Consider the following 388358-nt stretch of genomic DNA (forward strand, 5'->3'; position numbering starts at 1 on the left):
GACGTTAAAGGGGGTTCACCAAGGGTTTATACGTACGGCAGCATGCGACGCACGAGTGCCTTGTCGGCGTCGTGGATCTGCTGCATGCCGCGCAGCTGACGCTTACGCTTGGTGGACTTCTTGGTCAGAATGTGACTACGGAAGGACTGCTTGTGCTTGAAGCCGTTGGCAGTCTTCTTGAAGCGCTTGGCAGCGCCGCTGTTGCTCTTGATCTTCGGCATGAGAATAACTCCGCTCGAGTTTCTTTAGAAAATCCGGGGCCAATGGCCAGCCTTCACAGGCTGACCAATCGTTGAACCGGCCGTCGGATCACTTCTTCTTGGGGGCAATGATCATGATCATCTGGCGCCCTTCCATCTTGGGGAAGGATTCCACGGTCCCGATTTCCTCGAGATCCGCTGCGATCCGTTCCATCAGCTTGCGGCCGATGTCCTGGTGCGCCATTTCACGCCCGCGGAAACGCAGGGTGACCTTGCCCTTGTCGCCACCTTCGAGGAATCGAATCAGGTTCTTCATCTTGACCTGATAGTCACCCTCGTCGGTGCCAGGACGGAATTTGACTTCCTTGACCTGGATTTGCTTCTGCTTCTTCTTCTGAGCAGCCTTCTGCTTCTTCTGCTCGAAGACGAACTTGCCGTAATCCATGATCTTGCAGACGATCGGATCGGCATTGGAAATCTGTACGAGGTCCATCCCTTCCGCTTCGGCACGCTCAAGGGCGTCGCGGGTATCCACGATGCCAAGCTGTTCGCCGTCGCTGGCGATCAGGCGGACCTGATCTTCGGTGATGCGCTCGTTCATTGGCGGACGCTTGTCCTGGGGGCGTCCTCTGGGGTTGCTTCTCTTGATGGTTCCGTCTCCACTGTAGCTTTGGAAGGTGCGAGAGCTGGGAAGGTGCGTGCCTAGAGCCTCACACGAGGGGGCGGCCCATGCCGCCTACCCGTTAGTACCGCTCGGCCTGAACTCGTTCAATAAAGGCGTCGACGGTCATGGTGCCCAGATTTTCGCCGCTGCGCGTACGCACAGCCACCGAGTCGGCCTCTACTTCCTTATCTCCGACCACCAGGAGATAGGGTACCTTCTGCAACGTATGCTCGCGAATTTTAAAGCCGATCTTCTCGTTCCTCAAGTCCGACTTGACGCGAAGACCGATTTTTTGCAGTCGTGAGGTCAAGGCTTCGGCGTATTCCTTCTGGGCATCGGTGATGATCATCACCACCGCCTGCTCCGGCGCGAGCCACAGCGGCATGGCGCCGGCGTAGTGCTCGATCAGGATGCCGATGAAGCGCTCCATGGAACCGACGATGGCACGGTGCAGCATGACCGGCGGCTTGCGCTCGCCCTCTTCGGTCACGTACTGGGCACCCAGGCGCGTGGGCATCATGAAGTCGACCTGCATGGTGCCGACCTGCCACTCGCGGCCCAGGCAGTCCTTCATGTGATACTCGATCTTGGGACCATAGAAGGCGCCCTCGCCCGGCAGCTCCTGCCACTCGACCCCACAGGCCTCCAGCGCGCCACGCAGGGCGTTCTCGGCACGATCCCAGGTGTCGTCGTCACCGATGCGCTTTTCCGGGCGCAGGGCGATCTTGATCGCGATATCCTCGAAGCCAAAGTCGCTGTAGACCTTGAGCGCCTGGCGATGGAAGCTCGTCACCTCGGGCTGCACCTGCTCTTCGGTACAGAAGATGTGGCCGTCGTCCTGGGTAAAGGCGCGCACTCGCATGATGCCGTGCAGCGCGCCGGACGGCTCATTACGGTGACAGCCGCCGAATTCGCCGAAGCGCACCGGCAGTTCACGGTAGCTGCGTAGGCCGGAGTTGAACACCTGGACGTGGCCCGGGCAGTTCATCGGCTTAAGCGCGTACTCACGCTTCTCGGACTCGGTGAAGAACATGCCATCGGCGTAGTTATCCCAATGGCCGGACTTCTTCCACAGCGACACGTCCATGATCTGGGGGCAGCGAATCTCCTGATAGCCGCCCTCCTTGTAGACGCCGCGCATGTACTGCTCGACGCGCTGCCACAGGGTCCAGCCGTTGGGGTGCCAGAACACCATGCCCGGCGCCTCTTCCTGCATGTGGAAGAGGTCGAGACGACGCGCCAGCTTGCGGTGATCGCGCTTCTCGGCCTCCTCGAGGCGGTGCAGGTAGGCCTTGAGCTGCTTCTTGTCGCCCCAGGCGGTGCCGTAGATGCGGGTCAGCATGGCATTGTCGGCGTTGCCGCGCCAGTAGGCACCGGCCAGCTTGGTCAGCTTGAACGCCTTGAGGTGACGCGTGTTGGGCACGTGGGGCCCACGACACATGTCGGTATATTCCTTGTGGCGGTAGAGGCGAATAGTGTCGCCTTCGGGAATCCCGCGCACGATTTCCTGCTTGTAGGGCTCATCGCGATGCAGGAATTCCAGCATCGCGGCATCACGATCGACGTACTCGCGGACCACGTCGTACTCTTCATCGATCAGCTGCTTCATGCGCTTCTCGATGGTCTCGAGGTCCTCCGGGGTGATCGACTGGCCGAAATCGATGTCGTAATAGAAGCCGTCGGTGATCACCGGGCCGATGGCCATCTTGGCCTCGGGATAGAGCTGCTTGACCGCGTGCCCGATCAGGTGGGCACAGGAATGCCGGATGATCTCCAGGCCTTCCTCGTCACGTGCGGTCAGGATCGCCACCTCGGCGTCCGTCTCGATCAGGTCCGCGGCGTCCACCAATACGCCGTCGATCTTGCCGGCCACGCAGGCCTTGGCAAGTCCCGGGCCGATGCTCTCGGCCAGTTCCATGACGCTAAGGGGGGAATCGAAGGTTCTCTGACTGCCGTCAGGCAGTGTCACGATGGGCATGCAAGCTGTCCTTGTGCGCAGTGGTGATCCATACCAGGGATCACGTGTCGCCAAAATGGATTCGAGGGGTGAAACAGCGACATAGAATATCAGAAATGGCGCCGCCGGCGCCATGCTCTACCCCTGTGGAGGGCGTCGCGACACCTCTGGCGAGCGGGATGGCAAGCCAGGCCACCACCACCCGAAACGCAGCGAGGCGCCCGAAGGCGCCTCGCTGATGTCATCGTGCTCGATCAGGCGATCGAGACGGACTCGGTCAGGACAGACTTACTGCCACTCACCCAGTTCCACACGACGGTTTTCCGCACGACCTGCATCGGTGTCGTTGGTCGCGATGGGCTGCTCTTCACCGTAACCGATGGCACGCATGCGGTTCGGCTGAACACCCTGGCTCGCCAGGAAGCGAGCAACGGAAGCGGCACGCTCCTGAGACAGCTGCTTGTTGTAGCTGTCGGAACCGACGCTGTCAGTGTGACCTTCGATGCGCACGCCGACGTTCGGGTTGGCGCGCAGACGCTCGGCGATGCCGACCAGAACCTGCTCAGCCTGAGCGGTCAGGGTGGCGGAGTCGAACTCGAAGTTCACGTCACGCAGGACCAGGTCCTTCTCGCAACCCAGGGAGTTGACCTGGACACCGGCCGGAGTACCCGGGCACTGGTCCTGGAAGTCCGGCACGCCATCGTTGTCGGAATCCAGCGGGCAACCCACTGCGTCCACGGCGACACCGGCCGGAGTACCCGGGCACTGGTCGTTGGCGTCGTAGACGCCGTCACCGTCGGAATCCTTCGGAGCGTTCATCGGCTCCTTGTTCGGCTCGGCACACAGCAGAGCGCCAGCCACGGTGCCGACGGTCGCGCCGACAGCAGCGCCGGTTTCCTCGTCGTCATCGCTGGTGGTGCCGTAGCCGATACCACCGCCGATCAGACCACCGGCGATACCACACACCATCGGGTGCTGGTACCACGGCTTGGCGTCAGATGCGCTCATGCCGGAGGAGGACTGAGAGGCGGAGCTGGCGCAGCCGGAGAGGCCGACAACCAGTGCAGAACCGAGCAGCAAGCCAGTCGTTGATTTTTTCATGTAAGACTCCTTCTTCTATCTGACACTCAATGCTGAATACGGGTAACCCTGTTCTTCAGCGGGTCCAATGTTGTGCCGATCGAGAAACAGGATAGGTACCCTACTTCCTCATAGGCAAGAAAAGCATGAAATACAGCGCCTAGCCAGTCTATTAGTCGCCAATATCTCAACGTCTTCTGCCAACGGCCCATCGTGCAAGACAATTGCTGCACGACCAATCCCTTGCAGGCGATATCATGACGTATCGCTTCTGTACAATCAAACTAGCACAGGCGATACCCGCCCGTCATTCACTTCATCGAACAGTGTTCGAGATCGCTCAATTGAGAGAGTCGGGGTAACGGGCTTGAAAATCCAGCGCAGCCTGTGCCGCAGCCAGCACATCGTCGCGATTCGCTTCTTCCACGGCCAGTCGCTGCTTGTCTTCAGCGAACCGCTCCTTGGGCGTAAGCTCTTGACGAGCCTGATGTGTGTGCAGATGACGGGTTTGTTCGTAGACCTCGGCAAAGACTCTGAACTCGCGCCGCTCAAGCAGTGCCGGATCGATGATCTCGAACAATACTTTCAACCGCCAGCAGCCTTCGGTCACATCGACCTGACGCTGCAATAGCGCCGACGCAACCAGACCGAGGTTTTCCAGGCCATTTTCCCTGGCACGACGTTCCTCGTCCCGAATCACTCCCTCTCGGCGCCGCACCTCATTCTTCAACGACCAGGCGTACCACGCCAACGCGGCAATGATGACAATGCCAAGCCCGAGCAAGGCATAAGCGAGCATCGTGGACATGCAGCCCCCTGTGCGATGGTCAAAGGGAGCATTCTACACATCTGCCAGAGAGGCTGAACCATCCATCGCGAGAAAGACCGCTGACTACCGTCTGCATTGTTGCCACCTGCCGATGACACTCCCGTGACACCGGACCGTTGAACGAAGGTAGTCGGCCCTCACGGACTCAAGGCTATGCTCAGATAGTGATCCAGCAACAAGGCCAGAAAGACGCCGAGCAGATAGCGAATGGAAAACCAGAAGGCCTGCAAGGGCGCCTGGTCGTCGTGTCCACGCCAGACCCTGAGATTCCACTGCATGAAGCGTAGATTGAGCACACAGACGCTGACCAGATAGAGCCAGCCACTCATGCCGATGGTGAACGGCAGCAAGGTGGCCGCCACCGTCAACCAGCCATACAGCCAGACCTGCAATCTGGCAAAGGCGAGGCCATGGGTCACCGGCAGCATCGGTACGCCGGCCTCGGCGTATTCATCGCGCTTGTAGATCGCCAGCGCCCAGAAGTGCGGCGGCGTCCAGGCAAAGATGATCAACATGAGCAGCAGCGGTTCGGCTCCCACTGTCCCGGTCACGCTGGTCCAGCCCAGCAGTGGCGGCGCGGCACCGGCGACTCCACCGATGACGATATTCTGCGGCGTGGCCCGTTTCAGAAACACCGTGTAGATCAACGCATAACCGACCAGCGACCACAGCGTAAGCCAAGCGGTCAACGGATTGACGGTCAGCGCCAGCAGCGCCACCCCCGAGGAGGACAATGACAGCGCCCAGGCCAGCGCCAGTGGCGTCGACAAGCGACCGGACGCCAGCGGGCGCCGCGAGGTGCGATGCATCCGCGCATCCAGCTTGCGATCCACCACGTGGTTGATCGCCGCCGCCCCTGCGGCGGCCAGTGCAATCCCGATAAGCCCGCACACCATGGCGTTAAGCGCAGCTGGCGATATGGCCCCGGGGATCGCCAGCAACATCCCCACCAGGGCGCATACAAGCATCACCATGACCACTCGCCATTTGCACAACGTCAGCAAGTCACGCCATAGCGGATGGGTCGCTGCACCCATGGCCTGTGCATCACGCATGGAGCCACCCTCCTCTGGTCTGGCGTTGACGTCCCTTCACCGCCTGTCTTGAATGGCGCTGCTTCCACGCTACCAGGGTAAAACTGAAGACCAGCAGTACCGCGCCGGCAGTATGTAGAAGCGCCAGGCCCAGCGGCAGCCACAGCAGCACATTGGCGATACCCAGGGCGACCTGCAAAGCCGTCGCCCCGGCCAGCGTCAGCAGCCAGGGCCGCATTTCACGGCGATGCCAGCGACGGATCACTACCAGCGCCAGCGTCAGCGTCAACGCCAGCGCTCCCAGCCGATGGGCCAGATGGATCGTCGTGCGCGCTTCGGCGTGCAGCGCTCCGTGCAGATAGTTGGGCCCCACCGTCTGGGTAAGGTGGAAGCCCTCACCCCAGTCGGTGTCGGGCACCCACTGACTATTGCAGGTGGGAAACCCCTGACAGGCGATGCCCGCGTAGTTGCTGGAGGTCCAGCCCCCCAGCGCCAGTTGCAGCACCAGCAGCACGGTGGCCACCCCCATCAGCGCCCCCAGTGGTCGGGCAGAGAGCGCCGCCTCGCCCCTGGCGACACGACGCAGGCGCAGATGCAGCCAGATGAACAGCGTCATCACCGTGAGACCACCCAGCAGGTGAAGGGTTACCACCTGGGGCCACAGCTTGAGGGTCACGGTGTAGGCACCGAAGGCCCCCTGCACCATCAAGGCGGCGAACAGCATCAGCATCAGACGCCAGGGAAACCCAGGCTTGCGCCGCCTGGGCCAGGCCAGCACCAGCAGGGCCATCACCATGACCCCGAGAAATCCGGCCAGGTAGCGATGAATCATTTCCATCCAGGCCTTGGATGCCTCCAGCGGCGCATCCGGACTATGCAGCAGAGCGCTGCTTGCATCGGGCACGACCAGCGCTCCATAGCAGCCCGGCCAGTCGGGACAACCCAGCCCCGCATCCAGCAACCGGGTGAAGGCACCGGCCATGATGACCAGGGCGGTGAACAGCGCCCCCACCAGACTCAGGAGCCGCAGCGTCGCCAGGCGTCGATCATTCATGGCGCACCTCCTGGCGGGCGTCTTCGCTGACACCTTGACTGTCGTGCAGACTGACCAGATCAGCAGTACCTGCGGTAGCCTCGGCCTCACCGAGATCTTCCCCCAGGGCAGCAAGCGGTAGCTCGGGGTTGCGCTTGAACAGATGCTCGATGTCGTCCATCACCGCCCGGGTCTCCACCCCGGCAGGATAGGCGACCGCCACCCACCCCTGGGGGTCAAGCAGCCACGCCTGCCCCTGACTGGCCCACTCCGGCGACTCGGTCCAGGTCATCAGCGACTCGCCAGGCAAGGCGGCAGCGTCTCCGCCTACGCGCAACCGACTCAGACGATGGGCGTCCTTGCCCAGCGCCCGGTGCAGGCGCCACCAGCGATCCGCGTCTTCGGCGCAGCTATCGCCGCAATCGTAGGCCAGGGTCCAGGCATGCGCCGCGAGCTCCCCTCCACGATCGCGACTGGCAATGTCTGTGCGCTCAAGAGCCGGCCACCGGGACAGCGGCGGCACATCGGCATCAAGCGCCCCGTGGGCGGTACGATTGTCGGGAATCCCGATACGGAACTCGACCATGCCCCAGGCAAGCGCCATGGGCATCACAAAGATCGCGATCAGTGCGACCAGCTTCAGCCGCTGCCACCCCATCGTCGTCATCCTCGCACCTCCACTCCTTGCGTCGACACGTTCGGTCCTGTCGTGTCCGCTGGGCTATCGGGTATCTGTCGTTCTCGCGCTAGTGTCGTGCTCTCGCGCTAGCCTCTTGTGCTCGCCGATGTCGCTTGTCTTTCGCCCCTTTCCTGTCTTTCGCGGCGTTGTTGTCTTCCGCGGTTTTCTTTCGCAGTCTCGCCATCTCACGGCCTCAGCGTTCTTGCCTGGCGGACATATCAACAATTGACCTTTCAGCGCTCGTGACGCCCGCCGCGCAAAGATCGCGATAGAGTCGTCGACCTCCAAACAGCAGCGCCAGCAGCGCCACCAGCGAAAGCCCCCACCACTGCAGTGCATAGGCCAGATGTCGCTCTGGTGGCATGACGTTAGGCGTCCACCAGTCCTCCAGATGCCCGGGACCCTGGCGCTGATGCAGCCAACCGGCAAAGCTGAACTCCTCGTCCCAGGCTCCGAGTTCGATGCGCTGCAGTCGCGTGCCTTCGAGGTTGTCACCGAACCGCGGCGTACGCCGGCCATCCGCCTGCCAGTCACCGCTCAGCGACACCAGCCCCTTCGGCGTCGCTGCGTGGGGCGCCTGGCGCGACACCCCTGTCTCGAGAAAGCCGCGCTCCACCAGCCACCGCTGTCCCTCGACGTCGACAAAGGGCGTGAGCACCGCCACCCCGAGTCGATTGCCAAGCATCCGATTGTCCAGGTAGAGGGTTTCGTCGGCCTGAAAGACGCCTTCGAGCGACAGGCGGCTGCCGTCCGGCGGCAATGTCCCTGGCATGTTCAAGGTAGGTGCCTCGGCAAGGTTTGCAAGATAGTCGCGCTTGCCGGCGGCGCGCTCCCACTGCCATAGTCCAAGGCCGATACCCAGCGCCATCAGCGCTGCACACAGAAGGCACCAGGCCACCAGCCGACCCGGACCACGCCTTTTCCCCTCACTCGAACGGACTCTCACCATGCTGCTCAAGATCCTGATTCTGATCGTGTTCGTGGCCATGCTGGCCAGTCTCGCGGCCGGGGTCGGCTTCCTGCTCAAGGACGACAGCCACTCACGCCGCCTGCTGGTCTCGCTCAAGATCCGGGTAGCCCTGGCCGCCCTGCTGCTGGCGTTGCTGGCCTATGGCTTCGCCACCGGAACGATCGGCTGAGCGGCCCCCACGCCGCCTGCCTCAGAACACGTAGACAAAGATGAACAGCCCCAGCCAGACCACGTCGACAAAGTGCCAGTACCAGGCCGCCGCCTCGAAACCGAAGTGATTGTCGCCACTGAAATGGCCCTTGCGGATACGCATCAGGATGCTGGCCAGGATGATCGTGCCGATGATGACGTGGAGGCCATGGAAGCCCGTCAGCATGAAGAAGGTCGAGCCGTAGATGCCCGCTTCGAGGGTCAAGCCCAGGTGATGGTAGGCTTCGTAGTACTCGACCCCTTGGATGATGATGAAGAAGGTGCCCAGCAGCACCGTACCGAACAGCCAGTTGTGGGTAGCGCGACGCTCCCCCATCTTCAATGCTTCGTGGGCGACCGTCAGGGTGATGCTCGAAGACACCAGCAGCAGAGTGTTGACCAGCGGCAACTGCCAGGGACTCAGGGTCTCGGTCGGCCCCGAGATGGCGCTGTCCGGTGGGTTCTCCAGCGGCCAGCTGGCGGTGAAGTCGGGCCACAGCAGCGCCGTCACGCCCTTCGCCCCCTCACCATCGAGCCACGGCAGCGCCAGGGTCCGCACGTAGAACAGCGCCCCGAAGAAGGCACCGAAGAACATCACCTCTGAGAAGATGAACCAGCCCATGCCCCAGCGGAAGGAGCGATCCATCTGGGCGTCGTAGAGTCCGGACATGGACTCCTTGATGACATCCCTGAACCACAGCACCATCACCGCCAGGATGCCCACCAGACCCGCCAGCATGATCGGCGACCCCGCCGCCCCGTGCACCAGCCAGGTGCCCCCGCCGACCATCATCACGCCCATGGCCAGGGAACCGAGGATCGGCCACTTGCTGGTCGCGGGTACGTAGTAGCTGCCACCACTCATGCTTCACCTCCTGGATCTTCGCCAGACGCCGGTCGGCGTCCCTTGTCACTGCCCGGTGCGCCGTCGGCCACCGTCGTCACCGCCACGTCCGGCCCCTGGTCCTGCGGGTAGAGCGTGTACACCAGGGTCACGGTCTTGATCTCTTCGGGGAGATCGCGGGTCAGTTGAAACACCAGTGGCGCCTCGAAGCTCTCCCCCGGCGCCAGCCGTTGATTGTCGAAACAGAAACAGGCCAGCTTGCGCAGATGTAACGACGCCGGAGATGGGGTCACGCTGGGCACCGCCCTTGCCACCAGCGCCTGGTCACCCAGATTGCGAAAGGTGAAATACACCTCCGTGCTCTGCCCTGGGTGAACCCGAACCTGGCGACTGTGGGCCTCAAGCTTCCACGGCAGTCCCGCACTGCCACGGGTCACGAACTGCATCGTCACCGTGCGTTCGGTATCGACCTCTTCGTGCACCAGCGTCTGAGCGCTGGTCGAGGTCTTGCCGTTGAGGCCCGTCACCTGGCAGAAGACGTCATACAGCGGGACCAGGGCAAACGCGAAGCCAAACATCCCCGCCAGCACCACAAGAGTCTTCACCACGGTTCGTCGAACCTGGGGACTGCGATCCTCGACGACGTCCGTCATGGCGACACTCCCGACTCAGTGCTCCACCGGCCGATACTGGGGCGGGTGTTCGAAGGTATGCAGAGGCGCCGGGCTCGGCACCGTCCATTCAAGATCCTCGGCGCCATCCCAGGCCTTGCCCGGCGCCTTCTTGCCGCCCCGCACGCACATGATCACGATGACCACGAACAACAGCTGCGAGAAGCCGAACATGAAGGCACCGATACTGGAGAGCATGTTGAAGTCGGCAAACTGCAACGAGTAGTCGGGAATTCTTCGCGGCATGCCGGCAAGCCCGGAAAAATGCATCGGGAAGAAGGTCAGATTGACCCCGATCATCGACAGCCAGAAGTGCCACTGGGACAGCCGCAGGTGCGGGTAGTGGCCGGTCCACTTGGGCAGCCAGTAGTAGACCCCCGCCATGATCGAGAACACCGCGCCGGGCACCAGCACGTAGTGGAAGTGCGCCACCACGAAGTAGGTGTCGTGGTACTGGAAGTCCGCCGGCGAGATCGCCAGCATCAGCCCCGAGAAGCCACCGATGGTGAACAGCACCACAAAGGCGATGGCGAACAGCATCGCCGGCTCGAAGCTGATCGACCCCCGGAACAGGGTGGTGATCCAGTTGAACACCTTCACCCCGGTTGGCACTGCGATCAGCATGGTGCTGTACATGAAGAACAGCTCCGCCACCAACGGTAGCCCCACCACGAACATGTGGTGCGCCCACACCAAAAACGACAGGATGGCGATGGATGCGGTGGCGTAGACCATGGAGGCATAGCCGAACAGCCGCTTGCGGGCGAACGTCGGAATGATCACCGAAACGATGCCGAAGGCCGGCAGGATCATGATGTAGACCTCGGGATGCCCGAAGAACCAGAACAGATGCTGGAACAGCACCGGATCACCACCGCCACCGGCATTGAAGAAGCTGGTGCCAAAGTTGATGTCCATCAGCATCATGGTGACCACCCCGGCCAGCACCGGCATTACCGCGATCAGCAGGAAGGCGGTGATCAACCAGGTCCAGACGAACAGGGTCATGTCCATCAGGCGCATGCCCGGTGCGCGCAGGTTCAGGATGGTGGCGATGATATTGATCGCCCCCAGGATCGAGCTGATACCGGCGATGTGCAGCGACAATATAAAGAAGGTGGTGGACGGCGGCGCGTAGGTGGTGGACAGCGGCGCATAGAAGGTCCAGCCGAAATTCGGCGCCCCACCCGGCATGAACAGCGTACTCAACATCAGGGTAAAGGCGATCGGCAGCAGCCAGAAGCTGAAGTTATTGAGCCTCGGCAACGCCATGTCCGGCGCCCCGATCTGCAGCGGCACCATCCAGTTGGCCAGCCCGACAAAAGCCGGCATCACCGCGCCGAACACCATGATCAGGCCATGCATGGTGGTCATCTGGTTGAAGAACTCGGGCTGCACCAGTTGAAGACCGGGCTGGAACAATTCGGCCCGCACCACCAGCGCGAAGACCCCACCGATCAGAAACATGGTCAAGGAGAAGATCAGATAAAGGGTACCGATCTCCTTGTGATTGGTGGTCAGTACCCAGCGCATCAGACCGCCTGGGCGATAGTGATGCTCGTCGTGTCCCGCCGAGCTGGCCTCGGAGGCCGACGACTCGAGTCGATGCTTGGGAGGCAGTGACGCCATGGCGAAGATCTCCCCTGTTAGCCGCCTGCCTGACTCTTGGCGGGCGTCGATGGTGCGTTCAACGTGACTCCTGAGAGCCCCCGGTTGCTCGGACTGGCCGTGTACCGACCATCCCTTGTTCGCTATTCCCTTGCTCGTTCATCTCTTGTGCTTGCATTTCCCGACACCTGAACCGCTCTCCAATCGCGATCCCGACAGCCGTTCGTCCGGCTACTCGGACAGCATGTCGGCGATATCGGCCGGCTGGGTCACCTCGCCTGTTTCATTACCCCAGGCGTTGCGTTCGTAGGTGATGACGGCGGCGATCTCCACCGGATTCAGGGTGGTCCGGAAGGCCGGCATGGCGGTACCCGAGACACCATTGACGACGGTATCCAGATGGCGCTCCGGCTCGTCCAGCAGTGCCTGGTTGCCCGCCAGCGCCGGGAAGGCAGGCGGCAGGCCACTACCATCGGCCTGGTGACAGGAGGCGCAGATGGAGCCGTAGACCTGTTCGCCACGCTCCATCAGTTCGTCCATCGTCCATTCGCGATCCACCCCCTGGGCCTCCTGGGCAGCAGCGGCCTTGCGCTCGGCCAACCAGGTATCGAACTGCTCCTGCTCGACCGCCTCGACCACCACCGGCATGAAACCGTGATCCTTGCCGCAGAGCTCCGCGCACTGGCCGCGATAGATGCCGGGCTCGTTGATGCGCACCCAGTTTTCGTTGACGAAGCCTGGCACCGCGTCCTGCTTGACCGCCAGTTCGGGCACCCACCATGAGTGGATGACGTCGTCGGCGGTCAGCAGCAGGCGTACCTTCTTGCCCACCGGCAGCACCAGTGGTTCATCGACTTCGAGTAGATAGTTTTCCCCCTTCTCGCTCTCGCCGGAGATCTGCTCGCGGGGGGTCGCAAGGTTGGAGGTAAAGTCGACATCTTCACCCAGGTAGCTGTAGTGCCAGCGCCATTGCTGGCCGGTCACCATCACATCCAGGTCGGCGTCGGAGGCGTCGTACATCTTCTTGAGCGTGGCGGTAGCCGGCACTGCCATGCCGACCAGAATGAGCAACGGCAGGGCCGTCCAGATCACCTCGACGGTGGTGTGCTCATGGAACTTGGCGGCCTTTGCGCCCTGGGAGTGACGATAGCGGAACAGCGAGTAGAACATGGCGCCGAAGACCACCACGCCAATGATCACGCAGATCCAGAAGATCGTCATGTGCAGCGAATACACCTCACGACTGACGTCCGTCACCCCGACCGGCATGTTCCAGTCGGACGCCTGGAGGTGCCCTCCGAGTCCTGCGAACAGCGTTCCCGCAGTCATCCACACATGCCGCATGCGCATCGATGCCTCCTGGAGCTCGTTGTTATCTTGTTCGCTCGCCAATGGCTCGAGTATAGAAGAGCCTGGTCACTGCCCCGCCTGTAGCGGGCCGAGCCGTCAACGCAAGACGCCACCCTGCCAACGGGTCACTCAACCCGCCGCCAGGGTGGCGATCACGATCAGAATCACGACAAACAGCACCCCCATGAGGATGCCTACGACGATAAAGCTGGACGCCTTGCCGGTGGTGAAGTCTTCCTGACGCCGGGACTCGCGTTGCACGCCAAAAAACGCGGCGAGTACCGACTTGATGGTCTTCCACATCTTGACCTCCGGCCCAATCCCTTCGCTTGACCATAGTTCAGCCGGAGACAATTTGCGTTGCGCATTAGACGAAGGTCAGAGTCCGAATATCGCCACAATCAGCGGCAGCAAAAAGGCGGTGATCAAGCCCGTCAGACCCATGGCAAGACCAGAGAAGGCGCCGGCCATGGCCCCCAGCTTGGCGAACGCCTGGGCCGTACCAAAGCCGTGGGCGGAGAGTCCCATGGTAAAGCCCTGGATCACCGGGTCCTTGATGCCGAGTAGACGAAAGATGAACGGCCCCAGCGCACAGCCGATGGAGCCGGTAATCAACACAAGCCCCGCCGCCAGCGACGGAATACCACCAATCTTCTCCGCCACCCCCATGGCGATGGGCGACGTTACCGAGCGCGGCGCCAACGACAGCACGGTTTCTGGCGCCGCCCCGAACAAAAGCGCAATACCAAGGGTCGAGGCCACCGCGGTCACGATACCCGCGCCACAAGCTACCAACAGCGGCAGCAGTAGCTGACGTACCCGCTCGCGATGGTCATACAGCGGGATGGCCAGCGCCACCGTGGCTGGCCCCAGCAAAAAGTGGATGAACTGGGCGCCCTCGAAGTAGGTGGCGTAGTCGATCCCGGTGACCAGCAGGAAGGAGATGATCAGGGCAATACTCAGGGTTACCGCGTGAAGCAGCGGCGTGCCGCCCAGCCACTTGTTGATGCGCACCGCCAGGGCGAACGCCAACAGCGTGACCAGCAGCGACAACAGCGGATTGCCGGACAGATAGACCCACAGCTCATCGAGTTCGGCCACATCCATTACTGACCTCCCCGGCGAGCAGCCAGCCTTGCCATGACCCAGGCGGTGACCGCCAGGGTCAAGGCCGTGGACAGCACCAGCGTCGCCGCAATGGCGAGCCAGTCATCGGCGATCAGGCGGCCATGCACCATCAACCCGACACCCGCAGGCACAAACAGAAGCGTCAGGTAACGCAGCAGACCTTCCCCTGTCGTACGCAGGCTCTTCGGCACCTTGCCGCGAATCGACAGCCCGATCAGCAGGATCACCATTCCGATCACCGGCCCGGGTATCGGTAACGTCAGCCCCCGCGCGATCAACTCACCAGCGAACTGACACGCCAGCAGTAGACTCATTCCCAGAATCAGCGGCATTCCCTGGTCCTCCTCGTGTCCCATTGCCTACCAATAGTGTGTCAGAGCACGGACAAAGTGGGCAGCGCTGACGCCCGGGGCTGGTCAATTTCCAACCAATTGAAATAAAAGCGCAAAAGGGGCTTTTCATTTTGAAATGAACGCGCTAGTATACGCCTCGTCTTAGGGGGACAGGCCAGACGGTCACACAACCCAAAGGCCAAGTCGGAGCGTGGCGCAGCTTGGTAGCGCGTTGCAATGGGGTTGCAAAGGTCGCAGGTTCGAATCCTGTCGCTCCGACCACTGAATTCAAGAATGACGGTCACCTTGCTCATCAGAGCGGTGGCCGTTTTTCGTCGTTTTCGCCCCCCCTTCTCATCGCATCGAGTTCACACGTGGGCACCGCCTGAACTGACCCCACTCCGCTTTTTACACCGTTATCCACTCCTCTTTTTACTCCGCTATCGACAGCACTACCTCCTGCACTATCCACTCGGCCCGCTTGCTACTTTCACCCTTCTCGCTTTGTCCTCCTCGTGGCGTCGCTACATCGCGCTGTCTGGAGCCGATACCCCTGCGGGACCCAGGCTGCTACCGCGACCTGCGCTCAGTGCCTCTATACCGACAGCCGCCGCATCGAACGGTCACCGTAAAGTGCTGGCGATCGGATACTACCAATGCTATATATTAGCCTGCTCTTATTCGACAAATGGTTGAATTCTCAGGCGTTTCATACCCGACATCTGCCGGCCAACGGATACAAGGCAGCAGACGGGGTAGACCTGCTCGTCTCGAGCAGCCGCCAGGGCGAGCAGGAATGGCCGGCAGGAAATCGACGCACAGCAGTGGCTGCGTCTCACGACACCAATCAGGAACTGACATGAACTACCGACTGATGTTTCAGCTTACGGACTCCCTGAACACCAAGTCCCTAGAGCCACTGTTGCTGAAACCCACGCCACTGGAAATGCCGGAGCACCAGATCGACTCCTTGCAGGAAGTTCCAGCTACCGATGATCTGATCGAGCTTCCCTTCACGGCGGAGGAAGGCGAAAAAACCAGCCTGGTCTTTGTGCAGGGCAGGGTTGTCTCCACCAAGAAGACCTTCACCATCTCTGATGGTGGTGAAAGCGCCAGGTGCCTGGTGACCTGCTTCATCGAACCCAATCGCGTGGTGCAACAGGGCACAGGCGAGCTGATTCTCGAACCCACCATCAACAACATCGAAGAGATGCTCTGATCTGCGATGCAGCAGGCCGTCGGCAGCGCCTGCAGGATTACACGTGCGCCGACGGCCTTTCTTCGACGCCCTGAATGCGCGCAGCCAGGCGAGTCACCATCTCGTTGTAGTCCCTGCGAAGATCACCGGCACAACGTCGCCGACATCACCGGCAGGAAGATGTCGTCAGTGGTGCTCCGGCTGTTCCTGCAACACCAACCATGACCATCAGAGGACGCTTATGCCCAACAAGACCACCGCGGTCGTCCAGTGGATACGGCGTGAGGCTGGGCCGCTGCTGGTTGCCAGCATCTTCCCGCTGCTGCTGATCGTCTACTTTTTCAAGGAAGGCTTCTCGATCAAGGTGCTGGCGCTGTTTCTCGCCCTTCCGCTGGTGGTCTATCTGTCGCTGAGTGTCGCTATCTGGCTGTGGTTCGTGGTCAGAAACCGAGACTCTCGATAAGGACTCCGGGATCGCTGCCGCTCAGCGCGGTCAGGAGGTACTGATCTGCAAGAACGGGAAGCCGGTAGCACGCATTGAAGCACTGAAAGATCAAGGACTTGACCTGGATGCGCTCTACGGTCTGACCAAGGGTCGTATCGAGGCGGAGGCTGGCTGGGATGCTCCGCTTAAAGAGGACGTCATCGAAGCGTTGTTTGATGGAAATCATCCATGAAGCGCTACCTGCTCACTATCGATCTTTAGCTCTGGCCGACTGAATGGCTGCCCGCCGATGGCCTGATAAAGCGCTACGACCCGGAACGCCGCTATATCGCCCCGGTCGATGAACTGTTGCCATCTCGGTAGTACTCGGCAAGACGCCGCCTGGCCGAGGCCGACACTTGCTCACCCCCATCGAACCGCCTCTTCATCACAGACGAAGCCTACCTTGCGATGTTGGCCTATAGATGATGCCCGTCTAAGACCAGACACTGTGGTCATCCGGTGATGGTGATCCCCGCCCCCGCATCCATTAGGCTATGCCGAGACGTCCCGACGATGCCTTGGCGTGTGCTGCTCAAGCTAGCGCCCACACCGCCTCGGGCTGCCACGCCTTCACGCAGTACAGAGAACTCGCCATGACCGATACCACCGCCGCCTCGGGCTTGATCGTCCTGCAGGGCAACCGTATGGAGGATCTGCGTGATCTGACCCTGAAGTGGCTGGGCCGGCGCCCGCTGCATCCGCTGGCGCGCACCCTTTTTCTGGTGCAAAGCAACGGTATCGCCCAGTGGCTCAAGACCTCCATCGCCGAGCGCCAGGGCGAACCGGGCTACGGCGTCTGCCTCGGCACCGACGTTGCCCTGCCCGCGCGCTTTCAGTGGCAGGCCTACCGCGCGGTGATCGAGGCGGTGGAAGGCTCGGGGCAGGTGCCGACCACCTCCCCCTGGGACAAGAGTCGCCTGCGCTGGCACCTGATGAAGCTGCTGCCAGAAGCCCTGGACGACCCACTGTTCGAGCCGCTGGCACGTTACCTGCGCGAAGACGATGAGCAGCGCAAGCGTTACCAGCTGGCCGAGCGCCTGGCTGACCTGTTCGATCAGTACCAGGTCTATCGCGCCGACTGGCTCACCGCCTGGGAGGCCGGCAACGATGTGCTCACCCTGCCCGGTAACCGTGTTACAGAGGTCCCCGATGACCAGCGCTGGCAGCCGGCCCTGTGGCGCAGGATCAGCGACGCCCTGCCTGCCGACCAGCGCCACAGTCACCGCGGCGCCGTGCACCAGCGCTTCAAGCGGTCCGCCGAGCAGCTGACCGGCGAGGTCGAACGGGGCGAGACGGCCTGCCCCCCGGAAATACCGCCGCGTATCGTGGTGTTCGGCATTTCGTCGCTGCCCCAGCAGACCCTGGAGGTGCTGGCCGCCCTGTCCAGCATCAGCGAGGTGGTGCTGTGTCTGCTCAACCCCTGCCAGTTCTACTGGGGCGAGATCATCGAGACCCAGGAGGTCCTGCGCCGCCACGTGCGCCAGCGCCGTCGCCAGGGCATGCCGGCCGAGCTTCACCACTCGCTCGAACACCTGCATCTACACGCCCATCCGCTGCTGGCGGCATGGGGCAAGCAAGGCCGCGACTACCTGCAGCTACTCAGCGAACATGACCACACCGACGTGGAAGCGTTGAGCGCCCTGCTCGACGACTCGGTGGATCTGTTCCTGGCGCCGCCCACCGACACCCTGCTGGGCCAGCTGCAGGACGACATCCTCAACCTGCGCCCGTTGGCGGAGACCCAGGCCGAGTGGCCAGCGCTTGATCCCGAGCAGGACCACTCGATCCGTTTTCACATCTGCCACAGCCCTCAGCGTGAACTGGAGGTTCTGCACGACCAGCTGCTCGAGGCGTTCGCCGAGGATGCGACTCTCGAACCCAGGGACGTGATGGTGATGGTGCCGGACATCAACGACTACGCGCCCTATATCGACGCGGTATTCGGCCAGTTCGCCCCGGGCGAGAAGCGCCACCTGCCCTACCACGTGGCCGACCAGCAGGAACGCCATCGCGAACCCATGCTGGTGGCACTGGAGACCCTGCTGTCGCTGCCGCGTCTGCGTTTTCGCGCCAGCGAGATCCTCGACCTGCTGGACATCCCGGCCATCCGCACGCGCTTTGGCCTTGGCGAGGGGGACCTTTCCACCCTGCAACGCTGGATTCGCGAGGCCAACGTGCGCTGGGGCCTCGATGCCTCCCAGCGAGCCGAACTCGGCCTGCCGGAACACGACGAGCTGCACACCTGGCGCTTCGGCCTGGAGCGCATGCTGATGGGCTACGCCGTGGGCGAGGCCAGCGACGACGGCGAGGACTGGGGCGACATCGTGCCCTACGACGAAGTCGCCGGCCTCGACGCCACCCTCGTGGGACCGCTGTACCGGCTGATCATGACCCTCGACGAGGTTCGTCAGAGCCTGATCGAACCCAAGACCGCCAGCCAATGGGACCATGTTCTGGGAACCATGCTGGAGCGCACCCTGGCCCCCGGCTCCAGTGCCGAAGAGGCATTGCTCGGGCGCATCCAGGCGGCGCTCGAGACCTGGCACGAGGAGATCGACTCGGCCGAGGTCGGCATCCGCCTGCCGCTGGCGGTGGTGCGCGAAAGCTGGCTGTCGCGCATCGACCAGCCCCAGCTGTCCCAGAGCTTCATGATGGGCCGCATCACCTTCGCCACCCTGATGCCCATGCGCGCAATCCCCTTCCGCCACGTCGTGCTGCTGGGCATGAGCGACGGCGCCTACCCGCGCCGCGCCGAGGCCATGGACTTCGACCTGATGGCCATGCGCGGACACTATCGCGCCGGCGACCGCTCCCGGCGTGACGACGACCGCTACCTGTTCCTCGAGGCACTGCTGTCAGCGCGGGACCGACTGACCATCAGCTGGTGCGGACGCAGCCCCCAGGACAACGGCGAGAAGCCGCCCAGCGTGCTGGTCGGGCAGCTGCGCGATCACCTCGGCAAGGGCTGGCGCCTTCCCGACCAACCGCCCCACGATGAGCGCTCGCTGGCCGAAGAGCAGCAGATGACCGAGGCCCTGCTCACCGCCCTGACCACCGAGCACCCGCTGCAGCCCTTCGGCGCCGGCTATTTCCTGGCGGACTCGCCGCTTTATACCTATGCAGACGAGTGGCAGACCTTGCACCAGCGTGATTCACGTCACCCGGACCCGATGGCGGCCACCTCAGCCGATGAGGCGCTGCCGCCCTGGCGCCCCGAAGGCGCCATCGGCCTGTCGCAGCTTTCTGGCCTGCTGCGCGATCCCGTCAGCGCCCTGTTCCAGCAGCGCCTGTCCACCAGCATGCGCGACGAACAGACGCTGAGTGACGACGACGAACCCTTCGCCTTCGCCGGCCTTGCCAGATGGCAGCAGCGCGAGGCCCTGGTGCAGCCGCTTGGCCAGCGTCTGGCCCACGACCGCGCCTGCGACCCCGCCCTGTTGATCGAACGCCAGGTCCAGCGCCAGCAACGCGCCGGCCACTACCCGCCGCCACCGGTGGGCCCGGTGATCCGCCGCCAGTTGCTGGAACGAATCCCCGACGCCCTCGACCACTACCGCGAGCTGCTCGTGCGCTACCCGCGCTCGTTGGAGCGGGCGCCGCAGCTTCGCCACGACAGTCGCCTTCCCTTGCCCGACTCGAGTGAGACCCTGGTACTGGAAGACGCCCTGTCCCACCTGCACGCGACCGACTCTGCCCCCTCCTCCGGGGCCAGCGACGAGGGCGATGCGGGTGCGGGTGAGGTCGCCCGCATCGTGCTGTTGACCAGCCAGATCCACCAGGGCGAGCATTTTCACTGGAGCCAGATCCTGCGCCACTGGCCGGCGCACCTGGCGCTGCAATGCCTCTACCCGAATTCGCCGAGCCATCTGGTCTCACCCAGCGGCGTGCTGGAGATCCCCGGCATGCCCCGCGAACAGGCCGCAAGACGCCTGGATGCGCTGATGCGGCGCTGGCTTGCCGCCATGCAGGTCGCCACGCCTTGCCACCCCGACATCGCCTTTGCTCTGCTCGAGGAATACCCCGTGGCAGAGGATGCAGCCTGGCCACCGGCAGACGCCCAGACGTCAGCCACGCTGCGCAAGGCCTGGGAGCAGGCCTGGGAAAAACTGCCGGAGCGAAGCCCGCTGCTGCTGCGTGAATTTCCAAGCCTCGACGAGCTGATCGGCGCCGAGGGCTTTGCCGAGGCCTGTCGCGAGCTCTACGCCGACCTGCATGGCTGGATCAGCACCGCGCGCAGCGCTCGCAAGGGTTCAGACAAGGGCTCTGACAAAGCATCGGGCAAGAGTAACGCCACCACCGGGAAGGAATCCGCATGAGCCTGCCGTCCGACCTTTTCTCCACCGACGACCAGCCGCCTTCCCCGGACAACGCCGGCCAGACACCGCTGCCATTGGCGCTGCCGCTGCAGGGCAGCCAGTTGATCGAGGCCAGCGCCGGCACCGGCAAGACCTTCACCATCGCGCTGCTCTACGTGCGTCTGGTGCTGGGCCACGGCCAGCCGGACAACCCGGCGAGTCGACGTGACAATGGCTTCAGCCAGCCGCTGGTGCCGCCGGATATCCTGGTGGTGACCTTTACCGAGGCCGCAAGCCAGGAGCTGCGCGATCGTATCCGGGCGCGCCTGGTCCAGGCCGCCGAGGCCTTTCGCGCCGGCGACAGGGATGGCGGCTCGACCACGGCCGCGGACGACGGCCTCGCCGAACGCGACCCGCTATTGGCCGCGCTGCGCGACGACTTCGAGCGCGACGCCTGGCCCGCCTGCGCCCGGCGACTGATGCTTGCCGCCGAATGGATGGACGACGCCGCCATCTCGACCATCCATAGCTGGTGTCAGCGGATGCTCAAGGAGCACGCCTTCGACAGCGGCAAGCTGTTTCGCCAGGAGGTGGTCAAGGATCTCGGCGAGATGACCCAGGAGGCGGTCACCGACTACTGGCGCACCCGCGTCTACCCCCTCGACGAGCCCCTGGCCGCGTCCATGGTCGAGCTGTTCGGCTCGCCCCAGGGGCTGAACAAGGCGCTGCGCAACCTGCTCGGCCGCGAGGACGCCAGCCTGGTATTCTGCGGCGAGCCATTGACCGCCAGCGATTTCGGCGTCCATCTCGCCCAGTTCAGCGACGCCCGTGGGAGCGCCGACAGGCTGGAAGGCGCCGCCCGCCGCGCCTACCTGGATGAGAAGGAGGCGGTGCACGACTGCCTGCGCACGCTGCGCCCGGCGATGCACGGCGGCAGCTTTCGCGGCAAGGATGACGACGCCACCTTCGACGGCTGGCTGGAACAGCTCGACGACTGGGCAATCGGCAAGCTGCCCCTTGCCGAGGCGAGCTTCGTGCAGAAACTCGCGCGCTCCAAGCTGCGGGTAAAAAAGGGCACCGAGGTGCCCGAGCTTGGCCTGTTCGAGGCCCTGGAGGCGTGTCGCGACAACGACGAGCAGGTCGAGACCCTGCAGCGCGAGCTCTACCCCCAGGTGCTGGCGGATGCCCGCGACTGGGTCAGCCAGCGGCTGTCCGAGCAGCTCGAGGCCAACGCCCAGATGGGCTTCAACGACATGATCACCGGACTGGCCGGCGCCCTGGAAGGCGACGGCGGCGAGACCCTGGCGCGGCGCATTCGCCAGCAGTTCCCGGTGGCCATGATCGACGAGTTCCAGGACACCGATCCGGCCCAGTACCACATCTTCGAGCGGGTCTATCGTATCGGCGATGCGCCCACCGCTGAGCCAGACTCCCAGCACCACCAGAATGGGCCAGGCGCTCCTGACCATGACGCCACGGCGCTGATCCTGATCGGCGACCCCAAGCAGGCGATCTACGGCTTTCGCGGCGGCGACATCTACACCTACCTGGGGGCTCGTCACGCCACCCGCGGGCATCACCACAGCCTGGACACCAACTTCCGCTCGAGCGAGGCCGCCGTGGCGGCGGTCAACCGGCTGTTCGCGTTTGCCGAACGTAGCCACCCCCGCGCCGCCTTCCGCTTCGCCGCCGACGACCACAATCCATTGCCCTTTCAATCCGTCGGCGCCAACGGTCGCAAGGAGACCCTGTGCCTGGATGGCAAGCCCGCCGCCGCGCTGACCGGCTGGCTGATCGCAGACGGCAACAAGGACAACGGCTGTCTCAACAAGGAAGGCTACCTGCGCGAGGCCTCCCGCCACTGCGCCGATTGCATTGCCGACTGGCTCAATCAGGCCAGTCCTGGCGAGGGCTCTCCAAGCGCCGGTTTCGCCACCTCAACGAACGCCGGTGACGACAAGCTCAAACCGCTGAAGGCCGGCGATATCGCCATTCTGGTGCGCGATCGCAGCGAGGCCAGCGCCATCCGCAACGCCCTGAGCGAGCGCGGCCTGGCCAGCGTCTACCTGTCGGATCGTGACAGCGTCTTCGCCACCGCCGAGGCCCGCGACCTGCATCACTGGCTCAAGGCCATGGCCAACCCGGAGTCGGTGTCGACCCTGCGCACGGCCCTGGCTACCGCCACCCTGGGCCTGGGACTGGCCGAGCTCGACCGGCTGCAACGCGACGAGACTGCCTGGGAGCGGGTACAGGAGCGCTTTCTTGGCTACCGCCTGCGCTGGCAGCGTCGGGGCGTACTGCCGGCGCTGCGCCAACTGCTGCACGACTACCGGATCCCCGAGCGCCTGCTCGGCGCCCACCAGGGCCAGCGCCGCCTGACCAACCTGCTGCATCTGGCCGAATGGGCCCAGCAGGCCAGCGACACCCTGGACGGCGACCACGCCCTGATTCGCGTGCTCGCCGAACACCTCGACGACCCTGGCCAAGACGAGCAGATCCTGCGCCTGGAAAGCGACGCCGACCTGATCCAGGTGGTGACCATCTTCAAGTCCAAGGGGCTCGAGTATCCGCTGGTGTGCCTGCCGTTCCTGTGCACCTACAAAGAGATCAGCGGCCAGTCCGGAACGCCGCTCTACCACGTCGACGACCGGCCGCTGCTCGAACTGGCGGCCAAGAAGGAGATGGCCAAGGAGGGCTTTGAGCTTGCCGACGACGAACGGCTATCCGAGGAGGTACGGCTTCTGTACGTCGCCTTGACCCGAGCGCGCCACGCCACCTTCGTCGGCCTTGCCCCCCTCAAGCTCGGCAACGCCAGGAGCGCCACCCTGCACAAGTCGGCGCTGGGCTATCTGCTGGCCGGCGGCGAGGCGATCCCTGACCTGACAAACCTGCGCGAGCGCTGGGAGAGCATGAGCGGTGGCTTCGACGCCATCGCCCTGGACGCCATCGACGCCAGCAGTGATAGCCCCCAGATCCAGTACCACCCGGTCACCACCGAGCTCGCCACCAAGGGCGCGCGCACGCCCAGCCACAGCCCCTTTGCCCCCTGGTGGATCGCGAGTTACTCATCGCTGGCCCAGAAGGGAGCCACCGCGCCCGAGACACCCGAGGCCGAAGTGCTCGAGGAAGAGCACCTGGACGCCCGCCTGGTGCCCGCGACGCGGGAAGCCGGCGCCCCCGAGCCCGGCACCCTGCACGCCTTCCCGCGGGGCCCTGGCCCGGGCACCTTCCTGCACGGCGTGCTGGAAGCGCTGGCCGAGCACGGCTTTGACAGCGCGCTTGACGATGCAGGCCTGCTCGCCCGCCTGGCCCAACGCTGCCGCCGCCGTGGCTGGGAAGCACACACCCAGGCGCTGACCGATGGCATCCGTCGCTGGCTGACCACGCCGCTGACCTCGACCACACAAGAGCGCCCCGACGGCGAGGATGCCGACGATGGGCCGGTGCTGGCGAGCCTTGAGCGCTACCGCGCCGAGCCCGACTTCTGGTTCGCCACCCATGACGCCATCACCCCGGCCATGGACAAGCTCACCCGCCAGCATCTGTTTCCCGGAGAGCCCAGGCCCCAACTGGGCTATCAGCGCCTCAACGGCCTGCTCAAGGGCTTTATCGACCTGTTGGCCGAGCATCAGGGGCGCTTCTATATCATCGACTGGAAATCCAACTGGCTGGGTCCGGACGATGACGCCTACCACCAGGACGCCATGCGCGCCGCCATGCTCGACAAGCGCTACGACATGCAGCTTGCGCTCTACCTGGTGGCACTGCATCGCCACCTGCGCCAGAGCCTGCCGGACTATGAATATGACCGCCACGTTGGAGGGGCCATGCTGGTCTTTCTGCGCGGTATTACCGCGCCCTCGCGCGGCGTCGCCGCGCTCAAGCCGCCCCGAGCCTTTATCGAGGCACTCGACGATATCCTGGCCGGACAGGCGGGCCACGCCGCGACCGCAACCGCAACCGCAACCGCAACCGCAACCGCAACCCATGAAAGCGCCACCGGCCATGACAATGACACCAGCGGGGAGGCAATACCATGAGCGAGGCTAACCCTGAGGTACACCGCGAGGGGAACGGCGAGACACCGGGCGATTCAGCCTCGACCGCCCTGCCGTCCTCGCCCTTTGCCACCCCGGAGCAGGCACTGGCCGACCCCGAGGCGCTGCTGTCGCTGCTGTTTGCCTGGGCCGAGTACGGCTGGATCCGTGATCTGGACGCGGCGCTGCCCCACCGCCTGGCGAGGCTCGCCCCGGACGGCGACGCCAGCTGCCTGCTGGCGGCCATGCTGGTCAGCCACCAGGCCGGCCAGGGCCATCTGCTGCTGGACCTGAATCAGGCCCGCCGCCAGCCCGAGACACTGATCGCCGTCGCTCGCGACGTGGCGCGTGATGACACCGCCCCGCCCCCGCCGGAGGCCCTGCTCGGCCGTCTCGGCGACGACTGGGTAAACCGGCTTCAGCGCTGGTCGGCGGTGGCGCAAGGCCCAGGCGCCAGCCCCCTGGTTCTCGAGGCAGAGCGCCTCTATCTACGCCGCTACTGGCGCAACGAACAGCGGGTCGCCAGCGCCATTGCCGCGCGGCTGTCGACGTCCGACGCTCCAACCAAGGATCATCCAACCGAGGGTCATCCGACCGACGATAGTGACGCCGCCCGCCTGCGTCCGGTACTGGATACGCTGTTTCCCCCGTCCGATCCGCGTGCCGACCAGGCCGCCTCCCAGAAGCTCGCCTGTGCGCTGGGCGCACGCGCCCCCTTCGCGGTGATCACCGGCGGCCCCGGCACCGGCAAGACCACCACCGTCATCCGTCTGCTGGCGCTGTTGCAGACCCAGGCCATCGCTGAGCGCGACGCCCCCCTGGCGATACGCCTGGCCGCCCCCACCGGCAAGGCGGCGGCGCGACTCAGCGAATCCATTCGCGACCAGATCGCCGCCCTCGACGAACTGCCGCTGCCAGACGCCGCCCAGGTGCGCTCCTCGATTCCCCACGAGGTCTCGACCCTGCACCGGCTGCTCGGCGCCCGACCCGATACCCGTCACTTCCATCATCATCGCCTCAACCCCCTGCCACTGGACATGGTGGCGGTGGACGAGGCGTCGATGGTCGACATCGACATGATGGCGGCGCTGCTCGACGCCCTGCCGCCCCATGCACGCCTGGTGCTGCTCGGCGACAAGGACCAGCTCGCCTCGGTGGAGGCCGGCGCGGTCCTCGGCAACCTGTGCGCCCGGGCCGAACAGGGCCACTATCGCAACGACGTCAGCGACTGGCTCGAAACGGCTACCGGCCTTTCGTTGCCCGAGGCCCTGCACGACGGCGACGGCCGGGTGCTGGATCAGTCCGTCGCCATGCTGCGCCACTCCTTTCGCTTCGATGACGCCAGCGGTATCGGCCAGCTTGCCCGCGCCATCAACGCCGGCGACAGCCGGCGGGCGCTCGCGGTGCTGGACGACACCGCCTTTCCCCAGGCGCAACGCCAGGCCCTGCCCCGCGCCAACGAGCGGCGCCTGATGACCCTGGCGCTGGACGGCCGAGGCCAGGACGCGGCCTGGGGCTATCGCTTCTATCTGGGCGCCATCACCCCGCGCCCCGACACCCCGGAAGCTGGCGCACTCGAACAAAGCGGCCTGCTCCGGCCACGCCCGTCGCTGTCATCCGAGCGAGTCGAGTGGGACCGTTGGGCCTCTGCCATCCTCGAGGCCCACGCCCAGTTCCAGTTGCTGACGCCGCTGCGCGCCGGCCACTACGGGGTCGAATCGCTCAATCAGCGCATCGAGCAGGCGCTGGCGCGAGCCGGACTGATCGACAAGCCGGATCACAGCACCCATTGGTACGAAGGCCGCCCGGTGCTGGTCACCGGCAACGACTACGCGCTCAAGCTGATGAACGGAGACATCGGTATTGCCCTCAAGGTGCCGGTGGAGTTCGCCAACCCCGAGGCCGGTACCACCCTGCGCGTGGCCTTTCCTGCCGGTGACGGCCAGGGCGGCATCCGCTGGGTGCTGCCCAGCCGGCTGCAGCGGGTCGAGACGGTATTCGCGATGACGGTGCACAAGTCCCAGGGCTCGGAGTTCGTCCATACCGCCCTGGTGATGCCGGACACCCTGTCGCCGATCCTGACCCGCGAACTGGTCTACACCGCCGTCACCCGCGCCAAGAAGACCTTCACTCTGCTCAGCGCAAGCGACGTGGTGCTGGCCAAGGCCATCGAACGACGGATTGCGCGTCAGAGTCGGCTGTTTCAGTCGCCCGAAACATAGGCCCTGCAAAATCGCCCGGCATATTGTTCCGGTTCAGTAGCCCGGCGCATTTATCCGGTTCAGCAGCCCGGAGATGCTGCCCATCGACAGAAAGCCGCATCCTCACAGCGCCAACGACGCTTTGGCACAAGGCGAAGTGGGGATGCGACCAACGCCAGGACGCTCTAGGCTGGTGGAGAATGGAGTGTCACACGCATCCAAGGAGGACTCATGCCCGCCACCCGCACGACCTCGCCCGCCCTGGAGCGGGCTCATCTGGTGTGGGACCTGTTCATCATCGCGCTGGTGATCGCCAACCTGGCGCTGTTGCTGTTCGACAGCCTGTTTCTGCTGCCACCGCTCAACGCCGCCTTCGAGGCGGCGGCCCCCGGCCTTCACGGCGCCTACGACCGGCATATCCATGCCAACTTCTTCAGCATCGACCTGGCCTTCGTCGCCGTCTTCCTGTTCGACGTACTGCTTGGCTGGGCCGTCGCCATCTACCAACGGCGCTACCACCGCTGGTTCTTCTACCCCTTCGTGCACTGGTACGACGTGCTGGGGTGTATTCCCCTCGCCGGCTTCCGCCTGCTGCGTATCCTGCGTGTGATCTCGCTGCTGCACCGCCTGCACCGCCTGGGACTGATCGACGTGCGTCGCTGGTATCTCTACTCGGTTGTCGCCAAGTACGCCGATATCCTGATGGAGGAACTCACCGATCGTATCGCCATCCGCCTGCTCGACAACGTCCAGGAGGAACTCACCAGCGGCGACGGCCTGGCCTCACCGGCCATCGAGAAGATCGTCACGCCGCGCAAGGAAGCCCTGGTGCGGGAAGTCAGCCAACGCCTCGAGACCATGGTCGGCGACATCGCCCACCACAACCGTTTCGCGACGCTGGCCTACGTGCGCGGCCTGGTCGCCCGCACCCTGGCCGAAACGCCAGAGCTTCAGCGACTCAAGCGCTTGCCCATGGGCTCCCAGCTCACCCAGGGCCTGGAGTCATCGATGTCGGACCTCGCCTGCCACCTGGTCGACGAAGCCCTGAATGGTCTCAAGTCCAGGGAGTTCTCCTCGCTGGTCGAACATATGGCCGACAGCGGCTTCGACGCCTGGCTGCGCACCGACCCCGAGACCGAACAGATCACCGAACAGGTGCTGGTCGACATGCTGGAGTTGCTCAAGGAACGTATCGCGGTCAAGCGCTGGCACGACAAGTACGCGTGAAAGGAGCGGGCCACAGGGGGAGCCCTGTGGCCCACTGGGCATTCAGGTCTCGCATATTCTTTGCGATGGATCTGCGGTCGCTAAGCTAGGCGGCACAACCACGGCTAATGCTGTGGAATGCGATGGTGGCACAATCGATGACTGCACGGAGGGAGACGCCTGCGAACGGGGAGAGACACGTGGCCATTACTGAAGATGACGTCCGCCAGGCAGAGGCCCGCATGGCCTGTAAACGCGATCACGCCCACGTCGTTTCCGCGCGATACGACGGTCGCAACCATCGCGTCATCATGCACCTGAACTCAGGGCTTGAGCTTGCGATCCCGTCGCACCTCGTGGAAGGTCTCACCGACGCTACGCCAGTAGCCCTGGCCGACATAGAGGTTTCTCCCACCGGGCTTGGCCTTCATTGGCCCCAACTCGATGCTGACCTCTACGTCCCCGCCCTCCTGCAAGGCCAATTTGGCTCCCCCTCCTAAGCTAAAGGATCGCACGCCGACAGGGCTCTGCCTGTGGCCCAGGTCGTAGCCAAGCCAACTTTGTCCCCGCCCTCCTGTGCTGGCACAGCCATGCACCTCCTGATACTGTATATCCAAACAGTATATGCGATTCAGGAGGCCCCCATGCGCGACGACCATTCCCTTGTTCGCCGAACCCTTTCGTGTAGCGCCTATGGCAACGACGGGAGCCTGGGCCATGAGTCTTGAGGTGGAGGTGCTGGGGCGGGTCGATCCGCACGCGCCCGCAACCGCCTTGCCGCTGGCGGCGGCCGAGGTTCGCGCGGGCTTTCCGTCACCGGCCGATGACTACCTGGAGGGACAGCTCGATCTGGTGGCGCATCTGGTGCCCCACCCCAGTGCCACCTTTTATCTACGCGCCAAGGGCGAGTCGATGAAGGGACTCGGCATCTTCGACGGGGATCTGCTGATCGTGGATCGCTCGCTGGAGCCGCGCAGCGGCTCGGTGCTGATCGCCAGCGTCGACGGTGAGCTGACCTGCAAGCAGCTTGGCTATATCGGAAATCGCCCCTACCTGCTGGCGGCCAACGAGGCCTTCGCGCCGATCCCACTCAACGGTCGCGACTGCGACCTGTGGGGCGTGGTCACCCACAATATCCACGCCCTGGCAGCGGGAGTCGCGCGGTGATCGCGCTGGTCGACTGCAACAACTTTACATACGAATAACAAAGCAGTGCGCATAATAAATACACACAATTTCATTGACATGATGCTCCCTTCTACTACTTTTATATTTACAGCGCTAGAAAATTAGAAGTCTTACTTCTCTTTCTCATCCTTTCAAAAACGAGATACAGCATGGCTGTTCTTGAAAGAGTCTGCATAACACCAATGATGCTCGACTATTCAAATCGAGCACAAGGTGTCTCGTGGGTTCCAAGAGAAAATGGACGTGTTATTTTTAAGGTTCCGCACATTTTTTTTAACAATGGCGAGCCTTGGCTTGCGGCTAATGCCTACGCATTAGGAAAGTTGGGGACAGTGTCCGGCAATGATATCAAGACTGTGACCTCCAATATGAGTCATCTCAAAGCTTACGCGTGCTGGCTTGAAGATCACAATATGGATTGGCGACACTTTCCTAAAAAGAAAAAAGATCGATGCCTTTTTCGCTATCGCGGCTTCTTGGTTAAACAGCGTAACGCCGGTTGTATTAGCCCAAGTACAGCAACATCACGAATGGCGGCTATTGTTTATTTTTACCGGTGGGCACAGGTGTACGGTTGGATTGAGCGTCAACCGATGTGGGATGATAGACCCAAAACAGTTCAGTTCTACAATGCCGTTGGCTTTTCTCGAACCATGTCAGTGGTATCCAGTGAGTTGTCCATTCCGAATCGCAAGAGGGATGGCGCGAATTTGGAAAACGGTTTGCTTCCGCTAAGCGATGAGAATCGAAAAGTCCTTCTTCGTTTTCTGCACGAACAGGGTAAGGTTGAGCTTTATCTGATGACCATGATCGGTTTCTTCACCGGGGCGAGGAGTGAGACGATCCGCACTCTTCGCCTATCCAGTCTGGAAAATGCGACGGATGACCCAGTCACGCCAGGCATCAAGCGTGTGTCGGTCGGTCCTGGCACACAAGTTATGACCAAGTTTGATGTCAGGGGCTCACTCTTGTTCCCCTCTCTGTTGGTTCAGGAGCTTGAACGCTATGCCTATTCGGCTCGACGCTTAACTCGCCAGGCACGGGCGTCTGAAGATGATCGCACTTTATTGTTTCTATCTGAGCGGGGGAATGCCTACTCGGAGACATCGTTCACCAAATTGATTAGCTACCTGCGTGAAAAGCTTATGAATGCCGGACTTGCTCAGTTCCAAACATTCAAGTTTCATCAAACTCGAGCGACCTTTGGTACTCAGTTGATGCGATTAGCCATAGATGTCCTTCCGAGTCAAATAGATGCCATCGTGTTCGTCAGAGACGCTATGCTGCACAAAGATGAAGCTACAACTTGGAAGTATGTAAAATTCATCGAGAAAGAGCCCATCAAAGAAGCCTTATCGGATGAATTTTTTAATCTATACACGGGGCAATCGGGCGATGCCCACATGTTGATTGATCAGGTGATTTACAATGACCTTGCCTGATCTCTTAATCCTGTCTCCAGACGGCAGTGCCCACCTACGCGGGGAGTCCCAACTAAATCTAAAGCGCTTCTTGTATAGGGGTTCAGCCAGTCATAGAGCTAACCTCGCCATGCAAATAATCGACCGTGGCGAACTTGGCGATCCGCAGTTGGAACGTCTTGAGCTTCTTCTGGCGGTCAAAGACGAGATCATGACCCGCCTAGTTGCTGGCCAATCACCTAATTCGGTTCCACACTATATTGTGACCCTCACGCAATTCTTTCAGTTTCTGGAGGAACATCAGTGTTCGTTCGGTCTGGAGCAATTGGAAGCGAATTATCTAAAATACGCCGAATATCTATTTATTAAGTCGAAGAGCAAAAAATCGACTATTAACGCAAGAACAGCCTATATTAAAGCGTCAACGTTGTCGTCACTCTTTGGTCAGATTTTAAGCATTCCAGGGACTGTGCGATTAGTTAACAGAACACGTTTGCGCGCTTCCCCTACCGCCAGAAAAGCGGTGAGCAAAACGGCCGAGAAGCAGAGTCTTGAGGCAACTTTCAAGCAGGGGCATTTTTTGGTTGATCTTATAGCGGGACTATCGATTGAGGAAGTTTACGGCTCATTACCTCTAACAATCCCAGTTCGTTCCGGACTGGCCGAACATGCTCAGGTGAAACTATTTGCAGGGTTATCCGAGCCGGATTGGCATTCGACACCAAAAGACAAATGGAGCGTTAAACAAAAAGCGAAATATCGAGCCGCCATGCGGCTCAGGCAGCCCGTGCAGACTATAAATGGTACGGGAGGAGCAGGGAGATGGATCTTGGTAAATCTCCGTGTCCAGGCGGAGTTTCTAATTTTCCTTGCACAAACAGGAATGAATTTGACACAAGCCAAGGAGTTGAATCGAGGCACCCTGAAATACAAACCGCTCGGCGATAGCTGGAACGTACGGTGTTACAAAAATCGGAAGGGTGGTGAGGTGAGCTTTCGGATTTATAAATCATACAAGCCATTCCTTGAAAGCTATCGGTCATTCATTAGCCATTTTTTTCCAGAGTCGGAACTCCTATTTCCTTTGTTTGATAAAAATGGTCAGGGGGAAAGCCAGACCAGGAGCGGCTTGACCTCATTGTTACTGATTCGATCCGTATTAACCCAACATGATATCCCTTGGGTGACGCCAAGTGATTTACGGAATACCAGAGTGAATTGGTTGTTGCGCCGCTCAGGGAACCCAGACCTGACAGCTGAGATGGCGCAGCACACCCGTGAGGTGCTGAGCCAGCAGTACGAGCGACCCAGTCAGCAGCGTGCAATGGTCGAAATCACGCAGTTTTGGGACAAGCATGATCCAATTAAACAAGGCGATCTCACTGGGTCAGTCATTGCCAGTAGCTGTAATGGCCAGCCTGAGGCGACAGATGATAAACCTGACTATGTCGTCGAACCTAACTGCGTTAATCCATCCGGCTGCTTGTGGTGCCGTCATCACCGGGATTCAGATACCGAAGATTACGTCTGGTCGCTGACCTCACTGCGCCACCTTAAGGCCATCGAAGCAAGCATGACACTGACCCGCGAAGCAGTACCCGCTGATCGAGTGCTAGAGCGTATAACAGCGAAACTCACATGGTTCCAAAGGTCCAGTCCTCTACGCGCTCAATGGGTCGCGGAGGCGCAGAAACGAATCGAAGAAGGCGATTATCACCCAAACTGGTCCCCCGTTATTGAGTTTCTGGAGTAAGGATGAACGCCGAAAATTTGCGCTTTATGTCTCCGTCCACACTGGTCACAAACGAGTCCGAGCTGTATCGACCCCCGAGTTTTCCACCGCCTGACGATTGGGTGATATCAGTCGATGAGGAGGGGCGTGACCTGTCACGCTTCGGGGATGATTTCTGGGATTATCGAGCTTTTGAGAGATCCGCTACGTTTAATTTCATTAAAGGGAAGATTTCGTATGCCAATGTTCAGTTCGTCAAGCAGGCGATATTTTTGGTGCTATACCACCCTAGGCTGTTTCCGGGAAGGATCAGAAGTTGTGCCTATTGTTTCCAATGCATGGAGAAAATTGCCAAGGTCTGCGATGAACAAGGAATATTAATCACTGATTTGTCCCAGTTCCCCCGCGTTCATCAACATATTGCAGAAGCGCTGCAAGGTGCCAGCTACAAGATTTATATTAATTTTCTTCACAAGCTGCGACTACATGGTGGCGCTTTTAATTTTGAAATTGCTGATGAAAGGACTCTGACCTATCTTGTTTCCCAGCAGCAGAGCTGGGAGAAAATTCAAACCCCGTATATCCCGCCGAGAATCTGGAGCTACCAAGTCAATCGACTAAACGAGTGTCTCGATGATTTTCTGGAGCATCAAGCGGCGATTGAAGAAGCGTTTACCTGGATATCGAAGGCCTATGAACACAATTTGGCAGCGGTTCCTAAGTTCGATAGATATCAAAGCCCTTTTACTCAACAACGTTCTTACAACAATCGCCGTATTTTATTTAACGGAAGTTTTGATGATTTTCTGGTCGAATACCGTTTATTGGAAATCTTTGAAAAGTGGATGGGGCGTGAGAAAAAAAGGAGCGTGGCGCAGCTTGCTAGCTATTTGAACATGGTTAGAGATGCGTCCCTGCTTTACATACTAAATTTTTCTCTGCAACGAGTCAGTGAAGCAATGTCTCTGCGATCTGACTGTTTTTTTATTGAACACGATGAGCGGTTGGGGGAAATTGCACTCATCGTCGGAGAGACAACCAAAACCGATCCAGATGACGATGCACGCTGGGTTGTGCCGAAAACGGTGAAAAAAGCGGTGGATGTGGCGACTAGTATAGCTAGGCTACGAATGCGTCATTATACGGAAGGCACATCAACGTTAGAGTCCGAGAAGACCTCATTTCCGTTGTCGTTGGCCTCCACGGAGCCATGGGCTGCCTCAAAAATCAATTATCGAAACGCGAAGGGAGAAGCAGTGACGCAGCTTCGTTTCGGGCCGTTTATGGCTCTTTACCCTTGCGTGTTCGATCCCCAAGCAATCACTGTGACCGAATCTGACTGGAAGATTGCGGTATCGATGACCCCAAATCTCAGTAGAAAAACTGGGTTTGGGGTCGGCCTCCCCTGGCCTTTTTCTGCCCACCAACTGCGGCGCACCACGAATGTCAATATGTTTGCCTCTAACATGGTCTCTGACAACAGTTTGCAGTGGGTCATGAAGCATTTAAGTCGCAACATGACGCTATACTATGGTCGCAACCACACCAACCTGAGATTGAATTCCGATGCCAAAACGGCTGTCATACTTGAATCATATAGACTGATTTACCGGCAGTTGGTGGATGTGGTGACCGATAGTGTGGAATACGTAAGACCCCACCAAAGAGAGATGATGCCATCAAAGGTTATCGACCTTGTTGAGACCCACGAGGAACGGCAGCTTAGCAAACTCATCAAACAGGGTGCTGTCGGGTGCCGTCGCACACTGCTGGGCTACTGCATGAAAGCCGGTTCCTGTGAATACGGGGGGATTGAATCCGTTTCAAGATGTGCCGGAGGCGATGGCGGAGGTGTCTGTGCCGATGCGATATTCGAACGTAAGAACGAAACTAAACTCAGGCGTCTGAAGTCAGCACATGAAAAACAACTGGAGTCTTTGTTTCCTACTAGCCCGCGCTACAGTGCGTTAAGACAAGAAATTTACGCGATAGAGGTTTATCTTGATGCCATCAACGAATAAGAAGACCGCTGAACAAGCCTTCCGCGAGGCCTTTGAGCGCCTTAAAAAACACAAACCAGAAGTTTTGCCGGCAGGTTCATTGGTAAGCCAGAACAACATTGCACGAGAAGCGGGGCGCGATCCTTCTGCGTTAAAGAAAGATCGATATCCGCTCCTGATTTTGGAGGTACAGGCATACACCAGCGCTCAAGCAGAACAGAGTCAGGCGAGCAAGAAAACCACAGACAATCGCTCTAGGACGGACAAGCAGAAACTGGCTGACTATCGCCAGCAGATTGATCGATTAAGCTCAATAGTTTCAGCTCAGAACTCATACATCGAGGATTTACTGGATGAAATTGAGCAAATAAAGGCTGGAAAAGTGTTGCTTAATCGATAATCGTTCCTTTTTGTTTTACTTGAGGGGCGCCATGCTGTATCTCCTGAATTTGTTATTTATGCATATGTATCTGGCGTGAATTATTTGTTGCTAGTGATAAGAAAATCGGTTACTTTTTTATATGATTAACAAAGGGGATTTTAGGTGAATAAAATATTTTTGGTAGGTGTAATGGCTGTTTTCGGACTGACAGGATGTGCCCCTATGATCTGGAGCCAACGCCTGCCAATGGAAACTGACACGAGGTGTGATAGCTCAGGCACATGCACGGTCAGGGATACCACTATTCAAAACTCCAGAGACAATCTTACATACACATGCAATAAGATAAATGGACAATTAGAGTTCACCCAAAAAACGGGTGTCTATGATGGTGACTTATTGGTTAATGATAAAATCTATAGGTCATATGAGGTAAATGATACTTTGCTCAAAAAAGCTATATATAGCAATGATCTTTGGTCTTACTCTGGTACAGGCGAGGGCGGTACTAAACGAAGAATATTAGTTGATTCACAGAGCCTAAGGAATGTCGAGTCGAATTGTAGCGTTGACCAGGACTATGTCGATAGAGTAGAAGAAGAACGTCAGCAACGCATGGAAGGATATGCTGAAGCTATAAAGCAAGAGAATGCAGATAGAGAATTTAGAGATAATGCATTTTCTGTTGCGTCTGATACGTTTGGTGCTGAGGTGATTGGCGAAGAACTTGGCTTGCACGATGATATACTAGCTCATCCGGAGATGCTGACCAGATCTCCATTTGTCTTTGAAGGTGTTAACGATTTTGGATATCAAGTGCAGCAGCAGATATCTGGAGACTTGTATCTTGTTATGAGTGATTATGCTCCCGCAAGGAATAACTCTCTGCCTATATTGTTGTCATATGATGGGCAGCTGATAGAAAAAAGTTATATAGAAAACTTTATTGGAGTTTATCTTGGTATAGAGAGGTACAGTACAGCGTTTGGTATGAAGCAAGCAGCGGTAATACGAATAGAAGAATATAACCCTCCTGTTGATCCTGACAGGTGGTGAATACTGTCACATCACATATAGCCCGTGGCTCCTTGAACTATAGGCTCAGGGGGCCTGCTGCCACAGGAACTGGTCGAGTGTATTTAGTGCGGCTACGAGCTAGGATCGGTCTCGTGAGCCACCGTAGCGATCAAGTTTATTCTTAAGTTCCTGCCTGACAAAGCCTTTCGCGATCCATCATTCGATAAACTGTAATGCCCCCTCCATAGCTGCACAATACACTGCGCAGCTCTGGAGGGGGTCACTTTAACTTTGCTTGTAATCGATCTATATTTTTGTTTAAGGATTGAATATCTTTCAACCAGTCCTCTGGACTATTAAGGTCGTTAGACTCACGATACCTAACAAGGCCTTCTACAGCTTGCCGATAGCTTTCAATTGCTTTTTCTGTTTCACTAAGTTTTTCATATGCCATGCCAATCTCTTTATAGAAAAGAGGAGTCATTATACGAATAAACTTCGCCTCTTTATCCAAAGATATTATCATTCTGGCTACTTCAACAACTTGGCCATGCTCTTTAGCGCGCTTGTGTTCATTAAGCGGCTTACGAAGTTCTTGCCAACGGTCAAACTGGTTTTGATTAAATAATTCAGGCATTATTGGTGCCTCCATGTAACGTTGCGCACGTTGGTGCGGGCTTGGCAGCGTCTGTAACCTGAAGTCTGCGTAGCTCTTTTACCTTGCTAGCATTTTCTTTCGACGTACGCTTTAAGTGTGCATTGTTCTTGACAAAAGTCAGTGAGATCAACAATAAGTAAGCCTTGTTGCTTCGCCCATTTCAAGGGGCCTTTAGTGTCTAGTGTGAGCACGATCGAATGCACTGATCTTGCCGCTAAAGATAAATCAGCTTCGTTTCTATAAAGACCGGACTTTCGCTTTGTATCACCTACCCTGCCTTTATAAGATAAAATTAAAGCTTTTTCATCTTGCCCTATGTATCGGCCATCCTCATAACCGCCAACCCGCTGATCCTCAGTGCTGTGATGATTATTAAAAAAGCCAAAAATCCTATCGATTTTTATTTCCCACAACTCAATTCGATTAGCGATGTATTTTTCAAGGGTGGGATCGTGGGAAATAGCACGATTTTCCAAGATTTGTTCGCCAACAATTCTCAATTCATAGTTGTTCTCCGGGAACTCTTTTTTTAGATCAATATCGTTTTCATATAGAAAGTTCCATACATTGCTATCTATGTATATGTATTCCACGCAACCTCCTATTCGCTACGCTGATTTAGTAGTAGGGGAGAAACCGCAACGGGAAAAACGTCGCTATACCTCGCCTTTTTAAGCGAAACGCTACAGGCTGCGTCCAATCGCCAGCTTAACAATTGGTGCTACAGTGTCCGGTGTAATTCCACGCTCACTACAGTATCTGGTTTGCAACCAATCCGAAAGCATCTTCTGTCCCTTGCTAGCATTGCAACCGCAGCAACAGAGAGCAATGTTTTCTCTGGTGATAATTCTCGCATCATTGATGATGTGCTCCCAGCTTGCCGCAGACCTCCTTGAAACTTTCACAGAGGTAAATTCGTTGCCGCAGTAGACACACACTTTATCTCTTCCACGGACTTCTCTTTCCAGCCCACCAGGGATATTCCAATTGTTTGCCATCGTACCTCTTCCTCTTGACAGTGATCAGTCTTTCCCGCATACCATTGAATGAAAGATTCTTCGTGTTCATTGACGTTATACTGGATGATCTTCACATTATAATCTTTTTAAACTCTGATATATTCAATAACTTTCGATTATATAATAGCAATCATCGGGCTATCTACCAAACACAGAAGAGCAGATCCGAGGTATTTACTGGGAAGACCGTTTCGATGTTCAACAAAGGTGGTACTTATAACTTTAGAAGTATGGACATATATTGTCCATGTTGACAGCAAAAAATCGCGCAAACTATGGACATGAATGAGAGCATGGGAACCCTCGTACAGGGCGCGCTCATCGTACGTCAATGGCAATGTCATTCGTAGTTACAACTTCTACGTCAGCTGCGAGCGGGTCTTCGACCCCTCGCTTCGCGGCAAGCCTGTGGGGGTGCTGTCCAACAACGACGGCTGCGTCATCGCCCGCAGCCAGGAGATCAAGGACCTCGGCGTTGCCATGGGCATGCCTGCCTTCAAGATCGATGGCGCGCTGCGCAGACAGTGCATCCTGCTGTCGAGCAACTATGCGCTCTACGGCGACATGTCACGTCGGGTAGTCGATACGCTGCGGGAGTTTGCTCCCGCCGTCGAGGTGTACAGCATCGACGAGTGCTTTCTCGACCTGGCGGGCATGGCGCCCGCCGGGCTGGACGCCCACTGCCGGCGCTTGCGACATACGGTGATGCGCCACACCGGCATTCCCGTCGGCGTCGGCGTGGCGACCAGCCGAACCCTGGCAAAGATCGCCAACCACCAGGCCAAGAAGGATCCCCGCGCAGACGGCGTCCACGTACTCGAGGCCGATTCAGCGGCAACCCGAGCCCTGCTGCAACGCCTGCCGGTCACCGAGGTCTGGGGCGTTGCCGGGCGCACCGCCGCCCGGCTTGGGCAGCTCGGCATCGAGTCCGCCTGGCAGCTACGTGAAGCCGACCCCAAGCATATTCGCCGCCATTTCAGCGTGGTGCTGGAACGCACGGTACGCGAGCTTCGCGGCGAATCCTGCATCCGCCTCGACGACGTCGCCGCCCCGCGCGAACGGATCATGACCAGCCGCTCCTTTGGCCGGCCCACCGATGATCTCGCGCAGTTGCGACAGGCAGTGCGCGCCCACGCCGGCCGCGGTGCTGAAAAGCTGCGTGGTCAGGGCAGCGTGGCGCGGGCGCTGCTGGTGTTCTTGAAGACCAACAAGCATCGCCAGGATCTGCCCCAGCACCATCCTTCGCTGGTGGTTCCACTGGAGCGTCCCAGCGACGACAGCCTCGAGATCGTGGCAACCGCGACCCGGGCGCTTGCACGTATCTATCGCCCAGGCCACCAGTACATGAAGGCCGGCGTGATGCTGCTAGACCTCGCCGACAAGGCAAGCCTGCAGCAGGATCTGTTTGCCGTCGACGACGGCAAAAAAGAACGCAATCAACGCCTGATGGACACCCTGGACGCGATCAACCAGAAGCACGGTCGCGGCGCCTTGAGCCTTGGCAAGACCAGCGTGGACGCGGCCTGGCAACTCAAGTGCGAACACCGCACCTCAGGCTACACCACCCGCTGGGATGAACTGCCGATCGCCAGGCTATAGCCACACACGATAGCGTCACGCCATGCCCTTGGCCCTGCCGGTTATCCCCGCCAACACGACGCTGCCCCTGGCCCCGTTATCACGGGGGCAGGGGCAGCGGTGACGATCAGCCATTACGGCCTGGTGAAAGGATGACTACTCCGAGGTGACACTCTTGCCTTGCCTGGTCAGCTCGCGGCGCCGCTTGCTCAAACGTGTGGCGGTGATGTCTTCCAGCTCCTCCAGCGTCTTGCCCTTGGTTTCCGGCACGTAGCGCAGGACCACCAGCAGGCTGATCAGCGTCAGCACCGCATACAGCCAGAAGCTGAAGCCACCCCCCGTCATCTCATTGAGGAAGGCATTCTCGCGCAGCATGGGGAAGGTCTGGGTGACCATGAAGCCCATGAACCACTGCGCGGCCACCGCCAACGACATGGCCCGCGCGCGGATGGCGTTGGGGAAGATCTCCGAGATCAGCGTCCAGCACACGCAGCCCCAGGAGATGGCGAAGGACACCACGTAGACAATCAGCGCGATAAGTGCGCCCGGCCCGGCCTCGCCCCCAGCAATCACAATGCCGAGGAAGATCATGGCCACCATGCTGCCGAGGCTACCCGCCACCAGCAGCGGACGACGGCCGACCTTGTCGATCAACAGCATGCCCAACAGGTTGCCGCCAACAAAGGTGACCCCCATGATCGACGTCTGCAGAAGCGCATCCTCGTTGCTGGTGGTCACCGACGACAGCACGTCAGGCGCGTAGTACATCACCACGTTGATGCCCGTCAGCTGCTGAGCGGCGGCGATGAAGACACCGATCATCACCAGACCAAAGGTGCCCTTGGCGCGCAGCGACACCTTGCGCTGCTTCTTGCCACGCTCGAACGACTTCTGGATATCACCAAGGGTCTGCTCGATGGCCTCAGCCCGGTAGAAGCGTCCCAGCACTCGCCGCGCCTCGTCGATCCGCCCTTTCAGCACCAGCCAGCGTGGTGACTCGGGCACGAAGGGAATCAGTACCGCAAACAGGATCGAAATCACCGCTTCCGAGCCCAGCATCCAGCGCCAGCCGAAATTCAGTATCCAGGTTTCGGCCATCCCCTTGGCGATGAAGTAATTGACGAAGAACACCACCATCTGGCCGAACACCACCGACTGCTGGAACAGACTCACGGTACGCCCGCGCAGGTAACCGGGTGACATCTCGGAGATGTACATGGGCGCGATGACGCTGGCCATGCCGACGGCCACGCCACCGACCATGCGCCACCAGATGTAGCTCTCGAAGGTGCCGGCAAGACCAGAACCAAAGGCCGAGGCGGTGAACATCAGAGCAGACAGCAGAAAGACCGCTCGGCGGCCGTACAGGGTCGAAAGCCAACCGGCGATGAGGGCGCCGCCGATGCAGCCGATGACCACCGACGATACCGCCCAGCCCTTGGCGGCGGGTGAAAGATCGAAGTACTCGGCGATGGGACCGATGGCGCCGGAAATGACCCCGGTGTCATAGCCGAACAGCATACCGCCAAGGGCGGCGACCAGGATGATCTTGACCAGATAGACCAGCTGGGTGGATGTCAGTTGTTGCTGCTGACTGGCCGGTGGTGACACACCGGCCGGTGAAGGGGCAGCACTGGCGCTGCCATCGTGTGACGTGGGCATGGTGACCTCTCGTTGAAGGTTGTTGTAGTACCAAGAGTCCTGCTTGCGCAGGCATGACAAGACGTCACACCCCGATCTCGCTGGCGGATGACGTACACACGGCTGAGCCCTTTGCCCCCCACCGAGGCCACCCAGGCCACGGGGAGGAGTCTGTCCATCAGGCCTCGGCCAAACCCTGTTGCAGAATGTGGCGCTCGATGAACTCGCGACTCTCGCGGGCGTTATCCAGGGCATCGTTGTCCCTGGTCGGATCCACGTCCTGCTCGACGGTGATCCAGCCCTGATAGCCGATGGCGGCCAGGCTTTCGCGCACGGCATCGAAGTCGACACTGCCCTGGCCCAGCGGGCAGAACACGCCCTGACCGATGGCGCGGTAGAAGTCGGTGCCCTGGGCCACCACATCCTCAAGCACTGTGGCCTGGACATCCTTGAAGTGGATGTAGACGACTCGCTCTCCGTAGTGGCGAATCAGCTCGGCGGGATCGATGCCGGCATACAGGCTGTGGCCGGTATCGACACACAGCTTGACCAGGTCCTGATCGAGCTCCGCCATGGCACGGTCGACCTCATCGCGGTACTCGATGTAGCTGCCGGCGTGAGGATGGAGCACCGGTATCACCTGATACTGGTGACAGATCTCGGCCACCTGCCGAATGGTGCACATCATTTCCGCCCACTGGACGTCGCTCAGTCGGGTGGCCGAGGCCTGCTGCCCCGCCTGATCGGTACGTGGCGAACTGACGTGATCGATGATCACCATGTAGCTACCCTGCTGGGGTTTGAGCACCTCGCAGGTCGCCCGGGTGTAATCGAGGATCTGCTGTCGCTGCTCGGGATCGTGCAGGTGCTTGAAGATGGTGCCGGCCACCAACGAAAGCCCCCGCTGCTCAAGCGCCTCGGCCAGCGTGTCCGAAGACGTGGGCAGGTAGCCCAAAGGGCCCAGTTCGGTGGCGTTGAAGCCGGCCCCGGACAGTTCGTCCAGCACCGTGAACCAGGGGGGATTGGCCGGGTTGTCGGCAAATTCGATGCCCCAGGAACAGGGGGCATTGGCAAGCTTGATCTGCATCTTGGTGGTCCTCAGGTTGTTGGTGGCGTGCTTGGCGATGCAACGAAGGGCTAGAACGCCACCCAGGCGCCATCGTTGTCGGCGGACTCGACGCAGCACTCGAGCAGGCGCACGCCTTCGATGCCGTCGTCGATGTCCGGATACCACAGGCCGCCAGCGGCGCCGTGCATCGCCAGGGCGTAGCGGTGATAGAGGTTGGCCCAGGATTCAAAGAAACCCTCGGCATGGCCGCCGCCGATACGATTGCAGGCCACGCCCGGATCGTCAGTCGCCAGATACCCCATGCCCCGCTCGAGAATGCGCACCGGCTGGTTCTGCACTTCGTGGCGCAACTGGTTGGGATATTCGTCCCACCATTCGAGGCTGGCCCTCTCCCCGACGATGCGAATCTTCTGCTGATGCATGGAGCCGGCATTGACGGCACTGGCCCACAGCGACCCCACGGCGCCGCTCTGGTACTGCAACAACACCTGGGCGTTGTCCTCCAGCGGTGCCCGGGTCGCCACGAAGCTCTGGCGATGACACAGCAGCCGTTCGACCTTGAGCCCAGTGATGAACTGGCCAAGGTGGAAGGTGTGGGTGCCGAGATCCCCCAGAACGTAGGTCGGGCCTGACACTGCGGGACTGGTGCGCCATTTGGCGCCACTGCTGGTCTGCTCTACCGGCTGACTGTGAAAGCCATGGGCAAACTGCATGTTGACCAGGCGTATTTCGCCCAGCTCGCCGGACTGCACCATGGCCCGGGCCTGGTGCAGCATGGGATAGCCGCTGTAGCCATACATGACGCCGAACACCAGGCCCCGCGCCTGGGCTTCGGCCTTCAATTGCTGCGCTTCGGCCACGGTGAAGGTCACCGGCTTCTCGCAGATGACGTGCAGTCCGGCCTTGAGGGCAGCAAGACCGATCGCGAAATGCGTGCTGTTGGGGGTGGCGATGCTGACCGCCTGGATGCCATCGTCGCGCACCGCTTCGGCACGCAGCATGCTGGCGTAGTCCGGGTAGCAGCGCTGGGCGTCGACACCCAGACGACTGCCGAAGTCGCGCCCGCGCTCGGCGTCCAGGTCAAAGGCGCCGGCCACCAGCTGAAACAGGCCGTCGCGCTGTGCCGCGGCCCGGTGGGCATGGCCGATCTCGCTGCCCCTGCCTCCGCCGACCATGGCCCAGCGCAGCGGGGTGAGTTGGTGTTCCTCGTTGAACATTGGTTGTTCTCCGGTGAGTCAGTGGCATGTCACCGAGCCAGGGCCACGCCCTGGCTCGGTGGCGTGGCTAGATACCGCGACGCTGGTGGACACGACCGGCGTCCATGGCGGCGACGCGCTCGGCGTCGACCCCATCGGGCACCTGCTGCGGCAGTCCCACGTCCCACCAGCAGTCGCAGGAGGACCACTTGGTGGGATCGATATCGACCACGATGACGTAGGTACGCGGACTCTCCTGGGCACGCTCGTAGGCGGCGCGGAAGTCGGCGATGTCGCCAAGGTGCTCGCCATGGGCGCCCTGGGCACGGGCATGCTGGAGAAAGTCGACGCGCACCAGTTCATCTGCCTGACTGCGACAGTCGGCCAGCATGTTGTTGAAGGAGGGATTGCCGCTGTTGTTCTGCAGCTTGTCGATCACGGCGTAACCGGCGTTGTCGCACACCACCACGATCATCTTGTGGCCGGTCAGCACCGAGCTGTAGATATCAGAGTTCAGCATCATGTAGGAGCCGTCACCGACCAGCACCACCACCTCGCTGTCGGGGTTTGCGATCTTGGCGCCCCAGCCGCCGGCGATTTCGTAGCCCATGCACGAATAGCCAAACTCGATGTCGAACTTGCCAAGCTGTCGGCTCTGCCAGTTCATGTTGAGCTCTGCCGGCAGACCGCCGGCGGCGGTCAGCACGGTGTCCCCCGGCTGCTGCACCGCATTGACCGCGGCCACCACCTGGGCGTAGGACGCCACCTGGCCGGGCGTGATCTCGCCGCGCCGAGCGCACAGTGCCTTCCACTCGGCCGCCAGCGCCTGTGCGCTGTCCAGCCAGGCGGCGTCTGCCTGCCAGTCGCCCAGAGCGTCATCGAGCCGCGCCAGACTGTGTCGGGCATCACCGACGACCGCCAGCGCCCGATGCTTGTGCGCATCGGTGGGTGCCACGTTGAGCGACACCATGGCAAGGTCCGGATGCCGAAACAGCGACCATGACCCGGTAGTGAAATCCTGAAGCCTGGTGCCCACGACCAGCAGCAGATCGCAGTCGTGTGCCAGGGCGTTGGCCGAGTCGCTGCCGGTGACGCCGACAGGTCCCGCGTTGCAGGGGTGTGACTGCAGCAACGAGGCGCGACCGGCGATGGTCTCCACCACCGGGATGCGGTGGCGCACGGCAAAGTCCGCCAGGCGCTCGTTGGCCTTCGAATAATGCACTCCGCCACCGGCCAGGATCAGCGGCCTTTCGGCCTTCTTCAGCAAGGCGATGGCCTCGTCGATGCTGCGGCTGTCGGCTTCGGGGCGGCGAATCCGGTGCACGCGCTCCTCGAACAGCGCCTGGGGATAGTCATACACCAGCCCCTGCACGTCCTGGGGCAGCGAGATCAGCACCGGCCCGCAGTTGGCGGGGTCCAGCAGGGTTGCCACCGCCGCCGGCAGCGACTGGATGATCTGCGCCGGGTGGGTGATGCGATCCCAGTAGCGGGTGACGGGCTTGAAGGCGTCATTGACGCTCAAGCCTGGCTGATGAGGGTGCTCCACCTGCTGCAGCACGGGGTCCGGCAGACGGCTTGTATGGGCATCACCGGCCAGCATCAACAGCGGCAGGCGGTTGGTGTGGGCGATGCCGGCGGCGGTGATCATATTGGTCGCGCCCGGCCCGATGGAGGTGGTGGCGATGCCGATCCGCTCGCGCCGATTGGCCTTGGCATAGGCCACCGCCGCCATCGCCATCGACTGTTCGTTCTGCCCCCGCCACAACGGAATCACGTCCTGGATGCGGTTGAGCTGCTGGCCGAGGCAGGTCACGTTACCGTGACCAAAGATGGCAAAGCCGCAGCCAAACAGCGTATCGATGTGTCCGTCCCGCTCGACCTTCTGGGCCGCCAGAAAGCTGGCAATGGCCTCGGACACCGTCAATCTTGTCGTCTTCATTTCTTTCTCCCGTCATCTCGAAGGCTGCATCGAAGTACCGGCGAACGGATGAATTCCGTCTTCCGGACGCTGACGACTGGCCCATGAATATCTCGTTCACTGTGATCGCTCGCTGTGAGCGTTCATTGCGATCGCTCGCTGCGGTCACCGACAGCGCAAACCCGCTGCAGACCTTCACCGCACCATGTCTTGCCGCGCTGCTTGCCGCACTGCTTGCCGCACTGCATGAAAACGTTTTCATTCGTCGTCAAAAAAGAGAGGCTGACACTTGCCCTCTGCGTGCTGGCCCTGGCGCTCTGCGCGAATCCGTCAGCCGGTGGCTAACCCGCTACCCGTGCCAGGCGCTCCTGGGCTAGACCAGTCCACCATCCACGATAAAGGTCTGGGCGCTGATCATCTGGCTGTCGTCTGCGGCAAGAAACAGCACCATCCGGGCGATATCCTCTGGCTTGACGCGCTGGTGGAGGCTCTGATTCTCGAGCACCTGCTGCTCGAGTTCTGCGCTCCACCACAGGGACTTCTGCCGCTCCGTGATCACCCAGCCTGGCAGCACGGTGTTGACGCGGATGCCTGCGTCGCCCATGTCCCGGGACAAGGTTCTGGTCAGCCCTATCGTGGCCGCCTTGGCACTGGAGTAGGCACAGATATCCCGTGAACGCCGCATGAAGCTGGGGGAGCTGAAGTTGATGATGGACCCGCCCCCGGCCGCCTTCATGCCGGCGAAGACGGCCTGGCAAGCAAACACCGCATGGCGCAGATTGGTCGCCTGCAGGTCGTCCCAGGTGTCGACGTCCAGTTCACTCAAGGGGACACGGGTGTCCCGCGCCGCATTGTTGACCAGCACCTCGACCGGGCCGAACGCGCCAGCCGCCTGCGCGATCGACGCCCGCAGCGCTTCGATGTCGATCACGTCGCAGCGGGTAAACGCCACCTGGCCGCCCTGGCGCTGCAGTCGTTGCGCCAGTAGTGAGCCCGCCTGCTCGTCGATATCGATGAAACTGACGCAGGCCTTCTGCTCGCAGAAATGCTCGACCAGGCTGGCACCGATACCGGACGCCCCACCGCTGATGAACACATGGCGCCCCTCGAGGCTCGGATACCGTGCATAGCTGTCCAATCGAAAACCCTCCACATCACCTGGATGTTCTGCCCTGCTTCATCTGCGACGCCTAAGGCTCTCAATAACCTGCCTTTCCCGTCGCCTCGCGCTGCATCTCCTGCAGAATGCTGCTCGAACCTGCCACCAGCATTCGCGCATCCGACGACACCGTCACCAGATCGCATCCACGGACCAGCATTTCGCGGGCGTGTGCCGCGCTGCCGTTATGGATACCGACGATCTTTCCCTGCTGGCGACAGCCATCGACCAACCGCTGGATGATGGCGTCAAGCTCGCCATCGTCATGGTCGAACCCCGGCGTCTTGCCGTGGGACAGTGCCAGATCCGCGGGACCGATATAGATACCGTCGAGGCCTTCCACCGCGAGGATCTCCTCGAGATTCGCCACGCCTTCCCGGGTCTCGATCATCGCCAGCACCAGCAGCTCGTGGTTGGCATGGGTGACATAGTCATTGCCGGCATAGAGCATGGCGCGGTGGGGACCGAAGCTGCGCACTCCCAGGGGCGGATAGCGGCAGGCCGCCACCAGTGCCCGCGCATCCTCGGCACTGTTGATCAGCGGGGCGATGACACCGTACGCCCCGGCGTCCAGCACCTTCATGATCAGCCCCGACTCGAGGCTCGGCACCCTGACCAGCGGAACCGTCGGGGTGGTCGAAATGGCCGTCAACATCTCCACCAGCTGGGGGTAGTCGATCAAACCGTGCTGCATGTCGATGGTCAGGCTATCCCAGCCCTGGTGGGCCATGACCTCGGCAGAAAAACCGCAGGGCAACGACAGCCAACCATTGACCACGCCCGTGCCTTCCTTGATGTGCGACAGAATTCGATTGGTTCTCATGGTCTGCTCCGTATAGGGCTCACAAGAATGCCGGAGGGGAAGACGGCGCCGGCTCGGCGTGTCGGCTCGCGCCGCCGAAGGTCGCGACCGGCACACCCGGTACCTCGACCTCCAGCGCAAGGACACTGCCGGACAGCGGAAACGCCGCCAGATCGGCCTCGGACAGTCCCTTGCGCAGGGTGGTGACAAACAGGGTCTTCATGTCCGGGCCGCCAAAGCACGGCATGGTCGGCCCCGTGCATGGCAGCGATACCTGTCGCGCCAGACGCCCGCGATCGTCCCAGTAGTTGAGCACGCCGCCGAACACACCGGCGCTCCAGTACCCACCTGCGACGTCGGTGGCGCCACCGTCGGGACGTCCGTGCACGGCGGGATCGGTCACCGCCATGACCCGGGGCGCCCCCATGACGCCGCTCTCCAGGCAATAGTCGGCGACATAGAGGGTGTCGCGGCGCGTATCGCTGAAGTAGAGACGCCGGCCGTCGGCGCTCCAGGCCAATCCGTTGGCAACGATGAATCCCTGGTGCAGACGTGTGGTCTCGCCCGAACGGGACACGCTGTACAGAGAGCCAAGCGGGCGCGACCTGCACTGCTCATCCATGGTCCCCACCAGCAGACGCCCGTCGGGGCCTACCTTGCCGTCATTGAAGCGTGTGCCGGCCAGTGGCTCGCCGGGAGGACAGCAGAGAAATTCAAGCGCCCCGCTTGACGGTTCGAAAAGATGGATGCCCGAGCGCATCGCCACCACCAGGCGGCCATCGTCGCAACGACCGAAGGAGCCCAGGGTTTCCGGCAACACCCAGCGCTGGCGATGACCATCCGCAAGCCGCCAGGACTCGATCGCCGGGGCATAGAGGTCGGCCCACAAGAGGCACCCCGTCTCGGCGTCCCAGACCGGCGATTCGCCGAGCTCGGCACGACTTTCGATCAGCACTTCGACGCTGGTCATATCCCCTGCTCCCCTGTTGGCAACGCCACCGGCCACGCCGGGCGACGTACCGGGCGACGTACCGGACGACGTAAAGAACGCTGTCCCATGCTCAGTAGATGTCCGGCTCGGGAATGCTGCCGGGCGCCCCTTTGGCGAAGTCGAAGTCGCAGCCTTCATCCGCCTGAGTCACGTGCGCCTTGTACAGCGCGGCATAGCCATGCGGATGGCGATCTGCCGGCGGCTGCCAGTCTTCGAGTCGACGGCGGATTTCCGCCTCCTCGACCAGCAGGTCCAGGCGCCGATTGGGCACGTCCACCGAGATGATGTCCCCGGTCCTGACCACCGCCAGGGGGCCGCCGACCGCCGACTCCGGCGTCACGTGCAGGATGCAGCTTCCGTAGCTGGTGCCGCTCATGCGGGAGTCCGAGATGCGCAACATGTCACGCACCCCCTGCTTGAGCAGCTTGCCGGGGATCGGCATCATCCCCCACTCCGGCATGCCAGGGCCGCCCACCGGCCCGCCGTTCTTGAGCACGATGACGCTGTCGGCCGTCACCGGGAGATCCTCGTCGTCGATGTGTGCCTTGAGCTCGGCGATGGTCTCGAACACGAAGGCCGGCCCCTGGTGAACATGCAGCCGCGGATCGGCCGCGGTCGGCTTGATGATGGCTCCCTTTGGCGCCAGGCTGCCGCTGAGCACGGCGGTCCCGCCGGAACTGTTGACCGGTTCCTCAAGCGAGTGAATGACCTCCGGTCGCCAGACCCTTGCCCCTTCGATATTGTCGCCGAGGCGGCGGCCTGTGACGGTCATGGCGTCGAGCGCCAGCTCCTCGCCGATCGTCGACATCAGCGCCGGCAGTCCCCCGGCATAGAAGAAGTCCTCCATCAGGAACTCCCCGGATGGCTTGAGGTTCAGCACCAGAGGCACGCGTCGCGATATCTCGTTGAAGCGCTCCATCGGCAGGTGAATGCCGAGGCGCCCCGCCATGGCGACGAGATGAATGATGGCGTTGGTGGAACCACCGATCGCCATGTCCACTGCGATGGCATTGTCAAAGGATGCCTCGCTCATCACGTCGGTGGGCTTGAGGTCTTCCCACACCATGTCCACCGCCCGCTTGCCGCTGGCGAAGCACATCCGTGAATGGTTGGCGTCCACCGCCGGGATGCTCGAGGCCCCCGGCAGGCTCATGCCCAAGGCCTCGCCGATCGACATCAGGGTGGCCGCGGTCCCCATCGTCATGCAGGTCCCCGCCGATCGGGCGATACCGTTCTCGATGTCGTTCCAGTCGGCCTGGGAGATGTTGCCGATGCGACGCTCGTCCCAGTACTTCCAGACATCGGTACCGCTACCCAGCACCTGCCCGCGAAAGTTGCCACGCAGCATAGCACCGGCCGGTACGTAGATGGTCGGCAGATTCATCGAAATGGCGCCCATCAGCACGCCAGGGGTGGTCTTGTCACAGCCGCCCATGACCACGGCGCCATCCACCGGGTAGCTTCTCAAGAGCTCTTCCACTTCCATGGCCAGCATGTTGCGATACATCATGGCGCTGGGCTTCATCAGCTGTTCGCCCAACGACATCGCCGGCAATTCCACCGCAAAGCCCCCGGCGGCGGTAATCCCGCGCTTGATATCCTTGACCCGCTCGGGAAAGTGGGAGTGGCAGGTATTGAGATCATTCCAGGTATTGATGATGGCGATCACCGGCTTGCCGACGAACTCCTCATCCCAATAGCCCATCTGCTTCACTCGGGAACGATGTCCGAATGAACGAAGATCATCTCGCTTGAACCAGCGATTACTGCGCAGATCATCCACATTTTTCGCGTGCATTGCGTTCTCCTGAGCCACACTTCAGCCTCACCACTTTGGCCGTCCTGCCGGTTATTGTTGTGTCACCACCGCCATCCCGTACGGGGCGGCGTTACATCCAGCCCCTGATGGGGTATCGAAGCCAAATGCCTAGGGGGATGTTGCTGGCATCGCCACCCACTCCCCATTGGCATTACTTGATGCCAAGGCTGTCGCCACGAACTCCACCCCGCGCACCCCCGCTCGGAGGTCCGGATACCAGTACGCCAGGGGGTCGGCTCTGGTCCCATGACGCGCGGCATCAATCACCTCGAACAGGTCGCTGTACAGGCTGGCAAAGGCTTCTCGGTAGCCCTCCGGGTGACCAAAGGCCACACTCGATACCCGCCGGGAGGCCGGGTGCAGTCCTGGCGCGCCCTTGGACAACCATTGAGGGGCGTCGTCCAGGCGTCGGAACAGCAGCTTGTCGGGATTTTCCTGGTGCCACTCGAGGCCGCCCTTGCTGCCGAAAATACGAAAGCAAAGGCCATGCTCGGCGCCGGCAGCCGCCTGGGTGATCCACATCATGCCCCTGGCGCCATTGGTGTAACGCAGCATCAGGTTGGCGTTGTCATGGGCCGTGCGCTCGGGCACCACGGCGACCACATCGGCGCTGACTTCACGGGTACTGAGCCCCGAAACGTACTCCAGCATGTGGAAGGCATGGGTGGCGATGTCACCCAGGATCAAGGATTCGCCCGCGACGGCGGCTTGCATATGCCAGTCTTCTCCCGCCACTTCGGCATCGCTCATCCTGGCCAGATGACCCTGGACGTAGTCGCACTGGAGCTGTCGAATCTCGCCCAGTTCCCCCGCCTCGATCATGGCCCTGGCCTGACGCACCATGGGGTAGCCGGTGTAGCCGTAGGCCACACAGAAGCATCGCTCGCCTCGTTTCGCCAAGGCTTCGAGTGCCCGCGCTTGCGCCAGGCTGTTGGTCAGCGGCTTTTCACACACCACGTGAAAGCCCAGTTCCAGCGCCAGCCTGGCCAGCGCAAAGTGCGAGTCATTGGGGGTCAGGATGGCGACAACCTCGGCGCCGTCCTCACGGGCGGCTTCCTCGCGCAACAGCGTCTCGCCGTCGCCATAGCCACGCGCAACGCCCAGCTGCCGTGCCTGTTGTAGCGAACGGTCGGCGTTCGACGACAGCGCCGCTGCCACCAGCTGGTAGCGCCCATCCATCTGCGCCGCCGCCCGGTGAACCTGACCGATAAACGACGCAACGCCACCACCGATCATCGCCAGCCGCAGTGGACGGGCTGCCTCGGCTTCGCAGGATGCCTGCGGCGAGGCTTGCCCTGTCATCGGCAAGGAAGATTGGGCTGAGGTATCGCAGACGTCAGACATCGGTCGCTGTGTCATGTGTTGAACCTTTTCAAGAACCTTTTCAAGAACCTTTACCGAAAGCCTTTATCGAGCGCCGCTATCGACTAACTTTATCGACTAACTTTATCGACTAACTTTATCGATCAACTTTATCGATGCTGAATGGCAGACACTCGAGCCTTGGAGCTTGGAGTGGACGACACCTGGTATCGATGGAACTGGTATCGGCGCCCTCCTTCATGTCGACCGAGGCTAGCGCATCAAAAACGCTTTTGAAAACGTTTTCATCGCGATTTATACCAAGGATTAATTCACGAAAAACTCATCGTATCGCCTCGCTTATCCTCGATTAATACGGACCAGGCTAAGCGATCTCTTACATAGAAAAGAAATCTCTTCAAAGAATATTGCGGTTACATTTACACCTGGATAAGCGATACCTAGACACGAGGGCACCGATGTCGTCGACGCGGAGCGTGCAACACCCTCCCCTCGACGCCACATGATTCGGCGCGATCCCCCATTGCGTACAGGCTGAGGGCTCACCGCCGAGACACCGCCCTGTTCAGGGGCGGCAAAAAGGAGAGTTCAAGAAATCACGGGATTGGCTGCAAATACCAGAAGTGAGTAAAAGCGAAGACCTTACTCAGAGATATCGCCAACTGACCAAGCCATCGACGGACACTCGATCAGCCATCCCGCCTGCCCACGGACAACCGGGAATGACGGCATCCTCAGGTGATGCGACGCGTCGTGCTGCGCTGGACAATATGACAGGGCAGCAGGACGCGATCGGCTGACACGGCGGGCCGCTGCACACGCTCGAAAAGCCCCGCCACCGTCCGTTCCACCATGTCACTGAACGGCTGGCGAATGGTCGTCAGGTCAAATGACCGACTGGAGGCAAACTGAATATCATCGATGCCGACCACGCCGACGTCGTCGGGGACCCTTAACGAAAAGTCATGGCGGATCGCATCCAGCCCACCACAGGCCATGATGTCATCGAAGTAGAAGATGCTGTCGGGCATACCGGGGGTGCTGTTCAGCAGCTCGCAGGTGGCCGTGTAGCCTGCCTCGTAACTGTGCCTCAGGCCTTCGGCATGGCCATGCAGACGCTGTCCACGCTTCTCGAGTCGCTGCGAGAAACCACGCAGGCGATCCTGGGTGGCCTGCTCGTTGGAAGAGGCCCCGACATAGGCCGGCCGACAATAGCCGCTGTCCAGGAGGTGATCGGCCGCCATCCGCCCCATCTCCTCGTCATCACAGGTCACCACCAGAGCGCCGGAATCCGGCGCATCGCGCCCGAAGACCGCCACCGGGGTCCTGTGCTGCTCGCAGGCTTCGACCAGTTCGGCAGGCACCGAGGCGGACGTCACGATCAGCGCATCCACGTGATACTCCATCACCAGGGAGACGGCCTCCTCGATGCTCTTGGCGGTATTCACGTTGATCAACAAGGTGTGGCAGTTGTAGCGCTGAATGGCGGAAGAAAACTCGCTGAGAATGGCGAGATAGGCAGGGTTCTCGAAGTTGGTGACGAGGATGCCGATCAGACTGGAGCGTGACTTGATGCCACGCGCCAGGCGGTTCGGCTTGTAGCCAAGACTGTCTGCCACCGCGAGGATTCTGCTGCGCATCTCGGGGGAGCTGCTGCCGTTGGGATTCATGGCGCGTGACACCGCCGCGATCGACACCCTGGCCTCGCGCGCCACGTCGGTGATGGTGACGCGCCCCGACGGCGACCGGTCGCTCGTTTTCGTCATGCCAACTACTCCTTTGCGGGCTCGCTTCCTCGGATCACCCAACCGCGGCGCCTTCAGGCCCCTCGCGACATTCTACAGCGTCTCGAGCGTCGCACACCGTCGCCGAACTGCGCACCGTCTTGTTGCACTGGCGAATCTCGTGATGGACACCTTGGCTCGCCTTGAAATCCAGCAGCCTGGCTTGCCAGCAGAAAATACGATTGTTGCACGCGCGTTTGACGACAGTCACCTGCATCATTGCGGCGCAATCTTGCCTAAGCTTTATCTCAACAACGATTCTTTAAAGCACAGTTTCTGCTAGATGCTCTCACTCCGGCAACTTCAACGATGGCAATTGAATGACGTGCACGCTGATCCCGGCGACGCCGTCGAGGCCATGGCGCGAGCCAGCTGACCTGGGCTGCTTGCCCTGGTAGGCGTAAGGACTCACCGGCGAGCACCTACATAAACCACGACTAGCCTGAATGCCTGGATCTGCCGGCATCGCGGCACAAGAAAAGCAAAAACTGACCAAGGTACGCTATGAAAAATCCAGTCTTGATGGGCCTCGTCCTGCTTTCGGTTTGCCTGCCTGCCATGGCCAGGGACGTGACGGGTGGTGTCTACGTCGCCACCAACAACGCCGACGAGAACTCGCTGATCGCCTGGCGCCAGTTTGACGATGGCACCCTGGAGAAAGTCGGCGAGTACACCACCGGCGGCACGGGCAACGGCATGGATGGCGGCCTCGACCCGCTCGGTTCGGCCTACGGCGTGTGGCGTTCGGCAGACAACCGCAACGTACTGGTGGCCAACGTCGGCGACGGCACCCTGTCGTCACTTCACGTCGAAGACGACCTGACGCTGACGCTCAACAATGTGGTGGATGCCGGCGGCGCCAAACCCAAGGCCATCGACGGCCATGGCGACATCGTCTACGTCGCCAGCACCGATGGTGCCAACGATGAGCCGGGGGTGATCAAGGGCTTTACCATCGATGGCGATGGCAACCTGACCGAGATCCCCGACTCCGTTCGGCCGCTGGATGATTCTCCGGTCAGCATGGAGTTCACCGAGGACGGCAAGTACCTGACGCTTGTCGGCTTTCTTACCGGCATGGTGCATGTCTATGCGGTGGACGACGAAGGCCTCCTGTCGCAGGAGCCGATCTCGAGCCTTGAGTCGCCGCACCTGAGCGAGGAGCGCTTCTTCGCCCTGCCCATCGGCACCAAGCTGGTCACTCGCCCGGACGGTCACAGCACCCTGCTGGTGACCGAAACCCGCTATATCACCCAGGGCTACCAGTTCCACCCGTCATCCGAGGAGTCGAAGGCCAAGTATCCCTTCCTGCAGGAATACGAGGGCCAGACCGGCTCGATGTCGTCCTACGACATAGACGAGAACGGCAAGCTGACCCTGGTGTCGGCGGATGTGATGACTGGCGACGACATCTGGGGTGGCGAGCAGGCCGCCTGCTGGGTCACCACCTCGGAAGACGGCAAGTACGCCTGGACCACCAACTCCCATACCTCGAGCCTGTCGACCTTCAGCGTCGATCCCGAGGACGGCAGCATCGCTCTGCTGGAAGAAGCCGCCTACCGCGCCGAGGATTACAACGAGTATTTCGCCGACATGGACCTGAGCGCCGACGGCAACTACGTCAACATCATCAGCGGCAACACCGGCAAGACCTGGGTGTTCGAGATCCAGCACGATGACGGCAGCCTGAGCGTGGTCGATGCCTATCCCGGCAGCGCCGAAGTCCACTCCTACGGGCTGGTGACCATCCCGCTGCCCCAGGGCGGCTAGGCGACTTTTCGGACAAGGCCCGGGCGTCCACGACCAGAGCCACGAGGCTGGGCCAGAAGGCTATGTCACAAAGCTATGTCACAAAGCTATGTCACAAAGCTATGCCACAAAGCTTCACCAGAGAGCTGACCAAAATCGCCAGATCAAGCGGGTAGGTAAAGTAGCTAAAAGAGGGGGCCGTGCTGACACGGCCCCCTTCTCTATTGCAAGCAGCATAAAAAACTCAGCTCGTGTGAGGTGCTTCCCGGCTCGAGACCGCAGGCCATAGATCCAGCAGCCGATGCAGTACCGCCATCACCGCCAGGGTGGCCAGCAGTGCCACGCACATCGAGCTGAACCGATAGACGGCGTCGACGACCAGATCCTGATCGGGTCTCAGGTACTGGCCAAACAGGATACCCAGGGTCGTCAGCCCGCCGAAGCCGATGCCGGAGCCGGCGTTCTCGATGACGTGCTCCCGTGCGAACAGCAAAAGACCGATGGCGTAGGCCAGCAGCACCAGCAGCAGATGATCGCTCTTGGTGAACAGCACCAGTTGCAGCACCAGTGCCAGGTTGCAGCCCAACAGAGTGCCGATGGCACGACGCCAGGCCGACATCCGGGCGCCATGGTAGCCGAGGGCAAACAGGATCAGGATGGTCGCCATCTGCGCGGACAGGGAGTCGCGCAGATCGAGCAATTGAAACACCAGAAAGGACAGGGTCGCGGTCAGCGCCCCGATCAACGCCTGATGGCGCTTCAGCGCCGCCGTCTTGGCCTGACGTGGTGGCGGCTGTCGCGGCGTGACATCGGGAAACAGCCAGTGCATCAGGGCGGCGATGGCCACCGCCAGAAAACTCGCAACGGTGTTGCTGGCCAGCAGGTCGAACAGGTCGAGGTCGGGGTAGCTGGCGAAATGCAGCATGATGCTCAGGGTCAGCACGCCGTTGGCGCCGAACACGAACAACGGCCCCCTGGCCATCAGCGTGAAGCGTCCCAGGAACATCAGGAACACCAGTCCCGTCATCACCACCGGCAGATGCTGGGTCAACCCCACCACCAGGCTGATCTCGACCACATTGAGGCAGGCGTTACCCAGGAACTGGCGCACCACATGGGCGTTGAACACCGGAATGATCCCCAGCAGAAACATCGGAAAGACGGTGAAGAAGACACCATAGTTCCAGTGCATCAGCTGGCTGATCAGAAAGCCGAGCCAGGCCCCCACCGCGATACGCAGACACTGGCGCAAGCCGTTGTCGCTGAGCTTCGAGGCCTTCGGTTGCTGCTGCCCTGACGACGCCAGTAGCCTCTTGGCAAACAAGGCCCGTGGCTGCTTGGTAGACGACGCCCGTGGCTGCTTAGTAAACATAATGCAGCCAGGACATCAGCCGAATCTGCAGCGCCCCCAGCGGATGGGCCAGCGGGTGCTCCCCGGGAAACAGCTGCACCGTGGCGCGGGAGCCGGTGGGAAGACTCGTCGGTGCGTCCCCGGCCAGCGAAAGGTGCAGGCGAAGGCGCTGGGCATCGCGCAGCCAGCGGTCGGTGGTGGGGATGTCGGCCAGGTTACCGTCGGCGCTGATCTGTCCGTCGTAGACCCCAGCGTCGCGCTTCTCTACCCGGGCGGCAAAGACCTGGCCGGGCATGGCGTCGAACACCACGCGGGCCTCGTCGCCGGCGGCGACCTTGCGCAGGCTCTTCTCGCGGAAATCCGCGATCAGTTCGACCTCATCAGTGATCAGCGCCAGCGCTGGCTGTCCCTGGGTGGCGTAGTCACCCACCTCGAGTTGCAGGTTGCTCAGCGTGCCGGAATGCTGGGCCCGCACCAGGGTGTGGTCGAGATCGAGCTCGGCCTGCTCCAGGGCGTTGCGGGCCTGACGCAAACGCAAGTTGGCCTCCCCTTCGGCACCCAGTTCGGCCTCCAGGCGCGCCACTTCGGCCTCGGCGGACTTGACCTCGGCCTGGGCCTGACGGTCGGTGGCTACCAGGCCATCGAGGCGCTGGCGCGAGATGCTGTTCTGGCTGATCAAGCGCTCACCTCGCCGGCGCTCCTGGCCGCTCTCCTGGGCCCTGGCGCGGGCCGCTTCGAGGGCGGCGCGGGCTGATGCGATGCTGGCGCTCAGGGTCGCATTCTGCTGACGCGCCGCCTCCAGTTCCAGTCGCGCCTGCTCGAGCGCCAGCTCGAAGGGTGCGGGTTCAATACGAAACAGCGGATCACCCGCCTCGACATGGTCGTTATTGCTGACGTGGACCCGCTCGACGGGGCCGCTGACTTCCGGGGCGATACGCACCACCGGGCGCATGACCCGCGCCTCCGGGGTCATCGGCATGTAGGTATCTGCCACCACAAAATAGGCAAACATCAGGACGAACATGCCCAAGGCCAGGCGAACGATCCACCTGAAGCGCTGGTCGGGGGCCATGGTATTCCTCTTGGTTACACGACGGGCTGACTTGACGGGCTCACGTGACGGAGCCGCTCGGTATTTGACGAAGGCGTCCCCCGTCGACCGGCCGCGTAGACTAGCACTTTGTTAGCCTGTTAACAATATTGCAACCCTTCATGCACATTTCCTGAACCTTTGCCGATTCGTGCAGTCGTAGGCATTGACGTGCTCGACCCACAAGGATGATGGAAATGCAGCGACGTGACTTCCTCAAGGCGGCCACCGCCCTCAGCGCCTACGCCCTGCCAATCTCCCCGCTGCTGGCCGCGCTGGACCAGCGGCTCATGACCACCGGAGAAAAGGTCTCCTTCGACTACGCCTGGCTGAAAGGCTTCGCCCGCCATCTGTCGGGGCAACCTCACCAGGATCACGAAGGCGAACTGCCCGACCAGCTCAAGTCCCTTTCCTGGGACGACTACCAGGCCATCGGCTACCGCGCCGACCACGCCCTGTGGAGCAACAGCGACGCGCCCTATACGGCCCAGCTGTTTCACCTGGGTCGTGGCTTCACCACCCCGGTCAGGATCTACCAGGTCAGCCAGGGACAGGCTCAGGAACTGGCCTACGACCCGGCGCTATTCAACTTTTCCAACGGCGATGGGGATAGCGTGGTCGATACCGATACGCTGTCCGAACGCCTCGGCTTCGCCGGCTTCCGCCTGCACCATCATCAGGATCCCAAGCGCGATATCGCCTCCTTCCTGGGCGCCAGCTACTTCCGTGCGGTCAGTCAGAGCATGCAGTACGGCATGTCGGCCAGGGGCCTGGCCATCGACACCGCCGGCAGCGAACCCGAGGAATTCCCTGACTTCACCCGCTTCTGGCTGGAACAGCCCGAGGGTGAAGACAAGGTCATCGTCTACGCCCTGCTCGAGTCGGAGAGCACCACCGGGGCCTACCGCTTCGATATTCGTCGCGACGTCGAAGGCGTGGTCATGGACGTGGCCGCCACCCTCTATCCACGCAAGACGATCGAGCGTCTGGGTATCGCGCCACTGACCAGCATGTACCTGGTCGGCGAGAACGATCGTGACGTCAACTATGACTGGCGCCCGGAGATCCATGACTCGGATGGGCTGTCGATCCACACCGAAAGCGGCGAATGGCTGTGGCGCCCGCTGGTGAACCCGCCCCAGCTTCGCTACAACGCCTATTCCGCCACCAATGTTCAGGGCTTCGGCCTGGCCCAGCGCGACCACGACTTCGACCACTACCAGGACGATGGCGTCTACTACGATCGCCGACCCAGCGTGTGGGTCGAACCTACCGAGGGCTGGGGCGAAGGCAGCGTGGATCTGGTGGAGCTGCCTGCCAAGGACGAGACCTTCGACAATATCGTGGCCTACTGGCAACCCAAGGCCCCGGTGGAGGCCGGCCAGGAGCTGCGCTACGCCTATCGTCTGAGCTGGTACGACCTGCCGCCACAGCAACCCAGCCTGTCGCGCTGCGTGGCGACCCGTACCGGACTGGGTGGCGTCGTCGGCCAACGTCGCGAGTACTTCAGCTGGCGCTTCGCGGTGGACTTCCGCGGCGGCCCCTTCCCCTTCGATGACGCAAGCGAGGTCGAGGTAGAGCCGGTCATCGAGACCAGCGCCGGGCGCATCGAGATCACCTCGGCCCGACCGCTGGACGCCATCCAGGGCTACCGGGCCATGTTCGATGTGGTGCCACCGGACGAGGGCACCGAGCCGATCAATCTGCGCCTGTATCTGCGCGATAGCGAAGGCAAGCCGCTGTCGGAGACCTGGATCTACCAGTGGACGCCGCCCCCCGGCGATGAGCGCGAGCTACATAACCCCGATCACCTGTAGTCGCCCCACCCACCGATGATGCGGGGCGTCGCAAGGGCGCCCCGCATCCCTAGACACGAGCTGGCCACGCCTTGTTACCGGGCGGTGAAAAGGTCAGGGATAATTCTGGCGAGCGTGAACCACTGCGGTAACTTCGATGCGATCCGTTACCTGATAGATCACGATAAAGTTGGGGTGGACCACTATCTCCCGTGTGCCGGGAACCCGCCCTGCTTGATGGAGGAAAGGGTGCTCGGCAACCGAGGTAACAGCAGATTCGAGTCTACTGCGAAGTCGCAGAGCCGCCTGGGGATCACGTTCTGCAATGTAGCTGATCACTTCCAGCAAATCGGCAACAGCGCCGTCGTGCCAATGGATTGGCAGACTCACGCCTCTTCGCCACCGCGTCGCTTACTCGCATCGTTGATGATGGTGTCGACCTTGGCCATGACCTGATCATGAGACATTCCCTGGCCTGGATGATCGATGCTGCGCTGAACCTTTTCACGCAACCAGCGATCATGGCTCTCCGCCTGCTCCTGCGTCTCGAACTCGGAAATTATCGGATCCAGCTTGGTGGTCATGAGGTTTCTCCTTCAGACTCCCTAGTCTAGCGGACGTCCTGGCGTTTGACACTGGTCCTCGGCAAGGCCATGGCATCAAAGAGATCACTGCTAGCGACAACCCCGGCGTCCGTTTCGGCATTAGTCTGCCACGCTCCATTTTTTCCTTCCTGTCTCCCCCCCCCCCTCAACCCAGCCGAATTGACCGCGTGGCGCCGCTTCCGGCATGATCGTGGCTGCTAGATCACTCCAACCTCTCAACAAAAACAAGGCGCTAGGCGGCTACCATCGTAAAGTGACGGCCCGCCGAGAAGACGCCATTTTCGCTGAACACCACCAAGGAACCCCCATGACACGCCACATCGCGCCCCGCCCCCTTGCCCTGACCACCCTGGCCGCCGGCATAGCTCTGTCCACTGCGCTTGCCACGTCCGCCGCCCAGGCCAACGACTTCGCCGACATGGACCCGGTCAAGCTGCGCCTGGCCCACGTGGTCAACGAGCAGGACGGCTTCCATATCGCCGCTACCAAGTTCGAGGAACTGGTCGAAGCCCGCACCGAAGGCAAGGTCGACGTAGAGATCTTCCCCAACGCCACCCTGGGTGATGAGCGCACCCTGCTCGAGGGCATGCAGATCGGCACCGTCGACATGGGCGTGATCACCAACGGCCCGGTGGCCAACTTCGTCGAGCCCATGGCGGTGTTCGAACTGCCGTTCCTGTTCGCCTCGCCCGAGGAGGCCTACTCGGTACTCGACGGCCCCATCGGCCAGGAACTGCTCGACAGGCTCGCCGACGTCAACCTCAAGGGCCTGGCCTACGCCGAGCGCGGTTTCCGCAACCTGACCAACTCCGAGCGCCCGGTGGCAAGCCCCGAGGACATCGACGGCCTGCGCATCCGCGTCATGGAAAACCCGGTCTACGTCGACACCTTCCGCGAGCTCGGCGCCAACGCCGTGCCGATGGCCTGGACCGAGGCGCTGACCGCCATGCAGCAGGGCACCATCGACGGCCAGGAAAACCCGATCAACGTGATCCACTCGTTCAAGCTCAACGAGACCCAGGACTACATGACGCTGTCGCGTCACACCTATGCCCCGGCGATCTTCGTCATGGGCATGCCGTCCTGGCAGAAGCTGCCCGAGGCCGCCCAGGAAGTCGTCGAGGCCGCCGCCCAGGAAGCCGCCGAGTACGAGCGCGAGCAGAACGCCGCCATGGCCGAACAGCAGCTTGCCGAACTCAAGGAAGCCGGCATGCAGATCGAGGAGTCTCCCGACATCGCCGCCTTCCAGGACGCCGTCGCTCCGGTCTACGAGACCTACGGCGAGCAGTTCGGCGACTACCTGCCGCGCATCCAGGAAGCGCTGAAGGCCGGGGAGTCCAAGTAAGTGCTGTCCCTGCTCGAACGCCTTGAGCGGGGACTCGACGCCGTGACACGCCCGGTGGTGTTCGCCGCCATGGCGGCGTTGATCGGCGTCATCTCCCTGCAGATCATCTCCCGGGTGGCCTTCACCGCGGTGGGCTGGACCGAAGAGGTCGCACGCTTTCTGCTGGTCTGGATCACCTTCCTGGCCGCTACCCTGGCCTACCGCGCCGGTCGTCATATCGCCGTGACCTTCGTGGTCGACGCCCTGCCCGGCCTTGGTGGACGAATCGCCAGGATCATCGCCCACCTGGTGGTGCTGGCCTTTCTGCTGGCGCTGATCGTCATTGGCTGGAACTACATGCAGTTGCAGAGTTTCCAGAAGTCGGCGTCACTACGCCTGTCGATGACCTGGGTCTACGCGGTGATGCCGCTGGCGGGCGCCTTGATGGCCTTCACCACCCTGGTGGCGATCGTGCGAGAGCTCACCGGCCAGACGCCGGCGAGCCCGCAGGAGGTGGCGTGATGCTGTTGCTGTTCATCTCCTTCGTGGTGCTGATGCTGATCGGCGTGCCCATCGCCTTTACCATCGGCGCCAGCACCCTGGCGACGCTGGTGGTCCAGGGCACACCGCTCGCGGTGGTGCCCCAGCAGATGTTCCAGGGCATCAACACCTTCGCCCTGGTCGCGGTGCCGATGTTTATCCTCACCGGAGACCTCATGGCCCAGGGCGCGGTCAGCCGCAAGCTGGTCGACTTCGCCGACAGCCTGTTCGGCTTTCTCAAGGGCGGGCTTTCGCTGGTGTCGGTACTGGCCGGGATGTTCTTTGCCGCCATCTCCGGCTCCGGTGCGGCCACCACCGCTGCGGTGGGCTCGAGCCTGGTGCCGGAACTCAAGCGCAAGGGCTATGACCCGGCCTCCGCCGCTAGCCTGATCGCCGCCAGCGGCACCATCGGCGTGGTGATCCCACCCTCGGTGCCGATGATCATCTACGCGGTCATCGCCCAGGAGTCGGTGTCGGACCTGTTTCTGGCGGGCTTTCTGCCGGGGCTGGCCATGGGTCTTGGCCTCGGTGCCATCGCCCTGGTCCAGGCCCACCGTCGCCAGTACCCCCACGGCAGCCCGCTGTCGCTGGCGACCATCTGGCGGACCCTGCGTGCAGCAAGCTGGGGGCTGATGACGCCGGTCATCATCCTCGGCGGGATCTTCTCGGGGGTGTTCACCCCCAGCGAGGCGGCGGTGGTGGCGGTGGTCTACGCCCTGCTGGTATCGCTGTTCGTCTATCGCGACCTGACCTATCGGGACGTCTACGCCGTGATGATCCGCTCGGCGATCACCACCTCGGTGATCATGCTGGTGATCGCCACCTCGGCGGTGCTGAGCTGGACATTGTCCAGCGCCCAGGTGCCGGCCCAGATCGCCCAGTCGGTGCTGTCGCTGTCCACCGATCCCTACGTCATCCTGCTGCTGGTGGTGGCGGTGATCCTGCTGACCGGGGTGTTCATCGAGACCGCCAGCGCCCTGATCATCCTGACCCCGGTATTGCTGCCGCTGGTGACCCAGCTCGGCATCGACCCGGTGCACTTTGGCCTGATCATCGTGGTGGGGCTGGCGATCGGCATGATCACACCCCCGGTGGCGATCAACCTGTACGTGGCCTCTTCGGTGACCCAGCTGCCGCTCGAGCGTATCACCCGTGCCATCCTGCCCTACCTGCTGGGGCTGATCGGCGTGCTTTTGCTGGTGGTCTACGTGCCCCTGTGGCTATCGTCCTGACGCCGGAGGCTAAAGAGCCTATTTAGCGCCAACCAGCGAGCCGCGGATGCTGTCATCAGCATCCGCGGTTTTTTCTTTGCTGCCACAGCGCCATACTGGCGATGGACCGCTTCATCGGCGACTCCTTCGCAGCTTCACCGTACCCTGACATCCGGAGCCCTCATGTCCCTTCGCCTGCCTGTCGTTGCCCGTCCCGGCCTTCGCGCCTTCCTGCACCAAGCAAGGATCGGCCTGCCCAGCCGCGCAATGATCACCGCCATGATCGCCGCCCTGCTGCTGGCAAGCCTTACCGGCTGCACCACCTACACCTACGATGACGGACACAAGGAGACGGTCTGGGGCGTTCCCCCGGTGGATGAGCACAAGACCGAACAGGAGCGCCAGAACGAAGGCGTCAAGTATCGTGAACCGGGCGTTATCCCTGAAGAATGATCGCCCGACGAGCCTTCATTCAGGGACGGTAGAGGCGGCGCCCGATTCCGCTGACGCTCAGGTGCTGCCGCCCTTCACCAGGGTGAATCCCAGATCGCGGATTGGCCGTTCCGGGGTCTTGCCGGACAGACGCTCGAGCAGCAGTTCCGCCGCCTGGGTGCCCATCTCGCTGCGGGCCACCGCCAGGGTGGTCAGCTTCGGCGTCAGGTGCTCCGCCAGCGGCAACCCCAGATAGCCACCCACCGCCAGCTCCTCGGGAATCCTGATGCCCTGGCGGCTTGCCGCCAGCAGCACGCCGCTGGCGACGATATCGTTGGAGCAGTGGATGGCGTCCGGTCGCGGTGTCATCGCCATCACATCCTCCAGCGCTCGTACGCCGACCTCGTAGGACGCCGGCTCGTGGTACTCCAGCACCCCGCCACAGGCCGCGCCCGCCTCCTCCAGCGCCCGCTGGTGTCCCTCCAGGCGTTGTGCCGCCCGGTAGTCATGGCCCAGGTGAGAGCCGACGAAGGCGATACGCCGATAGCCCTGCTCAAGCAGATGGGATGCCATAGCGTGACCCAAGGCGACGCCGTCCACCCCCACGTTCATGTCGATGGGGTCGTCGCCCACCTCCATGATTTCTACCACCGGGCGTCCCCAGTCCCTGAGTCGCGAGATCACCCGGGGCCGGTGGCGTAGACCGGTCAGGATCACCCCGGACGGCGAATAGCCGAGCACCGTATCGACCAGACTGGCCTCGCGGTCCAGATCCCAGTCGGTGGTGGCCAGCAGCATCTGATAGCCCGCCGCCTCCAGTCGCTTCTGGATGGCGTCGATGACCTCGATAAAGGTCAGGATGGCCAGCGACGGCACGATCACCGGGATCACCCGGGTGCCCGCTGCGGCAAGCCCCCCGGCGATCAGGTTGGGTACATAGCCAAGCGCCTCCACCGCCGCGTCGACACGCTGCTTGACCTCGGCGGAGACTCGCCCCGGCGTATTCAGCGCCCGCGATACGGTGATCGGCGCGACCCCGGCCTGGCGGGCCACGTCGGCCAGGGTCACTCGGCCCTTGCCCCGGTGGCGCTTGCGTGAGCGAATTTCCTGGCTGTCCATTGGCGTCCTTCCTCGAAGATTCCTTTGGCCACAGTGTAACCCAAGACCAAAGTATGGGTAGCGCTACCATCTTAATGGTAGCGCTACCCATGCAATGTCGACTACCTTTCGACTACGCCTCGACGCAACAGCGTCGTCGGACGATACGCCCCGAGGAGACAACGACAATGAACGCACGCAGCCTCACCCCCCTTGCCCTGGTCACCGCCATCTCGCTCGGCGCCGCCGGCACCGCCGCCGCCGAAGACCTGGCCATCGCCATCCACACCGACCCGTCCCACGCCATGTTCAAGATCGGCGAGCGCCTCAAGGACACCATCGAGAGCGAGTCCGATGGCGAGCTGACGGTGACCCTTCTCGGCACCGAGGTCGGTGGCGAGCGCGACCACCTGGAAGGCGCCAGCTACGGCGAGTACGCCATCGCCCTCGGTGGCTCCATGCCGATGACCCTGTATGCCCCCGAGTTTGCCGCCGCCGACCTGCCCTTCGTCTACGACTCCAGTGACCAGGCCCGCAAGATCTACGAAGGCGAGATCGGCGAGGCGCTGAATCAGAGCCTGATCGCCAAGGGCAACATGCGCCTGGTGGGCCTGTCGGCACGCAACCCCCGCAACCTGACCTCAAAGACCCCGGTCAAGACCCCGGAGGACGTCAGCGAGGTGCGCATGCGCGTGCCGGAGATCGCGCCCTGGGTCGCGGTATGGGGCGAGATCGGCGCACTGCCGAGCCCGATTGCCTGGCCGGAGGTCTACACCTCGCTGCAGACCGGCGTCATCGACATGCAGGAAAACCCGGTGGACAACATCTACGCCGGCAAGCTGTTCGAGGTGCAGGACTATGTCAGCCGCACCGAACACGTCTACTCGTTCTTCCACTGGCTGATGAACGAAGACGTCTATCAGGAACTGTCCGACGAACACCGTGACATCGTCCTGTCCGCCATCGACGACGCCACGACCTGGGGCGATCAACTGGTCAGCGATGGTCAGGCGGAGCTGTTTGAAAAACTCAAGGAAGAAGGCATGGAGGTGGTCGAGCCCGATGTCGCCGCCTTCCGTCAGGCCGCGCGCCCCGCCGTGGAAGAGATCGCCCAGGACTACGACCCGGCCGTTCGTGACTATGTGCTGTCACTGATCCAGTAAGTCCGAGGCGGCGCGAGCCTTTGAGGCCTTGGCGCCTCGAGGGTTGGCACAGCATCTGACCGTCCCACGGGGCCTCGCCGACCGAGGCCCCTTCCCTTGAGTCAAGTCCCCGCCACCCGGCGGGGCAACGGAGTGTCCGATGACCTCATCTCCTACCCTGTCCCGGGCACTGGGTGCTTTCTGGTGGTTGTTGACCACCGTGGTAGTCGGTGCCTTCGGCCTGATGCTGCTGGTCATGGCCATTCAGGTAATCGCACGCTATGCCCTCGGCGTCGCGGTGCCCTGGACCGACGAGGTTTCCCGCTATCTGTTCCTGGCGGAGATCTTTCTCGGTTCGGTGCTGGCACTGCGCTACCAGGAACACATCCGCATCACCGTCGTCACCGACCTGCTGCCAGCGGGTGCCCAGCGCTGGGCGGCGGTCGCCGCCGACGCCATCAGCATCCTGGTGCTTCTGATGATCATGGGGGGCGCCTTCAACATGATGGAGCGCACCGCCGGCATCTTCGCCAGCACCTTCGACATGAGCTTTTCCTACCTGTACCTGATGCAGCTGGTCGCTGCCGGCCTGATGGCACTGCTGCTGGTGGAGGACCTCGTCGTTCGTCTGCGCGGCAAGCCTTCCACCTTGCCTGACGAACCCAAGGAGTAAGACACCATGGAAATCTTTGCCATCATGTTCGTCGGCCTGATCGTGCTGCTGATGCTGGGGGTGCCAGTCGCCTTTGCGATGATCGCCTCATCGGCGGCGGTGCTGGCCTATACCCGTGGCTTCGCCGAGATCCCGCTGGAGATGATCGCCCAGCGCACCCTGTACGGCGTCAACAGCTTCACCCTGCTGGCGATTCCCGCCTTTCTGCTGATCGGCCGGCTGATGAACTCGGCAGGCATCTCTGATCGGGTGTTCGACGTGGCGCGCTGCGCCGTGGGTCACCTCAAGGGCGGGCTCGGCCACGTCAACGTGCTGGCGAGCATGCTGTTTGCCGGCATGTCGGGCTCAGCGGTGGCCGATGCTGGCGGGCTTGGCGCGGTGGAGATAAAGGCCATGGAAGACGATGGCTTTCCCACCGACTTCAGCGCCGCGGTCACCGCCAGTTCCGCTACCATCGGGCCGATCATCCCGCCCAGCATTCCGGCGGTCATCTATGGCGCCCTGGCCAACGCCTCCATCGCCGCGATCTTTCTCGGCTCCATCCTGCCGGGCCTGTTCATGGGTGCCGGCCTGATGGTGATGGTGGCGGTGATCTCCCATCGTCGTGGCTACCCGACCCGGGCCCGCGCCACCATGGCCGAATTCACCCGTGCACTGTCGCGGGGTCTGCTGCCCATGCTGACGCCAGTGATCATCCTGGTCGGCATCCTGTCGGGGCTTTTCACCCCCACCGAGGCCTCGGTGGTGGCGCTGCTCTACTGCATGATCATCTCGTTCTGCGTCTATCGCTCGATCACCCTGCGCGAGTTCGTCCAGATCCTGCGTGACACCGCCATCGACACCTCGGTGCTGCTGCTGATCATCGCCGGCAGCGCGCTCTATAGCTGGATCCTGGCGCGTTATCAGGTCACCGCCCTGGTCGCCGACTTCCTGCTCGCTACCGTCAGCGATCCGATGCTGCTGCTTCTGCTGCTGAGCCTGTTTATCCTGCTGATCGGGCTATTCATCGACTCGGTGCCGGCGCTGTTTCTGCTGACGCCGCTGCTGGTGCCGGTGGTGGTGCAGTACGGCATCGATCCGGTGCACTTCGGCGTGCTGATGATCTTCAACCTGATGATCGGGCTGATCACGCCACCGGTGGGCACGGTGCTGTTCGCCATCCAGAAGATCACCAACCTGCCCTTCAACACCCTGGTGCGGGCCACCCTGCCGTTCTACATCCCGCTGGTGGCGGTGCTGATCGTGATCACGCTGTTTCCGTCCATCGTGATGTTCCTCCCCAACCTCTTGCTCAAATGACGCCGCGACCGGGCAAGGCTCCAGGTCCTTGCCCGGCGGGCTTATCTCAATAGGAGTCATGCCATGGCTGTACTGATCACCGGTGGCCTCGGCCACGTCGGTTCCTGGGTCGCCACCCTGCTCGCCCGCCAGGGCAAGAAGGTCATCATCTGCGATATGGCCGCCCCCCACGTCGACCGCATGGGCCTCGACTATCTCGAGGAAGTGCGCGACAACGTCCACTTCGAAGCGGTGGATGTGCTCGACACCCACACCCTGTTCGAGACCTTTCTGCGCTATCGCGACGAGCTGGAAGGGGTCATACACGGCGTCTCGGTGATCGCCGGGCCAAGCTTCCAGACCCGCCCGTTCAAGCACCTGTCGATCAACGCCATGGGCACCCTGAACGTCTACGAGACCTGCCGGCTGCTGGGCATCGACAAGGTGGTCAACATGAGCTCCGGCGCGGTCTACGGCGACGCCGCCGGCCCCCAGGTCGAGACCATGCCCTACAAGGCCACCGACCTTTACGGCGCCACCAAGATTTCCGGCGAGCTCTACGGCGACCAGTACACGGCGACCTACGGCATGGATATCCGTCAGGCCCGACTGTTCTTCGTGTATGGCCCCGGCAAGCGCCCGTCCCACATGCACGCGGTCTACCAGGCGATGTTCGGGCCACTCGAAGGGCTACGCGATGTGCACCCTGACAACGGACGCGACCAGACCACCGACTGGACCCACGTCGAGGACACCGCGAGGGGCATCCTGGCGCTGTTCGATGCCGACAGCGTGCCTCACCGCCACTACAACATTTCCTGCGGGGTGCCGATCGCCCACCAGGACATCGTCGACAGCGTCACCGACCTGCTCGGCCACGACAGCGGCATGCGCCTGGGGCCGGGCCCCTTCGTGGTGCGGGGCAGCCCCCTGGACATCACCCGCGCGCGCACGGATCTGGGCTTCGAGCCACGATTCACCGATATCCGCGAGGGACTCGAGGACTACCATCGCTGGCTCAAGAAGAACGCCTGAAACGACACGGCCGGCCTGTCAAAGGCCGGCCGCTCGCAGACGGGTCGATCCGCTTCCGCCATCACTGCCGACGGAACACCAGCGCCAGATTGTTGGCCGGCAGCTCGTGGATGGCCTCCCGGCTCAGGCCGTGCTCGGCGGCGACCTCGGTAACCTGCTCCAGGTCCCGCACGCCCCAGCGCGGGTCACGGCGCCTCAAGTCGGCGTCGAAGGCCGCATTGGACGGCGCGGTATGCTCACCACCACGTCGGTAGGGGCCGTACAGCAACAGCACGCCACCCGGCTTGAGGTGGGCCTGGGCCTTTGCCATCAGCGCAGGCGTCACTTCCCACGGCGAGATATGGATCAGATTGATCGCCACCAGGGCGTCAAAGGTGTCATCCGGCCAGGGCTCCAGCACGTCGCGGCGCACCGGCGCCAGCAGATTGCCGCCGCCTTGCGGCGCTTGCTCCGGCTCTCGCCCCGATGGCCCTGCCCGTTGCGCTTCGCTTTCGCCTTGCCTGTCAACCTCCGCTTCCCCTTGCCCATCTTCTGCTGCTGCAAGCGCGCGCCAGGCAGCGATGGACGCCAGCGCCGCCTCGGAAACGTCGCTCGGCTGCCATCGCCAGCCCGGCTGGCACTGCGTCATATAGAGTCCGTGCTCACCACTGCCGCTGGCGAGCTCCAGCACGCGGGCATGGCGTCCCAGGCACTGGCGCAGCACCGCGTGGATGGGCTCGCGATTGCGAAGCGCCGCTGGACTGGAGAGTCTCGCGTCGGACATGGGAAAACCTCACGGTAAACAAGGGGAGTAACAAGAGCGGCAATGGCCAAACGGATATAACGGAAGCATGGTAACGTCTGGCATCAACGGCTTGCGCAACGATGCCAAGCGATGATCGTCCCGGTACACTAGCAAAAGATACCCTTCATCTTCACCAAGGACGGCCCATGGCTCGACCCGCGCCTCGCTACCTCGAGATTCAACAGCACATCCTGGCCAAGATCCAGCGGGGGGAATGGCCCACCGACCATCGCATCCCGGGTGAGGAGCAGCTCGCGCTCGACTTCAACGTCAGTCGCATGACCGCCAACAAGGCCATCCGCGAACTGGTTCAGCGTGGCTATCTTACCCGCCAGCCGGGCGCAGGAACCTTCGTCACCGAACGCAAGGCGGAATCCTCGCTGATGGAGGTCCACAATATCGCCGAGGAAGTCCGTGGCCGCGGCCATCACTATCGGGCCAGGGTGCAGCGTGCCGAAGCGATCGACGCCAGTGAGGACATCGCGTTGCAACTGGGGGTCAAGCGAGGCAGCAAGGTCTTCCATACCCGCATCGTTCACCACGAAAACGACGAGCCCATCCAGCTCGAGATGCGCTACGTCAATCCCCGCCACGTGCCCGACTATCTGGACGCCGACTTCACGCTCACCACGCCCCATCAGGTGCTGATCCAAACCTGGCCGATCACCGATATCGAACACGTGGTCGAGGCCGTTTCGGCAGACACAGTACAGGCCGAGGAGCTGGCCATCTCCACCTCCCTCCCTTGCCTGCAGTTGCGGCGGCGCACCTGGTCAAATGACCTGCTCATCAGCTACGCCGTGTTGATCCACCCGGGAGATCGCTACAAGCTGCGCTCGGCGTGGAAGGACTGAGCGACGGACACAGCCTCCACCAATGCACGAGGGCCGGACAGTGATTGTCCGGCCCTCGTGCTTACGGCTACAGCGATCGACAAGGTTACTGCAGCAGCATGGCCGCCGGGATCGCCATTACCAGGGTGAGTGCCACCCGCACCGCCCATACCACCAGCATCTGCCATATCGTGATGGGAATCCGGGTAGCCAGCACGCAGGGAATGGACGCCGAGAAGAACAGGATGGACGACACCGACACCACGCCGGCGGCAAAGCGCGCCACGAAGTCGATTCCCGCGTCGCCACCGAGCAGCAGCGCCGGCAGGAACATCTCGGCCAGGCCCGCCGCGCTGGCCTGGGCCAGTTCCTGGGCATTGTCGATGCCGAAGATCGCCACCACCGGATAGAACAGCCAGCCCAGCCACTCGAACACCGGCGTGTACTTGGCCACCAGCAGTCCCAGCAGCCCCACCGACATGATCGACGGCAGGATGCTGATCGCCATCACCAGCCCTTCGGTCAGATTCTTGCGTACGCTGGATCCCAGCCGCGGCGCCTGCTCGGCCACCTTGATACCGGTGCGCCACGCCAGCGCCAGGCGATCCCCCTTCCGCGCTTCAGGTTCGCCGTCGGTCGCGGTGTTGTCCATGCCTGACAGCGGCCACAACCGCGCGGTCACCGCCGAGACAACGAAAGTGATCACCAGGGTGATCCAGAAGTAGGCGTTCCAGTAGTCCATCAGCCCCAGGGTCTTGGCGACGATGATCATGAAGGGCGCGGAGACGGTAGAGAAACCGGTGGCAATGATGGCCGCTTCTCGGGCCGAGTACTGGCCACCGGCGTAGGCACGGCTGGTGATCAACAGTCCGATCGAGTAGCTGCCGACAAAGGAGGCCACCGCGTCGATGGCGCTTCGACCCGGGGTACGCCACAGCGGGCGCATGACGGGCTGAACCAGGATGCCGATCAGCTCGAGTAGCCCATAGCTCAACAGCAGCGCCAGGAAGATGGCACCGATCGGCACGATCAGCCCCACCGGAATCACCAGCTTGTCGTAGAGAAAGGGCAGCATGTCCGGCTGATGCAGCAGTGCCGGACCGGCGGTGGTCATGGTCAACAGCGCCGCCACCACCCCCAGAAGCTTGAGCACGGTGAAGATCTTGTCGGTGAGACTGCGTCGCCAATCCCCCTTGATCAACGGATAGGCCGCGCCGGCGATGATCAGCGCCAGGGCGTAGAACCTCGCCCAGTCACCGAGCCCGGCCCGGGCCGCGGTCACCAGATGATCCAGCGGAATCGTGGTTCGACCTTCCCAGGCAACCGGAACAAAGAAGATGAAGATGCCGATGGCGCTGGGCACCAACAGCTTGAACAACAGCAGGCCGAGGGGTGTCTGGCCTACCGAGGAACCAGGAGTCGTCGCCATGAAGGGAACCTCGTCGAAGTGTGAACCAACTCGTAAGTGTCATCTTGTTTGTATATACATTTCAACCGCTATAGTGGCAAAGCACTCCCCCACAGCGCCTTTAGACGATGGTCTAATACGCCACAAACTTCTCCTCAGATTCGTTCGTTAAACGGCGTTGTCACGCTCCGCTACACCTCTTTCCTGCAGCGTCGCAGATAGGCCGCCGGTCAGGGCGTCAGACGAACCGGCAAGGACTCCAGAATCACACTTTCCTGTATATACATGATGCTGTCGAACGATCCCGTTGGGCACCCGACGCCTCCCGCGCGTGCTCGAAACGCTCTCGGGTCCCTCGGCGACTCGGGGTTCAGAAAAGCCGGTAACGATCCCGCGGCCAAGACGGGGTGCACTCGGCCTAGCCGACCTGCGCTCCCCCGGGGCGATGCTTCAGAGAGGACAGGCCTGGTGCATCCGCGACCCTGTATATACTTTTATCGAAGCAATCCGTCGAGATTTCACGCCTATCCGCGCACTACGACCATGGTCTATTGATGCGCCATGACCTGAAAGCGAGCCCATAAAACGCCTGCAAGCCGCTGTTTCAACAACCATCCATCAGGCCCGACCCAAGGGTCGGGCGATGCATCACTGGCGACTCGGCGGCTTGACGAAATGGCTTGAAGGCATTATTTGTATATACATTACCCGACACGGAGCATCCCCATGTCCGAGCAATCCAAGCGCCTGCTGTGGCGCGATCTGGCGATCTTCGACGGACTGACCACCCTGCCCGAGCGTCACTGGGTAGCGGTCGAGGATGGACGGATCTGCGCCCTGGGCACCATGCAGACCCTTGACCCGAGTCAACATCGCGACGCCGTCGACATGGGGCAAGGCGGCGTCATGACGCCTGGCCTGATCGACTGCCATACCCACCTGGTCTTCGGCGGGCAGCGCAGCGACGAATTCGAGCTGCGCCTGCAAGGCGCCTCCTACGAAGAGATCGCACGTCGCGGTGGCGGCATCCTGGGCACCGTTACGGCAACCCGGGAAGCCGACGAATCGGCCCTGTTCGACGCCGCTGCAAAGCGTCTCACGTCGATGATCGAGGACGGCGTGACCAGCGTCGAAATCAAGTCCGGCTACGGCCTGACCCTGGCCGACGAACTGAAGATGCTGCGGGTGGCGCGACGTCTCGGCGAGCAACTGCCCGTTCGCGTCACTACCACCCTGCTGGCCGCCCATGCCCTGCCACCGGAGTATGCAGGCGACGCCGATGGCTACATCGAGCTGGTGTGCAACCAGATCCTGCCGGCGGCCCACGCCGAGGGCCTGGTCGATGCGGTCGACGTGTTCTGCGAGCGCATCGCCTTCTCGAGCGAACAGTCCCGGCGCGTGTTCGAGGCGGCCAGGGCGCTTGACCTGCCGGTCAAGGCCCACGCCGAGCAGCTTTCGCTGTCCGGTGGCGCCGCCCTGGTGGCCCAGTTCCGAGGGTTATCCGCCGACCATATCGAGTACCTGGACGACGACGGCATCGCGGCGATGGCCGATGCCGGGACCGTCGGCGTCCTGCTGCCCGGTGCCTTCTACACCCTGCGTGAAACGCAGCACCCACCGATCGACGCCATGCGTCGTGCCGGCGTCGCCATGGCGGTGGCCTCGGACGCCAATCCGGGTACCTCGCCCATCGTGCTGCCGACCCTGATGCTGAACATGGCCTGCACCCTGCTGCGCCTGACGCCCCAGGAGGCACTGGCCGGCATGACCCGCCACGCCGCCCAGGCCATCGGCCAGCCAGACCTTGGACGTATCGCCGTCGGCGCCCCCGCCGACCTGTGCGTCTGGAACATCGATAGCCCGGCCGAACTGGCCTATGCCGTCCAGCCGGGACGGCTCAAGCATCGCCTGCTGGAGGGCGTATTGACCCATGGATGAGCAGCTCGCTTCCCCCTCGTCTCCCACCCCGCCGCTGACCGAAGCGGACATGGGCATCTGGCAGGGGCGTACCGACCCCGAGCCCAACAGCGAGCGCTGGCACCAGCGCATCGCCGCCTACCGTTCCGGCGCCGAGCCTGGCGTCGTGGTGACGGGCTTTGCCAGCGATGCCGGTGTCGCCCGCAACAAGGGGCGGGTCGGAGCCGCCGATGGCCCCGCCGCCATTCGCCGCGCCCTCGCCCCCATGGCCTGGCACCGCGACGCCCCGGCCTACGATGCCGGCGACGTGCACTGCGTCGGCAATGGCCTCGAGGATGCCCAGGAGGCGCTGGGCGCGCGGGTGACCGAGATCCTCGACCAGGGCCACCAGCCGGTGGTGCTGGGCGGCGGTCACGAAGTCGCCTACGCCAGCTGGCGCGGCCTCTCCGAGCATCTGGACAAGGGCCACCGCAGGCCCACCGTGGCGATCATCAACCTGGACGCCCACTTCGACCTGCGCGACCCCAGCGAACAGACGTCTTCCGGCACGCCCTTCGCCCAGATCGCCGCCGACTGCGCCCGGCGTCGCTGGCCGTTCCGCTACGCCTGCCTCGGGGTCAGCCAGGCGGCCAACACCCGCGCCCTGTTTCACACCGCCAAGCGGCTCAAGTCGCTGGTGGTCGAGGATCGCGAGTTTCGCGATAGCCGCATCGCGTACATCAAGCGCGACGTGCAGCGTCTGGTAGCCGACTGCGATCACGTCTACCTGACCATCGACATGGATGTCTTCCCTGCAAGCGATGCCCCTGGCGTCAGCGCTCCTGCCTCGCGGGGCGTGATTCTGACCCACTTCGAGCCGATCCTCGAGTTCCTGCGTCGCTCGCGCAAGCTCCGCCTGATCGACATCGCCGAGGTCAACCCGGCGTATGACATCGACCAACGCACGGCGCGTCTCGCCGCCCGCCTGGTCCATCAACTTACCCGGTCCAACGCCTGACCGAGCCTTTTATTCCCTTTCACTACAGGTACCGACATGAACCAGATCACGCCCTCGCTGAACGACCGTCACGATCCTTCGCGCAAGATCGCCGCCCCCACCGGCACCGAGCTGTCGTGCAAGAGCTGGCTGACCGAAGCCGCCCTGCGCATGCTGATGAACAACCTCCACCCTGACGTCGCCGAGCGTCCCGAGGATCTGGTGGTGTACGGCGGCATCGGTCGCGCTGCCCGTACCTGGGAATGCTTCGACAAGATCGTCGAGGTACTCAAGCGCCTGGAGGACGACCAGACCCTGCTGATCCAGTCCGGCAAGCCGGTGGCGGTGATCCCGACCCACAAGGACGCGCCGCGGGTACTGATCGCCAACTCCAACCTGGTGCCGGCCTGGGCCAACTGGGAGCACTTCAACGAGCTCGACAAGAAAGGACTGATGATGTACGGCCAGATGACCGCCGGGTCCTGGATCTACATCGGCTCCCAGGGCATCGTCCAGGGCACCTACGAGACCTTCGTCGAGGCAGGCCGTCAGCACTTCAACGGCGACCTCAAGGGCCGCTGGGTACTGACCGCCGGCCTCGGCGGCATGGGCGGCGCCCAGCCGCTGGCGGCGACCCTGGCCGGTGCCTGCTCGCTGAACATCGAGTGCCAGCAGTCGAGCATCGACTTCCGTCTGCGTACCCGCTATCTGGACGAGCAGGCCAACGACCTGGACGACGCGCTCGAGCGCCTTGCCCGCTACACCAGTGAAGGCAAGGCCATCTCCATCGGTCTTTGCGCCAACGCCGCCGACGTCCTGCCGGAACTGGTCAAGCGCGGCGTCAAGCCGGACATGGTCACCGACCAGACCAGCGCCCATGACCCGCTGCACGGCTACCTGCCCTCTGGCTGGACCTGGGACGAGTACGTGGCCCGCGCCAAGAGCGAGCCTGACGCAGTGGTCAAGGCCGCCAAGGCGTCCATGGCAGTGCATGTGCGCGCCATGCTCGAGTTCCAGAAGATGGGTGTGCCGACCTTCGACTACGGCAACAACATCCGCCAGATGGCCCAGGAAGAAGGCGTCGAGAATGCCTTCGACTTCCCCGGCTTCGTCCCGGCCTACATTCGCCCGCTGTTCTGCCAGGGCATCGGCCCGTTCCGCTGGGTGGCGCTGTCCGGCGATCCGGAGGACATCTACAAGACCGACGCCAAGGTCAAGGAGCTGATCCCCGACGACGAGCACCTGCACCACTGGCTCGACATGGCCAAGGAGCGCATCAGCTTCCAGGGTCTGCCGGCGCGTATCTGCTGGGTCGGTCTGAAGGATCGCGCGCGCCTCGGCCGCGCCTTCAACGAGATGGTCAAGAACGGCGAACTCAAGGCGCCCATCGTCATCGGCCGTGACCACCTGGACTCCGGTTCCGTGGCCAGCCCCAACCGCGAGACCGAGTCCATGCTGGACGGCAGCGACGCGGTGTCCGACTGGCCGCTGCTCAACGCCCTGGCCAACACCGCAGGCGGCGCTACCTGGGTCTCGCTGCACCACGGCGGGGGTGTCGGCATGGGCTTCTCACAGCACGCCGGTGTAGTCATCGTCGCCGACGGTACCGACGAGGCCGATGCCCGCCTGGCCCGCGTCCTGCGCAACGACCCGGCAAGCGGCGTGATGCGCCATGCCGACGCCGGCTACGACATCGCCAAGCAGTGTGCCCGCGACAACGGCCTCGACCTGCCGATGCTCAAGGACTGACCAGGTGCCGGGCGCGGCCAGCCGCTGGCGCGCCCGACCCTGGCATCGAGGCGCCTTGTCCCTGAGCGCGCCTCCTGCCCGGGAGCGCCATGTAAAAAGCGCAGACGCCTGCACAAAGGCCGCCCCTCAGGCGGCCTTTATCGTGTACAACCGTGATTCACTTCGATGCCACTTGATACGTGCGCCGACGCCCCTGAAGCGGCCGGCGACGGGTCAGGCGCAGCACTGTTTGAACTTGCGCGCACTGCCACAGGGACAGGGATCGTTGCGTCCCGGCTTGAGTCGAGACACCCTGGCCTCGCCATCCAGATAGACCCAGCGCCCCTGGTAGCGAACAAAGCGCGAACGCTCTTCCAGCACGCCCCAGCGCTGGCGCCCCGGCGTGCCCTCGGCATAGGTCGCACGAAACTGCACCCAGCCTTGCTCGCCTGTTTCGCCGCTATCGAGTATCTCGAGACGCTTCCAGCGGGTATCGTCGTCACCGCCCAGTTGCGCCGGGCAACTGTCCGGGTGCCAGCTATGGCGCAGGTAGTCCTCGAGCCCGAGGGCGAAGGCCGCAAAGCGCGAGCGCATCAGCGCCTCAGGCGAACCTGCGTTCTCGCCCTGGTGCAGCAGCCCGCAGCAGTGCTCGAGGACCAGGCCACTGCCGCAGGGGCAGCGGGTGGATGACGTTGTAGTCAAGGTGCGGCTCTCCTCTCATCTACCTTGCGCTTTGCCACAGCGCGGGCCTTGTACGAACACCCGACGTAGGTGGCAACGCTTTAAACAGACTGCCGACCTGTAGCGGCCTCACGCAAATACCGACCAGCCGGTGGCCTTGGACAGCCCTTCCAGGGCAGCGGTGCCCTTGAGCGAATTGCCGTAGCGATCCAGGCCCGGCGACCACACCGCGATCGAGGCCACATTGGGCACCACCGCCATGATCCCGCCCCCGACACCGCTCTTGCCCGGGAAGCCGACCCGATAGGCGAAGTCCCCCGAGCCATCGTAGTGGCCGCAGGTCATCATCAACGCATTGATCGCCCGTACCCGCTCGAGCCCGATCATGCGCTGGCCCTCGAAGCCACCACACAGAAAGCGTGTGGCCCTGGCGAGCTGGGCGGTGGACATCTCGATGGCGCAGTGATGGAAGTAGGTGCCCAGCACCCGGTCACAGTCGTTGGTCAGGTTGCCGCAGGAGCGCAGGAAGTAGGCCAGGGAGAAGTTGCGATCCCCGGTGGCATGCTCGGAGCGCGCCACCTGCTCGTTGATATGGATGTCCTCGTCGCCGGAGGCCTCGCGCAGAAAGCGCAGAATCTCGCCGAGGGTATCGCGCGGCGCATTGCACCCGAGTACCGCGTCGGTGGTGACAATCGCCCCGGCGTTGATGAAGGGATTGCGGGGAATGCCCTCTTCCACCTCCAGCTGGACGATGGAGTTGAAGGCCCGGCCCGATGGCTCGCGCCCGACCCGCTGCCAAAGACCATCGCCGTGACGCCCCAGTGCCAGCGCCAGGGTGAAGACCTTCGACACGCTCTGGATCGAAAAGGCCTTGCCGGCGTCGCCGGCATGAAACTCCTGTCCATCCACGGTGCACACACTGATGGCGAACTGGCGGGGATCGACGCAGGCAAGTTCGGGGATATAGCTTGCCACCTGGCCCCACTCGCCAGCCTGACGAGCCTCGCGATCCAGCCTCTCGACCAGCGCCTGCAGTTGTTCCGGCGTAAGGGTCTTTCCCATAAGCGTGATTCTTCCAGGAGCCTGACAAGGCTGGCGATGGTCGCCCCCTCCACCATCACTGTCAACGTCCCTTCCCGGCCGGGGTCAATCGCCAGGGCGACAGCGCCCGCTCAGGGCCCGCTCAGGGCCCGCTCAGCGCCCGCTCAGCGCCCGCGCCGCTTGGTGCGCATGGTCGCCTCGGCGGCAAGCGGATCTTCTGGCCAGGGGTGCTTGGGGTAGCGGCCGCGGTTCTCCTTGCGCACCTCGGGGTAGACGTTGTGCCAGAAGCTTCGAAGGTCCATGGTCGTCGCCAGCGGCCGCCGCGCCGGGGACAGCAATTCCAGGCGTACCGGCACCCGCCCGTCGACGATACAGGGTGTGGCTTCGCAACCGAACAGGGCCTGCAATTTGGCGGCCAGCACCGGCACGATACGCGTGCCGTGCTCGTCGCCGTCGTCGACCTCACGCTCATAGCGCAAGGCCGCGCTGTCACCGCTTGGCAGCGCCAGCTGTCGCGGTGCCAGCTCGTCCAGCTTGCCCGCCAACGGCCACGGCAGACGTTCGCGCAACAGCCGTTCCCAGGGCAGCGCCAGCACCTGATCGAGCCGCGACAGGCCGTCCAGATGCGGACCGAGCCAGTCCTCGAGCTCGGCCATCAGGCTGGCGTCGTCAAGCTCCGGCCACTGGGGATCATGCGTCCGTCGCAACAGCGCTACCCGTCTTCTGAGCTGTTCTGCCGCCTCGTCCAGCGGCAGCGCCTCGCGCTGCCCCAGGGCGTCGAGCAGCGCCCTATGCCTGGCCTCTCGACTCGGCGGTCCTGCCAGGGGCTTGCGCTCCAGCACCACGGCATCGAGGGCGCGTACTCGCTCGCCTTCCAAGCGTCCCGCCGATGCGTTCCAGGCGACCCGCTCGGTCCAGTCGCCAAGTTCAGGAAAATGCGCCAGCAGCGCCGCCTCCTCGATCCGTACGCCACGGTAGAGCCGGGCCTCACGCTGGCGGCCGTCCAGGTCCACCGCGACCAGCAGGGGCGCATGGGCCAGGGGGTGATCGCTTGCCAGCGTCACCAGGCCACCGCCACGCAGGCGAAAGCGTCCGGGCGAAAGGTGCTGAGCGACACGGTCGGGGTAGGCACAGAGCAGAAGCTCGCCCAGGATTATTGAGGCGCCCGGCTCGCCTGTCCCACGCGGCTCGCCCATACGGGCCTTGTCCAGCGCCACCCCGGCGCGCTTGCACAGTCGCCAGGCCTCCCGCTGCCAGGCAGGGTCTGGCCTCGGCGACGACAACAGCGGTACGAACACCCGCTCCAGATCCGGCTCCCGCGAGGCGCCCTGACGACCCTCGAGCCAGGCAACCAGGGCGCAGGCCAGGGCCAGCGACGCCTCGCCGGCGCGGCTGGCTCGCTCCAGCATGGCGGCGAGCCGGGGATGCACCGGCCAGCGTCCGGCTGCCCGGCCCAGCGAACTCAAGCCGCCATCAGGCTCGACCAGCCCCAGGGACTGCAACAGCCGACGCCCGCTATCCAGGGCCGCTGTCCCTGGAGAAGTCACCCAGGCAAGCGCGGACGCGTCCTTGACGCCCCAGCGAGCCAGTTCAAAGGCCAGGCCGGACAGGTCTGCCTGGTGTATCTCCGGCTCGGCGTGGGGCGGCAGCGGCTGCTCTTCCGCCCAGAGCCGATAGCAGCGTCCAGGCCCCTGGCGCCCTGCCCGCCCACGCCGCTGATCGGCGCTGGCTCGGTTGACACGGCGGGTCTCGAGACGCGAAAGCCCGGTACGCGGGCTGAACACCGGCACCCGCTCCAGTCCGGCATCGACCACGCTGCGCACGCCATCCACGGTGACGCTGGACTCGGCGATGGCGGTGGCCAGCACCACCCTGCGCCGGCCGTTCGGGTCAGGACGAAGGGCAGCGCGCTGCTGCTCGAGCGGCAAGCGTCCATGCAGCGGCAGTACCGCGATAGCCTCCAGCCGCTCGCCCAGCCAGCGCCCGAGACGTTCGATTTCGGCAACCCCAGGCAGGATCACCAGCACGTCACCGGCAGGATCACCACCACCCCTGGCATTGTCATCTCCGCCATGGGACACAGGATCGGACGCCTGCAGCGCCTCCATGACCACCCGGCCCTGCTGCTCTTCCGCCGAGGCGCGCTGGGACAGCTGCCGATACAGCGTCTGGACCGGATACTGCCGCCCCGGGCACTCGATCACCGCCACGTCCTGCCCCAGCACGCCTTGCATGGCGGCCACGTCCAGGGTGGCGGACATAACCACCAGGCGCAGGTCCTCGCGCAGCCCCTGCTGGACGTCGAGGGCCAGCGCCAGCCCCAGGTCGGCCTCCAGACTGCGTTCATGGAACTCGTCGAAGAGGATGCCGGTGACCCCCTCCAGCATGGGGTCGTGCTGCAGCATGCGCGACAGCACGCCCTGGGTGACGACTTCGAGGCGAGTCGTCGGGCCGACCCGGCTCTCGCCACGCATGCGGTATCCCACCGTCTCGCCCGGCCGCTCGCCCAGCAGCTCGGCCATGTGGCCCGCCGCCAGACGCGCCGCCACCCGACGAGGCTCCAGCAGCAGCAGACGCCCACGACCATCGTCGCCACCGCACCAGTCACAGTCCAGCAGGGCCAGCGGTACCCGAGTGGTCTTGCCGGCCCCGGGCTCGGCCACCAGCAGCGCCCGGTTGTGCTGTTCGAGCGCTGCGGTGAGCTGAGGCAGTCGGGCGTCGATGGGCAGGCTGGGCGGTGAAGACATCGGCTCGGGGGCTCCTCGGGCGGGTCGGGACGGGACTGGGCTGCACTGGACTGGACTGGACTGGACTGGACTGGACTGGACTGGACTGCACAAGCAAGGCAGCAATGCGCCGCCGATGATAGCACGCCGCTGCCCCATGGCCCGGCGGCAGCGTCCCCGCCCGAGGCCCGACTTGTATACACCAGCAACAACATTTTGTTGCCAGTAGATGACGTTTTTGTCTACGCTCTTCAAGCTGACCGAAAGGTCAGGTTTTTTAAGCGCGACGCCCGTCGCGGCATCGCCCAGACAATCGACAGCGGCCACTACAACGACAAGAGGACCCTGAGATGAGCGAGACCACGTCCACGCTTTCACCGCGCGACCGTCATCCGGCAGCCAGCGCGAGTCGCCCTGACGGCGACGACGGTACTCCGGATCAAACCAGCCAGGACGCCGTCGGCCGGCTTGCCTGGCTGGATCGCTACTTCAACATCAGCCGCCGGGGCAGTTCGCTGAAGACCGAACTGCTGGCCGGGATCGCCACCTTTCTGGCGGGCATGTACATCATCGTGGTCAATCCAGCGGTGTTGTCGGACGCCGGCATTCCCTTCTCGGCGGCGCTGTCGGCCACAGTGGTCATCAGCTTTCTGAGCAGCCTGGCCATGGCGCTGTACGCGCGCAACCCCATCCTGGTGGCGCCCGGCATGGGCATGAACGCCCTGTTCACCTACACCCTGGTACTGGGGGCGGGCCTGTCCTGGGAGGTCGCACTCGGATGCGTGTTCTGGTCCGGTGTGATGTTCGCCGTACTGGCCATGTTCAACGTCCGCGAGGCGATCATCGACGCCATTCCGCCGTCGCTGCGCTACGCCATCACCTGCGGTATCGGCCTGTTCATCACCTTTATCGGGCTCAAGAACGCCGGCTTCATCGTGGCAAGCCCCGCCACCCTGGTGAGCCTGGGCAGCCTGGACGCAAGTCTCGCCACCTTCTTCATCGGACTGATCGTGACCGCCGTGCTGGTCATCCGCGGCTTCAACGGTGCCCTGATCCTCGGCATCGCCACCACCACCCTGCTGGCCGCTCCGATGGGGCGTCTGTGGGGTGACGAGGTGGTCGTTGCATGGCAGGGACTGGCCGCCTGGCCGGACTTCTCGGCGCTGGGTCAGGTCGACGTACTGGGGGCTCTCAAGGTCGCTTACCTGCCCTTTATCTTCGTGATGCTGTTCACCAACTTCTTCGATGCGCTGTCGTGCTTCATGGCGCTGTCGGAATCCGCGGGGCTCAAGGACGCCAAGGGCAACCCGCGCAACCTCAAGCGCTCGATGACGGTGGACGCCTTCGCCTCGATGATCGCCGCTCCGCTGGGCACCAGCGCCGCCCAGACCTTTATCGAGTCCGGCGCAGGGGTCGCCCAGGGCGGGCGCACCGGCCTGACCGCGCTGGTGATCGCGCTGCTGTTCCTGCCGTTTCTGTTCCTGTCGCCGCTGCTGTCGCTGGTGCCGGGCATCGCCACTTCGCCGGCGCTGGTGCTGGTGGGGCTGTTCATGATGGCCCCGGTGGGCAAGATCGACTGGGGACGCTTCGAGGAGGCCTTTCCTGCCTTTCTGGCGATCATCCTGATGCCGTTGACCTACTCGATCACCCTGGGCATCGCCTTCGGCTTCATGAGCTTCGTGCTGATCAAGCTGGCCACCGGCAAGTTCACCGAGATCAAACCCGCCATGTGGGTGTCCGCGGTGCTGTCCGCGATCATGCTGGTGACGGCGCAATAGGGTAAGCAAGCGCCACCGGGCCTCAGCCCCGTGGCGCCGACACCACCCCGCAGCCCTTCAAGACCACCTGGGTCAGAAAATCGGTGACCCGCTGCATATCGTCATCGGTGAAGTCGTCGTGGCCGGTGATGCCGGCGACCTGGCTTTGAAAGTCTGCATAGTGCTGGGTCGCCGACCAGATCAGGAAGATCAGTGATACCGGGTCCACCGGGTCCATCAGGCCGCGCTCGGCCCACTGACGAAACACCTCGGCACGGCTTTCGACCCAGTCACGCAGCTCGCCACGCAGATAGTCCTGCAGAAAGGGGGCGCCCTGAAGGATCTCGCCGGCAAACAGGCGCGAGGCCTCGGGGTGGCGGCGAGACATCTCCATCTTCGAGCGGATAAAGGCACTGAGCACCTCGGCGGGATCATCATCCACCGAGATATCGTCGAGCATCATGTTCCAGCGCTCCATCACCCCTTCCAGCAGGCGAACGTACAGCGCCTTCTTGCTGCCCATGTAGTAGAGCACATTGGACTTGGGCAGCCCGGCTTCCTCGGCAATCAGCTTCAGGCTGGCGCCCCGATAGCCGTGACGCGAAAACACTCGCTCGGCGGCGTCGAGTATGTCGCGTTCGTTACGCTGGCGAATGGCACCAGCCTCCGCCTCCAGCGGCGCCTTCAGCGCCGTGTCATCAAGCTGTGAGCCCATGGTTATCCCGGTCGTCGAATCGCCCGCCACCGCCGGTTGCAGGTGGGTCGGCAAGGAGGAAAAGAGTGCCTGAACCCCACCGCTCTGGCAATTGGGCAAAGCGGCTAGCCTGGCGCGACAGCGGCTGTGAGGGGCAGCTTTTGCGGCCTCTGCCGTGGTCGCCGACAGGAACACGCGGCGGGCAGCGAAAAAAACTCAACGGCGTGACTTGAAGAAGCTGACCGATTGGTCAAGAATGAAGTTACCCCCTTGCCATGGCGATGCCCTTTGGTACCGACTCGCTGACAACCACTCGGCTCAGACAGCAACCAGGACATCGACCAGGACATCAACGACGACAACGACAACATAAGCGGACCTGACCATGATCGAGTTCTTCCTCAACGGGCGGCCACGGCGCGTCGACGCCGAGGCCCACCTCAGCGTGCTCGACCTGCTGCGCGAGCGCCTCAACCAGACCGGCACCAAGGAAGGCTGCGCCTCCGGCGACTGCGGTGCCTGCACCGTGGCGATCGGCGAGCCCGATGCCGACGGCAACCTGCGCTATCACAGCGCCAACGCCTGCATCATGCCGGCCCACCAGCTCAATGGACGCCACCTGGTCACCGTCGAGGGGTTGTCCCGGGGGGACGAGCTGCATCCTTGCCAGGCCGCCATGGTGGAACACCACGGCAGCCAATGCGGCTTCTGCACCCCGGGTATCGTCATGTCGCTGTTCACCCTTCATGAAGATGACCGCGCGCGGCCCGCGCCACTGACGCCTGAGCGACTGGAAGCGGCGCTGGGCGGCAACCTGTGTCGCTGCACCGGCTATCGCCCGATCCGCGACGCCGCCCTGGCCATGGGCGACACCCCGGGCTTCCGGCCCGAATGGCTCGACGATGACGCCCTTGCCCAAACGCTTGCCACCAATGTGGGTGAGCCTGCTACCCACAGCGGCTTCTACCAGCCGCGCCGCCTCGATGAGCTGGTCGAACTGCGCGCCCGCCACCCCGACGCCCGCCTGGTGGCCGGCGGCACCGATCTCTGGCTCGAAGTCACCCAGAATCTGGCGGACTTCGCCGAGGTCATCGATGTCACCCGGGTAGAACAGCTCAAGGTGCTGGAAGCGGGCCACGACGCCAGCGGTCGACCAGGGATGTGGGTCGGTGCCGCCGTCACCTACACGCAACTGGAACCGCTGTTTGCCGAGCGCTATCCCGCCTTCCATCACCTCCTGCATCGACTGGGCTCTGGTCAGGTGCGCAACCGCGGCACCCTGGGTGGCAACGTGGCCAACGCCTCGCCCATCGGCGACACCCCACCGGTACTGCTGGCACTCGACGCCTGCCTGCGCCTGACCGGACCCGGCGGCAGTCGCGAACTCGCCGCGGCGGACTTCTTCATCGACTACAAGAAGACCGCTCTGGCGCCGGACGAGTGCCTGGAAGCGATCTTCCTGCCGACGCTGGCAGCTGACCGCCAGCTCAAGGTCTGGAAACTGTCAAAACGGCGTGAGGACGACATCTCGGCGGTACTCGGTGCCTTTAGCTGGGCCCTGAAGGACGGCGCCCTGGCCGAGGTCCGCCTGGCCTTCGGCGGCATGGCTGCGATCCCGGCCCGGGCAACCGGCGCCGAGGCGGCACTGGAAGGCCATGCCCCTTCACCCGAGCGGTTCGCCGCCGCTATCGATGCACTGGCCGAAGACTTTCAGCCCATGAGCGATGTGCGTGGCAGCAGCGACTATCGTCGGCACGCCGCCGCTGCACTGATCGAACGCCTGCGCCTGGTCGTCGCCGACGCGGCATCCCAGGACTCTCAGCACCCGACCCAGGAGGTGATGCTCCATGCGTACGCTCACTGATCTGACCACACCCGCCTCCGCGGCCAGCGACACTGCCGATACTCCCCGCCAAGCGCCGGCGGCCAAGGGCTTCTCGGGCAGCGCCGCACGCCACGAAAGCGCGGTCAAGCACGTCACCGGGCGCGCCGCCTACATCGACGACCTGGCGCTGCCGGCGGACGCGCTGCACCTGGCGGTGGGACTCTCGCCGGTCGCCAGCGGACGCATCACCGGGCTGGACCTGTCCGCCGTGCGCAGCGCCCCGGGCGTGGTCGACGTGATCAGCGTCGCCGACGTCCCGGGCCACACCGATATCGGCCCGGTCTTTCCCGGCGATCCGATCATGGCCGACGGCGAGGTACTCTACGCCGGTCAGGTGATCTTCTGCGTCGCCGCCACCAGCCATCGTGCGGCGCGTCAGGCGGTCAAGAAGGCGCGCCTGGAGATCGATGAGGTCGAGGCGAGCCTCGACCCAGTGGCCGCCGCCGAGGCCAGCGACGTGGTGCGCCCGACCCACCGCCAGCAAAGCGGTGACTGGGAGGCCGCCCTGGCCGGCGCGACACACGTCATCGAGGACGAGCAGTTCGTCGGTGGCCAGGAGCACTTCTATCTGGAGGGGCAGGCCTGCGTGGTCCACCCCACCGAAGACGAAGGCGTGATGGTCCACACCTCCAATCAGCACCCCAGCGAGACCCAGAAGCTGATCGCCGAGGTGCTGGGCATCCCTTTCCACGCGGTCACCGTGGAGGTGCGCCGCATGGGCGGCGGCTTCGGCGGCAAGGAGACCCAGGCCTCGCCCTGGGCCTGCCTGGCGGCGCTGATCGCCCGACGCACCGGCAAGAGCTGCCGTGTTCGCCTGCCCCGGGCCGAGGACATGAAGGTCACCGGCAAGCGCCACCCCTTCCACAACCGCTATCGTCTCGGTGTCGATGAACAGGGCGTGATCCAGGGCGGTGACATCACCGTCATCGGCGACTGCGGATACTCGCCGGATCTGTCCGAAGCCATCGTCGACCGCGCCATGTTCCACGCCGACAACGCCTATTCGCTGGGCCAGGCTCGGGTCACCGGTCATCGCGCCCGTACCAGCACCGCGTCAAACACCGCCTTTCGTGGCTTCGGTGGTCCCCAGGGCATGATGGTGATCGAAGCCGCCATGGAGGACATCGCCCGCCGCGTGGGCGAGGATCCCCTGACGGTGCGCAAGCGCAACCTGTATCGCCAAGGCCGCGACCAGACCCACTATGGCCAGACGGTGGACCAGATCACGCTGCTGCATGACCTGATCGAGCGGCTCGAGACCTCGAGCGACTACTGGTCCCGGCGCCAGGCGATCACCGAGTTCAACGCCGACAGCCCGGTCATCCGCAGAGGCCTGGCGCTGACCCCGGTGAAATTCGGCATCTCCTTCACCGCCCAGCACCTCAACCAGGCCGGTGCCCTGCTGCACGTCTACACCGACGGCAGCGTGATGATCAATCACGGCGGCATCGAGATGGGCCAGGGCCTGCACACCAAGGTGTGCCAGGTGGTCGCCCGCGAGCTGGGGCTCGATCTCGAAGCGGTGCGCATCAGCGCCAGCCGTACCGACAAGGTACCCAACACCTCGCCTACGGCGGCCTCGAGCGGCGCCGACCTGAACGGCCAGGCGGCCCGCGACGCAGCCAGCAGGCTGAAATCGCGGCTGTTCGACTTCGCCGCCGAACGCTACCAGCTCGACCGTCAGGACATGCGTCTGGAACAGGGCGAGCTGATCGCCGGCATCGGTGGCAGCGAACGACGTATCGCTTGGGGCGAGCTGATCCAGGACGCCTACCTGGGTCGGGTGTCGCTGTCCGAGAAAGGCTTCTACGCAACGCCGTTGATCCACTACGACCGGGCCAGCGGCAGCGGACGCCCCTTTTACTACTTCGCCTATGGCGCCGCCGTCGCCGAGGTGGCACTGGACACCCTCACCGGCGAGTACCAGGTGGATCGGGTCGACATCCTCCACGACGTGGGCGACTCGCTCAATCCGGCCATCGACGTGGGCCAGGTGGAAGGCGGCTTTATCCAGGGCATGGGGTGGCTGACCAGCGAGGAACTGAAGTGGAACGAGCGGGGCCAGTTGACCTCGTTCGGCCCGGCCACCTACAAGATCCCCGCCTACGGTGATCTGCCGGCCACCTTCAACGTCGAGCTGATGCAGGGCCACCCCAATTCCATGGCCAGCATCTACCGCTCCAAGGCGGTCGGTGAGCCGCCCTTCATGCTGGGGATGTCGGTGTGGTGCGCGCTGCGCGACGCCCTGGCGAGCCTCACCGACTACCGCCAGGCGGTACGGCTGGACACCCCGGCAACACCAGAGCGGGTCATGGCGGCGGCACGCCGGGTGAATGAGAGTCGCGCAGGAGGCACCCCATGAGCGGCGAGCGCTGGTACGACGCCCTGGCCCGCCTCAGGCGCGCTGGCCTGCCCCATGTGCTGGCCACCCAGGTGACCAGCCAGGGGTCGACCCCGCGTGAGCCTGGCGCCAGGATGGTGATCACCGCCGACGCCATCATCGACACCCTGGGCGGCGGCACCTTTGAATGGCAGCTGATCGCCTGCGCCCGAGAACGCCTCGAGCGCGGCGAGGCCGGCCTCAGCCTGGAGGCCTTTTCGCTGGGTGGCCGCAGTGGCCAGTGCTGCGGCGGCTTCGTCAATGTGCTGCTGGAAACGGATCTCGGTACGGCCACGCGCCTGGCGCTGTTCGGCGCCGGCCACGTCGGCCGCGCGGTGGCCTCATTGGCGGCGCCGCTTGGCTGGCGACTCGACTGGTACGATAGCCGCGAGGACGCCTTCAGCGTGCTCGACCCGGCCCCAGGCCAGCACCACCACCGGCTTGACGACTGCAACACCAGCGCCGAGTCGCTGCCTGCCGGCAGCCACGTGCTGGTGCTGACCCACGACCACGCCGAGGACTACGCCCTGGTCGAGGCACTACTCAGGCGCGGCGACATGGCCTCGATTGGGCTGATCGGCTCGCGCAGCAAGTGGGCCAGCTTCCGCGGGCGACTGGAGCGTGCCGGCATCCCGCACGATCGCATCGACGCCGTGCGCTGCCCGATCGGCGACTCCGGCGGCGACAAGACGCCCTACGCCGTCGCCCTGGCCGCCCTGGCCGAGCTGCTGCCACTGGCAAACCCCAGGCCGGAGGGGTCACGTCGCGACGCGCTGCGCGGCCTGGAAAGCGCAGAGGTACGACGTCTGTTTTCCTGAACCTGTCCTGGCCCGGCCTTACCCGTCTGACCGGGTAGCGCCAGGTGTCTGCCTCCCTGGCCGCCGCGCCTGCCGCCTGATCAAGCCGCCTGATCAAGCCGCCTGATCAAGCCGACAGGCCAGCCGTCAGGCCAGTCGCCACCCATGACCACAAGGTCACCGCCACAGTGCGATGACGCGACGACCCTATAAGCGACGACCCGATAAAGAGTGCCCCATGACCGAGACCCCTAACGCCTCTGCCAGCACCGCGCCCGCGCCCGAGGCTTTTTCCGGAACTTCCGCCGGCGCCTCCACCAGTCCCGCTGGCGGCCCCTGCTCATCGAGCTGGGTCATGCGTGCGCGCATCCTCAGCTTCAACGCCGATCCCGGCGACGGCGACACCCCGCTCGAGGGCAGCGTCAGCTACTTCGCCGACGGCGTGCTGTGGTGGGCCGAGGGTGTCGTTCAGGCGGTGGGCGACTATACCGAGCTCGCCCCCCACCTGCCCGCCGACGCCAGCGTCATCGACCACCGCGACAAGCTGGTGATGCCAGGCTTCATCGACAGCCATGTGCACTACGTGCAGCTCGAGATCATGGCCTCCTACGGACGCCAGCTGCTCGACTGGCTCAACGAGTACACCTTCCCCGAGGAATGTCGCTTTGCCCAGCGCGAACACGCCGAGCAGATGGCCGACGTCTTCCTCGACGAACTGATGCGAGTAGGCACCACCACCGCCCAGGTGTTCTGCTCGAGCCATCCGGCCTCGACCGACGCCTTCTTCAGTGCGGCCCAACGCCGCGACCTGTGCATGCTGGCCGGCAAGGTACTGATGGACCGCCATGCCCCCGACGCGCTCACCGACGACACCTACGGCGGCATCCGCGACAGCGAGCGCCTGATCAGTGACTGGCACGGCACCGCGCGTCTCGGCTACAGCGTCACCCCGCGCTTCGCGCCTACCTCCACCCGCGCCCAGCTCGACGCCGCCGGAGGCCTTCTGCGCAATGACCCGAGCCTGTGGCTGCAGACCCACCTGTCGGAGAACCTGGGCGAGCTCGACTGGGTGGCCGAGCTGTTTCCGGGCAGCCGCGACTACCTGGCGGTCTACGAGGAATCCGGGCTGGTGGGGCCGCGCAGCACCTTTGCCCACGGCATCCACCTGGACGACGAGATGCGTGCGCGACTGGCCGAGCGCAGCGCCAACATCGCCTTCTGTCCCAGCTCCAACCTGTTTCTCGGCAGTGGCCTGTTTGACCGGGCCGGCGCCCGGGCCCAGGGGCTGAATCTGACGCTTGCCAGCGACATCGGCGCCGGTACCGACCTGTCGGGACTTGCCACCCTCAAGGCGGCCTATCAGGTCGGTCAGCTCAGGGGCACACCACTGACCGCCTGGGCGGGTTTTCATGATCTGACCCGAGGCAACGCCGTATCGCTGTCGCTGGACGATCGCATCGGCAGCCTGACCCCCGGTCGCGACGCCGACTTCGTGGTCATCGACCTGTTCGCCTCGCCGCTGCTGGCCCGACGCATGGGGCGCACCCAGTCACTGGCAGAGGAACTGTTCACCCTGATGATGCTGGGGGACGACCGCGCCATCTACGAGACCTGGGCGGGGGGACGCCTGCAGCACCGCCGCCAGACCTGAAGAACCCGACGACAGGCGCCGGCGACCGGCGCTTGCACTGGGTGATGGCTGGCCGGGAAATTCCTCGGCGAGTGCGCTAGAATGCGCGCCTTGAATACCACACGCTGCCAACGCTGCTCCGGATTTACGCTCCGGCTCGCACGAGGACAACCATGAGTCACGATACCTCACCCCCTGACACAGCCACCGAAACCGCCACTTCTGGTCCAGACACCCTGGTGGTGTGCGCGCTTTACAAGTTCGTCACCCTCGACGACTACGAGGCGCTGCGCGAGCCGCTGCTCGACACCCTGCTCGAGCATCAGGTGCGCGGCACCCTGCTGCTGGCCCGTGAAGGCATCAATGGCACCGTCGCCGGCACCCGCCAGGGCATCGACGCGGTGCTCGCCTGGCTGCGCGCCGACCCACGCCTGGCCGAGCTCGACACCAAGGAGTCACTGACCCGTCGTGCGCCCTTCATGCGTACCAAGGTCAAGCTCAAGCGCGAGATCGTGACCATGGGCGTCGAGGGCATCGACCCGCGCCATACCGTCGGCACCTACGTGGACCCCAAGGACTGGAACGACCTGATCCAGGACCCCGAGGTGCTGCTGATCGACACCCGCAACGACTACGAGGTCGAGGTCGGCACCTTCGAGGGCGCGGTCAATCCGGCCACCAGCGCCTTTCGCGACTTCCCCGAGTACGTGAAGAAGACCCTGGACCCGAGTCGCCACAAGAAGGTAGCGATGTTCTGCACCGGCGGCATCCGTTGCGAGAAGTCCACCGCCTACCTCAAGGAGCAGGGATTCGAGGACGTCTACCACCTCAAGGGCGGCATCCTGAAGTACCTGGAGGACGTACCGAGGGACAAGACCCTGTGGCGTGGCGAGTGCTTCGTGTTCGACGACAGGGTGACCGTCGACCATGACCTCAAGCCCGGACGCTATGACCAGTGCCACGCCTGCCGCATGCCGATCACCGAGCAGGACAAGCAGAGCGAGTACTACGAGAAAGGCGTCTGTTGCCCGCGCTGCTACGACCGTCTGAGCGACGAGCAGAAGGCCCGCTTCGCCGAGCGCGAGCGCCAGATGCGCCTCGCCCGGGAGCGCGGCGAAGCCCACCTGGGCGCCGACGCGGTGGCACGCATGGAAGAGCGTCGCGAGGCCAAGCGACGCGCCAGGGAAGCGGCGCGCGAGGCCAATCGCCAACAGGGCTGATACACGGCTTCTGGTGTTGCACGCCCGTTGATGCACGCCGGCTCATGCACGCCAGCCCTCTAGCCACAACATCAGCAACACCACCCGCCAGACCAAACAAGAGGCGCCCTGGGCTTTCTACCAGAGACGGGCGCCTCTTTTGCGTGTCACCGAGCACTTCGCCGGTAGCGAAGGGCGCGCCGAAGCGCCCCCCAAGTGCACTGAAAGAAACGGCGCCGGCCTGTTCAATCGCTTCCTCGCCTCGGTCGGCGATCACGCCGAAAACACCTCAAATTCCGACGCTTTCGCCTCGACATCATGCCTTAACAACTTTCCACACCACCCATTGCCTGAAAAGCGGCCGCTGCACACACAAGATCACCTATTACTAATACCAGCGCGGGCAAGCCACAGTGTCATCTGGTGACAACAAGCACGCCTTGGCATCGGGATTCGTCGTCGACCTGTGCCGATACTGGTTTACCCCATGCCGTTCGCCGAAAAACGGCAGCCCCAGGTCGCCCGCCCAGACGGCAAACCGTGACGTGACGCAACGAAGGGAATACATGATGCGACCTTGGCCCAACTACCTTCCCCCTGTTCTGGCCGGCACTTTCTTGGCCAGCACTTTTTTGGCCTGCAGCATGGCCGTCGCCTCCCAGGCGTCGGCGGCAACCACATCAGACACCGAATCCGCAGACCAACAAGACTATCGGCAGTATTTCACCCCGCTACCCTCACTTCCCCCCATCCCCGCCGACAACAGCCTCACCGCTGAGAAGGTAGCGCTTGGCAAGATGCTGTTCTTCGAACCCAGGCTGTCAAAGAGCAGCAACATCAGCTGCGCTTCCTGTCACAACCCGGCCCTGGCCTGGACGGATCGACTGCCGACGGCGGTCGGCCACGATGGCCAGGTGGGAGAACGCAACTCCCCCACCGTGCTCAACTCGGGTTTTCTTGGCTCACAGTTCTGGGATGGTCGCGAATCCGACCTGGAAGGCCAGGCGTTGGGTCCTATCCAGAACAGCATCGAGATGGCCCACGACCTGGACGGCGCCCTTGCCCGCCTGTCAGCCATCGAGGGATATTCCGAACTGTTCCAGACGGCATTTCCCGCCGACGAGGCCCCGCTGTCCTCCGGCAACCTGGCCGACGCCATCGCCAGCTTCGAACGCACGCTGAATACGCCGAATGCTCCGCTGGATCGCTACCTGCTCGGTGACGAGGCTGCCCTGACCGATCAGCAGAAGGCAGGCATGAAGGACTTCGTGGACGTCGGGTGCATCAGCTGTCACCGCGGCGCCAACTTCAGCGACAGCCTGTTCCACCCGATCCAGGTGCCGGGATCGGATGATCTCGGGCGCTTCGCGGTCACCAACGAGGAAAGCGATCGCCAGGCCTTCAGGACGGCCTCACTGCGCAACGTCGCCCTGACCTACCCCTACTTTCACGACGGCTCGGCCGAGACGCTTGAAGACGTCGTGCCCATCATGGGCGAGCAGATGCTCAAGCGAGAGCTTGATGAAGCGACCGTCGAACGGCTGGTCAGTTTCCTGCATGCTCTGACAGGAGAGCAGCCAGTGGTCACGGTACCTGCTCTGCCCTGATCCAGCCCTGATCCAGCCCTGATCCAGCCCTGATCCAGCCCTGATCCAGTCCCGGGCCAGCCCCGAACCAGTACTGCCACCAATAGCCCCCTGCAAACGCCAGCGCCGCCTCCCCCGACAAGGGGCAAGGCGGCGCTTGACGTGCCAGTCCCGGCGTCCGGCATTGTCTGAAACGTCGGCGAACGCAGGCACTTTTGCGGCAAGGCCTAGGCGCTGTCCGAAAAGTCGACGAGCGAAGGTTAGACAAGGCAAAAATCGGTGAGAAAGCGCAGTTTACGGGGTGTAAATGAGCATTTTGATCCGATTTTTAACGCCGTATTACCGAGCGCAGGCACTTTTAAGACAAGCCCTAGGATTCCACCAGCCGCTGTCTCAGCGCCTGCCTCCTCTCCTCATCCATGAAGGCAGCCTCGATGGCGTTGCCGGCCAGCCACTTGAGGGTCTCGTTGGACCAGCCGAAGGCCTGCTGACAGGCGGCAAAGTTATCGCGCATGCCACCGCCGAAGTAGGCCGGGTCATCGGAGTTGATGGTTACCACCAGTCCTGCGTCGATCAGCGCCGGCAGGCCATGATCTTCGAGCCGTTCCACCACTTTCAGGCGCACATTGGACAACGGACACACCGTCAGCACGGTGCCTTCGTCGGCCAGCCGCTCCATCAGCTCGATGTCCTCGATCGCCCTTACGCCATGGTCGATGCGACACACCTGAAGCTCATCCAACGCCTCGCGGATATAGCTCGGTGGCCCCTCCTCACCTGCGTGGGCCACGCGCTCAAGGCCCAGCTCCCGCGCCCGGGCAAAGACCTCATGAAACTTGCTCGGCGGATTGCCTCGCTCAGCGCTGTCCAGCCCCACGGCACTGAAGTGGTCATGCCAGGGCGTGCTGTCCTCGAGCAGCTGCATGGCATCGGCGGCGGGCTGATCACGCAGAAAGGCGAGGATCATGGCGGTGGAAATATCCAGCTCGGAGCGGGCCTTGGCGCAGGCGGCCGTCAGGCCTTCCATCACCTCGGACAGCGCCACGCCACGGGACAGGTGGGCCTGGGGATCCACGTGCATCTCGATATGCACCACCCCCTCGGCGGCGGCGCGCCGGAAGTAGTCCATCGCCAGGTCCTCGAAGTCCCGGGCGCGGACCAGCACGCTCATGCCCTGATAGTAGAGATCGAGAAAGGACTGCAGGTCGCTGAAGTCGTAAGCCTGTCGGGCCGCCTCGATATCGGCGTATGGCAGGCTGACCCCGTTACGCTCGGCCAGCGCAAACATCAGCTCCGGCTCCAGCGTACCCTCGATGTGCAGATGCAGTTCCGCCTTGGGCAGGCGGGTCAGAAAGTCGTCGGTCATGGTGTCTGGCCCTGTGGCATCGAACCGTAGAAATCAGGTGTCATCTTTCACATGGTGACGCATTCGCCCCGGGCTTGCCATGGCGTACCGGTCGCCATCTCGATGACCCTGGGGATGTGCTCCATGCCGGGCGACGGCGAGTCGGGATCATGATGGTGCACCAGCATCAGCACCGTGCGTCCGGCCAGCCAGGGGCTGATGCCCTCGGCCACCCGCCGCGCGGTGGCCGCATCCAGCGAGGCAAAAGGCTCATCGAGCACTACCAGGGCGGGATCGGTCAGCCACAGACGCGCCAGACCCAGACGTCGCGCCTGGCCGCCGGAAAGCTGTCGCCCCCCTTCCCCCACGCGTGTCTCGAGCCCGCCGGGCAGACCCTGCGCCCAGTCGGCCAGGTCTACCGCAACAAGCGCCTGCCAGAGCCGCTCCGGGCTCGCCTCGGGGGCGCCCAGCCGCAGATTCTCGGCAAGGCTTGCGTCGAACAGCTCCACCCGCTGGGTCAGACAGCCCACTTGGCTGCTCAACCACTGAGGGTCCAGGGCTTCCACCACTTGGCCGTCCAGGGTCAAGCGACCCTGGTGGCCTCGCAGCTCCCCGGCAAGCAGCGCCAGCAGCGTCGACTTGCCACTGCCGGAGGGGCCACAGATCGCGGCCCTCTCCCCCGGCGCCAGCCGGAAGCTCAGGGGCGACAGCGCCTGATCGAGCGCCCGCGGATAACGAAAACTCAGCGACGTAGCACAGACCTCCAGCCCTCCACACTCGGCAGTCCCGCTTCGAGGCGCAGCGTGCACTGCAACAGCTCGGGTGGTGTCTGATGAGACATTTGCAGGCGCTGCACGCTGCTGGTCGATGGCATTGAGCCGCTCGGCGGCGGCGAGGCTTGCGCCGGCCAGGGTGAAGGCGGCGGGCAGACTTGCCAACCCCTCGGCCAGGGCCAGCGAGGCCAACGGCAGCATCACCAGCACGGCGGCGCCCAACTGGCCGCCACCGAAGGCGGCGAGGCCACCGATCAATACAAGCCACCAGGCGCCCCCCATCACCAGCGTCGTCAGAACATTGCCAAACCCGGTGATCAGTGACAGTCGCCACTGAGCCGCCAGCAGCTCGTCCTCGAGGGCTTCAAGCTCGCCACGGCGGCGCGCCAATGCGCCGTAGGATTCGAGTTCACTCAGACCGCCAAGGGTTTCGATCATGGCCGAGCGCAGTCGCTCCAGCCCGACGACGCGGCGACGACAGGCCGCAAGACCCAGGCGGGCCTGTCCGAGGGTCAGCCAGCTCCAGCCGAACAGCAGCAAGACACCCAGCACCAGCGCGGCCTGGGGCAGCCACACCGCCACCAACGCTACCAGCACCGCCCCCAGCACCAGCGCCATCGCCGCCGGCGCCAGCAGCCGCAGGTAAAGCGCGTCGAGGGTATCGATATCGGCGGTCAGACGGTTGAGCCAGTCCCCGGATCGCCTTGCCCCGAGGCTGGCGCCGTCCATCGCCACCAGGCCCGAGAAGCAGCGCGCCCTCAGGCGTGCCAGCAGTCGCAGGATGGTGTCGTGGTTGTAGAGGCGTTCGACGTAGCGTGACACGGTGCGGGATACCGCAAACAGACGAATGCCCGCCCCTGGGGTGTAGACGTCCAGGGTCGCCGCCATACCCGCGGCCAAGGCCGCGCCGGTCAGCGCGCTGGCGGTGATGAACCAACCCGACACCGCCAGCAGCCCCAGCGCCGACAGCGCGGTCAGCACCATCAGCACCACGCCAAGCACCAGGCGCCGACGAAACGACGCATGCACCTCGATCCACGGACGCAGACTGGCAATCCCCGCAGCGAATCCCGTATCCGTGCGCTCAGTCGACGACGCCATGGGCCACCTCTTGCTGTTCTCTTCCACTCGCGGTGACTCGCCCATCGAGCAGCTCCACACGCCGGTCCCCAATGGCCAGGATGGCCGGGTGATGGCTGGCGATGACCAGCGCCCGGCCCTGGCCGGCCAGACGCCGAAAGCCGCGAATCAGTACCGCTTCGGTCTCTCGATCCAGACTCGCCGTCGGCTCGTCCAGCAGCACCAGCGCGGCATCACTCAGGAACACCCGCGCCAGCGCCAGGCGCTGGGCCTGCCCGCCGGACAGGCCCAGGCCATTTTCGCCGATCCGGGTATCGAGTCCCTCGGGCAGAGCCGCGACCAGCGGCTCAAGGCCCGCCTGCTCGAGCGCAGTGCGCAGGTCGTCATCGCCAGCGTTCGGCGCCGTCAGGCGAAGATTGTCGGCGAGGCTGCCCTGGATCAGCAGCGGGCGCTGGTCCATCCAGGCAAAGGCGATGCCCGGTGCCGATTGGCGCGAGCCCTCGCCAGGCCCGACAAACCCCGCCAGCATCGCCAGCAGGCTCGACTTGCCGGCACCCGATGGGGCGCTGATCACCACCACTTCACCGGCGTCCACCCGAAAGTCCAGCGGACCCAGCACGCGGCCACGCCCAGGGTGATCCAGGCAGGCGCCTTCGAGCCGCACAAGCTGGCCACCGGACAACACTGAAGAAGCGGGACTTTCCGTCGCGCCAGGCGCCGAGACGGGCGACACTCGCGACGGATCGATGGGTTCATCGAGCAGTTCCGTCAGGGCCTGGGCGGCGGCCAGCGCCGAGGCACGATCGTGGTAGTGCTGGGACAGTGTGCGCAGCGGCTGAAAGAACTCCGGGGCCAGCAGCAGGATGGTCAGGCCACTGGCCAGCGTCAGCGAATCGGCCACCTCCAGCGGCAAATCCCCGAGCAGGCCAAAGCCGATGTAGATAGCCAGCGCCGCAATCGCCACCGAGGAGAAGAATTCGAGCACCGCCGATGACAGAAAGGCCAGTCGCAAGGGCTTCAGGGTGCGCCGGCGATAGTCGTCGGCGACCTGGGCAACCTCGTCGGTGACCCTGTCGCCGGCACCGAACAGTCGAATGGTGGCGATGCCCCGCACCCGATCGACGAAGTGCCCGGACAGTCGCGTCACCGCCGCGAACTGGTCGCGATTGAGCGATTCGGCGCCCATGCCCACCAGCGCCATGAACAAGGGAATCAGCGGCGCGGTGATCGCCAGCAGCAGCGCCGCCAGCCAGTTGTGCCAGGCGATGATGGCGAAGATGACCAGCGGCACCACCATCACCACCCGAAGTTGCACCCAGAAACGTGAGGTGTAGCCGTCCAGTGCCTCGACCTGTTCGACAAGGCGATGGGCCAGGCCGGCACTGTGATGGCGACCGGCACGCACCGGTCCCAGCGCAAACAGATGCTCGAGCAACTCGTGGCGTACCGCGCGACGAAGGCGCTGGCTGGCTCGCAGGGCCAGGGTCTCCTGAGCAAAGCCAGCCCCGGCACGCAGCGCCATAAGCCCCAGTAGAGAGACTAACCAGGGCCAAAGCTGGCTCAGGGAACGCTCACCCTCGATCGCCAGTACCAGCACCTTGGCCAGCAGTACCCATTGGACCACACCCGCGAGTCCTGCCAGCACCGCGAAGGCCGCGGCCAGGGTCAGCGAACGACGCTGAGCCCCGGTGTGCTGGTCGAGCCACCGCCGCGCCCTGGTGGCCTCGCCGCGAGACGACTCAGAACGAGGCGACTCAGAACGAGGCGACTCAGAACGAGGCGACTCAGCACCAGACGACTTAGTGATAGCCGCCCCCTCTTACCTTGCCGCGGAACACCCAGTAGGACCAGGCGGTGTAGCCCAGTACCACCGGGATCACGAACAGCACCCCGAGCAGCAGAAACAGCTGGCTCTCCGGAGCCGAGGCGGCGTCCCACAGGGTGATGTCCGGCGGGATCAGGTAGGGCCACTTGCTGGCCACCAGCCCCAGGTAGGTGAAGAAGAACAGTCCCAGGGTAGCCACGAACGGCTGGCCCTCGCGGCGACGGGCCACCGAACGCCACACCATGGCGGCGCACAGCAACGCCAGTGCCGGGAACACCCAGAACAGTGTCAGGTGGCCGAACCAGCGCTCACGCACGAAGTCGTCGACGAACGGTGTCCAGATACTGATCACGGCAAAGCCCGCCAGCACCAGTCCCAGCAGCCTGGGCGTAATGCGGTAGGCCCATTCCTGCACCTGCCCCTCGGACTTCAGAATCGTCCAGGTCGCCCCCAGCAGCGCATAGCCCGCCATCAGTGCAAGGCCAGTGATCACGGTGAAAGGTGTCAGCCAGTCGAAAGGACCGCCCACGTAGACATTGTTGGCGACCTCGAAGCCCTCGATGTAGGCGCCGACCACGACCCCCTGACAGAAGGTGGCGACCATCGAGCCCCAGCAGAAGGCACGGTTCCACCAGTGGCGATTACGTACCGACTTGAAGCGGAACTCGAAGGCGATGCCACGGAAGATCAGGCCGGCCAACATCAGGAAGACCCCAAGATAGAGCGCCGGCAGCAGGATGGTATAGACCAGCGGAAAGGCCGCCAGCAGTCCCGCCCCGCCGAGTACCAGCCAGGTCTCGTTGCCGTCCCATATCGGCGCTACCGAGTTCATCATGACGTCCCGGGCGTGCTCGTCCGGGGCGAAGGGATAGAGGATACCCACCCCGAGATCGAAGCCATCCATCAGGATGTACATCATCACGCCGAACCCGATGATCAGCGCCCAGATGGCAGAAAGGTTGATCAATTCCATGTCATCAGCTCCCGAACTGGCGGCCGGCGTCGGCCTCGAGGGTGGCGTGGGCGGCGGACAGCGGGCGCTTGGCCGTCTCGACCTCGTCGTCGTGGGGCTCCTCGGCCAGCATTCCCTGGCGCACCACCCGGGTGAGGTAGTAGCCCCCGGTCAGGAACACCACCGCGTAGACCAGCACGTAGCCGATCAGGGTGGCGAGCACCATCCAGCCACTGAGCGACGGCGTCACCCCCTCGGCCTGGGTCATCATGCCGTACACCAGCCAGGGCGCGCGGCCCGCTTCGGTGACGAACCAGCCGCCCAGCACCGCGATAAAGGGCGCCACGCTCATCAGCCTAAGCGTCTGCAGGAAGGGGCGGCTCTTGTACAGGCGACCGCCACGGCGCAACCACAGGCCGGTGAAGGCCACCGCGATCATCAGCATGCCCATGCCGACCATGGCGCGGAATGACCAGAACACGAACCACACCGGTGGTTGCTCCTCTACCGGGACCTCCTTGAGCCCGGGCACCTCGCCGTCCAGGTCATGGGTCAGAATCAGGCTGGCCAGGCGCGGAATGCCGATCTCGAAGTGATTTTCCTGGGCCTCCTTGTCCGGCCAGGCGAACAACAGCAGCGGCACCCCGGACTGGGTCTCCCAGTTGGCCTCCATCGCCGCCACCTTGGTCGGCTGATGCTCTAGCGTATTGAGGCCATGGGCGTCGCCAACCACCGCCTGTACCGGCGCCAGCACCAGCAACAGCCACATGCACATGGACAGGGCCTTGCGGTTGGCCTCGACGTCGCGGCCGATCAGCAGATACCAGGCGCTGACGCCGGCCACCACGAAGCCGCCGGTCAGGAAGGAAGCCAGCGCCATGTGGGCAAAGCGATAAGGGAAGGAGGCATTGAACATGGCCTCGCCCCAACTGGTGACGCTGAAGTGGCCGTCGATCATTTCCACCCCGGCGGGGGTCTGCATCCAGCTATTGGTGGACAGGATCCAGAAGGCCGAGATGAAGGTGCCCACCGCGACCATGATGGCGGCGAACAGGTGAACCCCCTCGGCCACCTTGCCACGTCCAAACAGCAGCACCCCGAGGAAGCCGGCTTCCAGGAAGAAGGCGGTGACCACTTCATAGCTCAGCATGGGGCCGAGGAAATTGGACGTCGCCTGACTGAAGTTGCTCCAGTTGGTTCCGAACTGGAAGGCCATGACGATCCCGGAGACCACGCCCATGCCGAAGACCACGGCGAAGACCTTGACCCAGAAGGCGGCCAGTCGATCCCAGGCAGGATTGCCGGTCTTGTAGAAGAGTCCATGCAGGACAGCGACATAGGACGCCAGCCCTATGGTAAAGACGGGGAAGATGGCGTGGAAGGATACGACGAAGGCGAACTGTATACGTGACAGAAGCACGGGATCCAGTTCCATGAGCGACTCCTCGAGGCAGGGATGACCGACGGCACCGCCCTGCCTCGGGAACACAACCGGACGAGGCAGGACAGCATCGAACCCGAGCGGAATCTAGCCGACAAGAGACGGCCTTGCTCAGCCGCCCCGCTCAGCTACTATGCACAAACATGCATTCCCGATCCCGCTTGCCCTCCAGCATAGAGGCCCCGCCGGCCTCTGTCCCATGGCCAATTGTCGCACGCACCCATGGCCGATCACCTACCCGCTTGTCCGCCCACCTCCCTTGCCTTTGCCGTGACAAGGGCACCGTAGCCAGGTGTCAGGTCATGCCTGCCCCAGCACCAGCGATACCAGATAGGCGGTGTAGGCCAGGTACACGGCAACCAGGACGCCACCCTCGAACCGATTGATGCGCCCCGCCCGGCCCTTCCAGCCCAACGCGAACACCGCCATCATCAGGGTCATGGCGGTCATCAGCGACCAGTCTCGCATCAGCACCTCACGCCCGGCCTCGATCGGCGCGATGACGGCAGCCAGGCCCACCACCCCCAGGGTGTTGAACAGGTTGGAGCCGACCACATTGCCCAGCACCAGATCATGCTCCTTGCGACGCAGGGCACTGATGGACGAAGCCAGTTCCGGCAGCGATGTGCCGATGGCGACCACGGTCAGTCCGATGATGACGTCGGACACCCCGAGCCCCTGGGCGATATCCACCGCGCCCCACACCAGCAGCCGGGAACTGACGACCAGCAGTGCCAGGCCCAGCACGGTAAGGAAGATGCCCTTGCCCAGCGACATGGGGTGAGCATCGAGTTCCTGCACGGTATCGGTGGCCAGGGCGTCCGCCCTGGCGGCGGCTTCCTCGCGACGGCTCTGGATCACGCTTGCGACCATGAACACCAGCAGCGCCAGCAGCAGCAGCGCGCCCTCCAGCCGGGAGACAAGCCCGCCCCACATCATCAACGCCGACACCAGGGTGGCGGCACCGAGCACCGGCAACTCGCGCCGAATCACCGATGAATGCACCGCCAGCGGGGAGATCAGCGCCACCAGCCCCAGGATCAGGCCGATGTTGGCGATATTCGAGCCATAGGCGTTACCGAGTGCCAGCCCCGGGTTGCCCTGTGCCGCAGACAGCGCCGACACCGTCAATTCAGGTGCCGAGGTGCCGAAGCCGATCACCAGCATACCCACCAGCAAGGGCGACAGTCCCAGCCGCGCAGCGGTGGCCGCGGCGCCCTCGACAAAGCGTTCGGCGCTCCACACCAGCACCACCAGGCCACCCAGAACCGCCAAAACGGGAAGCAACATGTCAACTCCTCACCCATGATATCGGTCGCATCTTTGTCTATGGTGTCACCCACGTCAACGTGCCACACTATTTAATTCGCAGGATCAGCTTGTTAAGCCATCAGCGCCTGATTCGCGACGAAATGCAGACGAACAGAACCCTCTTCAAGACCGGAGTCCCCCTACCACTGTGACGACCCCCGTACGTGGCCCCCTGGAACGGATCCGCAACGCCTCCGTCACCCAGCATCCTCCCCCCGAGGTGCGCATCAGGTCGCGCCGGCGCCTGCGTGCCTGTCACGAGTGCGACTGGATCATGGCGCTGCCGCCGCTGCGTCCCGGTGAAGAAGCGGACTGTGTCCGCTGTGGTCACGACCTGGTCAAGCGTCATGCCTTTCCCGCCCAGCGCAGCCTGGCGCTGTCGCTGGCATCGCTGGTGGCACTGGCGCTGGCCCTGTCCTTTCCGTTTATCGGCTTCAGCACGCGGGGTGTCGGCAACGAGATAGAAGTGGCCCAGACCGCCACCCAGATGCTCGAGCATCACCAGCCCATCGTCGCCATGGTGGTGCTGATGTCGATCATCGTGTTGCCGGCGATCTATCTGCTGACGGTGGTGTGGCTGCAGATCAGCCTGATGCTGCCCCGCCGTCTGCCCTATAGCCGCACTCTGGCCCGGGGCTTGTCGCATATTGCCCCCTGGCTGATGGCCGACGTCTTTATCGTCGGCACCATGGTGGCGCTGATCAAGGTGGCGGGACTTGCCGAAATTTCCCTCGGACCGTCGTTCTGGGCCTTTATCGCCTACGCCATCCTGCTGCTGGCGACGACCCTGTCACTGGACAAGGACTGGCTGTGGTTCTCGCTCAGCGGCGAGCCGCTGGCACCGGAGGGCACGCGTACCGGCGAGACCGCTGCCTCCCAGGGGCTCACCGGCTGCCCCACCTGCGGGCTGATCAACTGCCTGGACAGCGAGGGCCATGGCCGTTGCGTGCGCTGCAGCGAGAAGCTGCACGCCCGCCGCCCGCGCAGCCTGCAGACCACCTGGGCGCTGCTGTTCACCGCCGCAGTGCTCTATATCCCCGCCAATGTCTATCCCATCATGTACACCACCAGCCTAGGCAGCTCCGACCCGCAGACCATCATTGGCGGTGTCATCTACCTGGTCAGCCACGGTTCCTGGCCGGTGGCGCTGGTGATCTTCGTGGCCAGCGTCATCGTGCCCATCGGTAAGCTGCTGGCGCTGGTCTGGCTGTGCCTGGTGGCGCCGCGGGCACCGGGCATGCGCTCGGTGGTGCGAGCGCGGCTCTACCGATTGACCGAACTGATCGGACGCTGGTCGATGGTCGACGTCTTCGTGGTAGCCATCCTGGTGGCCCTGATCCGCGCCGGTGCGCTGATGTCGATCGATCCTGGCCCCGCTGCGCTGGCCTTCGGTGGCGTGGTGATCATCACCATGCTGGCGGCCATGAGTTTTGAGCCTCGCCTGCTGTGGGACGGCAGCGAGGATCCCTGCAACCCGATGGACTCCCGGGATGATGACGGGTTGCACGGCGACCACTCGGGCCTGGCGTCCGACGCCGCCCCTTCACCCCATCGCACTGCGCCGGATGAACAAGGAAGCACACCATGAGTGACGCCGATACGCGCCACCCCGACAACCCGCCAGCGCCGTCCAGCAAGGACATGCACCGCGCCGCGCCGACCCAGCAGAAACGGCTGTCGCCGGTGTGGATCGTGCCCTTTGTGGCACTGCTGATCGGCGCCTGGCTGGTCTACGACAACTATGCCAGCCGTGGCCCCCAGATCGCTCTGCACCTGCCATCCGCCGACGGCATCGAGGCCGGCAAGACGTTGATCAAGACCCGTAACGTGGAGGTCGGCAAGGTCACCTCGGTAGCACTCAGCGACGATCTCTCCGGCGTCGAGATCACCGCTCAGATGGAACCCCAGGCCGAGAAGATGCTGGTCGAGGACACCCATTTCTGGGTGGTCAAGCCGCGCATCGGGCGCGAGGGTATCAGCGGACTCGGCACCGTTCTCTCCGGTGCCTATATCCAGCTCGAGCCGGGTCAGAGCGAGGTGGATGCCCGTGAATTCGACGTCAGCGACCAGCCCCCGGTGGCGCCGCCGGGGGCCCAGGGACTGCGCCTCAACCTGGTCAGCCAGGTCGGCAACTCGCTCAGCGTCGGTGACGCCGTCACCTTCCAGGGGGTCAGCGTCGGACGGGTCGAGGAGGCCGACTTCGATGTCTCCACCCAGAGCATGCACCACCGCATCTTCATCGAGAGCCCCTACGACACCCTGGTCACCGAGAACACCCGCTTCTGGGCCACCAGCGGCATCGACGTGCGCTTCGGTTCCGACGGCTTCCAGGTCCAGGTCGAGTCGCTGGAAGCGCTGCTCGGCGGTGGAGTCACCTTTGGCGTGCCCGACGATATTCCCGCTGGCAAGGAGGCGGAAGAGGACGCCACCTACGAGCTCTATGCCGATGAGGAGGCCGCCCGCCAGGGTACCTTCAATCGCTATCTCGAGTACGTGCTGCTCAACGAGGACACGGTGCGTGGCCTGTCCCGCGGCGCGCCGGTGGAATTCCGTGGTGTGCGCATCGGCACCGTGGCAGCCGTCCCCTGGAACTTCACCTCGCCCCAGCCGGAAGACCGCGACAAGCTGGCCATCCCGGTACTGATCCGCATCGAACCCCAGCGTCTGGGCATCGGCGCCAACGAACTGGATCTGCAGGAGTGGCGTGAGCGCTTCGACCGTCTGTTCGAGCGCGGCCTGCGCGCGACCCTCAAGAGCGGCAGCCTGTTGACCGGGGCGCTGTTCGTCGACCTCAAGATCGACGAAGAGCTGCAGGGCCAGTATCTGGCCGAGACCTTCGCCGACCGCCCGGTGTTCCCCACCGCCTCGGCCGGCCTTGCCCAGATCCAGGCTCAGGTCACCGCCCTGCTCGACAAGCTCAACCGCCTCGAGATCGAGCCTATCCTGTCGGGACTCGACCGCAACCTTCAGGTCTCAGAGGCGATGCTGACCCAGGCCCGCTCACTGGTGCAGAGCATGAATAACCTGCTCGACAACCCCGAGACCCAGGGCTTGCCCGGCAACCTCAACCAGACCCTGGTCGAGCTGCGCCGCACCCTCGACGGGCTGTCGCCGGAATCCAGCGTCTACCAGGACCTGACCCGCACCCTGAACGAGGTCGAACGTCTGGTGCGTGACCTGCAGCCGGCCGCTCGCAAGATCAGCGACGATCCCCGCGCGCTGCTGTTCGACAGCATCCAGACCGAGGACCCGATCCCGCGGGCACCGCGCTGATCGCCTCCCGCCCGAGTCTGCGGACTCGGGCGGGATAGACGGAAGCATCGACAACACTGACCTCACCGGAAAGGAGTTCTCCATGAGGCCGATACATCGCCTGTGTGTTCCCCTGCTGGCGCTGTGGCTGGGCGGCTGCGCCAGCGGCACCGCCCCCATGAACCACTACGTGCTGCCCTCGGATGCAGGAAGCAGCGATGCCCGGGTCCCCAGCGCCGACGAAACGCCCTTGCTGGTGTCCACACCCAGGCTCGCCAACTACCTCGAGGCCGAAGGCATCGTCCTTCAACTCGACGACATCTCGCTGAACGAGGCCAAGTCCCACCAATGGGCGGCACCGCTGGCACAGCAACTCGAACGCGGCCTGCGCGACCGCCTGGAGGCCAGACTGCCTGGACGTCGGGTGCTGCTGTCCGGCGACAGCGGCAACGCCCTGACCCTGGAATTGAGCGTCGACCGCTTCCAGGGCCACTACGACGGCTACGCCGTGGCTTCTGGTCAGTGGCTGTTGCGTGACGGCCAGCGCAAGGTGGTGGACAGCGACAGCTTCGAGGCCACCGAGTCGCTGGACAGCGACGGCTATTCGGCACTGGTACGAGCGCTGGGGCGCACCTGGGATCAGGTGGCCGATGATATCGCCGCCCGGGTCCGTGTCGCCCCCTGAGCGTCTCGACAACGCCTCCCCGCCCCTCATCAAGGTTCTGCCGGCCCGACTTCTTTTCACCCCCGCCGATGCGCCGGGCCGGCAAATCTGGCATCATGCCCGCAACGGTGACGGGGGTCCCCCGCTAGAGCGGTCACCGAATTTTTCCCCACGCCTTGTCCGGGACCGACGCCATCAGAACGGTGGCGTCCAGCGAGTGCGTGCGTGCTGGAGTTTGCATGAGTTTTTCCGATCTCGGCCTGCGTGCCGAATTGCTTCGCGCCGTCACGGCGCAAGGCTATGACACCCCGACTCCGATTCAGCGTCAGGCCATCCCCGCGGTACTCAAGGGTGGCGACCTGCTGGCCAGTGCCCAGACCGGCACCGGCAAGACAGCGGGCTTTACCCTGCCGATGCTGCAGCGCCTGGCCGATGGTCCTCGCCCCTCCAAGCGCCAGGTCCGTGCCCTGGTACTCACGCCCACCCGTGAACTCGCCGCCCAGGTCGGCGAGAGCGTGCGCGACTACGGTCAGCACCTGTCACTGCGTCACCACGTAATCTTCGGTGGCGTCGGCCAGCAACCCCAGATCGACGCCCTGCGGCCCGGTCTCGATGTGCTGGTGGCAACGCCTGGCCGCCTGCTCGACCTGCACCAGCAAGGCCACGTGGATCTGTCGAGCGTCGAGATCCTGGTGCTCGACGAAGCCGACCGCATGCTCGACATGGGCTTTATCCACGACATCCGCCGTGTGCTGAAGCTGTTGCCCGAGAAGCGTCAGAACCTGCTGTTCTCGGCGACCTTCTCCAGCGAGATCCAGGCGCTGGCCGACAAGCTGCTCGACCGCCCGGAGATGATCGAGGTCGCACGCCGCAATACCACCGCCGAGACAGTCGACCAGGCCGTCTACCGAGTGGACCGAGAGCGCAAGCGCGAGCTGCTGTCACACCTGATCACCAGCCAGCGCTGGTTCCAGGTGCTGGTGTTCACCCGCACCAAGCACGGCGCCAACCGCCTGGCCGAGCACCTCGACAAGCGCGACATCTCCGCCATGGCGATCCACGGCAACAAGAGCCAGTCAGCCCGTACCCGCGCCCTGGCGGCGTTCAAGGCCGGCGAGCTGCAGGTTCTGGTGGCCACCGACATCGCCGCCCGTGGTCTCGACATCGACGAACTGCCCCACGTGGTCAACTTCGAGCTGCCCAACGTCGCCGAGGACTACGTCCACCGCATCGGTCGTACCGGCCGTGCCGGCAACGAAGGCCAAGCCATCTCGCTGGTGTGCGTCGATGAACATGGCCTTTTGAAAAACATCGAGCGCATGATCAAGCGTGACCTCGAGAAGCGCATCGAACCGGGCTTCGAGCCCGACCCCAACGCCAAGCCGGAGCCCATCGAGAACGGCCGCAACAAGCGCGGTGGTGGTCAGCGCCGCAGCCAGGGTGGCAACAATAGCTCCCAGCGCGGCAACGGACGACGTGGTGACGGTGGCGGTGCCGGTGGCGGCGGTAATGCCCGCAACGGCAATGGCGAGCAGCCTGCACGTCGCAGGCGCAGGCGCTCCGGCCAGGGCAACCGCCAGGGACAGGCATAAGCTCGAGCATCGGCTCAGGCATAGCCCCGAGCGTCGGTGCAGGCATAGCCCCGAGCGTCGGCTCAGGCATAGCCCCGAGCGGCTGGACAAGAGCAATCCAGGGGGCGGCTTGCCGCCCCCTTCCATCTCAGCAGGACAGCGATATGGCATCTCCAGAACTGATCAAGGAATATCGCCGCTTCCGGGCCTTCCAGAAGCAGGCGCAACTCGATAACGAGCATCGCGGCGCCCAGACCAAGATCGACGAGGCGCGGGTCAGTGCCGCACGCATGACCGAGGCCTACCGCAGCATGGCAGAGAAAGGCGCCGAGCAGGGGGCCTGCTATCGCACCCTCTACCTGCGCGACCATGACGGCGTGGCGCTGACCTGCGAAGGCTGGATGTTCGTGCGTCGCGTGCTGGCCGAAGGCGGTGCCACTCGCGTACGCGCCAGCCTGCTCGAGACCTTCCGCCTGGAGAATGGCCAGTGCGCCCCCGGCGACACCCCGGTCGAAAAGATCACCCTGGAGATCTACGACCAGCTGCTGGTCGACAAGGGCATGGCCACCGCCGTGCGCATCGATGGCGTCGACGGCGATCGCCACAGCCAGTTCCTGACCTTCAATGATCAGGTGCGTGGCGATCTGCGTCGCTTCCTGAAATAACCGTATCGGCCGCCGTCCGCGGGGCCTGCGCCTCCGGCGGCGCGCCTTCCCCGCTGCGGTGGTCCACCCGCTGGAGCCCCCGATGAAGGTCTCGTCCCTGCCCTGGCGCTTTCTGGTGCTGATGGTACTGGTCGGCCTCAACCTGAGACCGGCACTCTCTTCGCTTGCCCCGCTGCTCGCCCGTGTGCAGCAGGATACCGGCCTGTCCCCCAGCGCCATCGGCGCCCTGACCACCCTGCCGGTGCTGTGCCTGGGGCTGTTCGCTCCGCTGGCGCCCCGCCTGTCGCGCCAGTACGGCCCGGAACGCGCCTTGTCGCTGGGTCTGGTGGTCATCACCAGCGGTCTGCTGCTGCGCTGGCAGGGGAGCCCCCTCGCGCTCTACGCCGGCACCCTGCTGGTGGGTGCCGGTATCGGTGTGTCGGGCGCCCTGCTACCGGCGCTGGTCAAGCGCGAGCTGCCCCGGGGCGCCGACCTGATGACCGGGGTCTACACCATGGCCCTGTGTCTGGGTGGCGCCCTGGGTGCCGGTCTGGCGATTCCCCTGAGCGACCTGCTGGGTGGCTGGACACGCAGTCTGGCGGCCTGGTCGCTGCTGGCCATGGCGGCGCTGATCGCCTGGGAGCTTTACATGCCGCGCACCGCCGCTACCCCGCGGATGGCGGGTGACCCCGGCACCGGCTTGACCCGTGGCCTGCTGCGACAACCCCTGGCCTGGCAGGTGGCGCTATTGATGGGCACCCAATCGTCGCTGGCCTACATCGTCTTCGGCTGGCTGCCGACGCTGTTGATGCAGCGCGGTATCGGCGAGGCAGAGGCCGGCCTGTTGATGGGCATGTCGGTGATGGTCCAGCTGATTTCTGCGCTACTGGCTCCCTGGCTGGCCCGCTTCGGTCGCGATCAGCGCCCGGCCCTGCTGCTGGTCCTCGCCAGCACCGCCAGTGGCCTGTGGATCCTGCTGATGGCCGACACCTCCCTGCGCTACCTCGGCGCACTGCTGCTGGGACTCGGCCAGGGCGGCAACTTCTCCCTGGCACTGACCCTGATCGTGCTGCGCAGCGCAGATTCGCGTCTGGCCGGCCGCCTGTCCGGACTGGCCCAGGGTGGCGGCTATGCCCTGGCCGCCCTGGGCCCCTTGAGCGTCGGCATCATGCTTGACCTGCAGGCACCGATCACCGCCATCGCCTGGCTGTTGATGGGGATCGCCGCCGCCGCCGCCAGCTTCGCCTGGTTCGCCGGTCGTCAGCGTCAGCTCTGCTTCGACGCCGACGATAACGTCATCACCCGCTGCGCGCCTCGCCGAGCCTCACGCTGATACTGTCACTCGTGTCTTCACTCCTTGTGCAGGAAGCCCACCCATGACCCACTCACCCCTGGCCCCGGTGCTGGTGATCTACGCCGGCGGCACCATCGGCATGATCGAGACCCCCTCAGGCCTCGCCCCCGGCCCCGACATGGAAGCCCGGGTGCGCGACGCCCTGGCCACACTACCCGACGATCGCCGGACCGCCCTGCCACCCTTTACCTGGATCGAGGTCGACCAACCCATCGACTCCAGCGGCGCCCGTCCCGAGGACTGGGCCCGGCTGGCCGCGCTTGTCGCCGAGCAGGCCAATCGCCATCGCGGCGTGGTCGTGCTGCACGGCACCGACACCCTGGCCTGGACCGCCTCGAGCCTTGCCTACCAGCTTCAGGGCATCGATCGCCCGGTGGTGGTGACCGGCTCCATGGCGCCGCTGGCCCAGCAGCACAGTGACGCCCTGTACAATCTCGAGAGCGCGCTGCGCTACGCCGCCATGCCTGAATTGCAGGAAGTGGCGGTGAGCTTTGGCGACAAGCTGCTGCGGGGCAGCCGGGCTCGCAAGTGGCACACTCGCGAGCCGGATGCCTTCGAAAGCCCCAACCTTGACCTGCTGGGGAAGCGCCACTGCAACGACTTCCGGCTGCATCGCGAGCGCAGCCTCGAGGCTACGCAGCGCGGCGCACCCCGCTACGAGCTCGGCGACTATCATGGGCTGGGGGAGCAGGTGGTGCGGGTGGTTCTGTGGCCGGGCATTCAACCCTGGCAGCTTGCGGCATGGCTGGGTGACGACCGCGTCAAGGGCGCCCTGATCGAGGTGTGGGGCGGCGGCAATGTACCTGACGACCCCGAGCTTGGCGCCGTGCTGGCAGAGGCAAGCGGCCAGGGTAAGCTACTGGTCGCGATCAGCCAATGCCCACACGGCACCATCGACATCGGACACTACGCTGCCGGCAAGATGCTGGCCGACGCCGAGGTGGTATCCGGCGACGACATGACCCCTGAGTCGGCCTATACCAAACTGGTGCATCTGCTGTCGCTGCCCCTCTCGCTGGAACAGAGACGTCGGCTGTTTCGAACCCCGCTGGTCGGAGAACGAGGTTGACATCACACAGGTCACAGAGCAATTTTATGCTCTATTGACACTCAAGGGGCCATGATGGAGTAAGGTTAGGGAGTCCCCGTCATGACAAGGAGTTGCTCATGGAACACCCGGATCATCCTTTCAGCGAGTTGTTTGAACAGCTGGGCCTGGCATCCGAGCCGGAAGCCATCAAACGATTCATCGATCGCAACTCGCCGATTCCGGAGGGGGTCGAACTGCCCGATGCGGCCTGCTGGAACGAGGGACAGTCGGAATTTCTGCGCGAAGCCATCGAGGCCGATGCCGACTGGGCCGAGGTAGTCGATCATCTGGACGCTTCACTGCGCAAACCCTAGGGCTTGTGCGAAAAGGGCTTGTGCGAAAAGTGTCTGCGCTCGGTAATACGGCGTTAAAAATCGGCTTGGGCGCCAGCCCGGTTAAAGTGCTCATTCACACCCCCTAAACGGCACTTTCTCACCGCTTTTCGCCTTGTCTAACCATCGCTCGCCGACTTTTCGGACATAGCCCAAGCGAGCCGCCGACATCAGCGGCTCGCGCCACTATCAGGCCGATGGATCGGCCCTGACACCAACCACACAACGACAATCGATGGCCTTTTCGACGTGACCTGCCTTCCCCCTGATATCGAAGCGCGGCTCGAGCCCGCCACGCGTCTTCCCTCTCTGCCTGCCGTGGTGTCCGAGCTGCTGGTACTGGCGAGCAATAACGACGCGCCGCTGACCGACTTCGCGACCCTGCTGTCCCGTGACCCGGCCCTGTGCCTGCAACTGCTGCGGCTGGCCAACAGCCCCTACTATCGCCGCGGCTGCGATCCCGTCATCTGCTGCGAGCATGCGGTGACACGCCTCGGTATCGATGGCACCCTCACCGCGCTGCTGGGTTTCACCCTGGTGCGCGACGCGACCCGCGGCCCCCTGGCCGACTATTGGCGACGTACCCTCGCAGCCGCGCACTTGATTCCGGCCATCGCCAAGGTGGTAAATCCCCGCCAGCCGGGCGAGCTGTCGACGCGCGCCCTGCTACGCGAGGTCGGGGTACTACTGCTGTACGCATTGGACCCGAACTACTTTGAGCTGACCGCCCAGGCCGCCACCCGCGAACAGCGCCTGGCTCTGGAACACCGGCATCTTGGCTGCGACCGCGACCAGGCGTCGAGCTGGCTGGCACGGCGCTGGCAGCTGCCCACCAACCTGTTCCTTCAGCGCCCCGTCGATCCGGAAGGCCAGCGTCACCACGAATGGCTCGACGGCATTTGCCTGGAGCTCGCCGACGAACTCGCCGGATGCTGTCTGGACGACGACAGCGACGCCATCCCCGCCGTGCTTCATCGCTTTCAGCAACGCATGAACATGGACGGCAATGCCCAGGCACGTCTTGTCGATGAACTCGCGAGTCGCCTTGAGACCTTGCCGGATTTTCTCGCCACCACGCTGTCGGCAGATGAGGATATCGAACGCCTGCTGGTCGCCGGCAAGCAGCGCCTGCATGGGCTGACCATGAGCCTGGCCGAGCGGTTGCACCACCGCGAGGACCAGCTGATTTCGCTCCAACGCGACAACGAGGCACTCGACCTGCGCGCCAGCACCGATGCCCTCACCGGTCTTGCCAATCGCGCCGCGCTGGAACGGCGCCTCGAGGAGATGCTCGAGGACGCCCATGCCCGAGACAAGCCGCTGTCGGTGCTGTTTCTCGATCTGGATCACTTCAAGCCGCTCAACGACCGCTACGGCCACCGACTCGGCGACATCGTGCTGGTCAATGTCGCCGCTACCCTGCGTGACGCCATCCGTGAGTCGGACCTGGCGGCCCGCTACGGCGGAGAGGAGTTCGTCATCGCCCTACGGAACACGCCGGAGCCAGGAGCTCTGAGGGTCGCACAGCGGCTACAGCAGTGGCTTTCCGAGCAGCCCATGGCCCAGGTTGACCAGCGCCCCCTTTACGTCAGCGCCTCTATCGGCATCGCCCAATGGCAGCCCGGCATGGACAGCATCGACGCAGCGTCGCTGGTGGAAAAGGCGGACCTGCAGATGTACCAGGCCAAGCAAGCCGGCCGTGCCCGTATCAGTCAAGCTGAACAACTGCAGGAGCGCGCCGGGGAAACACCCTGAAGCAGCACCTGATCAGAACAGGATCTACGCCAGGCGCCGATGTCAGTAGACGTCAAGGTACTCGCTAGAGACGCGCCTCGACCCGCTCCAGGATCTGGGCGCTGACCTTGGCGACCAGCGGGCGAGCCGCGCGATTGACCGCCTTGGCGACCAGCCGATTGCGGATCTGGTAGTCGACGATCAGGCTGACCGCGGTACCTTCATCGACCGCTTCGAGTTCATAGCGGCCCTGATTGCGCACACCGTCGATCGACTCCCAGGCCAGTCGGCTGGGTGGCGACTTCTCGGTTACCTGCACCTCGAAGGTCCAGTCCATGCCGACCGCGTGGACATGCCAGCGATAGCGATCGTCCCCGAGCGGCTCGATCTCGGTGATCAGATCCGAATAGTCGGCGAAATCCTCGACCTTTTCGAGCAGGGCGAAGACGCGCTCGGGAGGCGCGGGAAGCGTGGCGCTGTGTTCGATGGTGGGCATGGCCAGACCGACTCCTTGCCTGAGGGATGCTCCAAGGTAAGGCTGCTACGGAGCCTAGCATCCCGGTTCCCCAGGCCCTTGTAAAGCCGTGCCTATCATCAGGCTGACGGCAGGTCCCGCAACAACAGCGCGAACTCGAATTCATCAGGCGACAGCGCCTCCCCCGGCAGCTTGAGCCTTACCCGGTGACCATCCCCAGGCGCTACCTTCAGCGCGCTGCCGTTGCCCGCCTCCATCGCCTCGAGGGTGAAGGGACGGTTGCCGGAGGGCAGCATCAGCTCGAGGCAATCGCCGACCTTGAAGTGGTTCTTGACCTCGATATCCAGCCAATCTGGCCGCGACTGCCCCACTACCTGGCCGACGAACTGCTGGTGGACGCCCACCGAGTGCCCACGCTCGTAATTCTGATACTCGTCGTGGACGTGGCGTCGGTAGAAGCCTTCGGTATACCCCCGATTGGCCAGGTTTTCGAGCTCATCCATCAGCCCCATGTCGAAGGGGCGCCCGGCCACGGCGTCGTCGATGGCACGACGATAGACCTGGGCGGTGCGTGCTACATAGTAGGGGGACTTGGTCCGCCCTTCGATCTTCAGCGAACTGACCCCCATCTCGGCGAGCCTCGCCACGTGCTGAACGGCGCGCAGGTCCTTGGAATTCATGATGTAGCTGCCGTGCTCGTCCTCAAACACCGGCATCAGTTCGCCTGGCCGCTGTGGGTCCTCGATCAGCGCCGAGTTCTCCTCCCGGCCCTGTGCCACGTCCTGCGCCGGGATCAGATCGCCACAGGCGTCAGTGCCGGCCGGGTGGGTCCGGTAGTTCCAGCGACAGGCGTTGGTACAGGTGCCCTGATTGGGGTCGCGCCGGTTGAAGTAGCCCGACAGCAGACAGCGTCCGGAATAGGCGATGCACAGGGCACCGTGAACGAAGGTCTCGATCTCCAGGGTCGGGCACTCGGCACGGATCTCGGCGATTTCCTCAAGCGACAGCTCACGCGACAGGATCACCCGGGAGATCCCCTGGGACTGCCAGAAGCGAGCCGCCGCGTGATTGACCACGTTGGCCTGCACCGACAGATGGATCACCTGGTCAGGCCAATGCTCACGCACCATCATGATCAAGCCAGGGTCGGACATGATCAGCGCATCCGGCCCCGCCTCGACGATCGGTGCCATGTCCTTCAGGTAGGTCCTGAGCTTGGCGTTGTGCGGAGCGATATTGGAGGCCACGTAGAAGCGCTTGCCACGCGCCTGGGCCTCAGCGATGCCTCGAGTCAGGTTGTCGAGGCCGAAGTCATTGTTGCGCACACGCAGTGAGTAGCGCGGCTGACCGGCGTAGACCGCATCGGCGCCATAGGCGAAGGCGAAGCGCATATGCCGGTAGGTGCCGGCCGGTGACAGTAGTTCAGGGGCATTCATCCAGGCGTCTCTCTCGTGGTCCGGGCTTGGTCCGGGCTTGGGCCGGGGTTAAACCGGGCAGACAGCAGTAAACCGCGCAGCCTGCCACAACCGCGAGCAATGCACGTTGACAAGGAGCAAGTCGCCGGCATCAACGCCGCACTGGTGTTGCCGTCCGGCTTTCGTTACCCTTGTCGCGCCGGACCGGACCCCGGCCGCTGGCGATCCTTGTCGCCACCCCAAATTCTCCGAATCGAGACCCCCTTCATGAGCACGACTTCCCGCTCCACCGTGGTGATCTACTCCGGTGGCATGGACTCTTTCACCGTACTTCATCGCGCCTTGCACGAAGGCCTCGAAGTTCACGCCCTGTCATTCGACTATGGCCAGCGCCACGCCCGCGAACTCGAGGTGGCCCGCCATGTCTGTCAGGAGTTGAAGATCCCTCATCAGGTCGTCGACATCACCGCCATCCATGGCCTGATCGACAACTCCGCGCTGACCGACGCCAATCGCAAGATCCCTGGTGGTGACTACGCCGAAGACAACCTCGCCGCCACCGTGGTCCCCAATCGCAACATGGTGCTACTGTCGCTGGCCATCGCCAAGGCGGTGAATATCGGCGCCAGTCGCGTCGATTACGGCGCCCACGGCGGTGACCACGTGCTCTATCCGGATTGTCGTCCCGAGTTTGTCGAGCAGATGAATGCGGTGGCCGCCATCGCCAATTTCTCGCCGGTAGAGATCCACGCACCCTATCTGCGGTCCAGCAAGAGCGAGATCCTGGCCGACGGACTGTCCATGGGACTGAACTACCGCGACACCTGGACCTGTTACGAGGGCCGGCGCCTGGCCTGTGGCCGCTGCGGCAGCTGTCTGGAGCGGCTCGCCGCCTTCGCCGACCAGGGTGTCGAGGATCCGTTGGCCTACGCCGCCAATACCCGCCACGAGCCGGCGATTGCACAGGCAGACCAGGGCGGAGCACACCAGGATGTATAGCGTCAAGGAAGCCTTCTATACCCTTCAGGGAGAAGGCGTACAGGCCGGCCGCGCCAGCGTCTTCTGTCGCTTTGCCGGGTGCAATCTCTGGTCGGGCCGTGAGCAGGACCGCGCGAGCGCCCAGTGTCGCTTCTGTGACACCGACTTCGTCGGCACCGATGGTCAGAACGGCGGACGCTTTGCCACCGCCGAGGCCCTGGCCGAGCACATCACCCGCTTGTGGCCACACCCCCACGAGGGTGTCACGCCCTACGTCGTATTCACCGGTGGCGAGCCCCTGCTGCAGCTGGATGCCGCCTTGATCGACGCGGTGCACGCTGCCGGCTTCGAGATTGGCGTTGAGACCAACGGTACTCTGGCTGCGCCGGACGGCATTGACTGGCTATGTGTCAGCCCCAAGGGCAATGCGCCGCTGGTGCAGACCCGCGGTGACGAGCTGAAGCTCGTCCATCCCCAGACCGACGCCCCGCCGGAGCGTTTCGAGGGCCTGGACTTCGACCATTTTCTACTGCAGCCGATGGACACCTCCGGGCTGATGGCCAGCGACGCTCGCAAGGAGCCGCTCTCCGCCACGGTAGCGCACTGCATGGCGCATCCACGCTGGCGGCTGTCGCTGCAGACCCACAAGATCGCGGGAATCGACTGATGGCACTCTTTGTACGACGACTGACACATCTCGACGTGTCGCTGTGGTGTCCCGATCGTGGACTGATCGGCGCAAGCTGGCTGGTCGACGTCGAACTCGATGGAGAGATCGGTGAAGACGGCATGCTGTTCGACTTCGGCGAGGTCAAACCCTGGATCAAGGCACGTCTCGACGGTGGCGCCGATCACACCCTGCTGGTGCCTACCGAAGCCCCTGGCGTTAGCGTCAGCGAATGTCGCGAAGGCATCTGCGTACGCACCACGACGCCCTATGCCATGGAGGTGCGCGGACCCCGCCAGGCCTTTACCCTGCTACCCTGGCGCAGAATTACCCCCGAGGCCATGGCCGAGCACCTGTCACGCCAGTTGATGCGCCAACCGCCCGAGCGGGTATCCAGCATCGAACTGCACCTCGCCGATGAGTCCATCGATGGCGCCGCCTACACCTACAGCCATGGCCTTCGTCGCCACGCCGGCAACTGCCAGCGTATCGCCCACGGCCACCGCTCGCGGCTGGAAATCGTTCAGCGCGGCGTGCGACAGCCGGAGCTCGAGCGCCGCTACGCCCGCTGGCTCGACGATACCTACCTGGTGGACGAACACGACCTGGAACAGCACCAGGGCGACATGCTGCAGTGCGGCTACCGCTCACCGCAGGGCCTGTTTCACCTGCGCCTGCCCCGCGAGCGCTGTCACGTCCTGCCCGGCGCCACCACGGTGGAACGCATCGCCCAGTGGCTGGCGGCGACCGTCGCCCGGGACACCGGTGAGGACACCGCGGTGCGCGCCTATGAAGGCGTCGACAAGGGCGCCACGGCAAGAAGCCCCGGCGAACGATCTCGATAACTTCTCGATAACTTCTCGATAACTTCTCGATAGCATCTCGAGATCGGCAAGAGAGACCGACCACCGAGACAACCAAGTGCATTTGAAGAATGCAATGAGCCAACCAACGTCATGAGCGAACTGATCGCCTCCTCCTCGCCGCACGAGACCCGCACAGCGACCGGCGAACAGGGCTGCCGCCCCGGCTGCGGCGCCTGCTGCATTGCGCCGTCGATCAGCTCACCGATTCCCGGCATGCCGGCGGGCAAGCCCGCCGGCATCCGCTGCGTGCAGCTCGACGACGACAACCTGTGCCGCCTGTTCGGCCGACCCGAGCGTCCGGCGGTGTGCGAGCGCTTCGACTACGACGCCGATATCTGCGGCAGCCACAGAGACCAGGCGCTGGCCAATATTGACGAACTCGAACGCCTGACCTGAGTCGGGCTGACCTGAATCGGGCTGACTTATTCCGAGTAGCCGTCGCTCAGTGTCTTCTGCACCGGTTGTCTATGTTCAGGCAACCCTCATTACCGCGCTCCCTGCTGACGCCCTCTCCACTGCATCCTCATCAGTGATCCACCAACTAGAAAAGACCGGGCCACCCAAAGGTGGCCCGGTCTTCCTTATAACGACCTTCATGACAACCCTGGTCATGACGACCCAGGTCTACTCCACGTCGAGCTGGCCGTTATTACGCAGCATCGTCAGAAAGGCTTCCGACGACTGACCGTCCATGCTGACACCGCTCAGGGTGATCTTCTGATCGGCGTTGCCATGCTGATCATCGAGCCCGCCATCGCTCTTGATGTAGAGCACGGTGTCTCCGTCTTCCTCCTGGGCAAAGACAAAGCTATCCAGCGCCGACTGGTCAGGGTCGGTGCTCGAGGAGTCAAAGTCGTTGAGCAGATCCCCCAGTGACAGCTTGTCTGCCTCCGGGTCCATGCTCAGGGCCGGGTCCTTGACGTGGAAATCGCTGACCACGTCGAGGGCCGGGTCGGTGGCACTGCCGGCGTCTCCCAGATTCCATTCGAAGGTATCGGACCCCAGTCCACCCAGCAGGAAGTCGTTACCGGCACCGCCGATCAAGATGTCATCGTTGGCACTGGCAAACAGTTGATCGTCTCCCTGCCCGCCTTCCAGACGGTCCTGACCGCCATCGGTACGGGTCGTATCGATCAGCTTGTCGTAATTGGCCTTGATGAAGTCGAGCGTCTCTTCCTGGGTCGGCTCCGCACCGTTCTGGCGGGTCAGATAGTCGACCAGACCGTCATAGCCACTACCGGCCTCACCACCGACGCCTGCGGGTTCGATCTGATCGCCGAACAGGATATCGTCCCCCGCACCCCCGACCAGATGGTCGTTTCCAACCTCCTGCGGCACATCGGAAGACGAGCCACCATCGAGTGCGGTCTCGAACTCCTCGGCGGAATTGACGATAAAATCTTCACCGGCTGGCACCAGCTCGTCATCGGTGTAGCGCTCGAGACTGCGTGAAACGCCTCCCACCGCTAATACGAAGTCGGACGAACCGGTACCGTTATCCACATCGAAAGCGAGCCTGTACGTCCCCCCTTTCAGACTATTGGCCATGATCTGGGTAGTGGTGGTGGCACCTACCGCATTCTCTAAATTGTTTGACACGACTTCCCAGGTTCCATCATCGTTCAGCTTTTCCACTCGCCAGACAAAGTGGTCCCGAACAATTCCGTTGGAACTTTCTCTGGCACTTGTCTGGTAACTAAAGGAAAGAGTAAAGAAGTCATTAGCGTTGGCCGGCTCAGACATTGTGATGCTGTCGCTGACCACCGTGGTAGCTCCATCATTGGTGCCGCTGTCAGCAATACGTAGATACGTCCTGCTGCCATTTCTCACGACGCTGACCGACCCGCTGCCACCTGTCTGGTGCCAGTTCTCCACTTGTCCCAGGCTGCCCGTGTCACCGGCATCGAAGGTTGCTGGATAATCGACCGATTGCGTCTCACCTGACGCATAGGGCAACGGCACCATTGTCAAGCCACCGTCAGCGGTATTATCAACCACCTTGAGTATCTCGCGATTGACATCGTTGCCGATACCAATGGCTTCCACTTGACTAATCTGGGCAAGTGTCTCGTACGCCTTGACAGCCTGCGAGACGTCCAGCGCAGTGGAATCGTTAGGCGAAGCGGTCACACCAGTGCCCGCAGTGGTGTTATGAAGTGTCGGGCTACCGTCACTCAGGAAGTAAGCCACATTGTTGTAGCCATTGGAGCTGGTTTCCGTCATCCAGTCGCTGGCGACGTTAAAGGCCTCTTGGTAGTTGGTGCCATCTTTCGCCACTAAAGAATCCAGAAAGTCCTTGGCATCCTGGACATTGTCCTGTGACAAGTTCAAGAACGGCTCCGACTTCGCGCCTTGGGCAAAACCGACAAGTTGTACATTAATGATGCCCTCAAATGTCGCGAGCTCATCAAGCTTGGCCTTGAGCGCCTCTACCGCCACCTCAAGCCGCGTCTTGCCGGTATCGCCAAGCTTAAACGCCATGCTGCCCGACGTATCCAGAATAAAGGACAGATTATAGTTCTGCGCCGGCTCCACCACGGTGTACTTGCCGCCGGTGTCGCCGATCAGGACGTCATTGCCACCCCCTCCCTGAACGCTGTTGTCGCTGTTGGTTCCAACCACCAGGGCATCATCGTCGGTGGCGGTAACGGTGATGGTCAGGCTGGTATCACTGGCATCGCCGTCCTCATCGGTCAGCGTATAGGTAAAGCGCTCATCGACGGTCTGCCCCTTGTCGAGCGCCGCGACCTCGGCATTGTCACTATCCAGCGCGTAGCTATAGCCGCCCTGGGCGTCGAGGGTCAGGGTGCCGTACTGCCCCTGAATCACCAGCTTGCCGTCGGCATTCAACGAAGACACCGTAGTAGAACCCTGGCTGACAGCGGTGACGCTGGCCCCGTCAGCACCGGGGGCATCGGCCTGATCACCGCTGGACGCCCCCGCACCACCGATTACGTTGCCGGAGACCGGCGCCATGTTCTCGATGATGGCGTTGGTGTCGCTCGCGGCCACCGGGGTATCGTCATCGATGACCACTGACAGGGCACCATCGGCCTGGCTGCCATCGGCGTCGACGATGGTATAGGTGGCATCGAACAGCAGATCGTTTTCGTCGTTGCCGGCCGCATGAGCCAGCGCCTGGTGCAGCGTCACCCGATAGGCTCCACTGCTCTGATCGGTCAAGGCGATGGTAACCACGTCTTCGCTGCCGCCACTGCCATCGCTCGCTGTGCCGGTCAGGGTGTGGCCATCGCTGCTCAACTGGAAGCTTACCGCTCGACCATCTACCGTCTTCAGATCGCCCGGCAGGCTCGCGACGTTCCAGGAAAAGGCCCCGCTCGCCGCAGCGCCATCGCCGCCAAAGCTGTAGTCCAGTGTACCGGTCGTGACCGTGTCCTCACCCGCCACATCGCCGCTGCCGCCAGCGTTGCCACCGGTCAGGCCATCCTCGTCGAGGGTGGCCGTCGGGTTCAGGGTGCTCGGATCGCCATCACTTTCCGGCGTGGACGGGATCGCTGCCTCCCTGTTTTCCAGCGTCAGCGTGCCGCTGGCGGCATCCCCGTCGTTGTCGGTCGCACTCAGGGCGATGTCGATGCTGCCGGCCTCAGGCAACGAGTTGTACTGGGCACCCGTCAGGTAAAAGCTGTTGGCGTCAGTGTCACCATAAAGATTGACCGCCTCGAAGGGCGCACTGCCACTGGTATTCAGGTGCACGAAGTCACCCGAGGAAATACCGCTGACCTTAATCCTGCCATCGGCCAGCTCCTGGATACTGACAGAAGCAGGCTGGCTCCCTGGAGGGCCCACCCGGACATCGTCAGCCGTCAACCGGAGAACATCGCCGGACTGTCGGTAAGGAGACCCCGAACCGCCGTCATCATCGGCATAGGCGATCGCCTCCAGAATTACGGTGGAGTACTGCTGGCTGGCCGCCCCTCCCGGATTGGCACCAAAGCTGAAGGCGTAGACCGCCTGATGGTCTCCCCAGGACAGGCCTTCACCGCTTCTAAGGCTGGCGGAATCGACGAAATCAAAGCGAATGAGTTCATTGTTGCCTGTGCTCTGGGGAGACTCGGCGTTGCTGCGAACGTACAACCGGTTGGCATAGCCCGGATTCTGAGCTTCTACAGCAACATGCCGATTCAAGCTTGTATCGAAGCCGGTGATCAATACATCGGCCTCATCATCATCCGCAGTCCTGTAGACGCGATGCGAGCCACCCAGGGCTGTCGTCTCGTTCGTCTTGAAGTCTGAACGAGTCCATCCTGTATTGATACGCTCGAAGCTGGTCACATCGTACTGTGAGCCATCGTCGGACAGGCCCACTTCAAAGGCCACTGTGTCGCCAGCGACGGCTTGCATGGTCGAGCCGTCGGCACTCAACTTCCAGAATAGCGGCTGAGTCACCAGGAAAAGCGCGTTACCGTCCTGGTCAAACACTCGCTGGCCATCGAGCGAGGCGTCGAAGCCGATATCACGAAGACCATCCGCGCCGGCCTCTTCGAGGTTGATATGGCCGCTGGAGCCCGTCACCAGGAGCCCGGTGTCTGCCACAAAATCAGACGGGGTATCATCGATGATGGCGACATCCAATTCGCCAGACGCCGTATTGCCCCGGACATCAACCACCTCAACAGCGAAGGTATCCGCGAATTCCGTATCCGTGGCCCCGCTCTGACTGTCGTTGTCGACCTTACGCTCCAGCAGATACTCGTAGCTGAGCGTACCTCCGCTCGCATCACCGCTGTATCCCGTCAAGGTCAGAGTGCCGTAAGGGGTATCCAGGGCGACGGGATCGCCGGACAAGGCTTGCAGGTCGGCAAGCGCCAGGCTTCGACCGCCGATGCTAAACGTCTCGAGTCCATCCGGCGTACCGATGTCGAAGCTGCCGGCGCGTGTCAGTTCGCTGCTATTGCGCTGACTACCATCGGCCAGGTTGGCCTCGCTGACGACCAGTTCGGAAGCGAAAGGGTCGAGTCCGGCCAACTGAACCCTGCCCGGCAGAGTAAGCTCAAGGCTGCCTTCGGCCTTGTCACCGTCACCATCCGTACCTTCTAATGGCAACGTCAGGCCTTGATCCAGCCAAGTGAAGGCAAAATCGTCACCCTGCGTGAACTGGTATTTGTCACCCAGTCCCTCAAACTCCAAGGCCTCGAAAGCCTCATCAGAGGTCAGCGTCAGCCTGGCACCGTCAGGAATTTCGCTAATCGATAGCGAACCGTCCGCGTTCTCGGCAATCGTCACTAGAGAAGTGACATCGGTGCCCGAAGCATTGAAGAAACGCACATCGCCAGCCTGGAGTGCAAGTTTCTCTTCTCTGTTCAGTTCATAGGGGTTTCCGCTGGTGCTATCCTCATCCGGCGCCAATGAAAAGGCTGAAAGCTGAAGCTTGGGTCCGCCGGTATTGGTGTCACCCCGATAAATCGTCTGTTCGAAATGCGTGGCACCACGATGATTATCCCAACTCGCCTCGCTACCCGACACTGCCAGGTTGTCGACAAAATCGAATCGGATAACTTCCCCATCACCAGTCGTCGCATTGCTGCCTTGGCCCAGGCGGCCCTGATCTACAACAATTGAGCCTGCCTCACCCTCAGCACCGGCGCCAGTCCGAAACGTCCAGTTAGATACGAGGACATCGGGGGCGCCGGCTTCGCCGTCGAAGCTGATAAAGCTGTGTCCATTCCCCTGAGGAGTGAGTTTGTTGCCATCATCAGCAACCGACAGGGAGGTGCTAACTATGGCCTTGATTCCACTATCGTGGACAGTGACCTCATAGCGAGCTCCATCTGCTGTCAGGCCAACTTCAAACGCCACGTCACCACCAGCAGACTTCGCTTCCAGCGTCTTGCCATCGCTGCTGAGTTCATAGGTGAGGCTGTCACCATTGGAAGTGACTACCCTCCCGCCATTCAGGCTTGCCACTTCCGTTCCATCAATGGAAGAAGTGAATACTACAGAGTCGGCCCCATCAGCCCCTGCGGTATCGGAAAAATTGACGTCACCCAGCATGCCGCTAGTGAGAACACCATGCTGAGCCTCGAATGCCTGAGGCGTATCGTCATCGATCACCACCGACAACTTGCCGTCAGCCTGGCTACCATCGGCATCCGTCACGGTGTAGCCGACATTGAACGACAGGTCATTTTCGTCCTTGCCTTCGGCGTGCTCAATCGCCTGGTGCAGGGTTACCTCATAACCTCCTGTGGCCTGATCGGTCAGCTTGATGGTGATGACTGGCTCGGCGCCGCTGGCGCCGGCTACGCTGCCGGCCACGGTATGTCCACCGTCGACTAGTGCGAACTCCACCTTACGTCCATCTGCTGTATAGAGGTCGGGCAGATCCTTCAGATTCCATTGGAAAGCCTTGCTGCTGGCCGCACCATCGTCGCCAAAGCGATAACCCAGATTTCCGGTGGCGACGGTGAACTGTCCGCCCACATCGCCAGTGCCGCCCTTGTTGCCACCGGACAAACCATCTTCATCGACGGTCGCCACGGGGCTCTCGGTGGTCGGATCGGTGTCGGTCGACGGTGTGGTCGGCGTGGAGTCTGCCGCCACCGTCACGGTCAGGGTCGAGGACGCGGTGTCACCGTCACCGTCGGTGAGGGTGTAGTCGATCACCGCCTGGCCTTCGAAGCCCGCCGCCGGGGTAAAGGTGACGTTGCCATCGCTGGTGAAGCTCACGCTGCCCTGGCTCGGATTGCGCAGAGTGACGGTGGTCAGGGTGGCGCCGTCGGCGCCCTGGGTGTCGCTGGTGCCGTCATCATTCTTCAGCACGTTGTAGCTGACCGCCGTGTCCTCGGCGGTGCTGGTGGTGTCGGCCACGGCACTCGGGCCATCGTCACCGATGTCGATGGTGAGATTGGCCGGGTCGGAGGTATCGCCGTCGCTGTCTACCACCCGCACACCGAAGGTCTCGGCCAGGCTATCGTCCAGACCCGTTTTGTCCTTGTCGTCCTGACGTGCGCTGCTTGTCAGGGTGTACGACCAGTTGCCGTCGGTGTTCACCGTCAGGGTGCCGTAATCGCCGGCGACCGTGGTGCCATCGGCATTGATCGGGACCCAGTCGCCGTCGCTGTTCTTTACCTCATAGCGGTCCAGGTCATCGTTGCCGGTGCTGCTCTTGAACTGGCCGCTGGTGCTCTCGCTGTTGCTGGCCGCGTCGCTACCTGGAGACTGACCTGCACCGCCATCCAGCCCTGCTTCCTGCACGCTGTAGGCGCCATCGTCAGTCGCCGGATCACCATCCGGGCCACTCGGGTCGATGGTCGGCGTGGAGTCGGCCGCCACCGTCACGGTCAGCGTCGAGGACGCGGTGTCACCGTCACCGTCGGTGAGGGTGTAGTCGATCACCGCCTGGCCTTCGAAGCCCGCCGCCGGGGTAAAGGTGACGTTGCCGTCGCTGGTGAAGGTTACACGACCGACGCCATCGCCGCCCTGCACCCTGGCCGCGGTCAGGGTCGCGCCATCGGCGCCCTGGGTGTCGCTGGTGCCGTCGTCATTCTTCAGAACGTTGTAGCTGACCGCCGTGTCCTCGGCGGTGCTGGTGGTGTCGGCCACCGCACTCGGGCCATCGTCACCGATGGCGATGCTCAGGGTGCCATCAGCGGAGGTATCGCCATCGCTGTCCACTACCCGCACACCGAAGGTCTCGGGCACGCTATCGTCCAGACCCGTTTTGTCCTTGTCGTCCTGACTCGCGCTGCTTGTCAGGGTGTACGACCAGCTGCCGTCGGTGTTCACCGTCAGGGTGCCGTAATCACCGGTGACCGTGGTGCCGTTGGCGTTGATCTCGACCCAGTCGCCATCGCTGTTCTGCACCTCATAGCGGGCCAGGTCATCGTTGCCGGTGCTGCTCTGGAACTGGCCGCTGGTGCTCTCGCTGTTGCTGGCGGCGTTACTGCCGGCAGGCTGATTCGTTCCGCCGTCCAGCCCCGCTTCCTGCACGCTGTAGGCGCCATCGGCGGTCGCCGGATCGCCGTCCGGGCCGCTCGGGTCGATGGTCGGCGTGGAGTCGGCCGCCACCGTCACGGTCAGGGTCGAGGACGCGGTATCACCGTCACCGTCGGTGAGGGTGTAGTCGATCACCGCCTGGCCTTCGAAGCCCGCCGCCGGGGTAAAGGTGACGCTGCCGTCGCTGGTGAAGCTCACGCTGCCCTGGCTCGGATTGCGCAGAGTGGCGGTGGTCAGGGAGGCGCCGTCGGCACCCTGGGTGTCGCTGGTGCCGTCATCATTCTTCAGCACGTTGTAGCTGACCGCCGTGTCCTCGGCGGTGCTGGTGGTGTCGGCCACCGCACTCGGGCCATCGTCACCGATGTCGATGGTGAGATTGGCCGGGTCGGAGGTATCGCCGTCGCTGTCTACCACCCGCACACCGAAGGTCTCGGGCACGCTATCGTCCAGACCCGTTTTGTCCTTGTCGTCCTGACGTGCGCTGCTTGTCAGGGTGTACGACCAGCTGCCGTCGGTGTTCACCGTCAGGGTGCCGTAATCACCGGTGACCGTGGTGCCGTTGGCGTTGATCTCGACCCAGTCGCCATCGCTGTTCTGCACCTCATAGCGGGCCAGGTCATCGTTGCCGGTGCTGCTCTGGAACTGGCCGCTGGTGCTCTCGCTGTTGCTGGCGGCGTTACTGCCGGCAGGCTGATTCGTTCCGCCGTCCAGCCCCGCTTCCTGCACGCTGTAGGCGCCATCGGCGGTCGCCGGATCGCCGTCCGGGCCGCTCGGGTCGATGGTCGGCGTGGAGTCGGCCGCCACCGTCACGGTCAGGGTCGAGGACGCGGTATCACCGTCGCCATCGGTGAGGGTGTAGTCGATCACCGCCTGGCCTTCGAAGCCCGCCGCCGGGGTAAAGGTGACGTTGCCGTCGCTGGTGAAGGTTACACGACCGACGCTATCGCCGCCCTGCACGCTGGCCGCAGTCAGGGTCGCGCCATCGGCGCCCTGGGTGTCGCTGGTGCCGTCATCATTATTCAGCACGTTGTAGCTGACCGCCGTGTCCTCGGCGGTGCTGGTAGTGTCGGCCACGGCACTCGGGCCATCGTCACCGATGGCGATAGTGAGATTGGCCGGGGCGGAGGTATCACCGTCGCTGTCTACCACCCGCACACCGAAGGTCTCGGGCACGCTATCGTCCAGGCCGGTCTGATTGGTGCCGCTGTGGGTGACGTTGTCGGTCAAGGTGTACGACCAGCTACCGTCGGTGTTCACCGTCAGGGTGCCGTAGTCGCCGGTGACCGTGGTGCCATTGGCGTTGATCTCGACCCAGTCGCCGTCGCTGTTCTGCACCTCGTAGCGCGACAGGTCATCGTTGCCGGTGCTGCTCTTGAACTGGCCGCTGGTGGTTTCGCTGTTGCTGGCGGCGTTACTGCCGGCAGGCTGATTCGTTCCGCCGTCCAGCCCCGCTTCCTGCACGCTGTAGGCGCCATCGTCAGTCGCCGGATCACCGTCCGGGCCGCTCGGGTCGATGGTCGGTGTGGAGTCCGCCGCCACCGTCACGGTCAGCGTCGAGGACGCGGTGTCACCGTCGCCATCGGTAAGGGTGTAGTCGATCACCGCCTTGCCTTCGAAGCCATCCGCCGGGGTAAAGGTGATCTCGCCATTGGGCGCGAAGCTCACCGAACCCACACTGGCCCCGCCCTGCACGCGGGCGGCGGTCAGGGTCGCGCCATCGGCACCCTGGGTGTCGCTGGTGTCATCACTGTTGTTGAGCACGTTGTAGCTGACCGCCGTGTCCTCGGCGGTGCTGGTGGTGTCGGCCACCGCACTCGGGCCATCGTCACCGATGTCGATGGTGAGATTGGCCGGGTCGGAGGTATCGCCGTCGCTGTCTACCACCCGCACACCGAAGGTCTCGGGCACGCTATCGTCCAGACCCGTTTTGTCCTTGTCGTCCTGACGTGCGCTGCTTGTCAGGGTGTACGACCAGCTGCCGTCGGTGTTCACCGTCAGGGTGCCGTAATCACCGGCGACCGTGGTGCCATCGGCATTGATCGGGACCCAGTCGCCGTCGCTGTTCTGCACCTCATAGCGGGCCAGGTCATCGTTGCCGGTGCTGCTCTGGAACTGGCCGCTGGTGCTCTCGCTGTTGCTGGCGGCGTTACTGCCGGCAGGCTGATTCGTTCCGCCGTCCAGCCCTGCTTCCTGCACGCTGTAGGCGCCATCGGCGGTCGCCGGATCACCGTCCGGGCCGCTCGGGTCGATGGTCGGCGTGGAGTCGGCCGCCACCGTCACGGTCAGGGTCGAGGACGCAGTATCACCGTCGCCGTCGGTGAAGGTGTAGTCGATCACCGCCTGGCCTTCAAAGCCCGCCGCCGGGGTAAAGGTGACGTTGCCGTCGCTGGTGAAGCTCACGCTGCCCTGGCTCGGATTGCGCAGAGTGGCGGTGGTCAGGGAGGCGCCGTCGGCACCCTGGGTGTCGCTGGTGCCGTCATCATTATTCAGCACGTTGTAGCTGACCGCCGTGTCCTCGGCGGTGCTGGTAGTGTCGGCCACCGCACTCGGGCCATCGTCACCGATGGCGATAGTGAGATTGGCCGGGGCGGAGGTATCACCGTCGCTGTCTACCACCCGCACACCGAAGGTCTCGGGCACGCTATCGTCCAGACCCGTTTTGTCCTTGTCGTCCTGACGTGCGCTGCTTGTCAGGGTGTACGACCAGCTGCCGTCGGTGTTCACCGTCAGGGTGCCGTAATCACCGGTGACCGTGGTGCCGTTGGCGTTGATCTCGACCCAGTCGCCATCGCTGTTCTGCACCTCATAGCGGGCCAGGTCATCGTTGCCGGTGCTGCTCTGGAACTGGCCGCTGGTGCTCTCGCTGTTGCTGGCGGCGTTACTGCCGGCAGGCTGATTCGTTCCGCCGTCCAGCCCCGCTTCCTGCACGCTGTAGGCGCCATCGGCGGTCGCCGGATCGCCGTCCGGGCCGCTCGGGTCGATGGTCGGCGTGGAGTCGGCCGCCACCGTCACGGTCAGGGTCGAGGACGCGGTATCACCGTCGCCATCGGTGAGGGTGTAGTCGATCACCGCCTGGCCTTCGAAGCCCGCCGCCGGGGTAAAGGTGACGTTGCCGTCGCTGGTGAAGGTTACACGACCGACGCTATCGCCGCCCTGCACGCTGGCCGCAGTCAGGGTCGCGCCATCGGCACCCTGGGTGTCGCTGGTGTCATCACTGTTGTTGAGCACGTTGTAGCTGACCGCCGTGTCCTCGGCGGTGCTGGTGGTGTCGGCCACCGCACTCGGGCCATCGTCACCGATGTCGATGGTGAGATTAGCCGGGTCGGAGGTATCGCCGTCGCTGTCTACCACCCGCACACCGAAGGTCTCGGCCAGGCTATCGTCCAGGCCGGTCTGATTGGTGCCGCTGTGGGTGACGTTGTCGGTCAAGGTGTACGACCAGCTACCGTCGGTGTTCACCGTCAGGCTGCCGTAATCACCGGCGACCGTGGTGCCATCGGCGTTGATCTCGACCCAGTCGCCGTCGCTGTTCTGCACCTCATAGCGGGCCAGGTCATCGTTGCCGGTGCTGCTCTTGAACTGGCCGTTGGTGGTCTCGCTGTTGCTGGCCGCGTCGCTACCTGGAGACTGACCTGCACCGCCATCCAGCCCTGCTTCCTGCACGCTGTAGGCGCCATCGGCGGTCGCCGGATCACCATCCGGGCCACTCGGGTCGATGGTCGGCGTGGAGTCGGCCGCCACCGTCACGGTCAGGGTCGAGGACGCGGTATCACCGTCGCCGTCGGTGAGGGTGTAGTCGATCACCGCCTGGCCTTCAAAGCCCGCCGCCGGGGTAAAGGTGACGTTGCCGTCGCTGGTGAAGCTCACGCTGCCCTGGCTCGGATTGCGCAGAGTGCCGGTGGTCAGGGTGGCGCCATCGGCGCCCTGGGTGTCGCTGGTGCCGTCATCATTATTCAGCACGTTGTAGCTGACCGCCGTGTCCTCGGCGGTGCTGGTGGTGTCGGCCACCGCACTCGGGCCATCGTCACCGATGGCGATAGTGAGATTGGCCGGGTCGGAGGTATCACCGTCGCTGTCCACCCCCCGCACACCGAAGGTCTCGGGCACGCTATCGTCCAGCCCCGTTTTGCCCTTGTCGTCCTGACTCGCGCTGCTTGTCAGGGTGTACGACCAGTTGCCGTCGGTGTTCACCGTCAGGGTGCCGTAATCGCCGGTGACCGTGGTGCCATTGGCGTTGATCTCGACCCAGTCGCCGTCGCTGTTCTGCACCTCGTAGCGGGCCAGGTCATCGTTGCCGGTGCTGCTCTTGAACTGGCCGTCGGTGGTTTCGCTGTTGCTGGCCGCGTTACTGCCCGGAGACTGACCTGCACCGCCATCCAGCCCTGCTTCCTGCACGCTGTAGGCGCCATCGTCAGTCGCCGGATCACCATCCGGGCCACTCGGGTCGATGGTCGGCGTGGAGTCGGCCGCCACCGTCACGGTCAGCGTCGAGGACGCGGTGTCACCGTCACCGTCGGTGAGGGTGTAGTCGATCACCGCCTGGCCTTCGAAGCCCGCCGCCGGGGTAAAGGTGACGTTGCCGTCGCTGGTGAAGGTTACACGACCGACGCTATCGCCGCCCTGCACGCGGGCGGCGGTCAGGGTCGCGCCATCGGCACCCTGGGTGTCGCTGGTGTCATCACTGTTGTTGAGCACGTTGTAGCTGACCGCCGTGTCCTCGGCGGTGCTGGTGGTGTCGGCCACCGCACTCGGGCCATCGTCACCGATGGCGATAGTGAGATTGGCCGGGGCGGAGGTATCACCGTCGCTGTCTACCACCCGCACACCGAAGGTCTCGGGCACGCTATCGTCCAGGCCGGTCTGATTGGTGCCGCTGTGGGTGACGTTGTCGGTCAAGGTGTACGACCAGCTACCGTCGGTGTTCACCGTCAGGGTGCCGTAGTCGCCGGTGACCGTGGTGCCATTGGCGTTGATCTCGACCCAGTCGCCGTCGCTGTTCTGCACCTCGTAGCGCGACAGGTCATCGTTGCCGGTGCTGCTCTTGAACTGGCCGCTGGTGGTTTCGCTGTTGCTGGCGGCGTTACTGCCGGCAGGCTGATTCGTTCCGCCGTCCAGCCCCGCTTCCTGCACGCTGTAGGCGCCATCGTCAGTCGCCGGATCACCGTCCGGGCCGCTCGGGTCGATGGTCGGTGTGGAGTCCGCCGCCACCGTCACGGTCAGCGTCGAGGACGCGGTGTCACCGTCGCCATCGGTAAGGGTGTAGTCGATCACCGCCTTGCCTTCGAAGCCATCCGCCGGGGTAAAGGTGATCTCGCCATTGGGCGCGAAGCTCACCGAACCCACACTGGCCCCGCCCTGCACGCTGGCCGCAGTCAGGGTCGCGCCATCGGCACCCTGGGTGTCGCTGGTGTCATCACTGTTGTTGAGCACGTTGTAGCTGACCGCCGTGTCCTCGGCGGTGCTGGTGGTGTCGGCCACCGCACTCGGGCCATCGTCACCGATGTCGATGGTGAGATTAGCCGGGTCGGAGGTATCGCCGTCGCTGTCCACTACCCGCACACCGAAGGTCTCGGGCACGCTATCGTCCAGACCCGTTTTGTCCTTGTCGTCCTGACGTGCGCTGCTTGTCAGGGTGTACGACCAGTTGCCGTCGGTGTTCACCGTCAGGCTACCGTAGTCACCGGCGACCGTGGTGCCATCGGCGTTGATCGGGACCCAGTCGCCATCGCTGTTCTGCACCTCGTAGCGCGCCAGGTCATCGTTGCCGGTGCTGCTCTGGAACTGGCCGCTGGTGGTCTCGCTGTTGCTGGCCGCGTCGCTACCTGGAGACTGACCTGCACCGCCATCCAGCCCTGCTTCCTGCACGCTGTAGGCGCCATCGTCAGTTGCCGGATCGCCGTCCGGGCCGCTCGGGTCGATGGTCGGCGTGGAGTCGGCCGCCACCGTCACGGTCAGGGTCGAGGACGCGGTGTCACCGTCGCCATCGGTGAGGGTGTAGTCGATCACCGCCTGGCCTTCGAAGCCATCCGCCGGGGTAAAGGTGATCTCGCCATTGGGCGCGAAGCTCACCGAACCCACACTGGCCCCGCCCTGCACGCTGGCGGCGGTCAGGGTGGCGCCGTCGGCACCCTGGGTGTCACTGGTGCCGTCATCATTCTTCAACACGTTGTAGCTGACCGCCGTGTCCTCGGCGGTGCTGGTGGTGTCCGCCACGGCCTCGGGCTCGGGCTCGGTATCGAGGATGTTGATGTCCAGACTGTCGGAACGGCTTTCACCGGCAGTGTCTGTGACCACTACCTCGAAGCGATCGACAACACTGCCATCGCCGGCGCTGTGATCCGCGCCTTGCGAGTTCTCGGTATAGCGATAATCAACAGCACCGTTGTCAAAGCCGACGATCTCAAGCTTGCCCTGGTCGGTGACGATCACCACGGGGTTGTCGGCGGTAGCCTTTGTAATATCCGACCCGGCGATGGTCGCAGTGCCGATTCCTGCACTGGCTGTCAGCAGCATCGCGCCAGAGACCGTCTCACCACTGCCCTCCACTACGCTGTTGTCGCCGGCCGTGACGTCACCATCGCTGTCCTGAATCACCACATTGGGATCGCCATCCGTGCTGCCGTCAATCAGCACGGTCAAGGTCGCAGTGCTGATATCACCATCGGCGTCCTTGACGGTGTAGTTGAAGGTCTCTAACAGATGCTCGCCATCATCAAGGGCCTGCACCGCCGCATTCACCGTATTGACGGAGTAGCTCCAGGTGCCATCACCGTGATCGGTGAACGTGCCATATTTTGCTGAAATGTCGTCGAAACCTTCGAAACTCAGTCCATCGGCCCTGGCGAGGTCATTATCCAGCAGGTCACCGGAAACCGGCGCACTGCTGTCTTCACCGACCCGGGCAGCGTCATCTTCAGCCAACGGCACGGTATCGAGGATGTTGATGTCCAGGCTGTCGCTGGCCACATCACCCTCGTTGTCTGTGACTTGCAGCACAAAGCTGTCCAGCACTGGATCACTGCCGCGGTGATCGGCGGCCTCACCATCCTCGGTGTAGGTGTAGGTGATCTGGCCACTGGCCCCATCAAAGTCGGTTACCGTCACGCTGCCATGGGCACCCTCGAGGGTCACATGGGTCGTGTCATCCCCCGCCCTGGCCCCGGTGATATCCTCACCGCCCAGGCTAACGTCGGTGATACCGGCCTCCGCCGCCACGGTCATGGTGCCTGTGACCGTGGCCTTGCTACCTTCCACCACGCTATGCTCGCCGGCGCCAGCCTCACTCGGATCAGTTCCGTCGCTTGGGCCGTTACCATCGGGGATGGTCACCGTCGGCGGGGCATCATCGTCGCCCTTGATGGTGATCGTCAGGGTCGCGGTATCGCTGTCACCATCGCCGTCGGTGATGGTATAGCTGAACGTCTCGGACAGCGTGTCACCGTCCTTGAGCGCCTGCACCGGGGCGCTGTCGGAGTCAACACTGTAGCTCCAGGTACCATCACCGTTATCGATCAGACTGCCGTAGCGACCCTGAGTCGTTAAAAAGTTGACTGTTGCCAGGCCATCTTCGCCAGGATCGTCGTTACCAAGAACACTGCCGGTCAGCGGCACGCTGCTGTCTTCACCGATGAGCGCGTCATCGTCAAGAGCCGTCGGCACAGAATCGACAATGGCAACGTCGAGGCTGTCACCGGCTTGCGCCCCCCGGTTGTCGGTCACCACCACCTCGAAGCGGTCGAATACGCTGTCGTCTCCGGCAGAGTGGTCGGCTGGCTGGCCGTCTTCGGTATAGACGTAGTCGATCGTCCCGGTATCAGGATCGAAGCCGGTGATCGCAAGGGTACCGTGCTGTCCATCGATCAGGACCGGCGAGGCGGCCGAAGCGCCCGACACATCGACGCCCGAGACAGCAACACGCGCCACACCGGCAGGAGCCGTCACTGTCACGCTGCCGGTGACAGATTGACCACTTCCTTCAACGACGCTGTTGTCTCCGGCCGAAACGGAGCCCTCACCCTCTTCGACAGGCGGAATATCGGGCCCACCTTCCGCCAGGGAGGCTTCTTCGTCGTCGGCGACGGGAGTCCCACCGCCCTCTACCGGCTCCAGCGACTCCACTGCTCCCGCCCCACCAAAGGAGTAGCTCTGGGGATCAACAGACTCAGAGATGCGCAACAGGCGCACGAAATCGAAGCCCTCTTCCGCGCCACCGCCACTTTCCCCCACGCCAGGCGCCTCTATCGCCTCAAGCAGATCGGGCACCTCCGACTCAAGCAGCCGCAACAGCTCCGCTACTTGCTCCTGGTCCAGAACCTCGACCGAGGAAGCATCGCCCTGCCCCATCTCCTCGGGCAACGAAACCTGCTGCGCATCGACCAGAGTGACAGCGGGCCTGCCGTCCGCAAACTGCAGCGTCACGAGGGCGCCGTCCGCCGTGATGACGATATCGCCGACCTCCAGACGATCCCCTTCTTCCAGAGCGATGACGTCGCCATTCGGCCGTTTGACCCAGGCGTTTCCTTGCAATGAGCTGACAATAGCGATGGTAGCAGGCACGGGGACCTCGAGTTTTTCGTAACGGAGCGTAAGACAATGGCTAGTAAACTGGTACGAAGAATACTACTAACGTTACACGTAGTTACACACTGTACCAATGGCCAATAGTCGCTACGATCAAGTAATGCACCTTCCGAGATACTGCTTTCCTCCTAGTCACCATAGAAAGTCATGCTTTCGGCTGCCACTTTTGTACGCTTTCTCGTCTATTTCGTGCTGATTTCGGAACAACCTGGTGCGAAATTGGCCCTTGCACAGGAGCGCTGGCGGCGAGAACACGCAGACTGGGGACGCCTAGGCGCTGTCCGAAAAGTCGACGAGCGAAGGTTAGACAAGGCAAAAATCGGTGAGAAAGCGCAGTTTACGGGGTGTAAATGAGCATTTTGATCCGATTTTTAACGCCGTATTACCGAGCGCAGGCACTTTTCAGACAAGCCCTAGAGCTGACAGCGCGAGGCGCCTGGGAGAAACAAACAGAAACCCCCGGCCGGCCCAACCCGGCCGGGCGTCGTCCTGTCGGTGAGACGTCAGTGAATGGGCAGCTCGCGCATCAAGCGTCGGTGGTCTGCGATACCCGACGATCGAGCAGGCTTCGCCAGCGCATCAACACCGGCGCATCACTTAGGCTGACCTGGGACAGCAGGCGGCGAAACTCGCTTCGAACCACATCGTCGTCGGGATCGACACACGTCAGCCAGACTTCCAGGGCCCCGAGCAACTGATGAAGGTTGCCGTCCCGCTCCGCCTGGGTACGCGCCTGCTCGGCGAGGGTCCGTACCGCTTCGGCGTCGCGACCCAGGCGGTGGCGTACCAGCGCCAACTGGGTGGCAAGCTCCGGGACAAACAGCGTCGTGCGCTCTCGGGCCATCAACAGACACTGATCCAGATAGTCTTCGGCCTGCTCCAACTCCCCCATGGCAAGACAGGCGTCCACGTACCACAGGTTCGGACGCTGACTCGGGTCCCGGCCGGTCACTTCCGCCAGTTCCTCGTGGGCCGCCTGAAGCTGCTGCAGGCCTTCACGACTCCCCGCCAACGCCTGCTGCCATCCCAGTACCGCACGGGAGGCGACCTGCCATAGGTGCAGATCGGAGCTGCCGGTGAGCTCATACGCTCGCTGAGCCCGATTGGCCGCCTCGTGGACATGCCCAAGCTGGCGGTACAACGCAGAGGCGTACATCAGCGCCATCGCCAGACTGCCGGGATGATGGATCTCTTCCGCCAGGCGGATGGCCGATTCCACATGGCGTTCCGCCCGCTGGTAGTCGCCACGCAGACACAGCGCCCATCCCTGGAAGCAGGCAGCCGCCACCTGCGGGTGGTCAGAGAACGGCAACCACTCGATCATCATCGGCTTGTTCAGCGGATCCAGCTCTTCCAGATGGTCATAGGCCTGGCGAATTCTGCCAGCCCAGTACTCACAGCTTGCCCCGGCATAGTCGGCCAGGCGCTGGTAGCGCGGGTCCTCAAGACGCAAGGCGAGATCGTTCAGCCGCGAGGCCAGCAGGAAGGCGTCGGCGTGGGCGTTGCGTTGACTGCAGCCAACCCATAGTCCCCACTTGACCAGGAACGCCTGCTCGAGATCGTCCTCATCCTCGAGGTCGGTGGTGCACTCAGCCAGCAGCTCGCGTGCCTTGACGAAGCTCTCGTGGGCGGTAGGCGAACCATGCCCCTCCAGGGCGAAAGCGGCCTGACCACGCACCGTCAGCAGGCTGATTTCACGCTCTGCCTGGGGCTCGACCTGGCGCAGACTGGCGAGGCCGGCGTCGGCCATCTTCAGCGCCGTGCGATTGGCACTGACCTTGAGCGCCTCCCGGGCGGCAAGCTCGAAGTAGCGCGCGCCTCGAGCGTAGTGACCACTGCGCCGCAGGTGCATGGCGAAGTCACCGGGATGACGACTGATCCACACCGGGAAACGTTCTTCGATCAACTGAACCACGCGGCGATGCATGTCAACCCGCACGTCACGCGGACAGGAAAGATAGGCTGCCTCATGCAACAGCTGGTGGGTGAACTGAAATTCTCGCGCCCCCACATCACCATCGGACGGCTCGATGATCTCGAGTCGACGCATTTCTTCCAGCGCCCGGCTCAGCCGTTCCGGCTCCCAACCACTGCACTCGGCCAGAAAGTCGAAGCGGAAGTGGCGACCCAGCACCGCCGCGATGTGCGCCACTTCGCGATCGCCATCCAGTTGATCGATGCGACTGGTCAACAGGCCAAGCAGGCCGTGGGGCAGTTCGTCGAGCTGGACGCTACGCCCTTCCCGCCGGTCCATGTCGAGACGACGACAGATCTCCTGCAGGTAGAGCGGGACGCCATCGCAGCGCTCGATGATCTGGCCTCGCAGGCGCGGCGACAGATGCAGCCGATAGCGACGAGCCAGCTGGGTCAACAGCCGCGACGACTGCATGGCGTCGAGCCTGCCAAGCGCAATCTGCTGATCCCAGTGCAGTCGGGTGGGCAAGGATTCACGACCATGATGGCTGGCGATCAACAACAGCGGACAGTTGATCGGCAGCCGCGCCTGGAGGCCGGCCAGCACCTTGAACGATGGCTCGTCGACCCACTGCAGGTCGTCGATCATCAGTACCAGCGGACGTTCCTGTGACAGCTCATGAATCAGCCCATGCAGAAGCGCCACCACCGCTTCCACCGCCTCGCTGCTCTGCGCCAGCAGCGAGACTTCGTGAGGTTCGCGAATACCCATGGCCTCTTCGAGCCAACGAATATCGTCGTCATCCAGCTCGCTTAGCCCCAGGCGCTCGACCAACGCCGCCAGGCCCTCGCTGTCGATCTCGCCCCCCAGGTGCCAGCGCACCAGGTGGCGCGCCACACCATAGGATTCCTGCACCGACATGCGAGTGTTGGGCTGCCAGCAGATGGTGGCGTCGCGACTCTGCTCAAGGTGGCGAAACCCCACCAGCAGTGCCGACTTGCCAAGCCCGGAAGGCCCCTTCACCAGCACGCTCTGACGCAGACCGATACCGGCCCGCGCCAGGGCATCGCGCAGCATGCGCAGCGCGTTCTCGCGCCCCACCAGGCTTGGTGGCGTCGCGTCACGGCCGCCCTCATTGGTGCCCAGCACCAGGGCACGCAGGCGGACTCGGCCGTCGCTTGCCACCAACCGGGAAAACAACCTCGGTTGCAGGTCCAGCGCCGGCGGCATGTGCTGGCTGGCCTCCTGAGAAATGACGAGTTCGCTGCCCTCGGCGGCGCTCATCAAGTCGAGTGCCCGCTGGGTCACCTGACCCAGCGGGTCCACCAGGTGGCGCGACGGCAGATAGACCACCTGGCCGCTGTTCAGGCCCGCCGCCAGGGTCATGTGGGGCAGGCTCCCTTCACCGGTCCAGTGGCGCTGCGACTCTTCCGCCAACAGACGTCGACAGTGTTCGTACAGGGCCACCAGTTCGGCCAGCTGATGCGCCGGCCCATGGGTACCGAAACAGGCAAGCCCCAGCCCGCCCGTGGCACCGGGCAACCAGAAGCCCCCCAGATGGTGGCACTGCTTCTCGAGCCAGCGCATCAGTTCGATCTGCAATGCCAGACAGGCCCGTGTCTCGGCCCGGCTGCCCATGTCGCCGTCCAGTGTCAGGCGAATCGCCATGACCGACAGCTGCCGGTGCTCGACCTCTTCTTCGCCGAGCGGCGGACTGTCCATCGCCAGGGTCCGCGAGAAGGCGCCCTTGGGTGACAAGGACGGGTTTTCGGGCTGCCCGTCGGACCAGTAGCAAGCCAACTGCAGGAAACTGGGGTCTGGCTGTTGCCCGGACAGCGCCAGCAACTGCAGGAAGGCGTTGTACTGCTCATGCGCCGCCGCCATCTGGCCTTGCTCGGCCAGTTGGCGCACCAGCTTTTCATGAAAGGGGGCGTAGCCGGAAAATCGGCTGACCAGCTCCTGCAACAGCGCATCGGGGATGCTGCCTTCCTGGTCGAGCACGTCTTCAGCGAAGCGAATGACCCGCTGGCGCCACTCGTTGCGCACCTGAATCAGCCAACGCTGGAAGTCGGGACAGGCCGGCAGCTGCAGCTCCTCCACCAGGTCGCCTCGATACAACCCCAGCAATTCTTCCAGGGTGTCGATGTCACGACTGCCCTCCAGCAGCCGCTGCAGGTCATGAACATCGAACCCCCATTGCGCCGGCAGTTGAAAGGCGATGGTCTGGCGCGACACCGTCAACACCTTGTCGGCCTCATCCCCCAGCGACTGGCGCAGACAGTGAAGGGCATGTCTCAGGTTGGTGCGACCCGAGGACAACCCCTGGTCGGGCCACAGCAGTTCTGCCAGGGTCGCGCGGTTGACCGGCTGCTGATGCAGCAGCAGGTAGACCAGCAGCGCCTTGACCTTGTCGTAGCTGAATTGAACGAGGACATCGTCTCCCAGGTTGAGGGAAAAGTGCCCAAAGAGTGCCAGGTGGTCCTGGTCCGTTATCTGGGAAGCATCGTGTTGGGCGTCCCGCATGATGGTGTCCCTGCGTGGCGGTGCTATCGGCCTCAGGCCGGCACACCGCTGTGAAATCGAAAGGCGACGTCCGGGGTCGTCACAAGTTGCTCTTCGCGGGCCTTGAAGACCGCAATGCGCGCTTCTATCGGCGCGTCTGAAAGCTGGCTCGCCAGTGTGATGTAGTCCTCGAAGTGGCGTCCTTCCGACTTAACCAGACCTCGGTAGAACTTGGCAAGTTCGTCGTCGAGATGTGGAATAAGTCGCGCAAAGCGTTCACAACTGCGCGCCTCGATCAAGGCACCGACGATCAGCACATCCACCAGACGCTCCGGCTCATCGCGCCTGACCAGTTCCCTCAGTCCTTCAGCATAGCGCGATGCGCTGAGATGGCGGTACTCAATCCCCCTGGCGCGCATGATTTTCACGACCTGCTCGAAGTGCAGAAGCTCTTCACGAGCCAATTGCGACATCTTGGTCAGCAGGTCGACGTGATCCACGTAGCGATACATCAGACTCATGGCCGTGGACGCCGCTTTCTTCTCGCACTGGGCGTGATCGATCAACAACAGGGTTTCATTGTCCAGCGCCCACTCGACCCATGCATTCGGCGTCGCACACGGCAGGAAATCGAGAAGCTCCTCAGGCAGCGAGGTGTCATGGTCGGGGCTGATGGTGACATTCATGAAAGCGGTTTCCATTGCTGGGCCCCATCGGGCCCGGACTCGAGATAAAGTGTCCGACGTTCTTCGCCGGCCTGCTGAAGGGCCTGGCTGATGGCGGCGTACAACTGCTGAGGCTGGTCCGGCACACCTGGGCGCAGCGCGATACCGTAGGCTGCCAGGTCGCCGATACGATCACGCCCCACCCGCAGCAGCTCTATCACACGCGACGCCGCCGGCTGGGACGAACGAAAACGCACGCGATGGCGTCGCATCTGGCGCTCCAGCAGGTCTTCGTCAATCACCTCGACGAAATTCGCGGCCACCTCGATACGCAGAGCGTCCAGTTCTCCGATCCGCCTCTCACGCTCCTCACCATCCAGCGAGAACCAGCGCAGAATTTCCTGATCATGGCGCTGACAGCCGCGGCAGACGTTATCGCCCACCGTGGTCGAACACAGCCCGACGCAGGGCGACACCACAACTTGGGTCATCGTCGGACACCTCATCGTGCTAAAAATTGAATCGGCACATGGTAACGCCTGCCTCGAGCGGACACACCCCTACCCCAGTCGAATAGGCACGAACCGGCCTCGGCGACCAAAGTTCAAAGCCCGTCATGACGGGCTCTCTTAACATTGTCGACAGTTTATTCTAGAATCCCGGCCACCGTTGACAGCGTGTCCCTCACGTTCGAGCGAGACGCGTTCGAGCGTGACCACCACAAACCAATGAGGGCCCCCACGTGCTTGAAGCCTATCGCCAACATGTCGAAGAGCGTGCCCAGGAAGGCATTCCCCCCAAGCCGCTGAACGCCGAACAGGTCGCCGAACTGGTCGAACTGCTCAAGGCGCCGCCCGCCGGAGAAGAAGAGACTGTCCTCGATCTGCTGACCAACCGCGTTCCGCCCGGGGTGGACGAGGCCGCCTACGTCAAGGCCGGTTTCCTGACCGCCCTGGCCAAGGGCGAAGCCGAATCTCCGCTCATCGACAAGGTGCATGCCGTCAAGCTGCTGGGCACCATGCAGGGTGGTTACAACATCGCGACCCTGGTCGAACTGCTCGATGATGCCGAGCTTGCCAAGGAAGCCGGCGAGCAGCTCAAGCACACCCTGCTGATGTTCGACGCCTTCCACGACGTCGCCGACCGCGCCAAGGCCGGCAACGAGGTGGCCAAGGACGTGATGCAGTCCTGGGCCGACGCCGAATGGTTCCTGTCCAAGCCGGCACTGGCCGACAAGATCACCCTGACCGTGTTCAAGGTGCCCGGCGAGACCAACACCGACGACCTGTCCCCGGCCCCCGACGCCTGGTCACGTCCGGATATTCCGCTGCATGCCAACGCCATGCTCAAGAACGAGCGTGACGGCATCGAGCCCGAGGTCCCCGGCACCAAGGGCCCCATGGCGCAGATCGAAGCGGTCAAGGCCAAGGGCTTCCCGGTCGCCTACGTCGGCGATGTCGTGGGTACCGGTTCCTCGCGCAAGTCCGCCACCAACTCGGTGCTGTGGTTCTTCGGCGACGACATCCCCAACGTGCCCAACAAGCGCGCCGGTGGCTTCTGCTTCGGCGGCAAGATCGCCCCGATCTTCTTCAACACCATGGAAGACGCCGGCGCCCTGCCGGTCGAGATGGATGTGTCGAAGATGGAAATGGGCGACGTCATCGACGTCTACCCTTACGAAGGCAAGGTCTGCCGTCACGACACCGACGAAGTGATCTCCACCTTCGAGCTGAAGACCCAGGTCATCCTCGACGAGGTCCGCGCAGGCGGTCGTATCCCGCTGATCATCGGTCGCGGTCTCACCGACAACGCCCGCAAGACGCTGGGTCTGGAGCAGTCCGACGTCTTCCGTCTGCCCGAGCAGCCCAAGGACACCGGCAAGGGCTTCACCCTGGCCCAGAAGATGGTCGGCAAGGCCTGCGGCCTGGAAGGCGTGCGTCCCGGCATGTACTGCGAGCCGAAGATGACCACCGTCGGCTCTCAGGACACCACCGGTCCGATGACCCGTGACGAGCTCAAGGACCTGGCCTGCCTGGGCTTCCAGGCGGATCTGGTCATGCAGTCGTTCTGCCACACCAGTGCCTACCCGAAGCCGGTGGACGTGGAAACCCACCACACCCTGCCGGACTTCATCATGAACCGTGGCGGTGTATCGCTGCGCCCGGGCGACGGCATCATCCACTCCTGGCTGAACCGCATGCTGCTGCCGGACACCGTCGGCACCGGCGGTGACTCCCACACGCGTTTCCCGATGGGCATCTCCTTCCCGGCGGGCTCTGGCCTGGTGGCCTTCGCCGCTGCCACCGGTGTCATGCCGCTGGACATGCCGGAGTCCATCCTGGTGCGCTTCAAGGGCAAGCGTCAGCCTGGTGTCACCCTGCGTGACCTGGTCCATGCCATTCCCTACTACGCCATCCAGAAGGGGCTTCTGACCGTCGAGAAGTCCGGCAAGAAGAACGCCTTCTCTGGTCGCGTGCTGGAGATCGAGGGCCTCGAGGATCTTACCGTCGAGCAGGCCTTCGAGCTGTCCGATGCCAGTGCCGAGCGCTCCGCGGCGGGCTGCACCATCACCCTGTCCGAAGACTCTGTCTCCGAGTACCTGAAGTCGAACATCACCCTGCTCAAGTGGATGATCGCCAATGGCTACGGTGACAAGCGCACCATCGAGCGTCGCATCCTAGCCATGGAAGAGTGGCTGGCCGACCCGAGCCTGATGCGCGCAGACGCCGACGCCGAGTATGCCGAGGTCATCGAGATCGACCTGGAGCAGCTCAAGGAGCCGGTACTGTGTGCCCCCAACGACCCGGACGACGCCCGTCTGCTGTCCGAGGTGGCAGGTCAGAGCATCGACGAGGTGTTCATCGGTTCGTGCATGACCAACATCGGCCACTTCCGCGCCGCCGGCAAGCTGCTCGAAAAGCAGCCCGCCGGCAGCCTGAAGACCAAGCTGTGGCTCGCCCCGCCGACCAAGATGGACCAGCACCAGCTGACCGAGGAAGGCTACTACGGCATCTACGGCCGCGCCGGCGCACGCATGGAAATGCCGGGTTGCTCGCTGTGCATGGGTAACCAGGCCCGCGTCGCCGCCAAGAGCACGGTGGTATCCACCTCCACTCGCAACTTCCCCAACCGTCTGGGTGATGGCGCCGACGTCTTCCTGGCCTCCGCCGAACTGGCCGCCGTGGCCGCCGTGGAAGGTCGCTTGCCGAGCGTCGATGAGTACCGTCGCTACATGGGCGAGTTCGACGCCATGGCCGGCGAGATCTATCGCTACATGAACTTCCACGAAATCGAGGAGTACCAGAAGGCCGCCTCGAACGTGATTCCGGTGGCTCAGGAAGCCTGAATCATCTGACGGTCAACGGCTCGAGCCTGTCGCCAGACCGACTCGAGCCTTGAATCACAAGGAAGCGCCCCGGGGAGCGAGTTGCGTTCAACTCCCCGGGGCGCTTTTTCATGCCTTGCCAGCAAAGGCCGTGTCACTGGGTGGGCGGCTGACCGCCCACCCCATCTTCCCTCACGTGCTTCCCTCGCCTGCTTTACTCCACCCTCAACTGACCATCGTCGAGCAGGTTCTGCAGGAAGGCGTCACCGTCTGCGCCCATCTGCACGCCCTGAAGCACAACGACCTGATCGGCGTTGACACCTCCAGCCGCCAGGTTGCCTTCGCTGCTGATGGACAACAGGGTATCGTCCCCGTCCTGACTGGCCTGAAGGTAGTCCGCCAGATTGTCCTCGTCGGCGCCCTGAAGAAGATCGGCAAGATCGAGCCGGTCGGCCTCGGCCTCAACGCCATACTCGCCGGCGGTGAAGTCGGCCACGGTGTCCTGGGCCGGTGACGTTGTGCTGCCCGCGTCACCAAACTCCCAGGCAAAGACATCGGCCCCGGCACCACCGACCAACAGATCATCATCGGCACCGCCGATCAGCAGGTCGTCGCCGCCGCCACCGATCAGGATGTCATCACCGGCGCCGCCGGACAGGCTGTCGTTGCCACCGTCAGACCGATCCGCGATAGCAAGGGTCTCGACGTTGTCTCTGACGTAGTCGATGATCTGCTGATCCGTCGGCTCCGCCCCACCATTCACGCCCCACCTCAGGAACTCGACAAGGCCGAGATAACCCAAGCCATCGTGTTCTCCCGCCTGGAAACTCTCGCCACTGTCGCCATCCACCCAGGACAGTCCATCGCTGTTGACGGTATCGCCGAACAGGACATCGTCTCCCTCGTTGCCTGCCAGGACATCATCGCCGAGCGCGGCCAACTCGGCCTGGCTGCCTCCGCCAAACAGGGCCGCTTCCAGTTCTTCGGCGGTATTGACCACCTCCACCTGCCCGGTCTCGAGAATGTCTCCATCGTCGAGCAGGCGCTGCTCCAGTCGAATCTGATCGATATCGAGACTGTCGTTGGTGCGGTTGCCGCTGTCGACCAGGAACCGGAGACGATACTCCCCCGACTCGAGAAAGCCGGTATCGACCGTCGTCCAGTTCGGGGCGTAGGTCAGTGAACTGCTGGCGTACTCCTGCCATTGGCCACCTTCGCGCACCTCGACCACATAACCCATCGAATCGTTCGACTGACTGAACACACTGGTGCTGTAGCGAAACAGCAGCGAGGTGTACAGCTGGTCATCGGGATCGTCATCGACGAAGAAAGAGGTACTGACCACTTCCGCCGCCTGGTCGTCATTGGCGTTGTCCCTGATCCGCAACTTGCCCCCGAACTGGGCCGCCACCGTGTTGGCGTCGGAGACCTTGGTCCAGGTCTCCACCCTCAGCGCGTCCGTCGAACCGCGCGTGAAATTGGCAAGCCTGACACCATCGACCACGGTGCCCTGGTAAGACAGCGCCCCGGTGCCCGACACATCCGTATTGTCGAAAAACTCGAGAACATCTTCCCTGGTCGCGTCACCGATACCGACCGCTCGCACGCTACTGAGCGCGGCCAGCTCGGTATAGGCGTCGGCGGCCTCCTTGATGGCGGTGGCGTCGATCGCTGTGGCGCTCACCGTGCGTCCGGCATCATCCGTGTAGTGTGTGGGCCCACCATCGGTCAGGATGAAGCTCAGGTCCTCGAAGTCAGCGAATTGGGGATCGGCGTCCTGCGCCGCCAGCCACCCAGATGCAGTGCGAATGCCGGCTTCCAGATTGGTGCCGCCCTCCGCCCTGAAACCGTCGATGAAGCTCACCACATTGGCGATATCGTCAGCGCTGTTGAGGTCGATGACGATATGATCGACGGCATTGGTGCCGAAATCGACGATCTGCAGATTGATCTGGCCGTCATGGGCCACCAGGTCGGTCAACAGGTTCTTGAGCGCCGCCTGAACCAGCTCGAGTCGACTCAGGCCTGGCGTCCCCGACGGCACCACCATGCTGCCGGTGGTATCGACAATCAGCGAAATATTGTAGTTGGTGGCCGGCGTCAGCACCGCCTCCAGGCCACCTCGATCACCGATCAGCACGTCGCCGCCGGCCCCTGTCGCTTCGTTATCGTCGTCGTTGTCCCCCACCACCAGTTCGTCCGCAGGACCTTCGACGCTGACCGTCGCTTCGGCCTCGGCGCTATCCCCATCGTTGTCGGTCAGGGTGTAATCGATCACCGCCTGCCCGCCAAAGGTCGGGTTGGGGACGAAGGTCAGCGATCCGTCGGTGTTCACGCTTACCGTACCGACGCTGTCTCCTCCACGCACCGCAGCCGCCGTCACGCTTGCCCCATCGGCACCCACTTGATCGTTGTCGAGCACCTCGATGACCACCGGCGCGCCGCCGCTCGCGCTTGCCGCGTCGTCCGCCGCCAGCGGCGAATCGTCGTCGACCACGACATTCAAGCTGCCCTGGGCTTCGTCGCCGTCACTATCGCTGACGACGTAGTTCAGGGTCAGATCAATGTCATCCTCGGAGCCAGGGTCGCTGTGGTCCAGCGGACCGGCCAGGGTGACCTGATAGGCACCCGTGAGCAGATTGGTCAGTACCGCCGTCAAGACGACGCTGCCGCCTGCGCTGCCCACCAACTGGCGACCATCGCCGCTGAGCGAGAACATGACCGGCATGCCCCCGGAGGTCAGCCCACTCGGACTCGGGGCCAACCAGCGGAAGTCGCCGGCGCCATCCGTGCCGGCATCGTAGCCAAGCACTCCGGCCACCTGAGTCGCTTCACCCGCGACATCGTCGATACCCCCCGCGATACCTCCCGCCAGGCCATCCTCATCGACCACTGCCACGGGCACGTCATCACCACTCGGCGTCGTCGGGGTACCGTCGGCGTCCACGATGATTGTCCACTCGGCAAAGCGAGGGTCGCCATCGCCGTCGGTCAGGGTGTAACGCACGGTGGCCACACCACTCTGGCCGGGGTCGGGGGTAAAGGTCAGGGTGCCGTCCTGGTTGAGCACTACCGAGCCGGTAACCTCGCTGTCTCCCACCACATTGGCGGCTGTCACGCGGCCACCATCGGCGCCGACGGCATCATTGGCCAGCACGTCCAGGGTCACCGCAGCACCATTGTCGGATACCGAGCTGTCATCCTCGGTCTCTGCGGTGTCGTCATCGATGAGCAGCTCGAGCTGCCCCTGAGCGGTGTCACCGTCGGCGTCGGTGACCGTGTAGGACAGACCAAGGAAGATATTGTCCTCGCTGAACGGCCGCAGATGATCGATGGGTCGATGCAGAACGGCGCGAGCCACGTCCGAGCCGTCTTCCAGACTCACCGTAATGACACTCTCGCCTGCCTCGTTGCGGCCGATCAGGCCACGCCCCCCATCGACCACCTCAAAGCTCACCTCGCTACCCTGGGAGGTGAGGCCATCGAGATCACTGCGAGGATTGTCGTCGGTAGGGCTCTGGGGGCCTGCGGTCAGCGCGATGTCCGCACTCCAGGCGAAGCCGCCTCCCGCCGCCGGTCCATCGGCACCAAAGTCAATCTGGAGGTCCCTCACGGCGCTGATCGGCTCACCAACCACGTCGCCATTGCCGCCGGCATTACCCCCTGGCAATCCATCCTCATCGAGCACGATGCGATGCACATCACTGGTCACCGGCTTGCCATCGGTGTCCTCGACCTTGACGGTCCAGTGGCCGACCATCGGGTCTCCGTCGCAGTCCAGCACCTTGTACTTGATGCGGGCGGTGCCGCTGAAATCATCAGCGGGGATGAAGGTCAGCGTCTGGTCGTCATTGATCACCACCTGCCCCTGGCCCGATACCACTTCGGCACTGACCAGGTGCCCCAGATCTGCGCCCGGGCTGTCATTGGCCAGCACATCCGCGCTCACCGACTCGCCGGACCCGGCGCTGGAATAGTCGTCGACGACCACTGGGGTGTCGTCGTCGACGGTGACCGCCAGATAGCCCTTGGCCTCGCTGCCATCGGCATCCTTCACCACGTAGCCGAAAGACAGATCGATGTCGTCCTCGGTGCCGGTGGCGAAGTGATCCAGCGGGCGCAGCAGGGACACCGTTACCAGATCCGAGTCATCTGCGCGCACCACCGTGAACACGGCTTCGCCGCTCACCTCGTCACGGCCGGTCAGGCTGAGGCCGTCGGCCGACACCTCGTAGACGACGGCGCTGCCCTGGCTCTGCAGATTGGTCGGCAGGCCGTCCGTGGTCCAGTAGAAGGCCCCGCTGGCGGCAGGTCCATCGGCACCAAAGTCATAGCCAAGCCGCGCGCTGGCACTGGTGGCCTCACCGGCCACGTCCTCAGGGCCTCCGGGGTTGCCCCCAGCCAGGCCGTCCTCGTCGAGCACCACCGAGGGAGACCGGGTGTAGGGATCGTCATCGCTCGTCGGCGTCGTGGGGACATTGGCGTCGGTGATCTCTACGGTGACCTTCGCCCGTCCGCGGTCACCATCGTTATCGATGGGCCTGAGGGTAAACTCGAGCTCCGGATGGGTGGTCTGGTCGAGCCCGTCCCTGGCCTCGAACTCCCAGCTACCGTCGGAGTTCACGATCAGGGTGCCCACCGACAACTCGATGGGTGTGTCCAGGCGATAGAAGCCGCTCTCCTCCGACACATAGACGCGCATTTCACGCAGACCATCGGCGCCAGCATTGACCGACCAGGTACCGCGCGCCACCTCCCCTTCGGCCACCGAGCTCGGTGCCGTGGCGGTGGCATCGGGCACGTCATCCTTGACGAAAATCCGCAGATTGTCGGTCTGCACACCTTGGCTTCCGCCGTTCACTTCCACCTTGAACGGATCGTTGATGCCCTCGTCGCCGCGCCCCTGGGAACGGTGATCGTCAGAGTTGTCGGTCAACTGGTAGTCCCAGCGATAGTTGCCCTGGGCGTCCACCGCCACCGTCAGGGTGCCAAAGTCACCGCTGAGGCTGCCGCCACCGGTCAGGTCGACACCGTTGACGACAAAGCCCTCGATCTGTCCTCCGGGCGGCCGCTCATAGACGCCCCCTACCGAGGTCGCAACGGTTCCCGCCCGGGTGCCGTCATCCAGCCCCGCCTCATCCACCCTGAAATCACTGCTCTGGTTCGCCATGACGCCATCCCCTGTGTCGATGCCAAGAAGGAAAGACGCCGGGTCCGCGGCTTGCACGATCAACGCACGACTGGAGCTTGGCCGAGTGACGCCTTTCACCTGGCCAAAGATATGCGGACGGCTGGCATTGCGACGGCCGAACTTGGTCATCGCCGATGGATTATGCGGAAATCGGCAATGGCCTCAAGATCGCCTTATCCGCAACGGATCTTTGGATTCAAGGGGCGAGCCTGGCGACACCGCTATCGCGCTGGCGCCTCCGTCTTCCCCCGTGGCTTTCAGCGCTGCATAGTACCGGCCTTGCACGACTGACCCTCGGCCCAGCCCGCTATCGGATCGCCTGCAGCACGAAAGGTAGGCGCCGATCTGATGCCGGAATCATGAGAGGAACTCACCACCACCGAACGGAGGCCAACGACATGCACTCGCACTCGGGTGCCAGGCAAATCATCGTACCTTCAGTGGAAAAAAATCAGGCGGATTGCCAGGGCGCTTCGCCAGGGCATCGATCACATCTCTGGGCTGAACGTGGACAAGCCGGTGAAACGACGCCACTTTCCAACGATCGATATGACGACTCGCGCACAATTTATCAGAGATCACAGAATTCGATTACCACACTCGACCTCCTCAGCCCGTCTTCCCCCGGGGGCTGGATAACATCGACACCTGTGGCATCATGCCAGGACTAGCCACGGAGACGCTCCAATGACCCAGATTGTCACGCCCGATATCTGCGACGCCTACCCAGAGGTGGCGGTGTGCGACCCGATCTTCGTCAACTACGGGGGCCAGGAGGCCTTCTTCGGCCCGGTGAAAACGGTCAAGTGCTTCGAAGACAACTCGCTGGTCAAGCAGGCGGTCGCCGAACCAGGAGACGGCGCAGTGCTGGTGGTGGACGCAGGCGGGTCAACCCGCTGCGCCATGCTCGGCGACATGCTCGCGGAACAGGCGGCCGGCAATGGCTGGGCCGGGGTGATCATGTATGGCTGTGTGCGCGACGTGGACATCCTGGCGGAGACCGACCTGGGCATCCAGGCCCTCGGCGCCCACCCACGCAAGAGCGAGAAGCGCGGCGAAGGCCAGCGTGATGTTCCCGTCGCCTTCGCCGGTGTCGACTTCGCACCGGGCCAATGGGTCTACGCCGACAACAACGGCATTCTGGTCGCCGAGTCCCGCCTCGAACTCGATTGACGGGCCATCGTTCTTCCTTGGTCCACCGACCGCCGGGGGTCCTGTGACCCCCACCACTGACGCCATCGCCCACTCGGTGGGTCCTCGGCGCGCAGCGCCCCCTGCTCCTGCTACCCACGTCCAACGGCACACTTTAGACTCATGACGCTTGCCAGGGATGTCTACACCAGCCTGCATGACCACCTGCGTCCTCTGCTGGCCTACCATCTACTGTTCACGCTGTTCGCCTCGGCTGCATTGCTGCCGGCCATGGGCTGGCTGCTGGCCGGCTGGCTTTCCCGGGTTGGCCGCCCCCTGGTCACCACGGTGGATGCGGTCGAGCTGCTGCTGTCGCCGCTCGGCTTCAGCTGGATCCTCGCCTTTGCCGTCATCCTGCTGACACTGCTCTACCTGCAGCAGGCCGGGATGATGCTGGTGGCGGTGGAGCGCCAGGGCTCCCACGCGCGTCAGGCCTTGATCGCCCTGTGGCAGAGCCTGCATCGTCTTCCCAGACTGTTGGGCCTCGCCAGCCTGCAGGTGTCGATTCACCTGCTGGCCCTGACCCTCGTCGCCGCCTGTGCCAGCCTGGTCCACGATTCCCTGCTCGGTCACCTGGATCCCTACTATGTGCGGCGGGTGCGCCCACCGGCCTTCTGGCTCTACACCTCGACCCTGCTTCCACTGGTCGGACTCTGGGCCGCGCTGGCGGCGCGACTCTACATCCGATGGTGGCTGGCGCTGCCTTGCGTGGTACTGGAGGGTCTCTCGCCTGTCGCAGCGATGCGCCGCAGCTACCAGTTGACCCGGCACCGCCAGGGGGGACTTGCGCGGGTCATCTTTTCGATGCTGGCGGTACTGCTGGTGCTGCCGTCGGCGGTGTCGATCGCCTTCAGCGCCTGGGTCGCCCCCCTCTTGTCGACACTGCCCGAGATCGGCGCGGTGGTCATCACGACCATGTTGCTGGTGGTCACCGCCGCGACCCTGCTGACGCTCAGTGTCGCCTTCGCGGTGATCGTGCTCAACGCCCTGCTGGCGACCTGCCTGTACCTGCGCCGCGCCCATCGACTGCCGCGCCCCGATCCCCCACCGGCTGACGCCCACCCGGGGCGGCTGGCCTGGGCGGTGGAGGTCGGCATCCTGGTATTTGCCGTCTCCCAGGCGTGGCTGATGGTGGAGCGACAGGAGCTCAATGACGAGGTCGAGGTGATCGCCCACCGGGGTAGTTCGGAGGTGGCGCCGGAAAACAGCCTGTCGGCCATCCGCCAGGCCCTGGAAGATGGCGCCGATCAGGTCGAGATCGATGTGCGCCTGAGTGCCGACGGCAGCGTGGTGCTGAGCCACGATGCCACGCTGCAGCGTCTTGCGGGAGATCCGCGGCGGGTCACCGACCTGAATTGGCAGGAGTTGGCAACGCTGGATGTGGGATCAGGCTTCAGTCATGCCTTCGCCGGCGAACGCCTGGCCAGGCTCGACCAGGCCCTGGCTGCGGTGCGTGGCCGCGCCGACTTGATCATCGAGCTCAAGCCGAGCCGTGGCCAGGAACAGGCGCTGATCGAGGCGGTCGTGGCAGAGCTCGACGCCGAACGCCGCTGGCGCCTGCACTGCCGAGACCAGGCAGAAGACCGCCTGGCGCGCATGATCTGTGGCGATCCCAGGCTATTCGAGACCACTTGGCTTGCGTCCTTGTCGTACCGTCAGATCCACCTGATCGACGCCCAGGAGCCTCGCGCCAGGACACTGCTGCTGGCAGAGTGGGCCCTGCCCGGCAGCCTGCCGCAGCGTCGCTTCGACGGGCTCGGCCTGCGCAACAGCCAGATCGACGATGATCAAATGCGACGCGCCCACCTCAACCAGACGCCGCTCTACGCCTGGACGGTCAACGATCCTGGCCGCATGGCCAGACTTATCGACATGGGCGTGGACGGCATCATCACCGACCGCCCCGAAAGACTCAGCGCACTGCTGCGCGAACGACGCAGGATGAGCGACGCCGAGCTACTGCTGACCAAGCTGCGCCACTGGCTGGCCGACGACTGAACGAAGAACCCCCGCCCCGGCGGTAGCCGGAAGCGGGGGCAACATCAGTCCGTGGAGGAAATGGCACGCCTCAGTCGCCCATGACCACGCCTTCACGGCGGGGGTCGGCACCCCCATAGAAGCCATCCTCGGTGACCTTCAGCGCCTGCAGACCGCTGGTCAACTCGCGGGTCTCGACCTCGTGGCCAAGTCCCCGCAGATCGCGCAGCGTGGCCTCGGGGAAGCGCCCCTGCTCCAGATAGACGGTGCCACCGGTGGTGATCGCATGGGGCAGATCGAGCGCCTGCTGGGCGTCCACACCACGCGTAAGCATGGCATCCAGCGTCTGGGCGGTGTAGTGGATGATCGCGGCGCCTCCGGGAGACCCGAGACTCGCTACCAGCTCGCCGCTCTCACGCTCGAACACCAGCGTCGGACTCATGCTCGAACGCGGCCGCTTGCCGGGCTGCACCCGGTTGGCGATCGGTGTGCCCTGCTCATCCGTCGGCGTGAAGGAAAAGTCGGTCAACTCATTGTTGAGCAGATAGCCGCCATCAAGCTCGCCGCCACCGTTGGCCATGATGCGCGAACCAAACGCCTGCTCGATGCTCGAGGTCATGGCGACCGCCTGACCCCGAGGGTCGACGATGCTGATATGGCTGGTGCCGTGCTCGGGCTGCTGGGGCTGGGAGGCGTAGGCGGTCTCCAGCGAACCGGGGTTGCCGGGGCGCGCCTCGCCGCTGCCCATGCTCTGCTGCTTGATCAGCTCGGCGCGCTTGGCCAGATAGTCCGGTGCCAGCAGCGTGTTCCAGTCACCGCCGGGGGGTTCGACAAAATCGCTGTCACCGATGTAGCGGCCGCGATCGGCAAAGGCCAGCCGCGAGGCCTCGAGAAACGGATGCAGCCAGTCCGCCGTGGGCACGCCCTCGTGGATGGCGGTCTCGATCTCCGGCAAGGCCTCCATCATGCCGAGTATCTGCATCACGGTCAGGTGTCCCGATGAGGGTGGCGGGAAACCGCAGACCTCCCAGTCACGCCAGGGAGTGCACAGCGGCTCACGCTCGAGTGCTGCGTAACCCGCCATGTCCTCGAGACTCAGGGTACCGGGCAGCTCCGGGTGATTCTGCACCCGGGACACCAGATCCTCGGCAAACTCGCCGGTGTGCAACGCAGAGCTGCCCTCCTCGGCCACCTTGGTCAGAATCGCCGCCAGGGCGGGATTGCGCAGGGTCGTTCCCACCTCAAGCGGCTCGCCCTGGTCATCGAAGAAGTAGGCCCCGGCGATCTCGTCCTCGGCAAGGCTTGGCGTCGACACCAGGCTCTGATGCAGACGCGGGCTGATCTCGAAACCCTCCGTGGCCAGAGTGATGGCCGGCGCAAACAGTGACTTCCACGGCAGCTCGCCGTATTCGTCGTGCGCCAGCTCCAGCATCCTCAAGGTACCAGGCACCCCCACCGAACGCCCGCTCTCGACGGCGGTCATGAAGTCGATCGGATCGCCGTCGGCATTCAGAAACAGGGACTCGTCGGCGCCCAACGGGGCCTTTTCACGGCCATCGAAAGCGTGGACCTCTTCCCCGTCGAACAGCATCAGAAAGGAACCACCGCCGATGCCGCTGGACTGGGGTTCCACCAGCGTCAGTACCATCTGCACCGCGATGGCGGCATCGATGGCCGAGCCTCCGGCCTTGATCACCTGATAGCCGGCGTCGGTGGCCAGAGGGTTCGCGGCCGCCACCGCAAAGGACGAGGTCGACCAGCCGGGCTTCTCCTGATAGCCGGAACTCGATTCCGGCGAGATATCCGGGCGGGCGTATTCAAACCCCTCCTGGGCAAGTGCCGGTGTCGTCAGCAGGCCGGCCAACAGCAGATTGCCGCAAACGATGGAAGACGCCAGACGCGCCAACCGTGGCGAAGTACGCGATGTCATCACCGCTCCTTTTGTGATGAGTAATACGGGAGAGTCTTTATTGCTTGATTCAGCATAGGCCCTGAGCGTCGAGACGGCACGCAGGCTCGCTGTCATGTGCGTGTTTCACCGGCATCCTTTACGCTGACTCATTGCCGGCGCTCGTAGCGATCGACACGCCAGCGGCAGAACCGCGAGACCAGTGCCAGCGCCAGCAGCGCCACGGCGGTCACACCGAGCACCGACACCAACTGGTGATAACCCTCAGGGGTGCTTTCGGCCCTGGCCGCCATGCCCTTCTCGGCCAGGCGTACCACACCGTATATCAACGCCATCAGCAGGCCCAGCGGCAGCGCCGAGCCAAAGCGTGACAGGCCCCGAGTCAATGCCCAGGGAGGCGTAGGCTCCTTGTTCTTGACCGCCTTTGCTGGAGCAGCCTTGCCCCGTGACGCCCTGGGTTCCTGCCTGGGTTCTGACTTGGCCTGGGCCTTGTTCGCGGCCTTGCTCGACGCCTTGGTCGGGGCATCGCTGCGACTGCGGGCCCTGGGTCCTGGCTTCGCCTTTTGTGTTGCCGTGCCCGATGACTGACGCCCCCCTGGCAGCAGCCGCCCGAGAGTCCAGCGCCCCAGCGACCAGCAGGCCCAGCCCAGGCACACCCCGATGGACAGCAGCACGCTGCCCATGACCAACAGATACGCCATCACAAGATCCTGAAAAGAAAAGCTTCCCATGGTGCCAAGTTAGCGGGCACTTGGGGAGCCCCTCGAGGCGATTGAGCGAGTTTCGCACACCCGCACAACGCAACGACGCCGCGGAAGGTCCGCGGCGTCGACAGGCAGGCGATCGTGTCGCCGTCTCACAGCATGGTGATACTCAGCCGATGGTCTCGCCGGCCAGCATGAACCAGGTCTCCAGCACCGCGTCCGGGTTCAGCGACACCGAGTCGATGCCCTGCTCCATCAGCCACTTGGCCAGTTCCGGATGATCAGACGGCCCCTGGCCGCAGATCCCGACGTACTTGCCCTTGGCCTTGCAGGCCTGGATCGCCATGGCCAGCAGCTTCTTGACCGCCGGGTTCCGCTCATCGAACAGGTGCGCGACGATACCGGAGTCACGGTCGAGACCGAGGGTCAACTGGGTCAGATCGTTGGAGCCAATGGAGAAACCATCGAAGTACTCGAGGAACTCATCGGCCAGCAGGGCGTTGGCCGGCAGCTCGCACATCATGATGACCTTGAGCCCGTTGTCGCCGCGCTTGAGGCCATTGGCCGCCAGCAGGTCGACCACTTCACTGGCTTCTTCGGTGGTACGCACGAAGGGAATCATCAGCTCGACGTTGTCGAGGCCCATCTCGTCGCGCACCCGCTTCATCGCGCGACACTCAAGCTCGAAGCACGGCCGGAAGTTCTCGGAGATGTAGCGCGAGGCGCCGCGGAAACCGAGCATCGGGTTCTCTTCACCGGGCTCGTAGAGCTTGCCGCCGATCAGGTTCTCGTACTCGTTGGACTTGAAGTCCGACATTCGCACGATGACCCGCTCCGGATAGAACGCCGCCGCCAGGGTCGAGATACCCTCCACCAGCTTGTCGACGTAGAAGCTGACCGGATCGTCGTAGCCGGCGATACGCAGATCGATGGTCTGCTGCAGTTCGCTGGGCAGGGTGTCGTATTCCAGCAGCGCCTTGGGGTGAACGCCGATCATGCGGTTGATGATGAACTCCAGACGCGCCAGGCCGACACCGGCGTTGGGCAGGGTGGAGAAGCTGAAGGCACGATCCGGGTTGCCCACGTTCATCATGATCTTGAACGGGATGTCCGGCATGGCATCGACGCTGGTGACGTTGCGGTCGAACTCCAGCAGACCATCGTAGACGTGGCCGGCATCGCCCTCGGCGCAGGACACGGTGACTTCACGGCCATCGCGCAGCACGTCGGTGGCGTCACCACAGCCCACCACCGCCGGGATACCCAGTTCGCGGGCGATGATCGCCGCGTGACAGGTGCGCCCGCCACGGTTGGTGACGATGGCAGAAGCGCGCTTCATGATCGGTTCCCAGTCCGGGTCGGTCATGTCGGTGACCAGCACGTCCCCGGCGTTGACCTTGTCCATCTCGTCCGGGCTGAGGATGACCTTGACCGCACCGCGACCGATGCGCTGACCGATGGCGCGACCGGTGACCAGGGTGCGCCCCTTCTCCTTGAGCTGGAAGCGCTCCAGCGAGCCGCCCTCCTGCTGGGACACCACGGTCTCGGGGCGTGCCTGAACGATGTAGAGCTTTTGATCGTCACCATCCAGTGCCCACTCGATGTCCATGGGACGGCCGTAGTGCTCTTCGATGGTCATCGCCTGACGCGCCAGCGCCATCACCTGTTCATCGTTGATGCTGAAGCGGCCACGATCGGACAGCGGCACATCCACGGTCTCCACCGACTTGCCGGCGCTGGCATCACCGGTGTAGACCATCTTGATCAGCTTGGAGCCGAGGTTACGCCGCAGCACCGCCGGGCGGCCTGCCGCCAGGGTGGTCTTGTGGACGTAGAACTCGTCAGGGTTCACCGCGCCCTGCACCACGGTCTCGCCGAGACCCCATGACGAGGTCACGAATACCGCATCACGGAAGCCGGACTCGGTGTCCAGGGTGAACATCACGCCGCTGGCCCCGGTCTCGGAGCGCACCATCTTCTGCACGCCGGCGGACAGCGCCACGTTCTCGTGGGCATAGCCACGGTGCACCCGGTAGGAAATCGCGCGGTCGTTGAACAAGGACGCGAACACCTCGTGCACCGCCCGCTTGATGTTGTCGTAGCCTTCGATATTGAGGAAGGTTTCCTGCTGGCCGGCGAAGGACGCGTCAGGAAGATCCTCGGCGGTAGCGGAGCTGCGCACCGCCACCTTGAGGTTGGGATGCTTGCCGAGCATCAGCTCGTAGGCTTCGCGCAGGGCAGCCTCGAAGGCCGGCGGCAGCGGGGTATCGATGACCCACTGGCGAATCTTGCTGCCGGCCTCGGCAAGGGCATTGACGTCATCGACGTCGAGACGCGCAAGCTCCTGGTTGATTCGATCGTTGAGCCCCTCGTGGGAGAGAAACTCGCGATAGGCCTCGGCGGTGGTGGCGAAACCGCCAGGCACCGTGACGCCGGCGCCGGACAGGTTGGAAATCATCTCGCCCAGGGAAGCATTCTTGCCCCCGACTCGCTCGACGTCGTTCATGCCCAGCTGATCAAACCACAGAATGTACTTGTCCACGTGACCCCCTTGGATGTCGACGACCTCGTCCGTGACGCGCCGTCATGACTGGATGCTGGCGACTCTATCAGCGCCTCGCCATATTCGCCATTGGTCTAAGAGCGAAGTCACTGGAGGATTTTTACAACACCCGGGGGAAATCGACGATTCCTGTAGTCAGCGCCCTGACGCCACTATCGAGGTCTCCGCCAGGGCGCGCAAATCACGGCGTCGGATGCTGGCGTCAAAGTACCTGAAAGGTGCGCGAATGCTTGGCTCGGCCCCACCGCCAGGCCCCGTTTCAGAGGCTGATCGAAAGCCAGCCTATCTTGTAGTCGGGGACGCCTGTGCCGCCTTAGGTTTACTTTGGAACAGCGACAACTTGTCTCACCGCAGCGGTAAACGGACAATGCCATCACTGTCTTCAAGGGAATCGTCATGACCCGAACCGCCTTCTTCATTTCCGACGGCACCGGCATCACCGCCGAGAGCCTGGGCCGCAGCCTGCTGGCCCAGTTCGAGAACGTCGACATCCGCAAGCTGACCAAGCCCTACATCGACACCATCGAGAAGGCGCGCTCGCTGGTCAGCATCATCGAGGCCACCGCCGTGCGCGACGGCGTGCAGCCGATCATCATCGACACCATCGTCGACGAGAAGATCCGCGCGGTGATTCGCCAGGCACCGGGTTTCAAGGTCGACATCTTCTCGACCTTCCTCGAGCCGCTGGAGCGCGAGCTGGACACCCACTCCTCCTACAGCGTCGGGCGTACCCACGCCATCTCCAGCGACGATGTCTATATGGACCGCATCCACTCGGTACACTTCGCCCTCGACAACGACGACGGCGCCCGTACCCACCAGTACGACCAGGCGGATGTCATCCTGGTCGGGGTGTCACGCTGCGGCAAGACGCCGACCTCGCTGTACCTGGCGCTGCAGTTCGGGGTGCGCGCGGCCAACTATCCGCTGACCGAAGACGACCAGGACGACAGCGGCACCCTGAAGCTGCCGCCGGTACTGGCCAAGCAGCGCCACAAGCTGTTCGGCCTGACCATCGACCCGCGCAGGCTTGCCGCCATCCGCCACGAACGTCGCCCCAACAGCCGCTACAGCAGCATGGACCAGTGCATGCAGGAGGTCGCCCAGGCCGAATCCATGTTCCGCCAGCTGCATATCCCCTTTATCGATGCCACCCGCTTCTCGGTGGAGGAAATCTCCACCCGCATGATCGCCGAGACCGGCATCAACCGCCGCTTCTCACCGCGCTGACACCCGCCTGCGTCCGCCGGTCCATGGCGGGAAGGTGCCTCCTTTCCGCCATCTCCCGGTCGAGTCGCTGCCCCTGCTCGGCTGCACCGCAGCGCAGGGTCCGTGGGCTTGGGCATAGGGCTGAGTCACCAGGCTCCGGACCGTTCCAGCGCACCCAGCGACTTGCAATGATAGTCAATCTCGTTACTATTTCTTTCCGTAGTGGACTCCCCGGCGCAGCCATCCCTTACCTGTCGTCGCCGCGCAAGAATAACCGCCCTGAGAAAAGGTAACGCCCCATGATCTCCCGTCTCGTCCGCCGTCCCCTGGCGCTTGCCATTGCCGCCAGTGCCCTTGTCGTGTCTAGCCACGTCGCCGCCGAAGACGTTACCGCCGAGGCGGTGGTGAGCCACTACACCGATCTCGCCCACACCACCTACAGCGACGCGCTGAAGACGGCCAAGGCGCTGGACGAGGCCATCGACAGCCTGCTGGCCGCGCCGACCCCCGAGACCCTGGCAGCGGCCAAGAAGGCCTGGCGAGAGGCGCGGGTACCCTACCAGCAGAGTGAAGTCTTCCGCTTCGGCAACGCCATCGTCGACGACTGGGAAGGCCAGCTCAACGCCTGGCCGCTGGACGAAGGCATGATCGACTACGTCGCTCAGGACGGCTACCAGCACGAGCTGGGCAACGCCGGCGCTACCGCCAACATCATTGCCTCCGAGCGCATCAACGTCGGCGGCGAAGAGATCGACGTCAGTACCCTGAGCCCGGAGCTGCTGGCCGAGCTCAACGAGATCGGCGGCTCCGAGGCCAACGTGGCCACCGGCTACCACGCCATCGAGTTTCTGCTGTGGGGCCAGGATCAGCACGGCTACGAGGCCGGCGCCGGCGAGCGCCCCGCCAGCGACTTCGCCCAGGGCGAAGACTGCAGCAACGGCCACTGCGACCGCCGCCGGGCCTATCTGAAGGCAGCCAGTCAGCTGTTGATCAACGATCTGGAATGGATGGTCGCCCAGTGGGCGCCGGTAGACGGCGACAACTACCGCAGCGAACTGACCGCGCAACCGGCTGAAGAAGGCCTGCGCCGCATCCTCTTCGGCATGGGCTCACTGTCATTGGGGGAGCTCGCCGGTGAGCGCATGAAGGTCGCGCTGGAGGCCAACTCCTACGAGGACGAGCACGACTGCTTCAGCGACAACACTCACAACTCGCACTACTACAACGGTCAGGGCATCCAGAACGTCTACACCGGCAGCTACCAGCGCATCGACGGTACCACCCTGGAAGGTCCGGGCGTGGAAGCCCTGCTGGCCCAGCGCGACAGCGAGCTGGCCCAGACTCTGGAGCAGCAGATCGAGGCCTCCATGGACGCGCTCGGCACCCTCAAGGAGACCGCCGAGCGCAGCGACTCGCCGATGACCTTCGACATGATGATCGCACCGAGCAATGATCAAGGCGCCGCCATCGTCAACGATGCCATCCTGGCGCTGGTCACCCAGACCGGCTCCATCGAGCAGGCCGCAGGCGAACTGGGTGTCACCTCGCTGCAGCCCGACGACGCCGGTCATACTTTCTGACCCCGTCACTGGACCCCGCTTGATCCAGATCAGGTGATAACGCCTTGGCGGATGATGCAATGAGAGTCATTCGCCCCAAGAAGCCGCACGGCCCGCGTGCGGCTCACCTGTTTCAAGGAAACGCCTGATGCGTCAATTTCCGTCGCTCCCCCCTGCTCTGTCAGCGTTGCTGGCGGCCCTCGTCATCGGCGCGCCGGTCAGCGCAAACGACGAGCCAGCCGGCGAGCCGCCCATCCAGAACGACCCACGCTCGGGTGGCGAAGGCTCGGTCAGCCAGTTCGACCATAACGCCTACTCGCTGCCCCTTGGCAACATGAGCATGACCAAGCGCCTGGACTTCAGCGTCGGCAACAGCTTTTTCCGCAACCCCTGGGTGGTGGCACCGGCCAGCACCGATGCCCGTGACGGCCTCGGACCGCTGATCAACACCAACAGCTGCCAGGGCTGCCATATCAAGGACGGCCGCGGTCACCCTCCGGCCCCTGGCGAGGCGCCGGTGTCACTGTTCCTGCGCCTGTCACTGCCCGCCGAAAGCGACGAGGATCATGACATCGTACGGCGCACCGGCGCCGTTCCGGTGCCCCACTACGGGCGCCAGCTCCAGACCGCGGCGATTCCCGGCGCCACGCCGGAAGCCGACATGGTACGCACCCTCGAGGATCGCGAGATCAGCTTCGACGACGGACACCGCGTGGTGCTCACGGCGCCCGTTTATTCCATCGAGAACCCCGCCTACGGGGAGTTGCCCGAGAACCTGCTGACGTCCCCCCGGGTCGCCCCGCCGATGATCGGCCTGGGCCTGCTCGAGGTGGTCGACGAGGCGCAGATCCTGGCCTGGGCGGATGAGCAGGACGCCGACGGCGATGGTATCTCGGGCCGGCCAAACCGGGTGTGGGACGTGCGCCAGCAGACCACTGTGCTGGGACGGTTCGGCTGGAAGGCCGGTGAGCCCACGGTGGAGCAGCAGAGCCTGCACGCCTTTGCCGGTGACATGGGCCTGACGTCGCGCCTGGCCGCGAGCACCGACTGCATGCCGGGCCAGGGTTGCGAGGACTTCCCCGATGGCGGCGATCCCGAAGTCAGTGACGAGGTCGCCGACTTCATCACCTTCTACGCCTCGAGCCTGGCCGTACCCGAGCGACGCGACATGGATTCGCCAGACGTCCAGGCCGGCGCCCGTCACTTCAACACCCTGGGTTGCGCCAGCTGTCATCGCCCGTCGCTGACCACGCCAGAAGACACCGAGCGAGCCGAATTGGCCGGACAGACCCTGTGGGCCTACACCGACATGCTGCTGCATGACATGGGCGAAGGCCTCGCCGACGGTCGCCCCGAGTACCAGGCCGACGGCAATGAGTGGCGCACCCCGCCACTGTGGGGGCTAGGCCTGGCCCAGAGCGTCAATCCCCAGGCTGGCTTCCTGCACGACGGACGGGCTCGCACCTTGGAAGAGGCGATCCTGTGGCACGCCGGTGAAGCCGAATCTTCACGAAATGCCTACAAGGCGCTCGAGGCCCACGAGCGCCAACAACTACTGGACTTCCTGAACTCCCTATGACGACTTTTCCACGACACTCGGGCAGCGCCCTGGCAGCCGCCCTGCTGCTGGCGACCGCCGGCTTGACGCTGGGCGGGCCCGGGACGGCCCTGGCCCAGGGGTCCTCTGACGCCAGCGCTGACACCGCGCACGATGCAGAGAACGAAAGCACCCCGCGCAGCGTCTGGCATCACGATATCGGGCTTGGCTATCGGCAACTGGCGAGCCGGACTGAGGCGCTGGCCGAACGCCTGCAGGCGAGCTGCGGCGAGGCCGGGATCGACCGCCTGGCGCTGCGCAGTGAGTGGCTTGCGGCCTACCAGGCCTGGCAAGCGGTACGCTTTGTCGACTTTGGGCCGATCGAGGTGGACAGCCGTGCCTGGCAGCTCCAGTTCTGGCCCGACGCCAAGAATCTTGTGGGCACCCGCGTCGGCGCCAGGCTACGCCAGGACGCCCCCGTCAGCGCCGACGACATCGCCGAGGCCGGTGTTGCCGAGCAGGGCTTCCCGGCGCTGGAAGTGCTGCTCTACGACGACGTCATGGCCAGCCGCTCGCTGGGCGACTCCCTGCCCTGCGCCCTGGCTGGGGCCATCGGCAGCCACCTGGTCGCCGTCAGCGACGCCGTGGTGGCCGACTGGCAGGCCTTTGCGCCGCACTACCTGGCCAACGACAGCTACAACGAGGCGACCCTGCACGGTGCGATGCAGTCTCTCGAGATTCTGGAGGACAAGCGCCTCGGCGAGCCGCTCGGCTTGATGGGCGCCGCGCCCAATGCCTATCGCGCAGAGGCCTGGCGCAGTGGCCAGTCGGTGGCCCTGGCGGCCGCCAGCCTGGCGGGTCTGCAGCAGTACTTCGAGCCGGGCCTTGCGACCTGGCTGGATCAGGCCGGCCATGCCGAGCTGGGCGACGCCTTTGCTCGCCAGCTGGAGGACACGCTCGATCAGGCCGAGGCGATCGATACCGGTATCGTCGATGCGTTGGCCGAACATGCCGATGGCGATTCCAGCTCCCCGGCTGCACAACAAGAACTGGCGACCCTCTACCTGGAGGTGGCTCAGCTGCGGGCGCTGCTCGATGATCAGATCGCCCCCGCCCTGGGGGTGGTCAAGGGCTTCAATTCCAGCGACGGAGACTGACCCGGTGCCGTCACTTCCTTCTCTGTCCCGGCGGCGCCTGCTCAAGGCGTCGCTGCTGGGACTGGCCGCCACCGGCCTGCCGGCCAGTCTGTGGGCGCTGGACGATGATGGCCGCCGGCAGTGGTACTTCAGCGCGGTGGACGACAGCGACGGTGGACACCACCTGGCAGGGCTGCGCCGCGACGGCGCTGGTCACTTTCTGCTGCCGAGCCCGGAGCGCTGCCACGGCGGCTGCCTCAGACCAGGCCGGGACGAGGTGGTACTGTTCGCTCGGCGGCCAGGCCAACGCTTCCATGTGCTCGACGCCAGGCGCCAGGCATCGACACTCGAGATCAGCGCAGGACAGGGCCGGCACTTCTACGGCCACGGCGTGTTCGACCCGAGCGGTCGCTGGCTCTACGTCACCGCCAATCGCATCGACGACGCCATGGGGCTGGTTCAGGTGCACGACGCCGAGCAAGGCTACCGGCATGTGGGCGACCACCTTCTCGACGGCATCGGCCCCCACGAGGTCGGCCTGATGCCCGATGGCGAGACCCTGGTGGTGGCGCTGGGCGGTATCCGCACCCATCCCGACAGCGGGCGGGCCAAGCTCAACCTCTCGGACATGGACCCCGCCCTGCTGCTGCTCGATCGCCATAGCGGCGAGATCCTCGAACGCCATCGGCCATCCCACCACCAGCTGAGCTGTCGCCATCTGGACATCGCCCCCGACGGTACCGTCGTCGCCGGCTACCAGTTCCAGGGCCCCGAGTGGGAGACCGACCACCCGCTGATCGCCAGGCGCGCACCGGACGGCAGCTTCAGCGAGCAGGTGCTGCCTTCGCCCCTGCAAGGGCGTCTGGCCCAGTACACCGCCAGCGTGGCGGCCAGCCAGGTGCGCCCGAGTGCGGCGATTTCCGCCCCACGAGGCAACAAGGTGCTGGTGCTGGGCAGGACCAGCGGCGAGCTGCTGGCACAGTTCGATATCGTGGACGCGGCAGGCGTTCGCTGCGACGGCGCCGGAGGCTATCTGGTCACCACCGGCGGTGGCGAGGTCCACCGCATCGACGATGGCGGCCGCCATCACCAACTGGCCGCCTTGCCGCTGCGCTGGGACAACCATCTGACCTGATCACCACCCGCGGGTTATCGGCCATCGGGCCGTTCACCATCAATACGTCGACCCTGGCATCAATCCTGACATCGCCCCTGGCATCGACGACCGCGCCAACAACACGGCCAGGCCCCTTCGGGCCTGGCCGTTGTGCACTCAAGTACTGCTGGGGGGCTTAGCGGATGATGCCTTCCCTGCGCAGCCGCTCGATGTCCGCTGAAGACAACCCCATCTCGGTCAGCACCCTGTCGCTGTGCTCACCAAGGCGTGGTGGCGCGGACTCGGCGGTGGCACTGGCCCCATCGAAGCGCAGCGGGTTGGCGACCTGGGGCACGCCGTCGATTTCCCGGGCCATGCCACGGTGACGCACCTGAGGATCGGCGAACACCTCCGGCAAGGTATGGATGGGCCCTGCCGGTATCCCCCGGGCCTCGCATTCGGCGAGCCAGTGATCGCGCTCGCCGCCGCTCAGAATGCCCTGGATCAAGGCCACCAGATCCTGGCGATGGGCGACCCGTCCTTCGTTGGTGGCGTAGTCGCCTTCGGCCCATTCGGGGTGCCCGAGCAGCTCAGCCAGGCGGGCGAACTGGGCGTCGTTGCCCACGGTGAGCACCAGATGACCATCGCGGCAGGCGAACGCCTGGTAGGGCACGATATTCGGATGAGCATTGCCGAAGCGCTGCGGTGCCACACCGCTGACCAGGGTGTTGAGCGCCTGGTTGGCCAGGGTCGCCACCTGAACGTCGAGCAGCGCCAGGTCCACATGGCTGCCCTCACCGGTCTCGCGCCGGCGATGCAATGCCGCCAGCACCCCGACGGTGGCGTAAAGCCCGGTCATCACGTCGGTGATCGCCACTCCTGTCTTCATCGGCATGCCGTCGGCGTCGCCGGTCAGACTCATCAAGCCGCCCATGGCCTGAATCATGAAGTCGTAGCCTGCCCGGTGGGCGTAGGGTCCGGTCTGGCCAAAGCCGGTGATGGAACACACCACCAGCGCCGGATTGATTTCTCGCAGCGAGGCAGCGTCGAGGCCATAGCGAGCGAGCCCGCCGACCTTGAAATTCTCGAGCACGATGTCGGCGCCCTTGGCCAACGCTTTGATCAGGCGCTGGCCATCCGCGCTTGCGATGTCCACCGCCAACGACTGCTTGGCACGATTGGCGCAGAGGTAATAGGCGGCCTGGCGTTCGACCGCATCACCGTCGATCGGCTCGCCCTGATGCCAGGGCGGCCCCCAGCCGCGGGTGTCATCGCCACGACCGGGGTGCTCGATCTTGATCACCCGAGCGCCGAGGTCGCCGAGCAGCTGGCCGCACCAGGGGCCGGCCAGCACCCGCGACATGTCCAGTACGGTAACCCCCTCGAGCGGCCTGGCGGCGCTGGCAGCTTGCGCGCTTTCGCCTGGACCGCTACCACCTGCCGTATTGCCGGCGCCGACCTCCGCTGGGCTGTCTGCCTGGTGCATGGCGGCGTCACTCACCCGGTGAAGGCCTGCAGGCCGGTCTGGGCACGCCCGAGGATCAGGGCATGCACATCATGGGTGCCTTCGTAGGTGTTGACCGCCTCGAGGTTCATGACGTGACGGATGACGTGGTACTCGTCGCTGATGCCGTTGCCGCCGTGCATGTCCCGGGAGACCCGGGCGATATCCAGCGCCTTGCCACAGTTGTTGCGCTTGATCAGCGAAATCGCCTCGGGCACCAGTTGGCCGTCGTCGATCATCCGCCCCACCCGCAGCGACGCCTGCAGGCCCAGGGCGATCTCGGTCTGCATGTCGGCGAGCTTCTTCTGGATCAGCTGATTGGCGGCCAGCGGGCGGCCGAACTGCTTGCGCTCCATGGTGTAGTCACGTGCGGCGTGCCAGCAGGCCTCGGCGGCGCCCATGGCACCCCAGCTGATGCCGTAGCGGGCGCGGTTGAGACAGGAGAAAGGCCCCTTCAGGCCCTGCACGCCAGGCAGACGCTGGTCGTCGGAGACCTCGACGTCCTGGATCGCGATCTGGCCGGTGATGGAGGCGCGCAGGCTGAACTTGCCCTCGATCTTGGGCGCGCTGAGACCAGGCATGCCCTTCTCGAGCACGAAGCCGCGGACCACCCCCTCCTCGTCCCGCGCCCAGACCACGAAGACGTCGGCGATCGGCGAGTTGGTGATCCAGGTCTTGGTGCCGTTCAGGCGCCAGCCGGAGTCGGTGCGATAGGCCCGGGTCGACATGCTGCCGGGATCGGAGCCATGGTCCGGCTCGGTCAGACCGAAGCAGCCCACCCACTCACCGCTGGCAAGCTTCGGCAGGTAGCGATCGCGCTGGGCGTCGCTGCCGAAGGCGTGGATCGGGTACATGACCAGGCTCGACTGCACGCTCATGGCGCTGCGATAGCCGGAATCGACCCGCTCGACCTCGCGGGCAATCAGGCCGTAGCTGACGTAGTTCATGCCGGCACAGCCGTAGCCATCGATGGTGGCGCCGAGCAGTCCAAGCTCCCCCATCTCGTTCATGATCTCGCGATCGAAGCGCTCGTGACGGTTGGCCTCGAGCACCCGGGGAAGCAGCTTTTCCTGGCAGTAGTCGTGGGCGGTCTGCTGGACCATACGCTCTTCCTCGTCGAGTTGATCGAGGAGGCGGAAGGGATCTTCCCAGGTAACGGGGGTGATGCTGGTCATGGCGGGGGCTCCAGAATTTCTACATTTTTACCAAATGTAGACCTAATGGTCGATCTTGCCAACCCCCACCTTGGTCGAGCGATGACGAATCACGGGCCTCGACGTCGAACGACGAGGCCCGAACATCGTCAGCCCGGCTATTGGCCGGACGACTCGCCGGCCCGGTACAGCGACTGGATGCTGGAAAAATCCAGACCGCCGTTGCCCTGGGCGCTGTGCAGCGCGAACAGGTTGCGCGCCTGGGAACCCATCGGCACGCTGGCGCGGGACTCAAGCGCCAGCTCCCAGGCAAGCCCCAGGTCCTTGGCCATCAGGTCGGTCAAGAAGCCGCCCTGATAGTCACGTGAGGCGGCGGAACCCTCCATCACCCCGGGCCAGGGGTTGTAGACGTTCAATGCCCAGTTGCCGCCGCTGCTCTGCTTCATGATCTCCGATAGCACGGCCGGATCCATGCCGTTCTTGACCCCCAGAGACAGCGCCTCGGCGGTACCGCTCATCAGGATGCCAAGCAGCATGTTGTTGCAGATCTTGGCCACCTGGCCGCTGCCACTGGGACCTGCATGGAACAGGTTCTTGCCCATGGCCTCGAGTACCGGACGGGCCTGCTCGTAGGCGTCGGCGTCGCCACCGACGATAAAGGTCAGGGTGCCGGCCTTGGCGCCCCCGATACCGCCAGACACCGGCGCATCGAGGTAGGCCAGACCACGCTTGGCGGCCTCGCCCGCCACCAGCCGGGCATCGTCCGGCGAAATGGTGGAGGCATCGAGCAGCAAGGGCCGCGACGAGAGCTGGTCAAGCAGTCCCTCGGCACCGTCACGGCCGAGGTACAGCGCCTTGACGTGCGCCCCCGCCGGCAGCATCGAGACCACCACCTCGGCGCCTTCGGCGGCCTCCAGGGCGGAACTCGCCCGACTCGCGCCCTGCTCTTCAAGCGTCGCCATGGCCGATTCGACCAGGTCGAAGACCCGCACCTGGTGGCCCGCGCCGACCAGATTGGCGGCCATCGGCGCGCCCATGTTGCCAAGGCCGATAAAGGCGATTTGCATAAGATGTCTCCTGGCTATCTAACGAATTGTGATTGTTGTGCTGGCGCGTTTCGCGGCGATCAAAGGTCGTCCAGTGGTCCGGGACCGTTGCCCCAGGGGGCACCGAACATCGCCGCCAGATCGGCGCTGCCTACGCTTGCCACGTCTCGATGCCGCCACTGCGGTGACTTGTCCTTATCGATCAACAGCGCGCGCACTCCCTCGGCGAAGTCGCCCAGCACGTTGCACTGGATCGACACCACCAGCTCGTCGCGAAAGGCGTCGGCCAGCGAGGAGTGGCGATGTCGCTCGAGCATCCGCCAGGCCAGGTGCGCGGTCAGTGGACAGCCCTTCTCGAGTCGTGCGCGATTGGCCGAAAGCCAGTCATCGTCGCGATCATCGCCCAGGATGGCAGCCACGGCGTCCTCCACGCGGCCCTTGAGGGTCAGCGAGGTGATGTGATCTAGATGGGGCCAGACCTGCGCCTCGGGGGCCTTCTCCGGCGCCTCGAATTCACCGAGTACATCGCACACCAGCGCCTCGGCGTCATCCACGTGGCCAGGGGCGAAGTGGCAGTCGCAGAGTCGCGCAAGCAGCTCGTCGCGCCGCTCGCGCGGGACGAAACGATCCGCCATGCCCAGGTCGAGGGCGTCCCTGGCGTTGATGCTGGCACCGGTCAGGCCCAGGTAGAGCCCGACCCCCGGCGGCATCTTGTTGAGAAACCAGCTGGCCCCGATATCCGGATACAGACCGATGGTGATCTCCGGCATGGCGATCCGAGTGGTCTCGGTCACCAGACGATGCCGACCACCGGCGGTCAGGCCGAGCCCACCGCCCATGACGATGCCGTCCGCCCACACCAGCAACGGCTTGGGATAGGTATGTAGCCGATAGTCGAGGCGATACTCGGCGGAAAAGTAGTGGCTGGCATAGCTGCCGACATCGCGCCCGGACTCCTGCTCGCGCTTGAGCTCTCGCACCAGCGCCACCACATCGCCACCGGCACAGAAGGCCTTGTCCCCCTCACCGTCAAGCCATACCGCGTGAACATCGGGGTCCTGGGCCCACTCCTCGAGTTTTTCGTCGAGCAGCTCGATCATCTCGAGCGACAAGGCGTTCAAGGCCTTGGGCGCGTTCAGGGTGGCGATACCGATGCAACCGCCGCCAGCCGCCGGGCGGCGTTCGAATCTGACCAGGTCGTGACTCATTGTTTGGCTCCTTGCACTCTTTTCCATGCGCTGTCTGTTCACTCCGACGTCACTGCAGCGATTCGACCACGCCGTCGGCGAGCAGGCGACGACCGACGATCAGGCGCATGATCTCGTTGGTCCCCTCGAGAATCTGGTGCACCCGGGTATCGCGGACCAGGCGCTCAAGCGGGTACTCACGAATGTAACCGTAGCCCCCGTGGAGTTGCAGTGCCTCGTTGCAGACCTTGAAGCCGATGTCCGTGGCAAAGCGCTTGGCCATGGCGCAGTGGGCGGTCGCCTCGGGATCGCCCTGGTCCAGCCGCCAGGCGGCCTGGCGCACCATCAGACGGGCCGCCATCAATTCCGTGGCCATGTCGGCGAGACGGAACTGCAGCGCCTGAAAGGACGACAGCTCGCGACCGAATTGCTTGCGCTCGCCGAGGTAGTCGCGCGCCAGGGTCAGCGCATGCTGGGCCGCCCCCAGCGAACAGCTGGCAATATTGAGACGGCCACCGTCCAACCCCTTCATGGCAAACCGGAAACCCTCGCCCTCTTCACCCAGACGATGGTCGGCGGCCACCCGCACACCATCGAAGCTGACCAGTCGAGTCGGCTGGCTCTTCCAGCCCATCTTGTCCTCGTTCTTGCCATAGCTGACGCCCTCGGCGTCCGCCGGTACCACAAAGGCCGAGACGCCACGGGCGCCGCTATCCGGCTCACCGGTGCGCGCCATCACCACCAGCACCTCGGTGGAACCGGCACCGGAGATGAACATCTTGGCCCCATCGATGACATAATCATCACCGTCTCGCACGGCCTTGGTACGCAGATTGGCGGCATCCGAACCGGCACCGGGTTCGGTAAGGCAATAGGAACCGAGCCACTCACCACTGACCATGGCCTCGACGTAGCGATCACGGACGCCGTCGGTGGCCCAGTTGGCAATCATCCAGGTGACCATGTTGTGGATGGTCAGGTAGGCGGTGGTGGCGATACAGCCCTGCGACAGCTGCTCGAAGATCAGCGACGCATCCAGGCGCGAGAGTCCCAGTCCGCCGTGTTCTTCCGGGGTATAGATCCCCAGAAAGCCCGCTTCGCCGGCACGCCGGATGACGTCCAGCGGAAAGTGCGACGTGGCGTCCCACTCGGCGGCGTGATCCTTGAGTTCGACTCGGGCAAAGTCGGCGGCGGCGTCGACCAGGGCCTTCTGATCGTCGGTAAGGGAAAAGTCCATGGTGGCATCCTCATGTTCAAGACGTCGATGGCGAGCCAGACAGCGAGTCGGACAGCGAACCGTTCGGCTGGCCATTCAGCCGGCCGGGCGGCTTCCCCGCCATGCAATGGGACCCAACCTAGCACTTGCTCGGTTTTCGACCTATCAACCCATAGTCGTACACGTCGCTGCGGCCCTGAATACCGGGGCGCCTTGCCCAGGCGAGGGTCAATTTCGCCACATCCACTTTACGTTAACGTAAACTTTGACTAGTGTCTTTTCCAAGGACCCCGCCGCGTCGGGTCCTCCCAACAGGACAGAGCATCATGAGCAAAACCGCCAGCGCCAACCGCGCCTCAGGCTCCTCCAGCGAAGCTCGCCAGCCCACCGCGATCTCCCGCACCTACAGTATCGGAGAGCTGGCCAAGATGTTCGAGGTGACGCCTCGGACTATCCGCTTCTATGAGCAGGAAGGGCTGTTGGCGCCCCGACGCCAGGGTCAGAAGCGCATCTATCGCGAGAAGGATCGGGTGCGCCTGAAACTGACGCTCAGAGGCAAGCGGCTCGGATTTTCGCTGGCCGAGATACGCGAGGTGGTGATGATGTACGACGCCATGCCGGACGGAAACGCCCGCCAGCTCAAGCGTCTACTCGAGATCATCGCCGAGAAGCGTGCCGAGCTAGACCGCCAGCTCGAGGATATCCGCCTGATGCGCCTCGAGATGGACGATGTCGACCGGCGAGCCCGGGACGCCCTGGGACAGCTCGGCGAGAAGGACTAGGTCCCGTCCTCCACGACTGGCTCTGGTCCCTCGCCTGCTGCGACACCCTGACTGCCAATGCTCTGCCCCGAACAATGACAACACCCTGCCCCACGGCAATCACCAGACGACAAGACGAGAGCCACGATGACACGCCAGTCTGCTTCCTCTCCCGATCTCGCTCCCTCGACCGCGCCCTCACCCTCGAGCGTGAGCTACGTCAGCGGCATCAGTGACCTGCCCCTGAAGGGCCAGACCATCGGTGACTGCTTCGACGAAACGGTATCCCGCTTCCCCGACCAGGACGCCTTGATCAGCCGCCACCAGGGGCTACGCTATCGCTGGCGCGAGCTCCAGGACGAGGTGAACCAGGCGGCCCGCGCGCTGCTGGCCATGGGCGTCAAGAAAGGCGACCGGGTGGGCATCTGGTCACCCAACTGCGCTGAATGGACGATCACCCAGTTCGCCACCGCCAAGATCGGCGCCATCCTGGTCAACATCAATCCGAGTTACCGCACCCATGAGCTCGACTACGCGCTCAAGCAGTCGGGCACCTCGACGCTGATCCTCCAGGGCAGCTTCAAGACCTCGGACTACGTGGCCACCCTGGCGGAGCTTGCCCCGGAGCTCAACGACGTCCAGGGGGCTGGCCCGCTCAAACTGGCCGGACTGCCCGAGCTCAAGCGTGTCATCTGCCTCGACTCGACCAAGACCCTGCCAGGCATGCTGGCCTGGGAGCGCATCTTCGAGCGCAGCGACGAAGTCAGCGCCGAGGAATTGGCCGAGGTGCAGTCAGGTCTGCAGTTCGACGAACCGATCAACATCCAGTACACCTCCGGCACCACCGGTGCGCCCAAGGGCGCCACCCTGTCCCACCACAACATCCTCAACAACGGCATGTTCGTGGCCAGGGCGATGAACCTGACCGATCAGGACCGCATGGTGATTCCGGTACCGCTTTACCATTGCTTCGGCATGGTGATGGGCAACCTTGGCTGCGTGACCCACGGCGCCACCATGATCTACCCCGCCGACGGCTTCGACCCCGAGACCACCCTGGCGGCGGTGGCGGAAGAAAAGGCCACCACGCTGTACGGTGTCCCCACCATGTTCATCGCAGAGCTCGAACACCCGGACTTCGAACGCTACGATCTGTCGTCGCTGCGTACCGGGATCATGGCAGGCTCCATCTGCCCGATCGAGGTGATGCGACGGGTCATCGACCAGATGAACATGCAGGACGTGACCATCTGTTACGGCATGACCGAAACCAGCCCGGTCAGCTTCCAGACCACCACCGATGCCCCGCTGGACAAGCGCGTCACCACGGTGGGCACCATCCACCCGCATCTGGAGGTCAAGCTGGTTCATCCGGAAAGCGGCGCGGTGGTCCCGAAGGGCGAGACCGGCGAGCTGTGCACCCGTGGCTACAGCGTGATGCTCGGCTACTGGAACAACGAGGAAGCCACCGCCAAGGCCATCGACAACGCCGGCTGGATGCATACCGGCGATCTGGCGACCATGGACGATGAAGGCTATGTGGCCATCGTCGGGCGTATCAAGGACATGATCATTCGCGGTGGCGAGAACATCTACCCCCGCGAGATCGAGGACTTCCTCTACACCCATCCCGCCATCTCCGACGTTCAGGTCATCGGTGTACCCGACCAGAAGTACGGTGAGGAGGTCATGGCCTGGGTCAAGCTCAGCGAGGGCGAACAGCTCGACGAGGAAGGACTCAAGGCCTTCTGCAAGGGCAAGATCGCGCACTACAAGGTGCCGCGCTACGTCAAGTTCGTCGACGAGTTCCCGATGACCGTCACCGGCAAGGTGCAAAAGTTCAAGATGCGCGAGGAAGCCACCCACGAACTTGGACTGGCCTGAGTCCTGAATAGCAGGACCTGAAGGCCAAGGTCCTGAAAGCCAAGAACTTGAAAGCCAAGGTCCTGGCTTACCTACCCGAAAACAGAAGCGCCCCGGAGGGTATCCCCGGGGCGCTTCTTGTATTGCTGACGCCGGCCGGACACAGGCGGTCGGTCTTGCCCTTGCCTTTTTACATCCCCTTGGGAGCAAAGATCCCCGGTGCGTTGCGCCAATAGCCTTTTATGTCCATCCCGAAACCAAAGACATAGCGGTCGGCGACCTCCAGGCTGCAGTAATCGGCCTTGAGGCCAGGCACTGCCTTACGGTCGTGATTCTTGTCCACCAGTACCGCGGTGGAGATGCTCTTGGCGCCGGCCTCGCGGCAATAGTCGAGGATGGCCGCCAGGGTGGCACCTTCATCGAGGATATCGTCGACGATCACCACATGACGTCCGGCCATGGGAATCTCCGGCGAGACACGCCAGAACAGCTCGCCCCCTCGGGTCTTGCCGCGGTAGCGAGTGGCGTGCAGGTAGTCCACCTCCAGCGGGAAGCCCAGACGCGGCAGCAGGTGACCGGTCGTGATCAAGCCACCGTTCATTACGCAGTAGAACACCGGCAGTTCATCGCCGAGATCCCGGGTAATCTCCTCGGCCATGCGATCGAGCGCACGCTCGACTTCATCATGGCTGATCAGGCAATCCGCGGTGTCCATCACCTCACGCATATCGTCACGTGAAGCGCTATGGGCAGGGTCCAGTTTCGGCATAACAGTCAACTCGTTTCAAACATCAATCGGAAGTCATCGCCTCGAGGCGAGCATGTACCCGGCGCCAGCGAGACAGGGCCGGCAAGGCGTCCAGGTCAGGACGAGCGCGGCCATAGCGCAAGCGTGAAACCCGGCGAACAGTACGCTCGGCGCAGGCATCGAGCACCGCCTTGGCAGCGGCTCGGTCATTGCACACCAGCACCATGTCACAGCCGGCGTCGAGGGCCGCCTGGGCGCGCTCCACCGGCCCACCGGCGACCTGAGCGCCGGCCATGGTCAGGTCATCTGAAAAGATCAGGCCCTTGAAGCCCAGGCTCTCACGCAGCATGCCAAGCCAGGGGCGCGAAAATCCTGCAGGCCTTGGGTCAAAGGCGGGATACACCACATGAGCCGGCATCATGCCATCGAGCTTGGGTGCCAGAGACTGAAACGGCACCAGGTCGTGCTGTCGGAGTTCATCGAGGCTACGTTCGTCACGCGCGACTTCATGGTGGGTATCGGCCTTCACCCCGCCATGCCCCGGAAAGTGCTTGCCGACCGCCGCCATCCCCGCGTCGTGCAGCCCCTCGACGAAGGCACCCGCCAGCAGCGCCACGGTCTCGGGATCACCGGCAAAGCTGCGATCACCGATCACCGATGACAGCCCGACGTCGACATCCAGCACCGGCGCGAAGCTCAGATCGAGGCCACAGGCGGCCATTTCCATACCCAGTAGCCAGCCGGCGTCCTGGCACAGTCGTACGGCTGTCTCGGGTGAGTCCAGGTACTCCTGCCCCAGGCGGGACATCGGCGGCAGCCGGGTGACTCCGTCTTTCAGGCGCTGGACACGCCCTCCTTCCTGGTCGATGCCCAGCAGAAGATCAGGACGCACCTCTCGAATCGACCGGCACAGTTCGCGCACCTGGTGCGCATCTCGAGTGTTGCGTCCAAACAGGATGACACCACCGGTGGCGGGATGCTCGAGCAGCGATCGCTCCTCTGCCGATAGCTCATGGCCATCGAGATCCAGCATCACGGGTCCGAACGTCTGGGTCATGTCGCTTACCTGATCGGAAAAAGGGAACAATTTTAGACTAATGGCTGAGCAGGTGACACCCCAAGGGCGACGCAGGAAGCCCGGCAAGGGACGTCCAGGCCCCTGACATCACCCGCTGCCTTGCCGTATCACCAGACAATCGCCTCTTGCCAACGGTAGAATAGCCTCCTTTGACCGCCCCCGAACCACGGAGCTCCTTTTGCTTTTTTCGGATGTCACTTTCGCTTCTCTTGCTCTTGTAGCTCTGCTGGGGTTATGCCTCGGCAGCTTTCTCAATGTCGTCATCACTCGCCTTCCGGTCATGTTGATGCAACAGTGGCGCACCGAGGCCCGCGCGGCGCTCGAATTGTCGGACGATATCGAGGAGCCACTGTCACTGGCCTGCCCACGCTCTCGCTGTCCGCGCTGTCTCACCCCCATCGCCTGGCACGACAACCTGCCGTTGCTGGGATGGCTCAAGCGTCGCGGACGCTGCGCCAACTGCCAGGGACGCATCAGCATCCAGTATCCACTGGTGGAACTGGCCAGCGCCCTGCTAGCGGTCTGCTTCTGCATCCTCCACGGGCCCACCTGGCCTGCCCTGTGGCTTTACGGCGCCAGCCTGACGCTGCTGGCCCTGGCGGTGATCGATCTTCGCACCCAACTGCTTCCCGACGCCCTTACCCTGCCCCTTTTATGGTGTGGCCTGCTTTACCAGCTGCTGTTCAACCCCGCCAGTCTGGATGATGCGGTGATCGGGGCCACGGCCGGCTACGCCGTGTTGTGGGCCATCGGCAGAACCTTCTACGCCCTTACCGGACGCGACGGCATGGGACTTGGTGACGTCAAGCTGGTCGCCGCGCTCGGTGCCTGGCTCGGCTGGCAACTGTTGCCACTGGTGATATTGATCGCGGCCTTGCTAGGTGCAATTTCGGGTCTGCTGATACAGTGGAGGTCCCGACACCTGAAGGGCCAGCCCTTGCCGTTCGGTCCTTCGCTGGTAGTGGCCGGCGGTCTCGGCCTGCTGGCCGGCAATGAACTGCTCACCGGATATCAGGCGCTGTCGGGACTGACATGAAGACGGGCTGCGCTCGGTGACAAGGGGTGAATGGCGTCTCGAAATGCAGGGTTGCACCTCGTAAACTGCGTTCTCTCAGCGCTGCAACCTTTGATCGTCGCTTGCCGACGTTGCACTCAAGGCCCAGGCTACTGCACCACACAAGCACTACGCTGAACACACGAAGGGAGTATGGGTGGCATGATAATTGGACTGACTGGTGGCATCGCCTCAGGCAAATCGACGGTAGCCCGTCTGTTTGGCGATCTCGGCGCTCGCTGGGTCGATGCCGACGATATCGCGCGAGAGGTGGTCGCCCCGGGCGAGCCGGCCCTCAAGGCCATCGTCGACCGATATGGAGATGCCATACTGACCAGAGAAGGTCGCCTCGACCGTGCTGCCTTGCGCGCCCTCGTCTTCGCCGACGAAAAGGAACGCCGCTGGCTTGAAGCGACCACCCATCCACGCGTGCGCGAACGGCTGGTCACGAGACTGTCGCTGTTGCGGCAGCAAGACGCCCCCTATGTGCTGCTGGTTTCCCCGTTGCTGTTTGAATCCGGGCAGGTGGACATGGTCCAGCGCACCCTGGTGGTGGACGTACCAGAAGCGCTGCAGATCGAACGCACTACCCAGCGCGATGATGTCGACCTGGCCCAGGCCAAGGCTATCGTGGCCTCGCAGATGGGTCGTGACGAGCGGTTGTCACTGGCCGACGATGTCATCGCCAATGACGGTGATCTAGCGGCGCTCTCCGAGGCCGTCAAGGCACTGGATGCCACCTATCGCAGGCTCGCCGCCAAGGCCTGAGCCTGCCTCTTCCGCTATCGACGTTTACGTCTTGCATCAGGAGCCCCACATGTCACACAGCACTCGTCAGGGCACCTTGAAGGTTGCCTGCCCACAATGTCGCAAGGAAGTACTCTGGACGCCCGAGAACAGCTATCGCCCCTTCTGCAGCAAGCGCTGTCGTCTGATTGACCTGGGGGCCTGGGCCGATGGCAGTCATCGCATTGCCGGCGAACCCGCCATGGACGAAACCAGCATCGATGAATGGGTCGCCAGAGCCGAACGCGACCTGCACAACCAGGACTGAACGATGGACCGGCCAGGCAATGCCAGCGCCCCGTCACGGCCCGCCTACCAGCTATTGGCAGAGCTCGACGCAGGGTTCGATCGGATCATCGCGTGCGCCAGAGAGGTCGTCGACCGCTGGCAGGCATCACGCCTTCCTGCCTGGTCCTTCGATCGCGAGACAGCCGATGCGGACTGGCTGCGCCAGGCGTTACTGGATCTGTGGTATGTCGACGGCCAGGACGGCCGTGTCACCCGCAGCTATATCGGACTGGTGGCCGCGGACCCGGTCACCTGCGAGGCAGCTCTGGCGCTGAACCAGGCCAAGGCGGAGTTTTCTGAACGGCTGAGTGTCATTCGCCAGCAATCGCCCCAACTGATACCCGAGATCAAGGCCAGGCTGCCGATACGCCACCCGGAACTCAATGATCACCTGGGGGGCGCTGGCCTCGCCCGCCTCCATCTGAAACAGACCTGGCGCGCCCTGCCCATTGCCGAGGCGCCGGTGGAGCGGGTTCGTCTGGCCTGGTACGCCAGCGGACGCTCCATCACCCGCTTGAGCGTGGCCGAAGTCGAGCGCAAGCTGATGGCCTTCGACACCGAGTCACCGCACATTCGCATTCAACTCGAGCGCCTCGCCGGCATTCCTTCCAGCGAGCCCCTGGCCCAGGTGCAACGACAGGCACCGCTGATGCGAGCCAACCTCTTTTACCGGGACCCTCTGCCGGACGGTCGCCTCAGGCGTGCCATGAATGCGGCTCTACCCCTGCTTGTGCCCCAGGCGCAGCTCCCCCATCACAACCTTCCGCCGGCACAACCGCCAGCCGAACGCCAACGCGCCCGGAGAAGCGACGAACGCCTCGAGGACAGCCCCTTCCTGCCAAGCTTGAGAGTCTTTCGCTACCGCTGAAGGGCCCGGTGCGGCGCACGCCAGCGCGCCCACTCAACGAAGCTTGCCGCTGGCCTGCCAAAGCACCGGCACCCCACCTTAGACGCCTGCGTTCCGGCAACCGCCGAAAGCAGCGCGCGCCTGTCGGCAAGCGCTGACATCAGCAATTGCTGACATCATTTTGCAGTATTTGCGCAAAGACGCCACGGCCTTTACCCACAGAGCCGTCGGAAAATCCCTGTCAAAATCGCACAGGTTGAAGTCCGGCAAGACCCATCTCGATGACCCCTGACAAAGGCAGAGGTCATGCGGTCAGGCGATGCGCCCCATCGATTGCAGCGTGGCAACCAATTCCCGCACCGATTCAGGGGTCTGGGCATATTCCTGGATCAAGCCCAGCAGCCGCCGCTCGAAGTCCTCTTCCTTTCGACGCTGCTCTTCTTCTTCCAGGCTGTCGATGGAGCGGACCGGAGGGCCGGTGGGGATCTCGGCGGCCTTGTTCGGGTTGTCCAGGCTGCGCAGCGCTTCCGCGAAGGCGTCATCCAATTCACGAAAGCGGCGAAGCTTCTCGCGTTCGTCCATAGGCTTTTGGGAACTCTGAGATTTCATTTGTTACCAGTCGTTAACGTCGATGGAGGTGCGACAGGTTCAGTATCCTGCGGCACCACCTTATCAAGAAAGGCTCGAAAATAACGCCTTTTTTACTTTCACAACAGCATGTTAGATATGCAATCCATCACTGACGTTTTGTGCACAAACGATCAAAACGGCACATTGCACTTGCCAGACAGGCGCGCTAGACTGCATAACTACGTAACAGGATGTATCCTAACGCTACAAACCTACACCATCATACCTCGGGACAGGCGGATGTTCCGACTACAACGACCAGCGATACGGACGCTCGGATTCGCTCTCCGAGGACCCAGGGAGGGTCGGGTCCGCGCCGATGGTTCAGGGAGGCAAGACCATGTTCAACGAGATGATGCGCGCCGAAATCTGGCTCCAGGAAACCCTGGACAGTCAGCTGAGTATCGAAGATCTTGCCACGCGTATGGGGTACTCCTCATCCCAGGTGCGTCGGCGCTTCCGCCAGTCGTTCGGCATTTCGCCAAGTGCCTACCGCGACATGCTGCGGCTCGAGAAGGCCGCCAGGCTGCTGATCCATACGCCCCACGGCGTACATGATATCGCCAAACGCTGCGGCTATCGCAATCACTCGGCGTTCACCCGCGCCTTCCAGCGCCGCTACCGTGTCGCTCCCCGGGAGTACCGCCAGAACCAGCGTCTGGAACTCTATCGCCAGCGCCACAATCTGCCCCACTTCTCGGTGAAGATGGCCGACCTGCCGCTGCGGCGTGCCGCGGTCACCCGCCTCTATCAGCCGCCCGAAATCATCGAGAACCTGGACAACTGGCAGCGTAATGCCGAAGGCGCCTACGATCTTCCGGCACGCCTCACCAATGCGGCACCGATCGCTATTCTTCACGATCACCCGCTGGCCAGCGAGGCGCCCCGTATCGACCTGGGTGTCCACGTCGACGAGGAACACGCACACCGCCTGGCGCTGCCACTGCCGTTCCGCCTGGTCATGCTGCCGGCCCAGCGACACGCCTGCATCACCCTCGAGGACAGCTCACACCTGACCAGCGCCATGCTGTTCATGGCCTGTCGCGGCCTGTCTGAACACGGCGTCTACCTGAGCGGCGAAGCGCCTCAGCTGGTCAAAGGCAAGTATGGGCTGGAACTGCGACTGCCGCTACTCGAAGAGGACTGATCGCTTAGCCTCTCCGAGCCCGCAAGCCTCCCTTCTGGTGGCCACTTCGGTGGCCACCTTTTGCGTTCCATCATACCAGAATTCAAGCAAAGTACCGGCAACGGCAAGGCCACAGCCCCGCCTCGCCTGGATCACACTGTTCCTGCATCACACTGTTGCAGTGGGAGGCCACGCTTCGTCCCCTCCCCGGAAACCAGAAACATCGCAAGGGGCAGTCGAAGCTACGGGCTTCGCCTCCAACGAGACGCAACCGATCAAGGAATACCGTGCAAAAAGAAACCGTCCCGAACAATACGACGACGTCACTGTCATGTCGATGGTTCAAGACGGTTTCTGGCACCGCAAGCCTGAAGATCGAAACAGTCTCGGACCGATGCAACGTCCAAGGCACTGCCTCATCTGCGGCTCAAACAATCATCAGTCTTCTACACGCACCAGCCAGGACTCGACGGTGTCATTACCGTGCTCTTCCTTCCAGGCCTTCAACGTCTTCTGATTGCCACCACGAGTTTCGACGACTTCGCCGGTATTCGGGTTCTTGTAGATCTTGAGCTTGCGCTTGCGACGACCGCCAGCGGCCGGGGCAGCGGCCTTTGCCGGGGAAGCAGCGGCCTTCGGATCCAGGATGGCGATGACGTCAGATGCGCTCTTGTCGAACTCTTTCATCAGCTCTTCGAGCTTTCCCTTGAACTCGAGTTCCGATTTGAGACGGTCATCGTTCTGGAGCTGACCAAGTCTTTCCTGCAGTTGCTGGAGCTGCTGCTCCATCTGCATATAGTCATTCAAAAGTGAAGACATTAAGGTACGCCTATAGTAGTTGCTTTCGGATGCAGGGGCATTATCACTCCTGCATGAGTATATGACAACCAGCCAAACGACGTTATTCAAACGTTATTGGCCAAAAGCAAAGTCAAAATCCTGTCAAACAAACGGTAGATGCTTACAACAAGGGCATCAACCCCAAAACACGTCCCCTCAAGCATATGCGGTAAAAACTCGCCCCACTCACCAATAATACTGAGGCAGCGCAGCCAAGAGGGGCATTCCAGCCCTCTACAATTTCTTACATATAAAAAAAGAGCGCTCCCCGAAGGAAGCGCTCTTGACCATTACCAGTCCCGAACAGTGTCGGGGTCCGGCTTAGTCCTGACCCATCTGCTGCTTGATCAGGTCGCCGATGGTGGTCGGGCCACCGGTCTCGACTTCCTGGTCGCGCAGCTTGCTCATGTTGCGACGGGTGTCGTCCTGGTCCTTGGCCTTGACGGACAGGGCGATCTGACGGTTCTTGCGATCGACACCGACGATACGGGCCTCGACGCTGTCGCCTTCGTTCAGCACGTTGCGCGCGTCTTCGACACGGTCAGCGCTGATCTCGGACGCCTTGAGCACGGCAACGACGTCAGTCGCCAGCTCGACGTGAGCTTCCTTGGCGTCAACCTCGACGACACGACCGGTGACGATGGTGCCCTTGTCGTTGACGGACAGGAACTCGGCAACCGGGTCGGTATCGAGCTGCTTGATACCCAGGGAGATGCGCTCACGCTCCGGATCGATGGACAGGATGACGGCTTCGGCCTCATCGCCCTTCTTGAAGGAACGCACGGCTTCTTCGCCAGTCTCGGTCCAGGAGATGTCGGACAGGTGAACCAGGCCGTCGATGCCGCCGTCCAGACCGATGAAGATACCGAAGTCGGTGATGGACTTGATGGTACCGGCAACGCGGTCGCCCTTGTTGAACTGGGCGTTGAAGGTTTCCCACGGGTTGGCGGTGCACTGCTTGATACCCAGGGAGATACGACGACGCTCTTCGTCGATATCCAGCACCATGACGTCAACATCGTCACCGACCTGAACCACCTTGGACGGATGGATGTTCTTGTTGGTCCAGTCCATTTCGGAGACGTGAACCAGACCCTCGACACCCTCTTCCAGCTCGGCGAAGCAGCCGTAGTCGGTGAGGTTGGTGACACGGGCGTGCACCTTGGTGCCTTCCGGGTAACGATCCTTGATGTTGACCCACGGATCTTCGCCCAGCTGCTTCAGACCCAGGGAGACGCGATTGCGCTCGCGGTCGAACTTCAGCACCTTGACGGTGATCTCGTCGCCGACGGCCACGATCTCGCTCGGATGCTTGATGCGCTTCCAGGCCATGTCGGTGATGTGGAGCAGGCCGTCAACGCCGCCCAGATCAACGAAGGCACCGTAGTCGGTCAGGTTCTTGACGATACCGATGATCTGCTGGCCTTCCTGCAGGGTGGCGAGCAGCGCTTCACGCTCGGCGCTGTTCTCGGCTTCGAGAACGGCACGACGGGAAACGACAACGTTGTTGCGCTTCGGATCGAGCTTGATGACCTTGAAGTCGAGCTCTTTGTTCTCCAGGTGCGTGGTGTCGCGCACCGGACGAACGTCGACCAGAGAGCCGGGCAGGAAGGCACGGATGGAGTCGACGTCGACAGTGAAGCCGCCCTTGACCTTGCCGTTGATCACGCCCTTGACGATCTCTTCCTTCTCGAAGGCAGCTTCCAGCACCTTCCACGCTTCGGCACGCTTGGCCTTCTCGCGGGACAGGCGGGTTTCGCCGAAGCCGTCTTCCACAGCTTCGAGGGCCACGTGGACCTCGTCACCGACGGCAATGGTCAGTTCGCCGCTGTCGTCGCGGAATTGCGCGGCAGGGATCTGACCTTCGGACTTCAGGCCGGCATTGACGGTAACCCAGTCACCTTCGATGTCGACGACAGTAGCCGCGACGATCGCGCCCGGCTCCATGTTGATGTCCTGGAGAGACTGTTCAAACAGTTCAGCAAAGCTTTCGCTCATGATGTTCCTACGTGATCAACGTTGAGTGCGGCAGGGCCGCTTCTCCGCACCACCAGCAAGTGCGGGCCATATTCAAAAACCCCCGGGGATGTTGGCACTGGTTGGACCTGACCGAGTTTTCCGTTTCCTGTACTCGGGCACGTCGTGACATCTGGCCGGGGACGCCGCAAGGGAGTTCAGGTGCCGGACAGGAGCCCCTTTCGGGACAACAGTTCGGACAGCCGATCAACCACTTCCGGTATGCTCAGGCGGGTCGTGTCGAGCTCGATGGCATCATCGGCCGGCACCAACGGCGCCACGCTACGCTGCGTATCGCGGTCGTCGCGCGCCTGAATCTCCTTCAAAAGACTCGATAGACTAGCATCCACCCCGGCCTCCCGCAACTGCAGGTGACGCCGGCGCGCCCTTTCCTCGGCGCTGGCGGTCAGAAATATCTTCAGGGGCGCATCGACGAACACCACGGTGCCCATGTCACGGCCATCGGCGACCAGGCCGGGCGCCTGGCGGAAGTCCCGCTGACGCTCGAGCAGCGCCTGGCGCACCGCCGGCAACGCCGCCACCAGAGAGGCGCTGTTTCCCACCTGCTCGGTGCGAATCTCGCGAGTCACGTCACGCCCTTCGAGCTCGACCACCGCCTCGCCATTCTCGGCGCGAAAGACCACATCGAGGGCCGAGGCCAGTGCCGCCAGCGCCGGCTCATCGTCCAGCGCGATGCCCTTGCCGATAGCCGACAGCGCGGTCAGTCGGTAGAGGCTGCCGCTATCCAGCAGATGCCAGCCCAGTCGCTCGGCAATCAGCCGGCTGATGGTGCCCTTGCCGGCGCCGCCGGGGCCATCGATGGTCAGCACCGGGGCCGAATGCTCGTCATGATCGCTCATGCCTGCTCCTCGCGTACCTCTTCGAGTTCAAGGCCGACACCTCGTGCCAGCTCCACAAAGCCGGGGAAGGACGTGGCCACGTTGGCGCAGTCGTTGACCTCGATCGGGCTTGATGCGCGCAGGGCCGCGATGGTGAAGGCCATGGCGATGCGATGGTCCTCATGACTGTCCACGCGCCCGCCGCCATAGTTGGCGCCATCGCCGCCCTTGCCGACGATGTCGATGCCATCGTCATAAAGGGTGTTGTCGATACCCAGCACGCTCATGCCGTCGGCCATGGACTGCAGGCGGTCGGACTCCTTGACCCGGAGCTCCTCGGCGCCGCGCAGTCGCGTGGTGCCTTCGGCGTTGGCCGCGGCAATGAACAGTGCCGGGAACTCGTCGATGGCCAGCGGCACCTGGTCCTCGGGAATGTCGATGCCCTTTAGCGGCCGATAGCGGATATGCAGGTCGGCGACCGGCTCGCCCCCTACCTCTCGCTCGTTCTCGAGGCGCAGATCCGCCCCCATGGCGGTCAGGATGTTGATCACCCCGATCCGGGTCGGATTGATGCCGACGTGTTCCAGCACCAGATCCGACCCCGGGGTGATGGCCGCCGCCACCAGGAAGAAGGTCGCCGAGGAGATATCCGACGGCACATCGATCGGACCAGCGGCCAGCTTGCCGCCGCCCTGCAGCCAGCAGGTATCGCCCTCGCGCTCGACGGCATAGCCAAAGCCATTGAGCATGCGCTCGGTGTGATCGCGAGTCGGTGCAGGTTCACGCACTCGGGTCTCACCCTCGGCAAACATCCCCGCCAGCAGCAGACAGGACTTCACCTGGGCGCTGGCCATGGGCATGTCGTAGTGGATGCCCTTGAGCGCCTGGCCGCCCTTGATCCTGAGCGGAGGACGCCCGCCTTCGGCGGTGTCGATCACCGCCCCCATCTGGCGCAGCGGATCGGCCACCCGCCCCATGGGACGACGCGTCAGCGAGGTATCACCGGTCAATTCGGTGTCGAAGGCCTGCCCCGCCAGCAGCCCGGCAAACAGCCGCATGGCGGTGCCGGCATTGCCGACGTAGAGCGGACCTGCCGGCTTCTTCAAGCCGTGCATGCCGACCCCGTGGATGGTCACGCGGCCCTGGTGCGGGCCCTCGATGGCCACCCCCATCTCGCGGAAGGCCTGGAGCGTGGCGAGGCTGTCCTCGCCCTCGAGGAATCCGGACACCTCGGTAACGCCCTCGGACAGCGCACCAAGCATGATCGAACGATGGGAAATCGACTTGTCGCCGGGGACCCGGATGCGACCGGTGACGCTTCCGCCCGGGGCCACCCGGTAGCGCAGCATGGCTGATTCTTGCATCTGATATTCCGCCTGATAGCTGGTCTGATTCAACAGAGTATCGAAATAGTGGCGCGCATGACTGGCGCGGTCGAAGGTGGCCAGCAGACCATCGCCATCACCACGGTTCACCGCGTCCCTGAGTCGGGCCAGACCTGACTCGAAGTCATCCAGAGCTTCGAGCACGGCGCCCCGGTTGGCCTGAAAGATGTCTCGCCACATCACCGGATCACTACCGGCGATGCGGGTGAAGTCGCGAAAGCCGCCGGCGGCGTAGCGGAAGATCTCGAGCCGCTCATCCTGGCGCGCCAGGGTATCCACCAGCGAGAAAGCCAGCAGATGCGGCAGATGACTGGTGCGCGCCAGCACCTGATCGTGGCGAGCCACGTCCATCTCCAGCACCTCGGCACCGGTCAACTGCCACAGGGCCCGCACACGCTCAAGCGCATCGGGGTCGGTAGCGCAGGTAGGCGTCAGGATCACCTTGTGGGCCTGGTACAGCTCCGGATTGGCCGCCACCACGCCGCTCTTTTCCGACCCGGCGATGGGATGCCCCAGCACAAAGCGCGCGGGAAGCTCACCGAAGGCCTCGATGGCGGCCGCCTCGATCGCTGCCTTGGTGCTGCCGACGTCGGTGATCACCAGATCGCCGGCGGCGCGGCTACGCAACTCGCCTAGCTCGCCCATGACCTGGCCCATGGCCAGCACCGGTACCGCCAACACCACCAGGGTAGCACCCTCGATGACCTCGGAGAGTTGCGTCGAACCTGCGTCGATCAACCCCATGCGACGTCCGCACTCAAGCTCCTTCGGGTCTGGGTCACAGGCCAGGATGAGACTGTCATCCCCCTGCCCCACCCCCGCCTTGCGCAAGGCGGCGGCCAGCGACCCTCCGATCAAGCCGAGTCCAACGATGACGATGCGTGAAGCCCGAGGCAAGGATGCGGGCACTGCGCCACGCGTTGCGACTTCCTGCATTGCGACGTCCTGCATTCCTTCTTGCTGCATTCCTTCTTCCTGCATTACTACAGGACCCCCTGGGGGTAGGAGCCAAGCACCTTGACCTCGGAGACACGCAGGCGCACCTCCTCGAGCAGCGCCGACACCCGCGGCTCCTCGACGTGGCCACAGAAGTCGATGAAGAAAACATAGTTCCAGGCACCGGTGCGCGAGGGTCGCGTCTCCAGACGCGTCAGGTCGATCTGGTGGCGGTGGAACGGCTCGAGCAGGTCGTGCAAGGCACCCGGCTGGTTGCGGGTCGCCACCACCAGCGACGTCTTGTCGACCCCGGACATGGGCACGTCCTGGTTGCCGATGATCAGGAAGCGCGTGGAGTTGTCCGGGCGATCCTCGATCTTCTCCGCCACGTGGCTAAGGCCGTAGAGCTTGGCCGCCATATCGCCGGCGATGGCCGCACTGTGCCACTCGCTCTTGACCAGCCTGGCCGCCTCGGCGTTGGACGACACCGGTACCCGCTCGGCGTGGGGGAAGTGGGCATCGAGCCACTTGCGACACTGGGCGAAGGACTGAGGGTGCGAGTAGATACGCGACACCTTGTCCTTGAGGGTAGTGTCGGCCACCAGCAGGTGATGGTGGATGCGCAGCACCACCTCACCGCTGATGCGCAGCCCCGAATCGATGAAGGAATCCAGGGTATGGTTGATCACGCCTTCGGTGGAGTTCTCCACCGGCACCACGCCGTAGTTCACCGCGCCGGCCTCGACCTCACGGAAGACCTCGTCGATGGCCGCCATGGGCAGGCTGATGGCGCTGTCGCCGAAGTGCTTGAGCGCGGCCTGCTGGGTAAAGGTGCCCTCGGGGCCGAGATAGGCCACCTTGATCGGCTGTTCCAGCGCCAGGCAGGCCGACATGATCTCGCGAAACAGCCGTGCCATTTCTTCGCTGTCCAGCGGCCCCTGGTTGAGCTCCATCACCCGGCGCAGCACCTGGGCCTCGCGCTCGGGGCGATAGAACACCGCCTGGGGGTCGCTTGCGGTCTTGGTCTCCGCCACCTGGCGCGCACACTCGGCACGCTCGCTGATCAGGCGCAGGATCTCGGTGTCGATATGGTCGATGCGCTGACGCAGCGACGAGAGGTTCGGCTCTTGCGAATCACTCATGGGTTGTCTCCTTGTAACGCCCCGTGACCGGGCGTTGACGCATGGCTGGCGAAAGCTGGCCCCGCCACCTCTTTACTGGGTGCGCCAGCTCTCGCACGAACCTCAGCCGCGCCGCTTCTCGAAATCGCCCATGAACGCCACCAGGGCGTCCACCGCGCCCTCAGGCACCGCGTTATAGAGGCTTGCGCGCATACCGCCGACGCTGCGATGGCCCTTGAGATTCAAAAGCCCCTCCGCTTCCGCCTCTTCGAGGAAGGCGTTATCCAGGGCGCTGTCGGCCAGCACGAAGGGCACGTTCATCTTCGAGCGATTACGCACCGCGATGGGGTTGGAATAGAAGTCGCTGCGGTCGATGGCCTCGTAGAGCTTGGCCGCCTTGCGATCATTGATCTCGGCCATCGCCTCGAGACCACCGACGTCGCGCTTGAGCCAGTCGAACACCAGGCCCGCCAGGTACCAGCTATAGGTGGCCGGCGTGTTGATCATCGACCCTGCCTCGGCCAACTGACGATAGCCGAACAAGGACGGCATCTCGCTCACCGCCTGGTCGAGCAGATCATCACGCACGATCACCAGCACCAGACCGGCCGGCCCGATGTTCTTCTGGGCGCCAGCGTAGATCACACCGAAGCGCGAGACGTCCAGCGGCTCAGACAGGATGGTCGAGGAAAGATCCGCCACCAGCGGCACCTCGACCCCGTCGCCGCGCCGCGCCACGGGCACAAAGTCCAGTGCCAGACCACCGATGGTCTCGTTGGGGGTCACGTGGAGATAGGCGGCGTCGTCGGACAGCGCGATATCAGCCTGCTGCGGTGCTTCGACATGGCCATTCTCGGCGCTTGAGGCGGCAATGTGGACGCTGCCGAATAGATGCCGCGCCTCCTTGATCGCCTTGTTGCCCCAGATACCGGTCTCGATGAAGTTGGCCCGGCCGCCGCGGCCAAGCAGGTTCATGGGCACCGCGGCAAACTGCTGGGTGGCACCACCCTGGGTGAACAGCACCCGATAGTTGTCGGGCACTGCGAGCAGTTCACGCAGGTCGGCCTCGGCGCGCTCGGCGATGGCCACGTACTCGCTGGAGCGGTGGCTCATCTCCATCACCGAGAGCCCACGGCCCTGATAGTCCAGCATCTCGCGCTGGGCACGTTCGAGTACTGCGGTAGGCAGCGCGGCGGGCCCCGCGCAGAAATTGTAGTGGCGTGTCATGGTGTCCTGGCGATTGATCGTCAAGGGCAGACGTCCGGCGACGCCCGCCAGTCACTATATAGGTGGGCCACGGCGTCCATCGCGGACACCGTGGCACCCCGGATCAGTCGTTATTGTCGGTGTTGCTGTCGTCGGCCGCGCTGTCGTCGCCCGGTTCGGCGCTGCCACCCTCGGCGGCGTCATCTGCCGAGTTCTCGACGGCGTCCTCACTACCTTCTTCGCCCTCGGCATCGAGCTCGTCGTCGCCTTCAAGCTCCTGGATACGCACGGTCTTGACCAGCGCCTCGGCCTCGCCGAGGCGGATCAGGGTGACGCCCTGGGTGTTGCGCGAACTGATCGAGACTTCCTCGACCCGGGTGCGCACCAGGGTGCCGCGATCGGTGATCAGCATCATCTCGTCGCTGGAACAGACCTGCATCGCCGCCACCATGGCGCCATTGCGGGCGCTGGTCTGCATCGCGATCACGCCCTGGCCGCCACGACCGCGCAGCGGGAACTCCTCGAGACGGGTACGCTTGCCGTAGCCGTTTTCGCTGCCGGTGAGGATGTAGATCTGGCCGTCGTCACCGCTGGCGTCGACATCACCGGCCTCGCCACGCTCACCGCCCTCGGCGTCGGCATCGATCTCGAGGCTCTGCGGGATGATCAGGCTGATCACCTCGGCGCCATCGAGCAGCCGCATGCCGCGCACACCGCGCGCGGTACGGCCCATGGCACGGACCTGGGACTCCTCGAAGCGGATCGCCTTGCCGTTGGACGACAGCAGCATGGCGTGGTCGCTGCCGGAAGTAATGGCGGCGCCCACCAGGCGATCGCCCTCCTCCAGGTCGATGGCGATCAGGCCAACGCTGCGCGGACGCGAGAACTGCTCGAGGCTGGTGCGCTTGACCGTGCCCCGGGCGGTGGCAAAGAAGATGTAGCAGTCCGGATCATAGTCCTTGACCGGCATGATGGCGTTGATCGACTCGCCTTCTTCCAGCGGCAGCAGGTTGACCAGCGGCTTGCCACGGGACCCGCGACTGGCCGCAGGCATCTCGTAGACCTTGAGCCAGTAGACCTTGCCGCGATTGGAGAACAGCAGCACGGTGTCGTGGGTCGAGGCCACCAACAGGTGCTCGATGACATCCTCATCCTTCATCGCGGTGGCCGACTTGCCACGACCACCACGACGCTGGGCCTGATAGTCCGACAACGGCTGGGTCTTGGCGTAACCCGAGCGGGACACCGTGACCACCATGTCTTCCTCGGCGATCAGGTCCTCGATGGACAGGTCCAGGTGGCTTGCCTGAATGTCGGTACGACGCTCGTCGGCGAACTGATCGCGCACCGCGATCAGCTCTTCGCGAATCACCTCGAGCAAGCGATCGGCGGAGGCCAGGATGGCCATCAGCTCAGCGATCTTCTCGAGGATCGACAGATACTCGTCGAGCAGCTTCTCGGTCTCGAGGCCGGTCAAGCGGTGCAGGCGCAGCTCGAGGATGGCCTGGGCCTGGGCCGGCGACAGACGGTACTCGCCTCCGGCCTGGTCCAGACCAAAGCCTTCTTCCAGGTCTTCGGGCTTGCACGAGGTGGCGCCGGCGCGCTCCAGCATGCCGGTGACCTGACCGGGCTGCCAGGACTTGGCCAACAGCTTTTCCTTGGCTTCGGCAGCATTCGGCGAGGCCTTGATCAGCTCGATCACCTCGTCAATGTTGGAGATCGCCACCGCCAGGCCTTCGAGGATGTGGCCGCGCTCACGCGCCTTCTTCAGTTCGAACAGGGTGCGCCGTGTGACCACCTCGCGACGGTGGCGAATGAAGGCCTCGAGCACCTGCTTGAGGTTCATGGTCTTCGGTTCGCCGTCCTCCAGCGCCACCATGTTGATGCCGAAGACATTCTGCAGTTGGGTCTGGGCGAACAGGTTGTTCACCACCACCTCACCGCTCTCGCCGCGCTTGACCTCGATCACCACCCGCAGACCGTCCTTGTCGGACTCGTCGCGCAGCTCGGCGATACCCTCGATCTTCTTGTCCTTGACCAGCTCGGCGATCTTCTCGATCAGCCGCGCCTTGTTCACCTGGTAAGGCAGCTCAGTGACGATGATGTGGTCACGGCCGGACTTGTCGTCGTGTTCGATGGTGTGCTTGGCGCGTATATAGATGCGCCCGCGACCGGTACGATAGGCCTCGAGAATGCCCGCGCGGCCGTTGATGATACCGCCGGTGGGGAAGTCGGGCCCCGGCACATGCTCCATCAGATCATCGACGCTCAGGGTGTAGTCGTCGACCAGCGCCAGGCAGGCGTTGATGATCTCGTTCATGTTGTGGGGCGGGATATTGGTCGCCATGCCCACGGCGATGCCCGAGGAGCCGTTGACCAGCAGGTTCGGCACCTTGGTCGGCAGCACGTCGGGGATCCGCTCGGTACCGTCGTAGTTGTCGACCCAGTCGACAGTATCCTTCTCGAGATCGGCCAGCAGCTCGTGGGCCAGGCGCGCCATGCGCACCTCGGTGTAACGCATGGCGGCGGCGTTGTCGCCGTCGATGGAGCCGAAGTTGCCCTGGCCATCGACCAGCACGTGGCGCATCGAGAAGTCCTGGGCCATACGCACGATGGTGTCGTACACCGCACTGTCGCCGTGGGGGTGGTACTTACCGATCACGTCACCCACCACACGGGCGGACTTCTTGTATGGCTTGTTCCAGTCGTTACCCAGCTCGTGCATCGCAAACAGCACACGCCGATGAACCGGCTTCAGGCCATCGCGCACGTCCGGCAGCGCTCGGCCGATGATCACGCTCATCGCGTAATCGAGGTACGACTGCTTCAGCTCGTCCTCGATATTGACTGGCAGAATCTCTCTGGCGATGTCACCCATGGGTCGTCAAGTCCTTTGCACAGCAACAGGTAGGCGCGTCACGCAGCCGTGACAAGGCGCACAAATACAGCGACCTAGCATACCACCCTTGGGGCCTTCCGCGCAGCGTCTGTCGTTGTGTGCGGCGCCTTGACCGCTGCCGTCATGACACCACCAGCGGCGCCAGGGCATCACGCAGCTCACCCTCGATCGCCACCGCACTGTTGCTGGCCACGTCCAGCAGCACGAAGGTCAACTCGGCGCGAGCCACCAGAGCTCCATCGCGGCGGCGCAGGATCTCGTGGCGCATCTTGGCGCTGCGCCCGCCCAGGGCCGACAGACGGGTGGAAATGTCCAGCTCGTCACCGGCCACCGCCGCCTGGCGATAGTCGATATTGAGATTGACCGCGACGAAAGCGACATCTCCCTTTCCCAGGCGAGACATCAGCGCCGGATGCTTGTCGAAATAGTCCCAGCGCCCTTCCTCCATGAACTCCAGGTAACGGGCGTGATTGACGTGGCCATAACCGTCCAGGTGGTAGCCACGAACCTTCAGCGAAGTGGTGCTGATAGCGTCTTCCATATCATTGCTCCTCATTTAAACTACTGTTTGATTCTGACCTCGAGCGGGCAAAGTGGCAACACTGTCACCAAAGAGGGACGGGCGCGGGCGACGCAGCCTGCTAGGCTTGGCCGCAACCCTGTTCAATCGACCATTGCGATGGCTGGCAACTGGCACCCGAAGGGACCATTCGCCATAATGTGCCTCCTTTTTGACCCGAGAATTGCTCCATGTGGTTCAAGCACTTGCACCTCTACCGTCTGCACGACGCCAGCACCCTGGACAGCGAGCAGCTGGAGACGGCCCTCGCCGAACAGGCTTTCCGCCCGCTCGGTGGCACCGAAGCCCGCCGCATCGGCTGGACGACGCCTGCCGGACGGGGTAGCGATCGCTATCTCCACGAACTTAAGGGCCAGCGCCTGATGACCGCCCTGCGCCAGGAGCGCATCCTGCCCGCTTCGGTGGTCCGCGAAGAAGTCGACGAGCGCGTCGAGGTCATCGAGACCCAGGAAAGCCGCAAGCTACGCCGCCAGGAAAAGCAGGCAATCAAGGAGCAGGTCTACGAGGAACTGTTGCCCAGGGCCTTCGTACGCAGCCAGAAGACTGACCTCTGGTGGGATACCCGGCGAAACTTGATCGCCGTCAACAGCTCCAGCCGAAAGCGCGCCGAAGAGCTGCTGGATCTGTTGCGCGAGTCCCTGGGAAGCCTCAAGGTAACGCCGCTCTCGGCCCAGACACTGCCGATTCGCGCCATGACCACCTGGCTCAACGACGCCTCCTCGCGCCCCGCCGACATGCTGCTCGGCGACCAGGTCGAGCTCAAGGCCAAGGGCGACGACGGCGTGCTCAAGGCGCGTCAGGTGGACCTGGACGGCGACGACATTCAGCAACTGCTCGAAAGCGGCCGACAGGCCAGCAAGCTGGCGCTGGGCATGGAGGGGCGCCTGCGTTTCGTGCTCCACGACGACCTGGCGGTCAAGTCACTGGCCTTCGATGACGCCTTGATCGACGAAGCCAACCAGGCAGATGACGGCGACGATGCCGTGCTGCGCATGGAAACCGACTTCATCCTTATGGCCCAGACCCTGGGTGAAAGCGTCGACCGCCTGATCGACTGGCTGGGCGGCGAAGCCCAGAGTTCTTCTGTTTCGGCTACTGACCTCACTGCGACGACACCATGACTTCGACATCCGATGCCCCGCAGGATCCCTGGCACGATATTCGCCCCTATCAGGACGACGAGGTGGCGACGACCCTGACTCGCCTGGCAGAGGACCCGGAGCTGTTGAGCGCCCTGACCCGCTACCGGCTGCCGCGCCTTTCCCGCATGATGCCCCGCCTGTCACGCACGCTGGCCAGCTGGGCGATCAAGCGCGAGACCCGTGACGTCACCAGCGTGACGGCGTTTCAGCAACGCATCGCGGCCTACATGCAGCGCATGCTGAAGACCTCCACCGACGACTTTCGCGTCGACGGCCTCGATCGTCTGGACCCCGATACCGCCTACCTGTTTATCGGCAACCATCGCGATATCTCGCTGGATCCGGCCTTCGTCAACTATGCACTGTACCTCGCAGGCCGCAACACCGTGCGCATTGCCATCGGTGACAACCTGCTCAAGAAGCCCTACGTCACCGATCTGATGCGGCTCAACAAGAGCTTCATCGTGCCGCGCAGTGCTCGCGGCAAGCGCGCCATGCTGCAGGCCTACCACAAGCTGTCGAGCTACATCCGCCACTCCATTCAGGACGACAATCACTCGATCTGGATGGCCCAGCGCGAAGGCCGGGCCAAGGACGGCATCGATCGTACCGACCCCGCGATCATCAAGATGATGACCATGGCCCACCGTGCCGACAACCGTCATGCCCCGCTCGGGGAAGGCATTGAAGCCCTGCGCCTGGTACCGGTATCAATCAGCTACGAGTACGATCCCTGCGACGTGCAGAAGGCCAGGGAGCTGAAAGCCGTCAGTGAAGACGGCAGCTACAACAAGAGCGAGTTCGAGGACATCAGCTCCATCGTCGCCGGCATCACCGGCCACAAGGGGCGTGTTCATCTGCGCTTCGGCACGCCGATCGATCGCAGCTTCGATACGCCGGAAGCGGTCGCTGCCGAGATCGACCGCCAGGTGCTGAGCGGCTATCACCTCTTTCCCAGCCACCATCTGGCGCTGGAGGCCCTGGGCAGCCACCCTGAGCTGGTGGACCTGTCCGAGGTGTCAGAGGCCGACCGCGATCGGTTCGCGCAACGGCTTTCCGAAGTCCCGGAAGACCTCAGATCCTGGTGGCTGGCCCAGTACGCCAACCCTGTCATCAACTGCGCGCGGAGCGAGCCTTCGTCGTGAGCCAGAAAAGCCAGCCGGGGCGCTCCAGACACGCCTTTGCCTGGACGGCCCAGGGCGTCACCCTGATCGGCGCCGGCGTGGACCTTGTCGTCGGCGTGCTCAAACTGGTGACCGGTGTGATCGTCGGGTCGGCCGCCCTGATTGCCGACGGCATCCACTCCTTTTCGGATATCGTCACCGACGCCTTCGTGCTGGCGGCCACCCACTACGGCCGCCAGGAACCCGACCGCGACCATCCCTACGGCCACGGCCGAATCGAGACCCTGGCGACACTGTGGCTCGGCAGTGTGCTGATCTTCGTCGCTGGTGCCATCGCCTGGTCGAGTGTCGAGCGCCTGCTCGATCGGTCTCCGAGCGCCGCACCCGGCCTCGTTGCCATCGCCGTGGCCGTGGTCTCGCTGCTGGCCAAGGAAGCGATTTACCACTACACCCTTCGCGCCGCCCGCCGCTTCGACTCACCGCTGCTCGAGGCCAACGCCTGGCACTCGCGCACCGATGCCATGTCCACCCTGGTGGTGCTGGTCGGCCTGGTGGCTGGCCAGTTCGGCGTCGGCTGGATGGACGCGGTGGCCGCCATCGTGGTCGGTCTGATGGTGGGTTGGGTCGGTGGACGGCTGATGTGGCAGTCTTCGCGGGAGCTGATCGACACCGCCCTGCCGGTCGAAGAGCAGCGTGCGATGCGCCGACTGGCGGAGTCGGTGCCGGGCGTCAAGAGCGTGCACGATCTGCGCACCCGCCAGCTCGGAAGCGACGTCGTGCTCGATCTGCATATCGTGGTCGCTCCCAGGGTCACGGTGTCCGAAGCCCACGAGATCGGTAATGCGGTCAGTCGACAACTACGCGAAGCGCACACCCGCCTGAAGGATGTCACCTTCCACATCGACCCCGAGGACGACGAAGGACAGACCGAACACAGCCTGCGCCCGGGCTTGCCGCTGCGCGAGGAGATCGAGCAACTGCTGGATGAACGCTGGTCGCATCAGCGTGCCTGGCAACACCGTACAGCGCTGAATCTGCACTATTTGGATGACCGCATCGACATTTCGTTGTACGTTGACTCTGATATCCATCATGGGGATCTCGATGACTTGGCTCATCAATTGTGCCGAGACCTCGACACCCTGCCCTGGGTAGGCCAACTGAAGCTGTGGCAAGGGCCCGGCAAGGCCTGACCTCCGCCCGGCTTGGAACTCGCCATGAGCCCAGATGCCGTCTTGTCTCGCCCGTCTCGCCGCCGCCCCCCTTCCTGGCTCGCCTGGGGGTCTGCGAGCCTGTTGGGCGCCTTCCTGGTGCTGGCACCTGCACCGGTGGACGCGACGCTCGACCATGCGCGAATGCGCGCGGCCATGAGCGCCGAGTACGGCAGTCAGGGGGTAAGAGCCCTGGACGAATGGCTCAACCTGATCGATCGCCTGAGAGGCGCCGACCTTCGTACTCAGCTGCGCGACGTCAACGACTTCTTCAATCGCAAGATGCAGTGGCTCGAGGATCGCACCATCTGGCGCCAGAGCGACTACTGGGCTACTCCCATCGAATCGCTGGGACGCGGCGCCGGCGACTGCGAGGACTACTCCATCGCCAAGTACGTGACCCTCAAGGAGCTCGGCATTCCCATCAGCAAGTTGCGCATGATCTATGTGCGTGCTCGACTGGGACGTAGCCAGATCACCCAGGCCCATATGGTGCTCGGCTACTACGAGACGCCAGGCGCCGAGCCCCTGATTCTCGACAACATTGCCGCCGGCATTTCCCGTGCCAGCCTGCGCACCGATCTGGACCCGCTGTTCAGCTTCAACAGCAGTGGCCTGTGGGCGGGTGGCACCACCCAATCACGGGCGGATCCCCTGGCGCGCCTGTCGCGCTGGCGAAACGCGCTGGATCGCATGCGCCAACAGGGAATCCAGTGACATCATGCCAATCCTTCATCTAGAGACGTCGCCATGTCGTTGATCAAACAACTCTGGCTCGCCATCATCGCCATCCTGCTGATTGCCCTGATCGGCAGTCTGGTGGTGGCCGTATCAGGCAGCCGCGCCTACATCGAAAAAGAAATACTGATCAAGAACGCGGACAACGCCAATGCCCTGGCGCTGAGCATGAGCCAGATGCCTGACAAGGATGAAGTGACGCTGGAGCTTTTGATCTCGGCGCAGTTCGATACTGGCCACTACCGCAAGATCCAGCTGCTCGACACCCAGGACAGACCGATCATTCGTCGCGTCTCATCAGCCCCCGAAGAGACTGGCGTACCGGGATGGTTCCGTGAGCTGGTCGCCTTCGAGGTCCCCGCCGGCACTGCGGTCATCCAGGATGGCTGGCAGCAGCTTGGCACCTTGCAGCTCGAAAGCGCACATGGCTTCGCCTACCAGTCGCTGTGGCAGAGCACCCTGCGCATGGCCGCCTGGTTCGTGGCAGCAGGTGCACTCAGCCTGCTGATTGCCTACCTGCTGGTACGCCAGATCCGCACCCCGCTGAAGACCCTGACGCGCCAGGCCAACGATATCGGCCAGCGTCGCTTCACCGTCGCCCCGCTGCCCCGCACACTGGAACTGCGCGAAGTGTCCGACGCCATGAACCGGTTGTCGGAAAGCGTGCGCGAGATGCTCCAGCGCGAGAGCGAACAGATCGACCGGCTACGCCGCCAGTTGCTGCATGACACGGTGACCGGGGCCTTGACCCGGGAAGCCTTTATCGACCGCCTCAACTACAGCCTCGAGCAACAGGGTGAATCCAGCTACGGCGTGGTGGCGATGATCCGTGCCACCGACCTGGCCGCGCTCAACGAACGCCGCGGCCACTTGCACACCAACGGCGTGCTCAGCGACCTTTGCCAACGCCTGACCGCCATCGCCGAGGCCCATGGCGAAGGCTATGTGGGTCGCCTCAACGGCAGTGACTTCGCCCTGATGCTGTGCGGCAACGTCGACGAAAGCTGGGCCCGCGAACGGCTGGACGACAATCTGTCGACCCTGGCCGAACAGAACGCACCGGTTCTGCGGCTCCCCGCTGCCCTGGCGGTCTACCACCACGGCCAGGAGCGCACCACCCTGATGGCCGCACTGGATGGCGCCCTGTCACTGGCCGAGAGCCGTCCTGGACGGGCGATCGAGTCCTGCCACAACGTGGAGCAGGAAACGCTCTACCGCAGCCGCGCCGAGTGGCGCTCATCGCTGGTCGAAGCGATGGAGCACGGCGTCCTGCTGGGACAGTATCCGGTGCTGGATCGACGCGGACAGTTGCTGCATCACGAGGCCCCAGCACGCCTCAACATCAAGGGCGAATGGCGTCAGGCGGGTGTCTTCATGCCCTGGATCGCCCGTCTGCGCCTCCACGACAGCCTGGATATCAAGGTGATCGATGCCGCCCTCGACACCATCCATCACCACCGGCAGCCGCTTGGCATCAATTTGTCCCATGCAGCGATTACCCAGCCGAATGTCGTGATCGCCCTGCAGCAACGACTCAGCGCCCGCCCGGACTCGGCCCCCTTCCTGTGGATCGAGGTGCCGGAGTCGATCGCCCGAAGCGATCTCGAGAGCTTCCGATATCTCTGCCAGTCGCTGGCCCCCTTCGGCTGTCATCTGGGCATGGAGCACGTCGGTGCGGCCTTCCGCCAGCTGGGAGATCTGCAGGACCTTGGGCTGTCCTACATCAAGATCGACGCAACCCTGTGTCGTGGCGTGTCGGAGCGGCCGGAGCAGCAGACCATTCTCAGGGGCATGGCGACCCTGTGCCATTCGCTGGCGATCCAGGCCATCGCCGAGGGCATCGACGAGGATCGCGATATCGACACCCTGTTCGAGCTGGGCCTGGACGGTGTCACCGGCCCCGCCGTGTCCGCCAGGATGGAAACCGACAGGCACTCGTGAGCGTCGATGACATGAGGGGTACACAGCAAAGGGCCACCCGAAGGTGGCCCTTTGTCTTGCCCAGGTCGGTGCATGCGACTTGGGAGGTGCACATGCTCAGCGCTTAGATGAGGGGATCGTCGTCCCCTACCAGATCCACTTCATTGTAGCGACGACGCAGTGACTGGCGGTCCATGATCTTGCGGCGGGCCGCGTCAGGCAGATCGGTGAAGCTGATCACGCCCTTGTCCATCAGCAGATCAAGCACGTCCTCGAGCACCCGCACAAAGGCCAGGTCGGAGGCATGGAACTGGGACTGTTCGTTGCGCTCGTTACCGTCCGACAGGAAGAACAACAGCTCCTGATCATCCGGCGCCATGAATTCGTCGCAGGTCGCTGTAGGCTCCCGGCTGACACAGACAAGCTTTCCTTCCCCGTCACGCTGGACGTACATGTCACGTTCTCCGCAATCTTAGTTGGTCGAGCATATATCAAGTTTCCCTTGATCAGTAGCCCTCGGCGTTTACCGCCGAGGGCCTTGCCCGTTTCGCGCTATACGACTGGACCGAGCGCCTGCCTACACATCCAGCTGGCCCTGGTTGAGCAACTGCGTCAGGAAATCATCGGGGCTTGGGGCCGCGTTGGCCACGCCTTCCAGGGTAATGACCTGATCAGCGTTGCCATTGTCGTCCGCCAGATTTCCGTCGCTCTTGACGTACAGCACAATATCATCTCCTTCCTGCTCCGCGTGGATATAGTCATTCAGCGACTGCTGGTCGTCGTCCTTGTCGTAGCCTTGCAGCAACTCGCTGAGATCCAGCACATCGGCCTCTGGGTCCTGGCTGGCGTCGACACCGGTCGGCGCCACGTGGAAGTCAGTGATGACATCATCGGCAGCATTACCCGCCGAACCCTCATCACCCAGCACCCAGGCGAAGGTATCCGCACCGAGTCCTCCGACCAGGGTGTCATCGCCGGCACCGCCGAGCAGCAGGTCATCGCCTTGCTCACCATATAGCGTGTCGCTACCACCGCCGCCGATCAGGGTGTCGTCACCGTCACCGCCCTTGAGGGTGTCGGCGCCGCCATCCTTGCGCTCGGTATCCAGGAGTTCGCGATAATGATCACGAATATAGTTCAGCACCTCATCCTTGCCAGGCGCCTCACCCGAAGGCTTTCCGGCAATAGGCGGCTCACCGGTTTCAGCCAGGCTGCCGTCATCCTGCAGGCGCACATCCGAAGTCCCCCATGTCAGGAACTCGTAGAGGCCCTGGTAGCCAAGACCGTCATGCTCACCGGCGTCGAAGCGCTCACCGGTATCGCCATTGACCCAGCTCAAATGGTCGCTATTGACGGTATCCCCGAATATCAGGTCATCACGCGAAGTCCCGTCAATGGTGTCGCTTCCAAGCGTCTGGAGGCCGGTAAAGGTATCACTACCATCCAGCACCGCGTTCAGCTCATCTGCCGAATTGACGATATTGACTTCGCCCTTCTTGGCCTCACTGGTTCCCAGGTTGACGTAAATGTCGGAAATAGCGAGTGCTGTATTGAAGACATCAGCATTGGTCACGCCAAACTCGAGGCGGTAAGTTCCGGCCTCCTTGAGCAAGGAAGTTCCTTCCAGCGCCCAATTAGACGTGCTTGAGGCAAGCGCTTCTGTCTCAACATCGACCCAGTCGCCGGAGTCGTCAAGACGCTGCAGCGTAAAGCGCGCACTCTCACCGGCACGGTAGGTGGAGTTGGCATAGACAAACTGAATCTGGGCGTAGTTGCTGAATCCATCGAGGACAAAACTATCGCTCGTTGCCACTGCTTCGCCAGGTACGCTCCCCGTTTCCAGACGAAGATAGTCCACCCTGCCGGAAGTCGCCTCGCTGAGATTACCAGTCGCGACCCCGGAGTACGTCCAGGAATCTTCGACGTCATCGAGAAGATGAGACGCCTTGCCATCGGGGCTATCGAAGTCCGCCAGGCGATACTGGAGTGCCACCTCTCCGGACACCACCGGGATGTCGCTTTGCTCAACCACATTGGTGTTGTCAAACAGCCTCAACAACTCTTCATTGATGCCCTTGCCAATGCCGATCGCCTTGACCTGGCTGATATCGGACAGACCTTCGTAGGCCTCCAGAGCACGGGTCACGTCTATTTGGTTAGTGGTCCCTCCCGAACTGGTACTTGTCCCATAGACGGTAGGATTGCCATCGGTCACGAAGTAGCTGACATTCTCATAGTCATTGTCCTGATTGAGGAACCAGCTACGTGTTGCGTCGAATGCCACCTCGTAGTTGGTGGCACCAGTGGCGTTAAGATCATTGACGTAGTCGATCAGTTGCTGAACCTCATTGGGGTTCAGTCCGAGATCGTTGACATCTTCCAGGTCGGCATCAAACGCAAAGGGAATGATCGCAATATTGACAACCCCTTCGTACTCGGCCAACTGATTGATCAGTCTTTCGATGGCCTCCTTGGCCACCGAAATGCGCGTGCTTCCGTCCTCCACCTTGCCTGACTTCATGCTTCCGGAGACATCCAGCATGATCGCGACGTTATAGTTGGTCGCCGGCTCTATCTCCGTGTAGATACCGCCCTTGTCACCAACGATCACATCGTCACCGGAAGACCCGGTATGAGTATCACCGTCGTTGGTACCGACAAAGAGCTGCGACGGAGGCGCTCCCGAGACAACGAGGGAGCCCGCGACGCTGTCGCCATCACCATCGGTGCCGGTCAAGGCAAGCTCAACATCGAAGCCCGAGCTGCTGTCACCGAGACGATAGTCCATATCACCCAGGGTAAAGGGCGTATTGCTACCGCCCACCACCTCGATACCCTCAAACCCGCCATCCGGACTGAGTTCAAACGACCATCCATCCTTCATGCCATCCAGGATCAGGCGGCCTGCCCCGTCGACGCTGATGGATACCGCGTTGGTAACATCGGTGCCGGTCTGATCGAGAATGCGGACATCATCGGCCGTCAGACGAATATCGTTGTCTACCGTCTGGCTGGGAGATCCAGAACCCGGAACATCACTTGCGTAGTTGAAAGCAGCTACCGTCACTACGGCAGAGGCATCAACACCCTCCACATGGATGGTCTGGGTTACCTCGGACACCCCTTCATGCCCCTGCCAGCTTGGCTCTCCGGTACCGGAAAAGGTCAGGCTGTCGAGGAAGCTGATGCGGATGACCTCGTTAAGCTCGATACCGGGACTTGCACCACCGAAGACGCCGAGTGTGCCGTCCAGCGGCACCATGCCAACGCCATTGGGCGTCGAGTAGAGAACGTCGTTGTCACCCTCATCGTCCTGGTAGTTAATACCGTGGTACTGCACGACACCATCGAGACTCAGATCCGAAATATCGGCGCGCTCGACTCGAGTAGTGCTGACCTCGCCAGCGGCAACCTCGATGCTGTAGCTGTCGCCTGCCGGGTCCAGCGTTACGCTGAAGCCGACGGTGCCATCTGCGGTCACCGCCTCAAGTTGGTGGCCATCGCCAGACAACTGGTAGCTCAGCGGCTCGCCATTGAAATACAGCGTATTGCCATCGCTATCCGTCGCAGCCTGCCCCTGCAGGTCGGCAAAGGTCACATCCTTGACGCCATCGGCCCCGGAGACAGCCGCAAAGTTCAACTGCCCAGTCTGGCCGCCGGCAAGATCGATAGCATCGGCCGTGAAGGCCTCCGGGCTGTCGTCATTCACCAGCACCTGCAACTGGCCACTGGCCGGGCTGCCATCGGAATCGACGATGGTGTAGCCGACATTGAACGCCAGAGAGTCCTCCGTACCCTGCTCACCATGGTCCAGCGGCTGGTGCAGTGTCACCTTGTAGGCGCCGTTCGCCACCCCGGTCAGGGCAACGGTCAACACCAGTGCGTTGGAGGCGTCACGCCCCGTGACCGTGCGGCCGTCGTCGCTCAACGTGTAGGACACCGCCTGGCCACTGGCCGTTACCGTGGGCAGACCATCAAGACTCCAGCTGAAGGCGTTTGAGCTCGCCGCCCCATCGTTGCCAAAGGAATAGCCAAGTGTCCCGGTGACGACGGTCGCCTCACCAGCCGCATCACCCGGGCCACCGGCATTGCCACCCGACAGGCCATCTTCGTCCACGCGAGCGACACCATTGGCGGCCTCCGGCGTGGAGTCAGCCGCCACATTGACCGTCAAGGTGGCGTTGCTGGTGTCACCGTCGGCATCGACGATGGTGTAGTCGATGACCGCGGCGCCCTCGAAGCCCGCCGCCGGAGTGAAGGTCACCTCACCGCTGTCGCTATCGATGGTCACCCTGCCAGCACTCTCGTAGTCCGACGCCATGCTCGCCGACACCAGAGTGGCGCCATCGGCTCCGCCCTCGTCGTTGGCCAGTACGTCGACGGTGACCTCAGTGTCCTCGGCGGTGCTCACCGCATCATCGACCGCCGTTGGCACGTCATCGACAATATTGATGCTGATGCTGGCAGTCGAGCTATTGCCGTGGGCATCGGTCACGGTATAGCTGAACACGTCCTGGCCATTCAGGGTGTTCGGACCGTTATCCGCCTCGGCGCCGGTCACGGCGGTATCGAGGGTATAGGTGTAGGACCCATTCTCCTCGATGACCAGAGTGCCGTAGCTGCCGCGCAGGGTCGTGGCGGTGAACGTCAGTGCGTCGCCCTGGGCATCGCTTGCCTGAAGCCGGCCTTCCGCCACTTCGCTATTGCTGGCGGCATCGCTGCCCGTGACAAGCCCGGCCTCGCTGACGGTAGCCGCGGTGGCATTGGCCGTAGGCGAGCCGTCATTCACCACAAACTTGATGTTGGCCTGGCTGGTATCACCGTCGGCGTCCCTGATGGTGTAGCGCACCACCTCTTCATAACTGCCATTGGCGTCGGCGGTGTAGGTGTAACTGCCGTCGGCGTTCCAGCTGAGCTGACCACGCATCCCGCTGGTATCGACGGAGATGACCGTGGCCCCGTCCGCACCCTGGACGTCATTGGCCAGCATTCCATTGCCCGCTGTGGTGGTCAACGAGGTACCGGACTGCAGCGCAGCGGGGGTGTCATTGACGGCCTGAGGCACGTCATCGATGACATCGACGGTAATGGTGCCGGTGGCAGAATTGCCGTGGCTGTCGGTCACCGTATAGACAAAGCTCTCGGCGTCATCGACGGGGTTATCCGACGAGGTGACCGGTTTGGTCAGGGTGTAGGTGAAGGAACCATCGGCGCGGATGTCGATCTCGCCATAGTTGCCCGTGATGGTCTCCGCCTTGAAGGTCAAGTCGTCGCCTTGGGCATCGGTCGCCACCAATTGCCCTTTCACTTGCTCTGAATTGGTCGCCGACTGGGAACCCTCGTCAAGCCCGGCCTCGTTGACCTGCACGTTGGTCGGCTGGGTCGTCGGCGTACCGTTTTCGACATTGATGGTCAGGGTGGCCTGACTGGTATCACCGTCGGCGTCGGTAATGGTGTAGTTGACCACCTCGGTGTAGCTGGCGTTGTCCTTGGCCGTATAGTCAAAGCTGCCATCGGCGTTCCACGTCAGGGAACCCTGCAGGGAAGACTCATCGACGAAGGTCACGGTGGCGCCGTCGGCGCCCTGGGTGTCATTGGCCAGCAGACCAACATCGGCACCCTTGCTGATCACCTGCGAAGACTGCACGCCATCGAGCTGATCATTCACCGCCTCCGGCGCGTCATCGACCACCGAAACCTTGACGGTCGCCGTCGTACTATCCCCATCAGCCTGGCTCGCCACCACACTCACGCCCTCGATAGACAGTGAGTTCTTCAGCGTCGCTGCCACCTCATGGGGCAGACTGTCACTCAGCGTGGCCGTGACACTGACATCGCCACTGTTCTGAGCCGCCACCGAGGCCGGCGCCTGCAGGCTCAGGGTCAGCACCAGGTCGCCGCTGCCGGCGAGTCGAGCCTCTAGTTCACCCTCGTCGTTTGCGCTCCAGACCAAGGACTCACCAGCCGCCAGACCCTGGACGCTGATGCCGGTGACGCTGTCATCGGCACCGATATTGCCAAAGCCGAAGTTCACCAGGCTGTCGCTACCCGCGCTAAACGTCAGTACGCCACTGTCCTGATCCGCAGAGTCTCCGGTGTCGGCGTCCTGCAGCGTCAGATCCAGCGCCTCGGTAGTAGCATCATCGTCGCCTTCCTTGATGCTGACACTCGGGCCAGTGCCGTCGGTGATGGTGACGGTATGGCTATCGGTGGCGGTATCGCCATCGCTGTCTTCGGTGGTGATGGTGAAGTCGATCGACGGGCTGTTGGCCTGGTCGAGGTTGTCCTTGGCCTCGAAGGTCCAGTTGCCGTCGCCAGTGACGGTCAGAGTGCCTTCATCAAGATTGAAGGTCACGGTATCGGTAGCACCGTCGCCCAGCACCTTGTCGACGCCGCCGGCGGTCACGGTCACCGTGGCACCATCAGCACCGGCGTCGGTGGTCCAGGTGCCGTTGGCGCTCTGGCCTTCGACCACGGTCTCGGCGGTATCGGCAATCTCGAGGGTCGGCTGATCGTCAGCCACGCTGACCGAGACACTTGCCTCGGTGCTGGTGCCGTCGGTGTCGGTGCCGACCACGCTGATGCCACTAATGGTCAGGCTATCGGCGTCGACCGCGTGGGCCAGACTCTCGGCCAGGGTCACCGTCACGGTGACGACCTGCTGAGTACCGGCAGCGATCGGGTTGTTCGCGTCAACCGCCGGACTCAGGGTCAGAGTCAGGACGGCGTCGCCGTCGGCCTCTGTGCGCCCTTCCAGCTCACCGGCGTTGTTGGTGCTCCAGATCAGCTCGCCATCCAGGCCGGTGACGCTGATGTCGGCGGTGTCACCAAAGGCGATCGAGGTGATGGCGTCGCTGCCGGCGGTAAAGGTCAGGCTCGCCACGTCGGTGTCCGAGGCGGTGCCTTCGGTGTCGGCATCCTGCAGGGAAACGGACGCATTGCTGCTGGCCGGATCGCTGTCGGTGACCGAAACGCTCGGGCCGCTGCCGTCGGTGATGGTGACGGTGTGGCTGTCGGTGGCGGTGTCGCCGTCGCTGTCGACGGTGGCAATGGTGAAGCCGATCGACGGATTGCCAGCGCTGTTCTGTACCTGGTTGGCGTTGGCCTCAAAGGTCCAGGTACCGTCACGACCGACGGTCAGGGTGCCTTCGTCGGTGGTGAAGCTAACCGTTGCATCACTGGCATCACCCAGCGGCTTGGTCTCGCCTGCCACCGTTACACTGACGGTGGCGCCATCGGCGCCGGCGTCGGTGGTCCAGGTGCCATTGGCACTCTGACCTTCGACCACGGTCTCGGCGGTATCGGCGATCTCGAGGGTCGGCTGATCGTCGGCCACGTTGACCGAGACACCCGCCTCGGTGCTGGTGCCATCGGTGTCGGTGCCGACCACGCTGATGCCGGTGATCGACAGGCTATCGGCGTCGACCGCGTGGGCCAGGCTCTCGGCCAGGGTCGCGGTCACGGTGACGACCTGCTGAGTACCGGCAGCGATCGGGTTGTTCGCGTCAACCGCCGGACTCAGCGTCAGGGTCAGGACGGCGTCGCCGCCGGCCTCGGTGCGGCCTTCCAGCTCACCGGCGTCGTTGGTGCTCCAGCTCAGCTCGCCATCCAGGCCGTCGACCTGAATACCATCGATGTCACCAAAGACGATCGAGGTGATGGCGTCGCTGCCGGCGGTAAAGGTCAGGCTAGCTACATCGGTATCCGAGGCGGCGCCTTCGGTGTCGGCATCCTGCAAGGAAACGGACGCATTGCTGCTGGCCGGATCGCTGCCGGTGACCGAAACGCTCGGCCCGCTACCGTCGTCGGCTGGTGCCCGTACCACGGTATGCGCGTGGCATGCGTCGGTGGAGACCGGTATCGCCGTCGCTGCTATCGCCATCGGTGCGGTGGCGATGCGGTGAATCGAGTCATGATCGGACGGACTACCGGTGCCCGTGTTTGCTGCACGCTTCGGTTGTCGCGGTGTGATGGCGTCCCGTAAAGGTCGAACAGGTGTCGGGGTGCCCGGTCGCGGCGAATCGCGGGCTGTCTGCAAGTGACGGTCAGGTGTTGCGTGCTCAAAGTCAGAGTGCCTTCGTCAAGATCGAAGGTCACGGTATCGGTAGCACCGTCGCCCAGCACCTTGTCGACGCCACCGGCGCGGTTAACGGAGGGGGCATCGCACAACCACAATGGGCGTCGTGCGAGCGTCGGCGCCATCGCGGCCGCGCTCGTCGTGGGACGGTGGTCGCCATCGTGGCGTACCGTGCAGCGCCACCTGGTTGTCCAGGTCAGGCCTTCGGACAACCGAACCACAGTTTGGCACTCTCGCCTTCGACCACGGTCTCGGCGGTATCCTCATCTCGAGGGTCGGCTGATCCAATCTCGCCAACGCCCCCACGCTCCACACGTGTGACCCACGTGTCGCCGTTGTGCTGGTACCGTCGTGCGGTGCGGTTCGGTGTCGGTGCCGACCACGCTGATGCCGGTGATCGACAGGCTATCGGCGTCGACCGCGTGGGCCAGGCTCTCGGCCAGGGTCGCCGTCACGGTGACGACCTGCTCCTCGCCTGCGGCGATCGGGTTGTTCGCGTCAACCGCCGGACTCAGCGTCAGGGTCAGGACGGCGTCACCGCCGGCCTCGGTTCGGCCTTCCAGCTCACCGGCGTTGTTGGTGCTCCAGATCAGCTCGCCATTCAGGCCGTCGACCTGAATACCGTCGATGTCACCAAAGACGATCGAGGTGATGGTGTCGCTGCCGGCGGTAAAGGTCAGGCTCGCCACGTCGGTATCCGACGCAGCCCCTTCGGTCTCGGCGTCATCCAGCGCGAGGCTGGCCTGGGTCGAGGCCGGATCGCTGCCGGTGACCGAAACGCTCGGGCCGCTACCGTCGGTAATGGTGACGATGTGGCTGTCGGTGGCGGTGTCGCCATCGCTGTCGACGGTAGCGATGGTGAAGTCGATCGACGGGCTGTTGCCCTGGTCGAGGTTGTCCTTGGCCTCGAAGGTCCAAGAGCCGTCGCGACCGACGGTCAGGGTGCCTTCATCAAGATCGAAGGTCACGGTATCGGTAGCACCGTCGCCCAGCACCTTGTCGACGCCGCCGGCGGTCACGGTCACCGTGGCACCATCGGCGCCGGCGTCGGTGGTCCAGGTGCCGTTGGCACTCTGACCTTCGACCACGGTCTCGGCGGTATCGGCGATCTCGAGGCTCGGCTGATCATCGGCCACGCTGACCGAGACACTTGCCTCGGTGCTGGTGCCGTCGGTGTCGGTGCCGACCACACTGATGCCGGTGATCGACAGGCTATCGGCGTCGACCGCGTGGGCCAGGCTCTCGGCCAGGGTCGCGGTCACGGTGACGACCTGCTGAGCACCGGCAGCGATCGGGTTGTTCGCGTCAACCGCCGGGCTCAGGGCCAGGGTCAGGACAGCGTCACCGCCGGCCTCGGTACGGCCTTCCAGCTCACCGGCGTCGTTGGTGCTCCAGATCAGTTCGCCATCCAGGCCGGTGACGCTGATGTCGGCGGTGTCACCAAAGGCGATCGAGGTGATGGCGTCGCTGCCGGCGGTAAAGGTCAGGCTTGCCACGTCGGTGTCCGAGGCGGTGCCTTCGGTGTCGGCATCCTGCAGGGAAACGGACGTATTGCTGCTGGCCGGATCGCTGCCGGTGACCGAAACGCTCGGGCCGCTACCGTCCGTAATGGTGACGCTGTGACTGTCGGTGGCGGTGTCGCCATCGCTGTCAACGGTGGCAATGGTGAAATCGATCGACGGATTGCCGGTGCTGTTCTGTACCTGGTTGGCGTTGGCATCAAAGGTCCAGCTGCCGTCGCGACCGACGGTCAGGGTGCCTTCGGCGAGATCGAAGCTGACGAAATCGGTATCGCCATCGCCCAGCACCTTGTCGACGCCGCCGGCGGTCACGGTCACCGTGGCGCCATCGGCACCAGCGTCGGTGATCCAGGTGCCGTTGGCACTCTGACCTTCGACCACGGTCTCGGCGGTATCGGCGATCTCGAGGGTCGGCTGATCGTCAGCCACGCTCACACCCACGGTTGCCGTCGTGCTGGTACCGTCGGTGTCGGTGCCGACCACACTGATGCCGGTGATCGACAGGCTATCGGCGTCGACCGCGTGGGCCAGGCTCTCGGCCAGGGTCGCGGTCACGGTGACCACCTGACTTTCGCCCGCGGCCACAGGACCAGAAGAACTCAGGGTCAGGGTCAGGACGGCGTCGCCGTCGGCCTCGGTGCGCCCTTCCAGCTCACCGGCGTTGTTGGTGCTCCAGATCAGCTCGCCATTCAGGCCGTCGACCTGAATACCATCGATGTCACCAAAGACGATCGAGGTGATGGCGTCGCTGCCAGCGGTAAAGGTCAGGCTCGCCACGTCGGTATCCGAGGCCGCGCCTTCGGTCTCGGCATCATCCAGTGCCAGGCTGGCCTGGGTCGAGGCCGGATCGCTGCCGGTGACCGAAACGCTCGGGCCGCTACCGTCGGTAATGGTGACGGTGTGGCTGTCGGTGGCGGTGTCGCCATCGCTGTCGACGGTGGCAATGGTGAAGCCGATCGACGGAGTGCCGGTGCTGTCCTGCACCTGGTTGTCGTTGGCCTCGAAGGTCCAGCTGCCGTTACGACCGACGGTCAGGGTACCTTCGTCGGTGGTGAAGCTGACCGTTGCATCACTGGCATCACCCAGCGGCTTGGTCTCGCCTGCCACCGTCACACTGACGGTCGCCCCATCGGCACCGGCGTCGGTGGTCCAGGTGCCATTGGCACTCTCGCCTTCGACCACGGTCTCGGCGGTATCCTCGATCTCGAGGGTCGGCTGATCGTCGGCCACGCTGACCGAGACACCCGCCTCGGTACTGGTGCCGTCAGTGTCGGTGCCGACCACGCTGATGCCGGTGATCGACAGGCTATCGGCGTCGACCGCGTGGGCCAGACTCTCGGCCAAGGTCGCGGTCACGGTGACAACCTGCTCCTCGCCCGCGGCCACAGGACCAGAAGAGCTCAGGGTCAAGGTCAGGACAGCGTCACCGCCGGCCTCGGTGCGGCCTTCCAGTGCACCGGCATCGTTGACGCTCCAGATCAGCTCGCCATTTAGGCCGTCGACCTGAATACCATCGATGTCACCAAAGACGATCGAGGTGATGGCGTCGCTACCGGCGGTAAAGGTCAGGCTGGCCACGTCGCTGTCGGTCGCCGCGCCTTCGGTGTCGGCATCCTGCAGGGAAACGGACGCGTTGCTGCTGGCCGGATCGCTGTCAGTGACCGAAACACTCGGGCCGCTACCGTCGGTGATGGTGACGGTGTGGCTATCGGTGGCGGTGTCGCCATCGCTGTCTTCGGTGGCGATGGTGAAGCCGATCGACGGATTGCCAGCGCTGTTCTGTACCTGGTTGTCGTTGGCGTCAAAGGTCCAGGTACCGTCACGACCGACGGTCAGGGTGCCTTCGTCGGTGGTGAAGCTAACCGTTGCATCACTGGCATCCCCCAGCGGCTTGGTCTCACCTGCCACCGTCACACTGACGGTCGCCCCATCAGCTCCGGCGTCGGTGCTCCAGGTGCCATTGGCGCTCTCGCCCTCGACCACGGTCTCGGCGGTATCGGCGATCTCGAGGGTCGGCTGATCGTCAGCCACGCTGACCGAGACGCTTGCCTCGGTGCTGGTGCCGTCGGTGTCGGTGCCGACCACGCTGATGCCGGTGATCGACAGGCTATCGGCGTCGACCGCGTGGGCCAGACTCTCGGCCAGGGTCGCCGTCACGGTGACCACCTGGCTGTCGCCTGCGGCGATCGGGTTGTTCGCGTCAACCGCCGGGCTCAGGGTCAGGGTCAGGACGGCGTCGCCGTCTGCCTCTGTGCGCCCTTCCAGTGCACCGGCGTCGTTGACACTCCAGATCAGGTCGCCATTCAGGCCAGTGACGCTGATGTCGGCGGTGTCACCAAAATCGATCGAGGTGATGGCGTCGCTGCCGGCGGTAAAGGTCAGACTGGCCACGTCGGTATCCGAGGCGGTGCCTTCGGTCTCGGCGTCATCCAGTGCCAGGCTGGCCTGGGTCGATGCCGGATCGCTGTCGGTGACCGAAACGCTCGGGCCGCTACCGTCCGTAATGGTGACGGTATGGCTATCGGTGGCGGTGTCGCCATCGCTGTCTTCGGTGGCGATGGTGAAGCCGATCGACGGAGTGCCGGTGCTGTCCTGCACCTGGTTGGCGTTGGCTTCAAAGGTCCAGCTGCCGTCACGACCGACGGTCAGGGTGCCTTCATCAAGATCGAAGGTCACGGTATCGGTAGCACCGTCGCCCAACACCTTGTCGACGCCACCGGCGGTCACGGTCACCGTGGCGCCATCGGCACCGGCGTCGGTGGTCCAGGTGCCGTTGGCACTCTCGCCTTCGACCACGGTCTCAGCGGTATCCGCGATCTCGAGGGTCGGCTGATCGTCGGCCACGTTGACCGAGACACCCGCTTCGGTGCTGGTGCCGTCGGTGTCGGTGCCGACCACACTGATGCCGGTGATCGACAGGCTATCGGCGTCGACCGCGTGGGCCAGGCTCTCGGCCAGGGTCGCGGTCACGGTGACGACCTGCTGAGTACCGGCAGCGATCGGGTTGTTCGCGTCAACCGCCGGACTCAGCGTCAGGGTCAGGACGGCGTCGCCGTCGGCCTCTGTGCGCCCTTCCAGCTCACCGGCGTTGTTGGTGCTCCAGATCAGCTCGCCATCCAGGCCCTCGACCTGAATACCATCGATGTCGCCAAAGGCGATCGAGGTGATGGCGTCGCTGCCGGCGGTAAAGGTCAGGCTCGCCACGTCGGTGTCCGAGGCGGTGCCTTCGGTGTCGGCATCCTGCAGGGAAACGGACGCATTGCTGCTGGCCGGATCGCTGTCGGTGACCGAAACGCTCGGGCCGCTGCCGTCGGTGATGGTGACGGTGTGGCTGTCGGTGGCGGTGTCGCCGTCGCTGTCGACGGTGGCAATGGTGAAGCCGATCGACGGATTGCCAGCGCTGTTCTGTACCTGGTTGGCGTTGGCCTCAAAGATCCAGGTACCGTCACGACCGACGGTCAGAGTGCCTTCGTCGGTGGTGAAGCTGACCGTTGCATCACTGGCTTCGCCCAGCGGCTTGGTCTCGCCCGCCACCCTTACGCTGACGGTGGCGCCATCGGCACCGGCGTCGGTGCTCCAGGTGCCATTGGCGCTCTCGCCCTCGACCACGGTCTCGGCGGTATCGGCGATCTCGAGGGTTGGCTGATCATCGGCCACGCTGACCGAGACACTTGCCTCGGTGCTGGTGCCGTCGGTGTCGGTGCCGACCACACTGATGCCCGTGATCGACAGGCTATCGGCGTCGACCGCGTGGGCCAGGCTCTCGGCCAGGGTCGCGGTCACGGTGACGACCTGACTTTCGCCCGCGGCCACAGGACCAGAAGAACTCAGGGTCAGGGTCAGGACGGCGTCGCCGTCGGCCTCGGTGCGGCCTTCCAGCTCGCCGGCGTTGTTGGTGCTCCAGCTCAGCTCGCCATTTAGGCCGTCGACCTGAATACCATCGATGTCGCCAAAGACGATCGAGGTGATGGCGTCGCTGCCGGCGGTAAAGGTCAGGCTCGCCACGTCGGTATCCGACGCAGCCCCTTCGGTCTCGGCGTCATCCAGTGCCAGGCTGGCCTGGGTCGAGGCCGGATCGCTGCCGGTGACCGAAACACTCGGGCCGCTGCCGTCGGTAATGGTGACGCTGTGACTGTCGGTGGCGGTATCGCCATCGCTGTCGACGGTGGCAATGGTGAAGCCGATCGACGGATTGCCAGCGCTGTTCTGTACCTGGTTGGCGTTGGCGTCAAAGGTCCAGGTGCCGTCGCGACCGACGGTCAGGGTGCCTTCGTTGGTGGTAAAGCTGACCGTTGCATCACTGGCTTCGCCCAGCGGCTTGGTCTCGCCCGCCACCGTTACGCTGACGGTGGCGCCATCGGCACCGGCGTCGGTGCTCCAGGTACCGTTGGCGCTCTCGCCCTCGACCACGGTCTCGGCGGTATCGGCGATCTCGAGGGTTGGCTGATCATCGGCCACGCTGACCGAGACACTTGCCTCGGTGCTGGTGCCGTCGGTGTCGGTGCCGACCACACTGATGCCCGTGATCGACAGGCTATCGGCGTCGACCGCGTGGGCCAGGCTCTCGGCCAGGGTCGCGGTCACGGTGACGACCTGACTTTCGCCCGCGGCCACAGGACCAGAAGAACTCAGGGTCAGGGTCAGGACGGCGTCGCCGTCGGCCTCGGTGCGGCCTTCCAGCTCGCCGGCGTTGTTGGTGCTCCAGCTCAGCTCGCCATTTAGGCCGTCGACCTGAATACCATCGATGTCGCCAAAGACGATCGAGGTGATGGCGTCGCTGCCGGCGGTAAAGGTCAGGCTCGCCACGTCGGTATCCGACGCAGCCCCTTCGGTCTCGGCGTCATCCAGTGCCAGGCTGGCCTGGGTCGAGGCCGGATCGCTGCCGGTGACCGAAACACTCGGGCCGCTGCCGTCGGTAATGGTGACAGTGTGACTGTCGGTGGCGGTATCGCCATCGCTGTCGACGGTGGCAATGGTGAAGCCGATCGACGGATTGCCAGCGCTGTTCTGTACCTGGTTGGCGTTGGCCTCAAAGGTCCAGCTGCCGTCGCGACCGACGGTCAGGGTGCCTTCATCAAGATCGAAGGTCACGGTATCGGTAGCACCGTCGCCCAGCACCTTGTCGACGCCGCCGGCGGTCACGGCCACCGTGGCGCCATCGGCACCGGCGTCGGTGGTCCAGGTGCCGTTGGCACTCTGGCCTTCGACCACGGTCTCGGCGGTATCCGCGATCTCGAGGGTCGGCTGATCGTCGGCCACGCTGACCGAAACGCTCGCCTCGGTGCTGGTGCCGTCGGTGTCGGTGCCGACCACGCTGATGCCGGTGATCGACAGGCTATCGGCGTCGACCGCGTGGGCCAGGCTCTCGGCCAGGGTCGCGGTCACGGTGACGACCTGCTCCTCGCCCGCGGCCACAGGTCCAGAAGAGCTCAGGGTCAGAGTCAGGACGGCGTCGCCGTCTGTCTCAGTACGGCCTTCCAGCTCACCGGCGTTGTTGACGCTCCAGATCAGTTCGCCATCCAGGCCGGTGACACTGATGACGGCGGAGTCACCAAAACCGATCGAGGTGATGGCGTCGCTGCCGGCGGTAAAGGTCAGGCTGGCTACATCGGTGTCCGACGCCGCGCCTTCGGTCTCGGCGTCATCCAGTGCCAGGCTGGCCTGGGTCGAGGCCGGATCGCTGCCGGTGACCGAAACACTCGGGCCGGTGCCGTCGGTGATGGTGACGGTGTGGCTGTCGGTGGCGGTGTCGCCATCGCTGTCTTCGGTGGCGATGGTGAAGCCGATCGACGGAGTGCCAGCGCTGTTCTGTACCTGGTTGTCGTTGGCCTCAAAGGTCCAGGTACCGTCACGACCGACGGTCAGAGTGCCTTCGTCGGTGGTAAAGCTGACCGTTGCATCACTGGCTTCGCCCAGCGGCTTGGTCTCGCCCGCCACCGTTACGCTGACGGTGGCGCCATCGGCACCGGCGTCGGTGGTCCAGGTGCCGTTGGTACTCTGGCCCTCGACCACGGTCTCGGCGGTATCGGCGATCTCGAGGGTCGGCTGATCGTCAGCCACGCTCACACCCACGGTTGCCGTCGTGCTGGTACCGTCGGTGTCGGTGCCGACCACACTGATACCGGTGATCGACAGGCTATCGACGTCGACCGCGTGGGCCAGACTCTCGGCCAGGGTCGCAGTGACGGTGACCACCTGGCTGTCACCAGCGGCAATCGGGTTATTCGCGTCAACCGCCGGACTCAGCGTCAGGGTCAGGACGGCGTCACCGCCGGCCTCGGTGCGGCCTTCCAGCTCGCCGGCGTCGTTGGTGCTCCAGATCAGCTCGCCATTCAGGCCGTCGACACTGATGTCGGCGGTGTCACCAAAACCGATCGAGGTGATGGCGTCGCTACCGGCGGTAAAGGTCAGGCTGGCTACATCGCTGTCGGACGCAGCACCTTCGGTCTCGGCATCATCCAGCGCAAGGCTGGCCTGGGTCGAGGCCGGATCGCTGTCGGTGACCGAAACGCTCGGACCGCTACCGTCGGTAATGGTGACGGTGTGGCTATCGGTGGCGGTGTCGCCATCGCTGTCTTCGGTGGCGATAGTGAAGTCGATCGACGGATTGCCGGTGCTGTTCTGTACCTGGTTGTCGTTGGCCTCGAAGGTCCAAGAGCCGTCGCGACCGACGGTCAGGGTGCCTTCGTCGGTGGTGAAGCTGACCGTTGCATCACTGGCGTCGCCCAGCGGCTTGGTCTCACCCGCCACCGTTACGCTGACGGTCGCCCCATCAGCACCGGCGTCGGTGGTCCAGGTGCCATCTACACTCTGGCCTTCGACCACGCTGGCCGGCACTTCGACGAACTCGATGGTCGGGCCGTCATCAGCGATCGCGATGCTGAGGCTGCCGTTGGCCGCACTGCCGTCATCGTCGGTGACCACCAGGGCCACCGTCTCGGTGAAGCCGGCATCCGTGGCGTCAGCCTGGCTGTCGTTGTCGACGCGGGTGTCCAGGGTGTAGCTGTAGCTCACGGTGCCGCCGGCGGCCGGGTTGGCACTATCCGACGGTGTAAAGCCAGTCAGGCTAAGGCTGCCGTATTCGGTATCGACCACCACCGGGCTATCGGCGGTCAGGCCCTGCAGATCACCCAGGCTCAGCGTCTGGGTGCCCACCTGCACGCTGGCCACGCCATCAACGCTGGCGAACGTGAAGTTGCCAGGCTGGGTCAGTGCGCTGCTGTCGGCATCGCTGCCACCAGCAAGATTCGCTTCGCTGACCGATACATCACTGCCTTCGCTCGCCAGGCCCGAGAGGCTGACACCGTCGTCGGTGCCGGTCACGGTGATGGTCAGCGTCGCCGGTGAGGTGTCCCCATCAGCGTCGGTCAGGGTGTAAGCAAAGGTCTCGGTCAGGGTTTCCTTGCCGCTGAGTGCCTGCACCCGCGGATCGTCGTTGTCGAGCTGGTAGGTGTAGCTGCCGTCGCTGTTGAGCGTCAGCGTGCCGTAATTGCCGGCGCCCGTCGGGGTGTCCAGTGCCACGCTGGCCGGATCGGCATCGGTGGTGTCGGCGCCGGTGGTATCGTTGGACAGCACATTGCCGGAAACAGAAGCGGTCTCCTCGGCAATAGTGTCGCTGTCGTCACGAGCCTTCGGCACATCGTCGTTGACGTCGATGGTCAGACTGGTCGAAGCCTCGTCGCCATCGCTGTCGGTGACGACGATGGCGAACAGATCCGCCAGATCGTCGCTGGCGGAGCCCTGGCTGGTGTGGTCCTGGGTGCTGCCATCCAGGGTGTAGCTCCAGCTGTACTCACCGTCAGACACGCTGACACTCAGGGTGCCGTAGTCGCCTTCGACCGTGCCGCCGCCCGTCACGTTCTGGCCGTTGATCACCAACGAGGCCAGGCTGTCGCCGCCGGTGGCGATCGGCAGACTACCGCCGGTGGACTGGCTGCCGTCGCCTGCCGCGCTACCGCCCGGCAATCCGGCTTCGCTAACGCTGAACTGACCGCCCTCGGACTCGGGGAATTCGTCCGGCACACTGACGGTGGGCGTGGAGTCCGCCGCCACCGTCACGGTGAACACCGCGTCGCTGGTGTCGCCATCGGCGTCGCGGATGGTGTAGTCGATGACCGCATCGCCCTCGAAGCCTGCCGCCGGGGTGAAGGTCACCTCACCGGTGCCGCTGTCGAAGGATACGCTGCCCTGGCTCGGATTGCGCAGGGTGGCGTCGCTGACACTGGCACCGTCCACGCCCTGGGTGTCGTTCGCCAGCACGTTGTAGGTGACGGGGGTGTCTTCGCCAGTGTTGGTGGCGTCGTCCACGGCCACAGGCACATCGTCGTTGACATCGATGGTCAGACTGGTCGAAGCCTCGTCGCCATCGCTGTCGGTGACGACGATGGCGAACAGATCCGCCAGATCGTCGCTGTCGGTGCCCTGGCTGGTGTGATCCTGGGTGCTGCCGTCCAGGGTATAGCTCCAGCTGTACTCCCCGTCAGAGACACTGACGCTCAGGGTGCCGTAGTCGCCTTCGACCGTGCCGCCGCCCGTCACGTTCTGGCCGTTGATCACCAGCGAGGCCAGGCTGTCGCCGCCGGTGGTGATCGGCAGACTGCCGCCGGTGCTCTGGCTGCCGTCGCCCGCCGCGCTACCGCCAGGCAGTCCGGCTTCGCTGACGCTGAACTGACCGCCCTCGGACTCGGGGGAATCGTCCGGCACGCTGACGGTGGGCGTGGAGTCCGCCGCCACCGTCACGGTGAATACCGCGTCGCTGGTGTCACCATCGGCATCGGTGATGGTGTAGTCGATGACCGCATCGCCCTCGAAGCCTGCCGCCGGGGTGAAGGTCACCTCACCGGTGTCGCTGTCGAAGGACACACTGCCCTGGCTCGGATCACGCAGGGTGGCGTCGCTGACACTGGCACCGTCCACGCCCTGGGTGTCGTTCGCCAGTACGTTGTAGGTGACGGGGGTGTCTTCGCCGGTGTTGGCGGCGTCGTCCACGGCCACAGGCACATCGTCGTTGACGTCGATGGTCAGACGGGTCGAAGCCTCGTCGCCATCGCTGTCGGTGACGACGATAGCGAACTGATCCGCCAGATCGTCGCTGCCGGTGCCCTGGCTGGTGTGGTCCTGGGTGCTGCCATCCAGGGTGTAGCTCCAGCTGTACTCGCCGTCAGAGACACTGACACTCAGGGTGCCGTAGTCGCCTTCGACCGTGCCGCCGCCCGTCACGTTCTGGCCGTTGATCACCAGCGAGGCCAGGCTGTCGCCGCCGGTGGTAATCGGCAGACTACCGCCGGTGGACTGGCTGCCGTCGCCTGCCGCGCTACCGCCCGGCAATCCGGCTTCGCTGACGCTGAACTGACCACCTTCGGCATCGGGGGATTCGTCCGGCACGCTGACGGTGGGCGTGGAGTCCGCCGCCACCGTGACGGTGAACACCGCGTCGCTGGTGTCGCCATCGGCATCGGTGATGGTGTAGTCGATGACCGCGTCGCCCTCGAAGCCGTCCGACGGGGTAAAGGTCACCTCACCGGTGTTGCTGTCGAAGCTCACACTGCCCTGGCTCGGATCACGCAGGGTGGCGTCGGTGACACTGGCACCGTCCGCACCCTGGACATCGCTGGTGCCGTCGGTATTGACCAGCACGTTGTAGGTGACCGCCGTGTCCTCGCCGGTCGTGGTGGCATCATCCACCGCCTCGGGCGCATCGTCGAGAATCGCGATATCCAGAGTGCCACTGGTGGTACTGCCATCGCTGTCGACAGCACTAATCTCGATGCTGTCGACCACGCCATCGTCGGTTGCACCATCGACGCTATCGTTGTCGACGTTGTCGGTCAGATCGTAGGTGTAGGCAACGCTACCACCGGTGTCATCGCCGCTATAGCTTGTCAGCGTCAGGCTGCCCAGGGGCGTCTCGATGGTCAGCGGATTGCCGGACAGGCCATTGAGTCGATCCAAGCTGATCGGACCACTGCCGCCAACGGTAATGAACGACAGGCCATCGGGAGCGGATACACCAAAACTGCCACTCGCTGATGTCGCGGCGGTGCCTGATGCACTACCGCCAGGAAGTCCTGCCTCACTGACGGTCTGTTCGGCAGAGGAAAAGCCGATATCGGCGCTGCCTGCTGCTCCCGCAGGCCCATCGAGCCCCGTCAGGGTGACGGACTCGTCCTCATCGGCCGCGGTCCCGCCATCCTGCTCCTGAACGTCGTAGGCCTCGCGCTGATAGCCGTACTCGAACGACAGCGGCGACACTTCCTCGACGATACGCAAAAGACGCACGAAATCGTGCCCGCCCTCGGCGCCGGCGCCCCCCGCAGCGCCAGCGGCAGGAGCTTCCAACGCCTCGAGCAGATCTCCTTCGCCCTCTTCGAGCAGCGCCAGGACCCTGGCGACCTCGGCGTCTTCTATCACCTCGTCATCGGCCGACCCTTGCTCGTTGATCGCCTCGCTAATCGCCACCTCGACCTCGCCGCCGAGCTGCGCCAGGCGGGTGCCATCGGGTTGCACGAGGTTCACTCGAGCGCCGGTTTCGGTGATCACCACCTCGCCCTCAGTCAGGCGGTCGCCCTCGGCCAGGGGCCTCAGATTGCCTTCCGCATCTCTGGCCCAGGCTTGGCCGGTAACTTGTACGACGATGGCGATGATCATAGGGGGGCGTCTCTCTTTTTTTGGATGACAGACCTAGGCCTTGTGAACAAAGGGATGACAAACCTAGTCCGGCAGCAACAAAACTGTGCTTATGCGCACATTACATGCATGGGGTATAGGTCAATACTGTACTAGAGGACAATGACCTACCTCTAATCCAATGGCCTAACTTTCCCATGCCTCTTCGCTACCCCTTTGGTGCTTCACGTCAGTCCTTGTCGAGCCCTCCTCCAATACAGAGCCGCCTCCCCTGGCATTCCCCTGGCCCGCACCTCGGCGCTGGCCAGGCGCCAGATACGAAAACGGCGCGCCCTTTTGGGGCGCGCCGTTTTCGTGGTCAAGAAACCCTGAGCCATATCATCAGGGCTAGCTAAAGCAGATTACCGTCCAGAACATCTCATACGAGTATGAGGACGGCGTACCAGGCCGCGGCTCGAGGGCGCCACGTCAGGTCATCGCATCAGGTCATCGCATCAGGTCTGTCAGTCCTGGCGCATCTTCCAGCCCAGGGTTTCACCGGCACGCAGCGGCACCAGCGTCTTGCCTTCGCCAAACGGCAGTTCTGCCGGTACCTGCCACTCGACCTTGTCCAGGGTGATCGAGTCGCTGTTGCGCGGCAGGCCATAGAAGTCGGGACCGTGGTGACTGGCGAACCCTTCCAGCCGATCCAGCGCGCCGGCCTGTTCAAAGGCGGTGGCGTACAGCTCGATGGCCGTCAGCGCGGTATAGGCGCCGGCACAGCCACAGTCACTTTCCTTGTCGTGACGGGCATGGGGCGCGCTGTCGGTGCCGAGGAAGAAGCTCTTGTCGCCCGAGGTCGCCGCCTCGATCAGCGCCTCCCGATGACGCTCGCGCTTGAGGATCGGCAGGCAGTAGTAGTGCGGGCGAATCCCGCCCACCAGCATGTGGTTGCGGTTGTAGAGCAGGTGATGAGCGGTGATGGTCGCGCCGATATTCGACGGCGACTCGGCCACGAAGCGCGCCGCGTCGGCGGTGGTAATATGCTCAAACACCACCTTGAGGTCAGGATGACGGGACAGCAGCGGCTTCATGACCCGCTCGATGAACACCGCCTCGCGATCGAAGATGTCGATCTCGTGATCGGTCACCTCGCCATGCACCAGCAACGGCATCCCCAGCCGCGCCATGGTGGCTACCGCTTCCTCGCAGTGACGCAGATCGGTCACGCCTGAGTCGGAATTGGTGGTGGCCCCGGCCGGATACAGCTTGACCGCCTGCACCTTGCCGCTGCCCCAGGCCGTCTCGATGTCTTCCGAAGTGGTGCGATCGGTAAGATAGAGGGTCATCAGCGGTTCGAACTGGCTTTCCGCAGGCAAGGCAGCCAAGATGCGTTGGCGGTAGTCCAGTGCCTGGTCCAGATTGGTCACCGGCGGCTTGAGGTTCGGCATGATGATCGCACGGCCCATCTGGCGGGCGGTATCGGCCACCACGGAGGCCAGAGCGACGCCGTCTCGCAGGTGAAGGTGCCAGTCGTCGGGCCGGGTCAAGGTAATCGCAGTCACTTGTTATCCTGTCGTCGAGTGATCCATGGTCGGGCGCAGTATACCGTAAAGGGCAACGTTTCATGGCCCAAACGGGGTGAGATTTCGCGTATCATTCGAGGGACATGCGCCCGGATCTGATCCGCACCGTCGAGGAGTCGCGGCACGTTACCATCGATGTCCGGGGCGATACGTTGTCAAGGCGCCGACGAGTCCCAGGGCCTCTGGCCGCGCGCAGACTTATTACAGAAACATCCTAGCGAGAGTTACATGCCCAAGGTTCGTCACTACGCCGACCTCGTCGCCACCCTGGCAGGCCTGATGTGGCTGATGCTTTACTGGTCGATCAGCGTGTCGCTGCATATCGGCAGCGCCGAGCCGGCCCTAGCCGCCCTGCTGCTGCTCGGCAGCATGATCCTGGTGAGCTTCGTTCACCGCCCGGTGCGGGTGATGCTGGGCCGCTACCACGTCCGCAAGCGGCGCACGGAGATGTGGATGCACATCCTGGCGCTGCCGCTGAACCTGGCATTTCTGCTGGCCATCGGCATCGACCATCTGATTACACCGATGAGCGGCGCCCAGAAGATGCTGCTGTTCAATGTACTGGCGACGGCCAGCTGGCTGGTGTTCCTGGTGACGCTGCTGATCAAGCTGCTGGCACGCGCCCTGGCCGATCGCCGCGGGTCATCCGGCGCCGAGCCCGCTCTTTCGACCAATAGCTCGACCGATACTTCAAACAACAGTAACTCAGCCTCCGGCCTTCACCGTCGTGACGCCGACGAGGCCTGATAAAGGCCTCAGATCATGACGGGGCCGATGTCTGGTCACCGACTGGCCCCAGCCTGACCAGCCCCGCCGCCGCCGACAACGGCGCTTGCACGCCGCTTCCCCATCTCTTTCGCCCTCGCTGACTGCCACGCCAGACCGCCCCTTGCAGAGGCGGCATGGCCCCGGACTACCAGCATGGGACGGCGCTAACGCACTTCCGGCATGGGCCGGCGCCAGCGCGGGATCAGAAGCGGTCCACCCTGAACGGCGCCATGTCGATGTCCGGCTGCTCGCCATCGATGACCTGCGCCAGCAGCTTGCCGGTCACCGGGCCCAGGGTGAAGCCCTGATGACCGTGGCCACAGGCCAGCCACAAGCCTGGCTGCCCGGGTACGCCACCGATCACCGGCTTCATGTCCGGGGTACAGGGTCTGGCGCCTTTCCATGGCGTGGGCTCGAGACGCTGCCCCAGCGGAAACAGCTTGCGCGCCTGCTGCTCCGCTGCCTCCAGCTGTTCCAGGTGGGCCGGCGCATCAAGGCGCTCGAGCTCGGCCCCCGTGGTCAGGCGAATCCCGCTGCTCATGGGCGCCAGCAGATAGCCTACCTCGGCGTCCATCACCCAGTGGGTCAGCCTGGCGTCATCCGACTGACCATAGTGCATGTGGTAGCCACGCTTGACGAACAGCGGGATCGACAGACCCAGGGCCTTCATCCAGTCCTGTGACCAGGGGCCCAACGCCATCACCAGCCCATCTGCCTCCAGGGTGTCGCCCGAAGTGTCGATGCGCCAGGTATCGCCCTGCCGGCGCACATCGGTGACGTCCGCCTGGATGATCTCACCGCCATCATCGGAAAATGACTTGGCGTAGGCGGCCACCAGATCACCCGGATTTGCCACCGTCCAGGGATCGAGCCAGTGGATCGCCCCGGCAAGTCCGGGCTCCAGATCCGGCTCAAGGCGCGCCAGCGCCTCGCTGTCGAGGTAGTCGAAGCGGATGCCGAAGCGCTTGGCATCCAACTCGGCCTGGGCCGCTCGCTCGCCCAGCGCCTTGCTGCTCCGATAGACCTCGAGCCAGCCTTGGCGACGTACCAGCGCGTCGGCACCGGAAGCCTCGATCATCGCCGAGTGGGCCTCCAGGCAGCCGCCTATCAGCGAGGCGTACTCCGGTACGATCTGTTCGTAACGGGCGGGCGCCGAGTTCTGCCAGTACTTGAGCAGCGTCCCGGCGCTTGCGAACATCGCGCCCGGCCGATACCGAATGTCGATCTGACGATTGGGTACCACCCGCAACAAGGTCGCCAGATCGCGCGGGAAGGCATAGGGACGCACCGCCTCGCGCTGGATGATGCCGGCGTTGCCGTAGGAGGTCTCACGACCGGGCTCACGGCGGTCGACAAGTGTGACCTGGTAGCCACGGCGCCTCAGATGCCACGCCACCGACACACCGACCATGCCGGCTCCCACTACCACCATCTTGCGCGACATCATTTCCTCCTTGTCCTATAACGCCTGCTAATGTCTGATGACAAGTGATTACCTGGACACGCCGCCCGTCGCCAGCAAAACCATGGCGGCCACGGCGTCATATGCAGAAAAACTTATTGTAACGTCAAGACTTTCGCTACACACCCTCGGCGCGATTCTGTTCGACGATGCGGGTGCGCACGAAGTCCGAGTGGCTGACGTGCAACAACTCCGCCAGGGCGCGAATACGGTGTTCCTCCAGGGCATCCTTCTCGCCGTCGGCAAACGCCAGCGCCCACATCTGCTGTACCAGCGCTACCCGGTCCTGATAGCCGGTGCGGTCACGCAACTCACGCACGAAGCGGTGATGATCCACCGCACCCTCGGCCTCTTCCCGAGCCAGTGTCATCAGCTCGTCCAGCGCTTCGTCCTCGAGTTCGAACTGTTCCTTGAGCTGGCTGCGCATCAGCTGGATCTCGCTGTCATCCAGGCGGTAGTCCGCACGAATCACCTCGCACAGCAGCACCGCCGTGGCCAGTGACAGGTCCACCCTGGACGACGCATCCTCTTGCTGCGCCACATCATTGATCCAACGCTTCAGGGACGCCATCATCGTCATCGTGTTTTCCTCGTTGTTGCGCCTTCCAGGAGGCTCATGAACCGCGCGTGACGGCGCCCCCTGCTTCGCCCTCGACATTCATGGGCTCATTCGGAATACCACCATGCCTCATCCGCTGCTGATCGTCTCCCTCGCCGCTCTGATCGGCGCCGTCATCGCCGGCGTCGGCGCGTACAAGGTCCGCGACGTCAACCGCTGGCCGACTACCGAGGCCACCGTGACCCACGCCGAGGTCCGGCTGGCGGAAGCCCAGCGCCACCAGCGCGAGCGAGACGATCAGCAAAGGCGTTACCTGGCATTGCTGCGCTTCGAAGCCACCATCGACGGTCGGCGTATTCAATCCGACAACGCGGGCTTCGATGGCGTTCCCTCCTTCACCCGACAGGAAGACGCCGATGCCTACATCGCCGACTATCCCGTAGGCAGCGTCGTGCGTGTGCGCTACTCACCGCGCAAGCCTGAGCTGATGCATCTGGGCAACGCCTCGCTGCCCTGGGGCCGCATCGGCCTGGCGGGTTTCCTGCTGGTGGCAAGCCTCGGCGCCTTTGCCCTGTTCTCGTTCAAGACCTGAATCACGCCTCACGCCCACTCGCTGTCGCCAGCCCCCGTACAACCTGGCGTTGAAACATGGATGTGTAATGCAGACTACAATCGTCCCGACAGCCTGATATCGCCCCCTCCTGGATTGATGGAAGCCACGATGACGTCCGCAGATTCATGCTCTACACCGAAGGGCGAGGCCCGCCGCCAGCGGCTGCTGGCTGCCGCCCGAGAGGTATTCCTGGACAAGGGCTACGCCGGCGCCAGCGTCAATGACATCGTCGCCCGCGCGGGCGGCTCGCTAAGCACCCTCTACAAGCTGTTCGGCAACAAGGAGGGGCTATTCACCGCGGCCCTGGAAGCCCAGGCGTCCAGTGTCTGGTGTCGACTGGGACAGGCCGGCGAGCGTCCGCCGCAAGAGGTGCTGGAGGAGCTTGCCCGAGACCTGATCGACCTGGCGCTGCCAAACGCCAACATCCGACTGATTCGTGGGATCGCCGCCGAGGCCGAGCGTGCCCCGGAGCTGGGAGCACTGTTTCTCGATCACGGCCCGGATCGTACCCGACGTGAACTGGCCGACTACCTGCGCGACCAGCATGCCCGCGGCAAGCTGGTGGTAAAGGACCCGCGCACCTCGGCCGGCTTGTTTACCGGCATGGTGCTCGGGGAATGGATGCTCGATTCGCTGGTCGGGCGCCCACCCTCGCTGACGCTGGAGGCGAGAGACCACCGTGCACGCTACGCGACCGAGCTTTTTCTGGCGGGGCATGCACCGACTTGAAGATAGGGCTGACTCCTCGCCCCACCCCGCTTCGGGCACCTCTTCTAGCGGGCTCGCCACATGAAAACCTGCTTAGATGTCAGGCCCGTAGTCACCCTCCTTGAAAATGCGCCACTCCTCGGCGCGACGCCGCTCCAGTCCTGGCATCACCTCGCCGCCAGCGTACTTCCAGGCTAGCCACGCCTGTTCAAGCGTCGCGTAGGGGGTCACGGTACGCGAATCACACAGCATGGCCACCAGTGAAGAGCTCGAAAATGCCGCCAGTCCGATATTGAAGGCCAGCAACACCAGGGCATCGAACTGGTGCTGACGAAGACCTCGCGCGCCCACCCTGGGACGACAGGCCTCGAGGCGATCGAGCACCCCAAGCTCCACGTGCTGCAGGTCCTGGCGCAACAGTGACTCCGCCCAGTTCCTGTCGATGCCGTTGGCAAACCGCGGCCACTGCTGTCGAATGATCAGATGGCCCACACCGATCGTCGCCCCCTTCTGCCAGTGGTGGATGGGCGCTCCACTCAGGTCGAGATAGGGCATCAGCCGGCAGCCCTCGGCGTTGATCAACCATCGCCGCCCTCTCGGGCTCAGGCGACCGGGCGGAGGCCTGACCTCCGCGTCGATCGCATCGTATAGCGAAACCGGTCTCGGCCCTGTACGCCTTGTCCCGCTGGCTGCGGAATTCTCCTCGGGGTCATCCTTGCTGCTTACTTGTGTTGCCATGCCACCCTCCCTGCCAATTGACGCGGGCTCTGCATGAAAGGTCGACATTCCTGAGACCGCGCGTGCAGCACCCGCCGCTCCACTCCATGGAGCAACGCCTTCAGATTGGCAGCCTGCTGACGGCAAAACCCCGACTCAGGACAACAGAAACCGAGTCGTTCGGCGGTCACAGACGAAAGTGCTCGACCCAGTCAACCTTGGCGGGTCGAGCTTGAGGCGAGAAATTTGGCGGGCTGGACTTGCGGGCGGGTCTTGCAGACAGGCCTGCGGGTCAGGCTTTCGCGATGAGCGTGCAGGCCGGGCTTGCACGGCGATCGTGAAGGCCCGGCCAGGGCTGGCCGGACCACGGGTATCACTGCGAACAGGTATCGGAAGCGACCTGGCCCTCGGCCCAGCGCCCCCAGCGATACAGAAACAGCGCGTAGGCCTTGAGGGTGTGCTGGATAGAGGCAATCTCGACCCGCTCATCGATGCCATGGATGCGTTCGGCCACGGGCCCGTAGCAGGTCCCGGCGATGCCCTGTCGATTGAGCGCGCGCAGATCCGTGGTGCAGGTCAACGCCACCGAGGGCAGATCCTCACCGGTCAGGGCACGATGGCAATCGGCCAGCAGGGCGACTCCGGGGCTGTCGGTGTCGACGTGGTGGCCCTCGGAGCGAAAACCGTGAAACTCGACGTCCAGCCCGGAGATGCCCGGGCCCAGCGAGGCGCTAGCCGCCTCGACGCAGCGCCGCACCTTTTCCATGATGTCTTCCACCCGGACTTCGGGCGCGAAGCCGATGCGCCCCTCCAGTGTCGCCCGGGACGGCACGCTGGACGCCCAGTTGCCCCCTTCGATCTTGCCGATGTTCAGGTTGAACGGGTGCTCGATCTCGTCATAGGGCGGCTCGCGCCCGGCGTTCAGTTCCGCCTCCAGTGCCTTGAGCGGCGCCACCACCGACTGGATCGCCTCGATGGCGTTGGCACCGGCGGCGGTATCCAGCACGTGGGCCGGCACCCCGTCCAGCGACACCTTGAACCACAGGGTGCCGATCTGGGCCGTGGTCAGGGTCGCCCCGAAAGGCTCGGGAATCAGCGCAAAGTCGCCGCGGCCATCTCGGGCCAGGCAGGCCAGCGCACCATGGCCGGTGCATTCTTCCTCGATCACCGTCTGCAGCGTCAGCGGAAAATCGATCTCGAGCCCTGCCCGCTTCATCGCCGCCACCGCCGTCACCATGGCGGCGATACCGGCCTTCATGTCACCGGCGCCGCGCCCGTAAAGCCAGCCATCCTCCTGCCAGGCTTCCCAGGGGGGACGAGACCACATCGACAGCGGCTCCGCCGGCACCACGTCCAGGTGGCCGTTGAAGATCAGGTGCGGCCTGGACGAGGTGCCGTTGATCACCGAGATCAGGTTGTGTCGGTCGACGCCCCTGGCCACCGGTGCCTGCTCGGCATCTGCGCCTTTCTCGGGCAGTGGTACACGCTCGACAGGCAGCCCCATGTCCAGAAGATGGCTTTCCATCACCTCAAGTACCCCGGCCTCCGCCCCCAGTACGCTGTACTCGCGCACCAGAGCGCTGGTCAGGGCAAGGGTCTCCGGCATCAAGTCGTCGCAGGCATCGAGCAGCCGCCGTTCGTTGGCGTCCAGGGCATCGGTGGATAGTTGTGGTGTCGTCATTGACGGCAAATTCCGCATGTTAAATGTGTTTTACGCTTACTAGTTATGCACCTTCGAGCACCTGCAACACAAGCCCACCGCACCCGATACAGGCTCTAGCCACCACCCTGGGCCCACCGTTCGACCAGGACTTCCGTCGCTATTCGAATCGCTATTTGAATCGGTATTTGAGTCACTGCTGGAGTCGCTAGTTCGACCACGACGTCACTCCCGACGCCGCCCACTCGTTCAGCCACGCGCCACCCCGGCGTGATCGGCCAACCGCTCGATCACCGAGTCCCTGGCCACGCCAATATGGTAGTCCACCTCGTCCCGGCAGCGCTGAGGATCACCGCTCTTCAGTGCCTCCAGCAGCCGCCAGTGGGAGGCGGCGATGCTTTCGGGGGTCTCGTGGGTACGGGTGATCAGGGTGATGCACAGCCGCAGCTCGAAGCTCAGGTCGTCGAAGGCACGTGCCAACCGGGCGTTGTCGGCCAGCTCGAACACCAGCCGATGAAAGGCCAGGTCCTCCTCGATCTTGAGCCCCTCGTCGTCACCGGCGGCGACCTCGCACAGACGACTGATCTGCCGATGCAGACGCTGCTCGGTATCCGCGTCGAAGCGCGTCATCACTCGCTCGAAGGCGTGGCGTTCCAGACCGATGCGCAGATCGAAGACGTCGCTCAGCTCGGCCACATCCAGGGTACGCACGAAGAACCCGCGCCGCGGTCGCGATACCAGCAGGCCACGGCTCTCCATCAGCCTGGCGGCCTCGCGTACCGGGGCCCGGCTGATGCCGAGCTCCGCCGCCAGTCCGGCCTCCGACAACCGCTCGCCCGGTGCGAAGCGCGAGGCCAGGATCGCCTCGGTCAAGTAGTCGACCACCTGGTCCACCAGGTTGCGCTGAACCACGAAGGGCGCGGCTGAGGGGTCCCGAGGATTGGCCATGCTCGACTCCCGTAGTTGGCCTGAAGGGTCATACCCCAGTATGACCGCATCCAGCGTCGAACAACAGTCGATTGCCGACTGTCGACAGTTTGTGCCGAGGCTGCTAGGTTCTAAAGGGCTTACGGAAATCCCCAACAACAACAGTCCCGGAGCTGGCCTCAGCGACGCGGAAGCCCAGCAACAGCGCACTGGCGGCGCTTTCTGCCCCTGGCTTCACGCACCTCTGGCAACACCTCCGGGCCACCAAGGTGCCCTGATATGACCTCGAACTCCCGCCACCCCCGCGTCGCCTTTCTGCCATCTTGCTCGCCGCTGTCCCCCTCGCCCCGGGCAAGCTCGACTCAGGCACGCGCCTCTCGCTTCAACGCCTCCCTGCTGACGCTGGGGCTCGCCGCCCTGCTGCCGCTGGCGGCCACCCCGGCGCTGGCCCAGGACGACAGCCAGGACGCCCAGCAAGAGGCCACCCAGGAACCCCAGCGTGGCGGTGTCATCGATACCATCATCCAGCCGGAGCCGCCGGGCCTGGTGCTGGGCATGATCCAGAACGCCCCCACCCGCACGGTGGCCGGCAACATCTACGAGGGCCTGCTGCGCTACTCCACCGACATGGAGCCGATGCCGCAACTGGCCAAGAGCTGGGAGATCAGCGAAGACGGCCTGACCTACACCTTCCACCTTCAGGAAAACGCCAAGTGGCATGACGGCGAGGCCTTCACCGCCGAAGACGTGGTGTTCTCCGCCGACGTATTCCACCGCGACTTGAATCCCAGCGCCCGTGCGGTGCTCGAGCACGTCGAGAGCATCGAGGCGACCGACGACCACACCGTGGTATTCACCCTGAAGAAGCCCTTCGGCCCCTTCCTGATCTCGTTCGAGGCCGGCACCTTCACCATGGTGCCCGAGCACATCTACGCCGGCACCGACTTCCGCAACAACGAGGCCAACAACCATCCCATCGGCACCGGCCCGTTCCAGTTCGACAGCTGGGACCGCGGCACCGTCATCAAGCTGACCCGCTTCGATGACTACTACGAGGAAGGCCTGCCCTACCTCGATGGCATCAACTGGCACGTCATCCCGGACGGCGCCTCCCGCGCGGTGGCCTACGAGAACGGTACCGTCGACGTGCTGCCCTACGGCACCGTGGAGAACTTCGACGTTCCCCGGCTGACCGCCATGGACAACACCTGCGTGACCGAGAAGGGCCACGAGTACTTCAGCCCCTTCGCCATGCTGTGGATGAACAATCGTGAAGGACCGACCGCCGACAAGCGCTTCCGCCAGGCGGTGATGTACGCCATGGACCGCGAGTTCGCTCGGGACGTGCTGTGGAACGGCATGGGCCAGGTACCGGCAGGGCCGTTTGGCTCCAACGCCAAGTTCAATGACCCCGACCTCGAGGGCTACAGCTACGACCCGGACAAGGCCGAGGAACTGCTCGACGAGATGGGCTACGACGGCGAGGAGGTCACCCTGCTGCCGCTGCCCTACGGTGAGACCTGGAATCGCTGGGCCGAGGCAGTACAGCAGAACCTCAAGGAGGTGGGCATCAACGTGCGCACCGAGGCCACCGACGTGGGCGGCTGGAACCAGCGCCTGGGTGAGCGCGACTTCGACCTGGCCTTCACCTACCTGTACCAGTACGGCGACCCGGCGCTCGGCATCTCGCGCACCTACCTGTCCACCAACACCGAGAAGGGCTCCCCCTGGAACAACGTCGAGGGCTACCAGAACCCCGAGGTGGATGAACTGTTCAACGCCGCCGCCACTGCCTATCCGGACAGCGAGCGTGAGCGTCTCTACCACGAGGTGCAGCAGATCCTGCTCGAGGACGCACCGCTCGGCTGGTTACTGGAGCTCGGCTTCCCGACCATCTACCGCTGCAACGTCAACAACCTGGTGACCTCGGCGGTGGGCGTCAACGACGGCTTCAAGGACGCCTGGATCGCCGACTGAGCCAAAAACGGCGATACGGCGCGGCCCACCACGGGCCGCGCCAGCCCTGATTTTGCTGCTGCCATCACCACAGGCTTACTGCCCGGGACCTCACCATGCTCTACGCCCGCCTGATCATTTCACGACTGTTGAAGGCCGCCATCGTGCTGCTGCTGATCGTCGTGTTCAACTTCGTGCTGATCCAGCTCGCCCCCGGCGACCCGGCGGCCATCCTGGCCGGGGAAGCCGGCGCCGCCGATGAAGCCTTCATCGCCCAGCTGCGCGAGCAGTTCGGGCTAGACCAGCCCATGTATGTCCAGCTGTGGCACTACGTATCCGGCATCCTGACCCTGGACTTCGGCTACTCCTACCGCCAGCAGATGCCGGTGCTGGACCTGATCCTCGACCGCCTGCCCGCGACCCTGCTGCTGACCGGCACCGCCTTCGTGCTGTCGCTGGTGCTCGGCATCCTCGCCGGCTCCATGGCCGCGATGCGCGTCAAGAAGGCCTCGGGCTCGCTGATCATGGCGCTGGCCCTGCTGTTCTACGCCACCCCGCTGTTCTGGGTGGCGCTGATGGCGGTGGTGCTGTTCTCGGTGTACCTGGACTGGCTGCCCGCCTACGGCATGTTTACCGTCGGTGCCAACCTGGAAGGCCTGGCCTACGCCCTGGACGTGGCCAAGCACCTGGTACTGCCGGCCACCACCCTGGGCCTGTTCTTCATGGCCATCTATACGCGCATGACCCGCGCCTCGATGCTCGACGCCGCCCAGCAGGACTTCGTCAAGACCGCCAAGGCCAAGGGCCTGGCGCCGAGGGTCATCCAGCGCCGCCATATCCTGCGCAACGCCCTGTTGCCGATCATCACCCTGGCGGGGCTGCAGGCCGGCCAGATGGTCGGCGGCGCCATCCTCACCGAGACGGTGTTCGCCTGGCCGGGTATCGGCCGACTGATGTACGAGGCGCTGATGCAGCGTGACTACAACCTGCTGCTCGGCATCTTCTTCTTCTCCGCCGCCCTGGTGATCCTGTTCAACATCGCCACCGACCTGGTCTATCGACTGGCCGATCCACGCATCAAGGGGGCCGCCGCATGAGTTTCTTCGCCCGTTTCGCCCAGAACCGAGGCGCCCTGGTGGGACTGATCATCCTGTGGGCGATCATCCTGATGGCCGTGCTGGCCCCGGTGCTGTTCCCCGAATCCCCCTGGCGCATGGTGCAGCGCCCCTTCCTGCCGCCGCTGGCCCAGGACGGCTTCTGGCTCGGCACCGACACCATGGGCCGCAACGTCGCCGCCGGACTGATGCACGGCGCCTGGGTATCGCTGCTGATCGGCCTGGTATCCACCGCCGTGGCGCTGGCCATCGGCGTGCCGCTGGGCGCCATCGCCGGCTACTACGGCGGCCTGGTGGACGACGCCCTGATGCGCTTCACCGAGTTCTTCCAGACCATCCCCAACTTCGCCCTGGCCATCGTGCTGGTGGCGATCATGCAACCCAGCGTGACCTCCATCGTGCTGGCCATCGCCATCGTCAGCTGGCCGCCGGTGGCCCGCCTGGTGCGCGCCGAGTTCATGTCGCTGCGCCATCGCGAATACGTCGAGGCGGCGCGCCTGGTCGGCCAGACCAACACCCAGATCATCCTGCGCCAGATCCTGCCCAACACCCTGTCGCCGATCATCGTGCTGGCCTCGCTGATGGTGGCCACCGCCATCCTGCTGGAGTCGGCGCTGTCGTTTCTCGGCCTCGGTGATCCCAACGTGATGTCCTGGGGCTACATGATCGGCGCTGCGCGCACCGTGATCCGCCAGGCCTGGTGGCTGTCGTTCTTCCCCGGCCTTGCGATCCTGTTGACCGTGCTGGCACTGAACCTGGTCGGCGAAGGGCTAGATGACGCCCTCAACCCCAAACTCGCACGGGAGCGCTGAGCCATGAACACCTTTGACAACAGCACCAGCGGCACCAGCGCTTCCACTGCATCGCGCAGCGAACCGGTGAAGGTGCCGAAGGGCGCCACCGCCGGCGATCTCTGTGGCGATCACAGCGGCGATCCCGCCCCGGAACCGATCCTGCGCATCGAGGGCCTGAGCGTGGCATTGCCCGCGGGCGCCGATCGCGAATACGCCGTGGAAGAGCTGTCCTATGAGGTCAGCCCCGGCGAGATCCTTTGCGTGGTGGGCGAATCCGGCTCCGGCAAGTCCATGGCGGCCAACACCGTCATGGGCCTTCTGCCCAAGGGCGTGCGCCCGGTGGCCGGGCGGGTGATGTTCGAGGGCGAGGACGTGCTGACCCTCGACGAGAAGCGCCACCGGGCGCTGCGCGGCAAGAAGATCGGCATGATCTTCCAGGAGCCGATGACCGCCCTCAACCCGCTGATGCGCATCGGCGACCAGATCGCTGAGGTGTTTGAGGCCCACGGCGAGCTCAAGGGCGCCGAGCGTCAGGCCCGGGCACTGGAGCTGCTCAAGGAAGTCCGCCTGCCCCAGCCCGAACGGGCCATCCGCGCCTACCCCTTCGAACTCTCCGGCGGCCAGCGTCAGCGGGTGATGATCGCCATGGCGCTGGCGCTGGAACCGAAGCTGCTGATCGCCGATGAGCCCACCACCGCGCTGGATGTCACCACCCAGGCGCAGATCCTCGAGCTGATCGCCGACCTGCAACGTCGCCACCATATGGCGGTGATGTTCATCACCCACGACTTCGGCGTGGTCGCCGAGATCGCCAACCGGGTGTGCGTGATGCGCCACGGCCGGATCGTCGAGATCGGCCGCCGCGACGAGGTACTCGACAACCCCCGTCACGACTATACCCGGGCGTTGATCGAGGCCATTCCCAGCGACGCCGCACCGCCCGAGCGCGAGCCGATGGCGCCGACGCCGATCCTCGAGGTTCGCGACCTGAATCGGGTATTCCGTTCCCGCGGCGGGCTGTTCAAGCCCTCCCGTGAGGTACGCGCCCTGGACGAGGTCAGCTTCACCCTGTCACGCGGCGAAACCATCGGCATCGTCGGCGAGTCGGGCTCCGGCAAGTCGACCCTGGGGCGCTGCGTCGTGCGTCTGGAGCGCCCCGACAGCGGCGAGATCCTGCTCGGCGGCGAAGACCTGTCCGCGCTCAAGGGCGACGCCCTGCGGCGCCAGCGCCACCGGGTGCAGATGGTGTTCCAGGACCCCTACGCCTCACTCAACCCGCGCACCCGGGTGGGCATGGCCATCGCCCAGGGCCCCATCGCCAACGGCGTGCCCCGCGAAAAGGCATTGGCCAAGGCCGACGAGCTGCTCGAACTGGTGGGGCTTGGCGGCAGCGCCGACCGCTTCCCTCATGAGTTCTCCGGCGGTCAGCGCCAGCGCATCGGCATCGCCCGTGCCCTGGCGCTGGACCCGGAGCTGATCGTTGCCGATGAAGCGGTGTCGGCGCTGGACGTATCGATCCAGGCCCAGGTGCTGGAGCTGCTCGAGGACCTGAAGCAGCGCTTCTCGCTGTCGCTTCTGTTCATCACCCACGACCTGCGCGTCGCCGCCCAGATCTGTGATCGCATCATCGTCATGCAGAAGGGCCGCATCGTCGAACAGGGCAGCGCCCAGGAGGTCTTCACCCGGCCTCAGGCCGACTACACCCGCGAACTGCTCGCCGCCATTCCCGGCCGCGACAAGACCACCGATGACAAGACCAGCAAAGAGGAGACCTCCCACTGATGGCCGTCACCTCCCAGCAACTATCGTCATCGCTTGCCACGCTGATCGAGACACTGCGCGAGCGCCTGGGCGCGGCCCAGGTGCTGACCGGCGACGACGTGGCAAGCCGCCAGGTGGACTGGCTGAGCGGGGCACCCTGTCGCGCCGCGGCCATCGTGCGGCCCGGCACCCCCGAGCAGGTAGCAGAGGTGCTCGCCCTGTGCCACCAGGCCCGCCAGCCGATCGTCACCCACGGCGGCCTGACCGGGCTGGTCCACGGCGCCGAGGCGGCCCCGGACGAGCTGGCGCTGTCACTCGAGCGTCTTGCCGCCATCGAGGAGGTCGACCCGGTGGCCGGCACCATCACCGTGCAGGCCGGCGCGCCGCTGCAGAAGGTCCAGGAGGCCGCCCGCGAGGTCGGCATGCAGTTCGCGCTCGACCTGGGCGCCCGGGGCAGCTGCAGCATCGGTGGCAATATCGCCACCAACGCCGGCGGCAACCGGGTGATCCGCTACGGCATGATGCGCCAGCAGGTGCTGGGGCTCGAGGCGGTGCTGGCCGATGGCCAGGTGATCAGCGCCATGAGCCCGATGCTCAAGAACAACGCCGGCTACGACCTCAAACAGCTATTTATCGGCAGCGAAGGCACCCTGGGCGTGGTCACCCGCGCGGTGCTCAAGCTGCAGCCGGCGCTTGGCGACACCCGCACCGCGCTGGTCGCCTGCCCCGACTTTACTTCGATGACGTCGTTGCTTACGCACCTGCGTGACAGCCTTGGCGGAAGCCTCGCCGCCTTCGAGGCCATGTGGCAGAACCACTTCGCCCTGATCACCGAACAGGAACGACACCAGCCGCCGCTGGACGCCGACGCGCCCTACTACGCCCTGGTCGAGTCCCTGGCCAACGACGAGGACCACCACCGCCAGCAGTTCGTGGCGGCACTCGAAGCGTCCGTCGAACAGGGCTGGGTGGTCGACGCCGTGATCGCCCAGTCGGAAAGCCAGCGAGACAAGCTCTGGGCGATTCGCGATGATATCGAAGGACTGGTGGAGGCGCTCTCGCCGATCATGGCCTTCGACGTCAGTCTGCCGATCGGCGAGATGCAGGACTATGTCGCCGAGGTTCAGGCACGCCTCGAGGCCAACTGGCCACAGGTGCGCCTGGCGGTGTTCGGCCATCTGGGTGACGGCAACCTGCACCTGTCGGTGGGTGTGGGCAGCGACGATCCGGACACCCGCCACGAGGTCGAGGCCTGCCTCTACGAGCCGCTGGCCCGGGTCAAGGGATCGATCTCCGCCGAGCACGGCATCGGCCTGGAAAAGCGCGACTGGCTGTCGATCTCGCGAAGCCCCGAGGAACTCGCGCTGATGGCGACGCTCAAGCGCACCCTCGATCCCCATGGCCTGCTCAACCGCCACAAGGTGGTGCCCTGGACTACCCTCTGACACGCCTCCTCCCCCTTCAAGCCAACTCCCACAGGACATCCCATGGCATCCGATACCCCCACCTTCGCCGACCACCTCTACTCCCCGGGACCAGACAACCCCTTCCCTGGCATCTGGGTGCTGAAGCGCCGTATCGGCAAGGAGATCCCCCACCGTCTGGGCTCCAACGAAGGCCTGGACATGCCCCATCGCGCCCTGCGCGAGCACTTCGGTGACGCCATGGTCGAGCACGTCTACTGCTACGGTGACTCAGAGGCTCTGGGCGTGCGCGAGCGCCTCGTCCGGCTGCACGGCTTCGACCTGGACACCCTGCTGGTAGACGCCGGCTGCGACAGCCTGCTGGCGCTGGTGCTGCGGGCCACCGCCCCCGCCGGCACCAGCGTGGTCAGCTCCGCCGGCACTTACCCCACCTTCGGCTACTTCGCCAAGGGCCAGGGCTGCCGCCTGATCGAGGTCGACTACGAGGAGACCGCCGACCACCTGGCGCCGGACATCGACGCCCTGATCGACGCCGCCCACCGCCACCACGCCCGGCTCGTCTATCTGGCCAACCCGGACAACCCCACCGGCTTCGTCCATGACGAGGCTACGGTCGTGCGGTTGCGTGACGCCCTGCCTGATGACTGCTGGCTGCTGCTGGACGAGGCCTACCACGACTTTCGCGACGACGCCACCAAGCCGAGCTTTACCCGCGCCCTGCCCGGGCTGATTCGCTGTCGCACCCTGTCCAAGGCCCACGGCCTGGCCGGGCTGCGCGTCGGCTACGCCATCGCCAAGCCCGACACCCTGTCGATGCTGATGAAGGTGCGCATCCACTACGCGGTGTCGACCCTGAGCCTGGCCGCCGCCGAGGTGGTGCTGGACCACCAGGACGAGACCGACGCCCACATCCAGGCAGTGCTGGAGCGCCGGACGCGCCTGGCCGAGCACTTCAAGGCGCTGGGCGCCGATGTGCTGGAGAGCGGTACCAACTTTATCGGCATTCGTCTGGCCGACGCGGAACTGGCCAAGCGGGTCAACGCCGACCTGCTGGACGAAGGCAAGCTGATCGCACGCCCGGCACACCCGGCCCTCGGCCATGTGCTGCGCATCACCGCCGTGGCCGACGCCCTCGAGCCCGGTCGGCTTGCCCGCCTGGAGCAGGCGGTGCGTGAAGGAGTCTGAGGCCTATGCTGAGACGATGGAGAAGTCAGTTCCCAGGCAAGGTTTCGATGGCAGGCGAGGTCTCCAAAAAAAGTACCGCCAGGCGACCGAGGTCGCCTGGCGGTAATGCTGGGGTGATGTAAGCGCCGTAGGCCCTATCGCATGCCAACATAGCAAGCGGCTGGCCCAGGCCCTTGACCCGCTCCCTCAACGTCGGTGAAACGCCACCGACACCACCTTGCCTGGTGGACGCCGACCTTCAGCTGGCGCTCTCCAGCATCGCTTCGTTCAACACCGCCTGGGGGAAGTGGCGGCGCAACATGCGATTCTGGAACTCGTCCACGAAGCATGCGTTGATGATGATGATAAAGCGCTCGAAAGGGGCGCTTGGCTCGCACTGGGTGATCGCATCGACGCTATGGAACAGGCGATCGTCACGCAGGTGCAGCACCTCCCCCGGCGCCAGCGTCACCCGGCCGACTTCCTGCTGGCCGGCCTTGTCCCGATACAGGGTGTTCACCGCCCCGCTGACGTTGTCGCGATTGAGCACCACGATGCTCAGGTACTTGCAGCCGTCGGCGTGGATGCCCTGTCCCTGCAACGGATCCACGGTGCCGTCACCACGTACACCGGTGATCTGCATCAGAATGGGCGCGCGGCGCTCGAGCCCCCAAAGCTCCGCCCAGGCCTTGACGAACGCCTTGACGTCCTCGCGCTCGGTAAACTCGGGCAACAGCGGCTCGTAGTAGCGCAGCCGATCCGCCATGCTGGCGGCGTCATTAAAGCGCCCGCCCTGGGCCATGGGACACTCGCCCAGGGTTTCGACCTCTCCCTCGTCGTTCAGGTGCAGCCAGGACATGCGCTTCCAGCGGCGATTGACGTAGGGGTCCCGCGGCAGGTCGCCGAGAAATGACTGCCAGGCGGACAGATCAATATGTGCCAGGCGCGTCTTGCTCCAGGACTGAGAAGCGACCTCCTCAAGGACAGATAAATCCCAGTACCCGGATTCAGGAATCCGGAGCCCAACGTTGATCGTCTCGATGGCGGCAAGATGCCGACCTTGTGCGACTTTTTGCGCTATTTTCATGTCATTAACCTCGGTTTTGTGCACAAACATGTGCATTTCATGGATGTTGCATATGCAACACCGAGGATCATGTGGAGCGCCCACACAGTGGTCAAATACCGCGAACGAAGAAACTTCGTTGACCAACTTGCTGCCAAAAGAGAGTATCTGCGACGTTTATTCCGATAATGGAAAAACTCATTCCGTCGTTTGGTACTCGCTGCTAGCGACAATTTGTACGACACTGCCGATATATGCGGATTCGTTACTTTTGTTCGGGCACACCCTCTGGCACACCTCGCTGCCCCTGCTCAGGAAATGACGCCATTGCACATCGGTGACAGATTCCACACACCACGCTCGACCGCTGCCGATGCCGGCAGCGGCGCAGAGAACGCCCTCCCGCTGCCGTCCCTGACGCTCAGCGACTGGCGCTTTCGTGAACTGCTGATGAGCCTTTCACGCGTCGCGGTGCAGGGGTATGACAGGGACAGGCGCGTCATCTACTGGAATGGCGCCAGTCAGGCGCTGTATGGCTACAGCGAGCAGGAAGCCCTGGGCAAGCGCCTGGAACAGCTGTTGATACCGGAGGCCATGGTGGACGCGGTGATTGATGCTCACCAGGCGTGGGTCCACCGAGGCGTGGAGATCCCCGCCGAAGAGCTCGAGCTCAAGCACCGTTCCGGCGCCAGCGTACCGGTTTTCTCCCATCACGTGATGCTGGGCCGGGAGACCGACAATCCGCTGATGTTCTGTATCGACATCGACCTGGCGGGTGAACGCAAGGCGCGTCGTGATCTGGACTACATGACGCGCTTCGACCGCCTGACCGGCCTGCCCAACCGCCACGCCTTCGAAATCGAGCTCAAGCGGACACTGGCAGAATGTCGGCGCCACAACGACAGCCTGTTGATCCTGTTTGTCGACCTCGACCACTTCAACGAGATCAACGACACCCATGGCTACGACTGCGGCGACAAGGTCATCCGTCAGGCGGCCAATCGCCTGCAGGCCTTCCGGCGCAGCGATGACCTGCTCTGCCGCTTCGGTACCGATGAGTTCGTGCTGGCCCTGCCCCAGGTGGACATGGCCACCGACGCCATACAGGTGGCAGAGCGCCTGCTGGAAAGCCTCTCCCGCCCGATGCGGGTGGACGGCCGCGAACTGAGAATCCACGCCTCGATCGGCATCAGCACCTTTCCCGACAATGGCAGCGAGGTGCAGGAACTGGTGGGCAGTGCCGACGCCGCCAAGACCCGGGCCAAACTCACCGGCCGCAACACCTACCAGTTCTTCAGCCCCGAGGCCCACGCGGCGATGGTGCGCCAGCACACCATCGCCGAACGCCTGCAGCGCCTGCTCGACCAGGACGGCGGCGGCGAGCTTGGCCTGGTCTACCAGCCCCAGGTGGCTGCCGCCAGCGGCCATATCGACTCCCTCGGGGCGCTGCTACGCTGGACGACCCGGGACGGTGAAGCCATCTCCCCCGCGGAGTTCATCCCGGTAGCCGAGCGCAGCGAACTGATCAAACGCCTGGAGAAATGGGTGCTGCACAAGGTGTGCGAGCAGCAGCGCCAATGGCGCGCCGAGGGCAGCCGCCAAGTGCGGGTGGACGTCAACGTCTCCGGGCGTCACGCGGTCATGCCCGGCATGTTCGAGGCCTTCGCCTCCTGCGTCGCGTCGTACGGACTGGGGCCTCGCGAGATCGGCATCGAGCTCACCGAGAACGTGCTGATCGAGGCCGGCCAGGACGTGCTGGACAGCCTGCGCAGACTCTACGACCAGGGTTACAAGATCGCCATCGACGACTTCGGTACCGGCTTCTCATCGATGAGCTACCTCAAGGTGCTGCCGATCACCGCGCTAAAGATCGACCGCACCTTCGTCGCCGAGTGCACCCAGGACCCCAGGGACAGGGCGATCATGGAAGCCAGCATCTTTCTTGGCCACCGCCTCGGTCTCGAGGTCGTCGCCGAAGGCGTCGAAACCGACGAGCAGCAGGCGCTATTGCAGGAAATGCGCTGCGACCTGCTTCAGGGCTTCTACTACCACCGCCCCATGGATGCCGATCTGGCGGCGAGGCTGTTGCGTGCCGACAACGGCGACGTCGTGCAAACCAGGGGCGTGAGCCATTGAAATCAACTCGCCAACGCCGCAACGGCTCCGCTACGTTTCTGGCAAAGATGATTGACATCACATCTGGCACCGTCCAAATAGAAAAACCTTTTTTACTGACGGCTTCCACAGTAGAGTAATGCGCGAATCTGTATACTCGACGAGCACTTCGCGCCATGCCAGCAGCGCCCACCTGCATCCAGAAATCCGACGTTGCCGGACAGCTTGCCCAACTTCAGCAGAATAGAAGCCGGCCAACCGCCATCATCTTTCTGTCTGGCCCGAGCGCTACCCAGGTACCCATAGAGACGCTGCGTCAACACGACGTCATCTGCGTCAACGGGTCTATTGATTACTTGCTGCTCAACGACGTTACTCCTTTCATCTATCTGGTGACCGACCACAACTTCTTCCTGAAAAGGAAGCAAGCCTTCTTCACCAACGCCGCCAGGGCCGAGAATCTGGTGGTATCTCGAGAGCTCTATGACAGAGCCTCGGCTGAGGAAAAGCAGCGACTCGCCGGCCTGGACGCCGCCGTCATCGACCGCGCCAGCAAGAGCAAGAAGGGCGGCATCAGACGCAAGCTACGCCTCGCCTGGAAGTACCGCGGCTGCCACGAAGTCGGCTACCACGCCCCCTGGCTGAAAAGGCAATCCATCATCGGTTACAGCCGTGATATCAGCCATGGCTATTTTCATTGCCGTACTGTCGCCTACGCCGCATTGCAACTGGCAGAAAGCCTTGACTACCAGACAGCTTATCTGGCCGGCTTCGACATGAACGCTGCTGCAGGCAGATTCTACGAAAGTGATAACCAGCCCAGGCTCAGGACCACCCTGGACCAGGACTACGACGTCATCGTTGCTTCGTTGACCTTCATGAAATCAGTCTCGCAAATGAAGGCCTACAATATGTCCCTGCACACTCGGATACCGTACGACGTCCTGCCCTTCGCCCGTCCTGCGACACTCCTGCCAGAACAGCGTATTGCCGATCCTGCTGTTACCCTCTGAAAGCTGACCCGGCACCTGCCCGATAGATCCGCTGTAGATCGCGCCCAATTCGAGAGCGTTGCTCCTGCCTACGACAACCCGCTTGCGCACTGCAACGGCTTCTGTATCCTCTGCAATGCACCTACCAGTGAATGACGCCATCGACTTTCTTCATCACACTGAACACTTCAGCCCCGACTCCTCGGACATGGCGAAGCGCAAGCAAGGACCCCACTGCAATGGCAAACACCCCTACCCAACCTCCGGAGCACTACTACCCAAGGCCCCCGGCGGATGACGAGATATCGCTGGTCGATATCACCCTTATCCTGGTCAGGCGCTGGAAGATGATGGCAGGGGTGTTTGTGGTCATCGTGCTGCTGGCACTCGCCTATGCAATGTCCATGACCGATAGCTACCGCTACGTGTCGATTTACAACGTGGCCGAACGCCAACCCAATGGCGGCGCCGGCGTCGGCGTACTGGAATCCCCGGAGAGCGTGGTCTCCAAGATCGACAACTACTACTTCGACGTGGTCACAAGCGAGATGCTGGAAGAAAAATCCCTCGACGAGCTGGACTTCGAGACCACCGCCAAGGCGCCGGCAAACGTGGCCTTCCTGACTCTCGCCTCGGAGGCAACCGAGGAAGACGCCGAATTGGTCACCGAGTTTCACCAGAAGCTGCTGGACACGGTAAAGTCTGATCAGGACGAGCTGCTGGCCAAGCGCCGCGACGCTCTGGAGCAGCAACTTGCCAGCACCCGCGAGAGTCTGGAGGCAGCCAAGCAGTCCACCTCCGAGAGCGCTGCCGAGCTGGTGGCCACCTACACCGCCAAGGTGGTCGACATCGAAGAAAAGCAGGCCTACCTCGCCGAAGGCAGCGTTCAGCGCGTGGCTGCCCAGAGCCAGCAGCCCGTGGGCACCGGCAAGGCCCTGATCATGGCGCTGGCCATCGTGCTAGGTGGTATGCTCGCGGTCATGGCCGCCTTCCTGGCCGAGTTTGCCGGTACAGTGCGCAAGGCGTCCGCCCACAAGGACTAAGGACCTTTCGCTGCCGCCAGGCGGACGCCAGCACCAATAGCAAAACGCCCCGAAGGCCAAGGCCTTCGGGGCGTTTTGCTTTCAGGCAACAGGCTCTGACTACTTGCCTTCGGTCGACCTGCTTTCAAGCGATCAGGCAATGCGGCTCACGCTGCCTCTCGTAATACACTTTCCGGATAGCGCCTTCACCATCAGCGTTCATTACCCAGCGCTTTCCAGCGAATCACCACGACCGACGGCGTAGTACATCAACCCGGCCTGACGCACGCTCTCGGGGTCGTAGAGGTTGCGGCCATCCACCACCACCGGCATCGACAGCTGGTCCTTGAGCCAGGGGAAGTCCAGCGAGCGGAACTCCTTCCACTCGGTGCAGATCACCAGGGCGTCGGCGCCCTTGACCGCCTGGATGCGATCCCCCGCCAACATCAGGTCATCACGCTCGCCGTAAATGCGTCGGGTCTCGCTCATGGCCTCAGGATCATAGGCCTGAACCCTGGCGCCAGCCTCCCACAGGGCCTCCATCAGCGTACGGCTGGGCGCGTCACGCATATCATCCGTATTGGGCTTGAACGACAGCCCCCAGATGGCGATGGTGCGGCCCTTGAGGTCGCCGTCGAAGGCGTTGGCCAGCTTGGCAAATAGTGTCTGCTTCTGGCGCTGGTTTACCGCTTCCACCGCCCCCAGCAGTTCGGCCTCGTAGTCCACCTCGCGGGCGGTGCGCGCCAGTGCCTGGACGTCCTTGGGAAAGCAGGAACCGCCGTAGCCACAGCCCGGGTAGATGAAGTGGTAGCCGATACGCGGGTCACTGCCGATTCCGCGGCGTACCTGTTCCACGTCGGCGCCGAGACGCTCGGCCAGATTGGCGATCTCGTTCATGAAGCTGATCTTGGTGGCCAGCATGGCGTTGGCGGCGTACTTGGTCAGCTCCGCCGCTCGCACGTCCATGAACATCAGCTTTTCCTGCAGACGGATGTAGGGCGCGTAGCACTCCCGCATCAACTGCTTGACCTTGTCCGAATCGGTGCCGACGACGATGCGTGCACCGTGGGAAAAGTCCTCGATGGCCGCGCCTTCCTTGAGAAACTCAGGGTTGGAGCAGACGTCAACGTTCAGGCTCACACCTCGCTGCTCGACCTGGGACTCCACCATCGCCTTGACCCGATCGGCGGTACCCACCGGCACGGTGGACTTGTCGACCACCACCTTGTCGTCCTGCATGTGCTCACCGATGGCCTTGGCCACCGCCAGCACGTACTGCAGATCCGCGCTGCCGTCCTCATCCGGCGGGGTGCCCACGGCGATAAACTGCAGCACACCATGGTTGACCGCCTTGGCGGTATCGGTAGTGAACTTGAGCCGCCCCGCCGACACGTTGGTCTTGACCATGGGCTCAAGGCCAGGCTCGAAGATAGGGATCTCCCCGGCTTCGAGGCGTGCAATCTTGTTCTCATCCACGTCCATGCAGATGACATCGTGACCGACGTCCGCCAGACAAGCACCTGTGACCAGGCCTACGTAGCCGGTGCCAAAAATGGTGATCTTCATCCCTTGTCACTCACTGAACATTTTGATCGGCCAAGGATAGCAATCTCGCCCTGCAAATGGCACAGGCGTTTCCTTGCCTGGGTCAAATGGGATAGCGAGAAGACCCCACAGGCACAACCTATCGCCCTTTGTCCCCCTCTTGGCCGACACATGGCTTACACCGCGTAGAACCGGCGATACCAGTCGACAAAGCGCTTGACGCCCTCTTCCACCGGCATCTGCGGGCGATACCCGGTTGCCTGATACAGCGCCTCGGTGTCTGCCCAGGTGCGCGGCACATCACCCGGCTGCATGTCCTTGTAGTGGCAGATCGCCTCTCGCCCTACCGCTTTCTCGATGGCACGAACGAAGTCCATCAGCGACACCGGACTTCCACAGCCAATGTTGTAGAGCGCGTAAGGGGCAGAGGCCGTATCGGTGGTGACCTCGGTGCTGCCACGAGGGGTCGGCACCACGTCCAGCACGCGTACGACGCCCTCGACGATATCGTCGATATAGGTGAAGTCCCTGGACATGTCGCCATGGTTGTAGACGTCCATGGGCCGACCTTCCAGTACTGCCCGGGTGAACTTGAACAGCGCCATGTCAGGACGCCCCCAGGGGCCATAGACGGTAAAGAACCTGAGCCCGGTGGTGGGCAGGTCATACAGGTGGGAGTAGGTATGGGCCATCAGCTCGTTGGCCTTCTTGGTGGCCGCATAGAGGCTGATGGGGTGATCGACATCGTCGACGGTGGCAAAGGGCACCTTGTCATTGGCCCCGTAGACCGAACTCGATGAGGCATAGACCAGGTGCTCCACCCGACCGTGACGGCAGCCCTCAAGAATGTTGAGGTGCCCCACCAGATTGGCGTCCGCGTAGGCGTGAGGATTCTCGAGCGAATAACGCACACCAGGCTGTGCGGCAAGATGAATGACTCGATCGAAGCGCTCCTGCTCGAACAACGCTGCGACCTCGGCTCGATCTGCCAGGTCGATCTTGAGGAAGCGCACATCCTCACAGCCCGCCAGGTCATCAAGGCGTGCCAGCTTGAGGGCGACATCATAGTAGTCATTGAGGTTGTCGATACCGACAATTCGATGGCCCGCACCGCTGAGCCGCTTTGCCACGGCATGGCCAATAAAGCCTGCCATACCGGTAATCAGGAGTTTCATCGCAGAGTCCTTGCCAAGTGCGCGCCCATTGTAACGCGACATCCGGCAAAACGCTGCGCGCCACATCGCGAATGCCCGGGCACAACGCGGCCCTTTGAGTGTTGGCTTTTCGGCTATGGTAGGATTCGCGACGATCCAACGTCGCCAGCCCAGCAGGAGCCGCCGTGAACCATCAGCGAATCGCCTTTGTCATCGAAGACCTCTACGGAGGCGGCGCCCAGAAGTCGCTTTTGTACACGGCGGACCAGTTGCGCCAGCGTGGTCACGCCGTCAAGGTCTTCACCTTGCGCGACAAGGTGGAGCACCGCCTTCCTGACGGCCTCGATATCGAGAATCTGGCGGTGGTCACGCGCCTGACCAAGGCGACCTCCACGGTGCTGACCGAAAAGTGGCAGGCCCGCAAGGTCCAGAAGGCCCTTGAGGCCTGGCGGCCGGAGGTGGTGATCTCCTGCTCCTGCGACAAGATCACCCGCCACCTGGACTGGCCCAATCTCTACTTCTGGATCAAGTCCGACGTCAGCGCCAAGTTCAGTGACCCGGCCGCCCGAGACAAGGCCTTCGCCAAGGTGCGCCGCTTCTACGGCGGGCGCAAGGTGATCGCGGTGTCCGAGGGCGTCAAGGAGAACCTCGAACAGGTAGTAGGACTTGAAGCCGAGACGATCATCCCGATCTACAACCCCTACGAGCGGGAGCCCTTCGTCGCGATGGCAGACGAGCCCCTGAGCCTGCCAGCAGGGGTCGAAAAAAGCCGCTACCTGTTGTCGGTTGCCGCCATCGAACCTCGCAAGCGCCAGGACCGCCTGCTGCGGGCCTATCGCCAGGCCCGGGACGAGCATGGCCTCGATGTCCCCCTGGTGCTGCTGGGCAAGGGCAAGCCGGAAAATGAACAACGACTAAGGGATATGATCGGCGAACTGGGGCTCGACGATCACATCCACTGGCTTGGCTATACCGCCAACCCCTACCCCTACATACTAGATGCCCTGGCCATGGTGCTGACTTCGGACGCCGAAGGCCTGCCACGGGTGCTGATCGAGGCGCTGCTTCTGCACACACCGGTGATCAGCGTCGACTGCCCCAGTGGCCCGAAGGAGATCCTGACCCAGGAGCTCGAAGACTTTCTGGTGGCACGCGACGACGAGGCAGGGCTTGCCAGCGCCATGGCGCGCATGGCCAAGGCGCCCGTTACCATCGAACCGCGCCACTATCAGCAGTTTCTCACACAGAACGTGCTGCCGAAGTTCGAAGCCCTGCACTCAGAGTCAGCCTGAACCATGCAGCTTCTGGATATTCCCTTCAACGACCGGCGCCGGCGCTACCTGATGTTCCACACCCGGGACCTGCCGGAGCGTCTTGCGCTGTCTCAGACCACGACCACCGCCGCCTTCGAGGCAGTGGGCTCCAGCCGCTTTTTCGTCTCCCAGGACGGCAGGATTCTGGCCAAGGTGGTGCCGGACAAATTCTCGAAGACGCTTGAGCCCTTCAAGTGGCTGACCCGGGACTATCTCGAAAAACGCTGGCTGGGCCAGTCGGATGCGCGCAAGGAATATCTCAGCATGCGCATCCTCAAGCGGGCGGGACTGCGCACACCGCGTTTCCACGGCTGGGGTTTGAGCCTGAATCCACTCAACAGAAACGCATCACTTCTGTTGATGGAACGGGTTCAAGACGCCACTGCGGGTGAAGCGTTATTTCTGGAACAAGAAGACGAGTCCACCCGCATCGCCCTGCTGGAGACCATCGGCAAGGATGTGCTAAGACTCGCCCGGGCCGGCTACCTGCATCGAGACCTCCATCTCAACAACCTGCTGGTTACACCCGCAGGGACACTGATCTGGATCGATGCGCACCTGCGCCCCATGCCCAGCAACCCCAGGCGTCACCTCGGCGCCCTGCTGAGCAGCCTGTCCACACGTAAGCTACAGGGTGAACGGTACCGGACTTGGCTAGCCGACTACCTGACACAGCGCTGGGAAGCCGGCGCCTAGCCCCGCACTCCTCCCCAGAGAAGCGCTTCAGCCATCCTCAAGCGCCAGGTAACGTTTGACCACGCGCTCCAACCGAAAAGACTCAGTGAACGCCGGACCAATAGTCGGAGGCGCTTCCACGACCCTGCTGATGGCGTCAGCGAAAGCGCACATGTCATCGAGTGGAACCAGACAGGGCGCTAGTTCCCCAACGAGCAACTCGGCGGGCCCTGTCGGGCAGTCCACACTGACCACAGGCGTGCCACACGCCAGGGTTTCCGGCAACACCAGTGGGAAGCCTTCATAGTCGGAGCTAAGCAACAACGCCCTCGCCCTGGCCATGTAGGCATAAGGATTATCACGAGGCCCCAGCAGCCATACCCTATCGTCAAGCTTGCGCTCACGAATCATCGCGCTTACCTTCTGCGCTCCGTCACCGCCGCCGACCAGCAATAGCGGCAGTGCCACACCACTTTGATGATAGGCATCCAGCAATCGGTCAAACCGCTTTTGGCGTAGGTCCATACGGCCCACGTAGAGCAGGAAATTGTCTGGCACATCGGAGACTTCAGCCAAGGCCAGCTTTCGTATCCGCTCGATATCCAGCGGATTGTGAATGCCCACGCCACGCTCGGGTTCAATACTGAAGTGCGTCTTGAGTCGTTCCAGCATTCCGTGGGAGACGGTGATGATCCGACGCCCTTGATAGAGTGCGCGTACCTTGCGCCGCTTCATCCAGCGCCCCAGACCACGCTTGTTGCCGAGAAAGCCGGTGACCGGATCGGCGTGCAGGCAGTACCAGGCGCTCGCCGCAAGACGTGAGCGTGATACCACCTGGTGGGCGTGGTGAAGGTGAGCATAGACCAGATCAAAGCGCCTACCGTGCTGTACCAGCCAGCGATCAAGCAGCTGCGCATGGCGGCGATAGCGACACTGCCTCTCCAGAATGCCTTTGGCGACATAGGGCAGCTTGACGACCTCGACACTGGACGGAAGGACATGACGCTGACGATCACTCAGTATCACCAGGGTAACCTCGACACCGGCATCGACCATACCGACGATCAGGTCTCGCGCCACGACAGGTGCGCCCCCCGAGTCCAGATGGTCGATAACAAAAAGCACACGCCTTGTGCTTCCACTACCCTCCCACCTTGCGTTTTGCCCCTGTGTCCTGCTACTCACGTCATCGCCATCCCTGAAAAAACCAGGCGCTATTATAGCACCGGGACAGCCAATCCAAACCCATTGTCCAGGCCATACTCCTGCCACCGACCTCAAGCCCCGGAATATCCTTCGGGGTTAGCCGACTGCCAACGCCAGCTATCACGCATCATGTCTTCCAGCGTTCTCTCGGCGCTCCAGCCAAGCTCAGACCTCGCCTTAGAAGCATCTGCCCAGAAGGCAGGTAGATCACCTTCACGGCGCGAGGCGAGGCGGTACGCTACCTGCTGCCCTGTCACTTGCTCGAAGGAACGGACCATTTCTAGAACCGTCGTACCCCTGCCGGTGCCCAGGTTATAGGTTGCTACACCTGATGACGTCATTTCCTTCATCGCCTCCAGCGCCTTGACGTGGCCCACGGCCAGATCCACCACGTGCAGATAGTCGCGCTCACAGGTGCCGTCTCGGGTCGGATAGTCATCCCCGAAGATGGACAGCTCCGACAGACGCCCCACCGCCACCTGGGAGATAAACGGCAGCAAGTTGTTGGGGATACCCTGGGGATCCTCACCGATGCGCCCGGAGGGATGCGCGCCGATGGGATTGAAGTAGCGAAGCAAGGTCGCAGACCAGCGATCGTCGGCCCGGACCAGATCCTCGATCATCTGCTCCACCACGGCCTTGGTCGCGCCATAGGGGTTGGAAGGTCTGCCTCGTCCCATGGCTTCGACGTAAGGTACCGGTGCGTCCTCACCGTAAACCGTGGCGGAGGAACTGAACACGATCGATCGGACCCCAGCCTCCTCCATGGCCTCGAGCAAGCGCTGGGTGCCGGTGACGTTATTGTCGTAGTAGGAAAGCGGCTGCCGATAGCTTTCACCTACCGCCTTCAGGCCCGCAAAATGAATCACCGCTTCCGCCGAGTGCTCGGCAAAGGCCCTGTCCAGACAGGCGCGATCACGAATGTCACCGCGCACCACCGGCACCTCCTGCCCGACCAACTCTTCGACCCTGGCGATAGCCCTGGGTGAGCTGTTGCAGAAGTTATCGTAGACAACGACCTCGTGCCCGGCGGAGATCAGCTCGACCAGGGTGTGGGTCCCGATATAGCCGGCTCCACCGGTGACTAATACCTTCATTCTATTCGTCCTTACGACATTGTCTGGCAGTTACCATATCCACTGCCAAAATTAGAAACTTCTTGAATACTATCTTCAGCCAGCAACGAAGGACTGTGCCACCCGCTCAGGCCTGAAGTCATCCAGCCATTGCTCACGCACCTCAGGCTTGGGCCCTTCGAGCGCACCGGTGATTCCAGCAGCGAGAGCTTCCTCGCTGCGCTCGACCAGGCTGGTCTCGAGCTCACCCTTGAGAATCTCTCGCACGCCCCCCGGGCAGTCCACCGACAATACCGGCGTGCCGCAGGCGAGCGCCTCGAACAGCACAATGCCCATGCCCTCAAAACGCGAGCTGAGCACAAACAGCCGAGCGTGGCGCATCCAGGGGTATGGATTGTGCTGATTACCGGCAAAGAGGACCCTGTCAGCAATGCCTAACTCATTCGTCAAGGCCACCAGGCTATCTCTTTCCTGACCATTCCCCACCAGGACAAGCGGCAGGCGCGTCCCCGATCGCGCGTAGGCACGCAGCAGCAGGTCTTGTCCCTTGGCCGGCACCAGACGCGCCACGTTCAAAAGGTATGGCTGGGACGGTATGGCGTCATTGGCCTCGAGCATCGCCTCGCGGATTGCGCGCAGCGGACAAGGGTTGGGAATCACCGTGAGAGAGCGTGGGCGAAATTTCCAGAGTGACTGCGCCTTGCGCAAGCTGTCGGCCACCCCTTGAGACACTGCCACCAGATCCCGACGATGGTAGAGGCAGCGGGCAAACAGGGCCTTGCGGCGGCTGGCGCCATTGACGTGGAAGATATTTTCGAGCACATAGCGGGCACGCTTGTCGCGAAAGCTCCAGACCAGTTCGAAGGTGCCGATACCCCGGAAAACGATGCGGTCTACCTTGCCATGCTCTTGCTCGAAGCGCTTTAACCAGTGCCGAAACACGACGCCGCCCATTACTCCAAGCCCCAAGAAAAGCGCCCTGCCCATCAGCGGGTTGAGCAGCAGGCGCGCCAATACCTCAAGGCCATAGCCGATCAGCGTCAGTCGATTGCGCTGTTGAAGCGGCAGGTGATGCACCTTGACCCCGGAATGCTCAGGCCTCAGGGGACGCTTCACCTTACGAAAATACACCAGATGGCTTTCATAGCCCGCCTCGTGGAAGGCATCTGCCAGATTGACCGCCACCCGCTCCATCCCGCCCATCTTGAGGGATCTCACCACCACCAGCGTTCTCATGATAGGCGCCCTTATGTCCTGCCATCGCAAAAGTGAACAATGAGACCACACAATGCTATGCAGGTTCGAGCCGACTGCTCGCGAAACATCAACGGCGATGCTTCCTCACTTCCTCTACCCTTCACTCCATGGGCGCCCGCGCCCCATTGGGCCGACTATGCCGGATCATAACGTGCACCATTCCAGCCATATACGGCGACCAATCACCTGCTAAACTAACGAAAAATCAAAGAAAAAGCTGGGACCGGGAGCATGAAGAACACAAAGCGTGTTTTGCTCGTGCTAAGACGAATGGGCATGGGCGGGATAGAGCAGGCCACAAGAACCCTGGCAAGTGCTCTGCAGAACACCGGCCACGAGGCCCATCTGCTGGTCCTCAAGGGCGCGGTGCCGTCAGCCGACAGAGAAACCTTAAGGCTCCACCAATACGATGTAGATCGTGAGAGTCGCCGGGGACTAGGTCGCTTCATCCATCTTGCCGACAAGGCGCTGTTGTCTCCTCTTATCAAGCAATCGGGATTCGTCTGGCGCGGCAGGCGCTGCTCAACTGCCTTCAAACACTATGTGGCAGCATTGGAAGCTCAACATGGGCGTTTCGACCTTATCCTGATTCGAGGCCAGGGCGCCTTTGAAAACCTCTGGGCGTTCGATGACGAACGCACCTGGCGCGTCGTCGAAGCCGTGACGGGGCGATTTAACAACACAGCCAAAGGCCGCTGGCTGACGAGAACCTTGTACCAGGGCAAGCAGCTACTTTGCGTCTCCAAGGGCGTACAGCAGGTAGTCGGGGACTATCTGGCGCGACAGAGCGTCGACATCACCAGAAGCGAGCTTCTCTACAATGCAGTACCGATCGATGACATCCGCCACAAGGCATTGGCACCGGCAGAACCGGCCATTCCCCGCCCCTACCTGGTACATGTTGCACGACTCGTTCCAGTGAAGAACCAGCACCGGCTTCTCAAGGCCTACCACCTGGCGGTGGATCAAGGCCTCGACCACGATCTGGTGATTATCGGCGATGGCTCCGAACGTCGCCATCTGGAAGAGATGACACTGGAGCTCGACCTTGCCGCTCGTGTCCACTTTCTGGGCCAACGGGACAACCCCTACCCCTGGATGAAAGACGCAACCGCCCTGGTGCTCAGCTCCAACTTCGAAGGGCTCGGTATCGTCTTGGTCGAAGCCCTGGCCCTCGGCACCCAGTGCGTCGCCTGCAAGGTACCAGGCGGCATCGGCGAGGTGTTGTCGGGCCCACAAGCCAGGCTTCTAGCCGAGCCCAGCGATGCTGGCCTCGCCGAAAAGCTTCTGGAAGCCGTTCAAGACCCTGTGATCGTCGATAACAAGATGATCAAAGTATTTGAACCGCAAAGCGTAATCGCGCAACTTATGGCACTTACAGAAGCCCCTTCGGAACGTCTTTATGCCCATCCAGCGTGACCACCACTTGCCGCTTGCCCCCGACTGGGAATGCAAGGCCACCATCGACGACAATGGCATCATTCAGTTGGCAGACCCAACCATTGCCGCGCTGAGCACGGGCGACGTTCGACCCAACACCTGGATGCTGGAGGTACGCTACCGGGCAACGTCACGCTGGAAGTTGCCAGCAGTCACCATCTTGGACCGAAGCAAAAGCCAAGCTACGGAACGCTTTACCCAGTATCTCGAGCCCAATGAGACCGGCAAGCGCTTGATCAACCTCACTGGCATCGAGTCGCTCGACCAACTCCAGCTAACGCTGAAACATCTGACGCTAGAGCGTGGTGCCACCCTTCTGGGCTTTCGCAATCCGGACCTGGCGAGCGGACCGATCCTTATCATCGCGCCCCACCCTGATGACGCCGAACTCGCTGCTTTTGGTGTCTACAGCCAGCACCCCAAAAACACCTGGATCGTCACCATCACCGCGGGCGAGCGACTCAAACGCCTCGACAAGCAATATTGGCCAGGACTCGATGACTCGCTCGAAGAAGCCTCACAGCGCAAAGGCTTTATTCGTGCCTGGAATAGCGCCACCACCCCGCTGCTCGCCGGCGTGCCGGCTGAGCAACTCATCATGCTAGGCTACTTCAATGACACGCTAACAGCGCTAGAGGAAAAGTCAGACACCGTCGTGCCCTCGCACTCGGCACCGACGCTCACGCCCGACGCCTATCGCCAGTGGAACAAACTGTCTCTCCCAACCGACGGGCAAGCGCAAAATACAGGGGAAAATCTTCAGCGCGACCTCGCATCGCTACTGAACAAAATCAAACCGATAATCATCATTACGCCCCACCCCGACATCGACCCTCACCCCGACCATATCGCCAGCACCCGACACCTGCAGGCAGCCATCAAGCAAAGCGGACACGCACCTGACCACCATCTGCTCTATGCCAACCATTTGAAGAGCACCCGCGGCTTCCCAAGAGGCCCCGCTCACGCCGCCGCAGGAGTGTGGCCAACCCAAACCAGCACACCATCACCGCGAGACGACAAGATCGCCAGCTTTCCACTAAGCATCGAAGTTCAGAAACAAAAAGCCCTGGCACTGCACTCCATGCACGATCTTGGAGGCACGCCAGGGCTAGAGCGACAACTAAAACGCAAGCTGAAGAGGTTACTGAGCGGAATCACCCCTGCAGACTGGAATGACTATGGTGGTCATGATTTCTTCCAGACCCATATCAAGGCTCACGAAAACTTCATTGAGCCAATATTGAAAGATAGATCGCTACTTTGAACCATTGAAGAGCCCCCTGCATACAGCTCAGTGTATAGTGCAGCCCTCAGGAGAGCGTTCTCAAACTACAAACGCAACACTATAGGAAAGTCGGAGTTGCGGCCACTGACTCCTGAAGCCCCCCGCGTCAACTTCCAGAGGGGCACTCTCAATGAGCAAGTGCAACACCTGATCGATCAGGTAAGCTATCGCTATGACTCATTGGAGTTGTCGTCAAATCTGGTGGATGGCGGTCATGTAATGACCCCCTGGTTTCTGCACACCTCATCCAGTTAATGCGAGGTGTGCTCGGGGTGCCACATAGCCCAGAGACTGATGTGGTCGCTCTTCGTTGTAGTACCGGATCCAGCGCTCGATCACGATTCTGGCTTGGCCCAGCGACTCGAAGCGATGCTGCCAGATGCACTCCTCCTTCAAGGATCGGAAGAAGCGCTCCACGAGTCCGTTCTGTTCCGGTGTATACGGCGTCGTGAACTCCTGGGTGAGACCATAGGCCTTCACCGTGCCCGTGTAGTGCCGGCTGCTGAAGACCAGGCCGTTGTCGGAGCGCAGTGCCAGCGGTTGCTGAACGCGCCCCAGCGCTCCCAGTCGATAGATCAGCGCCTCCTCCAGAGCGGCCTCAGCGGTCTTGCTGCTACCATTGTCCGATAGTCGCCAGCCGAGGCTCTCTCGTGTGCAGCAGTCGATGATCACCGCCAGGCTGGCTCGCCGATCCTTTCCACACCACACGTGCGTGAGATCCGTCGCCCAGCGTTCATCAGGCCGTGACGTGACTGACGGCAAGCTCCTGGCACGCGGTCGGAAGCCTTGTGGCCGCTTGCGTACCTGCCAGCCTTTCATTTGCAGGATGCGCTGGATCGGCTTGCGGTTCTCTCCTAAGACGCACGCCAGGCGGCGATAGCCATAGGTGGGGAACCTCTCCAGGGCCAGTTTCACCCGAACCGCCAAGTCGGCATTGATGGCACGCTTCCGCGATTTGGGCCGGTAATACAGGCTGCGCCGGGGGAATCCCAGCCAGCGGCAGAGCTTGACGAGCGATACCACATGGCCTTCCTCGGCCAGTTGCGCCTGCAGCGACCTTACGAGTTCTCGTCCTCGTCGAGCAGGCGCTTGAATTTTTTTAGCGCATAGATCTGCAGATGGGCCTCACCCAATGCCTCCTTGGTCTCCCGGAGCTCGGACTCATACTGCTCACGGATGTCCTTGGGGCGGGCCTTGAACCCGTTTTCCATGCTGCGCTGGGCCTCATCGACCCAGCCCTCGATCTCAGAGACAGTGAGATCGTACTGGCGAGCCACTTCAGCCGTCGTGGTCTTGCCCTTGAAGATGTCCATGACCACGGCAGCCTTGCGCTTCGCGGTCCATCGTTTGATGGAGTTGTCGTCGCTCATCCTGTCCTCCTAATGACTGCACTATACCCTGTGCAGCTATGGAGGGGGTCACTTCAGTCAGGCCGCATTCCTGTCTGATTGATCGCGACCTGGTCCCGGTCCTGAAACCTGACGTTGCTGACAACCAGCTCCAACTTCTGGAAGTGCTTGATCCGCCTTCTGCGTTTCTGGGCGGACTGGAGCAGTTGAAGATCATCGCCAGGGTCGTGGCCCTGGAGCCGCAGTTCCGGCTGCGCTTCTCGTCCTCAAGCGGACCGTGGCGAAGGTCGACTCGATCGGGTTGGTGGTGCGGATGAAATGACCCCCTGCTTTCTCCACACCTCATCCAGCTAATGCGAGGTGTGCTCGGGGTGCCACATAGCCCAGAGACTGATGTGGTCGCTCTTCGTTGTAGTACCGGATCCAGCGATCGATCACGACTCTGGCTTGGCCCAGCGACTCGAAGCGATGCTGCCAGATGCACTCCTCCTTCAAGGATCGGAAGAAGCGCTCCACGAGTCCGTTCTGTTCCGGTGTATACGGCGTCATGAACTCCAGGGTGAGACCATAGGCCTTCACCGTTCCCGTGTAGTGCCGGCTGCTGAAGACCAGGCCGTTGTCGGAGCGTAGTGCCAGCGGTTGCTGAACGCGCCCCAGTGCTCCCAGTCGATAGATCAGCGCCTCCTCCAGAGCGGCCTCAGCGGTCTTGCTGCTGCCATTGTCCGATAGTCGCCAGCCGAGGCTCTCTCGTGTGCAGTAGTCGATGATCACCGCCAGGCTGGCTCACCGATCCTTTCCACACCACACGTGCGTGAGATCCGTCGCCCTGCGTTCATCAGGCCGTGACGTGACTGACGGCAAGCTCCTGGCACGCGGTCGGAAGCCTTGTGGCCGCTTGCGTACCTGCCAGTCTTTCATTTGCAGGATGCGCTGGATCGGCTTGCGGTTCTCTCCTAAGACGCACGCCAGGCGGCGCCGTAGGAATCCCAGCCAGCGGCAGAGCTTGACGAGCGATACCACATGGCCTTCCTCGGCCAGTTGCGCCTGCAGCGACCTTACGAGTTCTCGTCATCGTCGAGCAGGCGCTTGAATTTTTTAGCGCATAGATCTGCAGATGGGCCTCGCCCAATGCCTCCCTGGTCTCCCGGAGCTCGGACTCATACTGCTCACGGATGTCCTTGGGGGTATCCGGCCGGTGAACACACCTTCCGTTGAGCTCCGACTTCGATGACGGTAGGTGTCCACCTATTGCTTAGTGGACACCTACGATGAGTGAGTTAAGCGTACTGGAGGCGCCTCGAAAGCGCCGCCGCTTTACAGCCGAGTTCAAGGCCAGGATCGTCGAAGCGTGCCAACAACCCGGTGCCTCAGTGGCCGGCATCGCGTTGGAGCATGCCCTGAACGCCAATCTGGTCCATAAGTGGATCCGTGAGGCTCGGCGGTCGGCGCCGGTGAAGGATACCCCGGCATTTGTCCCGGTTCCGATGGCCAGAACCGCCACACCAGCGGCGGGCCAGCATCGGGAAGCCGAGCGTATTCGCCTTTCACTGCCGAGTCCCCAAGGCACGGTGACCATCGAATGGCCAGTGTCCGATGCTCAGGGCTGTCGGGCGCTGCTTCGGGACCTGCTGTCGTGATCCGTATCGACGAGATCTGGCTGGCCACCGAGCCGTTGGACATGCGCGCCGGCCCCGACACGGCGCTGGCCCGGGTGGTGAAGGTGTTCGGCACCGCCCGCCCACACTGTGCCTATCTGTTCGCCAACCGGCGCGGCAACCGCATGAAGGTGCTGATCCACGATGGCCTGGGGGTCTGGCTGTGCGCGCGCCGTCTCAATCAAGGCAAGTTCCACTGGGCCGGTAACTGGCACGGCGACCGGGTGGAACTGTCGTCGGAGCAAGTGGCGGCACTGGTCCAGGGCCTGCCCTGGCAGCGCATCGGCCCGGCGGGGGCCATTTCGGTGGTGTAAGCCTCGTCGGCACAGAAGGCGAACCCTGGCCATTCGATGATCCGCGCATCCCCTTGCTGCCGGTGGACTGGCATAATCGCCGGATGAACATGCCACCCGACCTGTCCCAGCTCTCACCCGATCAGCTCCGCCACCTGGCGGCAACGCTGATGTCGCAGGTGGAGGAAAAGGATCGGGCGCTGGCACAAAGCCAGGAAACGCTACGCCACACCGAGCAGGTCAACCAGAAGCTGACCTTTGAGCTGGCGCTGCTCAAGCGCCACGCCTTCGGCAAGCGCAGCGAACAGCTCAACGTCCTGCAGATCAGCCTCCTGGACGAGGTGGTGGATGCCGACATCGCCGCCATCGAGGCCGAGCTGGAAGCACTCGCTACCCCGGCGACGGTGCCCGCCACCAAGCAAAAGCCCAAACGCCAGCCCCTGCCCGACGACCTGCCGCGTGTCGAGATCCGACACGAGCCCGACAGCGAGCACTGCACGTGCGGCTGCCAGCGGCGCCGCATTGGCGAGGAAATCAGCGAGAAGCTCGACTACACGCCGGGCGTGTTTACCGTCGAGCGGCATATCCGCGGCAAGTGGGTCTGCGATGCGTGCGAGACACTGATTCAGGCACCGATGCCGGTCCATGTGATCGACAAGGGCATCCCCACCTCGGGGTTACTGGCTCAGGTGATGATCGCCAAGTACGCCGACCATCAGCCGCTCTACCGCCAATCACAGATATTTGCCCGCGCCGGCGTGGAGATACCCCGCTCCACTCTGGCGGAATGGATCGGCATCTGCGGGGTGCGGCTGCAGCCACTCGTTGATGCCCTGCGCGAGACCCTGCTCACCGAACCGATACTGCATGCCGATGAAACGCCGGTACCGATGCTGGCTCCGGGCAAGAAAAAGACCCATAAGGCCTACCTTTGGGCCTATGCCACTACGCCCTACGCCGCGCTGAAGGCGGTGATCTACGACTTCGCGCCCGGGCGCGGCGGCCAGCATGCCCGGGACTTCCTCGATGAGTGGAAAGGCAAGCTGATCTGCGACGACTACGGCGGCTACAAACAGAGCTTTGCCAACGGCGTGACCGAAATCGGCTGCATGGCTCATGCGCGACGCAAGTTCGTCGACCTGCATGTGGCCGGCAAGAGCCAGATTGCCGAGCAGGCCATCGAGCTCATCGGCCAGCTCTACCAGGTGGAGCGCGAGGCCCAGTCGCTGAGTGGTGAAGAACGCCAGCGGCGACGCGACACCCGAGCGAGGCCCATTGCCGACGCCTTACATCGCTGGATGCTGGCTCATCGCGAGAAGGTGCCGAACGGCTCGGCGACGGCCAAGGCACTGGATTACAGCCTAAAACGCTGGACGGCGCTGACGCGCTATCTCGATGACGGCAGACTGCCGATCGACAACAACCGGGTGGAGAACCTGATCCGCCCCTGGGCGCTGGGCCGTTCGAACTGGCTATTTGCCGGCTCACTGCGCAGCGGCCAGCGCGCCGCCACCATCATGAGCCTGATCCAGACTGCCAAGCTGAATGGCCATGAACCGCATGCCTACCTGAAAGACGTGCTGGCTCGGCTGCCGACCCAGAAGGCCAGCCAGATCCACGAACTCTTGCCGCAGCACTGGAAGCCGGCAGACTGATCACTGAAAGAGGGTGATGCCCGGGCGCTTACCCTTGGGGCGGGCCTTGAAGCCGTTTTCCATGCTGCGCTGGGCCTCATCGACCCAGCCCTCGATCTCAGAGACAGTGAGATCGTACTGGCGAGCCACTTCAGCCGTCGTGGTCTTGCCCTTGAAAATGTCCATGACCACGGCGGCCTTGCGCTTCGCGGTCCATCGTTTGATGGAGTTGGCGTCGCTCATCCTGTCCTCCTGATGACTGCACTATACCCTGTGCAGCTATGGAGGGGGTCACTTCAAGCCACTACTTCCCGGGACCATACACCTAGAGAGAGGTTGAACACCCAGACGCCTCTGGAGGCATCCGCGGAGGTTCTCCAGAAGACAGTGCCCGGATCTCCGACATTCCAATAGTATTGCGATTGTAGTTTGGGACCGCCCTGTAAATTCCGAAACTAAAGCCACTACCTTTCACCGTTTTTCAACCGCCCGGACCAATAGAGAGAAACAAACCCGCCGAAAATAATGTTATGTACATAGACCCCTGTCCAAAAAGAAAGATAGGACTCAAACTGATTCACAAATACCCAATAAACTGAGAACACAACTCCAAAAGCAGCAACATCACCTCTAATATAACCATATTTCCAAGAGTGATAAATCGTAAAAAATATCCATCCGTATAACATAACAATCAAGCTCAGTCCAAAAACGCCATATGCGACCAGAACTTCTAAAATATAATTATGCAAATGCCCTATATTTTCTTTCGTCCAGTCAGACAGCCATGGGGTATAATCGATCACAAGTCCTCGCCCCTCGCCTCCCCAACCAAAAATCGGCTTTTCAGCGATCCATGAAAAAGAAGCTATCCATGTGTTAAATCTTACACCAAAGCTAGTATCCGGAAGAGGTAATTGCATATTGGATATCCTAGGATAAACCAGCCCTATTTCATTTATAACCCTCTCACCAACGCTAAAGTAAAAAATTAAACAGAAAACAAAAACCCCAAAAGAAACAACCGCTACTTTGTTTATTCGACTATTAAATATAGCTCCTGAATAACTCTTAGAAAACAAAAAAATTATAACAAAAGTTAAAAAACCCAACAGCAGCCCGATCAAAACAGCTCTTGTTTGAGTAACATACAACCCCAACAAGCTATAAAAAAACAGTATAGACCACAAAGATATTTTTAAGATGCGAAATTTTTTTGAGCTAAGAACCCTCGGAAAGAAAACAGACAGACCTATAACACACACACCAAGGAGCATAGCAGAATGCTGCCAGTTCCTCACACCCAGATGCACTCTAACCCCCTGCAAACCAAGGAGTAACTCCGCCACCCCATCACTTTTAAAAAATGTTCCACTTATGCATCCCAAAAGCGCGAAGAACCATATGAAAATGACTTTTCGAGAGCTTCCGGCGAGCCACCAAGCAACGCTAATAAATATGAAAATCTTAGCGAGCCTATCAATTTGGGGATTGTCTGCAACCCACTCAGGGTTTTCGTTAAAATTCAAAAACCACGATATAGCTTGAGCAATCAACACCATCAATAGCAGCACTACCGGAAAGGATCTCCTTAATTCCTTCGAGTTATAGACTAGAAAAAACAAGCCTAATAATGCTAGAATTGTTTCGCTTGTGCTTCCGACTGGCGAATAAACCACTCGAAAAAAGGAGTACAAAAAAACAAGAATAAAGCCTAGCCAATAGTAAAAAGCCGACACTTCACAACCAAACAAACTGATTCTTGATCTCATACTGCTCTCGATCTTTAACGAACTGAAGAATTTCAAGCACACCATCATGACCACAATTAATTTATCAAATAAATATGCAACAACGTCTATGCGAGATTAAAATTAAAAACTATAATATCGGAAAGAGGCTCGGCGGGTCTCAAACTACAATCGCAACACCATTGGAGTGACGGGGATCCGGGCACTGAATTCAGGAGAACCTCCGCGTATTTCTCCAAAGGCGTCCTGGCGTTGAGTGAGTCTGCGATCTCATCAAGTGGACTTGCCCAACTCTTCAGACACTTTTGAGCCTCACGGTGTGGCGGCCTCAAAGACCTCGGGACTGAATCCTCCAAGATGGCTATGCCGACGGCTACGATTGTAGAAAACCTCGATAGAATCAAAGATGTCGGCGGAAGCTAGGTTCCAAGTTTTGTAGACGCGTATCCTTGATACGTTCTTTCTTCATGCTCCAGATGAACGATTCGACCACAACACTATCCCAGCAGTTGCCCCGCCGGCTCATACTGGGTTCGAGGTTATGGGCAATGCAAAAGCGTTGCCGGTTGGCGCTGCAGAACTGGGAACCTTGATCCGAGTGTATGAGTACGCAAAGCTTTGGCTGTCACCGCCAAACCGCCATTAACAGCGCATCCAGTACGGTCACTGGTCCAACATGGGCTTCATCGACCAGCCCACGACTTTGCGTGCATAGAGATCGACTGGCATGGCCCCCTAGGTTTTGTCCGAAAAGTCGGATTTGCTAATGTGCCGATGCCGCAACTGCATAGGTGACCGCATGGCAGGACGCTACGAGCTCTCCGCTCAAAGCTGGGAGATGATTAAGGACATCGTCTCGCCCTCCCAACCAATGGGCCGCCCTCGCCGAGATGACCGCCAAGTGCTGAACGGGATCTTCTGGATCCTGTGCTCAGGCGTCAAATGGCGCGATCTGCCAGAGCGCTACGGCCCATGGAAGACCGTCTATGACCGCTTTCGTCAGTGGCGCGATGACGGCACCTTCGTGATCTTACCCAGCACTGGTGGACACCGGTCTAAGCGATCATTCGAGCCTCGAAGGCCTCTGGGCTGATCATCCCGATCGCGCTGTGCCGGCGTTGCCGGTTGTAGTCCAACTCAATGTACTCGAACACCTGCCGTCGCATGGTTTCTCGGGTCGTGAGTCGCTCGCCGTGAATGGCCTCGACCTTGAGACTGTGAAAGAAGCTCTCGGCGCAGGCATTGTCGTAACAGTTGCCCTTGGCACTCATGCTGCACCGGAGGTCGTGCCGGGTCAGCAACGACCGGTACAGGGACGAACAATACTGGCTACCACGGTCGCTATGCACGATGACGCCCTTGGGCATCTTGCGGCTCCACAGCGCCATCTGAAGCGCGTCGCCGACCAGGTCAGCGGTCATGCGCTCGCTCATCGCCCAGCCGATCACCTTGCGTGAATACAGGTCAATCAGTACCGCCAGGTAGAGCCAGCCCTCACCCGTCGCCAGGTAAGTGATGTCGCCGACCCATTTCTGGTTCGGCGCCGTAGCACTGAAGTCCTGCTCCAGCAGATTCGGTGCGACGGGCAGGCCATGCCGTGAGTTCGTCGTGGCCTTGAACTTACGCGCGGCTTTCGCCCGCAAGTTTTGCCGACGGAGGCTGGCAGCCACGGTATTGAGGCAGATGGCTACGCCAGCATCGTTCAGGTCATGGGTCAGCCTGGGGACGCCTGAGCGCCCCTTGCCCTGCTCGAAGGCCTGAGCCACGCGCTGATCGGTGAGCGCTTGCCAGCGGCGGCGAGGAGAGGGTACTCCTCCCCGCAGTCGCCAGGCGTAGTAGCCGCTGCGGGCGACACCGAGAAACGCACACATCCGTTGAATGCTGAAGGCCTGACGATGCTGCTCGATGAAGGCGTACTTCACTTCAGGCTTTTCGCGAAGTACACCGCCTTGCGCTCAACCGGTCAATGCAACGGTGGTGGATAAGACTTCGGCAGGTGTCTTGTATCCCAGCGTTTTCCTGGGGCGCTCGTTAAGCCGCATGGCCACCTGATCAAGGTCTTGCTGGGTGAACGTGGATAGATCTGTCCCTTTTGGGTAGTACTGTCTTAGCAGGCGGTTGGTATTCTCGTTGGTTCCCCGCTGCCATGGGCTCTGAGGGTCGCAGAAGTAGACTTGAATATCGGTCGCAACCGTGAAGTCCTTATGTGCCGCCAGCTCTGTGCCCCGATCCCATGTTAGAGATCCTCTCAGACCAGCCGGCAGCCGCTGGGCCTCTCTTATCAAGCCAGCGATCACACTGGTCGTATCCTTGCCATCCACCTGAACTAGCATGGTGAAGCGAGAGTGACGCTCGACCAACGTAGCAATGTGGGAATTTCTGGCACCGGTGATCAAATCTCCTTCCCAGTGCCCCGGAATCGCCCGGTCCTCCGCCTCTGGAGGACGTTCTCGGATGGGCACCGCATCCCGGATCTGTCCGCGCGGCTGACTCGTAGCAAGCTTGGAGCGGCGCATCATGCGCTTATAACGCAGATGCTGCATCAGTTCCTTCTTCAGTACACCGCGCGCTTGGATGTAAAGGCTGCGGTAAATCGTCTCATGTGACACCTGCATGCGCCGGTCTCTCGGGAAACGGAGTTTCAGCCAGCCCGAGATCTGCTCAGGAGACCACTGTAGTGCAAGCTTTTCCGCCACGAGCTGCCGCAGTTCGGGGACAGTTGCCAGATGGCACACCTTAGGGCGTTTGGCATGCTCCCATGCAGCCTCATCAGCAGTACTGGCCCGATACCGGTCGCGTCCTCCATGGCGAGCGACTTCCCGGCTCACCGTGGAAACAGAGCGCCCCAGCTGCTGGGCGATTCGCCTAAAGGACTGACCAGTGGCGATACCACGGGAGATCGTCTCCCGCTCAGCTAGGGTCAAGTGCCGACTGGATCGTGAACGAGGGTGCGGTGCGATACCACCGCTGGTGGACAGAACACGATGTACCGACCCTGGATGCTGACAAAGTAGCCGACTGACCTCACTTAACGATTGACCTGCTTGCCACTGCTCCCAGAGTAACTGCTTCTGGTTTGCGGAGAGTCCTCCTGGCCGTCCTCGTCTTGCCATATCGTTCCCTGTCGAGTGGCTGTGTTGCGATGACCAGTTGAGCGTACCGCGGCTTTTTTTGCGATTTCAAGCTCTTCCGACTTCTCAGCCAGCTGACGCTTGAGCCTCGCGTTCTCTTCCGCCAAGGCCTGCTCGCGAACCGAGGCACTCTGCTGCTGCTGAGCCTTGGCTCGCCATTGGTAGAGCTGGCTGGGTTGAAGACCCAGCTCGCGGGCGGCGGCACTGGCACCAACACGGTCAGCGAGTACCAAGGCCTCGTCCTTGTAGACTTGGGAGTAACGGGTGCGAGTCTTCTTCATCGACGTTGCTTGCCTTGCCATGGGGTCACCTCGTTCAGTGTACTGCCTTAACGGGGTGTCCACTGTTGGTGGGCAAGATCAGTTCATGACCACGGCAGCCTTGCGCTTCGCGGTCCATAGTTTGATGGAGTTGTCGTCGCTCATCCTGTCCTCCTGATGGTTGCACTATACGCTGTGCAGCTATGGAGGGGGTCACTTCAGCTGTATGCACCCAATCTTAATATTCAGAATATTTTCACTTATCAGTTTAGTAATTTTAATCTAAAACTTTCTGCCTTTCCTCTAATAAGCATTTTTCCCAAAAAAGCCTTTCACCATCGTTAACAAAATTATTTTAATATCTAAGCATACGTTCCAGTTATCTATATACCAAAGATCATACTGAACTCTAGCTTCCATTTTACTTACAGTCTCCGTCTCGCCACGAAAACCATTTACTTGCGCCCAACCAGTTATACCAGGCTTAACTTTGTGACGGCGCATGTACGATTCTACCAATTCTTTATAGTGCTCGTTATGCTCAAGAGCGTGTGGTCTAGGACCTACTATAGACATTCGACCTTGTAAAACGTTGTAGAACTGTGGCAACTCATCTAATGAGGTTTTTCTTAAGAACCGGCCAATTCTAGTAACTCTAGGATCAGACCTACCGGCTTGAGTCAACACACCGGTTTCCTCTTCATGAATCTTCATCGTTCTAAACTTATATACCTTAAAGCTCTCGCCATTCACACCTGTTCTGTATTGCTTAAAAAGAATCGGCCCAGGAGACGACAACTTTACTAATACCGAAATAACCACACAAACAGGAATGATGCAAATAAAAATTGAAAAACCTATTAGAAGATCCTCAACTCTCTTGCTAATACTCGAAACACCATTCATTGGGGTGACACTAAGATCTATGACAGCCCTGCCAGCCACTTCAGACATACGATGGTTTAGAAGATGCATGTCTCGGAAGCTTGGAACAAATCGCACATCTGAAGTGTGATTCCTCAATCTATATAATATACTTCTAACTACTGCACCCATTTCAAGCGGAACACATATCCAAACTTCGTCAACCCTTCCTTTATATATTCTCCTCGATATCCGATCTAAACAATCATTTTCTGGAATGCTTGAGATTCGTTCAACTCCTGCTATTGAAAAGCCTTCTCCAGGCGTGGCTCTCATACCACGAGCCACCTCGAGCAAATTTTCCCCAGGGCCTATCAAAAACACAGAACGCCTTACTTTACCCTGCAATCTTGCTTTTTTTAGTACGTTATGTATCAGAAGCCTAAAAACTAGAATGAGTATAAAACTCGATGTTAATGTGTATCCGATCCACAATCGTGAGTACCGCACGGAGGCATCAGCAAAAAAAATTATGGACGAAGTAATCACACCTGCCACAAAAAACACCAAAATAAGATGGCCAGTTGATGTCCATCCTTTAAACATCTTCCATTTATTATATTCACCAAGACTGCTATTAACTATAACAACTAGTAGTGCAATGACAGTTGTAGCTAAAACATAACGATCGTGCAGCGTAATGGTACCAAATCTAAGAAAATAGGAAAAAACAGACGACAAAACAACCAAAGATACATCTACTAATGGAAGAAAAAATCGTGGAGGTATTCTTTGATGGGACCATATATTATGAAACATCAATAATCACTTCTCATTCTTTTTGGAAAAACAATACATATCTATAAAAATATAGAAAAGAGAAACAGGATAGTAAAAGAAATATCTTTTAATTAGCTTCGGCTCATCAAACATCCTGTACAGCCACCTAAGATTAAGCTTGTCGATCCATTTTGGATAATAATTTATTCCTGCTTTAGCGGTTTGATGAAAAAAACCACCACAAGTAAAACCTCGCCCCACCCAACCACGCTTTCTAAGGTCAACCAAAAACTCTTCTTGACGCAGAGCCCCCATGCTGACGATCACTAAGTCAGGATTTATGTGCACCATTTCGTCAAGAACTTTTTCACGTTCATTGCCTCTGTTAAAATAGCCGTGGCGCAGGCCGACGATATTTAGCCGAGGAAAGCTCTGACGAAACTTCTCTACGGCCTTTTCGGCAATCCCTTCTTCACCACCAATAAAAAATACACGGAAATTTCTTTTCTCGCACTCTCTGAAAACAATCGGCGCCAGCGAAGTCATATCAAAACTTTTTCTTTTGCTCTTCTTTCCTAATGCCCGAACAGCTAAATTCAATAAGATTCCGTCGCAATACACGCTATCGAACTGCTCGTAAACACATCCATGCTTTCTAGCTTTTAAATAAGAGTAATTGTTTAAAAATGTTACTATCTTGCTCTCGTCAGGATTAAAAAAGGCCTCATTCTTATCCATTAACAATTTAAATATTACGTCTTTTCCAACCATACCACCCCCCGAAAAAACTTTAAAAAATTCATACAATAAGCGCAGCACCTTCTGTATCCATGGGTTCGAAATATACCCCTAGAAATGCTTATGCTGGTATTCGATACTATAGCCGTTTTCGCTAGCGGTCGTTCAATTTTTTGACCACCCAACGCAATTCTGATACGGAGACATGGCGGAAGAGAGTTGGCCGGATCAAACTACTTCCTTATACTCGGACACACAGGGAAGAAAAAAAAGAGCGAACGAAAACAAAAATCGTGAGAACTACAAACACTGGAGCTACGGCATGTACGAAAACAGCAACTAATGTGCTTGTTGAAATACCGTATAGAAAAAATGAAGAAATAAACAAGAAAGGAAAAAGATTGTGTTTCACGTAGAGAAAACTTACAGCAAAGTTGGAAAAAAAACCTATCATAGAAGACAAAAAAAGGCAATAAATAACTGTTCCGACGTACCCAAATTGAGCATACCCCTCACCTATGAATGTGGGTGTAATCCCGCCACCTCTGAACTCGACTCCAGCAGCTTGTTTAAGCAACACACCAGATGTTTGATTCACATGTGATCCAGGGATAGCAAGCAAGAAGTCATTAATAAATGTCTTGAACAAAGGGATATTAACTCCATTGTTAATCATATATGAAAGATTTTCCAATTGCACCCAAAATCGGTGGTACACGCCCCCCAGGGAAAATCTAATCAAGTCGTTAATATCCGCGCCAGCGAAACCCTGAATCCCATAATGTCGAATATATTGCACAACTGCTGAAACAAAGAGAACAACAAATCCAATAATTAATGATATCGTATAAAGTCTAAGTATACCTCCTCCACTCGCTTCATAAAAATATACAAACACAACACCGTAAACAAATATTACAAAAAGTGAGTCTATTCTATTTGCTGTAGGCATTATCATAAGGAATGTCAGCAGTGAAAGCATAAAAGCTAATATTTTCGAGTGCCGCATAAGCGATAATGAAACACCAAGATAGCCGACATATATACAATACAGAGATATCTTATAATTATATCCAAGTCCTACCAATGATTTAACTCTAGCCTCATGTACATCCTCTGAAAATATTGGTATCTCTGGCATTCTATAATACAAAAAAAATAACAAAACCACGCCAAGAATATATATAAACACATACACAAAACTAGACAACCCATATGGTATAGCCTTGCTTAAGCTGAAATGCTTTGGTGTGTAAATAGATGACAAAATAAATCCAAAAGACAGCCCCAAAAAGAAGACTGAGCAGTAAAACCAAACTATAGGATAAAGAAAATCATAACGTGAGTTATAGAAAAAAAAGTCAATAATTGGAGCTAATCCTATGAAGAAAAACACTCCACAAAAAATAGAAACTGATGGGTTATGGAAATAAAATAAACGTAATTTCCTTACACGAATACACAAGCAAAAAACAAGAACAGTAAAACTATAAAAAACAAAGCTCATTAAAACAATCATTTTGCTCTCGTTTGTTAAAAATTCTCAGCACTTAGTTGACATCTTTGAAGATGCTTTAACCTCAACATTTAGATAACTACCCAAAATAATCGACAACTGAAGAGCTCCCCCCCCTCCTACAGAGCGGAACAGGGTATAGTGAAGCTCTGTAGGGCAGGAATGAGCGACGACAACAGGATCGAGCAATGGAACGTCAAGCGCAAGGACGCCGTTGTCATGGACTGATCTTACCCAGCATTGATGGACGCCGATCTAAGCGATCATTCTAGCCTCAAAGGCCTCAGGACTGACCACCCCAATCTCACCGTGCCGGCGCTACCGGTTGTCGTCTATCTCAATGTGCTTGAACACTTGCCGGAGCATGGCATCCCGGGCCTCGAATCATTCACCATGGACCGCCTCCACCTTGAGACTGAGGAAGAAGCTCTCGGCACGGGTATTGTCGTAGCAGCGGCCCTTGGTACTAGTGCTGCACCGGAGTTAGTACCGAGTCAGCAGCGACTGGTACGACGTCGAGCAATATTGGCTTGCCACGGTCACCATGCACGACCGCTCCCTTGGGCATCTTACGGCGCCACAGGGCCATCTTCAGGGCATCACTGACCAAGTCGGCGGTCATCCGTTCACTAATCGACCAGCCGACCAACTTGCGTGAATACAGGACGACCAGTACCGTCAGATAGAGCAACCCTTCGCTGGTTGCCAGCGTTCGTAATGTCGCCGACCCACTTTTACTTCGGTGCAATGACCCCCTGATTTCTACACGCCCTCCACGACTAACGCCGGGAGTGCTCGAGGTTCACATAGCCTGGAGACTGATGTGGCCACTCTTCGTTGTAGTACCTCATCCAACGATTGATGACGGCCCTCGCCTGACCCAGCGATTCGAAGCGGTGGAGCCAGATACACTCCTACTTCAAGGCCTGAAAGAAGCGTTCCACGAGCCTATTCCGCTCTGGCGTATATGGCGTCGTGAGCTCTTAAGACAAGCCGCCTTTACCGTGCCCGTGTAGTGATGACTGCTGAACACGAGCCCATTATCAGAGCGAAGGGTCAAGGGTTGCTGAACGCGTCCCAGCGCTCCGAACCAATAGAGAAGCGCTTCCTCAAACGCCGCCTCCGCGGTCTTGCTGATGCCAGTGTCGGATAATCGCCAGCTGAGAATCTCTCATGACCGCTAAGCTGGCCCGCCGATCCTTACCGCACCACACATGAGTGAGGTCTGTCGCCCAGCGCTCATCTGGCCAGGCGACGGACGGCAGACTCCTGGCGGGAGGGCGGAAGCCCTGAGGGCGCTTGCGCACTTTCCAGCCTTTGAGCTGAAGGATGCCCTGAATTGGCTTGCGGTTCTTCCCCTGGACGCACGCCAGTCGACGATATCCATAGGTAGGGAACCGTTCCAAGGCCAGCTTCACCCGCGTTGCCAGATCGGTGTTGATGGCGCGCCGCCGCGGCCCGGGGATGGTAATACAACGTCCGTCGGGGAAGCCCCAGCCACTGACAGAGTTTGACGAGCGGCACTATGAGGCCCTGACGGACCATACAGCCTGCAATGACCTTACGAGCTCTCGTCTTCGTCGAGTAGGCAGCAAAACTTTTTAGCCCGCCTCATTCATGGGGCAGGCCTGAAAACGAAGATAGCGGATGGTATTCTCTTAAAAAATCAGTGAGTTCCGCCAAGAACCTGATCAAAGAGAGCCATCCGCTATGGGTGAAAGACTATCCACCTGGATTCCCTCTTGCAACCGCTCGGTCCGTGTCGAGCTGAGCGGCCAACGAACCACGAGTGATAGCGGCGCGCTGTTGCTCCGCGAAGCCCTCGATCGCAGTGGCGTTATCGATGCGCTGGAAGACAATCTGGTTGACCCGCGCAATCCGCTACGTGTTCGTCACTCGCTGGCAAGCCAACTGCGAACCGTGATCTTGCAGCGTGCGATGGGGTGGATCGACCTTAGTGATACCGACACGCTCCGTCATGACCCGCTCTGGCAACTTGCCTGCAGTGATGCTCGCGGGCTGGCCCCGTTGGAGCAAGATCGGCCATCTCAAGCCACGCTGTCGCGCTTGCTGAACTGCCTCGGTCACAGCGACAACATCGATACCCTGCACGAAGGACTGATGCGATTGGTGGTTTGGCGTCTGGTCTCGCTGACCAAGGGCGACATCCCGAAGCAGTTGACCCTGGATGTCGATGGCTTGCCGATTGAGGTCCACGGCCACCAAGGGGGCTCAGCGTTTCACGGGCATTATCAGGCACGGATCTACTCACCGCTGATCGCTTCACTGGCCGAGACTGGCGACATGGTCGGCGGCCTACTGCGCGAAGGTAACGCCGGCCCAGCCGAGGATGCTGATACCTGGATACCACACCTGGTCAAGCGGCTTAGCGCGAGCACCGGAGCCCAGGTGCGGGTTCGCATCGACGCAGGCTTCACCGACAACGCAACACTGGAAGCCCTGGAAGATCGGGATATCGAGTACCTGGGCCGGCTGCGTAGCCACACGGGACTGCAGACGCTAGCAGAACCGTATTTGAAACGCCCGCGTGGCCGCCCGCCTGAACAACCTCGGGAGTGGTGTTATGACCTGTCCTATCAAGCCGGCTCATGGCCTGCGCCACGACGCGTGGTGCTGGTGGTGCAGGAACGTCCCGATGATCTGTTACTGCACGCCTTCTTCCTGGTCACCAACCTCGGCAAGGTCGAGTGGCCGGCCAAGAGGGTGCTGGCACTCTATCGCAAGCGTGGCAGCGCTGAGGCGCACATGGGCGAGTTGAAGTCGACACTGGACGTGCATCTGTCCTCGACCGATCGCGGCGCCTCGACGGTTCAACAGGTGATGGCCCGCAACACGGTGAATCTCTTGCTGAGCCTCTACGCCTATCAAGTCCTGCATGGGCTGCGACGGCTGCTGGAAAGCCAAACACATCAGGGGTGGAGCCTGGCGCAGATGCGTGAGCAGATCCTCAAGGTGGCGGCGACACTCTCGCTGCATGCCCGACGCGTCACAGTGCACCTTGGCGCCGCCGCCGACAAATGGTGGCCGACATTGCTAAGGGGGTTGCCACGGCTATCCGCACTGGTCTGAGACTGGTCATCATCACACTCTCATTCGTCGACAGAGCAGCCGTATCCGAAGCTGTCAGGCACGGCTACGCCGAAGCCAGATGATGATACAAAACTGCGATAAGGACGCCAACAGAAGGTCGATTTAGTTATAAGAAAACCGGCGACCATGCGGCCGCTCAACGGTAAAGAGGGCCGATGCCGAGATTTTCCGGCGCAGCAGGCTCATTCAGCACTCAGATGAATGAGGCGGGTTTAGCGTATAAATCTGCAGGAGGGCCTCACCCAGCCCTTCTTTCGTCTTCCACAGTTCAGATTCGGACTACTCACGGACGTCCTTCGGGCGAGTCCTGACCCCGTTTTTCGTGCTGCGCTGGACTTCATCGATTCAGCACTAAATCTCGAAGACTGTGAGATCGTACAGTCGCGCCACTTCAGCCGCTCTGGTCTTGCCCGTGAAGATGTCCATGACCACGGCGTCTTTGCGCTTCGCGGTCCAGCGTTTGACGGTGGGTTCTTGCTCATCGCATCCTCCTGATCGCTGCACTATAGCCTGTGCAGCTATGGAGAGGGCACTTCAAAAGGGCCGAACGAAAAATGGGTGAGCGACATCACATATCTGAGCACAGACCAAGGCTGGTTATACTTGGCCGTCGTTATCGATTTGTTTTCTCGACGAACTATTGGCTAGGCGGCGAGCAGTCGGATGAAAGCAGATCTCGTCTATGAGGCGTTAGAGATGACGCTCTCCTGGCGCGGTTGCCCGAAGAAGGTGATCACCCAATCAGATCATGGAAGTCAGTATTGTTCTTCGGATTATCAGAGGCTTATCAAGCGACGCAAGCTCTTATGCAGCATGAGCGCCAAGGGCAAGTGCTACGATAATGCCTGTGCTGAAAGCTTCTTTCACAGTCTCGAAGTCGAGGCTATCCACGGTGAGCGCTTCGGGACCAAGGATGCGATACAAAGGCGGGTCTTCGAATACATTAAACTGGACTACAATCGGCAACGCCGCCACAGCGCCATTGGGATGATCAGCCCAGCAGCCTTCGAAGCTCGAATGATCGCATAGACCGGTGTCCACTTTTGTTGGGCAAGATCACTCCTCAGCACCCTCTCAGTTTGGCGCATCGGCACCGGGAGGGTGGGGAGGGCTCCATCCCATTGGTGAGCCGAGAAGGGTGCCGCCACTGACCCTCCCGCCTCTCCCTCGTGATCCAAAGTGCTGCAGTTATTCTATGAATCCAGGAAATTAAAAACCGTTACCCCTTGAACAGGAAAAATGCTCTTCGTCAACACGGGATGTATTATTATCAAAAATGCTCTGCAACTCTACTCCAAGATTTAATCTATTCCTAGTTTTTTCTGGAAGAAAGTCGACCATATTAATAGCATGGCAATCATATAGGCAACTTGCCGTAACCAGCGCAGTAGAGTTAACACCAGCAACCATCTTAACATTAAAACCTAGCATCATAATTTCTGCAGGAGCACTGCTCTCAATTACATCAGCATTAGGCGCAATATCTTCGTAGGAAAAATCATCTAGGGGATGAGGCTTAATAACAAGCGGGATATTATTTTCCTCAAAATATTTCACTACTCTACAGAAAAAATCATTATATTCTTCATTAGACATTAAGTCAATTTTAACAAAAGGAGTCGTAAAATAAACCACCTTGTTTGAAAGGTCTGCAAGCTTAGTTCCCTTCAAACCATTTAGCTCGGAATACAAATTATTCAAGACAATAGAAGCCGCTGATTTATAACATTTATCAACTTCTTCTGACTTATCCTTTAGCAAACCCCACTTAAAATCCAAGAACAACCTTGACCTTAAGATTTTCTTTAAAACAAACTTTGCAAGGAAATATTTTTTCTTTTCACGAAGTGCAACATCTTTTTCTTGAGAAAAGCCATTGTATGTTCCAACGCCTTCTTCAAACCCAAATGTAAAAAACTTTCTCCCCAACATTAATTCTTTTTTATCAAGATATCTAGCAACAGTTGGCTTATAATATGTATGATGACCTAGATAAATTGAAGATCTCGTTTCTCGAAAACTTAACAACCTATTCACAAAAGGCACTATCGTCCAATAAAAACCATTGAGTTTTTTTTGTTTCCTTAAACTTATTAATACACCGGAATCAGAAATAAAGCTAATATCAGAAAATTGGTACTTACCATCCATATCTTCAATGTAATAAACAACAATCTCATCTCCTTTACAAGACTTAGAAATGCAGAATGACAATGCACTGATCAAATGATATGTGGTAACTAGATCAAAAATATAAAACTTATTATTGCACATACACTTTACCAAACGAATTGCCCCCCCTTCCAGAGCTGCACAGGATATAGTACATCCTTCAGGAGAACAGAAATGAGCTACAACAACCTGATCGAGCAATGGATCACAAAGCGCAAGCACGCCGTTAACACGGACATCTTCAAGAGCAAGATCACCGCCGCTGGGGTGGCTCGACAGAACAACCTCACCGCCTCAGAAAGCGAGGTCTGGGTCGAAAAAGCCCAGCGCCGCATGTAGAAAGGAGGTTCAAAGCCCGCTCCAAGGGCATCTGTGAGCACTACAAGTACAAGCTCAGAGAGACCAAGGAGGCATTGGACGAGGCCCTTTCGCAGATCTATATACTAAAAATTTTCAAGTACCTGCTCGACGAGGACGAGAAATCTTAATGTCGCTGCTGGCCCAACTGACCCAGAATGACGATGTGGTCTCCATCGTCAAGCTCTGCCGCTGGCTGGGATTCCCCCAGCGCATCCTGTATTACCGACCTAAGCTGCGGACGTATCATCAGCGCCGTCATGTCGGCACAGGTGAAACTTCCCCTGGAGCGGTACCCCACCTACGGCTATCGCCGGCAGCCTCGCGCTTCGCGCTTCATCGCTCGATCAGGTTATTGTCCCTCATCCTGTCCTCCTGATGGCTGCACTATAGCCCGCGCAACTCTGGAGGGGGTCACTTCAGAAGATGCGTCCTGAAATATTACCAAACGTGTAATCAATCATCCGGAACCTGACACTTAAACGAGGAGTGCATCTGGCTCCATCGCATTGCATCGCTGGACTAGGCGAGAGGCGTCAACAATCGCTGGATGAGCTACTACAACGAAGATTGGCCATATCAATCGCTGGCTACGTAGCGCCCCAAGCCACGCCAAGGTTTAGACGCACAACATGTTCAGAAACCAAGGGGCCAATAAATTTTCTGCCAAACTAGAATCATCAACGTGAAAAACCGTACTTAAATACACTAACAACCATAGCCCTAATTATTTTCGAATTAGCTTTAAGACCTGTGCCAAACCTCGGCTTATCTTCTCTTGGCAAAGGAGAAAACGTTATTTGGGTAACCGAAAAATTATTCTTCAAAGCATAGAACATAAGCTCAGTGCCTACGGAGCTATAGGAATCAAAATGACCAAGGCTCTCATAGACAGGTCTTGAATATCCTTTCATTCCGCAAAACGGATCTTTGATGCTATATTTGACCCTGGTAAACAACGAAAATACTTTTTCAAAAAACCGTGGAAGACTTGTCCTTTCACCAAGGACGACATCGAAACCTTCCTCCAATCTAAGAATAAATTCTTCCAATAACTGTGTTTTATGTTGTCCATCTGCATCAACAGTCACGAAAAACCTTACTTTATCCCTTGCTGCTCTAGCAAAGCCTGAATTTAGAGCACTGTCATAACCCAGATTTGAACTATGAGTAACAACCAACGCTCCGGCTTCAGCAGCCACCTCTCCGGTATTATCGTCAGAGCCATCATCAACTACATATACAGTACCGTACCTTTTTACAGCACTTACCACGTCCCCAATCGTACTAGACTCGTTTAGAGCAGGAATTATTACCGCTACTTCTTGAGGTAATGCCATTCTAGATGCTCCCCTTTCTCAAGATCTTTCAAAACCACACAACCTATTACATTCTTTGCTTCAAATGGCGGAATGCTCTTATCAGGACTTGGTCTGAGTGCAGTCAGATCAGACTCTTTTAAGGTCTCGCCTTCAGATATCTTTCGATTAACACATAGTGAGCGTCGCTGTACAATAGCAGTTTGCTTTTCATTTTCTTCTATTTTCTTCGTTTCTCCCCCAAGAGAAAGCTCTAATTCTCGGCAGCGATCGACCATTTCACGCCAAGACGTTGGCGTCATTGAGAACTTATGATCAGGCCCTTCTCTATCGTTTGAGTCAGTAAAATGCTTTTCAATTACTTTCGCACCTAACGCTACACTGCCAAGAACGGTAGAATGACCAGGCGTATGATCACTTAAACCCAGCACGACACTCGGAAACTCTCTCGCATAGGTCTTCAGGACATTAAGATTTATATATTTAAAGTTCTCCAAGCTAGCAGTATAATTAGTATTACACTGCATCAGACAAAAATCTTCATTCAAAGGCAGACAAGCTGACACAGCACGAACAACATCCTCCATCGACGCCGCACCAGTCGCAAGGATATATGGCTTATTTTTCTTTGCGATATACTCTATAATCTCTATCCACGAAATATCCCCAGAACCTATCTTATAAGCAGGGACGTAATTATCAATATGATCCACAAGTTCTTTACTGTAAGGACTTGTAAAGAACGTTATCCCAGCACGATCACAGGTCTCCTTTAACACTTCACTCCATTCAAGTTTGACGCTCGCATCTTGATATACTTCATAGACACTTTTCTTCCATTCTTTTTGATGAGACATGCCTCCACGTAGGTTCTTAAAACCTTGATCACTTACAATAGTACTAGCTGTGAAATGCTGAAATTTAGCAGCGTCGGCACCAGCTTCAGCAGCCATATAAATAAGATCTTTTGCTTTTTCTAAATCACCATCATGATTTGCAGCAATGTCGGCAATAAAATACACTGGGGATTCCCCACCAACAGGCTTACTATCAATGTAGAACATTTTGCTTTTATCCATTATCTATAATCTCCCACAACAGTTTTCACTTCTTCCAAAAGTGATGGAAGCTCGATACTAAAGTAATCCTCAAATTTCGAAACATCCATCCTCATGTCGTAGGGCCTTTTTGCGATTAGCCCCTTTTTACTATCAATAGAAACACTTTCCATATTAGCATAACTACTGCCAAGCAGTTGCGCAAACACTCTAGCAAATTCGGCCTTAGAAAAACCATCTCTTGAGCCCAAGTTGAAGACACCACTGGGTTGTTTTTCAATAATTAGAGCCAAATACCTACAAAGTGTTAGCATTGATAAAGGGCTGAAATACACATCTTCAAAAACACTGAAGCGCTCTCCACTAACTAGCCTGCCATAGACCCAATCTGAGAAACTCTTCCTCGCAGGATGCAAGCTTTTTCCAAAAAAATTAGTACGAATGGAAGCTCCTCGCACAGATGAAGCGGCACATTCACCTAGTAGCTTAGAGTAACTATAATAATTTAGTGGAGATACATCTGCCTCCCTGCCAACAGTTCCCAGCCCAGATCTTTCGTAAACTTGGTCTGTGGACACGTTCAACAAATAGGGGGAGCTACAGGATTTCTTATCTTGAATCCATGAAACAACATTGTTAATTACTTTAACATTCTTTTCGTAACAATAAAGAGGATCTTTCTCGCATTCATCAACGTTCGTTGCCGCGACAAGGTTGACAATGACATTCGGCTCCACCTTATCTAATAGCGCATAGGTCTGATCTATATCACTTAAGTTAGCAGTTAATCCATCGCCAGTTCGCCCTCTATGGAAGAGGACTTCCCACGACTCAAGCAGTTTGCACTGGCTGAAGTATTGACCTAACATGCCACCAGCACCAATTAACAAACACTTTTTCATATCTAATCAACCACTATTAAATAGAGTCCTATATAACTTTTCAGCTCGTACCCAATCGTCCGGCGTGTCAATATCTACCACACGCCAATTCGGAATAGGCAAACCCACGCTATTAGAGTGTAAACTTGTTCTTACGGACCATGACTCAGTGCTGCCCCAATAGAACTGACCTGCATCATGGTAACTAAGCTCGAAATCTTGTGTTCGCTTTAACTCATTTTCTGGTGTAAAAAAAGACATTAAACCTTCTGAATTCATTTTCATTGCGCGCTGCACAGGATGAGCGTACTCAACAACCGGGTAACAAAATCCTTCCCCGTAATCTTGTACAAGCTTCTTCGCCACAATCAAATCTTTTATAGTTACAAAAGGTGCACATGGATATATACAACATACCAGATTTTCTCTAGTCGTTTCTACCCCCAGAACTTGAATTGTATTTCTTATTACTGGAAGAGTTGGAGTTAGATCATCTGCTAACTTTGCATCTCTCACAAAGGGGACCTCAGCCCCCAACTCAATCGCTATCTTTGATATTTCTTCATCATCCGTGCTTACAATAACACGATCAAAAATACCGCTGCTTAGCGCAAGGTTGATTGAATAACCTATCATGGGAGTTCCAAGAAAATTTTTTATATTTTTTCTTGGAATACGCTTACTCCCCCCTCTTGCCGGAATTACTGCAATATTCTGAGCCATTATATTTTACCAATCTTATCCCAATTCTCATCAATCCAATTTTTTAAGTCAGTATCGCTCATCCATTCGCTATTATTATCACTAGAATATACGAAGCCTTCAGGCACAGGCTTTCCATCCTTTATGCGATTAGAATCTTTGTCCCAACTATTTATTGCGGGCAATATTTTAAAATGCTCAGGATATTCATAGGTATAATAAGCATCTTCAGAGCCTATCATTTGTTCGTGCAACTTTTCTCCCGGCCTGATACCTACTATCTCTTGACTCGCACCAGGGGCAACAACCCGAGCCAAGTCCGTAACTTTCATCGAGGGGATTTTTTTTACATAAATCTCTCCTCCTTCCATATCCTCAAAAGCATGCCAAACTAGTTCTACGCCTTGCTCCAACGATATCATGAAACGTGTCATGCGATCATCCGTAATCGGCAACTCTCCCTTATCCCGAATCGACATAAAGAAAGGAATCACAGACCCCCGCGATCCCATTACGTTGCCGTATCTGACTACTGCAAAGCGGGTATGATGCCCTCCAGCGTATGAATTCCCAGCTACAAACAACTTATCTGACGTCAGTTTAGTCGCACCATAAAGATTGATTGGGCTACTTGCCTTATCTGTAGATAGTGCTACCACCTTTTTCACACCCTTATCGATACAGGCGTCAATCAGATTCATTGCCCCTTGGACATTCGTTTTCACACATTCAAACGGATTGTACTCAGCCGTGGGTACAATCTTAGTCGCGGCAGCATGCACTACATAGTCGACCCCATCTAGAGCACGATAGATGCGATCTCTATCTCGCACATCCCCAATAAAGAAGCGCACCCTTGGATCACCTTCGAATTTCTTTGCCATCTCCCACTGCTTCATCTCATCACGAGAAAAGATAATCACACGTTTAGGATTATAGCGCTCTAGAAGCATTGGGATAAAGGTATGCCCAAAAGATCCCGTCCCGCCAGTTACAAGAATTGAAGAGTCATCAAACATAGCAATTTACTCTATTTATTTCCATCAAGAAAGAGAGTTTTCTCTTTCAGCTTAAAAGGACTTTTTTCAACCAAAGTTCATGGTCATCGTTTTTTTCAATCGACAATAAAAAAAGGCCTTTAGAACCAGCATAGCGAAGAACGCACCACAAAGAGAAAACGGAACCCCGAGGATTGGAAAAGCATCTGTAAGCAGAAAACCAAGCCCCAAAAATACAAAAAATGAAAAGACATTGCTCTTTATAATCGAATTATCTTTCCCCATAGCATAAAGCCCGTAATGAGGAATCATGCTAACTGCGAATAGAAATATGGAAAAAAGCAGAATGTAAAGCATTCCCACATGATTAAAATACACTTCTTTCCCAATAGCCATTAATACCGGATGAACCAATACAGCGGCAGTCACGCACATAATAAAAGCAATAAAAACTGTCTGACGTGAAAGACTTTTCATTCCAGACTCAAACATTTTAAAATCTTTTATTTGGAAAGCTCTCACGATTTTCGGGTACAAGAAAACAAACACGCCTGCATCTAGAAATGATGTCACAGCATTTGCAATCCCAGCAAACAACACATAAGCTGCAAGTGCTTCTTCTCCGCCCACCGCCTCCAACCAGTAACGGTCAACCGTAAACAGTGCTCGTATTGCCAGCGTTGCAAAAAGCAGGGGCAAGGCAACTTTGACTCCTTGAGCCAACCAGCTCCAATCAATTGAATTCTTTAAGCAGGCTCGATCCAGTCTGGCGATTGCCATAAATCCCATGCTACATGCGAGTGCCCCACCGACCGCCCACGCCATTAGCAGCACTTCAAGGGTGCGAAACTTTGGATACAACCAGAAAATTACTGCTACAACCAACACCCAAACGCCAGAACGCAGAAAGTGGGCTATGCTCGCATACAACTGCCGCGACATTGCGACTAACAATCGATTTAATTCCTGAGCTAAGTGTTCGAACACAAGCAAGACAAAAAACCATGGAGCAACCTTCCACGGCAAAAGATCTGCAATAAACAAAAAAAACAACAGCGGGAGAATAATACTGTAGACGATTACCGTGAATACACTTTGATCACGGAGCAATCTTAGCCACTCATCGGATCTACTACCTAAAAGCTTTCTCGTGGTATATACGTAAAAATCGAAACCAATTACATAGATGGAATACGATATTGTAGCGACCAATAGGCCATATATTGCCACTTCTTCTGGAGCAAGATAATAAGCGATAAGAAAGATTAAGAGAAATTTTGCAAGAAGCGAGCTGCCTCGTAGCCCAATATTCACCAACCGTATAAAGACGGTGGTTGACAATAGGTTTGATCCGCTAGGCATACTGGCCCACTTATATTTTTAGAAAAAAGAAAAGACTATGCCGCTATTTTAAGCAAAGAATCCCGATCCATAAGATTAGAAACCTTTAGCAATAAAGCTAGCGATTCAAAAGTTTTCGTAGACATTTTTGGGCTGCTGAATTTCCGTGCACCAATCTAATTTTCCCAATCCTATTCTGTGTGCCACAAACAAACTGAACCAAATCCTGCTGGTCAGCATGCGCTGAAAAACCCGAAATACTCTCGACGTAGGCATTCACCACCATGCGCTCTCCGTCGACAACGACTTCGCTTCCACGTTTCGCTCGCTGAATCAGCCTGCCAGGCGTACCCTCTGCTTGATATCCAACAAACAAAACAGTGTGGCAAGGATCAGAAAGGAGTCGCTTCAAGTAGTTGACCACCCTGCCCCCGGTGGCCATGCCGCTGGCGGCGATGACGATGGCCCAGGTGTTGGTGGTGGCGAGGTGCTCGACCATGGCGAGATGGTCGTCGTGGCTATCTACGGTGACGAGGCCATCAAAGCTGAGGGGATGGCGGCCCTGGTCGAGCCGCGTCTTGGCTTCGCTGTCCCACCAGGGCTTGAGGTCTCGGTATACTTCGGTGAAGCGGGCAGCCAGCGGGGAATCGACAATGATCAGCGGACGCTCGCCTTTCTCTCCTTCCTGTCGCACGTGCAACCGCTCATGCACCAAAGTCTCGATTTCGTAGAGCAGCTCCTGGGTGCGGCCGATGCTGAAGGCTGGAATGACCACGCTACCGCCCTCGCGCTGTGCACGATAAATCATTTCCTTGAGCTGTGCGCGCCGCGTCCTGCGGCCTTCATGCCTTCTATCGCCGTAGGTGCTCTCAAGCACCAGGACGTCCGCCCGCTCCAGCGGAGTGGGGTCCGGCAACAGCGGGGTGTCGGGCGGCCCGAGGTCCCCCGAGAAGACGTAGCGATTATCCAGACTCGCGCGCTCGTCCTCAACATCAATTTCGACGTATGCTGAACCGAGTATATGCCCCGCGTTCTGTAGACGCACCTTGACCTTGTAACACTCATCGTTTAGCAGGGTTTTCCAAGCACCATAGGGACTTGGATCAAGATGCATCTCAACGATATCAAGAAACCGCTCGATTAGCCTGCGGTCGCGGGTAAAGCCAATCTTGAGGGCATCCTCGATCACCAGTGGCAGCAGCCGCGCACTCGGCGGGGTGCAGATGATGGGGCCTTTGAACCCCGCTGCCATCAGGTAGGGCAGCCGACCGATATGGTCGATATGGACATGGGTCACCACCAAAGCCATGACGTCGTCGACCGGAAACTCGATCTGGTGACGCTCGAAGCTTGACTGGCCCTTGAGGTCCTCTCCCTGAAACAGGCCGCAGTCGATCAAGATGGCATGGTCAGGTGATATCTGGAGACGGTGACAGCTTCCGGTGACGCCATCGGCGCCACCGTGGTGGATGATGGTGGGATAGTCCACACTTTTCCTAGTTTCTCAGTTTGATTGATTTGGGAAGGCGACGCGGCCGCTCCAAAACGGGCCGCCGTGCCGTTCGCAAAACTCTCGAAGCACTCGCTTCGAATTGACATCTATCTATCCATCGATAGCAGCATCGACATCCACGGATTCGGCGAGCACTACCGATACCTCAGCATTGTTGTTAGTGGCGTCATTTGAAGCTGGCTTCGCCACCAACTTAGCGTCCTCGCTACCAGTTTTAGCAACATACTTGGCGGTGGTTTCATCACAGGCGCTCCACGCGTACTTATCTGACAAATCCACGTCGGCTGTACCACCAATATCAATCTGGTCATCTAGAGCGAGCGGTGTTCTGGCCGCTGCAAGCTCTTCCCTACAGGAGTTTTCCGCCGCACGCTTCTTGAAGTTCGTGTACTGCGGTATGGCGATGGCCGATAGCAGCCCGATGATGGCCACCACTACCAGCAGTTCTATCAGGGTAAAGCCGCCCTGCCCTGCCGGTATCACGGTTCCGCGCTTTTCTGAGTTGCTGGTGCTGACGCTGCTGCTGATGCCTTCCATGTCTGATGCTCCCTGTTGACTTCTTGCTGTTTCACGGTGGCGTGCTGACTGAACGGTGGTGCGGCGTGGTGAAAATGGCGCTTAGCCAGACCATCACTTCCGTATCGCCGCCCTCCCGAGGTTCAAGGCATCTTACGCGGCGCTGAGAGCGCGCCTGAGGCTTTTGCACCCAAACCTTGATGCCGATTCGGGTTTAGATGACAAAACCGCCTGCGGGGCCTCTATGGGCGTTCTGTCGAGGAGTAAACTGACCGCTCGTTTGAGGATGTCACCGAGGGGAGCTATCGGGCCGATTGTCAGGCTCGCTTCCAGGGAGGGTGCTGTGCCGTTTGATCAAGGGTTCAATGGCTTGCCGCAAGGGCCAAACAGCGGATTGGGCCAACGGCTGGTGTCACTGGGGTTATTGAGTCCTCCGGCGGCGCTGCGGGCCGAGCGGGAGGCTCAGGACAGCCACAGCACGCTGTTGCGCTACCTGGTCGAGCATGAGCTGGTCAGCGTCGGCCCGGCAACGCGTGCGGCGGCGGATGAGTATGACCTGCCGTTTGTCGACCTGCAGGAACATGAGCTGGACGAACTACCGGCGCTATCTCACTTTCCCGAAGCCCTGCTGCGCGAGCATTCGGTCCTGCCGCTTAGCCTCGATGAGCATCAGCTGCACGTGGCGGTGCCCTACCCTTCGACACTCGCCCGTCTGGGTGAACTGCAGTTCGTCACCGGCAAGAGCTTGAAGCCGGCGCTGGCGCCGCTGGACCAGATTCGCGTGCTGCTTGACGCCTACCTGGGCGTCGATCATCCCGATGATGGCGACATCACCGCCGTCCTGGGCGCACTTGGCGCCTCAGGCGGGAACAGTAAGGGCGCCGACGAGCGTACGGGGAAGACGCCTCAGTCGCGGCAGTCTGGGCTGGTGTCGGGTCTGGCGTCGGCTCTGGCTTCTGACCCGGGCGCGGCCTTCGACGCTGAACAGGACGCTAGCCTGGATGAGGAGCTCAATGCTGGCCTTGGTTCCGGGCTGAGCTCCAGCCTGAACGACCAGGCCGATGACGCCCCGGTGGTGAAGTTCGTCAACACCATTCTGCGTGACGCGGTCAGAAAGCGTGCCTCGGACATCCACTTCGAGCCCTTCGAGGAGTCCTTTCGGGTACGCTTTCGCATCGATGGCCTGCTCCACGAGGTGGCCCAGCCGCCGCTTAGCCTGCGCGGTCGCATCGCCTCGCGCCTCAAGGTGATGGCGCGGATGGACATCTCGGAACGTCGGCTGCCCCAGGACGGCACCATCAAGGTCCAGCTCGACGATGGCGAGGACATCGACTTCAGGGTCAACTCGCTGCCTACCGTCTACGGCGAGAAGATCGTGCTCAGGCTACTGGGCTCCAGGTCGGCACGCCTGGGTATCGAGCAGCTCGGCTTTTCGCCGGACCAGCGCCGGCTGTTCGAGACAGCGCTGACAAGCCCCCAGGGAATGATCCTGGTCACCGGCCCCACCGGCAGCGGCAAGACGGTGACGCTGTACACCGGCATCCATCAGCTCAACGCTGTCGAGCGCAATATCTGTACCGCCGAGGACCCGGTGGAGATCAAGCTGCCGGGCATCAATCAGGTCAATGTGGCACCGCGCATTGGCCTGGACTTCGCCAATGCACTGCGTGCCTTTCTGCGCCAGGATCCGGACGTGGTGATGGTCGGCGAGGTGCGCGACCGGGAAACCGCCGAGATCGCGATCAAGGCTGCCCAGACCGGCCATCTGGTGCTGTCCACGCTGCACACCAACTCCGCCGCCGACACCCTGTCGCGGCTGGCGAACATGGGCATCGAAGCCTTCAATATCGCGAGTGCGGTCAGCTTGATCGTTGCCCAACGCCTGGCCAGGCGCCTGTGCAGTCAGTGTCGGTCGCCCGTCACCCTTCCCGCCGAGGTGCTCACGCAACAGGGCCTGACCCAGGCCGAGGCCGACACCGCCCAGCTGTACGAGGCCGTGGGCTGTCGTCACTGCACCCAGGGCTACAAGGGACGGGTCGGGCTGTTCGAGGTGGTGCCGGTGGACCAACGCATGCGCCGGTTGATTCTGGAAGGGGGCAGCGCCGATGACTTCGACGCCCTGGCCCGTGCTCAGGGCTACCCGAACCTTCGTCGCAGCGGCCTGGATCGGGTGCTCGAAGGCGTAACCAGCCTGGCCGAGGTCTGCCGCATCACCGCCGCTTGAGGCCGCCGCCCTTCCCTCCACCATTTGAGTCCACCGACACGTGCCCTTTCGTCATCGCTCGCCTTCTACGGCTCCGCCTGCCTCTTCGTCCCTGTCGTCGTCCTCGCCGACCTCGCCTCCTGGCCCCCCCGGGCAGGTGGGTGGATACACGCCCAACGCGACGCAGGGGGAAGCTTCCTCTTCTTCCGCCGCTGGAACGGGGGCCCGGCCTGACCACAGCCGCCTTTCAAACGGGCCAAGCGGGAAAAGCGGGTCACACGAGCCCCCACGCAGCGCACGCCGACCTGCCCCCCAGCACCCACGCCAGAGGTGCTGGCACTGGAAGGGCGAGGATCGCCAGGGCCAGCGGCGTAGCGGAGTACTGCTGGCCACCGGCCGCCCGGAGGCCCAGCGACAACTGCATCAGCTTGGTGTTGTCCCGCGCAAGCTACGCCAGGGCGGCACGCTTGCGCGCTACGAACGCCAGATATCGCCGCGGGATCTCACCCTGTTCTCGCGCCAGCTGGCGACCCTGCTGACCGCCGGCGTGCCGTTGCTGCAGGCGTTTCACGTGCTGGGCGAAAGTCTTTCAAAGCCAGCCATGCGCCTAGTCGTCCAGGCGCTCGGCATGGACGTCAGCGCCGGGGCCAGCCTGGCCCAGGCACTGTCCCGCCATCCGAATACCTTCGATGCACTGTACGTCAACCTGGTCGCCGCCGGGGAGCAGTCGGGTACGCTGGAGCGCATGCTCGAGCGCCTTGCCGGTCATCTGGAAAAGCGTGAGCGCCTGAAGGCGCGGGTGCGCAAGGCGCTGTGGTATCCCTCCACCGTGGTAGCGGTAGGTATCGCGGTCAGCGCCATCCTGCTGATCAAGGTGGTGCCTCAGTTCGAGCAGATGTTCGAGGGCGTCGGGGCGAGCCTGCCCCCGCTGACGCGCCTGACCATCGAGCTCTCGGAGTTCGCCCAGCAATGGTGGCTGGTACTGTTGGGAAGCGCAGGCGTGATGGGCGGTGCGGCGAAGTGGTGGATCAAGCGCTCGGCCAGGGCGCGCTTCGGCGCTCACGGCCTGGCGCTCAGACTACCGGTGGTGGGGACGATCCTGGAGAACGCTTCGGTGGCACGCTTCTGTCGCACCCTGGCCACCGCCTTCGCCGCGGGCGTGCCCCTGGTGGAAGCGCTGAAGACCGCCGCCGGCGCCTGCGGCAACGACGTCTACCGCCAGGCGGTGGCGGCAGTGCAGAACGAGGTCGCCAGTGGCCAGCGACTCCATCTGGCGATGCGGGCGACGCGGCGATTCCCGCCACTGGCACTGCAGATGGTGGCCATCGGTGAAGAAGCCGGCGCCCTGGACAGCATGTTGACGCGGGTAGCAGACCACTTCGAGCGCGAGGTGGACGATCGCGTCGACACCCTGACAAGCCTCTTGGAGCCGCTGATCATCGTGGTACTGGGGGTTGTGGTGGGCGGCCTGGTGCTGGCGATGTATCTGCCGATCTTCCAATTGGGCAACGTCATCTGACCAAGCCCTGAGCTGACGAGCGCGTCTCTCAGTGAAACCTACATCGAGGTCAGGATAGGCTCGCCAGGCCGGCTCGATCCGTCGGCTCGCTTAGTCGTGCAGCCACACCGGCGTGCCGGGCGTGGCTTCGTCGAATAGCCGCAACAGGTCGTCGTCACGCAGGCGAATACAGCCATGGGAGTCGGCCACCCCCATGGGCTTGTCCGGCGGTGTGCCGTGAAAGTAGATATAGCGGCGCTGGGAATCGACGTCGCCGCCTCGATTGAAGCCCCGCTCCAGTCCGCTGAGCCAGAGGATCCTGGTCAGAATCCAGTCGCGCTCGGGCTGAGCCTCGCCTAGCGCCTCGCTGTAGACCTCACCGGTGGGCCGACGGCCACGAAAGACGCAGCCCACGGGCTGACCCTCACCGATGGCCGCACGGATCTGGTGCCAGCCCAGCGGGGTCTGGCCGCTACCCTCTTGCTGGCCGGTGCCGGCAGCACCGGTGGACACCAGGCATTGCCAGGCGGGGTCTTCACCCCGCCATAGCGTCAGCTGCTGGCGGGCGGTGTCGACCTCCACCCACACGCCCTCGCTGGGGGGAAGCGCTGCCAGTTGCGGGGTATGCATCACCCTGACTCCCTTGATGGCTTATGCAGTTGGCTCGCGCGTCGCCGGTGGCGTCGTCGGCGCCGGCTCCGGCAGTGGCGCTTTCAGCGCCGATACCACCACCGGCATCATGCGGCGCACCAAGTCGCGCACCGAGACGTGCTCGTCGTAGTCCTTCTCGGCGATGTCGCGCAGGGCATCGAGCCCAGACAGGGTAAAGATCACGGTGCCCAGCGCAAAGTGCAGTCGCCAGAAGCGCTCAGAGTCCGGCAGCTCCGGCGTGGCCTTGCGCACCAGCGCCACGAAACGGGTGAACACGGTGCCGTACTGGTCCTGGATATAGCGACGCAGATGCCCCTGGGCCTGACTGTAGGCCAGCCCCAGCAGGCGCATGAACACCTTGAGGCTGTGCCGTTCGGCCGGTACCTCGAGTACGGTGCGGGCCATGGTCTCTAGCAGCACCTCCAGCGGAATCACGCGATCACCGTAACCACGCTCGAGTTCGTCGATAGCGGCATGAAAGCGATCGGAGAAGGGATCCAGGTAGCGGGAGAACACCGCCTGGATCAGGGCCTTCTTGGAGCCGAAGTGGTAGTTGACGGCGGCCAGGTTGACCTTGGCCTTGCCGGTAATGTTGCGCAGCGACGTTTCCGCGAAGCCGCGTTCGGCGAAAAGCACCTCGGCGGTGTCCAGGATGCGCGTCACGGTATCGGTCTGGGCCATTCGCGGGCTCCGTCCAGTCTTGTCAAGGGCAGTTGGAAACAATTGTTTGAATACTGGCTTGAGTGTAAGGGAGCCGCCCTTCTCGCACAATCAACCCTGGCTTCACCTTGTTTCAAACGAATGCATCAGGCGGCGGCCCACTACACCAGTGCCCTGGCACACTATTCCTGACCTTTCGCGGTTTTACTGGATGTACATCCATACTGTACACTTCACCAAGGGCGAGCATTGACGCCCCCAGCACTGGCAAGCGTCGGCAGCAAGCCGCCGCCAAGCCACCCTGTTCCATCGCCGCCCGTGGGAGGCCGCATGACACGTCCCCTGACCCCTCGCCAGCAAAATGTCTATGACTTTATCGTCAAGACCATGAACGAGCTGGGGTACCCGCCCACCCGCGCGGAAATTTCACGCGCCCTGGGCTTTCGCTCCCCCAATGCTGCCGAAGAACACCTGCGGGCGCTCGAGCGCAAGGGCGCAATTCGCGTGATTCGCGGCACCTCTCGCGGCATCCGCCTGCCGGCCCAGGAGGCAGACTCCGGCGCCGCCAACGAGTCGCCCCAGGAAGCCAGCCCCTCACAGGGACTGCCGATCATCGGCGAGGTCGCCGCCGGCAGCCCGATCCTCGCCGCCGAGCACATCGACCGCTACTGCCCGCTGCCGCCGGACTACTTCACCCCGCGCGCAGACTATCTGCTGCGCGTGCGCGGGCTGTCGATGAAGGACGTCGGCATCCTGGAGGGTGACCTGCTGGCGGTGCATCGCACCGAGCGCATCCGCAACGGCCAGATCGTGGTAGCACGCCTGGAGGATGAGGTGACGGTCAAGCGCTTCCAGCGTGACGGCCATCAGGTCACCCTGGAGGCCGAGAACCCCGACTTCGCGCCCATCACCCTGGACCTGCGTCGCGACAGCCTGGATATCGAGGGCGTCGGGGTTGGTGTCATTCGCGGTGGCAACGGCCAGGCCCTGGGCTAGTCGCCGTTTTCACCGGCGTCGTGCCAGCGCCTGCCCGCCCATGCCAGCACCCGTACGCAAGATTCTGCATGCCGACTGCGACTGTTTCTACGCCGCGGTCGAGATGCGCGACAACCCCGCCCTGCGAGACATTCCGCTGGCGGTGGGCGGCGCGCGCGAGGGCCGCGGCGTCATCACCACCTGCAACTATCCGGCGCGCAAGTTCGGCATCCATTCGGCGATGCCGACCGCGCGAGCTCTGCGCCTGTGCCCGGAACTGACGCTGGTTCCGCCGGACTTCGACAAGTACCGCGAGGTGTCGAGGCAGATTCAGGCGATCTTCCATGAGCTGACGCCACTGGTCGAACCGCTGTCGCTGGACGAGGCCTATCTGGACGTCAGCGACGTCGAGGGGTTCAAGGGCAGCGCCACCTGGATGGCCCTCTGGCTGAAGGAAGAGTGTCTGGCGCGCACCGGCATCACGGTGTCGGTGGGGGCGGCACCGTCCAAGTTCCTGGCCAAGATCGCCAGCGACTGGGACAAGCCGGACGGCCTGACGGTGATACCACCCGACCAGGTAGAAAGCTTCGTGCTGGCCCTGCCGGTGCGCAAGCTTCACGGCGTGGGGCCCGCCACCGGCGCCCGCCTGGACGCACTGGGCATCACCACCTGCGAGGAGCTGCGCGCACAGCCCATCGACAGGCTGCTGGACGAGTTCGGCAAATTCGGGCGACGCCTCTATGAACTCGCCCGCGGCATCGACGAGCGCCCGGTCAAGGTGGAGCGCGAACGCAAGTCGATCAGCGTCGAAAGCACCTACGGCCGGGACCTGCCGGATCTGGCTGCGGCCCAGCAGGCGCTGGTCACCCTCTGCGAGAAGTTGAAGGCGCGCATCGACCGCAATGGCCGCCCGCCCCTGGCCGGTGTGTTCGTCAAGGTGCGCTTTGACGACTTCACCACCACCACCCTGGAGTCGAAGGGCCTGGAGCCGGATCTGGCCAGCTACCGCCAACTGCTCGACCAGGCCTGGCAACGCGCCCACCGCCCGGTGCGCCTGCTAGGCGTCGGCGTGCGCCTGGTGCCACAGGAAGCCAGGCAACAGCTGTCATTGCCGTTTTGACGTCTGAGAACCCAACGCCACTGGCATGCCAAGCAGGTAGCGTCTCAGCACGCGGTGCTCTTCGGGTGTGATCGAGTCGGGCCATAGCCAGTGGGTGCGCCCCTGCCAACGCAGGGAGATCAGCCTTGGCCCGACGCTTTCGCAGGTCAGCTCGATCTCGCGCCAGTCAGCGTCATCCGAATAAAGCTTCCCCGATTTGTCCGCCGCTGACGCCAACGGACACCACTGCCAACGCCCAGGCACCGGGGCCCTGGGCTTGCCCCACCAGCGCACGAGCGTCTGACTCAGGGCGCGCAAAAGGCGTCGCTGCCGACGCTGCCAAACGGAAAGCCCCGCCTCTTCGGTCTGCTCGTCATCCACGGCGACCAGCGGTGCAACAGACGTCACTGCTGGTTCATTCTCGACCAGGCACCTTAGCTGACCCTGGAGAGGATGGCGGTGGGCGTGAATCAGTCTGCTGCAGAGAGCTGCGGTGAGTACCGCCCCCACCGGCGAGGGAGTGGCGCCGGCGACGACCAGCGCGATGGTCGCCACCAGCGCCCCCTGGAAGAGATGCTGCTGCTCAGAGGCCCCGATTGTGACCGTGACCGCTGGTCTCGGCATAGTCCACGATCATCTGCACGATACGGCGACGGCTGGGCTCTTCCGGCCACTCGCGACGCATCAACCACATGAACAGGTCCTGGTCCTCTTCGGTGATCAGCTGGCGATAGGCGGCCTGGTCGGCCTCGTCGAGTTCATCGTAGCAATGCTCGAGAAACGGCAGCAGCAAGAGGTCCAGCTCCCACATGCCACGGCGGGAGTGCCAGTGCAGGCGCTTGCGCTCGGCCTCGAGGCGGGAGGCCACGGAAGACGGTTGATCCAAGGGGAACCTCGTCAGGGATGGAATGTGTGGCCTCAGTATACCGCAGCACGATCCGCCAGGCAGCCGCCGGCGTATCCCGAAGGTGACCCGGCGCAAGATCATTGCCACGAATGTAGTGCGTTGTTTTCTCAAGACTTGAAAAGTATGCTATCTAAAAACAAGAGGCTGTGACGGATACGGCCTTCGCCACTGGCTTGGCCAGCGCTCAACACCCAGGTGGGACTCACGGAGACAACCGATGACAAAGTCCGAACTGATAGAGCAGATCTCCATGCGGCAGCCGGAGCTGTCGATCAAGGACGTCGAGGCCGCGGTGCGCCTCATTCTGGATGACATCACCGATACCCTCGCCGATGGTGGGCGGGTCGAGATACGGGGTTTTGGCAGTTTCTCTCTGCACTATCGGGAGCCCCGGGTCGGCCGCAACCCCAAGACAGGTGAAGCGGTGGAGCTGGAAGGCAAGTTCGTGCCACACTTCAAGCCCGGAAAGGAGTTGCGCGAACAAGTCGACGCCAGCCGTGCGCTGGGCTACTGAGTTCGCTGGCAACCGCTCTCTCCGTTCTCTTTGTCTCACTATGGGAAGTCACACATGCGTTGGCTAAAAGGCCTGATCATGGCCATCATTCTGCTGGCGGTACTGGTCATCGGTATCCTGTTTGCGACCAACAACCAACAGGCCCTGCCGCTGAACCTCATCTGGTTCGAATTGCCCGAGGCCTCCCTGTCGGTGTGGCTGCTGGCCTCCCTGGCTGTCGGCGTGCTGCTTGGCATGCTGGCGATGAGCGGCGTCTACATTCGGCTGCGCGCCCTGCTGACTCGCGCCCAACGCCACAACCAGCAGCAGCGCAAGGAACTCGATCGTCTTCGCGTGCAGGAGATGAAGGAACTTCCCTGAATGCCCGATCTTCTGCTGCTGGGCCTGCTGGTCGTCGCCCTCGCCATTGGCTGGGCGCTCGGCCGGCGGGAGAGTCGACAGCAAGAACGCCCCGCCCCAAGTCTTCACCGCGACTACTTTGTCGGTCTGAACTACCTGCTCAACGATCAGCAGGACCGGGCCATCGAGACCTTCATCTCTGCGTTGGAGGTCAACAGCGATACCATCGAGACTCACGTCACTCTGGGGAACCTGTTTCGCTCACGCGGTGAGGCCGACCGCGCCGTCAAGATTCACCAGAACCTGCTCGCACGTCCTTTCCTGGACGGCCACCAGGGAGCCTGGGTGCAGCTCGAGCTGTCCCGGGACTTTCTGCAGCTGGGTCTGCACGATCGCGCCGAACGGCTGCTGAAGGGGCTGGTCAAGGAAGAAACCCACGCCGAAGTACGCCACCATGCCAAGCGGCTGCTGGTGGACCTGTTCGAGCGCGAGGGTGAATGGCAGCAGGCGATCGACGAGGCCGTTCCCCAGTTGACCCGACGCCATGATGACCTGCGTCGGGCCGCTGCCCACTGGCACTGCGAACTGGCCGCAGAGGCACGAGCATCCAACAGCCACGGCATCGCCAGAAAGCACCTGAAACAGGCGCTTTCCATCGACGAGCGCTGCATCCGCGCCAACCTGATTCAGGCCGAGCTGTGCCACGACACCGGCCAGTACCGCCAGGCGCTCAAGCATCTGGATCGCATTCCCCAGCAGGACGCCGACTTTATCCCGACGCTGCTTGAGCCGCTGGAACGCACCTATCAGCTTCTTGACGACGCAGAGGGACTGATCGAGCACCTGCACCGGCTGCTGGAGCTGAACCCCTGCACCAGCGTGATGCTGCTGCTGGCGCAGACGCTACGTCGGGTGCGAGGGAGTGATGAGGAGGCGATAGCGCTGATCACCGAACAGCTCAGGAAGGAGCCGAGCCTGGGTGGGGTGGACTATCTGATGGGGCTGTACCAGCGCAGCGAGGCAAGCGAAGGCGACCCCCGTTTTGACCTGCTGCGCCAGCACACCCAGCCGCTGATCAAGGCGCTACCCCGCCACCGCTGCCGACGCTGCGGCTTCTCCGGTGAACACCTGCACTGGCAGTGCCCAAGATGCAGGAATTGGGGCACCACCAAACCCATCACCGGTATAGAGGGGGAGTAGCGGTCACTTGGCCTCTAACTCCTTCTCGATCGCCTCGAGCGCTGCCATCGGGTCTTATGCCTGACTTGATCAGGATCGTGGTCAGCCGACTCCGACTGGGTTACGCCTCTTTCAGCTCCTTCTCGATCGCCTCGAGTGCGGCCATCGGGTCTTTTGCCTGAGTGACAGGTCTTCCCACCACCAGGTGCGTGCTACCGGCGTCCATGGCCTCGCGCGGGGTCATGATTCGGCGCTGATCGCCGGCCTGGGCAAAGCTCGGGCGAATGCCCGGGGTGACCTTGAGGAAGTCCTCGCCACAGGCTGCCTTGAGACGCGCCGACTCCTGCGCCGAGCACACCACACCGTCCATCCCGCTTGCCCTGGCCAGTCGCGCCAGGTGCTCCACCTGCTCGTCCAGGGCAACCGAAACGTTGGTGGCTGCGAGCTCCTCGGCGGTCATGCTGGTCAGCACCGTCACCGCGATCAGGTGGGTCGCAAGGCCCTCCCTGTCGAGCCGCTCTCGCGCCGCTTCCATCATGCGGGCGCCGCCGCTGGCATGAACATTGACCATCCACACGCCTTGCTCTGCCGCCGCCTGAACGGCAGCCGCCACGGTATTGGGAATATCGTGAAACTTGAGGTCGAGAAAGACCTCGAAACCCCGGCCATGCAGCGCTTCCAGCACATTGGGGCCGCTGCGGGTGAACAGCTCCTTGCCAACCTTGAGACGACAGCGCTCGGGGTCCAGTCGGTCCGCCATGCACAGCGCGGCGTCCATGGAGGGATAGTCGAGTGCGATGATCAAGGGCGATGAGGTAGTCACGGAGGCCTCCGGCACAGTGGAATCGAAGGGCGCACCTGCGGCCTGAATGACGTGAGCCAAGCCGGCCCGGTCGCGAGACACAGGACCCGGAGCGCCAAAACGCCGCAGTATATCAGCCCAAGCGACTTCCGCGCGGCCCTCTGGCTTCATCTGAATATCTAATTCCACTGATATTTTTATAAGTAATTTCTTATAACTGGATCCGTCGCTCGGCACCTAAGGTGAAAGACGAGACCAACGGCATCACGTCGAACGGACTCGAAGGGGCAAGTCCCCTACGTCATGAAGACGACTTTCAACACCAAGGAGATGTCCGATGCAGACCCACAACGCACAACAAGCTGTTCGCCATCCATCGATGAACGACAACTCGAGCACCCTTTCCACAAGCAAGCGGTCCAGGTTCTGGACCATCGCACTACTGGCACTGACCTGGATGTTGCTGGCACAGCCGGTCATGGCCGAGGAGCGGCTGAGTATCGAGCCGATCAACGTCAACGAGGCCAGCGTCGAACTGCTGGCGGAGCTCCCCGGCATCGGCCCCGGCAAGGCCCAGGCCATCGTCGAAGACCGCCAGGCCAATGGCCCCTTTACCACCGTCGAGGACCTGACACGAGTCAAGGGCATCGGTGACGCCACCGTCGCTCGGCTCAAGGATGAAATCAGCCTGCGCTAGACACCGGTTGCAACCCGGCCCTCCGCCGCGCTGTGCGGTGGAGGGCTTGTGGGCGTGAGGACAACTGAACACCTCAGACAATGGGCTCTCCAGGCAACCAACAGGCCATGATAGACCATCAGTTGGAACGCTCGATTTCCTGTCTCAGCTCGCTCACCAGTTCTATCGAAATCTCGGCCACTTGCGCGATCGTCTGGTCATCCAGCGAGGTCTGCTGAATCATATTGCGGGCTACGTCTTGCTTGACTTCCTGACGACCTTCCTTGCGACCTTCCTTGCGACCTTCCTGACGACCTTCCTCGCGACCTTCCTCGCGACCTTCCCGACGCCCCTCCGCCAGCCCCTGCTGCTTCCACTGCTCAGGCCACCGCTTGGCTCGTTCTGCCAGCATGTTGTGCACCTCGCTCAATTCATTCAGGGCCTGCCATCCGCCCTGTTCCTCATTTGACACCCAGTTCGGCAATAGTACTCGCTTGATCCAGATGACGAAGTGTCGACGCAAATCTGTCTGCTCTGGTGTCTGCAACCATTTCACCAGCAATCCGATCAGCTCAACCGCATCTGCGGGACTCCGGTGATGCTCCAGCTGGAAGATGGCCGACACCACATTGCGCGCTTCGCTGGAGAACTGCTGGTCGGCAACGAGGGCGCCTTCATCCAATAGCAGAAAGGACAGATCCGGTCGGTAGTGCGCCAGGCTGCCAGGTCCTGCCTGAATGAGATCCCGAACGTTGACAGGCGCGCTCCAGCGACGCTCTCCATTATAGAGCACGATAGGCAAAACCGGCGGTAGCTTGCCCGACCGAGTCAGCTGTTTCTGCTTGACCAGATCCTGGTAGAGCAACCCGACGTAGGTCATGGTGCGAAGCGCCATGAAACGATCCACCGTGCTCTGAAATTCCAGCAACAGGTAGACGTAGCACCACTCATCACCGAAGCGCGCGCGCCAGATGACGTCGTTTTCGCGATCACGAAGGTCATCAGTGACGAAGCTGCCGCTGACCCGCTCCAGCGAGTCGAGGTCCAGCTTCTCGATCCAGTCTTCGCCGATAAAGCCGGTCAGCAGGTCTCGGATCACCCTCGGCTCGCTGAACAACAACTTGTAGCTTTGATCATGCTGGTTTTTCATGGCGCCCTGACCCGGCCAGGCGGCCGGCCTCTTCTCTTGGCTAGAGCTAGACCTGGATCTAGAGCCGCAGCCCCCCGTCCACTTCCATGACGCGGGCGGTGAAGTAGTCATTGTCAAAGATGAAGGCAACGCTCTCGGCGATATCGGCAGGTGCGCCAAGGCGGCGCAGGGGCACGCCTGCGGTCAGCTTTTCGAGCATGTCGTCACGCATGGAGGCGGTCATCTCGGTCTCGATGAAGCCAGGTGCCACCGCGCCCACGCGAATACCATGACGGGCCAGCTCCTTGCCCCAGGTGACGGTCAGGGCGGCAACGCCGGCCTTGGCCGCGGCATAGTTGCTCTGGCCCATGTTGCCGGCGCGCGAGATGCTCGAGATATTGACGATGACACCCCGGCGGTCATCCTCGATCATGGATGCGGCGGCGGCACGCCCGCACAGGAACACTCCGGTCAGATTGACATCGATGACCGCCTGCCACTCGTCCAGCCCCAGCGTCTTTTCGACCTTGCCGTCGCGCGCCTTGACCAGCAGGCCGTCACGCAGGATACCGGCGTTGTTGACCAGACCGTCGAGCGGCCCCATGTGCTCGCGGATGTCCGCAAAGGCTTCAGTGACAGAGGCCTCGTCCGCCACGTTGGCGACAAAGGCTCTGGCAGTGATGCCGGCATCGAACAGACCATTGACGGCCTGGTCCAGCTGGTCGTTATCGGTATCGATGAGCGCGATACGCGCTCCACGGCTTCCCAGATGGTGCGCCATGGCCAGGCCGAGTCCACGGGCTCCGCCGGTGATGGCGATCAGTGCATCGTCGAGTTGCATGCGGTTTCCCCTTGCAAGACGCGTCGTACACGCGTGTTTTCAGATGGTTTTTTCTGTCATGGCACCCAAGGCATAGCGCCAAGGCGCGGCAGACCGCACCTGCCGCCAGGCGAAGCGGCCGCGCGATACATCAAAGCACCACATATGAGCCCACTAACCATTGGTGCGCCGCATCATGACAACCTTTCACACCCCCCGCCACTCTTCCTTCGTCTAGCGCAAGCCGGCGCAACCACCTGCGCCCGAATCGGGCAATGAAGGAAGATCTTTGCCACACCGAGCGGAGGAAACCGTAAGCACAACCGCGCGAGTGGCCGCGCCAGAGTCGGCAAGGCGCCGCCAGCAGATGAAAGGCGCTGCCAGCAAATGAAAGCCGCCGACAGCAAAAGGTAGGCGCCATCAGCAAAAGCCACAGCAACGCTTGAACTCCGAGGTGGCCACCCCCATCTTGAACGGAGATCACAACGCGGAGCTGACATGCCCTTTCTTCTTATCTTCACCATCTTCGCCCTGCTCGACTTCGCTGTACTCTTTTCGGTGGGTAGCGAAATCGGTCTGCTTTCCACCCTGGCGCTGGTGCTGGCGACCGGCTTCATCGGTCTGCACCTGATTCGTCGCGAAGGCGTGGCCACCTTCGCACGCGCCCAGGAGCGGATGTCCCGCGGCGAGATCCCCTCCTCGGAGCTGATGACCGGTGCCGCGCTGATTTTCGGTGGCGCCCTGCTGATGGCGCCGGGTTTTCTGTCTGACGCACTCGGCTTCATGTGCCTGATTCCCAACGCTCGCCGCCTGCTGGGCAAGGCGCTGGCCAAGGTCGGGGTGCGCATGAAGGGCTTCCAGATGGGCGGCACCCATTTCGGTGGTACCCAGGAAGGGGGCTTTACGGGCCCGAAGGCCAATGCCGATGGATGGGACGAAGCCTCCGGCCGTCGCCGGGATGACACCAGCTGGCGCGAAAGTTCGGCCGGCGATGAAGAACCGCTGGAGGGCGAATTTATCAGCAAGGATGAGCGACGCCGCTAAGGCTTGCCTGAACAATGCTTACGTTCCTCAAGGTGGTGGAACAAGCCTGAGGCTTGCGCGGCGGACCCACCCTTGTCGCATCATCACCTTGCCCCTCGCATCGGCACCCTTCGGGGTGCCGATGCCGTTTCATGGGCCCCGTCAGCCTTAGATGCAAGAAGACAAAAAAATTTTCATCCAAGCCCTTGAAAGCCCCCACTCCAGCCCCACTTACCAGAGCAGCACCAAGCTTCGGTGAGGGAGCACGCTCCCCCGCCATTGACAGGAGGGCCGACAAGGGCCTGCCACTTCATCGGCAGCCCGGCAATGACCTCCAGCTCTCGCCGAGTCGCAGAGCGTCACGACGAGAGTGAACAATGAACCGCCGGGGTGGATGCCCCGGCCTTGCAAAACCATCAGGAGAACGTGAGCAATGAACATCCGTCCCTTGCACGATCGCGTCGTCATCCGTCGCGTTGAGGAAGAGCAGAAGACCGCAGGCGGCATCGTGCTTCCGGGCAACGCCCAGGAAAAACCGACTCGTGGCGAAGTTCTCGCCGTCGGTAACGGCCGGATTCTCGAGAGCGGCGACGTGCGTCCTCTGGACGTCAAGGTCGGCGACACCGTGATCTTCAAGGATGGCTTCGGCGTCGAAAAGCAGAAGATCGACGGCGAGGAAGTCCTGATCATGAGCGAGTCCGACATCCTGGCGGTCGTCGAGGGCTAAGCCCTGCCCCGCAGACTCACTCGTTTCAACGTTCACTTTTGACGCTTAGATTTTAAGGAAGTACAGAAAATGGCAGCGAAACAAGTCAAGTTCTCTGATGATGCCCGCAAGCGCATGGCGCGTGGTGTCGATGTCCTGGCCAACGCCGTCAAGGCTACCTTGGGCCCGAAAGGTCGCAACGTGGTGCTGGAGAAGTCCTTCGGCGCGCCGACCGTGACCAAGGACGGCGTCAGCGTCGCCAAGGAAATCGAACTGAAGGACCGGTTCGAAAACATGGGCGCGCAGATGGTCAAGGAAGTGGCTTCCAAGACCTCCGACGTGGCCGGTGACGGTACCACCACCGCTACCGTGCTGGCCCAGGCCATCGTCGCCGAAGGCCTGAAGGGCGTGACCGCCGGCATGAACCCGATGGACCTCAAGCGCGGCATCGACCAGGCCGTCATCGCTGCGGTCAAGGAAATCCAGGCTCTGTCCGTGCCCTGCACCGACTCCAAGGCCATCGCCCAGGTCGGCACCATCTCCGCCAACGGCGACTCGCGCATCGGCGAGATCATCGCCGAGGCGATGGAGAAGGTCGGCAAGGAAGGCGTCATCACTGTCGATGAAGGCCGTGGCTTCGAAGACGAGCTGGACGTGGTCGAGGGCATGCAGTTCGACCGCGGCTACCTGAGCCCGTACTTCGTCACCAACCAGGACACCATGGCGGTGGAACTGGAAGATCCGTTCATCCTGCTGGTGGACAAGAAGATCTCCAACATCCGCGAACTGCTGCCGACCCTGGAAGCCGTCGCCAAGGCCGGCAAGCCGCTGGTGATCATCGCCGAAGACATCGAAGGCGAAGCGCTGGCTACCCTGGTGGTCAACACCATGCGTGGCATCGTCAAGGTCGCCGCCGCCAAGGCGCCTGGCTTCGGTGATCGTCGCAAGGCCATGCTGCAGGACATCGCGATCCTGACCAACGGCACCGTGATCTCCGAGGAAGTGGGTCTGAACCTCGAGCAGGCCACCCTGGACCACCTGGGCACCGCCAAGCGCGTGACCATGTCCAAGGAAAACACCACCATCATCGATGGTGCCGGCAACGATGGTGACATCGAAGCACGCGTCAACCAGATCCGCGCCCAGATCGAAGAGACTTCCTCCGACTACGATCGCGAGAAGCTCCAGGAGCGTGTCGCCAAGCTGGCCGGCGGTGTTGCCGTCATCCGCGTCGGTGCCGCTACCGAAGTCGAGATGAAGGAGAAGAAGGCCCGCGTCGAGGACGCCCTGCACTCTACCCGCGCCGCGGTCGAGGAAGGTGTCGTGCCTGGCGGTGGTACTGCCCTGATCCGCATCCTGACCAAGATCGCTGGCCTCAAGGGTGACAACGAAGACCAGACCCACGGTATCGCCATCGCCCTGCGCGCCATGGAAGCACCGCTGCGTCAGATCGTCACCAACGCCGGCCAGGAAGCCTCCGTCATCGTCAACCGCATCAAGGACGGTGAAGGCAACTTCGGCTACAACGCCCAGACCGGCGAGTACGGCGACCTGTTCGAGATGGGTGTGCTGGACCCGGCCAAGGTGACTCGCAGCGCGCTGCAGTCCGCTGGCTCCGTTGCTGGCCTGCTGATCACCACCGAAGCCATGATCGCCGACGATCCGGACGAGAAGGACGCTGCTCCGGACATGGGCGGCATGGGTGGAATGGGCGGCATGGGCGGCATGATGTAACGCCTGCCCCGGGCAGCCCCGGCTGCCCGACCCGCGCACCCCAAGCGCACAAAGCCCTGCCTGATGGCAGGGCTTTAATGAGATGGTCAGCCTGACCTCGAAGCCCAGCAGGCTATGCTTGCTGGGCTTCTTCTTTTCAGAGGACCACGCTCATGACCGCTCCCGCCATCATCGGTATCGACCTGGGCAAACGCAGCTTCCATCTGCATGCTCAAACTCGCCACGGCAAACCCTTGTTCCGCAAGGCGCTGTCACGCCAGAAACTGCTGTCGCAATTGGCCCAGCAGCCTGCCTGTCGGGTGGTCATGGAATCCTGTGCCGGAAGCCATTACTGGGCCCGCCAGATCCAGGCGTTAGGGCACGACGTACGGCTGATTCCGCCCCAGTACGTCAAGCCCTTCGTCAAGACCAACAAGAACGATTTCGTGGATGCCGAGGCGATCTGCGAAGCGGCCTCACGTCCGGCCATGCGCTTCGCAGCGATCAAGAGCGAAGACCAGCAGATCCTCTGTGCGCTACACCGTACTCGCCAAGGGCTGGTCGCCGAACGCACCGCGATCATGAATCGCCTGCACGGCTTCCTGCTCGAATTCGGGGTGGCCTTGCCGGTCGGGCATGCGGCGATCCGTCGTCTCACGAGCTATCTGGAAGGCTTGCCACCCGCTTTCGTGGCGTTGGCTCAACGCCTCCAAGGGCACTATACCTGGCTAAGTGACGAGATCGCGGTTCTCGAGAAAACGCTCGAGCAGCATACCCGCTGTAACGATGGTGCCCGCCGCTTGATGACGGTGCCAGGAATCGGACCCATCACGGCCAGCGCCATCGTCGGCGCGGTAGGTGATGCCTCGCACTACCGTTCGGGGCGTGAGTTCGCCGCCGCCCTGGGGCTAGTGCCTCGCCAGTACGCAACCGGCGGAAAGCCGCGACTCCTGGGTATCAGCAAACGCGGCGATGGCCATCTACGACGCTTGCTGGTGCAGGGTGCCCGCGCGGTGATGCAGCGCCAGGATCAGCGTAACGATCAATTAGGTGACTGGCTGAGAGCACTGGGTTGCCGACGGCATTCGAATGTTGTGGCCTGTGCCTTGGCTAACAAGATGGCCAGAATCGCCTGGGCGATCCTGGCCAAAGGGGGTGAGTTCCGTCCATCGCCGGGGGCGACACTCGCCTGAGAGGAGATACCCTGTCACGGGTTTTGCGGCGTAGGATCACGATGACGACAAACGGCTCACTGCCTGTCCGAGAACCTGACAACAAAAACAGCACATTGATGCTGAGGCTTTTTTGAGGTCGGACAGGCGCGGCTTCTCATCGAGGGCCGGGCGCCAGTGATGCGTGCCCATCGAGAGCCCGAATACATTGGCGCAAGCCCACTTTGTCAATGTCGTAGATCCACGTTGCAAAAGCCAGGCTGACCATACATTTTGTTTGTCCCCATTCATTGAGCCGCCTCATCCAGAGGTTGAGGACTTTTCAATTTATTCCCGCCCCCGGGGCATGATTCACTATCGGCTGGATCAACTTGCAGGCAACATCATGGATTTGACGCTACTGGACGGCGGCATGGGGCGCGAGCTCAAGCGTATCGGCGCCCCCTTCTCACAGCCCTTGTGGAGCGCCCAGGCGCTGATCGAAGCTCCCGACCGGGTCATCGAGGCCCACCTCAACTTTATTCGGGCCGGCGCCCGAGTGATTACTGCCAACAGCTACGCCTGCGTGCCGTTCCATCTTGGCGAGCGGCGCTATCGGGAAGATGGGCCGGAACTCGCTTCTCTTGCGGCACGATTGGCAGCGCAAGCGGCAAGCCGCTGGCAGGAAGAATCCGTCCAGCCACCATCGCAAGCCAATGCCCCAGAAGCCTCGATCAGCGTAGCCGGCTGCCTGCCTCCCGCCCTAGGCAGCTATCGTCCCGATCTGTTCGATCCCTGCCGCGCCAGGGAGATCACTACTGCCCTGTATCATGCGCAGGACCCACACGTGGATCTGTGGCTCGCCGAGACTCTATCGAGTCTTGCCGAGATCTCGGTCATGCAGGAGGTTCTGGCGGCTTCCGAGAAGCCTCGCTGGTACGCCCTCACCCTTCAGGACGAGGTGTCCGACATCGCACGCCTGCGCTCCGGCGAGTCCGTTGCCGAGGCCACCCAACAGCTATGTCAGGGCGGCGCCGACGCCATCCTGTTCAACTGCTCGATTCCGGAGGTCATGGCGCAAGCACTGGTCGACGCCGGCGACGCCATGCAACGACTCAAGCTGTCCCGCCCGCTGGGCGCCTACGCCAACAGCTTCTCACCGATCGGCGATGCCCACCGAGCCAACACCACCTTGACGGCGGACCGGGAGCTCACCCCGGCAGGCTACCTGGACTACGCCAAACGCTGGCACGCCCTGGGCGCGCGTCTGATCGGCGGGTGCTGTGGCATCCATCCGGCCCATATCGAGACACTCGCCGACTGGTACCACGCCGGCCATCGTTAGAACGCGCTCTGTCGCCCCACTTCTTCGCTCCTCACCCACCAGCCACACGACACCCAAGAGCCCAGACCATCGGCTGCGACGTCCTTGATCTTCGTCAGGGCGGCGCAGCGTGGCGGCCTTTACTTTCCCCCTTCCTGATCCACGGCAGCATCGCGCCGCGTCCACGCCGCTAGGCTGTTCGGCCAGCAGATGAGTCGGTGGTTTCCCGTCCTTGAAGGTTGCCCATGTGGCACACCCATGGCTCATCGACCGCCAATTCCTCAACGCTCGATCAGGACTCTTCGATGTCACCCTCTCGGCTATTACTTCTCGGCCCCATCGCCTTGCTGCTTCCAGGGGGCTTTACCCTGATACGCGGGCATGCACTGCGCGCCTCCGTCGCCTTCATTGCCTGGTTGGCTCCGCTGGTTGCGGCAGCACTGGGGCTGATGAGCCTGGCCGTCGCCGGCCTGCTGGAAGCCTTTGTTCTTGTTGGCCATGGACTGATCCTCAGCATGCATCTGGCACTGTGGAGGCCGCAGCGATGAGCGCTATCGACAGCCAACTCCCCGCGCTTTCCTATCGCCGAGATGATGAGGTAGACCTGCGCGATATCGCCCTGATGTTGCTTGAAGGCTGGAAATGGATCCTTGGCAGCGTGGCCACCGCCCTGGTACTGGCCCTGGTGTATGTTGCCATCTCCACCCAGAGCTTTCGCGCGTCAACCAGCTACACGCCCTCCCCGGAGGGGCTTCGCCTGCTCAACCAGATGCCCGGCATCGACTATTCGAAGGCCTCTACGCAGGCGGAACTGGAACTGAAGCTCGGCAGCTTCGGCAATCTGCGAGAGTTCATCGATATCCACCCTGAGTGGCAGTCCATCACCCAGGCAGAGGCCGACGAGCAGGGCGTGACTCTGGATGAGCATCTACGCCTTCACTACTTCGACAAGCTGGAGATCAGCCTTCCCGACACGGAAGGAGCAGGCCCCCACCAGTTGAGTTTCGAATATCCGGAGTCGCTCAGAGGGGCAGCGCTACTCAATGAATATCTGGCCTGGACAGAGGCGCAGTACACCCAGGCCCTGGTCCAGCGCGCAACGCGTGCGCTGGAAACGGCGTTGACACGCAACAGCGAAAAGATGCAGGCACACCTGAACGCCTACCAGGACAGCGTGACTGCCGAGATCACCCGTCTTCACGAGCAGCACGACATTCACCTGGCCGAACTCGAAGACCAACTCCAGGCCGAAAAGAACGCCGAGCGCAAGTCTCGCCTCGAGCGCATTCGCACTCTGTCCCAGGCGGAAGCCATCGCACGGCGCCTGGGTATCACCCAGCCCACCTCGCCCCTGGAGCTGGGTGACGAGGGACAGACGCAGACCGACTACGATGACATCAGTATCGGCGCCAGCCTGCCGCTCTACTTCATGGGGTCCCAGGCACTGGCCGCAGAAAGAGAGGTGGTCGAACAAAGCCTGGAAGAAGACGCCAGCACCTCCGCTATCCGAGATATCGAAAAGAAGATTGCACAGCTTCAGCACGAACGTCGCATCGAAGCGCTGCAGCAGCGCGATGACGGCTCGCCGTTTATCGAGGCCTACAACCAGCTGCGCCAGGAAAATACCCTGCTGCGGGCCAACCGCGTTACCGCCGACGATATCGACGTCGTCGAGGTGGTCAACCTGGCCTATCGTCCAAACCGTCCAGAAGGCCCGGGCAAGGCCCTGGTGCTGGCCCTCGCCGTGATACTGGGGGGCATGCTGGGCGTCATGCTGGTGATGTGCGTATCGTTCGGCCGAAGCCTCAAGCGCTACAGGGCCCAGCGCGCTTGATGTCGCCATCCCGACCTGCAGCGCCAGCGCTGCACCCTTAGCCACGATCCCCTGGCTTTCCAACGCTATTGCATAGCATCAGCCGTTTCGCACTCGCCCCGAGTCAGAGCTTGGTCTGACTCGGGGTCGTTGTGTACGTCCCGGCTCTCGACCTCGCCTACTGCGCTCCCTGCATCTCCCCCTTTCTCCTCTTTTGGCCTGCCCACTCTTTCTCGGAAGGCTGAACGTGACTTTCTTGGCGCTGGTGCCACATCGATTGTGCACATTAAGGCATATCGCTGCTTATAGCTGCCACAGCCGTTTTAGCAAAAACAACTAGCCAAATAGGCATCTATGCAAAGGTACATCGAGATATTGCTGGACTTATGTAAGGAAATGCTCGAAATAATCTATTTGCCGGCTTACAAACTCGCCTTCATCCTGCTACATTCGTGCCGCGAAAAATGTGCATATAAGCACTACCTTTTGGCTCACGCAGGGCTGATAAACGCTATGTCAACATTAAAACACCTGGTGGCATCCCCCATGATGCTGCTGCTTCCGGGCGCTCTGGCGTTCAGCGAACGCCGCTATATCTCCGCGGTCATCATGCTCGCCGCGGTGCTGGCTCCCATCTTCGTGCTGTATCTGGGTCTGGTCGACACCTCTCAATTCCTTCTTGTGGAAGTGTCTGTCCTGCTCGTTCACCTGCTCGCTCTGACGGCGAGGCTTGCTGTCTGGAATCCTCACGCATGAACTCTTACAACCACCGCTCCGTCGATCAATCCCAGCATCATTCCTCCGACGAGATTGACCTGCGGGACATTGCCATCATGCTGATCAACGGATGGCGCTGGATCGCCATCAGCATGGCAACCTGTCTCGTACTGGCGACGATCTATCTGGTGGCATCGACACCGTCATACCATTCTTCGCTCACCTACACCGAGACGAGTGATGGCCTCAACGTCATCAACCGCATTCCCGGGGTTGCCATCACTCCCCAGCAGGCCGTTTCAGAGCTGGAGATTCGCCTGGGGAGTTACGAGCGCTTCCGCGTCTTCCTCGATCAGCACCCCGACTACGCCGACATGCTGATGCAGGATAGTGCCCCGGAACTCGAGGGCACGGTGCTTCGCACGCAGTTCCGTGAGCTGAAGGTAGCGCCTGGCGATCTCGCCTCCGGCAGTCCCGGGGAGGTCAGCTTCTCCTATCCCGAAGATATCGACGGCGCTGCATTGCTGAACCAGTACTTCCAGTGGTCACAGCAGCAGTACACCGAAGACCTGCTCGCGCGTGCCGATCGTAGCCTGGCCAGCGCCATTTCACGCAACGAGGCCGAAATGGAGGCCCACCTGGAGGCCTACGACGCAGAACTGGATGCCACCGTCACGCGGATGAACGAAGAACACTCGATTCGCCGACTCGAGCTTCAGGATCAGCTCGCCGCCGAACGCGCCGCGGAGCGCGCTTCCCGCGAGGAGCGCATTCGCACCCTGGAACAGGCAGAAGAGATCGCTGGCATGCTCGGCATCACCAAGCCGACGTCTCCGCTATCGTTGGGAGACGCCGATAACGCCGCGCGTATCGTCTACGACAACGTCAGCATCGGCAACGATCTGCCACTGTACTTCCTGGGTACCGAAGCCCTGGCGGCCGAGCGCGAGGTATTGACGCAGGGTCTCGACCAGCCCATCACCTCGCCGGCCATCCGTCAGATCGAAAAGCAGCTCGAACAGTTGCAGCACCAGCGGCGTATCGAAGCCTTCAAGGCCCGCGAGAATGACTCGCCGTTTATCGATGCCTACAACCAGCTGCGCCAGGAAAACACTCTACTGAGGGCCAACCGCATCACCGCCGACGACATCGACGTCGTCGAGGTGGTCAATGTGGCCTATCGCCCAATGCAGCCCGAAGGTCCCGGCAAGGCCCTGGTGCTGGCGCTCGCCCTCATCCTCGGGGGCATGCTGGGCGTGATGCTGGTGATGCTGGTAGCGTTCAGCCGCAGCCTCAGGCGGTATCGTTCACAGACAGTCTGATCTTTCCACCATCGTCTCAGGGGCCGCCATCGCGGCCCCTTCGCTTTGGGCGAAAGTGGCGGTATGGTGTCGCTCGTTTTCCCATCGACGGTTGCCGTGCTCCATGACTCAAGCCTTGCCCTTCGCCAATCTGCGCATCGTTCTTGTCCAGACCTACCATCCCGGCAACATCGGCTCCGCCGCTCGCGCGATGAAGACCATGGGACTCACCGATCTGGTGCTGGTCAATCCACGCGTCTTTCCTGATGAAGAGGCCACCCGCCTGGCCGCAGGTGCGGCAGATGTGGTCGAAAACGCCCGCGTGGTGGAACGTCTCGAGGACGCCATCAATGACTGTGTCAGGGTGGTCGGGGCCAGCGCCAGGCTGAGAAGCCTGCCACTGCCTCACTACGACGAACCGGACGAGATGGCCCAGGCGCTGGTGAAGGACGCAGTACACGACCCGGTGGCACTGGTCTTCGGCCGCGAGCGCTTCGGCCTGACCAACGACGAAATCCGCCTGTGCTCGCATCAGGTCAGCATTCCGGCCAATCCCGACTACGGCATTCTGAACCTGTCCCAGGCGGTGCAGGTGCTGGCCTACGAGTTGCGCCGGGCCTGGCGCCGACTCCCCTGCCCTGATGTCGATGCCGCCGTCGATCGCGATGCCGACACGGATACCGACACCGATACCGACACCGACAACGTCGCCACTTCGGGGACTCCGTCTCGGCTACGCCAGCCCACCCGCGAGCAGGTCGCCCACTTTCAGGCACATCTGGGCCGGGTGATGCGCGACAGCGGTTTTATTACCCAGCCCCACGCGCGCACCGAGGAACAGCTCCAGGCGCTGTTCGCCAGGGCTACACCCACGCGCAAGGAACTCTCGCTGCTGCGCGGCCTGCTGTCGTCGCTCGAGGCACACCTGCCCCCTTCCAGCGACGATCGCCAGGACTGACGTCACTACAGCAAAAGGCCCCGCCTGGGCGGGGCCTGGATGGCCATGTCGGGGGTGGTGTCGATCAGCCTTCGATGACGCCACAAGCGACGCGGGCTCCGCCACCGCCGAGCTTGGGCTCGTCGGAGTAGTTGTCACCACCGGTGTGAATCATGATGGCGTGACCTGCAAGGTCCTCCTCGCTGATGCGCGGCGCCAGGGTCGGCAGTGTCGCCTCGCCCTGCTGTCCCAACGCCAGCGCCGGCAGGTCACCCAGGTGGCCGTCACCGTAGGGGCCCTGGTGGGTGCCGGTGTCCTCCGGGTCGAAGTGGCCTCCGGCGCCAGCCGCCGCAACCGTCTCGCCATCCTTCTCGGCCGGCTCGCAGCTCGGGTTCACGTGAACGTGAAGGCCGTGGATGCCGGTATCCAGACCCTCAAGGTCGGGGGTGATCCTGAGACCATGCTCACTATCCTCGAAACTGATGGTGCCGAGGGAGTCGCCAATACCGTCGGTGCTGACGCTGTGCATCTCCACCTCCGTGGCGGCGTGGGCGGCGCCTGTTACCAGCAGGCCTGCCCCCAGCAAGCACGATCCGGCAAACACGCGTGCCTTCAACATCTTGTCGCTCCTGTCCATGTGTCGATCCTCTCCATCTGTGAACAAGTGTCTTGCTGCGCCCTGGGCTCGATAACTCCTTCATCTTCCCGGGAGCGCCACGACCCACCGGTCGATGAGTCTCCCCCAGCGTGGACCATATCGACGGATCTGCACAACCCGTAGCACTCATGTCTCACTATTGCAGTGGCTCACACGTCGATGTTCGGGCCGGGCCTGGCGCACAAAAAAACGCCCGCGCGAATAGCGCGGGCGTCTGGGCTTTCCTGCGGGCGATCACAGCGTCATCGCCGCCAGCCAGCCAAAGCCGATCAACGGGATGTTGTAGTGCACGAAGGTCGGCACCACGCTGTCCCAGATGTGGTCATGCTGACGATCCACGTTGAGGCCGGAGGTTGGCCCGAGAGTGGAGTCCGACGCCGGGGAGCCGGCGTCACCCAGGGCGGCGGCGGTGCCGACCAGGGCGACCGTCGCCAGATCGGAGAAGCCGAACTGTACCGCCAGCGGAACGAAGATGGCGGCGATGATCGGGATGGTCGAAAACGACGAGCCGATGCCCAGGGTGATGAACAGACCCACCAGCAGCATCAAGAGCGCCGCCAGGCCACGGTTGTCGCCGATGACCTCGACGCTGGCGCTGACCAGGGTCTCGATCTCGCCGGTGGCGGTCATTACGGCCGCGAAGCCGGAGGCCGAGATCATGATGAAGCCGATCAGGGCCATCATGCGCATGCCGCTGGTGAACAGATCATCGGCTTCGCGCCAGCGGAAGATGCCGCCCATGGACAACAGCGAAAAGCCCACCAGGCCACCCAGGATCATTGAGCCGGTATAGAGCTGGATACCGAGCGCAGCGACGATCGCTATCACCGACATGATCAGGCCCAGGGTGTGAGGCTCCTCGATCTCGCTGTGGTCGTGGCCATGGCCGTGGGCCGGCGTATTGCCAAGCTCCACCTCGTCATAGACCCGAGGCTTGCGGTAGGACAGGAACACCGCCACCAGAAGCCCGAGGAACATGCCGGCGACCGGCACACCCATGGCCATGGGCACCATGGCGCGGTCGATCTCGAGGCCCAGTGCGGCGCCAGCCTCGTTGATGTTGGCCAGCAGGATGTCGTTGAGGAAGATCGCCCCGAAGCCTACCGGCAGCAACATGTAGGGCGCGGTCAGGCCGAAGGTCAGGGTACAGGCGACCGCGCGGCGGTCCATTCTGAGCTGATTCATCACCTTGAGCAGCGGCGGAATCAGGATCGGAATAAAGGCGATGTGGACCGGGATCAGGTTCTGGGAGGAGATCGCCACCAGCAGCACGCTACCGATCAGCAGGTACTTGACCGTGGCCTGACGGGACGCGCTGGACTCCTGCCCCAGCAGAGTGATCAGGCGGCGTGCCAGCAGGTCCGGCAGGCCCGAGCGAGAGATCGCCACGGCGAAGGCACCGAGGGTGGCGTAGGCCAGCGCCACCTTGGCACCGCCACCGACACCGTCGTTGAAGGCCGCCAGGGTGTCCTCGATGGACAGACCACCGGCCAGGCCGCCCACCAGCGCCCCTACCACCAGGGCCAGCACCACGGAGACCCGCGCCAGCGACAGTCCCACCATCACCAGCACGGCAAGGATTACAGCGTTCATAGACGAATCCAGGTTTATGTTCGAGAGAGGGTTTGCGCAATCAAGGCTTGTCGGAAAAGCACCTGCGCTCGCCGGCTTTTCGTGCCAAGCCTGGTGCCTGGCGAGACGGCCTCGACTGCCGTACGCGACGGCGCCTGGGCATTTCGCCGGTAACAGGCGGCGCGAATGGTACCAGAAAAGTCCTGTGGCCGGGATGTCACCAAAGGGTCATGAGGCGGTTATCTGACTGACACACGCCTGGCCGATACTACCTCTGTGTTCAGGCGACACCGGGCAAGGGACACTGCCCCTCGAGCGTCACGGAGGCGACGGCGCGGGAAGCGCCAAGGGAGCAACACGGGCACAGGGAAGCTGCCCCAGGGAGGAAAGACGGCTAGCTGCGCCACGACTCAAGGGTCGTGGCGCCTTTCTTTGTGGCCATCGGTAAAGCCCTGTGCGCCATGCTTTGCCACTCTGGCATTCCGATCTATTGCCGCCGGATGGTTGTGTAAACCGTCCTAGTCGCTGTCTGTGTCAATATCCACTTCGCTATCCGTCGGGACCAGGTTCAGCCAGTCGGCGTAGCGCGCCAGGTCATGGCGATCTCCGTTGGTCGCCGGTGACAACCGACCTCGACAGACGTCGCGATACAGCCGCTGCAGTCTTGCCGTCAGGCTATCGGCGGCTATCGGCTCAGCGACCCCGGGTGCGCCGGCGCGGGCGCCGATATGGCGACCATCGAGCTCCCGCAACGGCAGTATCTCGGCGGCGGTGCCGGTAACAAAGGCCTCGTCGGCGATGTACAGCTCATCGCGGGTGATGCGGCGCTCATGCACCTCCACGCCCAACACCTCACGCGCCAATCGGATCACGCTGTCCCGGGTGATCCCCTGCAGGCAGGAGGTGACCTCCGGCGTGTGCAACACCCCGTCTCGATAGAGAAAGACATTGGCCGCGCTGGCCTCGGCCACGTAGCCTTCGGCGTCAAGCATGATCGCCTCGTCAAAGCCCGCCTTCACCGCCGTATTCAATGCCAGCATGCTGTTGACGTAGTGGCCGCTGGTCTTGGCCCGACAGGCGCTGATATTGACGTGGTGGCGCGCCCAGGACGAGGTCAGGGCCCTGAGCCCGACGGCAGCGGTCTCGGCGCTGACGTAGGGTCCCAGGTCCCAGGCCACCACCATCATCTGACAGCTCAACGCCTTGGCGCGCAGCCCAAGGCCCTCGGGACCGAGAAACACGGTGGGCTTGAGATAGGCATCGGTCAGTCCGTTGCGGACCAGGCACTGGCTCTGCGCCTCGATCAGCTCTTCATGGCTCCAGGGCACCTCGAGGTCGAGGATATGGGCGCTGTCCAGCAGGCGTCGGGTATGCTCGTGGACCCGAAACAGCCGGGCATTGCCGTTGTCGTCACGATAGGCGCGCACCCCCTCGAAGCAGCCCATGCCATAGTGCAGCGAGTGGGTCAGCAGATGGGTCGTGGCCTCCCGCCAGGGCAGCCATTCGCCGTTCTTCCAGATCCAGCCGTCGCGCTGGTGCAGTCCACTCATGTGCCTGGCTCCCTGTCCCTGTTCCTGTCCCTGTTCCTGTTCCTGTTTGCATCGCTGTCCCTGCCACAGACGCAGGCGATAGCCTCTTCAGCCTGGCTGTCGTCGTGGGCCTCGGTGATCTGCCCAGGCCAGTCGCGCCGCCAGCCGTCGATCAGTTCGCGCTGGTGGGGCTGCAGTGCCTGATAGCCCCAGGCAGCGATCTCGTCGTTCTGTGGGTCATCCACGCCGATGTCGCTGTCGGCCAGCGCCTGAATCACGGCATGGCCACACAGCGGGACATAGCCTTCCGAATAGCCGCCTTCGTGGACGACCACCAGGCGCCCTTCACAACATCGCTGAGCCAGCGCCTTGACCGACTGGGCCATGCGCCCGAAGGCATGGCTATTGAGCAGCATCTTGCCCAGCGGGTCCTTGGCGCAGGCGTCATAGCCACAGGCCACCACGATCAGATCCGGCGCGAAGGCCTCGATGGCCGGCAGCACCAGGCGCTCGAACGCATAGTCGTAGGCGCCAAGCCCCGAGCCCGGCGGCAACGGCAGGTTGAGACAGGACCCCGGCGCGCCCTCACCACCCTGCTCGTCGAAGCCACCGGTCTCGAGCGGATAGTTGCCGGCCTGGTGCAGCGATACCGTCAGCACCTTGGGGTCGTCCCAGAAGGCGCTCTGCTGGCCGTTGCCGTGGTGTACGTCCCAGTCGAGGATCGCCACCCGCTGCACCAGCCCCAGCGCCTTCGCTCGCATCACCGCCACTGGAATGTTGCCGAGCAGGCAGAAGCCGCGACCGCGATCGGCTTCGGCGTGGTGCCCCGGTGGACGGCACAGCGCATAGGCACTGGCGTGGGTGCCACGGGCCACCGCCTCCACCGCTGCGATGGCAAGCCCGGCGGACTGCCGGGCGCTGGCCAGACTGCCCGGGCGATAGGGCGCGGCCTCGCCGGCATCGCCACCCAGGCCCGCATCACCTGCCTCCAGCGCATCAAGGTAGTCTTTCGTGTGGAAGCGCTGCAGGTCCTCGCGGCCGGCCGCCGGCGGCTTCACCACCTCAAGCTCGTCGATCAGCCCGCTGACCTCCAGCAGGTTCTTGAGACGGCGCTTGCTCTCCGGGCTCTCCGAGGCCGGCTGGGGCTGCAGCCAGGGCCCTGGCGCCGAAAATACCCCGATCGCCCCCTGGTCGTGCCAGAAGCAGCGCTCGTGCCAATAAAAACCCGTCGTCTTGCTGTGGCTCATGGGTGACCTCAGGCCTGGGGCAAGGCGGCCACCACCATGATCTCGACCTTCCACTCCGGCCGGGCCAGGCGCGCTTCCACCGCGGCACGCACCGGCGGACGACCGGGGCTGACCCAGGCATCCCAGGCGGCATTCATCTCGTCAAATTCGGCCATGTCGGTAACCCACACCTGGGCCGAGATCAGTCGATCCTTGGAGGTCCCGGCCTTGGCCAGCAGTTCGTCGATTCGCGCCAGCACCTGCTCGGTCTGGCCGCGCATGCCTTGGCTGGCGTCCGCCGGTACCTGGCCGGAGAGGTAGACGGTGCCATTGTGCACGGCGATCTGGCTCATGCGGTCGTTGCTGTCGTGAAGGGTCGGGCTCATGGTGTTTTCCTTGTGGGAGATCATCCGCGGGATGATCGTTGGGCTAAATATTGAGCTGTTCAGGGCTGTATCAGGCTTTATCAAGCTATGGTCAGGCGTCGTTGAATCCGCGCAGGAAGGCGGCCAGGTTATGGCTCAAGGCCGCGGTCGGATAGCCGCCCTCCTGCACCAGCACGGTGGGCAGGCCCAGCTCACCGATCTGGCGACCGATGGCGACGAAGTCCGGGGTTTCAAGCGTCAGCCCCGCCAGCGGGTCGTCCTTGTGGGCATCGAGTCCCAGCGCCACGACCAGCGCGTCCGGGCTGAAGCTCGCCATGGCGTCGAGCAGCTCATCGAGACCGGCCTGAAAGGCCTCGATACCGCTGCCCAGTGCCAGCGGCACATTGAGGTTGGCGCCGAGTCCAGGACCGATACCGGTCTCGCCGGCACCGCCCCAATAGTAGGGATAGAACTCGCTGGGATCGACGTGCAGCGATCCTGTCCAGACGTCGCCACGGTCGTAGAAGATGTCCTGGGTGCCGTTACCGTGGTGGAGGTCGATATCGAGGATCGCCACCTGGGACACATGCTCGCGCAGCACCGTGGCCGCCAGGGCGGCGTTGTTCAGAAAACAGAAGCCCCCGGCACGATCGGGACCGGCGTGGTGCCCCGGCGGACGACACAGAGCGTAGGCGGTGCCGCCGCCGGCGACGATGCTTTCGGCGGCGGCCTGGGCGGTAGCGGCACTGGCCAGGATGCCTTGAAAGCTGGTCTCGGTCATCGGACAGGCCATGTCGTGCATGTGCCAGCCCACCTGCCCCACCGGATGGCGCGGGTAGTGCTTGCCGCCGCCGCAGGGGTGGACGTTCGGCGCCACAAATTCGGTGGCGTCCGGCAACGCCTGCCAGCGGGCATGGATGGTCTCGAGAAAATCCAGGTAGCGCTCGCTGTGGATCTCCTTGAGACGCTCCCTGAGCGTGGGACTGTCGACCTCGGCCGGCGCGGTCAGGGCCAGGCCGACCTCGGCCAGGCCTTCGCTCAGAAGCTCCGCCCGGCGGGGCCCTTCGGGGGAATCGGTAAGGGCTCCACGCTTCAGGAACTGAGGCGGCGCGTGACGTTCCTGGTCAGGATGGTAGAAAAGTTTCATCTGAATCTGTCTCCGGTGATGACGCTCCGTCACTGCTCACATCAGTCGAGCAGCGAGGGGATCCATGTCGATAGTGCCGGAAAACCCGCCAGCAACACCACTACCAGGATAAAGGCGGTATAAAACGGCAGCGACGCCAGGATCGCCTTTTCGTAGGGGACCTGGGCGATTCTTGCCGCTGTCATCAGCGTCATGCCCACCGGTGGTGTGACGTTGGCGATGTTGAGGGTGACGATCATGACGATGGCGAAGTGCAGTGGATCGAAGCCCAGGCTGACCATCGCCGGCACCACCACAGGGCCGATGACCACTAGCGCCGGCAGTACATCCATAACCGTGCCGATGACGATCAGCAACAGGCACACCAGCAAGATCTGCACGAAGGCGACATCGCTCAGGGAGGTGATCAGGCTCGCCGCCTCCCGGGCGACGCCAGAGCGGGTGACAAACCAGCCGAGCACCGCCGAGGTCGCCAGCAGAAAGAACACGACACCGGAAAACTTGACCGTGGTCACGAGCGCCTGGGCCACCTTGGCCAGGGTCAGGTTGCGATAGAACAGCATGCCGATCAGGATCGCGTACACTGCGGCAAAGCCCGAAGCCTCGGTGATGGTGGTCATGCCCGAGAGTATCCCGCCGAGGATGATCAACGGCACCAGCATGGCCGGCAGCGCCGAGAAGAATGCCAACAGTGCCATCTTCAGCGGCGTCGGCGCCTGCTTGGGGTAGCCCCGCCGCCAGGCCAGCACGATGCTGGTGGCCAGCAGCGCCACGGTCATCAGAATGCCCGGCACGATGCCTCCGGCAAACAGGTCGATGACCGAGACGTCCCGCAGCAGGGTGGCGTACACCACCATCACCACGCTGGGGGGAATGATCGGCCCGATGATCGAGGAACAGGCGGTGATCGCCGCCGCGTATTCGGCGTCGTAGCCCTGCTTCTTCATCTCCGGAATCATGATCTTGCCGATCGCCACGGTATCGGTGATGGCGGCCCCGGTCAGCCCGGCGAAGAACAGCGACACCGTCACGTTGACGTGAGACAGCGCCCCCCTCACCCGGCCGAACAGCGCATTGTTGAAGGCGATCAGCTTCTGGGTCAGCCCGCCCTGGTTCATCAACTCGGCGGTAAAGATGAAGTACGGCACGGCGATCAGCATGTAGCCGGAGACACCGGAGAACATGCGATCGGCGATGATCCCCACCAGGCGCTCGCCGCCCAGCTCATAGACCCCGGCAACTCCCGAGATCGCCATGACCACTGCGACCGGGGCGCCGATCGCCAACACCAGGATAAAGGCCAGAATCGCGGCGGTCATGAGCGTGGCTCCCGGGCGACGGCGTCGCCTTGTGGTGAAGAGGGATCGGCAGATGCGACACGGCTGTCGACCGCCTGCTCGACGTTGCTGCCGGCGCCATTGTCATTGGAATGGATCGCCTGCTCGATCACCGCGTCGCTGTCGATGAAGTGCTCGAGCAGTGCAAAGCCGTGCACCAGATGCAGTGCGATGATGGCGCCGGTCAGCGGCACCGCGAAGGTGGTCCACTTGTAGGAAATCTGAATACTGTCGGACACCATGTAGCTCTGGCGGGCGTTGGAAAAGAAGTCCCAGCCGTAGAACATCATCAACACCGCCAGCGCGCCGATGACGGCCAGGGTCGCGCCGGCTGCCAGCACCACCAGTGGGCGCGGCAGCAGCTTGACCAGCAGTGTCATGGCCACGTGCTCGCCGGAATGCAGCGCGATGGTCGAGGAGATGAGCCCGATCCACGGCAGGAACAGGCGGGCCAGGGAGTAGGTCCAGCTGAGCGCGCCGCCGGTAAACAGGGTGTACAGAAACCCGGTGAACGAAATACCCAGCATGGCCAGGACACAGCCGACGCAGAACACGATGGCGAGGCGATTGACGCCGTCGCTCAGGCGCTGGAGCCAGGCCTGAAGAGATCGCAGTGATGACATGACAGGAGAACTCGGGCAAGGCGGTGGGCACTGGCGGGGCGGCCTGGCCGCCCCGCCGCGACAATCACTGGCCGTAGCGGCTGTAGGCCTCTTGCGGCAGCGACTGGCGCAGGCCATCGACCTCGGCCAGCAGGTCGTCGATCAAAGCGGCGTCGAGCCCGAAGTCATCGACGATCCAGCTCTTCCAGGCTGGACGCGCCACCTCGGCCATGCGCTGGCGCTCTTCTGCCGGCATCAGGTAGCACTCCTCGAAGATCTCGCAAGACGTCTGCCAGCTGGCGGTCGCCAGCATGCCGGAAGCACCATGGCTCAGACTGACCGCCTCCCGGGCGGCGTTGGTGATGACCCGCTGGTGCTCCTCGGGCAGCTCCTGAAACCAGCTCTCGCTGACCATCCAGCTGGCGCTGTTGTACACGTGCCCGGTCAGGGTGGTGTAGTCGGTCACCTCGTCCAGGCCGAAGGTGGTGTTGATCACCGGCGCGTTGAACTGGCCGTCGGCGAGCCCGGTCTCCAGCGCGGTGATCAGCTCGCCCCACGGCAGCGGTGTGGCGGAGGCACCCAGCGCCTCCATGGTGGCGACATGGGCCGGATTTTCCTCGGTGCGGATGTTGAGCCCCTCGAGGTCGTCCACGGTCTTGATCAGCCGCTCGTTGTTGGTGAAGGCGACAAAGCCGCCACCATCATCGAAGGTCCCCAGATACCGCATGTCCGCCTGTTCGATGGCGCCCTGCATGAAGTCGGCGAACCACTCGCCATCGAAGAAGGCCCAGGCCTGGCGCCAGTCATCGAACAGGAAGGGGGCCGTCACCGCCTGATACTCGGGGTAGAACGACGACATCGCGCCGGAGGTCAGAATGGCGGACTGCAGCGCCCTGCCTCCGGCCTGGACCTGGGAGCCGGTCTCCACCTCGGAGCCCATCTGGCCGCCACCGAAGATGCTGACGGTGACGTCGCCTTCGGTGCGACTTTCCACCAGCTCCTTGAAGTGGACCAGGGCAGGATAGATGGCGTTGTTGGTCAGGTTCTCGGGGATCAGGGTAGCGATGGCCATCTCGTAGGACTGAGCCTGCGCCTGGGACGCCATCAGCGCCAGCGGCAACGCCGCGAGCGCCAGCATCGGCGCTCGTCGCCGCTGTCTGGCCCGTTGGCCACGCCGCGCGCCAACCCCGTGGTTGTCGTGCGAGCGGCGGTCAGCTGAAATGCGGTCATCAGTGTGGGCGGAGGCAGGAAGGGAGGTCGAAGACATCGGTAACTCCGGTTGTTGTCATGGTTGTTGTCATTGTTGATGGCGCCGAATCGAGGCCGGCGCCGAGTGACTCCTTTTCAGGCTATGCGCGAAACCCATCGTCAACTTGCCCGAGACTACGAAAACCTTGCCCGAGGCTCAGGCAAAGCTTGTCGTCGGGCGCAACGTCACCGCGACGAGAGGAGAAAAGTGACAGGTGGCGTAGCGCGAGAGCCGAGAGAGGCTGGCTGAATCGCTGTTTAGAAACCTGAGCGTTCCTGGGAGGGCGCCACCCCATGAACCCTGCGATAGGCTCGGGAAAAACTGCCCTGGTCGCGAAAGCCCACCAGCGCCCCAATCTGCCCCAGCGGCAACTCGCTGTGGCGGATCAGCGCCTGGGCGTGGCTCAACCGGCGTCGACGAACATAGGCCTGCGGCGTCATCCCGGTGGCCTGGCGAAAGCTGGCGTGGAAGTGACCGGGGCTGAGCGCGCACAAGGACGCCAGGTCATCCACGCGAATGTCGCTGGCCAGGTGCCTATCGATCCAGTCGTCCAGCAGACGAAGATCGAGCCGACCGCTGACGCCCGTCGATCGTGCAGGGGCACAGGTTTCGCTGGAAGCCTCCAGATGGAGATAGAGCGCGCGTAACAGAAGCGCTGCGATATCGTTGCCCAGGGTGGGGAATTGGTCCAGTTGCCGCATCAGGCTGTCGGCAAGCCGCTGCAGATCGGGGGGCACCGCGAAGAAACGCGGTCGCTCGAACAGTCGGGCCACGTCGACGTCCGGGAGCCCGAAGACCACCGGCACGTCGAGTACGAAGGTACGATTGTTGCCGTCTCCCAGGTAGTCGTGATGGCAGTTGCCTGGAATCAGGCAACCACGCTCGGCGGTGACCCGTTGCTCCCGCCCCTCAAGGGATAGTTCGGTACTGCCGCAGGTGGGCAGAATCAACTGGTGGTAACCGTGCACGTGGGACACGTGCTCGTTGGCCAGGGTCTTGGTCCTGAGATCGATCCGGCTCACGATCGCCTCGCCTGAAGAAGATACCTCTACCATGCCGCTCACCGAACAGCCTGACAAGCCGGGGCGAACGCCCGGCTTCACGCGACCTCAACGCTTGTCGCCTGGTCATCCTTGTGGCGGTGGCATGGCGGCCTTTGTCAGACTCGGCGTCTTCTCAACAGCGACCCTTCTTGGCCTGTCCCGGCGGACAGAAGTCGCCACCGTCATGATCTCGATGGTCGCGATGATCGTCGTCAATGATGATCAGCGGCTCCGGCGAGACCCGTGCGGGGTCGTAGCTGCAGCCCACCATCAACACGGCCATCACGAGGATAATCATCCATCCTGCGGTTCGCATATGCACAACTCCTTCAATTCAGACTGACGTCAGGCTAACGCAAACGGCGTCTTTTCGCCGCTGTCGACGCTTCGCAACACCCGGTGTCTGTCAACAGCGACAACTACTCTCTGGATCCGGCGCCCACAAAAATGCCGCTCCCGGGGGAGCGGCATTCACACGGTTGGCAGTGGCAAGCCTGTCAGAACAGCTCGTCGGGCTGCTGCTGGGGCAGGCCCTGCAGATCCAACGGAACGACCACATCGGGCACTTCCTGAGCAGACTCGCCCTGCTCGGCGGCTACGGTGAAGCGCGACGACGGCACCACCTGGTCGGTTTCCTCCGGCGGGACACCGTTGCCATCGTACATCGGCTTGATACCCTCGATGACGAACATGTTGTCGTTGTAGTCGTGGTTGGCTCCGGGATAGTCCTGGATGACCAGGTAGGTATCGGGAATCACGTTTCCTTCACCATCTAGGGCCTCGAACAGGCGTACCAGATAGCCCCTCTCCAGATCGGGAGCGTCCGCTGGCGGCGTTCCGGCCCCCGACGGGTTGAGCGAAGGGTCCGACGACAGGGTGGCCACCTCGATACCAAACAGATCGTTGCCTCCCCAATTGTTGGGGATATCATCACGCGTGAAGGTTCCCTCTGGCTGGTTACCCTCCAGCGTTATCGGCAGAAACGACTGGTTCTGATCCTCCGCGTGCCGGATCAACTTGATATCCTGGGAGGTATTCTTGAAGGCATGAAGACCAAAGGCCGAGACACCAGCACCGTGGAGAGCCACTATCTGGGTCACCTTGGCTTCATCGACCCCGTCGGCCAGGGTCCAGTAACGCGACAGCACTTCTTCCTCGCTGACGGCGCGATAGAAGCCAAAGTCATCGAACGCAGATCCCTTGCCCCCTCCTTCCGTAGGCAGGCCTCCTATGCGATTGCCGAATCCCGCCACATTCCAGACTTCATCTACCGTGGGCTCCCAGCCGCCCTCATCCTGAGCCTGCCAGAATCCCGCCAGCGTCAACTCCTGGACAGGGGAATCGGCATCGTTTGTCACCAGTCGTAGACTCCCGAAGAAGCTGCCGTCATCGGCGTTGGTAGCGGGCGGACGATAATTCGCTCGATCGAACAGAACATCGATTTCGAGCGACTCCCCCGGCGCCAGCGTCAAACCTTCAAGGGCCGCCGCATCGGCGAGCACGAAGGGGCCGTCCAACGAAACATCGAGAATCGTCAAGGGGTCGCTACCATCATTGGAAATGACCGCCTTGGCGCCTTCCTTGAAGTCCCTATCCGGGCCACCAAAATCATTTTCTTCCAGATAGTTGAATAGCAGGCGATCGCTGAAGTAGTTGACGTCACCGCTCTCCAGACGCACCTCGGCGTCGGCAACGACAGAGACGGGCGTCACGTCCAGATAGTCGATGCGCTGACTACCCAGGTCATCGGAGACGATGTGCAGACGGTATTCTGTCCCGGGCTCCAGCTCGACGTAGTAGGACTCCTCACCCGACGTGCCGGCTCCGGGGAAAGTCATCAGGGTCAAAGACTCGCCATTGAGACTGAGCGCCAGATCATCGCCACGCAGCACACCGGCATTGGCCGCCAGATCGAGCCGATAGAGCCCCTTGGAGTCGACCTCAAAGAAGAAGTCCGCGCTGCGCGGGTCGACGCTGAGCGCCGAGATGCCTTCCTCGAGCTCGATGCGAGTGCCCTCGGTGGCGTCGGCTGGGCCAAGGATGGAGGCGCGGATGGCTTCGAGCGATTGATCCGGCACCCACAGCAGATCGATATTCGGGCCGACCGCTTCCGGGGCCGTCAACACCAGCGTATTGATGCCGGCCTTCAGGCTGACCACCACGTTCTGATACACCCAGTCCGAGTTGTTTTCGCTGAGCCCTTCGAATCTCAGATTGGGCTGCGCAACACCATTGATGCCGAAGGTCAGGGGTCGATCAGACTTGGTCTGGGACAGGTGGTAGCGGAAACCGATTTCATAGCTTCCCGCTTCGTCGACGCGAATCGACCAGGTAATGGTCTGATCCTCCGACCCCTTGTAGTCGACGTAGGCATTCTCGGACACGTTACGATCATCGGCCACCTCGACCACCCTGGCACCGTTGAGCAGAGCCCCCTCTGCCTCGTAGATATCGAAGCCGGGTGAAGGCTCATGAATCACCTCCAGTTGATCCACGTTCGGCCCGGCCTGTGATACCGACTGCAGTCGCACCTCGACCTCGCCAGGGTTCAGATTCACCTCAATGTCCTGGGTCATCCAGAAACGCCAGCGATCGGATCCCTCGAGGCTGTCCGGCGCCGGCGGGAAGTCGGCGACGCCGACACTCTGGCCATTGACGAAGACTTCCAGCGGGCGGTCCGAAAAGCCACCGTTGGCGTAGCGAACGCGCAGCACGGTATCGCCACCATCGCCGGCTTCCACGGTGAAACCGAAGGTGATGGCGTCCTCGGCATTCCTGCCGAAATCGGCGTATCCGCCACCGACGCCGTCGTTGTCGTCCAGATTGCCATCATTGCCGAAGCTGCCCGGTTGCAGTCCCGGTACCTCACTGGCGATCCCTTCACGGATGATGATCTCGGCACCACCGCCCTCGCTGATAGTGGCGCTGGTACCATCATCCGGGGTGTTGTCCTCGGCCTGGATGGTGGCCAGTACCCGCGTCATGTCAGTGCCCCCCCCGGTCGACGTCGGCTCGACCGGATCCAGGCGGACCAGCTGACTTTCGCCGGTCAGTCGGTTGAGGGTGACCAGGTAAAGGCGTCCAGTGGCCGGGTTTTCGATGATATCCAGGGGATCTGTGTAGGTAATGACCCGCCCCTCTGCATCTCTCAAGACATCGTCACCGATGACCTTGCCCTCGGCATTCACCGTGATCCAACGAACATCGTCCCCCCCGGAGTACTCGGTAAACAGCAGACTGCCCTTGAAGGCGTCACCAAAGGTATCGCTGACGTACTCGGTCACGCCGTTGGCAGAACGATTCTCTCCCAGCGAGTAGGCGTCATCGATGCGATAGTTGGGGTCGGGCTGGATACCCGGATCATAGGACGTGACCTCATTGATGTCTTCCAGGCGGGTCGGGTTGCCGCCGTTGAGGATAAACTCGTCGTGCAGCGGATTGGGGTGGCCGTAGTAGCCGCCCTGCTCGACCTTGAACAGGTAGTCGTCCTGCTTGGCCACGTTGGTGACCGACTCGTCGATCAGCGTAGAGGGATCGTCCGGTACGGCGCCGCCCGCCGCCGACCCGTTGGTCGGCGTGTACAGGTAGCCGTTGGAGTGCCAGACCAGGTCGTAGGCATTGCGAATACCGGTGGCGAACACCTTGACCACAGCGTCATCGGCATAAGGATCGTAGAAGGTCTCCAGCACGACACTATCGGCGTCCTGAACGCTGGCGACGCCATTTTCGTCAAACACCAGAAAGCGTCCATCCCCCATGGGAATCGGGTCGTTCTTCAGATCGTTGTCATCATCGACGAAGCGAGTCTGGTCGTCCGGTAACGGCTCGGTGGTGACGTCAAAGCCACCCTCCGGCGGCGTCCGGGACGGATCCACTTCCAGCACGGCACCGGCCAGCAGGCGTTCGGGCCGGTTGCCCCAGGCACTGTCATCATCACCCATGGCGGTGTTGGAGCCCTGGGTCAAGTAAAGCAGATGGGACGGCTCATCCGGCGACGTTTCAGCATCGAACGCCGGATTCTCGCGGAACTCGATGCTGTTGGTGACGTGATCCGCCACCGAACGGGGGAGTCCGGTCAGATAGACCTCGGCGCTGCCGCTGAAGCTGCCCCCCTCGTCCAGGGTTATCTTCAACAACCGCCCGCTGAAGTCGGGGGTCGAGGTGTCGCGCCCGGACAGCGGGATCGGATAGTTATCGGTCACCCACAACACCTGAGGATCGGTCGGATCCACGGCGATACCGATAATGCCACGCCGATTGTTGAAGGCGTCGGCGTCCGGCTGCATGAACGGATCAAGCGCCAGCGCCAGGACGTCACCGTCCCCTAGCGAACCATCTTCCGGGTCCAGCGCATAGCGCACGATCTGTCCGCCCATACTGACCACGTACAGCGCGTCACCGGTCGCGCTGACCTCCAGGGAGGTGAAGCCAAAGGCACCGTCGACGGCACCATCCAGCTCCACCGTGCCTTCAAAGGCCACATCGCTGGGCAGGATGTCCGGCTCGGCGCCAGTGACAAAGGTATTGGTGTACTTCAGGAATTCTCGAGTGGGCGAGTTGCTGTCACTGTTGTCGCCACGATCCTGGAAGCCATCGATCACCAGGCTGTAGCTGGTAAAGGGCTTGAGCGTCTGCTTCGGAGAAAGGGTCAGCGAATCGAAACCACCGGTGGTGTTGATATCGAAGGCCACCTCGATGCCGGTGACGGTCTCGAACAGTCGCACCGAACCATCGCTGAGGCTCTCCAGCAGCGTGCCTCCTCGGCCCTCGACCACCTGAACCCCGACAAAGATATCGGAGGTGGGATCGACGCCGGTGGGCAGGCTGCCGTCCTCGCTGTCCAGATCCACCTCGACGGTATTGGACCCTACTCCGGCGATGGCCCGGGCATCGACAAACTGCGCATAGTCTTCGCTCGCCGGCTGCTCATCTCCAGGCGTCAGATCCGGTAGAGGACGAATCTCCACGTACTGCAGCTTGACGTTCTTGCTGTCGACACCGAGTGCATCCAGGGTCAGACGACCATCGGTGACCTCCACCACTCGGGTAACCAGGTCAGAGCGCAGGCCCTCGGTATCGTTGGTCGCGTTGGCATCGAGGGGGAAGTCGCTGGGACGACCTGGCGCAAAAGCATCATTGAAGGCGCTGCCTTCGGCATTGACGCTGTAGTAGGCGTCGAAGTTGCCCGACACATCACCCACCGACAGCGTCACCTCATAGAAGCCGGGCTCCAGCTCTATCTCCCAACCGGCATCGACGAAGCCGTCGCGCTCGCTGGTCATCTGAGCAAAGGTCGCCTGGCGCGGGTCCAGGCCGACGAAGCGCTCGGAACGATCCACCAGGGTAAAACCACCCTGGTTGGCCAGCGATAATGGATTGGTGCCGTTCTCTGTTCCGTCGGCGATGCTTTCCTCGGTGACCCAGCCGTAGCGGTAGGTCTTGCCATCCACTATCAGCGACTGCATGCCGAAGGCCTGACCGGTATCCGCGACATGGCCCTCGGGCACATCGGCGCCCTGGGGCTGAAAATTGATCCTGAAGGTCTCTCTATCGCCCGCCTCGACGATCATCGGCGACAGCTTTACCACATCAAGATTGGGGCCGCCCCTGCCGATGTTCTCCAGGCGTACCGTGTGCGTCCCTGCCTCGAGCTCGAGTTCAAGCGATTCTTCCCGCCAGCGTTCCCAACCCTCGTCGCCAGCCCCGGTGGAAGCAAACTGGAACTCGCCGACCTCGACGCCATCAATGTAGAGCGTCATGGGGCGATCTGTGCTGCCACCATTGGCATAGCGAGCGTCCAGTCGGAAACTACCGCCGTTCTCCACGGTCACTTCAAATATCCCGGCGTCGCCGACGTCGTTGCCCAGGTCAAGGTAACCTTCCCCGCTGTAACCCGGCCTGAGAGAATCCACGCCGTCGCTTTCCAGGCGCGCAGCGGTATCGGCCGGGCGGCTTGGATCCGACTCCTGATCGTCGATGGTGAAGGTTTCTGCCTCGAACGACATGATGCCAGTTTCGGGCTCGGGTTCTGGTTCGTCTTCCACCTTTACCAGTGTCAACTGATCCAGGTTGGGTCCCTGGTCCACGCCGCCCTGCTCTGCCGTCGGAATCGACAACAGTAGCTGATGCGACCCCGGCTCAAGCTCAAGGTCGACTGTCACTTCCTGCCAGCTGCTCCAGCTACCTGAGCCGGGAAAGCTCACCGACGTCGTGACGCCGCCATCCACCTGAAGCGCCAACGGACGATCACTGTTGCTGCCGTTGGCGTAGCGCAGGGTCAACTGATAACTGCCAGCCTCCTCGACGCTGACGTCATACTGGACACCGTCTCCGGGGTCCCGGCCAAGATCCACGTAGGCATTGTCGATGGCGCCCGGCCTGGCATTGTCCCCGGATATCACCTCCGTCACGGCCTTCTGGGACCCACTGTCGAGGTCGATGATGGTGCCTACCTCTGCCTGCCATACCAGCAGACCGGTGTCCGATGGCACAGCTAACGCCTGGGCGGCTCTACCCGCGACAGAACTGACCACCTCTTCTTTGCTGCTCATGGTGACTCCAAATTTTTTTCAAATGTCATGCACCATGAAAACCCTTTTACATTTGGAAACAAATAGCCAATATCTCACGCCAACATCAGATAAAAAGAAAATTTTTCGATCCAACTACCTCGACTCGGTCAAGGCTTTTCTAAAATGACAAAAACCTTTCAAGCGCATATTAATCTTACGAAAACACTCTTTCCTTTTTAAAAACAAATACCTTTTGTATCACTAATATCTTCGCTGACAAAAACAGCATAAATATTTTCAAAAAAACAACGATAAAACACCAAAATAATCTTTTTATTTCTTCATTATTTTTGCCAAAACAACCATCTGTGTAAGCTACTGAAAAGTCGTTTCAGCGAACTTCTCACTAGCCTCATTCTTCCTGCCAACTCCATACTGCACCCCATCACCTATCGGGCACCACGCGATACGACGCCTGACGTCACTCTTTCTTCTGCCTGTCCCTACCACCAAGCACTTCGCCGTAAACCCAAAACACGAGATGCCTTTACATGACCCCCACCCGCTACAGCATTCGGGAGGCGATGCTTCACTGCCGGCGCGGACTCTTCGACGTCGGCCTGTTCAGCCTGTTCATCAATCTGTTGATGCTGGTGCCATCGCTCTACATGCTGCAGGTCTACGACCGGGTGCTGACCAGCCGCAGCGTCGAGACCCTTGTCATGCTGACGCTGGTCGTCGTGTTCCTGTTCGCCGTCATGGGCGGACTCGAGTGGGTTCGCTCTAGACTGCTGGTGCGCATCGGCAACGCCCTTGACGAACGACTCCAGCCAGCGATCCATCAGGCCATCTACGATCAGGCCCTGCGCCGTCCGGGTGCCACCTCGACCCAGGCGCTGGATGACTTGACCACGCTGCGCCAGTTCGTCTCGGGCCCCGCCCTGCTGGCCTTCTTCGACACGCCATGGATCCCCCTCTACCTGGGGGTCCTGACCTTGTTTCATCCGCTCTACGGGCTCTTTGCCCTGGCCGCCGGCATCCTCCTGCTGGCCCTGGCCGCGATCAACGAGGCCTGCACCCGGGGACTACTGAAGCAGGCTGGCGCCCACCAGGTCGCCAGCCGCGATGAAACCGCCGCCAACTTGCGCAACGCCGAGGTGCTCCACGCCATGGGCATGCTGGAGAGCGTAAAACGACGCTGGCAGTCGCAACACCGTGACTCCCTCGCACTGCAATCCCGGGCCAGTGATCGTTCAGGTGTACTCACCCACCTTTCGAAGATACTAAGGCTGCTGTCCCAGTCGCTGATCCTCGGCCTGGGGGCATGGCTGGTGCTGAAGGCGGAGTTGACCCCAGGAATGATGATCGCTGGCTCGATCCTGCTGGGGCGAGCTCTGGCCCCCATCGATCAACTGATCAATGGCTGGAAGAGCTTTATCGCCGCCCGTAACGCCCGTGAACGCCTGGGCCAACTCATCGCCAGCGAAGCACCACCCCCGCCGATGCCGCTGCCCGCGCCGACGGGCCAGCTTTCTCTTCAACAAGTCTGCGCCGGCCCGCCCGGGGCCACTGTCGCCACACTCAACGCGATCAGCGTCGACCTGAAAGCCGGCGAACAACTCGCCATCGTCGGCCCGAGCGCCTCGGGGAAATCGACCCTGGCACGGGTAGCCCTGGGCATCTGGCCGAGTCTCGACGGTTGCGTGCGCCTCGATGGCGCCGATATCCAGCGCTGGGAACGCAATGCCCTGGGGCCCCACCTGGGCTATCTGCCCCAGGACGTGGAGCTGCTGGCCGGCAGCATTGCCGAAAACATCGCCCGCTTCGGCCCGGTCGACGCCGAGGCTGTGCTCAAGGCAGCCCGCCTGGCCGGCGTCCACGAGTTGATCCTCAAGCTCGACGAAGGCTACGACACCACCATCGGACACGGCGGCACGGGGCTGTCGGCCGGCCAGCGTCAGCGTATTGGCCTGGCCAGAGCCCTGTACGGCGAGCCATCGCTGGTGGTGCTGGACGAACCCGACGCCAACCTGGACGAGAGCGGTGAGCGGGCCCTGGTGGAAACCCTGGTACGCCTGCGCCGACTCACCACCACGACACTGGTCATCACCCACCGACAGCGCCTGCTGGCCCAGGTCGACCGGGTGATGGTCCTCGACGACGGTAGAGTGACGTCCCTGGCCCCTCCCTCCCCGGCCGGCGGGGTTCGGCTCAAGGGCGCTGTGCCCTCGGCGCGGGTGGTGAAGCAAGTCGCCGGTGCAGGTACATCTTCTTCCCCGCGCCCCCCGTCCGACCTTGCATCATCTCCCAGCTCGAGGACTCCACGATGAGCGCTCAAGCCTCTGCCTCGGCTTCCTTCAAGCCCCCCGCCATCGACTCGAGCTCGGCCGCCGCTGGTACCGAGGATCGCGTACCGGTGGACCTTCGGCCCTATCGCCGCTGGGGCTTTGCCATCCTGCTGGTGGCCTTCGGTGGCTTCGGTGTCTGGTCGGTCACCGCTCATCTGGCGGTGTCGGTGGTCGCCCCCGGTTCGGTCTCGGTGGAAAGCTTCACCAAGACGATCCAGCACCTGGAGGGTGGCATCGTCGCCGACGTGCTGGTCGAGGACGGCGATCACGTGGAAGCCGGCGACCCACTGATCGTGCTGGACGACACCCAGGCGCTGGCGCAACAGCGCATCGCCGAGACCGAGTACCTGATCACTCGGGCCAGTGAGGTGAGACTGCTGGCGGAACAGGCCGACAGCGACAGCCTGATCTTTCCACAGGAACTGATCGCGTCCAGCAATTCGCGGGTTCAGGAGGTGCTGGGCGTGCAGCGGCGCCTGTTCGAGGTACGCCGGCAATCGCTGGACGATACGCTGGCCGCCCTGGATCAGCAGATTCTTCAACTGGAAGAGCAGATCACCGGCCTGGGGCAAACCCGTTCGATCACCCAGCAACGCATCGACTCGCTGGAGGGTGAGGTCGCCAACCACCGCAAGCTGTTTCGTGACGGCATGATCAGCAGCCAGCGTCTGCGTGAGCTGGAACGCGAGAGCCTGGAGTACCAGAGTGACAACGCGGGACACGCCTCGGAGATCGCCCGACTGCGCGCCCAGATCAGTGAAAACACCCTGAACAAGCAGATTCGCCTGCAGGAATTTCAACAGCAGGTGGGCGAGGCGCTACGTCAGGTCCAGGCCGAGGTCGCCGACGCCGAAGAGCGCCTGGTCGCCCTCAATGACACCCTCGCGCGCACGCGAATCACGGCCCCTGTGGCGGGTACCGTGGTAGACCTTCAGGTGCACACCCTGGGCGCTGTGGTACGTGGTGGCGACCCGCTGCTGGACCTGGTCCCGGCCGGCGACGGTTTCGTGATCGAGGCCCGCGTCCCCAACCACGATGTGGATCACCTCTACCCCGGCCAGTCGGCGGAAATCCGCTTCAGCGCCTTCAACCAGCGCCTGTCCAATGTTATCGACGGCGAGGTGATCCGCGTCAGCGCCGACAGCTTCGAGGACGAAGCCACCCGCCAGCGCTACTACAAGGTCCGTGTCGGCGTGACCGACCTGGGCAAATCGCAGCTGACCGACAACATGCGTCTTGTCGCAGGCATGCCGGCAGAGGTGATGATCCTCACCGGGGAGAGAAGCTTCGCCAGCTATATCACCAAACCGATCAACGACATGCTTGCCCGGGCCATGCGCGAGGAATAAGAGTCACCAAACCACTGATTCAATGGCGACATGCTCGCTCGGGCCATGCGCGAGGAATGACGAAACAGCAAACACCAAACCACTGATTCAACGGCGCCATGCACACCCGCAAATTGCCAGTTCCGCCCCCCCCAGAGGGATCAAGCAGAGGGATCAAACAGAGGGATCAAGCAGTAGGAACAAGCTGGCGGGCCAAGCAGAAGAAGATAACGAGGACCGAGTTGGACCACTCGGCTCGTTGATGGCAAGAAAAAGAACTGCGCGGACCAAGGTTCAGGGGGGGACGGTCCGCGCAGGGCCAGCTCCCTGCCGGCACGGGACACCATGACAGCGACTCTGCTGCATCTTTCTGGAGCAGAGGATGGCCCCCCGGCCATCCTCCCTCCTCCATTTTTGTTGTCGTCAGACCCCGTTGCCGGGGCCTGACATGGCTTCCTCCCTCGTTTTTCTGTTCCGCCTTGGCTTGTTCTCCAAGCCTCAGCCTCAGAAGCCGGCGTCGTCCTGCTGAACGCCCTGGAGCCCGACATCGTCACTCATCGGCTGGCTGTCGATACCATCGTCGGCCTGGCTGGCGAGCGGATCGTCCGCCAGCAGCAGACTGGCGCTGGCCGCGTTGGCCGCCGCCACGTCTGGATCACGGGTCAGCTCGAAGGACGCGATGTCCTGGGAACCCCCGTTGAAGGTCAGTCGCAGCACCTGCACGCCTGCCTCCAGATCCAGGGTCATCGACGCCGTGTCGACGAACACGCCCCAGTCACTGGTCACCGGCGTGTCGACGCTGCCCTGCTCGTAGACGCTGCCGTTCTGCTCCACCGAGGCGGTGATACTGCGTCCGCCATTGGGGCCAGAAGTAACGAAGGACAGGGTATGGCTACCGGCCTGCTCGACATTGATGGTGTACTCGAGCCACTCGCCATCCTCGATCCAGCCCACGGCCTCACCCTGGCCGACGATATCCACTGGAGTATCGCGGAAGTCGCTACCGAACTGCGCCGAGCTCAGCTCGTTGAAGGCCTCGCCCTGCTCGCCCTCGTCGAACTGCACCGCATCCAGCGCAAGGCCATCATCGGCGTCCACCAGCCAGGGGGTACCACCGGCGTTGAACGCCTGCTGGCCATCCCGTGACAGCGAGAAGCCCTCAAGGTCCATGGACCCGCCGTTGAAGGTCAGGCGCAGCACCTGCTCACCGGCCTCCAGCGTCACCTGGGTGCTTTCGGTCTCGACATAGTTGGTCCAGCCACCGGTGGGCTCGACCCCCACCGGCGTGGCGGTGGCGTAGGGCGTGCCGTCGTCCTTGGTGAAGCTGGCGGTAATCGAGCGCTGCCCACCGCCGGTGGTACCCAGCGAGGCCAGGAAGGCCATGTCGTAGGTCCCCGCCTGCTCGATGTTCAGGGTGTACTCCACCCATTCGCCATCCTCGATCCAGCCGATGGCGCTGCCGCCGTTGGACAGATCCACCCCCTCGCCGCGCACGTTGCTGCCGAGCTGCGCCTCGCTGGTGTCGTTGTAGGCGACGTCCTGTCCGCCCTCGTCATAGTTCACCGCATCGAGGCTGAACTCGCTGCCCACCTGCCAGGGCTGGCCATCGTCGGTGAATGCCTGCTGGCCATCGTCCACCGCTCCCACCGGCGCCAGGGTAAAGCTCGCCAGATCCATGGAGCCGCCGTTGAAGGTCAGGCGTACCACCTGTTCGCCCGCCTCCAGCGCCACCTGGGTGGTCTCGGTCGGCACGAAGTTGCTCCAGCTACCGGTGTCGTTCACCGCCACCGGCGAGGCGCTCACGTAGGGGCTGTCGCCGCCCTTGGCAAAGCTTGCGGTGATGGTGCGCGGCCCGGGGAAATTGGTGTCCATCGAGGTCAGGAAACCAAGATCATAGAGCCCGTCTTCGGCCACGTTGATGGTGTACTCGACCCACTCGCCTTCGGTGATGTAGCCGATGGCCAGTGACGGCGTGGAGATGTCCACCGCCTCGTCCGAGCGGAAGCCATTGCCCTGATGCGCCGCGGTGGAGTCGTTGTACGACACCCCCTGACCGCCGCTATCGAACAACCGCGCCTCCAGGGTCAGACCGTCGGCGTCCACCAGCCACGGGGTCTGGGTGTCGTTGAACGGGTCCTGACCGTCGTCCACCGGCTCCACCAGATCCAGGCTGAACGATGCCAGATCGAGCTGACCGCCGTTGAACGTCAGCCTGAGCACCTGCTCACCCTCTTCCAGATCGAAGGTCAGGGGACCCACCTCGGTGAAGCTGGTGAAGCTGCCGGTGTTGGGCAAGGCCTGCGTCTGGGCATCGGTGTAGAAGTTGCCATCCTGCTCGAAGGCCGCGGTGATCGACTTGCCACCTGAGACCGCCGAGGTGGAGAAGTTCAGCGTATAGGTGCCTGCCGTCTCCACGTTCAGGGTGTACTCCAGCCACTCGCCGTCGGCCACATAGCCGATGGCCAGGCTACCGTTGGAGATGTCCACCGCCTCGTCGGAGCGGAAGCCATCGCCCTGGTGCGCGTCGGTGGTGTCGTTGTAGGCCACTCCCTGACCCCCGTTGTCGAAGAACCTCGCCTCCAGGGTCAGGCCGTCTGCTCCGACGGCCCAAGCGCTCTGGTCGTCGTTGAAGGCGGTCTGCTCCACCGGCGTCGGATCGTCGAGGAAGTTCGGGGTACCGTCGCCATCATCGTCGTCGTAGAGGTCCACGCGGCCATTGCCGTCGGCGTCCTCGGCGCCGGTCGGATCATAGGTGGTGACGTTCTCGACAAGGAAGATATTGTCGTTGTAGTCGTAGTTCACCCCCGCGTAGTCCTGGATGACGATATAGGTGTTCGGGATCACGTTGCCGTCGGCGTCCTTGGCCACGTACACCCGGATCAGGTGACCGTCGTTCTCGTCCCAGTTGAGGTTGGCCCCCGGGATACCGATGGCATCGATGGTGTCCTCGTAGAGGTTGGCATCGGGATCGGACCAGGAGATGTATCCCGGACGATCGGAGATCTCGGCATAGAAGCCGAAGGGATCGTCACGATCCAGGGTCGCCACCGCCAGGTTGTCGCCGTCATTCAGGGTACGCGGCAACAGGGTCTGACCGTCGGCCTCGTCATGGGCGATGATCTCGTCGATGTCGCGGCTGTCGACGTCGTGGATGAACAGCCGGGCGATGTCACCCTGGCCATGGTAGGCCGCCAGCTGGGTGATGGTGATCGGCGAGGCCCCGTCGGCGCGCTGGAAGTACGGCGCCAGAACCTCGTCGCCGTTGGCCTCCACCAGGCCGCCCTGGTTCATCTGTCCCTGGGCCACGTCGGTGGAGTAGCCGAAGGCGTTGACGATCTCCTGCACCGTCGGCTCCTGGCCGCTCTCGGACTGGTTCTGGCTGATGCCGGCCAGTTCGATCACCTTCTCGGCCTCGTCGGCGTCGCTTGAGCTGATGATCAGGCTGGCCTCGTAGAGCGAACCGTCGTTGGGGTCATCGGCGATAAAGCGCACCGTCACCTCCACCGACTCGCCCGGCGCCAGGGTCACCGCACTGAACGCCTCGGTCAGCTCGAACAGCGAGGTATCGCTGACCTCGACGTCGTCGATGGTCAGGGCATCGAAGCCGTCGTTGGACAGGGTGATGGTGACCTCGTCGTGGACCTCCTGGGCATCATTGACCGGGTTCTCGATGCGCGACATCACCAGGCGCTCGTCGGAAGGCACGCCGTCGTTGTTGGTCACGGTCAGCGAGCCACCGGACACCGGCTTGACCCCTTCGATCACGAACATGTTGTCGTTGTAGTCATAGTTGATGCCGGTGTAGTCCATGATCCCCAGGTAGGTATTGGGGATCACGTTGCCGTCGGCGTCCAGCGCCCGGAACATGCGCACCGTGTAGCCCCGCTCGATGCCGTCGGCGTCCGCCGGCGGCGTGCCTCCACCCTGGGGGTTGAGCGACGGATCGGTGGACAGGCCGGCCATCTCGATGCCGAAGACCTCTTCGCCGGCCCAGCCATCGGGGATGGTATCCCGGCTGAACGTCGCGGTGGCAAAGTCACCGTTGTTGACCAGCGGCAACAGCGTCTGGTTGTTGTCTCCCTGGTGGTTGGTAAAGATGATGTCCTGGTTCTTGTTGCCCGGCGCATGGATACCCAGCGTCGCCCCGCCACCACCGTGGTAGGCGGCGATCTGGGTGATCTTGGCCTCGCTTACGCCGTCGGCCAGCGACCAGTAGCGCGACAGCACCTCGTCGTCGTTGACCGGCCGATACAGGTCGAAGTCGTTGAGCACCGAGTTCTGGCCGCCACCGGTGGTCGCCAGACCATCGATCTGGTTGCCGAAGCCGAACACCTCCCAGACCTCGTTGACGTTGGGTTCCCAGCCACCCTCGTCACGAGCCTGCCAGAAGCCGGCCATGTGGATCTCGGCCACCGGCGAGTCCTGGTCATTGGTCACCAGTCGAATGCGACCCTCGAAGACACCATCCCCGGCGTCGGTGGTCGGCGCCGTATAGGCGTCCCGGTCGAACAGCACCGTGACCGTGAGCGACTCACCGGCAGCGAGGGTCAGGCCGTCGAACGCACCCGGATCGGCCAGCACGAAGGGCCCGTCGATATCGGACTCGAGAATCTCCAGCGGCTCGCTGCCGCTATTGGAGATCGTCACCGTGGCGCTGTCCTTGAACTCGCGATCATCGTTCGAGGCGCTGTTGTTCTCCAGGTAGCTGAAGTGCAGGCGGTTGGCGAAGTAGGCAGCATCGCCGCTCTGCACCTCGATATCGGCGTTGTCGTTACCGGTCAGCGGCGACACGTCGAGGTAGTCGAGGTCATCGGCACCATCGGCGCTGGATACCGCGCGCAGGTTGTACTCGACGCCGGCCTGAAGCTCGACGTAGATGCCCTGCTCGCCGTCGTCACCCACCCCGGGATAGGCCAGGCTATCGATGGTCTGCCCATTGAGGGTCAGCGCCAGCGAGCCACCGTCATCGGCACCGGCGTTGGCCGCCAGGTCCAGACGATAGAGACCGTCGCTGTCCACCGTGAAGTAGAAGTCGGCGGTCAGCTCATTGACGGTACGCGCACTGTTGCCATCCTCGAGCTCGATGCGGCCACCATCGGAGACATCGGCGTAGACCGGGATGAAGATGTCACCACTGTCGTCCGGCACCCGCAGCAGGTCGATGTTGGGGCCCACGGCATTCGGCGCGGTCAGCACGATGGTGTTGCTGCCGGCTTCCAGGTTGACCAGCACGTCCTGGAAGAACCAGTCGGTCTCGTCGTCGTTGCTCTGGCCGACGAAATTGAGCTGACCCAGGTCATTGCCGTTGATGGTCAGGCCCAGCGGACGGTCGGCCTTGCTCGCGGCCAGCGCGTAGCGGAAGCCGATCTCGTAGCTGCCCGCCTCGTCCACGTTCACCGTCCAGGTGATGGTCTGGTCCCCGGCACCGGCAAAGTCGACGAAGCCATCACCGGAGGCGTTGCGGTCGTCCTGGCTCTCGGGGACGACTACCGCCCCGCCGAGCGCGGCGTCCTCGGCCTCGTAGAGGGTGAAGCCTGGCGTTGCATCCTCTTCCTGGAGGATCGCCAGCTGGTCGATGTTGGGCCCGGTGTTGTCGGTGGCCTGGAAGCGCACCGTGTTGAGACCGGCTGCCAGATCGGCATCGATATCCACCGTCAGCCACTCGGCCCAGCGCGAGTCTGCGTCATCAAGCGACGGGTCCTGGGGCGGCGGGAAGGATACGACGCCCACCGAGACGTTGTTGACGAACACCTCCAGAGGACGATCGGCATTGCCGCCGTTGGCGTAGCGCACCCTGAGCACCGAGTCGCCGGCCTGATCGGGGTCCAGCTCGAAGCTGAAGGTGATGAAGTCCTCATTGGTGCTACCGAAGTCGGCGTAACCGCCGGGCACACCGTCATCGTCGACGTCATTGCCATCGACCCCGAAGGCGCCGGGTCGCAGGCCGTTGGGCAGATCTGCCTGGTTCGGCTCGGGATTGTTGATGTCGCGGATCTCGATCTCGGCGCCAGCACCGGAGGCCACGACCACCGAGGTGCCGTCATCCGGGGTCATGTCCTCGGCCTGGATGGCCAGCACCATGACCAGATCATCGACGGGATCGGGATCCGGATCGACGGGACCGGTGGTGCCACCCGGGGCCGGGTCGAGGCGAATGATCTGGCTCTGGCCGTTGCCGCGGTTGAGGGTCAGCAGGTAGAGCTGGCCGGTAGCCGGGTTCTCGATGATGTCCAGCGGGTCGACGTAGGTGATGACGTTGCCGTCGGGATCACGCAGCACATCGTCGCCGATGACGTTGCCGTTGGCGTCCAGGGTGATGGAGCGCACGTCGTCACCGCCGGAGTACTCGGTGAACAGCACGTTGCCCTGGAGGTTGCCGCCGAACACGCCGCTGGTGTATTCCACCGCCCCGTTGGGCGAGCGGTTCTCGCCCAGCGAATAGACCCCGGCGATGTCGTAGGTGCCCTCGGGAATGGTGCCCGTCGGGTACTTGTCGACCTGGTTGGGGTCGTTGGCACCGGTGGGATTGCCGCCATTCAGAATGTACTCGTCACGCAGCGGGTTCGGATGGCCGTAGTAGCCGCCCTCCTCGATACGGAACAGGTAGTCATCCTGATTCTCGACATTGGTGTAGCGCTCGTTCTCCGGCGTGGAGGGATCATCCGGCACGTTGCCACCGGCCGCCGAGCCGTTGGTCGGCACGTAGAGGAAGCCGTTGGAGTGCCACACCAGGTCGTAGGCGTTACGCGCCCCGGTGGCGAAGATCGTCAACACCGCGTCGGGGGCGTAGGGATCGTAGTAGGTCTCCAGCACGTTGCCACTGGCGTCCTGGACCGTGGCTACGCCGCGATCGTCGAACACCAAGAACTCGCCGTTGCCCATGGGGATGGGATCATCCTTGGGATGACCGTCGGGGTCATCGAAGCGCCGGTTCAGGCCATCGTCGGGCAGCGGTTCGGTGCTGACGTCGAAGGGCCCATTGGACACGTCACGGGTCGGATCGATCTCCAGCACTGCGGCGTTCAGAAGACGCTCGGGACGGTTGCCCCAGGCGCTGTCCGGCTCGCCCATGGCGGTGTTCGAGCCCTGGATCAGATACAGCAGATGGCTCGGCACGTCCGGGTTGGTGTCCGGGTCGTAGTCCGGGTTCTCGCGGAACTCGAGGCTGTTGGTCACGTGGTCGCCGTTGGAGCGCGGCAAGCCGGTGATATAGGCCTCGGCGGTACCGGAGAAGCCGGGTCCATCGTCCAGGGTGATCTTGGTGATCCGTCCGCTGAAGTCCGGCACACCGTTGTCACGTCCGGTCAGCGGGATCGGATAGTTGTCGGTGATCCACAGCACATTGGGATCGGTGGGGTCCACCACCAGACCGATGATGCCGCGCTGCTGACTCTGTCCCGGCTGGTCGAAATAGTCGTTGGGCAGACTCAGATCCTGGCGATTGGACAGCGAACCGTCGATCGGGTCGACGTCGTAGCGCAACAGTTCACCGCTGATGGTGGCGATGTACATGTAGGCGCCATCCGGGCTCATCTCCAGCGAGGTGAAGCCGAAGGCACCGTCGGCGGCGCCGTTGAGTTCCACCACGTCGTTGAAGGCCACGTCGCGCGCGACCACCTCCGGCTCGGCGCCGGTGACGAAGGTGTTGGTGTACTTCTGGAACTCGCGGGTCGGCGCGCTCGCATCGTCGTTGGGGCCACGGTCCTGGAAGCCGTCGATCACCAGGGTGTAGCTGGTGAACGGCTTGAGGGTCTGGCTCGGCGAGATGGTCAGCGAATCGAAGCCGCCGGTGGTGTTGGCGTTGAAGCTGACTTCCTGACCGGTGACGGTCTCGAACAACCGGATCGAGCCGTCGCCCAGGCTTTCGAGCAGGGCTCCACCACGTCCGTCCACCACCGAGATGCCGACAAAGATGTCGGAGGTCGGATCGACCCCGGTGGGAATGGCACCGTCATCCGGATCGAGATCCACCTCCACCTCGTTCTGGCCGACCCCGGCGATCGCCCGGGCGTCGGTGAAGAAGGCGTAGTCTTCGGCGGCATCGCGATCGTCCCCAGGGGTCAGGTCCGGCAGGGCCTGAATCTCGATGTACTGGATCTCGGTGTTCTCGTTGTTGAGCCCCATCGAATCCAGGGTCAGACGACCGTCGGTGACCTGGACGATGCGGGTGACCAGGTCAGAGCGCACGCCGTCGGTGTCGTTGGACGGGTTGGTGTCGGCCGGGAAGTCATCCGGGCGGAACGGGGTGAAGGGGTCGTTGAACAGCTCGCCCTCGGCGTTGAGCACGTTGTTGCTGTCGTAGGGCCCACTGGTATCACCGATGGAGATGGTGACCTCGTAGAAGCCGTCTTCCAGCTCGATCTCCCAGCCGGCCCGCACATAGTTGGGTCCCGGCTGGTCGAAGTGGGCGTAGGTTCCCTGACGCGGGTCGAGGCCGGCGATGTCATCGGTGCGATCATTGACCGCAACGCTGGTCAGCGAACTGATGTCCAGTGGCTCGGTGCCGGGATCGCCATCGTAGATCGACTCCTCGGTGACCCAGCCGTACTGGTAGGTCTGGCCGTCGACGGTGACCGACTGGGTGCCAAAGGCCTTGCCGTTGTCGGCGATGTAGCCATCCGGCACCGCGGTGCCCTCGGGCTGGAAGTTGATCTTGACCGAGAAGCGATCGCCCGGCTCCACCGGACGATCCGGTGCCACCCCGTCACGACTCACCGTCAGGCTGTCGATGTTGGGGCCAGCGTTGCCGATATTGGCCAGACGAATGGTGTTGTCGCCGGCCTCAAGCTCCACCTCGATGGTGGTGGTGGTCCAGTTCTCCCAGCCGGCCGCGTCGGTTCCGGTGGAGGCAAAGGCCAGGCTGCCCTGGCTCTGGCCGTCGACCAGGATATCCATGGGACGGTCGGCGCCGTTGGTGCCGGCGTTGGTATAACGCACCTCCAGGGTGTAGGTGCCGGCCTCATCGACGCTCACCTGAAACTCGGCGGCGTCACCGGCGTCGGCGCCCATGTCCAGGTAACCGCTACCGGAGAAGCCATTCCATAGACCGTCGGGGCCGGCTGCGGTGTTGGTTTCCGGATTGTCGGCGTCGCGCACCTGGGTGTCGCCGTCGGCGTCGACGATGGTCAGCGCCTCACCCTCGATGGCGAAGTTGAACGCCGGGGTGCCGACGTCGGCCTCGTTGAAGTCGAACACCACCTGGTCGATGTTGGGACCGCCGGTGGCGCCCGCGGGCATGGTCAGGGTGAAGGTGTTGGCGCCCTCGACCAGCTCTACCTCGACTTCCAGGGTCTGCCACTCGTTCCAGGCGTCCGCGCCGGTGGCGTTGGGGAAGCCGAGCTGGCCCTGATCATCGCCGTTGACGGTCAGATCCAGCGGCCGCGGGGCATCACCTCCATTGGCATAACGCACGGTGGCGGTGTAGCTGCCGGCCTCCACCGCGTTGACGTTGAAGGTGATCTGGTCGCCGGGGTTGGAGCCGAAGTCCAGGTAGGCGTCACCCACCGCGCCGGGGCGATGATTGCCGAAGTCGTCGGGATTGTCCGCATCCACCGGCCGGGTGACCTCGCCCTGGGCGGTACCGCCCACGTCGACGATGTCGGCGTCCTCTCCCTGCAGGGTGATCGGCGCCACCACCACGTCGTCGTCCTCGAAGCTGACCACTTCGGTGGCGCTGGCCTCGTTGCCGGCGGCGTCGGTGACAAACAGCGAGACGGTGAGATCACCGCTCTGGTCGTCGAGCTGGCCGCTCAGGTCCAGGGTAATGTTGCCCGAGGCATCCGGCGTCACCTCGGTGCGGGTCGCGCCACCGTCGAAGGACACCTCGACGGTGGTAACGTCGTCATCGACGCCCGAGACATTGAACACCGCCGCCGCCAGCTGGTTGGCGTCGAGGGTATCGTCGTCGGCGACGATGGCGAGATCGCCGTCCTCGTCAGCGCTGACGTCCTCCGCAATCGGGCCGCTGCCGCCCTCGGTCACCTCGATGCGATCGATGTTGGGACCGGTATTGGCACCTGCCGGGATCGCCAGGGCGATGGTGTTGCTGCCCGCCTCCAGGGTCACGGTGACGGTCTCGAACTGCCAGTGGTCGAAGCCTTCCTCGGGGCCGGTGCCGTCCGGATCGGTGCTGACCATGGCCAGGGCGAGCGGATCACCGCCGTTGATCACCAGGTCCAGCGGACGATCGGTATTGGTGGCGTAGCGCACACTGATGTCGTACTGGCCGGCCTGGGCCACGTCGATCTGCCAGCTGACGTTGTCTCCCGGGGTGTCACCGAAGTCCAGATAGCCGGTGCCACTGAAGCCCGGACGCAGTCCGGTGGGCTGGTTCGCCTCGGGGTTGTCCGGGTCGCGAACCTGGGTGTCGGTGTTGTTGGGGTCGGTATCGAAGCTCTCGACCACACCGTCCTCGGCCTGCAGGCTCAAGGGCGAGAAAGGCGCCTCGTCGACGTCGTTGACGGTGACCGACACCAGCTCGGTGGTGGAAAGATCACCGTCGCTGACGCTGACCTCGACCTCATAGACGTTGTCTTCGTTGGCGTCCGCCGCCAGCTCGAAGTCACGCGCCGAGGTAAAGGCCAGCGCTCCGGTATCAGCGTTGATGGTGAACAGCGGCGCGTCGACACCACCGGTGATGGCAAACACCGGCGCCGTCAGGGTGGCCGGCTGACCGTCCTCATCGAGCACCGCGATGGACCCGATCTCGGTCAGGTTCTCGTCGATGGCAAGTGCGGTTGCACCGATCGAGAGACTCTCGTTGACGTCGTTGACCGTGACCAGGGTCGCCTGGGACACGCTGTCTTCGCCGTCGCTGACGATGACCGTCAGCTCATAGACGCCGTCTTCGTTGGCGTCTGCGGCGAGCTCGGCGTCCGGGGCATTGACGAAGCTCAGTACGCCGGTATTGGCGTCGAAGCTGAACAGCGCGGCATCGGCGCCCTCGAGGGTCACCGTCAGGGCGTCACCGTCCAGGTCGTCCAGTGTCAGGGTCGCCACGGCACTGGTGTTTTCATCGACACTGACGCTGTCGTCGAGGCCGTCAATCGTCGGGGCGTTGTTGACCGGCTCCTCGATGCGCAGGAGGTCCAGCGAGTCGATGCGCATCAGCTCGCCGCCCTCGCCTCTAAGCTCCAGCGACAGCAGCGAATCGGCGGTAATCTCCACCGGCGTCTCGAACACGATCTCCTTGCGGTTGCCGCTCTGACCGGCGTTGCCCCGGCCACCACTACCCACCAGGGTGCCGAAGTCGTCGCTCAATACGACGTCGGAGGTCAGGCTGTCGCTCGACAGATTGCGCGCCTCGAGGGCATTGCCGTCGATGGACAGGGTCAGTTCACCCTCACCGTCGGTCTCGTCGAAGACGTACAGGGTAACGCGATACCAGCCCGGCTCGACGCCTGCGGCCGCAAGCTCGGTGCCCACGGTGGCGGGCGCGTTGCTGGTCACGCGGATCAGCTCATTGCCCGAGGCGCTGGCGTTGCCGGTGGCGATGACGTTGTCGGCGTCCAGGTCGGTAAAGGCCTCGGCCTCGATGGTCACGACGTCACCGATATCGGTGCCCTCGATCTGGAACTCCAGCACCTGGGTCGCGGACAGACCGCCGGGATCGGTGGCGCGCAGGGTCACACTGAAATTGCCGCCCTGGGAGGGCGTGCCCTGGATCACGCCATTGACCACCTCGAGTCCTGCCGGCAAGTCTTCGACCGTCAGGGTCAGGTCGTCACCATCGGGGTCGGAGAACAGCGGCGCGAAGTCGGCGATCGCCACCTGGCCGAAGGCCTCGCCGACTTCACCGAAGAACGGCTCCAGCGCCGCCGGTTCCGCCACCGGAGCGTCGTTGACGTTGTCGATGGTCAGCACAAAGCTGTCGGAGGTCTCGATCTGACCGTCATCGGCAAACAAGGTAACGGTATAATCACCGGGTTCCAGCCCGTCCAAGCTGCCGCTCAGCACGCTGCCGTCGATGGCAAGACCAGCGGCGTCGACAGGCGCACCATCGGCGTCGGCCACCTCAAAGCGGTAGCTCAGGTCGTCGCCGTCGGGGTCCTCGAAGGCCAGGTCGACCTCGAGGGTGGAACCTTCATCGAGGGCAAGGTCGGCGACGCCACCACCGACCACCTGCGGCGCCTGATTGACGTCGCCGGTGGTGGCCTCGCTCAGGGTCACGTTGGAGAAGCGCGCGCTGCCCTTGGCGCCCAGGTCGTCGTCGTTGACGAACACCAGCGAATCGATGGTGGTGCCCGCGTGGGCCGACAGATCGATGGTAAAGCTGACGACGCCATCACCGTCGTCATCGACGCCCTGTCCACGCAGGTCGACAAAACCACCCTGGCTCTGGGTGCCGGCCAGCTGGTAGGCGCTGTTGCCACCGTTGAAGGGGTTGTCGTCGAGGTCAAAGCCGATCGCGATGATTTCCGACACCGGGGTGTCAGAGGCGCTGAGTTCGAGCGTCAGGCGGGTGTCGGCGGTGATCTGGTAGCTTTCGCCCAGGGCCACCCGCTTCCACACGTTGTCGGTCAGGGCGAGCGTCGCGCCGGCGTCTTCCACCGCCGCGCCGGTGCCCTGGGACGGGTTGTCCTGGTTGCCGCCGTAGGACGAGATCGCCCCCGCCGAGAAGTCCACCGTCAGCGGGGCATCGTCGGCTTCCAGGGTGACCTGGGTGCTGGTGCTGGCTTCGTTGCCGGCGGCGTCGGTGACGTAAAGGGTGACGTCCAGGGTGCCGGCGCCCTGGCCGGACAGGTCCAGCTGGAAGCTGCCGCCATCGACCCCGACCGGGGTGCGGGTGGTGCCGCCGTCGAAGCTTACCTCGACGACGTCGGCGTCGGTGTCCAGCCCCGCCAGGTTGAAGGTGACAGCGTCGCTGTCATCCGCGGTTACCGGATCGACCGGGCCGCTGAGCGCCAGGTCAGCACCCTCGTCGGCGGTGGTATCCAGCGTCAACGAAAGCTCGCGAGTCGCACGGTTGCCGAAGGCATCCATCGCGATCAGGCTGGCCGCCAGCGGCCCATCGGCCTGGCCGGACAGGTCGAGGCTGAAGTCACCGTTGGCGTCCGGGGTGACCTCCTCGACGTTGACGCCGCCATCGAAGCTGACGCCGACGAAGACGATGTCATCATCCAGCCCCGTCACGTTGAAACCCGCCGAGGCAGCGGCGTCGGCATTGATCAGGGCGGAAGCGGAGCTGAACGACAGGTCGTCACCTTCGTCGCCCTCGACATCGCCGACCGGACCGGTACCCGCCGTGGTGACCTCGAGACGATCGACGTTGGGTCCATTGTTGCGGCCAGCCGGGATCGCCAGGGTGATGGTGTTGTCGCCGGCCTGCAGACTCGCCGTCAGGGTCTGGTAACCCCAGACATCGAATCCCTCGGGATCGACATTGCCGGCGTTGGGGTCTGTGCTGGCAAAGGCCTGGGTCGAGGCGTCTCCCCCGTTGATCGACAGATCCAGCGGGCGCGCCCCGTTGCTGGCGTAGCGGAAGTTCAGGTCGTAGTCACCCGCCTCGGACACGTTGACGGTAAATGTCAGGCTGTCACCGGGTTCGCTGCCGAAGTCCACATAGCCGGTGCCAGAGTAGTCCGGGCGTAGCCCGACAAAGCCGCCGCTCTCGGGGTTCTCGGCGTCGCGCACCAGGGTGGCGGCACCGTTGTCGACGCCGAGCTCGGCGTCCTCGGCCTGCACCACCAGCGGGTCGATCACTGGATTGGTGACCGCAGCGCTGACCAGGGCCAGCTCGATCTTGTCGATATTGGGGCCATTGGTATAGCCGCCGCCCAGACGCAGGGTATTGGAACCGGCAGCCAGGTCTACCTCCAGGGTCTCGACGGTCCAGCCTTCCCACTGGCTGCTCTGATTGGGCCGGTTGGCAGCGTCGAGATCGGACTCGACATCGTCGGGGTAGTAGTCCGGCGCCGTGGTTGTCGCGAAGGCAAAGGTGCCCAGGGTGGTGGTGGTCGCGCCGTCCACCAGTATCAGGTCCAGCGGACGGGGGTCGGAGGTCGCGTAGGTGACGCTTACGGTGTAGGTGCCGGCGGTGGCCACGTCCAGGGTAAAGTCAGCGCTGGCATTGGCATTACCAAACGCCCAATCCAGGTAGCCGGCACCTTCGGCGCCGACGCGGAAGGTCTCGTTGTTGTTGGTGAAGTCAGCGATGCTGTCGAGCGTCGCCACCCGGTTGGTGCCGCTGTCGTTCACGTCCTCGGCGGGCGACAGCAGCATGTCCTCGCCTTGCACCACGTAGCGATCGGGGTCCGGGGCGGTGATTTCCAGATAGTCGATGTTAGGCCCGCTGGCCCCGTTGGAGGTCAGCGTAATGGTGTTGGTGCCCTGGGCCAGGGTCACCCGTACCGGCTGGGTCAGCTCGAAGTTGGTGAAATCATCGCCGGTGGCGGGCAGGTCGAACATGCGGTCGAACAGCTCGCCATTGACGTCCAGTCGCAGTGGACGGTTGCCGTCGCCCATGGCGTAGCGCAGCACCAGGTCGTATTCACCGGCCTCCGGCGCCTCGAAGGTGAAGGTCAGGCTCTCGCCACCGGCCACGCCGTTGCCGTAGTCCACGTAGGCGTTGCCCTCGGCGTCGGCGGCGTCAGGGTTAGCCGGATCACTGACCACGGCGATTCCGGTATCGCCGGCAATACTGGCCGAAGCGCCGTCGCTGGCGTCATCGTCCTCGGCCTGGATACGCAGCGAAAAGCCGATTGGCGCGGCCGCGGCCACTATTGAGGGGGTGGCTGAAAGCGCCGCGGCTGGGGTGGTAGAGAGCGCCGCGGCTGGGGTGGTAGAAAGCGCCGCGGCTGGGGTGGTAGAAAGCGCTGCAGGGGTTGCTGCCGAGCTTGATGCTGGGGTTGCCAAAGGCGCTGTGCTATCGGACGCAGCAGGCGCGCCTGGTGCCGACGCCGGCGCTGCATCTGCCGGGATACCCTGATCACCAGACGCTTGTTCCGATGCTTCCAGACCTTCACCGTCCTGCCCCGCTTCCACCTGGCCACTCGGGCCTGCGACTTCTTCGTCACTGGCAGCCTCGGCGTCCTCGATAAGCACATCGAAGGCGGCACGAAGTCCGCCCAGAGCCTGCCCTTGCCCATCGAGGGCATCGATCACCATGGCCAGCTTGCCCGGTTGCGGCGTCGGAAGATGGTCAAACACAAAGGGCCGTTCGAAACGCTCGAAGACGCTTTGTGCGCCGGCGGCATCCTTCCAGGTCATCCGCACGGCTTCGACCGCGTCCCGCCATTGGCCAGGATGCGGTGCGACCACCAGATCATGCATCTCGAAATCTTTTGTCCGAAATTCCGCCTTATCTGCCAGACGCTTTTGAAATGACTTTTGCCCACGGCTCACAAATGACATGGAAAACATGGCCTGCCCCCTGACGATTATTTTGGATAGTGATTGCCACCAACTACCAACAAGAACCCATCGACTTTCTTCGAAGATCTCTCTCGCCGCTTTACAGTCCGCCCAGACGAATCCCCAACTTCCGCTGAGACAACAAACGAACCAGCAGCCAGAAAGAGATGGCTCTCTCTGATTCTATAACCCGACGGAGGTACATCAAGATTTTTTTGACAGCGCTAACCATGCGAAATAAACGGTAGAAAAACCCTCATCAACGGTGCTATATCTTGTTGTTTTTTATTGTTTTATTAAATTTCTAACCTATCTGCATGCAGTATACCAACCACTCCAAAACCAAAAACAAGGCACCTTGAAGTCCAGCGTAACAACACTCCAACATGAGACTTTTATTATGCCAACATCGGATATATATTCAGATTTTCACTATTAAAAAATCAGAGATACAGCCCGCAGATAACTGGGGAATAAAATCCAAAGAATAACTAGGCAAAAGCCCCTGCAAAGTAGTTGCAAGGTAGAAAAATCCGCATAACATCTTTAGTCATTCGTCGTCCTCATTGACCCACGACATTGACCATCTATAGGCAAATGGCCCAACCGATTTTCTAAAAAAACGGCGTAATGTTCGCCAAACAAGAAAAATGACGTAACGTCCAGGGGGAGAGGGAAGATGTCTGCGGAACACAACGATCTGCGCAAGGTGCTGGCCTTCTGCCGGCGCAGCTTTGGCTATGTGGCCCTGTTCAGCCTGTTCATCAACCTGCTGATGCTGGTGCCGCCACTCTATATGCTGCAGGTGTATGACCGGGTGCTGACCACCCGCAGCCAGGAAACCCTGTGGATGCTGACTCTGGTGGTGGTGTTCCTGTTTCTGGTGATGGGTGGGCTCGAGCTGATGCGCTCACGCATCCTGGTCCGGGTCGGCAATCGCCTCGATGCGCTGATCAGTCCCCGGCTCTACAGCGCCATGTTCAAGCGCACCCTGTCGAGTCCCGGCAAGCCCTCCGCCCAACCGCTCAACGACCTGACCAGCCTGCGTCAGTTCCTCTCCGGCAACGGCCTGTTTGCCTTCTTCGATGCGCCCTGGGTACCGGTCTACATCGGGGTGCTGGCACTCTTTCATCCGTGGTTTGGGCTGTTTGCCCTGGGCGCCGGCGTGATCCTGGCCACCATCGCGGTCATCAACGAGCGTATGACCAAGCAACTGCTGACCGAGGCCAACGGTCGCCACGTGCAGTCCCAGGACCTGGCCAACAGCAACCTGCGCAACGCCGAGGTGCTGCACGCCATGGGCATGCTGCCCGGGATCCAGGGCCGCTGGGCGGCGCGCCATCGTGAATACCTGGTGCTGCAATCCCAGGCCAGCGATCGTTCGGGCCTGCTGACCAATACCTCCAAGGTGCTGCGGCTGATGTTCCAGTCGCTGATCCTGGGCATCGGTGCCTTTCTGGTGCTCAGGGGCGAGCTGACCCCTGGCATGATGATCGCCGGTTCGATCCTGATGGGCCGCGCCCTCGCCCCCATCGACCAGATGATCAACGGCTGGAAGGGCTTTTCCGGGGCACGCACGGCCAAGGGACGACTCGAGGCGTTGCTCGACGAGGTGCCCGCCGATCCGCCGACCATGCCGCTGCCCCGGCCCCGGGGTCAGCTCAGCCTGGAAGGTGTCAGCGCCGCGCCTCCCGGCGTGCGCCTGCCGACCCTGACCAACATCGACCTCAAGCTTGCCAAGGGCGAACACCTGGCCGTGGTCGGCCCCAGCGCCTCGGGCAAGTCGAGCCTTGCCCGGGTGGTGCTCGGGCTATGGCCGGCTCAGCTTGGCTGTGTGCGCCTGGATGGCGCCGATATCAACAAGTGGGATCGCACTGCGCTGGGCCCCTACCTCGGCTATCTGCCCCAGGACATCGAGCTGTTCGACGGCAGCGTGGCCGAGAACATCGCCCGCTTCCAGGAGGTCGACCCCGAGCAGGTCGTACGTGCCGCCCGCCGTGCCGGCGTGCATGAACTGGTGCTGAAGCTGCCCGAAGGCTATGACACCTATCTGGATCACGGCGGCACCGCGCTGTCTGCCGGTCAGCGCCAGCGTATCGGCCTGGCCCGAGCGCTCTACGGCGACCCCGCGCTGATCGTGCTGGATGAACCCGACGCCAATCTGGACGATGCCGGTGAGGCCGCCCTGGCCGAGTGCCTGCTCCAGCTGCGCCAGCAGGGCACCACCGCGCTGGTGATCACCCATCGCCAACGCCTGCTGAGCAACGTCGATCGTATCCTGGTACTCAAGGACGGCCAGATCGCCTCGCTGACGCCGCCCCGCCGCAACACGCCGGCGGCCGCCGTGGCCACCGCTGGACGGCGCTCGCCCGGCGTCACCACCCTGCACCCCAGCGCCCGGGGGCGCTCCCCCGTCAACCGCCGCAGCGGCGGTGAGGAGACCTCATCATGAACAGCCCCTCCCCTTCCCAGGACGACCTGCCGCTGCAGGACACTCGCTATCGGCGCATGGGCCTGATCATCCTGCTGGTCGCCTTCGGCGGCTTCGGCAGCTGGTCGGTGATGGCCAGCCTGGCGGTCTCGGTGGTGGCTCCAGGCTCGGTGTCGGTAGAGAGCTTCACCAAGACGGTGCAGCATCTCGAGGGTGGCATCGTCGAGCAGATCCACGTCGAGGATGGCAGCCAGGTCGAGGCCGGCGCACCGCTGATCACCCTGGATGACACCCAGGCGATGGCCCAGAGTCGTATCGTCGAGACCGAGTACCTGATCGCCCGCGCCAGCGAAGTACGCCTGCTGGCCGAACAGTCCGGCGCCGAAACGCTGGTCTTCCCCCAGGCCCTGATCGATTCGGACAACGCCCGGGTACAGGCGGTGCTGGAGGTTCAACGACGGCTGTTCGAGGTACGCCGCGACTCGCTGGAGGGCACCCTGGCGGCGCTCGACCAGCAGATCCTCCAGCTCGAGGAGCAGATCACCGGCCTCGAGGAGACCCAGGTCATCACCCAGCGACGAATCGACTCCCTCAACGGCGATGTCGCCAACCACCGCAAGCTGTTTCGTGATGGCTTGATCAGCAGCCAGCGCATGCGCGAGATGGAGCGCGAGAGCCTGGAGTACCAGAGCGACAACGCTCGTCACGTCTCCGAGGTGGCCAGGCTCAGGGCCCAGATCAGCGAGAACACCCTGAACAAGCAGATTCGCCTGCAGGAGTTCCAGCAGCAGGTCGGCGAGGCGCTGCGCCAGGTGCAGGCCGAGGTGGCGGACGCTGAAGAACGCCTGGTGGCGCTGAACGATACCTTGAAGCGCACCCAGATCACCGCCCCGGTAGCGGGCACCGTGGTCGGGCTCAAGGTGCATACCCTGGGCGCGGTGGTGCGCGGCGGCGACCCGCTGATGGACCTGGTGCCCATGGGCGACGGCTTTATCGTCGAGGCCAAGGTGGCCAACCACGACGTCGACCATCTGTACCTTGGCCAACCGGCGGAAATCCGCTTCAGCGCCTTCAACCAGCGGCTGTCCAACGTCATCGACGGTGAGGTCGTCCACGTCAGCGCCAACAGTTTCGAGGACGAGGCGACGCGCCAGCGCTACTACAAGGTACGCATCCAGGTCACCGAACTCGGCGAGAAGGACATGACCGAGAATATGCGGCTGATGGCCGGCATGCCGGCAGAGGTGATGATCCGCACCAGCGAAAGAAGCTTCGCCAGCTATGTGGCGAAACCGATCGTGGACATGCTGGCCCGAGCGATGCGGGAAGAGTAACTAGTGAGACCGCCTTTTCACGCGACACCCTTGCGCGCGTGAAAGGCGGAACACCGAGGATCACCGGCCCTCCGCGACACCCTTGCGCGCGTGAAAGGCGGAACACCAAGGATCACCGACCTCGCATCAGGCGTTGAAGCGAATCGTCCCGATCCGCGACACCTCGTAGCCGCCAAGGCTTTCCGCCTGGTCCCGTAAACGCTCACCCCGGGCGAAGGCGAACAGCCGCTGCAGGGCATCGCTGAAATAGCTGCGTCGCCGCAACAGCAGGTCGAAGGACTCCTGGTGCAGGGGCAGGAAATGAAGCCCCTGGCGCCTTGCTGCGGCCTCCACACCAAGCCCAACGTCCGCCCTGCCCTGGGCAACGGCAAGCGCCAGGTCGTCCTCGCTTGTCGCCGGATGCTCCAGCATATCCAGCTGTTCCATCTCGATGCCCTGCCGCTCCAGCAGCCAACCCAGCAAGCGGTGGGCGCCGGCACCTTCGGGTCGCCGACCGATACGTAGCCCCGGCCTTGCCAGGTCACCCAGGCCTTCGAGGCCAAGCGGGTTGCCCGGCGCCAGCATCAGCCCCTGGGTACGTCTGGCCCAGTGCACCACCACCAGGTCACGCATGCCACCGAGGCCAAGCTCCGAGGGCACATTGTAGCGCCCCGCCCCGTCCAGCAGATGAGCACCCACCACCATGGCCTTGCCCGCCATCAGCCGCTGGATACCGTCGCCGCTGCCCAGGCAAAGGCTCGCCAGGCCACAGCCGCTCTCGCGCATCGCCCAGTCCAGCAGCGGATCCTGACTGCCGGCCATCACCTCCAGCGGCTCGGTCGCGGAAGACTGATCCCCCTCCAGGTGATTCATCAGCCACAGGTCGATGGCATGACGTGGAAACAGCAGTTTGCCGGTGGCACGGGTGCAGGGAATCTGCCCCTGGCGGACCAGATCGTAGACCTTGCGTGGCTTCAACCGCAGATAGTCGGCCACCTCTGCGGTGGTGAGATAGCGAGGCAGGACGGGTTCGACCATCGGGTTACCTCCAAAAGGTGTAGAGGGTCACTTTGCAGGAAGTGGTCTATGGCTGCATATATTACGGCCATGGGGTGCGCGCCGCAGTAGATCATCACATCATGCCGGTAGACCGGAAAACGGCAAGCACCCGACGCCCCCAAATCGACCGAGACACGATGACCGACTCTGCCTTCCTTACTGCCCTTGAACTCGTCATCGGTCTGGACGCCGACCTGCTCGACATCGTCGGGTTATCGCTGAAGATCTCGCTGACCGCTGTCGCCATCGCTGCCCTGCTGGCCTTTCCATTGGGGGCGGCGCTGGCGCTGTTTCGCTTTCCAGGCCGAGCCCCTCTTATCGTCACCCTCAATGCCCTGATGGGCCTGCCGCCGGTGGTGGCGGGCCTCGCCGTCTATCTATTGCTGTCCCGGGCAGGGCCGCTGGGTTCTCTGGGCCTGCTGTTTACCCCCACCGCCATGGTCGTGGCCCAGGTCATCCTGGTGCTGCCGATCCTGGCGGCCCTGACCCGTCAGAAGGTCGAGGAGCTCCACGGCGAGTACGCCGAACAGCTCGCTTCCATCGGGGTTTCTCGGCGGCGCCGTATTCCGACCTTGCTGTGGGACGCCAGGCTGTCGCTGATCACTGTGGTGCTGGCCGGCTTTGGCCGCGCCAGCGCCGAGGTCGGAGCGGTGATGATCGTCGGCGGCAACATCGATGGCGTCACCCGGGTCATGACGACGGCCATCGTGCTGGAGACCAGCAAGGGCAACCTGCCCCTGGCGCTGGGCCTGGGTATCGTGTTGCTGACACTGGTGGGGGTCATCAATGCATTGGCACATCTGCTGGGCGAAGCGACGCGGAGGCAGCTCGGATGACCCATCTGACCCTTTCGGTGCCGGCCACGACGCCACGCCTGAACTTCGATCGCGTCAGTTACGCATCCCGTGGGCAGACGCTGCTGGGGCCGCTGTCGCTGAACCTGGAGGGCCATCGCCGCACCCTGATCATGGGGCCCAACGGCGCCGGCAAGAGCCTGCTGATGCGCCTGGCCCATGGTCTGCTGCAACCGACGTCGGGGCGCCTGGTGTGGGAAGGCGCGGCGCCACGCCAGGCCATGGTGTTCCAGCGCCCGGTGCTGCTCAGACGCTCGGCCCTGGCCAACCTCGAGTATGCCCTGGCGGTGCAGCGGGTGCCGCGGCGTCAGCGCCGCGAACGGGCCGGGGAGGCGCTGACACGATTTGGCCTGGAGGCGCTCGCCCGGCGACCGGCCAGGGTACTGTCCGGCGGCGAACAGCAGCGCCTGGCGCTGGCCCGGGCCTGGCTGCTGTCGCCCGAGGTGCTGTTTCTCGATGAGCCCACCTCGGCCCTGGATCCCGCCGCCATTCGCGCCGTGGAGGCCGCCATTGGCGACTTTCACCGCCAGGGCGTACGCATCGTGATGACCAGCCATGACCTTCATCAGGCGCGCCGACTGGCCGACGAGGTGATCTTGCTGCACCACGGCAGGCTGGTCGAACAGAGCCCTGCGGCGACCTTCTTCGACGCCCCGGTCACCGCCGAGGGCCACGCCTTTGTCCACGGCGAGCTGCTCGATTGAGCGGCCTGCCCCATCCAGAAGTCCGATCAACCCACGCAAGGAAGGCCCCCATGACAAGATATCCAGACTCCACTCCTGCCAGTGCTCTGCTTTCCGGCGCCCTGCTGATCGCCGGTCTGGCGGTGTGCGCCACCAGTGCCCAGGCCGAGGATGAGCCCCCTTTTATCACCCTGGCCTCGACCACCTCGACCCAGAACTCGGGGCTGTTCGACGCCATCATCCCGAGCTTTACCGAGGACTCCGGCATCGACGTCCATGTGGTCGCCGTGGGCACCGGACAGGCCTTCGAGATCGCCAGGCGCGGGGACGCCGACAGCCTGCTGGTGCACGACACCGCCGGTGAAGAGGCCTTCGTGGCGGACGGCTACGCCACCGAGCGCGCCGACGTCATGTACAACGACTTCGTGCTGATCGGCCCGGCCGAGGATCCCGCAGGCATCCGTGACGCCGACAGCGCAGCCGAGGCGCTCAACCTGATCGCCGACAACGCGTCGCCCTTCGCCTCCCGTGGCGACGACAGCGGCACCAACCGGGCGGAGCTGCGGCTGTGGGAGTCGGCGGGGGTCGAACCCGGCGGCGACTGGTACCGCGAGCTGGGCAGCGGCATGGGGGCCACCCTCAACACCGCGGCGGGCATGGGTGCCTACGTGATGTCGGATCGTGCCACCTGGGTGGCCTTCGATAACCGTCAGGATCTCGAGCTGCTGTTCGAAGGGGACGAGGTGCTGTTCAACCAGTACGGCAGCCTCAAGCTGTCGCCCGAGCGCCATCCGGAGCTCAAGCACGACCTGGCCGACCAGTGGCACGACTGGCTGCTGTCCGAGGCGGGCCAGCAGGCCATCGGCGACTTCGAGGTCAAGGGGCAGCAGCTGTTCTTTCCCAACGCCGACGGCGAGTAATCGCTGGCTTGCGCTGAAGCCGGCGGCCGCGCCCGAGGCAGCAACGTCAACTGACCGGGGTCGTAGCAGGGTCATATATCTCGGTCTAGGCTGATACATGGATTGACGCGAGACGGGCGAAGGCACGCGATCGGCGTGCTTCGTTCGTCCCCATGACCGACAAGGACCCTCAATGCGCGCTCGCATCCTCTCTCTGTGCCACTGCCCGATCCCCCGCCAGGACCACCAGCACGGTGACAAGGTCGATGCCAAGATCATCAACCTGACGCCGGTGCTGGGCATGCGCGACCTCGGCTGTCGCCGAGTCACCCTGGCACCTGGCTGCCACGCCTGGCCTTTCCACTTCCATCACAACAATGACGAGATGTTCATCGTGCTCAAGGGCAAGGGCAGCGTGCGTCTGGGAGAGAAACGCTACCCCATCGTCGAGGGGGAGCTGATCGCGGCCCCCGCCGGCGACGCCGACTGCGCCCACCAGATCATCAACGACTCCGACGAACCCCTGACCTACCTGTGTATCAGCAGCATGAACGCACCGGACGTGATGGAGTATCCCGACTCAGGCAAGTTTGGTGTACTGGCCGGCAGCGCTCCGGGCGGCGACAAGGCCGAGCGCAGCTTCGAACACTACGGCATGCGCCAGGACGCGGTGGACTACTGGCAGGACGAAGATTGATGGGACGGGCGCGCCTGGAGGCAGACGGCTCACCCTTGCCGTATCGCTCCATGCCTCGTGCCAGGCGCGCTTTCTCAGGCGTTGCCGATCTCGTCCCTGAATCTGGCCTGGCATTGAACCACTGCCATTATCCTGATCTCGATCTGAACCGCACGGCCACCCTGTTCACCCCATCGCCCTGACCCGAAGGCGTCGTCTGGCGCTTCTGGTGGCTACCCACTGCCGGGCGCCTGCCGCTCGACTACCCGTACCTATCTACCAACTTTGGTCGCAAGCATCACAAGCTGCACTTTACGTTAACGTAAACCTTGCCTAGTCTTCTTGTCATCCCGTGAACGCTCACCGCCTGCGGTGCCGTTTCACCTCGTCACCAACACCATCAATAAAGATGGTCCGGCCCCCTCCTGGCGCCGTATCGACCATCAAGGATGCCCCGGAGCCCATCATGTTCAGCCCCTATACGCCCCTCGATTTCGGCCTCGACGAAACCCTGGTCATGCTGCGCGACCAGGTCAACGCCTTCGCCCGCGACGAGATCGCCCCCCGCGCCGGCGAGATCGACGAGAAAAATGAATTCCCCGCCGACCTGTGGCAGAAGTTCGGCGACATGGGCCTGCTCGGCATTACCGTGTCCGACGAGGACGGCGGCACAGGCATGGGCTATCTGGCCCACTGCATCGCCATGGAAGAGATCTCCCGGGCCAGCGCCTCGGTGGGCCTGTCCTACGGCGCCCACTCCAACCTGTGCGTCAACCAGCTCAAGATCAACGCCTCCGCCGAACAGAAGGCCAAGTACCTGCCCAAGCTGATCTCCGGCGAGCACGTAGGGGCGCTGGCCATGTCGGAGCCGGGCGCCGGTTCCGACGTGGTGTCGATGAAGCTGCGCGCCCGCAAGGACGGCGACCGCTACATCCTCAACGGCAACAAGATGTGGATCACCAACGGCCCCGACGCCGACGTGCTGGTGGTCTACGCCAAGACCGATCCTGACGCCGGCTCCAAGGGCATGACGGCATTTATTATCGAGAAGGGCTTTGCCGGCTTCTCCACCGCCCAGAAGCTCGACAAGCTCGGCATGCGCGGCTCCAACACCTGTGAACTGGTGTTCGAGGACTGTGAAGTCCCCGCCGAGAACGTGCTGGGCGAGGTCGGCAAGGGCGTGCGCGTGCTGATGAGCGGGCTGGACTACGAGCGCACCGTGCTGGCTGCTGGCCCCATCGGCATCATGCAGGCGGCGATGGACGTGGTGGTGCCTTACATCCACGAGCGCAAGCAGTTCAACCAGTCCATCGGCGAGTTCCAGCTGGTCCAGGGCAAGGTTGCCGACATGTACACCACCCTGAACGCCTGCCGCGCCTACCTCTACACCGTCGCCGCCGCCTGCGACCGCGGCCAGACCTCGCGCAAGGACGCCGCCGGGGTGATCCTCTACTGCGCCGAGAAGGCCACTCAGGTGGCGCTGGACGCCATCCAGCTGCTCGGCGGCAACGGCTACATCAACGAGTATCCGACCGGGCGCCTGCTGCGTGACGCCAAGCTCTACGAGATCGGTGCCGGCACCAGCGAGATCCGGCGCATGCTGATCGGGCGTGAGCTGTTCAACGAATCCAAGTAAGGGGAGCCGGTCATGGCGATTCTGGACACCAAGATCAACCCGCGCTCCGAGGACTTCCAGGCCCGGGACGCGGCCATGCGCGCCGAAGTCGGCAAACTGGCCGAACTGACCGCTGCCATCCGCCGTGGCGGTGGCGACAAGGCCCGTAGCCGTCACGAATCCCGCGGCAAGCTGTTCGTGCGCGACCGCATCGACCACCTGCTCGACGAGGGCTCGCCCTTCCTCGAACTGTCGGCGTTGGCCGCCCATGAGGTGTACGACGCCGAAGTGCCGGCGGCCGGCATCGTCACCGGCATCGGCCGCGTTTCGGGCGTCGAGTGCGTGATCGTCGCCAACGACGCCACCGTCAAGGGCGGCACCTATTTTCCGCTGACGGTGAAAAAGCACCTGCGCGCCCAGGAAGTCGCGCGCAAGCATCGCCTGCCCTGCGTCTACCTGGTCGACTCCGGCGGGGCCTTTCTGCCGCGCCAGGACGAGGTATTCCCCGACCGCGACCACTTCGGCCGGATCTTCTACAACCAGGCCACCCTGTCGGCGGAGGGGATACCCCAGATCGCCGTGGTGATGGGCTCCTGCACCGCCGGTGGCGCCTATGTGCCGGCCATGGCCGATGAATCGATCATCGTGCGCGAGCAGGGCACGATCTTTCTCGGCGGCCCGCCGCTGGTCAAGGCCGCGACCGGCGAGACCATCAGCGCCGAGGACCTGGGCGGCGCCGACGTCCATACCCGGATCAGCGGGGTCGCCGACCACTACGCCGACAACGACGCCCACGCCCTGCAGATCGCCAGGCGCTGCGTGTCCCGCCTGAACTGGCAGAAGCGCGGCGAGCTGGCGATGGCCGCTCCGCGCCCGCCCAGCCTCGACCCCGAGGAGCTCTACGGTATCGTCGGTACCGACCTCAAGAAGCCCTTCGAGGTGCGCGAGGTCATCGCGCGGATCGTCGACGGCTCCGACTTCGACGAGTTCAAGCGCTACTACGGCGATACCCTGGTCACCGGCTTCGCCCATATCCACGGTCATCCGGTGGGCATCGTCGCCAACAACGGGGTGCTGTTCTCGGAGAGCGCGGTCAAGGGCGCCCACTTCATCGAACTGTGTGCCCAGCGCAAGATTCCGCTGGTGTTCCTGCAGAACATCACCGGCTTCATGGTCGGCTCGAAGTACGAGCACGAGGGCATCGCCAAGCACGGCGCCAAGCTGGTGACCGCGGTGTCCTGCGCCAAGGTACCCAAGTTCACGGTGCTGATCGGCGGCAGCTTCGGCGCCGGCAACTACGGCATGTGTGGCCGCGCCTTCGAACCCAACCTTTTGTTCATGTGGCCCAACGCCCGCATCTCGGTGATGGGCGGCGAGCAGGCCGCCGGCGTGCTGTCCCAGGTCAAGCGCGAGCAGATCGAACGCGCCGGCGAGTCCTGGTCCGCCGAGGACGAAGAGGCCTTCAAGAAGCCGACCCGCGAACAGTACGAACACCAGGGCCATCCCTACTACGCCAGCGCCCGACTGTGGGACGACGGCGTGATCGACCCGGCCCAGACCCGCGATGTACTGGGCCTGTCGCTGGCCGCCGCGATGAATGCCGAGATCGAACAGACGCGCTTCGGCGTCTTCCGCATGTAATGCCCTCAAGGATGGATCCCATGTCAGACATGTCCCAACTACGGATCGACGCCCGGGGGGTTGCCTGGTTGACCCTGACCCGCCCCGAGGTGCACAACGCCTTCGACGACGCCCTGATCGGCGAGCTCAACGCCCACCTGGATCAGGTACGCCAGGCCACCGACAGCGGCAAGGTACGAGTGCTGGTGCTGGGCTCAGAGGGCAAGAGCTTCTCCGCCGGCGCCGACCTCAACTGGATGAAGCGCATGGTCGACTACAGCGTCGACGACAACCTGGCCGACTCGCGTGAGCTGTCTCGCCTGATGCACGGCCTCGACAGTCTGCCCTGCGTGACGGTGTGCCGGGTCCAGGGAGCGGCCTTCGGTGGCGCGGTGGGCCTGGCCGCCTGCTGCGACATCGTGATCGCCTCCGACAGGGCCAAGTTCTGCCTGTCCGAGGTGCGCATCGGCCTGTCGCCGGCGGTCATCAGCCCCTACGTGCAGCGCGCCATCGGCAGCCGTCAGATGCGCCGCTACGCGCTCAGCGCCGAAGTCATGGACGCCGACACCGCCCAGCGACTGGACCTGGTCCACCGGGTGGTCGCCGCAGAGGAACTCGACGCCGCCATCGACGCGATGCTCGACACCCTGCTGGCCACCTCGCCCCAGGCCAGCCGGGCCACCAAGGGCCTGCTGGCGGAAGTCGCCAGGGACACCGACAGCGACGCCACCCGCGAGCGCACCTGTCAGGTCATCAGTGAACTGCGCACCAGCGCCGAAGGCCAGGAGGGACTGGCGAGTTTCCTCGAGAAGCGCCGTCCGGCCTGGGCCGACACCGCCTCTTCCACCAGCCCCCCTTCATCCGCCAGTCCCCCCTCATCCACCAGCAAAAAAGGGAGCGCCTCATGAGCTCGAATCCGTCAGACCGCCAGCCGCGCTTCGACACTCTGCTGGTGGCCAATCGTGGCGAGATCGCCTGTCGTGTCATGGCCACCGCCCGGGCCATGGGCCTGAAGACGGTGGCGGTGTACTCCGACGCCGATGAAGGCGCGCGCCACGTGCGCGAAGCCGACGAGGCGATCCGCATCGGTCCGGCGCCGGCCCGGGAAAGCTATCTCGATGTCGACAAGGTCATCGCGGCGGCCCGCCGCAGCGGCGCCGGCGCCATCCATCCCGGCTACGGTTTCCTGTCGGAAAACGAGGCCTTCGTCAGCGCCTGCGAAGACGCCGGTATCGTCTTCGTCGGCCCGCCCGCCTCCAGCATCAAGGCCATGGGCGACAAGTCCGCCGCCAAGGCCCGCATGATGGACGCTGGGGTGCCGCTGGTGCCGGGCTACCACGGCGATGATCAGGACGACGACCTGCTCAAGCGCGAGGCCGACGCCATCGGCTATCCGGTGCTGCTCAAGGCCAGCGCCGGTGGCGGCGGCAAGGGCATGCGCGTGGTCGAGAACGCCGACGAGTTCCAGGCGGCCCTGGACGGCTGCCGACGGGAGTCCCGAGCGGCCTTCAACGACGACCGCATGTTGATCGAGAAGTACCTGACCCAGCCTCGCCACGTCGAGGTCCAGGTGTTCTGCGACAGGCACGGCGGCGGCGTCTACCTGTTCGAGCGCGACTGCAGCGTGCAGCGTCGTCACCAGAAGGTGCTCGAGGAAGCCCCTGCACCGGGCATGACCCTGCAACTGCGCCAGGCCATGGGCGAGGCGGCGGTGCGCGCGGCCCAGGAGATCGGTTACGTCGGCGCCGGCACGGTGGAGTTTCTGCTCGACGCCTCACCGGGGCAGGACGGCTCCTTCTATTTCATGGAGATGAACACCCGCCTGCAGGTGGAGCACCCGGTCACCGAGATGATCACCGGGCAGGACCTGGTCGAGTGGCAGCTGCGCGTGGCCATGGGCGAGCGCCTGCCGCTGAGCCAGGATGAGCTGACCATCAATGGCCACAGCTTCGAGGCGCGGCTTTACGCCGAGGACGCCGACCAGGACTTCCTGCCCGCCACCGGCCTGCTCAGCCACTTCTCGCTGGACCTCGAGGGCGCCTCGCTGGACCCGGCCAGGGTGCGCCTGGACAGCGGGGTCGAAAGCGGTGACATGGTGTCGATGCACTACGACCCCATGCTGGCCAAGCTGATCACCCACGGCCCCGACCGCGCCTCGGCGCTGGCGACCCTCAACCGCGCCCTGGCGGCGCTGGACGTGCGTGGTGTGGTCACCAACCGCGGCTTCCTGCAGCGCCTGGCCACCCACCCGGACTTCCAGGCGGCCAACCTCGATACCCGCTTTATCGAGCGCCACGAGGACAGCCTGTTCGCCTCCCGCGGCCTCGACCAGGACAGCCTGGCCAGCGCCGCCCTGGTGGCGCTGCATCAGCTGTCTCGGGAGTGCGAGAGCGACTCGCCCTGGGACCGCCACGACGGCTTTCGCCTGAACGGCCCGCGCCAGATCCGTATCGCCCTGTGCGACCCGCGCGAGGCGCTGGACGCCGAGCCTGCGAGCCTGGCGCTGGTCGAGGGACGTCATGGGGCCAGCGACGACGCCTGGCAGCTCAGCATCAGCGGGGTCAATCGCGACGAGGTCCAGCAGGTATCGGCGAGCCTCACCGATCTGCCCGGCGACGCCGTGGCGATCACTCTGGACGGCCACCGCCGCCGCCTGCAGGCGCGCCTGGTGGGCGAAGGCAAGGAGCGCAACGAGATCGTGCTGTCGAGCCCCGAGGGCGAGGTCCGCCTTTACTGGCGGCGTATCGACGCCATCGACCACGGCCAGCACGAGGTCGAGTCGACCCTGACCGCGCCCATGCACGGTACCGTGGTGGCGCTGCTGGTTGCGCCCGGTGCTGCCGTTGCCAAGGGTGACGCCCTGATGGTGATGGAAGCGATGAAGATGGAGCACACCCTCACCGCCCCGGCCGACGGCGCCGTGGCCAGCTTCCACTTCGCCGCCGGCGACACCGTCGGCCAGGGCGACGTGCTGCTGGAGTTCGACGCCGGCGCGTCGCCAACAGAGGCGCAGTCAGAGACACAGCCCGAAACCGAGCAAAAGGAGTCCCGCTGATGGCCCTTCCCGCCAGCGTTCGTATCGTCGAAGTCGGGCCTCGCGACGGCCTGCAGAACGAGCCGGACCCAATCACCACGGCGACCAAGCTCGAACTGGTCGAGCGCCTGGCCCAGGCCGGCCATCGCCACATCGAGGCGGCCAGCTTCGTGTCGCCCAAATGGGTGCCGCAGATGGCCGACCACCGCGAGGTGATGACCGCCCTGATGCGAGAGGGCAAAGGCCAGCCAGGGGTGCGCTATTCGGCGCTGACCCCCAACCTCAAGGGACTGGAGGCGGCCATCGAGTGCGGCGTCGATGAGGTGGCGGTGTTCGGCGCGGCCTCGGAGTCGTTCTCGCAAAAGAACATCAACTGCTCCATCGCCGAGTCGTTCGAGCGCTTCGCACCGGTGGTGGAACGCGCCCGCGATCAGGGGATCCAGGTGCGCGGCTATGTGTCCTGCGTGCTCGGCTGCCCCTACGAAGGCGACATCGCCCCCGAGCAGGTGGCGGCGGTCGCCCGGGCGCTGGACGAGATGGGCTGCTACGAGGTGTCACTGGGCGACACCATCGGCACCGGTACCCCGCACAAGGCCCGGCGCATGCTCGAGGCGGTGGCCCGTGACGTTCCGGTCGAGCGTCTGGCCGCCCACTTCCACGACACCTATGGCCAGGCGCTGGCCAATCTGGCCGCGGTACTCGAAGACGGCGTCCAGGTGATCGACAGCTCGGTGGCGGGCCTCGGGGGCTGCCCCTACGCCAAGGGCGCCAGCGGCAATGTCGCCACCGAGGACGTGGTCTACCTGCTTGAAGGCCTGGGCATCGAAACCACGGTGGACCTCGAGCGTATCGCCGCCGTGGGCGACTGGATCACCCGCGCCATCGGGCGTCCCAATCGCTCCAAGGCCGGTGTGGCGGTGGTTGCCAAGGGCTGACCAATGCCGAGGGGGAAGGCAAGAGAGGAAGGAACGGGGCCAGCGCGGTTCTCTCCTTTCTTTTCTCTCCCTTCCCTCTCTTTCCTCCCCCTCCCCATGCCTTCCCCTTCCTTTCCATCCCGCGACATACATCGCATCGTGCTATTCTCAGTGTCAGTCCATGAGAGGAACAGGACATGAGCGCACAGGGCCAACGCATTCTCGAGCAGATTCAGCAGCAGCTGCAGCAATCTACCGAGGCGGCAGAGACGGCAGGCTGGGATGACGTGGATATCACTGCCTCGGGCACAGTGGTGGTGCGCAGGTACGCCAGCAAGGACGCCGCCGAGCTTGAGCGCCAACGCATCGACCAGAGCTTCCCCCTGGCTTCCCACGACAGCCAGTAGCAGCGTAGCCGCCCACCATGATCGGGCTGCTCATCTTTCCCGTGCTGGTGTGTGGCTATATCTACCTCACCGAAAGCCCTGCCGAGCGCATCCGTATCAGCCTCTACCATGGCTGGTCGCTCTACATTCGTGCGGCGCAGTTCGGCATTCTTATTGTCGCGGTGGTCGCCTTGCTGTTCGGCTATGTGCTGCCGTGGCTCGGTGTACTGATCGGCAGGCTGACAGGCATCACCCTCCTTCCTCATACTCACCTGTTCATGCTGCTCGCCCAGCTGATGGCAAGCGGACTCTACTCTGCAACGCCTCCTCCTCCCGCCACCATGGCATCGCTTCAGATTGCGTCCCTGTCACTGTGCTCAATCGCCTTTACCTGGTCCATTGCCTGGTCATGCCAGCGATTCACCTGGCTGGGAGCAACACGGCTACAACAGGCACGCCGCCACCATGTGGTGAAACTGCTGCGAGACCAGGCGCCTATCGAGCACCACCTTGTCACCATCATGACCCAGGCCAAGATCGACCTGGCCCACAACGCGGCTATTCTCGAGGCCAGAACCGGTCTGTCCGACAACCTGCGCAAAGGCACGATCGATCGACACGACCGGATGAGCCGGTCGTCCTTGCTGGAGACGCTGAAACAGCTTAAATATCGCAAGATCACCTATGCTCTGGTGACCCTGGAAAATGACAAGGTCTACATCGGCCTACCGACCATCGTGCCGGAACCGGACGAGGAAAGCGTGGTATCCAATGCGATTCGACTGATACCGCTGCGCTCGGGCTACCGTCATGAACAGAACAAGCAGGTGAACCTTACCACCCAGTATGACTTCGACCTGGCCGCGCCAAGAGCGGAGTTCGAAGTCTCGCTTCAGCGCGACAAGATCATCAGCGTTTCCGGCTTCACGTTCAATCTTCGTCACCCGTCCTCGGCGTCCGTGCGGCCGGCGTCGACCGGCCCGCTGGCTGACGCGAACACTTCCCCGCCCTCGGTAGTGCGAAGGCTCCTTCAATGCCTGCGTGGCGCGGCCCCCTGAGTCTCCGGGCAACTGTGCCGATCGGGTCGCAAGCGTTTACAGGGTTGGTTGTGAATGCAGCGGGCGCCGCCTAGCGTTATGCCTTGTAGGAAAAGTGCCTGCGCTCGCCGACGTTACCTCGCCCGCCTGGCAAGCAAAGCACTGACTGCACCGATTCGACCACAGGGAAGCCCTCATGACCCCCGTTCTCGTCTTCTGCCTGATCGCGGCGCTCGGTATCGGCGCCCAGTGGCTGGCCTGGCGCTGGAAGGTGCCGGCCATCGTTCTGCTGCTGCTGAGCGGCGTACTCATCGGCCCGGTAACCGGTGTGCTCGACCCACGCTCGGTATTCGGCGAGTTGCTCGAACCGCTGATCGCGGTCGCCGTGGCGATGATCCTGTTCGAGGGTGGCCTGACGCTGAACCTGACACGGCTGAAGGGCGCGGAGCTTGCGGTGAAGCGCCTGGTGTTCTTCGGCGGCCCGCTGGTCTGGCTGCTGGCGACCCTGTCGGGCCACTACATCGGTGGGCTGACTTGGGCATCGGCCTCGGTGCTTGGCGGCATCCTGATCGTCACCGGCCCCACCGTCATCATTCCCCTGCTGCGCCAGGCCAGCCTCAAGCGGCGTCCGGGGGAAATCCTGCGCTGGGAGGCGATCCTCAATGACCCGGTGGGCGCCCTGGCGGCGGTGCTGGCCTTCGAACTCGCCATCGTTCTCAACTCCTCTCACTCGCTGTCGATGACCCTCGGCCATATGGCGCTGGGCATCGCGGTGGCGAGCGCGGTGGGACTGGCCACCGCCTGGGGCCTGATCCGCGCGATCAAGGGCGGCCATATCCCCGAGTTTCTCAAGGTGCCGGTGATCATCTTCTTCGTCATGGCCACCTACGCCCTGCCCAATGCGCTGCTGCATGAAAGCGGCCTTCTGGCGGTCACCGTGATGGGCGTGGTGATCGGCAATTCGTCGCTGTCGTCGCTGGACGAGATCCGCCGCTTCAAGGAGAACATCACCGTACTGCTGGTCTCCGGGGTATTCATCCTGCTGGCCGCTCAGGTGGACCTGGGCACCCTGGCCACCCTGACGACCCGCGAAATCCTGTTCGTCGCAGTGGTACTGCTGCTGGTCCGCCCGCTGGCGGTCTTCATATCGTTGATCAAGGTCGACCTGCCCTTCGGCGAGAAGCTGATGGTCGGCTGGATCGGTCCACGCGGGGTGGTCGCGGTGGCCATCGCCGGTCTGTTCGGCGCGCGCCTGGTCGACATCGGCATCGAGGACGCCGCCCTGCTGTCGCCATTGGCCTTTGCCATCGTCGCCGTCACGGTGCTGCTTCACGGCTTCTCGCTGCAACCCCTGGCCCGTCGCTTCAATCTTCAGTCCACCGATACCAAGGGGCTGTTGATCATCGGCGCCAACCCCTTCACGGTCGCCCTGGCCGAGGCCATCCAGTCCACCGGGCGCCCGGTGCTGATCGCCGATCGCAACTACAACCATCTGCGCCAGGTCAGAGGCCGCGACATTCCCACCTACTACGGCGAGGTACTCACCGAGGAGGCCGAGCTGACACTCGAGTTCAGCCGCTTCGACAGCATGGTGGCGCTGACCGACAACGACGACTACAACGCCCTGCTGTGCATGCACTATGCTCCCGAATTCGGCCACCATCAGGTGTACCGCTTCGCCCCGGGGGGCGGTGCCGGTGGCGATCATCTCGAGCAGACCCTGGGCGGGCGCTTCTTCGCCAAGGAACTCGACTTCGAACAGGCCACCAACTACATCCGCGAGGGCTGGTGCGTCCGTCTGACGCGCCTCAGCGAGAGCTATTCGTTCGAGGACTATCGACGCGACAACCCCCACGCCCGGGTGATATCGACCTACAGCGAGGATGGCGAGGTACGCGTCATGCACAAGGATGAAAGCTTCGATGCCGGTGACGGCGAGACTCTGCTAGCCCTGGTGCCCGACGACACCCATCGCGACAAGGCAGAGCGCCACGCCAGACGCCAGGAGCAACAACCGACGGATGTCAGCGTTGACGACGGGGCCCATGACGATGACGACGGCGACTCCCGCGGCAACACGACTCCCGGACGCAAACCGCCTGAGCAGGGCTGATCCGGCGAGGTATCGTGGCGGGTGCGGAACTTGTGTAGCCTGGGAAGGCCTAACGCCAGGCGAGCCTTTTCCACGGCTCCCTTCATATGACAAGGAGATGTTTCATGAACGCCAGCTGGATCCCTGTTGCCGCCTTCACTGCGCTGTTCACCGCCCTGGCCGGCTGTGCCGGCGGCAGTGGCCATGATGACAGTGCCGACGCCGCAGCCTCGCCCTCCGCCGACTACATCTGCCAGGATGGCAGCCAGTTCACCATCGTCTTCGACAGTCAGGACAGCGCCGAGGTACAGATGCACGGCGACAGCTTCCCGCTCGAACGCCAGCCCGCCGCCTCGGGCATGCACTACGCCTCGGAAAATGGCCAGCACGTCTTCCGTGGCAAGGGCAACGAGGCCACCTGGACCATCGGCCGGCGCATGCCGGTGCAGTGCGAAGTCAGCAGCTGACGCCCGCGCTATTCCCGGACGCTCTCCGCAGTCAACCGACAAACGCATTTTCCGCCGCCTGCTTTCCGCAAGGAAAGTCGGCGGCATTCGCCAGACATTTCTCCAGCGGCACAACGACCAAGCCGCAGCAGGAGGCAAGATGGCACGCTACTTCAACGACCCCACCCTACCCAGCCCCGAGTTTCCGGGCTCCCATCTGGTCATGGACGAACACTACGTCCACCTGTCGGGGCTGACCGCCGCCGATATCCAGGGCAGTGACGCCATTCTCGGTGACGCCGCCGAAGAAACTCGCTGGATTCTCAGGCGACTGTCTCACCTGCTCGAGCAGGCGGATTGCACCCTGGCCGACACCGTGCGTGTTCAGGTACACCTCACCGACCTGTCGCTGCAACAGGCGGTGGATGATGTCTATTCCGAGTGGTTCGAGGCTGCGCGCTATCCGGCGCGTACCTGCACCGTGTCGCCACAGCTGCATGGCGGCGCCGCCGTGGAGATCACCCTGACCGCCCGGCGGCCCGAGGGGGCATCGCCAGATGAGCCCAGCGAGGGCTGAGTCTTGTCGACCAAGCCTTAGGCTCCGATCGCGCCAGGCTGAATGGTTCAGGCCAGGATCATCACCACGCAGGCCGCGGTGAGCGCTCCCATCACCCCATTGAACACCCGCCAGGATCGGTCGCTCTTCAACAGGCGGCCGATGGCGGTGCCAAACCCTGCCCACAGAGCGATGCAGGGCAGCCCCACCAGTTCCGCCACGCCCGCCAGCAGCAGGGCGTTGACCCAGGGGTTGCCGCCGTCCGGCAGGAACCCCGCCATCAACGCGATACCCATGACCCACGCCTTGGGGTTGGCGAACTGGAACGCCGCCGCCTGCACGAAGGACAGCGGGCGGGCATCGCCTACCCGCAGGTCCGGCGGTGGGGCCGTCGCGATCTTCCAGGCCAGGTACAAGAGGTACAGGCTGCCGACCAGCTTGAGTCCGCCCTGCACCACCGGATAGCGCTCGAACACCACCCCGAGCCCGAGCGCTATCGAGGCGAACAGCACAAAACAGCCGCCCAGGATGCCGAACAGGTGTGGCAGGGTACGCAGGAAGCCGTAGTTGGCGCCGGAGGCGGTCAGCATCACGTTGTTGGGACCCGGCGTGATGGTCATGGACACCATGAACAGCGCTGCCGGAAGCAGAAAGGCGAGCTGACTAGCGGTCTCTTCCATGATTGTACCCCTACAATTTTTGCATTATGGTGTGAAACAAGGTGAATTGACCCCGGTTTTTAAAGCATACTCAGGCAACAATTGCCGTCAAAGGGTTTATTGTCACCATGACAATCTGGACTCCCTCCCTCGAATTCGACTCCCGCTCGGCCCGCTATCGTCAGATCGCCTCGGCCATCGGCGAGGCCATCGACCAGGGCCAGCTCGCCGCCGGCGATCGACTGCCCCCGCAACGGGCCCTGGCCGACGCGCTGGGCGTCACCGTGGGCACCATCACCCGCGCCTACAGCGAAGCCCAGCAACGGGGCTGGGTATCGTCCCGGGTCGGCAGTGGCACCTACGTCAATGACGCCGCCGCCGGCAACAGCCCCTTCGATGTACACGTCGCAGCCGACTCCGATGGCGTGGTCGACATGAGCCTGAGCTTTGCTCCGCCGCACCCCTGGCGTCATCAGTGTCTGCAGCAGGCCCTGGCGGAGGTGACCGAGGACCCGGCCTGCCTTGCCATGGTCGCCGCCTACCAGCCCGACATCGGCACCCGGCAGCACAGAGAGGCGCTGTCACGTTGGCTTGAGGATCTCGGCTTTCCCCTGCACGAGGTGCTGGCGATCACCCAGGGCGGCCAGCACGGCATCGACCTGTGCCTGAGAGCCCTGACCCGCCCCGGCGACAGCGTGGCCGCCGACGCTCTCACCTATCCGGGGTTCAACGCCGCCACCCGCCACGCTCACCTCAAGCCGATGGCGGTGCCCCTGGACGACGACGGCATGGACATCGATGCACTGGCACGCCTGTGCCAACGCCAGGTGCCCCGCCTGGTCTACCTGACCCCGGACCAGAACAACCCCACCAGCGCGGTGCTTTCGCCGCAGCGCAGGGAACAGCTCGCCGCCCTGGCGCGCCGACATGACTTCTGGCTGATCGAGGACGCCGTCCAGTACCTGCCGCGGGAGGATCGCGGTGTGTCTCTGCTGGAACTGGCGCCGGAACGCACGCTGCAGGTATTCAGTACCTCCAAGGTGCTTTCCGGTGGCCTCAGGGTCGGCACGCTGCAGATGCCGGCCACCCTGCGCGAGCGCATCGGCAGCCTGCTGCGGGCGCAGTCTTGGATGTGTCCGCCGCTGATGACCGAGGTGGCGCGGCGCTGGATCGCCTCGCCCCGCTACCCCGAACTGCTGGCCTGGCAGACCGCAGAGCTGGCCGCTCGGCAGCGTCTGGCACGGGCAAGCTTCGAGGCCCTGACGCCCCGCCATCTCACCCACGGCGCCAACTTCTGGCTACCGCTGCCCGAGGGCCGCCGGGCCAGCGAGGTACAGGCCCTGCTGAAGAGCGAAGGCGTGCTGGTGGCAACGCCTGAACCCTTCTGTACCGGCAGCGAGCCGGCGCCCCAGGCCATTCGCCTTTGCGTGGGCGCCCCCGAAAGCCGCGAGTCCCTGCAACAGGCCCTCGCCACCGTGCGACGTGTGCTGGAACAGGGGGACACCAGCCCCTGGGCAACACTGTAGCGACGGTCCGACACCTGCCTGAATTCGCTGACGTTGTGAACCAGGTCCAGACGTCCATCACCCCATCCCTGCGCTAGCCGACCCAGTCGCTGCCCCCGATCATGTCAGCGGCGAAATCTGTATAGAAGATCGGGCACAATCTGTAACACACATCGTCACTCCCCCTGGCGATTCTTGCCTGCCGTTCGACGATAGCCGCCTTGACGCCGCGCCATTGCCCTGCTGTTAATGTATATACATTAAAGTTTTCCCCATCATGTTCGGCCACGTCTCGGGAGCTCGCCACCATGCATCGACTCGTCATCACCCCAGGCCAACTCACCCTCCAGGACATGCGCCGGCTCCTCACATCACCGACAGTGGTGTCTCTGGAGCCCTCGGCATACGCCGCCATCGACGCATCGGTGGCGACAGTGGCTGGCGTCATCGACGAGGGACGCACCGCCTACGGGGTCAACACCGGCTTCGGCCTGCTGGCTCAGACCCGCATCGAGCGCGAACGCCTGGAGGACCTGCAGCGCTCGCTGGTGCTATCCCACGCCACCGGCGTCGGCGAACGCCTGGACGACGAGCTGGTGCGGCTGATCATGACGCTGAAGGTGGCAAGCCTGGCACGCGGCTACTCCGGCATTCGCGGCGAAGTCCTGGACGCCCTGATCACCCTGATCAACACCGAGGTCTGGCCGGTGATCCCCGCCAAGGGCTCGGTAGGTGCCTCGGGCGACCTGGCGCCACTGGCCCATATGAGTCTGGTGCTGCTGGGCGAGGGCCAGGCACGCCACCGTGGCGAGACCCTCTCGGGACGGGACGCCCTGAACGTGGCTGGCCTGTCGCCCCTGACCCTGGCACCCAAGGAGGGATTGGCGCTGCTCAATGGCACCCAGGTCTCCACCGCGCTGGCGCTGCGCGGTCTGTTCGAGGCCGAAGATCTGTTTGCAAGCGCCACCGTGTGCGGCGCCCTTAGCGTCGAGGCGAGCCTGGCCTCACGGGTTCCCTTCGACGCCCGCATCCACGAACTGCGCGGCCAACCCGGGCAGATCGACGTTGCCAGGGCCTATCGTCACCTGCTCGAGGACACCAGCGAGGTGGGGGCCTCCCACGCCGACTGTGACCGCGTCCAGGACCCCTACTCGCTGCGCTGCCAGCCTCAGGTCATGGGCGCGGTGCTCGACCAGATCCGCCACGCGGCCAGGGTGCTCGAGATCGAGGCCAACGCTGTCACCGACAACCCGCTGGTGTTCGCCGACAACGGCGACATCCTCTCGGGCGGCAACTTCCACGCCGAGCCGGTTGCCCTTGTGGCCGATAATCTGGCGCTGGCGCTGGCGGAGATCGGGGCCCTGTCGGAGCGACGCATCTCGCTGATGATGGACACCCACATGTCCCGCCTTCCCCCCTTCCTGGTGGAAAACGGCGGCGTGAATTCCGGTTTCATGATTGCCCAGGTGTCAGCCGCCGCGCTGGCCAGCGAGAACAAGGCTCTGGCCCACCCTCACAGCGTCGACAGCCTGCCTACCTCGGCCAATCAGGAGGACCATGTGTCCATGGCGCCGGCGGCGGGACGGCGACTCAAGGAGATGGCGGCCAATGTTCGCGGCGTGCTGGCCATCGAATGGCTGGCAAGCTGCCAGGGCCTCGACATGCGCGAGGGGCTCGCTTCGACACCTTTGCTGGAGCAGGCCCGTCAGCGACTGCGTCGCCGGGTGACCCACTATGACCACGATCGTTACTTCGCACCGGACATCGAGGCCGCCACACGTCTGCTGGACGAAGGCGCATTGTGTGACCTCGTTCTCGACGATCTTCTGCCCAGCCGCGCGCCCTGACTCGACAGGCTTCGCTGGTTCGGACTAAACCGAAAGGATCAATGAACTCAGCCCCAGGTGCCACAAACCCGCCACCAGCGAGAGTCAGCCGATGAATCATGACAAGATGGCCGCCAGACCACACGTCGAGCAACAGAGGCCGCTGCCCCACGCCTTCGTCATCCTCTTCTTTCTCGCCCTGCTGGCGGCCATCGTCACCTGGTTCGTCCCCAGCGGAAGCTTCGAACGCATCACCAACGCCGACGGGCGCTCGGTCATCGTCGCCGGCACCTACCAGGCCATCGACTCCCCGGGCATCGGTCCCTTCGAGTTCTTCAACGCCTTCTTCGAGGGGATGAAGAGCGGCTCGTCGATCATCTTCTTTCTGGTCATCGTCGGCGGTACCTTCGGGGTCCTGAGACGCTCCCGCGCCATCGAAGGGCTGGTCCACTTCCTGCTGGTGAAGCTCAAGGGCCGCGAGATCCTGATCATCCCGCTGATGATGACCTTCTTCGCCCTGTGCTCCGGTACCTACGGCATGATCGAGGGCAGCATCGTCTACATCTTCATCCTGCTGCCGCTGGCGCGACGTATCGGCTACGACGCCGTGGTCGCCGCCGCCATCCCGCTGATCGGCACCGCCATCGGCTACACCGGCTCCTTTCTCAATCCCTTCAACGTCGGCGTCGCCCAGAGCATCGCCGAATTGCCGCTGTTTTCCGGCATGGGCTACCGCTTCGTCTGCTGGCTTGCGTTCGTCGCCCTGAGCATCGGCTACGTGATGTTCTACGCCCGTCGCGTGCAGGCAAGGCCAGAGCGCAGTGTGGTCTACGGCCTGGCCCCGCCCGATGAAGAAGGACCGGGCGATCACGTCGACCTGACCCCTCGCCACCTGCTGATCCTCGGCGCCTTCGCCCTGGCCCTGGTGGCGATCATCGCCGGGGTCAGTGCCTTCGGCTGGTACCTCAAGGAGATGGCCGGCGTCTTCCTGCTGCTGGGTATCGTCACCGGGCTGCTCGCCAATATGCGAGCCAACACCATCGCCGGAGCCTTTTCCACCGGCTGCAAGGACATGATGGACGGCGCCCTGGCGGTGGGCCTGGCCTTCACTATCGTGGTCATCGTGCAACACAGCGAGATCATCGACACCATCATCCATTCGCTTTCCACGCTGATCGGCGACACCTCGGCGTCGGCCGCAGCACTGGGCATGTTCGCCATGCAAAGCGCGATGAACTTCATCGTCACCTCGGGCAGCGGCCAGGCGGCGCTGACCATGCCCATCATGACGCCCATCGCGGACCTCGCCGAGGTACACCGCCAGGTCGCGGTGCTGGCCTTCCAGTTTGGCGACGGCATCTCCAATGCCTTTACTCCTACCGCCGGCTGGTTGATGGCGGGACTCACCATCGCCGGTATTCCCTGGAGCCGCTGGATGCGTTTCATGCTGCCGCTGATCGCCCTGCTCTATGCCCTCGGCGCTGTGCTCATCCTGCTGGCGACCCTGGTGGTCTGGCCCCTCGCCTGACGGTCTGCACTCACGGAGCCTCGTCTTGACCAGCAACACGCTACCCTTGAGCCTTGCGATGATCGAACGCCTGGTGGCCTTCGACACCACCAGTCATCGCTCCAACCTTGAACTGATCAACGACGTCGCCGGCTGGCTCGAGGCGCGTGGGGCGGCGGTGACCCTGCTCTACAACGACAGCGGCGACAAGGCCAATCTGATCGCCGAATTCGGCCCCCACGACGCCCCGGCCCTGCTGGTTTCCGGCCACACCGACGTGGTGCCGGCAAGCCCCGCAGACTGGCGCGTCACCGCCCCGTTCACGCCGAAACGCCACGCTGAACGCCTCTACGGTCGCGGTACGGCGGACATGAAGGGATTCATCGGCGTGGCCCTGACGAAACTGGCCGCCTGGCAGGCAGAGCACTCGCGTCACTCGGTGTTGCTGGCGCTGTCCTTCGACGAAGAGGTCGGGTGCCTGGGTGCCCCGCTGATGCTGCCGTTTCTCGAGGCCCACAAGGAACGCCTGCGGGGCATCATCGTCGGCGAGCCCACCGCGATGCGCATCGCCAACGCCCACAAGGGCCACGTCGGCATGCGCGCCACCATCGAGGGTGTGGGAGGCCACTCGGGCTACCCGGGGCGAGGCGTCAACGCCATCGACGTCGGCGCGGGCGTGGTTGCGCAGATCCGCCAGCTGGCACGGGAAAAGCGCCTGATGTCGCTCACCGATCAGCGCTTCGATCCCCCCTACTCCACGGTCCACGTCGGACTGATCGAGGGTGGCAGCGCGCTGAATCAGATCCCCGAGCACTGCCGCATCGACTTCGAGATGCGCCCGCTGCCCGGGCAGCCCGCCATGGAAATCCTCGAGCGCCTGCGCAAGGACTTTCCCTGCGGCCTGGATCGCGACCTGATCGGCCTCGGCCGTCGCGCCAGACTGACCCTGGAATGCCGCGGCCAGTACCCACCGCTGGACGAACGCCGCCAAGGCTACCTGTCATGGATCGCCGAACTGGCCGAATGCAGCGTCGAGCCGTTGGCGCTCGGCTTCGGCTGCGAGGCCGGGCTGTTCGCCCAGCTGGGCGTCCCTACCGTGATCTGCGGCCCCGGCAGCATCCATCAGGCCCATCAGCCAGACGAGTTCATCGCCTTCGATCAGATCACGAAGTGCGAAGGCTTCTTCGACCGGCTGTTGTCACAGCTGTCCTTTCCTCTTCCTGACTTCCACCGCCTGGAGGCCCCATGAACCTGCGCATCCATCCCGACACCATGGTCAGCGACGAAGACGTCGCCGCCTTCCAGCGCGACGGCGCCATCTGTCTACGCGGCATCTTCTGCCCTCAGGAGCTCAAGCGACTAGCGGAGGGCATCGAGGACAACCTGCGCGATCCCAGCCCCCGGGCCAAGGTCGCCAGTCGACCCGATGACCCAGGCTGGTTCTTCGAGGACTTCTGCAACTGGCAGACCAACGAAGCGTATCGAGGTTTCATCTTCGACTCGCCGCTGGGGCTTATCGGGCAACGCCTGATGGGCTCACGCCAGGTACGCCTCTACCACGACCATCTACTGGTCAAGGAACCGGGCACGCGCCAGCGTACCCCCTGGCACCAGGACCAGCCATACTACAACGTGGAAGGCAGTCAGAACGTCAGCATGTGGCTACCGGTGGATCCGGTATCCCGGGCGGCCACCCTGGAATTTGTGGCCGGGTCCCACAAGGGGCCCTGGCTGATGCCACGGACCTTCATGGACCACCAGGCCAGCTGGTTCCCCGAGGGCAGTCTGGCCGAGCTGCCTGACATCGAGGCCCAGCGTGAACGCTATTCCATCCTTGGCTGGGCGCTGGAACCCGGCGACGCGGTCTTCTTCAACATGCTGACCCTGCACGCCTCGGGCGGCGTCAGTGGCCCTCATCGCCGTCGCGCTTTCTCGGTGCGCCTGCTGGGTGACGACATGGTCCACGCACCGCGGGCCTGGACCACCTCGCCGCCTTTTCCCGGCCTCGCCGACGAACTGCCCGCGGGCAGCCCCATGGAGCACCCGCTGTTTCCGCTGCTGGCAGGATGATCTTTCGCGCCGGCCAGCTTGGCGGAGCATAGTGGCAAGACGACGTCACCTACCAGCGCGGGAGACGTTCGGTCGCGCCGCAGCACGTCACTCCACCGGGAAGGCGAACGCCAGCGCGATCCGGTTCCAGGCGTTGATGGAGACCACCAGCGCCGTCACGTTGACCTGCTCTTCGGGGGTGAATTCCGCGGCCAGGCGGGTGTAGTCGCCGCCGCCGATCTCCTGGCCGCTGACCAGCGTCAGCGCCTCGGTCCAGGCCAGCGCTGCCTGTTCACGGCGACTGAAGAGCTGGGTCTCTCGCCACGCCGACAGAACATCCAGACGCGACTGCTGCTCACCGTCCTCGCGTGCTTCCTGGCTGTGCATGCGCAGACAGAAGGCGCAACCGTTCAGCTGGGAGGCGCGTAGCTTGATCAGGTGCACCAGCTCAGACTCGATGCCCGCCTCGGCCACGGCACGCTCGAGTTCCACCAGGGACTTGGCCAGCATCGGCTGGTGGCGAAAGACGTCGGCCCGGGTCAGACGTTGATCTTTCATTCGGGACTCCTCACAGGACGGGAAAGGAGGTAGTCTTTGCGCGTTTAAATTCCTTACCGCTGGCCGCCTGATGGCGCCTGTCTGCCTCGAGCGATGGCCCTGCTGCACAGGGGCTTTCCTGCACAGGGGCTTTCCTGCGCAGGGGCCTTGCCCTGCCATGGCCTCCAGCGTCAACGCCGACAACGAGACCGTCCTAGATGTGGTTCCAGAGCACCCTTCGCCTCGCTGCCCGCCCCCGGGGCTTTCACCTGATCACCGATGAGGTCGTTCAGGCACTGCCGGACCTGCCGAGCATGCGCATCGGCCTGCTCCACGTCTTCATCCAGCATACCTCGGCATCGCTGACCATCAACGAAGACGCCGATCCCACGGTACGTGGCGACTTCGAGCGTCACTTCAATGTGATGGTGCCGGAGGACGCACCCTACTACCGCCACACCCAGGAAGGCAGCGACGACATGCCGGCCCACCTCAAGGCCAGCCTGCTGGGGCCCTCACTCAGCATTCCCGTCACCGAAGGGCGCCTGGCGATGGGCACCTGGCAGGGTATCTATCTGTGCGAGCACCGCGACCACGGCGGGCCTCGCCAGCTTGTGCTGACCTTGAACGGCGAGCGCACCCGCTGGCGCCCGGAACAGGCGATGCCCGACCCCTACCGCCGTCGCAACTAAGTCACCCTGCTGTCGCCATCAGCGGGTACCGCATGCGCAGCAACGGCTGCGAACCCTGCACGGCTGTCGCCGGTCATCCTCGCTGCTGCCTCTGCTCCTTCCTTGCCTTCTCGGCTTGCCTGGCCCGGTTCAGGACTTCGCCAGGCGTCGGTAATCCGGTTGTTCGTTGCAGCGCCACAGGTACCAGGACGCCACCGAGCGCCAGGGCCTGCAGGGTTCGCACAGCTCGCGGGTCTCCCTTGGCGTCGGCATGCGTTCCCAGCCGAACAGGTAGCGCGCGCCGTCGCGGATGCCCAAGTCATCCACCGGCAGGATATCGGGACGTCCAAGGGTGTTGATCAGCATCATCTCGACGGTCCAGCGGCCGATACCCTTGATGGCGGTGAAACGCTTGATCAGCTCTTCGTCCTCCATCTCGGCGGCCTGTTCGCGGTTGGGAATTCGACCGTCCAGTGCCGCCTCGGCGAGGCCCTGGAGGGTCGCCTGCTTGCGTGCCGAGAAGCCACAGGCTCGGAGCTCCTCCGAGGGGAGCTCGGACAGTTGCCGGGGACTGGGGAAATCCTGCCCCGGGAACAGCGCTGTCAGACGGCCGACAATCGCCGCCGCCGCCTTGCCATGGAGCTGCTGATAGGCCACCGCCCTGGACAACGACTCGTAGGGGCTGCGATCGAGGGCGGTGGTCAGGCCGCAGTCGCCCACCCGATCGATCAGCCCCGCCCAACCGTCGTCCAACTGGCGCAGATGGGCCTGGGCAGGACCCAGGTGTACGGCGATATCGTGTACTTGCATAGAGGTTCCTTGTCGTCAGGGCGCTCGCTTGAACCGAGCGACACACGCCTTTGGTTTCAGACCTTTGTCGTAGACAAGCCAGGCGCCTGTCAATCCTCGCCCACGCGCTTCAAAAAAAGCGACATCCGGGATGTACCCGCACCGCGACCCGCGTATACTTTGTTGCACTGCGAAACGCCGATATAGCCGACTCGCGTCTCACGCGTCGAAGGCCTTGATGCCTGGCTTCAGCGCCTCCGAGCATGACGCCGCAGATGCTGACCGCCGGGACATCCGTATCCAGCGTACAGGCGCTATTCGCAAGCCCAATTTGCAAGACCTGTTCGCAAGCCCTATCCGCTCCCCCTGGCCCAACCGGCCAGGGCGTAGCACACCACGCTCAGGACCGAACTCCCGCGATGGACACGTCACAATCGCCTCCCCCGTCACACCAGCGCCTGACCTCCTCAGGCGATGCGACGGGCCGAGCCGATGTGCCTGCTGCTGCCCCCCTTTTACGGCCTCGAGCCAGCGCTCGAGCCGACACGACTCACCCATCCTACCTAGAGGCCTCCCTCCATGTCGGTGTACGACACCCTTTGCCTGCTCGCCGCGATGGCGATGGTGATCTCCCTGATCAACGGCAAGATCGGAAAATTTCAGACCACCATCGCGATCACTGCTGGCGCTCTGATACTGTCGCTAGCCATCGTCATCGCCGGTCACGCGGGCTGGTTCGCCCTCGACGAAACCGCTAAAACCGCCATCAATCAGTTGAATTTCGAGGATTTCCTGCTGAAGGGCATCCTCGGATTTCTGCTGTTTGCCGGTGCGCTGGGGATCAAGCTCCCCCACCTACGTGACCAGAAGTGGGAAATCGCCATCCTTGCCATGGGCAGCACCCTGTTCTCGACCTTCTTCATCGGCTACAGCCTGTGGCTGCTGGTGGGCTGGCTGGGTATCGACTTCGATCTGATCTACTGCCTGCTGTTCGGCGCCCTGATCTCTCCCACCGATCCCATCGCGGTGCTCGCCATCGTCAAGAAGATGAACGCACCCCGGCGCATCTCGACCCAGATCGAGGGCGAGTCGCTGTTCAACGACGGCTTCGGTCTGGTGCTCTTCGTCACCCTGTTCGCCGTCGCCTTCGGCGGCACCACCCCCACGGTGACCAGCGTCGGCCACCTGTTTCTGCAGGAGGCGCTCGGCGGCATCGTCTACGGCTTCGTGCTCGGTCAGCTGTTTCACCAGTTGATCCGTCACACCGACGACCACTCCATGGAGCTGATGCTGACGCTTCTGGTGCCCACCACCGGCTACGTGTTCGCCGAGTTTCTCGAGGTCTCCGGCCCCCTGGCCATGGTGGTGGCCGGCATCATCATCGGCAACCGTACCCGTCGCAAGGGCTTCTCCGAGGAGTCCCGGCAGCATCTCGACCACTTCTGGGAGCTGGTCGACGAGTTCCTCAATGGCGTGCTGTTCCTGCTGATCGGCATGACCATGCTGTCGTTCAGCTTTCACCCGGAGGACTGGGTGCTGATGATCGCCGCCGTGCCGCTGGTGCTGCTGTCGCGCTATCTGAGCGTGCGCCTGGCTTATCTCGGATTCCGGCGCTTTCGTCGCTACAACCCCTACTCGGTGCGCATCTTGACCTGGGGCGGACTGCGGGGTGGTCTGGCGCTGGCCATGGCGATGTCGATCCCGTCGGGGATCACCGTGATTCCCGAAAAGAACATCGACGTGCGCGAGATCATCCTGGTAATGACCTACTCGGTGGTGGTGTTCTCGATCCTGATCCAGGGATCCAGCATCACCCCCTTGATCAAGCGCGCCAAGGTCTGGGAAACCGAGCAATTCAGGCGTAGCAAGCGCAGCTGATCCGGCGTGCGGCGCCCGCCGAGCTATCCCCTCCCTTGAAGAAAACACGGCCCCGGACAGTTCAAGTGTCCGGGGCCGCCTCGTCTCGACCACCACGGCAGCGCCAGTAACTGGACTTACCGCGCCTGCGGGAACGTCGCGACCGGCTGGTGATCACGCGGCCTTACGTCGGTTGCGCCACCAGGGCAAGATTACGCGGGGTCAGCGCGCGCGGGCAGAACTGGCTCAGACTGACCTCGAAGCCGGCCTCCTCGAGCCACAGGGCCCGGTCCAGCACCAGCCACACCTCCAGCGGCCGGCGAAACAGATGGCGCACCAGCTCGAGTCGATTGACCCGCTGCAGACACGCTTCGCCACGACGTCGATAGGCGTCCCAGTCGATCCCGTCGGGCACTGTCAGTCCCTTCTCCCGGGCGGCCCAACGGCAGAAGTCCTCGAAGCGCTCCGGCATCCTGCCGTAGGCCAGACTCGGCACCGCCAGATAGTCGTCGACCCCGCGCAGCCGGCGCTGAAGAGCATCGAAACCCAGTCGCCAGGCGTTCGCCTGTTCACGCTTGCGTCGCTCTCCCTGGCTGGCGGTCACGGTCTCCTGCACCGACAGCGCCAGCGCCTCTCGATCCAGCGACAGACCATGGCGCTCTGCCTGTTGCTGCGCCTGACGCGACAGGGGGCGATAGATATTGTCACGGGTACGCTGGTAGCAGCAGGGAGCCAGACTGATCGCCACCTTCTGTTCACGTGCCAGCTCCAGCAGGCGCACGTGAAGATCGCCACAGGCATGCAGCGCCACCACCCGATCGGCGTCACCGAGGTGTCGGCACACGCTGGGCGCCATCACGTCCTGCTCGACCAGCGTCACCTCCAGTCCCTGCCGCTCGGCCAGCGCCTGGCCGCTTTCGCACAGCGCCGGTTGCCACTCCAGCGCGCAAATGGAGCCGTCGTGGCGGCGCGCCAGCAGACGCGAAAGATGTCCCTTGCCGGCACACCACTCGACAAGCGCTTGCCCCTGGCCGATCGCCACCTGGGGCGCAAAGGCCAGCATCTGCTGCCACTTGCGACCTCCCACGTGGGCCGCCCACGCCTCGGGCGCCTGGATCGGCGGCGCTCCATCGGGAACCCTGACCAAGTGCGCCAGTTCATCCACCGGTAGCCAGGCGGCCAGCGGCGAGGCATCGAAGGGGCGTTGCTGCAAGCGCTGGCACCGAGCGTCATCCAGCGCCTGCAGGCAGGCGGCGATATCGCCGGCGGGCGCCCGCTCGGGCCAGGGAGCCCCGGCATGGGTAAAGGGCGCCGGCGACCAGAGCCAGTGCCAGTCGGCGAGCAACCGAGTCAACGCCTCGAGGCGCTCGGCGTGGGGCAAGGGAGTGTTCATGCAGTCGCGAAGATCATGGTGGCTAAAGGTGGGTGTTGGGCGATGGACAGTGGACGGCGTGCGTCATGGTACCAGCAGGGCGCAGGCGGGACATCGATCAAGCGATGGGCAGGCCACACTGGATCGTCAGCGCCGGGGCGGCTAGCCTGAACCTTTTCGGCTCTCGCTTCGGTCTGGTTTCGGCTTCGTTCCGGTCCGAAGCTGCGCTGGTTCCGCTCTTGGTTCACTCTTGATACACGCTGGATTCACGCTGGCTCCGCTCATGCCCCTTCTGCGATTTCGACCGTCACACCACTGCTCTCTCCCGCGCCGATGGGCGATGCCGAGGCTGGCTACTCTGGCGATGCTGTTGGTGCTCGGCCTCGATGCCCAGGCATCCTGCACCAGCACTGCAACAGGCGCTGGCCTGGCGCCAGGCGACTGGGTCACGCCCGGCGACGCTCGCGTCCATACGGCGCCGGCGATGGGCTGGCCGATGCTTGCCCGCCAGCAGGTGGTCCTGCTGGGTGAACAGCACGATCGTCCCGACCACCATCGTTTCCAGCTGGCGAGCCTGGCCGCCCTGCACGCCCATCATCCGAATCTGGCCATTGGCCTTGAGATGCTGCCGAGGGAAAGCCAACCGGCACTGGACGCCTGGATCGCCGGTGACATCGATGAGGCCGCCCTGCTCGAGCAGAGCCAGTGGTACCGCTACTGGGGCTTCGACCCCGAGCTGTACCTGCCGGTGCTGCGCTTTGCCCGGGACCAGGCGCTGCCGCTGAAGGCACTGAACGTCACCCCTGAGCTGCGCCAACGGCTGGTCGAGGATGGCGTCTCCACACTGCCGCCGGTACAACGCCACGGCATTCCCGAACCCGTACCGGCCATGCCGTCCTACCGTGAACGGCTCGAGGCGAGTCTCGAGGAACACGCCCTGGAACTTGCTGGCGAAGGCTTTGGCGAGGGCTTCGACGACGACATGATCGACGGCTTCGTCTACGCCCAGCAGGTGTGGGACATGGCCATGGCCCAGGGGCTCGCCGCCCTGGTCGAAGATGGCCACCTGGCGGTGGGCCTGGTGGGAATGGGTCACGCCAGCCACGGCGAGGGAATCGAGGCACAGCTTAAGAGCCTGGGTATCGCCGATGTCGCGAGCCTCTTGCCGCTGTCTGCCGACGACGCCTGCGAGGCCGAAGCGGGACTTGCCGACGCCGTCTTTGTGGTACGCGAAGACAAGCAGAGCGAGGGGCCGCGACTCGGGGTAGGTGTCGAATCAAGCGAGGACCGACCGGGACTGGTGGTGACCGAGATGGTACCGAACAGTCCCGCCGAGGCTGCGGGGCTGCGCGTCGGCGACCGCATCCTGAACTTTGCCGGGCATGGCATCGCGCATCCCTACCAGCTCAAGGCACTGGTGCCTCGCGTACTGCCAGGCACCCAGGCCAGCATCACGGTGACGCGCGATCACCAGCGCCAGACGCTAACGGTGCGTTTCCCGATCGTGGAACCCGCTCTGGACGTCGAGCGAGGTGAAGGGACTCGACAGCACCAGCGACCCGCACTGCAACAAGAGCAGCAACAAGAGCAGGAGCCCCAAGAATAGCGCACCGGCGTTCAACGCCGCCGGTCGGTATCCAGCTCGACCAGACGGCGAGCCAATTCCTTTAGCTGATGCGGGGCGAAGACCTCGATGCCGGCATCGCGCAACAGCGCGGCGGTCACGCCTTCACCGGCGATCCTGCTGCCACTGAAGCGGCCATCGTACACCTGGGTGCTGCCACAGGACGGACTGGCGTCGGTCAACAGCGCCAACCGGCAGTGGTAGCGCCTGGCGGTCGCGAGCGCTCGCCTGGCGCCCGCCACAAAGGCCTCGGTGGGATCACCGCCGTCGATGTCGACGATCCTGAGTTCGCCTGCCAGCACCTGAGCGCCGCTGCCTCCTGCGATCTCCGCCGCGGGCCGCGGTGTGGGCAGGCCTCCCGCCACCTCGGGGCACACCGGCACCAGCCGTCCCTGGTCACGCCATTGGGCCAAACGCTCGTCGCCGAGCCACTTGTGCCCGGCGTCATATCGCACCGGATCCCCGAGCAGGCAGGCGCTGACCAGAAGTGGGGTCAGTTCTGCGGCGGCGGATGATGATTTCGGGTCCATCGTATCTACTCGTTCTACACAAGAGAGGGCGCAAGGGCGGCGACGACAGTCCCATGGTGCACCGGACCTGGACACAGACCAAGCCCGGTGCCGCCTCGGCGGCACCCGTGGTAAGCTCGCGTCTCGCAACATCAGCCAACCTTCAGTGAAGTTCAGGAGTCATCCCATGGTCCAGGCCACCGCCCGCCACATCCTCGTCGACAGCGAAGAAAAGTGCCAAACCCTCAAGACCGAGATCGAGAACGGTCGTGATTTTGCCGAGGTTGCCCGCGAGCACTCCTCCTGCCCGTCTGGCCGCCAGGGCGGCGACCTGGGCAGCTTCGGCCCCGGCCAGATGGTGCGTGAGTTTGACGAGGTCGTCTTCTCCGCCGACCTCAACAAGGTGCAGGGCCCGGTGAAGACCCAGTTTGGTTATCATCTGCTGGAAGTCACCAGCCGCGGCTAGGCTTGCCAGAAAGGCGCCTACGCCTGGCGACCTTTCGACCGAGCCTCAGACCCGCCTGGGTAGCAACGACAACGCCGCGAGAGATCGCGGCGTTGTCGTGTCGGCGTGTCGAATCATCCGCAGGGCACGATCCGAGCGGGGCTATCAGAGCGGGGCTATCAGAGCGATACCGTCAGAGCGATACCGTCAGAGCGACGCTATCAGAGCGACACTGACAGGGTCATTCCACCCGGGTCAGGGGGTCGCCACGGGTATGGATCATCACCACGATCAGTTCCGCCGGTGTGTCGTCGCTGGCATTGACCAGCTGTACGTGGCGCACGCCCTCGGGTTCTCGCCATTCGTCTCCGGGGCCAAAGCGTTCTTCTTCCCCGCCTTCGAGCTGCGAGATCACCTCGCCGGTGGCCACCTTGACGTAGGCCGGCCCTGCGTGACGGTGAGGCGGCAGGCTGGCCCCCGGGTCCAGGGTGACCAGCACCATGGTCGAGATCAGATTCGAGTCATCGGACACCCACTTCTGCTGCATGATGTTCTGGGACACGCTCGGCGTCACCTGCTCGCCCGCCTGCGCCGACGCCCGGGGCGAGACCGCGACCATCAGCGCCAGGCCGAGCCCCAGCAGCACCAGCGAACGCCAGGGGGACTGCGCCAGCGCCACTGCCCTGCTCGCCATTGGCTGACTTGCCAATGCACTGCTGGCCAATGCACTGCTTGCCATAGTACCGCTTGCCATAGCACCGCTTGCCATAGCACCGCTTGCGATTGCTCTGCTTGCCATTGCTTCAGCCACATTTTTTTTATACGTCAGGGGGGACACTCGAGCCATGGATCGATCCTCTTGCCGAAGACGCCGTCGAATTGGGAATCCTTGAGTAGCGCTACGGCGGCCTTCCTTACACGAGTCTGTCCAACGCACATCGTCGAACACCGTGTTCCACGCGTGGCTGCCGGTTCTTGCACAGTCTCTTGGGAGAATTCACCCGCCTGGTCCGCTGGGCTGGGTTAGCCTAGGCAAAAAAACAAGAACCCATGGACCGCGACGCTATCTGTTACCCGATGATGAGGACACCCCTATGCCGATCACCGACACTCCCGACCGTTACGGCAGCATCAGCCGTTTCTTCCATTGGGCCATCGCCGCGCTGGTGGTGTGGCAGCTCGTTACCGCCAGCGCCAGGTTCCTGTTCGAGGACTCCTGGCTGGATGAACTGCTGTGGGGCAGCCACAAGCCCGTGGGATTGACGATTCTGATACTGATGCTGCTGCGCGTGAGCTGGGCGCTGATCAACCAGCGGCGTCGCCCGGCACGGGTCAACCTGGCGTCGCACCTTGGCCATGTCGCGCTCTATGGACTGCTGATTCTCATCCCCTCCATCGCGCTGCTTCGCCAGTACGGCTCCGGCCGCGCCTTCTCGCCTTTCGGCATCGAACTGATGGCCGGCTTCGAAGGAGACGAGATCGCCTGGATGGAGGCCCCCGCCAACCTGCTCCATGGCTGGCTGGGCTGGGCCCTGTTCGCCCTCGCCCTCGGCCATGTGGTAATGGCGGTGCTCCATCGCGTCAGCCGCCACAGTCCCGACGTGCTGCCGCGGATGACCAACGTCACCCCACGCGACTGAGACGCGCCGGGACGGCGCCCGACTGTGTGCAGATCAGAGCGGTCGCGCTAGGATGGGCGGGGTCAATCGATAAGGACGTCTCCATGCCTCGCCCGCATCCCTCAGCATCTCTATCCGCCCGGGTCACACCCGGGCGGCCTGTACCTGCCGCCGAAGGGGCCCAGACATGAGCGCCCCGATCATCGACGTCAAGGGACTGACCAAGGTCTACAACGGCGGTTTCGAGGCGCTCAAGGGCATCGATCTTGAGATTCGTCGCGGCGAGATCTTCGCCCTGCTCGGACCCAACGGCGCCGGCAAGACCACCCTCATCAGCGTCATCTGCGGCCTGGTCAATCCGTCCTCCGGGCGTGTGCTGGTCGATGGCCATGACATCCTCGACGACTTCCGCGCCGCCCGCTCGCGCATCGGGCTGGTGCCCCAGGAGTTGACCAGCGAGGCCTTCTCCACCGTCTGGGATACCGTCTCCTTCAGCCGCGGCCTGTTCGGCAAGCCCAAGGACCCGGCGCATATCGAGAAGGTACTGCGCCAGCTGAGCCTGTGGGAGAAACGCAAGAATCGCCTGATCACCCTGTCCGGCGGCATGAAACGACGAGTACTGATCGCCAAGGCGCTGGCCCACGAGCCCCAGGTGCTGTTTCTCGACGAACCCACCGCCGGGGTCGACGTCGAACTGAGGCGCGACATGTGGGAGGTGGTACGTGGACTCAGGCAGAGCGGCGTCACCATCATCCTCACCACCCACTACATCGAAGAAGCCGAGGAAATGGCCGAGCGCATCGGCGTGATTCGCGCAGGCGAACTGGTGCTGGTCGAAGACAAGCAGACACTGATGGCGAGCCTGGGGCGCAAGGAGCTGACCCTGCACCTGCGCGAACCGCTCTCCCAGTTGCCCGAGGCGCTCGCCCACCGCAGCCTGACCCTGGCCGATGACGGCCACGCTCTGGTCTATCGCTACGACGGTGCCGACGACGGCGAAGGCGCCATCGCCGACCTGCTGGGCGAGGTCGACGCCGCCGGCATCACCTTCAAGGACCTGCACACCCGTCAGAGCTCGCTGGAAGAGATCTTCGTCAATCTGGTCAAGGAACGGACATGAACCTCACCTCCGTCAAGACGCTGTATCGGGCCGAAATGGCCCGCAGCCTGCGCACCATCCTGCAGAGCGTGGTCTCTCCGGTGCTGTCGACCTCGCTGTACTTCGTGGTGTTCGGCTCGGCCATCGGGTCACGCATCAGTGAGGTCGAGGGCATTCCCTACGGGGCCTTTATCGTGCCTGGGTTGATCATGCTGATGCTGCTGACCCAGAGCGTCTCCAACGCCTCTTTCGGGATCTTCTTTCCACGCTTCTCCGGCTCCGTCTACGAAATCCTGTCGGCGCCGATCTCGCCGCTGGAGATCGTGCTGGGCTTTGTTGGCGCCGCCGCCACCAAGTCGATCGTCCTGGGGCTTATCGTGCTGGGCACCGCCAGCCTGTTTGTGCCCTTTACCATCGAGCATCCACTGATGATGCTGCTGTTTCTGGTGCTCACCGCCCTGACCTTCAGCCTGCTCGGCTTCATCATCGGTATCTGGGCCGACGGCTTCGAGAAGCTCCAGCTGGTGCCCCTGCTGGTGATCACCCCGCTGACCTTCCTCGGCGGCACCTTCTACTCCATCGACATGCTGCCACCGCTATGGCAGACGGTGACCCTGTTCAATCCGGTGGTCTATCTGGTGTCGGGCTTTCGCTACAGCTTCTACGGGCTCGGTGACGTCAGCGTGTGGATCAGCCTGGGCATGATCCTGTTGTTCATGGCCGTGGCCCTGGTGGTGATCCACGCCATCTTCAGAAGCGGCTATCGACTCAAGCCCTGAATCCAGGGACCCTTTCGACCCAACGGAGCAAGGGAAGCGCTGAAGGAATGTCGCGAGCGAAGAGAGGTCAGCTGCCGCCGGAGCGGAAAGTTTCGATTTTACATATAGTTAAATGAGAAGCTTGAGCACCGCCGACGGCCGAGATGTCGAGCGCAGCAATTTATGCAGTGGTTCCCAATTGCGTTATCATCTGCCGCCGCCCCCCCTGCCCACGAGGTCCCCATGCCGATATCCGCCTGTGTCATCCAGCGCCTCGACAAGAGCGCCAGCGACAGTCCGGCAACCCTTGTGCCCGCAAGCGAACTGCATCCCGACAGTGACGCTCTGGACAGCCTGGTCACCCGCCTGACCGATGCCTACCACGGCAAGGCCAAGCGCTGGGGACGGCTCAATGAGCATACTGTCGCGGTGAGCGAGGTAGAGCAGGACGCTGTGGGCGCCAGCGATGCCTCTGTTGACGAGCCCCCGGCTGACGATACCCCGCCCTGGGACGACGCCGCGGCTGAACCCACCGGCCCGGTCGCCACGTCCAGCCGCTTCCCGGCCGAGTTCAAAGCCTACCTTCAGGACGAACGCGACCTGCAAACGCTCGCGGCGTCTCTGGGAGAGGCGATCAAGAAACTGGTCGACGACCACCTGCCCACCGGTGGGCACCTGATCCTCGCCGACCAGCGCCAGGGCGAAACCCGCCACCTGTTTCTGGCGCTGGTGCACCATCGTGACGGCTTCGTCATCGGTGACGACGGCCGCGTCGCCATTACCGGGCAGGTCAACCACAGCCAGATGTCGCTGGCCTTTCGCCTCAACCTGACCCAATGGCAGGAAGGCGGCCCGTCGAGCCAGTACCTGTCACTGCTGGCCGACCGTGGTGCGCGCAAGTTGGCGGACGACCTGCAGGCGCTGCTCGGCGCCAGCGAAGGGGTCGACCCCAAGAGCGAGACCCGCACCCTGCTCAAGGCGTTCAGCGATTACGTGGAGCGCGAGGACATGGCCGAGGAGACCTCCCGCGAGAAGACCGACGCGCTGATCGACTACGCCCAGGATCAGGCCAGCCGTGGTGAGGCCATGACCCTGGACGAGCTGTCCGCGCTGGTGGACGACGACAAGCCGCGGGCCTTCTACGAGCACATCCGCAACGCCGACTACGGGCTGTCGCCGGAGATTCCGCCGGACAAGCGCACCCTGAACCAGTTCCGCCGCTTCACCGGCCGCGCCGAGGGCGTCTCGATCAGCTTCGACTCCCATCTGCTCGGCAACAGCATCGAGTACGACGAAGAGCGCGACCGGCTGATCATCAAGAAGCTGCCCAACAAGCTCAAGGAACAGCTCCAGGGCGGCTAGTTCAGGCCTGCCGGGATTCCGACGCCATGCTCTCGACCTCGACCACACGATCCAGGCGCAGGTCATCCTCCGGGCGCTCGCCGGGATAGCCGCCGGGCACGGCCACCACGCGGGTGTCCCCCACCGTCAGCATCACCGGGTCGTGGACGTGGCCGTGGACCCACAGCGCCACGCCCTCCATCAGCGACTCGAGGCGTGAGGCGAAGGCCGGCGACAGCGGGTCGCCCTGATAGTGGGCAGGGATGCACTCGGCCAGGGGGGCGTGGTGGCTGACCACCACTGTGGCACCGCCAAACGGCCTGGCAAGCTCGGCCTCCAGCCAGGCCCGGTTCTCGCGGTGCAGCTCGACGCTGCGTTCCGGCGAGAAGACCTCACCTTCGGGTTCTTCGATGACCGCGAAGTCGGGCATCTGTCGCAGTGCCGCGGACAGCGTCTCGGTGGGAATGTCCTGCGGGTCGGGACGCTCATCGTAGAGCGCGAAGTCGGTCCACAGTGTCGTGCCCAGAAAGCGCACGCCGCCAAGTTCCAGCCGTGCGTTGTCGAGCAGGTGAATGCCAAGCTCCCCGGCCCGTGTGGCCATCTCCCGGCGCAGGGCGCCCATGCGGTGCTTGTAGAATTCGTGATTGCCCGGCACATAGATCACCGGCTGATCCGCAAAGCGCCTGGCCGCCCACTCGAGCCCCTTGAGCCCGAGGTGGATATCCCCGGCCAGGATGACCGCGTCGGCTTCGATCTCCGGTAGCTCGCGATCTCCGTCGAAGTGTTCCAGGTGCAGGTCGGACAGTATTCTCAGGCGCATGGTGTCGCCTCCCGGTTCCCGGCTAGAGGTTACGCTCGGTCAGGGCAAGCCTCGCGCCCAATCCCACGAACAAGGCACCCAGCCCTCGTTCACACCATAGCCCAAGCCTGCGACTGCCGCGCAGGGCCTTGGCCAGCCGGGCCCCGGCGATCACCAGCGGAGGCTCGACCACGGCCGCCACCAGGATGATGGCCAGCCCGTGCAGCGCCAGCTGCAGGCTGACCGGCCCTGCCCCGTCCACCACGAACTGGGGCAGGAAGGCCAGAAAGAAGATGGCGACCTTGGGATTGAGCAGCGAGATCATGATTCCCTGGCGGTAGATGCGGGTGCCGCTGGCAGGCACCACAGGCGCCGCGGCGTCGTCCTCTATCCCCCGCGCCAGCAGCGACTTGAGCCCCAGCCACACCAGATAGGCGGCGCCCAGCCACTTCACCAGACTGAAGGCCAGCGCAGAGGTGGCGAGGATCGCCGACAGACCCAGCGCCGCCATGATGACGTGCAGCCCCGCCCCGCTCCATACCCCGAACATGGCGGCAAAGCCACCACGGCGGCCATGGCGTGCAGTCTGCCCCAGCACAAAGGCCATGTCCGGCCCCGGGGAAAGGTTGAGCAGCAGCGCCGCCGACAGAAACGTGACCCAGTGGGCCAGGGAGTACTCGAGCATCGCGGTCTTGGCCTGGATAGAGATAGAGGTGGAGTATCGAATAAAGGAACACGCCAGACGCCCCGATGGGGCATGGGGTGAATCCCCAGACTAGGTCGCGCGTCCGGGCGCGTCCACACTATCAGTTGAGGGAGCACGACCGACTGACGCATGCTAGACGCTTCCCCCCACTCACGCCCCCCCTGGCACTGGCCAACCGGGGTGTCACGACCACCCGCCCCTGCACAGGAGTTCGTCATGCCGCTTCCCCGCTCGACCACATCATCTACGCTGCCTCACCTCGGCTTTATCGGTATCGGCCTGATGGGCGATCCACTCAGCCGCCGGCTGGCCGAGGCCGGGCATCCGTTGACGCTGTATAACCGCACCCGGGCCAAGGCCGAGGCGGTGGCCGCCGACACCGGTGCCCGGGTGGCCGACAGCGTCGCCGAGCTGACCGCGGAGGTGGACGTGATCCTGAGCTGCGTGGCCAATACCGAGGTGCTGCGCGAAGTGATGCTCGGCAGCGACGGCGTCATCGCCCGGGCGCGACCGGGACAGCGCATCATCGACATGACCAGCGCCGACCCCGCCGCCACCCGGGAGCTGGCCCAGGCCGCCAGCGAGGCGGGCGTGAGCTGGGTGGATGCGCCGGTCTCCGGCGGCGTGGCCGGTGCCGAGGCGGGCAGCCTGGCCATCATGTGTGGCGGCGACGCGGCGGACGTGGAGGCGGCCCGAGAGGTCCTCGCCCCTCTGGCCTCACGCATCACCCACATGGGCCCGGTGGGCTCGGGCCAGGTCACCAAGCTGTGCAATCAGCTACTGGTCGGCTGCACCACCGCAGCCATCGCCGAGATGGTGGCGCTGGCCGAGGCCAGCGGGGTCGACGCCAGTCGGTTGCCCGACGCCCTGGCCGGTGGCTTCGCCGACTCGACGCCCTTTCGCATGCTGACCCCGCGCATGGCCAGTCGCGACTTCGAGGCGCCGAGCTGGCACCTGCGCACCCTGCTCAAGGACGTCGACATGGCCACCGCCCAGGGCCATCGCCAGTCCAGCGCCACGCCCATGGCGACCCTGGCTGCCCAGCTGATGCGCAGCCGGCTCGCCCGCGGCGAGGGTGAAAAGGATCCGGCGGCGCTGATTCGCCTGTATCGAGACGACGACGCCCAGGGCTGACGCCGAGGATTGTTCCGCCCACGGGGCTACCGTACACTCGTTTGAAATCACTTCGTTGCCACTTCGTTATTCAGGATCCTCGCCCATGGCGTTTGACTCGACTTCCACCTACGTCGCCACGGATGCCCTCAAGCAGGCCGTCAATGCCGCGGTAACGCTGAAGCGCCCGCTGTTGATCAAGGGTGAGCCGGGCACCGGCAAGACCTTGCTGGCCGAGGAGCTCGCCGCCTCGCTCGGCACCCGGCTGGTCACCTGGCACATCAAGTCCACCACCAAGGCCGCCCAGGGGCTCTACGAGTACGACGCGGTCAGCCGCCTGCGCGACTCCCAGCTTGGCGTGGAAGGCGTCGACAACGTCGCCAACTACCTGCGTCCGGGCAAGCTGTGGGAAGCCTTCACCGCCGACGAACGGGTGGTGCTGTTGATCGACGAGATCGACAAGGCCGACATCGAGTTCCCCAACGATCTGCTGCAGGAACTCGACCGCATGGAGTTCTTCGTCTACGAGACCGGAGAGACCATTCGCGCCCGTCACCGGCCCATCGTGGTGATCACCTCCAACAACGAGAAGGAGCTGCCCGACGCCTTCCTGCGCCGCTGCTTCTTCCACTACATCGAGTTTCCCGACCGCGCCACCATGGAGCGCATCGTCGCGGTGCACTTCCCGGATATCGCGCCGCGGCTGGTCAGCCAGGCGCTGGAGGTATTCTTCGAGCTGCGCGAGGCGCCGGGGCTCAAGAAGCGCCCGTCGACCTCGGAACTGGTCGACTGGCTGAAGCTTTTGATGGCCGACGAGGTCGCCCGCGAGGCCCTGAGCCAGCGTGATCCGGCCAAGAGCCTGCCGCCGCTGGCCGGCGCCCTGGTCAAGAACGAGCAGGACACCGCTCTGCTGGAGCGCCTCGCCTTCATGGTGCGGCGTCAGGGTCGCTGATGTTTCTCGATCTATTCGACACCCTGCGCCGCCACCAGGTGCCGGTCTCGCTGCGCGAGCTGCTGGATCTGCACGCCGCCGTCGAGGCCGGCGTAGTATTCGCCGACATCGACGACTTCTACCGGCTGGCGCGTACCGTGATGGTCAAGGACGAGCGCCATTTCGACCGTTTCGATCGCGCCTTTGCCGCCTGGATGGGGTCGGTGGAAGGCCTCGATGCGGCCATCGATGCGTTGATCCCGGACGACTGGCTACGCCGTGAATTCGAGCGTCAACTCAGCGACGAGGAGAAGGCGCAGATCCAGTCGCTGGGTGGGCTCGAAAAGCTGATCGAGACCTTCAAGCAACGCCTGGCCGAGCAGAAGGAGCGCCACGCCGGCGGCAGCAAGTGGATCGGCACCGGCGGCACCAGCCCCTTCGGCGCCTACGGCTACAATCCCGAGGGCGTACGCATCGGCCAGGATGGCTCGCGCCATCGGCGTGCGGTCAAGGTCTGGGACGAGCGGCGCTTTCGCGACTACGACGACGACCAGGCGCTGGGGCCGCGCAACATCAAGATGGCGCTGCGTCGCCTGCGTCGCTTCGCCCGCCAGGGGGCGCTCGAGGAATTCGACATCGACGCCACCATCCGCGATACCGCACGGGACGCCGGTCTGCTCAACCTGCGCATGCGCCCGCCGCGTCACAACGCGGTCAAGGTGCTGCTGTTTCTCGACGTAGGCGGGTCCATGGACGACCACATCCGCGTCTGCGAGGAGCTGTTCTCGGCGGCGCGCTCCGAGTTCAAGCACCTGGAGCACTTCTACTTCCACAACTGCCTCTACGAGGGCGTGTGGCGCAACAACGCCCGACGCCACAAGGAGCGTTTCTCGACCTGGGAGTTGATGCGCACCTACGGTGCCGACTATCAGGTGGTGGTGGTCGGCGATGCGTCGATGTCGCCCTACGAGATCACCCACCCCGGCGGCAGCGTGGAGCACTTCAACGAGGAACCGGGCGGGGTCTGGCTCAGGCGCCTGGCCGAGCGCTACCCGCGGCTGGTCTGGCTCAACCCCAACCCGCCGCGCTATTGGGAGTACACTCCTTCGACCCGGCTGATTCGCGAGCTGATCCACGAGCGCATGTATCCCATGACGCTGGAGGGACTGGATGAAGCGATGCGCGAACTGGCGCGCTGACCATGGTGCTACTGGGGGACCGGACAGTTGGCACCACCTCGCCGTCGCCCGCAATAATCACATCAGGCAATTTCGTGAGAAAATAGCCGAAAAAAGCTATAAATAGGCGTAATAGGTCTCTAGCGCTATCCGCGCTCACCACGGAGCCATCCGCGTCATGTCCGATCCCATCATCGCTGTACTCACCGGCGACCTGATTGCCTCTCGTCAACGTGATCGCGAGGCCCTCTACCGCTGCCTCGATGACACCCTCGAGGCCCTGGCCAGACGCCACGACGGCGACTTCCACCGCTTTCGTGGCGATGGCTTCCAACTGGCCATCCGCCAGGGCGACCGGGGCCTTGAGGCGGCGGTGGCATTGCGCGCCAGCCTGATCGGCCAGAGTCCAGCCCACGAACGCTGGGACGCCCGCATCGCCGTCGCCCGGGGCCCGGCGGGCTGGGTCCCGGGCGCCCCCCTGGCCGACGCCGATGATCCCCCCTTCATGGCCTCAGGGCAGGCCCTGGACGGTCTGTCCGCCAATGGCGCTCACCTTGGCTTCGACCCGTCCGAGACCACCGCCGAGTCGCTGCTGATACGCTACCTCGACGAGATGATCGACGCCTGGTCCAGCCCCTCCGCTCAGGTGGTGGCCCTCAGCCTGGCCGAGCCCGAGCTGACCCAGGCCGAGATGGCCGGCCGACTGGGCATCCGCCAGCCCAGTGTCCACAAGCGCCTGAAGACCGCCCGTTGGGCACTGCTGAGCGATACCCTGGCCTGTCTGGCGTCGGCGGCGCAGGAGCGCACATGAACACTCTGGTCCTGGATCTCGCACCAGCGTCATCGTCGTCGCTGTCGCTTCTACTGGCCCTGCTGCTGGCGCACCTGCTTGGCGACTTCGTGCTGCAACCGGACCGCTGGGTAGCGGATAGACAGGCCCGCGGCATACGCAGTCCCAGTCTGGTACTGCATGCTCTGGTGCATGCCGTCCTTGCCTGGCTTGCGCTGTGCGCCTTGCGGTCTGTCGCCGGTATCGACGACGACATCGACGCCACCTTGGCGGCCATGATGCTTGGGCTCGCCCACTGGACGATCGACGCCGCCAAGACCAAGGCGACGCAACGCTGGCCCACCCGGCAACTTGGCCTGTTCATGCTCGACCAGGGCCTGCACGGCGCGACCATCGTGGTGGTGTGGCTGTGGCTCGTCGGTAGCCTGTCGCCACTGACAGCGATGCTTGCACACCTGAGTACACCGTCCTCGCTGCTCCTGCTGCTCGCCTATCTGCTGGTCACCCGGCCCATGGCGGTCGCCATCGCCCTGGCCATGGCCCCCCTGGCTCGACAACTCAAGGCGCCCGGTACGCTGGATCGGGCCGGCGCCCGCATCGGCATCCTCGAGCGCCTGCTGGTACTGACCCTGACCCTGCTCGACCAACTCACCGCCGTCGGCTTTCTGCTGGCGGCCAAGTCCGTGTTGCGTTTTGGTGACCTGAAGGAGAGCCGAGACCGCAAGTTGACCGAGTATGTGCTGCTGGGAACCCTGGCCAGCGTCACCAGCACCCTGGTGCTTGGCCTGCTGGTGCGACTGTGGCTCGGAGGCCAAAGCGGATGACAGAACGGATGCCAAAGTGCATGACCAGGTGGCTGACCGGGTGGCTGACCAAGTGGACAACGAAGGCGACAAGGAAAAACGCCACGGCCTTCGTGACTGCGCCGGGGCATCTCCGCGATCGACGCAGGCCTGGGCTGATCGCCGGTACCCTGCTGGTGTCGCTGCTGGGGCTTGCCGGCTGCGACCTTGCCGGCGGCCTGGCCACCGAAGCGCTGATCCAGCGGGGCCCCGCCCTGGAGCCGCGCGACGGCTATGTGGTGGACCATCGCCATCCGGCTCGGGGCCACAATAGCCGCGTGCACTTTCTGATCCTGCACTACACCGACGAGAACCAGGCCGACTCCCTGCGCGCCCTGACCGGGCCCCGGGTATCGAGCCACTACCTGGTGCCGCTGCCCACACGCCGCCTGCAGAATACCCCGGTGGTGTTCCAGCTGGTGCCCGAGAGCCGCCGTGCCTGGCACGCCGGCGCCAGCCGCTGGGGCAATCGCGTGGGGCTCAACGACACCTCCATCGGCATCGAGATCGTCAACCAGGGGCCCGATCGCCCCTGGGTCGGCAGCGAGCTAGACGCCCCCGAGGGCCCGGTGCGCTGGGCGAGCTACCCGGATGACCAGTTGAAGGCACTGATACCCCTGGCCCGGGATATCATCGAGCGTCACCGGATCGCCCCGGAGCACGTGCTGGCACACTCCGACGTGGCACCGCTGCGCAAGCTCGACCCGGGGCCGGCCTTTCCCTGGCGCAAGCTTCACGAGGCCGGCATCGGCGCCTGGCCCGAGGCCCCGCGCGTCGCCCACTACCGCAGCCGCTTCGAGCGGGAACCACCGGCGTTGATCGAATGGCAGCGGGCGCTGGCCGCCTGGGGCTACGGGATCGAAGCCAGTGGCGTGTGGGATGACGCCAGTCGCGCCACCCTGCGGGCCTTTCAACTGCACTTTCGACCGGCGAACTTCGATGGCCAGCCAGACGCCGACAGCGCGGCAAGGCTATGGGCCCTGCTCGAGCGCTATCGACCCGAGGCGCTGGAGCAATTGGAACAAGGAGCGCAACGGAAAGCACTCTGACGACGTGACGAGACGAGCTTCAACCGGAACCGTCGCTGGCGGCACCGGGTAGATAGTGGATCACATCGTGAAAGCGCAGCGTCCCCGGCCCCTCATTGCGCATCAGGTGGGGGCGATCGGCGAAGAAGCGCAGCCCCTCCCCCGCCTTCAACAGATGCCAGTCATCGTCGATGGCCAGCACCAGCTCGCCCTCCACCACCACCAGATGCTCCACCACCCCCGGCGCATGGGGACTCGAAGCGCTCTCGGCGCCTTCAGCCAGCTCGATCTCGAACATCTCGAAACCCAGCATGGGATCATAGGGAAACAGCAGCTTGGCTCGCATGCCGGCGCTGTCCCTGCCCCATACCGAATCGTCGATGCTCACGCGCCGTTCTTCCAGGGGGCCGTCCATGGCCCGTGTCGGGCTCCCGAACAGCGACGAGAAGCTGACCCGAAAGCCGCTGGCGATGCGCCATAGCGTGGCGACGGTGGGACTCGACTCGCCACGCTCGATCTGGCCGAGCATGGCCTTGCTGACGCCGGTTTCGCGAGCGGCACGCTCGAGACTCCAGCCCTGAGCCTGGCGCAGTCCCTTCAGGGTGGTGGCGATATGGTCGGCAATATCCTGCATGGCGGCCTCCAGAAAGGTCGGCCCAGTATACGCAAGGTTTACGCACCTGGCCCGCCGTCGCTTGCGGTCAGCACACCACACCTTACGCGCCACGACTCCTGCCTCTTGTTCCTCTTCTCTTGTTCCTCTTCTCTTGTTCCTCGTCTCTTCTCTCTTCTCTCTTCTCTCTTCTCTCACTTCAGCATGCTTGTGCGTTATAACGTCCACTGCTAGCCTTGGACGTTATAACGCACAAGCACCAATGTACCCGCTCCGCGGTTTCCCTGGCTTTTTCTGGACCGTCTCATGAAAGCTTCGCCAAGTTCACTGGCCGCCAAGGCTGCCCAGACGCATCGCCCGAAGATGCTCGACGACCTTCACCCCTCCACGCTGGCCGCCGGGTTCGCCGCGGTCTTGATCGGCTACGCCAGTTCCGCCGCGATCATCTTCCAGGCGGCCCAGGCCGCCGCTATCGATCAGGCCCAGATCGGCTCATGGATGTGGGCCCTGGGCATCGGCATGGGGGTGACATCGCTGGGGCTGTCCTGGTGCTATCGCATGCCGCTGCTGACCGCCTGGTCGACGCCCGGGGCGGCGTTGCTGGTGACCCAGTTGCCCGGCGTGCCCTTCGACCAGGCCGTCGGTGCCTTCCTGCTGTCATCGCTGCTGATGCTCGCCGTCGCCGCCAGCGGCCTGGTCGAGCGCATCATGGCGGTGGTGCCGGCGTCGATCGCCTCGGCCATGCTGGCCGGCATCCTGTTGCCCTTCGTGCTGGAAGTCTTCACCACCGTGCAGACGGACCACTGGCTGCCGCTGGCTCTGCTGGGCGTATGGACGCTGTGCCGCCGCCTGGCGCCGCGCCTGGCCATCGTCACGGTCCTGGCCGCGGGGGTAGCGTTGTGCCTGGGCCGCGGCGACTTGAGTCTGGCTGGTGTTGCCGTGAGTCTGACCCGTCCCGCCTGGGTGACCCCGACCTTCGACCCCGTGGTGTGCCTGGGTATCGGCATACCGCTGTTCGCGGTCACCCTGACCACCCAGAACCTGCCGGGGTTCGCCATGGTCAGAAGCGCGGGCTTTACGCCGCCGGTGGCGGCAAGCCTGGGGGCCACCGGCCTGGCATCGCTGCTGATGGCACCCTTCGGTGGCCACGGCGTCAACATGGCAGCGATCAGCGCGGCCCCCTGCCTTGGCGAAGAGTCCCACCGCGAGCCTGGGCGACGCTACACCGCCGGCATTGCGGCGGGAATGGGCTATCTGCTGCTGGGTGCCCTGGGGGCGACGGTGGCGTCGCTGTTCGACGCCCTGCCCAGCGCCATGATCGCGGTGGTGGCGGGACTTGCGCTGATGGCCACTCTGGGCGGTGCGCTACGTACCGCCTTCAGCGACGGCGACAACCTGGACGCGGTGCTGGTCACCTTCGCCATCACCGCATCGCCATTGACCCTGGCGGGCATCGGCTCGGCCTTCTGGGGCCTGGTGGCGGGGCTGATCGTGCTGAGACTGCAGCGCAGGCGCTGAGACGGGGGCGGTAGAGATTGCGGGAAGGATGCTGCGGGGGCGGCCGCTCAGGCGGCGATGGAAGAATCACAAGACAAGGGAAGAACCACAGGAGCAGCCGCCGGGTGCTGCGCACGCACCCGGCGTGATCGATCTCAGCCGTCCAGCGACACGCTGTCGGGCGAGGTACTGGCTGGCGAGGCATTGGCTGGCAAACCACGGCCAGCGTGGGTCGCCTCGTCACTGGCCATGCGCACCATGGCCAGGGCCTCATCCAGGCTCTCGACCTGCTCGACACGCACCAGCTCGTCGCTCAGCTTGACCTCGGTACCGACACGTTCGCTGACCAGCCGCTCGAGGCTCGCCAGATCGCGCCCCTCACCCATGGGCAGAGAATCGACACTGGCTGAGCCCGTGCCCGGCAGGTAGATGGTGCCGTTGGAGAAGTCCACCGCGTAGGCGATCACCCCGGGTACGATAAAGAACAGCAGGCCGACGCCGTTGGCCACCGCCACCACCGGGTCGATGCGACCACTGATCTGTCCCTTGCGTTCGGGATGAAAGACGGTACCGCAGCCGACGAGCGAGGTCAGGGTGGTGGCAAGCACCAGGCCGGTAAGCAGACGGGGCGGACGCAGCATGAACAACTTCCTCTTGCAGTAATCTGGCGTAAATGACGAAAAGCGGAGCCGGCAACGACTCGACCGCTGCCCAGCATGATAAAACTCATGCGCATCCTATCACGTTCGCCACCCTTCGCTCCTTGTCGCCACCAACGGTGGCGGTTGCTTTTGCCGGCATGACCCCTTCCCCGTACAATGCACGTCACTTTCATGGCCGGATGCGAGTCGCCGAGGATGCCCCTCGACGGCCATCGACGGGACAGCCTGCTGTCCTGCTCGCCTCCAGCGCTTACCAGACTCGATGTGAAGGAACCTGCGGACCCATGCGCGCCACCGAACTTCTGATCAGTACCCTGAAGGAAACTCCTGCCGACGCCGAGGTCATCAGCCACCAGCTGATGCTGCGCGCGGGCATGATTCGCCGCCTGACCTCCGGCCTGTACACCTGGCTGCCGCTGGGCCTTCGCACCCTGCGCAAGGTGGAGCGTATCGTGCGCGAGGAGATGGACCGTGCCGGCGCCCAGGAGCTGCTGATGCCGGCGGTGCAGCCGGCCGAGCTGTGGCAGGAGTCGGGCCGCTGGGAGCAGTACGGTCCGGAACTGCTGCGCCTGAAGGATCGACACCAGCGTGACTACTGCGTCGGCCCGACCCACGAAGAGGTGATCACCGACCTGGTACGCAAGGAGATCGCCAGCTACAAGCAGCTGCCGGCCAACTTCTACCAGATCCAGACCAAGTTCCGTGACGAGATCCGTCCGCGCTTCGGGGTCATGCGCTCGCGTGAGTTCATCATGAAGGACGCCTACTCCTTTCACCTGGACGAGGCCTCGCTCAAGGACACCTACCAGAAGATGTACGACGCCTACGTGCGCATCTTCACTCGCCTGGGTCTCGACTTCCGTCCGGTGATCGCCGACAACGGCTCCATCGGTGGTACCGGCTCCCACGAATTCCACGTACTGGCCGACTCCGGCGAGGACGATATCGTCTTCTCCACCGAGTCCGACTACGCCGCCAACATGGAAAAGGCCGAGGCCCTGCCTGCGCCCCTGGACAGCGATGCCCGCCGCGCCGAGCCCACCGAGGAGCTGAGGCTGGTCGACACCCCCAATGCCAAGACCATCGCCACCCTGGTCGAGCAGCACGGCCTGCCCATCGAGAAGACCATCAAGACCCTGATGGTGCACGGCCACGAGGGCGGCCTGGTGGCGCTGCTGGTGCGCGGTGATCATGAGCTCAACGAGGTCAAGGCCGAACACCTCGCGGAGGTGGCGACACCGCTGACCATGGCCAGCGAAGAAGAGATCCGCGCCGCCGTTGGCGCCGGCCCCGGCTCGCTGGGCCCGGTGGGGCTCGAGATGCCGATCGTCATCGATCGCAGCGTGGCGCTGATGAGCGACTTCGGCGCCGGTGCCAACGTCGACGGCAAGCACTACTTCGGCATCAACTGGGAGCGCGACGTGGCCCTGCCCAAGGTCGCCGACCTGCGTAACGTGGTCGAGGGTGACCCGTCACCCGACGGCAAGGGCGTGCTGTCGATCAAGCGCGGCATCGAGGTAGGCCACGTGTTCCAGCTCGGTCGCAAGTACAGCGAGGCGATGAATGCCACCGTGCTGGGCGACGAAGGCAAGGCGGTTCACCCCTGGATGGGCTGCTACGGCATCGGTATCACCCGCGTGGTGGCCTCTGCCATCGAGCAGAACCACGACCAGGGCGGGATCATCTGGCCCGACGCCATCGCCCCCTTCCATATCGCCATCGTGCCGATGAACGCCCACAAGTCCCAGCGCGTGCGCGAGACCAGCGAGCGCCTGCACGACGAACTCAGCGCCGCCGGCTTCGACGTGCTGCTGGATGATCGTGATCTGCGTCCCGGCGTGCGCTTCGCCGATCAGGAACTGATGGGCCTGCCCCATCGGCTGGTGGTGGGCGATCGCAGCCTCGACAAGGGTGAGCTCGAGTACAAGGGTCGCCGTGACAGCGAGGCCACCATGGTGCCCGCCGACGAGATCGTCGAGTTCCTCAAGCAGCGCATCGCCCTTTAAGGCCCCGCGTGGCGCGCCGCGGCTTGTCGCGGCGCGCCTGGCAGGCGGGTCCAGAGGAATTCAGGCGAGTTCAGGTGACCTCAGAAGCAATAAACCAAAAAAAACCGACCCCGAAGGGTCGGTTGAAAAAGGGGGATGACTCCCCCTCCCCTGACGCTGGTTGACGACTATCGCTTGCGACGGTGAGCGTCGCGGATGATAAAAGCGATCCAGCCGGCCATGAAGGCCACAGAGAGAGCGACGGCACCCAGCCCGAAAATGACGGCGTTGTCGACGTACATGGCGCTGTCCTCCTGTCTCTGTGTCGATGAATTCATGGTACCCGGTCGGCCCTTGAATTGTGCTGACCTGCGTCAAGGGTGACCGCGAGACATCAGCCCGCCATGACGACGAAAAAGGCGCCTTCCAAAGGCGGGTTTTTTGGCGTCTGTGGGGCCCC

At 62.8% G+C, this 388358-nt stretch carries 285 protein-coding genes, 1 tRNA gene and 7 pseudogenes; 151 read left to right on the plus strand and 142 right to left on the minus strand.

The window, feature by feature from the left end; all coding sequences use genetic code 11:
- Positions 1-26: 26 nt before the first annotated feature.
- From rpmI to NFI08_RS18145, 9 genes are all read right to left on the minus strand, one after another.
- Positions 27-221, minus strand: coding sequence for a 50S ribosomal protein L35 (rpmI, locus tag NFI08_RS18105; RefSeq protein WP_045991495.1), 195 nt, complete (start codon positions 219-221; stop codon positions 27-29).
- Between the two features lie 88 nt (positions 222-309).
- Complete coding sequence (gene infC, locus NFI08_RS18110) at positions 310-849, minus strand: translation initiation factor IF-3 (protein ID WP_083970214.1); 540 nt, start codon at positions 847-849, stop codon at positions 310-312.
- Between the two features lie 94 nt (positions 850-943).
- Positions 944-2842 carry a threonine--tRNA ligase gene (thrS, locus tag NFI08_RS18115; protein ID WP_045991497.1) on the minus strand — a complete coding sequence of 633 codons (1899 nt, stop codon included), beginning with the start codon at positions 2840-2842 and terminating at the stop codon, positions 944-946.
- A gap of 267 nt (positions 2843-3109) precedes the next feature.
- Positions 3110-3922 carry an OmpA family protein gene (locus NFI08_RS18120; protein ID WP_108447894.1) on the minus strand — a complete coding sequence of 271 codons (813 nt, stop codon included), beginning with the start codon at positions 3920-3922 and terminating at the stop codon, positions 3110-3112.
- A 319-nt stretch (positions 3923-4241) separates the two neighbouring features.
- Complete coding sequence (locus NFI08_RS18125; protein WP_349591167.1) at positions 4242-4709, minus strand: DUF2489 domain-containing protein; 468 nt, start codon at positions 4707-4709, stop codon at positions 4242-4244.
- Positions 4710-4867: 158 nt separating this feature from the next.
- Positions 4868-5785 carry a heme o synthase gene (cyoE, locus tag NFI08_RS18130; RefSeq protein WP_349591168.1) on the minus strand — a complete coding sequence of 306 codons (918 nt, stop codon included), beginning with the start codon at positions 5783-5785 and terminating at the stop codon, positions 4868-4870.
- Positions 5778-6818: a COX15/CtaA family protein gene (locus NFI08_RS18135; protein ID WP_349591169.1), complete on the minus strand. Its 1041-nt coding sequence runs from the start codon at positions 6816-6818 to the stop codon at positions 5778-5780. The genes cyoE and NFI08_RS18135 overlap by 8 nt, the downstream gene beginning before the upstream one ends.
- A complete protein-coding gene (locus NFI08_RS18140) occupies positions 6811-7464 on the minus strand; it encodes a redox-active disulfide-containing membrane protein (protein WP_349591170.1) in 654 nt (217 codons plus the stop codon). Before NFI08_RS18140 ends, NFI08_RS18135 begins: the two co-directional genes overlap by 8 nt.
- Positions 7465-7669: 205 nt before the next feature.
- On the minus strand, positions 7670-8374 hold the full coding sequence (locus tag NFI08_RS18145; protein WP_349591171.1) for an SURF1 family protein: 705 nt from the start codon (positions 8372-8374) through the stop codon (positions 7670-7672).
- A 49-nt stretch (positions 8375-8423) separates the two neighbouring features.
- Here NFI08_RS18145 and NFI08_RS18150 point away from each other — a divergent pair, with 49 nt between their 5' ends.
- Positions 8424-8615, plus strand: coding sequence for a DUF2909 family protein (locus NFI08_RS18150; RefSeq protein ID WP_045991503.1), 192 nt, complete (start codon positions 8424-8426; stop codon positions 8613-8615).
- A 21-nt stretch (positions 8616-8636) separates the two neighbouring features.
- Here the strand turns inward: NFI08_RS18150 and NFI08_RS18155 are convergent, their stop codons facing one another.
- The 7 genes from NFI08_RS18155 to NFI08_RS18185 all read right to left on the minus strand — a co-directional run bounded on the left by NFI08_RS18155 (position 8637) and on the right by NFI08_RS18185 (position 14568).
- Positions 8637-9500: a cytochrome c oxidase subunit 3 gene (locus tag NFI08_RS18155; protein ID WP_213229042.1), complete on the minus strand. Its 864-nt coding sequence runs from the start codon at positions 9498-9500 to the stop codon at positions 8637-8639.
- Complete coding sequence (locus NFI08_RS18160) at positions 9497-10132, minus strand: cytochrome c oxidase assembly protein (protein ID WP_253556258.1); 636 nt, start codon at positions 10130-10132, stop codon at positions 9497-9499. Before NFI08_RS18160 ends, NFI08_RS18155 begins: the two co-directional genes overlap by 4 nt.
- 15 nt (positions 10133-10147) lie before the next feature.
- On the minus strand, positions 10148-11779 hold the full coding sequence (ctaD, locus tag NFI08_RS18165; RefSeq protein WP_349591172.1) for a cytochrome c oxidase subunit I: 1632 nt from the start codon (positions 11777-11779) through the stop codon (positions 10148-10150).
- A gap of 210 nt (positions 11780-11989) precedes the next feature.
- On the minus strand, positions 11990-13108 hold the full coding sequence (coxB, locus tag NFI08_RS18170; RefSeq protein WP_108133566.1) for a cytochrome c oxidase subunit II: 1119 nt from the start codon (positions 13106-13108) through the stop codon (positions 11990-11992).
- Between the two features lie 129 nt (positions 13109-13237).
- Positions 13238-13411, minus strand: a complete 174-nt coding sequence (locus NFI08_RS18175; RefSeq protein WP_083970217.1) for a DUF2970 domain-containing protein — start codon at positions 13409-13411, stop codon at positions 13238-13240.
- A 75-nt stretch (positions 13412-13486) separates the two neighbouring features.
- The gene (locus NFI08_RS18180; RefSeq protein WP_045991506.1) at positions 13487-14215 is read right to left on the minus strand and encodes an LrgB family protein; all 729 of its coding nucleotides are present in this window, start codon (positions 14213-14215) and stop codon (positions 13487-13489) included.
- Positions 14215-14568: a CidA/LrgA family protein gene (locus NFI08_RS18185; RefSeq protein WP_045991507.1), complete on the minus strand. Its 354-nt coding sequence runs from the start codon at positions 14566-14568 to the stop codon at positions 14215-14217. The genes NFI08_RS18180 and NFI08_RS18185 overlap by 1 nt, the downstream gene beginning before the upstream one ends.
- Positions 14569-14773: 205 nt before the next feature.
- On the opposite strand from NFI08_RS18185, the gene NFI08_RS18190 reads away from it, so the two are divergent.
- The 14 genes from NFI08_RS18190 (at position 14774) to NFI08_RS18255 (ending at position 35771) form a co-directional block, all read left to right on the plus strand.
- Positions 14774-14850 (plus strand) — tRNA-Pro (locus tag NFI08_RS18190).
- Positions 14851-15427: 577 nt separating this feature from the next.
- On the plus strand, positions 15428-15787 hold the full coding sequence (locus NFI08_RS18195; protein ID WP_108133728.1) for a hypothetical protein: 360 nt from the start codon (positions 15428-15430) through the stop codon (positions 15785-15787).
- Positions 15788-16007: 220 nt separating this feature from the next.
- On the plus strand, positions 16008-16229 hold the full coding sequence (locus NFI08_RS18200; RefSeq protein ID WP_045991614.1) for a hypothetical protein: 222 nt from the start codon (positions 16008-16010) through the stop codon (positions 16227-16229).
- 617 nt (positions 16230-16846) lie between these two features.
- On the plus strand, positions 16847-20569 hold the full coding sequence (recC, locus tag NFI08_RS18205) for an exodeoxyribonuclease V subunit gamma (RefSeq protein ID WP_349591173.1): 3723 nt from the start codon (positions 16847-16849) through the stop codon (positions 20567-20569).
- Positions 20566-24588, plus strand: a complete 4023-nt coding sequence (gene recB / locus NFI08_RS18210; RefSeq protein WP_349591174.1) for an exodeoxyribonuclease V subunit beta — start codon at positions 20566-20568, stop codon at positions 24586-24588. The genes recC and recB overlap by 4 nt, the downstream gene beginning before the upstream one ends.
- The gene (recD, locus tag NFI08_RS18215) at positions 24585-26807 is read left to right on the plus strand and encodes an exodeoxyribonuclease V subunit alpha (RefSeq protein ID WP_349591175.1); all 2223 of its coding nucleotides are present in this window, start codon (positions 24585-24587) and stop codon (positions 26805-26807) included. Before recB ends, recD begins: the two co-directional genes overlap by 4 nt.
- A gap of 210 nt (positions 26808-27017) precedes the next feature.
- Entirely contained in the window at positions 27018-28013 is a 996-nt protein-coding gene (locus NFI08_RS18220; protein WP_348816034.1) for an ion transporter, read from the plus strand.
- A 290-nt stretch (positions 28014-28303) separates the two neighbouring features.
- On the plus strand, positions 28304-28492 hold the full coding sequence (locus tag NFI08_RS18225; protein WP_349591297.1) for a DUF2442 domain-containing protein: 189 nt from the start codon (positions 28304-28306) through the stop codon (positions 28490-28492).
- Positions 28493-28709: 217 nt separating this feature from the next.
- Positions 28710-29159, plus strand: coding sequence for a LexA family protein (locus NFI08_RS18230; RefSeq protein WP_213229023.1), 450 nt, complete (start codon positions 28710-28712; stop codon positions 29157-29159).
- 170 nt (positions 29160-29329) lie between these two features.
- The gene (locus NFI08_RS18235) at positions 29330-30622 is read left to right on the plus strand and encodes a tyrosine-type recombinase/integrase (RefSeq protein WP_349591176.1); all 1293 of its coding nucleotides are present in this window, start codon (positions 29330-29332) and stop codon (positions 30620-30622) included.
- Positions 30623-30731: 109 nt separating this feature from the next.
- On the plus strand, positions 30732-32354 hold the full coding sequence (locus tag NFI08_RS18240) for a hypothetical protein (protein ID WP_349591177.1): 1623 nt from the start codon (positions 30732-30734) through the stop codon (positions 32352-32354).
- A gap of 2 nt (positions 32355-32356) precedes the next feature.
- Positions 32357-34354 carry a hypothetical protein gene (locus NFI08_RS18245; RefSeq protein ID WP_349591178.1) on the plus strand — a complete coding sequence of 666 codons (1998 nt, stop codon included), beginning with the start codon at positions 32357-32359 and terminating at the stop codon, positions 34352-34354.
- A complete protein-coding gene (locus NFI08_RS18250; RefSeq protein ID WP_349591179.1) occupies positions 34338-34733 on the plus strand; it encodes a hypothetical protein in 396 nt (131 codons plus the stop codon). Before NFI08_RS18245 ends, NFI08_RS18250 begins: the two co-directional genes overlap by 17 nt.
- A 144-nt stretch (positions 34734-34877) precedes the next feature.
- The gene (locus tag NFI08_RS18255) at positions 34878-35771 is read left to right on the plus strand and encodes a hypothetical protein (protein WP_349591180.1); all 894 of its coding nucleotides are present in this window, start codon (positions 34878-34880) and stop codon (positions 35769-35771) included.
- Between the two features lie 241 nt (positions 35772-36012).
- Here NFI08_RS18255 and NFI08_RS18260 read toward each other — a convergent pair whose 3' ends face one another.
- The gene (locus tag NFI08_RS18260; RefSeq protein WP_349591181.1) at positions 36013-36369 is read right to left on the minus strand and encodes a tetratricopeptide repeat protein; all 357 of its coding nucleotides are present in this window, start codon (positions 36367-36369) and stop codon (positions 36013-36015) included.
- Between the two features lie 86 nt (positions 36370-36455).
- On the minus strand, positions 36456-36983 hold the full coding sequence (locus tag NFI08_RS18265) for a hypothetical protein (protein WP_349591182.1): 528 nt from the start codon (positions 36981-36983) through the stop codon (positions 36456-36458).
- Between the two features lie 711 nt (positions 36984-37694).
- Between NFI08_RS18265 and NFI08_RS18270 the strand changes: the two genes are divergently transcribed.
- Entirely contained in the window at positions 37695-39008 is a 1314-nt protein-coding gene (locus NFI08_RS18270; RefSeq protein ID WP_349591183.1) for a Y-family DNA polymerase, read from the plus strand.
- Between the two features lie 135 nt (positions 39009-39143).
- Here NFI08_RS18270 and NFI08_RS18275 read toward each other — a convergent pair whose 3' ends face one another.
- The 4 genes from NFI08_RS18275 to iolD all read right to left on the minus strand — a co-directional run bounded on the left by NFI08_RS18275 (position 39144) and on the right by iolD (position 44832).
- Positions 39144-40649 carry a sugar porter family MFS transporter gene (locus tag NFI08_RS18275; protein WP_349591184.1) on the minus strand — a complete coding sequence of 502 codons (1506 nt, stop codon included), beginning with the start codon at positions 40647-40649 and terminating at the stop codon, positions 39144-39146.
- 157 nt (positions 40650-40806) lie between these two features.
- A complete protein-coding gene (locus NFI08_RS18280; RefSeq protein ID WP_045994832.1) occupies positions 40807-41715 on the minus strand; it encodes a TIM barrel protein in 909 nt (302 codons plus the stop codon).
- A gap of 50 nt (positions 41716-41765) precedes the next feature.
- Positions 41766-42914: a Gfo/Idh/MocA family protein gene (locus tag NFI08_RS18285; RefSeq protein ID WP_349591185.1), complete on the minus strand. Its 1149-nt coding sequence runs from the start codon at positions 42912-42914 to the stop codon at positions 41766-41768.
- A 67-nt stretch (positions 42915-42981) separates the two neighbouring features.
- Complete coding sequence (iolD, locus tag NFI08_RS18290; protein WP_349591186.1) at positions 42982-44832, minus strand: 3D-(3,5/4)-trihydroxycyclohexane-1,2-dione acylhydrolase (decyclizing); 1851 nt, start codon at positions 44830-44832, stop codon at positions 42982-42984.
- An 83-nt stretch (positions 44833-44915) separates the two neighbouring features.
- Here iolD and NFI08_RS18295 point away from each other — a divergent pair, with 83 nt between their 5' ends.
- Positions 44916-45188 (plus strand): hypothetical protein, encoded by a 273-nt coding sequence (locus tag NFI08_RS18295; RefSeq protein ID WP_157033131.1) that lies wholly within the window; start codon positions 44916-44918, stop codon positions 45186-45188.
- Here the strand turns inward: NFI08_RS18295 and NFI08_RS18300 are convergent.
- The 6 genes from NFI08_RS18300 to NFI08_RS18325 all read right to left on the minus strand — a co-directional run bounded on the left by NFI08_RS18300 (position 45185) and on the right by NFI08_RS18325 (position 52671).
- Entirely contained in the window at positions 45185-45949 is a 765-nt protein-coding gene (locus NFI08_RS18300) for an SDR family NAD(P)-dependent oxidoreductase (protein ID WP_349591187.1), read from the minus strand. The genes NFI08_RS18295 and NFI08_RS18300 overlap by 4 nt on opposite strands.
- Positions 45950-46010: 61 nt before the next feature.
- A complete protein-coding gene (locus NFI08_RS18305) occupies positions 46011-46793 on the minus strand; it encodes an HpcH/HpaI aldolase family protein (protein WP_349591188.1) in 783 nt (260 codons plus the stop codon).
- A 19-nt stretch (positions 46794-46812) separates the two neighbouring features.
- On the minus strand, positions 46813-47742 hold the full coding sequence (locus NFI08_RS18310) for an SMP-30/gluconolactonase/LRE family protein (protein WP_349591189.1): 930 nt from the start codon (positions 47740-47742) through the stop codon (positions 46813-46815).
- 91 nt (positions 47743-47833) lie between these two features.
- Positions 47834-49561, minus strand: coding sequence for an L-arabinonate dehydratase (gene araD, locus NFI08_RS18315; RefSeq protein WP_349591190.1), 1728 nt, complete (start codon positions 49559-49561; stop codon positions 47834-47836).
- A 129-nt stretch (positions 49562-49690) separates the two neighbouring features.
- Positions 49691-50941: a Gfo/Idh/MocA family protein gene (locus NFI08_RS18320; protein ID WP_349591191.1), complete on the minus strand. Its 1251-nt coding sequence runs from the start codon at positions 50939-50941 to the stop codon at positions 49691-49693.
- Positions 50942-51639: 698 nt separating this feature from the next.
- Positions 51640-52671, minus strand: coding sequence for a LacI family DNA-binding transcriptional regulator (locus tag NFI08_RS18325; RefSeq protein WP_349591192.1), 1032 nt, complete (start codon positions 52669-52671; stop codon positions 51640-51642).
- 522 nt (positions 52672-53193) lie between these two features.
- Here NFI08_RS18325 and NFI08_RS18330 point away from each other — a divergent pair.
- Complete coding sequence (locus NFI08_RS18330; RefSeq protein WP_349591193.1) at positions 53194-54459, plus strand: lactonase family protein; 1266 nt, start codon at positions 53194-53196, stop codon at positions 54457-54459.
- Positions 54460-54682: 223 nt separating this feature from the next.
- Here the strand turns inward: NFI08_RS18330 and NFI08_RS18335 are convergent, their stop codons facing one another.
- A complete protein-coding gene (locus tag NFI08_RS18335) occupies positions 54683-55762 on the minus strand; it encodes a DUF2955 domain-containing protein (protein ID WP_349591194.1) in 1080 nt (359 codons plus the stop codon).
- Between the two features lie 37 nt (positions 55763-55799).
- A complete protein-coding gene (locus NFI08_RS18340; RefSeq protein WP_349591195.1) occupies positions 55800-56861 on the minus strand; it encodes an HlyD family secretion protein in 1062 nt (353 codons plus the stop codon).
- 215 nt (positions 56862-57076) lie between these two features.
- Here NFI08_RS18340 and NFI08_RS18345 point away from each other — a divergent pair, with 215 nt between their 5' ends.
- On the plus strand, positions 57077-58696 hold the full coding sequence (locus tag NFI08_RS18345; protein WP_349591196.1) for an OpgD/OpgG family glucan biosynthesis protein: 1620 nt from the start codon (positions 57077-57079) through the stop codon (positions 58694-58696).
- A 93-nt stretch (positions 58697-58789) separates the two neighbouring features.
- On the opposite strand, the gene NFI08_RS18350 is transcribed toward NFI08_RS18345, so the two are convergent.
- Both NFI08_RS18350 and relB read right to left on the minus strand, forming a co-directional pair.
- Complete coding sequence (locus tag NFI08_RS18350; protein WP_108447860.1) at positions 58790-59065, minus strand: type II toxin-antitoxin system RelE/ParE family toxin; 276 nt, start codon at positions 59063-59065, stop codon at positions 58790-58792.
- Positions 59062-59259, minus strand: a complete 198-nt coding sequence (gene relB, locus NFI08_RS18355; RefSeq protein WP_108447859.1) for a type II toxin-antitoxin system RelB family antitoxin — start codon at positions 59257-59259, stop codon at positions 59062-59064. Before relB ends, NFI08_RS18350 begins: the two co-directional genes overlap by 4 nt.
- A gap of 328 nt (positions 59260-59587) precedes the next feature.
- Here relB and NFI08_RS18360 point away from each other — a divergent pair, with 328 nt between their 5' ends.
- The 4 genes from NFI08_RS18360 (at position 59588) to NFI08_RS18375 (ending at position 62808) form a co-directional block, all read left to right on the plus strand.
- On the plus strand, positions 59588-60625 hold the full coding sequence (locus NFI08_RS18360; protein ID WP_108133743.1) for a TRAP transporter substrate-binding protein: 1038 nt from the start codon (positions 59588-59590) through the stop codon (positions 60623-60625).
- On the plus strand, positions 60626-61126 hold the full coding sequence (locus NFI08_RS18365) for a TRAP transporter small permease (protein ID WP_240184143.1): 501 nt from the start codon (positions 60626-60628) through the stop codon (positions 61124-61126).
- Positions 61126-62376, plus strand: coding sequence for a TRAP transporter large permease (locus tag NFI08_RS18370; RefSeq protein ID WP_231498723.1), 1251 nt, complete (start codon positions 61126-61128; stop codon positions 62374-62376). The genes NFI08_RS18365 and NFI08_RS18370 overlap by 1 nt, the downstream gene beginning before the upstream one ends.
- Before the next feature lie 162 nt (positions 62377-62538).
- Positions 62539-62808 carry a hypothetical protein gene (locus NFI08_RS18375; protein WP_345840255.1) on the plus strand — a complete coding sequence of 90 codons (270 nt, stop codon included), beginning with the start codon at positions 62539-62541 and terminating at the stop codon, positions 62806-62808.
- Positions 62809-62865: 57 nt separating this feature from the next.
- Here the strand turns inward: NFI08_RS18375 and NFI08_RS18380 are convergent, their stop codons facing one another.
- Positions 62866-63906, minus strand: a complete 1041-nt coding sequence (locus NFI08_RS18380; protein WP_108447857.1) for a LacI family DNA-binding transcriptional regulator — start codon at positions 63904-63906, stop codon at positions 62866-62868.
- A gap of 167 nt (positions 63907-64073) precedes the next feature.
- Between NFI08_RS18380 and NFI08_RS18385 the strand changes: the two genes are divergently transcribed.
- The 4 genes from NFI08_RS18385 to NFI08_RS18400 all read left to right on the plus strand — a co-directional run bounded on the left by NFI08_RS18385 (position 64074) and on the right by NFI08_RS18400 (position 68013).
- On the plus strand, positions 64074-65048 hold the full coding sequence (locus NFI08_RS18385) for a TRAP transporter substrate-binding protein (RefSeq protein ID WP_045994306.1): 975 nt from the start codon (positions 64074-64076) through the stop codon (positions 65046-65048).
- Positions 65049-65187: 139 nt separating this feature from the next.
- Positions 65188-65700, plus strand: a complete 513-nt coding sequence (locus NFI08_RS18390; protein ID WP_045994307.1) for a TRAP transporter small permease — start codon at positions 65188-65190, stop codon at positions 65698-65700.
- A 6-nt stretch (positions 65701-65706) separates the two neighbouring features.
- On the plus strand, positions 65707-66999 hold the full coding sequence (locus NFI08_RS18395) for a TRAP transporter large permease (protein ID WP_108447856.1): 1293 nt from the start codon (positions 65707-65709) through the stop codon (positions 66997-66999).
- Positions 67000-67062: 63 nt separating this feature from the next.
- Entirely contained in the window at positions 67063-68013 is a 951-nt protein-coding gene (locus NFI08_RS18400) for an NAD-dependent epimerase/dehydratase family protein (protein WP_222516865.1), read from the plus strand.
- A gap of 61 nt (positions 68014-68074) precedes the next feature.
- On the opposite strand, the gene NFI08_RS18405 is transcribed toward NFI08_RS18400, so the two are convergent.
- Positions 68075-68776 (minus strand): DUF938 domain-containing protein, encoded by a 702-nt coding sequence (locus NFI08_RS18405; protein ID WP_108447855.1) that lies wholly within the window; start codon positions 68774-68776, stop codon positions 68075-68077.
- Positions 68777-68943: 167 nt separating this feature from the next.
- On the opposite strand from NFI08_RS18405, the gene hutC reads away from it, so the two are divergent.
- On the plus strand, positions 68944-69651 hold the full coding sequence (hutC, locus tag NFI08_RS18410; protein ID WP_108447854.1) for a histidine utilization transcriptional repressor HutC: 708 nt from the start codon (positions 68944-68946) through the stop codon (positions 69649-69651).
- Positions 69652-69736: 85 nt separating this feature from the next.
- Here the strand turns inward: hutC and NFI08_RS18415 are convergent, their stop codons facing one another.
- Positions 69737-71059 carry a YjiH family protein gene (locus NFI08_RS18415; protein WP_045994312.1) on the minus strand — a complete coding sequence of 441 codons (1323 nt, stop codon included), beginning with the start codon at positions 71057-71059 and terminating at the stop codon, positions 69737-69739.
- Between the two features lie 705 nt (positions 71060-71764).
- On the opposite strand from NFI08_RS18415, the gene hutI reads away from it, so the two are divergent.
- The 3 genes from hutI to hutU are packed head-to-tail and all read left to right on the plus strand — an operon-like array spanning position 71765 to position 75680.
- The gene (gene hutI / locus NFI08_RS18420) at positions 71765-72976 is read left to right on the plus strand and encodes an imidazolonepropionase (RefSeq protein WP_045994313.1); all 1212 of its coding nucleotides are present in this window, start codon (positions 71765-71767) and stop codon (positions 72974-72976) included.
- Positions 72969-73952 carry a formimidoylglutamase gene (gene hutG / locus NFI08_RS18425; RefSeq protein ID WP_205254610.1) on the plus strand — a complete coding sequence of 328 codons (984 nt, stop codon included), beginning with the start codon at positions 72969-72971 and terminating at the stop codon, positions 73950-73952. The genes hutI and hutG overlap by 8 nt, the downstream gene beginning before the upstream one ends.
- A gap of 36 nt (positions 73953-73988) precedes the next feature.
- Positions 73989-75680 carry a urocanate hydratase gene (gene hutU, locus NFI08_RS18430; RefSeq protein WP_349591197.1) on the plus strand — a complete coding sequence of 564 codons (1692 nt, stop codon included), beginning with the start codon at positions 73989-73991 and terminating at the stop codon, positions 75678-75680.
- A gap of 213 nt (positions 75681-75893) precedes the next feature.
- Here hutU and NFI08_RS18435 read toward each other — a convergent pair whose 3' ends face one another.
- From NFI08_RS18435 to hrpB, 3 genes are all read right to left on the minus strand, one after another.
- Positions 75894-76361 (minus strand): YchJ family protein, encoded by a 468-nt coding sequence (locus NFI08_RS18435; RefSeq protein ID WP_349591198.1) that lies wholly within the window; start codon positions 76359-76361, stop codon positions 75894-75896.
- A 108-nt stretch (positions 76362-76469) separates the two neighbouring features.
- The gene (locus NFI08_RS18440) at positions 76470-77402 is read right to left on the minus strand and encodes a glutaminase (RefSeq protein ID WP_213228990.1); all 933 of its coding nucleotides are present in this window, start codon (positions 77400-77402) and stop codon (positions 76470-76472) included.
- A 143-nt stretch (positions 77403-77545) separates the two neighbouring features.
- Positions 77546-80128 (minus strand): ATP-dependent helicase HrpB, encoded by a 2583-nt coding sequence (gene hrpB, locus NFI08_RS18445; protein WP_349591199.1) that lies wholly within the window; start codon positions 80126-80128, stop codon positions 77546-77548.
- Between the two features lie 329 nt (positions 80129-80457).
- Between hrpB and NFI08_RS18450 the strand changes: the two genes are divergently transcribed.
- A complete protein-coding gene (locus NFI08_RS18450) occupies positions 80458-81885 on the plus strand; it encodes an NCS2 family permease (protein ID WP_349591200.1) in 1428 nt (475 codons plus the stop codon).
- 22 nt (positions 81886-81907) lie between these two features.
- On the opposite strand, the gene NFI08_RS18455 is transcribed toward NFI08_RS18450, so the two are convergent.
- Positions 81908-82579: a TetR/AcrR family transcriptional regulator gene (locus NFI08_RS18455; RefSeq protein WP_108447849.1), complete on the minus strand. Its 672-nt coding sequence runs from the start codon at positions 82577-82579 to the stop codon at positions 81908-81910.
- Positions 82580-82943: 364 nt separating this feature from the next.
- On the opposite strand from NFI08_RS18455, the gene xdhA reads away from it, so the two are divergent.
- The 6 genes from xdhA (at position 82944) to NFI08_RS18485 (ending at position 92056) form a co-directional block, all read left to right on the plus strand.
- Complete coding sequence (gene xdhA / locus NFI08_RS18460; RefSeq protein WP_108447848.1) at positions 82944-84422, plus strand: xanthine dehydrogenase small subunit; 1479 nt, start codon at positions 82944-82946, stop codon at positions 84420-84422.
- Positions 84406-86805, plus strand: a complete 2400-nt coding sequence (gene xdhB, locus NFI08_RS18465; RefSeq protein ID WP_349591201.1) for a xanthine dehydrogenase molybdopterin binding subunit — start codon at positions 84406-84408, stop codon at positions 86803-86805. Before xdhA ends, xdhB begins: the two co-directional genes overlap by 17 nt.
- On the plus strand, positions 86802-87641 hold the full coding sequence (gene xdhC, locus NFI08_RS18470) for a xanthine dehydrogenase accessory protein XdhC (protein ID WP_108447846.1): 840 nt from the start codon (positions 86802-86804) through the stop codon (positions 87639-87641). Before xdhB ends, xdhC begins: the two co-directional genes overlap by 4 nt.
- A 334-nt stretch (positions 87642-87975) precedes the next feature.
- Entirely contained in the window at positions 87976-89271 is a 1296-nt protein-coding gene (gene guaD, locus NFI08_RS18475) for a guanine deaminase (protein ID WP_108447845.1), read from the plus strand.
- A 152-nt stretch (positions 89272-89423) separates the two neighbouring features.
- Entirely contained in the window at positions 89424-90470 is a 1047-nt protein-coding gene (gene trhO, locus NFI08_RS18480) for an oxygen-dependent tRNA uridine(34) hydroxylase TrhO (protein WP_108447844.1), read from the plus strand.
- Positions 90471-91093: 623 nt separating this feature from the next.
- Positions 91094-92056 (plus strand): cytochrome-c peroxidase, encoded by a 963-nt coding sequence (locus NFI08_RS18485; protein WP_108447987.1) that lies wholly within the window; start codon positions 91094-91096, stop codon positions 92054-92056.
- A 349-nt stretch (positions 92057-92405) separates the two neighbouring features.
- On the opposite strand, the gene NFI08_RS18490 is transcribed toward NFI08_RS18485, so the two are convergent.
- The 6 genes from NFI08_RS18490 to NFI08_RS18515 form a co-directional block, all read right to left on the minus strand.
- Positions 92406-93401 carry an adenosine deaminase gene (locus NFI08_RS18490; protein WP_108447843.1) on the minus strand — a complete coding sequence of 332 codons (996 nt, stop codon included), beginning with the start codon at positions 93399-93401 and terminating at the stop codon, positions 92406-92408.
- 47 nt (positions 93402-93448) lie between these two features.
- Positions 93449-95254 carry a thiol reductant ABC exporter subunit CydC gene (cydC, locus tag NFI08_RS18495; protein ID WP_349591202.1) on the minus strand — a complete coding sequence of 602 codons (1806 nt, stop codon included), beginning with the start codon at positions 95252-95254 and terminating at the stop codon, positions 93449-93451.
- Entirely contained in the window at positions 95238-96902 is a 1665-nt protein-coding gene (gene cydD / locus NFI08_RS18500) for a thiol reductant ABC exporter subunit CydD (RefSeq protein ID WP_349591298.1), read from the minus strand. Before cydD ends, cydC begins: the two co-directional genes overlap by 17 nt.
- A gap of 130 nt (positions 96903-97032) precedes the next feature.
- Positions 97033-98031 carry a cytochrome d ubiquinol oxidase subunit II gene (gene cydB, locus NFI08_RS18505; protein ID WP_108133771.1) on the minus strand — a complete coding sequence of 333 codons (999 nt, stop codon included), beginning with the start codon at positions 98029-98031 and terminating at the stop codon, positions 97033-97035.
- A gap of 4 nt (positions 98032-98035) precedes the next feature.
- Positions 98036-99445, minus strand: a complete 1410-nt coding sequence (locus tag NFI08_RS18510; RefSeq protein WP_108133772.1) for a cytochrome ubiquinol oxidase subunit I — start codon at positions 99443-99445, stop codon at positions 98036-98038.
- A gap of 306 nt (positions 99446-99751) precedes the next feature.
- Positions 99752-100741 carry a calcium/sodium antiporter gene (locus NFI08_RS18515; RefSeq protein WP_108447840.1) on the minus strand — a complete coding sequence of 330 codons (990 nt, stop codon included), beginning with the start codon at positions 100739-100741 and terminating at the stop codon, positions 99752-99754.
- Positions 100742-100910: 169 nt separating this feature from the next.
- Between NFI08_RS18515 and NFI08_RS18520 the strand changes: the two genes are divergently transcribed.
- The 9 genes from NFI08_RS18520 (at position 100911) to NFI08_RS18560 (ending at position 111424) form a co-directional block, all read left to right on the plus strand.
- Positions 100911-102350 carry a PqiA/YebS family transporter subunit gene (locus NFI08_RS18520; RefSeq protein ID WP_108447839.1) on the plus strand — a complete coding sequence of 480 codons (1440 nt, stop codon included), beginning with the start codon at positions 100911-100913 and terminating at the stop codon, positions 102348-102350.
- Positions 102347-104035: an intermembrane transport protein PqiB gene (gene pqiB, locus NFI08_RS18525; protein WP_108447838.1), complete on the plus strand. Its 1689-nt coding sequence runs from the start codon at positions 102347-102349 to the stop codon at positions 104033-104035. Before NFI08_RS18520 ends, pqiB begins: the two co-directional genes overlap by 4 nt.
- Positions 104036-104117: 82 nt before the next feature.
- Entirely contained in the window at positions 104118-104699 is a 582-nt protein-coding gene (locus NFI08_RS18530) for a PqiC family protein (protein ID WP_045994327.1), read from the plus strand.
- Between the two features lie 218 nt (positions 104700-104917).
- Positions 104918-106270, plus strand: a complete 1353-nt coding sequence (locus NFI08_RS18535; protein WP_108447837.1) for a DEAD/DEAH box helicase — start codon at positions 104918-104920, stop codon at positions 106268-106270.
- A gap of 143 nt (positions 106271-106413) precedes the next feature.
- A complete protein-coding gene (locus tag NFI08_RS18540) occupies positions 106414-106914 on the plus strand; it encodes a hypothetical protein (protein ID WP_045994329.1) in 501 nt (166 codons plus the stop codon).
- 82 nt (positions 106915-106996) lie between these two features.
- Positions 106997-108226 (plus strand): MFS transporter, encoded by a 1230-nt coding sequence (locus NFI08_RS18545; protein WP_349591203.1) that lies wholly within the window; start codon positions 106997-106999, stop codon positions 108224-108226.
- 43 nt (positions 108227-108269) lie between these two features.
- Complete coding sequence (locus NFI08_RS18550; protein ID WP_349591204.1) at positions 108270-109316, plus strand: asparaginase; 1047 nt, start codon at positions 108270-108272, stop codon at positions 109314-109316.
- A gap of 98 nt (positions 109317-109414) precedes the next feature.
- The gene (locus tag NFI08_RS18555; protein WP_045994332.1) at positions 109415-109651 is read left to right on the plus strand and encodes a DUF2789 domain-containing protein; all 237 of its coding nucleotides are present in this window, start codon (positions 109415-109417) and stop codon (positions 109649-109651) included.
- A 267-nt stretch (positions 109652-109918) separates the two neighbouring features.
- A complete protein-coding gene (locus NFI08_RS18560) occupies positions 109919-111424 on the plus strand; it encodes a GGDEF domain-containing protein (RefSeq protein WP_349591205.1) in 1506 nt (501 codons plus the stop codon).
- A 64-nt stretch (positions 111425-111488) separates the two neighbouring features.
- On the opposite strand, the gene NFI08_RS18565 is transcribed toward NFI08_RS18560, so the two are convergent.
- Together NFI08_RS18565 and trhP are read right to left on the minus strand one after the other, a co-directional pair.
- The gene (locus tag NFI08_RS18565) at positions 111489-111899 is read right to left on the minus strand and encodes an SRPBCC family protein (protein WP_045990888.1); all 411 of its coding nucleotides are present in this window, start codon (positions 111897-111899) and stop codon (positions 111489-111491) included.
- A 98-nt stretch (positions 111900-111997) separates the two neighbouring features.
- On the minus strand, positions 111998-113314 hold the full coding sequence (trhP, locus tag NFI08_RS18570) for a prephenate-dependent tRNA uridine(34) hydroxylase TrhP (protein WP_349591206.1): 1317 nt from the start codon (positions 113312-113314) through the stop codon (positions 111998-112000).
- 246 nt (positions 113315-113560) lie between these two features.
- On the opposite strand from trhP, the gene queC reads away from it, so the two are divergent.
- The 4 genes from queC to NFI08_RS18590 all read left to right on the plus strand — a co-directional run bounded on the left by queC (position 113561) and on the right by NFI08_RS18590 (position 116200).
- Positions 113561-114292 carry a 7-cyano-7-deazaguanine synthase QueC gene (queC, locus tag NFI08_RS18575; protein ID WP_108447833.1) on the plus strand — a complete coding sequence of 244 codons (732 nt, stop codon included), beginning with the start codon at positions 113561-113563 and terminating at the stop codon, positions 114290-114292.
- A complete protein-coding gene (queE, locus tag NFI08_RS18580; RefSeq protein ID WP_108447832.1) occupies positions 114285-114938 on the plus strand; it encodes a 7-carboxy-7-deazaguanine synthase in 654 nt (217 codons plus the stop codon). The genes queC and queE overlap by 8 nt, the downstream gene beginning before the upstream one ends.
- Entirely contained in the window at positions 114938-115783 is an 846-nt protein-coding gene (locus NFI08_RS18585) for a 6-carboxytetrahydropterin synthase (protein WP_108447831.1), read from the plus strand. Before queE ends, NFI08_RS18585 begins: the two co-directional genes overlap by 1 nt.
- Positions 115784-115894: 111 nt before the next feature.
- Positions 115895-116200 carry a YkgJ family cysteine cluster protein gene (locus NFI08_RS18590; protein ID WP_349591207.1) on the plus strand — a complete coding sequence of 102 codons (306 nt, stop codon included), beginning with the start codon at positions 115895-115897 and terminating at the stop codon, positions 116198-116200.
- A 228-nt stretch (positions 116201-116428) separates the two neighbouring features.
- Here NFI08_RS18590 and NFI08_RS18595 read toward each other — a convergent pair whose 3' ends face one another.
- From NFI08_RS18595 to NFI08_RS18610, 4 genes are all read right to left on the minus strand, one after another.
- On the minus strand, positions 116429-132316 hold the full coding sequence (locus NFI08_RS18595) for a cadherin-like domain-containing protein (RefSeq protein WP_349591208.1): 15888 nt from the start codon (positions 132314-132316) through the stop codon (positions 116429-116431).
- Between the two features lie 550 nt (positions 132317-132866).
- A complete protein-coding gene (locus NFI08_RS18600) occupies positions 132867-136778 on the minus strand; it encodes an ATP-binding protein (protein ID WP_349591209.1) in 3912 nt (1303 codons plus the stop codon).
- Between the two features lie 32 nt (positions 136779-136810).
- On the minus strand, positions 136811-137443 hold the full coding sequence (locus NFI08_RS18605; protein WP_045994931.1) for a MiaE family protein: 633 nt from the start codon (positions 137441-137443) through the stop codon (positions 136811-136813).
- Entirely contained in the window at positions 137440-137913 is a 474-nt protein-coding gene (locus NFI08_RS18610) for a DUF1289 domain-containing protein (RefSeq protein ID WP_349591210.1), read from the minus strand. Before NFI08_RS18610 ends, NFI08_RS18605 begins: the two co-directional genes overlap by 4 nt.
- A gap of 251 nt (positions 137914-138164) precedes the next feature.
- On the opposite strand from NFI08_RS18610, the gene acnB reads away from it, so the two are divergent.
- Positions 138165-140768: a bifunctional aconitate hydratase 2/2-methylisocitrate dehydratase gene (acnB, locus tag NFI08_RS18615; RefSeq protein ID WP_045994929.1), complete on the plus strand. Its 2604-nt coding sequence runs from the start codon at positions 138165-138167 to the stop codon at positions 140766-140768.
- Between the two features lie 193 nt (positions 140769-140961).
- Here acnB and NFI08_RS18620 read toward each other — a convergent pair whose 3' ends face one another.
- A complete protein-coding gene (locus tag NFI08_RS18620) occupies positions 140962-145917 on the minus strand; it encodes an Ig-like domain-containing protein (protein ID WP_349591211.1) in 4956 nt (1651 codons plus the stop codon).
- A gap of 708 nt (positions 145918-146625) precedes the next feature.
- Between NFI08_RS18620 and rraA the strand changes: the two genes are divergently transcribed.
- Together rraA and NFI08_RS18630 are read left to right on the plus strand one after the other, a co-directional pair.
- Positions 146626-147111 carry a ribonuclease E activity regulator RraA gene (gene rraA / locus NFI08_RS18625; RefSeq protein WP_045994927.1) on the plus strand — a complete coding sequence of 162 codons (486 nt, stop codon included), beginning with the start codon at positions 146626-146628 and terminating at the stop codon, positions 147109-147111.
- A gap of 141 nt (positions 147112-147252) precedes the next feature.
- Positions 147253-149127 (plus strand): glycerophosphodiester phosphodiesterase family protein, encoded by a 1875-nt coding sequence (locus NFI08_RS18630; RefSeq protein WP_349591212.1) that lies wholly within the window; start codon positions 147253-147255, stop codon positions 149125-149127.
- A 70-nt stretch (positions 149128-149197) separates the two neighbouring features.
- Here the strand turns inward: NFI08_RS18630 and ggt are convergent, their stop codons facing one another.
- The 3 genes from ggt to ppsA form a co-directional block, all read right to left on the minus strand.
- Positions 149198-151036 carry a gamma-glutamyltransferase gene (gene ggt / locus NFI08_RS18635; protein ID WP_349591213.1) on the minus strand — a complete coding sequence of 613 codons (1839 nt, stop codon included), beginning with the start codon at positions 151034-151036 and terminating at the stop codon, positions 149198-149200.
- A 128-nt stretch (positions 151037-151164) separates the two neighbouring features.
- The gene (locus NFI08_RS18640; protein ID WP_349591214.1) at positions 151165-151716 is read right to left on the minus strand and encodes a hypothetical protein; all 552 of its coding nucleotides are present in this window, start codon (positions 151714-151716) and stop codon (positions 151165-151167) included.
- Positions 151717-151888: 172 nt separating this feature from the next.
- Positions 151889-154261 (minus strand): phosphoenolpyruvate synthase, encoded by a 2373-nt coding sequence (ppsA, locus tag NFI08_RS18645; protein ID WP_045994922.1) that lies wholly within the window; start codon positions 154259-154261, stop codon positions 151889-151891.
- Positions 154262-154678: 417 nt separating this feature from the next.
- On the opposite strand from ppsA, the gene ppsR reads away from it, so the two are divergent.
- The 5 genes from ppsR to NFI08_RS18670 all read left to right on the plus strand — a co-directional run bounded on the left by ppsR (position 154679) and on the right by NFI08_RS18670 (position 160858).
- A complete protein-coding gene (ppsR, locus tag NFI08_RS18650; protein ID WP_045994921.1) occupies positions 154679-155512 on the plus strand; it encodes a posphoenolpyruvate synthetase regulatory kinase/phosphorylase PpsR in 834 nt (277 codons plus the stop codon).
- Between the two features lie 278 nt (positions 155513-155790).
- Positions 155791-157071 (plus strand): imelysin family protein, encoded by a 1281-nt coding sequence (locus NFI08_RS18655; protein WP_222517230.1) that lies wholly within the window; start codon positions 155791-155793, stop codon positions 157069-157071.
- 127 nt (positions 157072-157198) lie between these two features.
- The gene (locus NFI08_RS18660; RefSeq protein ID WP_349591215.1) at positions 157199-158629 is read left to right on the plus strand and encodes a di-heme oxidoreductase family protein; all 1431 of its coding nucleotides are present in this window, start codon (positions 157199-157201) and stop codon (positions 158627-158629) included.
- On the plus strand, positions 158626-159744 hold the full coding sequence (locus NFI08_RS18665) for an imelysin family protein (protein WP_349591216.1): 1119 nt from the start codon (positions 158626-158628) through the stop codon (positions 159742-159744). Before NFI08_RS18660 ends, NFI08_RS18665 begins: the two co-directional genes overlap by 4 nt.
- A 4-nt stretch (positions 159745-159748) precedes the next feature.
- A complete protein-coding gene (locus NFI08_RS18670) occupies positions 159749-160858 on the plus strand; it encodes a DUF1513 domain-containing protein (protein WP_349591217.1) in 1110 nt (369 codons plus the stop codon).
- Positions 160859-161015: 157 nt separating this feature from the next.
- Here the strand turns inward: NFI08_RS18670 and NFI08_RS18675 are convergent, their stop codons facing one another.
- From NFI08_RS18675 to NFI08_RS18695, 5 genes are all read right to left on the minus strand, one after another.
- Positions 161016-162320: a CaiB/BaiF CoA transferase family protein gene (locus NFI08_RS18675; RefSeq protein ID WP_349591218.1), complete on the minus strand. Its 1305-nt coding sequence runs from the start codon at positions 162318-162320 to the stop codon at positions 161016-161018.
- Complete coding sequence (locus NFI08_RS18680) at positions 162317-163498, minus strand: acyl-CoA dehydrogenase (protein WP_108447817.1); 1182 nt, start codon at positions 163496-163498, stop codon at positions 162317-162319. The genes NFI08_RS18675 and NFI08_RS18680 overlap by 4 nt, the downstream gene beginning before the upstream one ends.
- A 137-nt stretch (positions 163499-163635) precedes the next feature.
- Positions 163636-164544 carry a 3-hydroxyisobutyrate dehydrogenase gene (gene mmsB / locus NFI08_RS18685; RefSeq protein ID WP_045994917.1) on the minus strand — a complete coding sequence of 303 codons (909 nt, stop codon included), beginning with the start codon at positions 164542-164544 and terminating at the stop codon, positions 163636-163638.
- A 59-nt stretch (positions 164545-164603) separates the two neighbouring features.
- On the minus strand, positions 164604-165731 hold the full coding sequence (locus NFI08_RS18690; protein ID WP_349591219.1) for an enoyl-CoA hydratase/isomerase family protein: 1128 nt from the start codon (positions 165729-165731) through the stop codon (positions 164604-164606).
- Positions 165732-165780: 49 nt separating this feature from the next.
- Positions 165781-166947 (minus strand): acyl-CoA dehydrogenase family protein, encoded by a 1167-nt coding sequence (locus NFI08_RS18695; RefSeq protein ID WP_213230695.1) that lies wholly within the window; start codon positions 166945-166947, stop codon positions 165781-165783.
- Positions 166948-167252: 305 nt separating this feature from the next.
- Between NFI08_RS18695 and NFI08_RS18700 the strand changes: the two genes are divergently transcribed.
- Positions 167253-167708: a MerR family transcriptional regulator gene (locus NFI08_RS18700; RefSeq protein WP_290442723.1), complete on the plus strand. Its 456-nt coding sequence runs from the start codon at positions 167253-167255 to the stop codon at positions 167706-167708.
- Positions 167709-167834: 126 nt separating this feature from the next.
- Positions 167835-169571 carry an AMP-binding protein gene (locus tag NFI08_RS18705; protein ID WP_349591220.1) on the plus strand — a complete coding sequence of 579 codons (1737 nt, stop codon included), beginning with the start codon at positions 167835-167837 and terminating at the stop codon, positions 169569-169571.
- Positions 169572-169740: 169 nt separating this feature from the next.
- Here the strand turns inward: NFI08_RS18705 and NFI08_RS18710 are convergent, their stop codons facing one another.
- Positions 169741-170319, minus strand: a complete 579-nt coding sequence (locus tag NFI08_RS18710; RefSeq protein ID WP_045992365.1) for a hypoxanthine-guanine phosphoribosyltransferase — start codon at positions 170317-170319, stop codon at positions 169741-169743.
- A gap of 22 nt (positions 170320-170341) precedes the next feature.
- Complete coding sequence (nagZ, locus tag NFI08_RS18715) at positions 170342-171355, minus strand: beta-N-acetylhexosaminidase (protein ID WP_349591221.1); 1014 nt, start codon at positions 171353-171355, stop codon at positions 170342-170344.
- A 199-nt stretch (positions 171356-171554) separates the two neighbouring features.
- Between nagZ and NFI08_RS18720 the strand changes: the two genes are divergently transcribed.
- From NFI08_RS18720 to NFI08_RS18735, 4 genes are all read left to right on the plus strand, one after another.
- Complete coding sequence (locus NFI08_RS18720) at positions 171555-172412, plus strand: prepilin peptidase (RefSeq protein WP_286986256.1); 858 nt, start codon at positions 171555-171557, stop codon at positions 172410-172412.
- Between the two features lie 180 nt (positions 172413-172592).
- Positions 172593-173198: a dephospho-CoA kinase gene (gene coaE, locus NFI08_RS18725; RefSeq protein WP_286986254.1), complete on the plus strand. Its 606-nt coding sequence runs from the start codon at positions 172593-172595 to the stop codon at positions 173196-173198.
- Positions 173199-173247: 49 nt separating this feature from the next.
- A complete protein-coding gene (gene yacG, locus NFI08_RS18730) occupies positions 173248-173484 on the plus strand; it encodes a DNA gyrase inhibitor YacG (RefSeq protein WP_045992369.1) in 237 nt (78 codons plus the stop codon).
- 3 nt (positions 173485-173487) lie between these two features.
- Positions 173488-174372 (plus strand): DNA replication terminus site-binding protein, encoded by an 885-nt coding sequence (locus tag NFI08_RS18735; protein WP_286986251.1) that lies wholly within the window; start codon positions 173488-173490, stop codon positions 174370-174372.
- Positions 174373-174663: 291 nt separating this feature from the next.
- Here NFI08_RS18735 and NFI08_RS18740 read toward each other — a convergent pair whose 3' ends face one another.
- Entirely contained in the window at positions 174664-174960 is a 297-nt protein-coding gene (locus NFI08_RS18740) for a hypothetical protein (RefSeq protein WP_045992371.1), read from the minus strand.
- Positions 174961-175321: 361 nt separating this feature from the next.
- Between NFI08_RS18740 and NFI08_RS18745 the strand changes: the two genes are divergently transcribed.
- On the plus strand, positions 175322-176128 hold the full coding sequence (locus NFI08_RS18745; RefSeq protein WP_045992373.1) for a helix-turn-helix transcriptional regulator: 807 nt from the start codon (positions 175322-175324) through the stop codon (positions 176126-176128).
- Positions 176129-176545: 417 nt separating this feature from the next.
- On the opposite strand, the gene NFI08_RS18750 is transcribed toward NFI08_RS18745, so the two are convergent.
- The 8 genes from NFI08_RS18750 to NFI08_RS18785 form a co-directional block, all read right to left on the minus strand.
- On the minus strand, positions 176546-176926 hold the full coding sequence (locus NFI08_RS18750; RefSeq protein WP_108133796.1) for a histone-like nucleoid-structuring protein, MvaT/MvaU family: 381 nt from the start codon (positions 176924-176926) through the stop codon (positions 176546-176548).
- A gap of 342 nt (positions 176927-177268) precedes the next feature.
- Complete coding sequence (gene rpsA / locus NFI08_RS18755) at positions 177269-178945, minus strand: 30S ribosomal protein S1 (RefSeq protein ID WP_045994817.1); 1677 nt, start codon at positions 178943-178945, stop codon at positions 177269-177271.
- 176 nt (positions 178946-179121) lie between these two features.
- Complete coding sequence (gene cmk, locus NFI08_RS18760) at positions 179122-179823, minus strand: (d)CMP kinase (protein WP_045994816.1); 702 nt, start codon at positions 179821-179823, stop codon at positions 179122-179124.
- Positions 179820-182123: a bifunctional prephenate dehydrogenase/3-phosphoshikimate 1-carboxyvinyltransferase gene (locus tag NFI08_RS18765; RefSeq protein ID WP_349591299.1), complete on the minus strand. Its 2304-nt coding sequence runs from the start codon at positions 182121-182123 to the stop codon at positions 179820-179822. Before NFI08_RS18765 ends, cmk begins: the two co-directional genes overlap by 4 nt.
- Before the next feature lie 47 nt (positions 182124-182170).
- Positions 182171-183265 carry a prephenate dehydratase gene (pheA, locus tag NFI08_RS18770; RefSeq protein ID WP_045994814.1) on the minus strand — a complete coding sequence of 365 codons (1095 nt, stop codon included), beginning with the start codon at positions 183263-183265 and terminating at the stop codon, positions 182171-182173.
- A gap of 102 nt (positions 183266-183367) precedes the next feature.
- Entirely contained in the window at positions 183368-184471 is a 1104-nt protein-coding gene (gene serC / locus NFI08_RS18775) for a 3-phosphoserine/phosphohydroxythreonine transaminase (protein ID WP_349591300.1), read from the minus strand.
- 103 nt (positions 184472-184574) lie between these two features.
- Positions 184575-187328: a DNA gyrase subunit A gene (gene gyrA, locus NFI08_RS18780; RefSeq protein ID WP_222569874.1), complete on the minus strand. Its 2754-nt coding sequence runs from the start codon at positions 187326-187328 to the stop codon at positions 184575-184577.
- Positions 187329-187470: 142 nt separating this feature from the next.
- Positions 187471-187890 (minus strand): acyl-CoA thioesterase, encoded by a 420-nt coding sequence (locus NFI08_RS18785; RefSeq protein ID WP_108133793.1) that lies wholly within the window; start codon positions 187888-187890, stop codon positions 187471-187473.
- 209 nt (positions 187891-188099) lie between these two features.
- Between NFI08_RS18785 and NFI08_RS18790 the strand changes: the two genes are divergently transcribed.
- The 5 genes from NFI08_RS18790 to NFI08_RS18810 are packed head-to-tail and all read left to right on the plus strand — an operon-like array spanning position 188100 to position 194085.
- A complete protein-coding gene (locus NFI08_RS18790; protein WP_045994811.1) occupies positions 188100-189050 on the plus strand; it encodes a recombination-associated protein RdgC in 951 nt (316 codons plus the stop codon).
- Positions 189047-190216, plus strand: a complete 1170-nt coding sequence (locus NFI08_RS18795; protein WP_045994810.1) for a 1-acyl-sn-glycerol-3-phosphate acyltransferase — start codon at positions 189047-189049, stop codon at positions 190214-190216. Before NFI08_RS18790 ends, NFI08_RS18795 begins: the two co-directional genes overlap by 4 nt.
- Positions 190213-191388 carry a cation diffusion facilitator family transporter gene (locus NFI08_RS18800; protein WP_286986241.1) on the plus strand — a complete coding sequence of 392 codons (1176 nt, stop codon included), beginning with the start codon at positions 190213-190215 and terminating at the stop codon, positions 191386-191388. Before NFI08_RS18795 ends, NFI08_RS18800 begins: the two co-directional genes overlap by 4 nt.
- 24 nt (positions 191389-191412) lie before the next feature.
- Positions 191413-192123, plus strand: coding sequence for a transglutaminase-like cysteine peptidase (locus tag NFI08_RS18805; RefSeq protein ID WP_045994808.1), 711 nt, complete (start codon positions 191413-191415; stop codon positions 192121-192123).
- A 33-nt stretch (positions 192124-192156) separates the two neighbouring features.
- The gene (locus NFI08_RS18810) at positions 192157-194085 is read left to right on the plus strand and encodes an EAL domain-containing protein (protein ID WP_222517248.1); all 1929 of its coding nucleotides are present in this window, start codon (positions 192157-192159) and stop codon (positions 194083-194085) included.
- A 103-nt stretch (positions 194086-194188) separates the two neighbouring features.
- Here NFI08_RS18810 and NFI08_RS18815 read toward each other — a convergent pair whose 3' ends face one another.
- The 4 genes from NFI08_RS18815 to pyrC all read right to left on the minus strand — a co-directional run bounded on the left by NFI08_RS18815 (position 194189) and on the right by pyrC (position 215831).
- On the minus strand, positions 194189-194518 hold the full coding sequence (locus NFI08_RS18815) for a tryptophan synthase subunit beta like protein (protein WP_349591222.1): 330 nt from the start codon (positions 194516-194518) through the stop codon (positions 194189-194191).
- A 123-nt stretch (positions 194519-194641) separates the two neighbouring features.
- Positions 194642-201889 carry a cadherin-like domain-containing protein gene (locus NFI08_RS18820; protein ID WP_349591223.1) on the minus strand — a complete coding sequence of 2416 codons (7248 nt, stop codon included), beginning with the start codon at positions 201887-201889 and terminating at the stop codon, positions 194642-194644.
- Between the two features lie 515 nt (positions 201890-202404).
- Positions 202405-214308: a cadherin-like domain-containing protein gene (locus NFI08_RS18825; protein WP_349591224.1), complete on the minus strand. Its 11904-nt coding sequence runs from the start codon at positions 214306-214308 to the stop codon at positions 202405-202407.
- Between the two features lie 482 nt (positions 214309-214790).
- A complete protein-coding gene (gene pyrC / locus NFI08_RS18830) occupies positions 214791-215831 on the minus strand; it encodes a dihydroorotase (RefSeq protein WP_045993004.1) in 1041 nt (346 codons plus the stop codon).
- Between the two features lie 249 nt (positions 215832-216080).
- Between pyrC and NFI08_RS18835 the strand changes: the two genes are divergently transcribed.
- Entirely contained in the window at positions 216081-216599 is a 519-nt protein-coding gene (locus tag NFI08_RS18835) for a hypothetical protein (protein WP_311767534.1), read from the plus strand.
- Positions 216600-216822: 223 nt separating this feature from the next.
- Here NFI08_RS18835 and NFI08_RS18840 read toward each other — a convergent pair whose 3' ends face one another.
- Together NFI08_RS18840 and NFI08_RS18845 are read right to left on the minus strand one after the other, a co-directional pair.
- Positions 216823-218064: an NAD(P)/FAD-dependent oxidoreductase gene (locus NFI08_RS18840; protein WP_124804467.1), complete on the minus strand. Its 1242-nt coding sequence runs from the start codon at positions 218062-218064 to the stop codon at positions 216823-216825.
- Positions 218065-218200: 136 nt separating this feature from the next.
- Positions 218201-218662, minus strand: coding sequence for a tellurite resistance TerB family protein (locus NFI08_RS18845; RefSeq protein ID WP_261392090.1), 462 nt, complete (start codon positions 218660-218662; stop codon positions 218201-218203).
- A gap of 103 nt (positions 218663-218765) precedes the next feature.
- On the opposite strand from NFI08_RS18845, the gene NFI08_RS18850 reads away from it, so the two are divergent.
- Complete coding sequence (locus NFI08_RS18850; protein ID WP_349591225.1) at positions 218766-219233, plus strand: DUF3592 domain-containing protein; 468 nt, start codon at positions 218766-218768, stop codon at positions 219231-219233.
- Between the two features lie 129 nt (positions 219234-219362).
- Positions 219363-219983, plus strand: a complete 621-nt coding sequence (locus tag NFI08_RS18855; RefSeq protein WP_045993008.1) for a TetR/AcrR family transcriptional regulator — start codon at positions 219363-219365, stop codon at positions 219981-219983.
- 72 nt (positions 219984-220055) lie between these two features.
- On the opposite strand, the gene NFI08_RS18860 is transcribed toward NFI08_RS18855, so the two are convergent.
- The 3 genes from NFI08_RS18860 to NFI08_RS18870 all read right to left on the minus strand — a co-directional run bounded on the left by NFI08_RS18860 (position 220056) and on the right by NFI08_RS18870 (position 223287).
- Entirely contained in the window at positions 220056-220544 is a 489-nt protein-coding gene (locus NFI08_RS18860) for a lysozyme (RefSeq protein WP_349591226.1), read from the minus strand.
- 508 nt (positions 220545-221052) lie between these two features.
- Positions 221053-222360 carry an ArgE/DapE family deacylase gene (locus NFI08_RS18865; protein ID WP_349591227.1) on the minus strand — a complete coding sequence of 436 codons (1308 nt, stop codon included), beginning with the start codon at positions 222358-222360 and terminating at the stop codon, positions 221053-221055.
- A gap of 228 nt (positions 222361-222588) precedes the next feature.
- Positions 222589-223287, minus strand: a complete 699-nt coding sequence (locus tag NFI08_RS18870) for a GntR family transcriptional regulator (RefSeq protein ID WP_222517267.1) — start codon at positions 223285-223287, stop codon at positions 222589-222591.
- Positions 223288-223545: 258 nt separating this feature from the next.
- On the opposite strand from NFI08_RS18870, the gene NFI08_RS18875 reads away from it, so the two are divergent.
- From NFI08_RS18875 to NFI08_RS18900, 6 genes are all read left to right on the plus strand, one after another.
- Entirely contained in the window at positions 223546-225243 is a 1698-nt protein-coding gene (locus tag NFI08_RS18875; RefSeq protein ID WP_349591228.1) for an ABC transporter substrate-binding protein, read from the plus strand.
- Positions 225244-225338: 95 nt separating this feature from the next.
- A complete protein-coding gene (locus tag NFI08_RS18880) occupies positions 225339-226319 on the plus strand; it encodes an ABC transporter permease (RefSeq protein WP_045993011.1) in 981 nt (326 codons plus the stop codon).
- Positions 226316-227149: an ABC transporter permease gene (locus NFI08_RS18885; RefSeq protein WP_045993012.1), complete on the plus strand. Its 834-nt coding sequence runs from the start codon at positions 226316-226318 to the stop codon at positions 227147-227149. Before NFI08_RS18880 ends, NFI08_RS18885 begins: the two co-directional genes overlap by 4 nt.
- A 3-nt stretch (positions 227150-227152) precedes the next feature.
- Positions 227153-228913 (plus strand): ABC transporter ATP-binding protein, encoded by a 1761-nt coding sequence (locus tag NFI08_RS18890; protein WP_349591229.1) that lies wholly within the window; start codon positions 227153-227155, stop codon positions 228911-228913.
- Complete coding sequence (locus tag NFI08_RS18895) at positions 228913-230337, plus strand: FAD-binding oxidoreductase (protein WP_349591230.1); 1425 nt, start codon at positions 228913-228915, stop codon at positions 230335-230337. Before NFI08_RS18890 ends, NFI08_RS18895 begins: the two co-directional genes overlap by 1 nt.
- Positions 230338-230379: 42 nt before the next feature.
- A complete protein-coding gene (locus NFI08_RS18900; RefSeq protein WP_349591231.1) occupies positions 230380-231501 on the plus strand; it encodes a pyridoxal phosphate-dependent aminotransferase in 1122 nt (373 codons plus the stop codon).
- A 238-nt stretch (positions 231502-231739) separates the two neighbouring features.
- On the opposite strand, the gene NFI08_RS18905 is transcribed toward NFI08_RS18900, so the two are convergent.
- The gene (locus NFI08_RS18905; protein WP_349591232.1) at positions 231740-232567 is read right to left on the minus strand and encodes a 2OG-Fe dioxygenase family protein; all 828 of its coding nucleotides are present in this window, start codon (positions 232565-232567) and stop codon (positions 231740-231742) included.
- Positions 232568-232864: 297 nt separating this feature from the next.
- Here NFI08_RS18905 and NFI08_RS18910 point away from each other — a divergent pair, with 297 nt between their 5' ends.
- The 3 genes from NFI08_RS18910 (at position 232865) to NFI08_RS18920 (ending at position 236696) form a co-directional block, all read left to right on the plus strand.
- On the plus strand, positions 232865-234682 hold the full coding sequence (locus NFI08_RS18910) for a putative bifunctional diguanylate cyclase/phosphodiesterase (protein WP_349591233.1): 1818 nt from the start codon (positions 232865-232867) through the stop codon (positions 234680-234682).
- Between the two features lie 155 nt (positions 234683-234837).
- Positions 234838-235674 (plus strand): 3-deoxy-D-manno-oct-2-ulosonate III transferase WaaZ, encoded by an 837-nt coding sequence (gene waaZ / locus NFI08_RS18915; RefSeq protein ID WP_349591234.1) that lies wholly within the window; start codon positions 234838-234840, stop codon positions 235672-235674.
- 218 nt (positions 235675-235892) lie between these two features.
- The gene (locus NFI08_RS18920; RefSeq protein WP_349591235.1) at positions 235893-236696 is read left to right on the plus strand and encodes a Wzz/FepE/Etk N-terminal domain-containing protein; all 804 of its coding nucleotides are present in this window, start codon (positions 235893-235895) and stop codon (positions 236694-236696) included.
- Between the two features lie 201 nt (positions 236697-236897).
- Here the strand turns inward: NFI08_RS18920 and NFI08_RS18925 are convergent, their stop codons facing one another.
- Positions 236898-238241 (minus strand): UDP-glucose dehydrogenase family protein, encoded by a 1344-nt coding sequence (locus NFI08_RS18925; protein WP_349591236.1) that lies wholly within the window; start codon positions 238239-238241, stop codon positions 236898-236900.
- A 155-nt stretch (positions 238242-238396) separates the two neighbouring features.
- Positions 238397-239395 carry an NAD-dependent epimerase gene (locus NFI08_RS18930; protein WP_349591237.1) on the minus strand — a complete coding sequence of 333 codons (999 nt, stop codon included), beginning with the start codon at positions 239393-239395 and terminating at the stop codon, positions 238397-238399.
- 164 nt (positions 239396-239559) lie between these two features.
- Here NFI08_RS18930 and NFI08_RS18935 point away from each other — a divergent pair, with 164 nt between their 5' ends.
- Positions 239560-240666, plus strand: coding sequence for a glycosyltransferase (locus NFI08_RS18935; RefSeq protein ID WP_349591238.1), 1107 nt, complete (start codon positions 239560-239562; stop codon positions 240664-240666).
- Between the two features lie 3 nt (positions 240667-240669).
- A complete protein-coding gene (locus NFI08_RS18940) occupies positions 240670-241383 on the plus strand; it encodes a lipopolysaccharide kinase InaA family protein (protein ID WP_349591239.1) in 714 nt (237 codons plus the stop codon).
- 27 nt (positions 241384-241410) lie between these two features.
- Here NFI08_RS18940 and NFI08_RS18945 read toward each other — a convergent pair whose 3' ends face one another.
- The 3 genes from NFI08_RS18945 to NFI08_RS18955 form a co-directional block, all read right to left on the minus strand.
- Positions 241411-242634, minus strand: a complete 1224-nt coding sequence (locus tag NFI08_RS18945; RefSeq protein ID WP_349591240.1) for a glycosyltransferase — start codon at positions 242632-242634, stop codon at positions 241411-241413.
- A gap of 5 nt (positions 242635-242639) precedes the next feature.
- A complete protein-coding gene (gene galE, locus NFI08_RS18950; protein WP_349591241.1) occupies positions 242640-243665 on the minus strand; it encodes a UDP-glucose 4-epimerase GalE in 1026 nt (341 codons plus the stop codon).
- Between the two features lie 75 nt (positions 243666-243740).
- On the minus strand, positions 243741-244880 hold the full coding sequence (locus NFI08_RS18955; protein ID WP_349591242.1) for a glycosyltransferase: 1140 nt from the start codon (positions 244878-244880) through the stop codon (positions 243741-243743).
- A gap of 252 nt (positions 244881-245132) precedes the next feature.
- Here NFI08_RS18955 and NFI08_RS18960 point away from each other — a divergent pair, with 252 nt between their 5' ends.
- Both NFI08_RS18960 and NFI08_RS18965 read left to right on the plus strand, forming a co-directional pair.
- The gene (locus tag NFI08_RS18960; RefSeq protein WP_349591243.1) at positions 245133-246320 is read left to right on the plus strand and encodes a glycosyltransferase; all 1188 of its coding nucleotides are present in this window, start codon (positions 245133-245135) and stop codon (positions 246318-246320) included.
- A complete protein-coding gene (locus tag NFI08_RS18965) occupies positions 246304-247608 on the plus strand; it encodes a PIG-L family deacetylase (RefSeq protein WP_349591244.1) in 1305 nt (434 codons plus the stop codon). The genes NFI08_RS18960 and NFI08_RS18965 overlap by 17 nt, the downstream gene beginning before the upstream one ends.
- Positions 247609-247872: 264 nt before the next feature.
- Here NFI08_RS18965 and NFI08_RS18970 read toward each other — a convergent pair whose 3' ends face one another.
- From NFI08_RS18970 to NFI08_RS18985, 4 genes and pseudogenes are all read right to left on the minus strand, one after another.
- Positions 247873-248724: an IS3 family transposase gene (locus NFI08_RS18970; protein ID WP_349591301.1), complete on the minus strand. Its 852-nt coding sequence runs from the start codon at positions 248722-248724 to the stop codon at positions 247873-247875.
- Positions 248688-248999 carry a DUF1153 domain-containing protein gene (locus tag NFI08_RS18975; protein ID WP_108133890.1) on the minus strand — a complete coding sequence of 104 codons (312 nt, stop codon included), beginning with the start codon at positions 248997-248999 and terminating at the stop codon, positions 248688-248690. Before NFI08_RS18975 ends, NFI08_RS18970 begins: the two co-directional genes overlap by 37 nt.
- Positions 249000-249056: 57 nt before the next feature.
- Positions 249057-249293 (minus strand): annotated as a pseudogene (locus NFI08_RS18980) (IS256 family transposase); the annotation flags it as partial.
- Between the two features lie 27 nt (positions 249294-249320).
- Positions 249321-249749 carry an integrase core domain-containing protein gene (locus NFI08_RS18985; protein WP_349591245.1) on the minus strand — a complete coding sequence of 143 codons (429 nt, stop codon included), beginning with the start codon at positions 249747-249749 and terminating at the stop codon, positions 249321-249323.
- 497 nt (positions 249750-250246) lie between these two features.
- On the opposite strand from NFI08_RS18985, the gene tnpA reads away from it, so the two are divergent.
- The 3 genes from tnpA to tnpC all read left to right on the plus strand — a co-directional run bounded on the left by tnpA (position 250247) and on the right by tnpC (position 252581).
- Positions 250247-250615, plus strand: a complete 369-nt coding sequence (gene tnpA / locus NFI08_RS18990) for an IS66-like element accessory protein TnpA (RefSeq protein ID WP_124805332.1) — start codon at positions 250247-250249, stop codon at positions 250613-250615.
- Positions 250612-250947: an IS66 family insertion sequence element accessory protein TnpB gene (tnpB, locus tag NFI08_RS18995; RefSeq protein ID WP_185696498.1), complete on the plus strand. Its 336-nt coding sequence runs from the start codon at positions 250612-250614 to the stop codon at positions 250945-250947. The genes tnpA and tnpB overlap by 4 nt, the downstream gene beginning before the upstream one ends.
- Positions 250948-251030: 83 nt before the next feature.
- Entirely contained in the window at positions 251031-252581 is a 1551-nt protein-coding gene (tnpC, locus tag NFI08_RS19000) for an IS66 family transposase (RefSeq protein WP_124805330.1), read from the plus strand.
- Here the strand turns inward: tnpC and NFI08_RS19005 are convergent, their stop codons facing one another.
- The 3 genes and pseudogenes from NFI08_RS19005 to NFI08_RS19015 form a co-directional block, all read right to left on the minus strand.
- A complete protein-coding gene (locus NFI08_RS19005) occupies positions 252582-252803 on the minus strand; it encodes a DUF1153 domain-containing protein (RefSeq protein WP_349591246.1) in 222 nt (73 codons plus the stop codon).
- Positions 252804-253024: 221 nt separating this feature from the next.
- Entirely contained in the window at positions 253025-254134 is a 1110-nt protein-coding gene (locus NFI08_RS19010; protein WP_349591247.1) for an O-antigen ligase family protein, read from the minus strand.
- 489 nt (positions 254135-254623) lie between these two features.
- A pseudogene (locus NFI08_RS19015) lies at positions 254624-255043 on the minus strand (DDE-type integrase/transposase/recombinase); the annotation flags it as partial.
- A 67-nt stretch (positions 255044-255110) separates the two neighbouring features.
- Here NFI08_RS19015 and NFI08_RS19020 point away from each other — a divergent pair.
- A pseudogene (locus tag NFI08_RS19020) lies at positions 255111-255335 on the plus strand (transposase); the annotation flags it as partial.
- A 31-nt stretch (positions 255336-255366) separates the two neighbouring features.
- Here the strand turns inward: NFI08_RS19020 and NFI08_RS19025 are convergent.
- The 8 genes and pseudogenes from NFI08_RS19025 to NFI08_RS22915 all read right to left on the minus strand — a co-directional run.
- Positions 255367-256254: pseudogene (locus NFI08_RS19025) on the minus strand (IS3 family transposase); the annotation flags it as partial.
- 12 nt (positions 256255-256266) lie between these two features.
- The gene (locus tag NFI08_RS19030; RefSeq protein ID WP_349586295.1) at positions 256267-257424 is read right to left on the minus strand and encodes an IS30 family transposase; all 1158 of its coding nucleotides are present in this window, start codon (positions 257422-257424) and stop codon (positions 256267-256269) included.
- 53 nt (positions 257425-257477) lie between these two features.
- Positions 257478-257744 (minus strand): annotated as a pseudogene (locus NFI08_RS19035) (transposase); the annotation flags it as partial.
- A gap of 261 nt (positions 257745-258005) precedes the next feature.
- A complete protein-coding gene (locus NFI08_RS19040) occupies positions 258006-259385 on the minus strand; it encodes an undecaprenyl-phosphate glucose phosphotransferase (protein WP_349591248.1) in 1380 nt (459 codons plus the stop codon).
- A 6-nt stretch (positions 259386-259391) separates the two neighbouring features.
- Positions 259392-260165 carry a WecB/TagA/CpsF family glycosyltransferase gene (locus tag NFI08_RS19045; protein ID WP_349591249.1) on the minus strand — a complete coding sequence of 258 codons (774 nt, stop codon included), beginning with the start codon at positions 260163-260165 and terminating at the stop codon, positions 259392-259394.
- 160 nt (positions 260166-260325) lie between these two features.
- Positions 260326-261603, minus strand: a complete 1278-nt coding sequence (locus NFI08_RS19050) for an O-antigen polymerase (protein WP_349591250.1) — start codon at positions 261601-261603, stop codon at positions 260326-260328.
- A gap of 252 nt (positions 261604-261855) precedes the next feature.
- Positions 261856-262334, minus strand: a pseudogene (locus NFI08_RS19055) (IS3 family transposase); the annotation flags it as partial.
- A 45-nt stretch (positions 262335-262379) separates the two neighbouring features.
- On the minus strand, positions 262380-262508 hold the full coding sequence (locus tag NFI08_RS22915; protein ID WP_502881142.1) for an integrase core domain-containing protein: 129 nt from the start codon (positions 262506-262508) through the stop codon (positions 262380-262382).
- An 802-nt stretch (positions 262509-263310) separates the two neighbouring features.
- Between NFI08_RS22915 and NFI08_RS19060 the strand changes: the two genes are divergently transcribed.
- Together NFI08_RS19060 and NFI08_RS19065 are read left to right on the plus strand one after the other, a co-directional pair.
- A complete protein-coding gene (locus NFI08_RS19060) occupies positions 263311-264690 on the plus strand; it encodes an IS1380 family transposase (protein ID WP_349587653.1) in 1380 nt (459 codons plus the stop codon).
- A 552-nt stretch (positions 264691-265242) separates the two neighbouring features.
- Positions 265243-265740: pseudogene (locus tag NFI08_RS19065) on the plus strand (IS3 family transposase); the annotation flags it as partial.
- A 180-nt stretch (positions 265741-265920) separates the two neighbouring features.
- Here the strand turns inward: NFI08_RS19065 and NFI08_RS19070 are convergent.
- Positions 265921-266985: a polysialyltransferase family glycosyltransferase gene (locus tag NFI08_RS19070; RefSeq protein WP_349591251.1), complete on the minus strand. Its 1065-nt coding sequence runs from the start codon at positions 266983-266985 to the stop codon at positions 265921-265923.
- A gap of 72 nt (positions 266986-267057) precedes the next feature.
- Between NFI08_RS19070 and NFI08_RS19075 the strand changes: the two genes are divergently transcribed.
- Positions 267058-267222, plus strand: coding sequence for a hypothetical protein (locus NFI08_RS19075; protein WP_349591252.1), 165 nt, complete (start codon positions 267058-267060; stop codon positions 267220-267222).
- 698 nt (positions 267223-267920) lie between these two features.
- On the opposite strand, the gene NFI08_RS19080 is transcribed toward NFI08_RS19075, so the two are convergent.
- The 8 genes from NFI08_RS19080 to NFI08_RS19115 form a co-directional block, all read right to left on the minus strand.
- A complete protein-coding gene (locus NFI08_RS19080; protein ID WP_349591253.1) occupies positions 267921-268580 on the minus strand; it encodes a glycosyltransferase family 2 protein in 660 nt (219 codons plus the stop codon).
- The gene (locus tag NFI08_RS19085; RefSeq protein ID WP_349591254.1) at positions 268559-269638 is read right to left on the minus strand and encodes an N-acetylneuraminate synthase family protein; all 1080 of its coding nucleotides are present in this window, start codon (positions 269636-269638) and stop codon (positions 268559-268561) included. Before NFI08_RS19085 ends, NFI08_RS19080 begins: the two co-directional genes overlap by 22 nt.
- A complete protein-coding gene (locus tag NFI08_RS19090) occupies positions 269638-270519 on the minus strand; it encodes an SDR family oxidoreductase (RefSeq protein ID WP_349591255.1) in 882 nt (293 codons plus the stop codon). Before NFI08_RS19090 ends, NFI08_RS19085 begins: the two co-directional genes overlap by 1 nt.
- Before the next feature lie 6 nt (positions 270520-270525).
- Entirely contained in the window at positions 270526-271221 is a 696-nt protein-coding gene (gene pseF / locus NFI08_RS19095; protein ID WP_349591256.1) for a pseudaminic acid cytidylyltransferase, read from the minus strand.
- Positions 271221-272219: a UDP-N-acetylglucosamine 4,6-dehydratase (inverting) gene (gene pseB, locus NFI08_RS19100; protein ID WP_349591257.1), complete on the minus strand. Its 999-nt coding sequence runs from the start codon at positions 272217-272219 to the stop codon at positions 271221-271223. The genes pseF and pseB overlap by 1 nt, the downstream gene beginning before the upstream one ends.
- A 66-nt stretch (positions 272220-272285) precedes the next feature.
- Positions 272286-273539 carry an oligosaccharide flippase family protein gene (locus NFI08_RS19105; RefSeq protein WP_349591258.1) on the minus strand — a complete coding sequence of 418 codons (1254 nt, stop codon included), beginning with the start codon at positions 273537-273539 and terminating at the stop codon, positions 272286-272288.
- A 118-nt stretch (positions 273540-273657) separates the two neighbouring features.
- Positions 273658-275028, minus strand: a complete 1371-nt coding sequence (locus NFI08_RS19110; RefSeq protein ID WP_349591259.1) for an MBL fold metallo-hydrolase — start codon at positions 275026-275028, stop codon at positions 273658-273660.
- A 114-nt stretch (positions 275029-275142) separates the two neighbouring features.
- Positions 275143-275589 carry a type IV pilin protein gene (locus tag NFI08_RS19115; protein WP_349591260.1) on the minus strand — a complete coding sequence of 149 codons (447 nt, stop codon included), beginning with the start codon at positions 275587-275589 and terminating at the stop codon, positions 275143-275145.
- Between the two features lie 322 nt (positions 275590-275911).
- On the opposite strand from NFI08_RS19115, the gene NFI08_RS19120 reads away from it, so the two are divergent.
- Positions 275912-277792 carry a GspE/PulE family protein gene (locus NFI08_RS19120; RefSeq protein WP_349591261.1) on the plus strand — a complete coding sequence of 627 codons (1881 nt, stop codon included), beginning with the start codon at positions 275912-275914 and terminating at the stop codon, positions 277790-277792.
- Positions 277793-277928: 136 nt separating this feature from the next.
- Positions 277929-279290: a type II secretion system F family protein gene (locus tag NFI08_RS19125; RefSeq protein ID WP_349591262.1), complete on the plus strand. Its 1362-nt coding sequence runs from the start codon at positions 277929-277931 to the stop codon at positions 279288-279290.
- A gap of 90 nt (positions 279291-279380) precedes the next feature.
- Here NFI08_RS19125 and NFI08_RS19130 read toward each other — a convergent pair whose 3' ends face one another.
- Both NFI08_RS19130 and NFI08_RS19135 read right to left on the minus strand, forming a co-directional pair.
- Positions 279381-279899: a L,D-transpeptidase family protein gene (locus tag NFI08_RS19130; protein ID WP_349591263.1), complete on the minus strand. Its 519-nt coding sequence runs from the start codon at positions 279897-279899 to the stop codon at positions 279381-279383.
- Between the two features lie 21 nt (positions 279900-279920).
- Entirely contained in the window at positions 279921-280601 is a 681-nt protein-coding gene (locus tag NFI08_RS19135) for a TetR/AcrR family transcriptional regulator (protein WP_108132780.1), read from the minus strand.
- 309 nt (positions 280602-280910) lie between these two features.
- Here NFI08_RS19135 and lexA point away from each other — a divergent pair, with 309 nt between their 5' ends.
- Positions 280911-281576 carry a transcriptional repressor LexA gene (gene lexA / locus NFI08_RS19140; protein ID WP_108132779.1) on the plus strand — a complete coding sequence of 222 codons (666 nt, stop codon included), beginning with the start codon at positions 280911-280913 and terminating at the stop codon, positions 281574-281576.
- A 40-nt stretch (positions 281577-281616) separates the two neighbouring features.
- Positions 281617-282675, plus strand: a complete 1059-nt coding sequence (gene dinB / locus NFI08_RS19145; RefSeq protein WP_349591264.1) for a DNA polymerase IV — start codon at positions 281617-281619, stop codon at positions 282673-282675.
- Here the strand turns inward: dinB and NFI08_RS19150 are convergent.
- The gene (locus NFI08_RS19150) at positions 282661-283209 is read right to left on the minus strand and encodes a hypothetical protein (RefSeq protein WP_349591265.1); all 549 of its coding nucleotides are present in this window, start codon (positions 283207-283209) and stop codon (positions 282661-282663) included. The two genes, dinB and NFI08_RS19150, sit on opposite strands and share 15 nt — an antisense overlap.
- 28 nt (positions 283210-283237) lie before the next feature.
- Positions 283238-283540, minus strand: coding sequence for an FAD assembly factor SdhE (locus NFI08_RS19155; protein ID WP_045994570.1), 303 nt, complete (start codon positions 283538-283540; stop codon positions 283238-283240).
- 238 nt (positions 283541-283778) lie between these two features.
- Between NFI08_RS19155 and NFI08_RS19160 the strand changes: the two genes are divergently transcribed.
- The 3 genes from NFI08_RS19160 to lapB are packed head-to-tail and all read left to right on the plus strand — an operon-like array spanning position 283779 to position 285614.
- Entirely contained in the window at positions 283779-284075 is a 297-nt protein-coding gene (locus tag NFI08_RS19160) for an integration host factor subunit beta (protein WP_045994571.1), read from the plus strand.
- A 54-nt stretch (positions 284076-284129) separates the two neighbouring features.
- Complete coding sequence (locus NFI08_RS19165) at positions 284130-284435, plus strand: LapA family protein (protein ID WP_045994572.1); 306 nt, start codon at positions 284130-284132, stop codon at positions 284433-284435.
- Entirely contained in the window at positions 284436-285614 is a 1179-nt protein-coding gene (gene lapB / locus NFI08_RS19170) for a lipopolysaccharide assembly protein LapB (RefSeq protein ID WP_222569413.1), read from the plus strand.
- Positions 285615-285714: 100 nt separating this feature from the next.
- Here lapB and pyrF read toward each other — a convergent pair whose 3' ends face one another.
- Positions 285715-286416, minus strand: coding sequence for an orotidine-5'-phosphate decarboxylase (pyrF, locus tag NFI08_RS19175; RefSeq protein ID WP_349591266.1), 702 nt, complete (start codon positions 286414-286416; stop codon positions 285715-285717).
- Between the two features lie 316 nt (positions 286417-286732).
- On the opposite strand from pyrF, the gene NFI08_RS19180 reads away from it, so the two are divergent.
- Positions 286733-287092 (plus strand): ComEA family DNA-binding protein, encoded by a 360-nt coding sequence (locus NFI08_RS19180; RefSeq protein WP_349591267.1) that lies wholly within the window; start codon positions 286733-286735, stop codon positions 287090-287092.
- A gap of 118 nt (positions 287093-287210) precedes the next feature.
- Here the strand turns inward: NFI08_RS19180 and NFI08_RS19185 are convergent, their stop codons facing one another.
- Together NFI08_RS19185 and NFI08_RS19190 are read right to left on the minus strand one after the other, a co-directional pair.
- On the minus strand, positions 287211-288221 hold the full coding sequence (locus tag NFI08_RS19185; RefSeq protein ID WP_349591268.1) for an Rpn family recombination-promoting nuclease/putative transposase: 1011 nt from the start codon (positions 288219-288221) through the stop codon (positions 287211-287213).
- A gap of 58 nt (positions 288222-288279) precedes the next feature.
- The gene (locus tag NFI08_RS19190) at positions 288280-289041 is read right to left on the minus strand and encodes an SDR family NAD(P)-dependent oxidoreductase (protein WP_213229808.1); all 762 of its coding nucleotides are present in this window, start codon (positions 289039-289041) and stop codon (positions 288280-288282) included.
- 477 nt (positions 289042-289518) lie between these two features.
- Between NFI08_RS19190 and NFI08_RS19195 the strand changes: the two genes are divergently transcribed.
- From NFI08_RS19195 to NFI08_RS19240, 10 genes are all read left to right on the plus strand, one after another.
- Positions 289519-290064, plus strand: a complete 546-nt coding sequence (locus NFI08_RS19195) for an FxsA family protein (RefSeq protein WP_349591269.1) — start codon at positions 289519-289521, stop codon at positions 290062-290064.
- 412 nt (positions 290065-290476) lie between these two features.
- Positions 290477-290770, plus strand: a complete 294-nt coding sequence (locus NFI08_RS19200; RefSeq protein WP_045994577.1) for a co-chaperone GroES — start codon at positions 290477-290479, stop codon at positions 290768-290770.
- A 69-nt stretch (positions 290771-290839) separates the two neighbouring features.
- The gene (gene groL, locus NFI08_RS19205; protein WP_045994578.1) at positions 290840-292483 is read left to right on the plus strand and encodes a chaperonin GroEL; all 1644 of its coding nucleotides are present in this window, start codon (positions 290840-290842) and stop codon (positions 292481-292483) included.
- Between the two features lie 152 nt (positions 292484-292635).
- Positions 292636-293655 (plus strand): IS110 family RNA-guided transposase, encoded by a 1020-nt coding sequence (locus tag NFI08_RS19210; RefSeq protein ID WP_108450237.1) that lies wholly within the window; start codon positions 292636-292638, stop codon positions 293653-293655.
- A 364-nt stretch (positions 293656-294019) separates the two neighbouring features.
- The gene (locus NFI08_RS19215) at positions 294020-294958 is read left to right on the plus strand and encodes a homocysteine S-methyltransferase family protein (protein ID WP_349591270.1); all 939 of its coding nucleotides are present in this window, start codon (positions 294020-294022) and stop codon (positions 294956-294958) included.
- 284 nt (positions 294959-295242) lie between these two features.
- Complete coding sequence (locus NFI08_RS19220) at positions 295243-295485, plus strand: hypothetical protein (protein WP_108447761.1); 243 nt, start codon at positions 295243-295245, stop codon at positions 295483-295485.
- Positions 295482-296771 (plus strand): GNVR domain-containing protein, encoded by a 1290-nt coding sequence (locus NFI08_RS19225; protein ID WP_108447760.1) that lies wholly within the window; start codon positions 295482-295484, stop codon positions 296769-296771. The genes NFI08_RS19220 and NFI08_RS19225 overlap by 4 nt, the downstream gene beginning before the upstream one ends.
- Before the next feature lie 525 nt (positions 296772-297296).
- Positions 297297-297506 carry a hypothetical protein gene (locus tag NFI08_RS19230; RefSeq protein ID WP_349591271.1) on the plus strand — a complete coding sequence of 70 codons (210 nt, stop codon included), beginning with the start codon at positions 297297-297299 and terminating at the stop codon, positions 297504-297506.
- On the plus strand, positions 297503-298789 hold the full coding sequence (locus NFI08_RS19235) for a GNVR domain-containing protein (RefSeq protein WP_349591272.1): 1287 nt from the start codon (positions 297503-297505) through the stop codon (positions 298787-298789). Before NFI08_RS19230 ends, NFI08_RS19235 begins: the two co-directional genes overlap by 4 nt.
- Positions 298790-298892: 103 nt before the next feature.
- Positions 298893-299726 (plus strand): RNA methyltransferase, encoded by an 834-nt coding sequence (locus NFI08_RS19240; RefSeq protein WP_349591273.1) that lies wholly within the window; start codon positions 298893-298895, stop codon positions 299724-299726.
- A 64-nt stretch (positions 299727-299790) separates the two neighbouring features.
- Here the strand turns inward: NFI08_RS19240 and sodC are convergent, their stop codons facing one another.
- The 12 genes from sodC to NFI08_RS19300 all read right to left on the minus strand — a co-directional run bounded on the left by sodC (position 299791) and on the right by NFI08_RS19300 (position 316984).
- Positions 299791-300324, minus strand: a complete 534-nt coding sequence (gene sodC, locus NFI08_RS19245) for a superoxide dismutase family protein (RefSeq protein WP_108447974.1) — start codon at positions 300322-300324, stop codon at positions 299791-299793.
- 273 nt (positions 300325-300597) lie between these two features.
- Complete coding sequence (locus NFI08_RS19250) at positions 300598-301956, minus strand: Na+/H+ antiporter family protein (RefSeq protein WP_045994850.1); 1359 nt, start codon at positions 301954-301956, stop codon at positions 300598-300600.
- A 497-nt stretch (positions 301957-302453) separates the two neighbouring features.
- Entirely contained in the window at positions 302454-303485 is a 1032-nt protein-coding gene (locus NFI08_RS19255; RefSeq protein ID WP_108447756.1) for a branched-chain amino acid transaminase, read from the minus strand.
- Positions 303482-304711: a histone deacetylase-like amidohydrolase gene (locus NFI08_RS19260; RefSeq protein ID WP_108447755.1), complete on the minus strand. Its 1230-nt coding sequence runs from the start codon at positions 304709-304711 to the stop codon at positions 303482-303484. The genes NFI08_RS19255 and NFI08_RS19260 overlap by 4 nt, the downstream gene beginning before the upstream one ends.
- Before the next feature lie 8 nt (positions 304712-304719).
- Positions 304720-305076, minus strand: coding sequence for a RidA family protein (locus NFI08_RS19265; RefSeq protein WP_108132815.1), 357 nt, complete (start codon positions 305074-305076; stop codon positions 304720-304722).
- Positions 305077-305167: 91 nt separating this feature from the next.
- A complete protein-coding gene (locus NFI08_RS19270; protein ID WP_108447754.1) occupies positions 305168-306202 on the minus strand; it encodes a histone deacetylase family protein in 1035 nt (344 codons plus the stop codon).
- A 41-nt stretch (positions 306203-306243) separates the two neighbouring features.
- The gene (locus NFI08_RS19275) at positions 306244-307521 is read right to left on the minus strand and encodes a TRAP transporter large permease (RefSeq protein ID WP_108132764.1); all 1278 of its coding nucleotides are present in this window, start codon (positions 307519-307521) and stop codon (positions 306244-306246) included.
- Positions 307518-308162: a TRAP transporter small permease gene (locus NFI08_RS19280; protein WP_240184129.1), complete on the minus strand. Its 645-nt coding sequence runs from the start codon at positions 308160-308162 to the stop codon at positions 307518-307520. Before NFI08_RS19280 ends, NFI08_RS19275 begins: the two co-directional genes overlap by 4 nt.
- Positions 308163-308226: 64 nt before the next feature.
- Positions 308227-309279, minus strand: coding sequence for a TRAP transporter substrate-binding protein (locus NFI08_RS19285; protein ID WP_045994863.1), 1053 nt, complete (start codon positions 309277-309279; stop codon positions 308227-308229).
- A gap of 368 nt (positions 309280-309647) precedes the next feature.
- Complete coding sequence (locus NFI08_RS19290) at positions 309648-310412, minus strand: AraC family transcriptional regulator (RefSeq protein ID WP_108447972.1); 765 nt, start codon at positions 310410-310412, stop codon at positions 309648-309650.
- Positions 310413-310566: 154 nt separating this feature from the next.
- Positions 310567-310749: a hypothetical protein gene (locus tag NFI08_RS19295; protein WP_162816338.1), complete on the minus strand. Its 183-nt coding sequence runs from the start codon at positions 310747-310749 to the stop codon at positions 310567-310569.
- Positions 310750-310930: 181 nt separating this feature from the next.
- Complete coding sequence (locus NFI08_RS19300; RefSeq protein WP_349591274.1) at positions 310931-316984, minus strand: carbohydrate-binding protein; 6054 nt, start codon at positions 316982-316984, stop codon at positions 310931-310933.
- Between the two features lie 512 nt (positions 316985-317496).
- Here NFI08_RS19300 and NFI08_RS19305 point away from each other — a divergent pair.
- Together NFI08_RS19305 and NFI08_RS19310 are read left to right on the plus strand one after the other, a co-directional pair.
- Positions 317497-319275, plus strand: coding sequence for a type I secretion system permease/ATPase (locus NFI08_RS19305; protein WP_349591275.1), 1779 nt, complete (start codon positions 317497-317499; stop codon positions 319273-319275).
- Positions 319272-320642 carry an HlyD family type I secretion periplasmic adaptor subunit gene (locus NFI08_RS19310; RefSeq protein ID WP_349591276.1) on the plus strand — a complete coding sequence of 457 codons (1371 nt, stop codon included), beginning with the start codon at positions 319272-319274 and terminating at the stop codon, positions 320640-320642. Before NFI08_RS19305 ends, NFI08_RS19310 begins: the two co-directional genes overlap by 4 nt.
- Positions 320643-321125: 483 nt before the next feature.
- Here NFI08_RS19310 and NFI08_RS19315 read toward each other — a convergent pair whose 3' ends face one another.
- The gene (locus tag NFI08_RS19315; RefSeq protein WP_349591277.1) at positions 321126-335891 is read right to left on the minus strand and encodes a carbohydrate-binding protein; all 14766 of its coding nucleotides are present in this window, start codon (positions 335889-335891) and stop codon (positions 321126-321128) included.
- A gap of 760 nt (positions 335892-336651) precedes the next feature.
- On the opposite strand from NFI08_RS19315, the gene NFI08_RS19320 reads away from it, so the two are divergent.
- Positions 336652-338424 carry a type I secretion system permease/ATPase gene (locus NFI08_RS19320; protein WP_108447747.1) on the plus strand — a complete coding sequence of 591 codons (1773 nt, stop codon included), beginning with the start codon at positions 336652-336654 and terminating at the stop codon, positions 338422-338424.
- Positions 338421-339737: an HlyD family type I secretion periplasmic adaptor subunit gene (locus NFI08_RS19325; protein ID WP_108132754.1), complete on the plus strand. Its 1317-nt coding sequence runs from the start codon at positions 338421-338423 to the stop codon at positions 339735-339737. Before NFI08_RS19320 ends, NFI08_RS19325 begins: the two co-directional genes overlap by 4 nt.
- Before the next feature lie 126 nt (positions 339738-339863).
- Here NFI08_RS19325 and NFI08_RS19330 read toward each other — a convergent pair whose 3' ends face one another.
- Complete coding sequence (locus NFI08_RS19330; RefSeq protein ID WP_108132753.1) at positions 339864-340754, minus strand: substrate-binding domain-containing protein; 891 nt, start codon at positions 340752-340754, stop codon at positions 339864-339866.
- A gap of 158 nt (positions 340755-340912) precedes the next feature.
- Between NFI08_RS19330 and NFI08_RS19335 the strand changes: the two genes are divergently transcribed.
- From NFI08_RS19335 to NFI08_RS19400, 14 genes are all read left to right on the plus strand, one after another.
- Positions 340913-341611 (plus strand): ABC transporter permease, encoded by a 699-nt coding sequence (locus NFI08_RS19335; protein WP_108132752.1) that lies wholly within the window; start codon positions 340913-340915, stop codon positions 341609-341611.
- A complete protein-coding gene (locus NFI08_RS19340; protein WP_108447746.1) occupies positions 341608-342333 on the plus strand; it encodes an ABC transporter ATP-binding protein in 726 nt (241 codons plus the stop codon). The genes NFI08_RS19335 and NFI08_RS19340 overlap by 4 nt, the downstream gene beginning before the upstream one ends.
- Before the next feature lie 50 nt (positions 342334-342383).
- Positions 342384-343232, plus strand: coding sequence for an ABC transporter substrate-binding protein (locus NFI08_RS19345; protein WP_108447745.1), 849 nt, complete (start codon positions 342384-342386; stop codon positions 343230-343232).
- Positions 343233-343404: 172 nt separating this feature from the next.
- On the plus strand, positions 343405-343908 hold the full coding sequence (locus tag NFI08_RS19350) for a cupin domain-containing protein (protein WP_108447744.1): 504 nt from the start codon (positions 343405-343407) through the stop codon (positions 343906-343908).
- Between the two features lie 445 nt (positions 343909-344353).
- Positions 344354-345523, plus strand: coding sequence for an isovaleryl-CoA dehydrogenase (locus tag NFI08_RS19355; protein ID WP_045994997.1), 1170 nt, complete (start codon positions 344354-344356; stop codon positions 345521-345523).
- 12 nt (positions 345524-345535) lie between these two features.
- Entirely contained in the window at positions 345536-347143 is a 1608-nt protein-coding gene (locus NFI08_RS19360) for a carboxyl transferase domain-containing protein (RefSeq protein ID WP_108447743.1), read from the plus strand.
- Between the two features lie 20 nt (positions 347144-347163).
- Entirely contained in the window at positions 347164-348030 is an 867-nt protein-coding gene (locus tag NFI08_RS19365) for an enoyl-CoA hydratase-related protein (protein ID WP_108447742.1), read from the plus strand.
- Positions 348027-350177 (plus strand): acetyl/propionyl/methylcrotonyl-CoA carboxylase subunit alpha, encoded by a 2151-nt coding sequence (locus NFI08_RS19370; RefSeq protein WP_349591278.1) that lies wholly within the window; start codon positions 348027-348029, stop codon positions 350175-350177. The genes NFI08_RS19365 and NFI08_RS19370 overlap by 4 nt, the downstream gene beginning before the upstream one ends.
- Positions 350177-351091, plus strand: coding sequence for a hydroxymethylglutaryl-CoA lyase (locus NFI08_RS19375; protein ID WP_108447740.1), 915 nt, complete (start codon positions 350177-350179; stop codon positions 351089-351091). Before NFI08_RS19370 ends, NFI08_RS19375 begins: the two co-directional genes overlap by 1 nt.
- Before the next feature lie 176 nt (positions 351092-351267).
- Positions 351268-351477, plus strand: coding sequence for a hypothetical protein (locus NFI08_RS19380; RefSeq protein ID WP_124804405.1), 210 nt, complete (start codon positions 351268-351270; stop codon positions 351475-351477).
- A gap of 17 nt (positions 351478-351494) precedes the next feature.
- The gene (locus tag NFI08_RS19385) at positions 351495-352514 is read left to right on the plus strand and encodes a hypothetical protein (RefSeq protein ID WP_349591279.1); all 1020 of its coding nucleotides are present in this window, start codon (positions 351495-351497) and stop codon (positions 352512-352514) included.
- A 175-nt stretch (positions 352515-352689) separates the two neighbouring features.
- The gene (locus NFI08_RS19390; RefSeq protein ID WP_213229852.1) at positions 352690-354606 is read left to right on the plus strand and encodes a cation:proton antiporter; all 1917 of its coding nucleotides are present in this window, start codon (positions 352690-352692) and stop codon (positions 354604-354606) included.
- 104 nt (positions 354607-354710) lie between these two features.
- Positions 354711-355052 (plus strand): MliC family protein, encoded by a 342-nt coding sequence (locus NFI08_RS19395; RefSeq protein WP_108447738.1) that lies wholly within the window; start codon positions 354711-354713, stop codon positions 355050-355052.
- 139 nt (positions 355053-355191) lie between these two features.
- Positions 355192-355608 carry a RidA family protein gene (locus NFI08_RS19400; protein ID WP_045995003.1) on the plus strand — a complete coding sequence of 139 codons (417 nt, stop codon included), beginning with the start codon at positions 355192-355194 and terminating at the stop codon, positions 355606-355608.
- A 47-nt stretch (positions 355609-355655) separates the two neighbouring features.
- Here NFI08_RS19400 and NFI08_RS19405 read toward each other — a convergent pair whose 3' ends face one another.
- Positions 355656-356267 (minus strand): LysE family translocator, encoded by a 612-nt coding sequence (locus NFI08_RS19405; RefSeq protein WP_045994283.1) that lies wholly within the window; start codon positions 356265-356267, stop codon positions 355656-355658.
- A 107-nt stretch (positions 356268-356374) separates the two neighbouring features.
- On the opposite strand from NFI08_RS19405, the gene NFI08_RS19410 reads away from it, so the two are divergent.
- From NFI08_RS19410 to NFI08_RS19430, 5 genes are all read left to right on the plus strand, one after another.
- On the plus strand, positions 356375-357772 hold the full coding sequence (locus NFI08_RS19410) for an aminotransferase-like domain-containing protein (protein WP_213231782.1): 1398 nt from the start codon (positions 356375-356377) through the stop codon (positions 357770-357772).
- Between the two features lie 287 nt (positions 357773-358059).
- Positions 358060-359598: a histidine ammonia-lyase gene (gene hutH, locus NFI08_RS19415; protein WP_124804403.1), complete on the plus strand. Its 1539-nt coding sequence runs from the start codon at positions 358060-358062 to the stop codon at positions 359596-359598.
- A 91-nt stretch (positions 359599-359689) separates the two neighbouring features.
- Positions 359690-361105, plus strand: coding sequence for a YfcC family protein (locus NFI08_RS19420; RefSeq protein WP_108447735.1), 1416 nt, complete (start codon positions 359690-359692; stop codon positions 361103-361105).
- 25 nt (positions 361106-361130) lie between these two features.
- Positions 361131-362333 carry an acetylornithine deacetylase gene (gene argE, locus NFI08_RS19425; protein ID WP_162816360.1) on the plus strand — a complete coding sequence of 401 codons (1203 nt, stop codon included), beginning with the start codon at positions 361131-361133 and terminating at the stop codon, positions 362331-362333.
- Complete coding sequence (locus NFI08_RS19430; RefSeq protein WP_108447733.1) at positions 362330-363154, plus strand: phytanoyl-CoA dioxygenase family protein; 825 nt, start codon at positions 362330-362332, stop codon at positions 363152-363154. Before argE ends, NFI08_RS19430 begins: the two co-directional genes overlap by 4 nt.
- A gap of 87 nt (positions 363155-363241) precedes the next feature.
- Here NFI08_RS19430 and NFI08_RS19435 read toward each other — a convergent pair whose 3' ends face one another.
- Entirely contained in the window at positions 363242-363691 is a 450-nt protein-coding gene (locus tag NFI08_RS19435) for a carboxymuconolactone decarboxylase family protein (protein ID WP_108447732.1), read from the minus strand.
- A gap of 197 nt (positions 363692-363888) precedes the next feature.
- Here NFI08_RS19435 and NFI08_RS19440 point away from each other — a divergent pair, with 197 nt between their 5' ends.
- Positions 363889-364362 carry a secondary thiamine-phosphate synthase enzyme YjbQ gene (locus tag NFI08_RS19440; RefSeq protein WP_108132735.1) on the plus strand — a complete coding sequence of 158 codons (474 nt, stop codon included), beginning with the start codon at positions 363889-363891 and terminating at the stop codon, positions 364360-364362.
- 129 nt (positions 364363-364491) lie between these two features.
- Here NFI08_RS19440 and NFI08_RS19445 read toward each other — a convergent pair whose 3' ends face one another.
- Entirely contained in the window at positions 364492-365151 is a 660-nt protein-coding gene (locus NFI08_RS19445) for a DNA-3-methyladenine glycosylase family protein (protein ID WP_286985073.1), read from the minus strand.
- Positions 365152-365709: 558 nt separating this feature from the next.
- Here NFI08_RS19445 and NFI08_RS19450 point away from each other — a divergent pair.
- Positions 365710-367008 carry a cation:proton antiporter gene (locus tag NFI08_RS19450; RefSeq protein ID WP_045994275.1) on the plus strand — a complete coding sequence of 433 codons (1299 nt, stop codon included), beginning with the start codon at positions 365710-365712 and terminating at the stop codon, positions 367006-367008.
- Positions 367009-367171: 163 nt separating this feature from the next.
- Here NFI08_RS19450 and NFI08_RS19455 read toward each other — a convergent pair whose 3' ends face one another.
- Positions 367172-368380, minus strand: coding sequence for a methyltransferase (locus tag NFI08_RS19455; RefSeq protein WP_349591280.1), 1209 nt, complete (start codon positions 368378-368380; stop codon positions 367172-367174).
- A 319-nt stretch (positions 368381-368699) separates the two neighbouring features.
- On the opposite strand from NFI08_RS19455, the gene NFI08_RS19460 reads away from it, so the two are divergent.
- Complete coding sequence (locus NFI08_RS19460) at positions 368700-369965, plus strand: ChaN family lipoprotein (RefSeq protein WP_349591281.1); 1266 nt, start codon at positions 368700-368702, stop codon at positions 369963-369965.
- 11 nt (positions 369966-369976) lie between these two features.
- Here the strand turns inward: NFI08_RS19460 and NFI08_RS19465 are convergent, their stop codons facing one another.
- Positions 369977-370513, minus strand: a complete 537-nt coding sequence (locus tag NFI08_RS19465; protein WP_286985071.1) for a 2-thiouracil desulfurase family protein — start codon at positions 370511-370513, stop codon at positions 369977-369979.
- Positions 370514-370679: 166 nt separating this feature from the next.
- On the opposite strand from NFI08_RS19465, the gene NFI08_RS19470 reads away from it, so the two are divergent.
- A complete protein-coding gene (locus NFI08_RS19470; RefSeq protein WP_045994272.1) occupies positions 370680-370958 on the plus strand; it encodes a peptidylprolyl isomerase in 279 nt (92 codons plus the stop codon).
- A gap of 220 nt (positions 370959-371178) precedes the next feature.
- On the opposite strand, the gene NFI08_RS19475 is transcribed toward NFI08_RS19470, so the two are convergent.
- Positions 371179-371631, minus strand: a complete 453-nt coding sequence (locus NFI08_RS19475) for a cupin domain-containing protein (RefSeq protein ID WP_253556040.1) — start codon at positions 371629-371631, stop codon at positions 371179-371181.
- A gap of 400 nt (positions 371632-372031) precedes the next feature.
- Here NFI08_RS19475 and NFI08_RS19480 point away from each other — a divergent pair, with 400 nt between their 5' ends.
- The 4 genes from NFI08_RS19480 (at position 372032) to NFI08_RS19495 (ending at position 375775) form a co-directional block, all read left to right on the plus strand.
- Positions 372032-372577, plus strand: a complete 546-nt coding sequence (locus NFI08_RS19480; protein ID WP_349591282.1) for a cytochrome b — start codon at positions 372032-372034, stop codon at positions 372575-372577.
- A 166-nt stretch (positions 372578-372743) separates the two neighbouring features.
- Positions 372744-373676, plus strand: coding sequence for an ABC transporter ATP-binding protein (locus NFI08_RS19485; protein ID WP_108132730.1), 933 nt, complete (start codon positions 372744-372746; stop codon positions 373674-373676).
- Entirely contained in the window at positions 373673-374434 is a 762-nt protein-coding gene (locus NFI08_RS19490; RefSeq protein WP_108132729.1) for an ABC transporter permease, read from the plus strand. The genes NFI08_RS19485 and NFI08_RS19490 overlap by 4 nt, the downstream gene beginning before the upstream one ends.
- 222 nt (positions 374435-374656) lie before the next feature.
- Positions 374657-375775, plus strand: a complete 1119-nt coding sequence (locus NFI08_RS19495; protein ID WP_349591283.1) for a nucleoid-associated protein — start codon at positions 374657-374659, stop codon at positions 375773-375775.
- Position 375776: 1 nt separating this feature from the next.
- Here the strand turns inward: NFI08_RS19495 and NFI08_RS19500 are convergent, their stop codons facing one another.
- Together NFI08_RS19500 and NFI08_RS19505 are read right to left on the minus strand one after the other, a co-directional pair.
- Positions 375777-376574 carry a metallophosphoesterase family protein gene (locus NFI08_RS19500; protein ID WP_349591284.1) on the minus strand — a complete coding sequence of 266 codons (798 nt, stop codon included), beginning with the start codon at positions 376572-376574 and terminating at the stop codon, positions 375777-375779.
- A gap of 22 nt (positions 376575-376596) precedes the next feature.
- A complete protein-coding gene (locus NFI08_RS19505; RefSeq protein ID WP_349591285.1) occupies positions 376597-377238 on the minus strand; it encodes a LysE family translocator in 642 nt (213 codons plus the stop codon).
- 237 nt (positions 377239-377475) lie between these two features.
- Between NFI08_RS19505 and NFI08_RS19510 the strand changes: the two genes are divergently transcribed.
- From NFI08_RS19510 to NFI08_RS19535, 6 genes are all read left to right on the plus strand, one after another.
- On the plus strand, positions 377476-378393 hold the full coding sequence (locus NFI08_RS19510; protein ID WP_349591286.1) for an NAD(P)-dependent oxidoreductase: 918 nt from the start codon (positions 377476-377478) through the stop codon (positions 378391-378393).
- Positions 378394-378478: 85 nt separating this feature from the next.
- A complete protein-coding gene (locus tag NFI08_RS19515; RefSeq protein WP_108132724.1) occupies positions 378479-379324 on the plus strand; it encodes an AAA family ATPase in 846 nt (281 codons plus the stop codon).
- Positions 379324-380502: a vWA domain-containing protein gene (locus tag NFI08_RS19520; protein ID WP_045994263.1), complete on the plus strand. Its 1179-nt coding sequence runs from the start codon at positions 379324-379326 to the stop codon at positions 380500-380502. Before NFI08_RS19515 ends, NFI08_RS19520 begins: the two co-directional genes overlap by 1 nt.
- Before the next feature lie 157 nt (positions 380503-380659).
- The gene (locus NFI08_RS19525; RefSeq protein ID WP_349591287.1) at positions 380660-381292 is read left to right on the plus strand and encodes a hypothetical protein; all 633 of its coding nucleotides are present in this window, start codon (positions 380660-380662) and stop codon (positions 381290-381292) included.
- Positions 381289-382095: a DUF3307 domain-containing protein gene (locus tag NFI08_RS19530; protein WP_349591288.1), complete on the plus strand. Its 807-nt coding sequence runs from the start codon at positions 381289-381291 to the stop codon at positions 382093-382095. Before NFI08_RS19525 ends, NFI08_RS19530 begins: the two co-directional genes overlap by 4 nt.
- A 20-nt stretch (positions 382096-382115) precedes the next feature.
- Positions 382116-383162, plus strand: coding sequence for an N-acetylmuramoyl-L-alanine amidase (locus tag NFI08_RS19535; RefSeq protein WP_349591289.1), 1047 nt, complete (start codon positions 382116-382118; stop codon positions 383160-383162).
- Between the two features lie 19 nt (positions 383163-383181).
- Here NFI08_RS19535 and NFI08_RS19540 read toward each other — a convergent pair whose 3' ends face one another.
- On the minus strand, positions 383182-383775 hold the full coding sequence (locus NFI08_RS19540) for a helix-turn-helix domain-containing protein (RefSeq protein ID WP_045994260.1): 594 nt from the start codon (positions 383773-383775) through the stop codon (positions 383182-383184).
- Positions 383776-384060: 285 nt separating this feature from the next.
- On the opposite strand from NFI08_RS19540, the gene NFI08_RS19545 reads away from it, so the two are divergent.
- The gene (locus tag NFI08_RS19545; RefSeq protein WP_349591290.1) at positions 384061-385272 is read left to right on the plus strand and encodes a benzoate/H(+) symporter BenE family transporter; all 1212 of its coding nucleotides are present in this window, start codon (positions 384061-384063) and stop codon (positions 385270-385272) included.
- Between the two features lie 134 nt (positions 385273-385406).
- Here NFI08_RS19545 and NFI08_RS19550 read toward each other — a convergent pair whose 3' ends face one another.
- On the minus strand, positions 385407-385892 hold the full coding sequence (locus NFI08_RS19550; protein WP_348815839.1) for a hypothetical protein: 486 nt from the start codon (positions 385890-385892) through the stop codon (positions 385407-385409).
- A 305-nt stretch (positions 385893-386197) separates the two neighbouring features.
- On the opposite strand from NFI08_RS19550, the gene NFI08_RS19555 reads away from it, so the two are divergent.
- The gene (locus NFI08_RS19555) at positions 386198-387919 is read left to right on the plus strand and encodes a proline--tRNA ligase (protein WP_349591291.1); all 1722 of its coding nucleotides are present in this window, start codon (positions 386198-386200) and stop codon (positions 387917-387919) included.
- Between the two features lie 167 nt (positions 387920-388086).
- On the opposite strand, the gene ccoM is transcribed toward NFI08_RS19555, so the two are convergent.
- Complete coding sequence (gene ccoM, locus NFI08_RS19560) at positions 388087-388200, minus strand: cytochrome c oxidase subunit CcoM (RefSeq protein ID WP_286985057.1); 114 nt, start codon at positions 388198-388200, stop codon at positions 388087-388089.
- Between the last annotated feature and the right edge of the window lie 158 nt (positions 388201-388358).

The organism is Halomonas sp. EF61 (assembly GCF_040147045.1).
Classification (GTDB): Bacteria; Pseudomonadota; Gammaproteobacteria; order Pseudomonadales; family Halomonadaceae; genus Halomonas; species Halomonas litopenaei.

Coding starts and splice junctions, on each gene's coding strand:
- NFI08_RS18135 (WP_349591169.1), bottom strand. CDS start 6,818: ATGAATGATCGACGCCTGGCGACGCTGCGGCTCCTGAGTCTGGTGGGG.
- NFI08_RS19470 (WP_045994272.1), top strand. CDS start 370,680: ATGGTCCAGGCCACCGCCCGCCACATCCTCGTCGACAGCGAAGAAAAG.
- NFI08_RS18705 (WP_349591220.1), top strand. CDS start 167,835: ATGACACGCCAGTCTGCTTCCTCTCCCGATCTCGCTCCCTCGACCGCG.
- NFI08_RS18225 (WP_349591297.1), top strand. CDS start 28,304: ATGCACCTGAACTCAGGGCTTGAGCTTGCGATCCCGTCGCACCTCGTG.
- NFI08_RS18850 (WP_349591225.1), top strand. CDS start 218,766: ATGCCTCATCCGCTGCTGATCGTCTCCCTCGCCGCTCTGATCGGCGCC.
- NFI08_RS19085 (WP_349591254.1), bottom strand. CDS start 269,638: ATGGATAAAAGCAAAATGTTCTACATTGATAGTAAGCCTGTTGGTGGG.
- NFI08_RS19345 (WP_108447745.1), top strand. CDS start 342,384: ATGACAAGATATCCAGACTCCACTCCTGCCAGTGCTCTGCTTTCCGGC.
- NFI08_RS19050 (WP_349591250.1), bottom strand. CDS start 261,603: ATGATTGTTTTAATGAGCTTTGTTTTTTATAGTTTTACTGTTCTTGTT.
- NFI08_RS18285 (WP_349591185.1), bottom strand. CDS start 42,914: ATGTTCAACGAGGAACACCAACTCACCCCGCTGCGCTGGGCCATGGTC.
- NFI08_RS18390 (WP_045994307.1), top strand. CDS start 65,188: ATGACCTCATCTCCTACCCTGTCCCGGGCACTGGGTGCTTTCTGGTGG.
- NFI08_RS18230 (WP_213229023.1), top strand. CDS start 28,710: ATGAGTCTTGAGGTGGAGGTGCTGGGGCGGGTCGATCCGCACGCGCCC.
- NFI08_RS18450 (WP_349591200.1), top strand. CDS start 80,458: ATGAGCGAGACCACGTCCACGCTTTCACCGCGCGACCGTCATCCGGCA.
- NFI08_RS19040 (WP_349591248.1), bottom strand. CDS start 259,385: ATGTTTCATAATATATGGTCCCATCAAAGAATACCTCCACGATTTTTT.
- NFI08_RS18835 (WP_311767534.1), top strand. CDS start 216,081: ATGCCCAAGGTTCGTCACTACGCCGACCTCGTCGCCACCCTGGCAGGC.
- yacG (WP_045992369.1), top strand. CDS start 173,248: ATGTCACACAGCACTCGTCAGGGCACCTTGAAGGTTGCCTGCCCACAA.
- cydB (WP_108133771.1), bottom strand. CDS start 98,031: ATGGAATTGATCAACCTTTCTGCCATCTGGGCGCTGATCATCGGGTTC.
- NFI08_RS19325 (WP_108132754.1), top strand. CDS start 338,421: ATGAACAGCCCCTCCCCTTCCCAGGACGACCTGCCGCTGCAGGACACT.
- NFI08_RS18305 (WP_349591188.1), bottom strand. CDS start 46,793: ATGAGAACCAATCGAATTCTGTCGCACATCAAGGAAGGCACGGGCGTG.
- NFI08_RS18535 (WP_108447837.1), top strand. CDS start 104,918: ATGAGTTTTTCCGATCTCGGCCTGCGTGCCGAATTGCTTCGCGCCGTC.
- NFI08_RS19395 (WP_108447738.1), top strand. CDS start 354,711: ATGAACGCCAGCTGGATCCCTGTTGCCGCCTTCACTGCGCTGTTCACC.
- NFI08_RS18220 (WP_348816034.1), top strand. CDS start 27,018: ATGCCCGCCACCCGCACGACCTCGCCCGCCCTGGAGCGGGCTCATCTG.
- NFI08_RS19260 (WP_108447755.1), bottom strand. CDS start 304,711: ATGAGCCACAGCAAGACGACGGGTTTTTATTGGCACGAGCGCTGCTTC.
- NFI08_RS19280 (WP_240184129.1), bottom strand. CDS start 308,162: ATGTCATCACTGCGATCTCTTCAGGCCTGGCTCCAGCGCCTGAGCGAC.
- NFI08_RS18805 (WP_045994808.1), top strand. CDS start 191,413: ATGAGCCCAGATGCCGTCTTGTCTCGCCCGTCTCGCCGCCGCCCCCCT.
- NFI08_RS19195 (WP_349591269.1), top strand. CDS start 289,519: ATGCCCTTTCTTCTTATCTTCACCATCTTCGCCCTGCTCGACTTCGCT.
- NFI08_RS19370 (WP_349591278.1), top strand. CDS start 348,027: ATGAGCTCGAATCCGTCAGACCGCCAGCCGCGCTTCGACACTCTGCTG.
- NFI08_RS19385 (WP_349591279.1), top strand. CDS start 351,495: ATGATCGGGCTGCTCATCTTTCCCGTGCTGGTGTGTGGCTATATCTAC.
- cyoE (WP_349591168.1), bottom strand. CDS start 5,785: ATGCGTGATGCACAGGCCATGGGTGCAGCGACCCATCCGCTATGGCGT.
- NFI08_RS18295 (WP_157033131.1), top strand. CDS start 44,916: ATGAATATCTCGTTCACTGTGATCGCTCGCTGTGAGCGTTCATTGCGA.
- pheA (WP_045994814.1), bottom strand. CDS start 183,265: ATGAGTGATTCGCAAGAGCCGAACCTCTCGTCGCTGCGTCAGCGCATC.
- NFI08_RS19430 (WP_108447733.1), top strand. CDS start 362,330: ATGAACCTGCGCATCCATCCCGACACCATGGTCAGCGACGAAGACGTC.
- NFI08_RS19230 (WP_349591271.1), top strand. CDS start 297,297: ATGATGCTGCTGCTTCCGGGCGCTCTGGCGTTCAGCGAACGCCGCTAT.
- cydC (WP_349591202.1), bottom strand. CDS start 95,254: ATGGCGTCGTCGACTGAGCGCACGGATACGGGATTCGCTGCGGGGATT.
- NFI08_RS18120 (WP_108447894.1), bottom strand. CDS start 3,922: ATGAAAAAATCAACGACTGGCTTGCTGCTCGGTTCTGCACTGGTTGTC.
- NFI08_RS18785 (WP_108133793.1), bottom strand. CDS start 187,890: ATGGAAGACGCTATCAGCACCACTTCGCTGAAGGTTCGTGGCTACCAC.
- NFI08_RS18895 (WP_349591230.1), top strand. CDS start 228,913: ATGGCCGTCACCTCCCAGCAACTATCGTCATCGCTTGCCACGCTGATC.
- NFI08_RS19240 (WP_349591273.1), top strand. CDS start 298,893: ATGACTCAAGCCTTGCCCTTCGCCAATCTGCGCATCGTTCTTGTCCAG.
- NFI08_RS19315 (WP_349591277.1), bottom strand. CDS start 335,891: ATGCATGATCTGGTGGTCGCACCGCATCCTGGCCAATGGCGGGACGCG.
- NFI08_RS19115 (WP_349591260.1), bottom strand. CDS start 275,589: ATGGAAGGCATCAGCAGCAGCGTCAGCACCAGCAACTCAGAAAAGCGC.
- NFI08_RS18340 (WP_349591195.1), bottom strand. CDS start 56,861: ATGGCCCCCGACCAGCGCTTCAGGTGGATCGTTCGCCTGGCCTTGGGC.
- hutC (WP_108447854.1), top strand. CDS start 68,944: ATGGCTCGACCCGCGCCTCGCTACCTCGAGATTCAACAGCACATCCTG.
- NFI08_RS18155 (WP_213229042.1), bottom strand. CDS start 9,500: ATGAGTGGTGGCAGCTACTACGTACCCGCGACCAGCAAGTGGCCGATC.
- NFI08_RS19380 (WP_124804405.1), top strand. CDS start 351,268: ATGAGCGCACAGGGCCAACGCATTCTCGAGCAGATTCAGCAGCAGCTG.
- NFI08_RS19265 (WP_108132815.1), bottom strand. CDS start 305,076: ATGAGCCCGACCCTTCACGACAGCAACGACCGCATGAGCCAGATCGCC.
- NFI08_RS19545 (WP_349591290.1), top strand. CDS start 384,061: ATGAAAGCTTCGCCAAGTTCACTGGCCGCCAAGGCTGCCCAGACGCAT.
- NFI08_RS18565 (WP_045990888.1), bottom strand. CDS start 111,899: ATGCCCACCATCGAACACAGCGCCACGCTTCCCGCGCCTCCCGAGCGC.
- NFI08_RS19340 (WP_108447746.1), top strand. CDS start 341,608: ATGACCCATCTGACCCTTTCGGTGCCGGCCACGACGCCACGCCTGAAC.
- NFI08_RS18545 (WP_349591203.1), top strand. CDS start 106,997: ATGAAGGTCTCGTCCCTGCCCTGGCGCTTTCTGGTGCTGATGGTACTG.
- recC (WP_349591173.1), top strand. CDS start 16,847: ATGACCGATACCACCGCCGCCTCGGGCTTGATCGTCCTGCAGGGCAAC.
- NFI08_RS18125 (WP_349591167.1), bottom strand. CDS start 4,709: ATGTCCACGATGCTCGCTTATGCCTTGCTCGGGCTTGGCATTGTCATC.
- trhP (WP_349591206.1), bottom strand. CDS start 113,314: ATGAATGCCCCTGAACTACTGTCACCGGCCGGCACCTACCGGCATATG.
- cmk (WP_045994816.1), bottom strand. CDS start 179,823: ATGAGCGATCATGACGAGCATTCGGCCCCGGTGCTGACCATCGATGGC.
- NFI08_RS19485 (WP_108132730.1), top strand. CDS start 372,744: ATGAGCGCCCCGATCATCGACGTCAAGGGACTGACCAAGGTCTACAAC.
- NFI08_RS19400 (WP_045995003.1), top strand. CDS start 355,192: ATGGCACGCTACTTCAACGACCCCACCCTACCCAGCCCCGAGTTTCCG.
- NFI08_RS18245 (WP_349591178.1), top strand. CDS start 32,357: ATGAACGCCGAAAATTTGCGCTTTATGTCTCCGTCCACACTGGTCACA.
- coxB (WP_108133566.1), bottom strand. CDS start 13,108: ATGCGCATGCGGCATGTGTGGATGACTGCGGGAACGCTGTTCGCAGGA.
- NFI08_RS18280 (WP_045994832.1), bottom strand. CDS start 41,715: ATGCAGATCAAGCTTGCCAATGCCCCCTGTTCCTGGGGCATCGAATTT.
- hutU (WP_349591197.1), top strand. CDS start 73,989: ATGAACCAGATCACGCCCTCGCTGAACGACCGTCACGATCCTTCGCGC.
- NFI08_RS18415 (WP_045994312.1), bottom strand. CDS start 71,059: ATGGCGACGACTCCTGGTTCCTCGGTAGGCCAGACACCCCTCGGCCTG.
- NFI08_RS19540 (WP_045994260.1), bottom strand. CDS start 383,775: ATGCAGGATATTGCCGACCATATCGCCACCACCCTGAAGGGACTGCGC.
- NFI08_RS18540 (WP_045994329.1), top strand. CDS start 106,414: ATGGCATCTCCAGAACTGATCAAGGAATATCGCCGCTTCCGGGCCTTC.
- NFI08_RS19165 (WP_045994572.1), top strand. CDS start 284,130: ATGCGTTGGCTAAAAGGCCTGATCATGGCCATCATTCTGCTGGCGGTA.
- waaZ (WP_349591234.1), top strand. CDS start 234,838: ATGCCAGCAGCGCCCACCTGCATCCAGAAATCCGACGTTGCCGGACAG.
- NFI08_RS18930 (WP_349591237.1), bottom strand. CDS start 239,395: ATGAAACTCCTGATTACCGGTATGGCAGGCTTTATTGGCCATGCCGTG.
- NFI08_RS18960 (WP_349591243.1), top strand. CDS start 245,133: ATGAAGAACACAAAGCGTGTTTTGCTCGTGCTAAGACGAATGGGCATG.
- groL (WP_045994578.1), top strand. CDS start 290,840: ATGGCAGCGAAACAAGTCAAGTTCTCTGATGATGCCCGCAAGCGCATG.
- thrS (WP_045991497.1), bottom strand. CDS start 2,842: ATGCCCATCGTGACACTGCCTGACGGCAGTCAGAGAACCTTCGATTCC.
- pqiB (WP_108447838.1), top strand. CDS start 102,347: ATGAGTGACGCCGATACGCGCCACCCCGACAACCCGCCAGCGCCGTCC.
- NFI08_RS19320 (WP_108447747.1), top strand. CDS start 336,652: ATGTCTGCGGAACACAACGATCTGCGCAAGGTGCTGGCCTTCTGCCGG.
- serC (WP_349591300.1), bottom strand. CDS start 184,471: ATGACACGCCACTACAATTTCTGCGCGGGGCCCGCCGCGCTGCCTACC.
- pseF (WP_349591256.1), bottom strand. CDS start 271,221: ATGGCTCAGAATATTGCAGTAATTCCGGCAAGAGGGGGGAGTAAGCGT.
- NFI08_RS19445 (WP_286985073.1), bottom strand. CDS start 365,151: ATGCAAGTACACGATATCGCCGTACACCTGGGTCCTGCCCAGGCCCAT.
- NFI08_RS18400 (WP_222516865.1), top strand. CDS start 67,063: ATGGCTGTACTGATCACCGGTGGCCTCGGCCACGTCGGTTCCTGGGTC.
- NFI08_RS18385 (WP_045994306.1), top strand. CDS start 64,074: ATGAACGCACGCAGCCTCACCCCCCTTGCCCTGGTCACCGCCATCTCG.
- NFI08_RS18865 (WP_349591227.1), bottom strand. CDS start 222,360: ATGACGACACCACAACTATCCACCGATGCCCTGGACGCCAACGAACGG.
- NFI08_RS19270 (WP_108447754.1), bottom strand. CDS start 306,202: ATGAAACTTTTCTACCATCCTGACCAGGAACGTCACGCGCCGCCTCAG.
- sodC (WP_108447974.1), bottom strand. CDS start 300,324: ATGTTGAAGGCACGCGTGTTTGCCGGATCGTGCTTGCTGGGGGCAGGC.
- NFI08_RS18855 (WP_045993008.1), top strand. CDS start 219,363: ATGACGTCCGCAGATTCATGCTCTACACCGAAGGGCGAGGCCCGCCGC.
- NFI08_RS19435 (WP_108447732.1), bottom strand. CDS start 363,691: ATGAAAGATCAACGTCTGACCCGGGCCGACGTCTTTCGCCACCAGCCG.
- NFI08_RS19275 (WP_108132764.1), bottom strand. CDS start 307,521: ATGACCGCCGCGATTCTGGCCTTTATCCTGGTGTTGGCGATCGGCGCC.
- NFI08_RS18455 (WP_108447849.1), bottom strand. CDS start 82,579: ATGGGCTCACAGCTTGATGACACGGCGCTGAAGGCGCCGCTGGAGGCG.
- NFI08_RS19225 (WP_108447760.1), top strand. CDS start 295,482: ATGAGCGCTATCGACAGCCAACTCCCCGCGCTTTCCTATCGCCGAGAT.
- hutI (WP_045994313.1), top strand. CDS start 71,765: ATGTCCGAGCAATCCAAGCGCCTGCTGTGGCGCGATCTGGCGATCTTC.
- NFI08_RS19220 (WP_108447761.1), top strand. CDS start 295,243: ATGTCACCCTCTCGGCTATTACTTCTCGGCCCCATCGCCTTGCTGCTT.
- NFI08_RS18740 (WP_045992371.1), bottom strand. CDS start 174,960: ATGAAATCTCAGAGTTCCCAAAAGCCTATGGACGAACGCGAGAAGCTT.
- NFI08_RS18655 (WP_222517230.1), top strand. CDS start 155,791: ATGATCTCCCGTCTCGTCCGCCGTCCCCTGGCGCTTGCCATTGCCGCC.
- rpmI (WP_045991495.1), bottom strand. CDS start 221: ATGCCGAAGATCAAGAGCAACAGCGGCGCTGCCAAGCGCTTCAAGAAG.
- NFI08_RS18260 (WP_349591181.1), bottom strand. CDS start 36,369: ATGCCTGAATTATTTAATCAAAACCAGTTTGACCGTTGGCAAGAACTT.
- NFI08_RS19450 (WP_045994275.1), top strand. CDS start 365,710: ATGTCGGTGTACGACACCCTTTGCCTGCTCGCCGCGATGGCGATGGTG.
- NFI08_RS18555 (WP_045994332.1), top strand. CDS start 109,415: ATGGAACACCCGGATCATCCTTTCAGCGAGTTGTTTGAACAGCTGGGC.
- NFI08_RS19410 (WP_213231782.1), top strand. CDS start 356,375: ATGACAATCTGGACTCCCTCCCTCGAATTCGACTCCCGCTCGGCCCGC.
- NFI08_RS18955 (WP_349591242.1), bottom strand. CDS start 244,880: ATGAGAACGCTGGTGGTGGTGAGATCCCTCAAGATGGGCGGGATGGAG.
- queC (WP_108447833.1), top strand. CDS start 113,561: ATGAGCACGACTTCCCGCTCCACCGTGGTGATCTACTCCGGTGGCATG.
- tnpA (WP_124805332.1), top strand. CDS start 250,247: ATGAGTGAGTTAAGCGTACTGGAGGCGCCTCGAAAGCGCCGCCGCTTT.
- NFI08_RS18620 (WP_349591211.1), bottom strand. CDS start 145,917: ATGGCGAACCAGAGCAGTGATTTCAGGGTGGATGAGGCGGGGCTGGAT.
- pseB (WP_349591257.1), bottom strand. CDS start 272,219: ATGTTTGATGACTCTTCAATTCTTGTAACTGGCGGGACGGGATCTTTT.
- ggt (WP_349591213.1), bottom strand. CDS start 151,036: ATGACATCGCGTACTTCGCCACGGTTGGCGCGTCTGGCGTCTTCCATC.
- xdhC (WP_108447846.1), top strand. CDS start 86,802: ATGAGCGGCGAGCGCTGGTACGACGCCCTGGCCCGCCTCAGGCGCGCT.
- NFI08_RS18700 (WP_290442723.1), top strand. CDS start 167,253: ATGAGCAAAACCGCCAGCGCCAACCGCGCCTCAGGCTCCTCCAGCGAA.
- NFI08_RS19355 (WP_045994997.1), top strand. CDS start 344,354: ATGTTCAGCCCCTATACGCCCCTCGATTTCGGCCTCGACGAAACCCTG.
- recB (WP_349591174.1), top strand. CDS start 20,566: ATGAGCCTGCCGTCCGACCTTTTCTCCACCGACGACCAGCCGCCTTCC.
- NFI08_RS18240 (WP_349591177.1), top strand. CDS start 30,732: ATGCAAATAATCGACCGTGGCGAACTTGGCGATCCGCAGTTGGAACGT.
- mmsB (WP_045994917.1), bottom strand. CDS start 164,544: ATGCAAATCGCCTTTATCGGCCTTGGCAACATGGGCGCGCCGATGGCC.
- tnpC (WP_124805330.1), top strand. CDS start 251,031: ATGAACATGCCACCCGACCTGTCCCAGCTCTCACCCGATCAGCTCCGC.
- NFI08_RS18640 (WP_349591214.1), bottom strand. CDS start 151,716: ATGGCGTATCTGTTGGTCATGGGCAGCGTGCTGCTGTCCATCGGGGTG.
- NFI08_RS19190 (WP_213229808.1), bottom strand. CDS start 289,041: ATGCAACTCGACGATGCACTGATCGCCATCACCGGCGGAGCCCGTGGA.
- NFI08_RS18920 (WP_349591235.1), top strand. CDS start 235,893: ATGGCAAACACCCCTACCCAACCTCCGGAGCACTACTACCCAAGGCCC.
- NFI08_RS18380 (WP_108447857.1), bottom strand. CDS start 63,906: ATGGACAGCCAGGAAATTCGCTCACGCAAGCGCCACCGGGGCAAGGGC.
- NFI08_RS19365 (WP_108447742.1), top strand. CDS start 347,164: ATGTCAGACATGTCCCAACTACGGATCGACGCCCGGGGGGTTGCCTGG.
- NFI08_RS18270 (WP_349591183.1), top strand. CDS start 37,695: ATGAGAGCATGGGAACCCTCGTACAGGGCGCGCTCATCGTACGTCAAT.
- coaE (WP_286986254.1), top strand. CDS start 172,593: ATGATAATTGGACTGACTGGTGGCATCGCCTCAGGCAAATCGACGGTA.
- NFI08_RS19460 (WP_349591281.1), top strand. CDS start 368,700: ATGCCGAGGCTGGCTACTCTGGCGATGCTGTTGGTGCTCGGCCTCGAT.
- NFI08_RS18275 (WP_349591184.1), bottom strand. CDS start 40,649: ATGCCCACGTCACACGATGGCAGCGCCAGTGCTGCCCCTTCACCGGCC.
- dinB (WP_349591264.1), top strand. CDS start 281,617: ATGCCAGCACCCGTACGCAAGATTCTGCATGCCGACTGCGACTGTTTC.
- NFI08_RS19505 (WP_349591285.1), bottom strand. CDS start 377,238: ATGCTCGAGTACTCCCTGGCCCACTGGGTCACGTTTCTGTCGGCGGCG.
- NFI08_RS18195 (WP_108133728.1), top strand. CDS start 15,428: ATGAACTACCGACTGATGTTTCAGCTTACGGACTCCCTGAACACCAAG.
- NFI08_RS18605 (WP_045994931.1), bottom strand. CDS start 137,443: ATGAATGTCACCATCAGCCCCGACCATGACACCTCGCTGCCTGAGGAG.
- NFI08_RS18795 (WP_045994810.1), top strand. CDS start 189,047: ATGACTTCGACATCCGATGCCCCGCAGGATCCCTGGCACGATATTCGC.
- NFI08_RS18140 (WP_349591170.1), bottom strand. CDS start 7,464: ATGACGACGATGGGGTGGCAGCGGCTGAAGCTGGTCGCACTGATCGCG.
- NFI08_RS19515 (WP_108132724.1), top strand. CDS start 378,479: ATGGCGTTTGACTCGACTTCCACCTACGTCGCCACGGATGCCCTCAAG.
- NFI08_RS18600 (WP_349591209.1), bottom strand. CDS start 136,778: ATGCGGGACGCCCAACACGATGCTTCCCAGATAACGGACCAGGACCAC.
- NFI08_RS19285 (WP_045994863.1), bottom strand. CDS start 309,279: ATGCTGGCGCTCGCGGCGTTGCCGCTGGCGCTGATGGCGTCCCAGGCG.
- NFI08_RS19235 (WP_349591272.1), top strand. CDS start 297,503: ATGAACTCTTACAACCACCGCTCCGTCGATCAATCCCAGCATCATTCC.
- rraA (WP_045994927.1), top strand. CDS start 146,626: ATGACCCAGATTGTCACGCCCGATATCTGCGACGCCTACCCAGAGGTG.
- nagZ (WP_349591221.1), bottom strand. CDS start 171,355: ATGACCCAGACGTTCGGACCCGTGATGCTGGATCTCGATGGCCATGAG.
- NFI08_RS18630 (WP_349591212.1), top strand. CDS start 147,253: ATGACGCTTGCCAGGGATGTCTACACCAGCCTGCATGACCACCTGCGT.
- NFI08_RS18735 (WP_286986251.1), top strand. CDS start 173,488: ATGGACCGGCCAGGCAATGCCAGCGCCCCGTCACGGCCCGCCTACCAG.
- trhO (WP_108447844.1), top strand. CDS start 89,424: ATGAGTCACGATACCTCACCCCCTGACACAGCCACCGAAACCGCCACT.
- NFI08_RS19535 (WP_349591289.1), top strand. CDS start 382,116: ATGACCAGGTGGCTGACCGGGTGGCTGACCAAGTGGACAACGAAGGCG.
- NFI08_RS19420 (WP_108447735.1), top strand. CDS start 359,690: ATGAATCATGACAAGATGGCCGCCAGACCACACGTCGAGCAACAGAGG.
- NFI08_RS19075 (WP_349591252.1), top strand. CDS start 267,058: ATGAGCTACAACAACCTGATCGAGCAATGGATCACAAAGCGCAAGCAC.
- NFI08_RS19005 (WP_349591246.1), bottom strand. CDS start 252,803: ATGAGCGACGCCAACTCCATCAAACGATGGACCGCGAAGCGCAAGGCC.
- NFI08_RS19530 (WP_349591288.1), top strand. CDS start 381,289: ATGAACACTCTGGTCCTGGATCTCGCACCAGCGTCATCGTCGTCGCTG.
- NFI08_RS18765 (WP_349591299.1), bottom strand. CDS start 182,123: ATGCAGGAAGTCGCAACGCGTGGCGCAGTGCCCGCATCCTTGCCTCGG.
- NFI08_RS18840 (WP_124804467.1), bottom strand. CDS start 218,064: ATGTCGCGCAAGATGGTGGTAGTGGGAGCCGGCATGGTCGGTGTGTCG.
- NFI08_RS19550 (WP_348815839.1), bottom strand. CDS start 385,892: ATGCTGCGTCCGCCCCGTCTGCTTACCGGCCTGGTGCTTGCCACCACC.
- NFI08_RS19495 (WP_349591283.1), top strand. CDS start 374,657: ATGCCGATATCCGCCTGTGTCATCCAGCGCCTCGACAAGAGCGCCAGC.
- lapB (WP_222569413.1), top strand. CDS start 284,436: ATGCCCGATCTTCTGCTGCTGGGCCTGCTGGTCGTCGCCCTCGCCATT.
- recD (WP_349591175.1), top strand. CDS start 24,585: ATGAGCGAGGCTAACCCTGAGGTACACCGCGAGGGGAACGGCGAGACA.
- rpsA (WP_045994817.1), bottom strand. CDS start 178,945: ATGAGCGAAAGCTTTGCTGAACTGTTTGAACAGTCTCTCCAGGACATC.
- NFI08_RS18375 (WP_345840255.1), top strand. CDS start 62,539: ATGTCCCTTCGCCTGCCTGTCGTTGCCCGTCCCGGCCTTCGCGCCTTC.
- NFI08_RS18965 (WP_349591244.1), top strand. CDS start 246,304: ATGCCCATCCAGCGTGACCACCACTTGCCGCTTGCCCCCGACTGGGAA.
- NFI08_RS18200 (WP_045991614.1), top strand. CDS start 16,008: ATGCCCAACAAGACCACCGCGGTCGTCCAGTGGATACGGCGTGAGGCT.
- ppsR (WP_045994921.1), top strand. CDS start 154,679: ATGACCCGAACCGCCTTCTTCATTTCCGACGGCACCGGCATCACCGCC.
- NFI08_RS18185 (WP_045991507.1), bottom strand. CDS start 14,568: ATGCCGCTGATTCTGGGAATGAGTCTACTGCTGGCGTGTCAGTTCGCT.
- NFI08_RS18845 (WP_261392090.1), bottom strand. CDS start 218,662: ATGACGATGATGGCGTCCCTGAAGCGTTGGATCAATGATGTGGCGCAG.
- NFI08_RS18310 (WP_349591189.1), bottom strand. CDS start 47,742: ATGACCAGCGTCGAAGTGCTGATCGAAAGTCGTGCCGAGCTCGGCGAA.
- NFI08_RS18750 (WP_108133796.1), bottom strand. CDS start 176,926: ATGTCTTCACTTTTGAATGACTATATGCAGATGGAGCAGCAGCTCCAG.
- NFI08_RS18550 (WP_349591204.1), top strand. CDS start 108,270: ATGACCCACTCACCCCTGGCCCCGGTGCTGGTGATCTACGCCGGCGGC.
- NFI08_RS18395 (WP_108447856.1), top strand. CDS start 65,707: ATGGAAATCTTTGCCATCATGTTCGTCGGCCTGATCGTGCTGCTGATG.
- NFI08_RS19210 (WP_108450237.1), top strand. CDS start 292,636: ATGACCGCTCCCGCCATCATCGGTATCGACCTGGGCAAACGCAGCTTC.
- NFI08_RS18890 (WP_349591229.1), top strand. CDS start 227,153: ATGAACACCTTTGACAACAGCACCAGCGGCACCAGCGCTTCCACTGCA.
- NFI08_RS18975 (WP_108133890.1), bottom strand. CDS start 248,999: ATGAGCGACGACAACTCCATCAAACGATGGACCGCGAAGCGCAAGGCT.
- NFI08_RS18790 (WP_045994811.1), top strand. CDS start 188,100: ATGTGGTTCAAGCACTTGCACCTCTACCGTCTGCACGACGCCAGCACC.
- NFI08_RS18590 (WP_349591207.1), top strand. CDS start 115,895: ATGAGCGAACTGATCGCCTCCTCCTCGCCGCACGAGACCCGCACAGCG.
- NFI08_RS18440 (WP_213228990.1), bottom strand. CDS start 77,402: ATGGGAAAGACCCTTACGCCGGAACAACTGCAGGCGCTGGTCGAGAGG.
- NFI08_RS18825 (WP_349591224.1), bottom strand. CDS start 214,308: ATGATCATCGCCATCGTCGTACAAGTTACCGGCCAAGCCTGGGCCAGA.
- NFI08_RS19310 (WP_349591276.1), top strand. CDS start 319,272: ATGAGCGCTCAAGCCTCTGCCTCGGCTTCCTTCAAGCCCCCCGCCATC.
- gyrA (WP_222569874.1), bottom strand. CDS start 187,328: ATGGGTGACATCGCCAGAGAGATTCTGCCAGTCAATATCGAGGACGAG.
- lexA (WP_108132779.1), top strand. CDS start 280,911: ATGACACGTCCCCTGACCCCTCGCCAGCAAAATGTCTATGACTTTATC.
- NFI08_RS18180 (WP_045991506.1), bottom strand. CDS start 14,215: ATGGATGTGGCCGAACTCGATGAGCTGTGGGTCTATCTGTCCGGCAAT.
- NFI08_RS19525 (WP_349591287.1), top strand. CDS start 380,660: ATGTCCGATCCCATCATCGCTGTACTCACCGGCGACCTGATTGCCTCT.
- NFI08_RS18235 (WP_349591176.1), top strand. CDS start 29,330: ATGGCTGTTCTTGAAAGAGTCTGCATAACACCAATGATGCTCGACTAT.
- NFI08_RS18530 (WP_045994327.1), top strand. CDS start 104,118: ATGAGGCCGATACATCGCCTGTGTGTTCCCCTGCTGGCGCTGTGGCTG.
- NFI08_RS19390 (WP_213229852.1), top strand. CDS start 352,690: ATGACCCCCGTTCTCGTCTTCTGCCTGATCGCGGCGCTCGGTATCGGC.
- NFI08_RS18910 (WP_349591233.1), top strand. CDS start 232,865: ATGACGCCATTGCACATCGGTGACAGATTCCACACACCACGCTCGACC.
- NFI08_RS18515 (WP_108447840.1), bottom strand. CDS start 100,741: ATGTTGCTTCCCGTTTTGGCGGTTCTGGGTGGCCTGGTGGTGCTGGTG.
- hutG (WP_205254610.1), top strand. CDS start 72,969: ATGGATGAGCAGCTCGCTTCCCCCTCGTCTCCCACCCCGCCGCTGACC.
- NFI08_RS18815 (WP_349591222.1), bottom strand. CDS start 194,518: ATGTACGTCCAGCGTGACGGGGAAGGAAAGCTTGTCTGTGTCAGCCGG.
- NFI08_RS19520 (WP_045994263.1), top strand. CDS start 379,324: ATGTTTCTCGATCTATTCGACACCCTGCGCCGCCACCAGGTGCCGGTC.
- NFI08_RS18710 (WP_045992365.1), bottom strand. CDS start 170,319: ATGCCGAAACTGGACCCTGCCCATAGCGCTTCACGTGACGATATGCGT.
- NFI08_RS19160 (WP_045994571.1), top strand. CDS start 283,779: ATGACAAAGTCCGAACTGATAGAGCAGATCTCCATGCGGCAGCCGGAG.
- NFI08_RS18490 (WP_108447843.1), bottom strand. CDS start 93,401: ATGACCGACGACTTTCTGACCCGCCTGCCCAAGGCGGAACTGCATCTG.
- NFI08_RS19295 (WP_162816338.1), bottom strand. CDS start 310,749: ATGCGAACCGCAGGATGGATGATTATCCTCGTGATGGCCGTGTTGATG.
- NFI08_RS18150 (WP_045991503.1), top strand. CDS start 8,424: ATGCTGCTCAAGATCCTGATTCTGATCGTGTTCGTGGCCATGCTGGCC.
- NFI08_RS18325 (WP_349591192.1), bottom strand. CDS start 52,671: ATGACGAAAACGAGCGACCGGTCGCCGTCGGGGCGCGTCACCATCACC.
- NFI08_RS18925 (WP_349591236.1), bottom strand. CDS start 238,241: ATGAAGATCACCATTTTTGGCACCGGCTACGTAGGCCTGGTCACAGGT.
- ccoM (WP_286985057.1), bottom strand. CDS start 388,200: ATGTACGTCGACAACGCCGTCATTTTCGGGCTGGGTGCCGTCGCTCTC.
- NFI08_RS18870 (WP_222517267.1), bottom strand. CDS start 223,287: ATGGCCAATCCTCGGGACCCCTCAGCCGCGCCCTTCGTGGTTCAGCGC.
- NFI08_RS19090 (WP_349591255.1), bottom strand. CDS start 270,519: ATGAAAAAGTGTTTGTTAATTGGTGCTGGTGGCATGTTAGGTCAATAC.
- NFI08_RS18690 (WP_349591219.1), bottom strand. CDS start 165,731: ATGAGTCACGACCTGGTCAGATTCGAACGCCGCCCGGCGGCTGGCGGC.
- NFI08_RS18745 (WP_045992373.1), top strand. CDS start 175,322: ATGTTCAACGAGATGATGCGCGCCGAAATCTGGCTCCAGGAAACCCTG.
- NFI08_RS19510 (WP_349591286.1), top strand. CDS start 377,476: ATGCCGCTTCCCCGCTCGACCACATCATCTACGCTGCCTCACCTCGGC.
- NFI08_RS18810 (WP_222517248.1), top strand. CDS start 192,157: ATGTCGTTGATCAAACAACTCTGGCTCGCCATCATCGCCATCCTGCTG.
- NFI08_RS19500 (WP_349591284.1), bottom strand. CDS start 376,574: ATGCGCCTGAGAATACTGTCCGACCTGCACCTGGAACACTTCGACGGA.
- NFI08_RS19480 (WP_349591282.1), top strand. CDS start 372,032: ATGCCGATCACCGACACTCCCGACCGTTACGGCAGCATCAGCCGTTTC.
- NFI08_RS18940 (WP_349591239.1), top strand. CDS start 240,670: ATGCAGCTTCTGGATATTCCCTTCAACGACCGGCGCCGGCGCTACCTG.
- NFI08_RS18585 (WP_108447831.1), top strand. CDS start 114,938: ATGGCACTCTTTGTACGACGACTGACACATCTCGACGTGTCGCTGTGG.
- NFI08_RS18680 (WP_108447817.1), bottom strand. CDS start 163,498: ATGACCAGCATCACCCCCGTTACCTGGGAAGATCCCTTCCGCCTCCTC.
- relB (WP_108447859.1), bottom strand. CDS start 59,259: ATGACCACCAAGCTGGATCCGATAATTTCCGAGTTCGAGACGCAGGAG.
- NFI08_RS19200 (WP_045994577.1), top strand. CDS start 290,477: ATGAACATCCGTCCCTTGCACGATCGCGTCGTCATCCGTCGCGTTGAG.
- guaD (WP_108447845.1), top strand. CDS start 87,976: ATGCGTGCGCGCATCCTCAGCTTCAACGCCGATCCCGGCGACGGCGAC.
- NFI08_RS19135 (WP_108132780.1), bottom strand. CDS start 280,601: ATGGCCCAGACCGATACCGTGACGCGCATCCTGGACACCGCCGAGGTG.
- NFI08_RS19185 (WP_349591268.1), bottom strand. CDS start 288,221: ATGAAAAACCAGCATGATCAAAGCTACAAGTTGTTGTTCAGCGAGCCG.
- NFI08_RS19360 (WP_108447743.1), top strand. CDS start 345,536: ATGGCGATTCTGGACACCAAGATCAACCCGCGCTCCGAGGACTTCCAG.
- xdhB (WP_349591201.1), top strand. CDS start 84,406: ATGCGTACGCTCACTGATCTGACCACACCCGCCTCCGCGGCCAGCGAC.
- NFI08_RS19440 (WP_108132735.1), top strand. CDS start 363,889: ATGTGGTTCCAGAGCACCCTTCGCCTCGCTGCCCGCCCCCGGGGCTTT.
- NFI08_RS18695 (WP_213230695.1), bottom strand. CDS start 166,947: ATGGACTTTTCCCTTACCGACGATCAGAAGGCCCTGGTCGACGCCGCC.
- NFI08_RS18905 (WP_349591232.1), bottom strand. CDS start 232,567: ATGAAAATAGCGCAAAAAGTCGCACAAGGTCGGCATCTTGCCGCCATC.
- NFI08_RS18160 (WP_253556258.1), bottom strand. CDS start 10,132: ATGACGGACGTCGTCGAGGATCGCAGTCCCCAGGTTCGACGAACCGTG.
- ctaD (WP_349591172.1), bottom strand. CDS start 11,779: ATGGCGTCACTGCCTCCCAAGCATCGACTCGAGTCGTCGGCCTCCGAG.
- NFI08_RS19080 (WP_349591253.1), bottom strand. CDS start 268,580: ATGGCATTACCTCAAGAAGTAGCGGTAATAATTCCTGCTCTAAACGAG.
- NFI08_RS19255 (WP_108447756.1), bottom strand. CDS start 303,485: ATGAGTGGACTGCACCAGCGCGACGGCTGGATCTGGAAGAACGGCGAA.
- NFI08_RS19060 (WP_349587653.1), top strand. CDS start 263,311: ATGGGTGAAAGACTATCCACCTGGATTCCCTCTTGCAACCGCTCGGTC.
- NFI08_RS19490 (WP_108132729.1), top strand. CDS start 373,673: ATGAACCTCACCTCCGTCAAGACGCTGTATCGGGCCGAAATGGCCCGC.
- NFI08_RS19375 (WP_108447740.1), top strand. CDS start 350,177: ATGGCCCTTCCCGCCAGCGTTCGTATCGTCGAAGTCGGGCCTCGCGAC.
- NFI08_RS19305 (WP_349591275.1), top strand. CDS start 317,497: ATGACCCCCACCCGCTACAGCATTCGGGAGGCGATGCTTCACTGCCGG.
- NFI08_RS19335 (WP_108132752.1), top strand. CDS start 340,913: ATGACCGACTCTGCCTTCCTTACTGCCCTTGAACTCGTCATCGGTCTG.
- NFI08_RS19070 (WP_349591251.1), bottom strand. CDS start 266,985: ATGTGCAATAATAAGTTTTATATTTTTGATCTAGTTACCACATATCAT.
- NFI08_RS19455 (WP_349591280.1), bottom strand. CDS start 368,380: ATGAACACTCCCTTGCCCCACGCCGAGCGCCTCGAGGCGTTGACTCGG.
- NFI08_RS18320 (WP_349591191.1), bottom strand. CDS start 50,941: ATGACACAGCGACCGATGTCTGACGTCTGCGATACCTCAGCCCAATCT.
- NFI08_RS18405 (WP_108447855.1), bottom strand. CDS start 68,776: ATGTCCGACGCGAGACTCTCCAGTCCAGCGGCGCTTCGCAATCGCGAG.
- NFI08_RS19030 (WP_349586295.1), bottom strand. CDS start 257,424: ATGGCAAGACGAGGACGGCCAGGAGGACTCTCCGCAAACCAGAAGCAG.
- araD (WP_349591190.1), bottom strand. CDS start 49,561: ATGCACGCGAAAAATGTGGATGATCTGCGCAGTAATCGCTGGTTCAAG.
- hutH (WP_124804403.1), top strand. CDS start 358,060: ATGCATCGACTCGTCATCACCCCAGGCCAACTCACCCTCCAGGACATG.
- queE (WP_108447832.1), top strand. CDS start 114,285: ATGTATAGCGTCAAGGAAGCCTTCTATACCCTTCAGGGAGAAGGCGTA.
- NFI08_RS19555 (WP_349591291.1), top strand. CDS start 386,198: ATGCGCGCCACCGAACTTCTGATCAGTACCCTGAAGGAAACTCCTGCC.
- NFI08_RS18885 (WP_045993012.1), top strand. CDS start 226,316: ATGAGTTTCTTCGCCCGTTTCGCCCAGAACCGAGGCGCCCTGGTGGGA.
- xdhA (WP_108447848.1), top strand. CDS start 82,944: ATGATCGAGTTCTTCCTCAACGGGCGGCCACGGCGCGTCGACGCCGAG.
- hrpB (WP_349591199.1), bottom strand. CDS start 80,128: ATGTCTTCACCGCCCAGCCTGCCCATCGACGCCCGACTGCCTCAGCTC.
- NFI08_RS19250 (WP_045994850.1), bottom strand. CDS start 301,956: ATGAACGCTGTAATCCTTGCCGTGCTGGTGATGGTGGGACTGTCGCTG.
- NFI08_RS19465 (WP_286985071.1), bottom strand. CDS start 370,513: ATGGACCCGAAATCATCATCCGCCGCCGCAGAACTGACCCCACTTCTG.
- NFI08_RS18345 (WP_349591196.1), top strand. CDS start 57,077: ATGCAGCGACGTGACTTCCTCAAGGCGGCCACCGCCCTCAGCGCCTAC.
- NFI08_RS18485 (WP_108447987.1), top strand. CDS start 91,094: ATGGCCGTCGCCTCCCAGGCGTCGGCGGCAACCACATCAGACACCGAA.
- NFI08_RS18250 (WP_349591179.1), top strand. CDS start 34,338: ATGCCATCAACGAATAAGAAGACCGCTGAACAAGCCTTCCGCGAGGCC.
- NFI08_RS19405 (WP_045994283.1), bottom strand. CDS start 356,267: ATGGAAGAGACCGCTAGTCAGCTCGCCTTTCTGCTTCCGGCAGCGCTG.
- NFI08_RS19180 (WP_349591267.1), top strand. CDS start 286,733: ATGCAGACCCACAACGCACAACAAGCTGTTCGCCATCCATCGATGAAC.
- NFI08_RS18360 (WP_108133743.1), top strand. CDS start 59,588: ATGACACGCCACATCGCGCCCCGCCCCCTTGCCCTGACCACCCTGGCC.
- galE (WP_349591241.1), bottom strand. CDS start 243,665: ATGAAGGTATTAGTCACCGGTGGAGCCGGCTATATCGGGACCCACACC.
- NFI08_RS19350 (WP_108447744.1), top strand. CDS start 343,405: ATGCGCGCTCGCATCCTCTCTCTGTGCCACTGCCCGATCCCCCGCCAG.
- NFI08_RS19330 (WP_108132753.1), bottom strand. CDS start 340,754: ATGGTCGAACCCGTCCTGCCTCGCTATCTCACCACCGCAGAGGTGGCC.
- NFI08_RS18610 (WP_349591210.1), bottom strand. CDS start 137,913: ATGACCCAAGTTGTGGTGTCGCCCTGCGTCGGGCTGTGTTCGACCACG.
- NFI08_RS19475 (WP_253556040.1), bottom strand. CDS start 371,631: ATGGCGAGCAGGGCAGTGGCGCTGGCGCAGTCCCCCTGGCGTTCGCTG.
- NFI08_RS18875 (WP_349591228.1), top strand. CDS start 223,546: ATGACCTCGAACTCCCGCCACCCCCGCGTCGCCTTTCTGCCATCTTGC.
- NFI08_RS19300 (WP_349591274.1), bottom strand. CDS start 316,984: ATGAGCAGCAAAGAAGAGGTGGTCAGTTCTGTCGCGGGTAGAGCCGCC.
- NFI08_RS18330 (WP_349591193.1), top strand. CDS start 53,194: ATGAAAAATCCAGTCTTGATGGGCCTCGTCCTGCTTTCGGTTTGCCTG.
- NFI08_RS18665 (WP_349591216.1), top strand. CDS start 158,626: ATGACGACTTTTCCACGACACTCGGGCAGCGCCCTGGCAGCCGCCCTG.
- NFI08_RS19130 (WP_349591263.1), bottom strand. CDS start 279,899: ATGCATACCCCGCAACTGGCAGCGCTTCCCCCCAGCGAGGGCGTGTGG.
- iolD (WP_349591186.1), bottom strand. CDS start 44,832: ATGAAGACGACAAGATTGACGGTGTCCGAGGCCATTGCCAGCTTTCTG.
- NFI08_RS18370 (WP_231498723.1), top strand. CDS start 61,126: ATGCTGTTGCTGTTCATCTCCTTCGTGGTGCTGATGCTGATCGGCGTG.
- NFI08_RS18880 (WP_045993011.1), top strand. CDS start 225,339: ATGCTCTACGCCCGCCTGATCATTTCACGACTGTTGAAGGCCGCCATC.
- NFI08_RS18175 (WP_083970217.1), bottom strand. CDS start 13,411: ATGTGGAAGACCATCAAGTCGGTACTCGCCGCGTTTTTTGGCGTGCAA.
- NFI08_RS18510 (WP_108133772.1), bottom strand. CDS start 99,445: ATGGAACTGGATCCCGTGCTTCTGTCACGTATACAGTTCGCCTTCGTC.
- NFI08_RS19215 (WP_349591270.1), top strand. CDS start 294,020: ATGGATTTGACGCTACTGGACGGCGGCATGGGGCGCGAGCTCAAGCGT.
- NFI08_RS18900 (WP_349591231.1), top strand. CDS start 230,380: ATGGCATCCGATACCCCCACCTTCGCCGACCACCTCTACTCCCCGGGA.
- NFI08_RS18660 (WP_349591215.1), top strand. CDS start 157,199: ATGCGTCAATTTCCGTCGCTCCCCCCTGCTCTGTCAGCGTTGCTGGCG.